The organism is Pseudomonas sp. RW3S2, from assembly GCF_014268955.1.
GTDB classification, from domain to species: Bacteria; Pseudomonadota; Gammaproteobacteria; order Pseudomonadales; family Pseudomonadaceae; genus Aquipseudomonas; species Aquipseudomonas wayambapalatensis.
The window spans coordinates 1-461,373 of record NZ_JABWRM010000001.1 but is presented as its reverse complement, the minus strand read 5'-3'; the positions used below and the strand labels follow the sequence as shown (position 1 = coordinate 461,373).

424 protein-coding genes, 7 tRNA genes, 1 other RNA gene, 3 pseudogenes and 1 riboswitch (1 of these 436 only partly in view) are annotated in these 461,373 nt (G+C 63.0%); of the genes and pseudogenes, 180 read left to right on the top strand and 255 right to left on the bottom strand.

All coding sequences use genetic code 11. From position 1 onward, the window contains the following. From HU748_RS02165 to HU748_RS02125, 9 genes and pseudogenes are all read right to left on the bottom strand, one after another. Positions 1-2,381, bottom strand: a pseudogene (locus HU748_RS02165) (transporter substrate-binding domain-containing protein) (its annotated part extends 670 nt beyond the left edge of the window); the annotation flags it as partial. Between the two features lie 63 nt (positions 2,382-2,444). Next, positions 2,445-3,071, bottom strand: coding sequence for a response regulator transcription factor (locus HU748_RS02160; RefSeq protein ID WP_186667018.1), 627 nt, complete (start codon positions 3,069-3,071; stop codon positions 2,445-2,447). Between the two features lie 29 nt (positions 3,072-3,100). Then, positions 3,101-4,306 carry a hypothetical protein gene (locus HU748_RS02155; protein WP_186719025.1) on the bottom strand — a complete coding sequence of 402 codons (1,206 nt, stop codon included), beginning with the start codon at positions 4,304-4,306 and terminating at the stop codon, positions 3,101-3,103. After that, positions 4,303-5,034, bottom strand: coding sequence for a molecular chaperone (locus tag HU748_RS02150; protein ID WP_186710164.1), 732 nt, complete (start codon positions 5,032-5,034; stop codon positions 4,303-4,305). The genes HU748_RS02155 and HU748_RS02150 overlap by 4 nt, the downstream gene beginning before the upstream one ends. A 132-nt stretch (positions 5,035-5,166) precedes the next feature. Further along, positions 5,167-7,596: a TcfC E-set like domain-containing protein gene (locus HU748_RS02145; protein WP_238343263.1), complete on the bottom strand. Its 2,430-nt coding sequence runs from the start codon at positions 7,594-7,596 to the stop codon at positions 5,167-5,169. Between the two features lie 156 nt (positions 7,597-7,752). Further along, positions 7,753-8,232: a CS1 type fimbrial major subunit gene (locus tag HU748_RS02140; RefSeq protein ID WP_186667025.1), complete on the bottom strand. Its 480-nt coding sequence runs from the start codon at positions 8,230-8,232 to the stop codon at positions 7,753-7,755. A 193-nt stretch (positions 8,233-8,425) separates the two neighbouring features. Beyond that, entirely contained in the window at positions 8,426-10,090 is a 1,665-nt protein-coding gene (locus tag HU748_RS02135) for a cation acetate symporter (protein WP_054893849.1), read from the bottom strand. Then, positions 10,087-10,398: a DUF485 domain-containing protein gene (locus HU748_RS02130; protein ID WP_186667029.1), complete on the bottom strand. Its 312-nt coding sequence runs from the start codon at positions 10,396-10,398 to the stop codon at positions 10,087-10,089. The genes HU748_RS02135 and HU748_RS02130 overlap by 4 nt, the downstream gene beginning before the upstream one ends. 331 nt (positions 10,399-10,729) lie before the next feature. Next, the gene (locus HU748_RS02125; RefSeq protein ID WP_186667030.1) at positions 10,730-11,590 is read right to left on the bottom strand and encodes a glycine betaine ABC transporter substrate-binding protein; all 861 of its coding nucleotides are present in this window, start codon (positions 11,588-11,590) and stop codon (positions 10,730-10,732) included. Between the two features lie 209 nt (positions 11,591-11,799). On the opposite strand from HU748_RS02125, the gene HU748_RS02120 reads away from it, so the two are divergent. Next, positions 11,800-13,356: a beta (1-6) glucans synthase gene (locus tag HU748_RS02120; RefSeq protein ID WP_186719023.1), complete on the top strand. Its 1,557-nt coding sequence runs from the start codon at positions 11,800-11,802 to the stop codon at positions 13,354-13,356. 56 nt (positions 13,357-13,412) lie between these two features. On the opposite strand, the gene HU748_RS02115 is transcribed toward HU748_RS02120, so the two are convergent. After that, positions 13,413-13,775, bottom strand: a complete 363-nt coding sequence (locus HU748_RS02115) for a hypothetical protein (protein ID WP_186710168.1) — start codon at positions 13,773-13,775, stop codon at positions 13,413-13,415. A 223-nt stretch (positions 13,776-13,998) separates the two neighbouring features. Between HU748_RS02115 and HU748_RS02110 the strand changes: the two genes are divergently transcribed. Both HU748_RS02110 and HU748_RS02105 read left to right on the top strand, forming a co-directional pair. Then, positions 13,999-15,297 carry a serine/threonine protein kinase gene (locus HU748_RS02110; RefSeq protein WP_186710170.1) on the top strand — a complete coding sequence of 433 codons (1,299 nt, stop codon included), beginning with the start codon at positions 13,999-14,001 and terminating at the stop codon, positions 15,295-15,297. Next, positions 15,290-16,105, top strand: a complete 816-nt coding sequence (locus HU748_RS02105) for a VacJ family lipoprotein (RefSeq protein ID WP_346655298.1) — start codon at positions 15,290-15,292, stop codon at positions 16,103-16,105. The genes HU748_RS02110 and HU748_RS02105 overlap by 8 nt, the downstream gene beginning before the upstream one ends. 24 nt (positions 16,106-16,129) lie before the next feature. Here HU748_RS02105 and HU748_RS02100 read toward each other — a convergent pair whose 3' ends face one another. Both HU748_RS02100 and HU748_RS02095 read right to left on the bottom strand, forming a co-directional pair. Next, positions 16,130-17,284, bottom strand: coding sequence for a patatin-like phospholipase family protein (locus tag HU748_RS02100; protein WP_186710173.1), 1,155 nt, complete (start codon positions 17,282-17,284; stop codon positions 16,130-16,132). A gap of 89 nt (positions 17,285-17,373) precedes the next feature. Further along, positions 17,374-18,309 carry a lipid A biosynthesis lauroyl acyltransferase gene (locus HU748_RS02095; protein ID WP_186667042.1) on the bottom strand — a complete coding sequence of 312 codons (936 nt, stop codon included), beginning with the start codon at positions 18,307-18,309 and terminating at the stop codon, positions 17,374-17,376. A gap of 111 nt (positions 18,310-18,420) precedes the next feature. Between HU748_RS02095 and minC the strand changes: the two genes are divergently transcribed. The 7 genes from minC to HU748_RS02060 all read left to right on the top strand — a co-directional run bounded on the left by minC (position 18,421) and on the right by HU748_RS02060 (position 25,026). Then, positions 18,421-19,179, top strand: coding sequence for a septum site-determining protein MinC (gene minC / locus HU748_RS02090; protein ID WP_186667044.1), 759 nt, complete (start codon positions 18,421-18,423; stop codon positions 19,177-19,179). Positions 19,180-19,274: 95 nt separating this feature from the next. Beyond that, positions 19,275-20,087, top strand: coding sequence for a septum site-determining protein MinD (minD, locus tag HU748_RS02085; protein ID WP_054893840.1), 813 nt, complete (start codon positions 19,275-19,277; stop codon positions 20,085-20,087). A gap of 3 nt (positions 20,088-20,090) precedes the next feature. Continuing rightward, entirely contained in the window at positions 20,091-20,345 is a 255-nt protein-coding gene (gene minE / locus HU748_RS02080; RefSeq protein ID WP_003252572.1) for a cell division topological specificity factor MinE, read from the top strand. A 145-nt stretch (positions 20,346-20,490) separates the two neighbouring features. Then, a complete protein-coding gene (locus tag HU748_RS02075; protein WP_186710175.1) occupies positions 20,491-21,126 on the top strand; it encodes an RluA family pseudouridine synthase in 636 nt (211 codons plus the stop codon). Positions 21,127-21,229: 103 nt separating this feature from the next. Beyond that, entirely contained in the window at positions 21,230-22,519 is a 1,290-nt protein-coding gene (locus HU748_RS02070) for a M18 family aminopeptidase (protein WP_054895571.1), read from the top strand. Positions 22,520-22,659: 140 nt separating this feature from the next. Continuing rightward, positions 22,660-22,824 (top strand): hypothetical protein, encoded by a 165-nt coding sequence (locus tag HU748_RS02065; RefSeq protein WP_186667048.1) that lies wholly within the window; start codon positions 22,660-22,662, stop codon positions 22,822-22,824. A 48-nt stretch (positions 22,825-22,872) separates the two neighbouring features. Continuing rightward, a complete protein-coding gene (locus HU748_RS02060) occupies positions 22,873-25,026 on the top strand; it encodes a mechanosensitive ion channel domain-containing protein (RefSeq protein WP_186719022.1) in 2,154 nt (717 codons plus the stop codon). Positions 25,027-25,061: 35 nt separating this feature from the next. Here HU748_RS02060 and HU748_RS02055 read toward each other — a convergent pair whose 3' ends face one another. Then, a complete protein-coding gene (locus HU748_RS02055; RefSeq protein ID WP_186667051.1) occupies positions 25,062-25,775 on the bottom strand; it encodes a UTRA domain-containing protein in 714 nt (237 codons plus the stop codon). A gap of 346 nt (positions 25,776-26,121) precedes the next feature. Here HU748_RS02055 and HU748_RS02050 point away from each other — a divergent pair, with 346 nt between their 5' ends. The 6 genes from HU748_RS02050 to HU748_RS02025 all read left to right on the top strand — a co-directional run bounded on the left by HU748_RS02050 (position 26,122) and on the right by HU748_RS02025 (position 31,424). Then, positions 26,122-27,186, top strand: a complete 1,065-nt coding sequence (locus tag HU748_RS02050; protein WP_186667053.1) for an ABC transporter substrate-binding protein — start codon at positions 26,122-26,124, stop codon at positions 27,184-27,186. Positions 27,187-27,341: 155 nt separating this feature from the next. Next, the gene (locus HU748_RS02045; RefSeq protein ID WP_125931639.1) at positions 27,342-28,148 is read left to right on the top strand and encodes an alkaline phosphatase family protein; all 807 of its coding nucleotides are present in this window, start codon (positions 27,342-27,344) and stop codon (positions 28,146-28,148) included. Further along, the gene (locus HU748_RS02040) at positions 28,145-28,984 is read left to right on the top strand and encodes an ABC transporter permease subunit (protein WP_186710177.1); all 840 of its coding nucleotides are present in this window, start codon (positions 28,145-28,147) and stop codon (positions 28,982-28,984) included. Before HU748_RS02045 ends, HU748_RS02040 begins: the two co-directional genes overlap by 4 nt. Beyond that, positions 28,974-29,768 carry an ABC transporter permease gene (locus HU748_RS02035; RefSeq protein ID WP_186667058.1) on the top strand — a complete coding sequence of 265 codons (795 nt, stop codon included), beginning with the start codon at positions 28,974-28,976 and terminating at the stop codon, positions 29,766-29,768. The genes HU748_RS02040 and HU748_RS02035 overlap by 11 nt, the downstream gene beginning before the upstream one ends. Then, positions 29,768-30,757 carry an ABC transporter ATP-binding protein gene (locus HU748_RS02030; protein WP_186667060.1) on the top strand — a complete coding sequence of 330 codons (990 nt, stop codon included), beginning with the start codon at positions 29,768-29,770 and terminating at the stop codon, positions 30,755-30,757. Before HU748_RS02035 ends, HU748_RS02030 begins: the two co-directional genes overlap by 1 nt. Before the next feature lie 13 nt (positions 30,758-30,770). Continuing rightward, on the top strand, positions 30,771-31,424 hold the full coding sequence (locus tag HU748_RS02025; RefSeq protein WP_186667062.1) for an HAD family hydrolase: 654 nt from the start codon (positions 30,771-30,773) through the stop codon (positions 31,422-31,424). 63 nt (positions 31,425-31,487) lie between these two features. Here HU748_RS02025 and HU748_RS02020 read toward each other — a convergent pair whose 3' ends face one another. Beyond that, entirely contained in the window at positions 31,488-32,450 is a 963-nt protein-coding gene (locus tag HU748_RS02020; RefSeq protein ID WP_186710179.1) for a zinc-binding dehydrogenase, read from the bottom strand. A gap of 141 nt (positions 32,451-32,591) precedes the next feature. Between HU748_RS02020 and HU748_RS02015 the strand changes: the two genes are divergently transcribed. Further along, on the top strand, positions 32,592-34,673 hold the full coding sequence (locus HU748_RS02015) for a carboxy terminal-processing peptidase (protein ID WP_186667070.1): 2,082 nt from the start codon (positions 32,592-32,594) through the stop codon (positions 34,671-34,673). A gap of 120 nt (positions 34,674-34,793) precedes the next feature. Continuing rightward, positions 34,794-36,548 (top strand): GGDEF domain-containing protein, encoded by a 1,755-nt coding sequence (locus HU748_RS02010; protein ID WP_186711497.1) that lies wholly within the window; start codon positions 34,794-34,796, stop codon positions 36,546-36,548. 3 nt (positions 36,549-36,551) lie between these two features. On the opposite strand, the gene HU748_RS02005 is transcribed toward HU748_RS02010, so the two are convergent. From HU748_RS02005 to pcaQ, 5 genes are all read right to left on the bottom strand, one after another. After that, positions 36,552-36,929: a hypothetical protein gene (locus tag HU748_RS02005; protein ID WP_186719021.1), complete on the bottom strand. Its 378-nt coding sequence runs from the start codon at positions 36,927-36,929 to the stop codon at positions 36,552-36,554. Next, positions 36,926-37,285 (bottom strand): helix-turn-helix transcriptional regulator, encoded by a 360-nt coding sequence (locus tag HU748_RS02000; RefSeq protein ID WP_186711496.1) that lies wholly within the window; start codon positions 37,283-37,285, stop codon positions 36,926-36,928. Before HU748_RS02000 ends, HU748_RS02005 begins: the two co-directional genes overlap by 4 nt. A gap of 89 nt (positions 37,286-37,374) precedes the next feature. Further along, a complete protein-coding gene (locus tag HU748_RS01995; protein WP_186711495.1) occupies positions 37,375-37,815 on the bottom strand; it encodes a YkvA family protein in 441 nt (146 codons plus the stop codon). A 291-nt stretch (positions 37,816-38,106) separates the two neighbouring features. After that, positions 38,107-38,850 (bottom strand): FKBP-type peptidyl-prolyl cis-trans isomerase, encoded by a 744-nt coding sequence (locus tag HU748_RS01990; protein ID WP_186667077.1) that lies wholly within the window; start codon positions 38,848-38,850, stop codon positions 38,107-38,109. A gap of 144 nt (positions 38,851-38,994) precedes the next feature. After that, positions 38,995-39,927, bottom strand: coding sequence for a pca operon transcription factor PcaQ (gene pcaQ / locus HU748_RS01985; protein ID WP_186667079.1), 933 nt, complete (start codon positions 39,925-39,927; stop codon positions 38,995-38,997). Between the two features lie 149 nt (positions 39,928-40,076). On the opposite strand from pcaQ, the gene HU748_RS01980 reads away from it, so the two are divergent. The 6 genes from HU748_RS01980 (at position 40,077) to HU748_RS01955 (ending at position 47,300) form a co-directional block, all read left to right on the top strand. Then, entirely contained in the window at positions 40,077-40,502 is a 426-nt protein-coding gene (locus HU748_RS01980) for a DcrB-related protein (protein WP_186711494.1), read from the top strand. 28 nt (positions 40,503-40,530) lie between these two features. Further along, the gene (locus tag HU748_RS01975) at positions 40,531-45,084 is read left to right on the top strand and encodes an RHS repeat-associated core domain-containing protein (protein WP_186719020.1); all 4,554 of its coding nucleotides are present in this window, start codon (positions 40,531-40,533) and stop codon (positions 45,082-45,084) included. After that, the gene (locus HU748_RS01970; protein ID WP_186719019.1) at positions 45,071-45,568 is read left to right on the top strand and encodes an Imm42 family immunity protein; all 498 of its coding nucleotides are present in this window, start codon (positions 45,071-45,073) and stop codon (positions 45,566-45,568) included. Before HU748_RS01975 ends, HU748_RS01970 begins: the two co-directional genes overlap by 14 nt. A 384-nt stretch (positions 45,569-45,952) precedes the next feature. Next, positions 45,953-46,390 (top strand): hypothetical protein, encoded by a 438-nt coding sequence (locus HU748_RS01965; RefSeq protein WP_186719018.1) that lies wholly within the window; start codon positions 45,953-45,955, stop codon positions 46,388-46,390. 65 nt (positions 46,391-46,455) lie between these two features. Beyond that, positions 46,456-46,929 carry a hypothetical protein gene (locus HU748_RS01960; protein ID WP_186719016.1) on the top strand — a complete coding sequence of 158 codons (474 nt, stop codon included), beginning with the start codon at positions 46,456-46,458 and terminating at the stop codon, positions 46,927-46,929. A gap of 134 nt (positions 46,930-47,063) precedes the next feature. After that, positions 47,064-47,300 carry a hypothetical protein gene (locus HU748_RS01955; protein WP_202885218.1) on the top strand — a complete coding sequence of 79 codons (237 nt, stop codon included), beginning with the start codon at positions 47,064-47,066 and terminating at the stop codon, positions 47,298-47,300. A gap of 185 nt (positions 47,301-47,485) precedes the next feature. Here HU748_RS01955 and nirD read toward each other — a convergent pair whose 3' ends face one another. From nirD to HU748_RS01940, 3 genes are all read right to left on the bottom strand, one after another. After that, on the bottom strand, positions 47,486-47,848 hold the full coding sequence (nirD, locus tag HU748_RS01950; RefSeq protein WP_151926318.1) for a nitrite reductase small subunit NirD: 363 nt from the start codon (positions 47,846-47,848) through the stop codon (positions 47,486-47,488). Continuing rightward, entirely contained in the window at positions 47,848-50,400 is a 2,553-nt protein-coding gene (gene nirB / locus HU748_RS01945) for a nitrite reductase large subunit NirB (RefSeq protein ID WP_186719014.1), read from the bottom strand. The genes nirD and nirB overlap by 1 nt, the downstream gene beginning before the upstream one ends. Positions 50,401-50,721: 321 nt before the next feature. Beyond that, complete coding sequence (locus HU748_RS01940; RefSeq protein ID WP_186719012.1) at positions 50,722-54,750, bottom strand: bifunctional nitrate reductase/sulfite reductase flavoprotein subunit alpha; 4,029 nt, start codon at positions 54,748-54,750, stop codon at positions 50,722-50,724. Between the two features lie 337 nt (positions 54,751-55,087). Here HU748_RS01940 and HU748_RS01935 point away from each other — a divergent pair, with 337 nt between their 5' ends. The 4 genes from HU748_RS01935 (at position 55,088) to HU748_RS01920 (ending at position 59,501) form a co-directional block, all read left to right on the top strand. Further along, positions 55,088-55,291, top strand: coding sequence for a ParD-like family protein (locus HU748_RS01935; RefSeq protein ID WP_054890915.1), 204 nt, complete (start codon positions 55,088-55,090; stop codon positions 55,289-55,291). Continuing rightward, positions 55,288-56,064, top strand: coding sequence for a type I methionyl aminopeptidase (gene map / locus HU748_RS01930; RefSeq protein ID WP_065862187.1), 777 nt, complete (start codon positions 55,288-55,290; stop codon positions 56,062-56,064). The genes HU748_RS01935 and map (HU748_RS01930) overlap by 4 nt, the downstream gene beginning before the upstream one ends. 69 nt (positions 56,065-56,133) lie before the next feature. Further along, the gene (locus tag HU748_RS01925; RefSeq protein ID WP_186667097.1) at positions 56,134-56,826 is read left to right on the top strand and encodes a DUF1266 domain-containing protein; all 693 of its coding nucleotides are present in this window, start codon (positions 56,134-56,136) and stop codon (positions 56,824-56,826) included. Beyond that, positions 56,823-59,501, top strand: a complete 2,679-nt coding sequence (locus HU748_RS01920) for a DUF805 domain-containing protein (protein ID WP_186719010.1) — start codon at positions 56,823-56,825, stop codon at positions 59,499-59,501. Before HU748_RS01925 ends, HU748_RS01920 begins: the two co-directional genes overlap by 4 nt. On the opposite strand, the gene HU748_RS01915 is transcribed toward HU748_RS01920, so the two are convergent. Further along, positions 59,502-61,208, bottom strand: coding sequence for a molecular chaperone HscC (locus tag HU748_RS01915; RefSeq protein WP_186719007.1), 1,707 nt, complete (start codon positions 61,206-61,208; stop codon positions 59,502-59,504). 267 nt (positions 61,209-61,475) lie between these two features. Here HU748_RS01915 and HU748_RS01910 point away from each other — a divergent pair. Next, a pseudogene (locus HU748_RS01910) lies at positions 61,476-61,825 on the top strand (hypothetical protein). A 131-nt stretch (positions 61,826-61,956) separates the two neighbouring features. Here HU748_RS01910 and HU748_RS01905 read toward each other — a convergent pair. Together HU748_RS01905 and HU748_RS01900 are read right to left on the bottom strand one after the other, a co-directional pair. Beyond that, positions 61,957-62,033: transfer RNA gene (locus HU748_RS01905), tRNA-Asp, on the bottom strand. Between the two features lie 13 nt (positions 62,034-62,046). Continuing rightward, positions 62,047-62,122: transfer RNA gene (locus tag HU748_RS01900), tRNA-Val, on the bottom strand. 185 nt (positions 62,123-62,307) lie between these two features. On the opposite strand from HU748_RS01900, the gene rdgC reads away from it, so the two are divergent. From rdgC to sugE, 3 genes are all read left to right on the top strand, one after another. Beyond that, positions 62,308-63,228, top strand: coding sequence for a recombination-associated protein RdgC (rdgC, locus tag HU748_RS01895; protein WP_054890921.1), 921 nt, complete (start codon positions 62,308-62,310; stop codon positions 63,226-63,228). A 120-nt stretch (positions 63,229-63,348) separates the two neighbouring features. Then, positions 63,349-64,314, top strand: coding sequence for a bile acid:sodium symporter family protein (locus HU748_RS01890; RefSeq protein ID WP_186719006.1), 966 nt, complete (start codon positions 63,349-63,351; stop codon positions 64,312-64,314). A 226-nt stretch (positions 64,315-64,540) separates the two neighbouring features. Then, entirely contained in the window at positions 64,541-64,858 is a 318-nt protein-coding gene (gene sugE / locus HU748_RS01885) for a quaternary ammonium compound efflux SMR transporter SugE (protein ID WP_186667108.1), read from the top strand. Between the two features lie 15 nt (positions 64,859-64,873). Here sugE and HU748_RS01880 read toward each other — a convergent pair whose 3' ends face one another. Beyond that, complete coding sequence (locus tag HU748_RS01880; protein WP_186719004.1) at positions 64,874-66,748, bottom strand: MFS transporter; 1,875 nt, start codon at positions 66,746-66,748, stop codon at positions 64,874-64,876. Between the two features lie 269 nt (positions 66,749-67,017). On the opposite strand from HU748_RS01880, the gene HU748_RS01875 reads away from it, so the two are divergent. Beyond that, positions 67,018-68,937 (top strand): methyl-accepting chemotaxis protein, encoded by a 1,920-nt coding sequence (locus tag HU748_RS01875; RefSeq protein WP_186719002.1) that lies wholly within the window; start codon positions 67,018-67,020, stop codon positions 68,935-68,937. A gap of 143 nt (positions 68,938-69,080) precedes the next feature. On the opposite strand, the gene HU748_RS01870 is transcribed toward HU748_RS01875, so the two are convergent. The 4 genes from HU748_RS01870 to HU748_RS01855 all read right to left on the bottom strand — a co-directional run bounded on the left by HU748_RS01870 (position 69,081) and on the right by HU748_RS01855 (position 73,344). Continuing rightward, positions 69,081-69,914 carry an amidohydrolase family protein gene (locus HU748_RS01870; protein WP_186718998.1) on the bottom strand — a complete coding sequence of 278 codons (834 nt, stop codon included), beginning with the start codon at positions 69,912-69,914 and terminating at the stop codon, positions 69,081-69,083. Between the two features lie 25 nt (positions 69,915-69,939). Then, positions 69,940-71,214 carry an MFS transporter gene (locus tag HU748_RS01865; protein WP_186718997.1) on the bottom strand — a complete coding sequence of 425 codons (1,275 nt, stop codon included), beginning with the start codon at positions 71,212-71,214 and terminating at the stop codon, positions 69,940-69,942. Between the two features lie 129 nt (positions 71,215-71,343). After that, positions 71,344-72,075 (bottom strand): GntR family transcriptional regulator, encoded by a 732-nt coding sequence (locus tag HU748_RS01860; protein ID WP_186711373.1) that lies wholly within the window; start codon positions 72,073-72,075, stop codon positions 71,344-71,346. Between the two features lie 129 nt (positions 72,076-72,204). Next, positions 72,205-73,344, bottom strand: coding sequence for a TDT family transporter (locus HU748_RS01855; protein WP_186711372.1), 1,140 nt, complete (start codon positions 73,342-73,344; stop codon positions 72,205-72,207). A 162-nt stretch (positions 73,345-73,506) separates the two neighbouring features. Between HU748_RS01855 and HU748_RS01850 the strand changes: the two genes are divergently transcribed. Beyond that, positions 73,507-74,691, top strand: coding sequence for an MFS transporter (locus HU748_RS01850; protein ID WP_186718996.1), 1,185 nt, complete (start codon positions 73,507-73,509; stop codon positions 74,689-74,691). A gap of 151 nt (positions 74,692-74,842) precedes the next feature. Beyond that, complete coding sequence (locus HU748_RS01845; RefSeq protein ID WP_186711370.1) at positions 74,843-78,319, top strand: PAS domain-containing hybrid sensor histidine kinase/response regulator; 3,477 nt, start codon at positions 74,843-74,845, stop codon at positions 78,317-78,319. On the opposite strand, the gene rmuC is transcribed toward HU748_RS01845, so the two are convergent. Continuing rightward, positions 78,291-79,664, bottom strand: coding sequence for a DNA recombination protein RmuC (gene rmuC, locus HU748_RS01840; protein WP_186667339.1), 1,374 nt, complete (start codon positions 79,662-79,664; stop codon positions 78,291-78,293). The two genes, HU748_RS01845 and rmuC, sit on opposite strands and share 29 nt — an antisense overlap. Positions 79,665-79,832: 168 nt before the next feature. After that, on the bottom strand, positions 79,833-80,243 hold the full coding sequence (locus HU748_RS01835; protein WP_186718994.1) for an SEL1-like repeat protein: 411 nt from the start codon (positions 80,241-80,243) through the stop codon (positions 79,833-79,835). Between the two features lie 957 nt (positions 80,244-81,200). Here HU748_RS01835 and HU748_RS01830 point away from each other — a divergent pair. The 3 genes from HU748_RS01830 to HU748_RS01820 all read left to right on the top strand — a co-directional run bounded on the left by HU748_RS01830 (position 81,201) and on the right by HU748_RS01820 (position 83,562). Further along, positions 81,201-81,425, top strand: coding sequence for a hypothetical protein (locus HU748_RS01830; RefSeq protein WP_186667127.1), 225 nt, complete (start codon positions 81,201-81,203; stop codon positions 81,423-81,425). A 246-nt stretch (positions 81,426-81,671) separates the two neighbouring features. Next, positions 81,672-82,154 carry a hypothetical protein gene (locus HU748_RS01825; RefSeq protein ID WP_065862201.1) on the top strand — a complete coding sequence of 161 codons (483 nt, stop codon included), beginning with the start codon at positions 81,672-81,674 and terminating at the stop codon, positions 82,152-82,154. 145 nt (positions 82,155-82,299) lie between these two features. Beyond that, positions 82,300-83,562 (top strand): outer membrane protein transport protein, encoded by a 1,263-nt coding sequence (locus HU748_RS01820; protein WP_063545839.1) that lies wholly within the window; start codon positions 82,300-82,302, stop codon positions 83,560-83,562. 44 nt (positions 83,563-83,606) lie between these two features. On the opposite strand, the gene HU748_RS01815 is transcribed toward HU748_RS01820, so the two are convergent. Next, a complete protein-coding gene (locus HU748_RS01815) occupies positions 83,607-84,536 on the bottom strand; it encodes a LysR family transcriptional regulator (RefSeq protein ID WP_186718992.1) in 930 nt (309 codons plus the stop codon). Between the two features lie 117 nt (positions 84,537-84,653). Here HU748_RS01815 and HU748_RS01810 point away from each other — a divergent pair, with 117 nt between their 5' ends. After that, positions 84,654-84,911: a DUF2798 domain-containing protein gene (locus HU748_RS01810; protein WP_065862204.1), complete on the top strand. Its 258-nt coding sequence runs from the start codon at positions 84,654-84,656 to the stop codon at positions 84,909-84,911. 25 nt (positions 84,912-84,936) lie between these two features. On the opposite strand, the gene HU748_RS01805 is transcribed toward HU748_RS01810, so the two are convergent. The 15 genes from HU748_RS01805 to cobO form a co-directional block, all read right to left on the bottom strand. Beyond that, positions 84,937-85,488, bottom strand: coding sequence for a glutathione peroxidase (locus HU748_RS01805; RefSeq protein WP_186718990.1), 552 nt, complete (start codon positions 85,486-85,488; stop codon positions 84,937-84,939). Positions 85,489-85,534: 46 nt separating this feature from the next. Further along, positions 85,535-85,657: a hypothetical protein gene (locus HU748_RS26565; RefSeq protein ID WP_272979658.1), complete on the bottom strand. Its 123-nt coding sequence runs from the start codon at positions 85,655-85,657 to the stop codon at positions 85,535-85,537. After that, the gene (locus tag HU748_RS01800) at positions 85,654-86,856 is read right to left on the bottom strand and encodes an MFS transporter (RefSeq protein WP_186718987.1); all 1,203 of its coding nucleotides are present in this window, start codon (positions 86,854-86,856) and stop codon (positions 85,654-85,656) included. Before HU748_RS01800 ends, HU748_RS26565 begins: the two co-directional genes overlap by 4 nt. Positions 86,857-86,919: 63 nt before the next feature. Continuing rightward, on the bottom strand, positions 86,920-87,324 hold the full coding sequence (locus tag HU748_RS01795; protein WP_186711541.1) for a MarR family winged helix-turn-helix transcriptional regulator: 405 nt from the start codon (positions 87,322-87,324) through the stop codon (positions 86,920-86,922). Between the two features lie 54 nt (positions 87,325-87,378). After that, a complete protein-coding gene (locus HU748_RS01790; RefSeq protein ID WP_346655452.1) occupies positions 87,379-88,491 on the bottom strand; it encodes a cellulase family glycosylhydrolase in 1,113 nt (370 codons plus the stop codon). 166 nt (positions 88,492-88,657) lie between these two features. Beyond that, positions 88,658-89,392 carry an adenosylcobinamide-GDP ribazoletransferase gene (locus tag HU748_RS01785; RefSeq protein WP_186718983.1) on the bottom strand — a complete coding sequence of 245 codons (735 nt, stop codon included), beginning with the start codon at positions 89,390-89,392 and terminating at the stop codon, positions 88,658-88,660. Beyond that, a complete protein-coding gene (cobC, locus tag HU748_RS01780; RefSeq protein WP_186718981.1) occupies positions 89,392-89,961 on the bottom strand; it encodes an alpha-ribazole phosphatase family protein in 570 nt (189 codons plus the stop codon). Before cobC ends, HU748_RS01785 begins: the two co-directional genes overlap by 1 nt. Further along, positions 89,958-91,013 carry a nicotinate-nucleotide--dimethylbenzimidazole phosphoribosyltransferase gene (gene cobT / locus HU748_RS01775; protein WP_186718979.1) on the bottom strand — a complete coding sequence of 352 codons (1,056 nt, stop codon included), beginning with the start codon at positions 91,011-91,013 and terminating at the stop codon, positions 89,958-89,960. Before cobT ends, cobC begins: the two co-directional genes overlap by 4 nt. Further along, entirely contained in the window at positions 91,010-91,531 is a 522-nt protein-coding gene (gene cobU / locus HU748_RS01770) for a bifunctional adenosylcobinamide kinase/adenosylcobinamide-phosphate guanylyltransferase (RefSeq protein ID WP_186718977.1), read from the bottom strand. The genes cobT and cobU overlap by 4 nt, the downstream gene beginning before the upstream one ends. A gap of 1 nt (position 91,532) precedes the next feature. Further along, positions 91,533-92,987, bottom strand: coding sequence for a cobyric acid synthase (locus HU748_RS01765; protein ID WP_186718975.1), 1,455 nt, complete (start codon positions 92,985-92,987; stop codon positions 91,533-91,535). Beyond that, positions 92,984-93,976 carry a threonine-phosphate decarboxylase CobD gene (gene cobD, locus HU748_RS01760; protein ID WP_186718973.1) on the bottom strand — a complete coding sequence of 331 codons (993 nt, stop codon included), beginning with the start codon at positions 93,974-93,976 and terminating at the stop codon, positions 92,984-92,986. Before cobD ends, HU748_RS01765 begins: the two co-directional genes overlap by 4 nt. Continuing rightward, a complete protein-coding gene (gene cbiB, locus HU748_RS01755; RefSeq protein ID WP_186718971.1) occupies positions 93,969-94,877 on the bottom strand; it encodes an adenosylcobinamide-phosphate synthase CbiB in 909 nt (302 codons plus the stop codon). The genes cobD and cbiB overlap by 8 nt, the downstream gene beginning before the upstream one ends. Continuing rightward, a complete protein-coding gene (gene bluB / locus HU748_RS01750) occupies positions 94,874-95,524 on the bottom strand; it encodes a 5,6-dimethylbenzimidazole synthase (RefSeq protein WP_186718969.1) in 651 nt (216 codons plus the stop codon). The genes cbiB and bluB overlap by 4 nt, the downstream gene beginning before the upstream one ends. Continuing rightward, positions 95,521-96,819 carry a cobyrinate a,c-diamide synthase gene (locus tag HU748_RS01745; protein WP_186667142.1) on the bottom strand — a complete coding sequence of 433 codons (1,299 nt, stop codon included), beginning with the start codon at positions 96,817-96,819 and terminating at the stop codon, positions 95,521-95,523. The genes bluB and HU748_RS01745 overlap by 4 nt, the downstream gene beginning before the upstream one ends. Then, entirely contained in the window at positions 96,816-97,427 is a 612-nt protein-coding gene (gene cobO, locus HU748_RS01740; protein WP_065862217.1) for a cob(I)yrinic acid a,c-diamide adenosyltransferase, read from the bottom strand. The genes HU748_RS01745 and cobO overlap by 4 nt, the downstream gene beginning before the upstream one ends. Before the next feature lie 143 nt (positions 97,428-97,570). Further along, positions 97,571-97,791: riboswitch (cobalamin riboswitch) on the bottom strand. Between the two features lie 136 nt (positions 97,792-97,927). Between cobO and HU748_RS01735 the strand changes: the two genes are divergently transcribed. After that, positions 97,928-98,506, top strand: coding sequence for a hypothetical protein (locus HU748_RS01735; RefSeq protein WP_186718961.1), 579 nt, complete (start codon positions 97,928-97,930; stop codon positions 98,504-98,506). A 35-nt stretch (positions 98,507-98,541) separates the two neighbouring features. Here HU748_RS01735 and HU748_RS01730 read toward each other — a convergent pair whose 3' ends face one another. The 3 genes from HU748_RS01730 to hda form a co-directional block, all read right to left on the bottom strand. After that, on the bottom strand, positions 98,542-99,078 hold the full coding sequence (locus HU748_RS01730) for a C40 family peptidase (RefSeq protein WP_186718959.1): 537 nt from the start codon (positions 99,076-99,078) through the stop codon (positions 98,542-98,544). A 135-nt stretch (positions 99,079-99,213) separates the two neighbouring features. Beyond that, positions 99,214-99,855 carry an NlpC/P60 family protein gene (locus HU748_RS01725; RefSeq protein WP_054890952.1) on the bottom strand — a complete coding sequence of 214 codons (642 nt, stop codon included), beginning with the start codon at positions 99,853-99,855 and terminating at the stop codon, positions 99,214-99,216. Positions 99,856-99,980: 125 nt separating this feature from the next. Then, entirely contained in the window at positions 99,981-100,685 is a 705-nt protein-coding gene (gene hda / locus HU748_RS01720; protein ID WP_054890953.1) for a DnaA regulatory inactivator Hda, read from the bottom strand. Between the two features lie 322 nt (positions 100,686-101,007). On the opposite strand from hda, the gene choX reads away from it, so the two are divergent. From choX to HU748_RS01690, 6 genes are all read left to right on the top strand, one after another. Next, the gene (choX, locus tag HU748_RS01715) at positions 101,008-101,943 is read left to right on the top strand and encodes a choline ABC transporter substrate-binding protein (protein WP_186718957.1); all 936 of its coding nucleotides are present in this window, start codon (positions 101,008-101,010) and stop codon (positions 101,941-101,943) included. Continuing rightward, positions 101,943-102,863, top strand: coding sequence for an alpha/beta hydrolase (locus HU748_RS01710; protein ID WP_238343262.1), 921 nt, complete (start codon positions 101,943-101,945; stop codon positions 102,861-102,863). The genes choX and HU748_RS01710 overlap by 1 nt, the downstream gene beginning before the upstream one ends. A gap of 124 nt (positions 102,864-102,987) precedes the next feature. Further along, positions 102,988-104,280 carry an MFS transporter gene (locus tag HU748_RS01705; RefSeq protein ID WP_186718954.1) on the top strand — a complete coding sequence of 431 codons (1,293 nt, stop codon included), beginning with the start codon at positions 102,988-102,990 and terminating at the stop codon, positions 104,278-104,280. 750 nt (positions 104,281-105,030) lie between these two features. After that, a protein-coding gene (locus HU748_RS01700) for an IS5 family transposase (RefSeq protein WP_186718953.1) occupies positions 105,031-105,887 on the top strand; the annotation gives its coding sequence in 2 pieces (ribosomal slippage) (positions 105,031-105,372 and positions 105,375-105,887; 855 coding nt in all). A gap of 406 nt (positions 105,888-106,293) precedes the next feature. Next, positions 106,294-106,458 carry a hypothetical protein gene (locus tag HU748_RS01695; protein WP_162181828.1) on the top strand — a complete coding sequence of 55 codons (165 nt, stop codon included), beginning with the start codon at positions 106,294-106,296 and terminating at the stop codon, positions 106,456-106,458. A gap of 23 nt (positions 106,459-106,481) precedes the next feature. Next, positions 106,482-106,985: a type II toxin-antitoxin system death-on-curing family toxin gene (locus tag HU748_RS01690; RefSeq protein ID WP_186718952.1), complete on the top strand. Its 504-nt coding sequence runs from the start codon at positions 106,482-106,484 to the stop codon at positions 106,983-106,985. A 215-nt stretch (positions 106,986-107,200) separates the two neighbouring features. Here HU748_RS01690 and HU748_RS01685 read toward each other — a convergent pair. From HU748_RS01685 to dapA, 7 genes and pseudogenes are all read right to left on the bottom strand, one after another. After that, positions 107,201-107,605 (bottom strand): annotated as a pseudogene (locus tag HU748_RS01685) (DNA adenine methylase); the annotation flags it as partial. A 102-nt stretch (positions 107,606-107,707) separates the two neighbouring features. After that, positions 107,708-108,550 (bottom strand): hypothetical protein, encoded by an 843-nt coding sequence (locus HU748_RS01680; protein WP_186718951.1) that lies wholly within the window; start codon positions 108,548-108,550, stop codon positions 107,708-107,710. Positions 108,551-108,760: 210 nt separating this feature from the next. Then, positions 108,761-108,850, bottom strand: a tRNA-Ser gene (locus HU748_RS01675). Between the two features lie 91 nt (positions 108,851-108,941). Then, positions 108,942-109,652 carry a phosphoribosylaminoimidazolesuccinocarboxamide synthase gene (purC, locus tag HU748_RS01670; protein ID WP_063545856.1) on the bottom strand — a complete coding sequence of 237 codons (711 nt, stop codon included), beginning with the start codon at positions 109,650-109,652 and terminating at the stop codon, positions 108,942-108,944. A 29-nt stretch (positions 109,653-109,681) separates the two neighbouring features. Further along, the gene (locus HU748_RS01665; RefSeq protein WP_153773364.1) at positions 109,682-110,440 is read right to left on the bottom strand and encodes an MBL fold metallo-hydrolase; all 759 of its coding nucleotides are present in this window, start codon (positions 110,438-110,440) and stop codon (positions 109,682-109,684) included. After that, a complete protein-coding gene (gene bamC, locus HU748_RS01660) occupies positions 110,441-111,556 on the bottom strand; it encodes an outer membrane protein assembly factor BamC (protein WP_065862225.1) in 1,116 nt (371 codons plus the stop codon). A 17-nt stretch (positions 111,557-111,573) separates the two neighbouring features. Continuing rightward, positions 111,574-112,461: a 4-hydroxy-tetrahydrodipicolinate synthase gene (gene dapA / locus HU748_RS01655; RefSeq protein WP_186718949.1), complete on the bottom strand. Its 888-nt coding sequence runs from the start codon at positions 112,459-112,461 to the stop codon at positions 111,574-111,576. A 260-nt stretch (positions 112,462-112,721) separates the two neighbouring features. On the opposite strand from dapA, the gene HU748_RS01650 reads away from it, so the two are divergent. Together HU748_RS01650 and HU748_RS01645 are read left to right on the top strand one after the other, a co-directional pair. Beyond that, the gene (locus HU748_RS01650; RefSeq protein WP_054890967.1) at positions 112,722-113,279 is read left to right on the top strand and encodes a glycine cleavage system protein R; all 558 of its coding nucleotides are present in this window, start codon (positions 112,722-112,724) and stop codon (positions 113,277-113,279) included. Positions 113,280-113,288: 9 nt separating this feature from the next. After that, complete coding sequence (locus tag HU748_RS01645) at positions 113,289-113,762, top strand: peroxiredoxin (RefSeq protein WP_186667148.1); 474 nt, start codon at positions 113,289-113,291, stop codon at positions 113,760-113,762. Between the two features lie 81 nt (positions 113,763-113,843). On the opposite strand, the gene HU748_RS01640 is transcribed toward HU748_RS01645, so the two are convergent. Together HU748_RS01640 and HU748_RS01635 are read right to left on the bottom strand one after the other, a co-directional pair. Then, complete coding sequence (locus HU748_RS01640) at positions 113,844-114,914, bottom strand: AI-2E family transporter (RefSeq protein ID WP_186667149.1); 1,071 nt, start codon at positions 114,912-114,914, stop codon at positions 113,844-113,846. Positions 114,915-114,937: 23 nt separating this feature from the next. Beyond that, a complete protein-coding gene (locus tag HU748_RS01635; RefSeq protein ID WP_186667150.1) occupies positions 114,938-115,177 on the bottom strand; it encodes a sulfurtransferase TusA family protein in 240 nt (79 codons plus the stop codon). A gap of 119 nt (positions 115,178-115,296) precedes the next feature. Between HU748_RS01635 and HU748_RS01630 the strand changes: the two genes are divergently transcribed. Then, complete coding sequence (locus HU748_RS01630; protein WP_186709563.1) at positions 115,297-116,730, top strand: M48 family metalloprotease; 1,434 nt, start codon at positions 115,297-115,299, stop codon at positions 116,728-116,730. 94 nt (positions 116,731-116,824) lie between these two features. Here the strand turns inward: HU748_RS01630 and nadA are convergent, their stop codons facing one another. After that, on the bottom strand, positions 116,825-117,883 hold the full coding sequence (nadA, locus tag HU748_RS01625) for a quinolinate synthase NadA (protein ID WP_186718947.1): 1,059 nt from the start codon (positions 117,881-117,883) through the stop codon (positions 116,825-116,827). 261 nt (positions 117,884-118,144) lie between these two features. Beyond that, positions 118,145-119,653 carry a YdgA family protein gene (locus HU748_RS01620; protein ID WP_186709565.1) on the bottom strand — a complete coding sequence of 503 codons (1,509 nt, stop codon included), beginning with the start codon at positions 119,651-119,653 and terminating at the stop codon, positions 118,145-118,147. Positions 119,654-120,197: 544 nt separating this feature from the next. Between HU748_RS01620 and HU748_RS01615 the strand changes: the two genes are divergently transcribed. Further along, on the top strand, positions 120,198-121,550 hold the full coding sequence (locus HU748_RS01615; RefSeq protein ID WP_186718945.1) for an APC family permease: 1,353 nt from the start codon (positions 120,198-120,200) through the stop codon (positions 121,548-121,550). 65 nt (positions 121,551-121,615) lie between these two features. After that, positions 121,616-123,742 (top strand): methyl-accepting chemotaxis protein, encoded by a 2,127-nt coding sequence (locus tag HU748_RS01610; protein WP_186718943.1) that lies wholly within the window; start codon positions 121,616-121,618, stop codon positions 123,740-123,742. 83 nt (positions 123,743-123,825) lie between these two features. On the opposite strand, the gene HU748_RS01605 is transcribed toward HU748_RS01610, so the two are convergent. Continuing rightward, a complete protein-coding gene (locus tag HU748_RS01605) occupies positions 123,826-124,650 on the bottom strand; it encodes an IclR family transcriptional regulator (protein WP_186667157.1) in 825 nt (274 codons plus the stop codon). Between the two features lie 238 nt (positions 124,651-124,888). Between HU748_RS01605 and HU748_RS01600 the strand changes: the two genes are divergently transcribed. From HU748_RS01600 to HU748_RS01570, 7 genes are read left to right on the top strand one after another with little or no spacing between them, the layout of a single operon-like run. After that, the gene (locus HU748_RS01600) at positions 124,889-125,914 is read left to right on the top strand and encodes an ABC transporter ATP-binding protein (RefSeq protein ID WP_186709568.1); all 1,026 of its coding nucleotides are present in this window, start codon (positions 124,889-124,891) and stop codon (positions 125,912-125,914) included. 8 nt (positions 125,915-125,922) lie between these two features. Continuing rightward, positions 125,923-126,801, top strand: a complete 879-nt coding sequence (locus tag HU748_RS01595) for an ABC transporter permease (RefSeq protein WP_186719103.1) — start codon at positions 125,923-125,925, stop codon at positions 126,799-126,801. Between the two features lie 3 nt (positions 126,802-126,804). After that, entirely contained in the window at positions 126,805-127,599 is a 795-nt protein-coding gene (locus tag HU748_RS01590) for an ABC transporter permease (protein WP_186709570.1), read from the top strand. A gap of 1 nt (position 127,600) precedes the next feature. Beyond that, the gene (locus tag HU748_RS01585) at positions 127,601-127,891 is read left to right on the top strand and encodes a (2Fe-2S)-binding protein (protein ID WP_186718935.1); all 291 of its coding nucleotides are present in this window, start codon (positions 127,601-127,603) and stop codon (positions 127,889-127,891) included. Further along, a complete protein-coding gene (locus HU748_RS01580; protein ID WP_186709571.1) occupies positions 127,888-129,243 on the top strand; it encodes an FAD/NAD(P)-binding oxidoreductase in 1,356 nt (451 codons plus the stop codon). The genes HU748_RS01585 and HU748_RS01580 overlap by 4 nt, the downstream gene beginning before the upstream one ends. Then, complete coding sequence (locus HU748_RS01575; protein ID WP_186718933.1) at positions 129,240-130,376, top strand: FAD-dependent oxidoreductase; 1,137 nt, start codon at positions 129,240-129,242, stop codon at positions 130,374-130,376. The genes HU748_RS01580 and HU748_RS01575 overlap by 4 nt, the downstream gene beginning before the upstream one ends. A 16-nt stretch (positions 130,377-130,392) precedes the next feature. Further along, entirely contained in the window at positions 130,393-131,448 is a 1,056-nt protein-coding gene (locus HU748_RS01570) for an ABC transporter substrate-binding protein (RefSeq protein ID WP_186709573.1), read from the top strand. A gap of 4 nt (positions 131,449-131,452) precedes the next feature. On the opposite strand, the gene HU748_RS01565 is transcribed toward HU748_RS01570, so the two are convergent. From HU748_RS01565 to HU748_RS01545, 5 genes are all read right to left on the bottom strand, one after another. After that, positions 131,453-132,022 (bottom strand): CatB-related O-acetyltransferase, encoded by a 570-nt coding sequence (locus HU748_RS01565; RefSeq protein WP_054890988.1) that lies wholly within the window; start codon positions 132,020-132,022, stop codon positions 131,453-131,455. Between the two features lie 76 nt (positions 132,023-132,098). Then, a complete protein-coding gene (locus HU748_RS01560; RefSeq protein WP_186667165.1) occupies positions 132,099-132,977 on the bottom strand; it encodes a glycosyltransferase family 2 protein in 879 nt (292 codons plus the stop codon). A gap of 110 nt (positions 132,978-133,087) precedes the next feature. Then, entirely contained in the window at positions 133,088-134,299 is a 1,212-nt protein-coding gene (locus HU748_RS01555; protein WP_186718931.1) for an N-acetylmuramoyl-L-alanine amidase, read from the bottom strand. Positions 134,300-134,698: 399 nt separating this feature from the next. Next, complete coding sequence (locus HU748_RS01550; RefSeq protein ID WP_186718927.1) at positions 134,699-135,541, bottom strand: EAL domain-containing protein; 843 nt, start codon at positions 135,539-135,541, stop codon at positions 134,699-134,701. Position 135,542: 1 nt separating this feature from the next. After that, entirely contained in the window at positions 135,543-135,686 is a 144-nt protein-coding gene (locus tag HU748_RS01545; RefSeq protein ID WP_186718925.1) for a hypothetical protein, read from the bottom strand. A gap of 152 nt (positions 135,687-135,838) precedes the next feature. On the opposite strand from HU748_RS01545, the gene HU748_RS01540 reads away from it, so the two are divergent. Beyond that, the gene (locus tag HU748_RS01540) at positions 135,839-136,192 is read left to right on the top strand and encodes a hypothetical protein (protein WP_186667168.1); all 354 of its coding nucleotides are present in this window, start codon (positions 135,839-135,841) and stop codon (positions 136,190-136,192) included. 52 nt (positions 136,193-136,244) lie between these two features. Then, on the top strand, positions 136,245-137,168 hold the full coding sequence (locus tag HU748_RS01535; RefSeq protein ID WP_186709577.1) for an SH3 domain-containing protein: 924 nt from the start codon (positions 136,245-136,247) through the stop codon (positions 137,166-137,168). 4 nt (positions 137,169-137,172) lie between these two features. Here the strand turns inward: HU748_RS01535 and HU748_RS01530 are convergent, their stop codons facing one another. Both HU748_RS01530 and HU748_RS01525 read right to left on the bottom strand, forming a co-directional pair. Then, positions 137,173-138,006 carry an OmpA family protein gene (locus HU748_RS01530; protein WP_186667170.1) on the bottom strand — a complete coding sequence of 278 codons (834 nt, stop codon included), beginning with the start codon at positions 138,004-138,006 and terminating at the stop codon, positions 137,173-137,175. 22 nt (positions 138,007-138,028) lie between these two features. Then, entirely contained in the window at positions 138,029-142,006 is a 3,978-nt protein-coding gene (locus HU748_RS01525) for a YadA-like family protein (protein WP_238343261.1), read from the bottom strand. Between the two features lie 1,221 nt (positions 142,007-143,227). Between HU748_RS01525 and HU748_RS01520 the strand changes: the two genes are divergently transcribed. Then, positions 143,228-144,169, top strand: a complete 942-nt coding sequence (locus HU748_RS01520) for an AraC family transcriptional regulator (RefSeq protein ID WP_186709583.1) — start codon at positions 143,228-143,230, stop codon at positions 144,167-144,169. A gap of 545 nt (positions 144,170-144,714) precedes the next feature. Here the strand turns inward: HU748_RS01520 and HU748_RS01515 are convergent. The 18 genes from HU748_RS01515 to HU748_RS01430 all read right to left on the bottom strand — a co-directional run bounded on the left by HU748_RS01515 (position 144,715) and on the right by HU748_RS01430 (position 158,189). Then, positions 144,715-144,790, bottom strand: a tRNA-Lys gene (locus tag HU748_RS01515). A gap of 60 nt (positions 144,791-144,850) precedes the next feature. After that, positions 144,851-145,525, bottom strand: a complete 675-nt coding sequence (gene queC, locus HU748_RS01510; protein WP_186667172.1) for a 7-cyano-7-deazaguanine synthase QueC — start codon at positions 145,523-145,525, stop codon at positions 144,851-144,853. Between the two features lie 17 nt (positions 145,526-145,542). Continuing rightward, positions 145,543-146,190 carry a 7-carboxy-7-deazaguanine synthase QueE gene (gene queE, locus HU748_RS01505; RefSeq protein WP_186667173.1) on the bottom strand — a complete coding sequence of 216 codons (648 nt, stop codon included), beginning with the start codon at positions 146,188-146,190 and terminating at the stop codon, positions 145,543-145,545. A gap of 160 nt (positions 146,191-146,350) precedes the next feature. Next, complete coding sequence (gene ybgF, locus HU748_RS01500; protein ID WP_186667174.1) at positions 146,351-147,157, bottom strand: tol-pal system protein YbgF; 807 nt, start codon at positions 147,155-147,157, stop codon at positions 146,351-146,353. A 6-nt stretch (positions 147,158-147,163) separates the two neighbouring features. Then, positions 147,164-147,661, bottom strand: coding sequence for a peptidoglycan-associated lipoprotein Pal (pal, locus tag HU748_RS01495; RefSeq protein WP_023381906.1), 498 nt, complete (start codon positions 147,659-147,661; stop codon positions 147,164-147,166). Positions 147,662-147,714: 53 nt separating this feature from the next. After that, positions 147,715-148,986, bottom strand: a complete 1,272-nt coding sequence (gene tolB, locus HU748_RS01490; protein ID WP_054890993.1) for a Tol-Pal system beta propeller repeat protein TolB — start codon at positions 148,984-148,986, stop codon at positions 147,715-147,717. A gap of 26 nt (positions 148,987-149,012) precedes the next feature. Beyond that, positions 149,013-150,080, bottom strand: coding sequence for a cell envelope integrity protein TolA (tolA, locus tag HU748_RS01485; RefSeq protein ID WP_186718922.1), 1,068 nt, complete (start codon positions 150,078-150,080; stop codon positions 149,013-149,015). Continuing rightward, positions 150,080-150,532: a protein TolR gene (gene tolR, locus HU748_RS01480; protein WP_012315816.1), complete on the bottom strand. Its 453-nt coding sequence runs from the start codon at positions 150,530-150,532 to the stop codon at positions 150,080-150,082. Before tolR ends, tolA begins: the two co-directional genes overlap by 1 nt. 14 nt (positions 150,533-150,546) lie before the next feature. Further along, entirely contained in the window at positions 150,547-151,242 is a 696-nt protein-coding gene (gene tolQ / locus HU748_RS01475; RefSeq protein WP_054890996.1) for a protein TolQ, read from the bottom strand. Between the two features lie 2 nt (positions 151,243-151,244). Next, the gene (gene ybgC / locus HU748_RS01470; RefSeq protein ID WP_186667177.1) at positions 151,245-151,697 is read right to left on the bottom strand and encodes a tol-pal system-associated acyl-CoA thioesterase; all 453 of its coding nucleotides are present in this window, start codon (positions 151,695-151,697) and stop codon (positions 151,245-151,247) included. 125 nt (positions 151,698-151,822) lie between these two features. Continuing rightward, positions 151,823-152,869: a Holliday junction branch migration DNA helicase RuvB gene (gene ruvB / locus HU748_RS01465; RefSeq protein WP_186718917.1), complete on the bottom strand. Its 1,047-nt coding sequence runs from the start codon at positions 152,867-152,869 to the stop codon at positions 151,823-151,825. Beyond that, complete coding sequence (gene ruvA / locus HU748_RS01460; protein WP_186667178.1) at positions 152,866-153,483, bottom strand: Holliday junction branch migration protein RuvA; 618 nt, start codon at positions 153,481-153,483, stop codon at positions 152,866-152,868. Before ruvA ends, ruvB begins: the two co-directional genes overlap by 4 nt. 109 nt (positions 153,484-153,592) lie before the next feature. Further along, a complete protein-coding gene (ruvC, locus tag HU748_RS01455; RefSeq protein WP_054891000.1) occupies positions 153,593-154,117 on the bottom strand; it encodes a crossover junction endodeoxyribonuclease RuvC in 525 nt (174 codons plus the stop codon). 64 nt (positions 154,118-154,181) lie between these two features. Next, positions 154,182-154,928 (bottom strand): YebC/PmpR family DNA-binding transcriptional regulator, encoded by a 747-nt coding sequence (locus HU748_RS01450; RefSeq protein ID WP_186718908.1) that lies wholly within the window; start codon positions 154,926-154,928, stop codon positions 154,182-154,184. Between the two features lie 109 nt (positions 154,929-155,037). Beyond that, positions 155,038-156,813 (bottom strand): aspartate--tRNA ligase, encoded by a 1,776-nt coding sequence (gene aspS / locus HU748_RS01445; RefSeq protein WP_054891002.1) that lies wholly within the window; start codon positions 156,811-156,813, stop codon positions 155,038-155,040. A 94-nt stretch (positions 156,814-156,907) separates the two neighbouring features. Next, a complete protein-coding gene (locus HU748_RS01440; RefSeq protein WP_186718907.1) occupies positions 156,908-157,126 on the bottom strand; it encodes a zinc ribbon domain-containing protein in 219 nt (72 codons plus the stop codon). Positions 157,127-157,218: 92 nt separating this feature from the next. Next, positions 157,219-157,536 carry a ribbon-helix-helix domain-containing protein gene (locus tag HU748_RS01435; RefSeq protein WP_186667180.1) on the bottom strand — a complete coding sequence of 106 codons (318 nt, stop codon included), beginning with the start codon at positions 157,534-157,536 and terminating at the stop codon, positions 157,219-157,221. A gap of 179 nt (positions 157,537-157,715) precedes the next feature. After that, on the bottom strand, positions 157,716-158,189 hold the full coding sequence (locus HU748_RS01430; RefSeq protein ID WP_023381917.1) for a Dps family protein: 474 nt from the start codon (positions 158,187-158,189) through the stop codon (positions 157,716-157,718). Between the two features lie 280 nt (positions 158,190-158,469). Between HU748_RS01430 and HU748_RS26560 the strand changes: the two genes are divergently transcribed. Then, entirely contained in the window at positions 158,470-159,063 is a 594-nt protein-coding gene (locus tag HU748_RS26560; protein ID WP_186667181.1) for a cold-shock protein, read from the top strand. Between the two features lie 18 nt (positions 159,064-159,081). On the opposite strand, the gene HU748_RS01420 is transcribed toward HU748_RS26560, so the two are convergent. The 3 genes from HU748_RS01420 to HU748_RS01410 form a co-directional block, all read right to left on the bottom strand. Continuing rightward, on the bottom strand, positions 159,082-159,288 hold the full coding sequence (locus HU748_RS01420; RefSeq protein WP_065862241.1) for a SlyX family protein: 207 nt from the start codon (positions 159,286-159,288) through the stop codon (positions 159,082-159,084). Positions 159,289-159,291: 3 nt separating this feature from the next. Further along, positions 159,292-159,711, bottom strand: coding sequence for an HIT domain-containing protein (locus HU748_RS01415; protein WP_186667182.1), 420 nt, complete (start codon positions 159,709-159,711; stop codon positions 159,292-159,294). 203 nt (positions 159,712-159,914) lie between these two features. Then, positions 159,915-160,067, bottom strand: coding sequence for a hypothetical protein (locus HU748_RS01410; protein ID WP_186718905.1), 153 nt, complete (start codon positions 160,065-160,067; stop codon positions 159,915-159,917). A gap of 389 nt (positions 160,068-160,456) precedes the next feature. Between HU748_RS01410 and HU748_RS01405 the strand changes: the two genes are divergently transcribed. From HU748_RS01405 to HU748_RS01395, 3 genes are all read left to right on the top strand, one after another. Next, a complete protein-coding gene (locus tag HU748_RS01405) occupies positions 160,457-161,761 on the top strand; it encodes an OprD family porin (protein ID WP_186718904.1) in 1,305 nt (434 codons plus the stop codon). A gap of 159 nt (positions 161,762-161,920) precedes the next feature. Continuing rightward, the gene (locus HU748_RS01400) at positions 161,921-163,636 is read left to right on the top strand and encodes a proline--tRNA ligase (protein ID WP_186667184.1); all 1,716 of its coding nucleotides are present in this window, start codon (positions 161,921-161,923) and stop codon (positions 163,634-163,636) included. 20 nt (positions 163,637-163,656) lie between these two features. Continuing rightward, positions 163,657-164,610 carry a hypothetical protein gene (locus HU748_RS01395; protein ID WP_186667185.1) on the top strand — a complete coding sequence of 318 codons (954 nt, stop codon included), beginning with the start codon at positions 163,657-163,659 and terminating at the stop codon, positions 164,608-164,610. A 30-nt stretch (positions 164,611-164,640) separates the two neighbouring features. On the opposite strand, the gene dinB is transcribed toward HU748_RS01395, so the two are convergent. Next, positions 164,641-165,699, bottom strand: a complete 1,059-nt coding sequence (dinB, locus tag HU748_RS01390) for a DNA polymerase IV (RefSeq protein ID WP_186719102.1) — start codon at positions 165,697-165,699, stop codon at positions 164,641-164,643. Between the two features lie 250 nt (positions 165,700-165,949). Here dinB and HU748_RS01385 point away from each other — a divergent pair. From HU748_RS01385 to HU748_RS01370, 4 genes are all read left to right on the top strand, one after another. Next, positions 165,950-166,026: transfer RNA gene (locus HU748_RS01385), tRNA-Met, on the top strand. A gap of 121 nt (positions 166,027-166,147) precedes the next feature. Further along, positions 166,148-166,224: transfer RNA gene (locus HU748_RS01380), tRNA-Met, on the top strand. A gap of 238 nt (positions 166,225-166,462) precedes the next feature. Continuing rightward, the gene (gene mprF / locus HU748_RS01375) at positions 166,463-169,105 is read left to right on the top strand and encodes a bifunctional lysylphosphatidylglycerol flippase/synthetase MprF (RefSeq protein WP_186718902.1); all 2,643 of its coding nucleotides are present in this window, start codon (positions 166,463-166,465) and stop codon (positions 169,103-169,105) included. Then, positions 169,105-170,397, top strand: coding sequence for a virulence factor family protein (locus tag HU748_RS01370; protein ID WP_186667187.1), 1,293 nt, complete (start codon positions 169,105-169,107; stop codon positions 170,395-170,397). The genes mprF and HU748_RS01370 overlap by 1 nt, the downstream gene beginning before the upstream one ends. A 38-nt stretch (positions 170,398-170,435) precedes the next feature. Here HU748_RS01370 and HU748_RS01365 read toward each other — a convergent pair whose 3' ends face one another. Continuing rightward, complete coding sequence (locus HU748_RS01365) at positions 170,436-172,334, bottom strand: potassium transporter Kup (RefSeq protein WP_186667188.1); 1,899 nt, start codon at positions 172,332-172,334, stop codon at positions 170,436-170,438. Between the two features lie 268 nt (positions 172,335-172,602). Here HU748_RS01365 and rimO point away from each other — a divergent pair, with 268 nt between their 5' ends. From rimO to tsaA, 5 genes are all read left to right on the top strand, one after another. After that, the gene (rimO, locus tag HU748_RS01360) at positions 172,603-173,934 is read left to right on the top strand and encodes a 30S ribosomal protein S12 methylthiotransferase RimO (RefSeq protein ID WP_186667189.1); all 1,332 of its coding nucleotides are present in this window, start codon (positions 172,603-172,605) and stop codon (positions 173,932-173,934) included. Between the two features lie 119 nt (positions 173,935-174,053). Further along, positions 174,054-174,512: a GNAT family N-acetyltransferase gene (locus tag HU748_RS01355; protein WP_186718901.1), complete on the top strand. Its 459-nt coding sequence runs from the start codon at positions 174,054-174,056 to the stop codon at positions 174,510-174,512. 112 nt (positions 174,513-174,624) lie between these two features. Further along, entirely contained in the window at positions 174,625-175,335 is a 711-nt protein-coding gene (locus tag HU748_RS01350) for an rRNA pseudouridine synthase (RefSeq protein ID WP_186718895.1), read from the top strand. Positions 175,336-175,384: 49 nt separating this feature from the next. Next, the gene (locus tag HU748_RS01345) at positions 175,385-175,846 is read left to right on the top strand and encodes a DUF1456 family protein (protein WP_186667192.1); all 462 of its coding nucleotides are present in this window, start codon (positions 175,385-175,387) and stop codon (positions 175,844-175,846) included. A 7-nt stretch (positions 175,847-175,853) separates the two neighbouring features. Continuing rightward, complete coding sequence (gene tsaA, locus HU748_RS01340; RefSeq protein ID WP_186718894.1) at positions 175,854-176,549, top strand: tRNA (N6-threonylcarbamoyladenosine(37)-N6)-methyltransferase TrmO; 696 nt, start codon at positions 175,854-175,856, stop codon at positions 176,547-176,549. Between the two features lie 66 nt (positions 176,550-176,615). Here the strand turns inward: tsaA and fpr are convergent, their stop codons facing one another. Beyond that, complete coding sequence (fpr, locus tag HU748_RS01335) at positions 176,616-177,395, bottom strand: ferredoxin-NADP reductase (protein WP_054891020.1); 780 nt, start codon at positions 177,393-177,395, stop codon at positions 176,616-176,618. A 121-nt stretch (positions 177,396-177,516) separates the two neighbouring features. Here fpr and finR point away from each other — a divergent pair, with 121 nt between their 5' ends. Then, complete coding sequence (gene finR / locus HU748_RS01330) at positions 177,517-178,443, top strand: LysR family transcriptional regulator FinR (protein WP_186667194.1); 927 nt, start codon at positions 177,517-177,519, stop codon at positions 178,441-178,443. A gap of 3 nt (positions 178,444-178,446) precedes the next feature. Here the strand turns inward: finR and HU748_RS01325 are convergent, their stop codons facing one another. The 3 genes from HU748_RS01325 to HU748_RS01315 all read right to left on the bottom strand — a co-directional run bounded on the left by HU748_RS01325 (position 178,447) and on the right by HU748_RS01315 (position 180,502). Next, complete coding sequence (locus HU748_RS01325) at positions 178,447-178,812, bottom strand: diacylglycerol kinase (protein WP_186667195.1); 366 nt, start codon at positions 178,810-178,812, stop codon at positions 178,447-178,449. A gap of 72 nt (positions 178,813-178,884) precedes the next feature. Then, a complete protein-coding gene (erdR, locus tag HU748_RS01320) occupies positions 178,885-179,535 on the bottom strand; it encodes a response regulator transcription factor ErdR (protein ID WP_054891023.1) in 651 nt (216 codons plus the stop codon). Positions 179,536-179,791: 256 nt separating this feature from the next. After that, entirely contained in the window at positions 179,792-180,502 is a 711-nt protein-coding gene (locus HU748_RS01315) for a tRNA-uridine aminocarboxypropyltransferase (protein ID WP_186667196.1), read from the bottom strand. Positions 180,503-180,724: 222 nt separating this feature from the next. Here HU748_RS01315 and HU748_RS01310 point away from each other — a divergent pair, with 222 nt between their 5' ends. Then, positions 180,725-181,147, top strand: a complete 423-nt coding sequence (locus tag HU748_RS01310) for a quorum-sensing-regulated virulence factor family protein (RefSeq protein ID WP_186667197.1) — start codon at positions 180,725-180,727, stop codon at positions 181,145-181,147. A 1-nt stretch (position 181,148) separates the two neighbouring features. On the opposite strand, the gene HU748_RS01305 is transcribed toward HU748_RS01310, so the two are convergent. Next, on the bottom strand, positions 181,149-181,352 hold the full coding sequence (locus tag HU748_RS01305; protein ID WP_186667198.1) for a hypothetical protein: 204 nt from the start codon (positions 181,350-181,352) through the stop codon (positions 181,149-181,151). A 357-nt stretch (positions 181,353-181,709) separates the two neighbouring features. Between HU748_RS01305 and HU748_RS01300 the strand changes: the two genes are divergently transcribed. After that, positions 181,710-182,828, top strand: a complete 1,119-nt coding sequence (locus HU748_RS01300; protein ID WP_186667199.1) for an LOG family protein — start codon at positions 181,710-181,712, stop codon at positions 182,826-182,828. Between the two features lie 60 nt (positions 182,829-182,888). On the opposite strand, the gene recX is transcribed toward HU748_RS01300, so the two are convergent. From recX to HU748_RS01175, 25 genes are all read right to left on the bottom strand, one after another. Further along, a complete protein-coding gene (gene recX / locus HU748_RS01295; protein ID WP_186667200.1) occupies positions 182,889-183,359 on the bottom strand; it encodes a recombination regulator RecX in 471 nt (156 codons plus the stop codon). A gap of 19 nt (positions 183,360-183,378) precedes the next feature. Beyond that, a complete protein-coding gene (recA, locus tag HU748_RS01290; RefSeq protein ID WP_125931569.1) occupies positions 183,379-184,446 on the bottom strand; it encodes a recombinase RecA in 1,068 nt (355 codons plus the stop codon). A 104-nt stretch (positions 184,447-184,550) separates the two neighbouring features. Then, positions 184,551-185,033, bottom strand: coding sequence for a nicotinamide-nucleotide amidohydrolase family protein (locus HU748_RS01285; RefSeq protein WP_186667201.1), 483 nt, complete (start codon positions 185,031-185,033; stop codon positions 184,551-184,553). A 59-nt stretch (positions 185,034-185,092) separates the two neighbouring features. Continuing rightward, positions 185,093-185,554 carry a lysis system i-spanin subunit Rz gene (locus tag HU748_RS01280; RefSeq protein WP_186667344.1) on the bottom strand — a complete coding sequence of 154 codons (462 nt, stop codon included), beginning with the start codon at positions 185,552-185,554 and terminating at the stop codon, positions 185,093-185,095. Positions 185,555-185,586: 32 nt separating this feature from the next. Beyond that, the gene (locus tag HU748_RS01275) at positions 185,587-186,135 is read right to left on the bottom strand and encodes a glycoside hydrolase family 19 protein (protein WP_186667202.1); all 549 of its coding nucleotides are present in this window, start codon (positions 186,133-186,135) and stop codon (positions 185,587-185,589) included. Positions 186,136-186,238: 103 nt separating this feature from the next. Next, positions 186,239-186,784 carry a hypothetical protein gene (locus HU748_RS01270; protein WP_186718889.1) on the bottom strand — a complete coding sequence of 182 codons (546 nt, stop codon included), beginning with the start codon at positions 186,782-186,784 and terminating at the stop codon, positions 186,239-186,241. A 50-nt stretch (positions 186,785-186,834) separates the two neighbouring features. Further along, on the bottom strand, positions 186,835-187,644 hold the full coding sequence (locus tag HU748_RS01265) for a hypothetical protein (protein WP_186718887.1): 810 nt from the start codon (positions 187,642-187,644) through the stop codon (positions 186,835-186,837). Positions 187,645-187,650: 6 nt separating this feature from the next. After that, positions 187,651-188,235: a 2OG-Fe(II) oxygenase gene (locus tag HU748_RS01260; protein ID WP_186718885.1), complete on the bottom strand. Its 585-nt coding sequence runs from the start codon at positions 188,233-188,235 to the stop codon at positions 187,651-187,653. Between the two features lie 24 nt (positions 188,236-188,259). After that, entirely contained in the window at positions 188,260-189,294 is a 1,035-nt protein-coding gene (locus HU748_RS01255) for a contractile injection system protein, VgrG/Pvc8 family (protein WP_186718883.1), read from the bottom strand. 40 nt (positions 189,295-189,334) lie between these two features. Then, the gene (locus HU748_RS01250; RefSeq protein WP_063545897.1) at positions 189,335-189,541 is read right to left on the bottom strand and encodes a tail protein X; all 207 of its coding nucleotides are present in this window, start codon (positions 189,539-189,541) and stop codon (positions 189,335-189,337) included. After that, positions 189,516-190,361 carry a phage tail protein gene (locus HU748_RS01245; protein WP_186718879.1) on the bottom strand — a complete coding sequence of 282 codons (846 nt, stop codon included), beginning with the start codon at positions 190,359-190,361 and terminating at the stop codon, positions 189,516-189,518. Before HU748_RS01245 ends, HU748_RS01250 begins: the two co-directional genes overlap by 26 nt. A gap of 15 nt (positions 190,362-190,376) precedes the next feature. Beyond that, positions 190,377-192,407 carry a hypothetical protein gene (locus tag HU748_RS01240; protein WP_186718878.1) on the bottom strand — a complete coding sequence of 677 codons (2,031 nt, stop codon included), beginning with the start codon at positions 192,405-192,407 and terminating at the stop codon, positions 190,377-190,379. Positions 192,408-192,531: 124 nt separating this feature from the next. Next, positions 192,532-192,834, bottom strand: coding sequence for a phage tail assembly protein (locus HU748_RS01235; RefSeq protein ID WP_054891038.1), 303 nt, complete (start codon positions 192,832-192,834; stop codon positions 192,532-192,534). 11 nt (positions 192,835-192,845) lie between these two features. Continuing rightward, positions 192,846-193,355, bottom strand: a complete 510-nt coding sequence (locus HU748_RS01230; RefSeq protein ID WP_186718876.1) for a phage major tail tube protein — start codon at positions 193,353-193,355, stop codon at positions 192,846-192,848. A 13-nt stretch (positions 193,356-193,368) separates the two neighbouring features. Beyond that, entirely contained in the window at positions 193,369-194,535 is a 1,167-nt protein-coding gene (locus HU748_RS01225; protein WP_186718875.1) for a phage tail sheath family protein, read from the bottom strand. A gap of 126 nt (positions 194,536-194,661) precedes the next feature. Then, on the bottom strand, positions 194,662-195,099 hold the full coding sequence (locus tag HU748_RS01220) for a phage tail assembly chaperone (protein WP_186718874.1): 438 nt from the start codon (positions 195,097-195,099) through the stop codon (positions 194,662-194,664). 11 nt (positions 195,100-195,110) lie between these two features. Then, positions 195,111-197,831: a phage tail protein gene (locus tag HU748_RS26320; protein ID WP_186718873.1), complete on the bottom strand. Its 2,721-nt coding sequence runs from the start codon at positions 197,829-197,831 to the stop codon at positions 195,111-195,113. After that, positions 197,824-198,435: a phage tail protein I gene (locus tag HU748_RS01210; protein ID WP_186718872.1), complete on the bottom strand. Its 612-nt coding sequence runs from the start codon at positions 198,433-198,435 to the stop codon at positions 197,824-197,826. The genes HU748_RS26320 and HU748_RS01210 overlap by 8 nt, the downstream gene beginning before the upstream one ends. A 1-nt stretch (position 198,436) precedes the next feature. After that, a complete protein-coding gene (locus tag HU748_RS01205) occupies positions 198,437-199,318 on the bottom strand; it encodes a baseplate J/gp47 family protein (RefSeq protein ID WP_186718870.1) in 882 nt (293 codons plus the stop codon). Further along, entirely contained in the window at positions 199,315-199,641 is a 327-nt protein-coding gene (locus HU748_RS01200; protein ID WP_186667212.1) for a GPW/gp25 family protein, read from the bottom strand. Before HU748_RS01200 ends, HU748_RS01205 begins: the two co-directional genes overlap by 4 nt. Positions 199,642-199,728: 87 nt before the next feature. Then, a complete protein-coding gene (locus tag HU748_RS01195) occupies positions 199,729-200,289 on the bottom strand; it encodes a phage baseplate assembly protein V (protein ID WP_186718868.1) in 561 nt (186 codons plus the stop codon). Beyond that, positions 200,286-200,783 carry a hypothetical protein gene (locus tag HU748_RS01190; protein ID WP_186718866.1) on the bottom strand — a complete coding sequence of 166 codons (498 nt, stop codon included), beginning with the start codon at positions 200,781-200,783 and terminating at the stop codon, positions 200,286-200,288. The genes HU748_RS01195 and HU748_RS01190 overlap by 4 nt, the downstream gene beginning before the upstream one ends. An 11-nt stretch (positions 200,784-200,794) precedes the next feature. Further along, the gene (locus HU748_RS01185; protein WP_054891048.1) at positions 200,795-201,118 is read right to left on the bottom strand and encodes a phage holin family protein; all 324 of its coding nucleotides are present in this window, start codon (positions 201,116-201,118) and stop codon (positions 200,795-200,797) included. Positions 201,119-201,658: 540 nt separating this feature from the next. Further along, positions 201,659-202,393 (bottom strand): XRE family transcriptional regulator, encoded by a 735-nt coding sequence (locus HU748_RS01180; protein WP_186718864.1) that lies wholly within the window; start codon positions 202,391-202,393, stop codon positions 201,659-201,661. Positions 202,394-202,457: 64 nt separating this feature from the next. Beyond that, complete coding sequence (locus HU748_RS01175) at positions 202,458-202,898, bottom strand: hypothetical protein (RefSeq protein WP_186718862.1); 441 nt, start codon at positions 202,896-202,898, stop codon at positions 202,458-202,460. Between the two features lie 147 nt (positions 202,899-203,045). Between HU748_RS01175 and mutS the strand changes: the two genes are divergently transcribed. Both mutS and fdxA read left to right on the top strand, forming a co-directional pair. Then, complete coding sequence (gene mutS / locus HU748_RS01170) at positions 203,046-205,616, top strand: DNA mismatch repair protein MutS (protein WP_186667216.1); 2,571 nt, start codon at positions 203,046-203,048, stop codon at positions 205,614-205,616. A gap of 136 nt (positions 205,617-205,752) precedes the next feature. After that, entirely contained in the window at positions 205,753-206,076 is a 324-nt protein-coding gene (fdxA, locus tag HU748_RS01165; RefSeq protein WP_012315871.1) for a ferredoxin FdxA, read from the top strand. Between the two features lie 505 nt (positions 206,077-206,581). On the opposite strand, the gene rpoS is transcribed toward fdxA, so the two are convergent. The 8 genes from rpoS to HU748_RS01125 all read right to left on the bottom strand — a co-directional run bounded on the left by rpoS (position 206,582) and on the right by HU748_RS01125 (position 213,740). Continuing rightward, entirely contained in the window at positions 206,582-207,589 is a 1,008-nt protein-coding gene (gene rpoS, locus HU748_RS01160) for an RNA polymerase sigma factor RpoS (protein ID WP_054891052.1), read from the bottom strand. Between the two features lie 109 nt (positions 207,590-207,698). Then, entirely contained in the window at positions 207,699-208,559 is an 861-nt protein-coding gene (locus tag HU748_RS01155) for a peptidoglycan DD-metalloendopeptidase family protein (RefSeq protein WP_186667217.1), read from the bottom strand. Positions 208,560-208,746: 187 nt separating this feature from the next. Next, on the bottom strand, positions 208,747-209,385 hold the full coding sequence (locus HU748_RS01150) for a protein-L-isoaspartate(D-aspartate) O-methyltransferase (RefSeq protein WP_186667345.1): 639 nt from the start codon (positions 209,383-209,385) through the stop codon (positions 208,747-208,749). A 41-nt stretch (positions 209,386-209,426) separates the two neighbouring features. Next, entirely contained in the window at positions 209,427-210,176 is a 750-nt protein-coding gene (gene surE, locus HU748_RS01145) for a 5'/3'-nucleotidase SurE (protein WP_186667218.1), read from the bottom strand. Then, positions 210,164-211,222, bottom strand: coding sequence for a tRNA pseudouridine(13) synthase TruD (gene truD / locus HU748_RS01140; protein WP_186709883.1), 1,059 nt, complete (start codon positions 211,220-211,222; stop codon positions 210,164-210,166). The genes surE and truD overlap by 13 nt, the downstream gene beginning before the upstream one ends. Further along, a complete protein-coding gene (gene ispF / locus HU748_RS01135; RefSeq protein ID WP_054891057.1) occupies positions 211,219-211,692 on the bottom strand; it encodes a 2-C-methyl-D-erythritol 2,4-cyclodiphosphate synthase in 474 nt (157 codons plus the stop codon). Before ispF ends, truD begins: the two co-directional genes overlap by 4 nt. 72 nt (positions 211,693-211,764) lie before the next feature. Further along, positions 211,765-212,619, bottom strand: coding sequence for an S-formylglutathione hydrolase (gene fghA, locus HU748_RS01130; RefSeq protein WP_186667221.1), 855 nt, complete (start codon positions 212,617-212,619; stop codon positions 211,765-211,767). An 8-nt stretch (positions 212,620-212,627) separates the two neighbouring features. Next, entirely contained in the window at positions 212,628-213,740 is a 1,113-nt protein-coding gene (locus tag HU748_RS01125) for an S-(hydroxymethyl)glutathione dehydrogenase/class III alcohol dehydrogenase (protein WP_009686067.1), read from the bottom strand. Between the two features lie 106 nt (positions 213,741-213,846). Between HU748_RS01125 and HU748_RS01120 the strand changes: the two genes are divergently transcribed. Then, positions 213,847-214,743 carry a LysR substrate-binding domain-containing protein gene (locus HU748_RS01120; RefSeq protein WP_186667222.1) on the top strand — a complete coding sequence of 299 codons (897 nt, stop codon included), beginning with the start codon at positions 213,847-213,849 and terminating at the stop codon, positions 214,741-214,743. A 24-nt stretch (positions 214,744-214,767) separates the two neighbouring features. Here the strand turns inward: HU748_RS01120 and ispD are convergent, their stop codons facing one another. The 23 genes from ispD to rpsB form a co-directional block, all read right to left on the bottom strand. Then, on the bottom strand, positions 214,768-215,475 hold the full coding sequence (gene ispD / locus HU748_RS01115; protein ID WP_186718859.1) for a 2-C-methyl-D-erythritol 4-phosphate cytidylyltransferase: 708 nt from the start codon (positions 215,473-215,475) through the stop codon (positions 214,768-214,770). After that, positions 215,472-215,753 (bottom strand): cell division protein FtsB, encoded by a 282-nt coding sequence (gene ftsB / locus HU748_RS01110; protein ID WP_054891061.1) that lies wholly within the window; start codon positions 215,751-215,753, stop codon positions 215,472-215,474. Before ftsB ends, ispD begins: the two co-directional genes overlap by 4 nt. 156 nt (positions 215,754-215,909) lie before the next feature. Continuing rightward, on the bottom strand, positions 215,910-217,199 hold the full coding sequence (gene eno, locus HU748_RS01105) for a phosphopyruvate hydratase (protein WP_186718857.1): 1,290 nt from the start codon (positions 217,197-217,199) through the stop codon (positions 215,910-215,912). Between the two features lie 153 nt (positions 217,200-217,352). Beyond that, positions 217,353-218,198, bottom strand: coding sequence for a 3-deoxy-8-phosphooctulonate synthase (gene kdsA, locus HU748_RS01100; RefSeq protein ID WP_186667224.1), 846 nt, complete (start codon positions 218,196-218,198; stop codon positions 217,353-217,355). 3 nt (positions 218,199-218,201) lie between these two features. Beyond that, positions 218,202-219,830, bottom strand: a complete 1,629-nt coding sequence (locus HU748_RS01095; RefSeq protein ID WP_186667225.1) for a CTP synthase — start codon at positions 219,828-219,830, stop codon at positions 218,202-218,204. Between the two features lie 269 nt (positions 219,831-220,099). Further along, positions 220,100-221,395 carry a tRNA lysidine(34) synthetase TilS gene (tilS, locus tag HU748_RS01090; protein WP_186718854.1) on the bottom strand — a complete coding sequence of 432 codons (1,296 nt, stop codon included), beginning with the start codon at positions 221,393-221,395 and terminating at the stop codon, positions 220,100-220,102. A 181-nt stretch (positions 221,396-221,576) separates the two neighbouring features. Next, the gene (gene accA, locus HU748_RS01085; RefSeq protein WP_186667227.1) at positions 221,577-222,524 is read right to left on the bottom strand and encodes an acetyl-CoA carboxylase carboxyl transferase subunit alpha; all 948 of its coding nucleotides are present in this window, start codon (positions 222,522-222,524) and stop codon (positions 221,577-221,579) included. A gap of 105 nt (positions 222,525-222,629) precedes the next feature. Next, a complete protein-coding gene (gene dnaE / locus HU748_RS01080; RefSeq protein WP_186667228.1) occupies positions 222,630-226,154 on the bottom strand; it encodes a DNA polymerase III subunit alpha in 3,525 nt (1,174 codons plus the stop codon). Positions 226,155-226,244: 90 nt separating this feature from the next. Beyond that, positions 226,245-226,868 (bottom strand): ribonuclease HII, encoded by a 624-nt coding sequence (rnhB, locus tag HU748_RS01075; RefSeq protein WP_186667229.1) that lies wholly within the window; start codon positions 226,866-226,868, stop codon positions 226,245-226,247. Between the two features lies 1 nt (position 226,869). Continuing rightward, a complete protein-coding gene (lpxB, locus tag HU748_RS01070; RefSeq protein WP_186718849.1) occupies positions 226,870-227,997 on the bottom strand; it encodes a lipid-A-disaccharide synthase in 1,128 nt (375 codons plus the stop codon). 1 nt (position 227,998) lies between these two features. After that, on the bottom strand, positions 227,999-228,775 hold the full coding sequence (gene lpxA / locus HU748_RS01065) for an acyl-ACP--UDP-N-acetylglucosamine O-acyltransferase (RefSeq protein ID WP_186667231.1): 777 nt from the start codon (positions 228,773-228,775) through the stop codon (positions 227,999-228,001). Continuing rightward, the gene (gene fabZ / locus HU748_RS01060) at positions 228,772-229,212 is read right to left on the bottom strand and encodes a 3-hydroxyacyl-ACP dehydratase FabZ (protein ID WP_011535269.1); all 441 of its coding nucleotides are present in this window, start codon (positions 229,210-229,212) and stop codon (positions 228,772-228,774) included. The genes lpxA and fabZ overlap by 4 nt, the downstream gene beginning before the upstream one ends. Positions 229,213-229,325: 113 nt before the next feature. Further along, positions 229,326-230,381, bottom strand: coding sequence for a UDP-3-O-(3-hydroxymyristoyl)glucosamine N-acyltransferase (gene lpxD / locus HU748_RS01055; RefSeq protein ID WP_186667232.1), 1,056 nt, complete (start codon positions 230,379-230,381; stop codon positions 229,326-229,328). Position 230,382: 1 nt separating this feature from the next. Then, positions 230,383-230,886, bottom strand: coding sequence for an OmpH family outer membrane protein (locus tag HU748_RS01050; RefSeq protein WP_054891073.1), 504 nt, complete (start codon positions 230,884-230,886; stop codon positions 230,383-230,385). A 44-nt stretch (positions 230,887-230,930) separates the two neighbouring features. Further along, positions 230,931-233,294: an outer membrane protein assembly factor BamA gene (bamA, locus tag HU748_RS01045; protein WP_063545919.1), complete on the bottom strand. Its 2,364-nt coding sequence runs from the start codon at positions 233,292-233,294 to the stop codon at positions 230,931-230,933. 76 nt (positions 233,295-233,370) lie between these two features. Beyond that, a complete protein-coding gene (gene rseP, locus HU748_RS01040) occupies positions 233,371-234,723 on the bottom strand; it encodes an RIP metalloprotease RseP (protein WP_186667233.1) in 1,353 nt (450 codons plus the stop codon). Positions 234,724-234,769: 46 nt separating this feature from the next. Further along, positions 234,770-235,960, bottom strand: a complete 1,191-nt coding sequence (gene ispC / locus HU748_RS01035) for a 1-deoxy-D-xylulose-5-phosphate reductoisomerase (RefSeq protein ID WP_186718848.1) — start codon at positions 235,958-235,960, stop codon at positions 234,770-234,772. Beyond that, complete coding sequence (locus HU748_RS01030) at positions 235,957-236,772, bottom strand: phosphatidate cytidylyltransferase (RefSeq protein ID WP_054891077.1); 816 nt, start codon at positions 236,770-236,772, stop codon at positions 235,957-235,959. The genes ispC and HU748_RS01030 overlap by 4 nt, the downstream gene beginning before the upstream one ends. After that, on the bottom strand, positions 236,772-237,527 hold the full coding sequence (uppS, locus tag HU748_RS01025) for a polyprenyl diphosphate synthase (RefSeq protein ID WP_186667235.1): 756 nt from the start codon (positions 237,525-237,527) through the stop codon (positions 236,772-236,774). The genes HU748_RS01030 and uppS overlap by 1 nt, the downstream gene beginning before the upstream one ends. Before the next feature lie 15 nt (positions 237,528-237,542). Beyond that, a complete protein-coding gene (gene frr / locus HU748_RS01020) occupies positions 237,543-238,100 on the bottom strand; it encodes a ribosome recycling factor (RefSeq protein ID WP_186667236.1) in 558 nt (185 codons plus the stop codon). Further along, positions 238,097-238,840 (bottom strand): UMP kinase, encoded by a 744-nt coding sequence (gene pyrH / locus HU748_RS01015; protein ID WP_023381972.1) that lies wholly within the window; start codon positions 238,838-238,840, stop codon positions 238,097-238,099. Before pyrH ends, frr begins: the two co-directional genes overlap by 4 nt. A 180-nt stretch (positions 238,841-239,020) precedes the next feature. Next, a complete protein-coding gene (gene tsf / locus HU748_RS01010) occupies positions 239,021-239,884 on the bottom strand; it encodes a translation elongation factor Ts (RefSeq protein ID WP_186667237.1) in 864 nt (287 codons plus the stop codon). 186 nt (positions 239,885-240,070) lie between these two features. Further along, on the bottom strand, positions 240,071-240,808 hold the full coding sequence (rpsB, locus tag HU748_RS01005; RefSeq protein WP_054891081.1) for a 30S ribosomal protein S2: 738 nt from the start codon (positions 240,806-240,808) through the stop codon (positions 240,071-240,073). Between the two features lie 344 nt (positions 240,809-241,152). On the opposite strand from rpsB, the gene map (HU748_RS01000) reads away from it, so the two are divergent. The 4 genes from map (HU748_RS01000) (at position 241,153) to HU748_RS00985 (ending at position 246,782) form a co-directional block, all read left to right on the top strand. Continuing rightward, entirely contained in the window at positions 241,153-241,935 is a 783-nt protein-coding gene (map, locus tag HU748_RS01000; RefSeq protein WP_186667238.1) for a type I methionyl aminopeptidase, read from the top strand. A 22-nt stretch (positions 241,936-241,957) separates the two neighbouring features. Further along, positions 241,958-244,657 carry a [protein-PII] uridylyltransferase gene (locus HU748_RS00995; protein WP_186711297.1) on the top strand — a complete coding sequence of 900 codons (2,700 nt, stop codon included), beginning with the start codon at positions 241,958-241,960 and terminating at the stop codon, positions 244,655-244,657. A 21-nt stretch (positions 244,658-244,678) separates the two neighbouring features. Then, entirely contained in the window at positions 244,679-245,875 is a 1,197-nt protein-coding gene (dapC, locus tag HU748_RS00990) for a succinyldiaminopimelate transaminase (protein ID WP_186718847.1), read from the top strand. 169 nt (positions 245,876-246,044) lie between these two features. Next, the gene (locus HU748_RS00985) at positions 246,045-246,782 is read left to right on the top strand and encodes a peptidase M12 (protein ID WP_186718846.1); all 738 of its coding nucleotides are present in this window, start codon (positions 246,045-246,047) and stop codon (positions 246,780-246,782) included. A 2-nt stretch (positions 246,783-246,784) separates the two neighbouring features. Here HU748_RS00985 and HU748_RS00980 read toward each other — a convergent pair whose 3' ends face one another. Further along, entirely contained in the window at positions 246,785-248,431 is a 1,647-nt protein-coding gene (locus HU748_RS00980) for a Na+/H+ antiporter (protein WP_186718845.1), read from the bottom strand. A gap of 215 nt (positions 248,432-248,646) precedes the next feature. Between HU748_RS00980 and pncA the strand changes: the two genes are divergently transcribed. From pncA to HU748_RS00955, 5 genes are all read left to right on the top strand, one after another. Continuing rightward, complete coding sequence (gene pncA, locus HU748_RS00975) at positions 248,647-249,312, top strand: bifunctional nicotinamidase/pyrazinamidase (RefSeq protein WP_186667243.1); 666 nt, start codon at positions 248,647-248,649, stop codon at positions 249,310-249,312. Between the two features lie 130 nt (positions 249,313-249,442). Then, the gene (locus tag HU748_RS00970; RefSeq protein WP_186667244.1) at positions 249,443-249,790 is read left to right on the top strand and encodes an ArsC family reductase; all 348 of its coding nucleotides are present in this window, start codon (positions 249,443-249,445) and stop codon (positions 249,788-249,790) included. 39 nt (positions 249,791-249,829) lie between these two features. Continuing rightward, a complete protein-coding gene (dapD, locus tag HU748_RS00965; protein WP_186709269.1) occupies positions 249,830-250,864 on the top strand; it encodes a 2,3,4,5-tetrahydropyridine-2,6-dicarboxylate N-succinyltransferase in 1,035 nt (344 codons plus the stop codon). 121 nt (positions 250,865-250,985) lie between these two features. Beyond that, complete coding sequence (locus tag HU748_RS00960; protein ID WP_186718844.1) at positions 250,986-252,191, top strand: cysteine desulfurase; 1,206 nt, start codon at positions 250,986-250,988, stop codon at positions 252,189-252,191. Further along, complete coding sequence (locus tag HU748_RS00955) at positions 252,188-252,598, top strand: SufE family protein (RefSeq protein ID WP_186667247.1); 411 nt, start codon at positions 252,188-252,190, stop codon at positions 252,596-252,598. Before HU748_RS00960 ends, HU748_RS00955 begins: the two co-directional genes overlap by 4 nt. A 22-nt stretch (positions 252,599-252,620) precedes the next feature. On the opposite strand, the gene tcdA is transcribed toward HU748_RS00955, so the two are convergent. Then, positions 252,621-253,430 carry a tRNA cyclic N6-threonylcarbamoyladenosine(37) synthase TcdA gene (tcdA, locus tag HU748_RS00950; RefSeq protein ID WP_065862293.1) on the bottom strand — a complete coding sequence of 270 codons (810 nt, stop codon included), beginning with the start codon at positions 253,428-253,430 and terminating at the stop codon, positions 252,621-252,623. A gap of 217 nt (positions 253,431-253,647) precedes the next feature. Between tcdA and HU748_RS00945 the strand changes: the two genes are divergently transcribed. From HU748_RS00945 to HU748_RS00930, 4 genes are all read left to right on the top strand, one after another. Next, positions 253,648-256,239 (top strand): glycosyltransferase, encoded by a 2,592-nt coding sequence (locus tag HU748_RS00945; protein WP_186667248.1) that lies wholly within the window; start codon positions 253,648-253,650, stop codon positions 256,237-256,239. A gap of 129 nt (positions 256,240-256,368) precedes the next feature. After that, on the top strand, positions 256,369-257,520 hold the full coding sequence (gene dapE / locus HU748_RS00940) for a succinyl-diaminopimelate desuccinylase (RefSeq protein ID WP_186718843.1): 1,152 nt from the start codon (positions 256,369-256,371) through the stop codon (positions 257,518-257,520). Then, positions 257,520-258,332, top strand: a complete 813-nt coding sequence (locus HU748_RS00935) for a putative RNA methyltransferase (RefSeq protein WP_186718837.1) — start codon at positions 257,520-257,522, stop codon at positions 258,330-258,332. The genes dapE and HU748_RS00935 overlap by 1 nt, the downstream gene beginning before the upstream one ends. A 19-nt stretch (positions 258,333-258,351) precedes the next feature. Further along, positions 258,352-258,729 carry a hypothetical protein gene (locus HU748_RS00930; RefSeq protein ID WP_186667251.1) on the top strand — a complete coding sequence of 126 codons (378 nt, stop codon included), beginning with the start codon at positions 258,352-258,354 and terminating at the stop codon, positions 258,727-258,729. Between the two features lie 64 nt (positions 258,730-258,793). Here the strand turns inward: HU748_RS00930 and HU748_RS00925 are convergent, their stop codons facing one another. Further along, positions 258,794-259,003 (bottom strand): cold-shock protein, encoded by a 210-nt coding sequence (locus HU748_RS00925; protein ID WP_065862298.1) that lies wholly within the window; start codon positions 259,001-259,003, stop codon positions 258,794-258,796. Between the two features lie 231 nt (positions 259,004-259,234). Between HU748_RS00925 and plsB the strand changes: the two genes are divergently transcribed. From plsB to HU748_RS00895, 6 genes are all read left to right on the top strand, one after another. Next, entirely contained in the window at positions 259,235-261,721 is a 2,487-nt protein-coding gene (plsB, locus tag HU748_RS00920; protein WP_186709280.1) for a glycerol-3-phosphate 1-O-acyltransferase PlsB, read from the top strand. Between the two features lie 192 nt (positions 261,722-261,913). Beyond that, positions 261,914-262,312: a YbaY family lipoprotein gene (locus HU748_RS00915; protein WP_186718836.1), complete on the top strand. Its 399-nt coding sequence runs from the start codon at positions 261,914-261,916 to the stop codon at positions 262,310-262,312. A gap of 33 nt (positions 262,313-262,345) precedes the next feature. Then, positions 262,346-263,032, top strand: coding sequence for a DUF4197 domain-containing protein (locus HU748_RS00910; RefSeq protein ID WP_186667254.1), 687 nt, complete (start codon positions 262,346-262,348; stop codon positions 263,030-263,032). Between the two features lie 453 nt (positions 263,033-263,485). Beyond that, positions 263,486-264,367, top strand: a complete 882-nt coding sequence (locus HU748_RS00905; RefSeq protein ID WP_186718835.1) for an alpha/beta hydrolase — start codon at positions 263,486-263,488, stop codon at positions 264,365-264,367. Between the two features lie 111 nt (positions 264,368-264,478). After that, positions 264,479-264,552: transfer RNA gene (locus HU748_RS00900), tRNA-Gly, on the top strand. 203 nt (positions 264,553-264,755) lie between these two features. After that, a complete protein-coding gene (locus tag HU748_RS00895) occupies positions 264,756-266,456 on the top strand; it encodes a SulP family inorganic anion transporter (protein ID WP_186667256.1) in 1,701 nt (566 codons plus the stop codon). On the opposite strand, the gene HU748_RS00890 is transcribed toward HU748_RS00895, so the two are convergent. After that, the gene (locus HU748_RS00890) at positions 266,457-267,527 is read right to left on the bottom strand and encodes a glycerophosphodiester phosphodiesterase (RefSeq protein ID WP_186718834.1); all 1,071 of its coding nucleotides are present in this window, start codon (positions 267,525-267,527) and stop codon (positions 266,457-266,459) included. A 126-nt stretch (positions 267,528-267,653) separates the two neighbouring features. Between HU748_RS00890 and HU748_RS00885 the strand changes: the two genes are divergently transcribed. The 4 genes from HU748_RS00885 (at position 267,654) to HU748_RS00870 (ending at position 272,906) form a co-directional block, all read left to right on the top strand. Beyond that, a complete protein-coding gene (locus HU748_RS00885) occupies positions 267,654-268,673 on the top strand; it encodes a DUF4917 family protein (protein ID WP_186718833.1) in 1,020 nt (339 codons plus the stop codon). 87 nt (positions 268,674-268,760) lie between these two features. Next, positions 268,761-269,285 carry a sigma-70 family RNA polymerase sigma factor gene (locus HU748_RS00880; RefSeq protein WP_186718832.1) on the top strand — a complete coding sequence of 175 codons (525 nt, stop codon included), beginning with the start codon at positions 268,761-268,763 and terminating at the stop codon, positions 269,283-269,285. Beyond that, a complete protein-coding gene (locus tag HU748_RS00875; protein WP_186667260.1) occupies positions 269,285-270,238 on the top strand; it encodes a FecR domain-containing protein in 954 nt (317 codons plus the stop codon). Before HU748_RS00880 ends, HU748_RS00875 begins: the two co-directional genes overlap by 1 nt. A 115-nt stretch (positions 270,239-270,353) precedes the next feature. Next, positions 270,354-272,906, top strand: coding sequence for a TonB-dependent receptor (locus tag HU748_RS00870; protein WP_186718831.1), 2,553 nt, complete (start codon positions 270,354-270,356; stop codon positions 272,904-272,906). A 107-nt stretch (positions 272,907-273,013) separates the two neighbouring features. Here the strand turns inward: HU748_RS00870 and HU748_RS00865 are convergent, their stop codons facing one another. After that, on the bottom strand, positions 273,014-274,222 hold the full coding sequence (locus tag HU748_RS00865; protein ID WP_186718829.1) for an SAM-dependent methyltransferase: 1,209 nt from the start codon (positions 274,220-274,222) through the stop codon (positions 273,014-273,016). 102 nt (positions 274,223-274,324) lie between these two features. After that, entirely contained in the window at positions 274,325-274,942 is a 618-nt protein-coding gene (locus HU748_RS00860) for a hypothetical protein (RefSeq protein WP_186667263.1), read from the bottom strand. A gap of 202 nt (positions 274,943-275,144) precedes the next feature. Here HU748_RS00860 and bglX point away from each other — a divergent pair, with 202 nt between their 5' ends. The 6 genes from bglX (at position 275,145) to HU748_RS00830 (ending at position 283,860) form a co-directional block, all read left to right on the top strand. Continuing rightward, positions 275,145-277,436, top strand: coding sequence for a beta-glucosidase BglX (gene bglX, locus HU748_RS00855; protein ID WP_186718828.1), 2,292 nt, complete (start codon positions 275,145-275,147; stop codon positions 277,434-277,436). Between the two features lie 116 nt (positions 277,437-277,552). Further along, the gene (locus HU748_RS00850; protein WP_186667265.1) at positions 277,553-279,310 is read left to right on the top strand and encodes an ATP-binding protein; all 1,758 of its coding nucleotides are present in this window, start codon (positions 277,553-277,555) and stop codon (positions 279,308-279,310) included. After that, positions 279,304-280,641: a sigma-54 dependent transcriptional regulator gene (locus tag HU748_RS00845; RefSeq protein ID WP_186667266.1), complete on the top strand. Its 1,338-nt coding sequence runs from the start codon at positions 279,304-279,306 to the stop codon at positions 280,639-280,641. Before HU748_RS00850 ends, HU748_RS00845 begins: the two co-directional genes overlap by 7 nt. A 279-nt stretch (positions 280,642-280,920) precedes the next feature. Beyond that, entirely contained in the window at positions 280,921-282,240 is a 1,320-nt protein-coding gene (locus HU748_RS00840; RefSeq protein WP_186667267.1) for an MFS transporter, read from the top strand. Positions 282,241-282,731: 491 nt separating this feature from the next. Next, positions 282,732-283,136 carry a heme utilization protein gene (locus tag HU748_RS00835; RefSeq protein ID WP_186667268.1) on the top strand — a complete coding sequence of 135 codons (405 nt, stop codon included), beginning with the start codon at positions 282,732-282,734 and terminating at the stop codon, positions 283,134-283,136. A 118-nt stretch (positions 283,137-283,254) separates the two neighbouring features. After that, positions 283,255-283,860 (top strand): flavin reductase family protein, encoded by a 606-nt coding sequence (locus HU748_RS00830; protein ID WP_186667269.1) that lies wholly within the window; start codon positions 283,255-283,257, stop codon positions 283,858-283,860. Here HU748_RS00830 and HU748_RS00825 read toward each other — a convergent pair whose 3' ends face one another. Together HU748_RS00825 and HU748_RS00820 are read right to left on the bottom strand one after the other, a co-directional pair. Further along, complete coding sequence (locus HU748_RS00825) at positions 283,861-284,094, bottom strand: hypothetical protein (RefSeq protein ID WP_065862393.1); 234 nt, start codon at positions 284,092-284,094, stop codon at positions 283,861-283,863. A 109-nt stretch (positions 284,095-284,203) separates the two neighbouring features. Next, complete coding sequence (locus tag HU748_RS00820; RefSeq protein ID WP_186667270.1) at positions 284,204-284,497, bottom strand: antibiotic biosynthesis monooxygenase family protein; 294 nt, start codon at positions 284,495-284,497, stop codon at positions 284,204-284,206. Positions 284,498-284,699: 202 nt separating this feature from the next. Here HU748_RS00820 and HU748_RS00815 point away from each other — a divergent pair, with 202 nt between their 5' ends. Beyond that, positions 284,700-285,623 (top strand): AraC family transcriptional regulator, encoded by a 924-nt coding sequence (locus HU748_RS00815; protein WP_186718827.1) that lies wholly within the window; start codon positions 284,700-284,702, stop codon positions 285,621-285,623. Positions 285,624-285,638: 15 nt separating this feature from the next. Here HU748_RS00815 and HU748_RS00810 read toward each other — a convergent pair whose 3' ends face one another. Next, positions 285,639-287,273 (bottom strand): 5-guanidino-2-oxopentanoate decarboxylase, encoded by a 1,635-nt coding sequence (locus HU748_RS00810; RefSeq protein ID WP_186667346.1) that lies wholly within the window; start codon positions 287,271-287,273, stop codon positions 285,639-285,641. A 112-nt stretch (positions 287,274-287,385) separates the two neighbouring features. On the opposite strand from HU748_RS00810, the gene HU748_RS00805 reads away from it, so the two are divergent. Continuing rightward, the gene (locus tag HU748_RS00805) at positions 287,386-288,261 is read left to right on the top strand and encodes a LysR substrate-binding domain-containing protein (protein ID WP_186709302.1); all 876 of its coding nucleotides are present in this window, start codon (positions 287,386-287,388) and stop codon (positions 288,259-288,261) included. 69 nt (positions 288,262-288,330) lie between these two features. On the opposite strand, the gene HU748_RS00800 is transcribed toward HU748_RS00805, so the two are convergent. After that, positions 288,331-288,945 carry an NAD(P)-dependent oxidoreductase gene (locus tag HU748_RS00800; protein ID WP_186718826.1) on the bottom strand — a complete coding sequence of 205 codons (615 nt, stop codon included), beginning with the start codon at positions 288,943-288,945 and terminating at the stop codon, positions 288,331-288,333. A gap of 29 nt (positions 288,946-288,974) precedes the next feature. Further along, positions 288,975-289,850, bottom strand: a complete 876-nt coding sequence (locus HU748_RS00795) for an MBL fold metallo-hydrolase (RefSeq protein ID WP_186667274.1) — start codon at positions 289,848-289,850, stop codon at positions 288,975-288,977. Between the two features lie 104 nt (positions 289,851-289,954). Between HU748_RS00795 and HU748_RS00790 the strand changes: the two genes are divergently transcribed. Both HU748_RS00790 and HU748_RS00785 read left to right on the top strand, forming a co-directional pair. Further along, positions 289,955-290,863, top strand: coding sequence for a LysR family transcriptional regulator (locus HU748_RS00790; protein WP_186667275.1), 909 nt, complete (start codon positions 289,955-289,957; stop codon positions 290,861-290,863). 111 nt (positions 290,864-290,974) lie between these two features. Beyond that, a complete protein-coding gene (locus tag HU748_RS00785; protein ID WP_186667276.1) occupies positions 290,975-291,148 on the top strand; it encodes a hypothetical protein in 174 nt (57 codons plus the stop codon). Positions 291,149-291,166: 18 nt separating this feature from the next. Here the strand turns inward: HU748_RS00785 and HU748_RS00780 are convergent, their stop codons facing one another. Further along, positions 291,167-292,036: an oxaloacetate decarboxylase gene (locus HU748_RS00780; RefSeq protein WP_054894495.1), complete on the bottom strand. Its 870-nt coding sequence runs from the start codon at positions 292,034-292,036 to the stop codon at positions 291,167-291,169. 376 nt (positions 292,037-292,412) lie between these two features. Here HU748_RS00780 and HU748_RS00775 point away from each other — a divergent pair, with 376 nt between their 5' ends. Then, the gene (locus HU748_RS00775; RefSeq protein WP_186709308.1) at positions 292,413-293,864 is read left to right on the top strand and encodes an MDR family MFS transporter; all 1,452 of its coding nucleotides are present in this window, start codon (positions 292,413-292,415) and stop codon (positions 293,862-293,864) included. An 83-nt stretch (positions 293,865-293,947) separates the two neighbouring features. Here HU748_RS00775 and HU748_RS00770 read toward each other — a convergent pair whose 3' ends face one another. Next, entirely contained in the window at positions 293,948-294,580 is a 633-nt protein-coding gene (locus HU748_RS00770; protein WP_186718825.1) for a TetR family transcriptional regulator, read from the bottom strand. A 253-nt stretch (positions 294,581-294,833) separates the two neighbouring features. Between HU748_RS00770 and HU748_RS00765 the strand changes: the two genes are divergently transcribed. The 5 genes from HU748_RS00765 (at position 294,834) to HU748_RS00745 (ending at position 303,245) form a co-directional block, all read left to right on the top strand. Continuing rightward, positions 294,834-295,985 (top strand): efflux RND transporter periplasmic adaptor subunit, encoded by a 1,152-nt coding sequence (locus HU748_RS00765; protein WP_186718824.1) that lies wholly within the window; start codon positions 294,834-294,836, stop codon positions 295,983-295,985. A 3-nt stretch (positions 295,986-295,988) separates the two neighbouring features. Continuing rightward, positions 295,989-299,141: a multidrug efflux RND transporter permease subunit TtgB gene (gene ttgB / locus HU748_RS00760; protein WP_186667280.1), complete on the top strand. Its 3,153-nt coding sequence runs from the start codon at positions 295,989-295,991 to the stop codon at positions 299,139-299,141. Beyond that, a complete protein-coding gene (locus HU748_RS00755) occupies positions 299,138-300,583 on the top strand; it encodes an AdeC/AdeK/OprM family multidrug efflux complex outer membrane factor (protein WP_186667281.1) in 1,446 nt (481 codons plus the stop codon). The genes ttgB and HU748_RS00755 overlap by 4 nt, the downstream gene beginning before the upstream one ends. Positions 300,584-300,868: 285 nt before the next feature. Then, positions 300,869-302,122, top strand: a complete 1,254-nt coding sequence (locus tag HU748_RS00750) for an OprD family porin (protein WP_186718823.1) — start codon at positions 300,869-300,871, stop codon at positions 302,120-302,122. Between the two features lie 139 nt (positions 302,123-302,261). Next, a complete protein-coding gene (locus tag HU748_RS00745) occupies positions 302,262-303,245 on the top strand; it encodes a LysR family transcriptional regulator (RefSeq protein ID WP_186718816.1) in 984 nt (327 codons plus the stop codon). Here the strand turns inward: HU748_RS00745 and HU748_RS00740 are convergent. Then, positions 303,145-303,840, bottom strand: a complete 696-nt coding sequence (locus HU748_RS00740; protein ID WP_054894503.1) for a Crp/Fnr family transcriptional regulator — start codon at positions 303,838-303,840, stop codon at positions 303,145-303,147. The genes HU748_RS00745 and HU748_RS00740 overlap by 101 nt on opposite strands. A gap of 92 nt (positions 303,841-303,932) precedes the next feature. Here HU748_RS00740 and HU748_RS00735 point away from each other — a divergent pair, with 92 nt between their 5' ends. Continuing rightward, a complete protein-coding gene (locus HU748_RS00735) occupies positions 303,933-304,457 on the top strand; it encodes an Mpo1-like protein (RefSeq protein ID WP_186718814.1) in 525 nt (174 codons plus the stop codon). Positions 304,458-304,572: 115 nt separating this feature from the next. Here the strand turns inward: HU748_RS00735 and pcaC are convergent, their stop codons facing one another. The 9 genes from pcaC to pcaR all read right to left on the bottom strand — a co-directional run bounded on the left by pcaC (position 304,573) and on the right by pcaR (position 314,276). Then, positions 304,573-304,965 (bottom strand): 4-carboxymuconolactone decarboxylase, encoded by a 393-nt coding sequence (gene pcaC / locus HU748_RS00730; RefSeq protein WP_186718812.1) that lies wholly within the window; start codon positions 304,963-304,965, stop codon positions 304,573-304,575. 10 nt (positions 304,966-304,975) lie between these two features. Next, complete coding sequence (pcaD, locus tag HU748_RS00725) at positions 304,976-305,767, bottom strand: 3-oxoadipate enol-lactonase (RefSeq protein WP_186718810.1); 792 nt, start codon at positions 305,765-305,767, stop codon at positions 304,976-304,978. Positions 305,768-305,778: 11 nt separating this feature from the next. Further along, entirely contained in the window at positions 305,779-307,131 is a 1,353-nt protein-coding gene (locus HU748_RS00720) for a 3-carboxy-cis,cis-muconate cycloisomerase (protein WP_186718809.1), read from the bottom strand. A gap of 9 nt (positions 307,132-307,140) precedes the next feature. Next, positions 307,141-308,430, bottom strand: a complete 1,290-nt coding sequence (locus tag HU748_RS00715; RefSeq protein ID WP_186711881.1) for an MFS family transporter — start codon at positions 308,428-308,430, stop codon at positions 307,141-307,143. A gap of 173 nt (positions 308,431-308,603) precedes the next feature. Further along, the gene (pcaF, locus tag HU748_RS00710; RefSeq protein WP_186719098.1) at positions 308,604-309,809 is read right to left on the bottom strand and encodes a 3-oxoadipyl-CoA thiolase; all 1,206 of its coding nucleotides are present in this window, start codon (positions 309,807-309,809) and stop codon (positions 308,604-308,606) included. After that, entirely contained in the window at positions 309,806-310,585 is a 780-nt protein-coding gene (locus HU748_RS00705) for a CoA-transferase subunit beta (protein ID WP_186667289.1), read from the bottom strand. The genes pcaF and HU748_RS00705 overlap by 4 nt, the downstream gene beginning before the upstream one ends. Next, positions 310,582-311,430, bottom strand: a complete 849-nt coding sequence (locus HU748_RS00700) for a CoA transferase subunit A (protein WP_186667290.1) — start codon at positions 311,428-311,430, stop codon at positions 310,582-310,584. The genes HU748_RS00705 and HU748_RS00700 overlap by 4 nt, the downstream gene beginning before the upstream one ends. A 328-nt stretch (positions 311,431-311,758) precedes the next feature. Next, complete coding sequence (locus HU748_RS00695; RefSeq protein ID WP_063545964.1) at positions 311,759-313,105, bottom strand: MFS transporter; 1,347 nt, start codon at positions 313,103-313,105, stop codon at positions 311,759-311,761. A 301-nt stretch (positions 313,106-313,406) separates the two neighbouring features. Continuing rightward, positions 313,407-314,276, bottom strand: a complete 870-nt coding sequence (gene pcaR / locus HU748_RS00690) for a pca regulon transcriptional regulator PcaR (RefSeq protein ID WP_186667291.1) — start codon at positions 314,274-314,276, stop codon at positions 313,407-313,409. Between the two features lie 415 nt (positions 314,277-314,691). Between pcaR and HU748_RS00685 the strand changes: the two genes are divergently transcribed. Both HU748_RS00685 and HU748_RS00680 read left to right on the top strand, forming a co-directional pair. Then, positions 314,692-314,892 (top strand): hypothetical protein, encoded by a 201-nt coding sequence (locus HU748_RS00685; protein WP_081255307.1) that lies wholly within the window; start codon positions 314,692-314,694, stop codon positions 314,890-314,892. Positions 314,893-315,207: 315 nt separating this feature from the next. Next, a complete protein-coding gene (locus HU748_RS00680; RefSeq protein WP_186667292.1) occupies positions 315,208-316,680 on the top strand; it encodes an inorganic phosphate transporter in 1,473 nt (490 codons plus the stop codon). Between the two features lie 58 nt (positions 316,681-316,738). On the opposite strand, the gene HU748_RS00675 is transcribed toward HU748_RS00680, so the two are convergent. Beyond that, the gene (locus HU748_RS00675; protein WP_186718808.1) at positions 316,739-318,214 is read right to left on the bottom strand and encodes a helicase HerA-like domain-containing protein; all 1,476 of its coding nucleotides are present in this window, start codon (positions 318,212-318,214) and stop codon (positions 316,739-316,741) included. 170 nt (positions 318,215-318,384) lie between these two features. On the opposite strand from HU748_RS00675, the gene HU748_RS00670 reads away from it, so the two are divergent. The 4 genes from HU748_RS00670 to HU748_RS00655 all read left to right on the top strand — a co-directional run bounded on the left by HU748_RS00670 (position 318,385) and on the right by HU748_RS00655 (position 323,298). Then, positions 318,385-320,259, top strand: a complete 1,875-nt coding sequence (locus tag HU748_RS00670) for a methyl-accepting chemotaxis protein (RefSeq protein WP_186718807.1) — start codon at positions 318,385-318,387, stop codon at positions 320,257-320,259. A gap of 171 nt (positions 320,260-320,430) precedes the next feature. Next, complete coding sequence (locus tag HU748_RS00665; protein ID WP_186667295.1) at positions 320,431-321,552, top strand: glycosyltransferase family 1 protein; 1,122 nt, start codon at positions 320,431-320,433, stop codon at positions 321,550-321,552. Continuing rightward, on the top strand, positions 321,545-322,309 hold the full coding sequence (locus HU748_RS00660) for a DUF2334 domain-containing protein (RefSeq protein WP_186718806.1): 765 nt from the start codon (positions 321,545-321,547) through the stop codon (positions 322,307-322,309). Before HU748_RS00665 ends, HU748_RS00660 begins: the two co-directional genes overlap by 8 nt. After that, positions 322,306-323,298: a lysylphosphatidylglycerol synthase transmembrane domain-containing protein gene (locus HU748_RS00655; RefSeq protein WP_186718805.1), complete on the top strand. Its 993-nt coding sequence runs from the start codon at positions 322,306-322,308 to the stop codon at positions 323,296-323,298. The genes HU748_RS00660 and HU748_RS00655 overlap by 4 nt, the downstream gene beginning before the upstream one ends. Here the strand turns inward: HU748_RS00655 and HU748_RS26315 are convergent. Together HU748_RS26315 and purU are read right to left on the bottom strand one after the other, a co-directional pair. Next, the gene (locus HU748_RS26315; RefSeq protein WP_238343260.1) at positions 323,204-323,437 is read right to left on the bottom strand and encodes a hypothetical protein; all 234 of its coding nucleotides are present in this window, start codon (positions 323,435-323,437) and stop codon (positions 323,204-323,206) included. The two genes, HU748_RS00655 and HU748_RS26315, sit on opposite strands and share 95 nt — an antisense overlap. Positions 323,438-323,452: 15 nt before the next feature. Further along, a complete protein-coding gene (gene purU, locus HU748_RS00650; protein ID WP_186667298.1) occupies positions 323,453-324,304 on the bottom strand; it encodes a formyltetrahydrofolate deformylase in 852 nt (283 codons plus the stop codon). A gap of 304 nt (positions 324,305-324,608) precedes the next feature. Between purU and mvaT the strand changes: the two genes are divergently transcribed. Then, a complete protein-coding gene (mvaT, locus tag HU748_RS00645) occupies positions 324,609-324,986 on the top strand; it encodes a histone-like nucleoid-structuring protein MvaT (RefSeq protein ID WP_186667299.1) in 378 nt (125 codons plus the stop codon). Between the two features lie 57 nt (positions 324,987-325,043). On the opposite strand, the gene sbcB is transcribed toward mvaT, so the two are convergent. From sbcB to HU748_RS00630, 3 genes are all read right to left on the bottom strand, one after another. Further along, a complete protein-coding gene (sbcB, locus tag HU748_RS00640; RefSeq protein ID WP_186718804.1) occupies positions 325,044-326,480 on the bottom strand; it encodes an exodeoxyribonuclease I in 1,437 nt (478 codons plus the stop codon). A gap of 49 nt (positions 326,481-326,529) precedes the next feature. Further along, the gene (locus tag HU748_RS00635) at positions 326,530-326,889 is read right to left on the bottom strand and encodes a PilZ domain-containing protein (protein ID WP_186667301.1); all 360 of its coding nucleotides are present in this window, start codon (positions 326,887-326,889) and stop codon (positions 326,530-326,532) included. A gap of 114 nt (positions 326,890-327,003) precedes the next feature. Next, on the bottom strand, positions 327,004-327,387 hold the full coding sequence (locus HU748_RS00630; protein WP_186667302.1) for a tetratricopeptide repeat protein: 384 nt from the start codon (positions 327,385-327,387) through the stop codon (positions 327,004-327,006). Between the two features lie 238 nt (positions 327,388-327,625). On the opposite strand from HU748_RS00630, the gene pyk reads away from it, so the two are divergent. Then, entirely contained in the window at positions 327,626-329,080 is a 1,455-nt protein-coding gene (pyk, locus tag HU748_RS00625) for a pyruvate kinase (protein ID WP_054893799.1), read from the top strand. Between the two features lie 102 nt (positions 329,081-329,182). Here pyk and HU748_RS00620 read toward each other — a convergent pair whose 3' ends face one another. Next, positions 329,183-330,103, bottom strand: coding sequence for an iron-sulfur-binding ferredoxin reductase (locus HU748_RS00620; RefSeq protein ID WP_186667303.1), 921 nt, complete (start codon positions 330,101-330,103; stop codon positions 329,183-329,185). A 241-nt stretch (positions 330,104-330,344) separates the two neighbouring features. Between HU748_RS00620 and HU748_RS00615 the strand changes: the two genes are divergently transcribed. Next, a complete protein-coding gene (locus HU748_RS00615) occupies positions 330,345-331,868 on the top strand; it encodes a fumarate hydratase (protein ID WP_065864229.1) in 1,524 nt (507 codons plus the stop codon). Positions 331,869-331,963: 95 nt separating this feature from the next. Here HU748_RS00615 and HU748_RS00610 read toward each other — a convergent pair whose 3' ends face one another. The 7 genes from HU748_RS00610 to HU748_RS00580 form a co-directional block, all read right to left on the bottom strand. Beyond that, the gene (locus tag HU748_RS00610; protein WP_186667304.1) at positions 331,964-332,554 is read right to left on the bottom strand and encodes a GNAT family N-acetyltransferase; all 591 of its coding nucleotides are present in this window, start codon (positions 332,552-332,554) and stop codon (positions 331,964-331,966) included. Positions 332,555-332,672: 118 nt separating this feature from the next. Continuing rightward, a complete protein-coding gene (locus HU748_RS00605; RefSeq protein WP_186667305.1) occupies positions 332,673-333,251 on the bottom strand; it encodes a DJ-1/PfpI family protein in 579 nt (192 codons plus the stop codon). Between the two features lie 79 nt (positions 333,252-333,330). Beyond that, complete coding sequence (locus HU748_RS00600; RefSeq protein ID WP_186710823.1) at positions 333,331-334,488, bottom strand: phosphatidylserine/phosphatidylglycerophosphate/cardiolipin synthase family protein; 1,158 nt, start codon at positions 334,486-334,488, stop codon at positions 333,331-333,333. Between the two features lies 1 nt (position 334,489). After that, entirely contained in the window at positions 334,490-335,071 is a 582-nt protein-coding gene (locus HU748_RS00595) for a YceI family protein (protein WP_186718797.1), read from the bottom strand. 45 nt (positions 335,072-335,116) lie between these two features. Next, positions 335,117-335,413, bottom strand: a complete 297-nt coding sequence (locus HU748_RS00590) for an amidase (RefSeq protein WP_186718795.1) — start codon at positions 335,411-335,413, stop codon at positions 335,117-335,119. Next, positions 335,410-336,498: a serine hydrolase gene (locus tag HU748_RS00585; RefSeq protein WP_272979728.1), complete on the bottom strand. Its 1,089-nt coding sequence runs from the start codon at positions 336,496-336,498 to the stop codon at positions 335,410-335,412. Before HU748_RS00585 ends, HU748_RS00590 begins: the two co-directional genes overlap by 4 nt. Before the next feature lie 42 nt (positions 336,499-336,540). Next, complete coding sequence (locus tag HU748_RS00580; protein ID WP_186718793.1) at positions 336,541-337,428, bottom strand: acyl-CoA dehydrogenase; 888 nt, start codon at positions 337,426-337,428, stop codon at positions 336,541-336,543. A gap of 136 nt (positions 337,429-337,564) precedes the next feature. Here HU748_RS00580 and olsB point away from each other — a divergent pair, with 136 nt between their 5' ends. Both olsB and HU748_RS00570 read left to right on the top strand, forming a co-directional pair. Continuing rightward, on the top strand, positions 337,565-338,320 hold the full coding sequence (olsB, locus tag HU748_RS00575; protein WP_186710819.1) for an L-ornithine N(alpha)-acyltransferase: 756 nt from the start codon (positions 337,565-337,567) through the stop codon (positions 338,318-338,320). After that, positions 338,320-339,111 carry a lysophospholipid acyltransferase family protein gene (locus tag HU748_RS00570; RefSeq protein WP_186667311.1) on the top strand — a complete coding sequence of 264 codons (792 nt, stop codon included), beginning with the start codon at positions 338,320-338,322 and terminating at the stop codon, positions 339,109-339,111. The genes olsB and HU748_RS00570 overlap by 1 nt, the downstream gene beginning before the upstream one ends. 135 nt (positions 339,112-339,246) lie before the next feature. Here the strand turns inward: HU748_RS00570 and HU748_RS00565 are convergent, their stop codons facing one another. Then, entirely contained in the window at positions 339,247-339,819 is a 573-nt protein-coding gene (locus HU748_RS00565) for an ACP phosphodiesterase (protein ID WP_186710817.1), read from the bottom strand. Between the two features lie 152 nt (positions 339,820-339,971). Between HU748_RS00565 and HU748_RS00560 the strand changes: the two genes are divergently transcribed. From HU748_RS00560 to HU748_RS00550, 3 genes are read left to right on the top strand one after another with little or no spacing between them, the layout of a single operon-like run. Then, entirely contained in the window at positions 339,972-340,274 is a 303-nt protein-coding gene (locus tag HU748_RS00560; RefSeq protein ID WP_186667313.1) for a helix-turn-helix transcriptional regulator, read from the top strand. 13 nt (positions 340,275-340,287) lie between these two features. Next, positions 340,288-341,460: an MFS transporter gene (locus HU748_RS00555; RefSeq protein ID WP_186667314.1), complete on the top strand. Its 1,173-nt coding sequence runs from the start codon at positions 340,288-340,290 to the stop codon at positions 341,458-341,460. A gap of 19 nt (positions 341,461-341,479) precedes the next feature. Beyond that, a complete protein-coding gene (locus tag HU748_RS00550; protein WP_186710816.1) occupies positions 341,480-342,529 on the top strand; it encodes an alkene reductase in 1,050 nt (349 codons plus the stop codon). 126 nt (positions 342,530-342,655) lie between these two features. Here the strand turns inward: HU748_RS00550 and HU748_RS00545 are convergent, their stop codons facing one another. Further along, complete coding sequence (locus HU748_RS00545; RefSeq protein ID WP_186718792.1) at positions 342,656-344,500, bottom strand: hypothetical protein; 1,845 nt, start codon at positions 344,498-344,500, stop codon at positions 342,656-342,658. A 522-nt stretch (positions 344,501-345,022) separates the two neighbouring features. Here HU748_RS00545 and HU748_RS00540 point away from each other — a divergent pair. Then, entirely contained in the window at positions 345,023-346,216 is a 1,194-nt protein-coding gene (locus HU748_RS00540) for a DUF2599 domain-containing protein (RefSeq protein WP_186710814.1), read from the top strand. Positions 346,217-346,228: 12 nt separating this feature from the next. On the opposite strand, the gene HU748_RS00535 is transcribed toward HU748_RS00540, so the two are convergent. The 3 genes from HU748_RS00535 to HU748_RS00525 form a co-directional block, all read right to left on the bottom strand. Further along, positions 346,229-347,041, bottom strand: a complete 813-nt coding sequence (locus HU748_RS00535) for an ATPase (protein WP_186718791.1) — start codon at positions 347,039-347,041, stop codon at positions 346,229-346,231. 86 nt (positions 347,042-347,127) lie between these two features. Continuing rightward, entirely contained in the window at positions 347,128-348,123 is a 996-nt protein-coding gene (locus HU748_RS00530) for an NAD(P)-dependent oxidoreductase (protein ID WP_054893815.1), read from the bottom strand. Positions 348,124-348,172: 49 nt separating this feature from the next. Next, entirely contained in the window at positions 348,173-349,063 is an 891-nt protein-coding gene (locus HU748_RS00525; RefSeq protein WP_186667319.1) for a LysR family transcriptional regulator ArgP, read from the bottom strand. A 127-nt stretch (positions 349,064-349,190) separates the two neighbouring features. Between HU748_RS00525 and HU748_RS00520 the strand changes: the two genes are divergently transcribed. The 9 genes from HU748_RS00520 to HU748_RS00480 all read left to right on the top strand — a co-directional run bounded on the left by HU748_RS00520 (position 349,191) and on the right by HU748_RS00480 (position 362,715). Beyond that, the gene (locus HU748_RS00520) at positions 349,191-349,790 is read left to right on the top strand and encodes a LysE/ArgO family amino acid transporter (protein WP_186667320.1); all 600 of its coding nucleotides are present in this window, start codon (positions 349,191-349,193) and stop codon (positions 349,788-349,790) included. A gap of 192 nt (positions 349,791-349,982) precedes the next feature. Beyond that, positions 349,983-350,579: a Fe-Mn family superoxide dismutase gene (locus tag HU748_RS00515; protein WP_186710808.1), complete on the top strand. Its 597-nt coding sequence runs from the start codon at positions 349,983-349,985 to the stop codon at positions 350,577-350,579. Between the two features lie 307 nt (positions 350,580-350,886). Continuing rightward, the gene (locus HU748_RS00510) at positions 350,887-352,938 is read left to right on the top strand and encodes a bifunctional diguanylate cyclase/phosphodiesterase (protein WP_186667322.1); all 2,052 of its coding nucleotides are present in this window, start codon (positions 350,887-350,889) and stop codon (positions 352,936-352,938) included. A 160-nt stretch (positions 352,939-353,098) separates the two neighbouring features. Continuing rightward, on the top strand, positions 353,099-354,430 hold the full coding sequence (locus HU748_RS00505) for an imelysin family protein (RefSeq protein ID WP_186718790.1): 1,332 nt from the start codon (positions 353,099-353,101) through the stop codon (positions 354,428-354,430). Positions 354,431-354,669: 239 nt separating this feature from the next. After that, positions 354,670-356,097, top strand: coding sequence for a di-heme oxidoredictase family protein (locus tag HU748_RS00500; RefSeq protein ID WP_186667324.1), 1,428 nt, complete (start codon positions 354,670-354,672; stop codon positions 356,095-356,097). Between the two features lie 18 nt (positions 356,098-356,115). Then, the gene (locus HU748_RS00495) at positions 356,116-357,180 is read left to right on the top strand and encodes an imelysin family protein (RefSeq protein WP_186718789.1); all 1,065 of its coding nucleotides are present in this window, start codon (positions 356,116-356,118) and stop codon (positions 357,178-357,180) included. 2 nt (positions 357,181-357,182) lie between these two features. Then, positions 357,183-358,280 (top strand): DUF1513 domain-containing protein, encoded by a 1,098-nt coding sequence (locus tag HU748_RS00490; RefSeq protein ID WP_186718788.1) that lies wholly within the window; start codon positions 357,183-357,185, stop codon positions 358,278-358,280. Positions 358,281-358,487: 207 nt separating this feature from the next. Further along, on the top strand, positions 358,488-359,618 hold the full coding sequence (locus HU748_RS00485) for an efflux RND transporter periplasmic adaptor subunit (RefSeq protein WP_186667327.1): 1,131 nt from the start codon (positions 358,488-358,490) through the stop codon (positions 359,616-359,618). A gap of 13 nt (positions 359,619-359,631) precedes the next feature. Then, on the top strand, positions 359,632-362,715 hold the full coding sequence (locus HU748_RS00480; protein WP_186718787.1) for a multidrug efflux RND transporter permease subunit: 3,084 nt from the start codon (positions 359,632-359,634) through the stop codon (positions 362,713-362,715). Between the two features lie 47 nt (positions 362,716-362,762). Here HU748_RS00480 and HU748_RS00475 read toward each other — a convergent pair whose 3' ends face one another. From HU748_RS00475 to colR, 5 genes are all read right to left on the bottom strand, one after another. After that, a complete protein-coding gene (locus tag HU748_RS00475) occupies positions 362,763-362,999 on the bottom strand; it encodes a hypothetical protein (protein WP_186718785.1) in 237 nt (78 codons plus the stop codon). Continuing rightward, a complete protein-coding gene (locus tag HU748_RS00470; RefSeq protein WP_186718783.1) occupies positions 362,996-363,697 on the bottom strand; it encodes a lipopolysaccharide kinase InaA family protein in 702 nt (233 codons plus the stop codon). The genes HU748_RS00475 and HU748_RS00470 overlap by 4 nt, the downstream gene beginning before the upstream one ends. 7 nt (positions 363,698-363,704) lie before the next feature. Next, a complete protein-coding gene (locus tag HU748_RS00465; protein WP_112899077.1) occupies positions 363,705-364,385 on the bottom strand; it encodes a class I SAM-dependent methyltransferase in 681 nt (226 codons plus the stop codon). A gap of 151 nt (positions 364,386-364,536) precedes the next feature. Further along, on the bottom strand, positions 364,537-365,856 hold the full coding sequence (locus HU748_RS00460) for a HAMP domain-containing sensor histidine kinase (protein ID WP_186667330.1): 1,320 nt from the start codon (positions 365,854-365,856) through the stop codon (positions 364,537-364,539). Then, positions 365,846-366,529, bottom strand: coding sequence for a two-component system response regulator ColR (gene colR, locus HU748_RS00455; RefSeq protein WP_054893830.1), 684 nt, complete (start codon positions 366,527-366,529; stop codon positions 365,846-365,848). The genes HU748_RS00460 and colR overlap by 11 nt, the downstream gene beginning before the upstream one ends. Before the next feature lie 188 nt (positions 366,530-366,717). Here colR and HU748_RS00450 point away from each other — a divergent pair, with 188 nt between their 5' ends. Further along, positions 366,718-367,443 (top strand): phosphatase PAP2 family protein, encoded by a 726-nt coding sequence (locus HU748_RS00450; protein WP_186710948.1) that lies wholly within the window; start codon positions 366,718-366,720, stop codon positions 367,441-367,443. Between the two features lie 82 nt (positions 367,444-367,525). Here HU748_RS00450 and groL read toward each other — a convergent pair whose 3' ends face one another. The 5 genes from groL to HU748_RS00425 all read right to left on the bottom strand — a co-directional run bounded on the left by groL (position 367,526) and on the right by HU748_RS00425 (position 372,130). After that, a complete protein-coding gene (gene groL, locus HU748_RS00445; protein ID WP_186667332.1) occupies positions 367,526-369,169 on the bottom strand; it encodes a chaperonin GroEL in 1,644 nt (547 codons plus the stop codon). A gap of 44 nt (positions 369,170-369,213) precedes the next feature. Continuing rightward, complete coding sequence (locus HU748_RS00440) at positions 369,214-369,507, bottom strand: co-chaperone GroES (protein ID WP_029614823.1); 294 nt, start codon at positions 369,505-369,507, stop codon at positions 369,214-369,216. Positions 369,508-369,767: 260 nt separating this feature from the next. Then, positions 369,768-370,229: an FxsA family protein gene (locus HU748_RS00435; RefSeq protein ID WP_186718781.1), complete on the bottom strand. Its 462-nt coding sequence runs from the start codon at positions 370,227-370,229 to the stop codon at positions 369,768-369,770. A 65-nt stretch (positions 370,230-370,294) separates the two neighbouring features. Next, positions 370,295-371,026: a DUF2470 domain-containing protein gene (locus tag HU748_RS00430; RefSeq protein ID WP_186718779.1), complete on the bottom strand. Its 732-nt coding sequence runs from the start codon at positions 371,024-371,026 to the stop codon at positions 370,295-370,297. A 96-nt stretch (positions 371,027-371,122) separates the two neighbouring features. Beyond that, positions 371,123-372,130, bottom strand: coding sequence for a DUF481 domain-containing protein (locus HU748_RS00425; RefSeq protein ID WP_186667335.1), 1,008 nt, complete (start codon positions 372,128-372,130; stop codon positions 371,123-371,125). Positions 372,131-372,283: 153 nt separating this feature from the next. Here HU748_RS00425 and HU748_RS00420 point away from each other — a divergent pair, with 153 nt between their 5' ends. After that, positions 372,284-372,637, top strand: a complete 354-nt coding sequence (locus HU748_RS00420) for an MGMT family protein (protein ID WP_186667336.1) — start codon at positions 372,284-372,286, stop codon at positions 372,635-372,637. Positions 372,638-372,680: 43 nt separating this feature from the next. Continuing rightward, positions 372,681-374,228 (top strand): AmpG family muropeptide MFS transporter, encoded by a 1,548-nt coding sequence (locus HU748_RS00415; protein ID WP_186667337.1) that lies wholly within the window; start codon positions 372,681-372,683, stop codon positions 374,226-374,228. 58 nt (positions 374,229-374,286) lie between these two features. Here the strand turns inward: HU748_RS00415 and HU748_RS00410 are convergent, their stop codons facing one another. From HU748_RS00410 to HU748_RS00400, 3 genes are all read right to left on the bottom strand, one after another. Further along, positions 374,287-375,531: an MFS transporter gene (locus HU748_RS00410; RefSeq protein WP_186718777.1), complete on the bottom strand. Its 1,245-nt coding sequence runs from the start codon at positions 375,529-375,531 to the stop codon at positions 374,287-374,289. A 125-nt stretch (positions 375,532-375,656) separates the two neighbouring features. Further along, entirely contained in the window at positions 375,657-376,499 is an 843-nt protein-coding gene (locus tag HU748_RS00405) for a mechanosensitive ion channel family protein (protein WP_054894024.1), read from the bottom strand. 113 nt (positions 376,500-376,612) lie between these two features. Further along, positions 376,613-377,098, bottom strand: a complete 486-nt coding sequence (locus HU748_RS00400) for a YajQ family cyclic di-GMP-binding protein (protein WP_054894023.1) — start codon at positions 377,096-377,098, stop codon at positions 376,613-376,615. A 101-nt stretch (positions 377,099-377,199) separates the two neighbouring features. Here HU748_RS00400 and HU748_RS00395 point away from each other — a divergent pair, with 101 nt between their 5' ends. From HU748_RS00395 to HU748_RS00385, 3 genes are read left to right on the top strand one after another with little or no spacing between them, the layout of a single operon-like run. Further along, positions 377,200-378,117 (top strand): putative 2-dehydropantoate 2-reductase, encoded by a 918-nt coding sequence (locus HU748_RS00395; protein WP_186718775.1) that lies wholly within the window; start codon positions 377,200-377,202, stop codon positions 378,115-378,117. A 36-nt stretch (positions 378,118-378,153) separates the two neighbouring features. Then, positions 378,154-380,184, top strand: a complete 2,031-nt coding sequence (locus HU748_RS00390; RefSeq protein ID WP_186718773.1) for an ATP-binding protein — start codon at positions 378,154-378,156, stop codon at positions 380,182-380,184. A gap of 1 nt (position 380,185) precedes the next feature. Continuing rightward, a complete protein-coding gene (locus tag HU748_RS00385; protein WP_186668024.1) occupies positions 380,186-380,752 on the top strand; it encodes a cob(I)yrinic acid a,c-diamide adenosyltransferase in 567 nt (188 codons plus the stop codon). 32 nt (positions 380,753-380,784) lie between these two features. On the opposite strand, the gene HU748_RS00380 is transcribed toward HU748_RS00385, so the two are convergent. From HU748_RS00380 to secA, 4 genes are all read right to left on the bottom strand, one after another. Then, complete coding sequence (locus tag HU748_RS00380) at positions 380,785-381,729, bottom strand: Nudix family hydrolase (RefSeq protein WP_186710313.1); 945 nt, start codon at positions 381,727-381,729, stop codon at positions 380,785-380,787. Beyond that, a complete protein-coding gene (locus HU748_RS00375; RefSeq protein ID WP_186668028.1) occupies positions 381,726-382,358 on the bottom strand; it encodes a glutathione S-transferase family protein in 633 nt (210 codons plus the stop codon). The genes HU748_RS00380 and HU748_RS00375 overlap by 4 nt, the downstream gene beginning before the upstream one ends. A 105-nt stretch (positions 382,359-382,463) precedes the next feature. Then, positions 382,464-383,681, bottom strand: a complete 1,218-nt coding sequence (argJ, locus tag HU748_RS00370; RefSeq protein WP_186668030.1) for a bifunctional glutamate N-acetyltransferase/amino-acid acetyltransferase ArgJ — start codon at positions 383,679-383,681, stop codon at positions 382,464-382,466. A 163-nt stretch (positions 383,682-383,844) separates the two neighbouring features. Next, positions 383,845-386,580, bottom strand: a complete 2,736-nt coding sequence (gene secA / locus HU748_RS00365) for a preprotein translocase subunit SecA (protein ID WP_186710312.1) — start codon at positions 386,578-386,580, stop codon at positions 383,845-383,847. A gap of 349 nt (positions 386,581-386,929) precedes the next feature. On the opposite strand from secA, the gene HU748_RS00360 reads away from it, so the two are divergent. After that, positions 386,930-387,385: a DciA family protein gene (locus HU748_RS00360; RefSeq protein WP_186668033.1), complete on the top strand. Its 456-nt coding sequence runs from the start codon at positions 386,930-386,932 to the stop codon at positions 387,383-387,385. A gap of 106 nt (positions 387,386-387,491) precedes the next feature. Here HU748_RS00360 and lpxC read toward each other — a convergent pair whose 3' ends face one another. The 18 genes from lpxC to rsmI form a co-directional block, all read right to left on the bottom strand. After that, complete coding sequence (gene lpxC / locus HU748_RS00355) at positions 387,492-388,403, bottom strand: UDP-3-O-acyl-N-acetylglucosamine deacetylase (RefSeq protein WP_186718771.1); 912 nt, start codon at positions 388,401-388,403, stop codon at positions 387,492-387,494. A gap of 112 nt (positions 388,404-388,515) precedes the next feature. Then, positions 388,516-389,712, bottom strand: coding sequence for a cell division protein FtsZ (gene ftsZ / locus HU748_RS00350; RefSeq protein WP_054894013.1), 1,197 nt, complete (start codon positions 389,710-389,712; stop codon positions 388,516-388,518). 55 nt (positions 389,713-389,767) lie between these two features. Beyond that, on the bottom strand, positions 389,768-391,024 hold the full coding sequence (ftsA, locus tag HU748_RS00345) for a cell division protein FtsA (protein ID WP_054894012.1): 1,257 nt from the start codon (positions 391,022-391,024) through the stop codon (positions 389,768-389,770). Between the two features lie 14 nt (positions 391,025-391,038). After that, a complete protein-coding gene (locus HU748_RS00340; protein WP_186668035.1) occupies positions 391,039-391,908 on the bottom strand; it encodes a cell division protein FtsQ/DivIB in 870 nt (289 codons plus the stop codon). 5 nt (positions 391,909-391,913) lie between these two features. Continuing rightward, positions 391,914-392,870, bottom strand: a complete 957-nt coding sequence (locus HU748_RS00335; protein WP_186668037.1) for a D-alanine--D-alanine ligase — start codon at positions 392,868-392,870, stop codon at positions 391,914-391,916. Continuing rightward, complete coding sequence (gene murC, locus HU748_RS00330; protein WP_054894009.1) at positions 392,867-394,321, bottom strand: UDP-N-acetylmuramate--L-alanine ligase; 1,455 nt, start codon at positions 394,319-394,321, stop codon at positions 392,867-392,869. The genes HU748_RS00335 and murC overlap by 4 nt, the downstream gene beginning before the upstream one ends. Beyond that, on the bottom strand, positions 394,314-395,393 hold the full coding sequence (murG, locus tag HU748_RS00325; RefSeq protein WP_186718770.1) for an undecaprenyldiphospho-muramoylpentapeptide beta-N-acetylglucosaminyltransferase: 1,080 nt from the start codon (positions 395,391-395,393) through the stop codon (positions 394,314-394,316). Before murG ends, murC begins: the two co-directional genes overlap by 8 nt. After that, positions 395,383-396,594, bottom strand: a complete 1,212-nt coding sequence (gene ftsW / locus HU748_RS00320) for a putative lipid II flippase FtsW (protein ID WP_186668402.1) — start codon at positions 396,592-396,594, stop codon at positions 395,383-395,385. The genes murG and ftsW overlap by 11 nt, the downstream gene beginning before the upstream one ends. Continuing rightward, a complete protein-coding gene (gene murD, locus HU748_RS00315; protein WP_186718769.1) occupies positions 396,594-397,940 on the bottom strand; it encodes a UDP-N-acetylmuramoyl-L-alanine--D-glutamate ligase in 1,347 nt (448 codons plus the stop codon). The genes ftsW and murD overlap by 1 nt, the downstream gene beginning before the upstream one ends. Before the next feature lie 6 nt (positions 397,941-397,946). Then, positions 397,947-399,029, bottom strand: a complete 1,083-nt coding sequence (mraY, locus tag HU748_RS00310; RefSeq protein ID WP_054894005.1) for a phospho-N-acetylmuramoyl-pentapeptide-transferase — start codon at positions 399,027-399,029, stop codon at positions 397,947-397,949. Beyond that, entirely contained in the window at positions 399,029-400,396 is a 1,368-nt protein-coding gene (gene murF, locus HU748_RS00305) for a UDP-N-acetylmuramoyl-tripeptide--D-alanyl-D-alanine ligase (RefSeq protein WP_186718768.1), read from the bottom strand. The genes mraY and murF overlap by 1 nt, the downstream gene beginning before the upstream one ends. After that, a complete protein-coding gene (locus HU748_RS00300) occupies positions 400,389-401,876 on the bottom strand; it encodes a UDP-N-acetylmuramoyl-L-alanyl-D-glutamate--2,6-diaminopimelate ligase (RefSeq protein WP_186668050.1) in 1,488 nt (495 codons plus the stop codon). The genes murF and HU748_RS00300 overlap by 8 nt, the downstream gene beginning before the upstream one ends. After that, entirely contained in the window at positions 401,876-403,606 is a 1,731-nt protein-coding gene (locus HU748_RS00295; protein WP_186719096.1) for a penicillin-binding protein 2, read from the bottom strand. The genes HU748_RS00300 and HU748_RS00295 overlap by 1 nt, the downstream gene beginning before the upstream one ends. After that, a complete protein-coding gene (ftsL, locus tag HU748_RS00290) occupies positions 403,606-403,899 on the bottom strand; it encodes a cell division protein FtsL (RefSeq protein ID WP_054894001.1) in 294 nt (97 codons plus the stop codon). The genes HU748_RS00295 and ftsL overlap by 1 nt, the downstream gene beginning before the upstream one ends. After that, positions 403,896-404,837, bottom strand: a complete 942-nt coding sequence (rsmH, locus tag HU748_RS00285) for a 16S rRNA (cytosine(1402)-N(4))-methyltransferase RsmH (protein ID WP_186668406.1) — start codon at positions 404,835-404,837, stop codon at positions 403,896-403,898. Before rsmH ends, ftsL begins: the two co-directional genes overlap by 4 nt. Before the next feature lie 2 nt (positions 404,838-404,839). Beyond that, positions 404,840-405,295, bottom strand: a complete 456-nt coding sequence (mraZ, locus tag HU748_RS00280; RefSeq protein WP_004575120.1) for a division/cell wall cluster transcriptional repressor MraZ — start codon at positions 405,293-405,295, stop codon at positions 404,840-404,842. 309 nt (positions 405,296-405,604) lie between these two features. Next, positions 405,605-405,964, bottom strand: an RNA gene (gene rnpB, locus HU748_RS00275) — RNase P RNA component class A. Between the two features lie 67 nt (positions 405,965-406,031). Next, a complete protein-coding gene (gene rsmI, locus HU748_RS00270; protein WP_186718767.1) occupies positions 406,032-406,907 on the bottom strand; it encodes a 16S rRNA (cytidine(1402)-2'-O)-methyltransferase in 876 nt (291 codons plus the stop codon). A 187-nt stretch (positions 406,908-407,094) separates the two neighbouring features. Here rsmI and HU748_RS00265 point away from each other — a divergent pair, with 187 nt between their 5' ends. The 5 genes from HU748_RS00265 to HU748_RS00245 all read left to right on the top strand — a co-directional run bounded on the left by HU748_RS00265 (position 407,095) and on the right by HU748_RS00245 (position 410,841). After that, positions 407,095-408,912 (top strand): penicillin-binding protein activator, encoded by a 1,818-nt coding sequence (locus tag HU748_RS00265; RefSeq protein WP_186718766.1) that lies wholly within the window; start codon positions 407,095-407,097, stop codon positions 408,910-408,912. Then, positions 408,912-409,283, top strand: coding sequence for a YraN family protein (locus HU748_RS00260; protein WP_186668062.1), 372 nt, complete (start codon positions 408,912-408,914; stop codon positions 409,281-409,283). The genes HU748_RS00265 and HU748_RS00260 overlap by 1 nt, the downstream gene beginning before the upstream one ends. An 88-nt stretch (positions 409,284-409,371) precedes the next feature. Continuing rightward, positions 409,372-409,965: a phosphoheptose isomerase gene (locus tag HU748_RS00255; protein ID WP_054893997.1), complete on the top strand. Its 594-nt coding sequence runs from the start codon at positions 409,372-409,374 to the stop codon at positions 409,963-409,965. Next, the gene (locus HU748_RS00250; protein ID WP_063546017.1) at positions 409,962-410,540 is read left to right on the top strand and encodes a BON domain-containing protein; all 579 of its coding nucleotides are present in this window, start codon (positions 409,962-409,964) and stop codon (positions 410,538-410,540) included. Before HU748_RS00255 ends, HU748_RS00250 begins: the two co-directional genes overlap by 4 nt. Positions 410,541-410,622: 82 nt before the next feature. Then, positions 410,623-410,841, top strand: coding sequence for a YgdI/YgdR family lipoprotein (locus tag HU748_RS00245; protein WP_186668064.1), 219 nt, complete (start codon positions 410,623-410,625; stop codon positions 410,839-410,841). Positions 410,842-410,886: 45 nt separating this feature from the next. Here HU748_RS00245 and HU748_RS00240 read toward each other — a convergent pair whose 3' ends face one another. The 7 genes from HU748_RS00240 to rplM form a co-directional block, all read right to left on the bottom strand. Next, positions 410,887-411,321, bottom strand: a complete 435-nt coding sequence (locus HU748_RS00240) for a ClpXP protease specificity-enhancing factor (protein ID WP_186668066.1) — start codon at positions 411,319-411,321, stop codon at positions 410,887-410,889. Positions 411,322-411,331: 10 nt separating this feature from the next. After that, positions 411,332-411,955 (bottom strand): glutathione S-transferase N-terminal domain-containing protein, encoded by a 624-nt coding sequence (locus HU748_RS00235; protein WP_063546019.1) that lies wholly within the window; start codon positions 411,953-411,955, stop codon positions 411,332-411,334. Positions 411,956-412,076: 121 nt separating this feature from the next. Further along, complete coding sequence (locus HU748_RS00230) at positions 412,077-412,856, bottom strand: cytochrome c1 (RefSeq protein ID WP_054893992.1); 780 nt, start codon at positions 412,854-412,856, stop codon at positions 412,077-412,079. Continuing rightward, on the bottom strand, positions 412,856-414,067 hold the full coding sequence (locus tag HU748_RS00225) for a cytochrome bc complex cytochrome b subunit (protein ID WP_054893991.1): 1,212 nt from the start codon (positions 414,065-414,067) through the stop codon (positions 412,856-412,858). The genes HU748_RS00230 and HU748_RS00225 overlap by 1 nt, the downstream gene beginning before the upstream one ends. Further along, positions 414,067-414,660, bottom strand: coding sequence for a ubiquinol-cytochrome c reductase iron-sulfur subunit (gene petA / locus HU748_RS00220; protein ID WP_054893990.1), 594 nt, complete (start codon positions 414,658-414,660; stop codon positions 414,067-414,069). The genes HU748_RS00225 and petA overlap by 1 nt, the downstream gene beginning before the upstream one ends. 262 nt (positions 414,661-414,922) lie before the next feature. Further along, complete coding sequence (gene rpsI, locus HU748_RS00215) at positions 414,923-415,315, bottom strand: 30S ribosomal protein S9 (protein WP_054893989.1); 393 nt, start codon at positions 415,313-415,315, stop codon at positions 414,923-414,925. Between the two features lie 14 nt (positions 415,316-415,329). Beyond that, entirely contained in the window at positions 415,330-415,758 is a 429-nt protein-coding gene (gene rplM, locus HU748_RS00210; protein WP_054893988.1) for a 50S ribosomal protein L13, read from the bottom strand. Between the two features lie 257 nt (positions 415,759-416,015). Here rplM and HU748_RS00205 point away from each other — a divergent pair, with 257 nt between their 5' ends. Continuing rightward, positions 416,016-417,056 (top strand): NADP(H)-dependent aldo-keto reductase, encoded by a 1,041-nt coding sequence (locus HU748_RS00205; RefSeq protein WP_186718765.1) that lies wholly within the window; start codon positions 416,016-416,018, stop codon positions 417,054-417,056. 282 nt (positions 417,057-417,338) lie between these two features. Beyond that, on the top strand, positions 417,339-418,235 hold the full coding sequence (locus HU748_RS00200; RefSeq protein ID WP_172964850.1) for a GlxA family transcriptional regulator: 897 nt from the start codon (positions 417,339-417,341) through the stop codon (positions 418,233-418,235). A 63-nt stretch (positions 418,236-418,298) separates the two neighbouring features. Here the strand turns inward: HU748_RS00200 and zapE are convergent, their stop codons facing one another. The 3 genes from zapE to HU748_RS00185 form a co-directional block, all read right to left on the bottom strand. Continuing rightward, positions 418,299-419,393, bottom strand: a complete 1,095-nt coding sequence (zapE, locus tag HU748_RS00195) for a cell division protein ZapE (protein ID WP_186718763.1) — start codon at positions 419,391-419,393, stop codon at positions 418,299-418,301. A gap of 179 nt (positions 419,394-419,572) precedes the next feature. After that, complete coding sequence (locus tag HU748_RS00190; RefSeq protein WP_186668073.1) at positions 419,573-420,922, bottom strand: tryptophan--tRNA ligase; 1,350 nt, start codon at positions 420,920-420,922, stop codon at positions 419,573-419,575. Positions 420,923-420,947: 25 nt separating this feature from the next. After that, positions 420,948-421,583 (bottom strand): alpha/beta fold hydrolase, encoded by a 636-nt coding sequence (locus HU748_RS00185; RefSeq protein ID WP_186718761.1) that lies wholly within the window; start codon positions 421,581-421,583, stop codon positions 420,948-420,950. Between the two features lie 135 nt (positions 421,584-421,718). On the opposite strand from HU748_RS00185, the gene HU748_RS00180 reads away from it, so the two are divergent. Beyond that, a complete protein-coding gene (locus HU748_RS00180; RefSeq protein WP_054893983.1) occupies positions 421,719-422,156 on the top strand; it encodes a DUF1043 family protein in 438 nt (145 codons plus the stop codon). Between the two features lie 70 nt (positions 422,157-422,226). Here HU748_RS00180 and HU748_RS00175 read toward each other — a convergent pair whose 3' ends face one another. Continuing rightward, the gene (locus tag HU748_RS00175; protein ID WP_186718759.1) at positions 422,227-423,423 is read right to left on the bottom strand and encodes a methionine gamma-lyase; all 1,197 of its coding nucleotides are present in this window, start codon (positions 423,421-423,423) and stop codon (positions 422,227-422,229) included. 127 nt (positions 423,424-423,550) lie between these two features. Between HU748_RS00175 and HU748_RS00170 the strand changes: the two genes are divergently transcribed. The 3 genes from HU748_RS00170 to HU748_RS00160 all read left to right on the top strand — a co-directional run bounded on the left by HU748_RS00170 (position 423,551) and on the right by HU748_RS00160 (position 424,760). Then, positions 423,551-424,030, top strand: coding sequence for an Lrp/AsnC family transcriptional regulator (locus HU748_RS00170; protein WP_186718757.1), 480 nt, complete (start codon positions 423,551-423,553; stop codon positions 424,028-424,030). A gap of 167 nt (positions 424,031-424,197) precedes the next feature. Then, positions 424,198-424,518 (top strand): S-type pyocin, encoded by a 321-nt coding sequence (locus tag HU748_RS00165; protein ID WP_186668087.1) that lies wholly within the window; start codon positions 424,198-424,200, stop codon positions 424,516-424,518. Further along, positions 424,515-424,760, top strand: a complete 246-nt coding sequence (locus HU748_RS00160) for a bacteriocin immunity protein (protein ID WP_186668089.1) — start codon at positions 424,515-424,517, stop codon at positions 424,758-424,760. Before HU748_RS00165 ends, HU748_RS00160 begins: the two co-directional genes overlap by 4 nt. 61 nt (positions 424,761-424,821) lie before the next feature. On the opposite strand, the gene cysN is transcribed toward HU748_RS00160, so the two are convergent. The 3 genes from cysN to HU748_RS00145 form a co-directional block, all read right to left on the bottom strand. After that, positions 424,822-426,723, bottom strand: coding sequence for a sulfate adenylyltransferase subunit CysN (cysN, locus tag HU748_RS00155; RefSeq protein ID WP_186711346.1), 1,902 nt, complete (start codon positions 426,721-426,723; stop codon positions 424,822-424,824). A 15-nt stretch (positions 426,724-426,738) separates the two neighbouring features. After that, entirely contained in the window at positions 426,739-427,656 is a 918-nt protein-coding gene (gene cysD, locus HU748_RS00150) for a sulfate adenylyltransferase subunit CysD (protein WP_186668093.1), read from the bottom strand. 174 nt (positions 427,657-427,830) lie between these two features. Then, the gene (locus HU748_RS00145) at positions 427,831-428,589 is read right to left on the bottom strand and encodes a Nif3-like dinuclear metal center hexameric protein (RefSeq protein WP_186668101.1); all 759 of its coding nucleotides are present in this window, start codon (positions 428,587-428,589) and stop codon (positions 427,831-427,833) included. A gap of 207 nt (positions 428,590-428,796) precedes the next feature. Here HU748_RS00145 and algW point away from each other — a divergent pair, with 207 nt between their 5' ends. Continuing rightward, positions 428,797-429,957 carry a Do family serine endopeptidase AlgW gene (gene algW / locus HU748_RS00140; RefSeq protein ID WP_186668103.1) on the top strand — a complete coding sequence of 387 codons (1,161 nt, stop codon included), beginning with the start codon at positions 428,797-428,799 and terminating at the stop codon, positions 429,955-429,957. Positions 429,958-429,992: 35 nt separating this feature from the next. Here the strand turns inward: algW and HU748_RS00135 are convergent, their stop codons facing one another. From HU748_RS00135 to HU748_RS00120, 4 genes are all read right to left on the bottom strand, one after another. Then, positions 429,993-430,757, bottom strand: coding sequence for an amino acid ABC transporter ATP-binding protein (locus tag HU748_RS00135; RefSeq protein WP_054893975.1), 765 nt, complete (start codon positions 430,755-430,757; stop codon positions 429,993-429,995). A gap of 10 nt (positions 430,758-430,767) precedes the next feature. Then, a complete protein-coding gene (locus tag HU748_RS00130; protein WP_186668105.1) occupies positions 430,768-431,865 on the bottom strand; it encodes an amino acid ABC transporter permease in 1,098 nt (365 codons plus the stop codon). Positions 431,866-431,875: 10 nt separating this feature from the next. Beyond that, positions 431,876-433,054 (bottom strand): amino acid ABC transporter permease, encoded by a 1,179-nt coding sequence (locus HU748_RS00125; RefSeq protein WP_186668107.1) that lies wholly within the window; start codon positions 433,052-433,054, stop codon positions 431,876-431,878. A 67-nt stretch (positions 433,055-433,121) separates the two neighbouring features. Then, positions 433,122-434,150, bottom strand: a complete 1,029-nt coding sequence (locus tag HU748_RS00120) for an amino acid ABC transporter substrate-binding protein (RefSeq protein WP_186718754.1) — start codon at positions 434,148-434,150, stop codon at positions 433,122-433,124. Between the two features lie 336 nt (positions 434,151-434,486). Here HU748_RS00120 and HU748_RS00115 point away from each other — a divergent pair, with 336 nt between their 5' ends. Together HU748_RS00115 and rhlB are read left to right on the top strand one after the other, a co-directional pair. Continuing rightward, complete coding sequence (locus tag HU748_RS00115) at positions 434,487-435,143, top strand: alpha/beta fold hydrolase (protein ID WP_186718752.1); 657 nt, start codon at positions 434,487-434,489, stop codon at positions 435,141-435,143. 114 nt (positions 435,144-435,257) lie between these two features. Next, positions 435,258-436,718 (top strand): ATP-dependent RNA helicase RhlB, encoded by a 1,461-nt coding sequence (rhlB, locus tag HU748_RS00110; RefSeq protein WP_186718750.1) that lies wholly within the window; start codon positions 435,258-435,260, stop codon positions 436,716-436,718. Positions 436,719-436,850: 132 nt separating this feature from the next. Here rhlB and moaE read toward each other — a convergent pair whose 3' ends face one another. The 5 genes from moaE to HU748_RS00085 all read right to left on the bottom strand — a co-directional run bounded on the left by moaE (position 436,851) and on the right by HU748_RS00085 (position 440,980). Beyond that, positions 436,851-437,297 carry a molybdopterin synthase catalytic subunit MoaE gene (moaE, locus tag HU748_RS00105; RefSeq protein ID WP_186668114.1) on the bottom strand — a complete coding sequence of 149 codons (447 nt, stop codon included), beginning with the start codon at positions 437,295-437,297 and terminating at the stop codon, positions 436,851-436,853. Positions 437,298-437,299: 2 nt separating this feature from the next. Continuing rightward, positions 437,300-437,545, bottom strand: a complete 246-nt coding sequence (locus HU748_RS00100) for a MoaD/ThiS family protein (RefSeq protein WP_186711200.1) — start codon at positions 437,543-437,545, stop codon at positions 437,300-437,302. Next, positions 437,545-438,015 carry a cyclic pyranopterin monophosphate synthase MoaC gene (gene moaC / locus HU748_RS00095; protein WP_186668118.1) on the bottom strand — a complete coding sequence of 157 codons (471 nt, stop codon included), beginning with the start codon at positions 438,013-438,015 and terminating at the stop codon, positions 437,545-437,547. The genes HU748_RS00100 and moaC overlap by 1 nt, the downstream gene beginning before the upstream one ends. A gap of 150 nt (positions 438,016-438,165) precedes the next feature. Continuing rightward, on the bottom strand, positions 438,166-439,560 hold the full coding sequence (locus HU748_RS00090; protein ID WP_186668120.1) for a PhoH family protein: 1,395 nt from the start codon (positions 439,558-439,560) through the stop codon (positions 438,166-438,168). 292 nt (positions 439,561-439,852) lie between these two features. After that, a complete protein-coding gene (locus tag HU748_RS00085; protein ID WP_186718748.1) occupies positions 439,853-440,980 on the bottom strand; it encodes a polysaccharide deacetylase family protein in 1,128 nt (375 codons plus the stop codon). A 135-nt stretch (positions 440,981-441,115) separates the two neighbouring features. On the opposite strand from HU748_RS00085, the gene yaaA reads away from it, so the two are divergent. The 13 genes from yaaA to HU748_RS00020 all read left to right on the top strand — a co-directional run bounded on the left by yaaA (position 441,116) and on the right by HU748_RS00020 (position 458,949). Next, on the top strand, positions 441,116-441,895 hold the full coding sequence (yaaA, locus tag HU748_RS00080; protein WP_063546032.1) for a peroxide stress protein YaaA: 780 nt from the start codon (positions 441,116-441,118) through the stop codon (positions 441,893-441,895). Positions 441,896-442,771: 876 nt separating this feature from the next. Then, positions 442,772-444,088 carry a UDP-glucose/GDP-mannose dehydrogenase family protein gene (locus HU748_RS00075; protein ID WP_186711196.1) on the top strand — a complete coding sequence of 439 codons (1,317 nt, stop codon included), beginning with the start codon at positions 442,772-442,774 and terminating at the stop codon, positions 444,086-444,088. Between the two features lie 62 nt (positions 444,089-444,150). Further along, entirely contained in the window at positions 444,151-445,632 is a 1,482-nt protein-coding gene (locus HU748_RS00070; RefSeq protein WP_186718746.1) for a glycosyltransferase family 2 protein, read from the top strand. A 36-nt stretch (positions 445,633-445,668) separates the two neighbouring features. Next, positions 445,669-446,835 carry an alginate biosynthesis protein Alg44 gene (locus HU748_RS00065; RefSeq protein ID WP_186711195.1) on the top strand — a complete coding sequence of 389 codons (1,167 nt, stop codon included), beginning with the start codon at positions 445,669-445,671 and terminating at the stop codon, positions 446,833-446,835. A gap of 103 nt (positions 446,836-446,938) precedes the next feature. Beyond that, entirely contained in the window at positions 446,939-448,360 is a 1,422-nt protein-coding gene (gene algK, locus HU748_RS00060) for an alginate biosynthesis TPR repeat lipoprotein AlgK (RefSeq protein ID WP_186668408.1), read from the top strand. Continuing rightward, positions 448,357-449,835, top strand: coding sequence for an alginate export family protein (locus HU748_RS00055; protein WP_186718744.1), 1,479 nt, complete (start codon positions 448,357-448,359; stop codon positions 449,833-449,835). The genes algK and HU748_RS00055 overlap by 4 nt, the downstream gene beginning before the upstream one ends. A gap of 18 nt (positions 449,836-449,853) precedes the next feature. Next, positions 449,854-451,413, top strand: a complete 1,560-nt coding sequence (gene algG, locus HU748_RS00050) for a mannuronan 5-epimerase AlgG (protein ID WP_186718742.1) — start codon at positions 449,854-449,856, stop codon at positions 451,411-451,413. 13 nt (positions 451,414-451,426) lie between these two features. Continuing rightward, positions 451,427-452,872 (top strand): alginate O-acetyltransferase, encoded by a 1,446-nt coding sequence (locus tag HU748_RS00045; protein ID WP_186668133.1) that lies wholly within the window; start codon positions 451,427-451,429, stop codon positions 452,870-452,872. Positions 452,873-452,879: 7 nt separating this feature from the next. Then, the gene (locus HU748_RS00040) at positions 452,880-453,983 is read left to right on the top strand and encodes a mannuronate-specific alginate lyase (RefSeq protein WP_186711188.1); all 1,104 of its coding nucleotides are present in this window, start codon (positions 452,880-452,882) and stop codon (positions 453,981-453,983) included. 182 nt (positions 453,984-454,165) lie between these two features. Continuing rightward, positions 454,166-455,626: an MBOAT family protein gene (locus HU748_RS00035; RefSeq protein WP_186718740.1), complete on the top strand. Its 1,461-nt coding sequence runs from the start codon at positions 454,166-454,168 to the stop codon at positions 455,624-455,626. Between the two features lie 10 nt (positions 455,627-455,636). Continuing rightward, positions 455,637-456,794 (top strand): alginate O-acetyltransferase, encoded by a 1,158-nt coding sequence (locus HU748_RS00030; protein WP_186668140.1) that lies wholly within the window; start codon positions 455,637-455,639, stop codon positions 456,792-456,794. A gap of 17 nt (positions 456,795-456,811) precedes the next feature. Beyond that, positions 456,812-457,459, top strand: a complete 648-nt coding sequence (locus HU748_RS00025) for an alginate O-acetyltransferase AlgF (RefSeq protein WP_186668142.1) — start codon at positions 456,812-456,814, stop codon at positions 457,457-457,459. Between the two features lie 35 nt (positions 457,460-457,494). Further along, on the top strand, positions 457,495-458,949 hold the full coding sequence (locus tag HU748_RS00020; RefSeq protein WP_054894908.1) for a mannose-1-phosphate guanylyltransferase/mannose-6-phosphate isomerase: 1,455 nt from the start codon (positions 457,495-457,497) through the stop codon (positions 458,947-458,949). 181 nt (positions 458,950-459,130) lie between these two features. Here HU748_RS00020 and HU748_RS00015 read toward each other — a convergent pair whose 3' ends face one another. After that, on the bottom strand, positions 459,131-459,535 hold the full coding sequence (locus tag HU748_RS00015; protein ID WP_186718738.1) for a hypothetical protein: 405 nt from the start codon (positions 459,533-459,535) through the stop codon (positions 459,131-459,133). A 324-nt stretch (positions 459,536-459,859) separates the two neighbouring features. On the opposite strand from HU748_RS00015, the gene HU748_RS00010 reads away from it, so the two are divergent. Both HU748_RS00010 and HU748_RS00005 read left to right on the top strand, forming a co-directional pair. Next, a complete protein-coding gene (locus HU748_RS00010) occupies positions 459,860-460,324 on the top strand; it encodes a multidrug transporter (protein ID WP_186718736.1) in 465 nt (154 codons plus the stop codon). A gap of 143 nt (positions 460,325-460,467) precedes the next feature. Then, on the top strand, positions 460,468-461,280 hold the full coding sequence (locus HU748_RS00005; RefSeq protein WP_065864146.1) for an SDR family oxidoreductase: 813 nt from the start codon (positions 460,468-460,470) through the stop codon (positions 461,278-461,280). Positions 461,281-461,373 lie beyond the last annotated feature (93 nt).

Genomic DNA, 461,373 nt, shown 5'->3' with positions numbered 1-461,373 from the left:
GCGGTCGGCCCCTCACGGGCTTCCTGCGCGGTCAGCAAGGGCAGCTCAAGGTGGATGCACACGCGTGTTCCCTGCCCCAGCACACTGTCCAGCCTCAGGTGCCCCCCCATCATCTGGCACAGGCTGCGACTGATGGCCAGACCCAGCCCGGCGCTCTGCCGTGGCGATTGCCGCTGGTTGCTGGCCTGGCGAAAGAGCTGGCCAAGAACTGCCAATTCATCGGCGGCAATGCCGATCCCGGTATCCTCCACGACCAGCTCGACCGTCAGCCTGGCCCCCTGCGCACGCGCCTGCAAATCAACCCGGACATGGCCCTCCCCAGTGAACTTGATCGCATTGCTCAGGACGTTGGCGAGGATCTGCTTGAAGCGCAGAGGGTCGAGCATGACCTCGCACGCCTGTGCAACGCGCATGTCCAGCTCCAACACCAGCCCCTTGGCCCGCGCCTGCTCTTCGAACAACTGAACCACGCTGGCCACCTGCTCACCCAGCACGACCCGCTGCGGCGCCAGTTGCAAACGTCCGGCTTCGATCCGGCTGACATCGAGAATGTCACCGACCAGCTCAAGCAGGCCGCGTGCGGCATCGGTGGCCACCTCGATGGCCATGCGGTCGAGGACACCTTGGCCCGCCTTGCGCTGGGCCAGTTCAAGCATGCCCAGCACGGCGTGCAGCGGGGTGCGGATTTCATGGCTCATGGTGGTGAGAAAATCCGTCTTGGCCTGGTTCGCCGCCTCAGCCTCGCGGCGCGCCCGTGCCGCCTCTCGCTGCAGACGGCGCAGGTAACGGATCCATACCAGCGCCAGCAACAGCAGGCCCAAGGCCGCCGCGAAGCCTCCCAGGATCTTGCCACGATAGCGTGACCAGACCCCGTCCCCCACGATCAGCGGGTTGCGCCAGCGGCGCACCAGGGCATCGGTTTCCTGTGGGGAGAGGCTGAGCAGAGCCTTGTTCAGGATGCTCTGCAACTCCTGCTCGCCGCGCGCCGTGGCCAGCGCAAAGTGAGCAGGCGGCAAGGATACGCTGGCCGCGATCTTCAAGCGCCCCGGATACCAACGGGCGATCATCGGACGCGCATCGTCGTAGGTCAGTACCGCCGCGCTCACCTGACCACGGGCGACCGCGTGCAGGGCCTCCAGCGCCCCGTCATAGGCTTGCAAGCGGATACGCGGGTAGCGCTGGGCCAGGAGGTCCGGCACGGCACTGCCCAGGATCACGCCAAGTCGGTGCCCCTCCAGCCCGGCCAGGCTCGCGGGGCCGGGGGCGTCTTCACGTGTCACCAGCACCCTTGACGCACTCAGGTAAGCCCGACTGAAGCTCAGCTCGCGGGCCCGTTGCGGGCTGTAGGGCAAACCGGCAATTACCTGCGCACGCCCTTGACGTACCCACTCGATCATCTGCTCGATAGTGCCTGTGCCCTGCACCTCGAAACGCAACCCGGTGCGCTGGCTGACCCATTGCAGGATGTCCAGGCTAAGCCCCTGCAGCCCCGTCTTGGCATCGCGATAGCTCAGGGGTAGCAACTGTTCGTCCAGCACCACCTTGACCACAGGATTGTCAGCGATCCAGCGCTGCTCGGAAGTGCTCAACTGCAAGGCCTCAGGATCGTAGGCCGCCATTACCAAAGGGCTCCAGCGTCGGCGGATCTGCTCATGCTGGGGCTCGCCAAGGCTGGCGAGGGCGTCATCGACCAGGGCCGCCAGCGGTCCGGTCGAGTCGAGCATGGCAAAACCGATCGCTTGTGAATCCAGGTCTGCGTGACCGACCGCCTCGACCCCGAACAGCTGACTGCGCCCCAGCAGGTAGCGCCCTTTGAGGCCATCCCCGATGTACACATCGGCCTGGCCCAGTACCAGCGCGGCCATGGCACTGAACGGCGAGGCATGCCACTGGACCTGCGCCAGCGGGTAGACCGCCAGAACCTGCTCCAGTGGGCGATAACCTTCAACCATGGCCAGGCGCATACCGGGCTCATGCCCTGGACCAGGTACGCTGGTCGGCCGAGCCGCCATCAGCATGGGCCGATCCTCGGCATAGGGGTGCGACAAGCGCAGCCCCGCATCCTGGGCCTGGCGCGCAGTCACCGAGCCGACCAGGTCGACGCGTGCATCACGCAACGCTGCAAAGGCTTCATCCTGCGAGGCAAACACCTGCACCTCGACCGGCAGGCGCAAACGCGCCGCCACCAGGCTGGCGTAGTCGGCAGTGATACCCTCATAGGTCTGGCCAGTGCCCAGCAGGTCGAAAGGGGGATCGTGTCGTTCGACGATACCCAGGCGCAACCGACCTCGCTCCCACAACCAGCGCAGGGCGTCTTGCGTCGGCTCGATGGTCGGCCCCTCCAGGACAACCCACGAATGCAACTGGGTGGCAGCCGCCACCGGCGGGGCGATCAGGCACAACAGCAGCGCCAGCGACAGGGCTCGCCCGAGCACTGGACAGCTCTAGATCAGCAGGTTGCGGCGGGCGAAATCCGCGAGATCGATGAGCGAACGGACCCGCAGCTTTTCCAGCAGACGGCTCTTGTAGGTGCTGATGGTCTTGTTGCTCAGCAACATCGCATCGCCAATTGCCTTGTTGCTCAAGCCCCTGGCCAACTGCTGCAGAACCATCAGTTCACGGTCGGTGAGGCTGGCGATGCACTGTGCCTCGCTGGCCTTGAGATCCTGCCGGTGCACCGAGCTGAGCGTCACCTGCGGAAAGTAGGTGTAACCGGAAAGCACCGCGCGCACCGCCTTGTTCAGTTCGCCAAGATCATCGGTCTTGGACACGTAGCCCGCAGCGCCGGCCTGCATGCAACGCAGCGAATAGGCCTCGGCCAGTTGAGAGGTGAGGATCAGCGACTTGGCCGGGTGCTCCAGGCTGCGCATCCGGGCGATCACCTCCAGGCCATCCAGGCCCGGCATGGTGATGTCCAGGATCACCAGGTCCACCGGTTCCTGACGCATCAACCGCAGTGCATCGATACCATTGTCCGCCTGCCCGACGACCTCCAGCCGTTCCTGGCGCAACAGCATGCACACGGTCGAGCGGATGAAAGGGTGGTCGTCGACCACCAGTACCCTGCTCATGCTCGTTCCTCGCTCGTCATGTCCATGGACTACAACTCGGCATCGAAAACGACGGTAACCAGGCCAGTGTAGGTGCTTCCGGCATTGGCCAGCATGCCGCGTACCTGATCGGATTCGATGGCGAAGTGCAACTGCCCGGGGCGGTTCGCCACCGGCTGTACCGATTCGAACTGCACTGCCATGGCGCGCCCCGTGGGTAGCGGCAGTCGCTGCACCGCGCCGCCCCCATGCTGGATCCGGCCAGGCAGGCTGAGTGCCACTCCCAGGTCGGCCTGATGGCTGGCGGCATCTCGGATCGCGCACTGCGTACCACTGTCGTACTGGCACAGCTTGTAGACCTTGAACGGGCCGGTCGACCACACCCGAAAAGGCAGGTCGCGATAAAGCCGCTGTGGAACCCGACCACCGCCCAGCCATGCCTGCCAGCCGCCCCGGGGCTCGAGCACGGCACGGTCGGAGCCTGGGGGAAACTCGAACACGAAGGCATGCTGCACATCCAGTTCGAAATTGACGGTCAGGGTATCGCCGCTGAGCGCCGATACCCCATTTCCGAAGTCGAAGTCCATGCCCGGGCCGATGCGGTAGGTGGTGGAGCCTCGATAGGTGCCAGAACGCAGGCGGTAAGGCGGTGGCAGGTCGAGTTGGAAGGCGACGCTGGTTTCCTGTACGTCGAGGTTCTGGCTGAAGCCCGCAGCAGCGTAACCACCATCTGCAGTGCAGGCACCCGGCGAGATCGGATCGCCGATGCGCCAGAGGTAGGAGACGAGGGCCGGACGGAACTGCGATACGCTGCCGATACTGCTGCAGCCGCCTTCCGGCGTGGCCTGATAAAGCGTATGTCGATTGAGATTCGCGCCGAGCACGCGCTGGCTGAGCGCGGTCCATTCGAACACCATGCGCCGGGATTCGAGCCCGTCGTCCGAGCGCACCTCGATCTCCCGTCGAGCAGGAACCTTGACGAAAAAGGTATCGCGCACATCCGAAGCTGTCCGGATCGTGGTCTTGGTATAGGTGATAGGCAGGGTGACGGTCATCTGGTTACGGCAAGTCGAACCCCAGCTCTGGCAGAGCCCTCCAGGCGGCGTAGTATTCTCGAACCGTCCCGACCCACCGCCCTGGTATTTTGCAGTCAAGGTCACCTCCAGGGCAGGGGCCACCGGTGCGACGAGCAGCATGAGCCATAGCCAGGTGCCACCGACATGCGCAAGGCGACCGCGTCCTGCAAGGCGGCTCATCCTTCCACCACGACATCGCGGCGTTCGGCCCCTTCATGCAGGTCGAAGCGATGTTCCTTTTCCACATGGCCATTGAATTGTCGGCTGCGCCCCGGCAACAAGTGATGCTTGGTGGCCGCGTCACAGGTCTGCGCCGACGCGTGGCATTGACGGAAACGGTCCAGGACCACACTGGCGTTGCCGGCGTTGGTCACCTCCAGTTGACCACCCTGGCGGCGGATCCGGGTATCGAAGCGTGGCTGCTGCGGACGTACGAACAGCAGCGAGCCGTAACCGGCCAGCAGGTTGACCCCGGCCTGCAAGTGCTCACGGTAGCTGCGCGCCTGTTGTTCATCGACGGCAAAGTCATCGCCGCGCTCAGGCAGCACCGGTAAAAAGCGCAGGCGGTAATAGCGCTCCTGGTCTCGCGGGCCGCGATAGAGCAGGCGCACAGCCTGCATTCCACCAGCCGGCACGATCAGCCGCGCGGGGCTGACCACCAGCCCTCGCTGCTCGAGCGCCAATCCATCGGTCGCGACTTCACGGGCTTGACCGTCGGCGTCGTACACCAGCTCCACAACGCTGATCTTGACGAAGGCGGTGGTATCGCCACCATTGCGCACCCGTTTCAGCAGGGTGCTGCGATCACCTTCGAGGTAGTCGTAGAGGCCACCGATATTCAGTTCGGGGGCCGCGTGAAGTGACAGCGGCAGCGCCAGCAGCAGGGCCATCAGGCTACGGATACCCATGCGATAAATCTCCATATATTCAATAGGATATTAGGGGGGCGTCGATCACGTGGCCATGCAGCGATGCGAACGACACTTCCCAAAACGTGATGAGAAACCTCCTACAAAAAGCAGGAAAAACTGCTCTTCCCTTCAACTGCCTGTATCCATGCCCGCCCTGCTCTCGCCTGCCAGCTCGCCACGCCGGCACTGCTGGTCGCCAGCCAGCAATACGTCGCCTTCACGTACCAGCCGCGAGGTGTCCAGCGCCAGCAGACAGACCGCGGCCCCCTTGAGACGCACTTCGAGGGTCGGTGTCGACTCGCTCATTTCCACAGCGAAGAAACCATCGACTTCGGTGACACTGCGGCTGGCGTCATTGATCACCTGCGCGCCACGCAAAGGCTGGCCCTTGTCGTCGAACAACCGCCCCAGCACCATGACCGTGCGCATCACCCGCAACTGGCGATAAGCGATACCCCCTCGGTTGAGGTGGTAATCCAGGCTGGCGGGCTGGATCAGCGCCGCCGTCGCGTCGACACCGTCGAAATCGAACTGCACGCTGCCAGGCTTGTAGGCCGCGACCGGTATCACGTTACGCCCGGGGCGCAGGAGTGACGTGGTGCCATTGGGGTCGTCGGCGTGCAGTTTCAGGTCGGGCAAGTCACTGTCGACGTCGACGATCAGGCCCGCCTGATGCGGCAGGTACTGGCCGCTCAGGGCGACTTTGCCGCCCCCAAGCGCGAGCAGGCTCTCCAGGTTCACCCCACCACTGAACTCGCCGTTGTAGGAGGATTGCTGCACGTAGGCATCGCCATGCATCACCTCACTTTCGAACTGGGTATCGCCGCCGAGCCCCACGCCATAGCGGTCGGCACTCATCGTTGCACCGACACTGCGCAGCGGCCCGAGCTCGAGGTCTTGCTGGTAGGCCAGCAAGGTGTTGACGTCGCGCCCGCCGTCGCGAGACGTGCGGGTGCCGACGGTCGCCGACAAACGCCGCCCCTTGCCGCCTCCCAGGCTCATGCTCAAGGCCAGGTTGACCCCGCGGCTGCGTGACTCGCCGGTGGCCAGCGTACCGGGACGGTCGAACACCGACAGCCGCCAGTTGGCATCGGAACCGAACAGCCGCCCGTAGTACGACCACCCCAGGTCCAAGCCCACGCCCTCGCTGCCTCCGCGGCTGTGCGACAGCCGCAGGTTGGCAGTGTGGCGCGGGTCCAGGCGCTGGCTCAGCGACACCGAGGTCTGCCGGGTCGACTGCGCCGCATGAGGGCGCTGGGTGGTCGTCTCGGGGGCGAGCCAGGAGCGGCTGTGGCTGGCCACCAGGGAGGTGCGCTCGAAGTTGCCGACGGCCTGCAGGTCGTAGCCGTTGCCATAGCCCCGGGCCTGATAGAGGTTGCCATACAGCTTGAAGCGCTCGTGCACATCCCAGTCCAGCGAGGTGCCGAACTGCTGCTGCTCATCGATCTGCTGCACGGAAACCCCCACCACTGCGCGTGGATGCAAGAGGTAGTTGGCCAGGACGCCGCCACTGAGGCTGTCGTCATGCTCGCGTGACCAGTTGCTCAGCACGCTGCTCTGTCGTCCCAGGTAGACGTTGTAGCGCCAACGTCCGCCGCGGCTGCTCCAGTTGCTGGGTTTGTAGATGAATGCCTGGTCGCGCGAGGTGACCTGGCCATCCTCGACCAGACGCACCTCGACCTCGTAGATGCCACCGGGCAGCACACGAGTGTCCAGGGTCTGCAAGCCAGGCTGCACAGGCTGGCTGTTGATCAGCACACCGTTGCGGTAGATCTCGACGATCGCCGGCCGGTCAGGGGTGACGTAGATCGGGGTGGCGCTGGGCATGCCGGTGTCCAGGATCAACCCATCGCTGCTGCCGAACATCACCCCCAGCGTGGTGTCGGCGCTGGCCCCGTTCAGCCTTGGCTGGCGCGTCAGGCCCTGGGCGCTGGGGGTGAAGTAGCCGAGCCGGTAGAAGTGATCTTCGACCAGGCGTTCGGCATACAGCTGCTCGACGTGATAGCGGGTCGAGGCGTCGGCCTCGCTGCCACGGTCGAGTTGTCCGTCGGCCAGGGCGGTCCAGTGGCCGATGCTGCCCTGGCCTTGTAATGCAAAGCGCCCCGTGCCGCCGCGTCCATCACCGACCAGATTGAGCTGATTGCGCAGCAGCAGGCCTTTACTTCCCTGCTCTGGCGGTCGATGAAAGCGAGGTGCCTGCCCGGCGCTTTCGGCCTGCAGGGTGAGCAAAGACAACTGCGAGTTGACCAGGCTGTAGTGCACGGCCTGAAGCCCGTCGGGACAATCCTGCAGACAATCGCCCAGCGGTCGCGGTCGTGCCAGACGCTCCTGCCAGCGTTGGCGCAGGCTTTCGGGCTCGCGGCTCTCGTCGGTCTCGGTGAACTCGAGCAGTTGCACCTGCTCGTCACGCCCCAGTACCACCAGGGCGTCACCCAGGTAGCGGCCGTCCAGGTCCACCCGCACCGCCAGCGGCACATCGAAGAAATGCCCCTCGAACTCGCGGGGCAAACCCTCGACCCGCCCCAGGGTCGCAGTGGCAGCAAGGCCGACCCGGGGCATCAAGGCGATGCAGGCGCCCACGAGCAGGCAATGGCGGAGCGCGACAGGGATAGGCTGAAAGATTGACATAGGCATCATGGCAGGCAATGCCCGCCCGGCCCTGACAAGCAGCAGACAGAGGCGGCAACGGGCAATGGGAAGCAGGGAGTGGGCGAATCAGGGGATGGCGGTTTCGAACATCATGCTCACCAGCCCCTGGTAGCTGCCGGGCACATAGCCGCCGGCTGGCGCGGCTTGAGCCGCGATCTCGAAACCGACCACCGCACCCGGCGCCGCCTGGGCCGCGCTGATGACTTCGGTGGAGGTGGTGCTGAGCGTGGTGCCGGCCACCGACACATCCAGGCCGATGCTGTTCACCCCGTCGCTGACCGCCGCCGGCGACACCAGGTAGGCGGTGATCGGGCCGACGGTGCTCTTGACCTGCAACTGCTTGCGGATCGGCTGCAGTTCGCTGCGGAACGAGTTCCAGGCCAGTTCCTGCGGGTCGTTCATCCAGTTGCCGCCCACCGGCTCGACGAAGAAGGCATCGGTAGGCACCTGCGCGGTGACCTGGACCTGCTTTTCGATAGGGTCGACGGCATATGCCGATGCGGCGGTGAACAGCGCGAGGGGCAGGGTCATGAACAGACGTTTCATGAGGAAATCTCCTTGAAGTAATGAGGCGGAATAACGCTTGACTGCGTCACCTGGCCCATTATTCGCGGAGTAATCGACGCATTAACTCAGACCCTTCCCAGCGAGCTTGGGAAATTTCCCAGGGATAGGAAAATGCCATCAGCCAGAAACGACGACGCCCCGGCAGGCGGGGCGTCGTACTCGGCATCAACGATCAGTGGGAAACCGCACCACTGGCACCCAGGCCGGTCTGCGAGCGAACGAACTGCGGGTAGAACAGTGCACGTTCGTCATCGGCAGCCTTGGACTTGTCGGTGACCGAGAAGAACCAGATACCCGCGAAGGCGATGATCATGGAGAACAGCGCCGGGTACTCGTACGGATAGATGGCTTTTTCGTGACCGAGGATCTGCACCCAGATGGTCGGGCCGAGGATCATCAGGCCAACCGCGCTGATCAGGCCCATCCAGCCGCCGATCATGGCGCCGCGGGTGGTCAGCTTCTTCCAGTACATCGAGAGCAGCAGTACCGGGAAGTTGCAGCTTGCGGCGATGGAGAAGGCCAGGCCGACCATGAAGGCGATGTTCTGCTTCTCGAACAAGATACCCAGGCCGATCGCCAGGACGCCCAGGGCGACGGTGGTGATCTTCGACACGCGGATCTCGTCCTTGTCGTTGGCCTTGCCCTTGCGCCAGACGCTGGCGTACAGGTCGTGGGAAACCGCCGAAGCGCCTGCCAGGGTGAGGCCGGCCACCACGGCGAGGATGGTGGCGAAGGCCACCGCCGAGATGAAGCCGAGGAAGATACTGCCACCCACGGCATCGGCCAGGTGCACCGCCGCCATGTTGTTACCGCCCAGCAGGGCGCCAGCGGCGTCCTTGAAGTCGGGGTTGGTGCTGACCAGCAGGATGGCGCCGAAGCCGATGATGAAGGTCAGGATGTAGAAGTAACCGATGAAACCGGTGGCATACAGCACGCTCTTGCGCGCTTCCTTGGCGTCGCTGACGGTGAAGAAGCGCATCAGGATGTGCGGCAGGCCCGCGGTGCCGAACATCAGCGCCAGGCCCAGCGAGAAGGCCGAGATCGGGTCCTTGACCAGGCCGCCCGGGCTCATGATCGCTTCGCCCTTGGCATGTACCTTGATGGCCTCGGAGAACAGGGTGTTGAAGTCGAAGCCCACGTGCTTCATCACCATCAGCGCCATGAAGCTGGCACCGGAGAGCAGCAGCACGGCCTTGATGATCTGCACCCAGGTCGTGGCCAGCATGCCACCGAACAGCACGTACAGGCACATCAGGATGCCGACCAGGATCACCGCGACGTGATAGTCCAGGCCGAACAGCAGCTCGATCAACTTGCCGGCACCGACCATCTGCGCGATCAGGTAGAAGGCCACCACCACCAGCGAGCCCGAGGCCGACAGGGTGCGGATCTCTTTCTGACCGAGGCGATAGGAGGCGACGTCGGCGAAGGTGTACTTGCCCAGGTTGCGCAGGCGCTCGGCGATCAGGAACAGGATGATCGGCCAGCCGACAAGGAAACCGATCGAGTAGATCAGGCCATCGTAGCCGGAGGTGAACACCAGGGCGGAAATCCCCAGGAAAGAGGCCGCCGACATGTAGTCACCGGCAATTGCCAGGCCGTTCTGGAAACCGGTGATGCGCCCGCCCGCCGCGTAGTAATCCGACGCCGACTTGTTGCGCTTGGAGGCCCAGTAGGTGATCCCCAGGGTGAAGCAGACAAAGGCCAGGAACATGATGATCGCCGACATGTTCAACGGCTGTTTCTGCACCGCGCCGCTGATTGCATCGGCAGCCCACACGGCGGGTGCAAAGGCACCGCAGGCCAGTACGGCCAGGGTTTTGGCGTGTCGAATCATTGCTGCGCCTCCTTCAGGATCGCCTTGTTCAGCTCATCGAATTCACCGTTGGCACGACGCACGTAGATGGCGGTGAGGACGAAGGCCGAGAGGATCAGGCCTACCCCCAGGGGAATGCCCCAGGTGATGGACGAGCCGGGGCTGAGCTTGGCGCCGAGAATCTGCGGGCCATAGGCGATGAGCAGGATGAAGCCGCAGTAGAGGCCGAGCATGATCGCCGAAAGGAGCCAGGCGAAACGTTCACGTTTGGTGACCAGCTCCTTGAAGCGCGGACTTTCTTGTATCGATCGGTAGATGCTGTCGTTCATTGTTTTTGTCCTAGCAGCAACACAGTAAGGGGAGAACCCGCCTTAACTTTATGCTGCCGGTGGACGCCAACCAGACGACCTTAGTCTTAGATGCAACAGTCTTTTACCGTTTGGGTAACAAAGTCAGGGCCAATGCGCACTTTGTGGGAGCGGGTTTACCCGCGAAAAGTACCCACTGGCCCTAGGCTCTGTATGAAAAACCTTGATACTCGGTGATGCTGCGTTGAAAACAGCCTCGGAATGCTCATTTACAACCCGTAAACTCCGCTTCCTCGGCTGTTTTCGCCTTGCCTGACCTTCGTCTCAAGGCTTTTCATAAAGACCCTATCGGTTATTTACCCGTCCACTCCTTGACCCGCTCCGGATGCTTGGCCACCCAGTCCTTGGCCGCCGCTTCAGGCTTGGCGCCCTCCTGAATGGCCAGCATCACCTCGCCAATCTCGTCCTTGGACTGCCACTGGAACTTCTTGAGGAACTCGGCCACTTCCGGCGCCTTGCTCGCCAACTCCTTGCTGCCAATACTGTTGACGGTTTCCGCCGCGCCATAGACGCCTTTCGGATCTTCGAGGAACTTGAGCTTCCATTTGGCGAACATCCAGTGCGGCACCCAGCCGGTCACCGCGATCGACTGCTGCTTGGCATAGGAGCGGCCAAGTTCCGCCGTCATCGCTGCGCCCGAACTTGCCGTCAGCTTGTAGCCGGTGAGGTCATAGTCCTTGATCGCCTGCTCGGTCTTGAGCATCACCCCGGAGCCTGCGTCGATACCCACGATCTTCTGCTTGAAGCTGCTATCGGTCTTGAGATCGGCAATGCTGTTGGCCTTGACGTACTCAGGCACGATCAGGCCGATCTTGGCATCCTTGAAGTTCGGGCCGAAGTCGACCACGTTATCCTTGTTCTTGCTCCAGTACTCGCCGTGGGTCACCGGCAGCCAGGCCGAGAGCATGGCGTCGAGCTTGCCGGTCGCCACCCCCTGCCACATGATACCGGTGGCCACCGCCTGCAGCTTCACGTCGTAGCCAAGTTTCTGCTTGATCACTTCGGCAGCCACGTTGGTGGTCGCGACACTATCGGCCCAACCGTCCACGTAACCGATGCTTACTTCCTTGGCCATGGCCTGTGCAGCACCCATGGTCAAGACCAGGGCGCCAGTCACGCCCAGGAAACGTCGCATTCTTGTAGTAGTCGCCATCAAAGCATCCCCTCGTCAGGTCTTGGAGATTGCATCATCAACCTGCAACACAGTGCGACCTGCTCCGTCAGCGACCTTTACCCAACGATAAGCGACAGCACTTGGCCATTAGCGTCATCCACGCGCAGGGTTCTGCGCGATCCTTGCATGCCAAACTGTTGGCGCCGGGCTACTATCAGCGACTCTGAACCGATGACCCGCGCCAGACGATGGACCGCTCGATGCCAAGCACGCCCCGCACCACCCTCCTCTACCTGATCACCTGCCTGTTCGCCGTGCTCGGTCTCGGTGCACTCTGGTATGGACTGGGCAAGCCGGTGCACCTGCCCGATGCGGCCAGCCCGACGCACAAGTTGCAGTGCGCTTCCTACACCCCCTTCGACAAGGACCAATCACCCTTCGACCAGCCGTTTCGCCTGCGCCCTGCGCGCATGGACGCCGACCTGGCATTGCTGGCCGAGCGTTTCCAGTGCATCCGCACCTATTCGATGACCGGGCTGGAGGCGATTCCGGCGCTGGCGCGCAAGCACGGCCTGAAGGTGATGCTCGGTGCCTGGGTCAACGCCAACCCGGTGGATACCGACAAGGAGGTCGCGCTGCTGATCGATGCGGCCAACGCCAACCCGGACGTGGTCAGCGCAGTGATCGTCGGCAACGAAGCGCTGCTGCGCAAGGAAGTCACAGGCCAACGCCTGGCCGAACTGATCACCCGGGTGAAACGCCAGGTGACGGTCCCGGTCACTTACGCCGATGTCTGGGAGTTCTGGCTCCAGCACCCGGAAGTGGCGCCGGCGGTGGACTTCCTGACCATCCACCTGCTGCCCTACTGGGAGGACGATCCACGCGGGATCGAGGAGGCCCTCGCGCATGTCGCCGAGGTGCGCCAGGTGTTCGGCAATCGCTTTGCGCCCAAGGACGTCATGATCGGCGAGACCGGCTGGCCCAGCGAAGGCCGGCAACGCGAGACCGCAGAACCAAGCCGGGTCAACGAGGCGCGCTTCATTCGTGGCTTCGTCGCGATGGCCGAGGCCAACGGCTGGCGCTACAACCTGATCGAAGCGTTCGACCAGCCCTGGAAACGCGCCAGCGAAGGCGCCGTGGGCGGTTACTGGGGGCTGTACGACGCTGATCGGCAGGACAAAGGCGTGCTCGAAGGGCCCGTCAGCAACCTGCCACTGTGGCCACAGTGGTGGCTGGTCAGCACCTTGCTGGTGTTGGCGACCCTGGGGCTGGCCGGGCGCCCGGCGCATGCCCGTGCGGCATTGCTGCTGCCGCTGCTGGCGGCAGTCGGCGCGGGCAGCCTGGGGCTGTGGGGCGAGCTGATGCGCACCAATGCACGCTTTGCCGCCGAGTGGCTGTGGGCGGCAGGGCTGGCAGGCCTGAACCTGCTGGTACTGGCCCATGCCGCGCTGGCCCTGGCCCGACGCGAAGGCTGGCGCGAGCGGTTGTTCGTCTGGCTCGAGGCTCGAGCAGGCTGGTGGCTGCTGGCAGCGGGGTTCGCAGCGGCGGTGAGCATGCTGGCAATGGTCTTCGACCCGCGCTATCGCAGCTTCCCCAGTGCAGCGCTGCTGCTGCCGGCCCTGGTGTACCTGCTGCGGCCGGTTGCGGCGCGCAGGGCTGAGGTGGCGCTGCTGGCGTTCATCATCGGCGCGGGGATTGCGCCGCAGTTGTATCAGGAAGGGCTGCACAACCATCAGGCCTGGGCCTGGTTGGCGGTCAGTGTGCTGATGGTCGCTGCCCTTTGGCGCAGTTTGCGCAGGGCTTGAGACGGCGGTGTTCTTTCCGCGGGCTTGCCTGCGAAAAGAACACCCGCAAAAACCTGCTAGCTGGAAACCCTGACCAACCTCAACCCCGCCAGAACCACCGCAAACACCGCCAGACTGGCCGTGTACAACACCAGCGCCGGCACCCCAGCCACCAGCGCCAGCACCGCCCCCCACCAACCAAGCCGTCCCGGCAGCACCTGGCACAGCAAGGCCAGCCCCAACGCCACCCAGCCGATCACCTGGAAGTGAATCCACAACCCCAGCAGCGACCGCGCCTGGCACTGCCAGTGCTCGCCAGGCACCGCGCACAGGCCTACCCACTGCCCGTCTTCCATCAGGCCGAAACGCACGCCATAACTGGCCGCCAGCCACAACGGCAAAAACAGCAGCAAGGCAACGACAGGCCACGAACGAATCATGTACAGCTCCAGAAAATGTAACCGGCGCTCAGGATAATCCCCCAGGCTTGCCGCGCAAGGCAAAATGGCTCGGTTCGGCTAATGTCGAGAAAGCGGTCATTGCCGCAGCGGCCAACTTCGCGGCAACATCCGCAACAATAAAGGACAGCGCACAAGGCAACTTTGCCTTGGGCGCGATGGTCCTAGCTCCACATTGCCTTGCCGTTCTCCCGGGGGACTCTCCATGCTTCGACCGTTGCGCCTCGTCGGCCTGCTGTGCGGCCTGTTTCTGGCTGCGGCCGCTTCCGCGCGGGACATAGACCCCGCCACCTACGGCTATCCCTTGACCAATCCGTTCGAGGCGACCATTGCCACTACGCCGCCCGACCAGCGCCCGACGCTGCCCAGCGACGACGATATCAACCAGTCCGACTACAGCTTGAACCTGCGCCCGGAGCGCGAATTCACCCTGCCGGACAACTTCTGGCCGGTGAAAAAACTCCGCTACCGCCTGGCACGCCAGGACCACGAAGCGCCCCTGGTGTTCATCATCGCAGGCACCGGCGCGCCCTACAGCAGCACCATCGCCGAATACCTGAAAAAACTGTTCTACCAGGCGGGCTACCACGTGGTGCAGCTGTCTTCTCCCACCAGCTGGGACTTCATGAGCGCCGCCTCACGCTTCGCCACACCGGGCGTAAGCCGCGAGGATGCCGAAGACCTGTATCGGGTCATGCAAGCCGTACGCGCCCAGCACCCGCGCCTGCCGGTCAGCGAGTTCTACCTCACCGGCTACAGCCTCGGCGCCCTGGATGCCGCGTTCGTCAGCCACCTGGACGAAACCCGGCGCAGCTTCAACTTCAAGCGCGTGCTGCTGCTCAACCCGCCGGTGAACCTGTACACCTCGATCAACAACCTCGACAAACTGGTGCAGACCCAGGTCAAGGGCATCGACCGCAGCACCACGTTCTACGAACTGATGCTGGAAAAACTCACTCGCTACTTCCAGGACAAGGGCTACATCGACCTCAATGACGCCCTGCTCTACGACTTCCAGAAATCACGCCAGCACCTGTCCAACGAACAGATGGCCATGCTGATCGGCACCTCGTTCCGCTTCTCGGCAGCCGACATCGCCTTCACCTCCGACCTGATCAACCGCCGCGGCCTGATCATCCCGCCGAAGTTCCCGATCACCGAAGGCAGCAGCCTCACACCGTTCTTCAAACGTGCCCTGCAATGCGACTTCGACTGCTACCTGACCGAGCAGGTGATCCCCATGTGGCGTGCGCGCACCGATGGCAACAGCCTGCTGCAACTGATCGACCAGGTCAGCCTGTACGCCTTGGCCGACTACCTGCGCGACAGCCCGAAGATCGCCGTGATGCACAACGCCGACGACGTGATCCTCGGCCCCGGCGACATCGGTTTCCTGCGCAAGGTGTTTGGCGACCGGCTGACCCTTTATCCACACGGCGGCCATTGCGGCAACCTCAACTACCGCGTCAATGCCGACGCCATGCTGGAGTTCTTCCGTGGCTGACAGACTCGTACTTGCCCTCGCCCTGCTCGTCAGCACCAGTGCCCTGGCAGCAGAAACCGCACCGCGTACCAGCGTGATCGAAGCCGATGTGGTCGACACGCCGAGCGTGGAGTCGGACGGTTTCCTCGACCCGCTGCGCGAGCTGAAATTCAACCCAGGCCTCGACCAGCGCGAGTTCGAACGCTCCACGCTGGCCGCGTTGAACGTCTACGACCCGCTGGAATCGATGAACCGGCGCATCTACCACTTCAACTATCGCTTCGACCAATGGGTGTTCCTGCCGGCGGTCGATGGCTACCGCTACATCACCCCGCACTTCGTGCGCACCGGGGTGAGCAACTTCTTCAACAACCTGGGGGATGTGCCCAACCTGTTCAACAGTGTGTTGCAGCTCAAGGTCAAACGCTCGGCGGAGATCACTGCGCGCCTGATGTTCAACACCCTCATCGGCGTGGGTGGGTTGTGGGATCCGGCGACCAAGATGGGGCTGCCACGCCAGAGCGAGGATTTCGGCCAGACCCTGGGCTTCTATGGCGTTCCGGAAGGCCCGTACATCATGCTGCCGATCCTCGGACCCTCGAACCTGCGCGACACCACGGGCCTGGTTGTGGACTACGTGGGCGAGCGCGAGGCGAATTTCCTCAACGTCGCCGAGGTCAGTACCGACCACCCGGAAATCTTCCTGCTGCGCGCGATCGACCGGCGCTACACCACCAATTTCCGCTATGGCCAGACCAACTCGCCGTTCGAGTACGAGAAGGTGCGCTACGTCTATACCCAGGCGCGCAAGTTGCAGATTTCAGAGTGAGTGCGGCGGGGCCGCCCTGCGGCCTCAGCCCACCAGCCCTAGAAACTGCTGCAATTCCCGGCGCTTGGCCAGGGCATCGCTGCGCCCCAGTTCGATCAGCTCACTGCAGTAGCTCGCCTCGAACAACAGGTAGCTGAGTACACCGGCCCCGCTGGTCCTGGTCGCTCCGGGCCCGCGCAGGAACAGGCGCAACGCCGCTGGCAACTCGCGCCGATGACGTGCCGCGATCTCGTCCAGCGGCTGGCTGGGCGCCACCACCAGGACTTCGATCGGCGCCAGGCCCAGACGGCGGGCGTCCAGATGTGCAGGCATCAGGTGGCTCAGGTGATTCAGGCGCTGCAACAACTCGATATCGTCCTCGAGGCTGTCGATGAAGGTACTGTTGAGCATGTGCCCACCGATCTGCGCCAGGCTCGGCTGCTGCCCGCTGAACACCCGCGCACTGTGCATCGGCGGCGCGGGGCGCTGCGGGTTACCGCTGACCCCCACCACAAGTACGCGGCTGGCACCCAGGTGCAACGCCGGGCTGATCGGCGCAGACTGACGCACCGCGCCGTCACCGAAGTACTCGTCACCCAGGCGCACCGGGGCGAACAGCAACGGGATGGCCGAGCTGGCCAGCAGGTGCTCGACGCTCAGCGCGGTGGGCACACCGATACGCCGGTGCCGCAGCCAGGGCTCGATCGCTTCGCCGCCTTGATAGAAGGTCACCGCCTGGCCGGACTCGTAGCCAAAGGCGGTTACGGCCACCGCGCGCAGTTGCTCGCTGGCCAGGGCATGGTGGATGCCGTCCAGGTCCAGATGCGCCTTGAGCAGCGCTCGCAACGGGCTGCTGTCGAGCAGCGCCACCGGCATCTGCCGACCCAGACCCAGCAGGCTATGGCTGACGAAACGGCTGGCCTGACGCACGACCCCGGGCCAGTCGCTGCGCAGCACAAGGTGGCTGCGAAAGTTCTGCCAGAAGCGGGTCAGGCGCTGCACCGAATCGCCAAAGCGGGTGGCACCGCTGGCCAGGGTCACGGCGTTGATGGCCCCGGCGGAGGTGCCGACGATGACCGGGAAGGGGTTGGGCGCGCCAGCTGGCAGCAGCTCGGCGATGCCGGCGAGCACGCCGACCTGGTAGGCAGCGCGGGCGCCGCCGCCGGAGAGGATCAGGCCAGTGGTCGGGGGTGGGGCCATCGGTTCCTTCCTGGTTTGTCGGTTTTGTCAGGATCGGCCCCTTCGCGGGCAAGTCGGGGCGCGAAAGGGCCTGCAGCCATTACCCCGGATCAGCGCTTCTTCTTGTCGTACAGCCGCGGCGCCCCTTCGGGCCGAGACTTGAAGCGCCGGTGCGCCCACAGGTACTGCTCGGGGCACTCGCGCAGCACACTCTCGACCCACTGGTTGATGCGCAGACAGTCGGCCTCCTCGCTCTCCCCCGGGAAGTCCTCGAGTGGCGCATGCACCACCAGACGATAGCCGCTGCCATCTTCCAGGCGTTTCTGGGTGAACGGAATCACCCTCGCCTTGCCCAGCCGGGCGAACTTGGTGGTCGCAGTCACCGTCGCGGCGGGAATGCCGAACAGCGGCACGAACAGGCTCTGCTTGGTGCCGTAGTCCTGGTCCGGGGCGTACCAGATCGCCCGCCCGCCGCGCAGCAGCTTGAGCATGCCTCGCACGTCCTCGCGTTCCACCGCCAGGGAGTCGAGATTGTGCCGCTCGCGACCGCGCCGCTGGATGAAGTCGAACACCGGGTTGCCGTGCTCGCGGTACATGCCATCGATGGTGTGCTCCTGCCCAAGCAGGGCAGCGCCGATCTCCAGCGTGGTGAAATGCACCGCCATGAGGATGGCGCCCTGGCCGTCACGCTGGGCTGCCTGCAGGTGCTCCAGACCTTCGATGTGCGCCAGGCGGGCAAGCCTGGCTTTGGGCCACCACCAGCTCATGGCCATTTCAAAGAAGGCGATGCCGGTGGAGGCGAAGTTTTCCTTCAGCAGGCGCTGCCGTTCGTCGCCGGACAGTGCCGGGAAACACAGCTCCAGATTGCGCGCGGCAATACGCCGACGCTCGCCGGCCAGGCGATACATCACGGCGCCCAGGGCGCTGCCGAGCCGCAGCAAGGCTCGGTAAGGCAACTGCACGACCAGCCACAGCAGGCCCAGGCCGAGCCACAGGCCCCAGAAACGCGGATGGAGGAAGTAGGGACGAAAACGCGGACGATCCATTGAAGCTTCCGGTAAGACAAAGGCCTGGCATTCTACAACCTTTGGCCGCAGGTTGCGGCCAATCGGTCTTATCGTTATAAGTCAGGGCACTTTTTTCGCAACAAGTCGTCTATGCAGACCATGAGCCTCAACCAGACACCCGACTCCGCCACCGTGTTCCAGCTCAAGGGCAGCATGCTCGCCATCACTGTGCTGGAGCTGGCGCGCAACGACCTCGAAGCCCTCGACCGCCAACTGGCGGCGAAAGTGGCGCAGGCCCCCAATTTCTTCAGCAACACACCGCTGGTGCTGGCCCTGGACAAGCTGCCGCCCGACGAAGGCGCCATCGACCTGCCAGGGCTGATGCGCATCTGCCGTCACCATGGCCTGCGCACCCTGGCGATCCGCGCCAGCCGGATCGAGGACATCGCCGCAGCGATCGCCATCGACCTGCCGGTCCTGCCGCCCTCCGGCGCCCGCGAGCGCCCGCTGGAACCTGAGCCGGAAGTGAAGAAAGTCGAGCCCGCTCCGGCACCCGCTGTGGCCGCCGAACCCGAGGTTCGCCCGACCCGCATCATCACCAGTCCTGTACGTGGCGGCCAGCAGATCTATGCTCAGGGCGGCGATCTGGTGGTGACCGCCTCGGTGAGCCCGGGTGCGGAACTTCTCGCCGATGGCAATATCCATGTGTACGGCGCCATGCGTGGCCGCGCACTGGCCGGTATCAAGGGCAACACCCGGGCCAGGATCTTCTGTCAGCAGATGACTGCCGAGATGGTCTCCATCGCCGGTCAGTACAAGGTCTGCGAAGACCTGCGCCGCGACCCGCTGTGGGGTTCGGGCGTGCAGGTGAGCCTGGTCGGCGACGTGTTGAACATCACCCGTCTTTAACGGATACTGCCGCCATTTTAAGAGCAACTTTTCCACCGTTGCCTTTTTTGCATTTGCTGGGACTTCGGGTCCCGTTTATTTAGGGGTGAAACACCTTGGCCAAGATTCTCGTGGTTACTTCCGGCAAGGGGGGTGTGGGCAAGACCACCACCAGCGCCGCCATCGGTACCGGCCTCGCATTGCGCGGGCACAAGACTGTGATCGTCGACTTCGACGTCGGCCTGCGTAACCTCGACCTGATCATGGGCTGCGAACGCCGCGTGGTGTACGACTTCGTCAACGTGGTCAACGGCGAAGCCAACCTGCAGCAGGCCCTGATCAAGGACAAGCGCCTTGAGAACCTGTTCGTGCTGGCCGCCAGCCAGACCCGCGACAAGGACGCCCTGACCCAGGAAGGCGTCGAAAAGGTCCTGATGGAGCTCAAGGAGCAGTTCGACTACGTCATCTGCGACTCCCCGGCCGGTATCGAGAAAGGCGCGCACCTGGCGATGTACTTCGCCGACGAAGCCATCGTCGTGACCAACCCGGAAGTCTCCTCGGTTCGTGACTCCGACCGCATGCTGGGCATTCTGTCGAGCAAGTCGCGCCGCTCCGAAAACGGCGAAGAGCCGATCAAGGAACACCTGCTGATCACCCGCTACCACCCCGAGCGCGTGGAAAAGGGCGAAATGCTCAGCATCGCCGACGTCGAAGAGATCCTCGCGATCAAGCTCAAGGGCGTCATTCCCGAGTCGCAAGCGGTCCTCAAGGCATCCAACCAGGGTATCCCGGTCATCCTCGACGACCAGAGCGACGCCGGCCAGGCCTACAGCGATACCGTCGACCGCCTGCTGGGTAAAGAGAAGCCTCTGCGCTTCATCGAAGTGCCGAAGCAAGGATTCTTCGCGCGCCTGTTTGGAGGCAAATAAACCATGAACCTTTTTGACTTCTTTCGTGGCAGACAGAAACAGACCAGTGCGTCGGTAGCGAAAGAGCGTCTACAGATCATCGTGGCGCATGAGCGCGGCCAGCGCAGCGAACCGGACTACCTGCCGGCGCTGCAGAAAGAACTGCTCGAAGTGATCCGCAAGTATGTGAACATCGGCAACGATGACGTGCATATCGAGCTGGAAAACCAGGGCAGCTGCTCGATTCTGGAACTGAACATCACCTTGCCGGATCGCTGACAGGATCCCCTGCCACACCGCGATCCCCTGTGGGAGCGGGCTTGCCCGCGAAAAGCCCGGTACAGGCGCCATCACCCTGGCACTTTTACCGGGCTTCTTCGCGGGCAAGCCCGCTCCCACAGTGCTTTACAGAGAACCGCTGAACATGCCGCTGTCGAACATCCAGATCCTCTTCGAAGACGCCGCCATCCTGGTGATCAACAAGCCGACCCTGCTGCTGTCGGTGCCGGGCCGTGCCGAGGACAACAAGGACTGCCTGATCACCCGCCTGCAGGAAAACGGCTATCCCGACGCGCTGATCGTCCATCGCCTGGACTGGGAAACCTCCGGGATCATTCTCCTGGCCCGCGATGCCGACAGTCACCGCGAGCTGTCGCGCCAGTTCCACGACCGCGAGACGGAGAAAGCCTATACCGCACTGTGCTGGGGCCAGCCGACGCTCGACAGTGGCAGCATCGACCTGCCGCTGCGCTACGACCCGCCCACCAAGCCACGCCATGTGGTCGACCATGAGCAGGGCAAGCATGCCCTGACCTTCTGGCGCGTACTGGAGCGCTGCGGCGACCATTGCCGGGTGGAGCTGACGCCCATCACCGGCCGTTCGCACCAGTTGCGCGTGCACATGCTGTCGATCGGGCACCCGCTGCTGGGCGACCGCCTGTATGCCAACCCCGAGGCACTGGCGGCCCATGAGCGGCTGTGCCTGCATGCCTCGATGCTGAGCTTTACTCATCCGGTTTCCGGGGAGCGCTTGAAGTTCGAGTGTCCGGCGCCATTCTAAGGGATCGCGTGGCGCCCGTAGGAGCGGGCTTGCCCGCGAAGAGGCCCGCACAAATCCCGGACCATTTACGCTAAACTCGCGCCACTGCTGTCTGGAGTGAGCTATGCGCGAAGCACTGAATACCGGCCTGATCGATTTCCTCAAGGCCTCCCCGACGCCCTTCCACGCCACCGCCAGCCTGGCCAAGCGCCTCGAAGCCGCCGGTTACCAGCGTCTGGACGAGCGTGACAGCTGGGCCACCGTGCCCGGCGGGCGCTACTATGTCACCCGTAACGACTCTTCGATCATCGCCATTCGCCTGGGCAAGCATTCGCCCCTGATCGGCGGAATCCGCATGGTCGGCGCGCACACCGACAGCCCGTGCCTGCGGGTCAAGCCGCAGCCCGAACTGCAGCGCCAGGGCTTCCTGCAACTGGGCGTCGAAGTCTATGGCGGTGCCCTGCTCGCCCCCTGGTTCGACCGCGACCTGTCGCTGGCTGGCCGCGTCACCTTCCGCCGCGATGGCAAGGTCGAGAGCCAACTGGTCGACTTCAAGCTGCCGATCGCCATCATTCCCAACCTGGCCATCCACCTCAACCGTACCGCCAACGAGGGCTGGCCGATCAACCCGCAGAACGAGCTGCCGCCTATCCTGGCCCAGGTCGCCGGCGATGAGCGTGTCGACTTCCGCGCCCTGCTCACCGAACAACTGGCCCGCGAGCACGGCCTGATCGCCGACGTGGTGCTGGACTATGAGCTGAGTTTCTACGACACCCAGAGCGCTGCGGTCATCGGCCTGCATGGCGACTTCATCGCAGGCGCGCGCCTGGACAACCTGCTGTCGTGCTATGCCGGGCTGCAGGCGCTACTGGCCGCCGAGAGCGACGAAACCTGCGTGCTGGTATGCACCGATCACGAAGAGGTCGGCTCCTGCTCGGCCTGTGGCGCCGACGGCCCGATGCTCGAGCAGACCCTGCAACGCCTGCTGCCCGATGGCGACGAATACGTGCGCACCATCCAGCGCTCGTTGCTGGTGTCGGCCGACAACGCCCACGGCGTGCACCCCAACTACGCCGACAAGCATGACGGCAATCATGGGCCCAAGCTCAACTCCGGCCCGGTAATCAAGGTCAACAACAACCAGCGCTACGCCACCAACAGCGAAACCGCCGGCTATTTCCGCCACCTGTGCATGGCCGAGGAAGTACCTGTACAGAGCTTCGTGGTGCGTAGCGACATGGGTTGTGGTTCGACCATCGGCCCGATCACCGCCAGCCACCTGGGCGTGCGTACCGTCGACATCGGCCTGCCGACCTTCGCCATGCACTCGATCCGCGAGCTGTGCGGCAGCCAGGACCTGGCGCACCTGGTGAAGGTGCTGACGGCGTTCTATCGCAGCCGCGAACTGCCCTGATATCAGATAGGCCTTTTCGCGAGTAAACCCGCTCCCACAGGTGCATCACCGTTCCTGCAGGAGCGGGCTTACCCGCGAATTCTCCGCCCCTCAACGCGCTATGCTTCAAGCATGCCCCTGACAACAGAAGGATTCTGTTCATGTCACCCTTCCTCTCCCTGTTCGTGCCGGTGTTCCTTTTCCTGATGCTGCTGACCATCGGCTTCAGCCTGCGCGAGCGCAATGTCGGCGTACTGATGATGTGGATCGGCACCCTCGGCATCTTTGGCATCATGTGCTGGAAGATCCTCGAGAAACTCGCCTGAGAAATCCTCTACACTCCGGCAATCGATCGACCTGAGGTAGATTTTCCGGTGCCCGCCTTTCTCCGTTGCCTGACCCTGCTGCTCTTCCTGTTCATCGCTCCGGTGCAAGCCGCTGGCCTGCCCGGCTTGCTGGGTAGCAGCGCGCCTGCCCAACCCCAGGCCACCGAGCCGCTGGACAAGTCACTGGACGAGGTGATCAAGAGCCTGGAAAACGACCAGCAACGGGCCAAGTTGCTGGCCGACCTGAAGAAACTGCGCGATGCCAGCAAACAGTCGCAACCCACGGTGGAACAGGGCGTACTGGGGCTGATCGGCAACGCCATGCACGACCTGGAAAAGCAGTTCAGCGGCGATGCCAGCCCCTTCGTGCGCTGGTCGCAGGAAATCGACCAGGCCCAGACCGAACTGGCAGCATTGGTCGTGCCCGTGCACCAGTGGCCAGCGATCCTGTTCGGCTTCGCTGCGGTCATTGCCGTGTGGAGCCTGTTGGCCTACGCCTTCAACTGGATCGGCCATCGGGTACGGATCCGCTTCGGGCTGACCGAGGAACTGCCCCAACACCCACGGACCTGGGATCTGGTGCGATTCGCCCTGCGCAAGCTCGGGCCCTGGCTGGTGGCGCTGGTATTCACCGTGTACCTGAGCTTCGCCCTGCCACCGTCGCTGGGCAAATCCCTGGCCATGGTCCTGGCCTATGCGCTGGTGGTCGGCACCTGCTTTTCGGCGATCTGCGTGATTGCCTTCTCTCTGCTCGACGGCCCACATCGCCACCGTGCCCTGCATATCCTGCGGCACCAGGCGTTTCGTCCGTTATGGCTGATCGGCAGCTTCGCCGCCTTCGGTGAAGCGATGAGCGATCCACGCCTGACCACTGCACTGGGCACACACCTGGCCCATGCGATAGCGACCGTGACCAACGTGCTGGCGGCCCTGTGCACCGGCCTGTTCATCCTGCGTTTCAGGCGGCCGATTGCGCACCTGATCCGCAATCAGCCCCTGTCGCGGCGCCTGACCCGGCGCACACTCAGCGACACCATCGAGCTGCTTGGCAGTTTCTGGTTCGTCCCGGCCTTGATCCTGGTGGCGATCTCGCTGTTCGCCACCTTCGTCTCTGCCGGCGACACCAGCACCGCCCTGCGTCAGTCACTGATGTGCACCGTGCTGGTGGTGGTGTGCATGGTGCTCAACGGCCTGGTGCGCCGCCACGCCGCCAAACCTCGGCGCGCCAACAAACGTCAGGCGGTGTATACCGAACGCCTGAAGAACTTTGGCTACGCCCTGGTGCACCTAGGCATCTGGTTGCTGTTCATCGAGCTGGGCCTGCGCGTGTGGGGGCTTTCGATGATCGGTTTTGCCGAGGGCGACGGCCATGATGTCAGCGTGCGCCTGCTGGGCCTGGCAGGCAACCTGATCGCCGCCTGGCTGGTGTGGATCCTGGCCGACACCGCCGTGCACCACGCACTGGTGCGTTCGCGCCGAGGCCTGGCCAACGCCCGCGCGCAGACCATGATGCCGCTGATCCGCAACGTACTGTTCGTGGCGATTTTCATCATCGCGGTGATCGTCGCCCTGGCCAACATGGGCATGAACGTCACACCGCTGCTGGCCGGTGCCGGTGTCATCGGCCTGGCCATCGGCTTCGGTGCACAATCGCTGGTGGCCGATCTGATCACCGGCTTGTTCATCATCATCGAGGATAGCCTGGCGATCGACGACTATGTCGACGTCGGCGGCCACCTGGGCACGGTCGAGGGCCTGACCATTCGCACCGTGCGCCTGCGCGACATCGACGGCATCGTCCACACCATCCCGTTCAGCGAGATCAAGAGCATCAAGAACTACTCGCGTGAATTCGGCTATGCGATCTTCCGAGTCGCCATCCCGCACAGCATGAGCATCGACAAGGCGATCAGCCTGATTCGCGAGGTGGGACAGAAGCTGCGCAATGATCCGCTGATGCGCCGCAACATCTGGTCGCCGCTGGAACTGCAGGGAGTCGAGAGTTTCGAGTCGGGCTCGGCGATCCTGCGGGCACGCTTCAAGACCGCGCCGATCAAGCAGTGGGAGGTGTCGCGGGCCTTCAACCTGGCATTGAAACGCCAGCTCGACGAAGCCGGGCTGGACCTGGCTACGCCACGGTTGTCGGTGCAGGTGGTGACGGCAGGGGGTGGGGCGATGGCTGAGTCTGGCTCCGCCAATTAGGGCCCTTTCGCAGGCAAGCCCGCGAAAAGCGCCCCTTATCCCGCCTGCGCCTGGATACGAATCGCATCGTGCCGCCAATACTCCAGGTCGCAGTCGATCAGGTGCCCATGCTGGTCACTGTTGACCCGGGTAATGTGCAACCCCGGGCTCCCCGCCGACACCCTAAGCGCCATGGCCGCCGCCACCGGCAACGCAGTCGGCAGGATCTCGAAGCACACCTGCCCGTAGCGGATGCCATATTCGCGGGCATAGATCTCGGTCAGCGACTGTGCCAGGTCCAGCGCCAGGATCCCCGGGAAATAGCGTGGGTTGAGGTAGTGCTCGGCATACAACACACCGCGCCCATCGATGCGGCGCAAACGGCAGATCTGTACCACACTCGACAACGCCGGCAGCCGCAGGCGCGCACAGATCGCTGCGGAAGCCGGCAGCAAGCGCGCCGAGAGCAGCTCGGTGCTCGGAACCCGCCCCTGGTCGCGCACCATCGCATGGAAGTGGCTGCGCTCGATCAGGTCGTAGGTCAGGCGTTCGGGGGCGACGAACCAGCCGCGGCGCTCTTCGCGGTAGATCAGGCCCTGGGCCTCGAGCTGCACCAGCGCCTCACGCAAGGTGATCCGGGTAGTGTCGAATACCTCGCTCAGCTTGCGCTCGGCCGGCAGCTTGCCGCCCGGCGCCAGCAGGCCATGTTCGATCTGTTCCTGCAGCGCATGGCAGATGGCTGTTACCGCCCGCGGTGGGGTCGATTGCATCAAAGGTTACCTATCTGGACTAGTCCAGCCCCATAACAGGGCAACTGGAGAATAGAGCAAGCCTAGGCACGGCTGATGAAGATCCTGTGACAAAGCCCTTGCACCACGATTGCCAGAATCGGGCCAAGCCGCGTGAATAAAGGGCCGGGTTCTAGTCTACGCTTTGCTTTCAGGGCCCAAGCCTCCCCGCTGACGGGCCTGTCCTACATCAAACTGTCATGCAACCGGCCTACCTTGGCTCAAGGTTTGCTGACCTAGACCAAAGGTTCTCGGCAAGGTCTGCACCACAGCATTCACAACAGCGTTCATAACAACGATTGCAAGGCACCCACCAAAGGAGCTTCGGATGAAAAAGTTCTTCATGGCGTCACTGCTGGGCTCGGCCATCGCCCTGTGCACCACGGCCATGGCCGCCGATACCGACCTCAAGGCCCTGGAAGACGCCGCCCGCAAGGAGGGCACGGTCAACAGCGTGGGCATGCCGGATGCCTGGGCCAACTGGAAAGGCACCTGGGATGACCTGGCCAAGAAGTACGGCCTCAAGCACAGCGACACCGACATGAGCTCGGCCCAGGAAATCGCCAAGTTCGACGCTGAAAAAGACAACGCCAGTGCAGACATCGGTGACGTCGGTGCCGCCTTCGGTCCGATCGCCGTGAACAAGGGCGTGACCCAGCCCTACAAGCCGAGCACCTGGGACCAAGTGCCGGAGTGGGCCAAGGACAAGGACGGTCACTGGGCGCTGGCCTATACCGGCACCATCGCCTTCATCATCAACAAGGACCTGGTCAAGGAAGACGAACGCCCGAAAACCTGGCATGACCTGGAAAAGGGCAAGTACAAGGTCGCCATCGGTGACGTCGGCACCGCAGCCCAGGCTGCCAACGGTGTACTGGCCGCCGCCATCGCCTACAAGGGCGACGAAAGCAATATCGAGCCGGGCCTGCAACTGTTCACCAAGCTGGCCCAGCAGAAGCGCCTGTCGCTGGCCAACCCGACCATCCAGACCCTCGAGAAAGGTGAGGTGGAAGTCGGCGTGGTCTGGGACTTCAACGGCCTGAGCTACCGCGAGCAGATCGATCCGAAGCGCTTCGAAGTGCTGATCCCGTCCGATGGCTCGGTGATTTCCGGCTACACCACCATCATCAACAAGTACGCCAAGCACCCGAACGCCGCCAAGCTTGCCCGCGAATACATCTTCAGCGACGCCGGCCAGACCAACCTGGCCATCGGCCACGCCCGCCCGATCCGCGCCGAGCACCTGAAGCTGCCAGCCGATGTGCAGGCCAAGCTGCTGCCCAACGAGCAGTACCAGGCCGCCCAGCCGATCAAGAACGCCGACGCCTGGGAGAAGACCTCCAAGGCCCTGCCGCAGAAGTGGCAGGAGCAGGTGATCATCGAGATGGAGTGACGGCGGGGTTTTCCAGCGCCTGACACGGCCCTTTCACGGGTAAACCCGCTCCCACAGGTGCAGCACAAGCTTCCAGGCCTGCGCGATACCTGTGGGAGCGGGTTTACCCGCGAAAAGGACGACGCGGTACCGACCTATTCCTCTGCGGAGCCAACATGCAACACAACGTCATCCTGGTCCTGCTCGACGGACTCAACCACCAGGTCGCACACCACGCCATGGGCCACCTGCACGCCTACGTCGAGGCCGACCGCGCCGCGCTGTACCGCGTGGAATGCGAACTGCCGTCACTGTCACGCCCGCTGTACGAGTGCATTCTCACCGGCGTCGCGCCGATCGACAGCGGTATCGTGCACAACAACGTCAATCGCCTGTCCAACCAGCGCAGCGTCTTCCACTACGCCCGCGAAGCCGGGCTGGGCACTGCAGCTGCGGCCTACCACTGGATGAGCGAACTGTACAACCGCTCGCCCTTCGATCCGATCCGCGACCGCCATACCCACGCGCCCAAGCTGCCGATCCAGCACGGGCTGTTTTACTACGCCGATCACTACCCCGATTCGCACCTGCTGGCCGACGCCGAGTACCTGCGCCGCCGTCATGCACCGAACTTCCTGCTGGTGCACCCGATGAACATCGACGATGCCGGCCACCGCCACGGCCTGGACAGCAGCCAGTACCGCAACGCCGCACGCAGCGCCGACATCCTGCTGGCCGACTACCTGCCACTCTGGCTCGAAGAGGGCTACCAGGTACTGGTCACCGCCGACCACGGCATGAACAACGACCGCTCGCACAATGGCCTGCTGGCCGAGGAACGCGAGGTGCCGCTGTTCGTCTTCGGCGACGCCTTCAGCCTCGACCCCGCCGCCAAGCCCCTGCAGACCGAGCTGTGCGGCACGATCTGCGAACTGCTCGGCGCGGCCCACGACAAACCGGTCTGCCGGGAGTTGCTCAAGTGAATTCCAGCCACCGCGGCCGTCACCTGGCCTTGCTCTGCCTGCTGCCCTTCGCCATTTTCTTCATCATCTTCCAGATCGCCCCGCTGGTCTGGGTCGCCATCGCCAGCCTGCAAAACGAAAGTGGCTGGGGCCTGGAAAACTTCAGCAAGATCTTCGCCTCGAAGTTCTACCTGCAGGCCATCGAACGCAGCCTCGAGATCAGCTTCTGGTCGAGCCTGTTCGGCATCGTCATCGCCACCCTCGGCGCCTATTCGCTGCGCCAGGTCGATTCGCGCCTGCGCGACTTCGTCAGTGCCTTCGCCAACATGACCAGCAACTTCGCCGGCGTGCCCCTGGCCTTCGCCTTCATCATCCTGCTGGGCTTCAACGGCGCGCTCACCCTGGCGCTCAAGGAGATCGGCCTGCTCGGCGACTTCAGTATCTACTCCAAGACTGGCCTGATCATCGTCTACACATACTTCCAGATTCCGCTGGGCGTGCTGCTGCTCTACCCGGCCTTCGACGCCCTGCGCGAAGACTGGCGCGAATCCGCCGCGCTGCTCGGTGCCAGCCACTGGCAGTTCTGGCGGCACATCGGCCTGCCGGTGCTGACCCCGGCACTGCTGGGCACCTTCGTCATCCTGCTGGCCAACGCCCTGGGCGCCTACGCCACCGTCTATGCCCTGACCACCGGCAACTTCAACGTGCTGCCAATCCGTATCGCCGCCCTGGTGGCCGGCGACATCACCCTCGACCCGAACCTGGGCAGCGCGCTGGCCATGGTGCTGGTGGGGCTGATGACCCTGGTGACGGTGGTCCATCAATGGCTGCTGAAAAGGAGCTACCATGCGCGCTGAATCACACAAGGGCGGCTGGTATCACCGCGCCGTGGTGTACCTGCTGTTCCTGATCCTGCTGTTGCCCCTGGTCGGCACCCTGCTCTACTCATTGGCTACCAGTTGGTCGGCGAGCCTGCTGCCCAGCGGCCTGACCCTCAAGTGGTACGTGCAACTGTGGAGCGAGCCGCGATTTCTCGCCGCCTTCGGCCAGTCGCTGATCGTCTGCGTGGGAGCGTTGGTACTGTCGGTGGTGCTGATCCTGCCGCTGCTGTTCGTGGTGCATTACCACTTCCCCAAGCTCGACGCGCTGATGAACATCCTCATCCTGCTGCCCTTCGCGGTGCCGCCGGTGGTGTCTTCGGTGGGGCTGCTGCAGTTGTACGGCAGCGGGCCGATGGCCATGGTCGGGACGCCGTGGATCCTGATCGGCTGCTATTTCACCATCGCCCTGCCCTTCATGTACCGGGCGATCACCAACAACCTGCAGGCGATCAACCTGCGCGACCTGATGGACGCCGCGCAACTACTCGGCGCCAGCACCTGGCAAGCCGCCCTTCTGGTGGTGCTGCCCAATCTGCGCAAGGGCCTGATGGTGGCGTTGCTGCTGTCGTTTTCCTTCCTGTTCGGCGAATTCGTGTTCGCCAACCTGCTGGTCGGCACCCGTTACGAAACCCTGCAGGTCTACCTGAACAACATGCGCAACAGCAGCGGCCACTTCAACAGCGCACTGGTGATCTCCTATTTCGCCTTCGTGCTGGTACTGACCTGGGTCGCCAACCGCCTGAACAAGGATAAATCCTGATGAGCTTCGTCAGTGTCCAGAAACTGCAAAAGAGCTACGCCGGCAGCCCGGTCTTCGAAAACATCGATTGCAACATCGAACGCGGCGAGTTCGTCACCCTGCTCGGCCCCTCGGGGTGCGGCAAGTCCACCCTGCTGCGCTGCATCGCAGGGCTGACCCCCGTAGACAGTGGCCACATCCTGCTCGACGGCCAGGACATCGTGCCACTCAGCCCGCAGAAGCGCGGGATCGGCATGGTGTTCCAAAGCTATGCGCTGTTCCCCAACATGACGGTTGAACAAAACGTCGCCTTTGGCCTGCGCATGCAGAAGGTCAAGGCCGACGAGAGCCAGGCGCGTGTGCGCGAGGCCCTGGAGATGGTGGAGCTGGGCAGTTTTGCCGGACGCTACCCGCACCAGTTGTCGGGCGGACAGTGCCAACGCGTGGCGCTGGCCCGTTCGCTGGTCACCCGCCCGCGCCTGCTGCTGCTCGACGAGCCGCTGTCGGCGCTGGATGCGCGTATTCGCAAACACCTGCGCGAGCAGATCCGTGCGATCCAGCGCGAGCTGGGGCTGACCACCATCTTCGTCACCCACGACCAGGAAGAGGCGCTGACCATGTCGGACCGCATCGTCCTGATGAACCAGGGGCGCATCGTCCAGAGCGGCGACGCCGAAACCCTCTACACCGCACCTGTCGACCTGTTCGCCGCCGGTTTCATCGGCAACTACAACCTGCTCGACGCCGACAGCGCCAGCCGCCTGCTGCAGCGCCCGGTCAGCGCACGCCTGGCGATCCGTCCCGAGTCCATCAGCCTGGGCCTGGACGGTGAACTGGACGGCCAGATCCGCAGTCACAGCCTGCTCGGCAACGTGATCCGCTACCGGGTCGAGGCGCGCGGCGTGGAGGTGGTGGTGGATGTGCTCAATCGCTCGTCTGCCGATCTGTACGCCGACGGACAGCGGGTGTCGCTGTCGATCGATCCCACCGCGCTACGGGAAGTGGCTTAAGGAGATTCAAGCAATGGCACTGGCGATTTTCGATCTGGACGAAACCCTGATCCACGGTGACTGCGCGTCGCTGTGGAGCGAACAGATGGCCCGGCTGGGCTGGGTGGACGGCAAGGAATTCCTGCGTCGCGACCAGGAACTGATGGATGCATACGGCAAGGGCCACCTGCAGATGGAGGACTACATGGCCTTCAGCCTGGAGCCCATCGCCGGGCGCACGCTGGAGGAAGTCGAACACCTGGTCGAGCCCTGGGTGGAGGATGTGATCGAGCCGATCATCTATGGCGATGCCTGCCGATGCATCGCCGAACACCGCAAGAAGGGCGACCGCATCCTTATCATTTCCGCCTCCGGCACGCACCTTGTCGGGCCGATCGCTGCACGCCTGGGGGTCGACGAGTACCTGGCCATCGAACTGGAGGCGGTCAACGGCGTGTACACCGGCAAGACCCACGGCGTACTGACCTACCGCGAGGGCAAGATTACCCGCTTGCTGGAGTGGCTGGACCAGGAACAGGAAAACCTCGAAGGCGCGAGCTTCTATTCCGACTCACGGAACGACCTGCCGCTGTTACTGAAAGTGGACCATCCGTTTGCCGTTAATCCGGACCCGGTGCTGCGTGAACATGCCCAGACCAATGGCTGGCCTGTATTGAGCTGGTCCTGAGTTCCATCGCCGCTGTGCCGGCCTCTTCGCGCCCCGACTTGCCCGCGAAGAGGCCGGGGCCGCTTAGGTCAAGCCAGCGTCGATCACCATCACCAGCTTGCCGGACACCTGGTTGCTCTCAAGCTCGGCATACGCCGCCTGGGCGAACTCGACCGGATAGGTATCGACCAACTGTGGCGACAACCGCCCTTCGGCGAACAGCGGCCACACCTGCTGCTGCAGGTCGCGCAGCAACTCGGCCTTGAAGCCATCGTCACGATTGCGCAGGGTGGAACCTGTGATCTCCAGGCGCTTGCCCAGCACCAGCGCCAGGTCCACTTCGAACTTGCGCCCGCTCATCAGGCCGATGATCACCCAGCGGCCGTCGCGGGCCAGCAGCTCCAGGTTGAGCGGGCCATAGCTCGCACCTACCGGGTCGAGGATCACATCGAACGGCCCGAACCCCTTGAGCGCGTCGAGGTTCTCGTTACGCACCACACCTCCTGCGGCACCCAGTGCCTTGCAGTAGTCCAGGCGCTCCTGGGAACCGACGCTGACCCATACCGGGCAACCAAACGCCTTGCCCAACTGGATGGCCGCAGAGCCCACACCACTGGCACCGGCGTGCACCAGCACCTTCTCACCCGCCTTGGCCGCCCCGAGCTGGAAGATATTCAGCCAGGCCGTGGCGTACACCTCGGGCAGCGCGGCTGCCTCGTGCAGGCTCAGCCCCTCGGGCACCGGCAGCACATGGCGGGCATCCACGACCACTTCCTCGGCCATGGCACCACTGGCCAACAGCGCGCAGACCCGATCGCCCACACGCCAATCTGCCCCCGCACCCACCTCCTCGATCACCCCGGCGCACTCCAGCCCCATATAAGGGCTGGCGCCGGGTGGCGGCGGGTACAAACCCTTCATCTGCAACAGGTCGGCGCGGTTCAACCCGGCCGCAGCCACTCGAATGCGTACCTGCCCCGCGTCGCACACCGGACGTTCGGCTTCGACCCAGGCTACATGTCCGTCAACGCCTTGCAATGCCTTCACAGTGCCTCCATAGTTGAGTCATGACTGAGCCCGGGATCACCATGTCCCGGGTTTTTTGCAGTATTCAGCCGGTTTCATGGAACCGGCGTACAGAAAAGACGGCCTACTATGCGTGATCAATTGCCCCCACGTCGAATCAGCATGAAGCATTTCCTTCCCAGCACCGCCCTCGCCCTCATGGTCGGCCTCGGCAGCCTCACGCTCGGTGGCAATGCGGCCGCCGCCAACAAATGGGACAGCCTGCAGCCGGACCGCGACGAGATCGTCGCCAGCCTCAACGTGGTGGAGCTGCTCAAGCGCCATCACTACAGCAAGCCGCCGCTTGACGATGCCCGCTCGGTCATCATCTATGACAGCTACATCAAGCTGCTCGACCCGTCGCGCAGCTATTTCATGGCCAGTGACATCGCCGAATTCGACAAGTGGAAGACGCAGTTCGACGACTTCCTCAAGAGCGGCAACCTCGATCCCGGCTTCACCATCTACAAGCGCTACCTGGACCGTGTTAAATCGCGTCTGGACTTCGCCCTGGCCGAACTGAACAAGGGTGTCGACAAGATCGACTTCACCGTCAAGGAAGACCTGCTGGTCGACCGCAAGGACGCTCCGTGGCTGAAGAACGAGGCCGAGCTCGACGACCTGTGGCGCAAGCGCGTCAAGGACGAAGTGCTGCGCCAGAAGCTGGCCGGCAAGGATCCCAAGCAGATCCAGGAAACCCTCACCAAGCGCTACAAGAATCAACTGGCGCGCCTGGACCAGACCCGTGCCGAAGACATCTTCCAGGCCTACATCAACACCTTCGCCCAGTCCTACGATCCGCACACCAACTACCTGTCGCCAGACAACGCCGAAAACTTCGACATCAACATGAGCCTGTCGCTCGAAGGCATCGGCGCGGTGCTGCAGAGCGATAACGACCAGGTCAAGATCGTACGCCTGGTACCGGCCGGCCCTGCCGCCAAGACCAAGCAGGTCGCCCCTGCCGACAAGATCATCGGTGTCGCCCAGGGCAACAAGGAAATGGTCGACGTGGTCGGCTGGCGCCTGGACGAAGTGGTCAAGCTGATCCGTGGCCCCAAAGGCTCGGTGGTACGCCTGGAGATCATCCCGGCGAGCAATGCGCCGAACGACCAGACCACCAAGATCGTTTCGATCACCCGCGAGGCGGTCAAGCTCGAGGAGCAGGCGGCGAAGAAGTCGGTGCTCAAGCTCAAGCAGGACGGTCGTGACTACAAGCTCGGCATCATCGAGATCCCGGCCTTCTACCTCGACTTCAAGGCCTACCGCGCTGGCGATCCGGACTACAAGAGCACCACGCGCGACGTGAAGAAACTGCTCACCGAACTGCAGAAGGAAAAAGTCGACGGCGTGGTCATCGACCTGCGCAACAACGGCGGCGGCTCGCTCCAGGAAGCCACCGAACTGACCAGCCTGTTCATCGAGAAAGGCCCGACGGTATTGGTGCGCAACAGCGACGGCCGCGTCGACGTACTCGAGGACGAGAACCCAGGCGCCTTCTACAAGGGCCCACTGGCACTGCTGGTCAACCGCCTCTCGGCCTCGGCCTCGGAGATCTTCGCCGGCGCCATGCAGGACTACCATCGCGCCCTGATCATCGGTGGCCAGACCTTCGGCAAAGGCACCGTGCAGACCATCCAGCCACTGAACCATGGCGAGCTGAAGCTCACCCTGGCCAAGTTCTACCGTGTTTCCGGCCAGAGCACCCAGCACCAGGGCGTACTGCCGGACATCGACTACCCGTCGATCATCGACACCAAGGAAATCGGCGAAAGCGCCCTGCCCGAAGCCATGCCCTGGGACACCATCCGCCCGGTGGTCAAACCGGCAGCTGATCCGTTCAAGCCATTCCTGGCCCAGCTCAAGGCGCAACATGAGGCGCGCAGCGTCAAGGACGCCGAGTTCACCTACATCCGCGACCGCCTGGCGCTGACGCAGAAACTGATGAACGAGAAGACCGTCAGCCTCAACGAGCAAGACCGTCGCACCCGTCACGACGAGATCGAGGCCAAGCAACTGGCGCTGGAGAACACCCGACGCAAGGCCAAGGGCGAAGAGCCGCTCAAGGAACTGAAGAAGGTCGACGAAGACGCCCTGCCCGAGGAGAAGGACGACGCCAAGCCAGAAGATGATGCCTACCTGGCCGAAACCGGTCGTATCCTGCTCGACTACCTGCGCCTGAGCTCGCAGGTGGCGAAGAAATAAGCGACTCGATCAGATGATGGCAGATTAATGTGACCTGTCATCAAACAGTCATCGCACTGTCGTGAAATAGAAGGGCCGGACGCCAAAACGTCCGGCCTTTTCATTTTCAGGAAACAGTCCATGACCGTCACCGAACAGCTCAGTGCCTTGAGCGCCATCCTGGCTCAACGCAGCATTCACAGCCTGTTCCAACCGATCATCTGCCTTTCCGAGCGGCGCATCCTCGGCTATGAGGCGCTCAGCCGTGGGCCGTCCAACAGCCCTCTGCACTCGCCCCTGAACCTGTTCGCCATCGCCCGCCAGGCAGGGCGCCTGAGCGAGCTTGAAGTGCTGTGCCGGGAGAACGCATGCCGGCGCTTCAGCGAGCTGGGGCTCGAAGGCAAGCTGTTCCTCAATGTCTCGCCCGAGTCGCTGCTGGAACCCCACTACCCTTCCGGGCGTACCCTGAAGATGCTCGAGCAGGTTGGTCTGCAACCCAGCCGTGTGGTGATCGAGTTGACCGAACAAACCCCCACCGACGACTTCCAGTTGCTGTCCAACGCCCTGCACCACTACCGGGACATGGGGTTTTCCATTGCGCTGGACGACCTGGGGGCAGGTTACTCGAGCTTGCGCCTGTGGTCGGAGCTGCGTCCGGACTACGTGAAGATCGACCGTCACTTCATCGATAGCATCCATCAGGACCCGCTCAAGCGCGAATTCGTCGGCTCCATCCTGCAGATCGCCCGCGCCTCCAAGGCCCAGGTGATTGCCGAGGGCATCGAACTGGGTGAGGAGCTGACGGTACTGGCCGATATGGGCGTCGACCTGTTGCAAGGCTACCTGCTCGGTCGCCCGCAAGAGTTTCCCCCACGCGACGGCCTGAATCTGCTGCCGCCTGCGCAAGGCTGCGCGCTGGTGATCAGCGAGGAAGGCGGCGACCTCGCCGCACTGCTGATCGAGCAGCCTGCGGTTGCGCTGGATACGCCAACCCAGCAGGTGCTGGAGGCCTTCCGCCGCCAGGCCAATCTCAACTCCCTGGCCGTGCTCGACGCCCAGGGCCAGGCTTGCGGTATCGTCCATCGGCATTCGTTGTCCGACGCGCTGCTCAAGCCATTCGGCACCGACCTGTTCGCCCGCAAGCCGATCAGCCGGCTGATGAACGAGGACTTTCTCGTGGTCGAGCGCAGCCAGTCGCTGCAGCAGGTCAGCCGCCTGCTCACCAGCCGCGCACGGCAGCGCATCGAGGAAGATTTCATCATCACCCATGGTGGCCGCTACCTGGGGCTGGGGCGCGTGATCGACGTGCTCAAGTTGATCACCGAGCAGAAGATCCAGCAGGCCCGCTACGCCAATCCACTGACCCTGCTGCCAGGCAACGTGCCGATCCGCCAGTGCCTGACCCGCCTGCTGGAGCAGCAGCGTGCAGCGGCGGTGTGCTACGTCGACATCGACAGCTTCAAGCCCTTCAACGATATCTATGGCTATGCCCGTGGCGACGAGGTGTTGCTGTGCCTGGCCCAATGCCTCAACGACAGCGTCGATCCGCGCCGAGACTTCGTCGGGCATATCGGCGGTGATGATTTCATGCTGGTGTTGGGATCGGCCGATTGGCGCGAGCGTCTGCACACGTTGATCGACAATTTTCTACGCGAATGTCGACGCTTCTACCGCAGCGAGCACCTGGAGGCCGGTTGCTTCATCGCCCACAACCGCCAAGGGCAGCGGGAGACCTTCCCCTTGCTGTCGCTGTCGATCGGCGTGGTTTTGCTGCGGCCGGAGTGCTGCGCCAGCCTGGATGCGGCGCAGTTGGCCGATCTTGCTTCGCAGGCAAAGCGCCAGGCCAAGGATACCGCCGGGCCCAGTCTGAGCCTGATCGATACCGGGGTGTCGTAGCCCCTACCCTGCCGTCACTTCTTCGGGGTAAGCGAACTCGAACACCCGCACCACTTCGGAGGCATGCCACGAAGCCGCCTCCATACCATCGACGGGCCCTGAAAACCGCCCCAGGCGCTCGACACATTCGAAGAAGCCGGTACGTGGCAGGCGGCTGGCCCCCTGGCTGATCACCAGCGAGCTGCGCAGCGGCTGCTCGGCACGCGCATCGATCATCGCCAGGTATTCCAGGGCGGCGGTCAGGGTCTGCATGGCGGGGGTGGGCAACTCCAGGCGCTCGAGCAGCGCCCTATAGGTGAGCAGGTAGCGTTGACGGCGGGCCAGGTCAAGCTCGTCCAGCAGGCGTTGCCATTGCTGACGACTGATCCTGACCTGACTCATGATGGCTCGCTCCAGCCGGCGATCCCCAGGTGCCATGCCAGGCTGCGCTGGATCGCCGCATCGGGCACACGTTCGCCCGACTCGATCATGGCCAGGTACGACGGGCTGATGCCAACGCTGCGGGCCAACTGCTCGGGGGCCAAGCCCTTGGCCTGACGCAACTGCGCCAGCTCACCCAAGGCAGGCAAGCTGGCGCTTTCCTTCACGACTTCGCCGCGCCCCTCACTGGCCGCAGCCTGAGGTTCGTCGGCATTGACTGGCGCCTGCCCGGCTGCGGCTAGCAGTGCCTGGTACTGGGCCCAGGGAACAACCGCATACTCGGGCTGACCGTCCCGACTGATGACCTGAATACCCATACAACCCCCTTACTGCATGTAATCCGTCGGCATAATGCTTATGCCAATTATATGACCAAGTGCGGGAGTCTGTGCAGATCAGGCCAAAATCAAGGGTGAGGACGTTCCAGGCGTAACGCTTCCGGGCTGTCCGGCAGCCGCTCGACCACGCGCAGGCGCTCGGGTGATTGGCTGTCGCGCCAGGCCTTGAAGCGCGCCAGCTCGTCACCGACGGTCTTCAGCACCCACCCCAGCACGGCGATGTCATCGAGAAAACCGACACCGACGATCCAGTCCGGAATGGCATCCAGGGGGCTGACGAAATACAGCAGGCCAGCGACGATGGTCACCAAGGCCTTGGGACTGACGGCACGGTACTCGCCACGCCACCAGGCCAGACACAGGCTTTGCATCAGGCGCAGGTCGTCACGCAACTGGCCCAGCTTGGGGCCCTTGCGGGCCACGGCGAACAGCAACGCAGGCAGGCGGCCACGGCTGAGCAGGCGCTCGGCCAGCGGCAGAAAACGGGCAAAATTCCAGGGTGCGCTCATGGTGTCTCCAGCATCAGCCAGGAAGGTTATCCACATTTATTGTGGATAACCTTGTGAACAGGGCAGCGTTTTAGGGCGCTAGGCGCCCACGGAGCAAGGGTCCCGCTCAGATCGGGCGTTTTTTACACAACCGTTTCAGACAGGCAAACGATTTGCGTCAGACGTATGGTTGGCTACGCGTCAAGGTGCCTCATGCTCAGACAGTGAGACACCTGCAGCGTTCGCGTCAAGCGTGCGACCAAAATGAAAACGCCCCGTCGAAACGGGGCGTCAGGTGCGGCAGTTGCCAGATTACTTGGCCGGCGCTTCGGCAGGCTCGGCAGGTTCGGCGTCCAGCTTGCTCGGGTCCTTGATGGCCAGCAGCTCGAGGTCGAACACCAGTACCGAGTTCGCCGGGATCAGCGGGCTCGGGCTCTGGGCGCCGTAGGCCAGCTCGGCCGGGATGTACAGCTTGTACTTCTCGCCGACGTGCATCAGTTGCAGGCCTTCGACCCAACCTGGGATCACGCCGCTGACCGGCAGGTCGATCGGGCTGCCACGCTCGATCGAGCTGTCGAAGACCTTGCCATCGATCAGCTTGCCTTCGTAGTGGACGGTAACCACATCGGTCGGCTTAGGCTGCGGGCCATCGGCCTTCTTCACGACTTCGTACTGCAGACCCGAGGCGGTGGTGACCACGCCCGGCTTCTTGGCGTTGTCCTCAAGGAACTTCTTGCCCTTGGCGGCCGCTTCCTCGCTGGCCTTGGCCAGGCGCTCCTCGGCGCGTTTCTGCAGCGCGGTGAAGGCTTCTACCAGTTCTTCGTCCTTCAGACGGGCTTCTTTCTTGCCGACTGCATCCTCGATACCCAGGGCCACCGCTTTGGAGTCCAGGTCATCCATGCCTTCCTGCGCCAGGCTCTTGCCCATGTTCAGGCCGATACCGTAGGAGGCCTTCTGTGCTGGGGTCTTCAGCTCGACGCTGCTGGTCTGAGCGTCGCAGCCAGCCAGGACCAGGCCTACCAGGGCAACCGCAGCCGCCAAACGATGCTGTTTCATGCTATTTCCTTGTTCATGCGCCATGAGGGCAATCAGGGTAAAGCCGCGAGCTTATCAGGCGGCCATGACCAATGGCTACCGGCATAGGAGCGGGTTTGTGCCAGGAAGTTCCTGTATGAAGGGATGTTCATCCCACGGTGAAAATCAAGGGTAGCTGCCGGCCCGGTATTCGCCCGCCACTTCCCGCAATACCTCGCACACCCATTGGGCTGCCAGCCCCTGCGGCAGGGCCGCGTTGCGGCAGATACCCACCGAGCCTCCCGGTTCGCGCACACCCAGGTCGAGCTCGACCAGCTCACCACGCTGCAGGTCGATCAGCACGGCGTCACGCGGTGCCACCCACACCGCATCGCTGCCCAGCAGGTAGCGCCGGCTCAAGGCCAGAGACAGGGTTTCCAGGCGTTGCCCCGGCATCTGAATACCGCACTGCACGAACAGGCTGTCGGCGTGCAGGCGAATGGTGGTACCTGCTGGCGGCAGCACCAGTGCGTAATCGCCGACCCGTGCCCGATCCAGGGGTTGGCGCGCGAGCAACGGATGGCCAGGACGCACCACCAGGCTCATGGACTCACTGTACAGGTGCTCGAACGACAGGCCCTGGATCTGCGGGCTGTCGGTCATCCGCCCGACCACCAGTTCCAGTTCGCCCAGGCGCAGTTGCCCCAGCAACTGCGCACTGATCCCGGTGACCACGCTGATCACCAACGCCTCATGACGCTGATGCAGGCGACACAGCACCTCCGGCATCAGCAACCCCTCGACCGTCGACAGCACACCTATGCGCACCTGCGACGGCGCCCGGGCCTCGCCGCGCACCGTGCTGACACCTTCGCGCAGGGCCTGCACGCTGGGCCCGGCGTAGCGCATGAAGCGGGTGCCCGCCGAGGTCAGCTCGACGCCCTGGCGGGTGCGCTCGAACAGACGCGTCTCGAGCAAGTCCTCAAGTTCCTTGAGCGTCTTGGAAATGGCCGGCTGGCTGATCGCCAGGACATCGGCCGCCCTGGCCAGACTGCCCTGACGGGCGATCTCCAGAAAGCACAGCAGATGGCGGTACTTGATGCGGGTATCGAGGTTCATGCACGGCAGTGTAACGGTGTGCAGGAGGGCTGCAAGTCGTCTATGAATATCCTTTCCTACAACGACTCGATCCCATTCTGACAATGCGCAGCTTGCCCTCAAGCCCCTGGATTTGTAGGGTGCAGCTTTCCCCGGCAAGGAGCCAACCGATGTCGCTCTACCAAACCCAGGACCTATCACTAGACCTGGGCACAGAGCTGCCGCAGGACAGCAGCATGAACATGCTGACGTTCCCGGAGCGCGGCACCACCTTGGTGATCGCCCGCAGCCCGCTCCCCGCAGACCACTCCTTCGATACCGTCTACCGCCAGCAGCTCGAACAACTGCGCAGTCGCCTCGATGCACACATCACCGAGCCTCAAGCCACGACCTGCGGCATGGCGCAAGCCATCCAGGGCCTGGAAGTCGGCCTGCAGTTCCAGCGTGGCGAAATTCGCTCGCACCAGCGTCAACTGGCCTATCCCCATGTGCAGGCACAGCGTCTTATGGTGCTGAGCTATAGCAAGGAGACACCGCTGACGGAAAACGACCTCATGCACTGGCAAGCCATCAAGGCGAGCCTGCAGACACGCTGACACCCCTCCAGCAAGGAAGCCCGGATTCATGGCGCAGGACCTCCACGCCGCCCGCAAGGACGACCTGATACTGCACCCACCGTTGATGGCCGAGCTCACCAGCGCGCTGACCGAGGCGGTGGTCTATGCGGCCGCCACCGCCGCAGTGGGTGCGGCCTTGGGCGCCGCCGTCGCCGCCACCATCGGCACCGGCGGTGCGGCGGCTGCACTGGTGCCGGTGGCCGCCGGCCTGCTGGTAGGCGCGGCCAGTTCGCTGCCCGGCGGCGGCGACAAGAGCATCGGCGAACACATTTCCGACTTCAGTGACTGGGTCGGCAACTCGCTGTTCCCGCCCGAGCCCTATGGCGCCATCCTGACCGGCTCCGCCAACGTCCATATCAATGGCATGCCCGCTGCCCGTGCTGCCGGCATCAGCCTGGGAGTCGAGGCCTCGCCCGACAACCCCGAGCCCCCCTCCATCCTGGAAAACATCGGTGCCTACGCCATGGTCGGCGCCTCGATGATGCTCCCGATCATCGGCATGGCCCAGGACATCGCCAGCATCTTCAACCCGCCAGTCACCACACCGGCCGATCCCGGCACCCAGGAGCGGGGCGAGGATACCGTCACCTGCAGCAAGCACCCGGCCAAGAACTTCCTCGCCCAGGGTTCGGACAAGGTGTTCATCAATGGCCAACCCGCCGTGCGGGTGGGCGACAAGACTACTTGCGACGGCCCTGTGGGCATGACCTTCTCGCCCAATGTGCGCATCGGCGGCGGCACGCTGACCGTGCGCGACATCCGCGATGGCAAGAGCGCGCTGGCCAAGATCATCGGCATCGTCGCCGGCATGCTCCTCTCGCGCCGGGGTGGCAAGGCCCGCTCACGCCCAGGCAAGGCACCCAAGCCAAAGTCGATGATTCCCAAGTGCAAGGGCCATCCGGTGATCGTTTCCAGCGGTGCCAAGCTGCTCGACGGCCCTGACGACCTGGATTTCGCCCTCCCCGGCCTGCTGCCGATCGAATGGGCCCGGCGCTACGACAGCAACGACACGCGCGGCGATGGCGTGTTCGGCCTGGGCTGGAGCCTGCCTTATGAAGTTCGCATCGAGCGTGTCCCCCACCCTGAAGGGGGCGAGCTGTGGGTCTATGTCGACGAGGAAGGTACGCGTATCGAACTGGGGCGCCTGCAGCCAGGCAGCGCCCTGGTCAGCAGCCTCGACGGCCTGGCGTTCTTCCACCAGGACGCCGGCGTCACCGTGGTCGAGGACATCTACAGCGGCCAGTACCAGGTGCTGCGCACCGACCCGCACGACCCGAGTCGTTCACGCCTGGTGCAACTGGGGGATCGCAACCTCAACCGCCTTGACCTGCTCTACGACAACGACGGCCGCCTGCAGTACCTGGTCGACACCTTTGGCCGCACGGTGGTCGAACTGCTCTACGACAGCATGCACCCTCGCCGCGTCGGCCAGGTGCAGCGCCTGTTCCTGCGCGAGGGCAACGACTTTGTGGTCGAGCGCCGTGAAACCCTCGCCACCTACGCTTACACCCCTGCCGGTCAACTGAGCGAAGTACACGAGCCGGGCGGCCAGCTGCTGCGACGCTTCAGCTATACCCCTGAAGGGCTGATGGCCAGTCACACCCTGGCCAGCGGTGCGACCTTCCATTACCAGTGGCAACGTTTCGCCGCCGTCCCTCGCCCGACACCGCACCTGCCACCGCTGCTCGAGCCGCAGCCAGACCATGAGTGGCGGGTGATCCGTCACTGGAGCGAAGACGGCGAGGACTACCTTTTCCACTACGACCTGGGGCAGGGTCATACCGAGGTCACCGACAGCCTAGGTCGCAAGGAACATTTCGAGTGGGGCCCGTTGCACGAGGTATTGGTGTATGTAGATCCACTGGGCCAGCGCTGGCAGGAAGAGATCGTCCAGGGCCAGTTGCTGGCCAGCATCGACCCGCAAGGCGCCGAGTGGCGATACCACTACGATGCGCTCGGGCGCCTGATCGAAAGCTACGACCCGCTGGGGCGTTGCGAGCGCACCACCTACACCGAGCACTGGGCGCTGCCCACCCACATCAGCGATGGCGCCGGCCATACCTATCGCAACACCTACGACACCCGCGGCAACCTGATCAGTACCACCGACCCGCTGGGGCGCACCACGCGCTACCGTCACGATCGACAAGGCCGGGTGGAACAGGTCATCGATGCTCAGGGCAAGACCCGCCAGCTGGAATGGAACGCCCGAGGGCAACTGATTCGCTACAGCGACTGCTCCAACCGCACCACCCTCTGGCGCTATGACGAGCGCGGTCACCTGAGCGAAGTCTTCAACGGCCGCAACAACCGCACCCGCTATCGTTTCGACGCCCGTGGCCACCTGCTGGAAAGCACCCGCGCCGACGGGCGCGTCGACCGCTACCAGGTAAACCTGTCGGGGCAGTTGACCCAGCACATCGACTCCGGCCAGCAACTCACCCAATGGCACTACGACGAGCGTGGGCGCCTCAGCCAACGCACCGACGCCATGGGGCTCACCCTTCGCTTCGCCTGGGATGCGCACGACCGCCTGCAACGTCTGCAAAACGAAAACGGCGAGCACTACGCCTTCCACTGGGATGCCCTGGACCGCCTGGCCGCCCAGCACAACCTCGATGGCGGCGGTCACAGCTATCGCTACGATGCAGCGGGCAACGTCATCGAGGCGAGGCTGCACCCGGCCCGCGACGCCGAGCCGACGTTCCCCGGCAGCCCGCCGGAGCCCGAGGCTTCGATACAGTCGCAATATTTCGAATACGACGCCGCCGGGCGCCTGTTGCGCAAGCGCACCGACGACGGCGTCACAGACTACGAATACGACCTCGCCGACAACCTGCTGGCGATCACCTTCACCAACCTGCTGGGCGAGCCAAAACGGCTCGCCTTCAGCCATGACGCCCTCGGGCAACTGCTGAGCGAAACCGGGAAAGCGGGCCGGCTTGCCTACGAACATGACGAACTGGGCAACCTGCAGACCCTGACCCTGCCTGATGGCCGACGCCTCAATCATCTGTACTACGGCAGCGGCCACTTGCATCAGCTCAACCTCGATGGCCGAGTGATCTGCGATTTCGAGCGCGACGAGCTGCATGCCGAAGTCCTGCGAACACAAGGCCGGATCCAGACCCGGACCCGCTACGACAGCACCGGGCGCCTGCTGGAAAAAGCCCTGCATGTACAGGGCGCAGGCCCCGGCAGCCTGGCCCTGCTGAGCAAGCAGTATCGTTACGACGACAGTGACAACCTGGTCGGCGAGGACTTCATCCAGTGTCAGCGAGCCCGCGACGGCGAGCCGCCCACGCACGCCCAGATCATCGGTCGCCTGTTCGGCACCGACGCCAGCGGCAATGTCCAGCGCGGTCAGGTTCGCTACGACTATGGCCCCACAGAACGCATCCATGGCGCCAGCCGCACACTGCCTCATCGCAATGGCCAACAGGTCGAGCACTACGGCTACGACAAGGCCGGCAATCTGCTAGATGGCTACCCGATCAAGGGCTACGTACGGCACAACCGCCTCAAGGTCTTCCAGGACAAACGCTACCGCTACGACCGCTTCGGCCGCCTCAGCGAAAAACGCACTGGCGCGCACCTGATCCAGCGCTTCGACTACGACGCCGAGCACCGCCTGGTACGCGTACACCAGCAACGCGGGCCGGTGCACGAGCGGGTGGAATTCGACTACGACCCGCTCGGCCGCAGGATCGCCAAGCGCCTGTACCGCAACGATCACCCTACCCCTGTCAGCCAGACCCTTTTCCTCTGGCAGGGTCTGCGCCTGTTGCAGGACATCCAGGACGACAAACCCAGCCTGTACGTCTACGCCGACAGCGACAGCTACGAACCCCTCGCCCGCCTCGATGGCGCCCCCGGCACCGAACAACTGCACTACTTCCACACCAACCTCGCCGGGCTGCCCGAACAGCTCACCGATGAAAACGGCGTGACCGTGTGGCAAGGTGAGTTCGCGACCTGGGGCAAGTGTCGGGAAGAATGGCACCATGCCGGGCAGAACCGTCAGCAGAACCTGAGGTTCCAGGGACAGTACCTGGACCGGGAGACGGGGCTGCACTACAACACGTTCAGGTTCTATGATCCGGAGGTGGGGCGGTTTACGCAGCAGGATCCACTGAGTATCAGTGCAGGGCCCAACCTTTATAGATACGCGCCCAACCCACTTCGTTGGATCGATCCATTTGGACTGGAGGCCGATTACAAGGCAGATGCTCAGTATCACGGCCCCAAACCCAAACTGGTCGACCCAGGGCATCACGACCCTAAATCACCTAACTTCCGAGGGGGCGGTAATACCACAACACTCTTGCCCGATGATGCTGCAGAGGTTTACAAACGTGCCGTTCCTGATAGGGCAGACTCCTGGTTTGGCCAGAACAAGAATGGAGAATTCTATCGCTATCAAGGCGCAAACGGCGAAGTGCATTGGAACGGGCGCGAAAATTCATCGAGGGGACTGAAAGTTCCTGACTGGATCAAACGAAGATTCAAAGACATGGCTAATAGAAAGAAAAACCGAGGAAGCAACTGTGACCTACTATAACGCTGGGAAAAAAGAGTTATTTTCAGTCTGTTGCTCGACTTGCGCGCCAAACTTCAAGTCGGGTTGGATGGCCGTGAACCTATCTTTAGACAATCATCTCATTGGTGCAAACGAAGAGATCACGCAGATCGATACCTTCTTGAACATGATCAGTGTCAAATTCGATAATTATGATCTCGATTACGCTGACTCCCTGAAAAACCTGGACAAATCGGCCGTGCTTTCCCAGATCGAGCAAGGGTACGAGCACTCTCAAAACTGGATTGATTCTAGCAAAATTGGTGCACTGTTCTTGTCGCTGAACCTGACGCCCTGCCTTGATGGCGATGTCGTGATTCTGCTCATGCTTGAGACAACGGACCGGGTCATTTGGAAAGCGCATGACGATGACGTGGTGCAAGAAATTTTCCTACCTCCTGGATACGTAAAAAACACACTGAACGATGTGATAAATTTTTTCAGTCCGCCCAAAAACCATGATTAATTCTTTCGAAACCACATTGTTTGAGGTGCTCGGGCTCGTCGCAGATTTCGATCCAGAGTATGCACAATGGAGCTGCAAGCTCACCGCAGAGCCCCTCCGGCTGGAGTTGGTCTACTCACTGGACGGTACTGTTTCGACATCGCTGTATCTTGACGATAGGCTTCTGGCGTTCAATTACGCCAGCGGGCTGCATTGCCTTTCGATTAACGAGGACGAGATCTCATGCGACATCATGTCCGGATCACTTAGGCGAACACTCACCATCAATATCAATTCGCTAAGAGTGAGGTGGCAGGACTTATGATTCAGGACACTCGTTAAAACCAACGCTCCTGCGAGTGCCCCTCGCGCCATTGAACCCCTTCGATTTTTTTGGTGTGATCGATGATAAAGCTCGCCCCTCAAAAAATTAATTTTGTCATCAACACCACACAGCTCAACGCAAAGTACGACGAGACTGGTGCCGCATTGATTCAGGTTGAAGCTCAGCGAATCGAACACATCGAAAATAACACCTACTCCGTGGCGACACTTGTTTTTGAGCGTGTCGCTGAGATGCGCTGTATCACACTCAATTTTTTCGAGCGCGAGTATCAGAACTACGAAATTCTGGGCAGCCGAGGCGATGAAGTAGAAACTTGGCGAAAGACCGGACTTCATCCTGACCCAAAATTCTATGAGGTCGTCGATTCAGCGCTGTTGGCAGAAACAAATCCGTTGTATGACCCCGCCAACTTTCTTTCATTGAAGCACTACATCGTCGCGGGGTACGACAGCTATGTTGAGATCATCGCCGACAGCTATCAATACTCTCTTGAGTAAATTTCCATAGATGAAGACACCTCAGCGGCGCTGAAAACCGAATCCTTTCCCTGTATACGACCGTCATGAAAATCATCAAACTCACCGAAAACCACGACGGATACACTCTAGACAGCAGCGAATACCCAGCTTATGTCGAGAGCGTAAAGCATTTACTCCCAGAGAATATTTACACTTTTATGAGCAGTGCTTGGCACTACAATCCCTCCGACTCCCGATGCTTACATGACGCCCGGCTAAAAAGCATTAGATTCGAAGAGCATGACATCGACGAATGCTACGCCAACACCGCTCAAATAATCCTAAACGGAGCTTACGGAGACACCCTGACGCTTACCTATACAAAAGTCTCAAGTTACTCCGTCGAAAAAAGACCCACAGAGTGGCCTGCCAACCAATCCACTCACGGCGACCTCATAACTGACGAAATGACAATAATGGACAACACCAGCAAGCTTCGGCACGAATTGGTATTCGAGGACGCCACTGTAAAAATAATCTTCGAGAACTTTGATTTCAAAATAGACACACAGAAATGATTAAAACACTTCTTCAGGGGCGGACTTTAGTTTCCGAGATCAAGTCGGACACACCACAATCCAGAACCTGGATAGAGTTATCCCTGCAGGACCATCTAATCCCTGCGTATCCACTGAGGACCGAACCCTACTCAATGATCGGGCATTCCCCTTACGCCGACCAATGCCGCATTGAAGAGGCGCGCTTCAAAGCTCGGCTGAACACGTTCAACGCCGAAGATATAGAGCAGGCGCTAGACCCCTCGTACGATCGAGTTGGCTCATTCAGAGCACTTGAATCAATAGCTGAGCTGAAGGTCTTTCTCAGCAAAAACAGTCTGGTTCTGGAGGACTTTGTCGATGCCTCGGATGTGGATGAATATCCATTGTGAACAAGCCGTGGAGCCACCTTTATCCGAGGACCTGCAAACGTGCCAGACCCAAGGCCTGCGCAGTACCTGTGGGAGCGGGTTTACCCGCGAAGCAAACACCGCGGTAGATGGCACCGGCTTTGCCGGTGTTCGCGGGCAAGCCCGCTCCCACAGGTACTGCACAGGCCGGGCAGGAGCCATACCTGCTAGAAACAGCGAATCTCGACCTGCCCCCCTTCCATCCGCACCGGCCACACCCGCAACCGCTGCCCCGCATCCTCCAGGCAACGCCCATCACGCAAGCTGAAATGCTGCTTGTACAACGGCGCCGCCACCACCAGCTCGCCTTGCAGGCTGCCGATCAATCCCCGCCCGATAACATTGGCCCCTGAACGCGGGTCGCGGTTGTCCACGGCATACAGTGTCTGCTCCTGCCCGGGCAGGTAGAACAGCGCGACCTGTTCGCCGTCGAGCCAGACCACCACCCCCGAGTCGGCAATCAGATCATCGACCCGGCACACTGACTGCCAGATATCCTGTGGCGCAACGACAGCATTAGACAGGTTCATCAAACGAGCTCCTCGACAGTAGGGATCAACTCCAGCGGCGTAGCCGGTCGACGCTGTTCGCGCTCACGCACGAAATGCACATCCGGGTCAGGCCGCTGGTCGTTGACGAAGGTGCGGAAGCGCTTGAGCTTCTCCGGGTCTTTCAAGGCGTTGGCCCATTCGCATTCGTAGCGGTCGACCACATGCTGCATCTGCGCTTCCAGCTCGTCGGCGAGGCCCAGGCTATCGTCGAGAATCACCGCCTTGAGATAGTCCAGCCCGCCGTCCAGGCCTTCGCGCCACACCGAGGTGCGCTGCAGTTTGTCGGCGGTGCGGATGTAGAACATCAGCACGCGGTCGATCAGGCGGATCAGGGTGTCGTCGTCCAGATCGGTGGCGAACAGTTCGGCATGGCGCGGGCGCATGCCACCGTTGCCACAAACGTACAGGTTCCACCCCTTGTCGGTGGCGATCACGCCGATATCCTTGCTCTGCGCCTCGGCGCATTCACGGGTGCAGCCGGACACCGCGAACTTGAGCTTGTGCGGCGAGCGTAGGCCCTTGTAGCGGTCTTCGATACGCAGGGCCATGGCAACGCTGTCCTGCACGCCGTAGCGGCACCAGGTGCTGCCCACGCACGACTTCACCGTGCGGGTCGACTTGCCATAGGCGTGGCCGGTTTCGAAGCCTGCCTCGATCAGCTCGCCCCAGATCAGCGGCAACTCGTGCAACTGCGCGCCGAACAAATCGATGCGCTGGCCGCCGGTAATCTTGGTGTAGAGGTCGTATTTCTTCGCCACCTGGCCGATCACGATCAACTTGTCGGGGGTGATTTCACCACCCGGGATGCGCGGCACCACCGAGTAGGTGCCGTTCTTCTGCATGTTGGCCATGAAGGTGTCGTTGGTGTCCTGCAGCGGCACCAGCGAGGGGTCCATGATCGGCTGGTTCCAGCACGAGGCGAGGATCGAACCCACGGTCGGCTTGCAGATGTCGCAACCGACATGCCCCTTGCCGTGGCGCTCGAGCAGCTCGTTGAAGGTTCGAATCCCCTCGACCCGCACCAGTGCATACAACTCCTGACGGGTATAGGCAAAGTGCTCGCACAGGCTCTTGTCGACCGTCACGCCACGCGCGGTCAGTTCGTGCTCGAACACCTGCTTGAGCAGCGCCGCACAGCCACCACAGCCGCTGGCCGCCTTGGTGCAGCCCTTGACCGCCGCCAGGTCCGCGCAGCCACTGTCGATGGCCGCGCAGATCGCGCCCTTGCTGACGTTGTGGCAGGAGCAGATGGTCGCGCTGTCGGGCAGGGCATCGGCGCCCAGCGTCGGCGCGCCGCCGCTCTGCGGCAGGATCAGCGCCGCCGGATCCTGCGGCAGGGCGATGCCGTTTTGCACGTACTGCAGCAGCGTGTCGTAGTAGCTGTTGTCGCCGACCAGCACCGCGCCGATCACCCGCTTGCCGCTGGCGTCGACCACCAGGCGGCGGTAGCTGGCGTTGGCCTCGTCGATGTATCGGTAACTGCGGGCGCCTGGAGTGGCGCCGTGGGCGTCGCCGATGGAGCCGACATCGACCCCCAGCAGCTTGAGCTTGGTCGACATGTCGGCACCGCTGAACTCGGCACTGGCCGCGCCGACCAGCAGCGCAGCGAGGTTGCGCGCCATGCTGTAGCCGGGCGCGACCAGCCCGAACACGCTGCCGTTCCACGACGCACACTCGCCGATGGCGAAGATCCGTGGATCGCTGGAACGGCAGTTGCCGTCGATGACCACGCCGCCGCGCGGCGCGATCTCCAGCTCGCAGGCACGCCCCAGGGCGTCACGCGGACGGATGCCGGCAGAGAACACGATCAGGTCGGTTTCCAGGTACTCGCCACCATCGAAGTTCATGCGATGGCGATACTCTTCTCCCGGGTCGATCGACTGGGTGGCGCGAGACAGATGCACGCCGACACCCAGCGCTTCGATCTGCGCACGCAAGGCCGCGCCTCCTTCATGATCGAGCTGCACCGGCATCAGCCGTGGCGCGAACTCCACGACATGAGCCTCCAGCCCCAGCGACTTGAGCGCATTGGCAGCCTCAAGGCCCAGCAGCCCACCGCCGACCACCACGCCACGCCGGGCCCCGGCAGCCGAGGCGCGGATGTCGTCAAGATCGTCGAGGGTGCGGTAGACCAAGCAGGCCGTGCCCGTGGAGCCTTCGATCGGCGGTACGAACGGGTAGGAGCCGGTGGCAAGGATCAGTTGGTCATAACCGTAGCGCCCCTGGGCGGTGACCACCTCGCCCAGCGTGCGGTCGATCTCCAGCACAGCTTCGTGCAGGTGCAGGTGCACGCCGTGCTGGGCATAGAAGTCGGGCTCGCACATAGCTAGTGTCTCGGCGCTACTGCCGGCGAAGTATTCCGACAAGTGCACACGGTCGTAGGCGCGCTGGCGCTCCTCGCCGAACACGCGCAGCTCGAAGCGCGCCAGGGCACCACGTTCGATCAGTTGCTCGACCAGGTGATGACCGACCATGCCGTTGCCGACAATGACCAGTCGCTCTCGTTGTCCGCCGTTCGCTGTTGCCTTCATAGCCGATCCTCGATCACGGTGTGCGGGGCGTGCCCGCGGCAAAGACAAAAAAAGGCGCCTGGAGCCGAAGCTCCAGGCGCCTTTGCCTGTACTCATCAGTGTGAGGCCCCTGTTGATCGCCGTTGATCAGTGGGGCTGTGTTGTAAACCGTTGAAAGCAGGGAGCGTGCCAAGGTCGGAATGGGTGCTGGCGCTGTCGCGTTGCAAGCCCGCTCCTGCGGGGTATGCAGCGTTGCGCGACCTGTGGCAGCGGGCGTGTCCGGCGACAGCGCCGCACGCGGCAACGCCTCAAGCCGGTGCACCCCTCCCCATCCCGGTGCACTCAATACACATCGCGTCGATAACGCTTGTTCTTGCCCAATCCCTCGACATAAGCCGCTGCCGCCTCGGCGCTCATCCGCCCGTGCTCGGCCACGACCTGGCGCAACGCAGCATCGACATCCTTGGCCATGCGCTGGGCATCGCCGCAGATGTAGAAGTACGCCCCTGCCTCCAGCCACTGCCACAGCTCGGCGCCCTGTTCGAGCATGCGCTGCTGCACGTACAGCTTCTCGGCCTGGTCACGCGAGAACGCCGTGCTCAGGCGCAGATGACCGCTGGCCTCCCAGGCCTGCAACTGCTCGCGGTAATAGAAATCGAAGGCAGCATGCTGCTCACCGAAGAACAGCCAGTTGCCGCCGGTCGCACCGCGGGCTTCGCGCTCTTCGAGAAAGGCACGAAACGGCGCGATACCGGTGCCAGGGCCGACCATGATGAGCGGTGAGGCATCGTCGTCCGGCAGTCGGAAATGCCGCGCGACCTGCGGGAAGATCGCCACCTCCAGCATTTCGGCGCGCTCGGCGAGGAAGCTTGAACTCACACCCTTTCGCTGGCCATAGCGCACGGTTGAAACGGTCAGGTGCACCTGCTGTGGATGGGCCTTGGGGCTGGAGCTGATCGAGTACATGCGTGGCTGCAAGGGTTTGAGCAGGGTCAGCCAGTGCTCGAGCGACAGTTGCGGCGCGAATGCCGCGAGCACATCGGCCAGCTGCCGCCCCCACAGCCACTCCTTGAGTTCGGCCTTGTGCTCGGGCAGCAACAGCCGACGCAGTTCACCTGCCTGCGGCGCCTGGCTGAAGGCGGCAAGCTGCTGCGACGTGACCCGGGCGATCTCCAGATGCCGCTCCATTGCCTCGGCCAACGGCATCGTCGGCAAGTCGGGCAGTTGCACGCACATCTGGCCATCGAGCCCCATCAGGCCGAGCAGCTCCTGGACCAGCGCCGGGCAGTTGCGCGGCCAGACACCCAGCGCATCGCCTGCCTCGTAGACCAGCCCGGTGCCTTGCAGGTCGAACACCACCTGGCGTGTCTCCTTGGTCGCTCCGGGCGCATTGAGCACACGGTTCTCGATGATGGGAGCCAGGCAGGGTTGCTGCTTGCCGAACACCCGCGCCGGCGGGGCTATGACGGGCGCTTCGGCCGTCGGCCCGAGCAGCGGCAGCAACGCCTGCAGCCAGGCGGCGAACGATGGGTCGAAGTCCGGTTCGCAATCGACCCGATCGAGCAGACGTCGGCCGCCCAGTTCAGCCAGGCGCTGGTCGAGCTTGCGGCCAAAGCCGCAGAACTGGTCGTAGCTGGAGTCACCCAGCGCCAGCACGGCGAAGGGCAGTGCCGCACACTGCGCCCCCTCCTCGCCCTGCAGCGCCTGCCAGAACGCCGAAGCGCAGTCAGGCGCATCGCCGTCACCAAAGGTGCTGGTGATCAGCAGCACGCTGGCGGCGCCACGCAATTGGCCGGGGCTGACTGCATCCATGCAGCTCAGCTCGACCGCCAGGCCCGCTTCGCGCAGACGGGCCGCACAGCGCTCGGCCAGCACCTCGCCATTGCCGGTCTGCGAGGCCCACAGCACCCGATGCCGGGCGACCTCGGCCATGGCGACCGGCGCCACCACCGGCTGGGCGAACAGGCCGGCGATCAAGCCATCGACGAACAGCCGACTGGCGGGCGCCAGCGGCGCACCGGGCGGCAGGCTGGGCACACCCGGTGTACGCGCCTGCCCAAGGCCGAGCAGGAAGCCCTGCAGGTAATGACGCTCCTCGTCAGCCAGGACGGGGGCCGGCAGGCTGTCCAGGCCGAGCAGGCGAGACAGGGTGTCGGTGGGCATGGTGGCAGGCTCCGTAGGGATCGCGCAGGGTAGCTCGAGTGCCTCGATGCGTTCGCCCGCAACCCGCTCCAGGGTCACGGCGCAATGCTTGAAGGCCGGTTGCAGGGAAGTTGGATCGACCGCGTCGCAGGTCACGGCGTTGATCGCCAGTTGCTCGCCATACAGGTCGTTCCAGTGAAAAGGGGCAAAGCAGTTGCCGACCAGCACCCGCTCGCTGATGCGTGCCGGCAGCACGGCCTGGCCGCGGCGCGAGCGAATCGCCACCTGGTCCTTGTCGGCGATGCCCAGGCGTCGGGCGTCCTGCGGATTAATCTCGACGAAGGGACCGGGCTCGAGCTTGTTCAGGCTCGGCACCTTGCCGGTCTTGGTCAGGGTGTGCCACTGGTGCTGCACGCGGCCGGTGTTGAGCACCAGCGGAAAGTCGGCATCCGGCAGCTCGGCCGGCGCCAGCCAGGGCCGGGCGAAGAACCGCGCCTTGCCACTGGGCGTGGGAAAGGCCAGCGCGGGTCGCTCGCCTTGGGCGTCATGCAGCAGCGCCTGGCTGCTGCCGTCGTTGAGATAGCGCAGCGGGCTGCGATCGTCCGCGCGTCCGGGGGCGCTTGGCCACTGGCGCGGTTTGTCGCGTAGCTCGGCGTAGCCGATGCCGCGCAGGTCATAGCCGGTGGCGGGGTTCCAGAAACGGCGGATCTCGTCGTACACCGCTTCGGCATCGGCATAGCTGAACGCCTCGGCATAGCCCATGGCACAGGCGATGCGGGCAATGATGCGCCAATCCTCAAGGGTTTCGCCGGGCGCTGCGACTGCACGCGGCATCAGGGTGAGGTTGCGCTCGCTGTTGATCATCACACCCTCGCCCTCGGCCCACAGCGCGGCAGGCAGGAGGATATCGGCATGGCGGTTGGTCTCGGTGTCGAGGAAAGCGTCCTGGGCGATCACCAACTGCGCCTCGTGCAGGCCGTCGATCACCTGTTGGCGGTTGGCGACGCTGGCCACCGGGTTGCTGCAGATGATCCAGCAGGCCTTCACTTCCCCGGCCTTCATCTGCTCGAACAGCGCCACCGTGCCTTCACCGCCTTCGCTGCGCAGCGCGCCCGGCGCCAGGCCCCACTGCTGCTCGACAAAAGCACGGTCGCCCGCCACCTGCGCCGAACGCTGGCCCGGCAGGCCTGGGCCCATGTAGCCCATCTCACGGCCGCCCATGGCGTTGGGCTGGCCGGTCAGCGAGAACGGTCCGCTGCCAGGACGGCAGATCGCGCCGGTGGCCAAGTGCAGGTTGCACAGCGCGTTGCTGTGCCAGGTGCCATGGATGCTCTGGTTGAGGCCCATGGTCCAGCAGCTCATCCACTCCGACGCCCCGCCGATCCAGGCAGCCGCCTGACGGATATCGGCCTCGGCAAGGCCGGTCAGGGCCGCGACCCGCTCGGGGGTATAGTCGGCGAGAAAGGCCGGCATGTCGTCCCAGCCCTCGGTGTGACGGGCGATGAAATCGCTGTCGGTGTGGCCGTTCTCGTGCAGCAGGTAGAGCAAGCCGTTGAGCAGGGCCAGATCACTGCCCGGGCGCACCTGCAGGAACAGGTCGGCCTTGTCGGCGGTGGCACTGCGGCGCGGGTCGACGACAATCAGCCTGGCCCCGGCCTTGACTCGGTCGAGCAGGCGCAGGAACAGGATCGGATGACAGTCGGCCATGTTGGCGCCAATGACGAAGAACACCTCGGCACGCTCGAAATCCTGGTAGCTGCCCGGTGGACCATCGGCGCCCAGCGACTGCTTGTAGCCGCTGCCGGCACTGGCCATGCACAGCCGCGAGTTGGACTCGATATGGCGCGTGCGGATAAAGCCCTTGGCCAGCTTGTTGGCCAGGTACTGAGCCTCCAGCGACATCTGCCCTGACACATAGAGTGCCACGGCATCCGGCCCGTGCTGGTCGATGATCGCGCGCAGGCGCGCGGCCGATTGCGCAATGGCCTCGTCCATGCCCGTGCGCACCGGCTGCTGGCTGCGCTGCTGGCGCAAGAAAGCGTGCTCCATGCGCCCGGCAGCGGACAGTGGCAGGTGTGCGGTGAGGCCCTTGGTGCACAGGCGTCCGAAGTTGCTCGGGTGCTGCTTGTCGCCGCTGACCTTGGTGACCTTGCCCTCGGCCACGGTCATGACGATGCCGCACCCGACCCCGCAATACGGGCAAACGCTGCGCACCTCGCTGCTGCTCATGGGCGGTCTCCCTGAAAACGCAAAAGGCGCCGGCTACCCGGCCTGCAGGGCAAGCGGGTAACACGGCGCCTTTGTCGTGAAGATTTAGGGCCCCTCGGCGTTGAGGGGTCCGGATGCAGTTGAATCAGCAATTTGCGGGCCAGTTGCGCGATGGCGGTGGCCATGTCGCGGACAAACCCGCGCCCACAGGCCTGCACAGCCCCCAGGGGGCGGGTCGACCCGCGAAAACATCGACGCGATATCCGCCCCATCTTGATGCCCCCGCGCACCAGAAGATGACACGACGCCCAACCGACTATATGATCCGTATACGTTTCATATACCAGGAAGACTCCCCATGGGCATCGTCAAGATCTGCGACGACCTCCACGAAGACCTGCGCATCGCCAGCGCCGCGATGTCGCGCTCGATCAACGCCCAGGCCGAACACTGGATCCGCATCGGCATGCTTGCCGAACTGCATCCCCAGGCCACTTACCAGGAACTGCTGCGCCAACTGTTGCGTCAGGAACAAGCGAATCTCAAGGAGCTGCTGCAATGAGCGAGGTGATACTCAAGAACCCGGAGCAGCTGGCACTGATGCGCAGGGCCGGGCAGTTGCTGGCACAGGTGTTCGCCGACCTTGACGGTTTCATCCGCGCCGGGGTGACCACGATGCAGATCAACGACCGTGCCGAAGCCTTCATCGTCGAGACGCTCAAGGCGCGCCCGGCGAGCAAGGGCCAGTACGGCTTCCCCTATTCGCTGAACACCTCGGTGGACCACGTCGTCTGCCATGGCATGCCCAAGGTTGACGAGGTGCTGCAGGAAGGCTCGATCATCAACGTCGACATCACCCTGGAACAGGGCGGCTACATTGCCGACTCGTCGAAGATGTACCGCATCGGCGCAATCAGCGAGGAGGCCCGGCGCCTGGTCGACACCACCTACGAGGCGCTGTGGAAAGGCATCGAACAGGTGCGCCCCGGCGCCACCCTGGGCGATATCGGCCACGCCATCCAGCAGTTCGCCGAGGCGGCGGGCTACAGCGTGGTACGCGAGTACTGCGGCCACGGCATCGGCCGGCAGATGCACGAAGCGCCGCAGGTGCTGCACTACGGCCAACGCGGCATGGGCCTGAAACTCAAGCCGGGGATGGTGTTCACCATCGAGCCGATGATCAACCAGGGCGCCCGCGGCACACGCACGCTGAAGGATGGCTGGACGGTGATCACCCGCGATGGCGGGCTGTCGGCGCAGTGGGAGCACACGGTCGCGGTGACCGAGCAGGGCTATGAGGTGCTGACGCTGCGAGCGGAAGAAGGCCGGCGTTGAGGCCTGCGTAGACGGCGCCCTTGCTGCCTCTCTACAATCGCGCCACACCCCTCGCCCCGGACACTCTTCATGGACGAATCCGCACAGCATTGGCTGCACGCCCTCTCCGCCCCGATGGCCGCACTCAACGGTGCCAGCTACACCGCCGCCGAGTACTTCGAAGGCGAAGACCAGACCGACCTGGAAAGCGGCTGGGGCATCAGCACCCGTGCCCAGTTGCTCGACGTGCTCGGCATGGCCGACAACGGCCACGCCAGCGAGATGAGCAACGCCTACTGGCAGTTCCAGCGCTGCCTGCCAAGCCAGTGGCAGGCGCTGCTCGCAACCCTGACGCCACGTGACCGGGTCAAGTACAGCTACGCCGCACGCACCTTTCCCGACTGCGGCCCGGGCGGAACCCGCGCCTGGGACATCGGACGCATGAGTTTTCTGCTGCGCGCCGGTGTGAAGAAGGGCCATATCAGCCGCGACGAAAGCCTCTACCTGCACTATCGCCTGGCCTTGCGCGCTCGCCATTACTACAACCGCTGGGATAGCTACATCGCCGGGTATTTGTTCGGCAAGGCGCTGTGGAATGTCTCCGACAGCAGCGACGAGACCTTTGCCGCCAACCTGGAGCGCCAAGGCAACGAACACTGGAATCGCTGCATTGCCCTGAACCTGAGGATCGGCGCCAACGCGCTGCTCGCCGACCTGCCCTGGGAGCTGCCGTTGCCCGAGCCGGAACGCCCGGCATCACTGGAAGAGGACTGCTGGTCATGAGTTGCTGGATTCGCCTGGGCATCGAGCCGACCCAGGACCTCGACACCATCCGCCAGGCCTACCGCGGCCGCCTGCCGACGCACCATCCGGAAACCGACCCCGAAGGCTTCCAGGCCCTGCGCGCCGCCTACGAAGAAGCGCAGCGCCTGGCGCGTGAACACGCCGAAACCGGCGCGGCACCCGAGCAGCAAGCAGCCGACGGGCAGAGCGAAGCGTCCACCAGCGAAGCCTTCGAGGCGTTCCATGCACTGCTCGAAGACTCCACTCGCCGTTACGAACCCCAAGCCTGGCAGGACTACATCGCCCAGCTCGACGAACTGCCCCTGGAGCAACTGGAAGACCTCAGCTGGCGACTGCTGCACAACCTGCGCAACTGCGGACCGATCTCGTACCAGTGCGCGCGCCTGCTGGCCCGGCGCATGGGCTGGGCCGAGCAGTTGCTGCGCCTGGCGCCGGAGGATGCCCAGGAGATAGAAGCCTTCCTGCAACGCATCGAGGAGCCCGATCCGTTCGACACCCGCCTGATGCACAGCTGGTCGCCCGCCGCGCAACTGGAAACCCTTTGGTACTTCCGCAGCCTTGGCTACTACCATCAGGAGCGCCCGCTGTTCGAGTACGCACAGTTCGCCGGGTACCACACCTGCGTGGCGTTCCCTGACGACGAACACCTGGTCCAGCGTCTGACCGAACAGTTCAGCCAGGTCGGCATCGGCAGCCTCACCCTGCATGCACGCCTGCAGTTGCAGCACCAGCAGGCGCCGGACGATGTCGACCTGCTGTTCCTGCTGGCCCGCCAGGCCGACGCCCTGGGCGCCGAGCAGCAAGCCCTGGACTGCTGGCTACGGCTGTGGCGCGAACATCGCCACCCGCAGGCCGAACGCTGGCTGCTCGACCTCTGCGCGCGCTACCAGCCGCAACGCCTGCCCCTGCTGATCCAGGCCCTCGACCAGCAGAGCACACCCGAGACCTGGCCCGCCGACCTGGCCGATCCGGCACAGGTCTTGGGCAGCCCGGCACAGTCGCCGCAGACACTGGCGCGCTGGTCCGAAGCCTCGCGCCTGGGCCTTGAGGGCATCGCCGCCACCTACATCGACTGGCGCCTGGACGGCGACGACGAACTGCCGCTGCTCGCCTGGCTGTTGCCCAATCAGGAAGATCGCGAACTGCACCGCCGCTACTGGCAGGCCTGGGCCCTGCAACGCGGTGAAGCCGGCTTGCTGCGCACCATTGTCGATGAGCGCCTGGGCAACGACCCGCTCGATGCCTTGATCCTCGAGGGCTTCCAGCGCCAGGCTGCGCAGCAACTGCATTGGCTCGAACACTCACCGGTGGCGCGTGCATTGACGGAGTACTGCGCACGTGACGAGGGGCCTGTGGAACTGCCAGAGGCGCTCAAGTCCGACGCACTGCACCCGGCCTGCCGCGAGTGGCTGCGGCGCATGCGGGTCTATTCGCCCCGAGCGCTGGGCGAGCTGAACGAGCATTTCGACATGCGCCGCATGTTCACCGTGCCGTTCGGCCTGGTGCTGATGGAAGAACTGGCACTGAACGGCATTGAGCTGCCGCCGATGGTCGAGGGCGAAGCGCTGTGGAACTGGCATCGCCAGCAGTTGTTCATGCTGGCCACGGCGCAACAGCCGCAACGCTGGCTGGACCTGGCGCCACCGCAACTGGCCGCCCAGCTCACCTATCCGAGCGACCATCCGTTCGCCCCCCTGCACAAGGTGCTGATCGCCCGTCAGGCTCAGTTCAACGAACACAATGCCCTGCTCGGCTGGATGGACGATCGCGATCCGATGCAGGCCCTGGTTGCCAGCCGCCTGCAAACCCTGGGCTACGTGTTCGGCAGCACTCGCCTGCCCGGCGCGGTCCGCCTGCTCGAATGCCTGGAAGAAGACGTTGGCACCCTCGACGACCACCCACTGGGCTACATGCTGCTGTGCGCCGTGCTGTACCACGACCCCGAGCTCGATGCTCAACAGCGCGCCCGCTTGCGCGATCGCCTCGAGGCACTGAACAACGACAGCCCCTGGTTCGCTCCGCTGCGCGACGGCCTGATCGCCGGCAAGGTCAAACGCCCGCCGCGCCAAGCGGTGGAGCAGGAAGAGAAGGTCGACGGCAAGCTGCTCAACGAGATCCTCGACGCCTTCAATCACCTGGTCAAATCCGCATCCCCGCCAGGCACCCGCGCCTTGATGCGCCTGCAGAAAGCCAAGGACGATCCGGACCAGGACACCGGCCTGCGCTGCGCCAGCATGGCGATACTGGCCCGCGCCGAGCGTCTGCTGATGGCTCGCGTCAGCCAGACGCCGGTGCCCTCCTGGGCGTTCTGGCGCCTGGACAGCCGTCTCAATCGCAGCGACCTGATCGCCCACGTGATCGTGCTGCTGCTGGCGGGCACGGTGCTGACCACCGCGACCAAGAGCCCGATGCTCTGGACCCTTGTCGTATTGCTGCTGTTGACATCCTTCCTGCGGCGCTTGCGCGACTTGGGCCAGGGCGTCTGGGCACTGGTGGGGTTGCTGGCCGTCAGCCGCCTGCTGCCGTTCGCACCGCTGCTTCTGGTGGGGCTACCCGGCGACAAGCTGGCCAACCGCTATGGCCCTTCACCGGACGACCCCGACCAGTTGCAACTGGGCCTGCAAGTGGCCCTGCGGCGCCTGAACCATCCCTGATCAGTAGCGCAGCTCGTCCAGCGCCTGGCTCAATTGCTGGCGCTGGCGACTGATCTCGCTGGCCTGCTGGCCAGCGAGCACGGCATTGAAGGCATCCAGCCAACTGCCGATAAGGTCGCGCTCATCCCCCAGGCTCTGCATCCAGGCGCGCTCCAGGCGAGCCAGCAGGGTGCGGTTGGGCAAGGCGTCGCGCGGGTGAATCTTCAATCTCGCCAGGCGCTCGTGGCTGGCCTGGCGGGCGTCGCTGTCCAGCCCGGTCGGGCTGCGGTCGATGCTGTGGCTGTGCTTGTGCCCGGTTTCGAGGAACGTCACGTCCACTTCGAGCAGGCCATTGATGTCGTAGCTGAAGCGCACATCCAGCGACTGCACCTGGCCGGTCGGCTGCAATGGAATCTCGAAGCTGTCGACCAGAATGTTGTCGCGCACCCATGGCCGCTCGCCCTGGTACACGGCGATGCGCACCACTTTCTGTTCCGGATGGCTGCTGTAGAAGCGCTGCACACGCGAGGTGGGGATCACCGTGTTGCGTTCGATGATCGGGGTAAAGGCTCCGGACACTTCCTCGCCACGGGACGAGGCGACACCCAGGGTGTAAGGACAGACGTCGGTCAGGATCAACTCGTCGATCGCCGAATCCCGCGCCTTGCAGGCTGCCTGGCTGGCGGCGCCAAGAGCGACGATGGTGTCCGGATCGAGGTGGCGATACGGCAGGCGGCCGAACAGCTTGGCCACCAGTTGCTGGATCTGCGGCATGCGCGTGGCCCCACCGACCAGCACCAGGCTGTCCAGTTCGCGCGGGCTCAGGCGCGCATCACGCAGGGCCTGCTCGATGGGGGTCCGTACCCGTGCCAGCAACGGCGCCCAGATCGACTGCAGCCGGGCCTGGTCGAGCACCCATTCGCGGGCCTGGCCATCGCCGCTCCAGTTCAGGGTGCGGCTGCCCTCGCCCACCTCGCGTTTCAGTTGCTCGATCGCATCATGCAGGCTCGACAGCGCCTGGGGCTCCAGGGCTTCGGCACTGAGGTTCCAGTCGCGCAGGCAGGCATTGAGCAAGGCCTCGGTGAAATCCTCGCCCCCCAGATAGTTGTCACCGGTTGAAGCATGCACTTCGATCAGCGGCAAGGCGTATTCCAGCACAGTGACGTCGAAGGTCCCGCCGCCCAGGTCGAACACCAGGGTGCGCTCGAACTTCTGCTCGTGCAGCCCGTAGGCCATGGCGGCCGCGGTCGGCTCGTTGATCAGGCGCTGCACTTTCAGCCCCGCCAGCTCCGCAGCGAAGACCGTGCGCTTGCGCTGTTCGTCGCTGAAATAGGCCGGCACCGAGATCACCGCTTCGCTGACCGGGCACCCCAGATACGCTTCGGCATCCAGCTTCAACGCGCCCAGCACCAGGGCCGAGAGCTCTTCGGGGGTGAAACGGTGCTCGCCGAGCTCGAAACGCTTGTCACTGCCCATGTAGCGCTTGAAGGCCGCAGCGGTGCGATGGGGATGGGTGGTCAGCCGGGCGCGGGCAGCGCTGCCCACCAGGATGCTGCCATCGTCGTCGACGCTGACCACCGACGGCGTCAGCACCTCGCCCACGGCGTTGGCGATCAGCTGCGCCTTACCGTCCTGCCAGACTGCGATAAGGCTGTTGGTGGTCCCCAGGTCGATACCCAGCAGTGGGGTCGACGGCGTGGGCGTTGGAGAGGTGCTGGCATCCTGCATGGTCGGTCTCTGCTTGCAAGGTAGAGCCGGCGCGCGGCCTGCTGGCTGCATCCGGCGTGTAGGGGGATTCTGACGCAATGGGCCAGCGAGTTGAAGGCGTAGATGCGAACCCGGCGTGCCTGCTGACCCAGGGCGGCATGAGGGACGGGAAAAATATTCATCGAACACGGGAATAGAAGCCGACACCGAGGCGTTGTTCCTGCATGGCCGATGCATAAAGCCATCATTCCCCCGAACAGATTCGAATAACCGCCAGAGGTATCTCTCATGTTGAAGAAAAGCGCACTCGTTCTTTCATTGGCTCTGACCTGCGTGTCTGGCCTGGCCTTGGCGGACGCCCCCGCGAAGGTCGGCGACAGCGCCCTTGGCAAGGTCCTGGTCGACAGCAAAGGCCTGACCCTCTACACCTTCACCAAGGACAGCGCTGGCAAGTCGGCGTGCAACGGTCAATGTGCGCAGAATTGGCCGCCGATGGCTACAGCGTGATTACCCGTGACGACGGCAGCAAGCAGTGGGCTTACAAAGACCAGCCACTGTACAGTTGGGTCAAGGATCAGAAGCCGGGCGATACCACCGGCGAAGGTGTCGGCCAGGTCTGGCACGTGGCCAAACCCTGAAGCTGAAACGCCCCGGGGACTGTCGACCGACAGCCCCCGGGGCGTTTTGCGAGGCACAAACAAAAAAAGCGACCCTAAGGTCGCTTTCTTTGTGGCTTCCGGGTGTTCAGTGGGCCCTGGAAGCTGGAATATGGCGCAGCGGACGGGACTCGAACCCGCGACCCCCGGCGTGACAGGCCGGTATTCTAACCGACTGAACTACCGCTGCGCTATACATCGAGTGGTGGGTGATGACGGGATCGAACCGCCGACCCTCTGCTTGTAAGGCAGATGCTCTCCCGGCTGAGCTAATCACCCTTCGTCTCGGTGTGGCGCGCATTCTACGGAGGACCCTGTACCCTGGCAAGCACTTTTTTCAAATTTTTTATCTGATCTTTCAAAGACCTATGAATAAGTCACTGCTGGCCCTCTGACAGGGTTGGCCTGCAACCACTGCTCGGAGAATAATGCCCGCCTTATGCATTAAGGAGAGATTCCCCCTCATGTGGTTCAAGAACCTGCTGACCTACCGCCTGACCCAGGATGTCCCGTTCGAGCCTGAAGCGCTGGAGACCGCCCTGGCCAGCAAGCCGGCCCGCCCCTGCGCCAGCCAGGAGCTGACCACTTACGGCTTCGTCGCTCCGTTCGGCAAGGGCGAAGACGCTCCCCTGGTGCACGTCAGCGGTGAATTCCTGTTGATTGCCGCACGCAAGGAAGAACGTATCCTGCCCAGCAGCGTGGTCAACGATGCGGTCAAGGAGAAGGTCGAAGAGATCGAGACCGAGCAGATGCGCAAGGTCTACAAGAAGGAACGCGACCAGATCAAGGACGAGATCATCCAGGCCTTCCTGCCGCGTGCTTTCATCCGCCGCTCGATGATCTTCGCTGCCATCGCCCCGCGCCAGGGCCTGATCCTGGTCAACTCGGCCAGCGCCAAGCGCGCCGAAGACCTGCTCTCCACGCTACGTGAAGTCATGGGTTCGCTGCCGGTGCGCCCGGCCACCGTGAAGATCGCCCCGACCGCGACCATGACCGACTGGGTCAAGTCGCAGCAGCCTGCCGAAGGCTTCTATCCACTGGATGAATGCGAGCTGCGCGACACCGCCGAAGACGGTGGCATCGTGCGCTGCAAGCGCCAGGACCTGGCCAGCGAGGAAATCCAGTTGCACCTGAGCACCGGCAAGCTGGTCACGCAACTGGCCCTGGCCTGGCAGGACAAGCTGTCGTTCGTGCTCGACGACAAGATGGTGATCAAGCGCCTGAAATTCGAGGAACTGCTGCAGGAGCAGGCCGAGCAGGATGGTGGCGACGAAGCCGCGCAACAGTTCGACGCAAGCTTCCTGTTGATGATGATGACCCTCAACGAATTCCTGCCGGTGCTGTTCGAGGCCCTGGGTGGGGAAGAGATTCCGCAGGGGGTCTGATTCAAGTTGAAGGGCCGGTGCTGGGGTGGTTGTGTTGTCGCCAGTACCGACCTCTTCGCGGGCAAGCCCGCGAAGAGGCCAGTGAATGCCACAAAGCTATAAATAGAAAAGGAATCCCCCATGCGTGCCCTCGCCGCCTTCAGCCGTTTCGTCGGTAACACCTTCGCCCTCTGGGTCCTGGTGTTCGCCTGCCTGGCCTACCTGCAACCGCAATGGTTCATCGCCCTTAAGGTGGCCATCGTGCCGCTGCTGGGGCTGGTGATGTTCGGCATGGGACTTACGCTCAAGCTCGACGATTTCGCTGCCCTCGCCCGTCAACCCTGGCGCGTGGCGCTGGGAGTGGTGGCGCATTTCGTGATCATGCCGGGCGTTGCCTGGCTGCTGTGCCAACTGTTTCACCTGCCGCCGGAAATCGCCGTGGGCGTGATCCTGGTCGGCTGCTGCCCGAGCGGCACGGCCTCGAACGTGATGGTCTGGCTGTCGAAGGGCGACCTGGCACTGGCTGTGGCCATCGCCGCAGTCACCACCCTGCTCGCCCCCTTGCTGACCCCGGCGCTGATCTGGTTCCTGGCCTCGGCCTGGCTGCCCGTCTCGTTCATGGACATGTTCTGGTCGATCCTGCAGTTGGTGATGCTGCCGATCGTGCTCGGCGTGCTGGCGCAGAAGGTGCTCGGCGCGCGCGTACAGGTGGCGGTGCAGGTGCTGCCACTGGTGTCGGTGGTGAGCATCGTGATGATCGTCTGCGCGGTGGTCGCGGCCAGCCAGGCGAAGATCGCCGAGTCCGGCCTGCTGATCATGGCGGTGGTGATCCTGCACAACAGCTTCGGCTTCCTGCTGGGCTATCTGACCGGCAAGCTGTGCAAGCTGCCCCTGGCGCAGCGCAAGTCGCTGGCGCTGGAGGTGGGGATGCAGAACTCGGGCCTGGGCGCGGCCCTCGCAGCGGCGCATTTCTCACCGCTGGCAGCGGTGCCCAGCGCGCTGTTCAGTGTCTGGCACAACATTTCCGGGGCCTTGCTCTCGACCTGGTTCAGGCGCATGGAAGAGCCCCGCGGTGCTGGGGAGGAACAGGCGCAAGTCGGGCACTGAGCGGGGGTCTCTTCGCGGGCAAGCCCGCTCCCACACTCAAGACAGCTGGATACCTTGTAGGAGCGGCGGTTCGCCGCCGCGACTTGCCCGCGAAGAGGCCCGGACAGCCACCACTTGCCTGCAACCCTACAGATGTGCAATATAGTGCGCACTGTGAGGACGACCTCACGACGCAACGCGTGACCAATCCGGGGACGGCCCCATCTTTCAACGATGGAGAATCATCATGTCCTGGATCATCCTGTTCTTCGCCGGCCTGTTCGAAGTCGGCTGGGCTGTCGGCCTCAAATACACCGATGGCTTCACTCGCCCACTCCCTACCGCACTGACCGTCGCCGCCATGGCCGTGAGCCTGGGCCTGCTTGGCCTGGCCATGAAGGAATTGCCGCTGGGCACTGCCTACGCCATCTGGACCGGCGTCGGCGCGATCGGCACGGTAATCGCCGGGATCATCCTGTTCGGCGAATCCATGGCACTGGTACGACTGCTCAGCGTTGCGCTGATCGTCGCCGGCCTGATCGGCCTGAAGGTCAGCGCCAGCTGACCTTCGCCCTTTCCCTCAACGCAAGTCGCCGCGCAGGGCACTGACCTTCTCGCGCAGCGCTTCAGGCTGGGCCGCCTCCACCGGGATGGCGGCACCGGCCACCAGGGTCACCCGCGACCATAACCGGCGCAGAAAGCCCTTGGCCGGATCGCGACTGAAGAAGCTCCCCCACAGCCCCTGCAAAGCCAGCGGAATCACCGGCACCGGGGTTTCCTGGAGAATTTTGTTGACCCCGCCCTTGAACACATCGATCTCACCATCGGCGGTCAGCTTGCCTTCCGGGAAGATGCACACCACCTCACCCGCCCGCAGGTACTCGGCAATGCGCGCAAAGGCCCGCTCGTACGTCGCCTCGTCCTCACTGCGCCCGGCAATCGGGATGGCCCCGGCAGTGCGGAACACGAAGTTGAGCACCGGCAGGTTGTAGATCTTGTAGTACATGACGAAACGGATCGGTCGACGGATCGCACCGCCGATCAGCAGCGCATCGACGAAAGACACATGGTTGCACACCAACAGCGCCGCCCCCTCGTCAGGGATACGATCGAGGTCGCGGTGCTCGACGCGGTACATCGAATGGCTGAGCAGCCAGATCAGGAAGCGCATGGTGAATTCAGGAACAATGCGGAAGATGTAGGCGTTGACCGCAATGTTGAGCAGCGACACCACCAGGAACAGCTGCGGGATGCTCAGGTCGGCCAGGCTCAAGAGGACGATGGTGACGATCGCCGAGACCACCATGAACAGGGCATTGAGGATGTTGTTCGCGGCGATCACCCGGGCGCGCTGGTCTTCAGGCGTACGCGCCTGGATCAAGGCGTACAGCGGCACGATGTAGAAACCGCCGAACACACCAAGCCCGACGATCGAGACCATGATCCACCAGGCCTGGCTCATGCCCAAAAGGCTCAGCCAATCGTGTGGCGCAGCAGCGGCTGGCACATCACCCGAATGCCACCACCAGAGCAGGCCGAACAGGGTCAGGCCGAACGAGCCGAACGGCACCAGGCCGATCTCCACCTTGCGCCCGCTCAGGCGTTCGCACAGCAGCGCCCCCACGGCAATGCCCACCGAGAACAGCGTCAGCACCAGCGTGACCACGGTCTCGTCGCCATGCAGCCAGTCCTTGGCGTAAGCCGGGATCTGCGTCAGGTAGATCGCCCCGACGAACCAGAACCACGAGTTGCCGACGATCGAGCGCGACACCGCCGGGGTCTGCCCCAAGCCCAGGCGCAAGGTGGCCCAGGACTGCTTGAAGATATTCCAATCCAGCTTCATCTGCGGCGCCACCGCCGCCGCCCGCGGGATCCAGCGGCTGGCCAGGTAGCCGAGCACCGCAGTGCCGACGATGCCTCCGGCCACCACCGTGGCGTAGTTGCCCGAGGACATCATCACCCCGGCACCGATGGTGCCGGCCAGGATCGCCAGGAAGGTGCCCATTTCCACCAGCCCGTTGCCGCCGACCAGTTCGTCTTCGCGCAAGGCCTGGGGCAGGATCGAGTACTTCACCGGCCCGAACAGCGCCGAATGAGTGCCCATGGCAAACAATGTCAGCAGCATCAGTTCCAGGTGATCACTGAGAAAGCCCACCGCGCCAATCACCATGATCACCACTTCAGCCAGCTTGATCGCGCGGATCAGCGCATCCTTGGCGAACTTCTCGCCAAACTGCCCGGCCAGCGCCGAGAACAGGAAGAACGGCAGGATGAATAGCAGCGCGCAAAGGTTGACCCAGATCGAACGGTCGCCCTCCAGGCTGAGCTTGTAGAGGATCGCCAGGATCAGCGACTGCTTGAACAGGTTGTCGTTGAAGGCACCCAGCGACTGGGTGATGAAGAACGGCAGGAAGCGCCGCTTGCCGAGCAAGGTGAATTGCGAGGAATGACTCATCGTCCTTGTTCCTGAGAGGGCGTTGTCAATTGGAGGTCTGCTCATCGCGAGAAGCCACAAATCTGCACGGGATTTCCCATCCCTGGCAACTGGCCTGCGAACCGCATCACGCACAACGAATCGATTAATGGCTATATGCCATTATTTTTTCTGCAAACCCTTTTCAGATTATTGCAAGGCTGCCGATAATTCATATAGATGACTAAATCCGGTAACAGGATCAGCCTTCGGCTCTCCTCCAACGCACAAGAAAAGGAGTACAGCAGCAGATGTTCACCTGGTTCGGCGATCTGAAGATCGCACACAAACTCGGCCTCGGTTTTGGCCTGGTCCTCGTGCTGACCCTGGCCCAGTCGCTGATTGGCTGGGACGCCCTGGGCAGCATGGTGCGGCGCAGCGAAGTGGTCAGCGATGTTTCCGCCCTCAACGATGCCCTGGGCGATCTGCGCGAGGCGCGCCTGCAACACGCCATGTCCAGTGGCGACGAAGCACAAGACAAGGCGTTGCAACAGACACTGGCGGCCTTCCAGGCCCGTTTGACGAAACTCCACGGCATCATGCGCAACGCGACCAACCTGCAGACCCTCGACAAGGCCGAGCAGACCCTGCAGGCCTACGCCCGCAACCAGGAACTGAGCCTGCAGTCGTACCGCATCATGCGCGCGGCGCAAAAAGAGATGGGCGCGCTTGCAACCCAGTCGTTCGCCACGATCGACAGCATCCGCAAGCAGGTCCGCGCGTTGCCCGATGCCGAACAGCGCTACGTGCGCAGCGAAGCGATCAATCAGATCCGCGAGAACCTGATCCTGCTGCGCTACCAAGTGCGTGGCTACACCGGCAACACCAACACCGACACCGAGCAGGCGATGAATGCACAGATCGCCACCACGGTGAACGACCTGCCAGCCCTGACCGCGGCATTCAATGGCCAGTTCGCCGACGAATTCCGCCAACTGAACGAACAGGTGCGCGCCTACGCCGCCGCCGTCGAGGCCTTCCGCGGCGAAACCCGCAAACTGATGGACTACCGCGCCAACATGGGCAACGACGTCGCGACCCTCACCACCCTGATCGGCCAATTGCTCGACAGCCAAGCGGTGGCCGTGGTCAATGACAGTCAGTTCGCCAAGACGCTGCAGTTCGCCACCACCGCCCTTGCCCTGCTGCTCGGCGCCCTGCTGGCGATACTGATCGCCCGGCAGATCAGCCAGCCGCTGCAACGGGTCCTGCACGCCCTGGAGGAGGTGGCCGACGGCAACTTGGGCGAACAACCCAGCAGCAGTCGCCGTGATGAACTCGGCCAGTTGCAGAACAGCCTGCATGGCATGACTACCAAGCTACGCCAACTGATCGGCGGCGTGCGCGACGGCATCTCGCAGATTGCCAGTGCTACCGAGGAGCTCTCGGCGATCACCGCGCAAACCAGCGCCGGCGCCAGCAGCCAGCGCCAGGAGACCGACCAGGTCGCCACCGCGATGCAGGAAATGGCCGCCACCGTGCAGGAAGTGGCGCGCAATGCTGGCGAAGCCTCGGTGGCCGCCAGCGCCACCGATCTCGAGGCCCGCGAAGGCGACAGTGTGGTCACCCGCGCCGTGACCCAGATCGGCCGCCTGGCCAGCCAGGTCGATGCCACCAATGAGGCGATGGACGCCCTGCGCAACGAAAGCCAACGCATCGGCAAGGTGATGGACGTGATCAAGGCCGTGGCCGAGCAGACCAACCTGCTGGCGCTCAACGCCGCCATCGAGGCCGCCCGCGCTGGCGAGGCCGGTCGTGGTTTTGCCGTGGTCGCCGACGAGGTACGCAGCCTGGCCCAGCGCACCCAGGCCTCGACCGAAGAGATCGAATCGGCGATCAGCAGCCTGGAGCAAGGCACGCGCTCGGTCAGCGACCTGATGGAAGAAAGCCAGAGCCTGACCGAAAGCAGCGTGGCGCTGGTACGTGAGGCCGGCGTTGCGCTGGAGGGCATCACTCAGCGGGTATCGGGCATCCAGTTGATGAACCAGCAGATTGCGGCAGCCTCCGAGCAGCAGAGCGCTGTGGCCGAGGAGATCAGCCGCAGCGTGGTGACGGTGAGGGATATTTCCGAACAGACCGCCGAGGCCAGTGAGCAGACCTTGGTGTCCAGCGTCGAACTGGCGCGACTGGGTGGGCAATTGCAGCAGATGATCAGCCGGTTCCGCCTCTGACAGACCGAGAACCTCTTGTAGGAGCGGGCTTGCCCGCGAAAAGCACACCGCGGTGCCTGGCACGGGCTACGCCCGTGTTCGCGGGCAAGCCCGCTCCTACAAGGATTGGGCTGGCCTTTAGATTGTGAAAAAGACAGTTGCCCCTACGCGAACCCGAACAGCCCCCGCGCCGTGTCCACCAACAGCGACCGACGCAGCGCAGCCGAGCAGCCCAGTGCATCGAACTGCTCGACCACCGCCGTAAAGCTCATCACCGACTCATGCTGGGTATGCGGCCAGTCGCTGCCCCACATCAACCGGTCCGCGCCATAGTGCGCCTCCAGGGCGCACAGCGCCTGGCGGGCGAAGTCCAGGTTCTGCTCGGGCGAGCCACCCAGCCGATAGATCCCCGACACCTTCACCCACACCTTGCCCTGCCCGCCCAGGGTCAGAAGCTCGGCAAACCCCGGCTGCCCCAACCCCAGGCGTGCATCCGGCCTGCCGAAGTGATCGATCACGATATCCACACCATATGGCTGCAAGGCACGCACCAGTGCCGGTATATCGGCCACCTGCCGATGCAGTTCGACATGCCAGCCCAGATCGCCGATGAGCTCCAGCAGTGACCGCCAACCGGCGTCGCGCAGATCAGGCAAGGCCTGCCCCATCAGGTTCAGGCGCACGCCGCGTACCCCGAGGCGCGCCATCTGCTCAAGGGTGTCGCGCGCAACGCCAGGATCGAGCATCACCACCCCACGCAATTGCCTGGGCGCAGTTTGCAACGCCGCCAGCAGGTAGCTGTTGTCGGTGCCGAGAAAGCTCGGCTGCACCAATACGCCATGACTGAAACCGTGCCCGGCCAGCTGGGCCAGGTAGTCGCCCAGCGGCGCATCGTAGGTGGGTGCGTAACGGCGCTCTGCTGCCAGGTTCAGCCCACGGCTGAACACGTGGGCGTGGCTGTCGATCGCGGTGAATGGGGATATAGGGGTTTGCGGCATGATGCTCATTCGGGACGATTGAAGGTTACTTGGCGACCGCACCCGCAACCTGCGGCGAGGCAGGGGCCTCGAGGTTGCGACCGCGGGTTTCCGGCAGGCACAGTGCGGCGATCACTGCCACGCCGTAGGCGATGCCGGCATCGATGCCGATGGCTGCCCCCAGCGACATGGATTCGCTCATGTGACCGACCAGGAACGGGAACACGGCCGACAGCACCCGGCCGAAGTTGTAGCAGAAGCCCACCCCGGCACCGCGCACGTCGGCCGGGTACAGTTCGTTGAAGAACGCCCCCAGGCTCGCGGGAATACCGGCGGCGAAGAAGCCCAGCGGGAAGCCGAGGAACAGCATCTGCGTATTGCTCAGCGGGAAGAACACGTAGGCCTGCACCGTCAGCACGCAGCACAGGGCGAACAGCAGGATGTTCTTGCGCCGACCAATACGATCGATGAGCAGGCCACTGACCACGCAACCACACCAGAAGGCGAAGATGATCACCGCCAGGTAGCCGCCGGAGTTGAGCACCGAGAGGTTGCGCTCGGTCTTGAGGAAGGTCGGCAGCCAGGTCATCACCGCGTGGTAACCACCATGGGCGCCCAAACCCAGCAGCCCGCCCAGCAGGGTCACGCGCAGCAGTTCAGGACGGAAGATGCCGGCCATGGACTTGGTGAAGCTGACGGGAATGGTGTTTTCCTTCTGCAGGCGCCGGAAGCTGTCCGGCTCGGGTACGTTGCGCCGCACCCAGATGATCAGCAGCGACGGCAGCAGGCCGACGAAGAACATCACCCGCCAGGCGAACTCCTGCGGCACCAGCGAATAGATCAGCGCAAACAGCCCCACCGCCAGGCCCCAGCCCACGGCCCAGGCGCTCTGTACGGTGCCCATGACCTTGCCGCGGTATTTCGGGTTGATGGTCTCGGCCATCAGCACCGCGCCTGCGGCCCACTCGCCACCAATGCCGAAGCCCTGCATGGCCTTGACGAACAGCAGCGGGTAGAAGCCGGTGACGAAGGCCGACAGGAAGGTGAAGAAGGAGAACCAGAGGATCATCCACTGCAGGGTGCGCACCCGGCCGTAACGGTCGGACAACGTACCGCCAAGCCAGCCACCGATCGCCGAGGTGACCAGCGTCAGACCACTGATCAGCCCAGCATCGCCCTTGGTCAGGGAAAACGCGGCGATCAGCGCCGGGATGGCCAGGCCGAACATCTGCACTTCAAGGGCATCGAGCGACCAGCCACCAAAGCAGGCCCAGAACGTCTTGCGTTCGCGCGAGGTGATTTCGCGGTACCAACTGAACATGATTTCTTATCCTTCTATGTCGTGTGTGAGAGGTCAGAGAGCGGCCGGACGCACGCCGGCCGGGCAGGCAGAACCACGGCACCGTGCTGGCACGGCGCCGGACGTCACAACGGGGCGTGAAGCGCCCGGTCAGCGAATATCGATGCGGTAGCGGAAGTGCTCGGCATGGCCGCGCGAACGGCGCCATTCCAACGGTTTGCCGGCGTAGTCACGGGCCAGACGCTCGATCACCACCACCGGACTGCCCTCCGGCATCTGCAGCAGGCGCGCATGAACGGCATCGACCGACTCGGCCGTGAGGGTCTCCTCGGCATAGGCCACCACCTGGCCGCACAGCTCTTCATAGATCGGGTAGAGCAGCGGGCCCTTGCGGTCCAGCTCGACCTCAAGCAGTGGCTGGAACGTCTGGCGCGGCAGCCAGATTTCCTCGGCCAGTACCGGCTTGGCACCGAGTAGACGCAGGCGCACGATGTGAATGACTTCGGCTTCCGGCGCCAAGCCCAGGGCACTGGCAACCGCCGAGGGCGCCGGGACTGGCTCGATGGACAGGATGCGGCTCTCGGGAACGGCACGCTCGCCGTTGGCCGACTCGAAACGGAAGAAGCGGAACAGCGAGGAATGGAACTGCGGCCGACGAATGAAGGTGCCGCGGCCTTGCTGGCGCTCCAGCACGCCCTCGGTCACCAGCACATCGACGGCCTTGCGCACGGTGCCGACCGACATGTCGAACTCACTGGCAAGGGCCGCTTCGGTGGGAATGGCCTCACCAGGGCGCCAGCGGTTATTGGCGATCTGCTCGACCATATGGTCGCGCAGTTGTTGATAGCGGGGCAGACGCGCATCACCGGGCAAAGTGTTCATGGAGGCCTGTCTCTGGTCTTGTTATATAAACATATATATGAATTTTTCCGAGAGTATTCCTGCTGTCCTGAACGCTGTCAATCCTCCGCCTATCGGCTTGAACGATCACCCGCTAAAAGATCCACGCACTCAACGATTTGCGATACAGGGCGAGACGAACAGCTCGCCACGCCAGGCGCCCTTGAGCGTGCGGCTCGCCACCACCAGCCAGAGCACCGCCAGCATCGCTACCAGCACTTGCCCGAACACGGTGAAGAAACCCAGGCCCAGCCAGGCCGACAGCTTCAGGGTGGCGAGGCTGTAGACCCCCAGCGGAAAGGTGAAGCCCCACCACCCCAGGTTGAACGGCATGCCCTGGCGCATGTAGCGCAGGGTGATCAGTACTGCGGTCAGCAGCCACCACAGGCCAGCGCCCCACAACACCATCCCGGCCACCAGTCCCAACCCGCGTGCCACTTCACCCAGGTTGCCCAGGCCATTGGCCGCGAACACTGCGGGCGCATCGCCGCCCAGCAGCAGCATGCCCAGCGCCCCGGTGCCGATCGGGCCCAGCGCCAGCCAGCTGGATGCGGCCATGTTGGCCGGCGGCAGCTTGTGCAGCGCCATGCGCAGCATGAGGATGGTCAGGATGCTGAACGCCACCGGCAGCGACACCGCCCACAGCACGTAGCTGGTCACCACCACCAGGAACTGCGCATGGACATCCGCCAGGTGCGGCGCCAGCAGGCCACCACTGGCCGCCGCCACCTCGGCCGCTACCACCGGCAGCAACCACACTGCAGTCATCTGGTCGATGCTGTGCTCCTGGCGGGTGAACATCAGATAAGGGATTGCCACGCCACACAGCAGTGCCAGCGCCACGTCCAGCCACCAGAGCGCCTCGACCCAAGGCAGCACGCCGTCGCCCCAGCGCTCGAGGCCAAACACCAGCGCGCCATTGAGGATGGTCGCCAGACCCATGGGGATGGTGCCGAAGAACATCGAGACCGTGGAGTGGGCGAAGATCCGCCGCGCCTCGTCGAAGAACAGCAACCAGCGCGCGCCGTACAGCACGCAGAACAGGATGAACAGGCCAATGGTCAGCCACCAGAGCCCTTCTGCCACGCCATGCAGCGCCGGTATCTGCAACTGCCGCAAGGCCAGCGCGAGGACACCGGTGCCCATGGTCGCGGCAAACCAGTTCGGGGTGAACTGACGGATCACTTCCAGCGGGCGGGCCAACTGGTGGAAGGGCCGCAAGGACGCAGCGCGAGTCTGTGGGCAGGTCATGGCAAGATTCCTCGTGTAAGGTGGAATCATCTTATGCCCGCAAAGAATATCCATATAACGGTTATTTTCTCTATCTGTTATCTATTATGCAGATATAGCGCAAGCCAGAGCCGGTGGCTTATGCTTGCTGCCTGCGACAATTCCAACAACAAGGATGTGGCAATGCTCGCCGCACTGAAACGCTATCCCTCCGCTGTCCGCCTGCTGCTGCTCACCACCTTCGTGCTGACCCTGGCGCGCGCGATCACCCTGCCCTATCTGGTCGTCTATCTGTCGGACAGCTTCCAGTTGTCGGTCAGCCATATCGGCCTGCTGATCGGCGGGGCACTGATCGTCGCCTCGTTGCTGAGCCTGTATGGCGGTCATCTGGTCGACACGCTGCGCAACCATACGGTGATCATCGTCGCAACCCTGGTGTTCACGCTGTCGTTCGCCGTCGCCATGTTCAGCCCCTCGGTGGCGCTGTTCTTCCTGTGCCTGGTGCTGATCAACCTCGCCCTGGCGGTGGTCGACATCGCCAGCAAGGCCGGATTCTGCGCCCTGCTGCCGGTGGAGGAGCGCGCCGAGGTGTTCGCCATCAAGTACACCCTCAGCAACATCGGCTATGCCGTCGGCCCGTTGCTGGGAGTGGCGCTGATCGAGCTCGATGGCCATCTGCCGTTCCTGGTCTCGGCGCTGATCGGCCTGCTCATGTGCTTGGTCTACCAGCGTCTGGGCGATCGCCAACTGCGCCCCAGCGAGCCGCAACGGCCCGGTGCCGGCTTCGTTCAGGTCGCCATGGGGCTGGCGCGGGACCGGCGCCTGGTGTGCTTCACCCTGGGCGGGGTGCTCAGCGCGGTGGTGTTCGGCCAGTTCACGGCCTACCTGTCGCAATTCCTGGTGGTGACCGCCAGCCCTGCCGAAGCGGCGCGGCTGGTCGGGGTGCTGGTGACGACCAACGCGGTGACGGTGATCGCCCTGCAATACCTGATCGGTCGACGCATCAGCCGCCAACACCTGATGCCTTGGTTGATGGCTGGCATGGCGCTGTTCATCGCCGGGCTGGTGGGTTTCTCGTTGGCCGGCTCGGTGCTGGCCTGGTGCCTGGCCATGCTGGTGTTCACCCTCGGCGAGATCATCGTGATTCCCGCCGAGTACATGTTCATCGACCTGATCGCGCCGGAGCATCTGCGCGGCGTCTACTATGGCGCACAGAACCTCTCCAACCTCGGCGCGGCGCTGGGGCCTGTGCTGGTCGGGTTTGCCCTGGGCTATGTGGTGCCGGTGGCGGTGTTCTACCTGCTGGTGCTGTCGGTGGTGCTGGCGGCGTTGTTCTATTGGCTGGGGACGCGAGGGGCAAAGGCTTAGAGCGGCGCTGGCCGTTTCGCGGGCAAGCCCGCTCCCACAGGGGCCCCTGCGACCACCTGCCACTGCGACCATCGTCTGCGCTGACGAACCCGCGCCCGCGTGCCAGACTGATTGATCGGGACCGCGTTTTCCTTTTTGCTCCGGAGTTTGCATGTCGTTGTCCAGCGGGCTGATCGCCGTGGTCGCCCTGGCCTATATGGCCATCATGTTCGCCATCGCCTTCTACGGCGACCGTCGCAGCACGCCGTTGCCGCCGCGCCTGCGCGCCTGGGTGTACAGCCTGTCGCTGGCGGTGTACTGCACCAGCTGGACGTTCTTCGGTGCGGTCGGCCAGGCGGCCGAGCAGCTCTGGGCGTTCCTGCCCATCTACCTGGGCCCGGTGCTGTTGCTGATCTTCGCACCCTGGGTGCTGCAGAAGATGGTGCTGATCAGCAAGCAGCAGAACATCACCTCGATCGCCGACTTCATTGCCGCCCGCTACGGCAAGTCGCAGACGCTCGCGGTGGTGGTGGCCCTGATCTGCCTGGTCGGCGTGCTGCCTTACATCGCCCTGCAGCTCAAGGGCATCGTGCTTGGCGTCAACCTGCTGATCGGCGCCACCCCCGACGCCACCGGCACCCGGGTGCAGGACACCGCACTGGTGGTGTCGCTGGTGCTGGCGCTGTTCGCCATCGTCTTCGGCACGCGCAGCCTGGATGTCACCGAGCACCATCGCGGCATGGTGCTGGCCATCGCCTTCGAGTCACTGATCAAACTGCTGGCGTTTCTTGCCGTCGGCGCCTTCGTGGTCTTCAACCTGTACGACGGTTTCGACGACCTGTTCAGCCAGGCGCGCCAGTCGATCCATCTGGAAAACTACTGGCAGGAGACCATCAACTGGCCATCGATGGTGGTGCAGACTGCCGTGGCGATGATGGCGATCATTTGCTTGCCACGGCAGTTCCACGTCACCGTGGTAGAAAACATCGAGCCCCAGGACATGCGCCTGGCGCGCTGGGTGTTCCCGCTGTACCTGGTGCTGGCCGCACTGTTCGTGGTGCCGATCGCCCTGGCTGGGCAGATGCTGCTGCCGGGCACGGTGATCTCCGACTCCTTCGTCATCAGCCTGCCGCTGGCCGAGGCCCACCCGAGCCTGGCCCTGCTCGCCTTCATCGGCGGTGCTTCGGCCGCTACCGGCATGGTGATCGTCGAGGCAGTGGCGCTGTCGACCATGGTCTCCAACGACATGCTGCTGCCCTGGCTGCTGCGACGCACCAACGCCGAACGCCCGTTCGAGGCCTTCCGCCACTGGATGCTCTCGGTGCGCCGGGTGACCATCGTGGTCATCCTGCTGCTGGCCTACGTCAGCTATCGCCTGCTCGGCTCCACCGCGAGCCTTGCGACCATCGGCCAGATCGCCTTCGCCGCGGTCACCCAGCTGACCCCGGCGATGCTCGGCGCCCTGTACTGGAAGCAGGCCAACCGCCGTGGCGTGTTCGCTGGCCTCGCCGCAGGCATCTTCCTGTGGTTCTACACCCTGGTGCTGCCGATCGCCGCCCATAGCCTGGGCTGGTCGCTGCAGTTGTTCCCCGGCCTTGCCTGGCTGCACGGCAACCCGCTGGACCTGCCGATCACCCCGCTGACGCAAGGGGTGGTGCTGTCGCTGGCGGGCAACTTCATGCTCTTTGCCTGGGTCTCGATCCTCTCGCGCACCCGGGTTTCCGAGCACTGGCAGGCCGGGCGTTTCATCGGCCAGCAAACCAGCGCTCGCCCCAGCAGCCGCACCCTGCTGGCGGTGCAGATCGACGACCTGCTCAACCTCGCCGCGCGCTTCGTTGGCGAGGAGCGCGCACGGCAGAGCTTCATCCGCTTCGCCTACCGCCAGGGCAAGGGCTTCAACCCCAACCAGAACGCCGACGGCGACTGGATCGAACACACCGAGCGCCTGCTTGCCGGCGTGCTCGGCACCTCCTCCACCCGTGCGGTGGTCAAGGCGGCCATCGAAGGCCGCGACATGCAGCTCGAAGACGTCGTGCGCATCGCCGACGAAGCCAGCGAGGTGCTGCAGTTCAACCGCGCCCTGCTGCAGGGCGCCATCGAGAACATCAACCAGGGCATCAGTGTGGTTGACCAGAACCTGCACCTGGTGGCGTGGAATCGTCGTTACCTGGAGCTGTTCAACTACCCCGACGGGCTGATCAGTGTCGGCCGACCGATCGCCGACATCATCCGCTACAACGCCGAGCGCGGCCTGTGCGGCCCGGGCGAGGCGCAGGTGCACGTGGCCAGGCGCCTGCACTGGATGCGCCAGGGCCGGGCGCACACCTCCGAACGGCTGTTCCCCAACGGGCGGGTGATCGAACTGATCGGCAACCCCATGCCCGGCGGGGGCTTCGTCATGAGCTTTACCGACATCACCCCGTTCCGCGAAGCCGAGCAGGCGCTCAAGGACGCCAACGAGGGGCTGGAGCAACGCGTGGCCGAACGCACCCACGAGCTGTCGCAACTGAACCAGGCGTTGTCGGAAGCCAAGAGCCATGCCGAGGCGGTCAGCCAGTCCAAGACCCGCTTCCTCGCCGCCGTCAGCCACGACCTGATGCAACCGCTGAATGCCGCGCGGCTGTTCTCCGCCGCCCTGTCGCAACAAGCCGAGGGCCTGAGTGAGGAGGCCCAGCAACTGGTGCAGCACATGGACAGCTCGCTGCGCTCGGCCGAGGAGCTGATCAGCGACCTGCTGGACATCTCGCGCCTGGAGAACGGCAAGGTCACCCCCGACATCAAGCCCTTCGCGCTCAACGAACTGTTCGACACCCTGGGAGCCGAGTTCAAGGTACTGGCGGCCGAGAAAGGCCTGGAATTCCGCCTGCGCGGCAGCCGACTGCAAGTCGCCAGCGACATGAAACTGTTGCGCCGGGTGCTGCAGAACTTCCTCACCAATGCCCTGCGCTACGGCAAGAGCCCGATCCTGCTGGGTGCTCGGCGTGAAGGCGAGCACCTTTGGCTGGAGGTCTGGGACCGCGGTCCGGGCATCGCCGACGACAAACTGCAGGTGATCTTCCAGGAGTTCAAACGCCTGGACAGCCATCAGACCCGCGCCGAAAAAGGCCTGGGCCTGGGCCTGGCAATCGCCGATGGTCTGTGCCGGGTGCTCGGGCATCGCCTGGAAGTGCGCTCATGGCCAGGCAAGGGCAGCGTGTTCCGGGTCAGCGTGCCGATCGCCAGGCATCCGGTGGCAGCGCCCGCAGCGCCAGTGGAACCGGGCGGGCAGCCGCTCGCCGGGCTGCAGGTGCTGTGCGTGGACAACGAAGACAGCATCCTGATCGGCATGAACAGCTTGCTCGGGCGCTGGGGCTGCCAGGTCTGGACCGCACGCAATCAGGCCGAGTGCGAGGCGCTGCTATTGAAGGGCATGCGCCCGCACTTGGCGCTGGTGGACTACCACCTGGACGATGGCGAAACCGGCATCGGCCTGATGGTCTGGCTACGCACGCGCCTGGGCGAACCCGTCCCTGGCGTGGTGATCAGTGCCGACGGGCGCAACGAAACCATCGCCCAGGTGCATGCCGCCGGGCTGGACTACCTGGCCAAGCCGGTCAAGCCCGCCGCCCTGCGCGCCTTGCTCAATCGGCATCTGAGCCTGGTTCAGTAAGCGTTGCATCGGCCAGCGCCTCATCCGACAGCGCCCGCTCCAGCAGGTCGGCCGGCAAGCTCTTGCTGGCGCGCGCGCCCAGCAGCTTGAGCTGCTCGCTGCGGCTGATCAGGTTGCCACGCCCTTCACACAGTTTGTTGCGCGCTGCGGCGTAGGCCTTGTCGACCTGCTGCAGGCGCGCACCGAGCTCGTCCAGGTCCTGGATGAACAGCACGAACTTGTCGTACAGCCAACCCGCACGCTCGGCGATCTCGCGGGCGTTCTGGCCCTGACGCTCCTGCTTCCACAAGCTGTCGATGACCCGCAGGGTCGCGAGCAAGGTGGTGGGGCTGACAATGACGATCTGTCGGTCGAAGGCTTCCTGGAACAGGCCCGGCTCAGCTTGCAGCGCTGCCGAGAAGGCCGCTTCGATGGGCACGAACAGCAATACGAAATCCAGGCTGTGCAAGCCATCCAGCCGACTGTAATCCTTGCTGGAGAGGCCTTTGACGTGGCTGCGCAACGACTGCACGTGCTGTTTGAGCGCCGCCTCGTCGTTGCCGGAGACGAACTGCTGGTAGGCGGTGAGGCTGACCTTGGCATCGACCACCACCTGCTTGTCCCCCGGCAGCATGATCAGCACATCGGGCTGGAAACGCTCGCCATCGGCGCTCTTGAGGCTGACCTGGGTCTGGTATTCGCGGCCTTTCTCAAGGCCCGCATGCTCCAGTACCCGCTCGAGAATCAACTCGCCCCAATTGCCCTGGGTCTTCTGGCCCTTGAGCGCCTGGGTGAGATTGGTGGCCTCATCAGACAGACGCAGGTTGAGTTGCTGCAGGCGCTCAAGCTCCTTGCCCAGCGAGAAGCGCTCGCGGGCCTCCTGCTGATAGCTTTCTTCCACGCGCTTTTCGAAGGCCTGGATGCGCTCCTTGAGCGGATCGAGCAATTGCCCCAGGTGCTGTTGGCTGGTCTGGGCGAAGCGCTGCTCGCGCTCGTCGAAAATCTTGGTGGCCATCTCGGCGAACTGGGCACGCAGGGTATCGCGGGCTTCCTGCAAGTCGTCCAGGCGCTGGGCGTGGCTTTCCTGCTGCTCGCGCAGTTCGGCGTCCAGGCGTGCGGCCTGGGCCTCCAGGCGACGCAGTTCGGCTTCGCGGGTGGCGCGCTCCAGGTTCCAGGCATGGGCAGCATCGCGGGCGTTGTCGCGATCGATCTGCAACAGTTCCAGTTCGCGGTTCTGCGCGGCGAGCGTCGCCTGTTTGTGGCTGTTGGCTTCGCTGAGGTCGCTGATCTCGTCGCGACTGGCCTCGAGCTGCGCCTGCAGGCCGGCCTGGGCCAACTGCGCGGCACTCAGGCGTTCCTGCATCAGGCCGGTTTCGGCCTGGCGGGCAGCGAGCCGACGCTGGAGCTGCAACACCCACCCCAGACATGGCACCGCGGCAGCCACGATGCCCAATAGAATACTGGCCAGGTCCACTGCCATGCTTGCTCCGGTCAACGCTTAGATTGTGCGCAGCTTACAGGTTTTTTGCCGGTGCTATCGCAGCGAAGGCAGCAGCCCAAGCAGCCGCCGCGCCTCCTGCGAACCCTGCCCTGCCGCCAACTCCAGCCAGTACCGCGCTTGCTCGGGGTCCTGCGCCTGACACAACCGGCCATATTCGAGCTGAGCCCGGCTATCGCCTGCGCGGGCGGCCTGGCGCAGCAGCTCGTGGCCGATACGCCGATCCCGCGCAGTGCCGCAGTCACGGCAGAGCATCTGCCCCAGGCGACTCTGCGCCACCACCACGCCTTGCCGGGCGGGTTGTTTGAGCATACGCCCCGCAAGGTGCTTGACGCTGGGCTTGTCGCCCAGGCGCGGGTTGTCGAGCAGCCACAGGGCCACTTTCAGGGAAAAGCGCTTGGGGGAAACCAATGGCGCAACGGCGGGGGATTTACCACGAAAATTCATGACAACAGCGATGGTGATTCGAAAGGCGCGCCACTCTACTCCTTTTTTTCGACAAAGGCCCGGTGCAACCTTGGGGCGTGGGGAAAAAATATTTCATGGTTCTTTTCTTGACGTTTTCACCCCAGAGAAAGGTCGTGGGTATTTTCCTCGGCGCAGTGTCGGACGCTTCTGAAAACAGCTGGCACGCCCGTCCTAGAGCAAGCCCTAGGGACAATCCACAGAACCTGTGGATAACTCGGTGGACAACCCCCCCTTGGCGCCCGCAAACCCCTGTGGAATGGGGCTTACAGTCAAACTGACGATTTTTTCACCAGCCAAAATAAGTGTTTTTTTTCATTGACTTAAGGGCTCAGTCAAGTCATTGGCGGAGTCCGGGGAGCTTGTTGCAGAACGGTTACAAGTCATACTCCAAGTGTGCACAAGTGCACCAACGAAGTGCCCGGGCTTGCACCACGAAGAAAAAACCGCGCCATTTCACGGCATCGCGCCCTCTTCACAGAAGCCCCGCGAACAGAGATAATGATCGGCTTCGCTGAAGAAAAATCAAAAAGGGCTTGCCATTCGGCAATCCTTCCAGTAGTGTGGCCTTCGTTAGTACCAAGCTGAAAGTCAATTCTGGCCACAATGTCCTTGCGAATTGCCACCCTCCCCGGGTAGCACCGCTGAAACCAGGACCGGCCCACTCGATGATTCCCTCGACGGCAACAGCCGCTCCAGCACGAATCACCTAATGACAGATTGATCGGGATCTTCACCCAGCGGCCTAGAACCTGGTCCGCGGGATGCTGCCCGCCTTCCGAAGTACCTACCAGTCAGCCCGGCGCCTTACTTGTGCTTGCGCTACCTCTGGCTGCTCTGTTCCGGTCAGGTTTTTCGCCTCCCTTAATAAAGGCGTCACCGGAACGTTTCTATTGTGCACGGATCGAAACCCGTGTCTTGAGCAGGAAATCTAAAAAAATGACTAATCACCATCAGATCCAGCGCGCCTTCGGCACGCTTTCTCAGGCCTTCGCCCCACTGAAGTGCCTCATCGTTGCCCCTCGAAAGGGCAGCTTCAGCTTCACCCTGGTCGACGAACACGGCGTGGCCTGTCACACCGAGCGCCTGTATCCAGAGCACTACACCCGTGCAGAGCCGCTGCAGGCGGTAATCGATCGCACCCGCCAGTCGCTGGTCGCATGAATGAATGGGTGAGGATTCACCCCATGAATGAGCGACCCTGATCGCTGCCCGAAACGCTCTTTGCTTAATTGCCACAAGGCATATAGCGCAGGCGCTGCGGCAGCAATCGATTTAAAAACAGCCCTTTACACCATGATTATCACACTACACTTCAACTCGAGCGGTGCGAGCCGCTTCCGGCGGGCCTGATCATCCATTAGCTGCCAAGCTCCAGCGCCCGTCGGCCCCTGACAGTTCGAGGGCATTATGGGTATCGCTGCGAACGAGTTGAGCCAATATGTGATCCGCCCCACGCTGATCTACCTGGATCGCCACAGCGCGAGCGCTGAAGCCTTGCTGTTGGGGGTCGCCGCCAGCCAGTCCAGCCTTGGAGCGGCCCTGCACGACCGTCGCGGTCACGGCCTGTACAGGATCGGCGAGACGCGCCATCAGACCCTCTGGGACGACTACCTGGCCCGCGACCCCGAGCTGGCAAGCCTGGTACGCGGGCTTGCCAGCCAGCATGCCTTCCTTGGCGGCCCGCACCTGGAGCTGACGGTCAACCTGCGCTATGCCACCGCCATTGCCTGGATGCTCATCGAAGAACAGGCCACCCCTCTACCCGCCGCCGACGATCTTCTGGGTCTGGCGCGAATCTGGCGACAGACATTCCACCCCCAGGGACGCCTGCGTGATTTCACCCAAGCCTGGCACTGCTGGGTAAATCCGATAATGTCCCAGGCATCTTAAGAACTGTCCTACGCACAAACCGGAAAAAAGGGAATTTTGGTCGGATTGTCCTACAAAACCACTCTATCTCCGCCGATACAGGCTATGGCGTAGTGCGTGATTTGTTGGTAGCTTTTCGCCCCGGAGATCCCAAGGAGTTCTAATAATGAAAACAGTCATGCTCAAAACCTCTCTCGGCGTCGCGATCGCGCTCGCTTCCAGCCAACTGTTCGCCAGCGGCTTCGCCCTCAACGAACAAAGCGTCAGTGGCATGGGGACAGGTTTTGCGGGTCGTTCTTCCTCTGCCGACGATGCCAGCACCATTTACGGAAACCCTGCCGGCATGTCGCGCCTCAAGCGCGAACAGATCACCGTAGGCGGCGCAGCCGTCATCGCCAAGACCGACATTTCCGGCCGCGGCAGCAACCTGGGCGGGAAAATGGACGGTGACATGGTGCCGTTCGTGGGCGTGCCCATGGGCTACTACGTCAAGCCAATCGATGATCACTGGAGCCTGGGCTTCGGCGTCTACGTGCCCTTCGGCCTGGTCACCGACTACGGCAGCAACCACGCGGCGCGCTACTGGGGCAAGAAAAGCCACGTCGAAGTGGTCACCTTCCAGCCGACCGTCAGCTACGCCTTCAACGACAAGGTGTCGATCGGTTTCGGCCCGACCATCAACCGCATCAAGGGCGAGCTGGGCTCGAGCACCATCAACCCACGCTCCCCTGGCCGCAACGATGGCGAAGTGAAGATCAAGGGTGATGACACCGCCGTAGGCTACAACATCGGTATCCTGGTACAGGCCACCGACCGTACCCGCCTCGGCCTGACCTACCACTCGATGGTCGACTACAAGCTCGAAGGCAAGACCAAGATCAACAACGCGTTGATCGGCCCGTTCAGCGGCAGCAAGTTCGACGCCGACCTGAAGATCAAGACGCCCGAGTCGGTAGACTTCTCGGTCACCCACGAACTCGACGACCAGTGGACCCTGTACGCAGGCAGCACCTGGACCCGTTGGAGCCGCCTGAAAGACATCACCGTCACCAACGACGTCCCTGCCCCGCTGGCCGGCCAGTTCGGCACCATCAGCGAAGAGCAGAACTGGCACGACACCTGGGCTCACGCCATCGGTGCCTCGTACAAGGTGAACAAGGAGTGGACCCTGCGTACCGGTTTCACCGTCGACCAGTCGCCGACCAACAACCACGACCGCTCTCCGCGCATCCCTACTGGCGATCGCAAGATCTTCAGCCTGGGTGCCGGCTACAGCCCGACCGACGACGTGACCATCGACGTGGCCTACTCCTACCTGTGGGAAGAGGACACCAAGGTGAACCTGGCCAGCGCCACCAAAGGCACTTACCAGGCCAAGTACGAGAACAGCGCTCACGGTATCGGAGCTTCGCTCACCTACCGCTTCTGAGTAGGTTCGACCTGCATGAAAAAACCGCCCTCGTGGCGGTTTTTTCATGCCTGCACGCGCCAGCTCTCCCCAAGGCTCGCCTGCAGATACTCCATGAACACGCGCACCTTGGCGGTCATGGCAAAGCGATCAGCCACGCACAGAAACACATCCATCGGTTCGGTCTGCGCATACGCCTCACCGGGCTGGGCAGAGTCGAACAACGGCACCAACTGACCACTGTCCAGGTGCGGGCGCACAAGGAACTCGGCCAGGCGCGTCACCCCACCATCGTTGAGCGCCATTTCCGCCAGGGCCTCGATGTCATCGCTGATCAGCACGCGTCCGAACTCTGCCTCGAAGCGCATACCGTCCCGCACGAATCCCCAGCGCAGCAGCCGCCCATCGACGGGGTAACGCAGCACCAGGCAGCGGTGATCCCGCAACGCCTCGGGCGTGGTCGGCCGGCCGGCCTGGGCCAGGTAGCCGGGCGAGGCACAGCAGACGAACGGGATACGGGCGATATGCCGAGCCAGCAAGTGGTCTTCCAACTGCGGAGTGATACGCAGGCTGACATCGACATCTTCGCGGGCATGATTGACGCGACGATCACTCGCAACCATTTCTATCGAAAGCAGCGGGTAACGTGCACTGAAAGCGGGAATCAGTGGCGCAAGGATACGGCGCCCGAATGCCGATGTGGCGGCAATGCACAAGCGCCCTTGCGGTTCGGTATCGGGCGTGGTGACCGCTTGCTCGGCCAGGATCAGGTCGCGCTCCACCTGCTTGACCCGGCTGTAATACTGGCTGCCAGCGGGCGTAAGGGCCATGCTGCGGGTGCTGCGCGACAGCAGGCGGACCTGCAGGTGCGCCTCCAGGCGTGCCAGGTTCTGGCTGACCGCTGCCGCACTCAGGCCCAGTGCGCGCGCCGCACCGGCAATGCTGCCGGCCTCGACGACCTTGATGAAACTGCGGATGGCGTTGAGCAGATCCATGGCGGGCTCTGGGGATTCGTAAGAATCTCTTTATAAAGAACTCAGCGCGACGGGTCTACAGCGCAAAGGAGGCCATTGTTAACCTGCGCTTCTCATGTTCAACCAAGAGGCGCCCTCATGACTCCTTTGTCCCAGCCCCGCCGTCGCAAGCTGCGCGCCAGTGCCACACCCTATGTCTTCGCCTTCTACATGTCGGCGATCATGGCGATGCTGATGTGCTTCGTGATCACTGCTGCAACGGCCGGCATCGACCAGGACTACTTGCGCAAAGTACTCCAGGCCTATCAGTTGGCGATGCCGGTGGCGTTCGTCTGCGTGCTGATGGTGCGGCCCGTGGTGATGCGCCTGGTGGCAATCACCGTGCACCCGCACTGATCGCCCATCAACAGAAAGCGCTGCATCAAGGCTGCGACGCAATGGCCTTCTCGATAGCCGCCCGGAACGCCGGATCATCCGGCTTGGTCAGGCTGGAGAAATTGCCGATCACCTTGCCTCGCCGGTCCACCACGTACTTGTAGAAATTCCACTTGGGTGCACTGCTCTGCCTTGCCAGCTCGACGAACAGCGGGATCGCATCCTTGCCACGCACCGGCTGGGTCTTGGTCATGGTGAAGGTGACGCCGTAGTTGGCGTAGCAGACCTTGGCGGTCTTCTCGCTGTCGGCATCTTCCTGCTTGAAATCGTTGGAGGGGACGCCGAGCATTTCCAGCCCCTGCTCGTGGTACTCCTTGTAGGTAGCCTCCAGGCCCTCGAACTGCGGCGCGAAGCCGCAGTAACTGGCGGTATTGATCACCACCAACGGCTTGCCGGCGTAGCGCTGGCACAGCTCGACCTGCCCTTTGCCACGCAGCTCCGGCAGGCTGCCCTGCAGCAGCGCCGGGCATTCGGCCGCCCAAGTGGAAGCAGTGACTGTCAGGGCCAGCAAAGGTAGCGCGAACCAACGAGTGAGCATGTTCTTGTTCTCCTGCAAGACAATTCCTTGCCTTGCAGGGTAGCGCTTAACAAACACCCATGCCCAGTTGCATCAACGCCAATCCGCCCTGATGCCAGCCCCACCAGGCGAGCGCCACCACCAGCAGCGCACCCGCCACCAGCAGCCCGCGCAGCAAGGCGCGGTTCATGCCGCCGTGGCCTGCAGGCGCGCAACCGGGCGTTCGCGCACCGGCCAGTTGAGGGCCGCCGCCAGCAGGCTGAGCAGGATGGAGATCTGCCAGACCAGGTCATAGCTGCCCGTGCGGTCATAGACCACCCCGCCCAGCCAGCCACCGAGGAAGGCGCCGAGCTGATGGAAGAGGAACACGATACCCCCCAGCATCGACAGGTTGCGCACACCGAACAGGGTCGCCACCGTGCCATTGGTCAGCGGCACCGTCGACAACCACAACAGGCCCATGGCAATGCCGAACAGGTAGGCGCTGAATTCGGTCACCGGTACCCACAGGAACAGCACGATCACCACCGCCCGCAACAGATAGAGGCTAGTCAGCAGACGCGGCTTGGACATGCGTCCGCCCAGCCAGCCGGCAGTGTAGGTGCCAACGATGTTGAACAACCCGACCAGTGCCAGCACCGTGGTGCCGATGGTCGCTGGCAAGTGCTGGTCGACCAGATAGGCCGGCAGGTGCACACCGATGAACACCACCTGGAAACCGCAGACGAAAAAGCCCAGTGCCAGCAGCCAGAAACCGGAATGCGAGCACGCCTCGCGCAGTGCCTGGGCCAGCGTCTGCTCGCCGCCCTGGCTGGGCAGTGGCCGATCGCGCAGCAGCCCGACGAAAGGCACGATCAGCGCCACCATCAGACCCAGTACCAGCAGCGCTGCCGACCAGCCCAGCCACTGGATCAGCCCAAGCGTACCCGGCAGCATGGCGAACTGGCCGAACGATCCCGCCGCGCTGGCAATCCCCATGGCCATGCTGCGTTTTTCCGGCGGCACCGCACGGCCAACCACGCCGAGGATCACCGAGAACGAGGTACCGGACAGCCCGATGCCGATCAGCAAGCCAGCACTCAGCGACAACGACCAGATCGAATCGGCCATGCCCATCAGTACCAGGCCGGCAGCGTAGAGAATGCCGCCAATGATCACCACCCGCGCCGCGCCCAGGCGATCGGCCAGCGCGCCGGCGAACGGCTGGGCCAATCCCCAGATCAGGTTCTGCAGGGCGATGGCGAAGGCGAAGACTTCACGCCCCCAGCCAAAATCGGCGCTCATGGGGGCCAGGAACAGGCCGAAGCCATGCCGCACACCCAGCGACAGCGCCAGGATCAGCGCCGCCCCGAGCAGCACCCAGCCACTGGTTCGCCAAACGGAAGTCATTGTTGTTGTCTCCTAGCCATCGCAAGGTTTGTGCGGGTATATACCCGCTTTATAGGGCACATTTCAGGCCAAACGCTCCAACAAGCGAACCAGTTCATCGCGCTGCTCCTCGCCCAGATGCTCGACCAACTGTAGCTGAGCCTGCTCCCAGGCAGGATGTGCGGCAGCCAGGCACGCCTTGCCAGCCTCGGTCAGGCACACCAGGCGATTGCGCTGGTCGCTGCCCTCGCCAAGCGCCACCAACCCATCGGCCTCCAGCACCCGCAGGTTGCGACCCAAGGTGCTGCGGTCCAGGCCCATGGCCTCGGCCAGGCTGGTGATACTCGGCTGGTCGAGCCGCTGCAGATGACGCAACAAGGAAAACTGCGCGACATTGATACCGAAGCCCGCCAGGGCCTCGTCGTAATGTCGGCTCACCCCGCGGGCGGCACGACGCAGGTGGGTGCAGATGCATTCACTGGTCAACATGAAAGCGTGTATATACCCGCAACCAGGGATGTTGCAAGAAGTTTCTCGATTCGCTCATGGCTGCAAACGCCGACGAATCGGTTCGAATGCCTCACCGGCCTTACGCTCGAGCGGATCGGGCGCGCCCTCGTCGATAGCCTTCCAGTAGCGCCACGGCACCTTGCCGCTGCCCAGTTCGTAGTCCATGCCATCCCAGCTGTCCTCGCGAAAACTGTAGAAGGCCCAGTGCAGCCGCTCATGCACGAGCACTTCCAGAACGTCCTCCAGGTAGCGATGACAGCCCGGCAGACGGCGCATACAGCCGAACTCGCCGACCACCAGTCGTGAACGCGGGACCCGCATGGCCTCGGCCCATTGCAGCGGAAGTTGCAGGTACTGTGCTACCCGCGCCGCATCCCAGTGCTCGTCACGCCCCGCGAAAGGCACCCTGCCCGGGTATTCGAACGGCCGCTTGCGCGCCATGTTCGGCGCACTGGTGGCAGCGTAGGGTTCGTACATGTGCACGCTGTAGAGCACACGCGCATCTGCCAGCGGCCTTGGCCAATAGCCGAAAGCATCGGCCGCGGCATACCAGCCGGCATCGACCATCACCGGGGTCTTGTCGTCCACTGCCCGGATCGCTGCCAGCAGCTTGGCAGACAGTGCCGGCAGATCACGCGGCCCGCCCTGCTGCCGCGCATACCAGGCTTTCATCTGCTCCTGCGAGGCATGCTCCGGCAGACCACCCTGCTTTTCCGGGGCGGGCTCATTGACCAGGTTATAGGCTGCGACAGCGGGATGGCCTTTCAATGCCTGCGCCAGGTCCCGCCAGAAGGCCGCGGACTGAACCCAGTAGCGCTTGTCCTGCCACAGCCGATCATCGAAATGCCCCTGATTGTTCTGCGACCAGCGCATGCCCGGCAGCGAAAGCGGTGCGATGACCACTTTCAGGCCTGCACGCTGAGCGCGATCCAGCACCTGTTTCAGTGTGTCCAGATCTGCCTGGACAAGCTCTGTGTAGTTGTCGGCGTCGCCCAACAGGAAATCCCTGCCGGCCGGCTTCCATTTGTCGTACGAAAGCCGCACCCAGGTCGCACCGTAGGCTTGCAGGGCGTCGAAGTAAGCTTGCTCGGGCGGCAGGCGGTTGAAACTGTTACCACCGTGGCGCGGTGTGCCCCAGAAATCGATCAGATCAGCTGCTGGAGCCGTTAGCGGCACCAGTAACAACAGGCCGACAAGCAGACGGTAGAGCATCGGAGATTACCCCAGGGCACGGAAGGAAGCCGAGCGTAACCCTGCAAACACTGGGAAATTTCCACAATGATTGAAGGCAGATTCCGAATTTGCCCGGGTATCAATACAAAAGTGCCAGCCCCAATACCACCGTCAACTCCAGCAGTTCCAGCAGTGCACCTGCAGTGTCACCGGTGGTCCCGCCCAACCGGCGGCACATCTGCCGCCGCAAGAACGCAAAGACCAGCGCTGCCACCAGAAGCAGCCACAGCCCCAGCCAGCCACCCAGCACCAGACAGCCCAGCGCACTGCCCAGCAGCACCCAGCCTGCCGCACGCCTGGGCAGGTGTTCGGCCAGTGCCGAGCCCAGCCCCCCCGCACGCACATAAGGTGTGCAGAGGAACAAACCGAGCATCGCAGCCCGCCCGACCACTGGCGCCAGAACCAACCAGGCACCCGCGCCACGCTCGACCAGCACCCACAAGGCGCAGAACTTCAACAGCAGCACCAGCACCAGGGTGACCACGGCAATCGGGCCACTGCGCGGGTCTTTCATGATCTGCAAGGTGCGCTCGCGGTCGCCGAAGCCACCCAGCCAGGCATCGGCACTGTCGGCCAGGCCATCCAGGTGCAGGGCGCCACTGAGCAGCACCCACAAGGTCAGCAGCAATGCCGCCTGCAACGGTGCCGCTGCCCCCAGCAGCAGCGCGCTGGCAGCCCACAGCAGCAGGCCGAACAGTAACCCGACGGCGGGGTAGAACAGCAGCGAGCGGCCCATCTGCCGCGGCTCCGGCATGCCCGGCAGGCTTACCGGCAGGCTGCTGAGAAACTGCAGGGCAATCCAGAACGGCAGCATCAGGCTACCTCACGCAACTGGCCGTCAGCCTGCAGCGCCAGACGTACCAACGCACCGTGCCCCACCTCGACCTGCAGCAACTGCTCACGCGGCAGGCCACGGGCACGCGCCAGCAACAAGCGCATGACACCGCCGTGGGTCACCAGCAGCACGCGCTTGCCCGAGTGTTGCCGGGCCAGGGTTTCGATCGCGGCCAGCACGCGCTCGGCGAAGTCGGCAACCGGCTCGCCTGCAGGCGGCGTGAAGGCGTAAGGGTCAGCCCAGAACAGCCCCAAGGCGTCAGCTTCGGTCTGCATGATCTGCGCCGCGCTGCGTCCTTCCCACTCGCCAAAGTGCAGCTCGCGTACACCCGCTTCGAGCTGCACCGGCAGTTGGAGACCTGCGCCCAGCTCGTCGGCGAAACGTGCACAACGCTGCAAGGGCGAACTGACCAGCACGTCCCAGGGCCCACCCTTCTCGACAGCCGTACGCATCTGCGCCCAGCCCTGCGCGGTCAGGGCGTCGTCCAGGCTGCCGCGCAGGCCGCCGCCCAGTTCGGTCTCACCATGGCGCAGCAGATCGAGGATCATGCCGGGCGATCCGCGACCGCCGCTTCGGCGAAGGTCGCCATCTGACCGTGCAGCGCGCAGGCCAGACGCATCAAAGGAACCGCCAGCGCAGCACCGCTGCCCTCGCCCAGGCGCATCCCGAGGGCCAGCAGCGGTTCTGCCTGCAGCGCCTCGAGCAAGGCCCGATGCCCAGGCTCGGCGCCTTGGTGGGCGAACAGCAGCCACTGGCGGCACTGCGGATTGAGGCGCACGGCAACCAAGGCCGCCACGCTGCAGATGAAGCCGTCGACCAGCACCGCTACCCCTTCCTGCGCGCAGGCCAGGTACGCCCCCGCCAGCGCGGCGATCTCGAAACCACCGACGCAGGCCAATGCCCGCAACGGGTCGCCGTCCTGCAGGCCGTGCAATGTCAGGGCACGCTCGATCACCTCGGCCTTGTGCCGTACCCCGGCACTGTCGAGCCCGGTACCCGGGCCGCTCAGGGCATTGGCCGGGCACCCGAGCAACGCACTGGCCAGGGCCGCCGCTGCCGTGGTGTTGCCAATGCCCATCTCGCCACCGATGAACAACTGCGCGCCCTGCTCTGCTGCACGCAAGGCACTGTCGCGCCCGGCCGCGAGCGCGGCGCGCAGTTGCGCGTCGGTCATCGCTGGCTGACGGGCGAAGTTGGCAGTACCGGTACCCAGGCGCAGGTGATGCACGCCCGGCAGTTGTAGTTCGGGGTCGATGGTCCCCAGGTCGACCACGTCCAGCGTCGCCTCCAGTTGACGCGCCAGCACGCTGATCGCCGCGCCACCGCCGACGAAATTGCGCAACATCTGGCCAGTCACTGCCTGGGGATAGGCGGAGATACCCTCCTCCACCACGCCATGGTCACCGGCAAACAGGCCGATTGCCACGCGCTCGAGGTTCGGACGCTCACGACCTTGCAGGCCGGCCAGGGTAATCGCCAGGGCTTCCAGCTGACCCAGCGATCCGGCGGGTTTGGTCAGTTGCTGCTGACGGCTGCGCGCCTGCTCCATGGCGTCGTTGTCGAGGGGTTGGCAGGCATCGAGCCACCAGGTGGTATTCATAGAGCAGGTCCTTTGAGCATGAGAGGAAGGCCGGCAACCGTGAGCACCACGCGCTCACAGCGTTCGGCCACGGCCTGGTGCAGCAAGCCGGCCAGGTCGACGTAACGACGGGTCAGCTCGCCCATGGGCACCACGCCCAGGCCGGTTTCGTTGCTGACCAGGATCAGCGTGCCCGGCAGGCTACCCAGGCAGTCGAGCAGCGCGTCACGCTCCTCGGCCAGGCGTTGCTCGTCGTCGAGCATCAGCAGATTGGTCAACCACAGGGTCAGGCAATCCACCAGCAGGCAGCGCCCTTGGTCGGCTTCGGCACGCAGCACGCGGGCCAAGGCCAGAGGCTCTTCGATCAGCCCCCAGTCAGAAGGCCGACGCTCGCGGTGCAGGCGCACGCGTTCATTCATCTCGCCGTCCAGCGGCTCGCTGGTGGCGATGTAGGTGACCGGCAAACCACTGGCCGCAGCCAGTTGCTCGGCCAGGCGGCTCTTGCCCGAGCGGGCACCACCGAGGATCAGGTTGCGCATCTCAGGCGACTCCACACAAGGCGCGCAACTGCGCAGTGTCCAGGTGCTGCTCGATGAGGTCGGCCAGACGCTCGATATCGCGCTCGCGCAATGCCTCGTAATCGACCACCTCGACGTCATCCAGCCCGGCCCAGCGAAGCAGCGCGGCGCACGACTGGCTACCCTCGAACAGGCCATGCAGATAAGTGGCGAGTATCTGCCCGTCGGCGCTGATCGCGCCATCGGCACGGCCGTCTGCGAGCATCATCGCGGGCTGCTCCAGCGCAGGCCCCTGGGTGACACCTGCGTGGATCTCGTAGCCCGACACCGATGCCTGCTCGAGGCTCAGCACGCCTGCGACATTGCGCAGCTGCTTTTCGGCTTCCAGCACCGTGGCGTAGTCGAACAGGCCCAGCCCAGCGCTCGAACCCGCCGGCCCTTCCAGCCCGAGCGGGTCGTGCACCTGGCGCCCGAGCATCTGCAGCCCGCCACAGATGCCGATGAGCTTGCCACCATAACGCAGGTGGCGGGCAATGGCGCTGTCCCAGCCGCGCTCGCGCAATTGCGCCAGGTCACCGCGCACGCTCTTGGAGCCGGGCAGGATGATCAGGTCGGCAGGCGGGATCGGCTGGCCGGGTCCGATGAACTGCAAGTCCACCTGCGGGTGCAGGCGCAGCGGGTCGAAGTCGGTGTGGTTGCTGATGCGCGGCAACACCGGAACGATCACCTTGAGCACACGATCGCCCTTGAGCGACTGGCGCCGGTCAATGCCGTCCTCGGCCTCCAGGTGCAGGTCGGTGACGTAGGGCAATACGCCCAGCACCGGTTTGCCGGTACGCTGCTCGAGCCAGTCAAGGCCCGGTTGCAGCAAGGCGATGTCACCGCGAAAACGGTTGATGACAAACCCCTTCACCCGCACCTGCTCGCTGGGCGACAGCAGTTCGAGGGTGCCGACCAGGTGGGCGAAAACGCCCCCACGGTTGATATCGGCCACCAGGATCACCGGGCAGTCCACTGCCTCGGCAAACCCCATGTTGGCGATATCGCCGGCGCGCAGGTTGATCTCGGCGGGCGAGCCTGCACCTTCGACCATCACCACCGGGTAGGCGGCGCTCAGGCGCTGGTGCGAGGCCAGCACCGCCTGCATGGCGATGGCCTTGTAGTCGTGGTAGGCGACGGCGTTCATGCTGGTTACCGCGCGGCCATGGACGATGACCTGGGCGCCAGTGTCGCTGTTGGGCTTGAGCAGCACCGGGTTCATGTCGGTGTGCGGCGCCAGCCGGCAGGCCTGGGCCTGCACCGCCTGGGCGCGGCCTATCTCGCCACCGTCGGCGGTCACCGCGCTGTTGAGCGCCATGTTCTGCGGCTTGAACGGCACCACGCCGACACCCTGGCGCAACAGCCAGCGGCACAGGGCGGTAACCAGCGTGCTCTTGCCGGCATCGGAGGTGGTGCCTTGCACCATAAGGGTGGTCATGCCGATTCCTTCTGGAAGTCCTGCAGCGCCTGGCGCAGGCGCTGTTCATCCGCCGCACAGGCGGGCAAGCCAAAGCGCAGGGCGGCAGGCGTTTCGAACAGGCGCACGAGAATGCCGCGACGGGCGAGAAAGTCATGCAACTGCGCGGCGCGCGGATCACGCAGGTACTGGAACAGGTTACAGGCGCCAGTGGCGGGCAAGCCGGACTCGGCCAACAGTGCTGCCAGGCGTGCGCTGGCTTCGGCGCAGCGCAGGATCTGCGCCTGCTGCGAGGCATGGTCGGCGAAGCACGACTGGCCGATGATTCGAGTCGGGCCGCTGACCGTCCATGGCCCCAGCATCTCGGCCAGGCGCTGCAACAGTGGCGCCTCGGCCATGACGAAGCCCAGACGCACACCGGCCAGACCAAAGAACTTGCCGAACGAACGCAGCACGATCAATCCAGCACGTCCGCTCTGGTCGATGAGGCTGTGTGCCGGGGTGTTGTCCATGAACGCCTCGTCCACCACCAGCCAGCCGCCGCGCCGGGCCAGGTGAGCGTGCCAGGCGAGCAGACGCTCGCGCGGTACACAGCGCCCGGTCGGATTGTTCGGGTTGACCAGCAACAGCACATCGAGACTGTCCAGGGCCTCTTCGACCTGGTCGTCATCGAGCGCGACAAGCTCATGCCCGGCGCGCTGCCAGGCGTGCGAATGCTCGGCATAGCACGGCGACAACACGCCAACACGCCCGCGCGCGCGCAAGTGCGGCAAGGCCTGGATCGCCGCCTGGGAACCGGCCACCGCGAGCAGCTCATCGACACCGTAATAGGCGCGCGCGGCCTGCTCCAGGCCATCCTCGACCTCGGGCAGGCGCGCCCAGGCATCCAGCGGAATCGGTGGGATGGCGAAGGACCAGGGAGCGATACCGCTGGACAGGTCGAGCCAGTCTTCGCGTGCGATACCGTACTGGCGCATCGCGCGCAGCAGGCGACCACCATGTTCAAGCATAGAGCCAGGCCCCCGTGCAGATCACCAGCAGCCACAGCCATACGCCGCGCTGCACCAGGCTCCAGCCGCGCTCGATGGCATCGGCATCGGCCACCGGCCCCTCACCCAGACGGGCGCGTTCGTGCAGCTCGCCGTGGTACACCGCCGGGCCTCCCAGCTCCACGCCCAGGGCGCCGGCCCCTGCGGCCATCACCGGGCCCGCGTTGGGGCTGTCCCACAGTGGCGCCTGGCTGCGCCAGCACCTCAAGGCCAGGCGGGTCTTGCCCAGCAACGCGTAGGTCAGTGCCACCAGCCTGGCCGGCAGGAAGTTGAGCACATCGTCGATGCGCGCCGCAGCCCAGCCAAAGCGCTCGAAGCGCTCATTGCGATAGCCCCACATGGCATCCAGGGTATTGCTCAGGCGATACAGCACCACGCCCGGCGCACCGGCCACGACGAACCAGAACAGCGCGGCGAACACCGCATCGCTGCCATTCTCCAGCACCGACTCGGTGGCGGCGCGGGCCACGGCAGCCTCGTCGAGCTCGCGGGTCTCGCGGCTGACCAGATAGCCTACCCGTCGCCGTGCTTCATCCAGATCCCCTTGGCGCAGGGCCTGGGCCACGGGCAATACATGCTCGCCCAGGCTGCGCATGCCCAGCGCGCAATACAGCGCCAGGGCGTCCACCAGCCAACCGATGTAGGGCAGCCACGACAGGATCAGCGCCAGCAGGGTCAAGGGCACCACGGCCAGGAACCAGGCACTGACGCCGTGGCTGCGCCAGCCACGGCCACCGGCATTCAAGCGCCGCTCCAGACGCCCGGCGAAGTTGCCGAAAGCCACCAGAGGATGACGCCGCTGCGGCTCCCCCAACAGCGCATCCAGCGCCACACCGGCGACGGTCAGCAAGGCGATGCTCATGGCCGCTCTCCCCATTGGTTCTCGTAGAGCATCTCGCTCAGCGGCCGCTCACGCGCCCAGTCTTCCAGCACCAACATGGGCGCTTCGTAAAATTTCGCCACCGGCCCCAGGCACAACACCGCCACCGGCTTGGCCCCAGTCGGCATGCCCAGCAGCTCGCCCAGCGCCTGCGGGTCGAACAACGACACCCAGCCCATCCCCAGCCCCTCGGCGCGTGCGGCCAGCCAGAGGTTCTGGATCGCGCAGGCCATCGACGCCAGGTCCATTTCCGGCAGGGTGCGGCGGCCGAAGATGTGCGGCTCGCGCTTGTCCATCAAGGCGGCAACCAGCACCTCGGCGCACTCGCCGATGCCTTCGACCTTGAGCTTCATGAATGCATCGGAGCGCTCGCCGAGGGCCTCGGCGGTGCGAATCCGCTCTTCCTCCACCAGCGCCTGGATGCGCAAGCGCAGATCGCGCTGGCTGATCCGAATGAAGCGCCAGGGCTGCATCAACCCGACGCTGGGCGCCTGGTGCGCGGCGGCCAGCAGCCGGGCAAGCAGCGCAGGCGCCACGTCGCCGCCAATGAAGTGGCGCATGTCGCGACGCTCGCCGATCGCGCGGTAGACCGCAGCGCGCTCGGCCTCGCTGAAAGCGTGTTCGTTCATGGTCGCAACAGCGCCACCGCCGCTTCGGGGTTGGAAGGGAAATAGAAGTGCACGTAGGACGCCGTCAAGCGCCCCAGACGATAGACCGCCTCGTTGCCACGTCCGCCATTGGGGCTCAGGCCACGGGCGATGGGCACAAGCTCGGTGGTGGTCAGGGAGTGGTGATAGGTATGGCCACGCAGGGTGCCTTCAGGCAACTCGACAGCCTGCAGCGCCAAGGCGGCGAGGCGCTTCTGCATCACGGCTTCGCCGGGCAACAGTCCCAGCAGCTCGGCGCGCTCGCCCGCAACGTCGGTCAAGGCATCGAGCAGATAGAGCATGCCGCCGCATTCGGCCAACAAGGGTTTGCCTTCGGCATGATGGCCGCGGATCGCCTCGCGCATCGGCGCGTTGGCCGCCAGGGCGTGGTGATGCAGTTCGGGGTAGCCGCCAGGCAAATACAGGCTGTCGACCACAGGCAGGTGGCGATCATGCAACGGCGAGAAGAACACCAGCTCCGCGCCGTGATCGCGCAGCAGGTCGAGATTGGCGCCATAGAGGAAGGCGAAGGCCTCGTCGCGGGCCACACCGATGCGCACACCGGCCAGGCTTGCGGCCGAGTGCACGGTTTGTGGCTCGACAAAGGCCACCGGTGGCGGCAAGGCAGCATCGCAGCTGGCGCCCAAGGCCTCGGCGGCGGCGTCCAGGCGTGCATCCAGATCGTTCAGCTCACTGGCCTGGACCAGCCCGAGGTGACGGCTGGGCAATTCGATGCCGCGCTCGCGAGACAACCCGCCATACCAGCGCAAGCCTTCGGTCAGGCTGCCTTCGAGCAGTTGCGCATGACGCAGGCTGCCGACCCGGTTGGCCAGCACGCCAGCGAATGGCAGGTCGGGCTGGTAGCGCGCCAGCCCCAGGGCCAGGGCCCCGAAGGTCTGGGCCATGGCAGTGCCATCGATCACCGCCAGCACCGGCACGCCGAAATGCCGCGCCAGGTCAGCGCTCGACGGCGTGCCGTCGAACAGCCCCATGACACCCTCGATGAGGATCAGGTCGGCTTCGGCGGCGGCGTCCCACAACAGGCGGCGGCTCTCCTGCTCGCCGATCATCCACATGTCCAACTGATACACCGGGGCGCCACTGGCGCGCTCCAGGATCATCGGGTCGAGAAAATCCGGCCCGCACTTGAACACCCGCACCTTGCGCCCGAGGTTGCGGTGCAGGCGCGCCAGGGCGGCAGTGACGGTGGTCTTGCCCTGGCCGGAGGCCGGTGCGGCGATCAACACCGCTGGGCAATGACGGGTGGCTCGACTCACAGTTCAACGCCCTTCTGTGCGCGGATACCGGCCTGGAAGGCGTGCTTGAGCATGCCCATCTCGGTCACGGTGTCGGCCAGCTCGATCATCTCCGGCTTGGCGGCGCGGCCCGTGACGATGACGTGCTGCATCGGTGGACGAGCCTGGATGTCCGAGAGCACCTGGTCGAGGTCGAGGTAGCCGTGCTTGAGGGCGATATTCAGCTCGTCGAGCACCACGAACTGCACCGACGGGTCCTGCAGCAACTGGCGGGAGACCGCCCAGGCCGCTTCTGCAGCCGCGATGTCGCGCTGGCGGTCCTGGGTTTCCCAGGTGAAGCCCTCGCCCATCACGTGGTAGCGCACTTCATTGGGGAAGCGGCGGAAGAACAGCTCTTCGCCAGTGCTGTTGCGACCCTTGATGAACTGCACCACCCCGCACTGCATGCCATGCCCCAGCGCGCGGGCGAGCATGCCGAAGGCCGAGCTGCTCTTGCCCTTGCCATTGCCCGTGAGCACCAGCAGCAGGCCACATTCGTTGGGGGAGTTGGCGATACGTTCGTCGATGATCGCTTTTTTGCGCTGCATGCGCGCCAAGTGGCGTTCGTCGCGTTCGGTGGATTCGCTCATCAGGGGTTCTCCGCAAGCTGTCGACGCACCGGTCGGGCACTCGCGGGCGGGCACCAGGCAACGACAGAAAACAAGGCAGGCAGGCGAAGGGAGCGCGCAAAAGCCGTGGCGACACCACGGGGCAGCGCGCATCACCCTCCGTGATGCCGTTGGCAGTGACAGGCCGGTCTCCGGGCTCGTGAGCCGGGCCTTGGCCCGAAACCGCGCGCCTTCCCGGGTGTGGACACCCAGTGGCCTTGCGCGGCCTTGACTCACCTACCGTTGCGGGGGCAGCGCCGGATTCGCGCCCTGCTGGCGCCCACCGGCTTCCCAGTTTCACCCTGCCGGAGCTGATCCGCAGAGCACCTGAAACACGCCGCGAAGGTTAGAGGGTTGCACCGGGAGCGTCAATTAAACGCGGACGATGAACGGTTGATCTGGATGCTTGTCTCACTATTGAAGCAGTGATATCACATAGCCATCACCGGCTGTACGCGACCATAATAAAAGGAGAGCGCGGCATGCAAGGCTTGATCATCAACAACCCGCACCTGGAGTTCCTGCGCCCGGCCCTGGAGCGCTGGATCGACTGCATCGACCGTTTCAACCAGATCCACGGCGACGGCGACGCGCCCTACTGGCATGGTGCCCAGGCCAATGCCGGTATTCTCGCCGCGGCGGCCTGGCAGGCCGAGCTGGTGGCGCTGCAGCACTATCAGAGCAAGAAGCAGCGTGACGAAGGTGAGCGAGAAGGGCGCTGCGATCTGTCGATTGCCGGTGCCGAACACTCCATTCATCTGCACACTGAACAGCGCTGGCCGAAGATCGCCCGCCTGGATCTGGCGGGGGCCCTGCAGGAGGCGGCGACGTTGGCGCGGCTGGCAGCCTATCCCAGCCAGCTCAAGGCCGGGGCGCTGTTCGTCAGCCCGTGGAAGGCGGGGCAGAATGCAAGCCCCGAGGAACTGCAGGATCTGGTCGATGACCTGCACAAGCACACGGCCTGTGCGATTGCCTGGTACTTCCCGTATGGGTACCGCAAGCTGCATAACGAGTCGGGGCAATACCATCCAGGGGTGGCGCTGCTGCTCAAGCAGGCTTGAATCTACGTCGGGGCTGCTGTGCAGCCCCGACGATCTCAGGGATTCTGCGCCAGATGCCCCGGCGTCAACACCCGCTTGGCCTGCAGGTAGGCCTTGGACCAGTAGCTGTTCGACAGGTAGTCCAGCCGCACCGTACCGCCGGTGGACGGCGCATGCACGAAGCGCCCCTCACCCACGTAGATCCCGGCATGGCTTACCTGCGAACCACCGCCGGTGGCGAAGAACACCAGGTCACCGGACTGCAGCGCGTTGATGCTCACGGTCGGCGCACGCATGACGATCATCTCGCGGGTCGAGCGTGGCAGGCTGATGTTCGCCGCATCGCGGTACACATAACCGATCAGGCCACTGCAATCGAAGCCCGAGTCCGGCGTGTTGCCGCCCCAGCGATACGGGGTGCCGACCAGACCGATGGCACGGATCAGCACGTCGTCAGCCACGGGCGACGAGGAAGGCTGGTCAATGAAGGTAACCTGCGGCTTGGCCACGGGTGCCGGGGCCGGAGCACGGCTGGAACAGGCGGCAAGCAGTGCCACCAGGGAGAGGAATGCGAAGCGCGTCATCATCGCCATGGGTCAGAACCTGTCTGAGACCAATCGGCCGCAGCCGAAAAAAGAGTTAAGGATTTAGATTAGACGCTATTCGTAAATGCGCACGGCGGCTAGCTTTTCAGCTACGCCGCCGTGCGAGGATACAGCATTTTGATATCAGTTGCGCGACAGGGTAGTGGTCGGCGCCATGGCCAGGGCACGCTTGGCTTCGATGAAGGTCTTGCTCCAGTAGCGGTCACCGAGGTTATCGATGCGCACACCACCGCTGCGGCGGCTGCTGGAGTGGATGAACTGGTTGTCGCCCAGGTAGATGCCGGCATGGCTGACACGGCCACGGCCATTGGTGCTGAAGAACAGCAGGTCACCTGGCTTGAGCTTGTTGCGTGCGACCTTGGGTGCGTCGACGTTGATCATCTCGCGGGTCGAGCGCGGCAGGTTCATGCCGGCCTCTTCGCGGAACAGGTAGCCGATGAAGCCGCTGCAATCGAAGCCGGACTGCTCGGAAGTACCGCCGAAACGATAACGGGTGCCGATCAGCGACATGCCGCGCTCCAGGATGCTGTCTGCAAGGACGGGCAGCTGGTAGGGCTTGCTGTTGCTGGAGAAGGCTTGGAGGTCTTCATCGGTGGCGAGGTCTTCTTCATCGAATACCGACGAATGCGACGCCTTGGCCTTGACCGCGGTTTGCGCGGTGACCGATGGGTGATCCTGGGGCTGGGAAATCGGGCCTTGGGCCGCGCAGCCAAAAAGCAGGGTCACGAGTGCGAGTGGCACGAGGGGTGCGAAGCGCTTGAGCATGGGCACGACCGTGTCTGTAATCCTTTAGAAGGGGGAAACTATGCCTTCTATCGGACCTATTTGCAAATTTTATCGAAAAAAATGTGACTTTTGCGTTTTGCCGCTCTGGCCCGGTGTTTTCAGGGTTACCAGCCGAGAGTTTCCTTGAGGAAGGGAATGGTCAATTTGCGCTGGGCCTGCAGCGAGGCCTGGTCGAGGCGCTCGAGCAGATCGAACAGTGCGCTCATGCTGCGCGTGCCACGGGTGAGAATGAAGTGCCCGACCTCATCGGTCAGGTGCAGGCCACGGCGCGAGGCCCGCAGTTGCAAGGCGCGCAGCTTGTCTTCGTCGGACAGGCCACGCATCTGGAAAATCAGTGCCAGCGTAAGCCGTGACTTGAGGTCGGCAAGCTTGATCGGCAGCTCCCGCGGCGAACTCGATGCCGCCAGCAGCAAGCGCCGGCCGCTGTCTCGCAGGCGATTGAACAGATGGAACATCGCCTCTTCCCAGTCGGCCTTGCCGGCAATCACGTGCAGGTCGTCGATGCACACCAGCTCGTACTGCTCCAGATGATCGAGCAGCTCCACGCCACGGTCGAGCAATTGCGCCAACGGCAGGTAGACAGCGGGTTCGCCCAGTTGCTGGAAACGGTGGGTGGCGGCCTGCAGCAGGTGAGTACGCCCCGCGCCCTGCTTACCCCATAGATAGATGAGGCTCTCGGTCCAGCCGGCGTCGGCTTCGCACAGCCGCTCGACATAGCCCAGCGCCGCGGCGTTGGCACCCGGATAGTAGTTGATGAAGGTGGCGTCATCGCGCAGGCGCACACCCAGGGGCAACTGGATCGGTTTCATGCTGGCGGGCGGTCGCGAGGACCAAAGGGGGCCTTTGGTGAAGAGTTTGCAAAGTCTATACCCGCAACGCGGGCGGCACAATCAGGGAGGGGAATAGCGCAAGCAAAATCAACGGGTTGCGTGATTTTTGAACAACCAGAACAGCGTCCCGGCCAAGCGCCTCATCCGGTAGCGTGCCAAACTCGAAGTCGCCTGGGTGCAAAAGCAGGTCGCCTGGGTGCGATTTTTCCGCTCGGCCGACTCATAACCTGAGCGGCAGCCACCGCCGCGCGGGGCGTCATGACATAACAACGATAATCACCGTCTCGTGAGGGGAAAAGTCATGCAGCGATCGATCAAGGCGGCCACCTGCGCCGCACTCCTGAGTATCAGCGCAGCCAGCTGGGGCGCAGAACCCGCCGCTTGCCAGAATGTGCGCATGGGCTCGGTGAACTGGACCGATGTCGTCGCCAGCAGCGCCGTCGCCGAAGCCCTGCTCGACAGTCTGGGCTACAAGGTCAAGCAGACCAGCGCCTCGCAGCAGATCATCCTGGCCGGCATGGCGGAAAAACGCCTCGATGTGTTCCTCGGTTACTGGCAGCCGACCATGCAATCGGTGGCCAAGCCCTTCCTGGACAAACAGCAGATCGACGTGATCAGCCCCGCCACCCTCGCCGATGCTCAGTCCACCTATGCCGTGCCTGCCTACGCCTACGACGCAGGCCTGAAGACCTTCGCCGACATCGCCAGGTTTCGCGACAAGCTCAAGAACCAGCTGTACCTGATCGAGCCAGGCAGCGGCATGAACCGCATCACCGCGCAGATGATCGCCGAAGACAAATTCGGCCTGAAGGGCTTCAAGGGCATAGAGTCCAGTGAGGCTGGCATGCTGACAGCGGTCAAGCGTGCCGTGCAGAAGGGCGAGTGGGTGGTGTTCGCCGGCTGGAAGCCGCACCCGATGAACCTGCAGATCGACATGCGCTACCTCTCCGGCAGCGATGACGCCTTCGGCCCCAACGAAGGCTCGGCCACCGTCTCGATCATGACCGCTGCCGGTTACCAGCAACAATGCGGCAACGTCGCCAAGCTGCTGCACAACCTGCGTTTCACCAGTGAAGGTGTGAGTCAGGTCATGGAGCCGATCCTCAACCGCAAAGCGCCGCTCGATGCCGCGCGAGACTGGCTCAAGGCACACCCCGAGCAGGTCTCGGCCTGGCTCGAAGGCGTCACCACGTTCGACGGCAAGCCCGCCGATGCGGCATTGGTCGCGCAACGGTAATGCAGCGCTACGCACTCTCGGCCGGCATGCAGGTCTTCATCGAGCGGACCCGCGCCTTCGGTGTGGCCGATCCCGCACTGACGGCCCAGCGCGCGGCCTATTCACGCATGGCAGCCGCCTTCACCCCGCCCTGCCCGAAAGGCGTGCAGGTGCGCGACCTGAGCTTGCCCGGACTGGCGCCGCTGCGCGTGTTCCAGCCTGCACAATCGGCACCGGCCGATGGGTGGCCAGCGCTGCTATTCATGCATGGCGGCGGCTGGATGCTGGGCGGGCTCGATTCACACGCATTCTTCTGCGCCGAACTGACAGCTCGCCTGGAGGTGCTGGTGGTGGCGGTGGATTACCGACTCGCGCCGGAAACCCCCTCCCCCGCCGCCCTGCACGACAGCCTCGCCGCCTGGCGCGCCCTGCGCGATGGCGTGCTGGATATACCGATCGACCTCACGCGCCTGGTCGCCATCGGCGACAGCGCCGGGGGTAACCTCGCCGCCGCCTTGTGCCTGGCACTGCGCGAGGCCGGTGAGCCGCAGCCGCGCATGCAGGCACTGATCTATCCAGCACTGGGCGACGAGGACAGCGTGTCGCGACGCGAATGTGCCGATGCGCCGCTGCTGTCTGTCGCGGACATGCAGGCCTGCCTGAATGCCTACCTGCCCTCCACTACCCGCAGCCCGCTGGCGCTACCGCTGCTCGCCGACAATTTCAAAGGGCTGGCGCCCGCTTTCATTGCCGTGGCCGAGTTCGATCCATTGCGCGATGACGGCCTGCTTTATGCGCAACGGCTGGAGGATCACGGCGTGACAGTGGATTACTTCCCCGGCCACGGGCTGGTTCATGGCTGCCTGCGGGCCAGGGAGCTGCCGGAGGTGGAGCAGTTGTACGAGGCACTGTTTGCGGCGCTCGAGAACAGCCTCGATTGATCGTCCGCTGACGGCACCACAGGCGCCAACCTAATGAAAGTTTCATGTTTTGACTCATGCTCTTTCTGCAAGAATCTTTAGTTACAACCTCTTACAAAGATTCGCTGAATAGCTGGAGCCTGTGATGAATCCCTCCCTCCCTGCCAAAGCTTCGTCCAAAGCCGGAAGAGTCTTCCGGGTGACCTCCGGCAACTTCCTCGAACAATTCGACTTCTTCCTGTTTGGCTTCTACGCCACCCAGATCGCTGCCGCGTTCTTCCCTGCCAGTAACGAATTCGCCTCCTTGATGATGACCTTCGCCGTGTTCGGCGCAGGCTTCCTGATGCGCCCGCTGGGCGCAATCATCCTTGGTGCTTACATCGATGACGTAGGCAGGCGCCAGGGCCTCATCGTGACCTTGGCGATCATGGCCAGCGGCACCTTGCTGATCGTGTTCGTGCCCGGCTATGCCAGTATCGGTCTATGGGCGCCCGCCCTGGTGTTGCTAGGCAGGCTGCTGCAAGGGTTCTCGGCCGGCGCCGAGCTCGGCGGCGTCTCTGTTTACCTGGCGGAGATGGCCACGCCCGGGCGCAAAGGCTTCTACGCCAGTTGGCAATCGGCCAGCCAGCAGGTGTCCATCATGGTTGCCGCAGCCCTGGGTTATGGCTTGAATCAGTGGTTGTCCGCCGAGGAGCTCTCCCAGTGGGGATGGCGGATTCCCTTCGCCGTGGGCTGCCTGATCGTCCCGTGCATCTTCCTGCTGCGCCGTAACCTGCAGGAGACCGAAGAATTCGCCAAACGCGAACATCGCCCGACCATGAGCCAAGTGTTCAAGACGCTGTGCGCCAACGCATCGGTGGTGATCCTGGGCATGCTGATGGTGGCCATGACCACCACCGCTTTCTACATGATTACCGTGTACGCCCCGACCTTTGGCAAAACCGTGCTGCAGCTCGATACCAGTGACGCATTGATGGTGACCTTGCTGGTCGCCGTGTCCAACTTCCTGTGGCTGCCGATCGGCGGCACGTTGAGCGATCGCCTGGGACGCAAACCGCTGCTGGCGGCGATGTCCCTGCTGACCGTGCTCACGGCATATCCTGCTCTGTCGTACCTGGCCCAGAGCCCCAGCTTCGCTCACATGCTGGAGGTGCTGCTGTGGTTCTCGTGCCTCTACGGCGTGTACAACGGCGCACTGATCCCGGCCCTGACCGAAATCATGCCCACCGAAGTGCGTGTTGCCGGATTCTCCCTGGCTTATAGCCTCGCCACTGCGGTATTCGGCGGATTCACCCCGGCGGTGTCCACCTGGGCGATCCATGCCACGTCAGACAAGGCCGCCCCGGCTTACTGGCTGATGTTTGCAGCGCTGTGTGCGTTCACTGCAACGCTTGTGCTGTATCGCCGCCGGCCTGCACGCAGCACGGCTGTTGCCTGAGGGTGTGACGGATATCTACGAAGTCCTGTGCTGAGCGCTGGAAAGTTTCTTCGCATAACTGAAAAAGCGCGCCCGAGCATCTCGGTCGCGCTTTCCACTCAGTCCTGGTTCATTCTAGCTGTGGGAGCAGGCTGGTCCCGCAATGGGGCGCCGCCATCGACAAAGCCCCATTGCAATCTACTTGCATCCTGGTCAAAGCCATCCTGACCAAACCTCTAGCCGCAGCCAGTTCCTCACCCAAAACACAAGGCAGTCGTCGGCCTGCAATGCTCAATGCGACGCCCAGATCCTGAGCAACCTGTTTTAAAGGAATTCGAGTTTCAGTGATCGAAGCGGCCTGTCAAAGCCGGTCGTTGAATTGGCAACGACCCTGCGAGACTAGAGGCCGAAGCGCTGATATCTGCCGCAAACTCTCGAGAGCCTCGAGCCTACCTATCGTCGAATTTTGCCCATAAAAAAGCCCCGCTGATTTTCATCAGCGGGGCTTTTTTATGTATGGCGGAGAGATAGGGATTTGAACCCGCCCGGATTGTGTACCAGGCCGTCTTAGGCCAGCAAACACTGCAGTCATCGAACCTGTCGCAGGCTGATTACGGCCTGAGACGGCCTAGGATTTGCCCTAAATTTGCCCTATAAAGGTCCTGCATTTTCACGCTAGGCTCTGTACGAAATCCCGAGAAACCTAATCGTCGCTCCTCCAGCGCTGAGATTTTGTAGAGTCACGCGCCATTAACGGAAAGGAATTCTGTGATGGCAAGGCGCTACGAACTCACGGACGAGGCCTGGGATGTGGTCTCCGATCTCTTCATCGAAACCCGTGGCCGAGGCCGGCCTCGACTAAGCGACCGCCTGATGCTCGATGGCGTGCTGTGGGTGCTCTGCTCGGGTGCTGCATGGCGAGATATGCCTGAGCGCTTCGGCCCATGGTCAACGGTGTATCAACGGTTTCGGGGCTGGCGAAACCAAGGGACTTTCGAGCAGATGCTCAAACGTCTTCACCTGAGATTGAATGAGCAAGGCTTGATCGATCTGCAAACCTGGATGATCGACTCAACCGCAGTACGCGCAACCCGAGCCTCATCTGGGGCCGGGAAAAAAGGGGGCCTGACGAGCCTGCCGATCATGCTCTAGGTCGCAGTCGCGGCGGCCTGACTACCAAAATCCACATGCTTTGCGACGCCAACGGAACACCGCTGCGCTTTCTCCTTTCTGGCGGTCAAGCCAGTGACATCAGCTACGCACAACCACTGTTGGACGAGGTCAGCATTCCATCGACCCAACGTGGCCGCCCGCGCAAGCGCTGCAAATGGCTGCTCGCCGACAAGGGTTACGACGCCGAAGCACTACGCCGCTACTGCGATCAATATCGAATGCAGCCCGTCATCCCGTTGCGCTCGATGAAGCGCAAGCCCAAGCCTGGCTTACCAAGACTGTTTGACCGGCCCAAATACCGACAGCGCAACATCATTGAGCGCATGTTTGGCTGGCTGAAAGAGAACCGCCGGATAGTGACCCGCTTCGACAAGCTCGCGAAAAGTTATGCCGCGATGGTCTCACTGGCTTGCTCCATGCGGTGTTTGCGACATCTCTTTTCGTACAGAGCCTAGGGCTTCATGCTTGGAGCAATATCCCACAGCTGATATGATTTCGAAAATCCAAGCAATTTCCCGAACTGCGCCTGCGGAAAGAGCGTATTGGAGGTTGCCGTTTCGCTGTCCCCTAGGTACGCTGGCGCCTCTACGAGGCGCCAGCGTACCTAGGGGACAGGTCTACAGACTCCTCAAATTGGCCAGCGAGCCGCTCTATTTCGACGCTTTTGCTGCGTTTCTCCGCTTGATAGCAATCACGCTGCATCATCCATATTCATCATAAATGTTGAATGCGGTGCCGTACGTGGTTTACTCTACGATCATTGGCTGGCACACGTGTCAACCTAAGCGGCAGGTTTTCGCCGCTTTTCAGCCCTAACCGGCGAGCGGGTGCGCCTACGAGGCCCACCGAGGAGTAGTGATCATGAGCGCATTGAAGAAACCAACCCATTTCGTTGCCCCGCCACGGGACAAGAAAGGAGTGCGCGCGCGCCCTACACGTGGCTTCCATGACGTGCAGGTGCAAAATGCCTTCGCTATTACCCTCATTGAGAACGAGAAGGCTTTCGCCGAACTCGCGAAGGTTTAATTTCATTCTTTGAAAGCTGATCAATGCCTACTGATTGCGATGGTATTCATTTCCTACTTGTTGAAGACCTCATCGCAATCAATAGGTGGCTGATCGAGACTCAGACCCCTGATGAGCCCATTGGTGTTATTAAACCCAATGAGCTTGACTCTGCTCAGCAAAAACCGGGAATGTATCGGTGGTACGAGCAAACAGAAGATCTCATCATTTTGGTTTCCGTATTGATTGCCGGGATTGCAGATAATCACTGCTTTGCCAACGCAAACAAGAGGACCGCTGCCGCTGCTGGCATGATGTTCTTTCTGCTGAATGGTTATCGCATCGAGGCGCCACCAGAGCATCTTGTCGATATTATCGTTAGCTATGTAGTAAAGACTGCCACTCTAGAAGATCTCCAGAACTGGCTAGCCTACTATCTTGTTGAGTTCGATACTCGAATCCTGGACAGCGGTGAGTACTTTTCAGCGTTACAGGCTCAATTTCCTGCCGCCAGCCTGCTTTACAAAACGACAGCACAACAGGACTGAGAGTCTAACCCTAACTTGGTACTCCCTCTGGCTAGCTGCGCGAGCATCAAGTGCGCTGTAGGTGGTACCGTAAAAGGCGACCAAGCCCGGAATATGGGGACTTGAGCGCCTTTTTTGCTTTCTGGCTTCAACGCATGGATCGGCACAGTAACTGGCCGAGCTGGCTGGCGACAGCCAGTTGTAATTGATCAGCTACTCGAGGCAGCCCAATAGCCTCAGAGCAAGCCGCCGAGAGACGCAGGCTCCCAGTTCGTAATCACTAGCTCGCCAGTCACTTCCGCCCTACTCTGCCGCTGGTTCGTGTCGCTGTAACGAATATCCAGGCATTCAAAATGGAAGCCGTCAAAGACGCGCCGAATATCAGGGTGGTCATTAATGCTGACCATCACCTTCCCCTTGCACCGGCGCATGAAGTCGGTCATGCGCTCGTACTCCTCGAACGGGAAGTCCACGCCATAGCCAGCGGCCTGCCAATAAGGCGGATCCATGTATAAGAAGGTGTGTGCTCGATCATAACGCTCGGCGTAGGCGAGCCAGGAGAGATTCTCAACGTAAGTGCCCGCAAGGCGCTGCCACGCGGCGGATAGATTCTCCCCGATACGCAACAGGTTGATGGCCGGCCATTATGGTCGTTGGATCTCCAAAGATACAAAAAGCATGTCAGAAATAGTGTCTCGCATGATGGGTTTTACTGCTTTACGTAACGAAGCAGAGACGAGAGATTAGCGCTTTTCCTTAAGAATAAACTCCACCAACGATTCCTTTGTGAAAAACGGAGGAGGTGCACGCTTAATCAAATCAATATCAGGAAATTCAATTTCCACATTAGGCAAACCCTTGTTTTTCATTTGTCGATCAAGGGCCTCACCAACTCCACGCAAGGCATCTCTAATTGATTCGACTGCATCATCAACGTTCTTTATAAGACCTTCCGTAAACTCGTACAAAGCGATGATCACACCTGGATCTACGGCTCGACAAATCTGATCAAAACTCACGACAAGATTTTCATCAAGGGGAACTGTGTTCGCAACTTCTCGATAACTCGTAATCATTGCATTACGAGCCTTAAAATTAGCAAAACAAGCTATATATCTTTTTTCAGCGAGAAACACATCGCTTACAGCCTTGCCTGCTCCTTGGGCAACGAGCAGCTCAATAAGGTTATGATCAACCGGTTGCGCCGACATTTCTCGTTCAGGTAACTGCCCGATTATGCAGAAGCGAGCTTTATGATCGAAATGCGGTAAGAATGATTGCTGCTTGATCGACAAAAGCTCATTCATTTTCTCAATATAAATAAACTTTGCCATATATAGAGCACGAGCAGAGTCACTACCATCTTTTTGCAGCTGCGCTTTCCTTTGCAAATAATATGCAGCATAAGCACCAGCCACCGCACCCCCGAAGCCCGCAGAAACTGGACCTACCACATCTTTTAGAAAAGAAATTACAATGGGATCAAGCAGCTGTGCAATGAGCGGAGAGAATGAAAATAAAATCATTAATAGCAAAAAAGCTATTAATAGTCCTGCCACTACACCGATGACGATATATCCCCACATGTCCCTTCCTTTGCATCATGTCAGGTTAGGTCGGTCGCCTAAAATCTGTCATTCGCCCTCGCCCTACCACCCGACGCGTGAGATTTGAGAGCCGGCCTATCGAGGCCCTAGACGGCCTACAAAGTGATTATTCTGCCCTACGTCCATGCCTCTAAACGACGAAGCCCCCGAAAACTTCAACGTTTTCGAGGGCTTCGACTACTTCGCGTATGGCGGAGAGATAGGGATTTGAACCCTAGGTACTGTTGCCAGTACAACGGATTTCGAATCCGTCCCGTTCGACCACTCCGGCATCTCTCCAGTGGCGCGCATCATACCAGCGTTTTCGTTTCTGGCAAACCTTTTTCGAAAAAAATTCGCGTGGTATCAGGCGCTTGCGTGAGCGTGCGGGTTACAGCGGCACGCCCAGGCGCTTGGCGACTTCTTCGTAGGCTTCGATGACATCGCCCAGACCCTGGCGGAAGCGGTCCTTGTCCATCTTCTTGCGGGTTTCCTTGTCCCACAGGCGGCAGCCATCAGGGCTGAACTCGTCGCCCAGGACGATCTGGCCGTGGAACACGCCGAACTCGAGCTTGAAGTCAACCAGCAGCAGGCCAGCGTCATCGAACAGCTTGCTCAGCACTTCGTTGACCTTCAGCGACAGCTTCTTCATCTCGACCAACTGCTCGGCGGTGCCCCAGCCGAACGCGACAACGTGGGATTCGTTGATGAAGGGGTCGCCCTTTTCGTCGTTCTTCAGGAACAGCTCGAAGGTCGAAGGCGTCAGCTGGATGCCTTCCTCGACGCCCAGGCGCTTGACCAGGCTGCCGGCCGCGTAGTTACGCACGACGCACTCGACCGGGATCATGTCCAGCTTCTTGACCAGGCACTCGTTGTCGCCCAGCAGCTTGTCGAACTGGGTCGGCACGCCGGCTTCTTCGAGCTTCTGCATGATGAAGGCGTTGAACTTGTTGTTGACCATGCCCTTGCGGTCCAGCTGCTCGATGCGCTTGCCGTCGAACGCCGAAGTGTCGTTACGGAACAGCAGGATCAAGCGGTCGGCGTCGTCGGTCTTGTAAACCGATTTGGCCTTGCCGCGGTAGAGTTCGTCGCGTTTTTCCATGATGGGCTCCGCTTGCTTGAGTGGTTGGGCTAGGCGATTTCGCGCCAGTCGAGCCCGTGTTCCTGATTCGCCACCTGGAGCCAGTCCGGATCGCACCCCAGGGTGTCGACGAAGCACTGACGGGCCAGTTGTGGCAGGTTGTTCTTGCTGCTGAGGTGGGCCAGCACCAGGTGTTGCAGGTGCTTCCAGCCCAGCTCGGCCACCAGGTTGGCAGCCTGGTGGTTGTTCAGATGTCCTTGGCTGCCGCCAACCCGCTGCTTGAGAAAGTACGGGTAGTGCCCGCGCGCCAGCAGGTCACGGCAGTGATTGGCCTCGATCAGCAACGCGTCGAGGCCCTGGTAACGCTCCAGCAGGTACGTATCGTAGCTGCCCAGGTCGGTGAGCATGCCGAAACGCCGGCGCCCGTCACTGATCACGTATTGCAGGGGTTCGAGCGCATCGTGCTCGACCCGCGCGGCACTGACCTGCAGGCTGCCAATGTCCAGTACGTCGCCACAACCGAGAAAACCGGCGACCTCCACCGGCTTGCGCATGCCGCGCAAAGTCCCTTGGCTGAGGTAGACCGGTACATTGTAGCGCCGCGACAGCAACCCGACGCCATGCACGTGGTCGGCATGTTCGTGGGTCACCAGCACGGCGCTCAGTTGTGCTGCCGATACCCCGAGCAGCGCCAGGCGCCGCTCGGTCTCGCGCAGGGAGAAGCCGCAATCGACCAGGACGAAGGTATCGTCACTGGCGATCAGCGTGCCATTTCCCTGGCTACCGCTTCCCAGTACCGCGAAGCGCACTTAGCCCAGACGGTCCTGGATCGCGCTCAGCACGCGGCGGGCCACATCGGCCGGGGCCACGGTGTTGATGTTCTTCTCGACGGTGACCTGGACCGACTCGCCCACCTTGCTCAGGCGCACCTGGTAGCGCTCGGCGCGTGCTTCACGCTCTTCCTTGCTCGGCGCGCTGCCGAACAGGCGGCTGAAGAAGCCCGGCTCGTTCTGCTTGTCCTCGGGTTTCTCGGACAGGTTGATGTAGTACAGGCCCAGGCTGCGGTTGATGTCCTCGACACGCCATTCGCCCTGCTCCAGGGCGCGGCCTACGCCAGACCAGGCGCGGTCCAGGTCCGAGCCCAGGAACAGCACCGGGTTGCCGCTGCCGTCCTCGCTCAGGCTGACCTGGCTTGGGGCATCGAAATCGCGCGCCGCCAGCAGCGACACCGAACCGCCCTTCTCGGCGCTGCGGTTCATGCTGGCCAGCAGTTCGTCGACCAGCAGCGCATCGACGCCGGTGTTGCTCGACGTGCTCGGGAAGCCAGGCTCGGCGGTGCTGCCGGCCGGACGCTCGACGCTGACCACGTACACCTCGGAGGTATTGCGCTGCACGCCGGGCTCCATGCGCACACGGACGCGCACTTCGCTGTCCGGGCTGCTGGAGGTGCTGGCCAGGCGCTGGCCGAGCGAGGCAGACAGCTCATCGAAGCGCTGCCAGGTGGTGTTGAACTCACCCGTCTGCGGACGCTCTTCGGCAATGCGGAAACCATTGTCTTCAAAGTACTGGCGCGCGACCGGCCAGACTTCGGCCGGCGAGCGCTGGGCCAGCACCCAACGGTTGGCACCGCTGCGCTGCAGGGTGAAATCGCTGACGTCGGCGCTGGCCGACAGCGGCTGCGGACGCGGAACTTCGAACTCGCCAGTGGCGTTGTCGTCGGCCACGTTGCGCGGGATCGGCAGCAGCGGATCCAGGCGCTTGACGTTGGCGGCGTCCGGCGGCAGTTGCATCGGCGCAGTCGGGTGCGCCTGCAGGTAATCGCTGCCACGGTCGCGGAAATAGCCATCCTCGCCCCACAGCCAGCCGCACCCGCTGGTGCTGGAGATGATCAGGGCGAGCGCGGAAAGACCAGCCAGTCGCTTCATGCGGTGTACTTCCTCGATTAAACCAGTACGCCGGACTGGCGCAAGGCAGTACGGACTTTTTCGTGACAGCCTTCGCTCAGCCAGGTCAGCGGCAGGCGAATACCCTTGTGCATCAGGCCCATTTCCACCAGCGCCCACTTCACAGGGATCGGGTTGGCTTCGCAGAACAGGTCTTTGTGCAGCGGCATGAGTTTTTCGTTGATCGCGCGGGCCTTCTCGGCATTGCCCTCAAGGGCGGCCTCGCACAGATCGGCCATTTCGCGCGGGGCGACGTTGGCGGTGACGGAAATATTGCCCTTGCCGCCCATCAGGATCAGCTCGACGGCCGTCGGATCGTCGCCGGACATGACGATGAAGTCCTTGTCGACGCCGTCGAGGATGGCCTTGGCACGGACTAGGTCGCCGGTGGCTTCCTTGATGCCGATGATGTTCTTGACCTTCGACAGGCGGATCACGGTCTCGGCCTGCATGTCGCAGGAAGTGCGACCGGGCACGTTGTAGAGGATCTGCGGGATGTCGACGGCTTCGGCGATGTGCTTGAAATGCTGGTACAGGCCTTCTTGCGTCGGCTTGTTGTAGTACGGCACCACCAGCAGGCAGGCGTCGGCGCCGGCATTCTTGGCGTTCTGCGTCAGGTGCACGGCTTCGGCGGTGGAGTTGGCGCCGGTGCCGGCAATCACCGGGATGCGGCGGGCGCTGCGCTTGACGCGCTCGACCACGTGCTTGATGACCAGGATGTGCTCTTCGACGTCAAGCGTGGCGGATTCGCCAGTGGTGCCGACCGCTACGATCGCATGGGTGCCCTTTTCCAGGTGGAAGTCGACCAGTTTATCGAGGCTGTCCCAATCCAGACGCCCTTGTGCATCCATGGGTGTGACCAATGCCACCATACTGCCCGCGATCATGAAACTGCTCCTGCCGGAAAAAGAGAGCGGTAATGGTACTGGCGCCATCGACCTTGCACAAGCGAAGCTGGCGGGAGGAGCATTCCCCTCGGCGTCGCTTTTCGCTACCCTTGATTCTTTGATCGGCGCAGTGCGGCCCGCCGGGCCGTCGACAGTGCTCCACGCCAGTACTTCGTCATGCCCCACAGGGCTGCGAATAAGGGCGACAGTGAGGCTTGCTCTCGTCCTTCGCCGACCGCTCATCGCTTTAGGAATGCTGCATGTCCACCGCCCCCCGCGAACAATTCCTCGTCATCAGTGCCCTGGGCCCCAATCCCATGGAGCTTGCCAACGTCCTCAGCCGCGCCGCTTTCGAAAACCGCTGTGCGGTCGTCACCTCGCGCCTGTCGCGCCACGGCGAAACCAGCGCCCTGGTATTGCAGGTCGGTGGCAGTTGGGATGCCCTGGCCCGTCTTGAGACCACCCTGCCCGGCCTTGGCAAGAAGCACGGGCTTACCCTCGACGTGGTGCGCAGCGCCGAGCAGGAGGTTCGCCCACAGGCACTGCCCTACGTTGCCTACGTCAGCGCCGCCTATCGCCCGGACATCATCAACGAGCTGTGCCAGTTCTTCCTCGACCACCGCGTCGAGCTCGACGGGATGACCTGCGACACCTACCTCGCCCCGCAGACTGGCAGCAGCATGCTCAACGCACAGTTCACCGTGATCCTGCCGGCCGGCACCCAGATCAGCTGGCTGCGCGACCAGTTCCTGGATTTCGCCGATGCCCTGAACCTGGACGCGCTGATCGAACCCTGGCGTCCACAGAACCCTGTCTAAGGAGCTCCCATGGCCGTTGCCATCGACCAACCCGTTGCCGACTTCCAGGCCCAGGCCACCAGTGGCCAGACCATCAGCCTGTCCGCGCTCAAGGGCCAGCAGGTGGTGTTGTACTTCTACCCCAAGGACAGCACGCCGGGCTGCACCACCCAGGGCCAGGGTTTCCGTGACCAGCACGAAGCTTTCAAGGCTGCCAACACCGTGGTGCTGGGCGTCTCGCGTGATGGCCTCAAGTCCCACGAGAACTTCAAGGCCAAGCAAGGCTTCACCTTCGAGCTGATCAGCGACAAGGACGAGGCGCTGTGCCAGCTGTTCGACGTGATCAAGCTGAAGAAGCTGTATGGCAAGGAATACCTGGGCGTGGACCGCAGCACCTTCCTGATCGACAAGGACGGTGTGCTGCGCCAGGAATGGCGCGGGGTGAAGGTGCCCGGGCATGTGGATGCGGTGCTGGCGGCAGCGCAGGCCCTGAACAAGGCCTGATATCACCTTGAATTTTTTCGCGGGCAAGCCCGCTCCTACACCTGTAGGAGCGGGCTTGCCCGCGAAAAGAACACCACAGTCCTACAGTAGTGGCGCCACCGTCGGCTCCTGCCGCGGCCAAGCGTCGAGTACCGCCTTGAACAGCGTCGCCAGGGGAATGGCGAAGAAGATCCCCCAGAACCCCCACAGCCCACCGAACAGCAGCACCGCGCAGATGATTGCCACCGGGTGCAGGCTCACCGCTTCGGAGAACAGCAGCGGTACCAGCACGTTGCCATCCAACGCCTGGATGATCGCGTACACCGCCATCAGGTAGAAGAACTGATCACCCCAGCCCCACTGGAACAGCGCGATCAGGGTCACCGGCACGGTCACCACCACCGCCCCCACGTAGGGCACCACCACCGACAGCCCCACCAGCAGCGCCAGCAAGGCCGCGTAGTTGAGCCCCAGGCTGATGAAAGCGATATAGGTGGCGATGCCGCAGATCAGGATCTCGATGCCCTTGCCGCGGATGTAGTTGGCGATCTGCCGATTCATCTCGTCGCCCACGCGGGTCAGCAACCTGCGTTCACGCGGCAGGTAGCCGCTGACCCAACGGGCGATCATCTCGCGGTCCTTGAGGAAGAAGAACACCAGGATCGGCACCAGCACCAGGTAGATCATCGCATTGACCAGCAGCGGCAGGCTGGAGAGCGAGAACGTCAGCGCCCACTGGCCGAACTTGCCGATCTCGCCACGCACCGACTCGATGGCGCGCAGCACCTGCTCGTCGGAGACCAGGTGCGGATAGCGCTCCGGCAGCAGCAACAACAGCGATTGCCATTTGCCGAGCATGCCCGGCAACTCGTTGAACAGGGTGATCAACTGGTGCCACAGCAACGGCACCAGCACTACCAGGAACACGCCCAGCGCCCCCATGAACAGGGCGAACACCAACCACACCGCCATGCGCGTCGGCACCTTGAAGCGCTCCAGGGCGTTGACCAGCCCCTGCATGAGAAACGCCAGGACCATGCCCGCCAGCACCGGCGCGAGCATGCCGCCGAGCGTGAGCACCACGGTGAAGGCCAGGAACAGCAGGACCGCCAGCACCACCGCTTCCTCATCGGAAAAGTAGCGCTGCATCCAGTCGCGAAGCACTTTGAACATTGACGATCCTTGGGAAAGAAGACTCAGGCCTTGCGTAGCCAGTAGGTGTAGGTCCCTGACTCGGCCGTTTCACGAAGCAGCGTATGACCGGCAAGCTGGGCAAACGTGCGAAAGTCACGCTGCGAGCCGGCATCGGTGGCCACTACTTTGAGGACCGCGCCGCTGGCCAGGCGATTGAGCTCCATTTTCGCCTTGAGCAGCGGTAATGGGCAGTTCAGCCCGCTGGCGTCGAGCTCAGCGTCGCAGGTCGGGGTGTCGATCATCAGGAGTCTCCATGGCGGGCGCAATAAGGTGTTGCAGACGATGTCCGTAGGATACCGCCACTGGTCGGCAAGGTGCGAGCGGGCTACAGTAAGGGTTTTGATCGACGCGAGCTTCGTGCATGAATCTACTGCGCCCTACCCTGCTGACGCTGGCCTGCCTGATGGCCCTTCCTGGCCATGCCGACGACCTGCCGTCGCTGGGTGATGCCAGCTCTGCGATCGTTTCGCCGAAACAGGAGCACGACCTGGGCCGCGCCTGGCTGAGCCTGCTGCGCGGACAGGTCAACCAGCTCAACGACCCACAGCTCAAGGACTACGTCGAAACCAGCGTGTACCGGCTGGCCGAGACCAGCCAGCTGCAGGACCGGCGCCTGGAATTCATCCTGATCGACAGCCGCGAGCTCAACGCCTTCGCCGCGCCCGGCGGCATCGTCGGGGTCAACGGCGGCCTGTTCCTCAACGCCCAGACCGAAGGCGAGTACGCCTCGGTGCTGGCCCACGAACTGGCGCACTTGTCGCAACGCCACTTCGCCCGCGGCGTCGAGGCCCAGCAGCGTATGCAACTGCCCATGATGGCGGCGCTGCTGGCCGGTATCGTGCTGGCTGCCGGTGGCGGCGGCGACGCCGGGATCGGCGTGATCGCCGGCACCCAGGCCGCTGCCCTGCAGGAGCAGCGGCGCTTCTCGCGGCAGAACGAGCAGGAAGCCGACCGCATCGGCATCCTCAACCTGGAAAAGGCCGGCTACGACCCACGCAACATGCCGAGCATGTTCGAGCGCCTGGCCCGCCAGTACCGCTATGACGCCAAGCCGCCGGAATTCCTCCTGACCCACCCGGTCACCGAATCGCGTATCGCCGACACCCGCAACCGCGCAGAACAGGCGCCCAAAGGCGGCGTCGAAGACAGCCTGCGCTACCAACTGATCCGCGCCCGCGTCGCCCTCACCTACGAAGGCACGCCGGGCCTCGCGGCCAAGCGCTTCCGTGCCCAGCTTGACGAAAACCCCAACCTCGACGCTGCCCGCTACGGTCTGGCCCTGGCGCAGATCAAGGGTGGCCAGCTGAACGAGGCACGGGAAAACCTCAAGCCGCTGCTGGCCAAGGCGCCCAACGACATCACCTACAACCTGGCGCAGATCGACCTGGACATCACCAACAACCGCCTGGCCGATGCCCAGCAGCGCGTCACCCGCATGCAAGGGCTGTATCCGGGTAACTACCCGCTCAAGCAGGTGAGCGCCGACCTGCTGGTCAAGCAGAGCAAGCCAGCCGAAGCAGAAAAGGTGCTGGACGACCTGGTCAAGAACCGGCCGGACGACCCGGATGTCTGGTACGACGTAGCCGAGGTGCGCGGGCTGTCAGGCAACACGATTGGCCTGCACCGGGCACGGGCGGAGTACTTCACGCTGGTGGGCGATTTCGATCAGGCAATCCAGCAGTTGGACTACGCCAAGCGCCGGGCAGGAAGCAACTTCCCACTGGCTTCGCAGATCGACCAGCGCCAGCGGGAGATCATGGAGCAGCAGCGGATGGTCAAGGACATGATGCGCTGATATGGACAGGGGCCGCTGCGCGCCCCAATCGCGGGACGAGCCCGCTCCCACAGCGAGCGAGGGCATCACTCACTGAGGGAGGGGCGGTCTGGCGTCAGGCGTTACCGGAGAGCTTGAGACGCGCCGCCTGGGTAAAGTCCAGCATCCGGTTCAGCGGCTTGATCGCACGCGGAATCAGCGCAGGCTCGACGAAAATCTCATTGCTGCCCTTGCGCAGGCAATCCAGCGTGCGCTCCAGCGTGTTCATCGCCATCCACGGGCAGTGCGCGCAACTGCGGCAGGCGGCGCCATTGCCGGCGGTCGGCGCTTCGACGAATACCTTGTCCGGACACAGCTGCTGCATCTTGTAGAAGATGCCGCGGTCGGTGGCGACGATGAAGGTCTTGTTGGGCAGCGTCTGCGCTGCCTTGATCAGCTGGCTGGTAGACCCCACCGCATCGGCCAGTTCGATCACCGACTCCGGCGACTCCGGGTGCACCAGGATCGCTGCATCCGGATACAGCGCCTTCATGTCGGCCAACTGGCGCGATTTGAACTCTTCGTGAACGATGCAGGCACCGTCCCACAGCAACATGTCGGCGCCGGTTTTCTTCTGGATGTAACGGCCCAGATGCTGGTCCGGGCCCCAGATGATGGTCTCGCCGTTGTCCATCAGGATCTCGACGATCTCCAACGCGCAACTGGAGGTCACCACCCAGTCGGCACGCGCCTTTACCGCTGCCGAGGTGTTGGCATAAACCACCACGGTACGTTCCGGGTGCTGATCGCAGAACGCCGAGAACTCCTCCACCGGGCAGCCCAGGTCGAGGGAGCAGGTGGCTTCCAGGGTCGGCATCAAAATGCGCTTTTCCGGGGTGAGGATCTTCGCGGTCTCACCCATGAAACGCACACCGGCGACCACCACGGTCTCAGCCGGATGGTTCTTGCCGAAGCGGGCCATTTCGAGCGAGTCGGAAACGCAACCACCGGTTTCCTCGGCCAGGGCCTGGATCACCGGATCGCAGTAGAAGTGGGCAACCAGAACCGCATTCTGCGCCTTGAGCTCGGCAGCGATGGCCGCACGGTAATCGGCCTCCTGCGCGGGCGTCAGCGGATGGGGCTGCTTGGCGTCAAGGTGGGCTTGAACCAGGAGACGTTCGGAAATCTGGGTCATGATCGCTGGACCTGCGTGCGCGTCAGTCGAGTGTACCACCCGGCCCTGGCAGATCGGCTAACGGTGCCGGATGGCCGGCAGTGGCGGGCCATCGCGACCCCTCTGCGGGCGCGGATTATTATCGGACGGCGAAGGCTACAGGCAATCGGGGGAATGCAAAAGGTGTTTTTGCCAGGATAAGGCATTCGCGGATAAACCCGCCCCCAGAGGTACACCACCACTGCAGGAACGGGTTTACCCGCGCAGAACTCAAGGCAATCGTCAGCCCTGTGGCGACAAAGCCGCCAGGTGCATGCTCATCAGCACGGCAAACTCCTCGACAGTCATCTTCTTGCCGTTGAAGTCCACCATGCCATCGGCGTAATGCAGGCTCGACACCACGTCGTTACCCTCGACCGTGGCCATGCCGCTCTGCAGCGCCATCATGCCGAGCATTTCCCCGGCCTGGCCCGACTGCAGGGCGATGGCCTGGGCGTCGGTCTGACCGTCAAGCAGCGCCTGCAGCGTGGCGAGGTCGCCGACCATCGCCTTGGACAGCGACAGCTTGCCCTGCAGGCGGGTCACCATTTGCTTGGCGATCTGGTCTGGCGGCAGGTCGAAGGACGTCGGATTGGCGAAGTCCAGCGACAGGTTGAAGTGGCTCTGACCATTCGCCGTCTTGAACGACAGGTCTTCCAGCGCCAGCTGCGGCTTGTCGGCCAACAATTTCTGCAGGTCGCCCTGGACCTTGGCGGTCTCCTCGGGGCTCATGTTCAGCGACGGCACCGCCTCGCCACGGGCAGCAGCTTCCTGCAGCTCGGGCACCTTGGTCTGATACCACTCCAGCAGTGCCTGGGTGGCCGGCATGTTCACCGACTTCATGCTCAGCACCATTTGCCCGCTGCCTACCGCGCGACCGGCGTAGGTGATATCGGACACCTTGTACTCCAGGCGCCCGCCCAGCTTGTCCTGGCCCTCGGCGCTGTACAGGTTGTTCTGCTCCAGCCCCTTGAGCACCAGCACGTCCTGCTTCGGCCCGAGCGTGGCTTGCAGATCGGCCAGCAGCAGGTTCAGGTGGCCGACATAGATCATGTCGTGCCCGGTACTGGCCAGCTCGCCGCCGATCTTGAAACCATTGAACTGCAACTTGACCGGCGGGTGATCATCACCAACCAGGGTCATGTCCAGGCGCTCGGCATTGCCGTGGATTTCCACCGCCTTGCCTTCACGATCCCCCTTGAGCACCAGTTGCATGCCGGCGAAGTCGAGGACATTGCCATCACCTTCGTCCAGCTTGACCGGCGCCAGCCGGATGTCGCTCTCGACACCACCGCCATAACCCAGGCTGACCTGGCCGACCACTGGCGACTTGTCGCCTGCGGCGGCAAACCACGATGCGGTGTTGTCATCCTTCTGCAACTGGCTGTTGCTGACCGCCATCACCGGCAGCAGCTTGAACGCCTTGACCCGCGACCAGGGGAAAGGGCCATGCTCGATGTGGTCGGTCACACCGACCTCGAAGCTCACCGGCGCACCTTCGCCGATACGCAGGTCACTGGCCTTGAGCCGGTACTGCGCATCGCTGGTGAACAGGTGCTGGTCCAGCGAGACCAGCTCGATGGTCATGGTGCCACCCGTACCGACCAGCGCCTTCTGCAACTCCGCGTTACCGCGGGCGATGGACTGCTCCAGCTCCGTCGGCAGCTGTTTGCCGGTGTACCAGGCGCCAGCAGTGGTGACGACGGCGATGGCGACGGCCAGGCCGGAAAGGATGCCTACTGATTTCTTCATGAATAGAACCGATTGCTGTCCATAGGGCTGGTGGTGGCGCGAAGCACGCGACCGGGGTGCCAAGCGTAGCACTGTCGCTTGCCTGGCGCGGTGTCCACCCGGGAGATTTTCCTGCACTTGCGACGCGTCCTACAACTGCCGACAGATGACTCCGACGGTGCCGATCGTAAAATTTTACGAACACTCAAATCTGCTTTTTGCCCTAAATATCCAGGAAAACGCATTTTCAGCGAAACAAAAAGCCGATAAAAACCTGAAAACCAATCAATCTGTCATGTTTAACTTGACACCCAACCGTCCAATCGTCTTTTATTTTCCCCACCTTGCTCCGCGCCCTCCACATCAAGAAAAAAAGACCGCGCCGCCATCATGCCTGTCCGCCCCTGCCCCCAGGCGCCGCCGTTTCGCCGGCCCCGCCCGTACTGATCACGCGCCCACGCGCGAACCTTCGCTCCGCTATAAAAGGTGAACAACATGGAGCCCATCCGCTCGACCTTGCCGTGCCCGTCGCCCGCTTCGTCCCGCCTTCGCCGGGAGTGCCAGCATGCAGCCTGAGCACCCTGCCAATCGTCACGAGCAGTTTCGCAAGTCCCTGCGCCTCTGGCAGGTGGTGATCATCGGTCTGGCGTACATCGCACCGATGACCGTTTTCGACACCTTCGGCATCGTCTCCGGCATTACCGCCGGTCACGTGCCCAGCGCCTATATCCTGGCCCTGCTGGGTATCCTGTTCACCGCCGTGAGCTACGGCACGCTGGTGCGGCGCTTCCCGGAGTCGGGATCGGCCTACACCTACACGCAACGTGCGATCAACCCGCACGTCGGTTTCCTGGTCGGCTGGTCGTCGCTGCTCGACTACCTGTTGCTGCCGATGGTCAACGCCCTGCTGGCAAAGCTGTACCTGTCGGCAATGTTCCCCGAGGTGCCGGCATGGGTCTGGGTGGTGGCCTTCGTCACCCTGATCAGCCTGGTCAACATGCGCAGCATCAACCTGGTGGCCAACTTCAATACCCTGTTCGTGGCGGCGCAGATCGCGATCATGACCGTGTTCGTCTACCTCTGCATGCGCGGCCTGCACCAGGGCGAAGGGTTGGGCACGGCCTGGACGCTGACGCCGTTCGCCGATGAACAGACGCAGTTCAGCGCACTGGTCGCCGGCGCAACCATCCTGTGCTTCTCGTTCCTGGGCTTCGACGCCGTCACCTGCCTGTCAGAAGAAACCCGCGACCCGGCACGCACCATCCCACGCGCGATCTTCCTGATCGCCCTGATCGGCGGCGTGGTGTTCATTATCATGTCGTTCTTCATCCAGGCGTACTTCCCGACCATGGACCGCTTCCAGGATCATGAAGCGGCCCTGCCGGAAATCGCCCTGTACGTCGGTGGCAAGCTGTTCCAGTCGGTGTTCATCGCCTGCACGGTGATCAACACCATCGCCTCGGGCCTGGCGTCCCAGGCCAGCGTGTCCCGCCTGCTGTTCGTGATGGGCCGTGACGAGGTGATCCCGGCCCGCCTGTTCGCCCGTCTGCACCCGCGCTATCGCACCCCGGTGCTGAACATCGTGGTGGTGGGCGTGATCGCCCTGTCGGCGATCTTCTTCGACCTGGTGACCGCCACCTCGGTGATCAACTTCGGCGCACTGATGGCCTTCAGCTTCGTCAACCTGTCAGTCATCAACCATTGCTATGTTCGCGAACGGCGCAACAAGGGCCTGACCAACAACCTCAAGTATCTGGTGCTGCCGACGATAGGCTTTTGCATCATCGCCGTGCTGTGGATCGACCTGGACGAGCACTCACTGGCGTTCGGCGGCGCCTGGGCCTTGTGCGGCGTGCTGTACCTGGCCTGGCTGACCAAGGCGTTCCGCGTCGCCCCACCAAGCTACGTGGCCGAATGACCCACCCTGCCGACAACGCCCGCGCCTGACCGCGGACGTTGTCTTGATCGAGAAGGAAACGCTCCATGTCGCTGCGCCGTCTCTCCATCCAGTGGAAAATCACCCTGCTTGCCGGGCTGTGCCTGCTGGCGGTGGTCACCTTGCTGGTGGCCACTTCGCTGATCCAATCCCGACGCAGCGCCGAACAGGTGTTCACCGCCAACACCGAACTGCTCGATCAAAGCGCGCGGCAGCGCCTGCAGGCCCACGCCGAGACCCAGTCGCTGCGCATCCAGCGTTATTTCATGGACGCTTATCAGTACGGCAATGGCTTCGCCCGCGTGGTGCAGGTGCTCAGGGCGCGCGGGGGCGACGAGTTGCGCAGCGAACTGGTCAAGCAAGCCGGTACGGCACTGGCAGGCAACCCTGACCTGATCGGCCTCTACCTGGTGTTTCAACCGGACGCCCTGGAGCACCAGGACGCGCGTTTCAGCGGCCAGGCCGAGCTGGGCAGCAACGAGCAAGGGCGCTTCTCGCTGTACTGGTCGCGCGAAGGCTCAGGCGACGTCGCCTCCGAAGCGATGCCCGAATCGATGCTGGCCGACACCAGCATCGGCGCCAACGGCTCAGCCTACAACCGCTGGCTGACCTGCCCGCTGGAAACCGCCAAGGCCTGTGTGCTCGACCCCTACTTCGACGAAGTCAACGGCCGTCAGGTGCTGATGACCAGCATCGCCCTGCCACTGCTGGAAGACGGCAAGGTGATCGGCGTGGTCGGCCTGGACATCGGCCTGGACAACCTACAGCAACTGAGCCTGGCTGGGCGCCAGGAGCTGTTCGAAGGCCAGGGCCAGGTCAGCATCGTCAGCCCCGTCGGCCTGCTGGCCGGGCACAGCCAGGACGCCAGCCAGTTGAGCAAGCCCCTGGAGCAGGCGCTGGGTGAGGCGGTGCGCGAACTGGTGGCACCGATGCGCACCGGTCAGCCAGTCGAGCGCCAGGAAGGCGGGATGCTGCGCGTCTCCCATCCGTTCGCACCGATCCCTGGCGCCGCGCCCTGGCAGGTGCTGCTGGAAGTGCCTGAAGCGGTGCTGCGCGCCCCCGCCGTGGCGGTCAACCAGCGTCTGGACACCCACAACCAGCAGGCCAACCTCACCAGCCTGCTGATCGGCCTGGTCGCTGCCGTGCTCGGCCTGCTGCTGGTGTGGCTGACCGCCCGCGGCGTGACGCGGCCAATCCTGGCCGTGGCCGAGCGCCTGCGCGATATCGCCAGCGGCGAGGGCGATCTGACCCGACGCCTGGACTACGCCCGCGACGACGAACTGGGCCAGCTGACAGGCTGGTTCAACCGTTTCCTCGACAAGCTCCAGCCGGTGATCGCCCAGGTCAAGGCGTCGCTGCACGAAGCACGCGGCACGGCCGATCAGTCGGCCGCCATCGCCAGCCAGACCAGTGCCGGCATGCAACTGCAGCACCGCGAGATCGAGCAGGTGGCCACCGCCGCCAACGAGATGAGCGCCACGGCGCAGGATGTCGCCCACAACGCTTCGCAGGCTGCCGAGGCTGCGCAAGGTGCCGACCAGGCCAGCCAGGAGGGCCTGCAACTGGTCGCCAGTACCCGCCAGACCATCGCCAACCTGGCCGCGGGCATGGATGCGGCCATGGAGGAAGCCCGTTCGCTGGCCGGGCGCAGCGAGCAGATCGGCTCTGTACTGGAGGTGATCCGCGCCATCGCCGAACAAACCAACCTGCTGGCCCTCAACGCCGCCATTGAGGCCGCCCGTGCGGGCGAAGCCGGCCGAGGGTTTGCCGTGGTCGCCGACGAGGTGCGCAACCTGGCCCAGCGCACCCAGGTGTCGGTGGAGGAGATCCGCGTGGTGATCGAAGGCCTGCAGCAAGGCACGCGCGATGTGGTCGATGCCATGCAGGCCGGTCAACGCCAGGCCCAGGACAATGCCCAGCGCATGGACCAGGCGCTCCCGGCCCTGCAGCGAATCGGCGAGGCCGTGGCGGTGATCAGCGACATGAACCTGCAGATCGCGTCGGCGGCCGAGGAACAGAGCGCGGTGGCTGAGGAGGTGAACCGCAACGTGGCGGGTATTCGTGATGTGACCGAGTCGTTGTCAGGGCAGGCCGAAGAGTCGGCGCGGATCAGCCAGGCGCTGAACCGCCTGGCCAATCAGCAGCAGGCACTGATGGAGCAGTTCAGGACCTGATCGCCGGTACTGCGCTGTTCTTTTCGCGGGCAAGCCCCCACAGGGTAAGAGCGAGCTTGCCCGCGAAAGGGACACCGCGACATTCACTCCCCGAACACCCGCGAAGGATGGCGCAAGGTCGGATCGAACGGATTGATCCTCGGCCCGATCGCCGTCGTTTCGCGCTTGAGCAACTCGACCACCATCGGCAGGCGCTCCGGCCCCAGCCGGTCACTGATGGTCGCCACGCTCAACGCCGCCACGGCATGGCCATTGCCATCGAGGATCGGCACCGCCAGCCCGGCCATGCCGGGCAGCACGCCGGTATTGCGTGCGGCATAACCCTGGCGCCGCACGTTCTCCACCTCCGCACGCAGGAACACCTCGTCGTACAGGTGAAAATCCCGTAGCCGCGGCAGATTGTTGCGAATCACCGCCTCGCGCTCCTCCTCCGGCAGGAAGGCGAGGATCGCCAGGCTCCCCTGCCCCACGCCCAACGCCACACGCCCACCGATATCGCCGGTGAAGGTACGGATCGGATACGGCCCTTCGCTGCGATCCAGACACACCGCATCGAACCCACTGCGCGCCAGCAGAAACAGCGAGTCCCCCAGCGAGGCCGACAGACGCAGCAAGCTGGGCCGCACCAGATCGCGCAGGTTGCCGCTGTTGCCTGCCCGCGCCGCCAGGGCAAAGAACGCCAGGCTCAAACGATAACGCTTGCTGCGCGCCTCCTGCTCGACCATGCCTTCATCCACCAGGCTGCGCACCAGCCGGTGCACGGTCGGCTGCGACAGGCCGACCTGCTCGGCCAGCTCGATCACCCGCATGCCCTCCACCGGCGCCTCGCCCAATACCCGCAGCACCGCGAACAAGCGCGAGACCACACTGACCCCAGGCTCTTCATGATTTCGTTTATCGGAATTCAATTTGTGCTTTTCCTTATCTGAATTTCACTGAGCGAATAAAACTGAAAATAGTGCTCGACTCAGTGAAATTCGCCATTGAGGCCATCCTAGGCTTGCGCCTACTCTGCGTCCACCGGGACAAATCGAACAACACACCGGTGGCCTCGTGAGTATTCATCGGTCCTCGATTTGCCTCCTTGCATCTGCCCCCAACAACAAGTGTGCCCGACACGCGACAAAAGACAGGTGGAACGCAGTCATGGCCTTTCTGCAACTGGACAATCTTTGCAAACGCTACGGCGCGATCGACGCCGTGGTCGCCACCAACCTCGCCATCGAACAAGGCGAATTCGTCTCCTTGCTCGGACCTTCAGGCTGCGGCAAGACCACCACCCTGCAGATGATCGCCGGCTTCGTCGACGTCAGCAGCGGCCGCATCCTGCTCGACGGACGCGACATCACCCACGCCAAGCCCAGCAGCCGTGGCCTGGGTGTGGTGTTCCAGAGCTACGCCCTGTTCCCGCACATGACCGTGGCCGACAACGTCGCCTTCGGCCTGCGCATGCGCAAGCAGCCCGAAGCCGAGATTCGCCGCAAGGTGACCGAGGTACTGGCGCTGGTGCGCCTGGACCGGCATGCCGAACGCTATCCACGCGAACTGTCAGGTGGCCAGCGCCAGCGTGTGGCCCTGGCCCGGGCGCTGGTGATCGAACCACCGGTGCTGCTGCTCGACGAGCCACTGTCGAACCTCGACGCCAACCTGCGCGAAGAGATGCAGTTCGAGATCCGCAGGATCCAGAGCGAAGTCGGCATCACCACGCTGATGGTCACCCACGACCAGGCCGAAGCCCTGTCGATCAGCGACCGCGTGGTGGTGATGCAGGCCGGGCGCGTCACCCAGGTCGACGAGCCGTATCGCCTCTACGAACACCCGCGCACCCGCTTCATCTCCGACTTCGTCGGCAAGGCCAACCTGTTGCCCGGCGAGCTGGACGGCGCGGGCCTGCCACAGGTGCAACACAGCCGCGACGCCAGCCTGACCCTGAGCCTGCGCCCGGAAAAGATCGACCTGCTCGACAACGGCGCCGGTCGCCTGCAGGGCCGCATCCTGACCCGCTACTTCCTTGGCAGCCAATGGCTGTACCGCATCGGCACACCGCTGGGCGAACTGACCGTGGTGCGGCGCAACGATGGCAGCGCACCGCTCGGTGAAGGTGTCGATGTCGGCCTGGACTGGCAGCCCGAGCTGCTGCGGGTGCTCGCTGCCGACGAGGTGAGCGCATGAACAGCGCCATGCCTGCCCCCGCCACCTGCGCCAGGCAACACCGTGACCTGCGCGGCTACCTGCTGTCGGCGCCGGCACTGGCGCTGTTCGCCGCCCTGCTGGTCGTGCCTCTGCTGCTGACCCTGGTGCTGTCGTTCAATGTGTTCGACTACGAAGTCGGCATCCGCGCCGACCACTGGACCTTCGAGCACTACCTGGCCCTGCTCGGCGACAGCTACTTCCTCGAAATCTTCTGGCGCACCTTCTGGATCAGCGCCCTGGTCACCCTGCTGTGCGTGGTGATCGGCGTACCCGAGGCCTACATCCTCAGCCGCATGGGCAGCCCGTGGCGCTCGATCTTCCTGGTGGTGATCCTCACCCCACTGCTGATCTCGGTGGTGGTGCGCGCCTTCGGCTGGAGCTTGTTGCTGGGCGCCGACGGGCTGGTCAACCACGCGATCCAGGCCCTGGGTGGCGCGCCGATTAAGCTGTTGTACACCCCGTTCGCGGTGATCGTCGCGCTGGTCCACGTGATGCTGCCGTTCATGATCATCCCGGTCTGGACCAGCCTGCAGAAGCTCGACCCCGCCGCCGAACAGGCCGCGCTGTCACTTGGCGCCAGCCAGGCCAAGGTCATGCGCCTGGTGGTGCTGCCGCAAGTGATGCCGGGGGTGCTGTCCGGCACGCTGATCGTCTTCGGCCTGGCCGCCAGTTCCTTTGCCATCCCCGGCCTGCTCGGCGGGCGCCGGCTGAAGATGGTCGCCACGCTGGTCTACGACCAGTACCTGGCCGACCTGAACTGGCCCATGGGCGCGGCCATCGCCATCGCCCTGCTGCTGGTCAACCTGCTGATCATGCTGTCGTGGAACCGCATGATCGAACGCCGCTACAAGAAATCGCTGGGGTAACTCATGTCCAAGAACGGTCCTCTGGCCCTGACCTTCCACAGCCTGGTGGTGGTCTTCATGCTCGCACCACTGGTGGTGGTGTGCCTGGTGGCATTCACCCCGGAAAACACCTTGAGCCTTCCTACGGCGGGGTTCTCGCTGCGCTGGTTCGAAGCGGTATTCGAGCGCGCCGACTTCCTCGAAGCCTTCAAAAACAGCCTGCAGCTGGCGTTTCTCGCCGCCAGCCTGGCGACGCTGATCGCAGTGCCGGCAGGGCTTGCGATCACGCGCCTGCAGTTCCCCGGACGCGACTTTCTCAACGTGCTGTTCCTGTCGCCGATCATCATTCCGCACCTGGTGCTAGGGGTGGCGCTGCTGCGCCTGTTCGCCCTGCTCGGGGTCAACGGCAGCTTCACCTGGCTGGTCCTGGCGCACACGGTGGTGATCACCCCTTATGTGCTGCGCCTGGTGATCGCCGCCGCCATCGGCGTCGATCGCAGCGCCGAGCAGGCCGCCGAGTCGCTGGGTGCGAGCCGCTTCACGCTGTTTCGCAAGATCACCCTGCCGATGATCCTGCCCGGTATCGCCGGCGGCTGGCTGCTGGCATTCATCAACAGCTTCGACGAGGTGACCCTCTCGATCTTCGTCACCTCGCCGGCCACCCAGACCCTGCCGGTGAAGATGTACGTCTACGCCACCGAGTCCATCGATCCGATGATGGCTGCGGTGTCGGCCCTGGTGATCGTCCTGACAGCGGTGACCATGATTCTGCTCGACCGGGTCTATGGCCTGGATCGGGTCCTGGTAGGGAAGCACTGACATGGCCTTGTTCAAACGCCTCGCCGAGCGCCAGCGCCCGGTGCTGGACTTCACCCTCGACGGCGAGCCGGCCTGTGGCCTGCTCGGCGACACCCTGCTGACCGCCATATTGACCAGCGGCGCGCACCTGCGCGGCAGCGACTTCAGCGCCGAGCCGCGCGCCGGTTTCTGCCTGATGGGCGCCTGCCAGGACTGCTGGGTACGGCTGGGCGATGGCCGCCGCGTACGCGCCTGCGCCACCGCGCTGGAAACCGGGCAGCAGGTGCTGCGCGAACCGGGGCGCCGGCCATGAGCGCCGTGGTGATCGTCGGAGCCGGCCCCGCCGGGATCCGCGCCGCGCAGACGCTGGTGGAGCACGGTGTGCATCCAGTCCTGATCGACGAAGCCAGCCAGGGCGGCGGGCAGATCTATCGCCGCCAGCCGGCCAACTTCACGCGACCGGCGCGCCAGCTCTATGGTTTCGAGGCCCGCAAGGCCAGCGCACTGCACCAGACCCTCGATGCGCTTGCCGGGCAGATCGACTATCGCCCCGGCACCTTGGTATGGAACGCCGAGCACGGCGCCCTGGACACTCTGCGCGACGGCCATGCCGCGCACCTACCCTACCAGCGCCTGATCATCGCCACTGGCGCCACCGACCGGGTGCTGCCGGTGCCGGGCTGGACGCTGCCCGGGGTCTACACCCTGGGCGCCGCGCAGATCGCGCTCAAGCATCAGGGCTGCGCCATTGGCGAGCGCGTGCTGTTTTGCGGCAGTGGGCCATTGCTTTATCTGGTCGCCTACCAGTACGCCAAGGCCGGTGCCAAGGTCCTCGGCGTGCTCGACAGCGCGCCCTTCAGCGCCCAGTGCCGCGCCCTGCCTGAGCTGCTCGAGCAACCGGCAACCCTGGGCAAGGGCCTGTACTACCGCGCCTGGCTCAGCGCCCATGGCGTGCCGGTGCATCAGGGCGCGACGCTGGAACGCATCGAAGGCGGGCAACAGGTGCAACGGGCGGTATGGCGCAAGGGCGATCAGCTACATGACACCGAATGCGATGCGCTGGCCTTTGCCCATGCGCTGCGCAGCGAAACGCAGTTGGCCGACCTGCTCGGCTGCGCATTCGAGTGGAGCACGCTCAACCGGGCCTGGCTGCCGCGCCGCGACCAGGCCGGGCGCAGCAGCGAGCACGATGTCTACCTCGCCGGCGACGGTGCCGGGATCATGGGCGCCGACGCCGCCGAAATGGCTGGCGAACGCGCCGCCCTGGCGGTGCTGCAGGACCTCGGCCAAACCGTCGCCCCCCAGCGTTGCCGCACCCTGGAAAAACGCCTGACGCGCATTGGCCGTTTCCGTGAAGGGCTGGAAGCCGCCTTCCCCTTCCCCGAGCACTGGGCCGAACAGGCACCGGACGATCTGGTGGTGTGCCGCTGCGAAGAGATCAGCGTCGGCGAGCTGCGCGCCGTGGTCGGCGAAGGCCATTGGGAGATCAACCGGGTCAAGGCTCACTGCCGGGTCGGCATGGGCCGCTGCCAGGGCCGCATGTGCGGCGCGGCAGCGGCGGAAATCATCGCCCATTGCAGTGGCAAGGCCCTGCACGAGGTCGGCCGTCTGCGCGCCCAGGCACCGATCAAACCCCTGCCCTTCGGCGTGGAGCATGACGCATGAGCCCGTGGATCGAATCGGAGGTGATCGTCATGGGCGCCGGTATCGTCGGCGCGTCGGCGGCGCTTGCCCTGGCCCGGCGTGGCCATTCGGTAACCTTGCTGGAGCGTGGGTTCTGCGGCGCCCAGTCCAGCGGTGTCAACTACGGCGGCGTGCGCCGCCAGGGGCGCAGCCTGGCGCAGTTGCCGTTGTCGCAGCGGGCGCACCAGATCTGGGGCGAACTGCCTGCGTTGATCGGCATCGATGGCGAATACCTGCGCTCCGGGCACCTGAAACTGGCGCGCAGCGAGGCCGACTTCGTCGCGCTGCAAGGCTATGAAGCGGCCAGCCGCGACCACGGCCTGGACCTGCAACTGCTCGACCGCACTGCCCTGCGCGCCCGCTACCCCTGGGTCGGCGAGATCGCCGTCGGCGCCTCGTACTGCGCCGACGATGGCCACGCCAACCCACGCCTGGTCTCCCCCGCTTTCGCCCGTGCCGCCCGCCAGCAGGGCGCACGGGTCATCGAGCAGGCCGGCGACAGCCGCGTCGAGCATGATGGCCAGCGCTTCATCCTGCACACCCAGAGCGGCCTGCGCCTGCGCGCGCCGTGGCTGCTCAATTGTGCCGGTGCCTGGGCCGCCGATCTGGCGGCGCAGTTTGGCGAGCCGGTGCCGATGGAGTCCGGCCACCCGGCGATGCTGGTCACCGAGCCCTTGCCTTGGGTGATGAATGCCAGCACCGGTGTCGAGGGTGGCGGCATCTATGCCCGCCAGGTCGCCCGCGGCAATTGCGTGCTCGGCGGCGGGCGTGGTTTTGCCCTCGACGCACAACGCGCTCGCCCAGGGCAGTCAGCGGTGCTGGCGATCCTGCGCAACGCCGTCGAACTCTACCCGTTTCTGGCTGGCACCCAGGCGATCCGCACCTGGAGCGGCACCGAAGGCTATCTGCCCGACCACGAGCCGGTGATAGGCGCCAGTACCACCCAACCCGGCCTGTTGCATGGCTTCGGCTTTGCCGGGGCGGGCTTCCAGATCGGCCCGGCGGTCGGCGAGGCACTGGCCGAGCTCGTCTGCGACGGCGCCAGCAGGCAGCCGATCGAGGCATTTTCCATCCGTCGTTTCCAGGTCCGTCACGACCTGGCCTCCAACCACTAAGAGGAAGGTCGCTTTCATGAAACACGTCAAACGTATGCTCGGCACCGGCTTGTCCTGCCTGTCACTGGCCCTGCTCGCCGCCAGCCCCACGCTGCAGGCCGCCACCCCGACCCTGTACCTGGGCATGAACGGCGGCACCATGGAGCGTACCTACGCCGACAAGGTGCTGCCGGCCTTCGAGCAGGCAAACAACGTCAAGGTGGTGATCGTGCCCGGCACCTCGGCCGACCATCTGGCCAAGGTCCAGGCCAACAGCAAGAAGCCGCAGATGCATGTGGTGATGCTTGACGACGGCATCATGTACCGGGCCATCTCGATGGGGCTGTGCAGCAAGCTGCAGCCCAGCGAGGCCTTGTCGCAGATTCCGCAGAAGGCACGCATCAAGGAAGAAGCCGTGGCCGTCAGCCTCGGCGTGACGGGGCTGGCCTACAACACCCGCCTGTTCGAGAAGAACGGCTGGGCCGCGCCAACCTCGTGGAGCGACCTGCAAGACCCGCGCTTCAAGGATAAGCTGGTGTTCCAGTCGCTGGCCTCCTCGACCTTCGGCCTGCACGGCTTCCTGATGTACAACCGCCTCCAGGGCGGTGACGAAAGCAACGTCGAACCGGGCTTCAAGGCCTGGCCCAAGCAGGTCGGGCCGAACGTGCTGGAGTACATCGCCAGCTCGGCGAAGATCTCCGAGATGGTGCAGACCGACGAGGCCGCGTTGTTCCCACTGACGCCCACCCAGGTCACCACCTTGCAGGCCAAGGGTATCCCGGTGGCCTACGCCCAGCCCAAGGAAGGGGCAGTGGTGCTGAACTTCGCCGAATGCGTGGTGGCCAACAACGACCAGCCGGAGCTGGCGCAGAAGCTCGCCGCCTACCTGCTCACGCCTGCGGCCCAAGCCCCGGCGCTGGAGGAAGGCGACCAGATTCCGTCCAACCCCACGACCCCGACCACCGAACGCACCCGCGGCCAGGTCGAGGCGATGCAGCAGTATCAGCAGAGCGCCGTGGTGGTGAACTGGGACGAGGTCAACCAGCAGCGACCGCAGTGGAACGCGCGCTGGAGTCGGTCAATCGAGCGATAGAGCCTCAGCGGCCCTGACGGGCTCTGGCGTATCCGAGGAAGGCGTCCAGGTCGGCGCTGCTGAGCATGCGCGCCACCTGCTTGACCTCTTCCATCGGCCAGTCCCACCAGGCCGCCTCCAGCAAGGCTTCACGCACCGGCTCGTCGAAGCGCCAGCGGATGAACTTGCACGGGTTGCCACCAACCACCGCAAATGGCGGTACATCGCGGGTGACCATCGCCCCGGCGGCAACGATGGCGCCGTGGCCGATGGTGACTCCGGAAAGGATCACCGCATTGGTGCAGATCCAGCAGTCGCTGCCGATCACCACGTCGCCCTTGCTGGGTGCGTAATCCTTGATGTCTTCCAGGCCGTCGATCATTGCCGGAAATGGATAGGTGGTCAGCCAGTCGGTTCTATGCTCGCCTCCCAACAGCACCTGAACACCTGCGGCGATGGAAGTGTAATTACCGATGCGCAGGACGGCATCATCACCAAAATCGGTGACCTCGGGGATACCGTAGCTGCCCACGCCGACCGTGCTACGCGGATAGCGCAGGCGGATCTTCTCCGCCGCACGCTCAAGTTTGTCCATCGCCCGCAGACGCTTGCGTTCGCGGCGCTCGGCCAGGTTCCTGAAGAATTTCACGGCAGGCGCTCCTCGATCGGCATCAACGGTGGAACATCAGGCGCTTGATGCGCTTGAGGGTGGTCTTGTTGTAGTGGCGCAGGGGAATGCTGCGCAGCAGATCCCAGGCGTAGGCCTTGTCGGCAACCACGGCATACTTGAGCGCCTTGTGCACCAGCACCGAGCGCCCACGGGCATAGCCCGGATACTGCTGGTAGGGCGCGATGGCCTTGAGATCGGCCTCCAGCAGCACCTTGAACTTGCGCGACAGGTTGTTGGGGTGGCGGCGGTAGCGGGTGACGCACACCGGCAGCTCGTGGATCTCGTAACCCTGGGCAGCAATGCGCAAGGTCATCTGGAAATCCTGGACCTTGATGGCCGGGTCGTAGAAATCAGCCGCGCGCATCGCTTCCATCCGGTACAGCGAGCCGGGCGCGCCGACGACCACTGCGTCACGCAGGATCTCGGCGAAATCGAAGGTCTTGATTTCGGTGCGTTGCTGCGCCTTGATGTCGCGGCCTTCGGTGTCCATGTAGACGATCAACGCACCGACACAACCGACCTTTGGGTGGGCGTCCAGGTAGGCGGCGCGAACACTCAGGGAGTTCGGCAGCATGATGTCGTCGAGATCGGGGGTCGAGACATAGACCCCACGGGCATGCTGCAGGCCTGTATTGAGCGCACCACTGACCCCTTGGTTGGCCTGGGTCAGCAAGGTGAAATCGTAGGTCGATTGCAACGCGCGGAGCATCTCGACGCTTCGGTCGCTGGAGCCGTCGTCGACGATGATGACTTCGAAGTTCGGGTAGTCCTGGGCAAAGATGCTCGCCAGTGCCGCCTCCAGGTACTTCTCGGCGTTGTAGCAGGGGGCGACGACCGAGATCAACGGTGCCTCAGTGGTGGAAGTCCATCCTTGCGTCATCGTACTGGCAAGCCTCTGTGCGCGATCCGTGAGCGGGTCGCAGGGTTCAGCCCTGGACCGTAAAGGCGCACAGTATACGCAAGCCCGCTGCGTTCTCGAAGCGGCCCGCTTCAGCCTTGGGCGCCAGGCTCGGCCAGGCGGTACGCGGCGAGCGCGGCCAGGTAGCTGCCATCGGGGGCGCGCCTGCGAAAGTGCTTGTCGAGCCCGGCGAAAATAGCTTCGGCGACCTTGCGCTGGTGACGAGGATCCTGCAGCCGCTGGCAATCCCGGGCATTGGACATGAAGCCAGTCTCCACCAGGATCGAAGGCACGCTGGGCGACTTGAGCACCGCGAAACCCGCCTGCTCCACCCGGGCCTGATGCAGACCGGCCACGCCTTCGAGCTGGCCAAGCACCGAATGCCCCAGGTCCAGGCTGGTGGAGATGGTCGCATTCATCGACATGTCCAGCAGCACACCTGCCACCACCGGGTCCTTGGGTGGCTTTTTCAACACGCTGGATACCCCGACGAAATCGGCATCGTTCTCGCGTTGTGCCATCCAGCGCGCCACTGTCGAAGTAGCACCATGCTCGGACAGGGCGAACACCGAGGCACCGGATGCGGTGCGCCTCGGCGCCGCGTCGGCATGCACGGAAATGAACAGGTCGGCGTTCAGCCGTTGGGCCATTTCGGCACGTTTGCGCAGCGGGATAAACACGTCCTGATTGCGCACCAGGCGCGCCTTGAAGCCCTTCTGCGCATCGATGCGTCGCGCCAGCAGGCGGGCGATGGCCAGTGCTACAAGCTTTTCCTGCTCACCGCCACTGCCGACGGCACCTGGGTCCTTGCCGCCGTGACCGGCGTCAATGACGATCAGCAGGTCACGCCCCTGCGGCGCTGCCATATTCCCGACAGCCTTGCCCGTCGGCACTGCGGCCGCAACTGGCAATCCGCCAAGACGCAGGGCCAACTGCCGACCGCGGGCGAGCGTCTGCAACTCGCCGGAAATTCCCGGTGAGCGTAGGTCCAGCACAATGCGCAAGCCGCCGTCTGCAGTCGCTGCGCTGCGAATTGCCTTGATCGGCGTGCCCTTGAGGGCCAGCCCATCAAGCGAAGTCGCCAGCCCCGCGCCTTGCAGATCAAGAACCAGTCGCGGTGGCGCTTCGAGGGTGAAGGTGCGAGCGGGTATCGGGCCACTGAGGTCCAGCAGCAGGGTCGTGCCCTCTGCCCCCTGGCGCAATACTGCACCGCGAACCTGCTCGGCGGTATTGGCCAGCACCAGGCGGCTGACAGGCAAGGTGCAGCCGGCAAACAGCAGCTGCAGGAAGGTGCGTCTGTCCATGGCGGAGGGCACTCGTGTCGACAAAAAGCTGATTACATTTAAGGTTATAACATAACATTTTAAGGTCATTTGCAAGGCTTTCCCGTTTGTCACGCTCACCGGATCTGCACGCGTTGGTTAAACCAGGTACGGACTACGGAGACACAGACGAAGAAGCGTCTCAAGACTTTCCATGAAGGCCCTAGGCTCTGTATGAAAACCCCTGATACTCGGTGATTCTGCGTTGAAAACAGCCTGGTGCGCCAGCCCGGTCGGAATGCTCATTTACAACCCGTAAAGTCGAGCGCGACCCCGGCCGCTCCTCGGCTGTTTTCGCCTTGCCTGACATTCCTCTCAAGGCTTTTCATACAGACCCTAGGGAAACGCCGTTGGGCCTGATCTGCTGAACCTAAACGTGGGCTAGGATCTTTGCAGACGTTTCAGCCATATAACCAGTGATTCCATCGACATGGGCTTGGCGCAGAAATAACCCTGGCCGTGATTGGCACCGAGCTCCAGCAGGAGCGAACGCTGCTCCTGAGTTTCGATGCCTTCGACGATCAGTTCCATTTGCAAGTCTTCTGCCAGCGTCAACGCATTGCGGACAATCGTACGCGCGCGAGGTGAACCTTCGAGCTGTCGAGTGAACTCCCCCGCCAACTTGAGTTCCTCGAACGGGATTTCGCTGAGCCGCCACAGCGAGGAGTACCCCGTGCCGAAGTCATCCATCGATAGGCGCACACCAATCGTCTTCAGGCACATGAGGCGCTGACGGATATCAGGCGCAAGAACAGCAGGTGCGTCCTCGGTGATCTCTAGGGTCACCGAGGATAGCGGCAACGGATGCTGCATCAGGCGCGTGATCAAGCGATCAAACAAAGCATGAGTGGCCAGTTGGTGCAGACTGAGGTTCAAGGAAAAACCCAGCTCCCAACCCTGCCGATGGAGTCTTATCTGGCAAGCCAGGCTCTGCTCCAGCAGCTCGCTGAACAAATCATCCAGCAACTGTTCGCGGGTCATCGTGGCTATAAATGCCGCTGGAGGCAGTAAGCCATACTGGGGATGCTGCCAGCGCGCAAGAACTTCCACGCTGTGCACCACCCGACTATGTAAATCGAACTTAGGCTGAGCATAGGCCCGGAATTCGCGACGGCATAGTCCCGCGCGGATGCCTACAGTATCAACGCACTGGGTCGCCGACATGAACAAAGAAGAACGCGTGGGTTCTCCGTCAGAGAGCAGAGTCGGAAGTGCGATGAACATTTCAAGTTCCTGCGTGGAGCCAGCCGAGAAGCTGATATTGATGATCAGCCTCGCCATCATACTTTTTCTTATATTCAACGACCACCCACTGCCAAAGCCAATACATGCCAGCAATGATAAAAAATTTGCCTGAAACGTCATCCACCAGAAAGTTCCAAGCCCCTCACTGTAAATACAAAAATAAACTTGCTTTTTACCTTGAGCTACTTTTGAATATTTTATGCGCTCCTTCGATCCCGTGTTTTTTGACAACTATTTAAACAGACTGTTGACAGACTTATCCAGGTAAGGGAACCCATGAAAAACTACGTACTTCTTCCATTAGTGGCCATACTGACGTTCGGCTGTGAAAGCTCAGATCGTGACCCGAAAGTGGATCAAGCAAAAATCTGCGTGGCCACGACTGATAAACAGGCTCTTGCGTGCACGGAGGGGCAGCTCTTCATGGCTAGAATTACTCAGCCAGACTTAACAACACGAGCATACAATGTCCTTAACTCTGTAGCACTGTATTGCAACACCAACTACCCGATATTTGAGAATCCTGCGGGTGTTGTTTGCATCATGACACACGCACGTATCAGTGCGTTGACAGGCATTCAGCGCGATAGCAAAGCACCTGAAAAATTCCCTTCATCGCACGAAAAATAAACCCCCAACACAAAAGACCATTTTTTAGTATCCACAAATATGAAATAACCTTATGAAATTTTTCGCCATCAGTACCTCCGCCTTAATTTATTTGATACTTCCCGACCACGCGCTAGCCGACTATAACAGAGGAGCGTCCGAATACCGTCTGAAAAACTTTGCTTCCGCGATTTATGAGTGGCGGCAATCTGCCGAAGAAGGCGAAGTTCGGTCCCAGCTTCGACTAGCACAAATGTACGAACGGGGACAAGGTGTACCACGCCAGTTTGATCTGGCGAAAAAGTGGTACTCCCTTGCGGCTCATGGTGGTGACGTTGAAGCGCAAAGATATGTGGCAAAAATCTATCTACAGGGCCTCGATGGGCAGGAGCCAGACCCTTGGCAGGCTGCGAGGTGGCTGCAGCGTGCGGTTGACTCGGGCGATGCCGAATCAGCTTTCTTGCTTGGCCATCTCTACTACGCTGGCGCTGGCGTCGCAAGGGATTTACCTAAAGCAATCTTTTATTATCGATTTGCGGCACAAAACAGGATCGCCGCAGCGCAAAATAACTTGGGCAGTCTCTATGAATCCGGAAATGGTCTAGATAAAAACGATACGCTAGCTGCACAGTGGTATTTGCGAGCGGCTCGTGCTCGGGATTCTTATGGTCAAAACAATATGGGAAGAATGTACGCTTTAGGAAAGGGCGTTCCGCAAGACTACGCCTGGGCGATTTTCTGGTTTGCCATGTCAGCTTCTCAAGGGAACACTGAAGCTCAAAAAAACATAGAGACTTACCTCGCACACCTTCCACGTCAGCAAGTGACCACCGAAACTGCAAATATCCGATTGGGCAACTCGACGGCCTATAAGGTAATTGCACAAGTGATGCGAGGTCAGACTCTTCCGGTTTTGGGCGAGGGACAGGGGTGGACGCAGGTCTATCTTGAATCGAGCCAGCAACTGGGGTGGGTCTCCTCGTCACTGCTGGATTAATGACTTATTGGATTGTTAAAGGGGTGTGCGATCTTCGCGCCCTATGACCCGTTATTTGAATATCGACTCGACGATTTGGCGCGAGGCAGGCACGCTGCCCCCCTATCGAAGCGGCCTCTGAACACTGCTGGACAGGCCGGCGCTCTCCTTCCCCCCATGATGAGATTCGATCCTCACGAATGCCACGCTTGATCAGTGCACGACGTACAGTTACGGCCCGACGCTCCGAGAGTAACTGGTTATAGGTTTCATCTCCTAGTCGATCCGCATGCCCGATAACGACGACCGATGATCCGTCCGCCATCCCTTGTAAGACCCACGATGCGACCTCATCGATTTCGCGCTCGCCTTGCGGGCTAAGCGCGTCACTATCGAAGTCAAATAAAGCATCGGCGCTGACCGAGACACGCGTATCCTCGGACGTTTCTTCCGCGAGTGATCGCGCGCACTCGCCCTCCTTCCAGTATCGCCCATCCACGAGCATATCATCATCAAAATGCAGCTGATATTGGCAGGTTCGATAACGCCCCAAGTGATCGGGCATATGGAATATGAAGTTCCACTCATGTTCTCCAAACATGCCTTCATCAAAATGAGGGCGACCCAGTAAATCATAGACCTGGTCTTTGCTCATGCCGTCACGCAGTGTTCGAAGGTTAGCCAAATTGGGATAACTACCTTGCGTTTGCCAAGCACTCTTCATATCGGGAAAGACGATGGCCTTTTTTTGAGGAGAGACCGACTCTTGCTCTTGCTGTTGAATCGTTGAGCAGCCGACGGTGGCCCACCCCAGCATCACCAGGGTGGTTGCGTAACGAATATGCCGTTGAATCGACATGGTTTAGGGCCCCTTGTCTCGATTACCAGTGGAAGCCGACGCCTACAGCCGCGCCTGCGTGGTTTTGCGTATCTCCCGTGAGGTTTAAACGCGTCGTCCACCGACCGTTATCCGATAGCCAGGAAAAGCCGACAGCGACTGCCGATTCTCCCTGATACGTTCCCCCGCCCACGGCGATCATGCTTTTACCCGCGATAGTTGCTTGAGGAATGGCAGCCGCAGCCAGGGCGCTTGCCGTACCGGCATTGGCCTGATCTTTGACATCGTCGATCTTTCTTCCAAGCCCATCGATCTGGCGACGATAATTTTGATCCATCGCCCTGAGCTGCCCTACATTGGCCGCGTCCGTATCGGCCTCGCCCGACGCGACGTTATGGACCCGCGTCGGCGAGCCCGCTTGACCCATCGTGACCGAGCTATAGTTGACACTGCCATCTACGTGACGGTCGTAATTCACCGCCCCGGCCTGCACCGAGCTCAATTGGCGAACATTGACTGCATCGGTTGCCTCGGTACCGCCGGCCACATTAGTAATCTGACGCTCTTTATTCTCGCTGCCGACTGAAACCGCGCCCTGAGTCGATGCAACGCTATGGCCGGAAAAGGCTTCCTCAGCACCGTTCATGCCTGCGCGGGTGGCGCGTGAGCCTGCTCCAAGCGCGATACTGCCTTCTGCCTCGGCGACCGCACCGTTACCCATAGCAACGCTGTTGTCACCATTGGCGACGCTACTGGGCCCTGAGGCAACACTATTCGCGCCGTTGGCCTGCGCGGCTGGGCCATCGGCGTTCGCTCTAAAATAACGGCTGCCACCTTGGTTGATATCAGTAATGGCGTTCTGCATTTCCCAAAGCTGACTGCCATTGACGGCCTCGCGGCTGTTTTCGGCAATGTCGCCAGCGGCTAAATTACCGATGGTTGTTCCGCCTTCTCCCTTGAGTTCGACAGAGCTGTAATCGACGCTACCATCTTCATTGGTGCTGTACTGCACGGCCTGGTCACCCAGGCGCTCGATGTCTCCACTCAAGTTGGTGATGTTACCCTCGACGCTGGTGACACGCCCATCGAGCGCTGTGATATCAGTTTGTGCCCTGAAAACATCATCCTGTACGGCTGCCACAGCCTGATTGGTTGCATATAGCTGGCTTCCATTCACGGCGTCTGTGCTTTCGGAAGTCACGCGCCCAGCGGCAATATTTGTCAGCGTCCGCTCTTTTCCCGCAGAGCCCAAACTCACGTTTCCGACCGGTGCCGAGCCAGCATAAGTGTACATTTGCCCTGCAATCATGCTGCCTTCCGTCGCGATCGCTTCCTCTGAGATCGAGTCCGCGCCCAAAGCAATGCCATTGCTGGTGCCTACTGTTGCTCCTCTACCGATGGCAATCGCGTTTTCGGCTCTGGCCTGGGCGTCGACACCGACGGCAATCGCGCCGCGGCCGGTAGCTCCGTTGTTATCGTAGTTACCGCCTTCTTCTCCACCATCATTGACGCTGTAATAGCGCGTACGATTGCGATCGAAGTAAGCCAGATTTACGGCGTCCCCCCGCGCAGTAGGATCGCCAAGATTGGAGATAGTTTGACCATTCATATCGATCCCATCGGCGTTGATACTAAGGCCTCCGGGTAGGGTCACACTATCGAGCTCTAAGTTCCGATTGAGCCTGATGGCAACCTGTCCGTCGTTATCATCACCAACTTGTTCAACACTCAGGTTGTTGTCACCTGTGAAGGCAACGCTTCCGTTCGGACCGATGTTAGCGGCGTTACCATAGTCATCTGTAACGTTCCAACCTGCATTCGCCGCATTACTAGTCTTGGCCAATGCGGCATCGATGGTGTCTTCACCCGTGCCCCCCAAGTTAGAAGTGATAATTTCACCCGTGTTCGGATCGATGGTCGTATTGCCACCAATGATGTCCCCGACATTGGCGGCGTGGCGGAATAGCTGGCTTCCATTGATGGCCTCGGTGCTGTTTGCATTGACTACCCCATCCCGCAATGCGGTAATGGTGCTTCCTCCCATATCAATGCCATCGGCAGCAACGGTTACCGCGCTGAGCGGATTGCCCTCCCCATCGACTTCCGCAGACGCTACGGTCAGGCCAGTTTGAGTCAATGCGCTCCCACCGCGACCCTCGCCACCGCTCACATTGACGCCAGCGCTGGTGACTACCGTTGTGCTAGTGACATCGCCACTGTCACTAATAGCGGTTACCTCCAAGCCGGCATCATCCAGTCGGCTATTGCCGGTCGTGACGCTGTTGAGGTCAAGATTGCGATTGAGTCGGATGGCGACCTGACCCCTATCGTCCTCGCCAGTTTGCGTCACCTCAAGATTATCGTCGCCGGAGAAAGTCACGCCGCCATTCGGACCGATGTTGGCGGTATTACCCTCAGCATCGCTCAAGTTCCAGCCGGCGTTGGCAGCGGTATTGATAGCGCCAATCGCACCATTGATAGTGTCTTCGCCAGTTCCACCCAGGTTCGACGTGGAGATCTCGCCCGAGTCCGGATTGATCGTCGTGTTGCCACCGATGATGTTGCCTAGGTTGCTGGCCTGTCCGAATAGCTGGCTTCCGTTGATGGCATCGGTGCTATCCGCATTGACGGCACCGTCACCCAACGCGGTTATGGTGTTGCCGCCCATATCGATACCGCTGGCGTCGATAGAAGGTCCACCACCATTGATCGACAGACTATCGATGGAGATGTCTGGGGCGGTCGCGATAGTGATATTGGCGCCGTCTTGGGTAAGTTCGATATTGGCGCCGTCGAGAAAACGTACAGCCTCACCTGGTGCAACATTACTTGTGCTGCTCCCGTTCACACCGAGATTAAAGCCTTGACTCGCGTAATCCGCTTTCTCGTTGACGGCGGAGAGCTGGGAAACGTTGACGGCATCAGTATCTGCCGACCCTGCCGCAACGTTGGTGATACGCCGCTCACTGTCGGCTGCACCGACTGAAACCTCCCCCACCGGTGCCGTTCCTGCGACCTCGATGGTATTACCAGCGGCATCCAGCGGCTGGAAGGGTGAATCCCCGAGGGTGTTGCCGTTGGCGATGGAGTTCGAACCTAGTACTACGCTGTTCGCCACCGTGACTGAAGCATTGTTCCCCAGTATGAAAGCGTCGGCGACATTGATGGGGGTATCTTCGGTGCCATTACTGTTGCCGATGATGCGGCTACCCGTAGCGTTATCGCCGAGAAAGTTTCCATTACCGAAAATACCGGCATCATCGGCGGCGATGGCCGCGCTGGGACTGCCGTTATCATTACCTAGCGTATAGGTCCCATTACCCGTTACATAGCTGGGGTCACCGATTGCACCTGAACGCTCCCCGATAACTTGGTTACCGGTGCCAATACTCAAAGAGCCCTGGCCCGCAACGATGGAAAAATAACCCAGTGAAATCGCGTCAGCAGCTGTCGCGATAGAGCCATAGCCTACAGCTATGGACCTGGCGCCTTGAGATGAGGATGAGCCACCTATGGCAAGGGAATTCTCACCATCGGCTACTGCGCCTGAACCGAACGCAGAGCTGCCCACAGCGCGCGCACGAGCACCACTACCCATAGCGGTCGTCGATAGCTGACTTGCCAGCGATTCAGAGCCGAATGCTGAAGATCCCTCTCCACTAGCCGTCGCGTTGTTTCCAACTGCCGACGCATCAGTTGCAGTGGCGCTCGCATTACTGCCTACGGCCAACGCGAAATCAGCTGCAGTGTCATTGCCATCGCCGTCTCGCATACCGACGGTTGCACCATGGCCAAAAGCCGAAGAGCCTTCCCCAATGACCAGAGCATTATTACCTACAGCAGTCGACAAATGGCTAGTTGCTTCCGAATTGCTGCCAGCCGCCAGGGAATAACTTCCACTGGCGTTCGAGCCTGTGCCGAAGGCAGACGAGGCTTCACCACTTGCCGCTGAGAGGTTTCCAACTGCCATGGCATAGTCTGCCGAAGCATTAGCAGAGTTTCCGTAAGCGATGGCATCCATCCCTACCGCGCTCGATGCTCGCCCTATAGAGATAGCTGAGTAGTTGTCGGAGCCCGACGCCATGGCGCCATCACCTAAGGCAATATCGCCATTGAACGTGGCTGCCGAGTTTGCTCCCAAAGCTATCGATTGGCTGCCTGAGGCTGCCGCATTGTTTCCCGCGGCGAATGAGTCGGGGCCACTCGCGTTTGAGCTATAGCCCAATCCAATTGAGCGATCTGCAGTCGCTTGAGAATAAGAACCGAGAGACAGAGCCATGACACCGGAGGCATTGGCTCTATCGCCAAGCGCACTCCCCCCCCTCACTGAAGCACTTGCCAGACGCCCTATCGCAACCGTATTAGCGGCGGATGCCATGGATCCAGACCCGAATGCAAAAGCGTTATCAGCTGTGGCTTGTGTACCAGAACCGATGGCCAATGAAAAAGATCCCGTTGATCGCGTGTTGACACCTAGACTGATGGCAGAACCACCCGAAGCGCCGGAGCCACTACCGATAGCAATGGCATTATCATTACAACCCGTAGCACTACTACCGATAGCGATCCTCGTAGGTGATCCATTACAGTCGTCCCCCCCGCCTGCTTCATACGCAGATGAGGAGTCCGGCATGCCACATAATAAAGGAAGATAGATACCCACTGCTGCCACCCTACATTTGCTTGTAGAGCGCCGCGACACGGCATGCTCGGACGTAACAACAAGTCGCCCCAATGCAGTACTCCACACGACTCGAAAAATATGATTCATGGTCCCTCCAGACTTGGACAACGGGGCGGAAATTCTTAAGACTTTAGATGCACCTGAATTAAACCCTTGCTCACCTTCCAGCCACAGCAATAATCCACCACTCAGCCGCCAGACTGAACTCGGAGACAAGTTTGCCACTTACGCAACAATAAGGTAGGGTTTGTACAGCAGCATTCTGCACCCTGTTCTAAATATTTTTTTTCCAGAGCTGATAAAAAATTTGCCTATTATGACCTTCATCAAGAGGTCGGTACCTTGGTACAGTTCCTCTGTAGCGGCCAACAGTGCTAAGCGCTTTGAGCTCATGGGCTAGTAGGCTTGGAGGAAATCGAAGGCAGTTAAGCGAGCAGTGTTTTGAAGGCCGTGGCGCCAAGATAGACTGGTGTGCTGCCCTATCGAGCTGATGCACTGGTATCAAATTTGAGAGTTGGCAGGCTTGGCTGACAGGTTTGGATTTCGGAGGGGCGTGTGATGGTAGGTCTTATAGATGAAAAAAAAATCGACCTTTTGCTTTCGAAAGTCAATAATTACATCGACAGCCAGGGCAGCGGCGAAGGTATTTTCCCAACACGCATTGATGGCTTTAACCTCCACCGCACTTTTGCAAAAGTTATGCCGGTAAGCCAAGTTTATCGACCCCAACTTTGTGTGGTGCTACAAGGCTCTAAACAGATTCTCTTTGGAGAAAACATGCTCGACTATCATGCGCTGGAGTGCCTGGTCGTCAGTATGGAGTTACCCGCTAGCGGACGAATTGCCGAAGCGACACCGAGCTTGCCATTCATCGGCATAACCCTGGATATTGATAAAGACGACGTTGCCGAAGTCGTGGCGAAATTCGATGCAGTATCTTCTTCTTGTGACCCCGTCGAATCGTGTGCATTCGTTGTCAAGCTTGATGATATGTTTTTAGATTGTTTGCTGCGCCTGATAAATTTATTGGATCGCCCCAGTTCACTTCCGATTCTTTATCCTTCACTGATGAAAGAGTTATATTGCTGGTTCCTAGACGGAGCCTACGCTAGTGAGTTCTGTAAGCTCGCTATACCAGACAGCCAAATGCAGCGCCTCACAAAAGCCATCGAGTTTTTGAGAGAAAACTTTAATAAAAAGCTTTCAATTAAACAGTTGGCCGAAGTGGCAAAGATGAGCCCCTCTTCTTTTCGCAAAAACTTCAAAGCTGCGACATCGACGACTTCTCTACAGTACCAGAAAAATTTACGCCTTTTGGAGGCGCGACGCCTAATGGTATCTGAGTCCAAAAGTGTGGCAGAGGCAGCTTATGAAGTAGGTTATGAAAGCCCTTCACAGTTCAGTCGAGAATACTTGCGAACATTTAATATAAACCCTAAACGTGACGCCATGAATCTAAAAGACCTACACAGTAAGTATGCCGGCCGAAAAGCGCGATAACCGTTTGGCGCCACGAAAAAACCGCCATGAAAATTATAGAAAACGAGCGATATAACTATTAATTTCAGAATACAAAGAGCCACTGACCGCCTGTACTATCGATACGTGAAAACACTATCGCGCCCAATGAATGCAACCTATCCGATGCACTGGCCGAATTCACTAATCGAGTGTTTTTATTGAGGACGTCGACCTAAACGCCCACGCATGCTGCTTCAATATCAGACGTTGCAACCTGTACAATTTTATGTGTCGCGCACAGCTTGGAAACTCGTTGCCATGAAAACGCTCTTCGACAACGTAAAGAAGCGCTGCATGCGATGAAGAAAGGAGAGCCCGAAGCCCCAACGGTCTATCGGCAGTCATTTGAGTTGTGACGGGTCAAGTATGCACTATGCCTTTGACTTTTTGACCCATAAACAAAAAAGCCCACCGAAAGCGGCAGGCTATTTCATATAAAGTCACGCTGAAGCATCACTTCATATGGATGACAGAAAGTGACTGCTAAGCACGCTTTCCTAGTACATCGTGTATTTCTCTGAATATGGTGGGTCGTGTAGGATTCGAACCTACGACCAATTGGTTAAAAGCCAACTGCTCTACCAACTGAGCTAACGACCCGTTGGATGGCGCGTATACTACTGATTTCTCAGAGAAAATCAACACCCCATCGCATTATTTTCAAAAATAACGTGTTGGATCAGCGATCCCGGCAGCCTTGAAGCCTTCAGCACGCAGGCGGCAGCTATCGCACTTGCCGCAGGCACGGCCATCGTCGTCGGCCTGGTAACAGGATACTGTGAGGCTGTAGTCCACCCCACGGGCAATACCGGCCTCGACGATTTGCGCCTTGCTCAGGTTCTGCAGTGGCGCCTGGATGCGGAACCCCTGACCTTCCACCCCCGCCTTGGTAGCCAGGTTGGCCATGCGCTCGAAGGCCTCGACGAACTCCGGGCGGCAATCGGGGTAACCCGAATAATCAACAGCGTTGACGCCAATGAAGATGTCACGAGCTTGCAGCACTTCTGCCCAGCCCAGCGCCAACGACAGGAATACGGTATTGCGCGCCGGTACGTAGGTGACCGGAATACCCTCGGTAGGTGCTTCAGGCACATCGATACTGCTGTCGGTCAGAGCCGAACCGCCAATACCATCGAGGTTCAAGCCAATGACCTTGTGCTCGACCACGCCCAGATCGCGAGCCACCCGCGCAGCTGCGTTGAGCTCAGCGCGATGGCGCTGGCCGTAATCGAAGCTCATAGTGTAGCAACTGTAGCCCTCGGCCTTGGCCATGGCGACCACAGTGGCCGAGTCCAGACCGCCAGACAGCAGGATTACCGCACGTTTTTCAGTCATGTCATTCACTCTCTTGATCAGCGGCCCGGTTCGTCGTTCCACAGCAACTTGTGCAGTTGCAGTTGGAAGCGCACGGGCAGGTTGTCGGCGACGATCCAGTCGGCCAGGTCGCTGGCGCTCACCTGATGGTGGCTGGGCGAGAACAGGACTTCACCTGCCCGTTCTTCGAGGTTGTACTGGATCAGCTTGGACACTGCCCAGTCGTAGTCCTCACGAGAGCAGATGACGAACTTGACCTGATCATTGCTCGTCAGGTGTTCGATGTTCTCGTAGCGGTTACGGTGAACCTCTTCCGAACCTGGGGTCTTGAGGTCGACCACGCGACTGACCCGCGTGTCCACCCGCGAGATGTCGAGCGCGCCGCTGGTCTCCAGCGAAACCTCATAGCCCGCATCGCACAGGCGCTCAAGCAAAGGCAATACGTTGGGCTGGGCCAACGGTTCGCCGCCAGTGACGCAGACATAGCGCGGGCGAAAACCTGCAACCTGCTCGAGAATGTCGTCGAGGGTACGCAGTGTGCCGCCACTGAACGCGTAGGCACTGTCGCAGTACTGGCAGCGCAGGGGGCAACCGGTCAGGCGCACGAACACGGTGGGCAAGCCAGCCGTTCGCGTTTCACCCTGTAACGAGTAAAAGACTTCGGTGATACGTAATGTGTCTTGCATGGTCGCCACGGGCGTGACAGCTATACAGGCTGACCGCCTCCGTCAGGCACTGCTGCAGACTCGACATAGCGTTATCCGCAGCAGCGTGTTTACGAAAAAAGGGCAGAGATTCTAACGAAAAAACCCGCGCCAGGCGCGGGTTTCTTTCAAGCGATGCAGTTTAGAGCTTCTGCAGGTCTCGCTGGGCCAGTTGCGCGGCAGAGGTGCCGGGGTACTGGGTGATGACCTGCTGCAGGATACCCTTGACCTTGTCGGTGTGGCCCATGCGACGTTCGACATCGGCCAACTTGTACAACGAGTCAGGCACCTTGCTGTGCTTGGGGTACAACTGGCTGACCTTGGCGAAGGCCTGACCGGCACCTTGCAGGTCGCCTTTGGCGAGGTTGACCTCACCCAGCCAGTACTGCGCGTTGCCGGCGTACTGGCTGTTGGGGTACTTACGCAGGAAGGCACTGAAGGCCTGGCTGGCCTTGTCGAAGTCTTTCTGTTTGATCAGATCGAAAGCAGCATCGTAGAACAGCTTTTCTTTCGCCGGATCGGCCGGTTCGCCACTGGCGGCCGGTTGCTGCGCAGCGCTTGCGCCTGCAGCGGCACCTGCGGCGTCGGATGCGCCACCGGTGGAGGAATTATCGGGTGTAGCGGCTGGCGCGGCACCACTGTTGATACGGCGGTCCAGATCCTGGTAACGCTCCAGGTTTTCCTGCTTCATGCGCGACACATCGTTCTGCAACTCTTCGATGATGCCTTGCTGACGGGAAATCTGGTCCTGCATCTGTTGCAGTTGCATGAACAACTGACCCTGCGCAGAAGCAGGGGCCGAAGCCCCTGCCCCGGCATAGGCGCCGCTCGTGCCATAACCCGAAGGCGGATAGCTGCCTCCGTTGTCATCAACTACAGGAACCGCAGCCCACGCAGAAAGCGGCAGGCTGAGGGCGAGGACGGTTACAACACGACGGCACATACGCATAAGAACTTACTTACGCAGTTCTACGCGGCGGTTCTGAGCCCAGGACTGCTCGTCGTTGCCGGTAGCAACTGGACGCTCTTCGCCGTAGGAAACCAGTTCCAGCTGAGCAGGGGAAACGCCCTGCAGAACCAGGTAGCGCTGAACGGCCTTGGCACGACGCTCGCCCAGAGCCATGTTGTACTCGCGGGTACCGCGCTCGTCGGTGTTACCTTCCAGAACAACACGGTTGCCGTTGGCTTTCAGGTCCTTGGCGTGAACGTCCAGGGCGCGCATGGCTTCTGGCTTCAGATCCGAGCTGTCGTATTCGAAGTAGAAGGTGGTGATTGCGCGCAGGGCGGCTTCTTCGCTCAGGGAACCGTCAACAGCGCCGGTGTTTGCACCGTAGCCAGCGTTCGGGTCAACAGCGCCTTCGCCAGCGTTGTCACCGCCCTTGGAGGAGCAACCTACAGCTACGGCCATGGCCAGAGCCAGCGCAGCGAATTTACCAAACTTCAGCATTTCCATCGTGAAACTCCTAATGAAACCCCAGTGTGTTAAGCAAAATTGTTACGCCGCAATCAGTTCAGGTAGGGGGACCAGGACGGTTCTCTGACTTCGCCTTGAGCGGTAGGAAGTGGGAGCCTCACACGGCCGTTAAGCGACACGAGCATCAAGACTCCCCGGCCCTGCTGGCGGGTGGCGTAGATTAGCATGGTGCCGTTAGGCGCAACAGTGGGAGACTCATCAAGACTCGTTTCAGAAAGAATCTTTACACTTCCCCGTTGCAAGTCCTGAGCAGCCACCTTGAAGTTGGTGAAACCTTCCTGGCGATGAATCATAACCAGGGTCTTTTCATCCGCCGACAGTTTCGGGTTGGCATTGTAGTTGCCAACGAAGGTCACACGCTCGGCGCCACCGCCACCTACCGAAGTCTTGTAGATCTGTGGCTTGCCACCACGGTCGGAAGTGAAGTACAGCGTGTTGCCATCCTTGCCCCAGAACGGCTCGGTATTGATACCAGGACCTGCAGTGACACGGCTGATCTGACGCGACCCCATGTTCATCACATAGATGTCCGGGTTGCCGTCCTTGGACAGCACGAACGCCAGGCGATTGCCATCGGGCGACCAGGCTGGTGCACCGTTGAGGCCTTCGAAGTTGGTGATCTGCTCGCGGCGACCGGTGTCGATGTGCTGGACGAAGATACGTGGACGCTTCTGCTCGAACGAGACATAGGCGATACGCTTGCCATCAGGTGCAAAACGCGGCGACAGGATGGGCTCGCGCGACTGCAGCAGCGTCACTGCACGGGCACCGTCATAGTCGGAACGCTGCAGGGTGTAGCGGGTGTTGTTGGTCGAGAATCGCTCGGCAGTCACGTACAGCATGCGAGTGGAGAACGCACCCTTGATACCGGTGAGCTTCTCGAACGACTGGTCGGCGATGTAGTGCGCCATGTCGCGCAACTGATCGACGCCACCACCGACACTGCCGGTCAGCACCTGTTGCTCGGTTGCAACGTTGAACAGCGCGTAGCTGATCTGCAGGCGACCACCGGACGGCACGATGCTACCGACCATCACGTACTGGGCACCCAGCGCCTTCCAGTCGCGGAAGATGACTTCGCTGGCCTGGGTCGGCTGGCTGATCATGTTCTGCCGCGGGATGGGCGCGTAGTAGCCGGAGTTGCGCAGATCGTTGCCGATGATGTCGGCCATGTCTTCCGGCAGCACGCTGCCACCCTGCAGACCGAACGGCACTACCGCGATGGGCGTGGCCCGGTCGCTGCCGCTGGTGACCAGGATGTTCTTTTCCTCTGCCACGGCCATGCCTGCCACGCAGCAGAGCATGACCAGCAGTCCTCTCAGACGTTTAATCACAACGCTAGATCCTCAGGTGTAAATGTCATCTTGAACGAACGATACGGATTGAACTCGTTCGGCTTCAAGCCCTGCATTTCAGTCAACCGGCCAATGTTCTTCACCGCGGCCACGGCCGAGCTGTCGAACGGACCGTCGCCACTGGACTTGGCCACGCTCACATTGGTGATCGTGCCGTCCGGCAGCATGTTGATCTGCAGGACTACCGTCATGCCCCTGCGCGCGGATGGCGGACGCGCCCAACCTTCGGCCGCACGCATGCGGATGAGGTCGTCGAAATCACCTGCCACCTGGTCGCCTTGCTCATCGGCCAGTGCCTGCTGACGCTCGGTGGTGTCGGACAGCAACTCGGCCAGGGCCTGAGCCTTCTTGTCTTCAGCCGCCTTGCGGGCCGCATCCTGTGCCTTTTTCTTCTGTGCATCCGCAGCGGCTTTCTTCTTCGCCTCTTCGGCTGCCTTCTTCTTCGCTTCCTCGGCCGCCGCTGCTTTCTTCTTGGCGTCCTCGGCTGCTTTTTTCTTGGCGTCTTCGGCGGCTTTCTTCTTCGCCTCCTCGGCGGCCGCTTTCTTGGCTTCTTCCTCAGCCTGCTTCTTGGCCTCTTCCTCGGCCTTTTTCTTGGCGATATCCGCTTGCTGCTTCTTCGCTTCCTCGGCCTTCTTCTGCTCGGCGGCTTTCTTCGCTTCCGCAGCCTTGGCGGCGTCTTCAGCTTTCTTAGCCTCGGCGGCTTCGCGGGCTTCCTCGGCCTTTTGAGCGGCGTCGGCTTTCTTTTGTTCCGCGGCCTTCACAGCTTCCTGCTCGACCTTCTTCTGCTCCATCTGCTCGACTTCAGTCTGGCGTGAAGCCGTTTTCTTGGCTTCCCCGGCAATCTTCTGATTGGTCTGGGTGGTCGCCTGACTCTTGGACTTGAGCTGATAGAGCGTAGCCTGGACGATAGGCTTGGAAGGCGGCAGTTCGGGGGTCATGGCGAAGCTGACGAACAGCAGGCCGAACACCAGCACATGCAGGCCAATGGCCCAGACGCTGGGCCAGAAGTAGCTTTCCGAGGCAGATGGCTCTCGCTGTTGCATCAGGGCGCCTCGGTAATCAGGCCAACGTTACCGACACCGGCTTTCTGCAACCCGCCCATGGCGCCCATGACCGCGCCGTAGTCGACGGCCTTGTCACCCCGGATAAACACCTGGGTCTGTTTGCCCTGGTCACGGCCGGCAGCAATGATCTTGGTCACCGCGCTGGTCATTTCCGGCAGGGTCATCGCCTTGTCCATCTGCTTGTCGGTATCGACTTCGCTACCGAGGTTCCAGTAGTAGGTTTTGTCGGCCTTGATCGAGATGGTGAGGATCTGGACGTTGTTGTCCTGCGGCAAGGCTTCGCTGGAAACCTTGGGCAGGTCGACCTTCACGCCCTGGTTGAGCATGGGTGCGGTCACCATGAAGATGACCAGCAGCACCAGCATCACGTCGATGTAGGGCACCACGTTCATCTCGGCGACCGGCTTGCGTTTGTGGCGAACTCGGGCCATGGATGTCTACCTGATCACTCTTCGCTGGTGTGTACTTTGCGGTGCAGGATCGCCTGGAACTCATCGGCGAACGTGTAGTAGCGACCGATCAGTGTTTCGCTGCGTGCAGCGAAACGGTTGTAGGCGATGACTGCCGGGATCGCGGCGAACAGGCCGATCGCGGTGGCAATCAGTGCCTCGGCAATGCCGGGCGCCACGGTGGCAAGGGTGGCCTGCTGGGCGCTGGCCAGGCCACGGAAGGAGTTCATGATGCCCCATACGGTACCGAACAGACCGATATACGGGCTGGTGGAACCGACGGTAGCCAGGAACGGCAGGCTCTGCTCGAGTTTCTCTTCCTCGCGGGAGATGGCCACACGCATGGCGCGCCCCACCCCTTCCATGACCGCATCAGGGTCGACGCCCGGCTGCTGGCGCAGGCGCGAAAACTCCTTGAAGCCGGCGCGGAAGACCTGCTCGACACCCGAATCCGGATCAGGGTTGCTGCCGGCCTGGCGATACAGTTTGGACAGGTCGATGCCCGACCAGAAACGCTCTTCGAACGCGTCCAGCGCACGACGACCGGCGCGCAGCATGGTGCTGCGCTGGAAGATCATGATCCAAGAGGTCACCGAGGCTGCCACGAGAGTCAGCATCACCAGCTGAACCACCACACTGGCATTGGCGACCAGGCTCCACATGGAGGTATGGTCGACGACGTTTGCTTCCACGCTTATTCTCCTGCGTTCGATTGAGTACCCATGCCGTCCGCCATGAAAGCGTCGCGCAGTTCAGGGGGAATGGCCCGGGGTTTGAAAGTGTCGGCGCGCACGGCGGCCACCAGGAACTGCCCTTCGCAAAGCAGTGTTTCATCCGTTTCCCGCCAGACCTGCTGCACGAAGCGCAGGCTGGCGCGATTCAATTCAAGTACTTGTGCGGTTACCCGCAACGCATCGTCCAACCGTGCCGGCGCGTGGTAGCGCGCCTCGCTGGAGTGGACGACGAACAATAGATTCTGTTCCGCCAGCTCGGACTGGGAAAACCCCAGGTGCCGCAACCTCTCGGTGCGTGCACGTTCCATGAATTTCAGGTAGTTGACGTAGTACACCACCCCGCCTGCGTCAGTATCCTCGTAATAGACGCGACAACGATGAGCGAACGGGTCCTGCCGATTTTGCGCGCGCATACTCTAGTGCTTACTCCTCAGCTTGCCAATCCGCCCCGGCAACTGTTTTTTCAGGGGAAATGTCGTATTGCCAGCGCTATCGCAAAGTGCCAGCGCTAGGACCACGAAAACCCCAATTCGATCTGTCACTGATCGTCAGGATCAGAAAATTCTCCGCCCTCTGCAAAGCGCCCCGGAATGTTCAGGCCGAAATGCAGGTAGGCGTGACGGGTGACCACGCGGCCACGCGGTGTACGCATGATGTAGCCCTGCTGGATCAGGTACGGCTCGAGGACATCCTCGATGGTGTGCCGCTCTTCGCTGATCGCAGCCGCCAGGTTGTCCACACCGACCGGTCCGCCATCGAATTTCTCGATCATGGTCAGCAGCAGGCGCCGGTCGGAATGGTCGAAACCGCGCTCGTCGACATCCAGCAGGTTCAACGCCTTGTCGGCGATTTCCTTGGTGATCTGGCCCTTTGCACGCACCTCGGCGTAGTCACGCACGCGGCGTAGCAGGCGGTTGGCGATCCGCGGCGTACCGCGGGCGCGACGGGCGATCTCGAAAGCGCCCTTGTCTTCGATGGCAAGCCCCAGGATGTTCGCCGACCGGCTGACGATGGTCGCCAGGTCCTGGTTGCTGTAGAACTCCAGGCGCTGGACGATGCCGAAACGGTCACGCAGCGGGTTGGTGAGCATCCCGGCCCGGGTGGTCGCACCAACCAGGGTGAACGGCGGCAGGTCGAGCTTGATCGAGCGTGCGGCAGGCCCCTCACCGATCATGATGTCGAGCTGGAAGTCCTCCATCGCCGGGTAGAGCACCTCCTCGACCACTGGCGAGAGGCGATGGATTTCATCGATGAACAGCACGTCGTGCGGCTCGAGATTGGTCAGCATCGCCGCCAGATCACCCGGACGCTCGAGGATGGGGCCGGACGTGCTCTTGACCGAAACCCCCATCTCGTGGGCGATGATATTGGCAAGGGTGGTCTTGCCCAGACCGGGCGGACCGAAGATCAAGGTGTGATCGAGGGACTCGTTGCGGCCACGGGCGGCCTGGATGAACAGGCCCATCTGCTCGCGCACCACCGGCTGGCCGATGTACTCGTCCAGGCTCAACGGGCGAATGGCGCGGTCCTGGACCTCTTCGCGGTCGCGCCCGCTGGCGGCGATCAGGCGGTCGGCTTCGATCACTTGACGATCATCCCTTTGAGGCTATGGCGAATCAGCTCCTCGCTGCTCATGTTTGCCTTGTCCTTGATCGCCGACACTGCCTTGCTCGCTTCCTGCGGTTTGTAGCCCAGCGAAATCAGGGCGCTGACCGCATCGGCTTCGGCACTGGAGGTGCTGGCCACCGGAAGTGGGCCATCAGACACCAGGGTGAACATCGCCGGCGAGGTTTCCCAGGCCTTGAAACGGTCCTTGAGCTCGACCAGCAGGCGCTCGGCGGTCTTCTTGCCAACGCCCGGTACGCGCACCAGAGCCGACGCATCCTGGGCCTGCACGCAGCGCACCAGCTCATCGACCTCGAGGCCCGACATCAACGCCAGAGCCAGCTTCGGGCCGACGCCATTGAGGCGGATCAGCTCGCGGAACAGTTCCCGCTCGCGCTTCTCGAAGAAGCCATAGAGCAGGTGGGCATCTTCGCGGACCACCAGATGGGTGTGCAGCGTCACCGCTTCGCCGACCTTGGGCAGGCGGTACAGCGTCGTCATCGGCACCTCCAGCTCATAACCCAGGCCATTGACATCGATAATCAGGTGCGGCGGTTGTTTTTCCGCCAGGGTGCCACGCAAACGTCCAATCACGTTCGGATCCTTTCTCTCGGGCGTCTGGTCGGTGACCGGACAACCCTATCAGCAAATGCGGCGGGTGAGCGTGTCACCCGGACAAAATGTGTATCAGGGCATGAAGCTGTTACAGACGCAAGCGCCCACCGCGCCGGCGTGCAGTGGCCAGGCCGTGGGGCACCAGGCTGGAGCGTGTATGGGCGTGGCACAGGGCGATGGCCAAGGCGTCGGAGGCGTCGATCTGCGGCTTCTGCGTCAGCTTGAGCAGGTGCATGACCATCAGCATGACCTGATCCTTGTTCGCCCCGCCCGTACCGGCCACTGACTGCTTGACCTGGCTGGCCGTGTATTCGGCGATCTCCAGGCCCGCCTCGGCGGCGGCGACGATGGCTGCACCACGGGCCTGGCCAAGCTTGAGCGCCGAATCGGCATTGCGCGCCATGAACACCCGCTCGATGCCCATGGTGACGGGACCATGCAGGCGAATCACCTCGCTGACGCCGCGAAACACGATCTGCAGCCGCTCATGCAACTCGCCGCCACCCGTGCGGATGCAACCGGAGGCCACGTACTCGCACCCCCGCGGCGTGTGGCGCACCACACCATAACCGGTGATTCGCGAGCCGGGGTCGATACCAAGAATCAGCGTCATAAAGCCTGCGGTTCTTTACACATTTCACTGGCCCGCGAAGAGACCCTGAAGACCAAGGAGAACCTTAGCCGAGTTTTTCCATGATCTCGTCGGATATCTGCGCATTGGAGTAGACGTTCTGCACGTCGTCCAGGTCCTCGAGCATATCGATCAGCTTGAGCACCTTCTCCGCGCCGTCCTGGTCCAGCTCGGCACTGGTGGTCGGCTGCATGACGATTTCTGCGTCGGCGGCCTTGAAGCCCGCCTCTTCCAGCGCATTGCGCACGGCGTAGAAGCTATTGAAGGACGTGAAGACGTCGAAGGAGCCATCGTCATTGCCAACCACATCATCGGCATCGGCTTCCATGGCCGCTTCGATCAGCGACTCTTCATCGACGCCCGGCGCAAAGCTGATCTGCCCCTTGCGCTCGAACAGATAGGCCACCGAGCCATCGGTACCGAGGTTGCCGCCGCACTTGGTGAACGCATGGCGCACAGCTGCTGCTGTGCGGTTGCGGTTGTCGGTCATGGCCTCGACCATGATCGCCACGCCACCGGGACCGTAACCCTCGTAGCTGAGCTCTTCGACGTTGTCGCTTTCGTTGGTGCCGGCCCCGCGCGCGACCGCACGATCGATGATATCGCGGCTCATGTTGGCACCCAGCGCCTTGTCCAGCGCCAACCGCAGCCGGGGATTGGAGGCCGGATCACCACCACCCTGCTTGGCAGCGACGGTCAGTTCGCGAATCCACTTGGTGAAGATCTTGCCTCTCTTGGCATCCTGGCGTTCTTTGCGGTGCTTGATGTTCGCCCACTTGGAATGACCGGCCATAACGACTCCAAATCCTTGAAACAGAAACAGGTTCCGCCCCGAAGGGCGGAACGCGGAAAATCCTGCGCACAAGCGCGAAGCGCCCCGAATCCGGGGCGCCTGCGGTTGGTTACTCGACCTTGGTCTGCTCACGCAGACGGATGTGCAGCTCGCGCAGAGCCTTGGCATCGACCAGGCCCGGGGCCTGGGTCATGACGCACGCAGCGCTCTGGGTTTTCGGGAACGCGATCACTTCGCGAATCGACTGGGCGCCAGTCATCAGCATGACCAGGCGATCCAGGCCGAAGGCCAGGCCACCGTGTGGCGGGGCGCCGAACTTCAGGGCGTCGAGCAGGAAGCCGAACTTCTCTTCCTGTTCCGCCGCCTCGATACCCAACAGGCGGAAGACGGCCTGCTGCATCTCTTTGCGATGGATACGGATCGAACCGCCACCCAGCTCGGTGCCGTTGAGCACCATGTCGTAGGCACGCGACAAGGCGGTGGCCGGGTTGGCCTCCAGCTCTTCAGGGGTGCACTTGGGCGCAGTGAACGGGTGGTGCAGCGCGGTGAAGCTGCCGTCTTCGTTCTCCTCGAACATCGGGAAGTCGACGACCCACATCGGTGCCCACTCGCAGGTGAGCAGGTTGAAGTCGTGACCCAGCTTGATACGCAGCGCGCCCAGGGCCTCGCTGACGACCTTGAACTTGTCGGCACCGAAGAACACGATGTCGCCATCGACCGCGCCGACGCGATCGAGGATCACGTTGAGGTTGGCCTCAGGGATGTTCTTGACGATCGGCGACTGCAGGCCCTCGACGCCCTTGGCGCGCTCGTTGACCTTGATGTACGCCAGGCCTTTGGCACCGTAGATGCCGACGAACTTGGTGTACTCGTCGATCTTGCTGCGCGGCATGGCAGCGCCACCCGGCAGGCGCAGGGCAGTGACGCGGCACTTCGGATCGTTGGCAGGGCCTGCGAAGACCTTGAAGTCGACGTCCTTGAGCTGGTCGGCAACATCGACCAGTTCCAGCGGGATGCGCAGGTCCGGCTTGTCGGAGCCATAACGACGCATGGCTTCCTCGAAGGTCATGTGCGGGAAGTCGCCGAACTCGAGGTCGAGCACTTCCTTGAACAGCTTGCGGATCATGCTCTCGGTGAGGCCCATGATCTCGGACTCGTCGAGGAAGCTGGTCTCGATGTCGATCTGGGTGAATTCCGGCTGGCGGTCAGCGCGCAGGTCTTCGTCACGGAAGCACTTGGCAATCTGGTAGTAGCGGTCGAAGCCGGCCACCATCAGCAGTTGCTTGAACAGCTGGGGCGACTGCGGCAGGGCGAAGAAGCTGCCTGCGTGGGTGCGGCTCGGCACCAGGTAGTCGCGCGCGCCTTCCGGAGTGGCACGGGTCAGGATCGGCGTTTCGACGTCGAGGAAGCCGTTCTCGTCGAGGAAGCGGCGGATGCTGCTGGTGATGCGCGAACGCAGACGCAGCTTGTCGGCCATTTCCGGGCGACGCAGGTCGATGAAACGATAGCGCAGGCGGGTTTCTTCGCCGACGTCAGAGTATTCGTTCAGCGGGAATGGCGGGGTTTCAGCTTCGTTGAGCACGTTCAGCTGGTAGCCGAGGATCTCGATGGCACCGGAGGCCATGTTCGCGTTCACCGCACCGTCCGGGCGCTTGCGCACCTTGCCGGTGATCTGCACCACGTATTCGCTGCGCACGCGGTCGGCAGCGGCGAAGGTTTCGGCGCGATCCGGATCGAACACGACCTGGGCCATGCCTTCGCGGTCACGGATGTCGAGGAAGATCACCCCGCCGTGGTCGCGACGACGATGGACCCAGCCGCAAAGGGTGACTTCCTGGCCGTCCAGGCTCTCGTTCAGTTGGCCGCAATAATGGCTGCGCATCATGATCGTGGTTTCGCTTCTCGTGATTCGTGTATTCGGTGGAGGTCTTGTCCGCCCTGAGGGCTAATAGTGCAAGACCCTGTCGCTGCAATTCAACTCAGTCGGCCTTGTCGCCGGCCAGGTTCTTCTTAGCCCCGGTCTTGAAGTCGGTCTCGTACCAGCCATTGCCACTCATGCGAAAGCCGGGTACCGACAACAGTTTTTTCAGGGCCGGCGCCTGGCATGCCGGACAATCGGTCAATGGCGCGGCGCTGATTTTCTGCAACACCTCCATGCGGTGGTCGCAGGAAGCACATTGATAGTCATAAAGGGGCATGGAAGTCTCTCGTCAACCACAACGCTGGCTGCCGGGGCAGCAAAAAGCGGGATTATATATGGTTAAGGAGTGCTGTGCAGCCCGCCCGGCGATCAGCGCGCACTTGGCGGATCAAGTAACCAGGCCACACAGATGACCCGAATCAGCCCACTGAAATTACGCACCCCTCCCTGGCGCAGGTGCACCTCCCGATCAACGTAGGACAGCACAGCGCTCACCGAACAGTGATTGGCCTCGGCGATACGCTCCAGAATACGCCAGTAGACCGCCTCGAGCCGAAGGCAAGTGGCAAAACCATTGAGCCTTACCGACCGCGAGACCGGTACGATCTGCAACATGTCGAAATCACCTCTGAACGGATCATGACAATCCCTGCCTGGCCAACCGCCGTGCCTGTTTGCTTGCGCCATGGTGCTGCTCCCTATTGCCGATCACTTCACGCCCTGCGCAAGAAGCCTCAGGGTGTTTCAATGAAGCGCCGTTCCGGCGTTGCAGAGCAGCAGCAAGGGTTTCCCCATAATGAAAAAGCCCGGCATCGCTAGGCGATACCGGGCTCTATGAACAAGTCTGGCCGCAGGCCAGCGCATCATTATTTGCCGTCGAGCAGCACTCGCAGCATCCAGGCGGTCTTTTCGTGCACCTGCATGCGCTGGGTGAGCAGGTCGGCGGTCGGCTCGTCACTGACCTTGTCCACCACCGGGAAGATGCTGCGCGCCGTGCGCACCACCGCTTCTTGCCCCTGGACCAGCTGGCGGATCATCTCATCGGCAGCAGGCACCCCTTCTTCCTCCTTGATCGAGGAGTGACGCGCATAGAATGCATAGGAACCCGGCGCCGGGAACCCCAGCGCGCGAATACGTTCGGCGATCGAATCGACCGCCAGGGCCAACTCGTTGTACTGCTCCTCGAACATCAGGTGCAGGGTTCGGAACGACGGACCGGTGACGTTCCAGTGGAAGTTGTGGGTTTTCAGATACAGCACATAGGTGTCCGACAGCAGGCGGGACAACCCTTCGACGATGGACTTGCGATCTTCTTCGCTGATACCGATATCGATTGCCATGAATCTCCCCTTTCTATAAGGCTTGACGATCAAGCGGGCGAAAACACTGTACCAAGACTTGCAGGCAGCTGCATGTGACACAAGGCAACACATCGCCCGACCAACCCTGCGGTTTGAGAAGCCCCCGGCTTTGCTGTTAAATAGGCAGGGTGCCACCCGTGCGGACTGACAATGCCGGGTGCATAGGCTGAACAGTCACGTGATCGCGCTCTACACCTCATGCGCACCGTGCTGCCAGCTCTTCCGTGATCGGCCTTATCCATATATGTGAGCCAACCCAATGTTCAAGATCGTCCATCTGGTGACGGGCGTTGCGGCTTTGCTGCTGTCGTTCATACCCAGCCTCAGAACCGACGCCACACCCTTCCTGCAACAACCCGAAGCGGCCTACCTGGTATTCCTGGGCCTGCTCAACCTGGTCCTCGCACCGGTGGTACCGCTTTACTACCGCGGCGCGCGCCAGCAATTGCAACATCTGGCCAGCGCACTCCTGGTGCTGGCGGTGATCCTGCAAACCATCACCGTCCTCGCCCGCCCAGAGCTCGGCAGCTTGTCGGCCTTGCTCTGCGCGGCACTGGCAACGGCCCTGCACCTGGCTGCCGGCTTCGCCCGCAGCGGTCGCAAATCACGAGCCAGTCAGGTGGGCCAGCAAGATGCCAGCAAGCGCGATACCGGCACCGTGAAGTGGTTCAATACCTCGAAAGGCTTCGGATTCATCTCCCGCGACTCCGGCGATGACATCTTCGTGCACTTTCGCGCCATCCGCGGCGAAGGCCATCGCGTCCTGGTGGAAGGCCAGCGCGTGGAGTTCTCGGTAATGCACCGCGACAAAGGCCTGCAGGCCGAAGACGTGGTCGCGGTTTCACGCCGCTGATCACTCGCCTCCATCACCTCAATAATGAGGTGGTGGAGGCTCCTCCCCTCCGGCCTCGTATTGGCCGACCATCTCTTCATGACGCTTGATCAGTTCGGCGATCTGCAACTGCAGGCGCTCGATCACCCGGTTCTGACCAGCCACTTCGTCGCTGAGCGCCTGAAGGGTGTCATCCTGAAACGCCTGACGCATCTCCAGCTCGACGATTCTCGCTTCCAGTGACATGGCTCAGGCCTCCTCGAAACCTTCAAGCGCCAACCCACGCAGGCGCTGGCGGATTGCATCGACCTGCCCGTGCGCGTAGCCGAGCGCAGGCACCTTGCCCCACACTGGCGCAGGCCACGCCGCATCGCTGCGATGACGCACCACCACGTGCATATGCAACTGACTGACGACATTGCCCAGCGTGGCGACATTCATCTTGTCCGCCGTGAACTCACCCTTGAGCGCCTCGGCGAGCAAAGTGGTCTCTTTCCACAATTGCTGCTGGTCGGCCAGATCCAGATCAAAGAGCTCACTGACATCAGCACGGCGCGGCACCAGAATGAACCAGGGATAGTTGGCATCCTTGCTCAGCAAAAGACGGGACAACGGGAAATCCCCCAGCACCAGGGAATCCTGCTGCAGACGCGAATCCAGGACAAACACGGCAAACCTCCATCGACTGACACGACCCGACTCGAACGCGGGCAGAGCGCAAGGATACCTTGCTTGCAGAGCCCAGGACACGACCCACCGCCTTGCCTGGCGCCCCGAACGAGACGTACGTGCCACAAGCGGTAACACTGCGCTACTTTTCGCACCAAAATGAAGCAACGAAAAATACGCCTGTCACACCACCTCGGTACAAACTACTCAGCATCAACAGTCAGCGGTAACACCTTGACTTTCATGCCAGCTTTATTTTGCAAACGATAATCAACATCGAGGAATACCATCAGACAACCTGAACCCGTGTTTCCGGAGGTTTCAGGACGTTTTGAGAGCATTTGTGAAAAATTCATCAACGCTGATCGTTTTTGTGCACGCTTGTTGCATTCTTTTTACGCCAAGTCGGCACGGCACCTGCATTAGCCGGTGAACGCGACAAATAACAACAGCGACAAGGGATTCACCAGGGAGCTTCGAGCAGGCACGTGTTCTTTACGGAATCGTGACGGCTTTGAAGCAGCGCTGGGGTGTACGGCCCGCCTGTAGCGGGACGTGATTTGCGACATGGAAATAGCCAAAAGCGACACGACCGTAAACTTACCGAAAGGTTCCGTTTTTCATGTCGCCAAGTACAGTCAGCGTGATATACATTTTCGCCGACATAAAAAGAAAGAGCTGCCCCATATAACTAAAACACTTGGGCGCAGCGGTACTCTTCCTAAAACCAAAGGAGCAAATCACGATGCGCGTGATGAAGTGGAGCATGATCGCCCTGGCTGTTGCGGCAGGGACCTCGCAGTTCGCAGTAGCCTCTTCGCAAGATGAAGCCAAGGGCTTTGTAGAAGACAGCAAACTGAACCTGAAGACCCGCGCCATGTATATGAACCGCGACTTCAAGAATGGCGCGGGCAACATTGCCGACCCATCCAAATCCAGCGGTTTCAAGAGCGGTCACCGTGAAGACAGCGGCGCTTCGCTGCTGGGCGTCTATGAGTCCGGCTTCACCCAAGGCACCATCGGTGTCGGCGTAGACCTGATGGCCATGGGCAGCGTCAAATTCGACGGCGGCCGCGGCACCACCGGTAACGGCCTGTTCCGCACCGACAGCGACGGTCGCGCGGAAGACTCGCAAGGCAAGGGCGGCGCCGCCGTCAAGTTCCGCCTCTCCGACACCACCCTGAAATATGGCCGTCAGTTCGTCGCCAGCCCGGTGTTCGCCACCGATGACAGCCGACTGCTGCCGGAAGTCGCCGAAGGCACCCTGATCACCAGCAAAGAGATCAAGGGCCTGGAACTGAGCGTCGGTCGCTTCACCGCACTGAGCTCGCAGACCGGCATGGGCAAGGACAGCATCAACGGCAAGCGTTCCCCTGGCCTGACCTCGGCCAACATTGCCGGCGCCACCTACTCCTTCACCGATAATTTCGTCGGCACCCTGGCGGCCTCCGATGTCGACGACTACTTCAAGAAGCAGTACGTCAACCTGAACTACACCCTGCCGATCGACGACAGCCAGTCACTGAACTTCGACTTCAACGGCTATCGTACCAAGGACCAGGGCCAGGCACTGTATGGCAAACTGGACAACAAACTGTGGAGCCTGGCAGCCGCCTATAGCCTGGGCGCCCATAAGTTCACCCTGGCCTACCAGCGCTCGACCGGTGACACCAACTACCTGTACGGCGTCGACGGCAACGGCACCGTCTTCGTCTCCAACTCCATCCAGATCTCCGACTTCATCGGTCGCGAAGAGAAGTCCTGGCAGGCTCGCTACGACCTGAACATGGCTTCCTACGGCGTACCTGGCCTTAGCTTCATGGCGCGCTACGTTCACGGTGACAACATCGAGACCGCGGCGAACACCGAAGGCAAGGAAAACGAGTTCAACTTCGAGACCAAGTACGTGATCCAGGAAGGCGCCGCCAAGGACCTGTCCTTCCGCGTGCGTCACGCGATCTACCGCGCCAACAATGCGTACAACGCCGAATACGCGTCGGACAACAACGACCTGCGTCTGATCGTGGAGTACCCGCTGAGCATCCTGTAAGCCCCGGCTTGCAATGCCCCGCACCTGAAGAAGCCCGGCATCTGCCGGGCTTTTTCTTGGCTGACAAGCCGAGCGCCCTGGGGCATCCTGTACGCTTTCGTCTCGCCCCCGTACAATGCGGGGTCATTTCAAACATTCAGGCAATCGACACGGCTTCCCATGCGCACCAGTCAATATTTGCTCGCCACCCAGAAAGAAACCCCGGCAGACGCCGTTGTCATCAGCCACCAGCTGATGCTGCGCGCCGGCATGATCCGCAAGCTGGCCTCCGGCCTGTACACCTGGCTGCCAATGGGCCTGCGAGTCATGCGCAAGGTCGAGAACGTGGTGCGCGAAGAAATGAACGCCGCCGGTGCCCTTGAAGTACTGATGCCAAGCATCCAGCCAGCAGAGTTGTGGCAGGAATCCGGGCGCTGGGAGCAATACGGCCCTGAGCTACTGCGCCTGAAGGATCGCCATGACCGCGATTTCTGCGTCGGCCCGACTCACGAAGAAGTGATCACCGACCTGGCACGCAACGAGCTGTCCAGCTATAAACAGCTGCCGCTTAACATGTACCAGATCCAGACCAAGTTCCGTGACGAGATCCGTCCGCGCTTCGGCCTGATGCGCGGCCGCGAGTTCATCATGAAGGACGCCTACTCCTTCCATGCCGACCAGGCTTCCCTGCAGGAAACCTACGACCGCATGCACCAGGCGTACTCCAACATCTTTACCCGCCTGGGCCTGGACTTCCGTCCGGTGCAGGCCGACACCGGCTCTATCGGTGGCAGCTACTCCCACGAATTCCACGTCCTGGCCTCTTCCGGCGAAGACGACGTGATCTTCAGCGACACCTCCGACTACGCCGCCAACATCGAGAAAGCCGAAGCGATTCCACGGGAAACCGTGCGTCCGGCGCCAACCGAAGAACTGCGCCTGGTCGACACGCCAAACGCCAAGACCATCGCCGAACTGGTCGAGAACCACGGCCTGGCGATCGAGAAGACCGTCAAGACCCTGATCGTGCACGGCGCCGAGGAAGGCAAGCTGGTCGCCCTGATCGTGCGTGGCGACCACGAGCTGAACGAAATCAAGGCCGCCAAGCTGGAGCAGGTTGCCGACCCGCTGGTCATGGCCAGCGACGCCGAGCTGCGGGCGGCCATCGGTGCCGGCGCTGGCTCGCTCGGCCCGCTGAACCTGCCGCTGGAATGCGTCATCGACCGCTCGGTCGCCCTGATGAGCGACTTCGGCATCGGCGCCAACATCGACGACAAGCACTACTTCGGCGTGAACTGGGAGCGTGACCTGCCAGTGCCACAGGTCGCCGACCTGCGCAACGTCGTCGCTGGCGATCCGAGCCCAGACGGCCAGGGCACCCTGGTCATCAAGCGCGGCATCGAGGTGGGCCACATCTTCCAGCTCGGCACCAAGTACAGCGAAGCGCTCAAGTGCCAGGTACTGGGCGAGAACGGCAAGCCGGTAGTGCTGTCCATGGGCTGCTACGGTATCGGCGTATCCCGTGTGGTTGCCGCCGCCATCGAGCAGAGCCATGACGACAAGGGCATCATCTGGAACGACGCCCTGGCGCCCTTCCAGATCGCCCTCGTACCATTGCGCTACGAGACCGACGCCGTGCGCGAGGCAACCGACAAGCTCTACGCCGAGCTGACCGCCGCAGGCTACGAAGTGCTGCTGGACGACCGTGACAAGAAGACCAGCCCCGGCATCAAGTTCGCCGACATGGAACTGATCGGCATCCCGCACCGTATCGTCGTCAGCGACCGCGGCCTGGCCGAAGGCAACCTGGAGTACAAGCACCGCACCGAACAGGATGCCCAGCCTCTGCCGCTCAACGAAGTGCTGACCTTCCTGCAGGCCCGCATCCGCCGCTGACCACCAATGCACGAGTGAACATGTCCAAGCGAAGTACCTTTACCCTGGGGGGCGCCGCGCTCTGCGGCGCCCTGTTCCTCAGCGGCTGCGCCAACCAGATGTCCCAGCGCAGCGAGCACGAGGAACGTGTCGAGCGCAAGTTGCTCGAGCACAGTCTGCAGATCGACGTCGGCGAGCCCAAGGTGATGGAGCTTCCGCAACGACGTGTTCGCATCAATGAACAGCGACGTTTCGAGGTCACCGAGTTCGAAGTCACACGGCGCTATGACCGCTACACGCCCTACCAGCCTTGGCGGGAGATCTACGAGATCCCACTGGGTGCGGTGGCGGTGGTCGCGGGCATCGGCGCCAACGTGGTCAACGTGATCACCTTCGACAGCCTGCCGCAGAGCATGACCCACGACTGGCTGAGCTACGGTCTGGCCGGGCTCAACCCGTTCATGAACGTGCAGTCCAACGGTCGCGCGCAGCAGAATCTCGCAGGCATCAGCGAGATCCAGAAGGACAAGCGCGAGGAGTTCACCAGCCTGCCGTGGAGCGAACGCCTGGTCGAGGTCAAGGCCGGCAAGATGACCCACGAGCTGACCACCGACAAGCATGGCGTGCTGCGCCTGAACCTGCTCGACAGCCCGTTCTCGGAGCAGAACCTCAACCACATCGGCACCCTGCACCTGGCAGCGGTCGATGAGGACAACGGCATCCGTGGCGATGCCAGCCTGCTGGTGAGCGGCAACCTGCGCAACAAGCTGCTGGAAGCCCACGAATTGATCTTCGACGACCTTGAGGACGATGACGTCGGCCAGTGGGTGCATCGGGTCAAGCGCCTCTCGGAGCTGGGCCTTGAGGAGGAAGCCAGCGAGCTGGAACAGAGCCTGATCGAGCTGACACGCAACGATCCGGAACTGCAGCAGGAGTTTCTCAAGACGCTGACCAAGGAAACCGGCCGATTGGTCGCTGACCCTGGCGAGCGGTAAAAAGAAAGGGGCGCAATGCGCGCCTTTCCTTTATTGAGCTGGAAACAGCTCCAACTGCTCATGCGCTCCGCGCAGATCCCGCAACCTTACCCCTACCCCCAGCAATCTCACCGGCTTGGCGCCACGAGCAAAGGCCTGACTGAGCAACTGCCGGTAGCTTTCCAAGTCCCTCCCCGCCCCTGCTTGTTCCAGCGTGGTCTGGCTGAAGTCATGGAACTTGACCTTGACGAAAGGCTTGTCCGGCTTATAACTGCTGTCCATCCGCGCAATTCGTTCATTGAGACTGTTGAGCAGCTCAGGAATCTTTTCCAGGCAACTGGCCAGATCAGGCAGATCGTTGTCGTAGGTGTTCTCGACACTGACCGACTGACGCCGGCTGTCGGTCTGTACGATTCGTTCGTCGATGCCATGGGCGAGCCCCCACAGCCGCTCACCGAAACTACCGAACTCACGGACCAGGCTCAGGCGCGACCACTCGCGCAACGACTGGCAGGTGTCGATACCAAGCCTTGAAAGCTTGTCGGCAGTCACCTTGCCTACCCCATGCAGGCGCGCCACCGGCAGTGCGGCAACGAACTCATCGACCTGATCGGGCCTGACCACGAACAATCCATTGGGCTTGCGCCAGTCGCTGGCGATCTTGGCCAGGAACTTGTTTGGCGCGACCCCGGCGGAAACGGTGATGTGCAAGGTCTGTGCGACGCGACGGCGAATATCCTCGGCAATACGCGTGGCGCTGCCGGAGAACCATTGACTGTCTGTCACATCCAGGTAGGCCTCATCCAGCGACAAGGGCTCGATCAGGCCGGTGTAGTCGCGAAAGATCGTGTGGATTTCCCGCGAGGCCTCGCGATAGGCCTCGAAGCGCGGCTTGACGATCAACAGGTCCGGGCACAGTTTCATGGCATGGCCCGACGACATCGCCGAGCGCACCCCATAGGCCCGCGCTTCATAGTTGCAGGTGGCGATCACCCCACGCTGGCCGGGCTGACCGCCCACAGCCATCGGTCGCCCCGCCAGCCGGGGGTCGTCACGCATCTCGATCGCGGCATAAAAACAGTCACAATCAATGTGGATGATCTTGCGCAGGGACATGGATGACCGTCAGCACTGTAAATTCATACAGATATTACAGCACGACACCCGATATTCGTCAGCCCTGCTGCACCGCTGCCAGGATGATCGGCATTATCACCGCCTGCCACTCAAAACACGCCACAACCCGCGTCGTGGCTGAGGCCAAGACTATTCCAGCGACGCTAAGGGATTGAACAAAAAAGGTTTTTTGAAAATAACGCTTGACTCGCTGAAGGATCTGCGTAGAATTCGTTTCCACAGGCGCGGGATGGAGCAGCCTGGTAGCTCGTCGGGCTCATAACCCGAAGGTCGTCGGTTCAAATCCGGCTCCCGCAACCAGATTCGAGAAGAGGCCACTGTTCATACAGTGGCCTTTTTCTTTGCCCTCGAAAAAACTCGAAAAAAATCAACGATTAACACTTGACACTCAATCGTTAATCCGTAGAATGCGCACCACTGACGCGGGATGGAGCAGCCTGGTAGCTCGTCGGGCTCATAACCCGAAGGTCGTCGGTTCAAATCCGGCTCCCGCAACCATATTCGTCAGAACAGGCCCCGCCTATCCCAGGATAGTGCGGGGCTTGTTGCGTTTGTCCCTGGAAAAAACCTGTCGTACGCGCTTTGCCATTTGTCTGGCACCTCAATGAACTAACTTTAACTAACCTGAAACGGATAAACCTACTCCACCCGGAGTACTATCTGGACACGTTTTCCAAAGGGACTTTCACTTGGCCGCACGTCTCCTCCCCCTCGCGCTCGCCGCACGAGGTATTTCATGACCTCCCGCTCTCCAGACTCCCAGGCCCCTATCACTGCTGCCCTGCCTGCGGCAGCACAGCGTCTGCCGTGGCTCGAACGCCTCAGCAAATACCGCCAGCCCATCGGCCTGGCGATAACCCTGTTGTTGTTCGCCATGGCGCTGATCGCCTGCCGACACCTGCTGAGCGAGTTGGACATCTATGCCTTGCATGACGCCATGCTCAGCGTGCCCAAGCAGGCGCTGCTAGGTGCGGTACTGGCCACTGTGGCAGGCTTCGTGACCCTGCTGGGGTACGAGTGGTCCGCGGCCCGCTATGCAGGCGTCAAGCTACCACCCCGCACCCTGATGCTGGGCGGTTTCAGTGCATTCGCCATCGGCAATGCCATCGGGCTGTCAATGCTCTCCGGTGGCTCGGTGCGCTATCGCCTGTACGCGCGCAAGGGGCTGGGGGCTGCGGAAGTCGCACGGATGACCGTGTTCGCCAGTCTCTCCCTAGGCTGCGCATTGCCTCCGCTGGCAGCAGTGGCCACCTTGAGCGACCTCACCTCGGCCTCCACCGCATTGCGTATGTCCCCGGTACTGCTGGGCAGCATCGCCACCGCGGTGTTGCTGGCCTGCGCCGTCCTGGCGGTGGGGCTCTATCGTCGCCGCGCTGCCGAGCAGCCCCTGGCCGACAATCTGCTGGTGCAGGTCGGACGCCGCACCCTGCGCCTGCCCAGTGCACGCCTGACCGCCCTGCAACTGGTCATCACCGCACTGGACGTTGCCGCCGCCGCCACGGTGCTTTACCTGCTGTTGCCCGAAGCCCCGCCATTCGGTGCTTTCGTTCTGGTCTACCTGCTGGCCCTCGCGGCGGGTGTACTCAGCCATGTGCCCGGCGGTGTCGGTGTGTTCGAAGCGATCCTCCTCGCGGCCTTCGCCAACGAACTGGGCGCCGCCCCACTGGCCGCGGCGCTGCTGCTGTATCGCCTGATCTACGTCGTGCTGCCGTTGCTGGTGGCCTGCGTTCTGCTGTTGGTCAACGAAGCCCGCCGCCTGCTGTTCGCCCAACAGGCGATCAAGGCAGCGTCCGGGCTCGCCGCTCCCGTGCTGGCGATCCTGGTGTTTCTGTCCGGCGTGGTGCTGTTGTTTTCCGGCGTGACCCCGGAGATCGACAGCCGCCTGGAGCACATGGGCTTTCTCATCCCGCATCGCCTGATCGACGCCTCGCACTTCGGCGCAAGCCTGATCGGCGTCCTCTGCCTGCTGCTGGCACAGGGCCTGCGTCGCCGCCTGTCGGCGGCCTGGCTGCTGACCACGGTGTTGCTGCTGACGGGCGCACTGCTGTCGCTGCTCAAGGGCTTCGACTGGGAAGAGGCGTCGATGATGATCTTCACCACCGCCCTGCTGGCCCTGTTCCGGCGCTCGTTCTATCGCCCCAGCCGCCTGCTGGAGCTGCCGTTCTCGCCGATCTACCTGGTAGCCAGCGCTTGCGTGGTCGGTGCCTCGGTATGGCTGCTGCTGTTCGCCTATCAGGACGTCCCCTACAGCCACAAACTGTGGTGGCAATTCACCCTCGACGCCGATGCTCCGCGCGGCCTGCGCGCTGCACTGGGCAGTGCAGTACTGCTGGTGATCGTCGCCCTGACCTGGCTGCTGCGCACCGCGCGCCCGGTGATTCACCTGCCGAGCGAAGACGAACTGCAGCGCGCCAACCGTATTCTGCTGGCGTCCGATCAGCCCGACGGTGGCCTGGCCCTGACGGGTGACAAGGCGCTGCTGTTCCACCCCAACGACAACGCCTTCCTCATGTATGCCCGTCGCGGCCGCAGCCTGGTCGCCTTGTACGACCCGATCGGCCCGGCACAGGAGCGTGCCGAGATGATCTGGCAGTTCCGCGACCTCTGCGACCTGCACCATGCCCGCCCGGTGTTCTACCAGGTGCGCGCGGAAAACCTGCCGTTCTACATGGACATCGGCCTGACCGCGATCAAGCTTGGCGAAGAGGCGCGGGTCGACCTGCGCCGCTTCGACCTCGAAGCCAAGGGCAAGGAGATGAAGGACCTGCGCTACACCTGGAACCGCGGCGGCCGTGACGGCCTGACCCTGGAAGTCCACGAACCCGGGCATGCGCCCTTGCAAGAGCTCCGGGAAATCTCCGACGCCTGGCTGGCCGGCAAGAACGTGCGCGAAAAAGGTTTCTCGTTGGGCCGCTTCAGCCCGGAGTACCTGCAACATTTCCGTATCGCACTGATCCGCTTCCAGGGCCGTCCGGTGGCCTTCGCCAACCTGCTGGAAACCCACAGCAACGAACTGGCCAGCCTGGACCTGATGCGCGCACACCCCGAGGCACCGAAGCTGACCATGGAATTCATGATGCTCGGCCTCATCCTGCATTACAAAAGCCACGACTATGCCCGCTTCAGCCTGGGCATGGTGCCGCTTTCCGGCCTGCAACCGCGTCGCGGCGCACCGCTGACCCAACGCTTGGGCTCGATGGTGTTCCAGCGCGGCGAGCAGCTCTACAACTTCCAGGGCCTGCGGCGCTTCAAGGACAAGTTCCAGCCGGACTGGGAACCCCGTTACATGGCTGTGCCAGCCGGGCTGGACCCCCTGGTTGCACTGGCTGATACTGCCGCCCTGATTGCTGGCGGCCTGACTGGATTGGTGAAACGCTGATGACTCGACGTTACTGGTTGTACCTGCTGATCCCCCTGCTGCTCGCCGTGCTGGCTGGCGGCGGGGCCTTCTGGCTGTGGACCCGCCCTGCCCCCGAAGCCCGTATCGAGCACTTCACGCTGGACGATGGCAGTAACCTGACCCGGGTCACACCCGGCGTACGCGCCAAGACCCTGGTGGCAGTTGGCGTGCCCCATGATCAGGCACTGACCGACAAGCAACTGCTGGACCTCAGCCAGGCCGGTGAGGCTCAACTGGTGCAGGTGATCCTGCCGACCGGCGACTGCAGCAAGCAGCAGGTGGCGCTGGACCAGGCCATGGGCAAGCTCTCCGGCAAGCCGACCCTGGTTGCCGGCATCGGGCCAGGCGCCTCGCAGGCCTGGCGCTGGCTGGCCGGGCAGAACGACGACAAGGCCCGGGCGATCTCGGTCGACTTCAACCTCGAACAGCCAGACTGCAAGATCGAGCTGCCCAAAACCGCTGCCCACGGTCACTGGAACGTGGCCTGGAACGACAACCCCGACGATGCCAGCGCTGCCTTCGTGCGCGACCAGGCCAACGCCGAAACCAGCATCAGCGACTATGACATTCACCTGCCGCAGGTGCTCAAGGCCCAACTGACCCAGGCCCTGGTCGGTCGCGACGGTAACGCCCTGGCGATTCCCGTGGTGGAAGTGCCAGCCGGCCAGACCACCGACACCGTCACCCTGTTCCTCTCCGGTGACGGCGGCTGGCGCGACCTGGACCGCGACGTGGCGGGCGAGATGGCCAAGCTCGGCTACCCGGTGGTCGGCATCGACACCCTGCGCTACTACTGGCAGCACAAGACGCCTGAACAGAGCGCTGCCGACCTGTCGGAGCTGATGCAGCACTATCGTCAGAAATGGGGCACCAAGCGCTTCGTGCTGACCGGCTATTCGTTCGGTGCCGATGTCCTGCCGGCCATCTACAATCGCCTGCCGGAAGCCGACCAGAAGCGCATCGACGCGGTGATCCTACTGGCCTTCGCCCGCAGTGGCAGCTTCGAGATCGAAGTGGAAGGCTGGCTGGGCAAGGAAGGCCAGGAGGCCCCGACCGGGCCGGAGATGGCCAAGCTGCCTGCCGCCAAGGTGGTGTGCATCTATGGTGTGGAAGAAACCGACGAGAGCGGCTGCACCGACAAGACGGCCGTCGGCGAGCGCATGAAGCTGCCAGGCGGCCATCACTTCGACGAGAACTACCCGGCGCTGGCCAAGCGCCTGATCGGCGAGATCGAAACCCGTCAGGGCAAGTCGAACGTCGCAGAGCAGTAAGAACAACAAGGGCCGCGATGCGGCCCTTGTTATTTGAGTCAGATCTCGACCTGGGTTCCCAGCTCGATCACTCGGTTCAGCGGCAGGTTGAAGAAGCGCAGGTTGCCGTTGGCATTCTTCAGCAGGAACGCGAACAGGTTCCCGCGCCAGCGCGACATGCCTTCCAGGCGCGAGGCGATCACCGTCTCGCGGCTGAGGAAGTAGGTGGTGCGCATGGGGCTGAAATCCAGCTCTTCCAGATGGCACAGCCGCAGTGCCGCGGGTACGTCCGGTTCATCCATGAAGCCAAAGTGCAGCAATACGCGGAAGAACCCGTCGCCATAGGCCTCGACCTCGAAACGCTCCGACTCCGGCACCCGCGGCCGATCCTCGCTGACCACCGTCAACAGTACGACCTGGCTGTGCAGCACCTGGTTGTGCAGCATGTTGTGCAACAACGCATGGGGCACCGCATCGGCACGCGCCGTGAGGAACACTGCTGTCCCCTCGACACGATGCGGTGGCTGCACACGAATGCTGCTGATGAACACCGGCAACGGCAGGCCCCCCTCATCGATACGCTCGACGAGAATCTGCTTGCCACGCTTCCAGGTGCTCATCAGCACAAACAAGACGATCCCCGCCAGTACCGGGAAAGCACCACCCTGCACGATCTTCGGCACGTTGGCGGCGAAGAACAGCCCGTCCACCAACAGGAACCCCACCAGCAGCGGGACTGCCAGCACCGGTGGCCACTTCCACAGCAGCAGCATCACTGCGGCGACCAGGATAGTGGTCATGAGCATGGTGCCGGTCACCGCCACCCCATAGGCCGCCGCCAGGGCACCGGAAGACTCGAAGCCAATCACCAGCAGCACGACGCCGACCATCAGGGTCCAGTTCACTGCACCGATGTAGATCTGCCCCTGCTCGTCACTGGAGGTGTGCTGGATCTGCATGCGCGGCACGTAGCCCAGCTGGATGGCCTGGCGGGTCAGGGAGAAGGCACCGGAAATCACCGCCTGGGAGGCAATCACCGTGGCCATGGTCGCCAGCCCCACCAGCGGCAGCAGTGCCCAGCTTGGTGCCAGCAGGTAGAAGGGGTTGCGCGCAGCCTCGGGGTTTTGCAACAGCATCGCGCCCTGGCCGAAGTAGTTGAGCACCAACGCTGGCAGCACCAGGGCAAACCAGGCACGGGCGATCGGCTTGCGCCCGAAGTGGCCCATATCGGCGTACAGCGCCTCGGCGCCGGTCAGCGCAAGCACCACCGCACCGAGAATCGCCACGCCCATTCCGGGATGGACGATGAAGAAGTTCAACGCCCACCCGGGATTGAACGCCTTGAGCACTTCCGGGCTCTGCTGGATGCCATGCACCCCGAGCGCAGCCAGCACGAGGAACCACGCAACCATGATCGGGCCAAAGGCCTTGCCGATCTTCTCGGTGCCATGCTTCTGCACCAGGAACAGTACCACCAGCACTACCAGCGAGATCGGCACCACCCAGTGGTCGATGCCATCGAACGCCAGCCCCATGCCCTCGACCGCCGACAGCACCGAGACTGCCGGGGTGATCATGCTGTCGCCATAGAACAGCGAGGCGCCGACCAGCCCACAGCCGACCATCAGCATGCGCAGCCGCGGATGCCCCGCCGTGGCACGCCGCGCCAGCGCGGTGAGCGCCATGGTGCCGCCCTCGCCCTGGTTGTCGGCGCGCAGGATGAACATCACGTACTTGAACGACACGACCCACAGCAGCGACCAGAGAATCAGCGACAGGATGCCCAGCACCCCGTCGTGGTCGACCTGTACGCCATAACCGCCGGTAAAGACTTCCTTAAGGGTATACAACGGGCTGGTGCCGATATCGCCATAGACCACCCCCACAGCTGCCACCAGCAGGCCCAAAGGGCGTGCCGCCCCATGCCCGCCCTCGGCGTGACTGCTTGCCTGAACCATCGACCACTCCCGCAGACGGCCCTTCGGGGCCGATAGTATTCGCACCGGACGGCATGCTCGCAGCGCCCGGACCGCTGTCGTCATCCGGCTATCATTGCTACCCGGACACAACGGCGCGAAGCATAGCGCAGCGCTCGTCGCTTTTCTGCTGGTCAAGCGACCTTGCGCTCGCTAGAATTGCGCACTTTTTGATCAGAGGCGCCAAAAACGCCCGCCCGGATCACGCCGCCACTGGCAGGCGCGACCTGTTTCAATACCGAGGTTAGTCATGTCCACCACTCCCGCCACGCCGAAGGTCGGCTTTGTCTCCCTGGGCTGCCCAAAAGCCCTGGTCGACTCCGAGCGCATCCTCACCCAACTGCGCATGGAAGGCTATGAAGTCGTTCCGACCTACGAAGACGCCGACGTGGTGGTGGTCAACACCTGCGGCTTCATCGACAGTGCCAAGGCCGAGTCGCTGGAAGTGATCGGCGAAGCGATCAAGGAAAACGGCAAGGTCATCGTCACCGGCTGCATGGGTGTCGAGGAAGGCACCATCCGTGACGTGCACCCCAGCGTGCTGTCGGTCACCGGCCCCCAGCAGTACGAGCAGGTGGTCAATGCCGTGCACGAGGTGGTGCCACCGCGCCAGGACCACAACCCACTGATCGACCTGGTGCCGCCGCAGGGCGTCAAGCTGACCCCGCGCCACTACGCTTACCTGAAGATTTCCGAAGGCTGCAACCACAGTTGCAGCTTCTGCATCATCCCGTCGATGCGCGGCAAGCTGGTCAGCCGTCCGGTCGGCGAAGTGCTGAGCGAGGCCGAGCGCCTGGTCAAGGCTGGGGTCAAGGAGATCCTGGTGATTTCCCAGGACACCAGCGCCTATGGCGTCGACGTCAAGTACAAGACCGACTTCTGGAACGGTCGCCCGGTCAAGACCCGCATGCTCGAGCTGTGCGAAGCCCTGAGCAGCCTGGGCGCCTGGGTGCGCCTGCACTATGTCTACCCCTACCCCAACGTCGATGACGTGATCCCGCTGATGGCCGCCGGCAAGATCCTGCCGTACCTGGACATCCCGTTCCAGCACGCCAGCCCCAAGGTGCTCAAGGCCATGAAACGCCCGGCCTTCGAGGACCGTACCCTCGCGCGCATCAAGAACTGGCGCGAGCAGTGCCCGGAACTGGTGATCCGCTCGACCTTCATCGTCGGCTTCCCCGGCGAGACCGAAGAGGACTTCCAGTATCTGCTCGACTGGCTGACCGAAGCCCAGCTCGACCGCGTCGGCTGCTTCCAGTACTCGCCGGTCGAAGGCGCCCCAGCCAACGACATGGGCCTGGAAGAAGTCCCGGATGACGTCAAGCAGGATCGCTGGGACCGTTTCATGGCCCACCAGCAGGCGATCAGCAGCGCACGCCTGCAACTGCGTATCGGCAAGGAGATCGAGGTACTGATCGACGAAGTCGAGGAGCAGGGTTCGGTAGGCCGCAGCTTCTTCGACGCGCCGGAAATCGACGGCAGCGTGTTCATCGACGGTGACCACGGCTTCAAGCCGGGCGACAAGGTACGTTGCCGTATTGTCGATGCCGACGAATACGACATGTGGGCCGAACCGGTCTGATCGAGACGCAAGCCCCGCCCCTTCGCGGCCACACGCCGCGAAGGGGCAAGCTTTGAAGAAAAACTCCGCAAAACTGTCATCAAGCATCTATGTTTTCCTCACTACCAGAGGAATACAGAATGTCCTTGCCCCTGACGCTGCATACCCCCCACTACAACGACTACCCCGAACTGGTCCGTATCTGGGAAGCGTCGGTGCGCGCCACCCATGATTTTCTCCCTGACGCCTACATCGTGCTGCTGCGCGATCACGTGCTGCGCCGCTACCTGGATGCCGTGATGCTGATCTGTTGCCGGGACGCCCAACGCAGGATCCTCGGCTTTGCCGGTGTCGCCAACGGTCGTGTCGACATGCTCTTCGTTGACCCCGAACATCGCGGCCTGGGGGTTGGCAAGCGTCTGCTGCGCCATGCCATCGAGGAGCTCAACGCCGAACGCCTGGACGTCAACGAACAGAACCTTCAGGCGCTGGGTTTCTACCTGCACGAGGGCTTCGAAGTGGCGGGACGCTCGGAAACCGATGGCCTCGGACAACCCTATCCACTGCTGCACATGCGACTGATCCGCGCACCGCGGTAGGCACGGCCCGTCAGCCGCGCCTGAAATGGCCCGAACAGCGCAGATTCACAGCCGCAACATGGCACGGGCAGGTACAATAAGCACCTTTCCCTGCCCTGCGAACCCTCAGCTCATGTCCGAACCCGTCCGCCTGTCCAAACGCCTCATCGAACAGCTCGGCTGCTCACGCCGCGAGGCCGAACTGTACATCGAAGGGGGCTGGGTCACGGTCGATGGCGTGGTGGTCGAGCAACCGCAGTTCAAGGTTGAAACCCAGCGTGTCGAACTGCTCCCGGGGGCACGTGCCGAAACACTGGAGCCGGTTACCTTGCTGCTCAACCAGCCCAAGGGCCAGGACAGTGAAACTGCCCGCGCCAGCATGAACATGGCCAGCCTCAGCGAAACCCACCGCGAAGGCGTGCGCCCCCTGCACGGGCACTTCGCCAGATTGACCTGCACCGCCCCGCTCGAACGCGGCGCCAGCGGCCTGCAGGTATTCAGCCAGGACTGGCGTGTCACCCGCAAGATCGACGCCGACCTGCGCCGTCTGGAACAGGAGTACATCCTCGAGGTGCGCGGCGAAACCACGCCCCAGGCCCTGGAGCGCCTGGCCCGTGGTGCGACCCGCAATGACCGGGAACTGCCCCGGGCCAAAGCCAGTTGGCAGAACGAAACCCACCTGCGCCTGGCCCTGAAGAACCCTCAGCCCGGGCAGATCTCCGAAATCTGCGCCTACCTGCGCCTGGAACTGCTCGGCATGCGCCGCATTCGCCTGGGTGGCGTGTCGATGGGCAAGCTGCCCCTGGGCCAATGGCGCTACCTGTCCGGCAGCGAACGCTTCTAAGCGATACCGCCGCGCCGCAAGGTGCGGCTCAGAAAAGGATTCGAGTCACATGAACCACAACGATGTCCTGCGCAGCCTGCGCTACATGCTCAAGGTGAACGACGCCAAGATGGCCGAAATCATCGCCCTGTCCGGCCTTGAAGTGAACCCGGTGGTGCTTGCCGGCTATATCAAGAAGGAAGACGAAGCCGGCTATGTGCGTTGCCCGGAGCGCGTCATGGCGCATTTCCTCGATGGCCTGGTGATCCACCGCCGTGGCAAGGACGACAACCGTGCGCCCCAGCCCGTCGAGCTGCCGGTGACCAACAACACCGTGCTGAAGAAACTGCGGGTGGCTTTCGAACTCAAGGAAGACGACCTGCACGCGATCCTCAAATCGGTCAATTTCCCGGTGTCCAAGCCCGAACTCAGCGCGCTGTTTCGCAAGGTCGGCCATGACAACTACCGCCCCTGCCAGGACCAGCTGCTGCGCAACTTCCTCAAGGGCCTGACCCTTCGCGTGCGTGGCTGAGCCGATCATGCAGCACAGCGTCACACCGGTCGGCATCGTCCGCTCCTGCTTCAAGGAGAAGTTCGCCATCCCCCGCCAGCCCCGCCTGGCGCCCGCGGCACGCGGCGTGCTGGAGTTGCTGCCGCCGTTCGACCAGGGCGACGCGGTACAGGGCCTGGAGCAGGTCAGCCACGTGTGGCTGCTGTTCCTGTTCCACCAAGCACTGGAGGAAAAGCCCCGGCTGAAGGTGCGCCCGCCGCGCCTGGGCGGCAACAAGAGCATGGGCGTGTTCGCCACGCGTGCCACCCATCGCCCCAACGGGATCGGCCAGTCGGTGGTGCGCCTTGAAGCTGTAGAGCCCGGACGCCTGCTGTTGTCAGGTATCGATCTGCTCGACGGAACGCCGGTGCTCGACATCAAACCCTACGTGCCCTACGCCGACAGCATCGACAATGCCATCAACCAGATGGCCAGCGATGCGCCACTGCCGATCAACGTGCAGTGGAGCGATAGCGCCCTGCACCAGGCCCACGAGCACGCTCTGCGCCTGGCAGAACCACTGGTGGAACTCATCGAACAGTGCCTGGCCCAGGATCCACGCCCGGCCTATCAGGTGCCAGCGCCGGAACGGCTCTACGGAGTGAAGTTCTGGGATGTGCAGGTGCGCTGGCATTATCCGCAGCCGGAGGTGATCCGGGTGCTGGAGGTTGCACGCGAAGCCTGAATTCACACTTTCCAGGCATAAAAAAACGCAGACCCAAGTCTGCGTTTTTTTATGCCGCAATTCGCCTTACTTCTCGACGAATGCGCGCTCGATCAGGTAATCACCCGGCTCACGCATACGCGCAGAGATCTTCAGGCCGAAGCTGTCGAGTACTTCGCTGGTCTCGTCGAGCATGCTCGGGCTGCCGCAGATCATCGCACGATCGTCCTGCGGGTTGATCGGTGGCAGGCCGATGTCGCTGAACAGCTTGCCGCTGCGCATCAGATCGGTCAGACGGCCCTGGTTCTCGAACGGCTCGCGGGTCACGGTCGGGTAGTAGATCAGCTTCTCACGCACCGCTTCGCCGAAGAATTCATTCTGTGGCAGGTGCTCGGTGATGAACTCGCGGTAGGCGACTTCGTTCACGTAGCGCACGCCATGGACCAGGATCACCTTTTCAAAACGCTCGTAGGTTTCCGGGTCCTGGATCACGCTCATGAACGGCGCAAGGCCAGTACCGGTGCTCAGCAGGTACAGGTGCTTGCCTGGGTTCAGGTCGTCCAGCACCAGGGTGCCGGTCGGTTTCTTGCTGATGATGATCTCGTCGCCTTCCTTCAGGTGCTGCAGCTGGGAGGTCAGCGGACCGTCCGGCACCTTGATGCTGAAGAACTCCAGATGCTCTTCCCAGTTCGGCGAAGCGATCGAATAGGCACGCATGAGCGGACGGCCGCTTTCCTGCTGCAGGCCGATCATCACGAACTGACCGTTCTCGAAGCGCAGGCCCGGATCGCGGGTGCACTTGAAGCTGAACAGGGTGTCGTTCCAGTGATGCACACTGAGGACACGTTCGTGGTTCATGTTGCTCATCTAATGGGGCTCCTGAAGAAAAACGCGGCGCGCGCAAGACGCGCAGTTGCGCGATAGTTTAGTGGCAGCGAGAATATCTGTTAACTGAATTATCAAGATATGACTTATCGGTTATATAGATATGCGATTCACTCTCCGCCAGCTTCAAGTCTTCGTCGCCGTCGCCCAGCATCAAAGCGTATCGCGAGCGGCCAATGTACTGGCCCTTTCGCAGTCGGCGGCCAGTACTTCCATCACCGAACTGGAGCGCCAGTCCAGCTGCCAGCTGTTCGATCGCGCCGGCAAGCGCCTGAGCCTCAACGCCCTGGGCCATCAGTTGCTGCCCCAAGCAGTAGCCCTGCTCGACCAGGCCAAGGAAATCGAAGACCTGCTCAACGGCAAGTCCGGCTTCGGCTCGCTCGCCGTCGGTGCCACCCTGACCATCGGGAACTACCTGGCAACGCTGCTGATCGGCAGCTTCATGCAGGTGCACCCGGAAAGCCAGGTCAAGCTGCACGTGCAGAATACGGCGCACATTGTGCAACAGGTAGCCCACTACGAAATTGACCTGGGTCTTATCGAGGGTGACTGCAACCACCCTGACCTGGAGGTGCAACCCTGGGTCGAGGACGAACTGGTGGTGTTCTGCGCCCCGCAGCATCCACTGGCCAAGGTCGGCCGCGCCAATATCGAGGCCTTGTCCCAGGAGGCGTGGATCTTGCGCGAACAAGGCTCAGGCACCCGCCTGACCTTTGACCAGGCCATGCGCCACCACCGCGCCAACCTGAACATCCGTCTGGAGCTCGAACATACGGAAGCGATCAAACGCGCCGTGGAGTCGGGTCTGGGGATCGGCTGCATTTCACGCCTCGCGTTGCGCGACGCTTTCAGGCGCGGCAGCCTGGTGGCGGTGGAAACACCGGAGCTGGATCTGCTGCGGCAGTTTTACTTCATCTGGCACAAGCAGAAGTACCAGACCTCGGCCATGCGTGAGTTTCTCGAGCTGTGCCGCAGCTTTACTGCGGGGGTGCAGCGCAGCGACGAGATCGTGCTGCCGGCCATCGCCTAAGCGCTAGCCGAGCAGGATCACGCCCCAGACCAGCGCCACCATGCTCATTGCCACCAACTGCGCGGCACTGCCCATGTCCTTGGCGTTTTTCGACAAGGGGTGACGCTCCAGCGAGATGCGGTCGATGGCAGCCTCGACCGCCGAGTTGAGCAGCTCGACGATCAGCCCCAGCAGGCACACGGCGATCAGGATCGCACGCTCGCCGCGGCTGACCGGCAACCAGAAGGCAGTCGGGATCAGCAGCACGTTGAGCAGCACCAGTTGGCGGAAGGCAGCCTCGCCCTTGAAGGCGGCGCGCAGGCCGTCCAGCGAATAGCCGGCGGCGTTGAAGATGCGTTTCAGGCCGGTCTGGCCCTTGAATGGCGACATGTGAGTCAATTCACCTGGAAAAGGCCTGCAGGCTAGTCCAGCCTGGGTCAAAAAAGCGTGAAGCCGCGAGGCTCAGTTAGCTGAAACCGATTCAAGTTGTTGCAGCAGCAATGCGGCCTGGGTCCGGGTGCGAACGCCCAGTTTGCGGAAGATCGCAGTGACGTGGGCCTTGATGGTCGCCTCCGAGACGCTCAGCTCGTAGGCGATCTGCTTGTTCAACAAACCTTCGCAGACCATGGTCAGTACCCGGAACTGCTGCGGCGTCAGGCTCGCAAGCCCCTCGCTGGCGGCCTTGGCCTCGGCCGACACATCAACCTTTTCGAACGCCTGCGGCGGCCACCACACTTCGCCGTCGAGCACCTTGCGCACGGCGTCCTGGATGGTTTCCAGCGGGCTGGACTTGGGAATGAAACCGCTGGCCCCGAACTCGCGGGACTTGACCACCACGGCCGCCTCTTCCTGCGCCGACACCATCACCACCGGAATCTGCGGATACTGCCCGCGCAGCAGGACCAGACCGGAGAAGCCATAGGCCCCCGGCATGTTCAAGTCGAGCAGGACCAGGTCCCAGTCGGATTTCTCGGTCAGGCGTGTTTCCAGTTCGGCGATGCTTGCCACCTCCACCAGCCGTACGTCCTGCCCGAGGCCGAGGGTCACGGCTTGGCGCAAGGCACTACGGAACAGCGGATGGTCATCGGCAATCAGGATTTCATATGTAGCCATCGATCCAGGGGTCCTGTTCTGTGCCAGGCGCTGCGGGGTACGGAGCCTGTGCCTGGCGGGCAACTCAAGGCGCGGGCGACGGCGCCGCCTGCGGCAAGGGCACGACCGCAGCCTGGGATGGCGGCTGCGTCGTGGCCGAATCGGCGCCAAGGATGCCGAGCACCGTCCGGGTGGTCAAGCCAATTGCCCGGCGGCCTCGCCCACCCTGGCGACCTGCTCGACAGTATGAACCAATCCGGCTCGCTTGCCCCTTGGACTATAGGAAGGTATGCAAGCGTTGATGCGGCTCATCCTGGTCGTCCAGTGCCAGGTGTCGCTTGCCGCTGAGGTAATGCAGGCTGAACACGTCGAGGTAGGCATCCAGCGCTTGGGAGGCACGGTTGTCGCCGGCCAGGTCCAGACACATGGCCGCCACTTCCGCGGTGCAGAAATGATCGTCACGCTTGGAGCGGCGCAGGCGGTAGCGCGACATCTGCTCGGCCTCCAGGCTCAGCACCGGGAAGCGATCCAGGTACGGACTCTTGCGAAACATCTTGCGCGCTTCGGTCCAGGTGGCGTCGAGCAGGATGAACAGCGGCCGCTTGCCAGGCTCGCACACCACCTCGTTGACCACCCGCTCCGGTGCGACGAACTCACCAGGGAAGACGATATAGGGCTGCCACTGGGGTTGTTCGAGCAGCGCCAGCAAACGCGCGTCGACATCGGTGCGCTGCCAGCCGAAGGCCCAGGTATCTTCGATCAGATCGGCGATCAGCCAGCCGGTGTTGGTCGGCTTCAATGGCTCGGTGTCGTGCATCACCAGACACATGCCGGCCCGGGCGTCGACCCGAGGCTTCCAGGCGCACAGGCAATGGCTGGCGATCACCCGGCAGTCCGGGCAGCGATCAGCGCGCGAACCGCGGGCGACGAAAGGTTTGTTGCTGCGCGCCAGACGCTCGGCGCGCAGGCGCGCTACCGCATGGCTCATGGCTGCAAGCCTGTGGACAGGAATGGGATGGACACTGCGACAACTCGGCGGGGAACAAAGACGTGAGTCTACCAGAGCAGCCACAGGATTGCCGTGCAGGCTACAAGCGCGCTCCCTTATAATCGCGCCTTTGGCAGCCGCTGCGCCCGTTGAGCGACGCGTTCATGGAACGCCGCCAGAAGGCGCAGGTCAAAGCGCCAGTTACCGAACCAGGAGAGATTCATGCTGCGTCTTATCGTCCCGACCCTGAGCCTGCTGCTCGCCCTGCCGCTCGCAGCCAATGCGGCGTCCAAGCAGGACTACGAGCTGAACCAGATGCTGCAGAAGGTTGCCAAGGAGAGCAGCGTCGGCACGCCACGCGCCGTCAACGAAGACATCCTCGATCAGGGATACACCGTCGAGAAGGGCAAGGCGCTGGTCAACCACCTGAGCGTGCGCGAAGAACATGCCCAGCGCATGCTGGAAAACCCGGCGCTGGTGCGCAGCCAGCTGGGCGACAGCGTCTGCCGCAACACAGGCTACCGCCAACTGATGACCAAGGGCGCGGTAATGGTCTACCGCTTCACCGTCTACAAGACCAACCAGCCGGTCATGGACCAGGCGTTCGATGCTGCCAGCTGCACGGCCGGCAACAAGAAGAAGTGATTCAGGCGACCTGATCGTCGCTGGCGCGCCGTTGCTCCTCATCGGCGCGCAGATCCGCCAGCAAGGCCTGAAGGTAACGTGATTGCCTGTCGGCGCCTTGCAACCTGCGCAGGCACTCGCCCTCCAGGCTCAATTGATGGTCCTGGGCCGCACGCCTGAGCAGTTCATACAACTGCAAGTCCACCTCAATGACCAACCGATGCATACCGCGACCTCCCTGCATCGCGCCGTTGTCTTTCAGTTAATCAAACCCCTGCACGGATTGGATCCTATCAGACGAACGGTTTGCAGCCGCAAACCGGCAGGATCGCTCGCCAGCGTCTAGATTGAAAGCGAACAGCACGCGTCAGCGGCAAGCACAGGAGATTGCCGCGCCACGACGTTGCCGGACCCGCAACGACAAAAGACAAGATGGACTCACGCCACTGCATCACGGCCTTGAAGGCCTACTGCAATGCTCGAGATGCACACTCGAGCGACAGCAGCCAGCGACACACGCGGTGTCGCGGCCGGGACACCCCATCGACCCGGTCAGAGGTTTTGCTGCAGAAGGAGACGCTGAATGCCTTACCTACCGAATGAACGTCTGTCCGATCATTTCAGGGAGCAGGGGATCGACCTGAACAAGATTGATGAACAACTGCAACTGGTGGCACCGGACAGCCCCAACCTGCCGCTCTACCGCGACATGATGCTGACCATCCTGCGCATGGCCTTCGACGACGCCAACCGATGGAATGCCAAGATCACCTTGCAGGCCCTGCGCGAACTGGACCACTCCTTCCGCACCCTCGAACGCTACAAGGGGCGACGCAAAGTCACTGTATTCGGCTCGGCGCGCACGCCTCAGGAACACCCGATGTATGCCCTGGCCCGAGAGCTGGGCGCCAGCCTCGCCCGCTCCGACCTGATGGTCATCACCGGGGCCGGGGGCGGCATCATGGCCGCTGCCCACGAAGGCGCCGGGGCAGCAAACAGCCTGGGTTTCAACATCACCTTGCCCTTCGAGCAGCATGCCAACGCAACGGTGGATGGCACCGATCAACTGCTGCCCTTCCACTTCTTCTTCATCCGCAAGCTGTTCTTCGTCAAGGAAGCTGACGCCTTGGTGCTCTGCCCGGGTGGTTTTGGCACCCTCGACGAGGCACTCGAAGTGCTGACCCTGATCCAGACGGGTAAAAGCCCTCTGGTACCGGTGGTGTTGCTCGACTCGCCTGGCGGGAGTTTCTGGCAGGACGCACTGAGCTTCATCAGCCGTCAATTGGAAGAGAACCGCTACATACTCCCCAGCGACCTGAAACTGGTACGTCTGGTACACAGCGCTGACGAGGCTGTGGAGGAAATCAACCAGTTCTACAGCAATTACCACTCCAGTCGCTGGTTGAAGAACCAGTTCGTGATCCGGATGCTGCACCCCCTCAGCGAGGCGGCGCTATACGACATTCAGGAGGGCTTCGCCGACCTGCGCCTGAGTGGCAAATACCATCAGCAAGCCGACAGCAGCGCAGAACATGAAGTCGGCGACTTCAACCACCTGACCCGCCTGACCTTCGCCTTCAACGGCCGTGACCAGGGACGCCTGCGTGAACTGGTGGACTTCATCAACCTGCCGGAAAACTGGGCCAAACCCCAACCGATGCACACGACGCAACATGCCCGGGAAGCGTTGAAAGTCAGTTGAACGAAAAACGGCCAGTGCGGCTGACCAGGCAGATGTCTGCCATGTCAGCCGCACTGGCCGTCAATCGTCGAGATCGCGCCCGCTGAGCAGTCGCCCGATCATGTCCATGGAAAAACCACGGTAGGCGAGAAAGCGTGTTTGCTGCGCTCGGCTGCGAGGATCCTGAGGGCGTTGCCCGGCGAACTTGCGCTGCCAGACGTCCCGTAAGCGGGCTGACCAATCTACACCGCTTTCGCGCAGTGCCTGATCGATATCGCCACGGTTCAACCCTCGCTGGCTCAGGTCTTCACGAATACGCGCTGGACCATAACCGGCGTTGGAACGGTAGGAGATGAAGCTCTCCAGATAGCGGGCCTCACTGAGCAGGCCTTCCTCGGCAAGCCGATCAAGCGCGGGCTCGATCAGCTCATCCGTGGCGCCGCGCTGACGCAGCTTACGAGTCAGCTCGACACGACCGTGCTCGCGGCGCGCAAGCAGGTCCATGGCTGTCCGCCGAACGGCGACGGGGGTGTCGAGTACGACGGACGACATGTGCGATCAACCAGCGATATCAATAACCGGCTTCAGCATCAGCCATATCGTCGGCATCAGCTTCGGCGGCGGCAGCCTTGGCAGCCGCGGCGACAGCGCCGGAGGTCAACAGCTTCTCACGAATCTGCTTCTCGATTTCCGAACCGATGGCCGGGTTCTCTTGCAAGTACTTGGCGGCGTTAGCCTTGCCTTGGCCGATCTTGTTGCCCTGGTAGCTGTACCAGGCGCCGGACTTCTCGACCAGGCCTTGAGAGACGCCCAAGTCGATGATCTCGCCGTTACGGTAGATACCTTTGCCGTAGAGAATCTGGAACTCGGCCTGACGGAAGGGTGGCGAAACCTTGTTCTTGACGATCTTGACGCGCGTTTCGCTACCGACCACTTCGTCGCCTTCCTTCACCGCGCCAGTACGACGGATATCCAGGCGGACCGAGGCGTAGAACTTCAGGGCGTTACCGCCGGTGGTGGTTTCCGGGCTACCGAACATCACGCCGATCTTCATACGGATCTGGTTGATGAAGATGACCAGGCAGTTGGCGTTCTTGATGTTACCGGTGATCTTTCGCAGCGCCTGGGACATCAGACGGGCCTGCAGGCCGACGTGCATGTCACCCATTTCGCCTTCGATCTCGGCCTTGGGTACCAGGGCCGCCACGGAGTCGACGATGATCACGTCGACGGCGTTGGAACGCACCAGCATGTCGGTGATTTCCAGGGCCTGTTCGCCGGTGTCTGGCTGCGAGACCAGCAGGTCATCGACGTTGACGCCCAGCTTGCCAGCGTACTCAGGGTCGAGGGCATGCTCGGCGTCGACGAAGGCGCAGGTGGCGCCGTTCTTCTGGGCTTCGGCGATGACCGACAGGGTCAGCGTGGTCTTGCCCGAGGATTCCGGGCCGTAGATCTCGACGATACGGCCCTTTGGCAGGCCGCCGATGCCGAGGGCGATGTCCAGGCCCAGCGAGCCGGTGGAGATGGCTGGAATAGCCTGGCGCTCGTGATCGCCCATGCGCATGACTGCGCCCTTGCCGAATTGGCGTTCGATCTGACCCAGGGCCGCAGCCAAGGCGCGCTTCTTGTTGTCGTCCATTGAAATCCTCACGTGTTCGACGTGGCCCTGATGGCCGGAATACCTGTATAAGTAGCCAGTATTATTCCACAGGGATTCGTTTCCGCAAACCCCCGTCGAGCGATTTACTCGGCACCAAGCTGTAACAAGCCGTCTAACGCAGCGATCACCGTCTGTCGGCGCACCGCCTCGCGGTCGCCATCGAAGTGACGGCGCTCGCTGATAACACGGCCTCCATCGCCCCAGGCCAGCCATACAGTGCCCACCGGCTTGGCCGGCGAGCCGCCATCCGGCCCGGCGACACCACTGACCGCCACGGCAAAACGCGCGCCGCTGGCGGCCTGGGCACCACGAACCATGGCCTCGACCACCTCCTGGCTGACTGCGCCAACCTGGGTGAACAGTGCCTCGGGGACGCCAAGCTGCCGGGTCTTCTGGGTGTTGGAGTAGGTGACGTAGCCGGCCTCGAACCAGGCCGAACTGCCGGGAATACGGGTGATCGCCTCGGCGATGCCCCCGCCGGTGCAGGACTCGGCGGTGGTCACCTGCGCATTGAAACGGCGCAGGTGTTCGCCCAGGCGGGTAGAAAGTACGGTGATCGGGTCCATGACAGGCTCCTTGCGTGACTGCGCACTACCCTACCACCCTCATCCCCCCAGGCAAGGATTCACGGCGCCAGCGCGCGGATATACGCCTGGCAGGCACGCAGGGCGATCAGCCCCCGGTCGCCGTCGTCGGTAATGGCGATAATTCGTCGAGCATGCGCCGGGTCAAGTCGGGCGCGTACGGTGCCATGATCCACGCCGCCGGCGCCGGTGGCGGCAGGCATTGTGGAACAGGCGGCGTCACGTTCGACCAGGACCGACAGGCGCAGATCGGCAGTAGCAAGGCGATCACGCAGACGAGCCTGATTCTGTTGCGCATCGGTAAGCTCCTGGAAATGGATGGACTCGCTGTCATGCAGGCGTCGCTCAAGCGCCTGGCGCTGCTCGCGCTCGTTGCGCAGTTGCTCGTTGAGCACCTCGGCCTGCTCCACTCGCTGGCGCGCCTGGAGCTCGTCCGACTCGGCGAACAAACGCTCGTAGCGCCAGGCCTGGGCCTGCCAGGCCAGTGCCGCCGACAGCAGCATCAGCGCCAGGCATGCGCAGAGCTGCCAACGGCTCAGCACAAGACCTCCCGGGCCCTGGCCCAGAGCTTGAGGCGCTCATCCAGGCCATTGAGCCCACCGTTGATATGCCGGGTGATGCGGTTGAATTCACCACGATCGGCCAAGGCATTGAGCCCGCGCGACTGCCAGAACCAAGCCGCCGACTCGCAGGCCCAACGCGGCTGCTCGAGAAGCTGGGGTTGCGCCAGCAACCGCTCATCACCGAACAGCGCACGGCTGCAGGCCTGGTAGTTGTTACGCCCAGTGACCTGGATCAGGCCGCGACCGCAATACAGCTGGCCATCGCCGTCAGCCTCAGGGGTGTTGCCCAGGCGCAGGGCCAGCGGGCCGGTGTCGTAGCGTGAAAGGTAGCGGTCGCTGCCCAGTTCCTTCACATAGCGTAACTGGCCGGACTCATGACCGACCTGGGCGAGAAAGGCGGCGATGCGCTTGGGATGGTCGATTTCCCAACGGGCCATGGCGTCGTTGAGAGGTGTGAGAAACGCGCCGGCACGCTGGCCGGCGAGCGGATAGATCTGAATGAGTTGCCGCTCGGTGAGCATGCAGAACCTCCCTGGCAAGCAAAAAAAACCCAGGCAATGCCTGGGTTGGGAGTGGGTTGTGGACTGCGTCCTGGATAATGGCGCAGAGGATCGGTGCAAGACGTCAGCCTTCGGCAGCACCGCCCCGGGAAAAAATGCGCCGCCGGTGGCGCCAACCGGTCAGCAGCGCGAAGGCCAGCGCTGCAGCCGACATGACGCCACTGACGATTACACCGCGGCGGATCGAAGTGTTGTTCCACTCGATGACCTGTTGGTTCAGCCGGTCGTCGAACAGAATACGACCCTCTTCACTGGCCAGGGCTCGCACCCGCCCGGAGCCTTCCACGGTCAGCCTGAGCACGGTGCCCATACCGATTCCCGCCTGCTCGAACGCACTGCGATAAGCATACAGACCTTGCTGCCGACGCTGACCGTCCAGGTCGTAGGCCACACCAAAGCTGACCAGCTCGGGCTGGGGCTTCCAGACTTGTGGGTGGGTCGTCAGTCGACCGTCGAGAGTGAACAGCCTGGTGTCATCCGACGTAGGATCGTCGCGATATCCCCGCCCGTAGATCGCGGCGAAAGCAAGGAAACAGATAGCCAGGAGCAGCAGGACGATGAAACGCTGGCGCGGCGTGAGTGCAGAAAGCTGAGAGGCGAGTGAAGCCATATGTCCGTTATCGATGACCGTTGGGCTGGAGCGCAACCCTACCACGAACCTCAGCGGTGGTATTGATCGCTGCCCAGGTACACATCACCCGGGTTCACGATCTCGATCGGACCGATATCGATCCAGGCGTCCGGCAGATCAGGGTAGACCACAGGTGCCGTACCGGAGCTGCCTCCTTCAACATAGCCCCCTCCCCCGCCGCCAGCCGCCGCCCCTTCTTCATAGACGGCACGGCTGTCGCTGGACAGCGCCACCGTCCCCGTTGCCGGATCCCAGTGAGTGGTAGCAATACGATCGGCGTAGTAGGCGCCCAGTTCGGCGAGCGTGGCCAGTTTCAGGTCCGGTGCCACCCAGTAGTCGGGGTAGCTGGCCTGGGGATTGGCGCTGAAATACTGCTCCCAAACCGGTTTCACCAGCGACTGGTAGAGGTTGTTCCTGACGTCGGAGGTGATGATGCCCGAGACGTTGGCGCCAATACCGACCGCTGTGAACAAGGCCGCGGCAGGGCCGAACCCGGCCAGCAGGGCAATACCGCCGACCACGCCGGCAACGTTGCCTACCAAACTGATGACATCGCCGGTGTTGAACGGTTGCTCGGTGCGGTACTCCGCAGTGATCTTGACGAACACGGTGGTCGCGGCCAGCGTGTTGGTGGTCACGCTCAGGAACGGCGTGAAGCCGGCTGTCAGCTTGACCATGGAAGTCACGCCAGCCACTGTCGCAACCGTCTGGGTGCTCTGGTTGACCAGGGCGAAGCCCTCCTTGTCGCTATTGTACTGATCGATCAGCGACGTGCCGGCTGCACCGGTGCCCGCCGCCTTGTCGACATAGCCGACGATCAGTTCGACTGTTCCAGCCATGGTTATCTACTCCTTGATGAGGGTCTTGAAAGCCAGGCTCACACGCAAGCGATTGCAGCTTGCGGTGGGCGATCTGGCGCTATGGGGAATGCGTCCGTCGAAAAGCACGATTCGCCCGGGCTTGGGCAGTACGGCCTTGATTACATCGGTCTTGGCGGCGTTGAAGAACAGCAGCTCGCCGCCCCAGGCCGTAGCCCAGTGTTCGTTGCAGAACATGACCAGGGTCTTGCCCGGCTCATCCGGGCGGTTGTCGCGGTGGATAGGGCCGTCCTGGCCGCTGGTCTGGCCATTGGCGTAGACCCCAAGCAACGTTGCCTGCGGTAGATGGCTGTCCTTGAAGCCGGCCCACCAATCGGCCAGGAACGTCCAGCCGGCGCGCTCACGCAGTTCCTGCTCGCAGTCCTGTCGTTGTTCGCGTGCGCTGCCGGCAATGAAGGCATGCCAGCACGGTCGATCCAATACGCCGTAGTGCTGCGCCCAGCCGAAACGCCACACAGGGCCGGCCAGCCGCTGGGCGAGCATGGACAGCTCCTGTGGGCTCAGCAGGTCGTCCAGCACCTGGATCGCATCCGGGTTGAAACTCGATTGCATGAAGATACTCCTTGTCGAAAAGGCCTAGGCCTTGAGGGTGGCGGCCTTGTCCGCTGCACGCCCCGCGTTCCCGGCCTTGCCCGTCTTGCCACCGTTGCACTGCACGGTGGTCCGCCAGCCAGAGCCGGTGAACACTTGCTCGACCGAGTTGATCAGGTACTGGCCGTCTAGCCCGTCGACAAAACCACTCACCTCGATGCTGCGTTCGACGAACAGGTCAGTGCGCCCGGGCATGTCCAGGCGCACGCTGGCCGTCTCGCGGTTGAAGCTGGCCAAGCGTGCGCGGGCAGCCTGTTCGGCGGCGGCGCGATTGGGGTACAGGTGGCGGTCGGTATGGACAGGACGCTGGCTCTCGGAGCCTGCGTCGTTGCCCAGCTCGACCACTTTTAGCTCACCGCTGGCACTGTCCTGGTGACGGGTGCGCACGGCCTTGCGGGTGGCCTTGTCGTCCAGGCGAAATTGCCATTGGCTGACGTCGCTGCGCCGCAGCGTCACCAGCCCCAGCGTCTTGCCGCTTGCGCTCTGCCCGCCCTGGCGCGGCAGTACCAGCAACTGGCCGTTGGCGAGCTTGCCAGTGCAGTCGTACTGACGAGCCAGACGGGTGATGAAGTTGAAGTCCGATTCGTTGTACTGGTCGATACGCGGCACGTTCAGGGTGACCGGGCAGATCGCCTGCCAGCCGTTGCGCGCGCCAATCTCGGCGATGATGCGTTGCAGCGGAACGTTCTCCCAGCTGCCGCTGCGGATGGTTCTGCCACTGCCGCACAGGTCGCTGGCCTTGCCGCGGATCACCAGCGTATCTGGCGGCCCGGATAGCTCGACCTCATCGACGGTGAAGCGCCCCAGCAGCGTCAGCGGCTGCCCGGCGTAGCCCAGGTGCACCTCCAGCACCGCGCCGCGAGGCGGCAGGGCCAGGGCGCCGTCGCGGGCATCGATGCGCAGCTCGAACGTATCGGACTCCATGCCGGGTTTGTCGGTGGTGCGCAGCAGCAGCAGGCGGTCGTTGATCAGCGCGGTGATGTCCTTGCCATCGGCATTGATGCTGAAGACGGGTTGCATGACTCATGCCTCCGTTGTCGGTGTGGATATGGGCCTACGCTCAGTCCCAGAGCTGCACGCTGCTGACCGTGGCAGTGGGTAGGTCGGGCAGCAGGATCATCACGCCGGCACGCAGCGGCTGGTCTTCGTCGGCCAGCCCTTGATTGGCCTCCAGTACGGCTTCGACCGTGCGGTTGAGGTGGCCGTAGTAGTGCTGGCAGAGGGTGTCGAGCAGGTCGCCGTCAGACGTTTTGCAGGTCTTCGCCATAGCGGGTGAACTCCAGTGAAAAACCCTGTTTGCGTGGAATACCGCCTGCCAGCAGATTGCTCTGGTCTTCATCGATACTGGTCAGGCACCAATTGCCGAGCACCTCGCCGTAACCGGTGGTCAGGCTCAGGGGCAGCAACTGACGACCGATGCTGCGCAGGGTCTGCAACTGGCCAAGTCCGCCCTTGAACGCAGGGAAGATCGCACCACGGATGCTGATCGTCTCCTCGCCCTGGCCGACTGCCTGCTGCGCGCTGTCGCGGCTCAGGCGCTCCTGGGCAGCCCAGCGGAAACGGGTCTGGCGGCGCAACTGGTCGAACGCTGCGGTATCGAGGTTGAAGTAGTAGGGTGCGGCATTGGCCTTCAGCGGTTGCAACACCAGCAGGTGCGCAAATGGCTTGATCGCTTCGGCGGCCGGCGTTGTCCGCGGCGCGAAGCCGAAGGTGACGAGCACCCCGCTTGCCACTGCGCGGGCATCGCCCACCACCTTGCGGATCGCCGCGCCGGCCTTGCCCAGGTGCTCGGAAAAGACCTCGACACGCTCCTGCACCTTGCGCACCTCGTCGACGGTCTTGTCGTAGCGGGCAATCACTTTGTTGACACGCCCTTGTGCCGAGTCGATGGCACGCAGGGTGCGTTGCAGGCGCTTGCCGATGGCCGGTCCGATCCAGGGCAATGCTTCGAGTTCGGCCGCGGCTTCCTTGACGTGGTCCACGGCCTGGTTCATCGGGTCGAGCATGGCGCCGGCACGCCGACGCCCCTCCTCGCCCGCCTTGACCAGTGCATGCAGTGCGGCCTGCAACTGCTCCAGGTAGGTCATGAATGTCCCTCCGGTTCAAAATTGTCGTAGAGGGTCTGCCAGACGCGCTTCATCAGCTCTTTGCCGTTCTTCCAGTACCCGGCGCACAGCCAGTTCCAGGTCGGTGGCGAGTTGGTCGTGTGCAACAGCGGCGCCTTGCAGCGTGATGGGGATGTTGGTGGTGAAGTTGAAGGGCTGGCCTGCCCCGCTGGTAATCACCGGTTGGGCCGGGGCTTGCGGCGGAGCATCTGGCAGGACGCTGGCTTGCGGCGGCACCGACAACTGCGCGGCTGGTATCTGCACCTCTACTGCGAGCTTGTCCATTACAGCTGAACGTCCAGACGCTGAGGCCTGCACCGCAACCTTCGGCAACCCCAGTACAGCAGCCGGCCTTGACGGCTTCTGAGGCGATCGAGGGAGCTCGACCTTTATGGCAGCGGGCGCAACGCTGGCGCCAGGACTTTCGAATCTGGGAGAAGGCACGATACCGGGGACCAACGAAAGACCAGGAATCGCCGGAGGCCATGCACGAGGCTCAGCGATGGCGCCTGCAACCCGGTGCTTGGCCGCCGCACTTGGCGCCCTCCCCTCATCCACAGGACGTCTCAACAGATCCCTCACGAGAGCCTTGTCCATGCCGGCAGTGTCAGCAGTCGAACCCGGCTTCGGCCTAGTCAACATCGAAGGCCGCCGTTGCGATGAAACGCTTGCGGCGGTTGCAAACTGCGCCATAAGCCCCGCCGGCCGAAGAGGAGACGGCGGTCCTGACGACCTGGCACGCTCCGGGCTCTGCTCCTTTGCCGTCCCGCTCGCCTTGGCCGGCAGCCCGCGCCGTACCGGCTGCTCTGTGGAGGCAGGCTCTTGGTACTGGGTGGCCAAATATTTGCCTACCGCCGACCCAACCTGATCGCCCACAAAGTTGCCGACCGACATCCCTATCGTGGTACCGATCGGACCCAGCAACGATCCGGCGGCACCCAGGGCGCCACCAAGAATCAGGCCCCCTGCCGCGCCGCCATAACCGCTCCACTTTTCTTCACGGGTTTGCGCCGTGCCATAGGTATAGGCCGCCTTTGCACCAGACTCGATGAACATCGAAGCAAGGGGTATTTTCAATGCCTTGAGGTTCTCTGCGACGCCCTTGGCGGTCCCAGCGACAGCCCCTGGGTTGGTGTAACGCCGCTTGAGTACCTCCCAGCTGGCATAACCCCCGCCCACCACCGCAGCAGTCGTAAGCGCGTCCCTGACTGAGCCAGACAGCGTCGAATAAGGATCCGCGTCAGGTTTCGACTGAGTCGATACCGGCGTTGATGGCGGTTTGTCCTTGGCTGTAGCCGATGCAGGGTTCGTGACCCGCTCGCCAGCCCAGGCGCCCAGCTTGTCGCCGGCCATACCGAAGGCAACGCCGCCCACCTCCGAGACCATCGTGCCCCAGCGCGGCACCGCCGCCCCCAAAGCCTTGCCGCCTATGGTGCCGACTGCCGACCCAACCGCACTGAGATAGCCCACTGCCTGCTCCTTCGCCGTGGTGGCGGTGGAAGCGGTGTGGAAGAGCTTCAACCCCAAATCCAACTTGGTTGCAGAGGCAGCCTCCTTGGCCGCAGCCCCTGCTCGGGTACGGGCAGTGGCTCGGCTCGGCGTGGGATCAGAAGAGGCTGACGAAACTGCTTCGCCCTCCCCCGACACCACCCCTTGTCGAGCTTCAGGTGCATCCGCGTTGATCCGGGGAGTTGAATCTGCGCGCGGCCGAGGCTGGGGGTACGCATGTACGATCTGAGCGGGCAACTCGAACGGGGGTGGGTTGGATGCGCGCCATCCCTGTTCAGCCAAGGGTAACGGCTGGTGCTCCAGTGCCGGAGTGAGTCCTTGCCAGTTCGACAGCTGTGGCACGACTGATGGATACGGGCCTGGTCGCCAGATATCCAGCGGTGATGAAAACGATTGCAGCGCCTTGCCGTAAGGCGCCCAATGATCGGTAAACCTGGCGCGATAGTCATCGAGCGCGCCAGGGAAAGCCGAGCCAGATGCGACGGCTTCCCCCAGGGCAATCCCTGATTTGTTCGCCATCCGTTAATCCTCTCAATCCGAAAGCCACCAGACCATGTCGCTGAACGACATGGTCATGATTTCGCTCGCGGAAAAGTTCAGCTCCTTGGCCAGCCGCCTTGCGGCGGCCTTCTGCCGGGTCGGGTCAAACCTCGTCGTCCTGCACCAGGCGAAAATACCCGGCCTGCAAGCGGCCGTAGTCCTTCAGGGTGAGGCCTTCGAGGTCCTTGATGCCGACTTCGGCCAGCGAGGCGAAGAGGTTCAGCTCGCGCTGCTCGTCGTCGCTGGCGCCGCCGGCCTGGGCGTTGCGCATGTCACGCACCGTCGGGGCCCGCAACGTCAGGCTGTCGACCTGAACGCCATTGGCCTCGCTCGGACGCGACAAACGCACCGTGACGCGGTCGGCTGCAAGGTTCAGCCATTGGGGCTGGCGGTTTTCCTGAGCCATATGCACCTCCCTTACAGGCCCAGCGCAGTACGCTGCGCCGCCAGTTGGTCGACACCATCGATCACCCGCTTCATGCCCAGGGCATCGATCTCGTAGACCAGGCGACCATCAACCTCCAGCTTGTAGTAGCTGAGCGCGACGCTGTGCTTGATCTCGGCCTTGTCGCCGGATTTCCAGTCGCCCATGTCGATTTCCTTGAGCGAGCCGCGCAGGGTGACGATGACTGGATTGATCTGGCCCTTGAGGCCCTTGAAAGCGCCACGGAACGTGCCGTTGAAGGCCGTGCCGTCGGCCAGGCCGAAGAACTTCAGCGACTCGCGGCGCACGCCGGTGGTGGTGAAGGCCGCTTCCTGTTTCTCCATGCCCAGGTCCATCTCGACCGGCATGTCCATGCCACCGGGACGATGCTCCTCCATCTTCAGGGTCAGCTTGGGCAGGGTCAGGCTGGGTACATCGCCCTGGAAGCTCACACCGTCGACGAACAGGTTCAGGTTGACCAGGGTTTCGGGAATCATTGCCATGTAGATGCGCTCCTTAAGCGGCGGAATCGAGGACTTCGGTCAGCCACTGGTTGGTGACTTCGACGCGGAAATTGGGGTTTTCGGCAGGCGGTACGTCGGTGAAGCGGATGTTCCAGTACACCTTGCCCTGCTCCAGTTGGCTGGCGGTGTTCAACTCCGGATCGGCGAAGACCTCGAAGTTGATGATCGCGCCCTGGTTCTTCAGGTCGCGCATGAAGGCCTGCAGGCCCTCGGTGACGTCCTTGACGTAGGTGGCGGTGATGGAGCGATCGACGGCCCACTTGTGGCCGTAGAGGATCGCGTCCATGACGATGTCCATGGTCCGCACGCGGGTGACGAAGGCCCACTTCGGATCGCTGGACAGGGTGCGGTTGCCCCACAGGCGGAAGCCGTCATCGCGAATGATGGTGGCGATGTTGGCGTTGTTCAGCAGGTTGGCGCGGCAGCTGTCGTCGCCATCGAGGAACTCCACCGGGCGGCTGGTGCCGGTGATACCGACAAACTCCTTGTTCGACGGCGAGGCCCAGAAGCCGTACTCGCGATCGGTGAAGGCGAACAGGCCGGCGACCCAGGCCGAACCTGGCGCATCCTCGGTGGCCTCGGCGACGGTGTCGAAGTAGCGCACGCCCGGATCGACCAGGAAGGCGCGCTTGGCACCGAAGTTCTTGGCGTAGGCGAGCGCGGCTTCGTCAGTGGTGCCAGGGCCGTCGATGATGGCGATGCCGCGCAGCTTGTCGGCCAGTGCCACCAGCGCGGTGCCGACCGCCTGGGTGGCGCTGTGCTTGGGCGCGACCAGCAGGCGCGGCTGGGCGTTGAAACGGCTCTTGCCGTCGAGCAGTGCCTGCAGGCCGGTGCGCTTGCCGTCAGCGAGCACGTTGCCGATGATCGCCGCGGTCTGCTCGGCCGCCTCTTCGAGCTTTGCCACGCCGCAGGCGACGATGACCGCCTTGGCGCGGCTGTAGATGGCACGACAGGCCTTGGTGATCGCCGCATCGGCGCCGAAGGCGGCCACGGCTTCACGCTCGCTGGTGATGAGGACGAGGTCGTTGGCCTTGGCCGTGACACCGGCACCTTCGGTGAAGGTGTCGACCAGGCCGATGATCGAGGACGACGGCAGTGCGATGTTGCGGGCGCCGGTGTCTACGTTGGTTACGGTGACGCCGTGGAAGAATCCACTCATGTAGGGTTACTCCAGGTTTGCGGATGAAATGAAAAGGCCCCGCGGGTGCGGGGCCTTGGGGTATCTGGTTCGAAGTGGACATTCCCCGTGCAAGGGGAAGCTACGAATCCCGATGATTTTTGCGAATCAGCTTGCTGCGGATTCGGACTCGACGAACGAAGGTGTCAGCGGACGCAGGGAGTCATCGGGGAAGCCTTCAGACTCAGGCCACTCTCTCAACGCCTGCCGGTAGCGCAGAAGCTCAGCGAACTGAGAAGGCGTCAGTGTTGGGGCGAGGTTCAACTCCTGCTGCTCGACATGCCTGGCCACAAGCCATTGACTCGTTTGCAGTTGCAGGTTTCGCCATACACGCTCGGCATTCGAAGACTGCTCAAGCGTGGGCGCGGGAGGGTCGACGAGAACGGGTAGGCCGTGCTGGTCATGGGCACGGAGCTTGTCTGGCGGAGGATTGCAAATTATCTCCCGAAACAAGTCTTCAGAAATCGTTACGGCATCCATTGGGATGTCAGCGTGGATACCTTCCAAATAGGTAGTGCCTGTGGTTTTGCTGTAATAGCGCTTCATGCAGTATTGCCTCAGTAACCAATAGCAAAATAGGGGCAGGCGGAAAGTGTGGGGTTGCCCCAGCCCACCGAACCCTTGGTGTAGGAGCCAATGTTCAGCACGTTCATTCCCGTGTTACTGAGCCCTCGGAACTGCCAGAAGGTACGCGTGGTACCACCAGGCTGGGTATTGTCATAGGCGCCTACCCAAAAACAACGATTTGGAAAAGCCAACGGAAAGCTGACATCCGCGTTTTCGGTGGTGTTAACGCTTGAACCGTACTGGAGGATCAAACCTCCGAGCCAAGTGGGCAGCATCAAGTAGCCGTTGGCGCCAAACTGCATGGAAAAGCCCCAGCGTATTTTCCGGGGGGACACTGCGGCGTTGTCTACAACGCCAGCATTGACCTCGGCCCGCGATGCGATACGCAAGGTGCCGGAGATGGTTTCACTTCCCTCTCTCGCTAGCGCAGCCAACGCGGCGACGTCGATCTGCCCTTGATTGATCGGCGCATTCCACGCTTTGATGCACCACATCACAGCAAGGTTACGAGGACGGGTTTCTGCTGCTGTCCTTGCCACTTTGGAGGCATCGAAGCGAGCCACATCACTGGCAGCGGCAGAGTTTGGGTCACGGGTGATGGTATTTGCTGGCGACGACTCGGCGTAGGAGCCGGTAAATACGCCTGAGGTACCTCCCAGCACTCCAAGCCCGGTGCCCGTACCACCACGCATGCCAAGCGATCCAACAAGGTTCTGCAAGGCATCGTCCTGATAAGAACCCATTCCCCTCCCAGCATCCACACCGCGCCCATGGTCCCAGCCACGCAGAAACTCACCGCGGTAGTCCGGAAGGCGGAAGTAACCGGCGGGATCACCGACCTTGTTGTAGGCTGCGCCCAGATAGGTCGCAAGATCCGGATAACCGGCACTGCTTTGTAAACTTCCGTCCAGCTCCAGATACCCCGCAGGTGGCGTGGCTATCGGGAATGGCACGATGGCACCGACCGGCATCGCGGATCGCAACTTGGCCAACTCTTCAACAAGCGCCGCTACGTCAATCTGCCCTTGGTTGACCGGCGCATTCCAGGCCTTGATGCACCAAATGACAGCCAGATTTCGAGGTCGTGTTTCAGCTCCGCCAGTGCTGCCAGAAATCAAACCGGCAATCGATCCATTCAGCGAACCTGGGGTTGTTTCCTTGTAGGCTTTCGCCGTGGAGGAGGCGCTGCTGCCGTACCCTTTGCCGAATATTGTGGTTACAGGGCCGGTGGCGCCCGAAACGCCGCTGGCACCAGACCCGGCCCCGACGTTATCAATAAAGCCAACGTCTTTGTGCTCGTGAGACTTGAACGACTCGTCCTGGAAGCTGCCAAGGCCACGCCCGACATCTACCCCCCGCCCATGGTCCCAACCCCGCAAGAACTCACCCCGAGAATCCGGCAACCGGAAGAATCCGCTCTGCTCGTTCCCTTTGTTGAACGCACCGCCCAAATAAGCAGCAAGATCCGGATAGACCGCGGCGCTCTGGGTACTGCCATCGACTTCAAGGAAGCCTGCAGGCACCGTACCGCGTGGAAATGGCAGCATGGTGCCGACCGGCAATGCCGAAGCTGTCTTCAACAGAGCCTGGATCTCGGCCTTGGTGTAGGTGTTGGCAGACTGGAACGCGCTGAATGCGAGAATTTCCACCGACTCACCGAGCGTGCAAGGTGCCATGAAGGTGATGCGTTGCCCATCGGACAGGTAATCAGTGACCTCACGCCCGTTGCGCAGGACGATGGTACTTCCAACGGTGTGTGCGACCTCGAATATCGTCTGCCCGACCGAGGCCTCGAACGAATAGCGCTCGAACGCCTTGCCCGCGCCGACACCGCCGCCAAGCTGGAAGTAGGTACCGTCATGGTTGAGGTCATACAAGGCGCCAGCGCGAATATCGCCCCCCACCAGGTCGACCAGACCAGCTGTGCCGGCCTTCTTGACGGGCACGGCGGCGAGTCCGTTGACGCGCACAGTAACCGCTCCCGTGTTGGTCGCTGTGGCCTTGAACTGGAAGCGCTGACCTGCGGCATAAGCTGTCAGTGCGGACTCGCTGCTCTTCAGTTCGAGCACCAGGGCGTCAGCGCTGCCCTTGGCGTCGCCCAGCCAGGCCAACGGGCCTGAATCCTTCGCAGCGTCGGCCCGACGCAGGTACTGGGGATGCGGGTCGGCGGCTTCCACATGGGCTTTGAGCTGATTACGTGCATACAGCTCGGCGGCTTCGCGCGCCTTGTCCACATAGTCCCTAGTAGCCAGCACGATGCTCGGGTCGATCTTGAGATTGACGTTGGCGACGTTACCGAAGACTACGTGCATGCGGATGGTCTGGGTTCGCCCGGACCCTTGCGCCAGCAAAGGCTTGTAGCTCGGTGCAGGTTTGGCAATGGCGATCAGGTTGCCATTGGCATCCTCCAGCGCCAGTTCGCGAATCCACCAGCCGCCGATCTCGGGAGGCAACACCAGCTCTGCCACCAGCACACCCGGATCGGCAGGTGATGGATAGAGCGCGTTGAGTTGCGCCCGATAGACTTGTCGTACCAGAGCGGTCTGGGTTGGCTTCGGTGTCGGGTCGGGGGTTTGCGAGGGCTCACCGCCGGCATCGCCGATGAGCATGTGGGTGATGTTCCAGGGCAGGCCCAGCGCAGCCGTGTTGGCCTGCTGGGCAATACCGATGTTGGTCAGGAACCCACCGAATTGAGTGGTCGAGTTAGCCATTTAGGTAGATGTCCAATAAGTCCAGGGTGTGGTCGTTAACCAGGTTGAAAGCGTCCAGACGCACTTCGATATCTGCAGCCTCCCAGGGATAAACTTCCAGTAGTTCGCCCTCGTTCAAGACGACTGCCTGATAGGCGCGGATGAAGGTCTCGAGGCTGATATCCAGTCCGATCAGGTGTCGACTGACCGGCTTTGCGTCCTCGATCAGGCGTGTCAGTTCCTGGTAGGTCTGTTCGTCAATGCCGCTGTCCTCTACGCCCACCTTCAGCGCAAAAGTCCCCGGCACCCCGGCGGGCTGCGCCTGCCACCACTCCTCCACCTCGATGAGGTAGCCGAACGGCTCGACCACCCGCCTGAGGGCGCCGAGGGTGCCTTTGTGGGCGTGGACGAAGAATGCTGAGCGGATCACCGAGCGCTTGACGGTGTCGCTCCAGCTGTCGTCCCAGCGATCCACCGACCAGGCCCAGGCCAGCTGGTAGAGCAGGTGCGCGGGGCAGGTGTCGGGGTTGTAGAGCTGGCGCAGGGTGACCTTGAGGTCTTCGTCGCCAGCCGTTTCGATGGCCCGCTCCAGCGGGGTGCGGTTGAGCGGCAGAAGGCTGTGCATGTCAGCCTCCCCGCTTGAGGTCGAAGCCTGTGCACCAGGCTGCCTGGGCCTTGCTCGGGCGGATGTCGGTCCAGTCGATCAGCTCGACCCGACTGACGCCGTCGATGTGCAACTGGGCGTCGATGCCGGAGCGGGCGACCTCGACACCCAGGCGGCGCCGCGGGTTGATCCAGGCCTGCAAACGACGCCGGCACTCGCTGAGGATGGCCTCGTACTCGGGGCCGTTGTCGGCCATGTGCAGCACGGCGTCGATCCGGTATGGCAGCACCTGGGCGCTGCGCACATTGACCCGGTCGGCGACCGGGCGGATGTCCTCGTCGTTGAGGTAGGCGTTGACCTCGTCGAGCAGCGCCTGGGGCGCGACACCGTCGTCATCGATGCTCAGCACCGTGACATCGACCACCGCCGGCGACGGGCTTTCGGCGGTCGCGTCGGCGACCCGTCCCGAGGCGTTGCGGGCGTGGAGGATGTAACTGTTGCGCGGGCCGGCGGTGGTCAGGCCTTCATAGACCAGTTGCACACGCTCGCGCAGGGCGTCGTCGGATTCGAGAATCGCCTCGGTGGGTGGAACGGTGGCGGGGTCGGCGGCCTGGATCACCAGACGCTGCAACGAAACGTTGGCCGCCAGTTGGTCAAGGTCGCGACCCTGGGCATAGGCGAGCAACAAGGCCTTCGCAGCATCATTGATGCGTGCCCGGTTGAGCAGCTTTCGGTAGGCGCCGACCTCGAGCAGCTTGGTGACCGGATCGCTTTCCAACTGTGCCGTCCAGCCATCGCCCATATGTGCACGAAAGGTCTCGAGGTCGGCTTCGTACAGCGCTTCGAAATCCAGATCCTCGAGCAGTTGCGGGGCGGGCAGTTTGGACAGGTCTACCTGACTCATACGCTCACCTCCACCAGGGCGTCATCGCCCAGATAACGGCCGCTCAGGGCCAGGCTGACCTGGCCGTCCAGCACGGCCACGACCTTCACCCGCTCCAGTTGCAAGCGCGGCTCCCAGCGCCCAAGGGCGCGAGCGACCTCTGCCTGTACCGCACTCTTCCAGCCTTCGTTGACGGGCAGGTCGACATAGCGGCGCAACTGGCTGCCGTATTCCGGGCGCATGCGACGGCTGCCCAGTGGGGTGGTAAGGATGTCCTCGATGGATTGGCGCAGGTGAGCGATCCCGGCCAATGGCAGGCCGGTGCGACGGTCCAGGCCGATCATGACGCGTCTCCCGGAAAATCCCGGGCGCGTTGATGGGTATCCATTGCGTTCTCCTGGCATTAAAAAGCCCGCGATGGCGGGCTGGGTTCAGTGTTTGTGGTTGGGCGTGTTGCCGGCGGTATCGATGATCCGCCCGCCGCCGTTGATGTCGCCGCTGACAGTCAGCGGGCCGTTGACCGTGACCTTGCCGGTCAGGGTGATGCTCGAGGCCTCGAGGGTGATCGCGCCATCACTGACCACCAGGGTGCTGGCACCGACCTTGATGCGCGCGTTGCCGCTGGGTAGTTCGATGTCATAGCGCCGGGCCTGCCAGTCGTAGATCAGCGAACCGCCGTCATCGAAGCGCCAGACCTCGGCATGCTCGCGGTTGTCTGGCGGGAGGCCGGCATTGCCATACAGCCCGGCAAAAAAAGTACCTTGCGCCGGTTCGCCACTGGGGCTGAGCAACACGCCCTGCTCACCCAGGCTGGGCGCCCGCCAGTGCCGGGCCTTGCCGGCCGCCTGGGCATGCCAGCGCACCCAGGCGCTGGTCCAGCCGCCACCGTCGGACACCCTGACCCGCGCAGCGGCCAAGTCCACCGCCACCACGCGGCAGGGAATCACCAGGGTGGCGAGCATGCGGTCATGCGTGGCACTGACATAGCTCATGCCAGGTCCTCCGGGGCGATGTACTGGCTTTCATTACCGGGCCCCGTGTCTGGACTGAAGCCCAGCCTGAGGCTGCCCGGCGGCTGGTCGGGCCAATGCCATTGCAGTTCGCCCAACAGCACTGGCTGGTCCCAGCGCACGCGCCAGCCAGCACCGGCGAAGAAAGCCCGTACGTTGCGGCTCGGCTCAACGAAGTCGAGCCCCCATAGCTGCTGGCGCAACAGGTCCATCAGTTGTGCAGCCAGCACGCTGCCCTGCAGGCGTGCCTCGGGGTTGGTGGCATCCGGGGTGATGTCCGCCTCGAAGGTGGTGACCAGCACCGAGCGTCCATCCCTGGGCGCAGCATCGGCAGTCATGCGCACGATGCCATGGCGCAATGCCGGCAATGCCGGGGTATTTCCTGCTTCCGTATAGGCATCAACCGATGCCAGTTCCGGAATCGCCTCTCGAATCGTTGCGGTCAATGCCGCATGCAAGGTGGCCAGTTCGCTCATGTGCCGCACTCCTATCGTTCGTCCTTCAAACCAAGGCGCCTGGCTGCCCAGCGTTCATAGAGGCCGATGGCTACATCGGCCCCCGCCATGGCGGTCAGGCACCCGAAGGCGCTAGCGCTCCAGATCGACATGCCGCTGGCATACAGCAGCATCACTGTCGACACCCCACACACCATGCAAGCCCCCGAGCGCAGCGCCAGCCGCCGTAGCAGCGACCAACCTCGGGCGCCGGCCTTGTCGGCCCGCCACATCTCACCGGAAAGCCCTCCCAGCAATGCCAGGACGATCACCAGCCAGAGCGGCATCTCCAGCAACGCCTGTTGCTCGTTCGTCACTGTCCTGTCTCCTGTGTCATGGCCACCGACGAGTGCCGGTGGATCCCTTGCCGTGTAACGCGGCATTCCAAAAGGCCCGTCCGTGCAGGCCCTTCAGTAATGCGTTGTCGAACCGTCGGTCACATCTGGTGACACCGGCCGGTTCCGCTTCAAATTGGTGACTCCGACCGCGGCCCCCTGCCCGCCGGATAACTGATCGTGGTGCTTTACGCTGCACACCCGGGCCAGTTGCCAACCCTCTGAACAGTCAAGGCCTGTTCATCGCTGCCTGTGTAACAACCGGTTGCTGTCCGGCTTGAGATACAGGCTATGCACTAATGCATATGCAGTCAATGCATTTTTGAAAATATTTATGCATGAGGAGTTGCTTAAATGCATGAAGGCCTTGTCGTGTATGGCCTGTAGGGCTTTTCAGAGAGCCTAAAAATTTGTAGGCCCGGCATGGTTTGTGGCGGCGGGGGATGCAAGGCGGGAGGTGGGGATACTTCGTATGCATGAAAAAACCCGCCGAGGCGGGTTTTTATCCAGCGGATTTGCGGGTCAGCGTGCGTACATGCCCCACCAGAAGACATGCCCGAGCAGGCTGATCTGCTCTTCCTGCATCTGCTGGAAACTGTAGTCTTCGTCGGGGTGTTCATCACGGTTGAAGCTGCGCAGGCGTATGCCGGTGGGCAGGCGATAGACCTGCTTCACCCGCAGCTGGCCATTGTGGTTGATGGCGTAGAGATCGCCATCGATGATATCGCCAATGGCACATTTGCCGGTGTTGACGCCGACCGTCGCGCCATCGCGCAGCACTGGCAGCATGCTGTTGCCGCGCACCGTGACGCACTTGGCCTGGTCGAACTGCACACCATTGTGGCGCAGGCTGCGCTTGCCGAAACGCAGGCGCGCGCGCTCGCTTTCCTCGATGACGAATCTTCCTGATCCTGCTGCCAATTCGACCTCTCGAAGAAATGGAACGGACACCTCGTCATCCTCGACGGGGGTTTCATCGTCCCACAGGCTGATGTCGCTCAGGTCCACATGACCATGCATGGGCTGCGCCTCGCGGGACTCCCCCAGCTCCATGCGGCCACGCAACTGATCGGTGCTCACGCCGAAGTAATCGGCGATTCTGGAGACATGCTTGTCTGACGGATCGACAATTTTCTCGCTAAGGATCCGAGACAGGGTGGATTGCGGTACACCCGTGCGCCGGTGCAGCTCCGTCGGGGACAGGCCGTGGCGATCGAGCAGTTCTCTGAGTACAGTGGCTACGTTGCGCTTTTGCATAAAATGCATATTGCTGCAGATCGATGGGAAATGCAAATGCATGCAACACACCCCGAACCTGCGATCATTCAGGGATACCCGTCACCGTATGCACTGCCCGCATCGCACAAGGCGGACGCGCGCCCTGGGGCTCGATCTGCTCGCACTTGCGCAGCAACGGCAACGCGTCGCTGAACTGGATTGCAGCGACCGTATCGGCATGCTGCTGCGACAGGAAACAGTGCTCGAAGCGGTAGGCCGCATACACATCGGCCTGCACCGGTTCATTGTCATAGACTTCGGCCACGATCTCGCGCAGCAACTGGCGGGTCGGCTCGTCCAGCCTGGCCGGTATCCCCTGCAGCAACTGCTCCCGCGGTGTCCCGCCAGCCCGTGCCTGGACCACATGCCGCGAAGCCTCTATCGAGGCCTGCATGCCCTGCGGAAACGGGCACTGTGCAGCCGCCATGAGCGGTAACGGCAGGCTCAAGCCTGCGACCATCAGATAAAACGCCACCCTTGGCATGGAATTCCTCGCGCGGTGTTCGGGGCTGCCCGGAAAATCGACCAATCATAGCGATGCCCTGCCCTTTGTGTCCTGCAGCAGGTAAAAAAAGCCTGTACCATTGCCGGTTTCGAAATTGCCACCAGACCACCTGTTTCAAGGCCCTGAATGTCTGATCTCTCCGCACACACCCCGATGATGCAGCAATACTGGAAGCTGAAAAACCAGCACCCAGACCAGCTGATGTTCTACCGCATGGGCGACTTCTACGAAATCTTCTACGAAGATGCGAAGAAAGCCGCGAAACTGCTGGACATCACCCTGACCGCGCGCGGTCAGTCGGCGGGCCAGTCGATCCCCATGTGCGGGATTCCGTTCCACTCGCTGGAAGGCTACCTGGCCAAACTGGTCAAGCTCGGTGAGTCGGTGGTGATCTGCGAGCAGATCGGCGACCCGGCCACCAGCAAGGGCCCGGTCGAGCGCCAGGTGGTGCGTATCATCACGCCAGGTACGGTCAGCGACGAGGCGCTGCTCGACGAGCGCCGCGACAACCTGATCGCCGCCCTGCTGGGTGACGAACGCCTGTTCGGCCTCGCGGTGCTGGACATCACCAGCGGCAGCTTCACCGTGCAGGAGATCAAGGGCTGGGAAAACCTGCTCGCCGAACTCGAGCGCATCAACCCGGTGGAACTGCTGATTCCCGACGACTGGCCACAGGGCCTGCCAGCAGAGAAACGCCCTGGAGCGCGACGTCGGGCGCCGTGGGACTTCGATCGTGACTCGGCGCGCAAGAGCCTGTGCCAACAGTTCGCAACCCAGGACCTCAAGGGCTTCGGCTGCGACAAACTGACCCTGGCCATCGGCGCCGCCGGCTGCCTGCTGACCTACGCCAAGGAAACCCAGCGCACCAGCCTGCCGCACCTGCGCAGCCTGCGCCATGAGCGCATGGACGACACGGTGATTCTCGACGGCGCGAGCCGTCGCAACCTCGAGCTGGACATCAACCTGGCCGGCGGCCGCGACAATACGCTGCAGTCAGTCATCGACCGCTGCCAGACTGCCATGGCCAGTCGCCTGCTGAGCCGCTGGCTGAACCGCCCGCTGCGCGACCTGAAAGTGCTGCAGGCACGTCAGGATTCGATTCGCTGCTTCCTCGACGGCTACCGTTTCGAGAAGCTGCAGCCGCAGCTCAAGGAAATCGGTGATATCGAGCGGATTCTCGCCCGTATCGGCCTGCGTAACGCTCGCCCACGTGATCTGGCGCGCCTGCGCGATGCCCTTGGCGCCCTGCCCGAACTGCAGAACGCCATGGCCGAGCTCGAAGCGCCCCACCTGGCCCGCCTGGCGGCCATCACCGGCACCTACCCGGAGCTGGCCAGCCTGCTGGAGCGAGCAATCATCGACAACCCACCTGCGGTGATCCGCGACGGTGGCGTGCTCAAGACCGGGTACGACAGCGAACTCGACGAACTGCTGGCCATGAGCGAGAACGCCGGTCAGTTCCTGATCGACCTCGAAGCCCGTGAAAAAGCCCGTACCGGGCTTGCCAACCTCAAGGTTGGCTACAACCGTGTGCACGGCTATTTCATCGAGTTGCCAACCAAACAGGCCGAGCAAGCGCCGGGCGACTACATCCGCCGCCAGACGCTCAAGGGCGCCGAGCGCTTCATCACGCCTGAACTCAAGGCGTTCGAAGACAAGGCGTTGTCGGCCAAGAGTCGCGCCCTGGCCCGGGAGAAAATGCTCTACGACGCGCTGCTCGAGACCTTGATCAGCCACCTTGCGCCGTTGCAGGACAGCGCTGCGGCCCTGGCCGAGCTGGACGTTCTGAGCAACCTCGCCGAGCGAGCCCTGACCCTGGACCTGAACTGCCCAAGCTTCGTCGACGAGCCGTGCCTGCGTATCGAGCAGGGCCGCCATCCGGTGGTCGAGCAGGTGCTGACCACGCCGTTCGTGGCCAACGACCTGGGCCTGGACAACAGCACCCGCATGCTGATCATTACCGGCCCGAACATGGGCGGTAAATCTACCTACATGCGCCAGACTGCGTTGATCGTACTGATGGCGCATATCGGCAGCTTCGTGCCTGCAGCGCGCTGTGAGCTGTCGCTGGTGGACCGCATCTTCACCCGCATCGGTTCCAGCGACGACCTGGCCGGCGGCCGCTCGACCTTCATGGTAGAGATGAGCGAAACCGCGAACATCCTGCACAATGCCACCGATCGCAGCCTGGTGCTGATGGACGAGGTCGGCCGCGGCACCAGTACCTTCGACGGCCTGTCGCTGGCCTGGGCCGCCGCCGAACGTCTCGCACAGTTGCGCGCCTACACCCTGTTCGCCACCCACTACTTCGAGTTGACCGTACTGCCGGAGAGCGAGCCACTGGTGGCCAACGTGCACCTGAACGCCACCGAGCACAACGAGCGCATCGTGTTCCTGCACCATGTGCTGCCAGGCCCTGCCAGCCAGAGTTATGGCCTGGCAGTGGCGCAACTGGCGGGTGTGCCGTCGCAAGTCATCCTGCGCGCCCGTGAGCACCTCGGCCGCCTGGAAAAGGCCAGCCTGCCCCACGAGGCGCCGGTGACCAAGGCCAAGGGCGAACCGCAGGTGCCACACCAGAGCGACCTGTTCGCCAGCCTGCCACACCCGGCCATCGAGAAGCTGGGCAAGCTGGCGTTGGACGACATGACACCGCGTCAAGCTATCGAAATGCTATATCAACTGAAGAACCTGTTATAACGGCCAGCCGCGCAAGCTGGTAGAATCCGCCGCGGTTTGCCGGAGCTGCAGGTTATTAGCCTGGCCTGCAGCCAACGTGAACCGCGCTGCCCTGGAAGGAAGGGCACGCTGCCGTCGCCTGAGGAGAAAATTAGAAATGACCTTCGTCGTCACCGACAACTGCATCAAATGCAAGTACACCGACTGCGTGGAAGTCTGTCCGGTGGACTGCTTCTACGAAGGCCCGAACTTCCTGGTCATTCACCCGGACGAGTGCATCGACTGTGCGCTGTGCGAGCCTGAGTGCCCGGCACAGGCCATTTTCTCGGAGGACGAAGTGCCTGCGGGGATGGAGAACTTCCTCGAGCTCAACGCCGAGCTGGCTGAGATCTGGCCGAACATCACCGAGCGTAAGGATGCCCTGCCGGACGCTGAAGAGTGGGATGGCAAGCCAGGCAAGATCGCTGATCTGGAGCGCTGACCGCTGCAGTGACAAAAAAGGCCCGCAAGGGCCTTTTTTGTGCCTGGCATTCGGGCTCATGCAAGCCCGGGCGAGGAGAAATCGTAGGCAAAAAAAAGGGGCGGTTTGACCCGCCCACATTTTTTCCGTAGTCCCTGCTTGTCCCATTCATCATCCTGATGAATCGCATCCTGCGATGTCCTTGGCGATCATCCTTGAAAGCCTGTGCCAGTCCGTCGGCACACTTCAGATACTAGCGATTTCCCCAGCGGGAGCAACCTACGCACCTAACAAGATGCTACAGCAGACACACTTACAAATATCTAAAAAAACCAATAATTTCAATGCTTTAAGAAAACATCATTACTGAAAAAGGCAATTGTTTACTCTTGTTGGTAGCGAAGGCTTACACCACGAGTAAGCGATCTCTTACACGCTAAGCAACAACGCTAGCAGGTTGAACTATTTCCCAGGCCATAAAAAATGCCCCGAGGTCGTCGGGGCATTCTGTATTGCGCATTCCGGCTTACTGGAACAGCGACTCGCTGGACAGGCCGTTCTTCTCCAGAATCTCACGCAGACGCTTGAGCCCTTCCACCTGAATTTGCCGTACCCGCTCACGGGTAAGGCCAATCTCCAAGCCAACATCCTCAAGCGTACTGCTCTCATGACCACGCAGGCCGAAGCGGCGAATCACCACCTCCCGCTGCTTGTCGGTCAGCTCGCCCAACCACTGGTCGATGCTCTGGGACAAGTCGTCGTCCTGAAGCAATTCACACGGATCGGTGGGGCGATCATCGGTAAGGGTGTCGAGCAGCGTCTTGTCCGAATCCGGGCCCAAGGATACGTCGACGGAGGAGACACGCTCGTTGAGCCCAAGCATGCGCTTGACCTCAGCTACCGGTTTTTCCAGCAGCCCGGCAATTTCTTCCGGGGACGGCTCATGGTCGAGCTTCTGGGTGAGCTCACGCGCGGCGCGCAGGTAGACGTTGAGCTCCTTGACCACGTGGATCGGCAGGCGAATGGTGCGGGTCTGGTTCATGATCGCCCGCTCGATGGTCTGGCGGATCCACCAGGTCGCATAGGTCGAGAAACGGAAGCCGCGCTCCGGGTCGAACTTCTCCACGGCACGAATCAGCCCCAGGTTGCCCTCCTCGATCAGATCGAGCAGCGACAGGCCACGATTGACGTAGCGGCGAGCGATCTTCACGACCAGGCGCAGGTTGCTCTCGATCATGCGTTTGCGGCCGGCCGGGTCGCCCTTCTGCGACAGGCGCGCGAAGTGCACTTCCTCTTCCGGGGAAAGCAGTGGCGAGAAACCGATTTCGTTGAGGTACAGCTGCGTGGCGTCGAGCGCACGGCTGTAGTCGATATACTTGTGCTGCTTGAGCGATGAGCCCGTTTTGGCCCTGGTCCGAACCGAAGGTACAGCAGGTTCGTCTGACACCACATCCGTTTCCAAAACGATACCTGTCTCCATCAGGAGGAGGTCATCGTCGATGTCAAACTCCGGCACTTCTTTGCTGAGAGCCATTGTTATAGTCCTTTGCTGAGTTCGAACCTCAGACTCTAGCGTCGCCTGATTCCCTGGCAGCGCTAAAGCCTGTCCCCTTTACGTCTTCAGGAACAGGCTGGTGCAACAATCAACGGCGTGGCAGGAACTGGAGTGGGTCGACGGGTTTGCCCTGGCGGCGAATCTCGAAGTGCAGCTTCACCCGATCAGTGCCCGTAGACCCCATTTCTGCGATCGTCTGCCCTGCCTTGACCTGCTGCCCCTCCCGAACCATAAGCCTGCGGTTGTGGCCGTAGGCACTGACGTAGGTATCATTGTGCTTGATGATGATGAGTTCGCCGTAGCCCCTCAAGCCACTCCCGGCGTAAACCACCGCACCATCAGATGCAGCAAAAACAGGCTGTCCCAAATCTCCGGCGATATCAATGCCTTTATTCAAACTACCGTTTGAAGCGAATTTTCCAATCAACACGCCGTTCGCCGGCCAAGTCCAACCCCCGACCGCGCGCTCTGCGGCCGGCACCTGGATGACGGTCGGAGCGGTCGTGGCAGGGGGAGGCGTTGCCGACTTGTCGCTATTTGTTGCTGGCGCGGTCTGCGTACCAACCGGGCGGCGAATGACCGTGGTTCTGCTCGATGACGAGGGACCGGACGACACTACAGTGGTGGTGCCCCCTGCGCCGCTGCTGAAACGAATCGGCTGGCCTGGGCGGATGGTGTAGGGCGGCGCGATACCATTGCGCGCGGCCAGCTCCTTGTAGTCCCAGCCGTAGCGGAAGGCGATGGAGAACAGGGTATCACCGGGTTTGACCACATACTGCCCCGAGGTCACGGTCGGACGCTTGGGAGCCGCGTTGTTGCGATCGACCACCCGAGCGCCACTGGAGCCGGTGCTGGAGCATCCCGCCAGCAAGGTTCCCATGGCCAGCGCAATCACCAGAAGCTTGAAACCCGACCGATCCTTGCGCTGCCGAATGATTGTGTGACCCACCCGCGCTCCCCTCATGGTGCCGAAATCTGGATATGACGATATGCAATATTGTTTCAATTATAACCGAGCCCGACCCGCTTGGGTGGCCCGTACGGGCTTGTCTATCTGGCGGGGTTCGCCTCACCCCGCCAGATAGACAAGCCCGTGGCGCAAGAATTCGCTATCAGCGCACATATTCCGTCGGCCCTCAGGCCAGCGGCCCGTTGAGCAGCGGCACGAAGCGTACGGCGCCCAGCACCCGGCGCGAGAAACCCTGCTCCTCACGAACGATCAGCAACAGTTGCTGTGCTTCGCCCGCCGCCCCTACCGGAATCACCATGCGTCCGCCGGGTGCCAACTGATCGAGCAAGGCCTGGGGGACTTCCGGCGCCACCGCGGTGACGATGATGCCGTTGTATGGCGCCAGCGCCGGCCAGCCTTCGCAACCGTCGCCCCAACGAAACACCACGTTACGCAGGTTGAGCTCGATCAGACGCTCCTTGGCACGATCCTGCAGCACCTTGATCCGCTCGACCGAAAACACACGCTCGACCAACTGCGCCAGGATGGCCGTCTGGTAACCAGAACCGGTGCCGATTTCCAGCACCTTGTCCAGCGGGCCGGCCTCCAGCAGCAGTTCGCTCATGTGCGCAACCATGAATGGCTGGGAAATCGTCTGGTTATGGCCGATTGGCAGCGCAGTATCTTCATACGCCCGATGGGCCAGGGCTTCATCGACGAACAGGTGGCGAGGGGTGCGCCGAATGGTCTCGAGCACCTTGCTGTTCGACACGCCCTCTTCATACAAGCGTTGGATCAGGCGCTCCCGGGTACGCTGGGAGGTCATGCCGATGCCGCCACGGCGCTGCAGATCATCCTGTTCGCGCATCAAAGCAGCCCCTCCAGCCAGCCATCGAGGCGCTCGAAGGCATCGTTGAAGGTGCGATCCAGTTGCAGCGGCGTGATCGATACATAGCCTTGCATCACTGCATGGAAGTCAGTGCCCGGGCCGCCGTCCTCGGCGTCACCGGCCACAGCGATCCAGTACCCTTCCTTGCCACGCGGATTGACGACCTTGGTCGGTGCGGCCGCACGTGCCCGGTGCCCCAGGCGGGTGAGGCGTATTCCGCGGATATGCTCCAGCGGCAGGTTGGGGATGTTGACGTTGAGCACGGTACGCGCCGGCAGTTCCAGACGCGACTGCGCCTCGACGAGGCGCCGGGCGATATGGGCGGCGGTCGGCAGGTTGTCCGGCAGGCGCGACAGCAATGAGAACGCCAGCGAAGTACCGCCGAGAAAGCGGCCTTCCAATGCAGCGGCGACCGTGCCGGAGTACAGCACGTCGTCACCCAGGTTGGCGCCCAGGTTGATTCCGGAGACGACCATATCGGGCGTTTCCGGCAAAAGGCCGTTGAGCCCCAGGTGCACGCAATCGGTGGGCGTGCCGTTGAGGCTGATGAAACCGTTGGCCAGCACCTGCGGGTGCAGGGGCCGGTCGAGCGTCAGCGAACTGCTGGCGCCGCTCTTGTCTTGATCCGGGGCGATCACCACGCACTTGGCATAGTCCTGCAGCGCACCGTGAAGCGCAGCGAGGCCGGGGGCGGTAACACCGTCGTCGTTGGAAATCAGAATACGCATGGGCTTTCCGTCTGCCCTGCCGGCACCAGATCCACAAGTTCGCGCACCACCACGGTGGCGAAGCATCCGGCCGGAAGGACGAATTCCAGTTGCAGGATATCAGGCTCGGGATAATGCCACGTCAGCCGCCCAATAGGGAGCCGCAGGATGCGCCGTTCGTGATCCAGTCCTGCCCTGCCCAGCCATTGGCAGAGTGCAGGATGGCGTTCGCCGACCGCCGTTTCCAGCGCCGCGGTCCCGCCCGCGCTCGACGGAAGGCCCGCGCCCCACATGGGGCCGGTGGGATGGAGGTCGAGAATTGTCAGTCGAGGATCGGAGCATTCCTGCTCGCCAGCCGGAAAGAAGCTACGGCTATCCGTGAAGGCCAGAAGATCGCCAACCTGCGCCTGGTTCCAGCTTCCGTCAGCCACTCGCGCGGCCAGTACCTGGTTGAACAGGTAGCTGCGCCCCGCAGACAGCAGCCGCGAACGCACATTGCGCTGCTCCGGCAGTGCCTCTCGGGCCGCCCAGTCGAGCGCATCGTGCACGTTCCCGCCGGCATGGCCGAAGCGCTGGGCACCGAAATAGTTCGGTACGCCCTGCACCTTGAGCTGTTCCAGACGGGCGTCCAGCGCCTGGTGATCGGCGCTCAGGCCCGTCAGTCGCAGGGTGAAGCCATTGGCCGAATGTGCGCCACGCTGCAGCTTGCGCTGGTGACGCACCTGTTTGAGCACGCGCAGGCTGTCGTCTTCGGCACGGGACAGGTCAGGATCGGCCTTGCCTGGCAGGTGCAGGCTGAACCACTGCCGGGTCAGGGCCTGACGGTCCTTCAGGCCGGCATAACTGATAGCACGAACCGGCACACCGGCCGCGCGCGCCAGGCGTCGGGCAGCTTCCTCGGTGTTCAGGTCGCGCTTCTCGACCCACAGCCACAGGTGTTCGCCTTGACCGGACAGGGGGATGTCGAGCACTTCATCGACCTGAAAATCATCGGCGACGGCCTTGAGCACGGCGCGGCCAAGGGCCTCGCCGCTGGCGCGCGGGCCCAACAGTTCCAGTTCGGTCATGCTGGCAGCAGCAGGGCGACCGCATGCACGGCGATGCCCTCCTCCCGACCAGTGAAGCCGAGCTTCTCCTCGGTGGTCGCCTTGACGTTGACCTGGTCGAGCTCGACCTGCAGGTCCTCGGCGATGAAACGACGCATGGTGTCGATGTGCGGCGCCATCTTCGGGGCCTGGGCGACGATGGTGGCGTCGACGTTGCCCACCTTCCAGCCCTTGGCCTGCACGACGGCCACCACATGACGCAGTAGCACGCGGCTGTCGGCGCCCTTGAACTGTGGATCGGTGTCAGGGAAATGCTTGCCGATATCGCCCAGCGCTGCTGCGCCAAGCAAGGCATCGCTCAGGGCGTGCAGCAGCACATCACCATCGGAATGGGCCAGCAGGCCGTATTTGTGGGGAATACGCACCCCGCCCAAGGTAATGAAATCACCGTCGGCGAAACGGTGCACATCGTAGCCGTGGCCAATACGCATAGAAAAACGCCCTGATTGAGTCAGGGCGTGATTCTACCTGCTTTGGCCGCTATTGGGGCCGCTCCTGCAACACTACACCCGCCCCAGCGCCACCGCGTGATGGCGCAGGTGCTCATCGATGAAGCTGGCAATGAAGTAGTAGCTATGGTCATACCCTGGCTGCAACCTCAGGGTCAGTTCATGCCCACCTTTGCGCGCCGCCTGCTCCAACGCTGCAGGCTTGAGCTGCTTGTCGAGGAAGTCGTCGCGATCGCCCTGGTCGACCAGCAGCGGCGGACACTGGCCAGCCGGGGTTTCGGCCAGCAGCACGCTGGCATCCCACTCACGCCAGCGCGCGCGGTCCTCACCCAGGTAGCGGGAGAAGGCTTTTTCACCCCACGGGCAATCCATCGGGTTGCTGATCGGCGAGAACGCAGACACCGATCGGTAGCGCCCCGGGTTGCGCAGGGCACAGACCAGCGCCCCATGCCCGCCCATCGAATGACCACTGATACTACGCTGATCGGACGCAGGGAAATGCGCCTCGATCAGCGCCGGTAGCTCCTGCACCACGTAGTCGTGCATGCGGTAATGCTGGGCCCAGGGCTGCTGGGTGGCGTTGAGGTAGAAGCCAGCGCCGAGCCCGAAATCCCAGGCGCCGTCCGGGTCCCCGGGCACCTGCTCGCCACGCGGGCTGGTGTCGGGCGCGACGATGATCAGGCCAAGCTCGGCGGCCAGGCGCTGGGCGCCGGCCTTCTGCATGAAGTTCTCGTCGGTGCAGGTCAGGCCGCTGAGCCAGTACAGCACCGGCAGTTTCTCGCCCTGCTCGGCTTGCGGTGGCAGGTAGACAGCGAACACCATGTCGCAGCCGAGCACCTTGGAGTGATGCTTGTAGCGCTTGTGCCAGCCGCCGAAGCTCTTCTGGCAGGAGATGTTGTCCAGGCTCATGGCAGACCTCAGAAGTGGATCACGCTGCGGATGCTTTTGCCTTCATGCATCAGATCGAAGGCCTTGTTGATGTCCTCCAGCCCCATGGTGTGGGTGATGAAGGTGTCCAGCGGGATCTCGCCCTTCTCGGACATTTCCACGTAGCTTGGCAGCTCGCTGCGGCCACGCACGCCGCCGAAGGCCGAACCGCGCCAGACCCGGCCGGTGACCAACTGGAACGGACGGGTGGCGATTTCCTGGCCGGCGCCGGCCACACCGATGATCACCGACTCACCCCAGCCCTTGTGGCAGCACTCGAGCGCCGCACGCATCAGTTGGACATTGCCGATGCACTCGAAGGAGAAGTCCACGCCGCCATCGGTGAGGTCGACGATCACTTCCTGGATCGGGCGATCGTAGTCCTTCGGGTTGATGCAGTCGGTAGCCCCCAACTGGCGGGCGATCTCGAACTTTGCCGGGTTGATGTCGATGGCGATGATACGCGAGGCCTTGGCCTTCACCGCGCCGATCACCGCCGACAGACCAATGCCGCCCAGGCCGAAAATGGCCACGGTGTCACCCGGTTTGACCTTGGCGGTGTTGAGTACCGCACCGATACCGGTGGTCACGCCGCAACCAAGCAGGCAGACCTTCTCCAGCGGCGCTTCCTTCTGGATCTTGGCCACGGAGATTTCCGGCAGGACGGTGTACTCGGAGAAGGTCGAAGTGCCCATGTAGTGGAACAACTGCTGCCCTTTGTAGCTGAAGCGCGTGGTGCCGTCAGGCATCAGACCCTTGCCCTGGGTGGCGCGGATGGCCTGGCACAGGTTGGTCTTGCCCGACAGGCAGAACTTGCACTTGCCGCATTCCGGGGTGTACAGCGGGATCACATGATCACCAACGGCCAGCGAAGTGACCCCCTCACCCACCGCCTCGACGATTGCCCCTCCCTCGTGACCGAGGATCGACGGGAAGATACCTTCCGGGTCCGCACCGGAGAGGGTGTAGGCATCGGTGTGGCAGACACCGCTGGCGACCACGCGCAGCAGTACCTCGCCTGCCTTGGGCATGGCCACGTCCACTTCGACGATTTCCAGGGGTTTCTTGGCCTCGAAGGCAACAGCGGCGCGGGACTTGATCATGGTGGTCTCCAAGCTAGGTATCAGTTAAGGCCACCAGTGTAATTCATGCTTTTTTGATGAATAATCCGAGCAAATGCAAAACATTATTGCCATGAAGGGATAATCAATGAGCAGTCGCTGGGAAGGAATCGACGAGTTCGTCGCCGTCGCCGAGTCGGGCCAGTTCACTGCGGCCGCCGAACGGCTGGGGGTTTCCTCATCGCATGTCAGCCGCCAGATCGCTCGCCTGGAGGAACGCCTGCAAACCCGCCTGCTGTACCGCAGCACTCGGCGCGTGACCCTGAGTGAAGCCGGGCAGACCTTCCTGCAGCACTGCCAGCGCCTGCAGGATGGCCGCGAAGAAGCGCTGCGCGCGATGGGGGACCTGGCCAGCGAACCCAAGGGCCTGCTGCGCATGACGTGCGCGGTGGCCTACGGCGAGCGTTTCATCGTGCCACTGGTGACACGCTTCATGGCGTTGTATCCACAGTTGCGCGTCGAGGTGGAGCTGAGCAACCGCACCCTGGACCTGCTGCACGAGGGCATGGACCTGGCCATTCGCCTGGGACGCCTCCAGGATTCACGCCTGGTGGCCACGCGCCTCGCACCGCGGCGCATGTACCTGTGCGCATCGCCGGCTTATCTGGAGCGTTACGGCAGACCGCACAGCCTGTCGGAACTGGCGCGGCACAATTGCCTGGTGGGCAGCTCGGACCTGTGGGTGTTGCAGCAGGATGGCCGCGAAATCAGCCAACGGGTACAAGGCAACTGGCGCTGCAACAGCGGCCAGGCGGTACTCGACGCGGCGCTGCAAGGAATGGGGTTGTGCCAGTTGCCGGATTACTACGTGCTCGAGCATCTGCATGCCGGGGCACTGGTGCCGCTGCTGGAGGCGCACCAGCCGCCGAACACCGCGGTGTGGGCGCTGTATCCACAGCAGCGGCATCTTTCACCGAAGGTGCGGCGGTTGGTCGACTACCTGAAGGATGGGTTGGCAGGATTGCCGGAGTATCAGCAAGGCTGAAGCGCTGCGCTTCTGCCGATGGCCTCAGCGCCGCCCAGCCCAGCGCTGACGCAACCACTCCAGGTCTTCCGGCCGGGTCACCTTGATGTTGTCGCTACGCCCTTCGATCAGACGCGGCGCATGCCCGGCCCATTCGATGGCAGAGGACTCATCGGTCACCGCCACATCCGCCACAAGGCACTCGGCCAGTGCCCGGTGCAGCATGCCAAGCCGAAACATCTGCGGCGTGTAGGCCTGCCAAACAGTGCTGCGGTCCACCGTGGAGCTGACCCGGCCAGTCGCGTCGGCACGCTTGAGGGTATCGCGTGCAGGCACCGCCAGCAGCCCCCCCACCGGATCGTCGGCCAGCTCCGACAGCAGTTTGTCCAGATCGCTACGCGCCAGGTTCGGCCGCGCAGCATCGTGCACCAGCACCCAGTCGTCGTCGGCCGCCCCTTGGGCGTGCAGCAGCAACAGGGCATTCAGTACCGAATCGGCACGCTCGCGCCCACCCGCTGCACGCTGGATGCGCGGATCGCTCGCACAGCGCAAGCCAGGCCAGTAGGGATCATCTTCGGCAACGCTGACCACCACGCCCTTGAGCGTGGGATGGTCGAGAAAACAGTCGAGGCTATGCTCGAGGATGGTCTGCCGGCCCAGTTGCAGATACTGCTTGGGGCGGTCGGCAGCCATGCGGGCACCAATGCCCGCGGCAGGAATCACGGCCCAGAAGGCCGGCTGTTCTTGGATCATTTCTGTGGCAACTGGTAGAGGGTTTCGCCCTCCTTGACCATTCCCAGTTCATGACGAGCCCGTTCTTCCACGGTCTCCATACCTTTCTTCAACTCCAGGACTTCAGCGTCGAGCACGCGATTGCGTTCCAGCAGCCGTTCGTTTTCGGCATGCTGGTCGGCGATCTGCTGTTGCAGCTCGGCCACTTGCGCCAGGCTGCCATTACCGACCCAGAGGCGATATTGCAGGCCTCCGAGCAACAACAGCAGGACGAGGAACAACCAATAGGGACTGCGCATGAAGATATCCAGGGTAAAAGGCCGCCGCAGCGAGCTTCCGATAGCACGAAGCCTGGCCGAGGCCAGGCTTCGTCGACAGAAACCCGTTTGAAGGCGCTGAACACTCAGTAAGAACGTTCAGACAGCCCCGGCTGCTGCCTTTTTACCATCTCTTGCTCAGCCGCGAAACTCGGCACGGCCACGGTAGACGGCCTTGGCACCCAGCTGCTCTTCGATACGCAGCAGTTGGTTGTACTTCGAGACGCGGTCGGAACGGCACAGCGAACCGGTCTTGATCTGGCCTGCGGCGGTACCGACAGCCAGGTCGGCGATGGTCGAATCTTCGGTTTCACCGGAACGGTGCGAAATGACCGCAGTGTAACCAGCGGCCTTGGCCATCTGGATGGCTTCCAGGGTTTCGGTCAGCGAGCCGATCTGGTTGAACTTGATCAGGATCGAGTTGCCGATGCCTTTCTCGATGCCTTCCTTGAGGATCTTGGTGTTGGTCACGAACAGGTCGTCACCGACCAGCTGTACCTTGGCACCGATCTTGTCGGTCAGGATCTTCCAGCCAGCCCAGTCGGACTCGTCCAGGCCGTCTTCGATCGAGATGATCGGGAAGCGCTCGGTCAGGCCTTTCAGGTAGTCGGCAAAACCTTCGGCATCGAACGACTTGCCTTCGCCGGACAGGTTGTACTTGCCGTCTTCGTAGAACTCGGAAGCCGCGCAGTCCAGGGCCAGGGTGACGTCGGTGCCCAGCTTGTAGCCGGCTTTCTCGACCGCTTCGGCGATGGCCGCCAGGGCATCTTCGTTGGAGGCCAGGTTCGGGGCGAAGCCACCTTCGTCACCCACGGCAGTGTTCAGGCCGCGGGCCTTCAGAACAGCCTTGAGGTGGTGGAAGATCTCGGTGCCCATGCGCAGGCCGTCGGAGAAGGTCTTGGCGCCTACCGGCTGGACCATGAACTCCTGGATGTCGACGTTGTTATCGGCGTGCTCGCCGCCGTTGATGATGTTCATCATCGGGACCGGCATCGAGTACTGGCCAGGGGTGCCGTTGAGGTTGGCGATGTGCGCGTACAGCGGCAGGTCCTGGTCCTGGGCAGCGGCCTTGGCAGCAGCCAGGGACACAGCGAGGATGGCGTTGGCGCCCAGCTTGGCCTTGTTCTCGGTACCGTCCAGTTCGATCATGGCGCGGTCGAGTGCTTTCTGGTCGGAAGGATCCTTGCCCAGCAGCAGGTCACGGATCGGACCATTGATGTTGCCGACGGCCTTCAGCACGCCCTTGCCCAGGTAACGGCTCTTGTCGCCATCACGCAGCTCCAGCGCTTCGCGCGAGCCAGTGGAAGCACCAGACGGCGCGCAAGCGCTGCCAATGATGCCGTTGTCGAGCAGCACATTGGCTTCCACGGTGGGGTTGCCACGCGAATCGAGAACTTCACGACCTTTGATGTCGACGATCTTTGCCATTGTTGTAAGCACTCCAGAATTGACGAAAACAACGCAGCTTTGGGAATTCTTGCCGTTCACCAGGCGACATGGCACGGGCAGGCCTGGCGAAGGGAGCCCCTGACCGGCAGGCCAGGGGGTGGAACGGGCGGTACTTTACCCGAGAAATGAGCTTTACGCGGTCTCTACCGTCGGAAAACTTTTCACCAGATCGTCCAGTTGCTTGAGCTGCGCCAGGAACGGTTCCAGCTTGTCCAGGCGCAGGGCGCACGGGCCATCGCACTTGGCGTTGTCCGGGTCCGGGTGAGCCTCGAGGAACAGGCCAGCCAGGCCCTGGCTCATGCCCGCCTTGGCCAGGTCGGTGACCTGGGCACGGCGACCACCAGCGGAGTCGGCACGGCCGCCAGGCGTCTGCAGCGAGTGGGTGACGTCGAAGAACACCGGGTACTCGAACTGCTTCATGATGCCGAAGCCGAGCATGTCGACCACCAGGTTGTTGTAGCCGAAGCTCGAGCCACGCTCGCAGAGAATGAGCTGGTCGTTACCGGCCTCGACGCACTTGGCGAGGATGTGCTTCATCTCGTGCGGGGCGAGGAACTGGGCCTTCTTGATGTTGATCACCGCGCCGGTCCTGGCCATGGCCACCACCAGGTCGGTCTGGCGCGAGAGAAACGCCGGCAGCTGGATGATGTCGCAGACCTTGGCCACCGGCTCGCACTGGTAAGGCTCGTGCACATCGGTGATCACCGGTACGTTGAAGGTACGCTTGATCTCCTCGAAGATCTTCAGCCCCTCTTCCATGCCCGGACCGCGGTACGAAGCGACCGACGAACGGTTGGCCTTGTCGAAGCTGGCCTTGAACACGTACGGGATGCCGAGTTTCTCGGTCACCCGCACGTACTCCTCGCAGACCTTCAGGGCCAGGTCACGGGACTCCAGGACGTTCATGCCGCCGAACAGGACGAACGGCTTGTCGTTGGCGATCTCGATGTTACCGACGCGAATGATCTTCTGGGTCATGGATCAGGCCTTGTTCTTCTGTGCCAGGGCTGCCTTGACGAAACCGCTGAACAGCGGGTGGCCGTCACGAGGCGTGGAGGTGAACTCCGGGTGGAACTGGCAGGCGACGAACCATGGGTGATCCTTCGACTCGACCACTTCGACCAGCGCGCCATCTTCGGAACGACCCGAAACCACCAGGCCGGCGTCGATCAGTTGCGGCAGCAGGTTGTTGTTCACTTCGTAGCGGTGACGGTGACGCTCGGTGATCACGTCGCTGCCGTAGCAGTCGTGAACCTTGGAGCCGGCGATCAGCTGGCAGTCCTGCGCGCCCAGGCGCATGGTGCCGCCCAGGTCGGAAGCTTCGGTACGGGTTTCGACGGCACCGGTGGCATCGGACCATTCGGTGATCAGGCCGACCACCGGGTGGCCGCTGTTGCGGTCGAACTCGGTGGAGTTGGCGTCTTTCCAGCCCATGACGTTACGGGCGAATTCGATCACCGCGACCTGCATGCCCAGGCAGATGCCCAGGTATGGAACCTTGTTCTCACGGGCGAACTGCACAGCCTTGATCTTGCCTTCCACGCCGCGCAGACCGAAGCCGCCCGGCACCAGGATGGCGTCGGCGCCTTCGAGCAGGCCGGTGCCCTGGTTCTCGATGTCTTCGGAATCGATGTAGCGCAGGTTGACCTTGGTGCGGTTGGTGATGCCGGCGTGGCTCATCGCTTCGATCAGCGACTTGTACGCATCCAGCAGCTCCATGTACTTGCCGACCATGGCGATGGTGACTTCATGCTCGGGGTTGAGCTTGGCATCGACGACCTTGTCCCACTCGGACAGGTCGGCGCCATTGCACTGCAGGCCGAAGCGCTCGACGACGAAGTCGTCCAGGCCCTGTGCGTGCAGCACGCCCGGGATCTTGTAGATGGTGTCGACGTCTTCCAGCGAAATCACCGCACGCTCTTCGACGTTGGTGAACAGGGCGATCTTGCGGCGCGACGAGGCATCGACCGGGTGGTCGGAGCGGCAGATCAGCACATCTGGCTGCAGGCCGATGGAGCGCAGCTCCTTGACCGAGTGCTGAGTAGGCTTGGTCTTGGTTTCACCAGCGGTGGCGATGTACGGCACCAGCGTCAGGTGCATCAGCATGGCGCGCTTGGAGCCTACTTCGACACGCAACTGACGGATGGCTTCGAGGAATGGCTGCGACTCGATGTCGCCCACGGTGCCACCGATCTCGACCAGAGCCACGTCGGCATCGCCGGCGCCCTTGATGATGCGACGCTTGATCTCGTCGGTGATGTGCGGGATGACCTGGATGGTCGCACCCAGGTAGTCGCCACGGCGCTCCTTGCGCAGCACGTGCTCGTAGATGCGGCCGGTGGTGAAGTTGTTGTTCTGGGTCATCGTGGTGCGGATGAACCGCTCGTAGTGGCCCAGGTCAAGGTCGGTCTCGGCACCGTCGTGGGTGACGAACACTTCACCGTGCTGGAACGGGCTCATGGTACCCGGATCGACGTTGATGTACGGGTCCAGCTTGAGCATGGTGACCTTGAGCCCCCGCGCTTCCAGGATGGCCGCCAGGGAAGCCGAGGCAATGCCTTTCCCCAATGAAGAAACAACACCGCCCGTGACGAATATGTAGCGCGTCATGAAAAACCCTAGAAGTCTGCGTTAAGGCGGCCAGCGCCGCCGGAGAAAGCGAAGGAAGGCCGAAGCCCCCGATCACCTGCGTCAATCACAGTGCATCTCGAACAACTGCCGCGTCTGTACAGACCGGGGGTATCCCCAGTGTGGAGCTCGCTCGTCATTTTAAGAATCAGCCCAGCAAAAAACTGCTTGGTAATCGGCAACTCCTGTGTTTTCGAGGAACCCACAGAAGCTGTATCAAGAAGGGAGGGTAGTCTACCGGAATGTACCCTTCAGCTCAAACCTTGCACGTTCGTCGGCGGCTGCCACTGCAGTTGCCAGTCGGTCTGCCCCAGCTCCGGCAGGTTGGCCACCGCCAGCAGGCGCTCGCCCTGCCACAGCAGCGGCAGGCGATGACGGATGAAATGCGGCACGTGACACTCGTTGAGCAGGCGCTTGAGGTCGCGGTGGCCGCGCCCTGGAATATCGAGCACTTCGCCGCCCTGGCGATAGGCGACATGCAGGCCAGGTCCGGGAATGGCACCTACCACTTGCACGCTGCCATTGCCGGGTAGTGAGAGAGACTGGCTCGGGTCTGGCCAAGGCGCCCCACCCTGCGGCGCCTGCAGCCAATCGCCGCTCAACCACCACAACCGCCCATGACTGCGCTGCAGTTCACCATCGGTCAAGCGCCAGAGCGGCTGGGCATCGGCGGCGGCATCACGCAGGTTGTCCCAGCCGGCCCAATGGCGGCTATCGGGTAGACGTGTACGACTGCTCAGCCAGTACTGCAGGGCGTTCCGCTGGCGCGCCGGCGAGAGCGCCGCCAGCACTCCCATGTCCAGCGAGTCCAGGCACTGCCAAGGCGCTATTGCGCCAGGGCTTGCGGCAGCGATGTCGGTGGCGGCGAGTTCGTCCAGCAGCGCCAGGGCCTCGCCCAGGTGCGCGGCGCTGCGCGCCAGGCTCTGGCTCGCTTGCGGCCAGCGCTGGTGCAGCAGCGGGAACACGTCGGCGCGCAGGAAATTGCGGGCGAAGCGGGTATCGGTGTTGGACGGGTCTTCGATCCATCTCAGCCCCGATGCCTGGGCATACCGCTGCAACTGATCCCGCGTCAGATCGAGCAATGGCCTGACCAGCCGCCCCTGCCCAAGCGGACGAGATGCGGGCATCGCCGCCAGGCCGCGCAGGCCGGCACCGCGCAACAGGCGAAACAGCAGGGTCTCGGCCTGGTCATCGCGGTGCTGGCCGGTGAACAGCACTTCGCCCGGCTGCAGAACCTCGGCGAACGCGTCGTATCGCGCCGTGCGGGCGGCTTGCTCGAGGCTGGCGCCTGAAGGCACCTCGACATGAATGACATCGAGCGCAATGCCCAGGCTGTCGCAGACATGGCGACAGTGATCCGGCCAGGCGTCGGCAGCGGCTTGCAGGCCATGGTGAATGTGCAGGGCACGCACCGGTGGACTGTCGTGTTGCCGGGCGTGACTGGCGAGGAGGTGCAGCAGGACAGTGGAGTCGAGGCCGCCGGAGAAGGCAACGTACCAGGTGGGGGCCTGCTGCCAGGGGAGCAGCTTGGGGGTGAGGTCAAGCATCAGGCCCTCACAGGACTTGGAATTACCGGAGCCGCTCGCGCCCCATTCGCGGGCAAGCCCGCTCCCACAGGGAGATTGGGCTGGCCTTTAGATGTTGAACAAGACAGTTGCTCCCAAATAGCATCGTTGCTTTTGTGGGAGCGGGCTTGCCCGCGAACAGGGCGCAAAGCGCCCCTGCCAATCAGAGACCGTAGCTCATCAGGCGATCGTAGCGACGCTTGAGCAGAGTATCGTTGTCGAGCTTGCCCAGCATGTCGAGCTGCTCGAGCAGGTCGGCACGGATGCTGGCCGACATCTTGGCCGGATCGCGGTGAGCGCCGCCCAGTGGCTCGCTGATCACCTTGTCGACGATGTTCAGGCTCTTCAAGCGCTCAGCGGTGATGCCCATTGCTTCGGCAGCGTCCGGCGCCTTGTCGGAGGTCTTCCACAGGATCGAGGCGCAACCTTCCGGCGAGATCACCGAGTAGGTGGAGTATTGCAGCATGTTCAGTTGGTCGCACACACCGATGGCCAGTGCGCCGCCCGAACCACCTTCACCAATCACGGTGGCGATGATCGGGGTTTTCAGGCGCGCCATGACGCGCAGGTTCCAGGCGATGGCCTCACTCTGGTTGCGCTCTTCGGCGTCGATGCCCGGGTAGGCGCCTGGGGTATCGATGAAGGTCAGGATCGGCATCTTGAAGCGCTCGGCCATCTCCATCAGGCGGCAGGCCTTGCGGTAGCCTTCAGGACGCGGCATGCCGAAGTTGCGACGGACCTTCTCACGCACTTCGCGGCCCTTCTGGTGACCGATGACCATCACCGGCTTGCCGTCCAGGCGCGCGGTACCGCCAACGATCGCGGCGTCGTCGGAAAAATGACGGTCGCCGTGCAGTTCTTCGAACTCGGTGAAGATGTGATCGAGGTAGTCCAGCGTGTACGGACGACGCGGGTGGCGTGCCAGGCGGGCGATCTGCCAGCTGGTCAGGTTGCCGAAGATGCTTTCGGTCAGGGCACTGCTCTTGTCTTGCAGACGGGCAATTTCATCGCTGATGTTCAGCGAGTTGTCGTTACCAACCAGGCGCAGCTCTTCGATCTTGGCTTGCAGGTCGGCAATCGGCTGTTCGAAATCGAGAAAATTCGGGTTCATAGGCATCCGTCTTGGGTCTACGGCCAGGCGGCCGGCCGGTTGATCCGTTTGGCGCCATACCTTACGGGATCTGGCGCATTCAGGTCGAGATTAAAATTCGTCGTTTCAACGGTATTGCAGGAAGACGTTCTCACGTCCGAACTGGTCACGCAGCGCCTGAATCAGGCCATCGGCGGGATCGATCGACCACTCGTCGCCGAACTGCAGCATGGCCTTGGCATCGCTGCCGGTGTACTCCAGCGTGATCGGGCAACCGCCGCGATGACGGGTGATCAGCTCGCCCAGCCAGGCCAGGCGATCTCCCTTGAGTGCTTCGTGGGCGATCTTCAGGCGCAGGCTTTCGGCCAGCTTGGTGCGGGCGTCCTCCATGGTCATCACCTGCTTGACGCGCAGGCGCAGGCCGCCGGAGAAGTCGTCGTTGCTGACCTCGCCTTCGACCACCACCATCGCGTCGGTCTGCAGCAGCGCCTGGGCCGCCATGAAGGCATCGGCGAACAGCGAGGCCTCGATACGACCGGAGCGGTCGTCGAGGGTGACGAAGCCCATTTTGTCACCCTTCTTGTTCTTCATCACCCGCAGGGCAATGATCATCCCCGCGATGGTCTGGGTCTCGCGTGAAGGCTTGAGGTCAACGATGCGCTGGCGAGCGAAACGGCGGATCTCGGTTTCGTACTCATCGATTGGGTGACCGGTGAGATATAGCCCGAGGGTATCCTTTTCGCCTTTCAGGCGCTCCTTGAGCGTGAGCTCGCGGACCTTGTGGTGGTTGGCATAGACATCGGAATCCTCTTCGACGAACAGCCCACCGAACAGGTCGATATGGCCGCTGTCAGCGGTGCGAGCGGTCTGCTCGGCCGACTTGATCGCCTCTTCGAGCGCCGACAGCAACACCGCGCGGTTGCGGTCGATGTTGGCCTGGTAGGCCTTGATCTCGTCGTGGAAGTGCGGCCCCAACCGGTCCAATGCACCGCTGCGGATCAGGGCATCGAGGGTGCGCTTGTTGATGCGCTTGAGGTCGACGCGCTCGCAGAAGTCGAACAGGTCCTTGAACGGGCCGCCTTCGGCGCGCGCCTCGACGATCGCCTCCACCGGGCCTTCACCCACCCCCTTGATCGCACCCAGGCCATAGACGATACGACCGTCGTCGTTGACGGTGAACTTGAAGTCGGAGAAGTTCACGTCCGGCGCATCGAGGCGTAGCTTCATGCTGCGCACTTCCTCGACCAGCACCACCACCTTGTCGGTGTTGTGCATATCCGCCGACAATACCGCAGCCATGAACGGCGCCGGGTAGTGGGTCTTGAGCCAGGCGGTCTGGTACGAGACCAGGCCATAGGCTGCGGAGTGAGACTTGTTGAAGCCGTAACCGGCAAACTTCTCTACCAGGTCGAAGATGTTACCGGCAAGGTCTGCATCGATGTTATTGGCCACGCAACCTTCGATGAAACCGCCGCGTTGCTTGGCCATTTCCTCTGGCTTCTTCTTGCCCATGGCCCGACGCAGCATATCGGCGCCACCCAGGGTGTAGCCGGCCATCACCTGGGCGATCTGCATCACCTGTTCCTGATACAGGATGATGCCGTAGGTGGGGGCCAGTACCGGCTTGAGGCCCTCGTACTGGTAATCGGAGTGCGGATAGGCCAGCTCCGCGCGGCCGTGCTTGCGGTTGATGAAGTCGTCCACCATGCCCGACTGCAGCGGGCCGGGGCGGAACAACGCCACCAGTGCGATGAGGTCTTCCAGGCAGTCGGGCTTGAGCTTCTTGATCAGCTCTTTCATGCCGCGCGATTCAAGCTGGAACACCGCCGTGGTCTCGGCCTTCTGCAACAGCTCGTAGGTCTTGCGGTCGTCCAGCGGGATGAAGTCGATGTTGACGTCGGGCAGGTCTTTCTTTTTCTGCTCGCGGTTGATGATCTCCATCGCCCACTTGATGATCGTCAGCGTCCGCAAGCCGAGGAAGTCGAACTTCACCAGGCCCGCAGCCTCGACGTCGTCCTTGTCGAACTGAGTCACCAGGCCGCCGCCCTCTTCGTCACAGGCGATCGGCGAGAAATCGGTGAGTTTGGTCGGCGCGATCACCACACCACCGGCGTGCTTACCGGTACCGCGAGTGACCCCCTCGAGCTTGAGCGCCATGTCCCAGATCTCGCGAGCGTCTTCATCGCCCTTGAGGAAGTCGCGCAGGATCTCTTCCTGCTCGTAGGCCTTCTCCAGGGTCATGCCCACTTCGAACGGGATCATTTTCGACAAGCGGTCGGCCAGGCCGTAGGACTTGCCCTGCACACGCGCCACGTCACGCACCACCGCCTTCGCGGCCATGGTGCCGAAGGTGATGATCTGGCTGACCGCATTGCGCCCATAGGCCTCGGCCACGTAGTCGATCACCCGGTCGCGACCATCCATGCAGAAGTCGACGTCGAAGTCGGGCATGGAAATACGTTCGGGGTTGAGGAAGCGCTCGAACAGCAGGTCATAAGCCAGCGGGTCGAGGTCGGTGATCTTCAGCACGTAGGCCACCAACGAACCCGCCCCCGAACCCCGGCCCGGCCCCACCGGCACGTCGTTGTTCTTGGCCCACTTGATGAAGTCCATAACGATCAGGAAGTAACCGGGGAAGCCCATCTGGATGATGATATCCAGCTCGAACTTCAGGCGGTCCAGGTAGACCTGACGTTTCTCTTCGTAATTGGGCGTGGTCTCTTTCGGCCAGAGCACGGCCAGACGTTCTTCCAGGCCCTCGTGGGAGACGTGGCGCAGGTAATCGTCGATGCTCATGCCGTTGGGCGTCGGGAAATCGGGGAGGAAGTACTTGCCCAACTGCACCGTGATGTTGCAACGCTTGGCGATCTCGACAGTGTTGGCGATCGCGTCCGGCAGGTCGCTGAACAGCTCGGCCATCTCCTCGGCCGACTTCAGGTACTGCTGATCGCTGTAGCCGCGCGGGCGCCGCGGGTCGTCCAGGGTCCAGCCCTCGCCGATGCAGACGCGGGTCTCGTGGGCGTCGAAGTCGGTCTGTTTGATGAAGCGTACATCGTTGGTCGCCACCAGCGGCGCGCCGACCTTGTCGGCGAGGGCCACGGCAGCGTGCAGGTATTCTTCGTCGCCTGCGCGATTGGTGCGCTGCACTTCTACATAGAAGCGCTCCGGCAGCATCTGCATCCAGTCGCGTAGCAAGGCCTCGGCCTCGTCGCTGCGACCGGAGAGCAGCGCCATGCCGATATCGCCCTCGCGCGCCGCAGACAAGCCAATCAGGCCCTCGCTGGCGGGCGCGATCCATTCACGCTGGATGATCACCAGGCCGTTGCGCTGGCCTTCGGTCCAGCCCTTGGAGATCAACTCGGTGAGGTTGCGATAGCCCCGGGGGTTCATGGCCAGGAAGCAGATACGCGACAGCGGTGCCTCCGGATCGGCACCGGCCAGCCACAGGTCGGCGCCGCAGATCGGCTTGATCCCTGCGCCCATGGCGGTCTTGTAGAACTTCACCAGCGAGCACATGTTGCTCTGGTCGGTGATCGCCACCGCCGGCATGTTCATTCCGGCCAGGGCCTTGGCCAGCGGCTTGATCCGCACCAGACCATCGACCAGGGAGAACTCGGAGTGCACACGGAGGTGAACGAAGGAGACCGACATTGAAGATCCTGTGGCAATGCTGAACGACAAGGGCAGGATTGTAGCGTAATTAGCCGGAATGTTTTGGGGCCGCATAGCGGCCCCGACAGATCAGATCAGCGTACTGGCACGCCCTTCAAGGACTTCCCAGGCGGCCCTCACCGGTGCGAACGAGCGCCGATGAATGGGCGTAGGCCCCAGCCGCGCGAGAGCTTCGAGGTGCAACGGCGTCGGGTAGCCTTTGTGCCCGCCGATGCCATAACCCGGGTAGATCAGCTCGAACGCGCTCATCTCGCGATCACGCGTGACCTTAGCCAGGATCGAAGCAGCGGCGATGGCTGGCACCTGGGAATCCCCCTTGACCACCGGCGCAGCTGGCACCGACAGTTTCGGGCAGCGGTTGCCATCGATCAACGCCAGTTTCGGCGTGACGCTCAACCCTTCCACCGCACGCTGCATGGCCAGCATGGTGGCCTGCAGGATGTTCAGTTGGTCGATCTCACCGACCGTGGCACGAGCGATGCAAAAGGCCAGTGCCTTTTCGCAGATTTCGTCGAACAGCAACTCACGACGTGCCTCGGTGAGCTTCTTCGAGTCGTTCAGGCCAAGGATTGGCCGCTGCGGATCGAGGATCACCGCTGCCGTGACCACGTCTCCGCACAGCGGGCCACGCCCGACTTCGTCTACACCCGCGACCAGGTCTTCGACCAGGTTGAAATCAAGTCCCATCTGCATGTCATCGATCCTTCAGCAGGCCCAGCACTGCGTCGGCAGCCTGGTTGGACGCATCACGGCGCAAGGTGCGGTGAATCTGGTCGAAGCCTTCGGTCTGCTCATTGCCCTGCGTCACCAACGGTGCCAGCGTGGCCGCCAAAGCGTCAGGCGTTGCGGCGTCCTGCAGCAGCTCAGGGACTAGCAGGCGCTGGGCAAGCAGATTGGGCAGCGACACATAGGGACTCTTGACCATGCGCTTGAGAATCCAGAAGGTCAGCGGCGCAAGGCGATAGGCGACCACCATGGGGCGCTTGTACAGCAAAGCTTCGAGCGTGGCAGTACCCGAGGCAATCAGGACCGCATCGCAGGCCGCCAACGCCTGGTGCGATTGCCCATCGAGCAAGGTCAATGGGAGCTCGCGCCCCTGCAGCATCTGTTCGATCTGGGCACGTCGTGCAGGATTGGCGCAGGGCGACACGAAACGCACACCCGGCACCAGGGTTTGCAGACGTTTGGCGGTCTCGAGGAACAACTCGCCGAGCCGCCCCACTTCGCCACCACGACTACCCGGCATCAAGGCTACCAGCGGCCCTTCGCCCAGCCCCAGCGCTGCGCGCGCGGCAGTGCGATCGGCCTCGAGCGGGATGGTATCGGCCAGCGGATGGCCGACAAAACGTACCGGCACACCCTTTTCTTCGTAGAATTTCGCCTCGAAGGGGAACAGCGTCAGCATCAGGTCGCAACCTTCACGAATCTTCAGCACACGCTTCTGCCGCCACGCCCAGACCGATGGACTGACGTAATGCACGGTCTTGATCCCGGCCTGACGCAGCTTCAGTTCGATATTGAGGGTGAAATCCGGTGCGTCGATGCCGATGAACACGTCGGGCTTCTCGCCGATCAGTGTCTGGATCAGGTCCTTGCGCCGCTTGAGCAGCTCGCGCAGGCGCCCCAGGACTTCGACCAGCCCCATGACCGCCAGGCGTTCCATGGGGAAATACGACTGCAGCCCTTCGGCTTCCATCAACGGGCCGCCGACACCAATGAAACGCACATCGGGATGACGCGCCTTGAGCGCGCGCATCAGGCCGGAGCCGAGGATGTCGCCGCTGGCCTCACCGGCGACCAGCGCTACGCAAAGCGACGCCATGTCAGCGGGTGATGCCGCGGGCAGAATTGAGGATCGACTGGCGGAACAGTTCGACTTCCGGGTGCTGCCCGGCCAGTTCGTCCAGCTCCTTGATCGCCTCTTCCACGGTCAAGCCTTGGCGATAGACGATCTTGTAGGCACGGCGCAAGTCATGGATGACCTCGTCGCTGAAACCGCGACGGCGCATACCTTCAAAGTTCATGCTGCGCGCCTCGGCCGGGCTGCCGAACACCGTGACGAACGCCGGAACATCTTTGCCGATCGCCGTGCCCATGCCAGAGAAAGCGTGAGCGCCGATATGGCAATACTGGTGCACCAGGGTGTAGCCGGACAGGATGGCCCAGTCGCCCACGTGCACATGCCCGGCCAGCGCCGTATTGTTGACCAGGATGCAATGGTTGCCGATCACGCTGTCATGGCCGATGTGGGCATAGGCCATGATCAGGTTGTGATCGCCAAGCGTGGTTTCCGAACGGTCCTGCACAGTACCGCGGTGAATGGTGACACCTTCGCGGATCACGTTGTGATCGCCGATCACCAGGCGCGTCGGCTCCCCCTTGTACTTGAGGTCGGGCGTGTCTTCGCCGATGGAGCTGAACTGATAGATGCGATTGTGCTTGCCGATCCGGGTGGGCCCCTTGAGCACCACGTGCGGACCAATGACGGTGCCCTCCCCGATTTCGACATCGGGGCCTACGATCGACCAAGGGCCGACCTCGACGCCGTCGGCCAGCTTGGCCGAGGGATCGATGATCGCCCGCGGATCAATCGAACTCATAGGGAGCGTTCCGCGCAGGTGATCTCGGCCGAGCAGACCGGCTTGCCGTCGACCAGGGCACGGCACTCGAACTTCCAGATCATGCTCTTGCGGCTGAGGAACTTGGCTTCCAGCACGAGCTGGTCACCCGGCAACACCGGCTGACGGAAACGCAGCTTGTCGGAGCCGACGAAGTAATAAAGAGTGCCATCGGCAGGCTTCGCATCGAGCATCTTGAAGCCGAGAATTCCGGCCGCCTGGGCCATTGCCTCGATGATCAGCACGCCCGGCATGATCGGGTGCGCCGGGAAATGGCCGTTGAAGAACGGCTCGTTGATGCTGACATTCTTGTAGGCACGAATGCTCTGGGCCTCGAAGTCCAGCTCCGTGACCCGGTCCACCAGCAGGAACGGGTAACGGTGAGGCAGGTATTCGCGAATCTCGTTGATGTCCATCATTTCGGGGGGAAGCCTGTAATAAGAATAGGGAGCGCAGGTGCTGACCACACGCTCCTTTTGCAGTCCAAAGAGGAGCCAGCTAGCGACTGTTCACTCTTGCTCAGGAAATGGTATCAGCCTTCTGATGCCGGCTGGCCACCTGAGGTCACGGTCTCGACGCGTTTTTCCAGTTGCTGCAGACGCTTGGACATCTCGTCGAGCTGGCGTATACGCGCTGCGCTCTTGCGCCACTCGGCCAACGGCTGCATGGCAGTACCGGAAGAATAGCCGCCCGGCTCGGTGATCGAGCGGGTGACCATGGTCATACCGGAGACGAAGACGTTGTCGCAAACATCGATATGACCAACCATGCCGACGCCGCCCGCGATCATGCAGTGCTTGCCGATACGCGTGCTGCCGGAAATTCCGACGCAAGCCGCCATTGCGGTATGGTCTCCGATCTGCACGTTGTGGGCGATCTGAATCTGGTTGTCGAGCTTGACGCCATTGCCGATTCGCGTGTCAGACAGCGCGCCACGGTCCACAGCGGTGTTGACACCGATCTCCACATCGTCACCCAGCGTCACGCCGCCGATCTGGGCAATCTTCTGCCAGACACCTTTCTCGTTGGCGAAACCGAAGCCCTCACCACCGATCACCGCACCCGACTGAATGACCACACGCTTGCCGATGGTGACATCGTGGTACAGCGTCACACGCGGGGCAAGCCAGCCACCCTCGCCGATGATGCAGCGGGCACCGACAAAGCAATGTGCGCCAACGGTCACGTTCGCACCGATGCGCGCACCGCTTTCGATGACCGCGAACGGCCCGATGCTCGCGCTCGCATCCACCTGGGCATCGTCAGCTACCACGGCGCTGGGATGAACTCCCGCCACAGCCTTGGGCTTGGGATCGAACAAGTGAGAAATACGAGCGTAAGCCAGGTAAGGATCGGGGACGATCAGCGCGTTACCGGTGAAGCCTTCGGCATCCTCGGCCTTGATCAGTACCGCTGCCGCCCGATTGTCATCCAGGAATTTGCGGTACTGACGATTGGCGAGGAAGCTCAACTGCCCCGGACCAGCCTCCTGCAAGGTGGCCAGCCCGGTGATTTCAAGCGACTCGGGGCCACTGAGCGTGGCCCCGAGGGTCTCGGCCAACTGACCGAGCGTCATGGTCACGGTCATATCAACGCGCTTGGTTCATGCGCTCGATGACCTGGCGGGTGATGTCATACTGAGGTTTGACATCGATTACCGCACCACGCTCGAGCACCAGGTCGAAACCACCTTTCTTGATGACTTCCTCGACGGCACCGTCGAGCTTGGGCTTGAGCTGCTTGAGCATGTCGCGATCAGCAACGGCCTTCGCTTCGTTGAGTTCCTTGGACTGGAACTGGAAGTCACGGGCTTTTTGCTTGAACTCGAGCTCCAGGCGCTCACGCTCCTGCTGCTGCATCTTGTCGCCACCCTTGATCAGTCGATCCTGGATGCCCTTGGCGCTGCTTTCCAGAGTTTTCAGCTGGTTCAGTTGCGGGCCGAACTTCTTCTCGGCATCGACAGCGTACTTTTTGGCGGCGTCTGATTCGAGCAGCGCCATCTGGTAGTTCAGAACGGCAATCTTCATTTCGGCGAAAGCCGGGGTGGCGACCAGCGCCGCGGCCACTACGGCCAGTTGAGTCAACTTACGCACGATGCACTCCTGGATAAACCGTTGTCGTTAAGCAAGGGCCAAGCTTAGAAAGTCTGGCCCAGAGAGAATTGGAACACCTGGGTGTCGGCGTCGTCCGGCTTCTTGATCGGCATCGCCAGGCTGAAGCTCAACGGGCCCAGCGCGGTAATCCAGGTCACGCCCAGGCCGACGGAGCTGGCCATGTCGGAGAAACCGACCTTCGCGCAATCAGGCTTGGAGCCGCAGTTGGTGTCGAACACGTTACCCACATCCCAGAAGACCGAGGTACGCAGCGAACGCTGGTCCTTGACGAACGGCAGCGGGAACAGCAGCTCGACACCACCCTGTACGAGGACGTTACCACCGAACGGCAGCGGGTCCTGGTCCGGGTCACGAATGGTACCTGGTTTGCCCCCCGGATTACCTTCGCCACGACTCGGCGTACTGCGTGGGCCCAGGCTGCTGTCCTTGAAGCCGCGGACAGAGTTGAAGCCACCCGCATAATAGTTCTCGTAGAACGGCAGGCCCGAGGTACCGCCGAAACCATCACCATAGCCCAGCTCAGTATGCAGGCGTAGGGTGTAGTCGTTGCTCAGTGGCTTGAACAGCTGGCCGCGGTAGTCAAGCTTGTAGAACGACAGGTCGCTGCCCGGTACGGTAGTTTCCAGAGTCAGGCTTTGCGAATGACCACGGGTTGCCAGCACGCCTTTGTTCAGGGTCGATTCGGACCAGCCGATCGACGCCTTGAAGTTCAGGAAGTTGTCGCCTTCCTTGTCGAGAAAGTCGAAGATCTCGTCGACGGTGTAGCGGCCGGTCTTGATCTTGTCTTGCTGCACGGTCAGGCCGTAGGTCAGGCGCGAGGTCTCGCTGATTGGGTAACCCAGGCTGACGCCGGCACCGAGGCTGTCTACTGCATAGCTCGCCACGTCGACATCGAGGTCATCGTAGTTGGTGCTGCGGTAGAAGGCGTTGTAGCCCAGGCTCACGCCATCGGCAGTGAAGTAGGGGTCGACGAAGCCGAAGTTGTATCGGGTCTGGTATTCGCTTCGGGTCAGGCCGATGGACACCTTGTTACCGGTACCCAGGAAGTTGCTCTGGCTGATCGAACCACCCAGGATCAGGCCCGCGCTCTGGGCGAAACCGACGCTGGCGGTGATCGAACCGGAAGCCTGCTCCTCGACCGCATAGTTGACGTCGACCTGGTCGTCGGTGCCTGGCACCGGCGGCGTCTCGACGTTGACTTCCTTGAAGAAGCCCAGGCGCTCGAGGCGGGTCTTGGACTGGTCGATGAGATAAGTGGATGCCCATCCACCTTCCATCTGACGCATCTCGCGACGCAGCACCTCGTCTTCGGTCTTGGTGTTGCCGCGGTAGTTGATGCGGTTGACGTAGGCACGCTTGCCCGGATCGACGACGAACATGATGTCGACGGTGTGATCCTGGTCGTTAGGTTGCGGCACGCCGTTGACGTTGGCGAAGGTATAGCCTTCGTTACCCAGTCGACGGGTGATCAGGTCGGAGGTGGTGGTCATCACCTTGCGCGAGAAGACCTGGCCTGGCTGCACCAGCAACAGCGACTTGACCTGGTCTTCCGGCACTTTCAGGTCACCGGAGAGTTTCACGTCACGAACGGTGTACTTCTCGCCTTCGTTGACGTTGACAGTAATGTAGACGTGCTTCTTGTCCGGGGTAATCGATACCTGGGTGGACGCGATGTCCATGTTGATGTAGCCGCGGTCCAGGTAATAGGAACGCAGACGCTCCAGGTCACCGGAGAGTTTTTCACGTGCGTACTTGTCGTCGTTCTTGAAGAACGACAGCCAGTTGGTGGTTTTCAGTTCGAAGAGCTGGGAGAGGTCTTCGTCGCTGAACACGGTGTTGCCCACCACGTTGATGTGCTGGATCGCCGCGACGGTACCTTCGTTGATCTTGATCTTCAGGCCGACACGGTTGCGTGGCTGCGGCACGACCTCGGCATCGACCTCGGCCGAGTAGCGGCCCTGGGCCACGTACTGGCGCTGCAGCTCGTTACGCACGCCCTCGAGCGTGGCGCGCTGGAAGATCTCGCCCTCGGCCAGGCCGGACTGCTTCAGGCCCTTCATCAGGTCTTCGGTACTGATCGCCTTGTTGCCCTCGATCTCGATGCTCGACACCGATGGGCGCTCGACCACGTTGATGATCAGGACATTGCCGTCGCGATCCAGCTGGATGTCCTGGAAGAAACCGGTCTTGAACAGCGAGCGAGTCGACTCCACCAGGCGGCGGTCATCGACCTGGTCGCCTACGTTCAACGGCAACGCGCCGAACACGCTGCCGGCGGAAACCCGCTGCAGGCCGTTGACACGAATATCGGAGATGGTGAAGGACTCGGCGTGAACTTCAGCGATCATCAGTGCGGAGAGGACCGCAGTTAGCAGCAGACGTTTCATGAAGTCCTTTTATTCCAACTGGCAATAAACAACCCGCCACCGCAGCACGGCGGCAGGTTCGCAATAGAGCGAAGCGTTAAAGTCGACCCAGATCGTTGATCAGGGCGAGCAACATCACCCCAATGACCAAACTGATACCGATCTGGACCCCCCAACCTTGCACCCGATCCGAGAGCGGACGACCGCGCGCCCACTCGATCAGGTAGAACAGCAAATGCCCCCCATCCAGTACCGGGATGGGCAGCAGGTTCAGAACCCCCAGGCTTATGCTCAGGTAGGCTAGGAAATTCAGGAAATCCCCAACGCCCGACTGGGCTGAAGCGCCCGCCACTTTAGCAATGGTTATCGGTCCGCTCAAGTTTTTTACCGAGAGCTCCCCGAACAGCATTTTCTTCAGCGATTCAAGGGTCAGGACACTCATGTTCCAAGTGCGCGAGAGCCCCTCGCCGACCGCCTCCAGCGGCCCGTAGCTGACCTCTCGAAGCATGTTCGCAGGCCACTCGGCGCCTTTGACCCCAGCCCCCAGATAACCTCCGGACGCCTGCCCTTCCCCTTTGCGCGCCAGCGTCACCGGCAGTTCCAGCTGCGCGCCATCACGCTCGATACGCAGTAGCACCTTCGCCTCGGGGCGCGCCCGAACAGTGTCCACCACCTGCTGCCAGTCACCCAGTGCGACACCATCGAGTGCCAGGAGTCTATCGCCGGTCTTCAGCCCGGCAGCAGCGGCCGGGCCCTTGGGATCGATTTCGGCGAGCACCGGACTTACCGCCGGCCGCCAGGGGCGCAGCCCCAGGGACTGGATCGGGTCAGGCTCGTCGGCACCCTTGAGCCATTGATTCAGGCGGATTTCATGCTGACGCTCCAGCGTGGCGCCGTCGTCGCGCACGCCCACCCGCAAGCTGCCGCTCTCGCCCAGGCGACGCACCAGTTGCAGATTGACCGCCGACCAGCCACTGGTCGGCTTGCCATCGATCGAAACAATTTCCTGGCCTGCCACAAGGCCTGCAGATGCCGCCAGGCTGCCCGACTCGACCGCTCCGATGACCGGACGCACCTGCTGGCTGCCGAGCATGGCGACCACCCAGAAGAACAGGATGGCGAGCAGGAAGTTGGCAATCGGACCGGCGGCAACGATAGCAATACGCTGTCCAACCGATTTGCGATTGAAGGATTGATCAACAAGCGCGGGCGGCACATCGCCTTCGCGCTCATCGAGCATCTTGACGTAGCCGCCCAGCGGAATCGCTGCGACGACAAACTCGGTGCCATGGCGGTCGTGCCAGCGCACCAACGGCGTGCCGAACCCCACCGAGAAGCGCAGGACTTTCACTCCGCACTTGCGTGCCACCCAGAAGTGGCCGAATTCGTGAAAGGTGACCAGTACACCCAGGGCCACCAGGGTGCCGATAATCATGTAGAGCGCAGTCATATCCATCTCCGAATGACGTTCAGCCAGGCCTGGGGCCGACGGGAAATCAGCGGCCGTGGCGCCTCAACCACTCCCGGGACAGCTCCCGGGCTCGCTGGTCGGCGGCGAACACCGCATCCAGCGAAGGCAACGGCACTACCGGCTCCTGCTCGAGCACCTGTTCGATCATACCCGCGATTTCCGGGAAGCGGATACGCCGCTGGAGAAATGCCTCGACCGCCACTTCGTTGGCGGCGTTGAGCACGGCAGGCGCACTGTTGCCCGCTTCGGCAGCTTCTCGCGCCAGGCGCAGGCAGGGGAATCGCTGCTCGTCGGGCGCCTGGAAATCCAGACGGGCGACCGCGAACAGGTCCAGCGGCGCGACACCGGAATCGATCCGCTCAGGCCATGCCAGAGCGTTGGCGATCGGTGTCCGCATGTCCGGGTTGCCCAACTGCGCCAACACCGAACCATCCACATAGTCGACCAGCGAATGGATCACACTTTGCGGGTGTACCACCACCTCGACCTTGGCTGGCGCAGCATCAAACAGCCAGCAGGCCTCGATCAGCTCGAGCCCTTTGTTCATCATGCTTGCCGAGTCGACCGAAATCTTGCGCCCCATCGACCAGTTCGGATGAGCACAGGCCTGCTCCGGCGTGACGTCCATCAGCGCCTGCGCCGCGGTTTCACGGAAGGGCCCACCAGACGCCGTCAGCAGGATACGACGCACACCAACGTGCGCCAGGCCACGGGCATAGTCGCCGGGCAAGCACTGGAAGATGGCATTGTGCTCGCTGTCGATCGGCAGCAGCACTGCACCACTGGTGCGCACCGCTTCCATGAACAGCGCGCCGGACATCACCAGCGCCTCCTTGTTGGCCAGCAGCACCTTCTTGCCGGCCTGCACCGCCGCCAAGGTCGGACGCAGACCAGCAGCGCCGACGATAGCAGCCATCACGGTGTCCACTTCGCTGGCAGACGCAACCTGGCAGAGACCTGCCTCGCCTTCCAGCACTTCGGTGGTGCTGCCCGCCGCCGCCAGCCCTTCACGCAGGCGGGCGACCGAGTCGGCGTCCGGCACCACCGCATACGCCGGACGATGGCGCAGGCACAGGCCGAGCAATTCATCCAGGCGTGAATAGCCGCTCAAGGCAAACACCTGGTAGCGCTCGGGGTGACGGGCAATCACATCCAGCGTACTCAGGCCGATCGACCCGGTCGCACCGAGCACGGTAATCCGCTGCGGATGACTCACATCACACCCCATTCGGCCGCCCAGAGCAGCACGGCGAACATCGGGATCGCCGCGGTCAGGCTGTCGATACGATCCAGCACGCCGCCATGACCAGGCAGCAGGTTACTGCTGTCCTTGATGCCTTCGCGACGCTTGAACATGCTTTCGGTCAGGTCGCCAACCACCGACGACATGACCACGATCACCGCGCCGACCAGGCCGAGCAGCAACTGCCCCAACCCCCAGTCGCGCACGAGCCCGACCACCAGGGTGATCAACAGGCTCACGGCCATGCCGCCATACACACCCTCCCAGCTCTTGCCGGGGCTGACGTGCGGCGCCAGCTTGCGCTTGCCAAAGGCACGACCAGAGAAATATGCACCGATGTCGGCAGCCCAGACCAGCACCATCACCGCCAGGATCAAGCCATTGCCCAATGGCCAATGCTTGAGCAGCAACAGGCCTTGCCAGGCGGGTAACAGCACCAGCAGACCGATCAGCAGACGGCAGGCGGCACTGCTCCACAACTCAGCGCTGCGTGGATAGGTGAGCACCAGCCAAGTCGCCAGGCCCCACCAGATCACCGACGCCCCCAGCACCCAGGGCGCAAGGTCCGGCATGAGGTAGAGCACCATCAGCGCTCCAGCGACCACGGCGGCATAGGCGATGCGCAATGGCTGGGCCATCAACCCGGCCAGACGCGCCCATTCCCAGGCACCAAGGGTCACCACGAAACCGATGAACAGGGCGAAATCCGCGCCGTTGAGCAGGAAGAAACCGCCCAGCGCGATCGGCAACAGGATCAGCGCGGTAATGATGCGTTGTTTAAGCATTAAGCACGAGCTCCAGCCTCGACCTGCTCGCTGGTCTTACCGAAGCGGCGTTGGCGCGAAGCGAAATCGGCCAGTGCATTACGCATGGCCTCGTGTTTGAAGTCCGGCCAGTACAGGTCGGAGAAATACAGCTCGGCGTAGGCCAACTGCCACAACAGGAAGTTGCTGATGCGGTGTTCGCCGCCGGTGCGAATGCACAGGTCGGGCAACGGCAGGTCCCCCGTGGCAAGGCAGGTCTGCAGCAGACCGGGCGTGATATCGTCCGGGCGCAGATGGCCGGCCTGGACTTCGCGCGCCAGGCGCTGGGCAGCCTGGGCGATATCCCACTGACCGCCATAGTTGGCAGCGATCTGCAGGATGAAACGATCATTGCCGGCGGTCAGCGCTTCGGCTTCTCGCATCGCGGCCTGTAGCTCCGGATGGAAGCGCGAGCGGTCACCGATGATGCGCAGGCAGATGTTGTTGTCGTTCAGGCGCTTGGCCTCGCGGCGCAAGGCCGAGAAGAACAGCTCCATCAACGCACCCACCTCATCGGCCGGACGCTGCCAGTTCTCGCTGGAGAAGGCGAAGAGCGTGAGCACTTCGACCTTGGCCTCGGCACAGACTTCGATCACCGCACGCACCGCATCGACGCCGGCCTTGTGCCCGGCAACGCCAGGCAGCAGGCGCTTTTTCGCCCAGCGGTTGTTGCCGTCCATGATGATAGCGACGTGACGCGGCACCGACGAGGGTGCCGCCTGCTTGGTCTTTTCCATGAAAAAGTCCTGGCCTCAGACGGCCATCAGGTCCTTTTCCTTGGCTTTGAACGCAGCATCGACGTCTGCCACGAACTTGTCGGTCAGCTTCTGGATCTCGTCAGCTGCACGACGCTCTTCGTCTTCGCTGATTTCCTTGTCCTTGGTGAGCTTCTTCAGGTCGGCCAATGCGTCGCGACGCACGTTGCGCACGGCAACCTTGGCATCCTCGGCAACGCCGCTGGCCTGCTTGGTGTAGCCCTTGCGGGTTTCTTCGGTCAGGGCCGGCATCGGCACGCGAATGGTGGTACCGGCGCTCGACGGGTTCAGGCCCAGGTCGGAGGTCAGGATGGCCTTCTCGATCGCGGCGCTGAGGTTCTTGTCGTGGGCGACGATCTTGAGGGTGCGGGCGTCCTCGACGGTGATCGCGGCCACTTGGTTCAGCGGCATCTCGCTACCCCAGGCCGGAACCTTGACGCCATCCAGGATGCTTGGGTGGGCGCGACCGGTGCGGATCGCTGCCAGGTTGCGGGCCAACGCCTCGAGGGACTTGCCCATGCGCTCCTGCGCGTCTTTCTTGATGTCGTTGATCATGCTTCGCCTTCCTCGATCAAAGTACCTTCAGCGCCACCCACCACGATGTTCAGCAGGGCGCCAGGCTTGTTCATGTTGAATACCCGCAATGGCATCTTGTGGTCGCGGCACAGGCAGATTGCGGTCAGGTCCATGACACCGAGCTTGCGATCCAGCACCTCGTCGTAGGTGAGGTGATCGAACTTCTCGGCATGCGGATCCTTGAATGGGTCGGCAGTGTACACACCATCGACCTTGGTCGCCTTCAGCACCACGTCGGCATCGATTTCGATGGCACGCAGGCAGGCTGCGGAGTCGGTGGTGAAGAACGGATTGCCGGTACCGGCGGAGAAAATTACCACATCCCCGGAGTTGAGGTGGCGAATAGCTTTGCGACGATCGTAATGATCGGTGACGCCGACCATGGAGATGGCAGACATGACCAGTGCCGGGATGTTCGAGCGCTCCAGCGCATCGCGCATGGCCAGTGCGTTCATCACAGTGGCCAGCATGCCCATGTGGTCGCCCGTGACGCGGTCCATGCCGGCTGCACTGAGCGCGGCGCCGCGGAACAGGTTACCACCACCGATCACCAGGCCGACCTGGACACCGATACCGACCAGCTGGCCAACTTCCAGGGCCATGCGGTCCAGCACCTTCGGGTCGATCCCGAAGTCTTCCGAGCCCATCAGGGCCTCGCCGCTAAGTTTGAGCAAAATGCGTTTATAGCGAGGTTGGCGACCACTCACCTGCTGAGCCATTGCGAGTCTCTCCTGCGGCGTACTTTTAGAAAATTCCGTGCGGGCTGTGTGCAGCCTGCTAACTGTAGCGTGGCACTGCTTCAGTGCCAGCGCACAGGGCCAGATAAACCCTTGCGCGCTTTGACAAAGAGGCTGCGCGCGTGAGCGGGCAGCCTCTTCGGGGCGACAGACGAGTCCGTCTTACTGCTTGGCGGCAGCGACCTGGGCGGCAACTTCGGCAGCGAAGTCGTCAACCGGCTTCTCGATGCCTTCGCCAACTTTGAAGTAGGTGAAGGAAACGATTTCAGCACCGGCTTTCTTGGCCAGATCGCCGACCTTGACTTCCGGGTTCATGACGAAGGCCTGCTCTTTCAGCGAGGCTTCTGCCTTGAACTTGGTGATACGGCCGTTGATCATGTTCTCAACGATGTTTTCCGGCTTGCCAGCGATCTTGTCGGCGTTCAGCTGCAGGAAGACGCCCTTCTCGCGCTCGATGGCCTCGGCGGAGATTTCCGACGAATCCAGGAACTCAGGGTTCGAAGCTGCAACGTGCATGGCGATGTTCTTGGCCAGCTCTACGTCACCGCCTTTCAGAACGACGGCAGCGCCGATCTTGTTGCCGTGCAGGTAGGCACCGACCACGTCGCCTTCGACGCGAGCCAGACGACGGATGTTGACGTTCTCGCCGCACTTGGCGACCAGGGCTTCACGAGCGGCTTCACGCGAAGCGATCAGCGGAGCGGCGTCGGTCAGCTTCTGGGCGAAGGCTTCTTCCAGGCTTTCGGCAACGAAAGTCTTGAAGTCGTCTTGCAGAGCCAGGAAGTCGGTCTGCGAGTTCACTTCCAGCAGAACGGCGACCTTACCGTCGGTCTTGACGGCGATAGCACCTTCAGCGGCAACGTTGCCAGCCTTCTTGGCGGCCTTGATGGCGCCCGAGGCACGCATGTCGTCAATGGCTTTCTCGATGTCGCCGCCGGCCTTTTCCAGGGCCTTTTTGCAATCCATCATGCCTTCGCCGGTACGCTCGCGCAGTTCTTTGACCAGCGCTGCAGTAATTGCTGCCATTTCAAAATCCTCTTGGAAAGTTTTTCAACCATTCCACCCGTTCATCACGGGCGTTCAATTCTGGAAATCCGCTGTCTTCACACCAGCGCCACGCATGATGCGGCGTGCTTGCTGACAGGAGGATTTCAGGTGGCAAAAAGGGGGCCAAGCCCCCTTTTCGCGTGCCAAGTAGACGCCAGGCGTCAATTACTCAGCAGCTGGTGCCGCCGCTTCTTCAGCGTAGACTTCGGTACCGCCGGCAACGTTGTTGCGACCGCGGATGACGGCGTCAGCCATCGAAGTCATGTACAGCTCGATGGCGCGGATTGCGTCGTCGTTGCCTGGGATCACGAAGTCAACGCCTTCCGGGCTGCTGTTGGTATCGACAACGCCGATGACCGGGATGCCCAGCTTGTTGGCTTCGGTGATTGCAATGCGCTCGTGATCGACGTCGATGACGAACAGTGCATCAGGCAGACCGCCCATGTCCTTGATACCACCCAGGCTGCGATCCAGTTTTTCCAGGTCGCGCGAGCGCATCAGGGCTTCTTTCTTGGTCAGCTTGGCGAAGGTGCCATCTTCGGCCTGGGTTTCCAGGTCGCGCAGACGCTTGATCGAAGCACGGATGGTCTTGTAGTTGGTCAGCATGCCGCCCAACCAGCGATGATCAACGTATGGCGAACCGCAACGAGCAGCTTGCTCGGCGACCAGTTTGCCAGCGGAACGCTTGGTGCCGACGAACAGGATCTTGTTCTTGCCCTGGGCCAGGCGCTCTACGAACGACAGAGCGTCGTTGAACATCGGCAGGGTTTTTTCCAGGTTGATAATGTGGATCTTGTTGCGCGCGCCGAAAATGTACTTGCCCATTTTCGGGTTCCAGTAACGGGTCTGGTGGCCGAAGTGCACACCGGCCTTCAGCATATCGCGCATGTTGACTTGGGACATGATAGTTCCTTGATAAGTCGGGTTGGGCCTCCACGTATCCCAATGACCAACCCATGGATCCGAAGATCCCGGGCACCCAGGCCATCGTGTCGACACGTGTGTGGGTTTGAGCTGACGGGGACCTCCCCGAAAGCGGCGCATTTTATACCACAGACAGAAGACGAACGGAACCCGCAAGGTGCTTCATCCGTCAGTGGCTTTTGCAGCAGCCCGGCAATCGCGCCAGAATGCCCTCCATAGACCACCGGATCCGCGGTTTTCTCCCCACAGAACGCCGCCCTGCTCTGTTAGAATCCGGCCTTTCCCGTTTGTTGTGCGCCGCCCGGCGCCGTAGAGAGCCTGTAATGACCGTCACCATCAAGACCGCAGAAGACATCGAGAAGATGCGCATCGCCGGCCGCCTGGCCGCCGAAGTCCTCGAAATGATCGAAGAGCACGTCAAGCCTGGCGTGACCACCGAGGAACTCGACCGCCTGTGCCACGACTACATCGTCAACGTCCAGCAGGCGATCCCGGCGCCGCTCAACTACAAGGGCTTCCCCAAGTCGATCTGCACCTCGATCAACCATGTGGTCTGCCACGGCATCCCCAACGAAAAGCCGCTCAAGGATGGCGACACCATCAACATCGACGTGACGGTGATCAAGGATGGCTACCACGGCGACACCAGCCGCATGTTCCATGTCGGCACCGTCGCGCCCTGGGCCGAGCGCCTGTCCAAGGTCACCCAAGAGTGCCTGTACAAGGCCATCGAGCTCATCAAGCCGGGCTGCCGCCTGGGCGACATCGGCGAAGTGATCCAGAAGCACGCGGAAAAGAACGGTTTCTCGGTGGTTCGCGAGTTCTGCGGCCATGGCATCGGCAAGGTGTTCCATGAAGAACCGCAGATCCTGCACTACGGCAGGGCCGGCACCGGCATGGAACTGAAAGAAGGCATGACCTTCACCATCGAGCCGATGATCAACCAGGGCAAGGCCGACACCAAGGTGCTGGGCGATGGCTGGACCGCCATCACCAAGGATCGCAAGCTCTCGGCACAGTGGGAACATACGCTGGTGGTCACCGCCACGGGCTATGAAATCTTCACCCTGCGCAAAGACGACACCATTCCCCGTACCTCGGCGTAATTCAACTCAGGAAGGCGACTCGATGCCACAGGTGGATCCAGAGCTGTTCGACCGTGGCCAGTTCCAGGCGGAACTGGCGCTCAAGGCAAGCCCCATTCCCGCCTTCAAGAAGGCACTGCGCCAGGCCGCAGAAGTCTTCGACAGACGCTTTCGCGAAGGCGTCGAGATCCGCCGCCTGATCGAGGACCGCGCCTGGTTCGTCGACAATATCCTGCAACAGGCCTGGAACCAGTTCGACTGGGGCAATCCGGACGGCATCGCCCTGGTCGCGGTCGGCGGCTACGGCCGCGGCGAGCTGCACCCCTGGTCGGACATCGACCTGCTGATCCTGCTCGACCAGGCGGAACACGAGCAGTATCGCGACGCCATCGAGCGCTTCCTGACACTGCTGTGGGACATCGGCCTGGAAGTCGGTCAGAGCGTGCGCACCGTCGAGGAATGCGCCGAGCAGGCGCGCGCCGACCTGACAGTGATCACCAACCTGATGGAAAGCCGCACCGTCGCCGGCCCCGAGACGCTGCGCGAGCGCATGCTGGAAGTCACCAGCACCGCGCACATGTGGCCCAGCAAGGAGTTCTTCCTGGCCAAGCGTGCCGAGCTCAAGGCACGGCACCACAAGTACAACGACACCGAGTACAACCTGGAGCCCAACGTCAAGGGTTCGCCAGGTGGCCTGCGCGACATCCAGACGGTGCTCTGGGTTGCCCGCCGCCAGTACGGCACCCTCAACCTGCACGCGCTGGCTGGCGAAGGTTTTCTGCTGGAAAGCGAGAACGACCTGCTGGCCTCGTCGCAGGCCTTCCTCTGGCGCGTGCGCTACGCCCTGCACATGCTCGCCGGACGCGCCGAAGACCGCCTGCTGTTCGACCACCAGCGCAGTATCGCGGCGCTGCTCGGTTACAGCGACGAGAACCCCAAGCGCGCCATCGAGCAGTTCATGCAGCAGTACTACCGGGTGGTGATGAGCATCAGCCAGCTCTGCGACCTGATCATCCAGCACTTCGAGGAAGTGATCCTCGCCGACGACAATGGCAGCACCCAGCCGCTGAACTCGCGCTTTCGCCTGCATGACGGCTATATAGAGGCGGTCAACCCGAACGTCTTCAAGCGCACCCCGTTCGCCATGCTGGAGATCTTCGTGCTGATGGCCCAGCATCCGGAGATCAAGGGCGTACGCGCCGACACCGTGCGCCTTCTGCGTGAACATCGGCACCTGATCGACGACAAGTTCCGCAACGATATCCGCAACACCAGCCTGTTCATCGAGCTGTTCAAGTGCGAGATCGGCATCCACCGCAACCTGCGGCGCATGAACCGCTATGGCATCCTCGGTCGCTACCTGCCGGAATTCGGCCTGATCGTCGGACAGATGCAGCACGACCTGTTCCACATCTATACGGTCGATGCGCACACGCTCAACCTCATCAAGCACCTGCGCAAACTGCAGTACACCCCGGTGTCGGAGAAATTCCCGTTGGCCAGCAAGCTCATGGGACGCCTGCCCAAGCCTGAGCTGATCTACCTCGCCGGTCTTTATCACGACATCGGCAAGGGTCGCCAGGGCGATCACTCCGAGCTCGGTGCGGTGGATGCTCAGGCGTTCTGCGAGCGCCATCAGCTACCGGCCTGGGACTCGCGGCTGATTGCCTGGCTGGTGCAGAGCCACCTGGTGATGTCCACCACCGCCCAGCGCAAGGACCTCTCCGACCCGCAGGTGATCAACGATTTCGCCCTGTTCGTCGGCGACGAAACCCGCCTGGACTACCTCTACGTGCTGACCGTGGCCGACATCAACGCCACCAACCCCAGCCTGTGGAACTCCTGGCGCGCCAGCCTGCTGCGCCAGCTCTACACCGAGGCCAAGCGCGCGCTGCGCCGGGGCCTTGAGAACCCGCTGGACCGCGAGGAGCAGATCCGCCAGACACAAAGCGCCGCGCTGGACATCCTCGTGCGCGAAGGCACAGACCCGGACGATGTGGAGCAACTCTGGTCGCAGCTGGGCGACGACTATTTCCTCAAGCACACCGCCGCCGATGTGGCCTGGCACAGCGATGCGATTCTCCAGCAGCCGGCCGATGGCGGCCCGCTGGTGCTGATCAAGGAAACCACGCAGCGCGAGTTCGAAGGCGGCACGCAGATCTTCATCTACGCGCCCGACCAGCACGACTTCTTCGCCGTGACCGTGGCGGCGATGTCGCAGCTCAACCTGAACATCCACGACGCCCGCATCATCACCTCCAGCAGCCAGTTCACCCTCGACACCTACATCGTGCTCGACAACGACGGCGGCTCGATCGGCGACAACCCGCAGCGGGTCAAGCAGATCCGCGAAGGGCTGACCGAGGCACTGCGCAATCCCGAGGATTACCCGACCATCATCCAGCGGCGCGTGCCGCGCCAGCTCAAGCACTTCAACTTCGCGCCGCAGGTGACCATCCTCAACGATGCCCAGCGCCCGGTGACCATCCTCGAAATCACCGCACCCGACCGGCCTGGCCTGCTGGCGCGCCTGGGGCGGATCTTCCTTGAGTTCGACCTGTCGCTGCAGAACGCCAAGATCGCCACCCTCGGCGAGCGCGTGGAAGACGTGTTCTTCATCACCGACGCCGACAACCAGCCGCTCTCCGACCCGCAACTGTGCAGCCGCCTGCAGGAAGCCATCGTCGAACAGTTGCAGGCCGGCCAGTCCAGCGATACCAGCCCTACCCGCGTGACCTTCTGACGATTACGAGACCTTGCGCCGATGAACCATGCCTTGACCCAGCTTCAGCCCTATCCCTTCGAGAAGCTCCGCGCCCTGCTCGGCAGCGTGAAACCTGCCGCGGACAAACGCGCCATTGCCCTGTCGATCGGTGAGCCGAAGCATGAATCCCCGGCGTTCGTCGCCAAGGCCCTGGCCGACAACCTCGATAAACTGGCGGTCTACCCCAGCACCCTCGGCCTGCCGGCCCTGCGCCAGGCCATCGTCCAATGGTGCGAGCGCCGTTTTGGCGTGCCCGCTGGCTGGCTCGATGCCGACCAGCATGTCCTGCCGGTCAATGGCACCCGTGAAGCGCTGTTCGCTTTCACGCAAACGGTGGTCAACCGCGCCGACGACGGCCTGGTGGTCAGCCCCAACCCGTTCTACCAGATCTACGAAGGCGCGGCGCTGCTGGCCGGAGCTACTCCGCACTACCTGCCCTGCCTGGAAAACAACGGCTTCAACCCTGATTTCGACGCGGTGCCGGTCGAGATCTGGAAGCGCTGCCAGATCCTGTTCCTGTGCTCCCCTGGCAACCCCACCGGCGCACTGGTGCCGATGGACACCCTGAAAAAGCTGATCGCCCTGGCCGACGAGCACGATTTCGTGATTGCCGCCGACGAGTGCTACAGCGAGCTGTACTTCGACGAAGACGCTCCACCACCAGGCCTGCTGAGCGCCTGCGCCGAGCTCGGCCGCAACGACTTCAAACGCTGCGTGGTGTTCCACAGCCTGTCCAAGCGCTCCAACCTGCCGGGTCTGCGTTCGGGCTTCGTCGCTGGCGATGCCGAGATCATCAAGCCATTCCTGCTGTACCGCACCTACCACGGTTGCGCCATGCCGGTGCAGACGCAACTGGCCAGCGTCGCCGCCTGGCAGGACGAAGCCCATGTGCGCGCAAACCGCGACCAGTACCGCGCCAAGTACGATGCCGTGCTCGAGATCCTGCAACCGGTGATGGACGTGCAACGCCCGGATGGCAGCTTCTATCTGTGGGCCAAGGTGCCGGGCAGCGACGCTGATTTTACCCGTGACCTGTTCGAAGCCGAGCACGTGACCGTTGTGCCGGGCTCGTATCTGTCGCGTGAAGTGGATGGCGTCAATCCGGGCGCAGGACGCGTGCGCATGGCGCTGGTTGCGCCTCTGGCCGAGTGCATCGAGGCGGCCGAGCGGATTCGCGGGTTCCTCGCAGGGCGCTGAAATGCCTCTCCCCTTGGGGCTGGCGTCGATGTCAGCCCCTAGGTAACTATCTAACGGCACTCGGGCGCTGGGATGCCTGAACGCGTGTCACCGCACAGACTTATGTAATGCCACGTAGCTTGATCGGTCGCAGATCATCCTGAGTTCCAACCACACCAGGAACTCTCCGATGTATACACTCGCCTCACTCCGTACTCGCCACCGCATCGATCAGCAGCTCTCCCATGATCTGGCCGTTACCGAGAACCCCCGCAACAGGGGCCAGAGCAACGGCGGTCGAAAAAAGCGCGGACTGATCGAGACCGGCCGACTATGGGCACCCGGTCGTACTTTGTGGATCTCGTTTCTCGGTGCTCCGGACAGAAAGCTCAAGATGTCGATCTTCGAACTGGCTTGCCAGTGGGTGGATCTTTCCGGCGCCAACCTGGAGCTTGATCTGTCAGAAGATGATGACAAACATGCCCAGATCAGGATCCTCACAGGCGAACATGCAGAGCACAACGAATCAGACATCGGCACCGATGCACTGGCTAGTGAAGACTACACCATGTCGCTGAATGTCATACCGGGGGATGAATCATTCGAATCCACCGTGTTACACGAGTTCGGCCATGCACTAGGATTCGAACATGAACAGCTACACCCCGATGCCACCATCCCCTGGAACGAGCCGGCTCTATTCGAAGCTGCCAAGCAATCGGGTGACTGGTCAGAGCAAGACATCAGGGAGACTTACCTGAACAAACGGCCCGACAACGAACTGATCAAAACCCAGTACGATCCGCTCTCTATAATGCATTACCCGATTGCGGCCTGGATGACCTTGGATGGATCCGAGGTAGTCCAGAATACGGAGCTCAGTGCGAAAGACCTCGAGATGATGCGCCTGGCCTACCCACACGACTGACGCTAACGAACCTGCCCCAGGTTCGCCTCGCTCATGTCCAGTTCACCCAGCACCTGGCGCACTACTTCATCCCCCACCAGGTGCTGGCGATGCAGGCTGTACAGTTCCAGCCGCTGTGCGCGCAATGCACGCAAGCGCAAGCGGCGCTCCAGAAGATCCATCTGCTCGGCCAGCGCACGCGCTTCGGCGCTGTCGTTGTAACTGTCCAGCTCATCCCGGTACTCCGCCATCAGGCGCGCCTTCAACTCGGTCGCCAGCGTCGCCTGGGCGGCATCCTGCGGGGCATTGGCATCGATGACCTCCTCGGCCTCCAGTGCATGAATCGCGGCTTCCGCGGTGCGTCTCCAGGCTTCCTGTACTTCCTGATGCAGGCGTTCGTCCGGGCTCTTGGTCACCCCGCGCAACAGAATCGGCAGGGCGATGCAGGCACTGATCAGCGACAGCAGGATCACCCCGGCGGCAATGAAGATCAGCAGATCACGCTCCGGGAACGCCTGGCCGGCCCCGATCAGCAAGGGCACCGACATCACACCCGCCAAGGTCACGGCCCCGCGCACGCCGCCCAGGGTCAACAGCCAGCACGAACGTGCGCTGGGCATCAGCACCAGCGCCGACTTACCGCGCCAGCGGCGCACCACGCCGATAGCGCGCCACACGCTTTGTACCCAGACGAACCGCAGCAGCACCAACGCCACGAAGATCGCCACCACATCGAGGCAACGCAAGGCCAGGGTCGGCCACAACGACGTTTCGTGGCTGACAACTGCCTTGATGATGTCGGGTAATTGCAAGCCCAGCAGCAGGAAGATCAGACCATTGAAGGCGAACTCCAGCAGCGACCAGACGCTGCGGTTGAGCAGGCGCGTACTGGTCTGGCGCGGCAACAGGTCGAGCCAGCTCTGCATCATCCCTGCCGCCACCGCCGAGAGAATGCCCGAGACACCGAGCCGTTCGGCCAGCACGTAGGCGGCAAAGGGCAACAGCAGCATGAACACCACATGCGTCGCCGGATCGTCCCAGCCCCGAGCGATCATCCAGGCACGCAGGCGCCCCACCAACCAGCTCAGTCCCACCCCGACTGCAAGCCCGCCGATGGCTACCAGCACGAACGTCAGGCTGGCATCGGTCAACGAAAACACCCCGGTAATGGCTGCCGCCAATGCGAACTTGAACGTCACCAGGCCCGAAGCATCGTTCATCAGCGCTTCGCCCTGGAGCATGTGCATCAAGGGTGTTGGCAGGCGATCCTGGGTAATCGCCGAGACGGCCACCGCGTCGGTGGGCGAGAGCACCGCAGCCAGGGCGAACGCTACCGGCAGTGGAATGCTTGGCAGGATCCAGTGGATGAAGTACCCCGCCCCCACCACGGTGAACAGCACCAAACCCACGGCCAAGGCCACCACCGGGCCACGAATGCGCCATAGCTCGCGCTTGGGGATGCGCCAGCCATCGGCGAACAGCAACGGCGGCAGGAACAGGAACAGGAACAACTCGGGATCCAGGGCCACGTGCAGGCCGAGGGTTGGCCAGGCCAGCAGCGCTCCGGCGCCGATCTGCACCAGTGGCAAGGGCAGCGGAATCATCCGCCCCACCAGCTTGGAGACACTGACCAGCATCAGCAGGATAAGAACGGTATAAGCTGACTGCATGTGGCGTGTTTCCCTTTTCGATTCAAAAGCGGTCCTGGTCGCCTTGGACAACGCCGTCGGTAACTGGACACATATAGTAACGAGCCAAGCCGCCAACGAACTGCTGCACCTAAGTCGCAAGTCGCCGGAGAAGATGTAACGCCATGCTACACAAACAGCTGATTCAGGAACCGCTGTTATAACTCCAACATCGTCATAACAAGGAAGGTCTTTCGATGAGTACGTCACCGAGCAACCACACAATCAGCAACGATAGCCCCGATCGCGCCCTGCTCGTGATCGATATCCAGAATGACTTCACCCCCGGCGGCGCCCTGGAGGTGCCCCGCGGCGACGAGATCGTGCCGCTGGTCAACCAGATCGCCGTGAATTTCCGCACTGTGGTCCAGGCTCAGGACTGGCATCCCGCCGGGCATATCTCCTTCGCTTCCAGCCATCCCGGCAAGAACCCCTACGACATCATCGAACTGCCCTACGGCCCCCAGGTGCTTTGGCCGGATCACTGCGTGCAGGGCAGCCAGGGTGCCGAATTCCACCCCAAGGTAGACCTGCCCCACGCCCAGTTGATCGTGCGCAAGGGCGGCAACCCGCTGGTAGACAGCTACTCGGCCTTCTTTGAAGCCGACCAGAAGACCACCACCGGCCTCGCCGGCTACCTGCGTGAAAAAGCGGTCACCAGCGTCTACGTGGTGGGCCTTGCCCTCGATTTCTGCGTGGCCTGGACTGCCCTGCACGCACGGCGCGAACGCTTCACCACCTATGTAGTGCTGGACGCCTGCCGCGCCATCGACAAAGACGGCTCGCTGGAAAATGCAATGAGCAAGATGCAGCACGCCGGGGTGAATTTCATCAAGTCCGGGCAGTTGCTCGACAAAGGCTGAAAACTCGTCGGTCAGAAGCCGGCGCCACAGCCGTGGCGCCGTGCCGAGAGTTACCGCATAATCCTGCCCACCCCAATTTTCGAGGAGTTGCGGGGTCGGCCCGGAAAGCTCCGACGACCCTTGACGTTCAATGGCTTACATTCTCTACGGCATCAAAGCCTGCGACACGATGAAGAAAGCGCGTACCTGGCTCGAGGAAAAAGCCATCGGCTACGACTTCCACGACTACAAGACCCAGGGCATCGACCGTGACAGCCTGAACCGCTGGTGCGACGAACACGGTTGGGAAAAGATCCTCAACCGCGCCGGCACCACATTCCGCAAGCTCGACGACGCGCAAAAGGCCGGCCTTGACCAGGCCAAGGCCGTCGAGCTGATGCTCGCCCAGCCGTCGATGATCAAGCGCCCGGTCCTCGACCTCGGCGACAAGACCCTGGTGGGTTTCAAACCGGATCTGTACGCGGCCGCCCTGCAGTGAGCCGCCCGTTGTCAATCCATTTCAGTACGAGGTAACCGCATGTCCACCACTCTGTTCAGCCTGGCCTTCGGTGTCGGCACCCAGAACCGCCAGGGCACCTGGCTGGAAGTCTTCTACGCTCAGCCCCTGCTCAACCCGTCCAGCGAGCTGGTCGCGGCCATCACCCCGATCCTCGGCTACGAAGGCGGCAACCAGGCGATCGCCTTCAGCCCGGCCCAGGCCGCCCAGCTCGCCGACGCGGTCAAGGGCGTGGATGCCATCCAGCACGCACTGCTGACCCGCCTGGCCGAAAGCCACAAGCCACTGGTCGCCACCCTGCTCGCCGAAGACGGTGCGCTGACCTCCACCCCCGAGGCCTACCTCAAGCTGCACCTGCTGTCGCACCGCCTGGTCAAGCCGCACGGTGTTTCCCTGGCCGGCATCTTCCCACTGCTGCCGAACGTGGCCTGGACCAACCAGGGCGCCATCGACCTGGCCGAACTGGCCGAGCAGCAATTGGAAGCACGCCTGAAGGGCGAGCTGCTGGAAGTGTTCTCGGTGGACAAGTTCCCGAAGATGACCGACTACGTGGTCCCGAGCGGCGTGCGTATCGCCGACACCGCCCGTGTGCGCCTGGGCGCCTACATCGGCGAAGGCACCACCATCATGCACGAAGGCTTCGTCAACTTTAACGCTGGCACCGAAGGCCCGGGCATGATCGAAGGCCGCGTCTCGGCCGGCGTGTTCGTCGGCAAGGGCTCGGACCTGGGCGGCGGCTGCTCGACCATGGGCACCCTGTCCGGTGGCGGCAACATCGTCATCAAGGTTGGTGAAGGGTGCCTGATCGGCGCCAACGCCGGTATCGGTATCCCCCTGGGCGACCGCAACACCGTCGAAGCCGGCCTGTACATCACCGCTGGCACCAAGGTGAACCTGCTCGACGAGCACAATGAGCTGGTCAAGGTGGTCAAGGCCCGTGACCTGGCCGGCCAGACCGACCTGCTGTTCCGCCGCAACTCGCTCAACGGTGCGGTGGAGTGCAAGACCCACAAGTCGGCCATCGAGCTGAACGAGGCGCTGCACGCGCACAACTGAGGACTTTGCAGGCCGCTGCAAGAGCGGGCTTGCCCGCGATCAGCGGACGCTCGGTGCTTGAGATGTTAAGATCGGGTCTGGCACTACGCCAGACCCGATTTTCATTCCAGGCCCCGCGATCATGTTCCAGCCCTCCCCCTGGCGTGCCGACTTTCCCGCCATCACCGCCCTGCAACGGCAGCGTCAGACCTACCTGGACAGCGCCGCCACAACGCAGAAACCCCAGGCCCTGCTTGACGCCCTGAGCCACTACTACAGCCATGGTGCAGCCAATGTGCACCGCGCCCAGCACCTGCCCGGTGCGCTGGCGACCCAGGCATTCGAGACCAGCCGCGACAAGGTTGCCACCTGGCTCAACGCCGTTGACTCCCGGCAGATCATCTTCACCCACGGCGCCACCTCGGCGCTCAACCTGCTGGCCTACGGTCTGGAGCATGGCTTCGAAGCCGGCGACGAAATCGCCGTCAGCGCACTGGAGCACCACGCCAACCTGCTGCCCTGGCAACAATTGGCGCAGCGCCGCAATCTGCGTCTGGTGGTGCTGCCGCTGGACGAGCATGGCCGGATCGACCTCGAGCACGCCTTGCAACTGATCGGGCCGCGCACACGCCTGGTCGCGCTGAGCCAGTTGTCCAACGTGCTCGGCACCTGGCAGCCATTGCCTGCGCTGCTTGCTCATGCCCGCGCCCAAGGCGCTTTGAGCGTGGTCGATGGCGCCCAGGGCGTGGTTCATGGCCGCCACGACGTGCAGCAATTGGGCTGCGATTTCTACGTGTTTTCCAGCCACAAGTTGTATGGCCCGGACGGGGTTGGCGCGCTCTATGGCCGCACAGAGGCCTTGGCACGGCTGCGACACTGGCAGTTCGGCGGTGAGATGGTGCAACTGGCCGACTACCATGAGTCAAGCTTTCGTCCCGCGCCACTGGGCTTCGAGGCGGGTACGCCGCCGATCGCCAGCGTGATCGGCCTGGGCGCGACCCTCGACTACCTCGCCAGCCTCGATCCCGCGGCCGTGGCGGCCCACGAAACCAGCCTGCACCAGCACCTGGTGCGCGGCCTGGCCGACCGCGAAGGCGTGCGCATACTCGGCACCCCACAGAGCGCACTGGCCAGCTTCGTCATCGACGGCGTGCACAACGCCGATATCGCCCACCTGCTGACCGAACAAGGGATCGCAGTGCGCGCCGGGCACCATTGCGCCATGCCATTGCTCAAGGGGCTTGGGCTGGAAGGCGCGATCCGCGTTTCGCTGGGGCTGTACAACGACAGCGACGACCTGCAGCGCTTCTTCGATGCGCTCGACCAGGGTCTGGAGCTGCTGCGGTGAGCCTGCCCGAAGCAGCCCAGCAGGCGCTGGACACCTTCACCCAGGCAAAAGGCTGGGAGCAGCGTGCGCGCCTGTTGATGCAGATGGGTGATCGCCTGGAGCCACTGGACGAGTCTGACAAGACCGACGCCAACCGCGTGCATGGCTGTGAAAGCCTGGTCTGGCTGGTGGCTGTGCAGGTCGACGGACAGTGGCGCTTCAAGGCAACCAGCGATGCCCGGCTGCTGCGCGGCCTGCTGGCGTTGCTGCTGGTGCGGGTGCAGGGGCTGGGCAGCGACGATCTGGCCGGGCTGGACCTGCGCGAGTGGTTTACGCAACTTGGACTGGAGCGACAGCTTTCGCCCTCACGCAGCAATGGGCTGCATGCGGTGTTGCTACAGATGGCGGAGTTGGTAACCAGCCCTTGAGTCGAAAGCGCCTGCTTGGCGCTTATTGCGCCTTGACCCGCTCCGACGGCCGCCGCGCGCCAGCCACCAGCTTCTCCACGGCCTTGCTCACGGCCACCATGCCGAAGGTCGCGGTCACCATCATCACCGCGCCGAAGCCCCCCGAACAATCCAGGCGCACGCCTTCCCCCACGAAGCTCTTCTGCAGGCACACACTGCCATCCCCCTTGGGGTAGCGCAGTTGTTCGCTGGAGAACACGCAAGGCACACCATAATTGCGGCTGACATTGCGCGAGAAGTTGTAGTCCCGGCGCAAGGTGGAACGTACCCGCGACGCCAGTGGGTCGTTGAAGGTCTTGTTGAGGTCGCCAATCTGGATCTGGGTCGGATCGATCTGTCCGCCCGCCCCCCCGGTGGTGACAATCGCAATCTTGCGCCGCCGGCACCAGGCGATCAGCGCGGCCTTGGCCTGCACGCTGTCGATGCAATCGATCACACAATCCAGCGACTCGGTGATGTATTCGAGCATGGTGTCACGGGTGACGAAGTCAGCTACCGCATGCACGGTGCAGGCCGGATTGATCGCGCGCAGGCGCTCGGCCATGACCTCGACCTTCGAGCGCCCCACCTGCCCCTCCAGCGCATGGGCCTGGCGATTGGTGTTGCTGACGCAGACATCGTCCAGATCGAACAGGCTGATTTCGCCCACGCCACTGCGCGCCAGGGCTTCTGCCGCCCAGGAACCCACACCGCCAATGCCGACGACCGCCACGTGGGCCTGGCGCAGACGTTGCAGGCCGTCATCGCCGTACAGCCGGGCGACACCGGCAAAGCGTGGATCTTCTGTGCTCATGTTCATACCCCGAAAAAACCGGCGCGCATTATATGCCATGCGGACACGCCGGTGAGGGCTTGTCGACATGATGCTCCTCTTCGCGCAGCGCGCGTTCATTAGGAAACAGCCTACCAATCCTGCTTTAATGTCTTATCAAACAAGCAGATCTGGACGACAACAGAGCGGGATCCACGGCGCTCGCTTCCCGCTCCCTTCCTCGGAAACTGAATCACCTATGTCATCACGCAAATTCGGTCTCAACCTGGTGGTGGTGCTGGCCATTGCCGCGCTGTTCACCGGCTTCTGGGCGCTGATCAACCGCCCGGTATCGGCCCCAGCCTGGCCAGAGCAGATCTCCGGTTTCTCCTATTCGCCCTTCCGCCTCGGTGAAAGCCCGCAAAAAGGCCAGTACCCCAGCGAAGACGAGATGCGCCAGGACCTGGAGCAACTCAGCAAGCTCACCGACAACATCCGCATCTACACCGTTGAAGGCACCCAGGCGGAGATTCCGCACCTGGCCGAGGAGCTGGGCCTGCGCGTGACCCTGGGCATCTGGATCAGTACGGATCTGGAGCGCAACGAGCGCGAGATCGAAAAAGCCATCGGTTTGGCCAACAGCTCGCGCAGCGTGGTGCGTGTGGTGGTAGGCAACGAAGCCCTGTTCCGGGAAGAAATCACGCCAGAGGCACTGATCAAATACCTGGATCGGGTGCGGGCCGCAGTCAAAGTACCTGTGACCACCAGTGAGCAATGGCACATCTGGAAAGAGCACCCGGAACTCGCCAAGCACGTCGACCTGATCGCCGCGCACATCCTGCCTTACTGGGAGTTCGTGCCGGTGGGCGATTCGATCCAGTTCGTGCTCGACCGGGCCCGCGACCTCAAGCGCCAGTTCCCGCGCAAACCCTTGCTGCTGTCGGAAGTGGGCTGGCCGAGCAATGGCCGCATGCGCGGCGGCGCCGATGCGACCCAGGCCGACCAGGCGATCTACCTGCGCACCCTGGTCAACACCTTGAACCGCCGCGGCTTCAACTACTTCGTGATCGAAGCCTACGACCAGCCCTGGAAAGCCAGCGACGAAGGCTCAGTGGGCGCGTACTGGGGCGTATTCAACGCCGAACGCCAGCAGAAATTCAACTTCGAAGGGCCAGTGGTGGCCATTCCACAATGGCGAGCCCTGGCCGTGGCTTCGGTGGTGCTGGCGATGATCGCACTGACCGTGCTGCTGATCGACGGCTCGGCGCTGCGCCAACGCGGACGCACCTTCCTGACCTTCATCACTTTCCTCTGCGGATCGGTGCTGGTGTGGATCGCCTACGACTACAGCCAGCAGTACAGCACCTGGTTCAGCCTGACCGTAGGCTTGCTTCTGGCCCTCGGCGCCATCGGTGTGTTCATCGTCTTGCTCACCGAGGCCCACGAGCTGGCCGAGGCTGTATGGATTCACAAGCGAAGACGCGAATTCCTCCCGGTGCAAGGCGACAGCGCCTACCGACCCAAGGTCTCGGTGCACGTGCCGTGCTACAACGAGCCACCGGAGATGGTGAAACAGACCCTCGATGCCCTCGCCGCCCTGGACTATCCCGACTACGAAGTGCTGGTGATCGACAACAACACCAAGGACCCGGCCGTGTGGGAGCCGCTCAAGGCCCACTGCGAGAAGCTCGGCGAGCGCTTCAGGTTCTTCCATGTGGCCCCGCTGGCAGGCTTCAAGGGGGGTGCACTGAACTACCTGATCCCGCACACCGCCAAGGATGCCGAAGTGATCGCGGTGATCGACTCGGACTACTGCGTCGACCCTAATTGGCTCAAGCACATGGTGCCGCACTTCGCCGATCCGAAGATCGCCGTGGTGCAGTCGCCGCAGGACTACCGCGACCAGCACGAAAGCGCCTTCAAGAAGCTGTGCTACAGCGAATACAAGGGCTTCTTCCACATTGGCATGGTCACCCGTAACGACCGTGACGCAATCATTCAGCACGGCACCATGACCATGACTCGACGCAGCGTGCTCGAAGAGCTGGGTTGGGCCGAATGGTGCATCTGCGAGGATGCCGAGCTGGGCCTGCGGGTATTCGAGAAGGGCCTGTCGGCCGCCTATGCCCACAACAGCTACGGCAAGGGCCTGATGCCAGACACCTTCATCGACTTCAAGAAACAGCGCTTCCGCTGGGCCTATGGTGCGATCCAGATCATCAAGCACCACGCCGGCGCCCTGCTGCGCGGCAAGAACAGCGAGCTGACTCGTGGCCAGCGCTACCACTTCCTGGCCGGCTGGCTGCCATGGATCGCCGATGGCATGAACATTTTCTTCACCGTCGGTGCACTGTTGTGGTCGGCGGCGATGATCATCGTGCCGCATCGCGTCGATCCACCGCTGATGATCTTTGCCATCCCGCCGCTGGCGCTGTTCTTCTTCAAGGTCGGCAAGATCGTGTTCCTCTATCGCCGTGCGGTGGGAGTCAACATGAAGGACGCCTTCGCCGCCGCCCTGGCGGGACTGGCGTTGTCGCACACCATCGCCAAGGCGGTGCTGTACGGCTTTTTCACCAGCAGCATGCCGTTCTTCCGCACCCCGAAGAACGCCGACAGCCATGGCGTGCTGGTGGCGATCTCCGAGGCGCGCGAAGAGCTGTTCATCATGTTGCTGCTGTGGAGCGCGGCAGCCGGGATCTACCTGGTGCAGGGGCTGCCCAGCTCCGACATGCGCTTCTGGGTAGCGATGCTGCTGGTGCAGTCGCTGCCGTACCTGGCGGCGTTGGTGATGGCGTTGCTGTCGTCGCTGCCCAAGCCTGGAGAAAAGGCCGCCGAACCGCAGCAGGCCTGATGTAGCCGGGCTGCTTCGCAGCCCATTCGCCGCTGCGACTTGCCGGCGAATGGGCCGTGAAGCCTGAAATCATTTGATATAAGATAACGCCCCTCAGATTTCCCGCCTTGCCTTGCCCCGGAGTCCCCCATGACGGCCCCAGCCGAGCTCTCGCCTACCCTTCAACTGGCCTGCGACCTGATCCGTCGCCCCTCGGTGACGCCGGTCGATGCCGACTGCCAGACCCTGATGATGAACCGCCTGGGTGCCATCGGCTTCCAGCTCGAGCCGATGCGCTTCGAGGACGTCGACAACTTCTGGGCCACCCATGGCAACCAGGACGGTCCGGTGCTGTGCTTCGCCGGTCACACCGACGTGGTGCCCACCGGCCCCGTGCAGCAATGGCAGCATGAGCCTTTCGACGCGCTGATCGACGCCGACGGCATGCTCTGCGGCCGCGGCGCTGCCGACATGAAGGGCAGCCTGGCCTCGATGGTCATCGCCAGCGAGCGCTTCGTGAACGATCACCCCGACCACCGCGGCAAGATTGCCTTCCTCATCACCAGCGACGAGGAAGGTCCGGCGCATCACGGCACCAAGGCCGTGGTGGAGTTGCTCAAGGCCCGCAACGAGCGCCTGGACTGGTGCATCGTCGGCGAGCCGTCGAGCACCACGCTGCTCGGGGACGTGGTCAAGAACGGCCGTCGCGGCTCGCTCGGCGCCAAGCTGACCGTGCGCGGCAAGCAGGGCCACGTGGCCTACCCGCACCTGGCCCGCAACCCGATCCACCTGGCCGCGCCGGCCCTGGCGGAACTGGCTGCCGAGCACTGGGACGAGGGCAATGCCTTCTTCCCGCCGACCAGCTTCCAGATCTCCAACCTCAACTCCGGCACCGGCGCCACCAACGTGGTCCCGGGCGACCTGGTCGCGCTGTTCAACTTCCGCTTCTCCACCGAGTCGACTGTCGAAGGCCTGCAACAGCGGGTGGCGGCAATCCTCGACAAGCACCAGCTGGACTGGTCGATCGACTGGGCGCTGTCGGGCCTGCCGTTCCTCACCGAACCGGGTGAACTGCTCGATGCGGTGTCATCGAGCATCAAGGCCGTCACCGGTCGCGACACCCAGCCGTCCACCAGCGGCGGCACCTCCGATGGCCGTTTCATTGCCACCCTGGGCACCCAGGTGGTCGAACTGGGCCCGGTCAACGCCACCATCCACCAGGTGGACGAGCGTATCCTGGCCAGCGACCTGGACCTGCTGACCGAAATCTATTACCAGACCCTGGTGCGGTTGCTCGCCTGATGCTTGCCTGCCCCCTCTGCCAGGCGCCCCTGACGCAGCTCGACAACGGTGTGGCCTGCCCTGCCGGCCACCGCTTCGACCGCGCCCGCCAGGGCTACCTGAACCTGCTGCCGGTGCAGCACAAGAACAGCCGCGACCCGGGCGACAACCAGGCCATGGTCGAGGCTCGTCGCGACTTCCTCGACGCCGGTCACTACGCCCCGGTGGCCGCGCGCCTGGCGCAACTGGCCGCAGCACGCCAGCCCAGCGCCTGGCTCGATATCGGCTGCGGCGAGGGTTACTACACCGCGCAGATCGCCCAGGCGCTGCCTACGGCAAACGGCTATGCCCTGGACATCTCCCGCGAGGCGGTCAAGCGGGCCTGCCGCCGCGCACCGCAGTTGACCTGGATGGTCGCCAGCATGGCTCGCGTGCCGATGGCGGACGCCAGCTGCAACTTCATCGCCAGTGTCTTCAGCCCGCTGGATTGGGCCGAAGCCAAGCGCCTGCTCGCCCCGGGTGGCGGCCTGATGCGGGTCGGACCGACCAGCGGCCACCTGATGGAGCTGCGCCAGATGCTCTACGATGAAGTGCGCTACTACGCCGACGATAAGCACCTGGCCTTGGTCCCCGACGGCATGCAGCACGCCCACGGCGAGGTGCTCGAGTTCACCCTGACACTGAGCGAGGCCAAAGCCCGCGCGGACCTGCTGGCCATGACCCCGCACGGCTGGCGCGCCAGCGCCGAGAAACGTGCCCGCGTGATCGAGCAGCCTGAGCCGTTCGACGTCACGGTTTCCATGCGTTATGACTATTTCGTGCGCCAAGACTGAGCACACCCGGAGCCCTGAAATGCGCCAACCCGATATCGAGATCTACCTCAAGGACGCCGACGTCGATCACAAGCAGATCGCCGACTGGCTGACCCAGGCCCTGGGCCCATGCAGCGAATGGAAACAGAAAGGCCAGACCTTCAAGTGCACAGCCGGTAACATTCCGGTCACTTGGTTACCCAAGGCTGTAGGGAAATGGAACAGCCTGTACCTGGAAAGCGATCAGACACCGTGGGCCGATGACGTTGCTTGCGCCCGTGCCGCCTTCGCTGCGCTCGAGGTCGAAGTGCGCTGCGCGCCGGGCAGTTGGGTCGAGGAAGATGGTGAAGAGGATGCCGATCGCTGGATCCGCATCAGCGCCGACGGTGAAGAGGAAATCACCTGGCGCACCAGCTGAAAAAGCTCGCATCAGGCTGCAAGTTCCACGGACAACCTGCAGCTTGAAGCGTGCCGACTACGTGTCAGAGACCGACCACGTCCTCTGCCTGCAGGCCTTTCTGGCCCTGCACCAGGGAGTACTCCACCTGCTGTCCCTCGACCAGGGTACGATGCCCCTCACCGCGGATCGCACGATAGTGGACGAACACATCCGCTCCCCCGTCGCGCTGAATGAAGCCAAAACCCTTGGCATCGTTGAACCACTTCACATTCCCAGTCTCACGAGACGACATCTGAAACACTCCGGATTTTTATTTTGAAGATCGCCTTGCAGGCACAGGGTCTCCTCCCTGTGCCGACACTGCTTGAGGAAATTTCCTGCAAGGTGCGGACCGAGTATATGACAGAGAACAAAAAAAATTGATGACGGGTCTGTGGATGGACGATTTTTGCTGAACTTATGCAGATACAGCAGCCTAACTTGCTGGTATATCACCTGATACATTTTCCAGGGCAAACACCCCATGACCCGTTCCCCCCTGCGCCGCCTAATCTTCGGCGCCCTGCGTCGCGTGCTCTACCTGTGGGTGCGCTCCGAAACCATCAACCAGTCCTCGCTGACGCTCAAGCTCGACCGCAGCCGCCCGGTGTTCTATGCCCTGCCCTCGCCGTCGCTCACTGATCTGGCGGTGGTCGACCGCGAGTGCACCAAGGCGGGGCTGCCACGCCCCATACTGCCCGTTGCCGTCGGACCGCTGCACGAACCTGCGGCGTTCTTCTACCTCACGCCAGACCCGGACTGGCTAGGCCGCCAGGACAAACGCGGCGCGCCCCCCACCCTGGAGCGCCTGATCGAGGCGATCGGCGAGCATGCCGAAGAGGATGCGCAGATCATTCCGGTCAGCGTGTTCTGGGGGCAGACCCCGGCCAGCGAATCCAGCCCGTGGAAACTGTTGTTCGCCGACAGCTGGGCGGTCACCGGTCGTCTGCGCCGCCTGCTCAGTGTCTTGATCCTTGGTCGCAAGACCCGCGTGCAGTTCTCCGCGCCGATCCACTTGCGTGAACTGGTGCAGCAAAACAAGGGCCAGGAACGCACCGTGCGCATGGCCCAACGCCTGCTTCGCGTGCATTTTCGCAACCTGAAGACCGCGGTGATCGGGCCGGACATCTCGCACCGGCGCAACCTGGTCAAAGGCCTGGTCCATGACCCGCTGGTGCGCCAGGCGATCAGCGATGAGGCCGAGCGCGAGAAGATCCCCTACGCCAAGGCCGAGGCCAAGGCGCTGCACTACGGCAACGAGATCGCCTCGGACTACACCTACACCGCGATCCGCTTCCTGGAAGTGGTGCTGAGTTGGTTCTGGAACAAGATCTACGACGGCATCAAGGTCAACCACATCGAGCAGGTGCAAGGCATCGCACCGGGCCACGAGGTGATCTACGTGCCGTGCCATCGCAGCCACATCGACTACTTGCTGCTGTCGTACCTGTTGTTCCGCAATGGCCTGACGCCGCCGCACATCGCTGCCGGCATCAACCTCAACATGCCGGTGATCGGCGGTCTGTTGCGCCGCGGCGGTGCGTTCTTCATGCGCCGGACGTTCAAGGGCAACCCGCTGTACACCGCGGTGTTCAATGAGTACCTGCACACCTTGTTCACCAAGGGTTTCCCGGTGGAGTACTTCGTCGAGGGCGGACGCTCGCGCACCGGGCGCATGCTGCAGCCACGCCCGGGCATGCTGGCGATCACCCTGCGCAGCTTCCTGCGTTCCTCGCGCACGCCGATCGTCTTCGTGCCGGTCTACATCGGCTATGAACGCGTGCTCGAAGGCCGTACCTACCTGGGTGAGCTTCGCGGTGCGAGCAAGAAGAAAGAGTCGATCTTCGACATCTTCAAGGTCATCGGCGCCCTCAAGCAGCGCTTCGGCCAGGTCTACGTCAACTTCGGCGAACCGATCCGCCTGGGCGCGTTTTTGGACCAGCAGCAACCAGGCTGGCGCGAGCAAGACCTTGCCCCGCAGTTCCGCCCGGCCTGGCTCAACGACACCACCACACGCCTGGGCCAGACGGTCGCCCAGCACCTGAACGGGGCGGCAGCCATCAACCCGGTCAACCTGGTGGCCCTGGCGCTGCTCTCGACCAGCCGCCTGGCCCTCGACGAACGCGCCCTGGTTCGCGTGCTCGACCTCTACCTGGCCCTGTTGCGCCAAGTGCCCTATTCGAGCCACGTGACCTTGCCCGAAGGTGACGGCAAGGCGCTGATCGAACATGTCAGGGGCATGGAGTTGCTGGCCGAACAGAAGGACGCCCTCGGGCGCATCCTCTATCTGGACGAAGCCAATGCGGTGCTGATGACCTATTACCGCAACAACGTCCTGCACATCTTCGCCCTGCCGGCGCTGCTGGCAAGCTTCTTCCTCAGCAGCTCGCGGATGAGTCGCGAACTTGTGGGGCAATATGTCCAGGCGCTGTACCCCTACCTGCAGGCCGAACTGTTCTTGCGCTGGACACCGGAGCAACTCGACGAGGCCATCGACCAATGGCTGGGCGCGCTGGTCGGGCAAGGCCTGCTGCGCTTCGAGAACGGCGTGTACCTGCGTCCGGCGCCGAGCTCGCGCCAGTTCGTGCTTCTCACTCTGCTGGCCCGCGCCATCACCCAGACGCTACAGCGTTTCTACATGGCCACCTCGCTGCTGCTCAACAGTGGCCAGCACAGCCTGAACGCCGAGGAACTGGAAGACCTGTGCGTGATGATGGCCCAGCGCCTGTCGATCCTGCATGGGCTCAATGCCCCGGAGTTCTTCGACAAGACCCTGTTCCGCCACTTCATCCAGACCCTGGTGCACGAAGGCGTGCTGCTGCCGGATGGCAATGGCAAGCTTGGCTACCACGACAAACTCGCCGAGCTGGCCGAAGGCGTCGCCAAGCGGGTGCTGTCGGCGGAGCTGCGCTTGTCGATCCGACAGGTGGCGCTGCATAGGGACGACACCGCAGAACAGGCTATCGTCTGATCCAGAGTTGGCCTTTTCGCAGGCAAGCCCCCCTGCAAAACTTTGTGGGAGCGGGCTTGCCCGCGAAAAGGCCGGCGCGGCAAATGTTCCGAGCAGCGTGCCGAGCACCGGACAGATTTCCTTCCCCACCCGCCATTGCGCTAAAGTCCCAGTGGTCGGCCACAAGCCCACGCCAAGGACTGCGGAGATTCCATGAAAAAACTTCTTACGCTGTGCTGCGCCACCCTGCTCACAGCCTGCTCCAGCCATACCACGCCGCACCAGGCCAGTCTGGAAGGCGAAGTCTTCTACCTGCAGCGCATTGCCCTGCCGCCTGCAGCCACGCTCAGCGTGAGCCTGCAGGACGTCTCGCTGATGGACGCCCCGGCGGTCACCCTCGCCAGCCAGTCCGGGCCGGTCAAGGGCAACGTGCCACTGCCGTTCCAGCTCAGCTACGATCCGGCCAAGGTCCAGCCGGGCCATCGCTACGCCGTCAGCGCCCGCATCGAACTCGATGGCAAGCTGCTGTTCATCAACACCGAACACCACGGCGTCCGACTCGACGGCAGCGACCCGCAACCTGTGCGGATCAAGGTCGATCAAGTACGTTGATCCCGCTTCATTTCTGCCCATAAGGAAGTCTTCATGATTCGCTCCTCCTTGCGCTTCACCACCCTGTGCGCCGGCCTGCTGCTGTCGGCCAGCGCCCTGGCCCTGTCGCTTGGCGACCTGTCCCAGAGCGACGCCTCCGCCGGCCTCAAGGACGCTCTGACTCAGGGCGCGCAGATCGCCGTCAAACAGCTGAGCACCCCCGGCGGCTTCAACAACAACCCGGACGTGCGCATCGAACTGCCCGGCAACCTGGGCAAGGCCGCCAAGGCGATGAAGATGTTTGGCAAGGGCGATCAGGTCGACGCCCTGGAAACCAGCATGAACAAGGCCGCCGAAGCTGCCGTGCCACAAGCCCAGGCGATTCTCGTGGATGCGGTGAAAAAGATGACCGTGACCGACGCCAAGGGCATCCTCAGCGGTGGCCAGGATTCGGCCACCCAGTACCTGAACAAGAGCAGCCGCGAGCAGATTCGCGCCAAGTTCCTGCCCATCGTCAAGCAGGCCACCGACAAGGTCGGCCTGGCCCAGCAGTACAACAGCTTCGCCGGCCAGGCCAAGGGGCTGGGCCTGATCAAGGATGACGCCAATATCGAGAACTACGTGACCGAAAAGGCCCTGGACGGGCTGTTCGAGATGATTGCCAAGCAAGAACAGAGTATCCGCCAGAACCCGGCACAGGCCGCGACGAGCCTGGCCAAGAAAGTGTTCGGCGCACTCTGATTCGCCCACCGCAACTGCCTGAAAGTGCATCGCGGGCAAACACCCGCGATGCAACCCCGGCCCAGGCCCATGGGCTCCGCCAGAACGACCGCCCAGCGGTTTTGCGCAAAAGATCCCCCGAGCGGCACTTGCACGATCTGCACGCTGCTGCTTGAATCCAATTCGTCAGTCTTCATGTGACTCATCGGTCACTCATGGAGTCCAAGACGCCTTTTGCCGGCCACCCAAGGTCTCGATGCCCTGGGGCACGGCAGATCGCCCGCCAACAACAATACCCGTCGACCCGCGCAACCGGGATCGGCACTGGGCCCCCCGGTTTCACTTCAAGGCGAATGCCTACCTGTCATATAGGACGTGCACCCTAGGGTTCTGCGCAGCCATTTCGAGCGATCGATACGACTGGGCAGGCCACTAGATGACGCGAGTGCCCTTTTTGCGCCAGGAGTCGATGACATGAGGCCAGAAATCGCTGTACTTGATATCCAAGGTCAGTACCGGGTTTACACGGAGTTCTATCGCGGGGAAACGGCAGAGAAGACGATCGTCCTGATCAACGGCTCGCTGGCCACCACGGCGTCTTTTGCCCAGACGGTGCGCAATCTGTATCCGCAATTCAACGTGGTGCTCTACGACCAGCCCTATGCCGGCAAGTCCAAGCCACACAACCGCCAGGAACGTCTGCTGACGAAAGAGACCGAGGCGCATATTCTGCTGGAGCTGGTCGAGCACTTCCGTGCCGATCACGTGATGTCGTTCTCCTGGGGCGGCGCGTGCACGCTGCTGGCACTGGCGCACCAGCCACGCCTGGTGAAGAAGGCGATCGTCAGTTCGTTCTCGCCGGTGATCAACGATCCGATGCGCGACTACCTCGAGCGCGGCTGCCAGTACTTGTCCGCCTGCGACCGCTATCAGGTCGGCAACCTGGTCAACGACACCATCGGCAAGTACCTGCCGTCGCTGTTCAAGCGCTTCAACTACCGTCACGTGAGCAGCCTGGACAGCCACGAGTACGCACAGATGCACTTCCACATCAACCAGGTGCTGGATCATGATCTTGAGCGGGCATTGAAGGCAGCGCGCAATATCGACATCCCGGTGCTGTTCATCAACGGCGAGCGTGACGAGTACACCACCGTCGAGGATGCCCGGCAGTTCAGTCGCCATGTGGGCAAGAGCCAGTTCAGCGTGATTCGCGATGCCGGCCACTTCCTGGACATGGAACACAAGACCGCCTGCGAGGACACCCGCAGCGCGATACTTGGTTTCCTCAAGCCGGCACGCGAGCCTCGCCAACGCTACACCTACGTGCAGGGGCAGCATGCGCTGGCCATCTGAGCGGCCCGGCGACCTGTGACCGTCAGCCGCCGGCTCAGGTCGTCGACAGGCTTTTTTACAACCCTGGGCTTCTCATGAGGCTTGGGTTCTGGTAAAAAGTCGCGCTGCGAAGCGGGTATAGTTTAGTGGCAAAACGAAAGCTTCCCAAGCTTTAGTTGAGGGTTCGATTCCCTCTACCCGCTCCAGATTCCTCGCCTGAAACCCCTGGTTTCAGCGCCCGTAAAAAGAGCCGTCGGCTCTTTTTTCGTTTCTGCATCTTCCATTGATCTGGCCCATGGCCACTCCCTTGCCGATTGGCTTGAATGCGCAGCCGGATTTCGCTTGCAAGCGAGACGGCTTCGGGTGCATATCGCCTACTCTACCCAGAGACATTTCCAAGGGACTGCCCATGTTTCTTTCCCGCTGGTTGCCCGGCCTGGCCAACCTTCTGCACTACCGTCGCGAGTGGTTCCACGCCGACCTGCAGGCGGGTCTGTCGGTGGCAGCGATCCAGATCCCGATCGCCATTGCCTACGCGCAGATCGTCGGCCTGCCACCGCAGTACGGTCTGTATGCCTGCGTGCTACCGATGATGGTCTACGCCCTGATCGGCAGTTCGCGGCAATTGATGGTCGGCCCCGATGCCGCTACCTGCGCGATGATCGCCGGGGCCGTGGCGCCCTTGGCGATGGGCGACCCACAGCGCATCGCCGAGCTGTCGGTCATTGTCACGGTGCTGGTCGGAGTAATGCTGATCGCGGCGGGTCTGGCCCGCGCCGGGTTCATCGCCAGCTTCTTCTCGCGGCCGATCCTGATCGGCTACCTCAACGGCATCGGCCTGAGCCTGATCGCCGGGCAACTCTCCAAAGTGGTTGGCTTCAGCATCGAAGGTGACGGTTTCATCCTCAGCCTGATCAATTTCCTCGAGCGCCTGGGTGAGATCCACTGGCTGACCCTGGCCATCGGGCTCGGCGGCCTGGCCCTGCTGATCTGGCTGCCAAGGCGCTACCCGAGGCTGCCCGCCGCCCTGGTCACGGTGGCGGTGTTCACCGTGCTCGCAGGGCTGTTCGGTCTCGATCGCTTCGGTGTGGCGATCCTCGGTCCGGTGCCTGCGGGCATCCCGGAGCTGGCCTGGCCACAGAGCAACCTGGCCGAAACCAAGAGCCTGCTGCGCGATGCCCTGGGTATCGCCACGGTCAGCTTCTGCAGCGCGATGCTCACCGCGCGCAGTTTCGCCGCGCGGCATGGCTACGCGATCAATGCCAACCACGAGTTCGTCGCCCTGGGCGTAAGCAATCTCGCCGCCGGCATCTCCCAAGGCTTCGCCATCAGCGGAGCGGACTCGCGCACCGCGGTCAACGACATGGTCGGCGGCAAGAGCCAGTTGGTGGGCATCATCGCCGCGCTGGTGATCGCGCTGATCCTGCTGTTCTTCACCGCACCCATGGCCTGGATCCCCCAGGCCGCTCTCGGTGCCGTTTTATTGATGGCCGGCTGGGGCCTGATCGACGTGAAGTCGCTGGGCAAGATCCGTCGTCTGAGCCGCTTCGAGTTCTGGCTGTGCCTGCTGACTACCATCGGCGTGCTCGGCCTGGGCGTGCTGCCGGGCATCGTCTTCGCCGTGACCCTGGCCATCCTGCGCCTGCTCTACACCATCTACCAACCCACCGACGCCGTGCTCGGCTGGGTACCGGGCATCGAAGGCCAGGTCGACGTACGCCAGCACCAGGACGCACGCACCGTACCGGGCCTGGTGGTGTACCGCTTCGATGACGCGATCCTGTTCTTCAACGCCGATTACTTCAAGATGCGCTTGCTCGAAGCCCTGCAGCGCGAGCCTGAACCCAAGGCTGTGCTGTTCGATGCCGAGGCCGTGACCAGCATCGATGTCAGCGGCATCGCCGCCCTGCGCGAAGTGCGCGACACCTTGCAAGCACAAGGCGTGCACTTCGCCATCGCCCGCGCCCGTGGCACCTTCCTGCGCATGCTGGTGCGCTCGGGGATGGCGCGGGAGATGGAAGACACGCTGCTGTTCGGCTCGGTCCGCGCAGGAATCCGCGCCTATCGGGTGTGGCGTAACCGGGAGCGCAGCGCAGAGCCAAAAGCGTGATCAGTATCCCAGCTTCTTCAGCAACTGAGCTTCGACCGGCACCTGCGTACGCCCGTAGAAACGCAGCAGTTCCCCGGCCCGGTTGGTGAAGATGCCATCCACTCCCGCCTTCATCGCCTTGTCGAAATCCACCCGGTCATCGAGGGTATACACATGCACCAGCAGCCCGCGCTCGTGGCTGGCCTGGTTCATCCACGGCTGGATCAGGTCGGCATAGCTCTGCTCGCCCAGGTTGCTGCGCACCGCAGACGGGCCTGTGCCGATGGCACCACCGGCCTTCGCCGCATCGAGCCAGCGCAGGAATTCTTCACGATCCTTGGGTTCCTGGCGGGCGTAGAACGCCGCCTTGTCGTGCTCGCCGGAGTCGGCAAAATCCTTGCCCGACTTGGGCTCGATGCTGCCCTTGCCAATCCACAGCAGCAGGATCTTCGGCACTTGCGGCATCTGTTGGTGCAGCAGCGCCAGGCTGTTGCGATCAAAGGTCTGCAGGATCACCCGCCCCGGCTTGTCGAGCCAGCCACGGGCCTGGAGTTTTTCCTTGAGCTGCTGCTCGATGCCAGGAAACTGCTTGGGCACCTTGGTCTCGATGTACAGCCCCGGATGACGCTCGGGATTGCCTTCGGCGATATCGATCACTTCGTCGAGGGTCAGGATCTGCAGCTTGCCGAACGAATCGCGGGCTCGGTCCGGATAGGCCCTGTTGAACCAGCTACCAGCGTCGAGCGACTTCAGCTCAGCCAGGGTGAAGTCGCTGACCGGGCTTTTCGCCCGCTCGGGGAAGCGCTCGGCGACATCGCTGGTGCGCGCCAGCACGTCGTCATGCACCACCACCAGATGGTTGTCTCTCGTACGCTGCAGGTCGAGCTCCAGATAGTCGGCGCCCAATTCACGGGCCAGCAGGTAGGCCGCAGTGGTCGATTCGGGAGCATCGAAGGAGGCGCCGCGGTGGGCGATCACCGCCGGGTGGGGAACACCCTGGGCCTTGGCCAGGGAGGGGCCATCACTGGCGCCAGCGGTCACGGCAGACAGAAACAGAGCCAGGCCCACGGCAGGAAGTACAGGTATACGCATTCATCGATCCTCTTGAGCCGCGCCTGCTGAGGATGCTGCGCGGCTGGTTCCTTGGAGATGCAAGCCTCTCACAGCTTCGATGACATGCTAAAGTCCCCCGCGTTCACCCCTGCCCCCGGATACGCGATGCCCTCTCTCGATTCCCAGCTGGCCCAGTGGCCCGACCTCAACGACCGCTCCCCCTGTACCGCCCTGCTGGTCGGGAATGGCGCCAGCCGGGTCCTGTGGAAGCCGTTCGGCTACTTCTCGCTGTTCGAACAGGCGCAGCGCGCCGGTCGCAAGACCGGCCTGGCAATCAGCGACCAGGCGCTGTTCAAGTCGCTGGGCACCGAACTGTTCGAGCCGGTGCTGAGCACCCTGAATACCACGGTGCGCGCCAACGCGGCCCTGGCGATCAACGCCACCGCACCGCTGAACCGCTACTATTCGATCAAGGAAGCGCTGATCCACGCGACCCGGACCGTGCACCCACCGCACGCACTGCTGTCGAGCGCGACCTTGGCCTCGATCAACGCCGCACTGCGCCAATACCGCAACGTCTACACCAGCAACTACGACCTGATCCTGCCATGGGCCATCGAACATGCCCCGCAAGGTTTCGCACCGCTGTTCGATGATGAAGGTTTCTTCGACGTGCGCCGCCCCCGCGGCGAAGGCACGCGGGTGCTGCATCTGCACGGGGGTATGCACCTGCTCAAGCTGCCAGACGGCAGCACGCGCCAACGCAGCGCCAAGGGCAGCGAGTTGCTCGACGGCTTCGCCGTGAACATTCCTGGCGAGGTGCCGTTGTTCATCAACGAAGGCCGCAGCGAACAGAAGCTGCAGGCGATTCGTCACTCCGACTACCTGTCCTGGAGCCTCGGCCAACTGGCCCGGGAAAACGAGGGCCTGTGCCTGTTCGGGCAACATCTGGACAGCAGCGACCACCACCTGCTGCACGCCATTCACCAGGCTCGTCCCAAACATTTGAGCATCGCCATCCGCCCTCTCAACGAAGCCTCGATTCTCAACCAGAAACAGCACTTCACCGACCGCTTCGCCGACATTCCAGACACCTCACTGCATTTTTTCGATGCTTCCAGCCACCCCCTGGGTGCCGCGGAGCTGGCGCTGCCCGTGCCACTGGCCCAGGCCCGGCGTCACTGAGAATTCATGCGAGACAATCTGGCAAATGTAAATAATTCTCGATAAGATCCGCACCCTTTCCTTCCCAGGCCAGCCCGGAAAGCGTGCATGCAGCGCCTCAAGCCCGACCCAGCCACCCAGGACACCTGCCGCGGTTTCTATGCCGAGATCCTGCATTTCCTGCGCAAGCGCATGGACAATGCCAGCGATGCCGCCGACATGACCCAGGATGTATTTACCCAGTGGCTGGGCTACCGCGACCGCGCCAAGGTCGAGCAACCCCGCGCCTTCCTGTTCCAGATGGCGCGCAATCTGCTCAGTGACCACTGGCGGCGGCAGAAGGTGCGCCACGCCGCGCTCGAAACAGAGGCCAGCGACGAGGCTGCAGCCGACAACGACCCGCTCGACCACGCCCAACAGGCGCAACGCCTCGAACAATTGCGCGAAGTGCTCGCCCAACTCTCGCCGCGGCGGCGAGAAGCCCTTATGCTGCACCGCTTCGAAGGCCTGACCCAGGCGCAGATCGCCGAACGCATGGACATTTCCGTAAGCATGGTCGAGAAGCACATCGCCGCCGCCCTGCTGCAATGCAAGCAACGGCTGGACAGTGACAATGGCAGGGAGCAGCCGTAATGAACCATATCGACGACATCGACCAGCGGCCGATCGACGCTCAGGCGGCCAGTTGGTTCACGCGCAACCGCAATACGCCGTCGCGTGAGGAACGCAAGGCCTTCGCCCTGTGGATCCAGCACCCGGAGCATGCGCGCGCCTATCGCCAGTTCGAACAGCTGTGGGACGACCTGGCGGCGCTCAAGCAGGCCAGCCAGCCCATCGCCCTGCCGGTTCGTCGGGCGCCGCGCTGGCGTCCGGCCCTGGCGGTGGCTGCGGCGCTGCTGTGCGCGGTGCTGGCCAGCAACCTGGGCAGCACCGCCGCACCGATGCACCAGAGCCTGGCGGCCAGCAACAGCATGCGCACCTTGCGCCTGCCTGATGGCAGCCAGTTGTTCGTCAACGCCCAGACCCGCCTGCGCCTGGATTTCACCGCCGAACAACGCTTGATCCGCCTCGAACACGGCCAGCTGTATATCGAAGTGGCACCCGACAAGGAGCGCCCGCTGTTCGTCGATGCCGGCAGTGCCCGCGTGCGCGTGGTCGGCACCGGCTTCGACCTGCGCCGTGGCGACCGCGAGCTGGCTCTGAGCGTGGCCCACGGCCAGGTTGCCTTCGAGACTTCGGGCGAACATCAGCCTGCGCTGTTGCTCGGCGCCGGACAGCGCGTCACCTACGATCCGGCGCGCGGCACACTGGTGCGCCAGGAGCTCGGTGAACAACCGGTGGCCGACTGGCGCGATGGCCACGTGAGCTTTCGCAACCGTGAACTGGCGAGCCTGATCGACGAACTGAGCCTGTACCGCCAGCAACCGGTTTTGCTCGCCGACCCGAGCCTGGGCCGCTACAAGGTTTCAGGCAACCTCGATGTGCACGATCCTGATGCTCTGCTCACCGCCCTGCCCGCGTTGCTCCCGGTAAAAACCACCTTGCTCGGCGATGGTCGCCTGCGCATCGAGCATCGCTCGAAATAAATTTGAGAATTTTTATCATTCGCAGGTGAGGGTTTTTCCCAACGCCGCGTCTTCCTCCCCGCCTGCCGCGTGAACGGCGGGCTTTTTTCCGGCCATTTGCCGTTTGGGGGAATCCATGTTGCCTGCGTTGCGTCCTTTGAAAGCCTTGCCCACTCGTCCCACCCTGCTCGCCCTGTGCCTGGCCATCAGCCTGGGCGCCGAAGCCGCGCCGCAGCAGTTCGACCTGCCCGCCCAACCGCTGGCGCGCTCGCTGAGCCAACTGGCGCAACAGGCCAAGGTCCAGCTGCTGTTCGACGAAGCCCTCCTGCACGACGCCCAGGCCCCGGCCCTGCAGGGCGCCTTCGAGGCGCAGGATGCGATCGCCCGCCTGCTTGCCGGCAGCCGCTTCAGCATGGTGCGCATGGGCAACACCTATGTGGTGCGGCTCAACGAGGAGCAGCCACAGGCCGACAACAGCATCCAGCTCGGCGCCATGAGCATCGTCGGCGACGGCCAGCAGATCGGACCGCAGAACGTCGGACGCTCGACCCTCAACCAGGAACAGATCGACCGCTACCAGCCCAGCAACATTCCCAGCGTGCTCGCCACCCTGCCAGGCGTGAACATGGGCGGCTCAGCCAAGCCGGGCGGGCAGACCATCAACATCTGGGGCCTGGGCGACGCCGAAGACGTGCCGATGACCGTCGACGGCGCCACCAAGAGCGGCTTCGAACGCTACCAGCAAGGCACGGTGTTCATCGAGCCGGAACTGATCAAGCACATCGAGGTGGAAAAAGGCCCGCACTCGGTCAAGACCGGCAATGGCGGTTTCGGCGGCAGCGTCAACATGACCACCAAGGACGCCGGCGACCTGCTCCAGGAAGGCCGCAACAGCGGCGCCATGATCAAGTACGGCTACGCCAGCAACGACCACCAGCAGGTGTACAGCTCGGCGCTGTTCGGCCGCACCGAGGATGGCCGCTTCGACGGCCTGGCCTACCTGACCAAGCGCGATGGCGGCGACATGAAGCTGGCCAGCAACATCCCCGACCCGGAAGGCCGCTACCCGATCAACCCGACGCGCCTGCCTAACAGCGCCCTGGACCTGGACGGCGGGCTGTTCAAGGGCAATGTGCACTTCAACGAAGAACACAGCCTGGGCTTCTCCTGGTCGCGCTCGCAAAGCGAACGCTGGGCACCGTTCTCGTCCACCGCCTACCCCACGCCACCTACCGCGGCCGACATCAAGAAGTACGGCTACGAAGCTGCGCTCAAGCGCTTCCTGGCCAACCGCACCACCACCGACACCACCTGGTCGACCACCTACACCTATCAGCCGATCGACAACCGTTGGGTCGACCTGGAGGTGAAGTACTCCGACTCCGACACCAAGCAGACCGACGAACGCCTGGCCACGGCGTTCTTCCAGCCGGCTACCGGCGGGCGCAAGATGGACACCGAGTACCGCGATCGCATGCTCGCCATGACCAACACCAGCCTGTTCGAGACCGGCGCGCTGGAGCACGCACTGACTGCCGGTGTGCAAGTGCGCCGCCACGACCGCGACACGCAGATGTGGATGCCCGGCGGCATCTACGACACGCCGCGCTACAACTACGGTCACTACCAGCCTTACTTCATGCCCAGCGGCAAGGTGCAGAGCCAGGGTTACTACTTGCAGGACGCCATCACCCTGGGTGAAGTGACCATCACCCCGTCGCTGCGCTACGACCAGGTGACCAACGAGGGCAAGCCCAACGATGCCCCGCTGTACAACAACCCGGCCGCTGGCCACGACTACAGCGACAAGACCTACAGCGGCTGGTCGCCGCGTCTGTCGGTGTTCTGGAAGGTCACACCCAACACTGCCCTGTTCGCTGACTACAGCAAGACCTGGCGGGCGCCTGTGCTGGACGAGCAGTACGAAGTCCAGGGCAGCGGCAGCCGCACCGCCACCAGCCGCAACCTGGACCCGGAACGCATCACCGCCCTGCGCGTGGGCAGCGTGTTCGACTTCGACAACCTCGTGCTGGCCAACGACAGCGCCCAGGTGCGCACCACATTGTTTCGCAATCACATCGAAGACGAGATCTTCAAGGCGACCGGCATCGGTTGCCCGCAACAGCTGGTCACCGGCGGCACCATCGCCAACACCTGTGGCGGCGGGCTGATGTCCAACTACCGCAACATTGGTGATGTGGTGATCAAGGGCTTCGAGGTCGAGAGCTTCTACGATTCGACCTACCTGTTCGGCTCGGCGTCGTTCTCCTGGATCACCGGCCGTCACCAGGGCGCCTACACCAACCCCTGGGGCCCGGACGTGTGGGCCAAGGATATTCCTGCGCCGAAATGGATCACCACACTGGGCGTGAAGATCCCCGCCTGGGATGCGCGGATCGGCTGGACCGCGCAGTTCGTGCGCCAGACCGATCGCCTGCCCAGCGACAAGTACTACAACGGCCCGGCTAGCGTGCTGGGTGACCGCTACTACGATCAGTTTGCCAACAGCCGTTACCAGATCCACGGCCTGTTCGCCAACTGGAAGCCGCAGCAGGCCTATCTGAAAGGCACTGAGGTCAACTTCACCGTGGACAACCTGTTCAACAAGGCCATCCGGCCTGAACTGTCGGGGGAGAATGCCTTGGTGCAGGGGCGCAACGCCAAGATCAGCGTGACGCGGTTCTTCTGATTGTTGCCAGTCGCGGTGGAGGCGAGCTTGTCGGGACGCCGAACCACCGCGAACATTGGCGGTGTGCTTTTCGCGGGCAAGCCCGCTCCCACAGGGCCTGCCAGTACTCAGCCGGTAATGAGCCCATCCGCCCGCAACAGGCTCTCCAGGCAATGCTCCTGCACTCCATAGAAAGCCTTGAGCTGGGCGATCTTCTCCAGCAGCGCGCTGTTATCCGCCGCCTGCCTGCGCTTGACCGCCAGGATCATCTTGTTCTTGTTGGTGTGCTCCAACGAAATGAACTCGAACACCTTGGTCTCGTAGCCACAGGCTTCCAGGTACAACGCGCGCAGGCTGTCGGTGAGCATCTCGGCCTGCTGACCCAGGTGCAGGCCGTATTGCAGCATCGGCTGCAACAGCCCTGGGCTGTGCAGTTGCGGGCGGATCTGCTTGTGGCAGCACGGTGAGCACATGATGATCGATGCGCCGCAGCGGATACCGGTATGGATGGCGTAGTCGGTGGCGATGTCGCAGGCGTGCAGCGCGATCATCACCTCGATGGCATCGGGCACCACGCTGCGCACATCGCCGCACTGGAACTCCAGGCCAGGATGCTCCAGCCGCGCCGCGGCAGCGTTGCACAGTTCGACCATGTCGGGGCGTAATTCCACGCCGGTCACTTGCGCCTCGCGCCCGAGGGAATTGCGCAGGTAGTCGTGCATGGCGAAGGTCAGGTAGCCCTTGCCCGAACCGAAGTCGGCGACGCGCAGCAACTGGTCCGCCGCCAGCGGCGCGCTGCCCAGGGCATGCTCGAAGACCTCGATGAACTTGTTGATCTGCTTCCACTTGCGCGACATCGAAGGAATCAGCGCACCTTGGGCGTCGGTCACGCCCAGATCGCGCAGAAATGGCCGCGACAGTTCCAGGTAGCGTTTCTTCTCGCGATCATGCCCGCTCGCCGCAGCCTCACGCGGCACCTGGGTGCTGTGACGCTGCAACAGCGGCTTGCCCTTCTTGCTGAACCCCAGTTGCACCTCGCCTTCGGCGGTGAACAGGTGGGCATTGCGAAAGCTCTCCGGCAGCAATTCGGCGACCAGGGCCTGGGCCTGATCCCGCGGCAGGTTGCGGGTGATGTCGCGGGTCTGGTGACGGTAGACCAGCGACAGGCAGGGCTGGCCCTTGATCTGTACAGGCTTGGCGATGATCCGCTGCAGGCTCTGGTCGGCACCGACATGGCGCGCCAGGACCAGCTTGGTCAGGGTTTCGCTCTGCAGGGCATCGCCCAGCAAGGTCAGGAACTGGGCGCGGGCGTCCGCCGCGGGGGTGGAGGAAGACATGGGAAGGGGTGCCTCAAGATGCGCAATGGCGGGCATTCTACAGGTTTGCAGGCTTGAGTGGCTGTGCGGGCCCCATCGTCGGCCTGCACCGCCACACACTGTTCAATCCAGGATCAGCAACTGGTTGGGCAACTGGTTGCGCCGCCGCGTCGGCGGCAGGTGCTGGCTGAGCAACTCGCCACACGCATCGATGCATTCGACGAACCCCTGCAAGGTGCGTCCCGCGCAGACGTGAGCGGTAAACCGCGCCACCAGTTCTGCACGGACCCGCTCGTCCAGGTGCCGGGCGATGCCCTCGTCGGCCAGGATGGTCACATAGCGCTCCGCCTCGCTGACGAAGATCAACACCCCGGTAGCGCCCTCGGTGCGTTGCAGGTTCTGCTCACGAAATTGCCGCCGGGCCAGATTGGCGGCACGGCGGTGGCGCAGCATCCGAGGGACCAGCCAGCCGGCCAGGCGCGGGTTGCGCAGCAACAGGCTGAAGGCGATGAAGGTCAGCACCTGGGCCACCAGCAGCCCACGCAGCCCAGGCCACCCCAGCAGCACCTGCACCAACCCGGGCAGCGCCAGCGCCAGCAGCACAGCCCACAACAACGGCAGGTAGGCATAGTCATCGGCGTGGCGCGCTAGCACCGTCACCAGCTCCGCGTCGGTGCGCTGTTCGGCACGGGCAATGGCTTCGGCAACCTGGCGTTGTTCGTATTCATTGAGAAGGGTCATGCCTTCGGTCTCTCGATCGTTCTTATAGTTGTTAGCCCGGCACGCGGTCGGCGAGAGTGTATCTCATCGAGCCCCACTTATAAGGCATAATCCGCGGCGACCGCGGGAGGATGGGGGAGCGACCTGTTACACCGCCAGCGGGCCAGACAACAACAGCCGTCCGAAAAATCGGCCGCGAGCGAACCACTCGACAACGGAATTGATGATGAAACTGTCCTTGCTGGGCCTGGCCATGGGCCTTGCCAGTCAGGCGGCCGTGGCCGCCACCTCCGCACCGCCCCTGGAAGACAAGCGGGCCTTCATCGACCATCTGATCAGCCAGATGACCGTCGACGAGAAAATCGGTCAGTTGCGCCTGATCAGTATCAGCCCGGAAATGCCGCGCGAAAAGATCCGCGAGGAGATCGCCGCCGGTCGCATCGGCGGGACCTTCAACTCGCGCACCGCGCCGGAGAACCGGCCGATGCAGGACGCCGCCATGCGCAGCCGTCTGAAGATTCCGATGTTCTTTGCGTACGACACCATCCACGGTGAACGTACGATCTTCCCGATAAGCCTAGGCCTGGCAGCGACCTGGGACATGGACGCCATCGCCAAGGTCGGCCGCACCTCGGCCATCGAAGCCTCGGCCGATGCCTTGGACATGACCTTCGCGCCGATGGTCGACATCGCCCGCGACCCACGCTGGGGCCGCACCAGCGAGGGCTTTGGCGAGGACACCTACCTCACCTCGAAGATCGGTCAGGTGATGGTCCGCTCGTTCCAGGGCAAGAGCCCGGCCGAGCCCGACAGCATCATGGCCATCGTCAAGCACTTTGCCCTGTACGGCGCAGTGGAAGGCGGGCGCGACTACAACACGGTCGATATGAGCCTGCCGAAAATGTACAACGACTACCTGCCGCCCTACCGCGCCAGCCTCGACGCCGGTGCGGGCGGAGTGATGGTGGCGCTGAACTCGATCAACGGCGTGCCGGCCACCTCCAACACCTGGCTGATGAACGACCTGCTGCGCAAGGAGTGGGGCTTCAAGGGTGTGACCATCAGCGACCACGGCGCCATCCAGGAGCTGATCCGCCACGGCGTGGCCCGCGACGGCCGCGAAGCGGCGAAGCTGGCGATCAAGGCCGGCATCGACATGAGCATGAACGACACCCTCTACGGCCAGGAGCTGCCGGACCTGCTCAAGTCCGGTGAAGTGACCCAGGCCGAGCTCGACCAGGCGGTACGCGAAGTGCTGGGTGCCAAGTACGACATGGGCCTGTTCAAGAACCCCTACGTGCGCATCGGCAAGCCCGAGACCGACCTCAAGGACTACTACGGCGACGACCGCCTGCACCGTGAGGCCGCCCGCGACGTGGCCCGCCGCAGCCTGGTGCTGCTGGAGAACAAGAAGCAGGCCCTGCCGCTGAAGAAGGCCGGCACCATCGCCCTGGTCGGCCCGTTGGCCGATGCCCCGATCGACATGATGGGAAGCTGGGCCGCCGACGGCCGCCCCGAACACTCGGTAACGGTTCGCGAAGGCCTGCGTCGCGCCACCGAAGGCAAGGCCAAGGTCATCTATGCCAAGGGTTCGAACGTCACCGGCGACAAGGCGATCTTCGACTACCTGAACTTCCTCAACTTCGCGGCGCCGGAAATCATCGACGATCCGCGTCCGGCCGCCGTGCTGATCGATGAAGCGGTCAAGGCCGCCCAGCAATCGGACGTGGTGGTGGCGGTTGTAGGTGAATCGCGCGGCATGTCCCACGAGTCGTCCAGCCGCACCACCCTGGAGATTCCGGCAGTACAGCGCGAGTTGATCAAGGCGCTGAAGGCCACCGGCAAACCCCTGGTGCTGGTGCTGATGAACGGCCGGCCACTCTCGATTGCCTGGGAGCGCGAGCAGGCCGATGCCATCCTCGAAACCTGGTTCAGCGGCACCGAAGGCGGCAACGCCATCGCCGATGTACTGTTCGGCGACTACAACCCGTCCGGCAAGCTGGCCATCACCTTCCCGCGTTCGGTCGGGCAGATCCCGATGTACTACAACCACCTGAGCATCGGCCGCCCGTTCACCCCGGGCAAGCCGGGCAACTACACCTCGCAGTACTTCGAGGAGCCCAATGGCCCGCTGTATCCGTTCGGTTACGGCCTGAGCTACAGCAGCTTCGAGCTCTCGGACCTTGCGCTGTCGAAGACCGCGCTCAAGCGGGGTGACAACCTGCAGGCCGAAGTGACGGTGAAGAACACCGGCAAGGTCGATGGCGAAACCGTTGTGCAGCTGTACATCCAGGATGTCAGCGCTTCGATGAGCCGTCCGGTGAAAGAGCTGAAGAACTTCCAGAAGGTGCTGCTCAAGGCGGGCGAGTCCCGCACCTTGACCTTCCGCATCAGCGAGGATGACCTGAAGTTCTACAATGGCCAGCTGCAGCATGTGGCCGAGCCTGGGCAGTTCAACGTTCAGGTCGGGCTGGACTCGCAGGCCGTGCAGCAGCAGAGCTTCGAGTTGCTGTAGACCGCTGCGGCCCCTTCCCGGGCAAGCCCGCTCCCACAGGGCCACATGTGCTCTTGTGGGAGCGGGTTTACCCGCGAAGGGGCCGGCACCTTAAACAGAACGCCCGGACCCGCACCATGCCCTCACCCTTCCGCGCCCTGCGCCTGGCCCTGATCATTCTGCTGATCCTGGTCGGCACTGCCCTCAGCGCCAGTTGGGCGATGCACCACGCCAAGCGCCAGGCGATGCAGACCGACGCACGCCGGGCCAGCGAGCAACTGACCCTCTACGCCAACGGCCTGCATACGCTGATCGAACGCTACCGCGCCCTGCCCGCCGTCCTGGCGCTGGACCCGGAGCTGATCGACGCCCTGCGCGGCCCGGTCGGCGAATCGCTGCAGGATGCACTGAACCGCAAGCTCGAACGCATCAACGGCGCCGCCAACTCCTCCACCCTCGAACTGCTCGACCGCACCGGCCTGGCCGTGGCAGCCAGCAACTGGCGCCTGCCGACCACATACGTCGGCTCCAACTATGGCTTTCGCCCCTATTTCAAGCAGACCCGCAGCCAGGGCTCGGGCAGCTTCTATGCCGTCGGCGTGACCAGCGGCGTGCCGGGCTATTTCCTGTCCAGCGCAGTGAACGACGAGCACGGGCGCTTCCTCGGTGCCATGGTGGTCAAGCTCGAATTCCCCGAGCTTGAACGCGAATGGCGCCAGGGCAGCGACATCCTGCTGGTCAGCGATGCGCGCGGGATCATCTTCATCGCCAACCAGAACGGCTGGCGCTACCGCGAGCTGCAGCCCCTGACCGCCGCAGACCGCGCCGAGCTGGCCGAAACCCGCCAGTACGACAAGCAGCCGCTGGTCCCTCTGCAGCACCAGTTGCTGACCCGCTTCGACGAACGCAGCACCTTCAGCCGCGTGCAGGGGCCGGACGGTAGCGCCGACTATCTGTGGGAGAGCCTGCCGCTGAGCACCGAGGGCTGGACCCTGCACCTGCTGCGCAAGCCGCAGGTCAGCGAGGATGCCCGCAACGCGGCGTTGTCTGGCGCAGCCGTATGGCTGAGCCTGGTGTTCGCCGTGCTGTTCGTCAGCCAGCGCCTGCGCATCGCCCGCCTGCGCCAGCGCAGCCGCGAAGAGCTGACACGCCTGGTCGAGGAGCGCACCCGCGAGCTGCGCACCGCCCAGGAAGGCCTGGTGCAGTCGGCCAAGTTGGCGGCGCTGGGGCAGATGTCGGCGGCGCTGGCCCATGAGATCAACCAGCCGCTGACCACCCAGCGCATGCAACTGGAAACCCTGCGCCTGCTGCTCGACCATGGCCGCCACGAACAGGCGCGCCAGGCGCTGGAGCCGCTGGAGCAGATGCTCACGCGCATGGCCGCCCTCACCGGCCACCTCAAGACCTTCGCACGCAATAGCCCAGGTGGGCTGCGCGAGCGTCTTGACCTGGCCACCGTGGTCGACCAGGCCCTGCACCTGCTCGACACCCGCATTCGCGGCGAGCAGGTCGAGGTGGCGCTGTACCTGGCACGTCCTGCGTGGGTGCGCGGCGATGCGATCCGCCTCGAACAGGTGCTGATCAACCTGCTGCACAACGCCCTCGACGCCATGGCCGACAAGCGCTACAAACGTCTGGAGATCCGCATCGAAGCCGAGGACGAACGCTGGCACCTGAGCGTGCTCGACTCCGGTGGCGGCATCAAGGATGCCGACCTGGCCCGCGTGTTCGATCCCTTCTTCACCACCAAGCCGGTGGGCGAAGGCCTGGGCCTGGGCCTAGCAATTTCCTATGGCATCGTCCATGAAGCCGGCGGCCAGCTGCAGGTCGACAACCTGCCTGGCGGTGCCCGCTTCAGCCTTACCCTGCCCCGCGACCTGGAGCCTGCATGTTGAATTCAGTGATCGTCGTCGACGACGAAGCCAGCATCCGCACCGCGGTGGAGCAGTGGCTGAGCCTGTCCGGCTTCAGCGTGCAGTTGTTCGCCCGCGCAGAAGACTGCCTCGCACAACTGCCGCAACACTTCCCCGGCGTGGTCATCAGCGATGTGCGCATGCCGGGCATGGATGGCCTGCAACTGCTCGAACGCCTGCAGGCACAGGATCCCGACCTGCCGGTGATCCTGCTCACCGGCCACGGCGATGTGCCGATGGCAGTGGAGGCCATGCGCAACGGCGCCTACGACTTCCTGGAAAAACCCTTCACCCCGCAGCACTTGTTGGGCAGTCTGCGCCGCGCCCTGGACAAGCGCCAACTGGTGCTGGAAAACCGCGCGCTGCACCAGCAGGCCGACCTCAAGGAGCGGCTGCAGGCGACCCTGCTGGGGATGTCCCAGGGCCTGCAGCAGTTGCGCCGACAGGTATTGGAGCTGGCGGGATTGCCAGTCAATGTGCTGATTCGCGGTGAGACCGGCAGCGGCAAGGAGCGCGTGGCGCGCTGCCTGCACGACTTCGGCCCGCGCGCCGACAAACCCTTCGTCGCCCTCAATTGCGCGGCTATCCCCGAAGCCCTGTTCGAGGCCGAGCTGTTCGGCCATGAGAGCGGCGCCTTCACAGGTGCCCAGGGCAAGCGCATCGGCAAGCTGGAATATGCCAACGGCGGCACAGTGTTTCTCGACGAGATCGAGAGCATGCCGCTGGCCCAGCAGGCCAAGTTGCTGCGGGTGATTCAGGAGCACAAGCTCGAACGCCTGGGTGCCAACCAGAGCATCAGTGTCGACTTGCGCATCATCGCCGCGACCAAACCCGATCTGCTCGACGAGGCCCGCGCCGGGCGGTTTCGCGAAGACCTGGCGTACCGTCTGAACGTCGCCGAACTGCGTCTGGCGCCGCTGCGCGAGCGGCGCGAGGACATTCCGCTGCTGTTCGAACATTTCGCCCGTACCGCCGCCGAGCGCCTGGGGCGCAGCAGCACCCCGCCGCTTTCAGGTGCGCAGCTGGCGCAACTGCTGGCCCATGACTGGCCGGGCAATGTGCGCGAGCTGGCCAATGCCGCCGAGCGTCATGCGCTGGGGCTGGATTCATCGAGCATCGAGGTGGCGCCGGGCGGTCAGTCGCTGAGCGAGCAGATGGAGGCGTTCGAGCTGCAGTGCCTGCGTGCGGCGCTGCGCCAGCACAAGGGCGAGATCAAAGGGGTCATGGAAACGCTGCAACTGCCGCGGCGGACACTGAACGAGAAAATGCAGCGCCATGGCCTGATGCGCGAGGACTTTATCGAGCGCGAATGAGCGGAATCTTGCCGATCAAAAGTTGCCAATAGGCGGGTTACCGCTCATATGGCCTGCACTCGGCCGGGATGAGCAGCGCGGCTGTTCGCGGGCAAGCCCGCTCCTACGGATACAGTGCAGGCCTTGATCCATCGCGCTTCTGTGGCGCTGGCGTGCCCGTGAATGGGGCAGCCGACACCTCATTCGGATCGTTGCGCCCTCATTTGGCACACCTTCTGCAAAACCCTTCTCAAGCCGCGGTCCCGCGCGCCTCACAAAAACAACGAGAAGGTATCCCTGATGGATAACGCCACCACCCTGCCCGCCGGGGCGGCCACTGCGCCCGCCGCGGAAAAAACCACCGCCAGTCGTCTCAAGTCGATCTTCAGCGGTTCGATCGGCAACATGGTCGAATGGTACGACTGGTACGTCTACGCCGCATTCTCGCTGTACTTCGCCAAAGCCTTCTTCCCCGCTGGCGACACCACCGCACAACTGCTCAACACCGCCGCGATCTTCGCCGTGGGCTTCCTGATGCGCCCGATCGGCGGCTGGCTGATGGGGCTGTACGCCGACCGCAAGGGCCGCAAGGCTGCGCTGATGGCTTCGGTACTGCTGATGTGTGCAGGCTCGCTGGTCATCGCCCTGACCCCTGGCTATGAAACCATCGGTGTCGCCGCGCCAGTGTTGCTGGTGATCGCACGCCTGATGCAGGGCCTGTCGGTTGGCGGTGAATATGGCACCTCGGCCACCTACCTCAGCGAGATGGCCAGCAAGGAACGCCGTGGCTTCTTCTCCAGCTTCCAGTACGTCACCCTGATCTCCGGCCAGCTCATCGCCCTGGCGGTGCTGATCATCCTGCAGAATGTGCTGACCACCGAAGAACTGTATGCCTGGGGCTGGCGTGTTCCCTTCGTGATCGGCGCGCTGTGCGCGGTGGTTGCGCTGTACCTGCGCCGCGGCATGGAAGAGACTGCCTCCTTCACCAAGAAAGAGAAGTCCAAGGAAAGCCTGATGCGCACCCTGATGCGCCACCCCAAGGAGCTGATGACCGTGGTCGGCCTGACCATGGGCGGCACCCTGGCCTTCTACACCTACACCACCTACATGCAGAAGTACCTGGTCAACACCGTGGGCATGAGCATCAGTGACTCGACCACCATCTCGGCGGCCACCCTGTTCCTGTTCATGTGCCTGCAACCGGTGATCGGCGGGCTGTCCGACAAGATCGGCCGGCGCCCGATCCTGATCGCCTTCGGCGTGCTGGGCACCCTGTTCACCGTACCGATCCTCAGCACCCTGCACACCATCCAGACCTGGTGGGGTGCGTTCTTCCTGATCATGGCGGCGCTGATCATCGTCAGCGGCTATACCTCGATCAATGCCGTGGTGAAGGCCGAGCTGTTCCCCACCGAAATCCGCGCCCTGGGCGTCGGCCTGCCCTACGCCCTGACCGTATCGATCTTCGGTGGTACTGCCGAGTACGTGGCCCTGTGGTTCAAGAGCATCGGCATGGAAACCGGTTTCTACTGGTACGTCACCGGCTGCATCGCCTGTTCGCTGCTGGTCTACGCGACCATGAAGGACACCAAGCAGCACTCGCGCATCACCACTGATTGATTCTGCGTTCGCGGCACAGCAAAAAGGGGCGCTCCGGATAACGGGGCGCCCCTTTTTTTGTAAGCGCCTGACCGATCGTTCAATCGATGAAAACCTTCCGGCTATCGGTACGAGCGACGACCGGTGCCGACAGCACTGCCATCACGACAGCAATGCAACCTCAAGTCAGCTAGAGGTCAAGCACTCGATCGGGGAATAAATCCGCAGTTGGGGCGTTTACCACCACATCCTCCAGGTAGGGACGACGAACGGTCAATCCTTTAACCCACCATTAATTGGCCAGATGCATCCTGGCAACACTGAAAGAAACCTTTGCCACCCGTGCGAACCCGCAGGGCTGAAGCCTGATGAGCTCAAGGTTTCATCACCACAAAAACATCGATAAATTCGATTCATAGATGCAGTTTTTTGCGCTTTTTAATCAAATTAATCGGCGTAGCATGAGATCCATAGCAAGAACAAACCCCCTTGAATCTACTGGAGCAACAATCATGAAAAACCAACTGATCCTGACCCTGGCCCTTTCCGTCTTCGCCGCAGGCGCCTTCGCAGAAGACGGCTTTGACCGCACTAACGCCCACACCTTCGCCGCTGTACAAAGCCAATCGGCCAGCTACGCCGAAGATGGTTTCGACCGCACTGGCGGCCAACGCTTCGCTGAAGACGGTTTCGACCGCACTGGTGGTCAACGCTTTGCCGAAGACGGTTTCGACCGCACTGGCGGCCAACGCTTCGCCGAAGACGGTTTCGACCGCACCGGTGGCCAACGCTTCGCCGAAGATGGCTTCGACCGCACTGGCGGCCAACGCTTCGCCGAAGACGGCTTCGACCGCACCGGCGGCCAGCGCTTCGCCGAAGACGGCTTCGACCGCACCAACGCCCACCGCATCAGCTGATCACTGATGCGTGTCACCCAGCCCGGCTTTGGCCGGGCTTGATCATTCCCAGCCAGCCCAAGGCTTGGCACACTAGGCGCCTCGTCCGTCCCAGAGGAAGGGCCAAGGCCCTGCGCAGATGTACTACTACGAACCCGCCCAAGGCCACGGCCTGCCCCACGACCCGTTCAACGCCATCGTCGGCCCCCGGCCCATCGGCTGGATCTCTTCCCATGATCGCGAAGGCCGCCTGAACCTGGCGCCCTATAGCTTCTTCAACGCCTTCAACTACATTCCGCCGATCATCGGTTTCTGCAGCGTCGGGCGCAAAGACAGCCTGAACAACATCGAACAGACCGGCGAGTTCGTCTGGAACCTGGCCACGCGCCCGCTGGCCGAGCAGATGAACCAGAGCTGCGCGGCAGTGGCTGCGGATATCGACGAATTCGAGCTGAGCGGACTGACGCCGAGCCCCTCGAAAGTGGTCAGCGTGCCGCGGGTGGGCGAAAGCCCGGTGAACTTCGAGTGCAAGGTGAGCCAGATCATTCAGCTCAAGCGCGCCGATCAGGAGCTGGTGCCCAGCTGGCTGATCCTGGGTGAGGTGGTGGCCGTGCATATCGCCGACCACCTGCTCAAGGAGGGTATCTACGACACGGCTGCCGCCGAGCCGATCCTGCGTGGCGGTGGCCCGGCGGATTACTTCGAGCTGGGCAACCTGTTCAAGATGCGCCGCCCGCTGGCCTGATCACCAGGCCAGCTCGCCCTCTTCACCGACGCCCTGCAGGCGTTCGAGCTCGGCACAGGCCGCCTCGTCAGCGGCCAGTGCCGACTTGAACACCTGGCCCTCCAGAACTTTGTGAAAGCGCGGTGCCCCACCCATGTGCAGGGCCTTGACCGCGATTGCCGCGTGGTAGCCGCCGCCTTCGACCGGGACCATCGCCGAAACGGCTTCGAAGCCCGGGAATTCTCTGCGTGCCATTGCTGTGCTCCAGCTGTTGATCGAGGGGCGGGATTCTACTGCAGCAGGCGTTACGGTAGTGGCCTTTTCGTGGGCAAGCGTGCCCGCGAAAAAGCCCCCCAACCAACCCTCAATCAAAGGTCTGCAGGTCCATGCTCGCCACCACCCGCTCCTGCACCAGATCGCCGAACACCTCGAGCGTCGGTGAGGCGAAGTAACCGCGCAGGGCCTGCTGGTCCTGCCAGCTACCACTGAGCAGCCACAGGTCGGCGTCAACCTGGGAGCGCTGGACGGTGAATGCCAGGCAGCCGGGGCTGCGCAGTGAAGGCTCGAGCAGGTCGCGCAGGCGCATGCCGAGTTCCACCGAACGACCGCTGCTGGCACGGATGAAAGCCAAGTGTGTGACCGGTTGATGCAAGGTCATGAACGATCTCCTTGAAGCAGGCGGGACGGAAAAGCCAGGCTGCCAAGATTAGGTCCTCGCCCGCACCCTGCGTTAGGCCATTTCTGTCTGCCGATTGCCTGATCCTGTCGCAATGCAGGATCAGGCAATCGGTCGGCAGCATTTGGCTAGCGCCGGATGTTGCCCAAATCTATGCTGGCCCGGTCCCTGAAGGAATTCGATCATGACCACTGCCCTTGCCGCTCTCGACCCGACCCTGGAAAACCAGCGCCTGGAACTCGCTGACCTGATCCTGAGGCACGCAGGCGACCCCCACGGACCACCGACGGCCATCGAGCAGCTATACCTGTCGCGTTACGAAGACAACATCCGTTCGAAGCCGGGCCTGGCCCTGCCGGCTCTCTGCGTCATGGCCCAGGGCAGCAAGAGCTTGTTCCTGGGCGATCAGCAGTATGCCTACGACCCGCTGCACTACATGGTGGTGTCGGTGGCCATGCCGATCAGTCGGGTGAGGCTCGACGCCAGCCCGGAAAACCCTGTGCTTGGGCTGCGGATCGACCTGGACGCGGCGGAGATCAGCCAGTTGATTGCCGAAAGCGGCCCGATGCTGGTGCCCAACGTGCAGTCCGGGCTTGGGCTGTATGTGGAAAAGACCGATGCGCACCTGCTCGATGCCTTGCTGCGCCTGGTCCGCTTGCTCGATACCCCGCGCGACATCCCGATGCTGGCCCCGCTGTTTCGCCGCGAAATCCTCTACCGCCTGCTGCGCGGGCCGCAGGGGCATCGCCTGTACGAGATTGCCCTGGCCAACAGCCAGACGCACCGGGTGAGCCAGGCGATCACCTGGCTCAACAAGCATTTTCACCTGCCGCTGCGCATCGAAGAGCTGGCCCGGGAAGTGAACCTGAGCACCTCGACCTTGCACCACAGGTTCAAGGCCGTGACGTCCATGAGCCCGTTGCAGTACCAGAAGCAACTGCGCCTGCAGGAAGCCCGGCGGCTGATGCTCAACGATGGTTTGGAGGCTGCGGTGGCGGGGTATCGGGTGGGCTATGAAAGCCCGTCGCAGTTCAGCCGGGAGTACAGTCGGCTGTACGGCGCGCCGCCGATTCGTGACATGGCGCGCCTGCGCTCAAGCGCGGGTTGACCCCGCGCGAGTACCTCAGCCAGCCACCGCTGCCTGCCACTGAGCCTGGTCCACCTGGATCAGGGTCGGCCCCTTGCGCTCCACCGCCAGCGCCAGCGCGGCCTGCAACTGCGCCACATCGCCGACATGTTCGGCCGCCGCACCCAGCCCCTGCGCAACGGTGATGAAGTCCGGGGTGTGGATGTCCACGCCCACGGGCTCGATGGCGCGATTGACCATGTACTTCTTGATCTCTTCGTAGCCTTGGTTGTTCCACAGCAGGACGATCAGCGGCACCTGTGCCTCGACTGCACTGGCCAGCTCCGGCAGGGTGAACTGCAGGCCACCGTCACCGATCAGGCATACCGACGGGGCCCGTTCAGCCATCACTTCGGCGCTGCCAAGCCAGGCGCCCATCGCCGCCGGCAAGGCATAACCGAGCGTGCCGTAGCCGGTCGAAGCGTTGAACCAGCGACGCGGACGGTCCAGGTCGAGGGTGAGGTTGCCGGTGTAGACCGGCTGGGTCGAGTCGCCCACCAGCACGGCATCGGGCAAGGTTTCCAGCACCGCGGCAAGCAGGCGGGTCTGGCTCAGGGTCGGTTGGTCCCAGCCAGCGGCCAGGTCGTTGCGCAGACGCTCGGCACGGGCAGCGCCCCAGCGCTGGTCACGCACCGCAGGCTGCTCGGCCAGCGCCGCAACCAGGGCTTCGGCAGCCAGCTTGGCATCGGCGACCAGCGCCAGCTCAGGCAGGTAGTTGCGTACGGTCTGGTCCGGATCGATGTCGATGCGCAGCAGGCCGCCAGGGATCTCGAAACCGCCCTTGAAGGTCACGTCGTAGTCGGTTTCGGCAAGCTCGGTGCCAATGGCCAGAACCACGTCGGCCTCGGCAACCAGGGCGCGGGTTGCCGGCAGCGATTGGGTCGAACCGATCTGCAACGGATGGGCAGCCGGCAGCAGGCCCTTGGCATTGATGGTCAGGGCCACCGGTGCCTGGAGCTGCTCGGCCAACTGCGCCAGGGCATCGCCTGCCGCCAGCGCCCCACCACCGGCGAGAATCAGCGGGCGCTGGGCCTTGGCCAGGCGCTCAGCCATCTGCGCCACGACCTGGGGCGCGGCGCCCGCACGGCTGGTGCGTACCGGTCGAGCCTGCAGCAGGTGGTCGGCTGGCTCGACCAGCACATCCAGCGGGATCTCGATATGCACAGGGCGTGGCCGGGCACCGTCGAACACGGCGAAGGCACGGGCCAGTACCTGGGGCAGGTCATCGGCGCTCATCAAGGTCTGGGAGAACGCGGCAACGCCGGCCACCAACGCAGACTGGTTCGGCAACTCGTGCAGTTTGCCGCGCCCACCGCCCAGTGCATTGCGCGACTGCACGCTGGAGATCACCAGCATCGGGATCGAGTCGGCATAAGCCTGGCCCATGGCCGTGGTGATGTTGGTCATGCCGGGGCCGGTGATGATGAAGCACACCCCCGGCTTGCCACGCGTGCGCGCGTATCCATCGGCCATGAAGCCGGCGCCCTGCTCGTGGCGCGGCGTGACATGACGGATCGACGAGCGCGCAAGCCCGCGGTAGAGCTCTACGGTATGCACGCCGGGAATCCCGAACACATGATCTACGCCATAGCCTTCGAGGAGTTTGACCAGTACTTCGCCACAGGTTGCCATCATCGTTACCCTGATTCTTGTTGAAATCAGTGCCCATGGAACCAAGCCGCGGCTACCGCGACAATGCAAAAAAACACATACTAGCCATGTCTCCAGATCATGGCTCGCCGCGATGAAACGACTCCCTCCCCTGCCCGCGCTGCACACCTTCCTGGTCACCGCCCAGCACTGCAACTTCACCCGTGCCGCCCAGCAGTTGCACATCACCCAGGGCGCTGTCAGCCGGCAGATCGCCGGGCTCGAGGAGCAGCTCGGCTATCCCCTGTTTCAGCGCCAGGCCCGTGGCCTGAGCCTGACCCGTGAAGGCCAGGACTGGCTGCCGCGGGTGCAGCAGGTGTTCGCCCTGATCGAACAGGGCGTGCGCGAGGTCGGCGCGCGCACCGCGACCTTGCAGCTCAAGGCACCCACCTGCGTGATGCGTTGGCTGCTGCCGAGGCTGATGGAGTGGCAGGCGCTGCGCCCGGATGTGCCGGTGGAGCTGACCACCACCGTGCAGCACGGCGTGGATTTTCGTCATGAAGGTTTCGATGCTGCAGTGGTGTATGGCAGCCCGCCCGCCCAGGGCTCGCTGGTGCTCAAGCTGTTCGACGAGCAACTGACGCCGGTGTGCGCACCGTCGTTGCTGCAAGGCGGGGTGCCTTTGGAGCGAGTGGAGGACCTGGCGCGGCACATGCTGCTGCACCCCTCGCGCGACGAACATGACTGGCGCCTGTGGCTGCAGGCGGCTGGCGCTGCGTTCGAGCCGCAGGGCCGACGCCAGCATTTCGAGACACTGGACATGGCGATGGCCATGGCCTCGCAGGGAACCGGCGTGGCCATCGGCGACTGGGCGCTGATCGGCGATGACCTGCGCAGTGGGCGGTTATGCATGCCCTTCGCGCTGAAGGTGATGACGGGCAAAGGTTACTACCTGGTCTGCCCGTCGAAGAGCCTGCCACCGGGGCTCGGCGAGTTGCTGGACTGGCTGCAGGCACGTGCCGGCCTGTAGGAACGGAGCGGACTGGACTGGCCTTTGGCTTTTGAACAAGCCCGTTGCTGCTGCACCCGATGCGCGACATCAGTACCCGACAGTGAAGCGCTGGCGCGTATGGGCAGGCTTTTCAAGCTCGTCGATCAAGGCAATGGCATAGTCGGCGAAGGTGATCCAGCTCTTGCCGTCGGCCCCGATCAGCAGGTGATCCTTGCCCAGCGTATAGCGCCCGCTGCGCGCACCCTCGACGAACTCGGCCGAAGGCGAGAGGAAGGTCCAGTCCAAGGTCGGCTCCTGGCGCAAGGTGTCGAGAAAACGCACGCCGGCGCTGGCCTCGGCCTTGTAGGCCTCAGGGAAGTCCGGGCTGTCGATCACCCGCTGCCCCGACGGCAGCAGCAAGCTGCCGGCACCACCAACCACCAGCAGGCGCTTGACCCCGGCGCCCTTGACCGGCTCGATGATTGCCTGCGGCTCGAGGGTGGAGAAGTGTGCAGCGCTCAGCACAGCATCCACGCCCGTGACAGCCGCCTGCAGCGCAGCGCTGTCCCGGGCATCCAGCGCCTTGACCGTGACACCTTCACGGCCCTGCAGCGAAGACGGATCGCGGGCGATGGCGACCACGCTGTGGCCACGGCGCAGGGCCTCTTCCAGCAACTGGCTGCCAGCGCGGCCGGTGGCACCGATGATTGCGATCTTGCTCATGGGAAACACTCCATCAGGGTTGTAGGGGGTTACCACTTCATTTCGCCTTTTGCGACCTTGGCACCGAGCTCCAGCGAGCTTTCATCGGCCAGGTTCGGATAACGCTTGCTCATTGCAGCAATCAGCGCCGCCGCATCGCGGGCCTTGGCCGTCTCGCTGTCAAAGGCACGGATGTAGCCTGCGGTAAAGCGCACGGCGTCCAGCGAACGGCTGCTCTGGCCCAGGTAGTGACCCGGGATCACTGTGCGCGGGGCCAGTTTTTCGATGTGGGCGAGGGTTGCCAGCCAGTCGGTGTGGGACTGGGCCGACTGGGTGTCAGCCATCCATACGTGAATGTTCTCGGAAACCACAACACCACCGACCACCGCCTTGATCGAGGGAATCCAGACGAAGCTGCGGTCGGGCTGCGGGCCGTCCAGGCCAACGACTTCCAGCGTCTGCCCTTCCAGCTCCAGGCGGTTACCGGCCAACACCTGGGGCACGACCAGTTTCGTGGGCTTGTCGGCGCCCATCTGCGGGCCCCAGTAGGCCAGCTTGGCGTCCATGGTCTGGCGGATGTGCGCCACGGTGGCAGCGGAGGCAACCACCTTGGCGTCTGGAAACGCCTGGGTCAGGGTGTCGAGGCCGAAGTAGTAGTCCGGATCGCCATGGCTGATGTAGATGGTGGTCAGCCGCTTGCCGCTGGCGCGCAGACGCTCGGCCACCTGCTCGGCCTGGGTCTTGCCGAACTGCGCATCCACCAGCACGGCCTCCCGCTCGCCACTGACGATGACCGAACTGACCGGGAACAGTGCGTCATGGCCTGGGTTGTAGACATCCAGGTGCAGCGGATCGGCCGCCATTGCCTGGCCCGTCAGGGCAACACAGGCCAGCATCAGACTGCGCAGTGGAGTGAAAATCGACATGGAGAGATTCCTGAAAGCGGGACGATGGAACACAGCTTAGTTGCCCGATCCGTCACAAAAAATGCGATGCTTGAACATAGTTTGTTTCTGAAATCGGGCAAATCATGGATCGTCTTAACGCCATGCGCGTGTTCGTCACCGTCGTCGACCTGGGCAGCCAGTCGGCCGCGGCAGATCACCTGGAGCTTTCCAGGCCTGTGGTATCGCGCTACCTCGCCGAGCTTGAAGAGTGGGTCGGCGCACGCTTGATGCAGCGCACCACGCGCAAGCTGAGCCTGACGGCCGCGGGCCTGGACACCCTGCCACGCTGCCGACAGATGCTGGAACTGGCCTGCGACCTGCAGACAGCGGTGCGTGCGCCTGAAGACGCACCGCGCGGCGAGCTGCGCATCAGCGTGAGCACCTCGTTCGGTCAGGCGCAGTTGGTGGATGCGGTGGCGGAGTACGTGAAGCGCTATCCGGGAGTGAAGGTGGAGTTGCAGATGCTCGATCGCACGGTCAACCTGGTTGACGAGCGCATCGACCTGGCGATCCGCACCAGCAACGACCTGGACCCGAACCTGATTGCCCGGCGCCTGAGCGTCTGCCGGTCGGTGGTCTGCGCCAGCCCCGCCTACTTGCACGAGTACGGCACGCCGCAGCGAGTCGAGGACTTGACCCAGCACAACTGCCTGACCCACGCCTACTTCGGCCACAGCCTGTGGCATTTCGAGGTGGCCGGTGAACAGGTCGCGGTGCCCGTGCAGGGCAACATCAGCGCCAACGAGGCCCTGACCTTGCAGAAGGCTGCCCTGGCCGGTGCCGGAATCGCCATGCTGCCAACCTACCAGGCCGCTTGCGCAGTGCGTCGCGGCGAGCTGGTGAAGTTACTGCCCATGGCCCGACCACGGGAGCTGAACCTCAATGCGGTCTACACCTCACGCAAACACATGCCGGCAACCTTGCGCAGCATGCTGGACTTTCTTGCCCAGCGGTTCAGTGAAGAACCGCTGTGGGATCGAGAGATGGATTAGCGCGCCGCTGCTACGGAAATCACACCGATCTCGATGCTCGCTCCAGGCAATTGCTGCGCCCTGACCTATGCTTACAGGCATCACCTGTGGTCACAGCAGGAGGTAGGCAACATGGGCATCAAATCCAGACGCTGCGCGATCGTCCTGGCCCTGGTCGCCGTGGCCGGGCTCTACGGTTCGGCCTGCTGGCGCGTCGAGCTGCTGCGTAGCCAGCCCAGTACCGCGGCCAGTTGCGCACACGAGCACTGCGTCCCGCACACTGCAACGCTGAGCGCTCTCAGGTAGCCCGACAACGCCTGTCGGTCACTCCTCGACGCTCATGTACTCCTTAGCCCAGCGGATGTAATCCTCAGGCTGGGTGTAGGTGTGCGAAAGCTCGGTGGCGCTGAGGTTCTCGGACTTGTTCTGCTGCCCGCGCTGCAGACGCAGGCAGTCGTAGGTGGCCTTGATCGCGGCGAAGTACGCTGCATGGCCATCGACCACGATGCGCACGCCCAGGCGCGCCAGGCGTTCGTCGTCACGCAGGTTCGGATTGCCGTAGCTGACCAGCATCAGCGGCACGTTCAGGTGCTCGGTGATCTGCTCCAGTTGCTCGAAATCCTTCACCCCCACCATGCAGATACCGTCGGCACCGGCCTTCTGGTAGCTCTGGGTGCGGACGATGATTTCCTCGGTGGTCAGTACGCCGGCGTTGGTGCGGGCAATGATCGACAGCGACGAATCGACACGTGCCTCCAGCGCTGCACGGATCTTGCCGACGCCCTCTTCCACCGAGATCAGATCGGTGGACTTGCGACCGAACTGGGCCGGCAGCAGGGTGTCTTCGATGGTCAGCGCCGCCACGCCGGCGCGCTCCAGCTCGATCACCGTACGCATGACGTTCAGCGCATTGCCATAGCCATGGTCGGCATCGGCAATGAACGGCAACTGGGCGACGCGGCCAATGCGTGTGGCCTGCTCGACGAATTCGCTCAGGGTGATCAGGGCGAAGTCCGGGGCGGCGAGCACCTGCAGGGACGCGACCGAGCCGCCGAGGATACCGACTTCAAAGCCCAGGTCTGCGGCGATGCGCGCCGACATCGGGTCGAAGACTGAAGCTGTGTGATAGCACGAACCCGACGCGAGCAGTTCGCGGAAGGCAAAACGCAGATCTTGGTGGGAAGCCTTGGGCATGATCACTCCGCATAAACGTGAAAAATCGAACTGGCTGACTACCGCCCCTGAACCGGGACCCTCCGCCTGTCATAGACATGACATGCAGAGAGTGGAAGAGAAGTGGGGGATTACAGCGATGCGGAAACCTGGGTCACAATGCACCAAATGGGTGCAAACCAGTGTATTTCGGCTGCTATGAACTTGCACGATATCACGCAGCCATGCGCGTTCGTGTGAAAGCGCTTATGCCGATCGCGCATAGGCGATGCAGACAGTACATAGGAAGCTACCTAACTCAGGTTACAATCCTCATCGCGTTTGCAGCCATTTCACTCGCCACGGGCCGCCGACGAACAGCACAATTTCACGACCTCCGACCACAAGGTGTGACCCCGTGACCGCCGCCCTGCCTCCCGCCGTCTTGCGCAGCGTGCTCAGCGCGCTGATGCTGGCGATTCTTCTTGGTGCCCTCGACCAGACCATCGTCGCCGTCTCCATGCCAGCGATTTCCGCCCAGTTCAACGATGTCGGCCTGCTGGCCTGGGTCATCTCCGGCTATATGGTGGCCATGACCGTGGCCGTGCCGATCTACGGCAAGCTGGGCGACCTTTATGGCCGTCGGCGCATGATCCTCACCGGCACCGCACTGTTCACCCTGGCCTCGATCTTCTGCGCCCTGGCCCAGAACATGGAACAACTGGTGCTGGCGCGGGTGCTGCAAGGTATCGGCGCGGGTGGCATGGTCTCGGTCAGCCAGGCAATCATCGGCGACTTCGTCCCGCCTCGCGAGCGTGGACGCTACCAGGGATATTTCAGCAGCATGTACGCGCTGGCCAGCGTGGCTGGCCCGGTGCTCGGCGGGTGGCTGACCGAGTACCTGTCGTGGCGCTGGGTGTTCTGGATCAACCTGCCGCTGGGGCTTTGCGCCTGGTGGGTGATCCGCCGCGCGCTGATGGGCATGCCGGTCCAACGCCGGGAAGCGCAGGTCGACTATATCGGTGCATTGCTGCTGATCCTGGGCCTGGGCAGTTTGTTGCTGGGCATCACCCTGGTCGGCCAGGGCCATGCCTGGACCGCGCCGCCGGTGCTGGCCCTGATTGCCTGCGCGGTGCTGGGCCTGGCGCTGTTCGTCGCCCACGAACGCCGCTGCCAGGAACCGCTGTTGCCACTGAAGCTGTTCGGCAACCGGGTCGCCGTACTGTGCTGGTGCGTGATCTTCTTCGCCAGCTTCCAGTCGATCTCGCTGACCATGCTCATGCCGCTGCGCTTCCAGAGCATCACCGGTGCCGGCGCCGACAGCGCCGCGCTGCACCTGCTGCCGTTGGCGATGGGGTTGCCGCTGGGCGCCTTCAGCGCAGGCCGCCTGACCACCTTCACCGGGCGCTACAAACCACAGATCCTGGCGGGCGCGCTGCTGATGCCGCTGGCGATCCTCGGCATGGCCCTAACTCCGCCGCAATCAGCCTGGCTGGGCGGGCTGTTCATGCTGCTGACCGGCATCGCCTGCGGGCTGCAGTTCCCGACTTCGCTGGTGGGGACACAGAGCGCAGTGGACATGAAGGATATCGGCGTGGCCACCAGCACCACCAACCTGTTTCGCTCCCTGGGCGGGGCGATGGGTGTGGCCTGCATGTCCAGCCTGCTGCTGGCGCTGCTGCATGTCGGAGGGCTGGAGGTGCTGGGCAACCCGCTGCTGGGCAGCCTGAAGGGCGGCGAGACGGACCCGGCGACCCAGGCACACCTGCTGGTGACGTTCCGATACCTGCTGCTGGCCAGTGCCGGCGCAGCACTGCTGGGGCTGCTGGCAGCACTGGCGTTGCCGGACCGGCAATTACGCGGGCATTGAAAAGACCAGGGCCGCAACGCGGCCCCTTTTAACCCCGACTTAATCCGGCCGGGAAAGACTTCCTCACAATCCTTAACAAAGTGTCATTTGCGCAGGGCCGGGCTCAAGCGCAGCATATCCAACCCTGTGTCGACCCATTTTTCCGCATCGCGCAGCAGGTCGAAGCTGTCCGGCAGCAGTAGCCAGCGCCCGATCAGGCCGTCGACATAGGCGAACATGGCGATGGCCGCACGCTCGACATCCAGGTCGGCGGGCAACTGGCCACGGCGTACTGCATTGGCCAGGGCACGGGAAATGCCCTCGTGGCATTCGACGATGGCGCCTTGTCGCTGCTGGCGGATCTCACACATCTCATCGGTGAACTCGCACTTATGATGCAGGATTTCATTGATACGCCGGGTCCTGGCGTCCAGTACCAGGTCATTGAGCACTTGCAACAGCAGCTTGCGCATGCAGCCGAGCGGGTCGAGTTCATCCTCGCTTTCGCTGGCACGCGCGAGGTGGTCATGGGTCTCATGCAAACTGTCGAGCAGCGCCTGGACCAACTCGGCCTTGTTACTAAAATGCCAGTAGATCGCACCACGGGTGACCCCCGCGATCTCGGCGATATCGGCCAAGGTGGTTCGCGCAACTCCGCGCTTGTAGAAAGCCTTTTCCGCCGCCTCGATGATCTGGGCGCGGGTTTCCTGGGCTTCCTCTTTGGTTCGACGGACCATGGCAGCTCAACCTCATCTGAGCCCGGCACAAGATCGCACGGGCTTTAATCCGGGTTCACCTCTGCAGGGCGGCTCCCGGGTGCATTAATCACGTTTTGCGGTAGTAGCCTGGTACCACCACGCGGTATTTACAAACAACCATGAATGTAAGTATATTCGTTAGTAAGCTACTAATCCACCGGATAGCGATTTTTCTTAAAAGACTCTTCCACTATTCTTGAGCTCCCCCTGCTCCTGCGACCCGAGGATCCTCATGCAATTCAAGCCAGCCGTTACCGCCCTGGTTTCCGCCGTCGCCCTGGCAACCCTGCTCAGTGGCTGCAAGAAAGAAGAAGCCGCGCCCGCAGCGCAGGCTCCTCTGGTCGGCGTCGTCACCCTGCAGCCGCAGGCCTTCACCCTGACCTCGGAACTGCCGGGGCGCACCAGCGCCTACCGCATCGCCGAAGTCCGGCCACAGGTCAACGGCATCATTCTCAAGCGCCTGTTCAAGGAAGGCAGCGACGTCAAGGAAGGGCAGCAGCTCTACCAGATCGACCCTGCCGTCTACGAGGCCAACCTGGCCAACGCCCAGGCCAACCTGCAGGCCACCCGATCGCTGGCCGAGCGCTACAAGCAACTGATCGACGAGCAAGCCGTCTCCAAGCAGGAATACGACGACGCCAATGCCAAACGATTGCAGGCCGAGGCATCGCTCAAGAGCGCGCAGATCGACCTGCGCTACACCAAGGTGCTGGCACCGATCAGCGGTCGTATCGGTCGCTCCTCGGTCACCGAAGGCGCGCTGGTGAGCAACGGCCAGACCAATGCCATGGCAACCATCCAGCAGCTCGACCCGATCTACGTCGACGTGACCCAGTCCACCGCCGAGCTGCTCAAGCTGCGCCGTGACCTGGAAAGCGGCAAGTTGCAGAAGGCCGGCGACAACGCCGCCAAGGTCCAGTTGGTCCTCGAAGACGGTAGCAAGTTCGCCGGCGAAGGTCGCCTGGAGTTTTCCGAAGTCTCGGTCGACGAGACCACCGGTTCCGTGACCCTGCGCGCCGTCTTCCCCAACCCCGACCACACCCTGCTGCCCGGCATGTTCGTGCATGCCCGCCTGCAGGCAGGGGTCAATGCCAACGCCATCCTCGCCCCGCAACAAGGTGTGACCCGCGACCTCAAGGGCGCGCCCACGGCACTGGTGGTGAACAAGGATAACAAGGTGGAACTGCGTCAGCTCAAGGCCAGCCGCACGCTGGGCAACGAGTGGCTGGTCGAGGAAGGCCTCAACGCGGGCGACCGCCTGATCACCGAAGGGCTGCAATATGTGCGCCCGGGTGCCGAGGTAAAGGTCAGCGAAGCCACCAACGTCAAGAAGCCGGCCAGCCCTGAACAGGCCAGCGCAGCGAAAGACGCCAAAGCGGAGTAAACCATGTCGAAGTTCTTTATCGATCGCCCGATCTTCGCCTGGGTGATCGCCTTGGTGATCATGCTGGTCGGGGCCTTGTCGATCCTGAAGCTGCCGATCAACCAGTACCCAAGCATTGCGCCGCCGGCCATCGCCATTGCCGTCACCTACCCGGGTGCCTCTGCGCAGACCGTGCAGGACACCGTGGTGCAGGTCATCGAGCAGCAGCTCAATGGTATCGACAACCTGCGTTATGTATCGTCGGAAAGCAACTCCGACGGCAGCATGACCATCACTGCGACCTTCGAGCAGGGCACCAATGCCGACACGGCGCAGGTCCAGGTGCAGAACAAGCTCAACCTGGCCACCCCGCTGCTTCCACAGGAAGTACAGCAGCAAGGTATTCGCGTCACCAAAGCCGTGAAGAACTTCCTGCTGGTGATCGGCCTGGTCTCCGAAGATGGCAGCATGACCAAGGACGACCTGGCCAACTACATCGTCTCCAACATGCAGGACCCGATCTCGCGTACTGCAGGTGTCGGTGACTTCCAGGTGTTCGGTGCCCAGTACGCCATGCGTATCTGGCTCGACCCGGCCAAGCTCAACAAGTACCAGTTGACCCCGGTCGATGTGCGTACCGCAGTCACCGCGCAGAACGTGCAGGTCTCCTCCGGCCAGCTCGGTGGCCTGCCCGCCATGCCGGGTACCCAACTCAACGCCACCATCATCGGCAAGACCCGCCTGCAGACCGCCGAGCAATTCGAGAAGATCCTGCTCAAGGTCAACAACGATGGCTCGCAGGTACGCCTGCGCGACGTCGCCAAGGTCGGCCTGGGCGGCGAGAACTACGCGGTCAGCGCGCAGTTCAACGGCAAGCCGGCATCGGGCCTGGCGGTCAAGCTGGCGACCGGTGCCAACGCCCTGGATACCGCCAAGGCGCTGCGCAAGACCATCAGCGACCTGGAACCGTTCTTCCCGCCGGGCGTGAAAGCGGTGTTCCCGTATGACACCACGCCGGTCGTCACCGAATCGATCAGCGGGGTGATCCACACCCTGATCGAGGCCGTGGTCCTGGTGTTCCTGGTGATGTACCTGTTCCTGCAGAACTTCCGCGCCACCATCATCACCACCATGACCGTTCCGGTGGTGTTGCTGGGCACCTTCGGCATCCTTGCGGCCGCAGGCTTCAGCATCAACACCCTGACCATGTTCGCCATGGTCCTGGCCATCGGCCTGTTGGTGGACGACGCCATCGTCGTGGTGGAGAACGTCGAGCGGGTCATGTCCGAGGAAGGACTACCGCCCAAGGAAGCCACCAAGCGCTCGATGGAGCAGATTCAGGGCGCGCTGGTCGGTATCGCCCTGGTGCTGTCGGCGGTACTGCTGCCAATGGCCTTCTTCGGCGGCTCCACCGGCGTGATCTACCGCCAGTTCTCCATCACCATCGTCTCGGCCATGGGCCTGTCGGTACTGGTAGCGCTGATCTTCACCCCGGCCCTTTGCGCGACCATGCTCAAGCCCTTGAAGAAGGGCGAGCACCACACGGCCAAGGGCGGCTTCTTCGGCTGGTTCAACCGTAACTTCGACCGCAGCGTAAAGGGCTACGAGCGCAGTGTCGGCACCATCCTGCGCAACAAGATCCCGTTCCTGCTGGCCTATGCGCTGATCGTGGTGGGCATGATCTGGCTGTTCAGTCGCATCCCCACCGCGTTCCTGCCTGAAGAAGACCAGGGCGTACTCTTCGCCCAGGTGCAGACCCCGGCCGGTTCCAGTGCCGAACGCACCCAGGTGGTCGTCGACAAGATGCGCGAATACCTTCTCAAGGACGAAGCCGACACCGTGTCGTCGGTGTTCACCGTGACCGGTTTCAACTTCGCCGGTCGTGGCCAGAGCTCGGGCATGGCGTTCATCATGCTCAAACCTTGGGGCGAGCGTTCGGCCGAGAACAGCGTGTTCAATCTCTCGGCCCGCGCCCAGCAGCACTTCTTCAGCTTCCGCGATGCGATGGTGTTCGCCTTCGCACCGCCGGCAGTGCTCGAGCTGGGTAACGCCACCGGCTTCGACGTGTTCCTCCAGGACCGTGCCGGCGTCGGCCACGAGAAGCTCATGGAAGCGCGCAACCAGTTCCTGGCCAAGGCCTCGCAGAGCAAGATCCTCTCTGCGGTGCGCCCCAACGGCCTGAACGACGAGCCGCAGTACCAGCTGATCGTCGACGATGAGCGCGCCAGTGCCCTGGGCGTCACCATTGCCGACATCAACAACACCCTGTCGATCGCGCTGGGTGGCAGCTACGTCAACGACTTCATCGATCGTGGCCGGGTCAAGAAGGTGTACATCCAGGGCGAATCCAGTGCCCGCATGAGCCCCGAAGACTTGCAGAAGTGGTACGTGCGCAACGGCCAAGGCGAGATGGTGCCGTTCTCCTCCTTCGCCTCCGGTGAATGGACCTACGGCTCGCCGAAGCTGTCGCGTTACAACGGCGTGGAAGCAGTCGAGATCCTCGGTGCCCCGGCGCCGGGCTACAGTACCGGTGAGGCCATGGCCGAGGTCGAACGCATCGTCGGCGAACTGCCGTCGGGCATCGGCTACTCCTGGACCGGCATGTCCTACGAGGAGAAGCTCTCCGGTTCGCAGATGCCGGCGCTGTTCGCCCTTTCGCTGCTGTTCGTGTTCCTCTGCCTGGCAGCGCTGTACGAAAGCTGGTCGATCCCGATCGCCGTCGTGCTGGTGGTGCCGCTGGGTATCATCGGAGCACTGATCGCCACCAGCATGCGCGGGCTGTCGAATGACGTGTACTTCCTCGTCGGCCTGCTGACGACCATCGGCCTGGCGGCGAAAAACGCCATTCTGATCGTCGAGTTCGCCAAAGAACTGCACGAACAGGGCAAGAGCCTGTTCGATGCGACGATCGAGGCGTGCCGTATGCGTCTGCGCCCGATCATCATGACCTCGCTGGCCTTCATCCTCGGCGTGGTACCGTTGACCATCGCCAGCGGCGCGGGCGCCGGAAGCCAGCACGCGATCGGCACCGGGGTGATCGGCGGCATGATCAGTGCGACTGTGCTGGCGATCTTCTGGGTACCGCTGTTCTTCGTAGCAGTGTCGTCGCTGTTCGGCAGCAAAGAGCCGAAAGCAGACGCCACCCCTGAAACTCCACGTAATGAGGCTGGGCAATGACCAAGTCTTTGTTGTCCCTGGCGGTAACCGCTTTCATTCTCGGCGGCTGCTCGCTGATTCCCGACTACCAGACCCCGGAAGCACCGGTGGCCGCGCAGTGGCCGCAAGGCCCTGCGTACTCGCCGACCCAGTCGGCCGACGTGGCCGCCGCCGAACAGGGCTGGCGCCAGTTCTTCCACGACCCGGCACTGCAGAAACTGATCCAGACCTCGCTGGTCAACAACCGCGACCTGCGGGTCGCCGCGTTGAACATCGACGCCTACCGCGCGCAGTACCGCATCCAGCGCGCCGACCTGTTCCCGGCGGTCTCGGCCACCGGCAGCGGCAGCCGCCAGCGGGTTCCGGCCAACCTGTCGCAGACCGGTGAGGCGAACATCACCAGCCAGTACTCGGCAACGCTGGGTGTCAGCGCGTACGAGCTGGACCTGTTCGGCCGCGTGCGCAGCCTGAGCGAGCAGGCCCTGGAGACCTACCTCTCCAGCGAGCAGGCGCGTCGCTCCACGCAGATCAGCCTGGTGGCCAGCGTGGCCAACGCCTACTACACCTGGCAGGCCGACCAGGCGCTGCTGAAGCTGACCGAAGAAACGCTCAAGACCTACGAGGAAAGCTACAACCTGACCCGCCGCAGCAACGAGGTCGGTGTGGCTTCCGCGCTCGACCTGAGCCAGGCGCGCACCGCCGTCGAAGGCGCGCGGGTCAAGCTGTCGCAGTACCAGCGCCTGGTGGCGCAGGACCTGAACAGCCTCACCGTGCTGCTGGGAACCGGTGTACCGGCCGACCTGCCGGCGCCGCTGAAGCTCGACGCCGACCAGCTGGCCGACGTGCCGGCGGGCCTGCCGTCCGACCTGCTGCAGCGGCGTCCGGACATCCAGGAAGCCGAGCACCTGCTCAAGGCTGCCAACGCCAACATCGGCGCGGCCCGCGCCGCGTTCTTCCCGAGCATCAGCCTGACCGCCAACGCCGGTACCCTGAGCCCGGACATGGGCGGGCTGTTCAAGGGTGGTTCGGGGACCTGGCTGTTCCAGCCGCAGATCAACCTGCCGATCTTCAACGCCGGCAGCCTGCGGGCGAGCCTGGACTACTCGAAGATCCAGAAGGACATCAACGTCGCCAAGTACGAAAAGACCATCCAGACCGCCTTCCAGGAAGTCTCCGATGGCCTGGCCGCGCGCAAGACCTTCGAGGAGCAGTTGCAGGCCCAGCGTGACCTGGTTGCCGCCAACCAGGATTACTACCGTCTGGCCGAGCGTCGCTACCGCATCGGTATCGACAGCAACCTGACCTTCCTCGACGCCCAGCGCAACCTGTTCAGTGCCCAGCAGGCGCTGATCAGTGATCGCCTGTCGCAGCTGACCAGCGAGGTCAACCTGTACAAGGCGCTTGGCGGTGGCTGGTACGAGCAGACCAACCAGCAGGCGTCGGTGGCCACACCGAAAGGCTGATTGGCCTGGCAGCAGCATCGAGCCCACCCTTCGCGGTGGGCTTTTTGTTTGGCGGTGCCGATGATTGCCCGACGATAGGGCCAACACCGCCACCCAATTAACCACCCGGAACATTGCGTTCGATTATCGCCCGCAACCGTTTGCAACGAATTGCCACTCCACCGCCCTTCCGCGCACCATCGCTTGCGCAACGTTGCACAGTTCATCCCAAAAAAAAGCGTCGACCTGCAGGCTCGTACCCTGCAGCGCTCCGACTCGCCCATAAAAACAAGAGATCCACGACAGATGAGCATTCTGCAACCCACCCGCCCGCTGCTGCCGGGCCTGCTGGCCATGTCCTGCGCCCTGCCCGTCCTCGCTGCCGACGGCGGCTTCATGGAAGACGCCAAGGCCACCCTCAACCTGCGCAACTTCTACATCAACCGCAACTTCGTCGACCCGGCCAAGGCCCAGGGCAAGGCCGAGGAATGGACGCAAAGCTTCATCCTCGACGCCCGCTCCGGGTTCACCCAGGGCACCGTCGGCTTTGGCGTCGATGTGCTGGGGCTGTATTCGGTCAAGCTCGATGGCGGCAAGGGGACAGCCGGCACGCAACTGTTGCCGGTGCACGACGATGGTCGCCCCGCCGACGACTTCGGTCGCCTGGGTGTTGCACTCAAGACCAGGATTTCGCAGACCGAAGTCAAGGTCGGCGAATGGATGCCGGTGCTGCCGATCCTGCGCTCTGACGATGGTCGCTCGCTGCCGCAGACCTTCCGCGGCGGCCAGATCACCTCCAGGGAGATCACCGGGCTGACCCTGTACGCCGGCCAGTTCCGTGGCAACAGCCCACGCAACGACGCGAGCATGGAGGATATGGCGCTGTCCAGCCGCCCGGGCTTCACCTCCGACCGCTTCAACTTTGCCGGCGGCGAGTACAGCTTCAACGACAAGCGCACCTTGGTCGGGGTGTGGGATGCCCAGCTCAAGGATATCTACCGCCAGCAGTACTTCAACCTGGTGCACAGCCAGCCCTTGGGCGACTGGACCCTGGGGGCGAACCTGGGTTACTTCATCGGCAAGGAAGACGGTGCCGAGCGTGCCGGCAAGCTGGACAACCGCACCGCCTCGGCCATGCTTTCGGCGCGCTATCAGGGGCATACGTTCTATGTCGGCCTGCAGAAGGTCAGCGGCGATGACGAGTGGATGCGAGTCAACGGCACCAGCGGCGGCACCCTGGCCAACGACAGCTACAACGCCAGCTTCGAGAATGCCAAGGAACGCTCCTGGCAACTGCGCCACGATTTCAACTTCGCCACCGTCGGCATACCCGGGCTGACCCTGATGAACCGCTACATCAAAGGCGACAACGTGCATGTCGGCAGCATCACCGACGGCAAGGAATGGGCGCGCGAGAGCGAACTGGCGTACGTGATCCAGTCCGGTACGTTCAAGGACCTGTCGGTGAAATGGCGCAACTCCACCATGCGCAGGGACTTCAGCACCAACGCCTTCGACGAGAACAGGCTGATCGTGAGTTATCCGTTCAGCCTGTTGTGAAAGTCGCGGCGCGCTTGGGGGGCGGGCTTGTCCGCCCCTTTTCAAATAACAAAAACAGCTAAGTAACTAACCAAACCATCGTTGACGGAATAAGTAACAAGGTCTAAAACGAGCCCTCTTTACTCCGCAGAATCTCGATATGGACCTTCGCCAACTGCGCTATTTCATCGCCCTCACCGAGTACCGCAGCTTCGTCCACGCTGCCGAAGCCATGGGCATTACCCAGCCCGCGTTCAGCCGCGCCATCCAGGGCCTGGAGCAGGAGTTCGGCTGCGCCCTGGTCGATCGCGGCAACAAGACGCTGCAACCGACACCCGAGGGCCAGGTGGTGCTGCAACATGCACGACGCCTGGTTCAGGGGGCCGCACAACTGAGCAACGACGTGCTGCAGATGACCAAGCTCGACGCCGGCGAGCTGCATTTCGGCAGCGGCCCGGCCCTGGCCGCAAGGCTGGTGCCCGACGCCCTGCAGCAGTTCATCACCCGGCATCCGGGGATCCGCACCGAGCTGCAGGTGGACAACGCCGAACGCCTGGGCCAGGCCCTGCGCCGCGAACAGATCGAGTTCTTCGTCGACGATATACGCCCCTTCGAGGCCGACCCCAACTTCCATACTGAGCCTCTCAACCCGCGCCCCGGCCTGTTCTTCTGCCGCCCCGGCCATCCGCTGTTGGCCAAGGACAGCCTGTCGACCAACGACCTGTTCGCCTACCCCCTGGCCAGCGCCCTGCTCACCCCCGGTGTACGCAAGCGCCTGGCCAACCTCAGCGGACGCAGCGACTTCATCCCGCACCTGCAGACCGAACACCTGGCCGTGCTGCGCAGCGTGGTGCTGGCCAGCGATACCCTCGGCAGCGCCAGCGAGGAAGCCGTGGCCGAGGACCTGGCCGCCGGGCGCCTGGTACGCCTGCACTGGCGCAACCTGCCGCCGGGGCTGGAAGTGCTGAGCGTGCGTTGCGGGGTGATCAGCCGCAGCGGCTATCGCCTGTCACCGGCAGCACGGGCGATGATCGATACCCTGGTCAGCCTGGATGCGCAGCCATCTCACGCAGCCTCGGCGCATCGAGGATCAGCACTTCGCCATAGCCCAGTTGCACCACCCCCGCCTGCTCCAGCGCCTTGAGGATCTGGTTGATGGTCTGGCGCGACAGCGACAGCATCAGCGCCAGTTGCTCCTGCGACAACTGCAGGCGCCATTGGGCAACATCGCGCTCGCCATAGCCTTCGGCGATCTGCAACAGCCGATGGGCCACACGCGGCCCCGCGGCCAGCAGGTGCTGCTGCTCAAGCGCAACGAACACCCAGCGCAGCTTGTGGCTCATCAGCAAGGCCAGGTCGCGCCAGTGCTGCGGATGCTGTGCCAACCAGTCGAGCAGCGCTGCCTGAGGTATCCACAACAGCTGCGTGACACCTTCGGCAAAGGCATCGTGGGTACGCGGCTGGCCGTCGAACAGGCTGATCTCGCCGAACCAGTAAGGCGGCTCGACCAGCGTCAGCAGCGCTTCCTTGCCCTCACGGCTGACCGCGCCGACGCGCATGGCGCCCTCCAGCACCGCATACAGACCGCAGGGCGGGTCACCACGCTGGAACAGGCACTGTCCGGCCGCCAGCTCACGCGAACGCGCCAGTGCCAGCAGGCTATCCTGAACCTGAGCGGGCAACTGCCGAAACCACTGGCCGTGGCTCAACTGCGCACGCCAGGCTTGAGGGTTGTCCATGACACCTCTTCTGAACGGACTCTGTCGGCCAGGCGACAGACGACGGCGGATGAACGGGGCAAGCTGTCGCTACCCCTGATGGAGGAACAACAATGAAAAACCTCGTCGAACACCTGAGTCAATACGCGGCCTATCATCGCGACCCGCGCAACATCGCCACGCACTTCGTCGGCATTCCACTGATCGTGCTGGCGGTAAGCATCCTGCTGTCACGACCCGGCTGGCCTGTTGCCGGGGTCTGGCTGTCGCCAGCGCTGCTGGTGGCGGCGGCGTCGGTATGGTTCTACCTGCGCCTGGACCTACGCTTCGGGCTGGTCATGGGCATATTGCTGGGGCTGTGCCTGTGGGCAGGCGAATGGCTGGCGCTGCAAAGCACAGGGCTGTGGCTGAGTGCCGGGCTCGGGGCCTTCGTGCTGGGCTGGATCATCCAGTTCGTCGGGCATGCCTACGAGGGCCGCAAGCCCGCCTTCGTCGACGATGTCAGCGGCTTGATCATCGGGCCACTGTTCGTGGTTGCAGAACTGGCGTTCATGCTTGGGCTGTGTGCCGGGCTGAGGCAGGCCGTGGAGGCCAATGCCGGACCTGTGGCGGTGCGCGGGAAGAAGGCGGCTGTGTAGACGCTGGAACAGTGCTGAATGTTTCGCGGGCAAGTCGCAGCGGCGAACCGCCGCTCCCACAGGTACAGCTGTGGGAGCGGGCTTGCCCGCGAAACATTCAGCGCCGATCTATGACCTAGGCACGCGACTCGACCCCTAGCTCATCCCACACCGACTCGGCCAGGTGGAAGGTCGCATTGGCCGCCGGGATCCCGCAGTAGATCGCACTCTGCATGATCACTTCCTTGATCTCGTCGCGGGTCACGCCATTGTTGGCCGCCGCGCGCAGGTGCAACTTGAGTTCCTCGTTGCGGTTCATGCCGATCAGCATGGCAATGGTGATCAGGCTGCGGGTGGGGCGTGGCAACCCCGGGCGGGTCCAGATATCGCCCCAGGCGTGGCGGGTGATCATCTCCTGGAACTCGCCATTGAAATCGTTGAGTTTCTCCAGGCTGCGGTCCACATGGGCATCGCCCAGCACCGCGCGACGCACCTGCATGCCAGCGTCGTAACGTTGTTTCTCATCCATGGCGTAGTCCTCAGCGAGCCATCAGGAAATCGAGCACGCGACGGCTGAACGGCTCGCCGACCTCGACGTTGGACAAGTGCGCAGCCTGGAAGCCTTGGTACTCGGCGCCTGCCACATGCTCCTGAATGTACAGGCCACCCGAGGGCGGCGTCACCGCGTCGGCCTCCCCGGAAATCACCAGCAGCGACGCAGTGATCGCCCCCAGCTGATCGCGGAAATCGGCATCGCGCACCGCGCCGCAATTGGCGGCGTAGCCCTGTGGCGAGGTGGTCGCGAGCATGTCGGTGATACGCTGGACCTGATCCGCGTGCACGCTCGACCACGCTGGGGTGAACCAGCGCTCGATGGACGCATCGCGCAACCCACGCATGGCCTCGGCACCGTCGCGCAAGACCATTTCGATACGCGGATTCCAGGTTTCAGGCGAGCCGATCTTCGCCGCCGTGTTGCATACCACCAGACGCTGCAAGCGCTCGCCAGCATTGATGCCCAGCCACTGGCCGATCAGGCCGCCCATCGACAGCCCGCAGAAATGCGCGCGCTCGATCTGCAGGGCATCCAGCAGCGCCAGCACATCACGCCCCAACTGTTCGATGCTGTACGGCCCTTCGGTCACCAGCGAATCGCCATGGCCACGCGTGTCGTAGCGCAGTACTCGAAAGTGTTCGGTCCACAGCGGCATCTGGGTATCCCACATGTGCAGGTTGGTGCCCAGCGAGTTGGACAGCACCAGCACCGGGGCGTGCTCGGGACCTTCGAGTTGGTAGTTCAGTACGCCATCGGCCAGTTGCAAGTGCGCCACAGTGGTCTCCTTCAGGCAGTGAAGCGTTGATGTTCGGCCACAGCACGCGCCACCCAGACGCGGGCCTGGCCGAGATAATGGGCAGGGTCGAGCAACTGGTCGAGCGCTTCGCCAGACAGCTGTTCGGTGACCTGCGGCTCGTCACCGAGCACGGCACGCAGGTGGCGCTGTTCGGCCACCGCGCGCTGACAGCATTGCTCAAGCAGGTGATGGGCCTTGTCGCGCCCCAGGCGCTGGGCCAATACGATGCTCACCGCTTCGGCCAGCACCAGGCCTTGGGTGAGCTCGAGGTTGCGGCGCATGCGCTCGGCGTCCACCTCCATGCCCTCGGCGATCAGTTGTGCCTGGCGCAGGGCGCCGGAAACCAGGCAGCAGATGTCTGGCAAGGTCTCCCATTCGGCATGCCACAGGCCCAGGCTACGCTCGTGCTCCTGGGGCATGGCGGCGAACAGCGTCGAGAGCAGCCCCGGCACGCGGGTCGCGGCGCCGATCAGCACCGCCGCCCCCACCGGATTGCGCTTGTGCGGCATGGTCGAAGAGCCGCCCTTCCCCGGCGCAGCAGGCTCGAACACCTCGCCAGCCTCGGTCTGCATCAGCAGGCTGATATCGCGACCGAATTTGCCCAGGCTGCCGGCAATCAGGCCCAGCACCGAGGCGAACTCCACCAGGCGGTCACGCTGGGTGTGCCAGGGCTGCTCAGGCAATGCGAGGCCAAGTTGCGCCGCCAGCGCCTCGGCCACCGGCAATGCCTTGCTGCCCAGCGCTGCCAGGCTGCCCGACGCACCACCGAACTGCAGGCACAGCAAACGCGGGCGCAGCTCCTGCAAGCGCTGGCGGTGACGGGTCAACGCCCCGAGCACACCGGCCAACTTCATGCCGAGGGTCACAGGCGTGGCGTGCTGCAGCCAGGTGCGCCCCACCAGCGGCGTGTCGGCATGCAGCAGAGCCTGGCGCGCCAGGCTGTCGGCGAGCTTTCCAAGGTCGGCCTCGATCAACGCCAGTGCATCACGCAGTTGCAGAACCAGGCCAGTGTCCATCGCATCCTGGCTGGTAGCGCCCAGGTGCACATAACGCTCGGCCTCAGGCACGCCACTGGCGACCACCTTGCCCAATGCCTTGACCAGCGGGATCGCCGAGTTGCCAGCCACTGCAATGGCCTGCGCCAGCGCTTGCACGTCATAGCGCTCGGCCTTGCACGCCGCCTCGATGGCCACCACCGCACTGTGCGGCACCAGCCCCGCGTCGGCCTCGGCGTGCGCCAGGGCCGCCTCGAAGTCGAGCATGCCCTGCAGGCGGCCGCGGTCGCTGAACACCTCGCGCATGGCCGGGGCGGTGAAGTAGGCGTCGAACAGTTGGTTGCTCATGCAACGTCCTTAGTGGTCATGGTGCAGGTACGCCGCCTGCTTGGGCAGGCGCAGGCTGAACAGGAAGGCCACCGCCATCATGGCGGTCACGTACCAGTAGAAAGTGTTCTCCATCCCCAGCGTCTTCAAGCCCAGGGCGACGTATTCGGCCGAACCGCCGAAGACCGCGTTGGCCACGGCATAGGCCAGGCCCACGCCCAAGGCACGGACCTGAGGTGGGAACATCTCGGCCTTCACCAGGCCGCTGATGGAGGTATAGAAACTGACGATGCACAGCGCCAGGGTCACCAGCACGAAGGCCATGAACGGGCTGGTCACGGTCTTCAGCGCCATCAGCAGCGGCACGGTGAACAGAGTGCCCAGCGCGCCGAACAACAGCATCGAGTTACGTCGGCCGATACGGTCGGACAACATGCCGAACAGCGGCTGCAGGATCATGAACAGAAACAGCGCGCCAGTCATCACGAAGCTGGCACTCTTGGCGTTCATGCCGGCCGTGTTGACCAGGTACTTCTGCATGTAGGTGGTGAAGGTGTAGAAGATCAACGAACCGCCAGCGGTGTAGCCCAGCACCGTGATGAAGGCTGCGGCGTGGTTGCGGAACAGGCCACTGATGCTGCCGGCATCTTTATCCTGGCGAGTTTCGGCATTGCTGGTCTCTTTCAGCGACCGACGCAGCATCAACGAGATCAGCGCGGCGACGGCGCCGACCACGAACGGAATGCGCCAACCCCAGGCGCGCAGTTCTTCTTCGGTGAGCAGTTGCTGCAGGATCACCACCACCAGCACCGCCAGCAACTGGCCGCCGATCAGGGTGACGTACTGGAACGAGGCGAAGAATCCACGCTGGCCACGCAGGGCCACCTCGCTCATGTAGGTCGCAGTGGTGCCGTACTCACCGCCGACCGACAAGCCCTGGACGAGCCGCGCAAACAGCAGCAGTGCCGGCGCCCAGGTGCCGATGCTCGAATAGGTCGGCAGGCAGGCAATCAGCAACGAGCCTGCGCACATCATCAATACCGAGATCATCAACGAATTCTTGCGACCGTGACGGTCGGCCAGGCGGCCGAAAATCCAGCCGCCGATGGGGCGCATCAGAAAGCCTGCAGCGAACACACCAGCCGTGTTGAGCAGTTGCACGGTAGGGTCGTCGGAGGGAAAGAACGCCGGGGCGAAATAGATGGCGCAGAAGGCATAGACATAAAAGTCGAACCACTCCACCAGGTTGCCGGAAGAAGCCCCGACGATGGCAAAGATACGGCTTTTGCGCTCTTCGCCCGTGTAATGGATTGCGGTCATGGCGTGCTTACTCCTCGAAGGTTACCGTGAATTCTAGACATACCCGGTAACACTCTCGTTCCGCTTGGGGTCTGGCCATTAGCCTTTTGTCTTGCAGGTCCGGCCTCTTCGCGGGCAAGCCCGCTCCCACAGGATGGCGTGAGCGGGCTTGCCCGCGAAGAGGCCGGCACAGGTCAAACCCGTTTGATGGCCAGCGCCAACCCCTGCCCCACGCCGACACACATGGTCGCCAGGCCCTTGCGCCCGCCGCTCTTCTCCAGCTGGTGAAGCGCGGTCAGCACCAGCCGCGCGCCGCTCATGCCCAGGGGATGCCCCAGGGCAATTGCTCCGCCGTTCGGGTTCACCTGCGGTGCATCGTCCGCCACGCCCAGCTCGCGCAGAACCGCCAGACCCTGGCTGGCAAAGGCTTCGTTGAGTTCGATCACATCGAAATCAGCCACGGCGATACCCAGGCGCTCGGTCAGCTTGCGCACCGCGGGCACCGGGCCAATGCCCATCACCCGCGGCGCCACGCCGGCACTGGCCATCCCCAGGACACGGGCACGTGGGGTCAGGCCGTGTTTCTTCACGGCATCGGCCGAGGCCAGGATCAGCGCCGCCGCGCCATCGTTCACCCCCGACGCATTGCCAGCGGTGACGGTCTTGTCCGCGCCATTGACCGGCTTGAGCCTGGCCAGCGCTTCCAGGGTGGTGTCCGGGCGCAGGTGTTCATCCTGCTCGACCAGGGTTTCGCCCTTCTTGTGGACAATGCGCACCGGCACGATCTCTTCGGCGAAGAAACCTGCTGCCTGGGCAGCGGCGGCCTTCTGCTGGCTGCGCAGGGCGAAGGCGTCCTGGTCGGCACGCGAGACCTGGTGATCGTCGGCAACGTTGTCGGCGGTCTCAGGCATGGCATCGACACCGTACTGGGCCTTCATCAACGGGTTGATGAAGCGCCAGCCGATGGTGGTGTCTTCAAGCTTCATGTTGCGCGAATAGCCACTCTCGGCCTTGCCCATCACGAACGGCGCCCGCGACATCGACTCGACGCCACCGGCGATGGCCAGCTCCATCTCGCCACTGGCGATGGCGCGAAACGCCGTGCCGACCGCATCCATGCCCGAGGCGCAGAGGCGGTTGAGGGTCACGCCGGGAATGCTCTCGGGCAGGCCCGCCAGCAGCAGCGCCATGCGCGCGACGTTGCGGTTATCCTCACCGGCCTGGTTGGCACAGCCGAGAATCACTTCGTCGAGCTGATCCCAGCGAACCTGCGGGTTGCGCTCGACCAGCGCCTTGAGCGGCACCGCCGCCAGGTCGTCGGCGCGTACACCAGCCAAGGCGCCGCCGAAACGGCCAATCGGGGTGCGGATCGCGTCGCAGATGAATACGTCACGCATCAGGCTTCTCCTGCGCTCTGGCCATGGGCTGCCGCAGTACGGGCTTCAAGATCACGCAGGGCGGCCAATTCCGTCTCGCTCGGCTCGGCAGTGACCTGCACGTCATCGGCAAAACGAATCGCCCAGCCGGTGGCGGCGACGATCTGTTCGCGGGTCACGCCCGGGTGGATGGAGGTCACCACGAATTCGTGGGTGCCGGCTTCCGGCTCCATGATGCACAGGTCGGTGATGATGCCCACCGGCCCCTCGCCGGGCAGGCCCAGGCGCTTGCGCGAATCGCCGCCCTCGCCGTGCCCGACCGAGGTGATGAAGTCGAGCTTGTCGACGAAAGCGCGCGGCGACTGCTTGAGGATGATCAGCACCTGCTTGGCGGAGCCTGCGATCTCTGGCGCACCGCCGGCACCTGGCAGGCGGGTCTTGGGCGCGTGGTAGTCACCGACCACGGTGGTGTTGATGTTGCCGAAGCGGTCGACCTGGGCGGCACCGAGGAAGCCTACGTCGATACGGCCGCCCTGCAGCCAGTAGCGGAAGATCTCGCCGGTCGGCACCACGGTGTCAGCGGTCTCGGCCAGCTCGCCATCGCCGATCGACAGCGGCAGCACACTCGGTTTGGCACCGATCGGACCAGACTCATAGATCAGCACCACATCGGGCGACGAGGTCAGGCGCGCCAGGTTGGCGGCCTTGGACGGCAGGCCGATCCCCACGAAGCAGACGGCGCCGTTACGCAGGCGACGGGCCGCGGCCACGGTCATCATTTCGGAGGTGGAGTAGCTCATTGTGCAGCCTCCAGCTTGCGCTTGAATTCGGTGAAATCGGTGGTGCCGCGAATGTAGGTGTCGATCCAGGCCGTGAAGGATTCACGGTTGCGCGCGATCGGGTCCCAGGCCTGGTAGAAGCGGTTGTCACGCTCGTAGTAGCCATGGGCGTAGGACGGATGCGCGCCGCCCGGCACCAGGCACACCGCGCTGAGCGCCCAGGTCGGCAGTACGCAGGCGTTCATCGGCGCCTGCAGGTCGTCGACGATTTCCTCCACGGTGACGATGCAGCGCTTGGCGGCCAGGGCCGCTTCCTTCTGCACCCCGAGGATGCCCCACAGCAGCACGTTGCCCTTGCGGTCGGCTTTCTGTGCGTGGATCACGGTGACGTCCGGGCGAACCGAAGGCACGGCAGCCAGCACTTCGCCCGTGAACGGGCAAGTGACCGACTTGATCAGCGGGTTGACCTTGGGCAGGTCGGAGCCGGCGTAGGCACGCAGTACCGCGAACGGCAGGCCGGAGGCGCCGGCAACGTAGGCGTTGGCCAGGTCAGCGTGGCTGTGTTCTTCGATCTCGATCGCGTGCGGCCACTGTTTCTCTACCGCGTCGCGCAGGCGATGCAGCGAGCCGACCCCCGGATTGCCGCCCCACGAGAAGATCAGCTTGCGCGCACAACCGGCACCGATCAGTTGGTCGTAGATCAGGTCCGGGGTCATGCGCACCAGCGTGAGGTCGCGTTTGCCCTGGCGGATGATTTCGTGACCGGCGGCGGTCGGAATCAGGTGGGTGAAACCTTCGAGGGCAACGCTGTCGCCGTCGTGGACGAACTGCTTCACGGCATCATGAAGCGAGAGGATTGCTGCCATTGGAGACTCCTGGTCAGGCTGAGTCGGGTTTGAGTGCAGCGTCGCTGCGATGGGCTCAGATTAAGGAGACCGGGGGTGGGGAAACAATCCGATAATCGACCTTTTGTGCGGTTATCGAACGGTTTGAATGAGGGATCGCTGATAACTGGCGGTGACCTTTTCGCGGGCAAGCCCGCTCCCACCAGGGAGCAACTGTCTTGCTCAAACCTAAAGGCCATCCCAATCCCTGGACTGCCCCCAAGGGTTGGATTTGTGTCCAACTTCTTGGGGGCAGCCCCCCCCCTGTGGGAGCGGGCTTGCCCGCGAAAAGGTCACCACCCATGCTCGATCAGGTGGCGTCAGCGTGACTCACCAAGCCTTTGACGATCACCCCGACGGTCGCCAGCGCCGCCGGCACCAGGAGCGCAGTCAGCACCTGCTCGAAGGTCCAGCCCAGCCCCAGCAGCGTCGCCCCGCTCCAGGCCCCGAGAATCGCGCCGAAACGGCCGATGCCGAGCATCCACGACACCCCTGTGGCACGGCCCTGGGTCGGATAGAAGCGCGCCGCCAGCGACGGCATCGCCGACTGCGCCCCGTTCACGCACATCCCCGCGACCAGAACCAGAATGGCCAGCAGGGTGATGTTGCCCAGGCTTTGACCCACCGCGTAGGCAAACACCCCGGCCAGCAGGTAGAAGATGCCGATGACCTTGTGTGGATTGAAGCGGTCCATCGCCCAGCCTACCGCCACGGCGCTGAGTACGCCGCCGAACTGGAACAGCGCACCGATGAAGGCCGCCGTTTCAAGGCTGGCGCCACTGTCGCGCATCAGCGTCGGCAACCAACTGGTCAGCAGGTAGACGATCACCAGCCCCATGAAATAGGTCAGCCATAGCAACACAGTGCCCAGGCCGTAGGTGCCGGAGAAGATGACCGCGAAGACATTGCGCGCAGCCACGGCCTTCTGCTCCGGTACGCTGAAGCTCGCGGCCTGGGCTACCACGGCCGGAGCGATCGGGGCGAGCGTCTTGCGCACCTTGTCGGTGCCGCGATTGCGCACTACCAGAAAACGCGCCGACTCTGGCAACCACACCAGCAGCACCACCGCCAGCAGCAACGGCAGCACGCCGCCCAGCACCAGCAGACTGTGCCAGCCGTAGGCCGGGATCAGCTTGGCAGAGATGAAGCCACCGCCGGCCATGCCCAGGTTGAAGCCACAGAACATGCTGGTCACCAGCAGCGACTTCAAACGCTCCGGGGTGTATTCAGACAGCAGGGTCGTGGCATTGGGCATGCCAGCTCCCAGGCCAAGGCCGGTCAGGAAGCGCAGCACCAGTAGTTGATCGACATTGCTGGCGTACGCCGACGCCAGGCTGAAGCCGCCGAACACCAGTACCGCGCCGACCAGTACACCTTTGCGACCGAAGCGGTCGGCCAGCGGCCCGGAACCCAGGGCGCCGAAGACCATGCCGATCAGCGCGGCGCTCATCACCGGGCCGAGGCTGGCGCGATCGATGCCCCACTCCTGGGACAACGCCGGAGCGATGAACCCCATCGCTGCGGTGTCCAGGCCATCGAGGAAGACAATCAGGAAGCACAGGATCACCACCCGCCATTGATAGCGGGACAGCGGCTGGTCGTTGATGAACGACTGTACATCGAGGCAATTGCCGACAGCAGTTTGCGGTTTGTTCATTGTTGTTATCCAGAAGATGGGCGCGGGTACACCGCTGCGACACGTAAGGCGCAGGGCTGGGGAAACCAGTACGGGCGTTGAAATCAGCTGGGTAACGATGCAACTGCGCAAGGCAGCGAAGGGACAGTGGTCATGGGCTTGTCTCGTGTTGTTATTGTCCGGTCGGCAGCGCCGACCGTTGCGAGAAACATTAATCAGCGCCTGCGGCGGGCGCAATTCACGAGGAGCGACATTGTGCGTTTATCGCACAAGAATGGTTTTACCGCTTATCTACCTGCCGGAACGGCGCGCTACCCGGCGCTCAACCGAACAACTGGTGGCAAAGATCACGGCTGGCCGCCAGCAGGATGGGCAAGAAGCGCTGTTCCAGTTCATTGCGCGTCACCCGTCCAACGTGAGTGCTGACATTCAGTGCTGCCAGCACTTGCCCTGACGCGTCGTAGATTGGCACGGCGATCGAACGCAATCCCTGCTCCAGCTCCTGGTCGACCACACACCAGCCTTGGGCGCGCACCTGCTGGATGCAGGCGAACAGCGACTCGGGATCATGCAAGGTGCGGCTGGTCCGGGCCTTGAGATCAGCGCGCTCGAAATACTCGCGCAGGCTGGTGTCGTCCAGTGCCGCCAGCAGAATCCGGCCCATGGAGGTGCAATACGCCGGCAGGCGCCCGCCCACCGACAGGTCCACCGAAATCAGGCGCTCCACCGTCGCCGAGCGGGCGATGTAGAGAATGTCGTCGCCTTCTAGGGTCGCCATGTTCGCCGCTTCGTGCAGTTGCTCGCTGATACGGTCCAGGTAGGGCTGGGCCGAGACGGCCAGCGGCGTCGAGGAGAGGTAGGCGTGCCCCAGCGTCAGCACCTTGGGCAACAGCGAATACGTGCGCCCGTCGGAGGTGGCGTAACCGAGCTTGATCAGGGTATGCAGGCAACGGCGCACAGCGGCGCGGGGGATTTCCGTGCGGTGGCTGATCTGGGCAATGGTCAGGTGGCGCTTGCGCTCCTGGAAGGCCTGGATCACCGCCAGGCCCCGGGCTAGAGAGGTCATGAAGTCGGGGTCGCCGGTAAACGCCTGGATGCGCTTGGCCGGCGATGCGACGATCGGCGGGGCCAGGGAGGGCGTGACGGCACGCTGCGGATCGCTGGGCGTGGAAGCGTTGGTTTCATCGTTCATCGGCAGACCTCAAAAAAAACGGCGCTTCGTGCGATTATCGAACAAGCGGCCGATAATCGCAATTGACCGCCGACACGTTTGCTTATACCTTTCTCATGCCCTTGTGGCTTCTTTGGAGAGACTGGTCAGGTACCCACCGTAGAAGACTAAAGGCAGCGGCCTCGCTTACCAGCGAGGCCGTTTTCATTTCTGCACTGTTTATCCGAACTTTACTCGGTACGTCGCCTCCAACTTCCCAAGTACAACGGGTCAACTTTCCATTGCACAATCAGGCTTGAGTAAAGGCCGTGGCCATTGCTGATTCGACGGTTATAATTCGGCGCTCAGGTCTGTACGCACGATGGGAAAGGGATCCACACGCACCGCGTGGTACAGCCCTGTACCGAGAACCTCTTCAATTTATCAGGTCGATACTGTGACGAAAGATGAACTGCGCGCCGAACTCGAGCGCCAGGCAGAACGTTACAAGGATGTTTATGGTGGTGAAGTCACCACCTATGCTGCCCAACCGGAACCGGAACGCAAACCCTGGCGCAAACGTGCCAGCCTCCTTGACCAAGCCTTCTCCGAGGAACTGGAAAAGATGGAAAAGGAACGGCGCCCCGAAGAGCCTTGAGCCTCGGGGCCTGATCGCAGCGCGCCACGGTGCTGAACGCCCTGGCGCCACGCGTTCTTATGCCGCAGCCGATGATGAAATGGAATTACACAAATTTCATACGACCGTTTTAATCTTGAAAAACCCTTCTTTTAATCGCCAATTCGCGGTATTTAACCGGAATTAACGCTTTTTTGTTCGTCGATTCCGCCTCGTTCCCTACCGACGAACCGTCGTGGCAGCAGTAGAAAAGCTGCCATCTGTCTGTCACGGGTGCATCGATTGCCATGGTTTTCTGGCATAATCCGGCCCCCCTACGACCGCCAGAAAACCTTCATGATCGATTTATTCAGCGGACTGGATGCCTGGGTAGCCGTGAGCCTGGTGCTCGCCCTCACCTTCGTGCTCGCATTCGAGTTCATCAATGGCTTTCATGACACCGCCAACGCGGTAGCCACCGTCATCTATACCAAAGCCATGCCGCCGCACCTGGCCGTGTTCTTCTCGGGTGTGTTCAACTTCCTCGGGGTTCTGCTCGGCGGTGTCGGGGTGGCCTACGCCATCGTGCACCTGCTGCCGGTCGAGCTGCTGATCAACGTGAACACCGGGCACGGCCTGGCCATGGTCTTCTCCCTGCTCGCCGCCGCCATTACCTGGAACTTGGGCACCTGGTACTTCGGTATCCCGGCATCCAGCTCGCACACCCTGATCGGCTCGATTCTCGGGGTTGGCCTGGCCAACGCGCTGCTCAGCGACATCCCGCTGGGTGACGGCGTGAACTGGCAGAAAGCGATCGACATCGCCATGTCGCTGGTGGTCTCGCCGATGGCCGGCTTCGCCGTCGCCGCACTGGTGCTGATTGGCCTGAAATGGTGGCGCCCGCTGTCGAAGATGCACAAGACCCCCGAACAGCGCCGCAAGCTCGACGACAAGAAGCATCCGCCCTTCTGGAACCGCCTGGTGCTGGTGATCTCGGCCATGGGCGTGAGCTTCGTGCACGGCTCCAACGACGGCCAGAAAGGCATCGGCCTGATCATGCTGGTGCTGATCGGTATCGTCCCGGCCAAGTTCGTGCTCGACCTGAACAGCACCACCTACCAGATCGAGCGTACCCGCGACGCCACCCTGCACATGAGCCAGTTCTACCAGCGCAATGCCGCCACGCTTGGCGAGTTCCTGGCGCTGGGCAAGGCCAAGTCGACCGACCTGCCGGAGCAGTTCAGCTGCAACCCGCAACAGACCGAGCCGACCATTGCCGCGCTGCAGACCTCGCTCCAGGGCGTGACCGACTACCGCGACCTGAGCGCCGAACAGCGTGTGGAAGTACGTCGTTACCTGCTCTGCCTGGACGACACCGCGAAAAAGGTCGGGAAGCTGCCAGGGCTGGATGGCCGCGAGAAGGCCGACCTGGAAAAACTGCGCAAGGACCTGACCGCAACCACCGAATACGCCCCGTTCTGGGTGATCGTCGCCGTCGCCCTGGCCTTGGGCCTGGGCACGATGGTCGGTTGGAAGCGTGTGGTACTGACTGTCGGCGAGAAGATCGGCAAGCAAGGCATGACCTACGCCCAGGGCATGTCGGCACAGATCACCGCGGCTTGCGCGATCGGCATGGCCAACGTGTTCAGCCTGCCGGTCTCGACCACCCACGTACTGTCGTCGGGTGTTGCCGGTACCATGGTCGCCAACAAGAGCGGCCTGCAAGGCGGCACGGTGAAGACCATCCTGCTGGCCTGGGTACTGACCCTGCCAGCCTCGATGGGCTTGGCGGCCGGCCTGTTCTGGCTTGCCTCCAAAGCAATCGGCTGACACCTGCAGCATTGAAGAAGGCGCCCGCGACGGCGCCTTTTTCATGCCTTGGGAAAACTCAGCGCTTCTTGCCCCCCAGCAACGACCCCATCAAGCCCCGCACCAGTTGCCTGCCCAGCTGGTTGGCGGCCTGGCGTACCGCCGACTTGATCGCCTGCCCTGCCGCGCTCTGCAAGAACTCTCCCGCCTTGTCAGCCAGACTGTCCGTCTCAACCTTGGGCTGAGGCACCGGCTCCACCGGCTCGCCCTTGCGCCGGGTCAGCAGCTCGTAGGCAGACTCACGGTCGATGGGTTTGTCATAGCGCCCCGCCAGGGGCGATGCCGCGATCAGTGCACTGCGCTCCGCCGTGGTCAGCGGGCCGATCCGCGATTGCGGCGGTGCCACCAGCACGCGCTGGACGATCTCTGGCGTCCCCTTGTCCTGCAAGGTGCCCACTAACGCCTCGCCGATCCCCAGTTCGGTGAGCACCGCCAGGGTATCGAACGCTGGATTGGGACGAAAGCCGTCAGCCACGGCCCTGAGCGACTTCTGCTCCTTGGCAGTGAAGGCCCGCAGCCCGTGCTGGATGCGCAAGCCCAGCTGCGCCAGTACGGCATCGGGCAGGTCGCCCGGGGACTGGGTAACGAAGTACACCCCCACACCCTTCGAACGGATAAGCCTCACCACCTGCTCCAGACGATCCTGCAGGGCTTTGGGAGTGCCGTTGAACAGCAGGTGCGCTTCGTCGAAAAACAGCGCCAGCACCGGCTTGTCGGCGTCGCCGCGCTCCGGCAGTTGCTCGAACAGCTCGGCCAGCAGCCACAGGAGGAAGGTCGCATAGACCTTCGGCGCCTCATGCACCAGGCGGCTGGCGTCAAGCAGGTGGATGCGCCCGCGACCATCGCCATCGACCCGCAGCAGATCCTCCAGTTGCAGCGCCGGCTCACCGAACAACGCCTCGGCCCCCTGCTGCTCCAGCGTTGCCAAGCGTCGCTGCAAGGCCTGGGTCGAAGCGGTGGTCATCAGTGCGCTGTCCTCGCCCAGCAACTGCGGGTTGTCCTTCAGATGCCCAAGCAACGCCTTGAGGTCTTTCAGGTCGAGCAGCAACAGGCCCTCGCGGTCGGCAACCTTGAACGCCGCATAGAGCGCCGCCTGCTGGCTGTCGGTCAGTTCAAGCAGGTTGCCCAGCAGCAGCGGGCCCATTTCGCTGAGGGTAGTGCGCAACGGATGACCACTCTGCCCGGCGATATCCCACAGGCTCACCGGATAGGCCTTGGGCTGGTGGGCGAGCCACGGCATCCCGGCAATGCGTTCTGCCACCTTGCCCTGGGGCGAACCCGCCGCCCCCAGGCCACACAGGTCTCCTTTCACGTCTGCGGCGAACACCGCCACCCCCGCGTCGCTGAACACCTCGGCCAGACGCTGCAGGGTCACGGTCTTGCCGGTGCCGGTCGCTCCGGCGACCAGTCCATGGCGGTTGGCCAAGCGCATGGCTTGACCGACCGGCAAGCCGTCTAGACTGGCACCTACAACGATTTGCGAAGAATCCGACATCTTATTTCATCCTCTTCTCAAGCTTTGCCTAAAAGCGGCCGATATGCAGAGGCGATATTGACCCGAAATACAGGAAACAACCGACCAAGGCTCCAACCGGATTGTTGCACTGTTTTCTGCTGTGCTTCGTGCGAGCGACCCGATAAAACCTTAGCGGACCCGACGACGTCATGAACAAAAGCCTTCGTTTCAGCCACAAGATTCTCTTGGCGGCCTCTCTGATCGTGATACTGGCCTTTGCGCTGTTCACCTTGTACAACGACTATCTCCAGCGTAATGCCATTCGCGCCAATCTGGAGAGTTACCTGGCAGAAATGGGCCAGTCCACGTCCACCACGATCCGCAACCTGTTCGAAGGGCGGATCCGGCTGGTGGAAAACCTTGCGCAGAATATCGCCCAGCATCCGGCCGATGCCGAAACCCTGATGGGCCAACAGGCGCTGATCTCCAGCTTCCTCACGGTCTACCTGGGCAAGGTCGACGGCGGCTTCAGCGTGCGCCCCGACAGCAAGATGCCCGACGGCTACGACCCGCGCGTACGCCCCTGGTACAAGGACGGGATGGCCGCCAGCGGTCCCCTTCTCACCGAACCCTACATCGACATGACCACCAACAAGATGGTCATCGGCATCCTCGACAAGGTCTCCAGCGATGTCGGCGTGGTCGGCGGCGACTTGGCGCTGGACGGCCTGGTACAGATCATCGACTCGCTGAACTTCGGCGGCATGGGTTACGCGTTCCTGGTCAACGACCAGGGCAAGATCCTGGTGCACCCGGACAATGCCCTGGTGATGAAATCGCTGTCGGAGGCCTTCCCGCAGAACACCCCGAAACTGTCTCGCGAGCTGACCGAAGTGCAGGTCGACGGCAAGGCGCGCCTGCTCACCTTCACCCCCATCAAAGGCCTGCCTTCGGCCAACTGGTACATCGGCCTGTCGGTGGACAAGGACAAGGCCTTCAGCATGCTCAGCACCTTCCGCAACTCGGCGGTGATTGCCACGCTGGTGGCGGTGGTGATCATCATCGCCCTGCTCGGCCTGCTGATCCGCATACTGATGCAACCGCTGCACACCATGACCCGCGCCATGGAAGACATCGCCGAAGGCGAAGGCGACCTGACCAAGCGCCTGAACATCCACAACCATGACGAGTTCGGTGTGCTCGGCAGCGCATTCAACCGCTTCGTCGAACGGGTGCACAGCTCGATTCGCGAAGTCTCCTCGGCCACCGATCAGGTCAACGAAGTGGCGCTGCGGGTGGTCAGCGCCTCCAACTCCTCGATGCTCAACTCCGACGAGCAGGCCAACCGCACCAACAGCGTCGCGGCGGCCATCAACGAGCTGGGCGCCGCGGCCCAGGAAATCGCCGGCAATGCCGCACAAGCCTCGCAACATGCCAGCTCCGCGCGATTGCTCGCCGAAGAAGGGCAGCAGGTGGTCGAACACAATATCCAGGCGATGAACCGCCTGTCGGCACTGATCGTCAGTTCCAGCGCGCATATCGAGGCCCTCAACGACAAGACCGTCAACATCGGTCAGATCCTTGAGGTCATCACCAGCATCTCCCAGCAGACCAACCTGCTGGCGCTCAACGCGGCCATCGAAGCCGCCCGCGCCGGTGAGGCCGGCCGCGGCTTCGCGGTGGTGGCCGACGAGGTACGCAACCTCGCCCACCGTACCCAGGAATCGGCGCAGCAGGTCCAGGGGATGATCGAGGAGTTGCAGGTCGGCGCCCGCACCTCGGTCGAGACCATGGACCAGAGTCAACGCCACAGCCAGGACGGCGTGCAGATCGCCAACCAGGCCGGCGAGCGCCTGGGCAGTGTGACCCAGCGCATTGGCGAGATCGACGGCATGAACCAGTCGGTGGCCACCGCCACCGAGGAACAGACCTCGGTGGTGGAGTCGATCAACATGGACATCAACGAGATCAACACCCTCAACCAGGAGGGCGTGGAAAACCTGCAGGCCACCCTGCGCGCCTGCTCCGACCTGGAACAGCAGGCCACGCGCCTCAAGCAACTGGTGGGCAGTTTCCGTATCTGAATGCAGCCCCTGTGGGTGCGGTGGTTCGTCCCGACCTGCCTGCCCCCACAGCGTGGCGCCCCGCCGCCCAATCCCGATCGAACAAACTATCCTTCATAAAGGTCAACCTTTAGGCGCGTCACCGTCGGTCTGTTACCGCCGGATGACAGACCCGAAGACGATCCCGGAGGGATGCTGATCGTGCACATCGCTGACATCACCATGTTCTACGCCCCGGCTAGCGGCGGTGTACGGACCTATCTTGATGCCAAACACCATCGCCTCGACGCCATGCCCGGCGTACGCCACAGTCTTCTGATCCCCGGCCCCAGCGCCCGTGATGCCAATGGCATCTACCAGGTGCCAGCCCCGCCCTTGCCGTTCGGCAAGGGCTACCGTTTTCCGGTACGCCTGACGCCCTGGTGCAACGTGCTGCGCGATCTCAAGCCTGACCTGATCGAGGTCGGCGATCCCTACCTCACCGCCTGGGCCGCCCTTGAGGCGGGACGCAAGCTGGACGTGCCGGTGATCGGCTTCTATCACTCCGACCTGCCATTGCTGGTCAGCAACCGCATGGGCAACTGGTTCACCCCCAATGTCGAAGCCTATGTCAGCAAGCTCTACGGCAATTTCGACCGGGTGCTGGCGCCGAGCCAGGTAATGGCCGACAAACTGCGCCGTCTTGGCGTGCGCGATGTGCATGTACAGCCCCTGGGAGTCGACCTGAATACCTTCCACCCCGACAGGCGCGATCCGCACCTGCGCGCCCAGCTCGGCCTTCCCGATACCACTCGTCTGCTCGTCTTCGCCGGTCGCGGCTCGCGGGAGAAGAACCTGCCAGTGCTGCTCGAGTGCATGGGCCACCTGGGTCGCCATTACCACCTGTTGCTGGTCGGCTCGAACATGCCGGCCAACGTGCCGGACAATGTCAGCGTGATCGACCACTTCTGCCCCGCCGATGAAGTGGCCCGCCTGCTCGCCAGTGCCGACCTGTTGCTGCACGCCGGTGACCAGGAAACCTTTGGCCTGGTGATACTCGAGGCCATGGCCAGCGCCACACCGGTGGTCGCCGTGCGCGCCGGGGCTTTCGGCGAGATCGTCAACGACCAGTGCGGGCGCCTGTGCCAGGCCAACGACAGCCAGGCAATGGCCGGGGCAGTGCGCGAAATCTTCGAAGCCGGCGTGCGCCCCCTAGGCGCCCAGGCCCGTCGCCATGTGGAGCAGCATTACTCATGGGATAGCGTGGTCGATGGCCTGTTGCTGCACTACCAGGCCGTGCTTGGCCTGTCGCCACAGGTACGCGCCCATGCGTGAAGCGCCCGCCGATTCGCGTAGCCTGATGCTGGTGCTGCACGATGTGGCGCCCGAAACCTGGCCCGACTACCGTCCCTTCGTCGAAGCCGTCGATGCAATGGGCGACGTGCCCATGACCTGGCTGGTGGTCCCGGACTTCCACCACCGCAACGCATTGGCCCGCTCTCCGGACTTCTGCCGCCTCCTCGATAGGCGCCTGGCGCGCGGCGACGAGCTGGCACTGCACGGTTTCTACCACGCCGACGATGGCCCTGCCCCACGCGGGCCAGCCGAGTACTTCATGCGCCGGATCTACACCCATGAGGGCGAGTTCTATGCGCTGGAGCAGCGCGAAGCCCTGCAACGTCTGGAGGCGGGCCTGGCCCTGTTCGCCAGCCAGGGCTGGCCGGTCGCAGGCTTCGTCGCGCCCGCCTGGCTGATGAGCGAAGGCACCCGCCAGGCCCTGCGCGGCCTGCCACTGCGCTACACCAGCACACCGCAGCACCTTTATCGGCTGCCGGACTTCACCGCGATCGAAGCTCCCGGGCTGGTCTGGAGCGCCCGCAGTGCATGGCGCCGCGGTCTGTCACGGGTGCTCTGTGACTGGCAGGCCCGGCGCTGGCGCCAGGCCGAAACCCTGCGCCTGGGCCTGCATCCGGTGGATATGCGCCATGCCAGCGCACGCAACTATTGGTTGCGCACCCTGCGTGAATTGATCGAGCAAGGGCGTGAGCCTCTGACCAAATCCGCCTGGCTGGAGCGCAGGACCTGCCCATGAACCGCCTCGCCTGGCTGGGGCTGACGCTGCTGCTCGCGGTGCTGGTTCCGGGCATTCTGGGCGGCAGCCAACTGCTGCCGCGCCTGCAGACGTTCGACCCAGGGCTGATGGCGACCCTGCTGGGCATGATCCTGCTGTGCTGGATCATCAACGCCGTGCGCCTGCGCTTGCTGCTCGGCCAGCAGGGTGCACAACTGGGCAGGGTACGCAGCCTGGGCGTGGTAATGGCGACTGAGTTCGCCATCTGCACCACTCCCGGCGGTAGCGGAGGTCCTTTGACCCTGATGACACTGCTGGCCCGCGAACGCATTGGCCCGGCCCGCAGTGGCGCGGTGTTCGCCATGGACCAGTTGAACGACCTGCTGTTCTTCTTCTGCGCCATGCTGGCAATCGCCGGCTACGCCCTGTTCCACAGCCTGGGTCGCAGCCAGGAAAGCATGCTGCTGGGCAGCGCCGCCTTGCTGTGTGGCGCGCTGGCGGCAATCGTCGTGCTGCTGCGCTACCGGCGTGGCGTGATGCGCTGGAACGGTCGACTGCTGCAACGCCTGGGTTTGTCGACCGGCCGTCGGCGGCGCTGGGCGCGCACGCTGCTACGCTTCACCCGGGCACTGGCCGACACCTGGCGCCTGCCCAAGCGCACGCTGGCGCTGGTATTCGCCCTCACCTGCGCGCACTGGAGCTTGCGCTACAGCGTGCTGTATCTGGTATTGAGGGGGCTGGGGGTAGAGCTGTCGTGGATTCCGAGCTTCCTGGTGCAGATGCTCTCGCTCAGTGCCGGCCAGTTCAGCCTGCTGCCAGGCGGCGCAGGAGCCGCCGAGCTGACGTCGGCGACCCTGCTGTCGCCACTGGTGGGCAGCTCGACAGCAGCGGCGGCGATCCTGATCTGGCGCGCCGTCACTTATTACTTCTATCTGCTCGCCGGGGGGCCGGTGTTCGTCTGTCTGCTGGCGCGTCCGTTGCTGGAGCGCTGGCGGCGTCAGGCGGGTTGAGCTGCTCCCAGAGCTCGGCGGCACCTTCGAACTCGGTGCCGTCTTCATCGCTCAACGCCTCGGGGTCGTAGCGCGCCAGGCAGCCTTCACCGAGTGTCGGCGGTGGCTGGGCACCAGCCTTGTCACGCGGATCGGCCATCTGTGCAGGCTCCGGTCAGTCGAAGACCACGGTCTTGTTGCCGTGTACCAGCACGCGGTCTTCCAGGTGATAGCGCAGACCGCGGGCCAGCACCATCTTCTCCACGTCACGACCGAAGCGGACCATGTCCTCGATGCTGTCGGCGTGGTTCACACGCACCACGTCCTGCTCGATGATGGGACCTGCGTCCAGTTCTTCGGTGACATAGTGGCAGGTGGCACCGATCAGCTTCACACCACGCAATGCAGCCTGGTGGTAGGGCTTGGCGCCGACGAACGACGGCAGGAAGCTGTGGTGGATGTTGATCACACGCCCGGCGTAATCCTGGCACAGCTGTGGCGGCAGGATCTGCATGTAGCGCGCCAGTACCACTACATCAGCGCCATGCTCGGCAACCAGGCGCGAAACTTCGGCGAAGGCCGGGGCCTTGTCTTTCGGATCGACCGGCACGTGGAAAAACGGAATACCGTGCCACTCGACCATGCTGCGCAGGTCGTTGTGGTTGGAAATCACGCACGGGATATCACAGTCCAGTTCATCGGTGTGCCAGCGGTGCAGCAGGTCGGCCAGGCAGTGCGACTCGCGGCTGGCCATCAGCACTACGCGCTTCTTCTGCGCCGAGTCGGTGATGTTCCAGCTCATGGAGAACTCTTCGGCGATCGGCGCAAAGGCCTCGCGGAAGGCCTCGATACCGAATGGCAGGGATTGGGCGCGGATTTCATGGCGCATGAAGAACCACCCGCTCTGCTCGTCGGAGTGGTGGCTGGCTTCGTTGATCCAGCCGTTGTACAAGGCCAGGAAGTTACTGACTTTTGCCACGATGCCGACGCGGTCGGGACAGGCAATCGTCAGACGGTAGGTGCGCATGGATGAGACTCCGGAAAACTTCGCAAAGGCGCACATTCTAGCCATCTGCCGTGAAAAAGGCAGTAACCATTGGCCTGCGCGCTCCTGCGTGGCAGCCCAATGCAGACTCGGAGCACCCGCAAGCAGGCGGATGAGGATTGACGAGGCACAGAGACGCAATATGTAAATTTTTCTTTACCGAAGCGCTGTTATTGTTGCTTCAAAATGATTTGACATTTGAGCCCCTTATTAATTGTTTACTTGCGAGTATTGCCTGTCTATTATTGGCTCACTGTCTCTCTGTACATTCACCAAGGAACACTCCATGTCCCTGATCAACGAATACCGCGCCACCGAAGAAGCCATCAAGGAACTTCAAGCTCGCCTCGCCAACCTGTCGCAAGATGACAAGCTGAAAAAAGAGCTGGAATTCGAAGGCAAACTGCGCGCACTGATGGGCGAATACTCCAAGTCGCTGCGTGACGTGATTGCCCTGCTCGACCCGGAATCCAAACTGAGCAAGGCACCCCGTGGCGCCGCCAAGACCACCAGCACCAAACGTGCTCGCAAGGTCAAGCAGTACAAGAACCCGCACAACGGTGAAGTGATTGAAACCAAAGGCGGCAACCACAAGACCCTGAAAGAATGGAAAGCCAAGTGGGGTGGTGACGTGGTTGAAAGCTGGGCAACCCTGCTGGGCTGATCCCGGCAACTGCCTTAAGGCTTCAGCAAAACGCCGGCTCATCGCCGGCGTTTTTATTTATTCTGCCAACGCATAGTGCGTTCGCAGTGTACGGACATGTGCAAGCCATGCCTCCAGGACCTGCCGCCCGGCATCGTCCGTATCGACCAGACGGGCCTGCGCCGCCTGCTCGAAATCGCCCAGGGTGTTGGGCGCTCCCAGGCGCGGATCGCTCAGGCGCTGCTGGCAGAAGCGGTGCCAGCGTTGTTGCTCCTGTTCGTTCAAGGTGTCGATAAAGTTGCGCGCCCGGTAGCGGAACAATAGCTCAGGCATGCGTGCATCATCGAACATCCAGTGCCCCTGCCCCAACTGTCGCGGATCGCTCAAACGAACTTGTTCACACAAGCGACGATCACGATCCCCGAGAAATCCCTCGTACAACTGTTGCTCGGGATCTTCGCTGGGTGCGAACTCATCTGCGCTGTAGAGGCTCTCCAGCTTGTCCCGCCAAGCGTCTTGCTGCTGAATCAATTGATCGGCTCGAGACTGAACAAGCGACATATCAAGACCCAGTCGCTGTTGATCGGCCGGGCGCAATACGCTCAATGGCGCAACCACAGGACATTTGTTGATGTGCACCAACTTCAGCGGAACCGGCAATTCCCCGTCAGCCAATTCCTCGCGCCGCGTGTACAAACGCGAACGCAATACCTCGGCACTTTCCCTTATTAAAGGCGAGTTTTCCATGTGCAGGTCGCACACAATCAGTGCATTGCGATTACGCGGGTGCCAGGCCAACGGCAATACCACCCCCAGGTAACTACGCTCGCTGGAGAAACGCCCGGAGATATGCACCAGTGGCTGAAGCAGGCGAATCTGCTCCATGACCTTGTGCTTGCTACGCAACTGGAACAACCAGTCATAGAGTTTGGGCTGGCGTTGGCGAACCAGGCGGGCTAACGCGATGGTGGCGCGGACATCGGACAATGCCTCGTGAGCATGGCCGTGATCGATCTTGTTGGCCTTGCTCAGCAACTCCAGGCGCAGGCTGGTGCGTCCGTCCTGCTGCGGCCAGACGATACCTTCCGGGCGCAGGGCATAGGCGGTACGCACCACGTCGATCAAGTCCCAGCGGCTGTTGCCACCCTGCCACTCACGGGCGTAGGGATCGAAGAAGTTGCGGTAGAGGCTGTAGCGGGTGACTTCATCATCGAAGCGCAAGGTGTTGTAGCCTGCGCCACAGGTGCCGGGGCGCGACAACTGTTCATGCACCCGGGTCATGAACTCCGCTTCCCCCAAGCCTTTTGCCATCAGTTGCTCAGGGGTGATGCCCGTCACCAGGCAGGCGGCGGGGTGCGGCAGGATATCGTCGGAGGGGCGGCAATACAGGTTGACCGGTTCGTCGATCTCGTTGAGCTCGAAATCGGTGCGTACGCCTGCAACCTGCAGCGGTCGGTCGCAGCGCGGATTGATACCGGTGGTTTCGTAGTCGTGCCAGAAGATGCTGGAGCTCACGGTGTCGTCCTGTACAAAGTTCGCGGACGAGTCTACCGGAGGAACGTCTTCAGGCCGACTCGTTCATCGGCTTGAAGCTGAAGAAGTCGCGCAGCGAGCGCACGAACTCGTCGTACTCGCGCGGCGCCTGCAATAGCATGAAGCCAGCATCGAAATGCCCCGGGGTCTGGTCCTCGCGGCTCCACAGGCAACTGGCGGTGAGATTGATGAACTGATGGCCCCCGCCTGCAAGCGGCACACGCAGCTGCAGATCGAAATCCGGTCCGACCATGATCGGGAGCTGGCTGATCACCATGAGCCCATCCTCGGAGGCATTCCCCAGATAACCAATCTCCTGATCGGTCAACCGGTTGAAGACCTTGAGCACGTAAGGCAGTTGATGACGGTCGATCTGACGTTCGATGAACATGATACTCCGTACCTTATGCCAGGAAGACCAGGTACTGGCGGTGAGCGTTACACCTACTTTACAGCCTAGCTTAGCCTGAGCGACGGCCCGGATGAAATCATTGTCACCTTGGTATTAACGCAAAGGCGTAGTCGGCGCAGGGCTGGTCACCGCCGGCTCACCGCGCAGATGGCCGAGCTGCTCCAGGGTCTGCAGGCGCGCCTGGGCACGGTAGGCGTACTCGTTCTGCGGGTAGCGCTGGATCAGGAACTGGTAAGTCTGCGCTGCATCGACATAGAGTTTCTGCCGCTCCAGGCACTGGCCACGCAGCATCGCCACTTCCGGATGGATGAACGGACGGGCACGGCTGGTGCGATCGACTTGCGACAGTTCCAGCATCACCCGCTGGCAATCGCCACGATCGTACGCGCGGTAGGCATTGTTCAGGTGGTGGTCCATGGACCAACGGGTGCAGCCGACGACACTGGCCGCCATGGTTAACACGATCAGGGCTCGCATGGGAATTCTCCTTTGATGGCCAGTATATCGGCCTGCGCCCCGATTTCTTCAGCGTGCCGATGCACGCTTCATCCAGCTGACGCGCGGCGCCGAGCGTCTACCTGCAACCTCCTGCTTGTAGGGTGGTGCCGACGGTGCAATCGCCCTCTCGCCAACCTGCAAGGTAGTGCAACGGAACAATGACTACAGCGCAATTGAGGAGTAGCCTTTCGCTGCGCTTCAACATAGGAGTCTGTGCATGACCATCCGCCGTACCAAAATCGTCGCCACCCTGGGCCCCGCCAGCAACTCGCCGGAAGTGATCGAACAACTGATCCTCGCCGGCCTGGACGTGGCACGTCTGAACTTTTCCCACGGCACTCCGGACGAGCACAAGGCCCGCGCCCGCCTGATCCGCGACATCGCCGCCAAGAACGGCCGCCACGTCGCACTGCTGGGCGACCTGCAAGGTCCGAAGATCCGTATCGCCAAGTTCAGCAACAAGCGCATCGAACTGAAGATCGGTGACAAGTTCACCTTCTCCACCGCTCACCCGCTCACCGAAGGCAACCAGGATATCGTCGGCATCGACTACCCCGACCTGGTCAAGGACTGCGGTGTAGGTGACGAGCTGCTGCTCGACGACGGTCGCGTGGTCATGCGCGTCGAAACCGCTACCGCCGACGCGCTGCATTGCGTGGTGATCGTCGGTGGCCCACTGTCCGACCACAAGGGCATCAACCGCAAAGGTGGCGGCCTGACTGCACCGGCCCTGACCGAAAAAGACAAGGCCGACATCAAACTGGCCGCGGAAATGGACCTGGACTACCTGGCCGTCTCCTTCCCGCGTGACGCCAAGGACATGGAATACGCACGCAAGCTGCGTGACGAAGCCGGCGGCAGCGCCTGGCTGGTGGCCAAGATCGAGCGTGCCGAAGCCGTTGCCGACGACGAAACCCTCGACGGCCTGATCGCGGCTTCCGACGCCGTGATGGTTGCCCGTGGCGACCTCGGCGTGGAAATCGGCGACGCCGAGCTGATCGGCATCCAGAAGAAGATCATCCAGCACGCTCGCCGCAACAATAAAGCGGTGATCGTTGCGACCCAGATGATGGAGTCGATGATCCAGAACCCGATGCCGACCCGCGCCGAAGTCTCCGACGTGGCCAACGCCGTGCTGGACAACACCGATGCGGTGATGCTGTCGGCCGAAAGCGCCGCCGGCTCGTACCCGATCGAAGCGGTGCAAGCCATGGCGCGCATCTGCCTGGGCGCCGAAAAGCACCCGACCAACCAGAAGTCCAGCCATCGCCTGCACACCACCTTCGAGCGCTGCGACGAGAGCATCGCCCTGGCGGCGATGTACACCGCCAACCACTTCCCTGGCGTGAAGGCGATCATCGCCCTGACCGAAAGCGGCTACACCCCGCTGATCATGTCGCGCCTGCGCTCGCATGTGCCGGTCTTCGCCATGTCGCCGCACCGCGCGACCCAGGCCCGCGTCTCGATGTTCCGCGGCGTCTACCCGATCGCCTTCGATCCGGCTTCGCTGCCGGCCGACAAGGTCAGCCAGGCGGCTGTCGACGAGCTGCTCAAGCGTGGCCTGGTCGAACAGGGCGACTGGGTGATCCTGACCAAGGGTGACAGCTACCACACCATCGGTGGCACCAATGGCATGAAGATCCTGCACGTGGGTGATCCGCTGGTTGGTTGATGCCTGAGTTGTAGCAACGACTTCAGGTCAGCAAAAAAGACCGCTCTCAGGAGCGGTCTTTTTTTTGGGTTGCCCGCGATGGGGCATGGTGCTGCCAGAGAGTCAGGCATGCTCGACGAACACGTCAGCCAGCACCTGGTTTCTTGGCACGCCGGCGATGAACAATCTGCGAGCGAAGCGCTCGACGCTCACGGGCGACCCGCAGAGCAAGGCGATGGTCTGGCGAGAGGTCGGACGCAATCTCGCAAGCGCCTCCTCGAGATGCTCCTGCAGCACGTATTCGGTATCGATGCCATGCGTCTGTTGCAGCGCGGGTTGCAGGTAGTGCCCGGCATCATCGTGTGCCACATGCATGACCTTTATTCCTGCCCGATGGCCTTGGCGCAAAGCCTCCCGCGCAACACCCCACAGCGGGGCAAGGCCGGTACCTGCCGCCAGCAACCACAGCGGCCTGTCCTGCCAGTCGGGGTCGTAGTGCAGCGCGCCCCCTCTGAACTCTCCCAAACTCAACGAGTCACCGATCTTCAAGCCCCGAGCCAGATCGCAAAACGCACCCGGCCGCTGGCAGTCGATATGGAACTCGAGAAAATCATCCTCCCCCGGCAGGCTGGCCAGCGAGTAAGGTCGGGCCACCGTGCCCAGCCACAGCACCACATGCTGCCCCGCCTGATAACGCAACGCCCGCGCAGGCTTCAGTCGCAAGCGCAGCACATCGCCGACCCAGTCCAGCGCGCACACCCGCGCCGGCACACCATCACGCTGCGGATCGAACACCATAACCTGCAGATCAGCCGTCACCCGGCACTGGCAAGCCAGGCGCCAGCCCTGCTCGCGCTTGTCGGCCTGCAGCGCCTCGGGCAAGGCATCCTCAGGCTCGCCATCGACGCACCGTACCAGGCAGGCGTGGCAACTGCCGGCCCGGCAACTGTAAGGCACGTTCAGGCCGACGCCGTTGAGGGCGTCGAGCAGGTTGCTGCCGGTCGGAACGCTGATGCGGCGCTCGCCCACGCGAAGATCGGGCATGTACGAAAGGTCTCCTGGAGTCTGTTGCCATTGTACAGAACGCCAGCAAGAACGATGCCTGGCAGCGGCAGACCAAGGTCCAGACCACGCGCAGGTGTTTCCCACGGGCAGCCGCGCTATACTGCCGCGCCCTTTTTGTGCCGGCCTGACCTGCCGGTGCGCCTTGCAAGGCCTTTCGACGCGCTGGTCGGCGGTGTCGATGCCTTTACGAATGTTCCCGTCTTTAAGAGGAGCGCGCTGCATGACCGTGATCAAGCAAGACGACCTGATTCAGAGCGTTGCCGACGCCCTGCAATTCATCTCGTATTACCACCCCGTCGATTTCATCCAGGCGATGCACGAAGCCTATCTGCGTGAAGAATCGCCCGCTGCCCGCGACTCCATCGCCCAGATCCTGATCAACTCGCGCATGTGCGCCACCGGCCACCGCCCGATCTGCCAGGACACCGGTATCGTCACCGTGTTCGTGCGCGTCGGCATGGACGTGCGCTGGGACGGCGCGACCATGAGCCTGGACGACATGATCAACGAGGGCGTGCGCCGCGCCTACAACCTGCCGGAAAACGTCCTGCGCGCCTCCATCCTGGCCGACCCGGCCGGTGCCCGCAAGAACACCAAGGACAACACCCCGGCGGTGATCCACTACTCCATCGTGCCCGGCGACAAGGTCGAAGTCGACGTCGCAGCCAAGGGCGGCGGTTCGGAGAACAAGTCGAAGATGGCCATGCTCAACCCGTCCGACTCGATCGTCGACTGGGTGCTCAAGACCGTCCCGACCATGGGCGCTGGCTGGTGCCCGCCTGGCATGCTGGGCATTGGCATCGGCGGTACTGCCGAAAAAGCCGCGGTCATGGCCAAGGAAGTGTTGATGGAATCCATCGACATCCATGAACTGAAAGCCCGCGGCCCGCAGAACCGCATCGAAGAGATCCGCCTGGAGCTGTTCGAGAAGGTCAACCAGCTGGGCATCGGTGCCCAGGGCCTGGGCGGCCTGACCACCGTGCTCGACGTCAAGATCATGGACTATCCGACCCACGCCGCTTCGCTGCCGGTGTGCATGATCCCCAACTGCGCCGCCACCCGTCACGCCCACTTCGTGCTCGACGGCTCCGGCCCGGCAGAGCTGGAAGCGCCGTCGCTGGATGCCTACCCGGAAATCGTCTGGGAAGCCGGCCCGAGCGCGCGTCGCGTCAACCTCGACGAGATCACCCCGGAAGAAGTCGCCAGCTGGAAACCGGGCGAGACCATCCTGCTCAACGGCAAGATGCTCACTGGCCGCGACGCTGCGCACAAGCGCATGGTCGAGATGCTCAACCGTGGCGAAGAGCTGCCGGTGGATCTGAAAGGCCGCTTCATCTACTACGTCGGCCCGGTCGATCCGGTCGGTGACGAAGTGGTCGGCCCAGCCGGCCCGACCACCGCCACGCGGATGGACAAGTTCACCCGCCAGATCCTCGAGCAGACCGGTCTGCTGGGCATGATCGGCAAATCCGAGCGTGGTCCGACCGCCATCGAGGCGATCAAGGACAACAAGGCCGTGTACCTGATGGCCGTTGGCGGCGCCGCGTACCTGGTGGCCCAGGCCATCCGCAAGTCGAAGGTCCTGGCCTTCGCCGAGCTGGGCATGGAAGCGATCTACGAGTTCGACGTCAAGGACATGCCGGTCACCGTCGCGGTGGACAGCAAGGGTGAGTCGGTGCACATCACCGGCCCTGCGCTGTGGCAGAACAAGATTGCCCAGAGCCTGGCTGTTGAAGTGAAGTAAGACTGCGGTAATCACGGCGCCCCGTTCGCGGGCAAGCCCACTCCTTGCAGGAGCGGGCTTGCCCGCGAACGGGGCGCTGCTGTTTCAGCACAGGATCACAGCAACAGATCCTTGAGCCAGAACGACAGCGTCTTGTCCGACTCATCCGGCTCGCCCAGATCCCGCCACGCACACGACGCACGCAGCGAAGGCTGATGCAGAAACCCTCGATTACGCCAGAAGGCGTGTAGCGGCTTGTAGTCTTCTGGCCGGCGCGGATGGCCATTGGGCCGTTCGACGGCACTGAATGCGCAGTAATGAAAGCCACCCAGCTTGTGCGCATAAGATTCGCGCTCGATGAAAAAGCGCACGCCCAGCCCTCGCCCGCGATAAGCCGGCAGCAGCACCGACTTGCCGAAATAATAGACGGTGCGCGGATCGCGTCCCTGCTCGAAAAACGGCTGGCGGAAAGCCTCAGGCTTGTCGCCCAACGGCATGCCGGTGGAAACGCCTACCACCCGCCCCTCGTCCATCGCCAGGATCGCCAGGCTGCGCTCGGAGTCGATATAGCGGCGAAGACCGTCAGCCTCGTACGCCGGCGTGCTGTCGTAAAGATAGGGGAACTCGCGGACCACCGTCAGGCGCAGGCGAGCGATATCATCGATGTAAGGCGCGATGGCAGCGCCGTGAAGCAGGCGGATTTCCATGCGGAGCAGTCGTTCTGTCGCGCCCGGCCAAGCCGGGCCTGAGGGGAAACCCTATCATCGGCTGCGACATGAGCCCTTTCCCCTGCGCGACAGGTATTTCTCCAGAACCGCTGCCAGATCAGGCAATACGCGTCCCCAACACCTTGAGGAACGCCGCCAACCAGGCCGGATGCGCCGGCCAAGCGGGCGCCGTCACCAGATTGCCATCCACATGCGCCTGGTCGATGGCAATATCCACGAACCGTCCCCCGGCCAACCGCACCTCCGGCGCGCACGCCGGATAGGCGCTGCACGCACGCCCTTCGAGCACCCCTGCCGCCGCCAGCAACTGTGCGCCATGGCACACCGCCGCGATCGGCTTGCCCGCCTGGTCGAACTCCTTGACCAGTTTCAGCACCCGCTCGTCCAGACGCAGGTACTCCGGCGCCCGCCCACCGGGGATCAGCAGCGCGTCATAGCCCTCGGCACGCACCTGGACGAAATCGAAGTTGAGGGCGAAGTTGTGCCCAGGCTTCTCGCTGTAGGTCTGGTCGCCCTCGAAGTCGTGAATGGCCGTGCGCACGGTCTGCCCGGCGATCTTCTCAGGGCACACCGCGTGCACCGTGTGGCCAACCATCTGCAAGGCCTGGAACGGCACCATCACTTCATAGTCTTCGACGTAGTCGCCCACCAGCATGAGAATCTTCTTCGCCGTCATCGCATCCACTCCTTCGTTTGCAGGGAACAATCACTGCACGATAGTCCGCTTTGTCGATGAACGATATACGGCGCAGGTCTCAGTTGCGACGATCCAGCAGATTGACCACCAGCCGATCCAGCCAGCCCCAGATCCGCTGCTGCACCCGCCGCCACAGCGGCCGGGCCTTCCAGTGATCCAGATCGACCTCCTCGCTCAAGGCGAAGTCCCGCGTGAAACTGGCCAGCACCGCAGCAGTCAGCGGCGGATCGAGGGCTTCGACGTTGGCTTCGAGGTTGAAGCGCAGATTCCAGTGGTCGAAGTTGCACGAACCAATGCTGACCCAGTCGTCAACCACGGCCATCTTCAGGTGCAGGAAACATGGCTGGTACTCGAAGATCCGCACCCCGGCGCGCAGCAAACGCGGGTAGTAACGATGGCCAGCGTAACGCACCGAAGGGTGGTCGGTGCGTGGCCCCGTGAGCAGTAAGCGCACGTCGATACCCTTTTGCGCCGCCCGGCGCAGCGACCGGCGCACGCTCCAGGTTGGCAGAAAATACGGCGTCGCCAGCCAGATGCGACGCTGCCCACTGTTCAGTGCACGGACCAGCGAATGCAGAATATCGCGGTGCTGGCGCGCGTCGGCGTAGGCCACCCGGCCCAGGCCCTCGCCCTGCGCCGGCATCTTCGGCAGGCGCGACAGGCCGAAGTTTTCCGGCGGGCGCCAGGCCGTGCGACGGTGGTTGGCGTGCCACTGTCGGTCGAACAGCAGCTGCCAATCGGCCACCACCGGTCCCTCCATACGCACCATCACTTCATGCCACTCGCTCGCCTCCTGGCCCGGTGTCCAGAATTCATCGGTCACGCCGGTGCCACCCACCACCGCCCAGTGCTCGTCCACCAGCAGCAGCTTGCGGTGATCGCGGTACAGGTTGCGCAGGCCCCGGCGCCAGCGCAGACGGTTGTACAGGCGCAGTTCGGCTCCGGCGGCCTGCAAACGCTGACGCAAGGCCGAAGGGAAGGCCAGGGCGCCATAATCGTCGAACAGGCAACGCACGCGCACGCCACGCGCGGCCGCAGACTCCAGGGCCTCGACCACCGCATCGGCACAGGCCCCCGCCTCCACCAGGTACAGTTCCAGATCGACCTGGCGCTCGGCGCGCACGATGGCCATGAGCATGCGGGGAAAGAATTCGGGGCCGTCGATCAGCAGTTCGAACTGGTTGCCATCCCGCCAGGGGAAGACCGGCCCTGGCATGTCAGCGCGCGGTGAAGATCAGCACCGCGCTCACCGGCACCGACGGGTTGATGGACTTGAGCCCGGCGAAGGTGCGCAGGCGTTCCAGCCCTGGCAGCAAGCCATAGTCTTCGGCACGCAACAGCAGCGGCTCGAGGGTCACCACCTGGAATCGCCGCTCATCGAGGCGGGTGGCCAGCAGCAGGGCGTTGTAGCTGTGGGACTGGCCATGCAGCGTCACGGTCAGCGGCAGGCGCAGTTCCAGTTGGGCACCGTTGGCAAGGTCGTTGATCGGGCGCAGGTCGAGCTGGGCCTTGACCGTCGCTTCGGGGAAGCGCTGGACCTCGAACAGGGTGTCACGCATGCGCTCGTCACGCAGCGGGATACCACTGCTCACCGAATCCATCTCGATGCTCAAGCCAGCCACACCCTTGCGGTCGATGGTGCCGTGCAATACCAGGAAGCGGTGCACTTCAGCAGTATCGCCGTTCTTGCCGGTGATGAACGACAGGCGCGAAGACTCACCGTCCAGGTGCCAGTTGGCATGGGCAGGCAGGCACAGGGCCAGTAACAGAGCAGGTAGCAGGCGGAGCAAGGTGGGCATGTGAAACCTCGTGAAGCAAGGCCGACAACCTTACCCCGCAGGCCTTCACGGCAGCAAGCGACAACCCTCGCGCGGCCCCTGCCAGACAGCCATGCTATGCCGTCCTAGGCCTTCGGCGAGCACGCTGCGTGCGCGGCTGTCCTCTTCCAGGCGCTCCAATGGCAGGTACTGCTTCACATAGGCGCGGCAATAGGCCTCGTCAAAACCCATGACGAAGCGGCACGAGCAGTACTCCTTTGCCGAGTACGCCGAAAGAATGCTCGGAAAGTCCGACAGTGCCTGACGTTCGGTCCATGCCCAGGCCAGCAGGACCAGCAGCAACACCAGCAAGATCCGCTTCATGCACCCGCCTTCGCCAGCACGGCCAGCACGCGCTTGAGCAGTTCGTTATGGCTGTAGCTGCCGTCGCGGTCGTCGCCGTAGCGTACGATCACCAGCTTCTGCGTGGGCAGCACATATAGCGCCTGGCCCCAGTGACCGAGGGCGGCGAAGGTATCGGTGGGGGCATCCGGCCAGGGCGGAGGGTTGCCCGGCAGCGGCTGGTTCAGCCACCAGTGCCCGCCGGGGTTGGCATCGCCCGGCACCGGCTCGGCATGGGTGAACAGGGTGCGATTGAAGGCCACCCAATCGGCAGGCAGCAGTTGCTGCTCACGCCAGCGCCCGTCGCGCTGCATCAGCAGGCCGATGCGCGCAAGATCGCGGGCACTGAGGTAGAGGTAGGAGGAGCCGACATAGGTGCCAACACCGTCGCGCTCCCACACCGCATGCGTGATACCCAGCGGGGTGAACAGCGCCTGCCAGGGATAGTCGGCGTACTGGTCCGCCCCGAGCATGCCGCGTAGCGCCGCGGCCAGCAGATTGCTGTCGCCGCTGGAATAGGCAAAGTGCTGCCCCGGCAGCTCGGCTTGGGCCATGCCAGCGGTGTAGGCCGCCATGTCATTGCGCCCGCGGGTATAGAGCATTGCCACGACCGAGGATTTGAGCGGCGCGTATTCATAGTCTTCCTGCCAGGCCAGGCCGCTGGCCCAGTGCAGCAGGTCGACCAGGCGCAGTTGCGGATGCTCACGCAAGGCGGGGTAGTAACGGGCGGCCGGATCATCGAGCTGGAAACGCCCTTCGCCGCGGGCGACGCCCAGCAACGTGGCCAGCACGCTCTTGCTGATCGACCAGGTCAGGTGCGGGGTGTCGACGCCTGTAGGCGCTGCGTAGCGCTCGTACAGAACACGACCGTCACGAATGATCAGCAGTGCATCGCTGCGCACACCGCTGCGATCGACATCGTTGCGCAGCGCGAAGGCATAGTCGTCGACAGCCTGCCAGTCGTACCGCGTCGGATCCTGCTGCCATTGGCTGTCCGGCCACTCCTCGGCGAACACCGGCAGGGCGATCAATCCGAGAATCCCCAGCACCACCTTCAGTTTGCCCATCGATACCTCACGCGCGGTCAATCGGCGGAGCATGCCTGGGCTTCATGACAATCCTGCAGCAGCCCAGGCCTTGGCCAGGCGTTTTTCCCGGGTCGCGGCGGCCAGTGCCAGCAGCCCCTGGTCGCGCTGCCAAAGTTGCACCCAGTGCCCGGGGCCGCTGGCCAGGGCCGCGTCGATATCACCACGCAGTGCCTGGAACTGGGCGAACAGGCCGGCCAGCAACAGATGACAGCCCACGCTGTCGGCGCACTGTCGGCTGGCCTCGGCACAGGCAGCGAGCAGGCCAATCAGGCGCAGGCGCAACACCTGGGGCCAGGTGCACTCCTGGGCAACGCCGTGCAGCCACCCGAGCAGCGCGGTGAGTACATAGAGGTCTTCGAGGGAGCGGAACGGTTTGACATAGGCCTCCCAGCCATCACCCGCCAGCAGCTCGCAGGCCGCGTGCTTCAGTTCGACACGGGCATGGCCGACCTCAGGCATCAACGGCAGGGTCGGCAACGCTTCGAGGGTCACGCCGGGCTCACCGGGGTAGACCACCGCCAGGCTCAGCCGCGCGCTCTCGCCCTGCGCTTCGCTGCGGGCCGCCACCAGCAACCATTCGGCGTCGAGACCGGCGGTGACGAAATCCTTGCGACCACTCAGCCGCAGCCCATCGAGACGGGTGTGCATGTCGGCCGGACGCACACTGCGTCGCTCGGTGGCGCATAAGGCCCCCAACCCCGCAGGCGCGCTGGGCCAGAGCACACGCAAGGCGGCCTGGTAACCGACCAGAAAGGCCAATCCCGGCGTGTCCATCGCGCGCCCACCCAGCGCCGCCAGTTCGAACGGCGTGACTGCGCCCAGACGCTCCAGCGTGGCCGCATAGGTCTCGCCCAGAGTGGCCGCCAGCGCCTGGCGCAGCGGGTCGTTGAGTCGTTGCAACCAGGTCATCGAATGCTCCTCGTGAGGGGTGTCACGCAAGCATCACCAAAGATTCACGGAGGTGACACCGCGCCTACCTAGGCTGACTTTGCACAACAAAGCCGACCGGCCGCAACCCTATTTGGCTGGCTTATGGAGACTCGCAATGACTCGGATCGCTCGCTCTGGCGACAACAGCACTGAACGCCGTCTGCAAGCCGAACGCCTGGTCGGCGCCGCGGCCCTGCAGGAAGCACAGGCCCTGCGTTTCAAGGTGTTCAGCGCCGAATTCAAGGCCAAGCTCAAGGGCGCGGAACTGGGCCTGGACATGGATGACTACGATATCCACTGCCGCCACATCGGTGTGCGCGACCTGGCCACCGGCCAATTGGTCGCCACCACCCGCCTGCTCGACCACCAGGCCGCCAGCAGCCTGGGCCGCTTCTACAGCGAAGAAGAATTCAGCCTGCACGGGCTGCTGCAACTGCAAGGCCCGATCCTGGAACTGGGTCGCACCTGCGTCGATCCCGACTACCGCAACGGCGGCACCATCGCCGTGCTCTGGGGCGAGCTTGCCGAAGTGCTCAACGAAGGCCGCTACAGCTACCTGATGGGCTGCGCCAGCATCCCCATGCAGGACGGCGGCATCCAGGCCCACGCGATCATGCAGCGCCTGCGCGAACGCTACCTGTGCACCGAGCACCTGCGCGCCGAGCCGAAAAAACCGCTCCCCACCCTGGCCCTGCCGAACAACGTCATCACCGAGATGCCACCGTTGCTCAAGGCGTACATGCGCCTGGGGGCGAAGATCTGTGGGGAGCCCTGCTGGGACCAAGACTTCCAGGTCGCCGACGTGTTCATCCTGCTCAAGCGCGATGACCTCTGCCCGCGCTACGCCCGTCACTTCAAGGCGGCAGTCTGATGCCGGGCCTGCGGGCCTGCGCCCGCCTCCTGCGCCTGGTACTGGTGCTGTTGCTGGGGATCGCCATGGCCAGCGTCATCGCCTTGGGCGAACGCTTGGGGCTGCACGCCTCCATCGAGCGGCGGCAACGTTGGACCTGCCTGTTCATGAAACGCCTGATCGGCGCCCTGCCCTTTGACGTGCGGGTCGTCGGTGAACTGCCCCAGCGCTCGATGCTGTGGGTCAGCAACCACGTGTCATGGACCGACATTCCCCTGCTGGGCATGCTCACGCCGCTGTCGTTCCTGTCCAAGGCCGAGGTACGCCAATGGCCGTTGGCCGGCTGGCTGGCGCAGAAGGCCGGCACCTTGTTCATTCGCCGTGGCGGGGGTGATGCCCAGCGTCTGCGCGAACAGATCAGCGAGCAACTGGGCCAGGCCCGACCGTTGTTGATTTTCCCTGAAGGCACCACCACCGACGGTCGCGGCCTGCGCACCTTCCACGGACGCCTGCTGGCCGGCGCCATCGATCAGGACACACCCGTGCAGCCAGTGGCGATCCAGTACCTGCGCAACGGCGAACCGGACCCGATCGCACCGTTCATCGGCGATGACGACATGGTTTCGCACCTGATGCGCTTGTTTGGCCGGGAGCGGGGGGAGGTGGTGATTCACCTGCTGGCGCCGGTGGAGAGCCAGGGCAAGGAACGTGCGGCGCTGGCCTTCATGGCGCAGCAGGCGATTCAGGTGGCTTTGTTCGGGGTCGAGGACGTCGAGGTGGCGGTGCCGCGTCGGCAGGCAAAAGCGGCCTGATTGCTGGGGTGGGGCGAGCGGCCCTATCGCGGGGCAAGCCCGCTCCCACAGGCATCCCGCTGTACTTAAAATCAGTTCGGTACCTGTGGGAGCGGGCTTGCCCCGCGATAGGGCCCTGGCAAACACTGCAGAACCTCACCGCCCCGCCGCCGCAAACACCTGCAACTGCGGGTAGAACTCACGAAAATCCGCCAGCAACGGCTCATACAACCGCTCCAGCTCCGCCATCACCCCGTTCATGCCCTGCGGCTTCGACAGCCGCCGCGCGATCCCCCCGAACACCTGCTCCAGCGTGGCGAAATCACCATAGGCTCCCAGCCAGTCATCCGCTGCCATGAACGGCGCAATACGTGCCAAGCGCCCCGGCAACTGCGGCTCGGCCAACAGCACCCGGTAAAAGGTGTCGGTAAACTGCGCCAGCGGCTGCTCGGCGTAATCCGCCCAATGCCGTGCCAGGCAGTGATCGAAGAACACGTCGAGCACGATCCCGGCAAACCGCCGACGCTCCTGCGGGAAGCGCGCCAGCGCCGCCAGTACCAGCGGATGGCTGTCGGTGTAGCGATCGATCTGTCGGTGCAGCCGGATCGCCGCCTCCAGCTCAGGCGCAAAGCGCCCTTCGAGCGGGCCTTTGACGAAATCGCCGTACAGGCTGCCGAGCAGTTGCTGCGGCGCCGGGCCGCCAAGGTGCAGGTGTGCGAGGTAGTTCATGGCGGCAGTCTAGCACTGTCGCCGCGTATATCGTTATAACGCGATATAGCGATTTCGGCTGAGCTCAGAACCTCTTCATATTTGTATATCGCGAAATACCGATTTATATTTCGCCCCATCGCGATATACCGCTACACACCACGAGCCCAACCATGCCTCTCGACCTCGACGAAATAATAAAAGCCCTGGCCCATCCGGTCCGCCGAGACATCCTCAACTGGCTGAAGGACCCTGCGGCGCAATTCCCCGACCAGCACCACAGCACCGAATTCGGCGTCTGTGCCGGGCAGATCGATCAACGCTGCGGCCTGTCGCAGTCGACCGTATCTGCCCACCTGGCCACCTTGCAGCGCGCAGGCCTGATCAGCAGCCAGAAGGTCGGGCAGTGGCATTTCTTCAAGCGCAACGAGGACACCATCCAGGCCTTCCTCGAGCAGATGAGCCAAGAGCTCTGACAAGGACCTTGCAATGCCCCTTTCACTGTTGATCCTGGCGCTGAGCGCCTTTGCCATCGGCACCACCGAGTTCGTCATCATGGGCCTGCTGCCCGATGTGGCGCGCGACCTGGGTGTGAGCATTCCCGGAGCCGGATGGCTGGTGACCGGCTACGCCCTGGGCGTGGCGATCGGCGCGCCGTTCATGGCCCTGGCCACCGCCCGCCTGCCACGCAAGGCTGCGCTGGTGGTGCTGATGGGCGTGTTCATCGTCGGCAACCTGCTGTGTGCAGTGGCCAGCGACTACAACCTGCTGATGTTCGCCCGCGTGGTCACCGCCCTGTGCCACGGTGCCTTCTTCGGTATCGGCTCGGTGGTGGCGGCCAGTCTGGTGCCAGCCAACCGCCGCGCCTCGGCCGTAGCGCTGATGTTCACAGGTCTGACCCTGGCCAACGTGCTGGGTGTGCCACTGGGCACTGCCCTGGGCCAGGTCGCCGGCTGGCGCTCGACCTTCTGGGCCGTGACCGGCATCGGCGTGATCGCATTGATCGGCCTGATCCGCTTCCTGCCGCTGCAGCAGGATGCCGAAAAGGTCGACATGCGCGCTGAACTCGCCTCCCTCAAGGGCGCCCGGATCTGGTTGTCGCTGAGCATGACCGTGCTGTTCTCGGCCTCGGTGTTCGCCCTGTTCACCTACGTTGCGCCACTGCTCGGTGATGTGACCGGCGTATCGCCACGCGGCGTGACCTGGACCCTGGTCCTGATCGGCCTGGGCCTGACGCTGGGTAACATCATCGGAGGCAAGCTCGCCGATCGCCGCCTCGCGGCCACCCTGGTGGGTGTGTTCGCCACCATGGCAGTGGTCTCCACCCTGTTCAGCTGGACCAGCAACGCGCTGGTGCCCGCCGAAATCACCCTGTTCCTCTGGGCCACCGCCGCCTTCGCCGCCGTTCCAGCGCTGCAGGTCAACGTGGTCACCTACGGCAAGGATGCGCCGAACCTGGTCTCGACCCTGAACATCGGCGCCTTCAACCTGGGCAACGCCCTGGGCGCCTGGGTTGGCGGCAGCGTCATCGCCCACGGCCTGGGCCTGACCAGCGTACCGCTGGCCGCAGGCGCCCTGGCTGTCCTGGCGCTGATCGTCACCCTGATCACTTTCAACCAGCGCGGCGACAACGATGCCGAGCTGGCCGCTGCATCCAACTGACCTACGCGAGGCTTTCGACATGACCACGCTTTTCGATCCGATCACCCTGGGCGACCTCGAGCTGCCCAACCGCATCATCATGGCCCCGCTGACCCGTTGCCGCGCCGACGAGGGCCGCGTGCCCAACGCACTGATGGCCGAGTACTACGTGCAGCGCGCCAGCGCTGGCCTGATCCTGACTGAAGCCACCTCGGTCACACCGATGGGCGTCGGCTATCCCGACACCCCCGGCATCTGGTCCAACGACCAGGTCCGCGGCTGGCACAACGTGACCCAGGCCGTGCATGGCGCTGGCGGGCGCATCTTCCTGCAACTGTGGCACGTCGGGCGCATCTCCCACCCGTCGTACCTCAACGGTGAGCTGCCGGTGGCGCCAAGCGCAATCCAGCCCAAAGGCCACGTCAGCCTGGTGCGCCCGCTGAGCGACTACCCGACACCCCGCGCGCTGGAAACCGAAGAAATCGCCGACCTCGTCGAGGCTTACCGGACCGGTGCCGAGAACGCCAAGGCTGCTGGTTTCGACGGCGTGGAAATCCATGGCGCCAATGGTTACCTGCTCGACCAGTTCCTGCAGAGCAGCACCAACCAGCGCACCGACCAATACGGCGGCTCGCTGGAAAACCGTGCCCGCCTGCTGCTGGAAGTGACCGACGCGGTGGTCGACGTCTGGGGCCCCAAGCGCGTCGGCGTGCACCTGGCACCACGGGCCGATGCCCACGACATGGGCGATGCCGACCGCGCCGAGACCTTCACCTACGTTGCCCGTGAACTGGGCAAGCGTGGCATCGCCTTCATCTGCTCGCGGGAAAAAGAAGGCGACGACAGCATCGGCCCCCTGATCAAAGAGGCGTTCGGCGGCCCCTACATCGTCAACGAACGCTTCACCAAGGCCACCGCCAACGCGGCACTGGCCAGCGGCAAGGCCGATGCCGTGGCCTTCGGCATCCCGTTCATCGCCAACCCCGACCTGCCGGCGCGTCTGGCCGCCGATGCGCCGCTGAACGAGCCGCACCCTGAAACCTTCTACGGCAAGGGTCCTGTGGGTTACATCGACTACCCGCGCCTGTGATGCAGGGCAGAGGATGAGCTGCACCCGCTCATCCTCTGCTGGTGTCCGCTTAGTGGCCAGAACCCACAGGCAATAATGCCGAAGCGGTTTACTCTGCGTGACTCATCCGCCACCTGCCATGGGCCTTCATGGCTGCACCGCCTGATCCACAGCCCGGTATTCGAAGGGATTGCCCTTGCCATACTGGGTCTGATCCAGCCTGATCACCGGAACCCAAAGATTGGTGCGAGCTTTGAATTTTGTCTGGTATGTCTTGGCGCTCGCGTCCGCTCCGGCCACATTGGCAAAGTAGAAGAAAGCCTCGAGAGGCAGTTTCTCACCGATATTCTGCGCCCAGGTCCGCACGAGAACCTCGTTCCAGGGACTCGAAATTCTCAGCGGTGTGCCCTTCGCCTCCAACGCGGCCAGGAACTGCGAGGGTACCTGTGTGCTCAGCGAACATTGCAAGGTGCTGTTGGCGATACCAGAGGCATGTGTGATCCACTGCGCTGCCGTGGTAATACCTTTTGCAGCACAGGAGCTCAGATCGGCAGCCAGAAGCCCCTGTCGGGATCCACAACCATTCTGCTTGTAATTACTCGAAGTGCCTGCGTTATGGGGATAGATACAGAGCAGTTCCTGGGCCTTGTTCTGAGCGATGGCGGTTTCCTGGTCGCTGAAGATGAAGCCACTGTTTATGGCGAGGCTGGTGACATGGGAGTCCATGCGCAGGTATGTGAACGACACGCCCCCCAGCTTCACCGCGTTCGGACTCGGGTTCCAAGGATCGAAATTCTCGTTGTACGTGCCCCGCGCCAGCACACCGCTGCAGTAGTACGCCGGGGTATTGCCGGCACAGGCGGCAGGAACCTTGCGGTAGCGCTCGTTCAAGCGTGCTGCGACGACTTCCCCGGGAGAAGGTGCGGACTTGACGATCTTCAACTCCAGCGGCTCGGAAATCACCAGCGGATTGCCGTCACGCCCCAGGCTCGCAGTGAGCCTCACGGTATTGCCCAGGTCCTTGGCCACATCGTCCTTGGCGACCTGGAAGCGGATATCTCCCGTACCGCCGAATCGTTGCGTGGGCAGGTCCAGACGCGCCCCTCCTTGCCAGCGCATTCCGACGGTATCGCCCTTGCGCAACTGCTGGCCATCCACCTTGATCGTCGTGCTGCCCATGATCAGATTGAGGTCGAGTTCACCCTTCGAGGCTTGCTCGGCTGTGGGCGCCTCAATCATCATCCGTTCCAGTATTCGCGCACTGAGCGCCTGGGAAATACGCAACGGATTTCCGTCTCCACCCACACTGGCGGAGATGATCACCGCACTTCCAGTAAAGAGGCTGACCGTATCGAACGGTACCTCGAATGACACCGGCGCAACTTTCTTGACCTCCTTGAGCGACAGATCGCGGGTTTTGCGGCCTTTCCATCGAAGTCCGACCATGTCACCCACTTTCATGCCGGGATAGTCAACTTCAACCGTCGTGACATCGCTGCCTGGACGATAATCGCCGTTCTTGTCGATGCCGAGCAGCTTCGGTGCAGGAACGTCGAACGGCAACGACTTGACCACCGTTACAACGATTGGGTCGGAAATGATCAAGTTCGAGCCATTTACCCCGACACTGGAGGTCAGTCGCGCAGTACCACCGACAACTTCCTCGACCAGCTCCCTGGGCACCTTGAACACCAGAGGCCCTGCCTGCTTGACGGTCTGAACCGGCAAATACTTGGATTTCTTGCCTTGCCAGCGCAACCCGACGGTATGCCCTGCAGCCATCGCCGGGTAGTCCACATGCACACTGAGCTCATCTTTGAAGCTATCGAGGCCGATCTGCCTGTCACGCGCTTCGACCAGCACCGGTGCGGGTACATCGAAGCCCGCACGCACGGCCTGCTCAGGTACTGCAGTTTCTTTGCCGTTGGGGACACAGGCAACCAGCGCTAACTGTAGCGAGCCGACTACGGCTATCCATGCCAGAGCTTTCATGGTGTCACTCCTTGATCTGCCGGGTTGTAGGTGAACGCACCTTTCCCGTGTTTGGATCCCTTCATGAAATCCCCCAAAATTTAGGAAAGCGCGCCCCCGCCGAGGCTCCAGAGTGCTCGAAAATTGGAGTTACTTCGAATCCAGTTAGAGGCACCGACGAAACGATGACCCGGCCGCTGTCGCACAGTGAATGATGTTGCCAGGATACAACTGAGCAACTTCAGTGTTTTACAAGAGATGAAATTTGGCCTGCTACTCCCAACGCGAGCGAAACTGGCAATAACAAGAAAAACGGTGAAACCGTATCTCGCTTGACGCCTGACCCGGAGTACGAAGTTGCAATGACAATCTAGCAACAACTTGAAGACTGCACACCTGACAAAATTAACAGGTGCCCGCACGCCACTATCATTTTTACCAGTTGCTCAGATATACGTATTTGCCTAAGGTCGATGAAACAGCAAGTGTTTGTCATAGCGAAATCGCGCGGACAGCGTCATCAACCCTGCAATGGAAGCTGCCATGTACCTGCCTCCCGTACTATTTAGGCTGAGCCTGCTTGCAGCCAGTCTGGTTCTCAATCACTCAGCACTGGCGGCGCCAGGACCGGAAACGGCACATGCCTTGAGTGTCCGCTACCTGCAGAGCCCCCCGAACTGTGGCAGCACCAACAAACCCCGCTTCCTGTGCGCAGGCGTGATACTCAAGGGCACGACCCACATGAATCAGGAGAACAGCTGGGATCCGACACCAGAGGAGCGCGAGAATGGCGGTACGGCCTACACGTATCTGGCAAAAGATGCCACCTTCAGCCATCTGGCCTTGAACGACACCAACGGCTACATCATTTACCCGGCAGAACAACAACCGAAAGAAAGTCGGACGCTGCAGCTACTGTGCTTCTTTCCAGTCGACGGTGGACGACGGACGCGTTCAGACCACGGTTGCGGGGAATCACAGGAGGGAGGCGCGAGCAGCCGCGCCTGCCATCTGCAAGACATCACCACAGCCAAGGGTTGGCTTGCCAACTATGGCAATGACCCCGCCAAGCAGTGCGGTTTCTCGGTAGCTAACGGGATGGGCCTGGTCGCCGTGAACGGCTTCAATGCTGGGGTAGAGGCCACAGGGCTTCTGCCAGGCGAGCAGAACAACGAACTGCGGGGCAAGACCTGGGAGGGAATTCCCACTGCTCACCTGCCGATCCAGGCGTTTTTCTACCTGCACGACAGTCCACAGGGGCTGCTCAAGGCACAGCAAGATCAACGTCAGTTCTACAAGGCAACCGGAACCTTCGTCCCGATCATCACACTGACACTGCCAGAAGCAGATCGCGATGCTCTTTTCAACTATGTCGAAGCTTCCCAGGCAAAGCTGGGCGACGTGATCTGTGAGCGTTACTTCGTATCCGGCCACTGGTTCGAGCGCAGCGACGTCAACCCGGGTAAAAAGGAGTGGGCGCTGGGACTGGTGCCGACCGATTGCGCCAGGGCGGTGAAAGCGAACCCGTCAGAAGAGGCGGAAAACGCGGCTGACCGGGAAATGCGCGACAAATTCAGCGCAGACCAACGCTGGGTGAATAATGACAAGGGTGGCATGACCCAACAGATGGTCTGCCACATGCGTATCGCCCACGACAAGCCCGAATGGAACCTCGAGCCGTTCCGACCGAACCTGCCGCTGGAAGACTATCTGCGCAAAGGTTGCAACCCGCGCTGAAACGCTACATTTTCACGGCCGCGCGTTGATCTGCTGCTGCAGGTTCTGGATCTGGCTCTGCAGGGTGTTGAGGCTGCGCGTGGTCTGGCCACGGAAAGCATCGAACTCCTGCACCGAGGTACCACTGGCAGTTGCCGGGCGATTGTCCGCCTGGCTCTTGAGCACCAGCACATCCTGCTCCAGGCTCTCGAGCGCAGCGCCTTGCTTCTTCACCGCTGCCACCTCGCTGCTCAGGCTCTTGAGCTGGCCATCGAGCTTGCCGCCATCGACCTGGCCCGACTTGAGTGCCGCAAGCTCGGTGTTCACCGCCTTGAGCTGCGCCTGCAACTGGGTCTGTAGCTCGGTCACTGCCTTCTGCTGCTCGCGGGTATCGGCCAGCACCTGTTCCAGGCGCTTGCCCAGATCGCCGGCCTGACCGGCAACGCCCTCCTGCTGCTTGCCCTGCTCGGCAAGGCTGGCCTGCAACTGGCGAATCTGCAGTTTCAGGGCTTCGCTGCCAGTGCTGCTGTTCGACTCGCTGGCATCGACCTTGCCGCTGATCGCCTGCAGGCGGCCGGCGGCTTCCTCGCTGATGCGGGCAAAGCTCTCCTGAGTGGCCACCAGTTGCTGCTCCATCAGCGAAATCTGCTGGAAGCTCCACCAGCCAAGCCCGGCCAGGGCGATGAACGAGGCCACCAGCAACGCCCACAAAGGGCCATTGCTGGTCGGCCGCACGGCTTTCTGCCGACCACGTGCCACATGGGCCGGGAGCAGCTCGTCATCATCGGGAGTACCCGCCCTCAGGACCGGCACATCATCGAAATCATCGTGGGCATCGTTGCGCATGGGTAGGTTCGACCGCACTAATAGCAAAGAGACATATTATAAACCGCCGGGATGGCGCACTGCTGACCACCGCCTGCCCGACAGGTTCACTGTTGGCCCGGCAGGTGCTTCCACCAGCCGCAGAATTCATCCAGCGCCGTCCACAGGCTGACCTTGGGGCGGTAGTCGAGATTATGCCGGGCGCGGCTGATGTCGAGGGTGAAATCCTTGCTCATCACCTGCATCGCGGTGCGTGTCAGGGTGGGTTGCGGCCGCCCGGGCCAGAGCATGCAGGCTGCCTCGTTGACCGCCGCGAGGCTGTAGGCGAGGCGATAGGAGCGGTAGCGGGTGACCTGGGGCAACTGCATCTGGCGCATCACGTAGTTGACCACATCCCACAGTGGCAAAGGCTGGCCGTTGCTGATGTTGTAGGCCTGGCCCAGCGCCTGCTCTTCGGCGAACAGGGCGCTGAGCAGCGCCTCGTTGAGGTTGTGCACACTGGTGAAGTCGACCTTGTTCAGGCCGTTGCCGATGATCGCCAGACGTCCCTTGCCCTGCATGCGCATCAGCCGCGGGAAGATGCTCGCATCCCCTGCGCCGGTGACGAAGCGCGGGCGCAGGGCGAGCACTTCGAGGCCGAACTCCTGCGCACCGAAGACTTTCTGCTCGGCCAGGTGCTTGGTCAGCGCATAGTGATCGTGAAAACGCCGCGGCACCTGGTCCTCGCGGATGTCCAGGCGCGAGCGCCCAGTGAAATAGATCGACGGCGACGACAGGTGCACCAGGCGCCGCACATGTTCTTTCAGGCAACCTTCGACCACGTTCTCGGTGAGCACCACGTTGCCATGATGAAAATCCTGATAACGCCCCCAGTTGCCCACCGCGCCCGCGCAATGCACCACGGCGTCGACGCCCTGGCACAGACGGCGCGCCACCTCGGCGTCGCCCAGGTCGCCCGGAATGAACTGCGCCCCGCGCTTGACCAGGTGCTCCACGCCTTCGGCACGGCGGCCGTTGACCCGCACCTGCAGGCCCTGCTCCAGGGCAAAACGCGCAAAGCGCCCGCCAATGAAGCCGCTCGCGCCGGTGACCAGAATTCGCATGTAAGACTCCGCCTTGCCAGATTACAGATGCAGTTGACGCTGCCCGTGCCTACAAGGGCACCAGCCAACCTGGCGCCGCCTGGCGCAGGTGTTCTGTCAGTTGGGCGAGCAGTTGCCCGCCATTGCGCCAATGATGCCAGTACAACGGTACATCGATGGGTGTATCGCTGCAGATTTCCACCAACTGGCCGCTGGCCAGTTGTTCGCGAGCCTGCAGTTCGGGCACCAGGCCCCAACCGAGCCCGGCTTCGGTCAGACGCAGAAAACCCTCGGACGACGGGCACAGGTGATGGAGAAAACCATCCTCGATCCCCAATGACGCCAGGTAGCGGTGCTGCAGGAAGTCGTCAGGTCCAAAGACCACCGCCGGTGTGCGGGCCAGCCGCGCCACCTCGAACCCCTGCGGAAAATGCCGCGCCATGAACGCCGGGCTGGCCAGCGCGCGATACCGCATCGCCCCCAACGGCTGGCTGCGCGCCCCTGCCACCGGGCGCTCGCTACCGCACAGGCAAGCCGCCACCTCGCCGGCACGCATGCGCCGCAGGCCGACTTCCTGGTCTTCGACCACCAGGTCCAGCAGCAACCGTTGCCCGGCACAGAAATCCCCCACCGCCCCGGCCCACCAGGTCGCCAGGCTGTCAGCGTTGAGGGCGATACGCAGGCGTTCGGGCATGCCCTCTTCATCCAGCGCGGGCACCTGGCGCTGCAGGTCACGTTCGAGCAGGCGCACCTGTTGTACATGGTTGAGCAACTGTCGCCCGACATCGGTCGGGCTCGGTGGCGTGGCACGCACCAGCACTGGCTGGCCGACACGTGCCTCCAGCAGCTTTATACGTTGCGAGATAGCCGACTGGGAGAGCCCGAGCACCTGGGCGGCGCGCTCGAACCCGCCTTGTTCGATCACCGCCGCGAGGGCAGCGAGCAACTTGTAGTCGAACATCGATTTTCCTAATGCCGGATGAGTGCTATTTGTTTTTCTTATACAGCGCCCTTCCCCACAATGGCCAGCATCTTCTTTGTGAATCCGCGTCGCCCTTCAAAGGTGGCGCCCGTGGAGTGTTCCCGCTATGTGGCAGAGTTACTTGAACGGCATGCTGGTGGCCTTCGGCCTGATCATGGCCATCGGCACCCAGAACGCCTTTGTCCTGGCCCAGAGCCTGCGCCGCGAACATCACCTGCCAGTGGCCCTGCTGTGTGTATTGTGCGACGCGATCCTGGTGGCGGCCGGAGTGTTCGGCCTGGCGACGGTGCTGGCCCACAACCCGACCTTGCTGGCCGCCGCACGCTGGGGAGGCGCGGTGTTCCTGATCTGGTACGGTGCCAAGGCCCTGCAGCGGGCCTGCTCCAAGCAGAGCCTGGAACAGCAGCAAGGCCAGGGCCTGCGTTCACGCCGGGCCGTACTGCTCAGTGCCTTGGCGGTGACCTTGCTCAACCCCCACGTCTACCTGGACACCGTGCTGCTGATCGGCTCGCTCGGCGCCCAGCAGACGGTGCCCGGTGCCTATGTCGCCGGGGCGGCGAGCGCATCGCTGGTGTGGTTCTTCACCCTGGCCCTGGGTGCCGCCTGGCTTGCGCCCTGGCTCGCGCGCCCCGGGACCTGGCGGCTGCTGGACCTGATGGTGGCGGTGATGATGTTCGCCGTGGCCGCGCAGTTGATCCTCGGCTGATTCCCCACTGGTCGCCAGGGCCCAACCGCTCTGGAACCTCTATTCCCTATAGTTGTTGCGTGGTTATGCGCGGGGGCTGGTGCTATGATCCAGCCCTTGCGTCGCAAAGAGTACAAACTCGCCGACGCTCATCGGGCCGCCCGTGATCGGCCTTGCGCAAACCGCAAACAGACCTGAATCAGGAGATCCACCATGGCTTTTGAATTGCCGCCGCTGCCCTACGCCCACGATGCCCTGCAGCCGCACATCTCCAAGGAAACCCTGGAGTTTCACCACGACAAGCACCACAACACCTATGTCGTGAACCTGAACAACCTGGTCCCAGGCACCGAATTCGAAGGCAAGTCGCTGGAAGAAATCGTCAAGACTTCCTCGGGCGGCATCTTCAACAACGCCGCTCAAGTCTGGAACCACACCTTCTACTGGAACTGCCTGGCACCGAACGCTGGTGGCCAGCCGACTGGCGCCCTGGCTGATGCGATCAACGCGGCCTTCGGTTCCTTCGACAAGTTCAAGGAAGAGTTCACCAAGACTTCGGTCGGCACCTTCGGCTCCGGCTGGGGCTGGCTGGTGAAGAAGGCCGACGGTTCCCTGGCCCTGGCCAGCACCATCGGCGCCGGCAACCCGCTGACCAGCGGCGACACCCCGCTGCTGACCTGCGACGTCTGGGAACACGCCTACTACATCGACTACCGTAACCTGCGTCCCAAGTACGTCGAGGCGTTCTGGAACCTGGTCAACTGGAAGTTCGTTGCCGAGCAGTTCGAAGGCAAGACCTTCAAGGCCTGATTCGTTCAGCGCTCCGAAAAACCCGGCCCTGGCCGGGTTTTTCTGTTTCCAGGGTCCAGGAAACGGAAAAACCACCGCTTATTTTCAAGCGCCCCGCGTCCCCTCTCTTGCTCCCCCCCAATAGCGCGCTAACATCAACCTTCTGGAAAGTTGATGCAGGACATTCAAGTCGCATGGCCGCGTAACCGATACAGTACTCAGGGTGCATCCAGCGACGGGCCCCTCGCCTGCCGCGGCAATCGGTCGATAGTGTATTGCCAAGGTTGATGGCAAAATAATGGCATGCGCATGGATTAAGGAAACCCCATTGAAGCTGGAATTTCGGAACAGCTTGTCGGTCAAGTTGCTCAGGGTCGTGCTGCTGTCGGCGCTCGCGGTGGGCGTCGTTCTCAGTTGTGCGCAGATCGTCTATGACACCTACAAGACCCGCCAGGCCGTCGACAACGATGCCCAGCGCATCCTCGACATGTTCCGCGACCCCTCCACCCAAGCGGTCTACAGCCTCGACCGAGAGATGGGCATGCAGGTCATGGAGGGCCTGTTCCAGGACGAATCGGTCCGCATGGCCTCCATCGGCCACCCCAATGAAACCATGCTCGCGCAGAAGTCCCGCCCCCTGCAGGACATGCCCCTGCGCTGGTTGACCGACCTGATCCTCGGCCAGGAGCGCACCTACACCACCCAACTGGTCGGCCGCGGCCCCTACAGCGAATACTACGGCGACCTGAGCATCACCCTCGATACCGCCAGCTATGGCGAGGGCTTTCTGGTCAACGCGGTCATCATCTTCATTTCCGGCGTACTGCGCGCCCTGGCCATGGGCCTGGTGCTTTACCTCGTGTACCACTGGCTACTGACCAAACCGCTGTCGAAAATCATCGAGCACCTCACCCAGATCAACCCTGATCGCCCCAGCCAGCACCAGATTCCCCAACTCAAGGGCCACGAACGCAACGAGCTCGGCTTGTGGGTCGACACCGCCAACCAGTTGCTGGCCTCCATCGAACGCAACACCCATTTGCGCCACGAGGCGGAAAACAGCCTGCAGCGCATGGCCCAGTACGACTTCCTTACCGGCCTGCCCAACCGCCAGCAGTTGCAACAGCAACTGGACAAGATTCTCGTCGATGGCGGGCGCCTGCAGCACCGTGTGGCCGTACTGTGCGTGGGCCTGGACGACTTCAAGGGCATCAACGAACAGTTCAGCTACCAGGTCGGCGACCAGTTGCTGCTGGCCCTGGCCGACCGCCTGCGCGCCCACAGCGGCCGCCTCGGCGCCCTCGCTCGCCTGGGTGGCGACCAGTTCGCCCTGGTCCAGGCCAACATCGAGCAGCCCTACGAGGCCGCCGAGCTGGCCCAGAGCATTCTCGACGACCTGGAGGTGCCCTTCGCCCTCGACCACCAGGAAATCCGCCTGCGTGCCACCATCGGCATCACCCTGTTCCCCGAAGACGGCGACAGCACCGAGAAGCTGCTGCAAAAGGCCGAACAGACCATGACCCTGGCCAAGGCCCGCTCGCGCAACCGCTATCAGTTCTATATCGCCAGCGTCGACAGCGAGATGCGTCGGCGCCGCGAGCTGGAAAAAGACCTGCGCGAGGCGTTGCCGCGCAACCAGCTCTACCTGGTGTATCAACCCCAGATCAGCTACCGCGACCACCGCGTGGTCGGCGTCGAGGCGCTGCTGCGCTGGCAGCATCCTGAGCTGGGCATGGTCCCGCCGGACCAGTTCATTCCGCTGGCCGAACAGAACGGCAACATCATCGCCATCGGCGAATGGGTGCTCGACCAGGCCTGCCGCCAACTGCGCGAGTGGCACGACCTGGGTTTCAGCGAGCTGCGCATGGCGGTCAACCTGTCGACCGTGCAACTGCACCACAACGAGCTGCCGCGAGTGGTCAACAACCTGCTGCAGGCGTACCGTCTGCCACCGCGCAGCCTGGAGCTGGAAGTCACCGAGACCGGCCTGATGGAAGACATCAGCACCGCCGCGCAACACCTGCTGAGCCTGCGCCGCTCAGGGGCGCTGATCGCCATCGATGACTTCGGCACCGGCTACTCCTCGCTCAGTTACCTGAAGTCGCTGCCGCTGGACAAGATCAAGATCGACAAGAGCTTCGTTCAGGACCTGCTGGACGACGATGACGATGCCACCATCGTCCGTGCCATCATCCAGCTGGGCAAAAGCCTGGGCATGCAGGTCATCGCCGAAGGCGTGGAAACCGCCGAGCAGGAAACCTACATCATCGCCCAGGGCTGTCATGAGGGTCAGGGGTACCACTACAGCAAGCCGCTGCCCTCGCGCGAGCTGACCGCCTTCCTCAAGCACGCCCAACGCAACCAGGTCTCGGCACTCTGAGCGTGGTCGTCATTGACGACCCTGGAAACGACATTTGCACGAAAAGCACGGCCAACCCTTTACATCAAATGCAAATCTTTCGCATTATGTTGCGGTTTCGCGTGCCACGGCGCAGCGCTTCCAACACATGGTCCAACCAAACGACGCAGGGAAACCAACAATGATTCGAATGCCTCTGGCCTCCGCCAGTCTGCTGGCCATCGCCATCGCTCTCGCCGGCTGCGGCGAAGGCAAGGACGACAAGGCCGCCGCTCCGCAAGCCCAGGCACCTGCCGCCAGCACCGCCGCCGCACCGGGGGCTGTCGATGAAGCTGCTGCCCAGGCCGTGGTCAAGCACTACGCCGAAATGGTCCATGCCGTGTACAGCGACTCGCTGAGCACCGCCAAGCAACTGCAGACCGCCATCGACGCCTTCCTGGCCAAGCCCAACGATGAAACCCTGAAGGCCGCCAAGGACGCCTGGGTCGCTTCCCGCGTTCCTTACCTGCAGAGCGAAGCCTTCCGCTTCGGCAACACCATCATCGACGACTGGGAAGGTCAGGTAAACGCCTGGCCCCTGGACGAAGGCCTGATCGACTACGTGGACAAGAGCTACGAGCACGCCCTGGGCAACCCGGCTGCCAACGCCAACATCATCGCCAACCCTGAGATCCAGGTCGGCGAAGACAAGGTCGACGTCAAGGAAATCACTCCCGAGAAACTGGCCAGCTTGAACGAGCTGGGCGGTTCCGAAGCCAACGTCGCCACCGGCTACCACGCCATCGAATTCCTGCTCTGGGGCCAGGACCTCAACGGCACGGGCCCAGGCGCAGGCAACCGTCCGGCTTCGGACTACCTCGAAGGCCAGGGTGCCACCGGTGGTCACAACGACCGTCGCCGCGCCTACCTCAAGGCCGTCACCGACCTGCTGGTGAGCGACCTCGAAGAGATGGTCGGCAACTGGGCACCGAACGTCGCCGACAACTACCGCGCTTCGCTGGAAGCCGAGCCGGTCAAGGATGGCCTGCGCAAGATGCTGTTCGGTATGGGCAGCCTGTCGCTGGGCGAACTGGCGGGCGAGCGCATGAAGGTCTCGCTGGAAGCCAACTCGCCTGAAGACGAGCACGACTGCTTCAGCGACAACACCCACTGGTCGCACTTCTACGACGCCAAGGGCATCCGCAACGTCTACCTCGGCGAGTACACCCGTCCGGACGGCTCCAAGGTCAGCGGCCCGAGCCTGTCGTCGCTGGTAGCCAAGGTCGACCCGGCCACCGACGCCACCCTGAAGGCCGACCTGCAGGACACCGAAGCGAAGATCCAGGTGATCGTCGACCACGCCCTCAAGGGCGAGCACTACGACCAGCTGATCGCTGCCGACAACGCTGCAGGCAACCAGGTGGTGCGCGACGCCATCGCCGCACTGGTCAAGCAGACCGGTGCCATCGAGCAGGCCGCCGGCAAGCTGGGCATCGACAACCTGAACCCGGACACCGCAGACCACGAGTTCTGATGCCAGGGTGAAGGGTTGAAAGGGGCGGCCTTCGGGTCGCCTTTTTCATGTCCGGGCTTTGCGCTGACCAAACCCGCCCCTTCGCGGGCAAGCCCATTCCCACTGGTACCTCTGGGAGCGGGCTTGCCCGCGAAGGGGTCGCCAGCGGATTCAGCAGGCAATTGCAAATTGCTCTTATTCAAACATCCCCATTTTGCTAAGCTTGCACGCCGGTTTTTCGCTCACGCCCAGGATTCTCGATGTCCTCGTCGCTGTCCCGACTCCCACTTCTGCTGCTGGTCACCGTCCTGGCCGCCTGTGACGACGCTCCGCGTTTCACCCAGGCCGAGCCCGGCGAAGCGCTGTCCGGCGGCAAGGCGACGATCCTGCGCAGCGACCGCAACGCCTTCTCGATGCCCTCGGCCAACCTCACGCCCGAGCGACGCCTGGATTTCAGCGTCGGCAACAGCTTCTTCCGCAGCCCCTGGGTGATTGCGCCTTCGACCACCACTGCCCGCGATGGCCTGGGCCCGCTGTTCAACACCAACGCCTGCCAGAACTGCCACATCCGCGACGGCCGTGGTCATCCGCCTGAGGCCGACGCCCGCAATGCCGTCTCCATGCTGGTGCGCCTGTCGATCCCCGACCAGCCGCAGTTCGTCAAGGAAATCGAGCGCCTCGGCGTGGTTCCCGAGCCGGTCTACGGCACGCAACTGCAAGACATGTCGATCCCAGGCGTGCCGCCGGAAGGCAAGGTGCGGGTCAGCTATGAGCACGAAACGGTCAGGTTCAACGATGGCCACCAGGTCGAACTGCGCCGCCCGACCGTGGAAATCACCCAGCTCGGCTACGGCCCGATGCACCCGGACACACGCATCTCCGCCCGCGTCGCCCCGCCCATGATCGGCCTCGGACTGCTCGAGGCCATCCCGGAGGCTGCGCTTTTGGCCAACGAAGACCCGGATGATCGCAACAACGACGGCATCCGCGGCCGCGCCAACCGGGTCTGGGACGATGCCCAGGGCAAGACCGTGGTCGGCCGCTTCGGCTGGAAAGCCGGGCAGCCCAACGTCAACCAGCAGAACGTCCACGCCTTCGCTGGCGACATGGGCCTGACCAGCACGCTCAAGCCCGAGGACGATTGCACGCCGGCGCAGGTCGAATGCCGCGCCGCGCCCAACGGTGACGGTGACAACGGCGAAAAGGAAGTCAGCGACAACATCCTGCGCCTGGTGACGTTCTACACCCGCAACCTGGCGGTGCCTGCACGCCGCGAGGTGAATTCGCCGCAGGTGCTGGCCGGCAAGAACCTGTTCTTCCAGGCGGGCTGCCAGGGCTGCCACACACCGCAGTTCACCACCGGTAACGACAACGTCGAGCCAGAACTGGCCAACCAGGTGATCCGCCCCTACAGCGACCTGCTGCTGCACGACATGGGTCCGGGCCTGGCCGACAACCGCAGCGAGTTCGCCGCCGGTGGCCAGGATTGGCGCACCCCGCCGCTGTGGGGTATCGGCCTGACCGAAACCGTCAGCGGCCACACCCAGTTCCTCCATGACGGTCGCGCCCGCAACCTGCTCGAGGCCGTGCTCTGGCACGGTGGCGAAGCCGAGGCTGCACGCCGTCACGTACTGACCTTCAATGCCGAGCAACGCGCCGCGCTGCTGGCTTTCCTGAACTCACTTTAAACGCGCAAGGAGCCGGGCATGTTCCGACCCAAACTGTTGTTCACCAGCCTCGCCGCCATCGCCCTGGGCGCCTGCTCGCCGCAGGACCAGCAGGCGGCGACCTCCGCCGCCATCGCCCAGCAGGTGATCCTGCCGACCTACAGCCGCTGGGTCGAGGCCGACCGCCAACTGGCCGCCAGCGCCCTGGCCTATTGCGAAGGCAAGCAGAGCCTGGACACCGCCCGCGCCGACTTCCTCAACGCGCAGAAGGCCTGGGCCGAACTGCAGCCGCTGCTGGTCGGCCCATTGGCCGAAGGCAACCGCGCCTGGCAAGTGCAGTTCTGGCCCGACAAGAAGAACCTGGTCGGTCGCCAGGTCGAGCAACTGGTCAGCGGCGACAAGCCGGTCGATGCCGATGCTCTCGGCAAGGCCAGCGTCGTGGTCCGTGGCCTGTCGGCCTACGAGTACATCCTCTTCGACAGCAAGCCGGACATCGCCACCGCCGAGCAGAAAGCCCGCTACTGCCCGCTGCTGGTGGCCATCGCCGAACACCAGAAAGCCCTGGCCGAAGACATTCTCAAGAGCTGGAACAGCACCGATGGCATGCTGTCGCAGATGACCAAGTTCCCCAACCAGCGCTACGCCGATTCGCATGAAGCGATCGCCGACCTGCTGCGCGCGCAGGTTACCGCCCTGGACACGCTGAAGAAGAAACTCGGCGCCCCCATGGGCCGTCAGAGCAAGGGCATCCCTCAGCCCTTGCAGGCCGAAGCCTGGCGCAGCCACTCCTCGCTCAAGAGCCTGGAGGCTTCGCTCAAGGCTGCCGAAGCCGTCTGGACCGGCGTCGACAACAAAGGCCTGCGCGGTTTGCTGGGCAAGGATCAGAGCGCGCTGGCGCAAAAGATCGACGATGCCTACGCCACCGCTGCCAAACTGCTGGCCGACAACCAGAAGACCCTGGGCGAACTGCTCGCCGACGATGCCGGCAAACAGACCCTCAACCAGATCTACGACAGCCTCAACGTCGTCCATCGCCTGCACGAAGGTGAGCTGGCCAAGGCGTTGAACATCCAGCTGGGCTTCAATGCCAACGACGGTGACTGATCATGCTGCGACGCCAGGCCCTCAAACTCGGTAGCGTGCTGCTCAGCGCCCTGACGCTCGGCGGCTGGACCCTGCTGCGCAACAAGGGCAGCGAGCCCCTGCTGCTGTCGGCGCGTGACGATGCCGATGGCGGCCACCATGCCGTAGGCTACCGCCTCGACGGTACCCAGGTGTTCGCCACCCAGGTGGCCCAGCGTTGCCATGCGATCATCCATCACCCCGAGCAGCCGATCGCCCTGTTCGTCGCCCGTCGCCCGGGTACCGAAAGCTACCTGATCGACCTGCGCGACGGGCGTCTGCTGCAGACGCTCACCTCGCAACCGAACCGGCACTTCTACGGCCATGCGGTCATCCACAAGGATGGCGAATGGCTATACGCCACCGAAAACGACACCACCGACCCCGGGCGCGGGGTGCTCGGCGTCTACCGCTTCGAGGGTCAGCGCCTGGTACACAGCGGAGAGATCTCCACCCATGGCGTCGGCCCCCATGAGGTGGCCTGGATGCCCGACGGCGAAACCCTGGTGGTGGCCAACGGTGGCATCCGCACCGAGGCCGAAAGCCGGGTAGAGATGAACCTCGACGCCATGGAGCCGAGCCTGGTGCTGATGCAGCGTGATGGCACGCTGCTTAGCAAGGAGACGCTGGCCCAGCAGATGAACAGCGTGCGCCATCTCGCGGTGGGCAACGACGGCACCGTCCTTGCCTGCCAGCAGTTCATGGGAGGTTCTGAAGAAACCGCCGAACTGCTGGCGATCAAACGCCCGGGCGAGGCATTCACGCCGTTCCCGGTGCCGGAGCATCAGTTGCAGTCCATGGCCCAGTACACCGCCAGCGTCGCCGTGCACAGTGACCTGCGCCTGGTGGCACTGACTGCACCGCGGGCCAACCGCCTGTTCATCTGGGACCTGGACAGCGGCGCGGTGAAGCTCGATGCATCGATGCCCGACTGCGCCGGGGTCGGCGCGGTCAAGGACGGCTTCGTCGTCACCTCCGGGCAGGGGCGCTGCCGCTATTACGACTGCCGCAAGGCAGAGCTGGTCGGGCAGCCCATGAATCTGCCATCCGGGCTTTGGGACAATCACCTGCATCTGGTCTGATTCAGCACTGGCCACACCGGCCCTATCGCGGGACGAGCCCGCTCCCACAGGCCCGGCATCCACGGGTGGTGGGAGCAGGCTCGCCCTGCCCAGTCGATAGATCTCCCACTTCCCGAAAAACAGTCAATACTTGCCTTCATCCGCACGTGGGCAGGATCGCCCGTGTTCGTGCCATACCCATAACAATCACATCCAAGGAACCGGACCATGCTACGCCGCCGCATGCTGATCATGTTGGCCGTGGTGCTGCTGATCGTGCTCGCCCTGGGGGGCATCAAGGCCTTTTCGATCTACCGCCAGATCCAGGTCTTTTCCGCCCCCAAACCCGCGATCAGCGTCGCCGCCGCCAAGGCCGAACAACGCCAGTGGCAGGAGCGCCTGCCCGCGGTCGGCAGCCTCAAGGCGCTGCAGGGCGTCGAGCTCAGCCTGGAAGTGGCCGGAACGGTCAAGCGCCTGCTTTTCGATTCCGGGCAACAGGTCAAGGTCGGGCAACTGCTGCTCGAACTGGACAGCGAACAGGAGGCCGCGCTGCTGGGCACCGCCCAGGCCGACCTGGGCCTGGCCAAGGTCGATTTCGGCCGCGGCAGCCAGTTGGTAGGCGACTCGGCCATCTCCCGCGGTGAGTTCGACCGCCTCACCGCCCAGTACCGGCGCAACCAGGCCGTGGTCGAACAGCTCAAGGCCTCGCTGGCCAAAAAAAGCATGAAGGCGCCGTTCAGCGGCACCATCGGCATTCGCCAGGTGGATGTCGGCGACTATCTGGCCAGCGGCACGGTGATTGCCACGCTGCAGGACCTTTCCAGCCTCTACGTCGACTTCAACGTGCCCGAACAGGCACTGCCACAGTTGTCCCTCGGCCAGCAGGTGCTGGTGCAGGTGGCGGCCTTCCCCGGCCAGACCTTCCCCGCCCGCCTCAGCGCGATCAATCCCAAGGTCGAGGAAAGTACGCGCAACCTGCTGCTGCGCGCCACCCTGGCCAACCCGGACGGCAAGCTGCTACCGGGCATGTTCGCCAGCCTGCTGGTGCTGCTGCCCGACCCGCAATTGCAGGTGGTGGTGCCGGAGAGCGCGGTCACCTACACCCTCTACGGCAACTCGGTGTATGTGGTCGGCGAGAAGAAGGCCGACGATGGCCAGACACAACTGGTTGCCGAACAGCGCACCGTACAGACCGGCGAGCGCCGCGATGGCGTGGTGGTGGTGCGCAAGGGGCTGCAGGCCGGCGAGCAGGTGGTCACTGCCGGACAGCTCAAACTCAGCCCCGGCGCTGCGATACGCATCAGCCAGGACCCGCCCCTGTCGCCCGCCGACGCCCAAGGCGCGGCTGCCACCCACTGACGCGGAGGCTGGCATGGCATTCACCGACCCGTTCATCCGCCGCCCCGTGCTCGCCAGCGTGGTCAGCCTGCTGATCCTGCTGCTCGGCTTCCAGGCCTGGAGCAAGCTACAGATCCGCCAGTACCCGCAGATGGAAAACGCCCTGATCACGGTAACCACCGCCTACCCCGGTGCCAACGCCGAGACCATCCAGGGCTACATCACCCAACCGCTGCAGCAGAGCCTGGCCAGCGCCGACGGCATCGACTACATGACCTCGGTGAGCCGTCAGAACTTTTCGGTGATCTCGGTCTACGCGCGCATCGGTGCCGACACGGATCGCCTGTTCACCCAACTGCTGGCCAAGGCCAACGAGGTGCGCAACAAGCTGCCGCAGGACTCCGAAGACCCGGTCCTGAGCAAGGAAGCCGCCGATGCCTCGGCGCTGATGTACATCAGCTTCTACAGCAGCGAGATGAGCAACCCGCAGATCACCGACTACCTGTCACGGGTCATCCAGCCCAAGCTTGCGACCCTGCCGGGCATGGCCGAAGCCGAAATCCTCGGCAATCAGGTGTTCGCCATGCGCATCTGGGTCGACCCGGTGAAGCTGGCCGGGTTCGGCCTTTCAGCCACCGACGTGACCAGCGCGGTGCGCCGCTACAACTTCCTGGCGGCCGCCGGCGAGGTGAAGGGCGAATACGTGGTCACCAGCGTCAATGCCACCACCGAACTGAAGTCCGCCGAAGCCTTCGCCGCCCTGCCGGTCAAGACCGTCGGCGACAGTCGTGTGCTGCTCGGCGATGTGGCGCGCATCGAGATGGGCGCGGAGAACTACGACACGGTCAGTTCCTTCGACGGCATCCCGTCTGTCTATATCGGCATAAAGGCCACGCCTTCGGCCAACCCGCTGGAGGTGATCAAGGAGGTGCGGCGAATCATGCCGGACCTGCAAAGCCAGTTGCCCTCGGCACTGAAAGTCTCCATCGCCTACGACGCCACGCTGTTCATCCAGGCTTCCATCGATGAAGTGATCAAGACCCTCGGCGAAGCGGTGCTGATCGTCATCGTCGTGGTGTTCCTGTTCCTCGGTGCGCTGCGCTCGGTGCTGATCCCGGTGATCACCATCCCGCTGTCGATGATCGGCGTGCTGTTCTTCATGCAGATGATGGGGTATTCGCTGAACCTGCTGACCTTGCTGGCCATGGTGCTGGCCATCGGCCTGGTGGTGGACGACGCGATCGTCGTGGTGGAGAACATCCACCGCCATATCGAGGAGGGCAAGACGCCGTTCGACGCCGCCCTCGAAGGCGCGCGGGAAATCGCCATGCCGGTGGTGTCGATGACCATCACCCTGGCGGCGGTGTACGCACCGATCGGCTTCCTCACCGGGCTGACCGGCGCGCTGTTCAAGGAGTTCGCCCTGACCCTGGCGGGTGCGGTGGTGATCTCCGGAATCGTGGCCCTGACCCTGTCACCGATGATGTGCGCCCTGCTGCTGCGCCCCGAGCAGAGCGAGAAAGGCCTGGCCCATCGCCTGGACCAGATCTTCGAGCGCCTGAAAGTGCGTTACCAGCGCCTGCTGCACGGCACCCTCGACAGCCGCCCGGTGGTCATCGTCTTCGCCGTGATCATCCTGTGCCTGATCCCGGTACTGCTCAAGTTCACCCAGAACGAGCTGGCGCCCAACGAAGACCAGGGGGTGATCTTCATGATGAGCAGCTCGCCGCAGCCGGCCAACCTGGATTACCTCAACGCCTACACCGACCGTTTCACACCGCTGTTCAAGACCTTCCCCGAGTATTACTCCTCGTTCCAGATCAACGGTTTCAATGGGGTACAAAGCGGCATTGGCGGCTTTCTGCTCAAGCCCTGGAACGAGCGCGAACGTACGCAGATGCAACTGCTGCCGCTGGTGCAGGCCAAGCTCGAGGACATCGGCGGGCTGCAGATCTTCGGCTTCAACCTGCCATCGTTGCCGGGTACTGGCGAAGGCCTGCCGTTCCAGTTCGTGCTCAACACCGCAGGCGACTACCCTGCCCTGCTGGAGGTGGCCCAGCGCGTCAAGGAGCGCGCCCAGGCCTCGGGCAAGTTCGCCTTCCTCGACATCGACCTGGCCTTCGACAAGCCCGAAGTGGTGGTCGATATCGACCGGGCCAAGGCGGCGCAGATGGGGGTGTCGATGGACACCCTCGGGGGAACGCTGGCCACCCTGCTGGGCGAGGCGGAGATCAACCGTTTCACCCTCGAAGGGCGCAGCTACAAGGTGATCGCCCAGGTCGAACGGGCCTACCGCGACAACGCCGGCTGGCTGAACAACTATTACGTGAAGAACGATCAGGGCCAGTTATTGCCCCTGTCGACCCTGATCACCCTCAGCGAACGTGCCCGACCACGCCAGCTCAACCAGTTCCAGCAGTTGAACTCGGCGATCATCCAGGGCGTACCTATGGTCAGCATGGGCGAGGCGCTGGATACCATCCGCAACATCGCCCGCGAGGAGGCGCCGGAGGGCTTTGCCTTCGACTATGCCGGCGCCGCGCGGCAGTTCGTCCAGGAAGGCAGTGCCCTGTGGGTGACCTTCGGTCTGGCCCTGGCGATCATCTTCCTGGTGCTGGCCGCACAGTTCGAAAGCTTCCGCGATCCACTGGTGATTCTGGTGACCGTGCCGCTGTCGATCTGTGGCGCACTGCTGCCGCTGTTTCTCGGCGTCTCGAGCATGAACATCTACACCCAGGTCGGGCTGGTGACATTGATCGGGCTGATCAGCAAGCACGGCATCCTGATCGTCGAGTTCGCCAACCAGCTGCGCGAGGAAAAGGGCCTGGGGGTGCGCGAGGCGATCGAGGAAGCCGCGGCGATCCGTCTACGGCCGGTGCTGATGACCACCGCTGCAATGGTATTCGGCATGGTGCCACTGATCCTGGCGACGGGTGCCGGCGCAGTGAGCCGGTTCGACATCGGTATCGTGATTGCCACCGGCATGTCGATCGGCACGCTGTTTACCTTGTTCGTACTACCCTGCGTGTACACCTTGCTGGCGCATCGGACGGTGGCGGACGAGCGCCAAGGGATGGACGGCACAACCCCACGCCCGGAAAGACGACAAACCCATTAGCCAGAAACAACAAGGCCCCGCTTCTGCGGGGCCTTGTGTTCTATGGCTCAACCAAACGGCCGCAGCCCCTGGCGCATCCCAAACAGGAACAACAGCAGGTCATGATCCGGCTGAGCCTGGGCCTGCGCCTGCTCCGGCTTTGTCACCCGCGGTATGGCACACTGCCCCGCCGCGTCGCTCTTGCTGAACACGGTCGGCCGTGGCACCTCCCAGGCCGCCACGGCCACGCTGGTCACGCCAAGCGCGGCCACCAGGAACAAAGCTCGAGCTATTTCTAGTTTCATCGACCTAACCCTTTGACAGCGCTGCCAAACGCCCTCTCATAAAAGTAGAGCAAGGTTTGCCACTCCGCTTCATTGAACGACGAATGGCGGCGCAGCTGGCGCAGGTCGTTGTAGGCCGCGCGCTGGCAACTGATGCGGCGGCGGCACTTCTCCAGGTCCAGCAGAGCCACTTCGGCCCGCGCCTGCTCGCCTTCGCCGCTCACCTTGACGAACACATGCTTGCCGTACAGGCAGCCGTGCTGCCAGTGGCCCAGATGCATCCGCGTCAGATTGTCAGCCAGGTCCTTGAGCATGCGCTCATGCAGCACCTGCGGGTAATGCTCACGGGCGCCCTGGGCGTGCCAGGTGTCGAGATCGACGAATCCATCCAGCGCTTCACTGACCAGCAGTGCCCGCCATTGGTGCTCGGCGTCGCGCTCGGCACCAGCAAAGACGATGCGCGGCACCCGAACCCCCAACTGCTCGAAACTGTTCAGGGCGTCCAGCTCTCGCAACACCGTGGGCCGACCCAAAGGATGCAGCAGGCTGCGGTAGATGTGCCCGACCTGGCGCTTGGCATAGAGCAGGTGGCCGTTGCCATCATCCAGGCGTTGCACGCCACTTTCGCCGCCACGTCGCTGATTGGGCTCCTCGACCCATTCCCCCTGCTGTTGCCAGTAGAAGTCGAATTGCGACACCTGCCCCTGAGTTGTTGCCATGGATCCCTCACCCCTTTCGCAATACATAGACTCGCCACATGGCATAGAACGGCAGGAAGTCGAGACGTTCCTGAATCCTGAAGCCTGCTGTCACAAATTCTTCTTCAACCGTAGCAGCAGGTAACACAAAGCGATTCTGGTAACTGTCCTGCTCCGCCTTGGCGCTGCGTCGTTGTTCGAGCTTCTTGCGACGCCATGCCTTGAAATTGCCATCCACCCACAACGACAGGATCACACTATCGCGGCTAACTCTTTGAAATTCAGAAAGAATTGTCTTGCGATGGGCCGGATCACCGATGTGGTGGAACAATCGCATGCAGAAAATGCTGTCTACCGAGTTGTCCGGCAGGTCGATGGCAAAGGCTGAGGTCTGCAAGGGGCGTACCCGCTCGACCACGGCTGGCGGTTGCGACGCACAGGCTGTCTCGATCATCGCGGCGGAATTGTCGGCGCCAATGATCACGCGGTTGGGTTTTTCTGCCAGCAAAGGCCAGAAACGGCCGGCGCCGCATGGCAGGTCGAGTACCAGGCCCGGCTCACCGGCGAGCGTCAGGGCGCGGCGAGCAAGCTGCTCGTCACGGGTGTGGGAAAGGCGACGGGCCAGACCATCCTGATGCTTGATGAAGTACTCACGGGCGTGCTGCTGATCGTACTTTTCGGAAAACTCGAGTTTGATAGGGCTACGCATGGGACATCTCCTGACTCAATGCCGACCACATTAGGTGGGCAAGCGTTGGCATCAGGTCATCGCCATGTGAAAAAACTGTCACACGAAAGGGTTAATTCTTACGACGCATTACACAACATTCTGTATCGGGGCCGTAGTACTGCCCCGATTTCTACTGCAACGTGGCATCGGTTTCCTGCTCATGCGACAGCGCGGTGCCCTGGCTCAGGTCCACTTGGAAGCGGCAGCCGTGGGGCGAGGTGGCGGTCAGGGTCACGCGCCAGCCTTGGTCGTCACAGATCCGCTGCACCAGCGAAAGCCCCAGGCCGAGCCCTTCGCCACGCCGCTCGTCACCGCGCACGAAAGGTTTGAACATTGCCTCGCGCTGTTCCTCGGGAATGCCCACGCCACTGTCCTCGACACTGAAACCATGGGCCTCCAGGCTCAGGCGGATATAACCGGTATCGGTGTAATGCGCTGCGTTGCGCAGCAGGTTGCCCATCACCGATTGCAGGAAGGTGGCGTTGTACAAGGTCGGGCTGGCACTGACACGGCCATCGTAGTAAAGCGTCAGGCCCTTCTGCTCGATGGTATCGCGCCAGACGCCGATCAGGTCATCAGCCACCTCGCGCAGGCTGGCCCTCGAGGCCACCGCGCCTTCGTCACGCTGGGCCCGGGCCAGCATGAGGAAGGTCTTGACCAGCTCGCGCATCTCCTCGGTGGCACGGGCGATCCGTTCCACCTGGGCACGTGACCGGCTGTCCAGGCTGGTGTTCTCCATCAGCAGTTCGCAGGAGGTTGCCAGCACCATCAGTGGGGTGCGCAGTTCATGGCTGACATCGCTGGTGAACAGTCGCTCGCGGGTCAGCGCATCGCGCAAGCGGCCCAGGGTGTCGTCGAAAGCCACCGCCAACTGCCCCACTTCGTCGGCGGCATAGTCCGGCGCCAGCGGCGGCGCCAACCCGAGCAACTGATCACGATGGCGGACTTGCCGCGCCAGGCGAATCACTGGCGCCATGACCCGTCGCGCCAGCAACCAGCCAAGGAAGGCCGCCAGCACCAGGCTGAGCAGGAAGCCCACGACCACCACGGCGAACAGCACCCGCTCGCGCTCCTCGAAATCGCTCTGGTCCTGCAACAGTACATAGTGACGACCGTCCACGACCTCGACCATGGCGTGGTAGGAGAGCTGGTCACGGAACACTTCGTGGAACCCGGCATCGAGATGCCGGAGGTCCTTGGGCAACTCGAAATCATCGCGACCACCGCTGAAGTAGAACAACTGGTCAGGGCGCGGGCGATGGCTCCAGTCACTGACGCTGTCCATGCGCAGCAGGCGCTGCAGATCGCCCCCCAGCACCGAGGAAATCAGACGCTCTTCGACCAGGTGAACAGTGGCGACGATACCGAAGGCAAACGCACCGGCAACCAGTGCGCTCATCAGTGCAAAGGCAATGATGATGCGTTGGGCAAGGCTCTGCTTAAACTCCATCGCGACCCTCGGCGAGGCGATAGCCGACGCCATGGACGGTATGCAGCAGGGGCTTTTCGAACGGTTTGTCGATCACCTGGCGCAGTTGATGGACATGGCTGCGCAAGCTGTCGCTGTCGGGGCAGTCGTCGCCCCACAGGGCTTCCTCGAGCACTTCGCGGCGCAGCACGTGCGGGCTCTTCTGCATCAGCACCGCCAGCAACTTCAGGCCGACCGGGTTGAGTTTGAGCAGTTTGCCCTGACGGGTGACTTCCAGCGTGTCGAGGTCGTAGCTCAGGTCTGCCACCTGCAGCGTACGCCGACCACCGCCCTGGGCGCGACGCAGTACCGCCTCGATGCGCGCGGCCAACTCGGACAGGGCGAAAGGCTTGAGCAGGTAATCGTCGGCCCCCGAGCGGAAGCCCTGCAGGCGATCGTCAAGCTGGTCGCGGGCAGTCAGCATGATCACCGGGGTGTCGCGGCGGGCGTCTTCGCGCAGGCGCTTGCACAGGGTGTAGCCATCGATACCGGGCAGCATGATATCGAGGACGATCAGGTCATAGTGTTCGGTCGCGGCCAGGTGCAGACCCGACAGGCCGTCCTGGGCACAGTCGACGGTATAGCCTTTCATGCCCAGGTAATCAGCCAGGTTGGCGAGGATATCGCGGTTGTCTTCAACCAGTAGAATGCGCATCAAGGTCTCCTGTGCGGCGCTTCGCTGTGCGCGGCAGGCGCAGCTTACGGCCATTGGCCAGGCATCGCCAGCCTTGGTGGAAAAACAGCGCAACTGACGCTTTTTTCACTGATCCTTCACGCACACAGCATAGCAACGGACCGAAAATGCCCGATCCTTCATGCCTTCCCCTTGCCTGTGGAGCCTTCATGCACACCGCCCGCCCCCGCCCGATCAACCCCTGGCTGTACCTTGGCATCCCCCTGGCTACCGCGCTGGTTCTGCTGCTGCTCGAGGCCACATCGCTGGACATGGACGTGGCCAACCTGATGTTCGATCCGTCGGTGGGCCAGTTCATCGGGCGCCATAGCTACTTCCTCGAGACCATCCTGCATGACCGCGTCAAGCAGGCGGTGATCGGTGTCGGGCTGCTGGCGGTGGTGGCGTTCATCGCCAGTTTCTTCTGGTCACGGCTGGGTAACTGGCGTCGCGAACTGGGTTGCCTGGTGCTGGCCCTGGGCCTGTCCACGGGTTTTGTCACGCCGCTAAAGCAACTGACTGCAGTACAGTGCCCTTGGAGCCTGACCCAGTTTGGCGGCAAGGAAACCTACAGCAAACTGCTCGAAGCACGACCAGCGACCGACAAACCAGGGCTCTGCTGGCCCGGCGGCCATGCAGCGACCGGTTTCAGCCTGTTCGCATTGTTCTTCGTGCTGCGTGACCGCAAGCCTCGCCTGGCGCGAGGTGCGTTTGCCCTCGCGGCGGGTGTCGGGGTGGTGCTGTCGATAGGCCGGATGATGCAGGGCGCGCACTTTCTCTCGCACAACGTCTGGACCGCAGTGTTCTGCTGGTTGATCGGATTGGGCTGCTATTACCTGGTGCTCTATCGCAGGGGAATGGCGCGGGTGACCGTGGCTGAGCGCGGCATTGCCTGAGTCGACGCAGGTCTGACAAGCGCCCATGAAAAAGCCCCGCACAAGGCGGGGCTCTTTCATGCAGCTAGGGGCCAGGGCTGGCTTACATCATGCCGCCCATGCCACCCATGCCGCCCATGTCTGGCATGCCGCCAGCAGCCGGCTTGTCTTCCGGCAGGTCAGCAACCATGGCCTCGGTGGTGATCATCAGACCACCGATCGAAGCAGCGGCTTGCAGCGCCGAACGGGTAACCTTGGCTGGGTCCAGGATGCCCATCTCGATCATGTCGCCGTACTCGCCGGTCGCGGCGTTGTAGCCGTAGTTGCCCGAACCCTGCTTGACCTTGTCGGCCACAACGCTTGGCTCGTCGCCGGCGTTGGCAGTGATCTGACGCAGCGGCGCTTCGACAGCGCGACGCAGCAGGGAGATACCGACGTTCTGGTCTTCGTTGTCGCCTTTGAGCTCGGCAATGGCTGCCAGGGCGCGAACCAGGGCAACACCACCGCCAGGCACCACGCCTTCTTCAACGGCTGCACGGGTAGCGTGCAGGGCGTCTTCAACGCGGGCTTTCTTCTCTTTCATCTCGACTTCGGTGCCAGCACCGACCTTGATCACGGCAACACCGCCAGCCAGCTTGGCCAGACGCTCTTGCAGCTTCTCACGGTCGTAGTCCGAGGAAGTCTCTTCGATCTGGGCACGGATCTGCTTGACGCGTGCTTCGATGTCGGCGTCAACGCCAGCACCGTCGATGATGGTGGTGTTTTCCTTGGACAGGATGACGCGCTTGGCGTTGCCCAGGTGCTCCAGGGTGGTGGTTTCCAGGGTCAGGCCGATTTCCTCGGAGATGACCTGGCCGCCGGTCAGGACGGCGATGTCCTGCAGCATGGCCTTGCGGCGGTCGCCAAAGCCTGGGGCCTTGACCGCAGCAACCTTGACGATGCCGCGCATGTTGTTGACCACCAGAGTAGCCAGGGCTTCGCCTTCGACGTCTTCGGCGACGATCAGCAGCGGACGGCCCGACTTGGCGACGGCTTCGAGAACCGGCAGCAGTTCGCGGATGTTCGAGATCTTCTTGTCGACCAGCAGCAGCAGCGGGCTTTCGAGCTCGGCAACCATGGTGTCAGGCTTGTTGATGAAGTACGGCGACAGGTAGCCACGGTCGAACTGCATGCCTTCTACGACGGACAGTTCGTTTTCCAGGCCCGAGCCTTCTTCAACGGTGATCACGCCTTCTTTACCGACTTTTTCCATGGCTTCGGCGATGATTTCACCGATGGAGCTGTCGGAGTTGGCAGAGATGGTGCCGACCTGAGCGATGGCCTTGGAGTCGGCGCATGGCTTGGACAGGTTCTTCAGCTCGGCGACGACGGCAGCGGTGGCCTTGTCGATACCGCGCTTGAGGTCCATCGGGTTCATGCCGGCAGCGACGGCCTTCAGGCCTTCGTTGACGATGGCCTGAGCCAGGACGGTAGCGGTGGTGGTGCCGTCGCCGGCAGCATCGTTGGCCTTGGAAGCAACTTCCTTGACCAGCTGGGCGCCCATGTTCTCGAAGGCGTCCTTCAGTTCGATTTCCTTGGCAACCGAAACACCGTCTTTGGTGATGGTTGGAGCGCCGAAGCTCTTGGCCAGGACAACGTTACGGCCTTTCGGGCCGAGGGTAGCCTTGACAGCGTCAGCCAGAACGTTGACACCAACGAGCATTTTCTTGCGGGCGGAATCGCCGAATTTTACGTCTTTAGCAGCCATGATCGTTTAATCCTTGGAATTCTTTAGCAGGGAAATCGGGGAAATCAGCCTTCGATGACGGCGAGGATTTCGTTCTCGGCCATCACCAGCAGGTCTTCGCCATCGACTTTCACGGTGTTGCTGCCCGAGTAAGGGCCGAAAACCACTTTGTCACCCACTTTCACGGCCAGCGCGCGCACTTCGCCGTTGTCCAGGACGCGACCGGTGCCAACGGCGACGACTTCGCCGCGGTTTGGTTTTTCAGCGGCCGAACCCGGCAGGACGATACCGCCAGCGGTTTTCGATTCTTCTTCGCTGCGACGGATGACGACGCGGTCATGCAGAGGACGAAGCTTCATTGTCGATCTCTCCCAAATTGTGGTTTTCATCGGCCGGTGTCGACACCGGCGGGTTGAGGCTATCCGGCGTTGCCGGTGGGGGCTCGCGGCCTGCGAACCCCGCGTGTCATGTCTGGTGTCGCCACCAGAAACCTTGCGGTGACACATACATGAGGCCGCCCGATTCGATTACAAGGCTTGCCATGGAATTTTTTTAATCTGTGTACACAGGCCGAAAAAAAGCAGGGGCCGCATAGCGGCCCCCCTGGGTCATTAATCGATCATTTATCGCGGCGCTCGTACTCGCCCTCGATCACGTTCGGACGATGGCCGCCATCGCGCGGCTGCCCGTTGAACGGATCATCCTGGAACGCCCGTTGGCGCGTGGCCTGGGCCTCGGCCCGCTGGCGCAACTTGCGCGCCACCAGATGACGGGTGAATGGCAACAGGCACAGCAGGCCCAGCACGTCGCTGATGAAACCCGGCAGCAGCAGCAGGCCACCACCCACAGCCAGCATCAGGCCCTGGAACATGTCCTCGGCGGGCAGTTCGCCGCGCTGCAGGCTTTCACGGGCGCGCAGCGCCGTTGCAAGACCTGCCAGGCGCATGATCAGCAGGCCGAGGGCGGAACCGGCGATGATCAGCAGCAGCGCCGGGAAGAAACCGATGGCGGCGCTGACTTTGACGAAGACGAACAACTCCAGCACCGGAAAAATCAGGAACAGCAGTAGAAAAGCACGCATCAAGGATTCCTCGACGGAAGAGAACCTTCCAATAAGACCTCAGATGGATGCAACTGCTCGCGATTTCAACCCTCGACTTTCGCCGCAGCCGGCCACTGGTCGGCGCGCGCCAGCAATACCAAGGCCTCGCGCACTTGTGTCGACGTATTGCAAGTATTCGGGAAGGCCAGCCAGTGAATTGCCTGGCCGATGCGCAGGTGCATGCCCTCGCTGTCGATGCCGACCATCTCGGCCGGTGCACTGCGCGGCAGACCGGTGAGCTCGACATAATGGGCGATGGCGTTGGCATGATCGCTGTTCATGTGCTCGATCATGCTGGCTTCTGCGCCTCCGGCGAATGGGTTGGCCAAGGTGACCTCGTCGAGCCAGTGGATTGCGCCGAAACCACCGATGTAGCGATGGCGCACAGGCTCCAGCACCCAGAAATCGAAATCGTGGGCCTTGTGGTAGTTGCTGGCATCCGGGAAGTATCGGTAGTAGCGCGCAGCAGCCGCTTCGATGGCGGCTTGGTCGGTCAGCTTGCGCGCCTCGGCCATCACTGTCAGGCGGCCCACCGCCTGCACGTCTTCGGCGTCACGCTCGCCCACCAGCAGCGAGCACTTGGGGTCTTTCTGCAGGTTATGGGTGTGCTGGGCGATACGGCTGATGAGGATCAGCGGGTGCCCTTGGGCGTCCAGGCAATAAGGCACCACCGAACCGAAGGGGAAGCCGGGCATGGACTTGGACAGGGTCGAGAGCACGCCGCGGTATTCTTCGAGCAGCAGTTCCCGGGCGGGGCGGATGGCGTTGGTACTCACGGGAAACTCCTGGGGCAGCGGACTGGATGGGTGACAAGATAATCATTATCACCGCCGCCTGCCACAGGAGCGCTGTACAGCCCCACGTGAGCGGTCTTACCAGGCCACACCGAAACCTGCGGTGTAGCGGGTCTTGTCCAGGTCGCTGTCGCTGGTGCCCTTGATCAGGTCCTTCTCGGCCTTGAGGTTGAGCGAGGCCCACTCGGTCACCTTGTAGCGCAGGCCCATCTCGGCATCCAGCGAGTAATCGGCGACCGAACCGAAGGGCTTGCCCAGCTCCCCGGTGGTGAAGAACTCGACCTTCTTGCCGATCAGGTAGCGGTTGTAGTCCCACTTCACCGCTGCCGAATAGAAGTTATCCTTGCCGCCGTCGCGGTATTCGTAGTCGGTGCGGTTGATCAGCGAACCAAGCGAGAACGCGCCCAGCTCGTCGTCCCAGAACTGATAGCCCGGGCCAGTACCGACGGTACGCTGGCGCGCCAGATTCTCGATCTGGTCGCGCTTGTATTCCAGACGTCCCTGCCAGAACCATTTTTCGGTGAGGAAACGGTCCAGCGCGTACTCGGCGCTCCAGTTGTTGGTGGTGGTGACGTCATCCTTGGTTTCGCGGTTGTACTCGCCTTCGGCGTTGTGCCGCCAGCGACCGTGACGTGCGGTGGTCTTGAAGCTGACATCGTAGTCATCGGTGTCGTTTTCGGCACGCTTGTAGTCCAGCGCCAGGTCGACATTACCTTTCCACAGGAAGTCCTCGACCAGCGGGCGCGGCTTCATGATCTGCTCGATGCTGGCAAGCTCCACGGTCTTGGGCGCCTCACCGTTGGCCAGGGTCACCTTGCCAGGCTCGGCGGCCTTGAGCGACTTGGCCTTCTCGCCCGAGTAGGCATCCTGTTTGACCAGCAGTTCCTGATCGCTCTCGAGTGTCTGAACCTGTTTCCAGTCCAGCGCGATACTGCCGCCATAGGGAGTTTCCAGCAGCAGCTTGCCGCCGTCGAAGACCTTGATCTTGCCACTCAGACGATCACCGTTCTTCATCCAGACGGTGTCAGCCAGCGCGGGCGCAGAGAGGGAAGCAGCGAACAGGCACAGCAAGGCTCTAGAATACATAGGCAGAATTTGCGTTCGGTTGGACAAAAAAAGTCGGGCATTATCCGGATACCCACGACCAGAGCAAGGACAGACCGGGCCTATGCCTACGAGTTCAATTCTCATTTCGTACAACAACTTGTCTATTTCCACCTTCAGATCAGGAATTGCCTGATGTCTGATCAATCGATTCCGCACCCGGACGATCCCGAAGCCCGACGAATGGCGCTTTATTCGGTCCTGGGCGAGATTCCGGAAGGCAAGGTCGTCAGCTATGGCCAGCTCGCCGAACTGGCGGGTCTTGGCCGCGCCGCACGCTGGGTCGGCCGCACCCTGGGGCAATTGCCGGCCGACACGCGCCTGCCGTGGCATCGGGTGCTCGGGGCCGGTGGCCGCCTGAGCCTGCCACTGGGTACGCCGTCGGGCGACGAACAACGCGCCAGGCTGCGCGCGGAGGGCGTGAATGTGGCCAATAATCGAGTGGATATGTCGCGCCATGGCTGGCGCGCAATGGAGCACAGCGGTTAGAGTGCGCGCTTTGTTTTCGCAAACTTGAGGCAGATGTTGGCCCATGCCCCGTAAAACCTGGCGCGCTGCGCTCGCTGCCTATGCCAGCCCGTCTACCCTGGTGCTTTTGTTGCTCGGCTTCGCCGCCGGCATGCCCTACATGCTGGTGTTCTCCACGCTCTCGGTCTGGTTGCGCGAGGCGGGTGTAGCCCGTGAGACCATCGGCTACGCCAGCCTGATCGGTCTGGCCTACGCGTTCAAATGGGTCTGGTCGCCCCTGCTCGACCAATGGCGCCTGCCACTGCTCGGCGGCATGGGACGGCGTCGCTCGTGGCTGCTGCTGTCGCAGGTCCTGGTCGTCATCGGGCTGATCGGCATGGGGCTGTGCGACCCACAGAAACACCTGTCGTGGCTGATCGCCCTCGCGGTGCTGGTCGCCTTCGCCTCGGCCACCCAGGACATCGCCGTCGACGCCTATCGCCTGGAAATCGCCGACGACCAGCGCCAGGCCGCCCTGGCCGCCAGCTACATGGCTGGCTACCGGGTTGCCGCGCTGCTCGCTACTGCAGGTGCACTGTTCTTCGCCGAATGGTTCGGTTCCACCGGTTTCAGCTACCTGCACAAGGCCTGGACCGGCACCTACGTGCTGTTCGGCATCCTCATGTTGCCGGCATTGTTCACCACGCTGGTGATGCGCGAGCCCGCGGTGCCGCTGCGCACCCAACTGTCAGCGGCACGCTACGGGCTGATGCACCAACTGGTGTCAGTGTTCGTGCTGATCGTCCTGCTGGTCTCGGTGCCTGCCAGCTTCACCCAGATGTTCAACACCGACTGGGCCAGCGTGGTGTTCGGCGACTCGACCATGCTCGACCTGCTGCTCGAGGACCGCGCCTTCCTGCGCCTGATCCTCTATGCACTGCTGACCTGGGCCTGCCTGTCTTCCATGGGCCGTCGCGGCCTGGCGCCGGTGCTCACGCCCGTCAACGACTTCATCGTCCGCTACCGCTGGCAGGCCTTGCTGCTGCTGGGGCTGATTGCCACCTACCGGATGTCGGACACCGTGATGGGCGTGATGGCCAACGTGTTCTATATCGACATGGGCTTCACCAAGGACCAGATCGCCAGCGTCAGCAAGATCTTCGGCCTGATCATGACCCTGGTCGGCGCCGGTGTTGGCGGTCTGCTGATCGTACGCTTCGGTATATTGCCGATCCTGTTCATCGGCGGCGTGGCCTCTGCGGCCACCAACATCCTGTTCGTGATGCTGGCCGACATGGGGCCGAACCTGGAAATGCTGGTGGTGACCATCTCGCTGGACAACTTCAGCTCGGGCATGGCGACCTCAGCGTTCGTCGCCTACCTGTCGAGCCTGACCAACCTGAAGTTCTCGGCGACCCAGTACGCGCTGCTCAGCTCGATCATGCTGTTGCTGCCGCGGCTGATCGGCGGCTATTCGGGGGTGATGGTGGAGAAATTCGGCTATCACAACTTCTTCATGATCACCGCCCTGCTAGGTGTCCCCACACTGATCCTGATCGCCCTGCACTGGCGCCAGGAAGTGGGACGGGGCAAGCAGGCGCAGGCGGAAAGCTCGGTGACCGAGCAGCCCTGACAATCGAGTCGTCCTTTTCGCGGGCAAGCCCGCGAAAAGAGCGACGCCGTTTTCAAGCCTACTGAACGATAGCCCCTTCCCCTGGCCGGCCGCCCACCACAAACCACAACGGCCAAAGCGCCAGCGCCCCGGCAATCCCCGCTGCCAGTGCAAAGTGCAGCAGGCTCGCCCCCGCCCCCAACATCGCCAACACCGCGCCCCCCAGCCCCAACAAAGCGATGGTGATCATCCCCAGCATCGCCGACACCAACCCCTTGCTCTGCTCGCTGGAGAACAGCGTCATGCGGTACAGCACCGCGTTGGCCACACCCAGGCCCAGTGCATAGAGCGACATCCCGGCAACCACGCTGGTCACGGTCGGATACAGCCAGGTCACCAGCACCATCAGGCACAATCCGGCCAGATACGGCCACAGGGCACCGCGCACCAGCGCGGGCAGCGGATAACGATCCGCAATGCGGTTGATGATCAGGTTGCCGAGGATCAGCCCGCCAAACACCGGCAGCTGCCACAGCGCGTATTCCAGGGTGCTCAGCCCCTCGTCATGGATCAGCAGGACCGGCGACAGGCCGATCCAGCCGATCAGCGGCAAGCCCACCAAACCCAACGCCGCGCTGCCAGCCACAAAACGACGGTTGCCCAGCAACTGCGCGTAACCGGCCAGCAAGGGCAACAGGTGAATGGGCGTGAAGGCCAGGCGCGAGCCATCACGGCGCTCGACCCCGAGGGTTTCAGGCATCAGGCGATACAGTAGCCCCCAGCACAGCACCGCGCCCACTGCGAAGGCGACGAACAGCCAGCGCCAGTCGAGCCACTGCAGCATCAACGTCCCCACCAGCGGCCCGAGCAACGGCGAAAGCAACGCAATGTTTGCCAGCAGCGCCATCATGCGCACCGCGTCGGCCTCGCTGAACGCCTCGTTGAGCGCCGGATAGCTCACCGTCACCACGAAGCCCAGGCCAATGCCCTGCAGCAGGCGCAGCAGATTGAACAGGCCGATGTCATGCACCCAGAAGGTCGCAAGGCATGCCACACCAAAGAAGGCGCAGCCGGTCAGCAGCAGTGGACGGCGGCCATAGCGGTCGGCCAGCGGGCCGATCAGCCACTGCAGCACTACGCCACCGAGCAGGTAGAGGTTCAGGGCATGGGGAATGAATTCAGGGCTGGCCTTGAGATCGTCGACCACCACCGGCATGGCAGGCATGACGGCATCGCTGGCCAGGTAGGTCAGCAGTTCGAACAGGGCGAGGGTCAGACCAAACAACAGGGCCCGCAGAGGGGTGATATACAACAATGGTTTCATGATGGCGTTTCGGGTGCAGACAGGAGGGGTCAGGCTATATGCCAGAGATCGTCGGCTTTGGCTGTGAACAAGTGTAAGGCGTAAAAAACAAGGGCCCCCGTAGGGGCCCTGTTTTGCAGTGCAGGTTACTGCGCGGCAGTCTCCTGCACCACGCGAATCACCCGCTGCGGGAAGGGAATGTCGATCCCCTCGGCCTTCAGGCGATCCCGCGCCTGCTCATTGAGCATGAACATCACGTCCCAGTAGTCGGCAGTCTTGGTCCACAGGCGCAGCGACACGGTGATCGAACTGTCACCAAGCGTTGCAACCACCGCCTGAGGCGCTGGGTCGGGCAGCACCCGAGGATCCTGCGCCAGCTCCAGCAGCACGTTGCGCGCCTTCTGCAGGTCGGCCTCGTAGTCCACGCCCACGTCGAACACGACCTTGCGCGTCGGCTGGCGGTTGGTGTTGACGATGATGCCGTTGGACAAGGTGCCGTTAGGCAGAATGACCGTCTTGTTATCACCGCTACGCAGCACGGTGTGGAAGATCTGGATGCTGTCGACGGTGCCGCTCACACCCTGGGCCTCGATCCAGTCGCCGATGCGGAACGGGCGGAACAGCAGGATCAGCACGCCACCGGCAAAGTTTGCCAGGCTGCCCTGCAAGGCCAGGCCGATGGCCAGCACGGCACCACCCATGGCCGCGACGAACGAGGTGGTTTCGATGCCGATCATCGACGCCACGCTGATCGCCAGCATCACCTTGAGCACGATGTTGGATAGCGTGCGGATGAAACCCTGCAACGCCGGGTCAGCTACCCGCAAGCCGACGAGCCTGGCCAATCGATCACTGATCTTGTTGGTGATCCACCAGCCGATCGCCAGGGTCAGCAGCGCCAGCAACAAACGACTGCCGTACGCCATGATCAAGGGAATCCAAGTCTCGGACTGGCGTACCAGTTGATCGACTTCAGCGTTCAAATCCATGTTCATCTCCTGATGTCGAACGACACGTGCACAGTAAAGCAGACCGCCGGACATTCAGCGGCCGCAGGAAGCGATGGACATTGGTGTGCCATCAAGGTTCCTGCCCCGCAGAATCAGTCGCGGAAGTTGTTGAACTGCAGCGGCATGTCAAATTCCTTGGCGCGCAGGGCCGCGATGGCTTCCTGCAGGTCATCGCGCTTCTTGCCGGTGACCCGCACCTGTTCGCCCTGAATGGCGGCCTGGACCTTGAGCTTGGCATCCTTGATGTGGGCGACGATCTTCTTCGCCAGCTCCTTGTCGATGCCCTCGCGGAACTTGGCTTCCTGTTTCATTTCCTTGCCGGAAGCATAGGGATCCTTGGTTTCCAGGCACTTGACGTCGATCTTGCGCTTGACCAGCGCCAGGCGCAGGATTTCGATCATCGCCTCGAGCTGGAATTCGGCTTCGGCAGTTAGCATCACGGTCTGCTCCTTGTCCTTGAACTCGAAGCTGCCCTTGCCCTTGAGGTCGTAGCGGCGATCGAGCTCCTTGATGGCGTTTTCGACCGCGTTCTGCACTTCGTGCTTGTCCAGTTCCGATACCACGTCGAACGAAGGCATGGTTGTTCTCCATAAAATAAAAGCGCGCTCGGCTTGAAGATGGAGCGCGTCGGGTTTGATGGTTAAAATGCGGGCTCATTATAACGGGTTGCGAAACGCAGATGAGCAGCACCTGGCATATTCTCGGCGCCGGCAGCCTCGGCAGCCTCTGGGCCTGTCGCCTGGCACGGGCGGGCAAGGCCGTGCGCCTGGTGCTGCGCGACGAACAGCGCCTGTCAGATTATGAAGCCGAAGGCGGCCTGACCCTGATCGAACAGCACCAGGCAACGCAATTCGCCATCCCGGCACAGACCTGCGAGGGCGAAGGCCCCATCCACCGCCTGCTGGTGGCGTGCAAGGCCTACGACGCCGGGCCTGCCGTCGCGCGCCTGGCGTCGCGGCTGGCCGAAGGTGCTGAGCTGATCCTGCTGCAGAACGGTCTCGGCAGCCAGGATGAAGTGGCCGAGCAGGCTCCCCACGCCCGCTGTATCTTCGCCTCCAGCACCGAAGGTGCGTTTCGCGAGCGCGACTGGCAGGTGCGGTTCGCCGGCCAGGGCTTCAACTGGCTGGGCGATCCGGGCAATCCTGGCGTCCCCGAATGGTTCGGCGATCTGAGCGAGGCCGGCATCCCGGCCGAGTGGTCGTTGGACATACTCACCCGCCTGTGGCGCAAGCTTGCACTCAATTGCGCGATCAACCCGCTGACGGTGCTTTACGACTGCCAGAATGGCGGGCTGCTTGGTCACCTGCTTGAAGTCGACCAGCTGTGCCTGGAACTGACCGCCCTCCTGCGCAGTGCCGGGCAAGCCCAAGCCGCCGAAAACCTGGCCGATGACGTCCAACGGGTGATCGTGGCGACCGCGGCCAACTACTCTTCGATGTACCAGGACGTGCGCGCAGGCCGACGTACCGAGCTGCACTACCTGCTTGGCCATGCCTGCGACGTTGCCGCCCGGCATGGCCTGGCGACACCTGGCCTGGAACACCTGCGCCAACGCCTGGTCGATAACCTGCAGGCACGCAACCTGCCCAGCGACTGACGCTGCCCACCCACCGACACGGACATCACCTCGCCCATGACCCTGCGCCAACGCCTGGAAAACCTCCCGGTCGGGCAAAAACTGCTGGCCGCCCTGCTGGTGCTGCTGGTCACCATCCTGCTGGTGGCCAACCTGGCCTTCATCAGCGCCGCCTACTGGATCACCCAGGAAAGCATGGCTCCCCAGGCGCTGCAGACCATCGGCCGATTGGTCGCCAACCCGCAGCTTTCCGCGCGCGCCAGCGACACCCCGGAAACCGCCAGTGCCTTGCTCAAGGAGCTCGACAGCTATTCACCGCTGCGCGCCGCCGCCGTGTATGCCAGCGACGGGCGCCTGCTGGCCCAACTGCAACATGGCCAGCCACTGAGCATGCCCAAGCGCTTCCGCAACATCGACGGCTGGCGCCTCACCGAGTTTCGCAGCACCCAGCTGATCGCCCTGCCCCGTCCAGGCAGCCCGCCCGCGCACCTGCTGCTGGTGGCCAGCAGCGAATTGCCGGTCGCGTTCTATACCGGCACCCTGTCTGCCAGCCTGGCGATCCTGGTGTTCAGCATCCTGCTGTGGCTGATCATCGCCCGCCAGATCAAGCGCCTGATCACCCAGCCGATCAACCGCCTCGAGGAGCTCTCGCGCCAGGTGACCCGCGAGGAGAGCTACGCCCTGCGTGCGCAACGTGGCAACGACGACGAAATCGGCAGCCTTGCCGAGGCGTTCAACACCATGCTGTCGCGTATCGAAGCGCGCGAAGACCAGCTCAAGCGTGCCCGCGACGAGTTCCAGTCGGCCTTCGACCAAGCCCAGGGCCTGGCCGAGGAGACCCGCCACACCAACCGCAAGCTGGAGCTGGAAGTCCAGGTACGCAGCAAGATCGAGAAAAAGCTGACAGGCTTCCAGAATTACCTGAACAGCATCATCGACTCCATGCCTTCGGCACTCATCGCCCTCGACGAGCAGCTCTACGTCACGCAATGGAACCAGGAAGCCACCGTACTTTCCGGAACGCCGCTGGACGAGGCGCTGAACCAACCCATCTTCATCGCTTTCGAGCCACTCAAGCCATTCCTGCCACAGCTCAAGGAGACGGTGGAAAAACACCGGGTAGCGAAGGTCGAGCGGGTCACTTGGCCCAAGGACGACGAGCCACGCCACTACGCGCTCACGTTCTACCCGCTGACCGGCGGCGGCGGGCGCGGGGTGGTGATCCGCATCGACGACATCACCCAGCGCCTGTCGCTGGAAGAAATGATGGTGCAGTCGGAAAAGATGCTCTCGGTCGGCGGGCTGGCGGCAGGCATGGCCCACGAGATCAACAACCCGCTGGGCGCGATCCTGCACAACGTGCAGAACATTCGTCGACGCCTGTCGCCGGAACTACCGCGCAATCAGGAACAGGCCGAGGAACTGGGCATCGACCTGGCCAGCATCAACCGCTACCTGGACGGCCGCGAAGTGCCGCAACTGCTCGACGGCATCCAGCAAGCCGGCGCGCGGGCCGCGAAGATCGTCACCCACATGCTCAGTTTCAGCCGCCGCAGCAACCGCCAACTGGCGCCTTGCAACCTGCCCGCCTTGATCGACCAGGCGGTGGAAATCGCCGGCAACGACTTCGACCTGACGGAGGGCTTCGACTTCAAGGGCCAGGCCATCGTCCGCCAGTTCGACCCCGAACTCGGCCCCGTGCCCTGCACCGCCAACGAGCTGGAACAAGTGCTGCTCAACCTGCTGAAGAACGCGGCCCAGGCCATCCATCAGCGCCCGGCACCCAGCGAACCCGGTCGCATCACCCTGCGCACTCGCCTCAATCCGCCGTGGGCCGAAATCCAGGTGGAAGACAACGGCATCGGCATGCCCGAATCGGTGCGCAAGCGCACCTTCGAGCCGTTCTTCACCACCAAGGAGATTGGCCAGGGCACCGGCCTGGGCCTTTCGGTCTCGTACTTCATCATCACCAACAACCACAAAGGGCAGATGGAGGTGCATTCCACCCCAGGCCAGGGCACCTGCTTCACCTTGCGCCTGCCCTTGAGCCCGCTGGGGGCCATGCCCTCGGCCAAGACGGAGGCATGACATGGGCTATCGCCTGTCGAAGATCTACACCCGCACCGGCGACAAGGGCGAGACCGGCCTTGGCGACGGTCGCCGCGTCCCCAAGGATCATCCGCGCATCGAAGCCATCGGCGAGGTGGACATGCTCAACAGCCAGTTGGGCGTGCTGCTCGCGGGGCTGGCCGAGCACGGCCTGGATGAACTGAGCGAGGTGCTGGCGCCTTGTCAGCATCGTCTGTTCGACCTCGGCGGCGAGCTGGCGATGCCCAGCTACCAGGCGCTGGACCAAGCGGAGGTACAACGCCTGGAAGCGGCCATCGATAGGTGGAACGAGGAGCTAGGGCCGCTGAAGAATTTCATTCTGCCCAGCGGCTCGGCACTGGTGGCCCAGGCCCATGTGTGCCGCGCCCAGGCGCGGGGGGCGGAGCGGCGCTGCCAGCAGTTGAATGCCATCGAACCGCTTGAAGGGGTGGGGTTGGCCTACATCAACCGGCTGTCGGACCTGCTGTTTGTCGCATCGCGGATCATCGGGCGACGCCAGGGGATAGCCGAGGTGCTGTGGCAGCCTGCCGAGAAACCGCAGGGCTGAAATTATCGGGGCCGCAAAGCGGCCCCAGATATTCAGACTTCGGGCCAGAACGCCCGAATCCCTGCAACACCTTGCGCGCCAGCCTCCCAGGCACGCTCACGCTCACCCGGCCCGACCCCGCCCAGCAGGAACACCGGCTGGTTGAAGCCTGCGATCAACCGCTGCGCCTCCTCCCAGCCCATCGGCGTGGCCTCGGGGTGGGTCTGGGTCGGCTGCACTGGCGACAGGGTGACAAAATCCACGCCCATCTGCCGTGCCAGCTCCAGTTCCTCGGCGCCATGGCAGGACGCCGCCAGCCAGCGATTCTGCGGAAACGGTCGCCCCTTGGCAGCGTACTTGCGCAATTGCGCCGCCGTCAGGTGCCAACCCGCGGACGGGAAGTCACCCAGCCACTCCAGTGGCCCCTTGAGCATCAGCAGGGCCTTGCCCGCACAGAGGCCGACCGCATCCACCGCCACATCGCGGTACTTGGGGTCGTACATGTCTGGCGCACGCAACTGGATCAGCCTGATACCCGAGGCCACTGCCTGCTGGATGCCCCGCAGCAACACGGGGGTATCGAGCCCATCCGGGGTGATCAGGTACTGGTCCGGCAGGCGCGTAGCCGCCACGATCGGTTTGTTGGCCTCGGGAAACGCATACTGCTCCAGATCTCGCGGCGCAACCCACGCCAATGGCTGGCCCTCGGCGCCGTGGGGCTCGCCGCTGAAGGCCGACACCTCACGCACGTCCAGCAGCACCTGCTTGTCCGGGTAGTCATGGCTGACCTTGATCAGCGGCCGAGAGGCGCTGACGGCGATACCCAACTCCTCGTGCAGCTCACGGGCCAGCGCGGCCTCGACGCCCTCGCCCTCTTCCACCTTGCCGCCGGGGAACTCCCACAGGCCGCCCTGGTGCTGGGTGTCGGCGCGACGTGCGATCAGGATGCGCCCGTCGGCGCCGCGAATGACCGCTGCAACTACATGAATCCGCTTCACCCTTTACGCTCCAGCAGGCCCGCCTTCTGCCAAGCCTGGAAGGCTTGCCAGTTGTAGATCGTTTCGATGTAGGCCGCGGCATCCGCAGGCACTTGCACACGATAGGTACGCAAACGCACTGCCACCGGGGCGAAGAAGGCATCGGCCAGTGTGGGTCGTCCGAACAGGAACGGGCCGCCGTCCTTGGCCATCAGACGGCACTCCGCCCACAAGGCGACGATGCGATCGATATCGACCTGCACTTCGAGCGGCACGCTGTCCAGGGCCTGGTCGCGCGACAGATCGAACGGCATCGCACCACGCAAGGCGAAGAAACCGCTGTGCATCTGCGCACAAGCCGATCGCGCCTGGGCACGCGCAGCGACATCCGCCGGCCACAGCTGCGCCTCGGGATGCTGTTCGTTGAGGTATTCGGCGATGGCCAGGGAGTCGGCGATCACACCGTGCTCGGTCTTGAGCAGCGGAACCTTGCCGGTGGCCGAGAATTCGAGGAGGCGCTTGCGAGTATCGGGCTGGTTGAGCTTGATCAGTGTCTCGTCATAACCGACGCCTGCCAGCTCCAGGGCCAGGGCACCGCGCAGCGACCAGGAGGAATACAGCTTGTCGCCGATGATCAGGTGATAGCTCATGGTTCGGCTCCGTTAAATCTTGGGATTCGGGGCTGCTGCGCAGCCCATCGCGGCACAAGGCCGCTCCCACAGGCCTGCGAGCGTGTGGGAGCGGCCTTGGGTGGATCAGGTACGGTACTCAGCGTTGATCTTTACGTACTCGTGGGACAGGTCGGTGGTCCAGATGGTTTCGCTGCACTGGCCGCGACCCAGCTCGATACGGATGGTGATCTCTTCCTGGGCCATCACCGCCGAGCCTTGCTCTTCGGTGTAGCTCGGGCTGCGACCGCCCTTGCTGGCGATGCACACGCTGTCCAGGTACACATCGATCAGGCTGACGTCCAGCTCCGGCACGCCTGCACGGCCGACAGCGGCCAGGATGCGGCCCCAGTTGGGATCGGAGGCGAACAGCGCAGTCTTGATCAGCGGCGAATGAGCGACGGCATAGCCGACGTCCAGGCATTCCTGGTGATTACCACCACCGTTGACCTGCACGGTGACGAACTTGGTCGCGCCTTCGCCGTCACGGACGATGGCCTGGGCCACTTCCATGCACACCTCGAACACGGCCTTCTTCAGCGCCTCGAACAGCGCGCCGCTCGCTTCGGTCACCTCCGGCAGGTTGGCCTTGCCGGTGGCGATCAGCATGCAGCAGTCGTTGGTCGAAGTGTCGCCGTCGATGGTGATGCGATTGAACGACTTGTTGGCGCCGTCGAGCATCAGGTCCTTGAGCACAGCCGGGGCGACCTTGGCGTCGGTGGCGATGTAGCCGAGCATGGTGGCCATGTTCGGACGGATCATGCCCGCACCCTTGCTGATACCGGTGACGGTGACGGTGACGCCGTCGTGCTGGAACTGGCGGCTGGCCCCCTTGGGCAGGGTGTCGGTGGTCATGATGCCAGTAGCGGCTTCGGCCCAGTGGTTTTCCGAAAGGTTGTCCAACGCAGCCTGCAGCGCACCTTCGATCTTCTCGACCGGCAGCGGCTCGCCGATCACGCCGGTGGAGAATGGCAGCACGGACTCGGCAGGCACGCCCGTCAGCTCGGCCAGCTTGGCGCAGGTGCGCTCGGCGGCGGCCAGGCCCGGCGCACCGGTACCAGCGTTGGCATTACCGGTGTTGGTCAGCAGGTAGCGCACGGTCCCCTGCACGCGCTGCTTGGAGAGGATCACGGGAGCGGCGCAGAAGGCGTTGAGGGTGAACACGCCAGCAACGCTGGAGCCTTCGGCGCAGCGCATCACCACCACGTCCTTGCGCCCAGGGCGCTTGATGCCCGCCGAAGCGATGCCGAGTTCGAAACCGGGAACCGGGTGCAGGGTAGGCAGGGGACCGAGACCGACAGCCATTGAAGCGCTCCTAGAAAATGAATGGTTTGCGAAAAGCGGGGCCGCTTTGCGCCCCATCGCGGCACAAGGCCGCTCCTACAGGTTCTGTGCGATGCCTGCAGGAGCGGCCTTGTGCCGCGATGGGCCGTCAAGCGGCCCTGTAGATGTCAGGTGACGGATCGAATCACTCGATCTGACCATGGCAATGCTTGAATTTCTTGCCCGAACCACACCAGCACGGCTCGTTGCGGCCCAGCTTCTGTTCGTTGCGAACCGGCGCAGAGGCAACTGCCACATCGGCGCCCTCCTCGCTCAGTTGCTCGCCTTCCAGACCTGGGGCAGCGGCGTGCTGGAACTGCATGCGGCTGGCCAGCGCCTCGGCCTCGCGGCGCAGGCGGGCTTCTTCTTCGGCAGGGTCTTCGCGGCGGACCTGGACGTGCGACAGCACACGGATGGTGTCGCGCTTGATCGACTCCAGCAGCTCCTGGAACAGGGTGAACGACTCGCGCTTGTACTCCTGCTTCGGGTTCTTCTGGGCGTAGCCGCGCAGGTGGATACCGTGACGCAGGTGGTCCATGGTCGACAGGTGGTCTTTCCACAGGTCGTCCACCACACGCAGCAGAATCTGCTTCTCGAAGGTGCGCAGGGCGTCGATGCCGGCCTGGTCTTCCTTCTCGGTGTAGGCGGTGGTGATCTCGTTCAGCAGCTTCTCGCGCAGGGTTTCCTCGTAGAGGTGATCGTCCTCGTCGAGCCACTGCTGGATCGGCAGCTTCATGGCAAAGTCGCTGGACAGCGAAGCCTCAAGACCGGCCACGTCCCACTGCTCGGGCAGCGACTGCGGCGGAATGTGCTGGCTGATGGTGGCGTCGAGCACTTCCTTGCGGAACTCGGCGATGGTGTCGCCGATGTTCTCGGCAGCCAGCAGGCTGTTGCGCATGTGGTAGATCACCTTGCGCTGCTCGTTGGCCACGTCGTCGTATTCGAGCAGCTGCTTGCGGATGTCGAAGTTGCGACCTTCGACCTTGCGCTGCGCCTTTTCGATGGCGTTGGTGACCATGCGGTGCTCGATGGCCTCGCCGGATTGCATGCCCAGCGCCTTCATGAAGTTCTTCACCCGGTCGGAGGCGAAGATACGCATCAGGCTGTCTTCCAGCGACAGGTAGAAACGGCTCGAACCGGCATCGCCCTGACGGCCGGCACGACCGCGCAACTGGTTGTCGATACGACGCGACTCGTGACGCTCAGAGGCGATCACGTGCAGGCCACCGGCTTCCAGAACCTGCTGGTGGCGCTTCTGCCAGTCGGCCTTGATCTGCGCGATCTGCTCGCTGGTCGGGTTCTCCAGTGCGGCGACTTCGGCTTCCCAGTTACCGCCCAGCAGGATGTCGGTACCACGACCGGCCATGTTGGTGGCGATGGTCAGGGCGCCCGGCGCACCGGCCTGGGCGATGATCTCGGCTTCCTTTTCGTGATACTTGGCGTTCAGGACCTTGTGGTCGATGCCTTCCTTCTGCAGAAGGTTGGACATGTGCTCGGAGGTCTCGATGGTCGCGGTACCCACCAGGACAGGACGGCCCTGGGCCATGCTTTCCTTGATGTCGGCGATGATCGCTGCGTACTTCTCGTCGGCGGTGAGGTAGACCAGGTCGTTGAAGTCTTTCCGAGCCAGCGGCTTGTTCGGCGGAATGACCATCACGTTGAGGCTGTAGATCTGGGCAAACTCGAACGCTTCGGTGTCGGCGGTACCGGTCATGCCGGACAGCTTGGTGTAGAGACGGAAGTAGTTCTGGAAGGTGGTCGAGGCCAGGGTCTGGCTTTCGGCCTGGATGTTCAGGTTTTCCTTAGCCTCGATGGCCTGGTGCAGGCCCTCGGACAGGCGACGGCCTGGCATGGTGCGGCCGGTATGCTCGTCGATCAGCAGGATCTGACCGTCCTGGACGATGTACTCGACGTTGCGGTGGAACAGCTTGTGCGCACGCAGGCCCGCGTAGACATGGGTGAGCAGGCCCAGGTTGTGGGCCGAGTAGAGGCTCTCGCCTTCGGCCAGCAGGCCGGACTGGGTGAGCATCTCTTCGATGAACTGGTGACCTGCCTCGTTGAGCTCGACCTGGCGGCTCTTCTCGTCGATGGTGAAGTGACCCTCTTGAGTCACCTGGCCTTCGACTTCTTCGATGTGCTGCTTCAGGCGCGGGATCAGGCGATTGATCTCGATGTACAGCTTGGAGCTGTCTTCGGCCTGGCCCGAGATGATCAGCGGGGTACGCGCTTCGTCGATGAGGATGGAGTCGACTTCGTCGATCACGGCGAAGTTCAGCTCACGCTGGAACTTCTCGTCCTGGCTGAACGCCATGTTGTCGCGCAGGTAGTCGAAACCGAATTCGTTGTTGGTGCCGTAGGTGATGTCGGCAGCATAGGCGGCGCGCTTTTCCTCCGGCGGCTGGAAGGCCGAGACGATGCCCACCTTGAGGCCGAGGAATTCGTAAAGCGGACGCATCCAGTTGGCGTCACGGCGAGCCAGGTAGTCGTTGACCGTGACCACGTGCACGCCCTTGCCGGACAGCGCGTTCAGGTATACCGCCAGAGTACCGACCAAGGTCTTGCCTTCACCGGTACGCATTTCTGCGATCATGCCCTCGTGCAGGGTCATGCCGCCTATGAGCTGGACATCGAAGTGGCGCATGCCCATGACACGCTTGCCGGCCTCACGGGCCACGGCGAAGGCTTCGGGCAACAGCTGGTCGAGGGTTTCGCCTTTGGCCAGGCGCTCTTTGAACTCTGCGGTCTTGCCACGCAGTTGCTCGTCGGAGAGGGCCACCATCTTCTCTTCGAAGGCATTGACGGTGCTGACCGTCTTGAGCATGCGCTTGATTTCACGCTCGTTCTTGCTTCCAAAAAGTTTTTTTAACAAAGGCGCAAACATATCGGCAGGATCTTCCACACTTAGGGATGGAGGGCGGCCCCGTGAGTCGCCCGTGCAGCCCTTGGGCCGCATGCGAACGAGCATTCTACCCGGAAACGTTGGTGAGGAAAGTGGTGGATTTCCACGATGCTGGCACAGCGCTTTTAACGGGGCTTCTCTAACATAGGGACATTTTCACCAAGTTCAAGGCAGCCAGACATGAAACGTGTTGGGCCGCCTCGCGCGCAGGCCTGCGCGCACACGCGCTGCACCGTCCTCAGCAGCGGGCTGCCGGCAAAGCGTCCGGCACAGGCAACGGCCCTGGTGGCATCTGTTAGACTGCCAATCTTGTAACCTCATGCGTACTCAGATGGCCTACAAACCCCCTTCCGCCCAGCCACCCGCCGCCTTGCTGCGCCAGGCCAGGCCGCTGCGCCTGCTGCTCAACCAGGCCGAGCGCCTCGAGCATCTGCAGCGTTTGCTGGAAAGCCAGTTGCAGCCCGCTGCCCGGGCACACTGTCATGTGGCCTCCTGGCGCGATGGCTGTTTGCTCCTGGTGGTGACCGACGGCCATTGGGCCACCCGTCTGCGCTACCAGCAGAAGCGCCTGCTGACCACGCTGCGCGCCATGGACGCCTTCGCCAACCTGCAGCGCATCAGATTCCAGGTGCAACCACCCGTCGGCGCCCCCGCCCGCCCGACACAGACCACCGAGTTGTCGCAACAGGCGGCACAAAGCCTGCGCGAGACAGCGCAAGGCATTGGTGACGAAAAACTGCGGGCCGCGCTGGAGCGGCTTGCTGCACACGCCCACGACAAGACCTGAAGTTCCCGGCGCTATTTCCGAAAGTGCCAAACACTGCTCTGCCATGGGCGCGCCAATAAAAAAGGCCACCCGAAGGTGGCCTCAATGAACTAGAGAGTGTTCGAACTTACACGGCCGCAACAGGGCGCATGTAGGAGATCGGTGCCGTACTGGCATCTTCGAAAGTGACCACTTCCCAGGCGTCCGTTTCCGCGATCAGCTTGCGCAGCAACTGGTTGTTCAGCGCGTGTCCGGACTTGTAGCCCTTGAACTCGCCGATCAGGCTGTTGCCCAGCAGATAGAGGTCGCCGATGGCGTCGAGGATCTTGTGCTTGACGAATTCGTCATCGGAGCGAAGTCCGTCTTCGTTGAGCACACCGGTCTCGTCGACCACGATGGCGTTCTCGACACTGCCGCCCAACGCAAGGTTGTGCTTGCGCAGGTACTCGATGTCACGCATGAAACCGAAGGTGCGTGCTCGGCTGACTTCCTTCACGAACGACGTGCTGGAGAAATCAACCACTGCACTCTGGGTCTGGCCCTTGAGGACCGGATGATCGAAGTCGATCTCGAAGCTCACCTTGAACCCGTCGAAAGGCAGGAAGGTGGCGCGCTTGTCGCCCTCCTCCACGCTCACTTCGCGCAGGATGCGGATGAACTTTTTCGCGGCGTCCTGTTCTTCCAGGCCGGCGGACTGAATCAGGAATACAAAGGGTCCGGCGCTGCCATCCATGATCGGCACTTCCGAGGCGGAGAGCTCGACGTAGGCGTTATCGATGCCCAGGCCCGCCATGGCGGAGAGCAGGTGCTCTACCGTATCGACCTTGACGTCACCGTTGACCAGCGTCGTCGACATGGTTGTCTCGCCGACGTTGGCCGCACGCGCCGGGATTTCGACCACAGGGTCGAGGTCGGCGCGGCGGAAAACGATGCCGGTATCCAAGGGTGCTGGCTTGAGAGTCAGGTAGACCTTCTCTCCGGAATGCAGGCCGACACCTGTGGCACGAATGGTATTCTTCAGGGTGCGTTGTCTAATCATGGCATTGGCCGCTTTAGCGCTAATTGCGAATTGGTATCAACAAAGGCTGAGAATGATAGCAGACCCGGCCTTTGCTGAACACCAATCACCCTTATACCCCTGATAAATTCCATCAATCGGCCTGGCGACGCAGGAAGGCCGGGATGTCAAGGTAGTCCAGATCGTCCTGTGGGTTGAGTTTAGCCGCGGCCGCAGCGCCTGCATGCGCCTGGTTGCGCATCACGGTCGGACGCTCCAGGTCACGGTAGTTCACTGCCGACTGCTCCTGGCGAACCGGGGCCGGATTGGAGGACTCGTACACCTGCTGTGCGGTCTGCAGGGTATTGTCGACGACCTTGACCGGCTTCTCGATGCGCGCACCCAGGCCAGTGGCAACCACGGTGACGTGCAGCTCGTCGCGCATGTCAGGATCGATCACGGTGCCGACCTTGACCATTGCGTGGTCGGAGGCGAAGGCCTCGATGATGCTACCCACATCGGAGTACTCACCCAGCGACAGGTCAGGACCTGCGGTGATGTTTACCAGAATACCGCGGGCACCCTGCAGGTTGACGTCTTCGAGCAGCGGGTTGCGAATCGCCGCTTCGGTGGCTTCGCGAGCGCGGTTCGGACCGCTGGCGCAGCCAGTGCCCATCATCGCCATGCCCATCTCGCCCATCACGGTGCGTACGTCGGCGAAGTCGACGTTGATCATGCCCGGACGCTTGATGATGTCGGAGATACCGCGCACGGCGCCAGCCAGCACGTCGTCGGCCTTGGCGAAGGCAGACAGCAGGCTTGCATCCTTGCCCAGGATGGTCAGCAGCTTCTCGTTGGGGATGGTGATCAGCGAGTCGACGCTTTCAGCCAGCATGCGGATGCCTTCGTCGGCGATCTGCATGCGCTTGCGACCCTCGAACGGGAACGGACGGGTCACCACCGCAACGGTGAGGATGCCCATTTCCTTGGCCACTTCGGCGATGATCGGCGCAGCACCGGTACCGGTACCGCCGCCCATGCCGGTGGTGATGAACACCATGTTGGTGCCTTGCAGCACTTCGGCGATGCGCTCACGGTCTTCCAGCGCGGCCTGACGACCGACTTCCGGATTGGCACCGGCACCCAGGCCCTTGGTCACACCGGTCCCCAGTTGCAGGATGGTGCGTGCGCCAATGTTCTTCAGCGCCTGGGCATCGGTGTTGGCGCAGATGAATTCCACACCTTCGATGCTGCTTTTGACCATGTGGTTGACGGCGTTGCCACCACCACCACCGACACCGATCACTTTGATGACCGGGCTTTGCGGGACGTTGTCTACGAGCTCGAACATTTTCCCTCTCCTTACAGTTCTCTAGTTTTTGCGCCTACCACTACTGCTTTGAAACTTAGAAGTTGCCTTGGACCCAGCGCTTGAAGCGCTCAAGCACCGGGGCCTTAGGTTCATCGCCATAGCTGTTGCTGCTGCTGTTGCCGGTCAGGGGCAGGTCCTCGGTCTGCTTTTGCAGGCCGTAGGTGAGCAGTCCCACGCCGGTTGAATAGATCGGGTTGCGCACCACGTCGCTCAGCCCCCGAACGCTGTGCGGCACGCCGAGGCGTACCGGCATGTGGAAGATTTCTTCGGCCAGTTCCACCGCGCCTTCCATCTTCGAAGTACCGCCGGTAAGGACGATGCCGGCCGGCACCAGGTCCTCGTAGCCGCTGCGACGCAACTCGGCCTGGATCAGGGTGAAGAGTTCGTCGTAACGCGGCTCGACCACTTCTGCCAGGGCCTGGCGCGACAGTTCGCGCGGCGGACGATCGCCGACACTCGGCACCTTGATGGTCTCGCCGGCACCGGCCAGCTTGGCCAGGGCGCAGGCGTAGCGGATCTTGATTTCCTCGGCGTACTGCGTGGGCGTGCGCAGGGCCATGGCGATGTCGTTGGTGACCTGGTCGCCAGCAATCGGGATCACCGCGGTGTGGCGGATCGCGCCTTCGGTGAAGATGGCGATGTCGGTGGTGCCGCCGCCGATATCCACCAGGCACACGCCCAGTTCTTTCTCGTCATCGGTCAACACCGAGTAAGCCGAGGCCAGTTGTTCGAGAATGATGTCGTCAATCTCGAGGCCGCAGCGGCGCACGCACTTCTCGATGTTCTGGGCGGCGTTGACCGCGCAGGTGACCACATGGACTTTCGCCTCCAGACGCACGCCAGACATGCCCAGTGGCTCACGCACACCTTCCTGATTGTCGATCACGTAGTCCTGCGGCAGGGTGTGCAGCACGCGCTGGTCGGCCGGGATGGCCACGGCCTGGGCGGCGTCGAGCACGCGCTCGAGGTCGGCGACGCTGACCTCACGGTCGCGGATGGCGACGATGCCATGGGAGTTCAGGCTGCGAATGTGGTTGCCGGCAACACCGACGAACGCCGAGTGGATACGGCAGCCGGCCATCAGCTGCGCTTCTTCCACCGCGCGCTGGATCGACTGCACGGTCGACTCGATATTCACCACCACGCCTTTCTTCAGGCCGCGGGAGGGATGCGTCCCGATCCCGACGATCTCCAGGGTGCCGTCCGCCGCCACTTCGCCCACCAGCGCCACCACCTTGGAGGTGCCAATGTCCAGCCCGACGATCATTTTGCCGCTATGCGCGTTTGCCATGGTCCTGCCTCTCTCTAATTCTTCGCAACGGCGGGTTGGGCCGTCGTCGGTGCATTCGGTTCCCGCCAGCCAACCGCTAATCCGTTGGCGTATCGCAGATCGATGCGGGCGATGTTGGTGATCTGCTCTTTGAGTGTCTTGTCGTAAATGGCAATGAACCGGCGCATCTTCTCCACCAGATGATCGCGCCCCAACAGCAGCTCGACGCCAGGACCGGCGCTACCCGCGCCAGTGGTCAGGAACCAGCTGCCTCGCTCGCGCAGCTCCAGGCGAGCGATGGAGAAGCCCATGGGGCGCAGCATCTGGCTCAATACCTGATACTGCTGCATGACTTGTTGCTGAGCGCGCTGCGGCCCGAACAGCTGCGGCAAATGCTCATAGTTGGCCAGCTCGCGCGGGGTGAACGCCTGGCCCTGGTTGTTGAGCAAGGCCTCATCGCCCCAGCGCGCGACCGGCAGTTGTTCCTCGAGGCGGATCACCACCTCGTCCGGCCATACCCGACGCACTTCGGCGTGGGCGATCCATGGCATCTGCTCGAGCTCCGCACGCATCGCCGGCAGGTCGACACTGAAGAAGCTCGCGGCGACATAAGGCGCGATACGCTGCTGCACCGCCTGCTGGCTGATGTAGCTCAGATCACCCTGCACGGCGATCTTGGTGATCGGCCGGTCGGCGTAAGGCATCAAGCGGATCGCGCCTTCATAGGCACCGAAGCCGGCAGCGACCAGCAGCACCGGCCACAGCAGGCGTTTCAACCCACCGAAACTGGGTCGTGGCAGGCGCGCCGATACGGGCTCGTCGGCCACCAGTCGGCTGGCACCACGTGGCACCGGCTTGCTACGGCCGGTAACGGGTTGCTGCTGACGTATCATCGCGCCTTGCATGGCTCTTAACCTCGCGTCGCTACGCTTTCGGCCAGGATCGCCAGCACCAGTTGCTGGAAGTCCAGACCGGCCGCGCGGGCCGCCATGGGCACCAGGCTATGATCAGTCATGCCAGGTGCGGTGTTGACTTCGAGCAGCCAGAACCGGCCCTGCTCGTCCTGCATTACATCCAGACGGCCCCAGCCCTCGATGCCGATGGCATCGCAGGCGCGTGCAGTCAGGTCCATCAGTTCCTGTTCCTTGCCGGCGTCCAGGCCGCAGGGAATGCGGTACTGGGTGTCGTTGGCGATGTACTTGGCGTCGTAGTCGTAGAACACGTGCGGCGTACCCAGTGCGATCGGTGGCAGCACCTGCCCGCGCAGCACCGCAATGGTGAACTCCGGGCCATGGATCCACTGCTCGACCAGCACCTGCGAGTCGTAGCGGGCGGCGTCCTGCCAGGCGGCAACAAGCTCTTCGACACTGTTCACCTTGGCCATGCCGATGCTGGAACCTTCATGGGCCGGTTTGACGATCAGCGGGAAGCCCAGTTCCTTGCCAGCCTCGACACAGTCGCTTTCGCTGGCCAGCACGGCGTGACGCGGGGTCGGGATACCCAGGCTCTGCCACACCTGCTTGGTGCGCAGCTTGTCCATGGCCAGTGCCGAGGCAAGGATGCCGCTGCCGGTGTAGGGAATGCCCAGGCACTCGAGCAAGCCTTGCATGCTGCCGTCTTCACCACCGCGGCCGTGAAGAATGATGAAGGCACGGTCGATCTTCTCGCTTTGCAGGCGCGCGAGCAGATCGTCGCCCACATCGATGGCAACCACATCCACACCGGCCGAGGTCAGCGCCTCGATCACCGCCGCACCCGACTTGAGCGAAACCTCGCGCTCGGCGCTCTTGCCGCCATAGAGCACGGCGACGCGGCCGAAGGCCTTGACGTCGAGCGTGGAGTGCAGTTTGTCGTAGGCGGTACTCACAGCGGTTTCTCCTGCTTGGCGACAGCGCCAGCGAACAGCGGGCTTTTCATCAGTTGCGGGGCCAGGCCACCCACATCGCCGGCACCCTGGCAGATCAGGATGTCACCGGCGCGCAGCAGCGGCTTAACCAGTGGCGCAAGCTCAGCGCCACGTTCGATGTAGATCGGGTCCAGCTTGCCGCGCTGGCGGATGCTGTGGCACAGCTGGCGGCTGTCGGCGCCGGGGATCGGCTCCTCTCCGGCCGGATAGACTTCCATCAGCAGCAGCACGTTGGCATCACCCAGCACCTGCACGAAGTCGTCGTAAAGATCGCGGGTGCGGCTGTAGCGGTGCGGCTGGTAGACGATGACCAGGCGCCGGCTCGGCCAACCACCGCGCACGGCCTTGATCACCGCCGCCACTTCGGTGGGGTGATGGCCATAGTCGTCGACCAGCATCACGCTGCCGCCTTCGACTGGCAGCTCGCCATACACCTGGAAGCGTCGCCCCACACCCTGGAAGCCCGACAGCCCCTGGATGATGGCATCGTCACTGATGCCCTCGTCGGTGGCGATGGCGATGGTGGCCAGGGCGTTGAGCACGTTGTGGTTGCCCGGCATGTTCACCGACACTTCCAGCGGCTCGCAGTCGCGACGCAGCACGGTGAAATGCGTCTGCATGCCCTGCTGGCGCACATTGATGGCGCGGATGTCGGCCTCTTCGCTGAAGCCATAGGTGACGGTGGGGCGCTTGACCTGAGGCAGGATCTCGCGCACGACCGGATCGTCCAGGCACATCACGGCCAGCCCGTAGAACGGCAGGTTATGCAGGAACTCGACGAAGGTCTTCTTCAGCTTGTTGAAGTCACCTTCGTAGGTTGCCATGTGGTCGGCGTCGATATTGGTGACGACGGCGACCATCGGCTGCAGGTGCAGGAAGCTGGCATCGCTTTCATCGGCTTCGGCGATCAGGTAGCGGCTGGTACCGAGCTGGGCGTTGGTGCCAGCGGCGGTCAGACGGCCACCGATGACGAAGGTCGGATCCAGGCCGCCGGCAGCGAACACCGAGGCCAGCAGGCTGGTGGTGGTGGTCTTGCCGTGGGTACCGGCGACGGCGATGCCGTGGCGGTAGCGCATCAGCTCGGCCAGCATTTCGGCACGCGGCACCACCGGGATACGGCGCTCGAGCGCGGTGGCAACTTCAGGGTTGGCCGGATTGATTGCGCTGGAAACCACCAGTACATCGGCGGTGGCAGCGTTCTCGGCACGGTGACCCACGAAAATTTCGGCGCCGAACGACTCCAGGCGCTGGGTGACCGGCGAGGCCTTGAGGTCGGAACCGGACACTTCGTAGCCCAGGTTCAGCAGCACTTCGGCGATACCGCACATGCCCACGCCGCCGATACCGACGAAGTGAATGCGACGAATGCGGCCCATCTTGGGCTGCGGCATGGCTTTCTGGCTTTCAACCATGGGCCACCTCCAGGCAGATATCGACCACGGTGCTGGTTGCAGCAGGCTTGGCCAGGCGACGTGCAGTGCCGGCCATGGTGTTGAGTTTCTCGGGTTGCATCAGCACCTCGTTCAGGCGTTCAGCGAGCTGCGCTGCGCCAGTTGTCGCTTGTGGCATCAGGAAGGCAGCACCTTCGCGAGCCAGATATTGCGCGTTGTGGGTCTGGTGATCGTCGATCGCGTGGGGCAAGGGCACCAGCATCGAGGGCAGGCCCGCCGCCGCGAGTTCGCTGACGGTCAGGGCGCCGGCCCGGCACACCACCATGTCGGCCCAGCCATAAGCGTGGGCCATGTCTTTGATGAAAGGCTCTACCTGAGCCTCGATCCCGGCCTCGCGATAACGCTCGGCGGTGATCGACGCATGTTGCTTGCCAGCCTGGTGGAACACCTCTGGACGCAGGTCTGCAGTCACTTCGGACAGGGCCTTAGGCAGCAATTTGTTCAATGGTTCCGCACCGAGGCTGCCGCCGAGCACCAGAAGGCGCGCACGACGCTCGGCAAGTGCCGCACGGGGCGCTTCCAGGAACAGTTCCGGGCGCACCGGGTTACCGGTAGTCCGACGTTTTTCGCTGGCAGCGAAGGTGTCGGGGAAAGCTTCGCAGACTCGTGCGGCCAGTGGCACCAGCAGCCGATTGGCGGTACCCGCGCGGGCATTCTGTTCGTGAATCACCAGCGGCACACCGCACAGCCGCGCGGCAACACCGCCAGGGCCTGTGACATAGCCGCCAAAGCCCAGCACGCACACCGGCTTGAGCTCACGAATGATGCGCCGCGCCTGCAGCACGGCCTTGACCAGGGTGAACGGCGCCTTGAGCAGCGACAGCTTGCCCTTGCCACGCAGCCCGCTGACCTGGATCAGGTGCAGCGGCAAGCCGGCCTGGGGCACCAGTTCGTTCTCGATACCCCGTGGCGTACCCAGCCAATGCACGCTGTAGCCGCGCGCCTGGAATTCGCGGGCGCAGGCCAGGGCCGGGAACACATGCCCCCCGGTGCCACCGGCCATGATCAGTACGTTCTTGCCATCAGCGGCCATGACTGGTCTCCTCGGCAAAATCGCTCTCTTTGAACTCGTGTTCCTCGCTGCCCAGGTGCGTTCGACTCTCCCACTCGATACGCAGCAACAGCCCCACACAGGCGCAGCAGATCACCAGCGAGCTGCCCCCGTAGCTGAGGAATGGCAGCGTCAGCCCCTTGGTCGGCAGCAGGCCCACGTTCACACCAATGTTGATCAGGAACTGGCCGATCCACAGGAAGGCCAGGCCGAAGGCCATGTAGGCGGCGAAGAACTGCTTGGCCTTCTCGGCCCACAGGCCGATGTACAAGGCACGGATGGTGACGAACACGAACAGTGCCACGGTGCACAGCGAGCCAACCACGCCAAGCTCTTCGGCCAGCACCGAGAACACGAAGTCGGTGTGCGCCTCGGGCAGATAGAACTGTTTCTGTACGCTGTTGCCCAGGCCGACGCCCAGCCACTCGCCACGACCGAAGGCAATCAGTGCCTGGGTCAGCTGGTAGCCCGAACCGAACTGGTCGGACCAGGGGTCGGTGAAGGTGATCAAGCGCGCCATCCGGTAGGGTTGCGCCTGAACCAGAATGAACACCGCGACCACCGCCAGCACCACCATCAGCGAGAAGCGGAACAGCCCCACCCCACCGAGGAACAGCATGGCCGCCGCAGCGCCCATCATCACCACGGTGGCGCCGAAGTCAGGCTCCATCAGCAGCAGGCCGGCCATGGGCAGCAAAACGATGAACGGCTTGAAGAAGCCCATCCAGCTCTCGCGCACCTCGGTCTGACGACGCACCAGGTAACCTGCGAGGTAGATGACCACGAAGACCTTGGCGATTTCCGACGGCTGGACGTTGAAGAAGCTGAAGCCAATCCAGCGCATCGAACCGTTCACCTCCCGGCCGATGCCTGGTACCAGCACCAGCACCAGCAGGCCGAAGGCGCCGATCAGCATGAGGAAGCCCATGCGCTGCCAGGTGGCGATCGGCACCATCATGGTCAGGCCGCAGGCACCCAGCCCCAGGGCGACGTACACCAGGTGGCGGATCATGTGGTAAAGCGGGTTGCCCGACTGCACCGCGGCGACTTCCGAGGAGGCCGAGGTGATCATCACCAGGCCCAGGCCAAGCAGGGCCAGGCAGCCCGCCAGCAGCGGGAAGTCCAGGTCGATGCCACGACCGCTGATCAGCGGCGAGGGATAGGGCTTGAGGATACCGAAGATCATGCCAGCCCCTCCGCCGCCTGGGCGAACAGCCGCCCGCGCTCTTCAAAATTCTTGAACATGTCGAGGCTGGCGCAGGCCGGCGACAGCAGCACCGCGTCACCTGGCTGGGCGAGCTCGGCGCAGCGCTGCACGGCTTCGTCCAGGGTCTTGACCCGCACCAGCGGCACGCTGTCGCCGAAGGTCTCGGCCAGGCGCTCGGCGTCACGCCCCAGCAACACCACGGCGCGGCAATGCTTGCCCACCGGCTCGCGCAGAGCAGAGAAGTCCGCCCCCTTGCCGTCACCGCCAGCGATCAGGACCAGCTTGCCATCGATATCGGCGCCCAGGCCCTCGATGGCGGCCAGTGCCGCACCGACGTTGGTGGCCTTGGAATCGTCGTACCAGTTCACGCCATTACGCTCGCGGATCCACTGGCAGCGATGGACAAGGCCCTTGAACTCGCGCAGGGCTTCGAGCATCGGCTCGAACGGCAGACCGGCGGCATGGCCCAGGGCCAGGGCGGCCAGGGCATTGCTCTGGTTGTGCGCACCGCGGATCTTCAGATCGCGCACGGGCATCAGGGTGCGGAACTCGAATGCCAGGTGTTTCTCGCCCGCAACATCACGCAGGCCGAAGGCCTTGAAGTCGGGGGTGTTGAGGCCGAAGGTCCAGCATGGAATGCCCTCGACCGGCAGCGGCCGGCTCAGGGCATCCTGACGGTTCACCACCACTTGGCGCGCACCCCGGAAGATGCGGTGCTTGGCCAGGTGATAGGCCGGCAGGCCACTGTAGCGATCCATGTGGTCTTCGCTGATATTCAGTACGGTCGCCACTTCGGCGTTGAGCTGGTCGGTGGTCTCCAGCTGGAAGCTCGACAGCTCCATCACATACAACTCGACTGCATCGTCGAGCAGGTCCAGCGCCGGCGTACCGAGGTTGCCACCGACAGCGACGCGCTTGCCGGCCTTGGCAGCCATCTCGCCGACCAGGGTGGTCACGGTGCTCTTGGCGTTGGAGCCGCTGATCGCGATGATCGGCGCCTTGGCATGGCGGGCGAACAGTTCGATGTCACCGGAGAGCTTCACGCCTCGTGCGGCGGCCTGCTGCAACGCCGGGGTAGCCAGTGCCAGGCCGGGGCTGACGTAAAGCTCGTTGGCGCGGCACAGGAAGTCCACATCCAGTTCACCACAGCGCACTTCCACCTGCGGGTATTCACGGCGCAGGGTCTCCAGTTCCGGCGGTTGCTCGCGGGTATCGGCGACCGCAAAGGCGATGCCCCGGTTCGCCAGGAAGCGAACCAGGGACATGCCGCTCTTGCCGAGGCCGACAACGATGCGGAATTGGTCGGAAGCGATCAGTGACACGCTCGTTTACCTCAGTTTCAGGGTGGCAAGGCCGATCAGCACCAGAATCACGGTGATGATCCAGAATCGGACGATCACCCGCGGCTCGGGCCAACCCTTGAGTTCGAAATGGTGGTGAATCGGCGCCATGCGAAACACGCGCTTGCCGGTCAACTTGAACGAGGCCACCTGGATCACCACCGAAAGGGTTTCCACCACGAAGATGCCGCCCATGATGAACAGCACGATTTCCTGGCGGACGATCACGGCGATGGTGCCCAGCGCGGCGCCCAGTGCCAGGGCACCGACGTCACCCATGAAGACTTGCGCCGGGTAGGTGTTGAACCAGAGGAAGCCCAGGCCTGCGCCGATCAGCGCACCGCAGAACACGATCAGCTCGCCCGAGCCCGGTACATAAGGGATCAGCAGGTATTCGGCGAACTTCACGTTGCCCGACAGATAGCAGAAAATACCGAGCGCACCGCCCACCATCACCGTCGGCATGATCGCCAGGCCGTCGAGGCCGTCGGTCAGGTTGACCGCGTTGCTCGAGCCGACGATGACGAAGTAGGTCAGCACGACGAAGCCGACGCCCAGTGGGATGGTGAAGTCCTTGAGGAACGGCACGATCAGCGTGGTTTCGACGCTGGTCGGTGCAGTCATGTAGAGGAAGACCGCAGCCCCGAGGCCAAATACCGACTGCCAGAAATACTTCCAGCGGCTCGGCAGGCCGCGGGAGTTCTTCTCGATCACCTTGCGGTAGTCGTCGACCCAGCCGATGGCGCCGAACAGCAGGGTGACGATCAGCACCACCCAGACATAGCGATTGGTCAGGTCGGCCCACAGCAAGGTGCTGATGGCGATAGCGGACAGGATCAGCGCACCGCCCATGGTCGGGGTGCCGGACTTGGACAGGTGCGATTGCGGGCCGTCGTTACGCACGGCCTGACCGATCTGGCGAATCTGCAGGGTACGAATCATCCAGGGCCCCAGCCACAGTGCCAGGGACAACGCCGTCAACACACCCAGGATCCCGCGCAGGGACAGGTACTGGAAGACCGCGAAGCCCTTGTAGAACTGTTGCAGATACTCAGCCAACAGCAGCAGCATTAATGTTTCTCCCCGCTGGCACCACACAGAGCAGCCACGACGTTTTCCATCGCAGCGCTGCGCGAGCCCTTGATCAAGATAGTGGTATCGCTGACGCTCTCGGCACGAACGGCGTCGATCAGCTCAGCTTGAGTAGCGAAATGGCGGCCATTGGCGCCGAACGCCTGGACCGCATGAACCATGTTGGTGCCCGTCGCGTACAAGGCATCGACCTTGCCGCGCGCATGGTCGCCCACCTGACGGTGGCCTTCCTCGGCCCATTGCCCCAGTTCGCCGATATCCCCGAGCACCAGGACGGTGCGTCCGGAAAAGCCGGCGAGTATATCAATGGCGGCACACATCGAGGTGGGATTTGCGTTGTAGGTGTCGTCGATCACCCGCGCACCGCTGGGCGCGATCTGCGCCACGGAACGGCCCTTGACCGGCTGCACTGCGGCCAGGCCGGCAACGATACCCGGCAGGCTCACGCCCACGGCATGTGCGGCAGCAGTGGCGGCCAGGGCGTTGCTGACGTTATGCGTACCGAGCAGGTTCAACTGTACCGGCGCACTGCCGCTCGGACCGTGCAGGGTGAACGAAGGGCAGCCGCGCGCGTCGCGACCGATGTCGCTGGCATGGAAGTCGGCCTTCTCGTTGGTCAGGGCGAAGCTCAGCACCTGGTGCGCACCGGCGCGCTTGCGCCAGATGTCAAAGGCCTTGTCGTCGAGATTGAGCACGGCGATACCGCCCTCGCCCAAGCCCTCGAGAATCTCGCCCTTGGCCTCGACGATCTTCTCCGGGCCGCCGAACTCACCCACGTGGGCGGTGCCAGCGTTGTTGAGGATGACGACTTGCGGCTGGGTGAGACCAACGGTGTAGCGAATCTCGCCGATGCGCGAAGCGCCCAGCTCGATCACCGCAGCGCTGTGTTCGGGCGCGATCTCCAGCAACGTCAGTGGCGCGCCGAGGTCGTTGTTCAGGTTGCCACGGGTGGCATGCACAAGACCGCGAGTACGCAGGATGGAAGCCAGCATCTCCTTGACCGTGGTCTTGCCGCTGGAGCCTGTGATGGCGACCACCGGCTTGTCGAAGGCGGCGCGATTGAGCGCGCCCAACTGGCCCAGCGCCACACGACAATCGGCAACCAGCAGTTGCGGCAGGTCGACATCGGCGATTTCGCGCTCGACCAACGCGGCCACGGCCCCCCTGGCCTTCACGTCGGCAAGGTAGTCGTGACCATCGAAACGCGGGCCGGTCAGTGCAATGAACAGTTGCCCCGCAGCCACGCTGCGGCTGTCGATGCTGACACCGTTGAAGGTGGCGTCGGCACCGACCAGACGAGCACTCAGTGCTGTAGTCAGCTGGCTGAGTGTCATGGGCTTAATCATGTGGAGCCCCCCAGGCTGAAAGTGCCTTCTCGGCTTCGACCAGATCGGAGAAATCAAGGCGCTCGCCATTGATCTCCTGGTAATCCTCGTGCCCCTTGCCGGCCAGCACGATCACATCGTCGGCGGCAGCGGTGGCGATCAGGTGTGCGATGGCCTGGCCGCGACCGGCGACGAACTCGGCGTCGGCAGCCTTGGCGAAACCTGGGCGAATGTCATCGAAGATCCGCAGCGGATCCTCGGTACGTGGGTTGTCGTCGGTGACCAGTACGCGGTCGGCCAGACGCTCGGCCACTTCGGCCATCAGCGGACGTTTGCCGCGATCGCGATCCCCGCCGCAGCCGAACAGGCACAGCAGTTTGCCGTGGGCGTGCGGGCGCAGGGCTTCGAGCACCTTCTCCAGTGCGTCGGGGGTGTGGGCGTAGTCGACCACCACCAGCGGCTTGGCACCACCACCCAGGCGCTGCATGCGACCGACAGGCCCCTGCAGTTGCGGGGTGACTTTCAGTATTTCGTCCAGCGAGTAATCCAGCGCCAGCAACGTGGCTACGGCGGCCAGCATGTTGCTCAGGTTGAAGCGCCCGAGCAGTTGGCTGCGCAGTGTGCGTTCGCCTTGAGCGGTGACGATGATGGCGCGCACGCCATCATCGTCGAAGTGGGCTTCGCGGCAGAACAGCGAGGCGTCCGGGTTTTCCAGGCTATAGCTGAGCATCCGGGTCTCGATATGATCGGCACTCGGGCGGCGGGCAAAGTCTTCGGCCAGACGACGACCAAAGGCATCGTCCAGGTTGACCACCTGGCAGCGCAGGCTCGGCCATGCGAACAGCTTGGCCTTGGCGGCCTCGTAGGCCTCCATGCTGCCGTGGTAGTCCAGGTGATCGCGCGACAGGTTGGTCATCACCGCGATATCGAAGGCCAGCGCCGCCACGCGTCCCTGCTCCAGGGCGTGGGAAGACACTTCCATCGCCACGGCCTTGGCACCGCCCTTCTTGAGGTCGTTGAGCGTAGCTTGCACGGCAATCGGGTCCGGCGTGGTCAGGCGGCCGCTCTGCAAGTCACCGAAGAAACCGGTGCCCAAGGTGCCGATCAGACCGCAGCGCTGGCCCAACTGGTCGAGGGCCTGGGCGAGCAATTGCGTCACGCTGGTCTTGCCGTTGGTGCCGGTCACGCCGACCAGGTTGAGCTGGCGGCTCGGCTCGCCATAGAAACGGCCGGCGATGGCCGACAGTTGCGCGATCAGGCCCTTGACCGGAATCAGCGGCACGTCAGTGAGCGGCAGCACCGTGGCGCCCTGCTCTTCATAGGCAATGGCGGCAGCACCGCGGGCAAGCGCGTCGGCGATGTGGTCGCGGCCATCGACCTTGGCACCCGGCACCGCCAGGAACAGATCACCCGGCCGCACCTGGCGGCTGTCGAGTGTCAGCTCGCGAATCAACGGATCGCGGCTGGCATGGGCGAAAAGCTTGCTCAATGGCATTGTCATCAACCACGCCCTCCCTTGGCGGGTACTGCACTGGCCTGCTGCACGTTCGCGGGCGGCAGGTTATCCGGCGGCACGTTCATCAGCCGCAGAGTGCCGGACATGACCTTGCTGAACACCGGCGCCGAGACCAGACCACCGAAGTAACCGCCTTTGCCCGGCTCGTCGATGACCACGACGATGGCGTAGCGCGGGTCGCTCATCGGGCCGAAACCGGCAAACAGCGAACGGTAGGCGTTTTCGGTGTATCCCTTGGAGCCGACCGTGGCCTTGCGCGCGGTGCCCGACTTGCCGGCAACGTGGTAGAACGGCACCTGGGCGCGGAACACACCGCGCGGCGCCTCGATCACCTGCTGCAACATGCCCTGAATGGTCTTGGCGGTTTCCTTCGGAATGGCTTGCACGGCTTCCGGCGCCTTGTCGACCTTGAGAATTGACAGCGGCACCATCTTGCCGTCGTTGGCCAGCGCGGCGTAGGCGTGAACCAACTGCAGGGCGGTGACCGATACGCCGTATCCATAGGAGAGCGTGGCTGTCTCGGCCTTGCGCCACTCACGATGGTTGGGCAGGTTGCCCACGCGCTCACCCGGGAATCCAAGGCCGGTGTACTGCCCCAGGCCAACCTGCGACATCACCCGATAGATGGCTTCGCCGCCGATATCGAAGGCGATCTTGCTCATGCCGACGTTACTGGAGTTGATCAGGATGCCGGTCAGGTCGAGGATCGGGCCCTCGCTCCTGGACACGTCCTTGATCGTGTAGCGACCAATCTGCAGGCTGCCCGGATACACCTCGACCTTGTCGGTGGGTTTCCAGCGCCCGCTCTGCAGCGCCGCACTCATGGAAATCGGCTTGACCGTGGAACCTGGCTCGAACACATCGATGATCGCCCGGTTACGCATGGCTGCCGGGAACATGCTGCGGCGGTTGTTGGGGTTGTACGTTGGCTGGTTGACCATCGCCAGGACCTCGCCGGTCTTGACGTCCATGATCACCAGGCTGCCGGCCTTGGCGTCCTGTTCGGCGATGGCGTTGCGCAGCTCGCGAGTCGCCAGGTACTGCAGGCGCAGATCTATCGACAACGCCAAGGTCTTACCGGCCTTGGCGTTCTTGGTGACTTGAATATCCTTGATCAGGCGGCCGCGCCGGTCCTTGATCACCTGACGTTTGCCAGGCACCCCGGCCAGCCACTCGTCATAGGCGAGCTCGACACCTTCACGACCATGGTCGTCCAGGTCGGTGAAACCCACCATGTGCGCCGTGACATCGCCCGCCGGATAGAAGCGGCGGAACTCCTCGAGGCCGTAGACACCGGGTACTTTAAGGTCGAGTACCTGCTGGCCCTGCTCGGGGGTGAGGCCGCGAACCAGGTAGATGAATTCCTTGTTGGCCTGCTGGGTGAGGCGCTCGATCAGTTGCTGCGGGTTCTGCCCCAGCACAGCGGCCAGTTGCGGCCAACGGTCCTTGGACGCCTGCATCTCCTTTGGGTTGGCCCAGAGCGTGGTGACCGGCGTACTGACGGCCAGAGGCTCGCCATTGCGGTCGGTAATCAGGCCACGGTGTGCAGGAATCGGGATATGGCGCAGGCTGCGAGCATCGCCCTGCCCCTTGAGGAAGTCTCGGTCGACCACCTGCAGGTCGATGATCCGCCAGCTGATCGCGCCGACCATCAACGCCAGCAGGCCTACGACGACCCGGAAGCGCCAGGGGTAGAGTGCACCCTCGAGCTTCATCATGGCGTCACCATCCGCACTTCGTCAGCGTTGGGTACGCGCATCTTCAACTGGCCGGCAGCCAGGTTTTCGATACGGCTGTGGGCAGTCCAGGTGCTCTGCTCGAGAATCAGGCGCCCCCACTCAGCCTGGGCCTTGTCGCGCTCGCTCAGCTCGTTGTAGAGCGTGTTGAGCAACTGGCGGTTCCAGTGAGCGCTGTAGGAGACAGCGATGGCCGACACCAGCACGCCAACGAACAGCAGAAGCATCAGGAAGCTTCCGCCTGGCAATGGCTTGGCGAACAGGCGACTCACCGCAGCTTCTCCGCAACGCGCATGACGGCGCTGCGCGCACGCGGGTTGGCCTTGAGTTCTGCATCGGAGGCGAACTGCGCCTTGCCGATCAGCTTGATACGAGGCTCGAAGGCCTTGTGCTGCACCGGCAGGTTGCGTGGCAGGTTATCCGCTTCGCCCTTGACCAGCTTGCGCATGAACAGTTTGACGATGCGGTCTTCCAGCGAGTGGAAGCTGATCACCGCCAGGCGGCCGCCGACTTCCAGCGCCTCGAGCGCGGCGTCCAGGCCGGCCTCCAGATCGCCCAGCTCGTTATTGACGTGAATGCGCAGCCCCTGGAAAGCGCGAGTCGCCGGATTCTTGCCCTTCTCCCAAGCAGGGTTGGCGACCTTGAGCACTTCGGCCAGGTCGGCGGTACGGGTGAACGGCTGCTTCTCGCGACGCTCGACCACCGCACGCGCCATGCGACCGGCAAAACGCTCCTCGCCGTACTCCTTGAACACGCGGGCTATTTCTTCGACGGGCGCGGTGGCGATGAACTCGGCGGCGCTGATGCCCTGGCCCGGATTCATGCGCATGTCCAGCGGGCCATCGTTGAGGAAACTGAAGCCGCGCTCAGGATCGTCCAGCTGCGGCGAGGAGACACCCAGGTCGAGCAGGATACCGCTGACCTTGCCGTCCAGCCCGCGCGCACGCACTTCATCACCCAGTTCGGCGAAGCTGCGCTGCACAATGACAAAGCGGCCGTCTTCGGCCGCCAGCGCTTGCCCCGTGGCAATCGCCTGTGGATCTTTGTCGAAGCCCAGCAGCCGTCCTTGCGGCCCGAGCTTGCTGAGAATGAGACGACTGTGCCCACCGCGACCAAAGGTCCCGTCCAGATAGCAACCGTCGGCGCGCAGGGCCAATGCCTCGACAGCTTCGTCGAGCAATACGGTGATGTGGTTGAAGCCGCTATCTATCGTCACAGGATCAGGTCACGCAGTTCATCGGGCATGGCGCCCGGTTGTTGAATAGCTGCGAGGTCGGCTGCCGAAACCGCGTTCCAGGCATCCTCATCCCACAGCTGGAATTTGTTCAGTTGCCCCACCAGCATCGCCTTCTTGTCGAGCTTGGCGTACTCACGCAAACGGGGCGGAACCAGGAAACGACCACTGCCATCGAGCTCCAGGTCAACCGCATTACCGATCAGCAAACGCTGCAGGCGGCGGTTTTCCTCACGCAGCGACGGCAAGGCACGCAACTTGGCTTCTATCTGCTCCCACTCATCGAGGGGATAAACACACAAGCAGGGGTCAACAGCGTCGATGGTCACGATAAGTTGACCATTGCAACGCGAATCGAGCTCGTCACGGTACCGGCTCGGCATGGCGAGACGGCCCTTTGCATCGAGGCTGACGGCGTTGGCTCCGCGGAACACGGCTGCGATTCCCCACAATGGTAACTTTTTTGTGCCAGAAAACCCACTTCATCCCACTTTCTGCCACTTGCGCACACTATAGGAATCCGTCCGCCACACCGTCAAGGCGCGTTCATAGGGAAAACCCTTACAGGACCGAGATTTAGCGCAACAAAGGAAGGAGGAAGGACTACCGGAAGAAAAAATTGGCGGAAAAAATCAAGCGCACTCAAACGGATAGAGTGTGAAGTTAAAGTGAATTATCAAGAGTAAGAACTTTTCGGCATTACCAGGAAGGATCTGCTATCGATTCAAGCAGGAAGAGAGGGGGTGGAGAGTCGATCTGTAAGCCGGGTTTTGTCGAGGACAGTCATTCCTCTACGACGGCCATCACTGGACGCCTCTAGCAACCTACCCGGTTCCGACGCGGGCCACGCCGTATGGAACCCTATTTGGTCTTGCTCCGAGTGGGGTTTACCTAGCCACGAACTGTTGCCAGCCGTGCGGTGCGCTCTTACCGCACCTTTTCACCCTTACCGGCACCGAAGTGCTTAGGCGGTTATTTTCTGTGGCACTTTCCGTAGGCTCGCGCCTCCCAGGCGTTACCTGGCACTCTGCCCTGCGGAGCCCGGACTTTCCTCCCCCTGATTTTGCGGAACAAAAACAGGCAGCGACTGTCCGATCGACTCTCCGCCGACAAGGGTAACGGCAGGCGCGATCAAGAACAAGCAATACCGCAAATAATATCATTACGCCATTAATGGCTTTTCTGTTTATCCAGCGCTGCTTGATAAAGAAGATTCTTACGCACCCCGGTAATTTCCGCCGCCAATGCTGCCGCCCGCTTGAGCGGTAATTCTGCCAGCAACAGATCCAATACACGCATGGCGTCGCTACTGATCGCCTGGTCGTCTTGCGGCGCACTCCAGCCCGCCATCAGCACCACGCACTCACCACGCTGCTGATTGGCGTCAGCTGCGACAAAGGCGCGCAACTCGGCCAGCGGCAAGCCCTTGAGCGTCTCGAACGTCTTGGTCAGCTCTCGCGCCAGTACAGCCGGGCGCTCACCGCCGAATACCGCCTCCATGTCTTCCAGGCACTCAAGGATACGATGCGGCGCTTCATAGAAGATCAAGGTCCGAGGTTCTTCCTTGACCTGCTCCAGACGCGCACGGCGCCCGACAGCCTTCGCTGGCAGGAAGCCTTCGAAAATGAAGCGATCAGAGGGCAGCCCCGCCGCCGACAGCGCAGCGATCAGCGCGCACGCCCCTGGCACCGGCACCACCTTCACCCCGGCAGCCCGCGCCTGGCGCACCAGGTGATAGCCCGGATCGGAAATCAGCGGCGTGCCGGCATCGGACACCAGCGCCACATCGTCACCCGCCAGCAAGCGCGTAATGAAGCGACTGCCTTCGTCGCGCTCGTTGTGCTCATGGCAGGCCGCCAGCGGCGTCTCGATGCCGAAATGCTGCAGCAGACGCACCGAGTGGCGGGTATCCTCGGCGGCGATCAGCGCCACGCCGGCCAGCACCTTGAGTGCCCGGGCGCTCATGTCGTCGAGGTTGCCGATGGGCGTCGCAACGACGTAAAGCGTACCCGCTATGGATTTTGGAACCCCTGCAACATCAGTCACTGCACACACCTGCCTTGCCGATCAAAGGCGCTATTGTAGCCCGAGCGCCCGCAACAAGGCGCAAAGAACTTGGCCGCCACCCCCTGACATGCGACCTATAGTGAAGGATCAGCGTCAGCAAGATCGCGCCCCGGCCAGCGCTTGGGTACAATTGCCGGCCAACTTGATCGAGTAACAGGACCCTTACATGATCGCTTGCCTGCGGCTGCTCACAGCCCTCTGTCTCGCTGCCCTGCTGGCAGCCTGCGCCAGCTCGCCCTCATCCAGCCTGGGCGAACTGCCACGCACCCCGGACGCCAGCATCGAGCAACTGCTCGAGAAGGCGGCTTCCAGCAAGTCCGCCGAAGACGCCGCGCTGCTGCGCCTGAGCGCCGCCGACATGGCCTACCGGCAGAAGGACTTCCCACGCGCCGCACGCATCCTCGAGCAGGTTCCACTGGACACGCTCAAACCCGCCCAACAGGTGTTCGCCAGCACCCTGGCTGCCGAGCTGGCGATGAGCCGCAACCAGCCCAAGGCCGCCCTCGGCGCCCTGTCGCACCCGAGCCTGCAACGCGTCGGCGAGCTCCCCGAAGAGCAGCAGGTGCGCACCTACAGCGTGCATGCTGCAGCCCTCGAAGCCGACGGCCAGGCACTTCCTGCGGCCCAGCAGCGCATCTTGCTGGCTCCGCTGCTCAGCGGCCCGGACGCAACCAAGAACAACGATGCCATCTGGTCGCTGGTAGCCTCGCTGCCCGCCGACCAGCTGCAGCAACCAACCAGCAACCCGACCCTCGCCGGCTGGACCAGCCTGGCCCTGGCGGTCAAGAGCGCCGGCACCCTGGAGCAGCAACAGGCCGCCATCGACAGCTGGCGCCAGCAACATGCCGATCATCCGGCCGCCAAGCAGTTGCCTGACGCACTGGTCAAGCTCAAGCAACTGGCCAGCCAGCCGCTGACCAAGATCGCCCTGCTGCTGCCACAGGAAGGCCCGCTCGCCGGTGTAGCCCGCGCGCTGCGCGACGGCTTCATGGCGGCCCATTTCCAGGCCCAGCAATCCGGCCAGCCAGCGCCGGCGGTTCAGGTTTTCGACAGCTCGCGCCTCACCTCGCTGGACGACTTCTATCGCCAGGCCCAGGCGGCCGGCGTACAGCTGGTGATCGGTCCGCTCGAAAAGCCACTGGTGAAGAAACTCGCCGACTACCCGCAACTGCCCATCACCACCCTGGCACTGAACTACGCCGAGGCCGGGCAGAAATCGCCACCACAACTGTTCCAGTTCGGCCTCGCCGCCGAGGACGAAGCTCGCGAAGTCTCTCGCCGTGCCCGCGCAGACGGCCTGGTCCGCGCCGTGGCCCTGGTGCCGAGCGGCGAATGGGGTGACCGCGTGCTCGCAGCTTTCCGCCAGGACTGGGAAGGCAACGGCGGCACCCTGCTCGCTGCCGAGCGCATCGCCCAGCCAGTCGCCCTGGCCCAACAGATCGCCGACCTGTTCCAGCTGCGCCAGAGCGAAGGTCGTGCCAAGAGCCTGCAGAGCGCCGTGGGTGGTAATGTCGCCGCACAACCATCGCGTCGCCAGGACATCGATTTCATCTTCCTAGCCGCCACCCCGCAGCAGGCCCAGCAGATCAAGCCGACCCTCAACTTCCAGTACGCGGGTGACGTACCGGTCTACGCCACCTCCAACCTCTACAGCGCCAGTGGTGACGTGAACCAGTACAACGACATGAACGGCATCCGCTTCTGCGAAACCCCCTGGTTGCTGGACAACACCAACAGCCTGCGTCAGCAAGTCGTGCAGCAGTGGCCTCAAGCTGCCGGCAGCCTGGGTCGCCTGTACGCCATGGGTGTCGATGCCTACAGCCTGGCGCCACGCCTGGACCAGCTCAAGGCGCTGCCTGACAACCGCGTCGAGGGCCTGTCCGGCAGCCTGAGCATCAACGTCAACCAGCGTATCGAACGCCAACTGCCATGGGCCGAATTCTACGGCGGTCAGGTCAAGCGCCTGCCGGATACTGCACGCTGATGCCCGACGCCTCCCCCACCAGCGCCGGGCTCGCGGCAGAAAACCAGGCCCTCGAGTATCTTCGAGGGCAAGGCCTGCAACTGCTGACGCGTAACTGGCGATGCAAGGGAGGCGAGCTTGATCTGGTCATGCTCGACGCCGATACAGTAGTATTCGTCGAAGTCCGCTACCGCTTGCACGCGGATTTCGGCGGAGCGCTCGAAAGTATCGACGCGCGCAAGCAGAAACGCCTGGCGCTTGCCGCCAACCTGTTCCTGCTGAAGGAGTCCCGCTGGGCCGATCACCCCTGCCGCTTCGACGTAGTCGCCCTGCAGGGCAGCCACCATGCAGGTCGGCCGCTTCAATGGCTGAAAAACGCCTTCGAATGCTGAACCCATTCCGATTTCTTTGCTCTATGTTTCGCGGGCTGGCCCCTGTCGCGCGTCGCGCAGGCCTCCGCCGCACTTAAGGTCACACCAGATGGACATGCAATCCCGAATTCGCCGGCTGTTCCAGGCCAGCATCGATACCAAGCAACAGGCAATGGACATCCTGGCACCGCACATCGAGCAGGCCAGCCTGGTCATGGTCAACGCGCTGCTCAACGAGGGCAAGATGCTCGCCTGCGGCAACGGTGGCTCGGCGGGCGACGCCCAGCATTTCTCCTCGGAACTGCTCAACCGCTTCGAGCGCGAGCGTCCGAGCCTGCCAGCCATCGCCCTGACCACCGACAGCTCGACCATCACCTCGATCGCCAACGACTACAGCTACAACGAAGTCTTCTCCAAGCAGATCCGCGCCCTGGGCCAACCCGGCGACGTACTGCTGGCGATCTCCACCAGCGGCAACTCGGCCAACGTGATCCAGGCGATCCAGGCCGCACATGATCGTGAAATGATTGTCGTAGCATTGACCGGACGTGACGGCGGCGGTATGGCTTCGCTGCTGCTGCCCGAGGATGTGGAGATCCGCGTCCCCTCCACGGTCACTGCGCGTATCCAGGAAGTCCACCTGCTGGCGATCCATTGCCTGTGCGATCTGATCGACAGCCAACTGTTCGGGAGTGAAGAATGATCCCCAAGCGCCTCGGCCTCATGGCCCTGACCCTGTGCCTCGGTATTTCCGGTTGCAGCTCGGTATTGACCTCGACCCGCAACTCGCCGATCGAAGATGATCGCGGCACCCGCACCATCGGTAGCAAGATCGACGATTCGCTGATCGAAACCAAGGTTTCGGTCAACGTCGCCAAGGCAAGCCCCGACCTGGACAAGGGCTCGCACATCGTCGTCAGCAGCTACAACGGCATCGTGCTGCTCGCCGGTCAAACGCCGCGCGCCGACCTCAAGAGCCTCGCCGAGCAGACCGCCGGCCAGGTACAACGGGTCAAGAAGGTGCATAACGAGCTGCAGGTGATGCAGCCCTCGTCGATCCTGGCACGCAACAACGACACCTGGCTGACCACCAAGATCAAGACCCAGATGATCGGTGATGCCAACGTTCCCAGCTCACGCATCAAGGTGATCACCGAGAACGGAATCGTCTACCTGCTCGGCCTGGTCACCCAGCAGGAAGCCAACGCTGCCACCAACGTGGTTCAGGGTGTGTCTGGCGTACAGAAAATCGTCAAGCTGTTCGAGTACATCGACTAACACTGCCAGCGGCCCCCCAGCCCCGGCGCTGGGGCACCGCAGACAACGGCATGCATTACCCTCACACTCTCAGGAAGTACCCATGAAGAAGTCCCTGCTGTCCCTCCTGGCCATTACTGCCTTCGCCACCCTGGCCGGCTGCTCTACCCCGAGCGTGATCACCCTCAACGATGGCCGCGAGCTGCAGACCACCGACACGCCGAAGTTCGACCGTGACTCCGGCTTCTATGAATTCAAGCAGCTCGATGGCAAGCCGACCCGTATCAACAAGGATCAGGTCCGCTCCATCAAGGACCTGTAATCCGAACTTGAAAAAAAAGGCGATCCATCTGGATCGCCTTTTTTGTTACTTGACCACTTTCAAGCTCGGTCGTCCAGTCGGTCGCGGCGGCTGGCCACCACCTTCCGGCGGGCCATCATCATCAGGCTCGACGCCTTCTTCCTCATCGAGCTCTTCGCCCCCCATCAACGGCGGCTCCAGCTCGAACACCATGCCCTGGCCATTCTCACGGGCATAGATACCCAGAATTGCGCCAGCTGGCACATAGAGCGAATGAGCTACACCACTGAACCGCCCCTCGAAGCTCACCGCTTCGTTGTCCATGTGCAGGTTACGCACGGCACTGGGCGAGATGTTCAAGACGATCTGGCCATCGCTGGCAAATCCCTGGGGCACCTGGACCGCCGGATACTCGGCATTGACCAGCATATGGGGGGTGCAATCGTTGTCGACGATCCACTCGTACAGTGCTCTAACCAGATAGGGGCGACTGGAGTTCATCAACGGCTCCTTAAAGCTTGCGCATTTCACGTTCAGCAGCAGACAGGCTCGCCTGGAAAGGCTCGCGGGCGAACTGTCGCTCCATATAATCCAGCAGCGGCTTGGCTTGCCGCGGCAGCTCGATACCCAGTACCGGCAATCGCCAGAGTATGGGCAGTAGACAACAATCGACCAGGCTTTGCTCCTCGCTCATGAAGCAGGGAAACTCGCCGAACAGCGCCGAGACCCCAGTCAGACTCTCGCGCAGCGACTTGCGCGCCTCACCGCGGGCTGCCTCGGCGGCACGCGGATCGAGAATGACATCGGCCAGTGCACACCAGTCACGCTGGATACGGTGCATCAGCAGGCGGCTGTTGCCGCGCGCCACCGGGTATACCGGCATCAGCGGCGGATGAGGATAACGCTCCTCGAGGTATTCCATCACCACGGTCGATTCGTACAACGCCAGGTCGCGATCGACCAGGGTTGGCACGCTGCCATAGGGATTCACTTCGATCAGTTTGGGCGGCAGACGATCGGCGATGACGTCGATGATCTGCACACTGACGCCCTTCTCGGCGAGAACGAGGCGTACCCGATGAGAATAATGGTCAGCGGGGTCGGAATAGCAGGCTAACCTGTTGGTCGCGCCCATGTAGCTCCTCCTCGCATGGGGATGCTTGTGAAACTGCAAATGCAAACGCGCCCTGGGAGACTCCTCGCGATTGCGCAGGAGCACCCCAGGGCGCGTTCAACTACCAGAAACTACTGCGTGATCAGTGCACGTCCTTCCAGTATTCGCGCTTGAGCAAGTAGGCGAACACGAAGAAGAAAGCCAGGTACAGCAGGACATAGGTGCCGATGCGCTGACTTTCCAGTTTGACCGGGTTGGCCGAATAGGCCAGGAAGGTCACCAGGTTCTTGACCTTCTCGTCGAACTGCTCGGGCGTCAGGGTACCGGATTTCGGCTCGATGGTCAGCTGGTCACAGGCTTCATGGGTCAACGGACTGCCAGTCAGCGGGTCGAATTGCTTCTTGCCGTCGACCACTGTCTGGATCTGCTTGCAGCCAATCACCTGGTTGCCCTGCAGCCCGACCAGCACGTTGGGCATGCCCACGTTCGGGAAGACCTTGTTGTTCACCCCATAAGGGCGCGACTTGTCTTCGTAGAAGCTGTGCAGGTAGCTGTACAGCCAATCGTTGCCACGCACTCGGGCGACCAACGTGAGATCAGGCGGCGCCGCACCGAACCAGGTCTTGGCATCGCTGGGCTGCATGCCGATCTTCATGTGATCGCCGATCTTGGCCCCCGTGAACACCAGCTTTTCGAGCATCAGCTCGTGGGGGATGCCCAGGTCATCGGCAACCCGCTCGTACCGCTGGAACTTGGCGCTGTGGCAACCCATGCAATAGTTGGCGAAGGTGCGCGCGCCATCCTGCAACGCGGCCTTGTCGGTCAGGTCGATATCGACCTTCTGCAGCTCCACACCCTGCTCGGCAGCAAAGGATAAGGCAGGCATCAATGCCAGGAACATTACTGCAATAAACTTTTTCATCAGCCAGTCACCCTTTCCGGAACCGGTTTTGTCTTCTCGAGCCTTGTGTAGAACGGCATCAACAGGAAGTAGGCGAAATACAGCACGGTGCAGACCTGGGACAGCAGGGTCCGTCCGGGCGTAGGCGCCAGCACACCGAGCACGCCGAGAATGATGAAGGCCACGCAGAACACCAGCAGGAAGATCTTGCTCAACCAACCCTTGTAGCGCATGGAGCGCACCGGGCTGCGATCGAGCCAGGGCAACACGAACAGCACCGCGATCGCCGCGCCCATGGCGATGACGCCGAACAGCTTGTCAGGCACCGCCCGCAGGATCGCGTAGAAGGGCGTGAAGTACCACACCGGCGCAATGTGCTCGGGGGTCTTGAAGGCGTTGGCCTGCTCGAAGTTAGGTTTTTCCAGGAAGTAGCCACCCATTTCCGGGAAGAAGAACACCACGGCGCAGAACACGAAGAGGAATACCACGACCCCGACGATATCCTTGACGGTGTAGTACGGGTGGAAGGGAATGCCATCCAGCGGTACGCCGTTCTCGTCCTTGTGCTTCTTGATGTCGACACCGTCCGGGTTGTTCGAGCCCACCTCGTGCAGTGCCAGGATGTGCAGCACCACAAGCCCGAGAATGACGATCGGCAGCGCCACCACATGCAGGGCAAAGAAGCGGTTCAGGGTGATGCCTGAGATCAGGTAGTCACCACGGATCCATTGAGTGAGATCATCGCCGATCACCGGGATGGCACCGAACAGCGAGATGATCACCTGGGCGCCCCAGTAGGACATCTGCCCCCAAGGCAGCAGGTAACCCATGAAGGCCTCGGCCATCAGCGCCAGGTAGATCAGCATGCCGAACAGCCACACCAGCTCACGCGGCTTCTGGTACGAACCGTAGAGCAACCCGCGGAACATGTGCAGGTAGACCACGATGAAGAACGCCGAGGCGCCGGTGGAGTGCAGATAGCGCAGAATCCAGCCGTACTCGACATCGCGCATGATGTACTCGACCGAGGCGAAGGCCTCTTCTGCCGAGGGCGTGAAGCTCATGGTCAGCCAGACCCCCGTGACGATCTGGTTGACCAGCACCAGCAACGCGAGGGAGCCAAAGAAGTACAGGAAGTTGAAGTTCTTGGGCGCGTAATACTTGCTCAGGTGGTCTTCCCACATTTTCGTGGCGGGGAAGCGAGCATCAATCCAGTCCATGAACTTGCTCATCATGCGTTCTCCTGATCGACGCCGATGACGATGATGTCGTCCGACTCGTACGAGTGCGGCGGCACTGGCAAATTGAGCGGGGCTGGCTGCGACTTGTAGACGCGACCCGCCAGATCATAGTGCGAGCCATGGCAAGGGCAGAAATAGCCACCGACCCACTTCGGACCGAGATCGGCGGGGGCGACTTCCGGACGGAAAGTCGGCGAGCACCCCAGGTGGGTGCACAAGCCAACGAGAATGAGGATTTCCGGCTTGATCGAGCGGACCTCGGGATCGACGTAGGTCGGCTGCACCGAAGCCTTGGACTCGGGGTCGGACAGGTCTGCAGTGATCTTTTTCAGATTGCCGAGGATCTCTTGCGTTCGTCGCACGATGAACACCGGCTGACCGCGCCATTCGGCAACCATCTGCTGCCCGGGCTCAACCTTGGCGATGTTGACCTTCACCGGTGCCCCAGCGGCTTTCGCCTTGGCACTGGGGAACCATGACCCCACGAACGGTACCGCAGCCCCCACTGCCCCCGCAGCCCCCACCACGGATGTGGCAGCTACGAGGAAGCGGCGCCGGCCTGCGTTGACGCCGTCATTGCTCATTCAGTCCTCTCCCATCAGCTTTCTTCTCGCCCGCTGGATCAGGCGTCTATTAGTAATGTCTGTGGCGCTAAAAATTGGCCGCCATGGTAAGAAACAAATCCACACACTGACAAGGTGATTACCCCTGGTTCGGGCTACAACCCTCGCTTTGCTTGATCTGCGTCTATGTGGCAACTCGGCCCGGACATGCTGACAGGTTAGTTCAAGACATAAAAAAAGCCCGGTTCCAAGGAACCGGGCTTTTTCGACTGCCGAAGCGCTATTAACGCTTGGAGTACTGAGGACGCTTACGCGCTTTACGCAGACCCACTTTCTTACGCTCGACTTCACGAGCGTCGCGGGTGACGTAGCCAGCACGACGCAGAGCGCCACGCAGGGTTTCGTCGTATTCCATCAGAGCGCGGGTGATACCGTGGCGGATAGCACCGGCCTGACCGCTGACACCACCACCGGCGACGGTGACGTAGATGTCGAACTTCTCAACGGTCTCGGTCAGTTCCAGCGGCTGGCGAACAACCATGCGAGCGGTTTCGCGGCCGAAGAAAGTGTCCAGAGGACGGTTGTTGATGGAAATGTTACCAGTACCCGGACGCAGGAAAACGCGAGCGGTTGCGGTCTTGCGACGGCCAGTGCCGTAATTTTGAGTCGCCGACATAATGAACTATCCCGTTAGATCTTCAGTTCTTGAGGCTGCTGAGCAGTGTGAGGGTGGGTAGCACCCGCGTACACTTTCAGCTTGCGGTACATGTCGCGACCCAGCGGGTTCTTCGGCAGCATGCCTTTGACCGCGGTCTCGATGACGCGCTCAGGGGCCTTGTCGATCAGCTTCTCGAAGCTGATTTCCTTGATGCCACCTGGGAAGCCGGAGTGGGAGTAGTACATCTTGTCCGAAGACTTGGCACCAGTTACACGAACCTGCTCGGCGTTGATGACGACGATGTAGTCGCCGGTGTCAACGTGAGGAGTGTACTCAGGCTTGTGTTTGCCGCGCAGACGGGTAGCGATTTCGGTAGCCAGACGACCCAGGGTCTGACCAGCGGCATCGATTACGAACCACTCGCGCTTTACTGTTTCCGGTTTAGCAGTAAAAGTTTTCATTCTCTAAAGCCTCAGAGGCCGCCCAGCGAAAAATAGACGGCGAATCTTACTGGATAGTGCACAACTTGCCAAGGGCAAGCGCGCAGCCGAGCACGGACGCTTTTGGGGGCTCGGGTCGGGCACGCCCATGATCGACGGGGTTCTTCCTGCGTGGTGGTGCATCACTTCCGCCACACGGAGAGGCCCAGCATTATCCAGATTGCGCAAAGATTTTCAACCTGCTTTGATGGTTTCTTTGTCCAGCAGAGAGCCTTCCGATGGAATACCGCAAGCTCGGCCGTACCGACCTCAACGTCAGCGCACTGTGCCTGGGTACCATGACCTGGGGTGAGCAGAACGTCCAGGATGAGGCCTTCGAGCAGATCGCCCTGGCCAAGGCCGCCGGCATCAACTTCATCGACACCGCCGAAATGTACCCGGTGCCGCCGCGCCCGGAGACCTACGCGGCGACCGAACGCATCATCGGCAACTGGTTCGCTGCCAATGGCGGCCGTGACGACTGGATTCTCGCCAGCAAGGTCGCTGGCCCCGGCAACGGCATCAGCCATATCCGCGACGGCCAGCTCAAGCACAACCGCCAGCACATCGTCGCCGCGCTGGACGAAAGCCTCAAGCGCCTGCAGACCGACCGCATCGACCTCTACCAGCTGCACTGGCCGGAGCGTTCGACCAACTTCTTCGGCAAGCTGGGCTACCAGCACCTGCCCAACGACCTGTTCACGCCGCTGGAGGAAACGCTGGAGGTGCTCGACGAGCAAGTGCGCGCCGGCAAGATCCGCCACATCGGCCTGTCCAACGAAACGCCATGGGGCACCATGAAGTTCCTGCACCTGGCCGAAAGCCGCGGCTGGCCACGGGCAGTGTCGATCCAGAACCCGTACAACCTGCTCAATCGCAGCTTCGAGGTGGGCCTGGCGGAAGTGGCGATCCGCGAGCAGTGCGGCCTGCTGGCTTATTCGCCACTGGCCTTCGGCATGCTGTCGGGCAAGTACGAGAACGGCGCGCGCCCGGAAAAGGCACGCCTGACCTTGTTCAGCCGCTTCGCCCGCTACTCCAACCCGCAGACCGTGGCCGCCTGCAGCCGCTACGTGCAGTTGGCCCGCGAGCATGGCCTGGATCCGGCGCAGATGGCCCTGGCATTCGTCACCCGCCAGCCGTTCGTGACCAGCAACATCATCGGGGCGACCGATCTCAAGCAATTGCAGAGCAACCTGGACAGCGCCAACCTGGTGCTGAGTGACGAACTGTTGGCGGCGATCGAGGCACTGCACCAGCAGCAGCCAAACCCGGCGCCCTGAGCGTGATCATGTACTGCCCTCTTCGCGAGCAAGCCCGCTCCCACAAGGTTCATCACAGGCCTTGTGGGAGCGGGCTTGCCCGCGAAGAGGGCAGCGCATTTCTTCGGGGTAGACACAATCGCCAAAAAATAAGACGATCCAGCCGGTGATTGACCACTCTACCCTATAAGAACAATGACAATGATGTTTACCCAACCCTCCGCGTCGTTGCGGCGCGTCAGCATCCTGGCCATTGATAAAGTGTTCGCTTCGACACTGATGCAGGCCAAGGACTTCTTCCACCTGGCCAGCCTGCGTTACAGCAAGCAACTGGGCCTGGGGCTGCAATCGATGTTCGAGATTCACCTGGTGAGCCCTGACGGCCAGCCGGTGGACAGCTTCAGCGACGTTCAACTCCCCGTGGACAGTGGCCTGGGTGACGCCGATGTGATCATCCTCCCGGCGTTCTGGGACGACTTCGACAACCTGCTCGCCCGCTACCCGCAAGTGCTCCCCTGGCTGCGTGAGCAGCACGCCCGTGGCGCCGTGCTGTGCGGCGAAGCCAGCGGCGTGTTCTGGCTCGCCGAGTCAGGCCTGCTCGACGGCAAGGAGGCGACCACCTACTGGCGCTTCTTCAACAGCTTCGCCGAACGCTTCCCCACCATCCGCCTGAATCAGGACAAGCACCTGACCGACGCCGACAACCTGTACTGCGCCGGCGGCACCACCTCGGCCTGCGACCTGTACATCTACCTGATCGAGCGTTTCTGCGGCGCCAACGTCGCCCGGGCGGTGGCTCGCGATATCCTCTACGAAGTGCAGCGCAACTACACGCCAGGGCGCATGGGCTTCGGCGGGCAGAAGCTGCACCAGGACCTGATCATCCTGCAGATCCAGCACTGGCTGGAGGAGCACTTCGCCGACAAGTTCCGCTTCGAGGACGTGGCGCGCAACCATGGCATGAGCATCCGCAATTTCATGCGCCGCTTCCAGAGCGCGACCGGGGACAAGCCACTGCACTACCTGCAGCGCCTGCGTATCGAGACCGCCAAGGGCCTGCTCTCGAGCACCCGCAAGAGCATCAAGACCATCAGTTATGAGGTGGGGTACGACGACGCGAGCTTCTTCGCCCGGCTGTTCCGCCAGCACACCGAACTGTCGCCGAACCAGTATCGGCAGCAGTTCATGCAGGAGGCCTGAGAACACCAACCACCCGTGGCAGGTGCGGGACAAGCCCGCGCCTGCCAGGGCACAGGTACGGCTTCAGGGCTTGTGCGCGCGAGCCAGGAACTCGTGAGACTGCATTTCCAGCAGTCGGCTGAGCGTACGCTGGAACTCGAAGCTCAGGCGCCCGCCGGTGTACAGGTCCTTGAGCTCGACTTCGGCCGAAATGATCAGCTTGACGTTGCGATCATAGAACTCGTCGACCATGTTGATGAAGCGGCGGGCGATGTCGTCGGTGGTGACGCCCATCTGCTCGACGTTGCTCAGCAGCACGGCATGGAAGATCTTGCCCAACTCGATGTAGTCGTTCTGGCTGCGTGGCCCATCGCACAAGGCGCGGAAGTCGAACCAGGCGACGTCGTCACAGGTGCGCAACGCGTGGATCTCGCGATTCTCGATCATCAGCACGTCGTTCTCGACCGCCTGGGTGCAATCGGGGGTCAGGGCCTTGAAACTGGCGCGCAGACTCTCGTGGGCGGCTTCGTTGAGCGGGAAGTGGAACAGCTCGGCCTGCTCCAGGTGGCGCAAGCGATAGTCAACGCCACTGTCGACGTTCACCACATCGGTGTACTGCTTGATCATGGCGATGGCCGGGAGGAAGCGCGCACGCTGCAGGCCGTCCTTGTACAGGCCGTCCGGCACGATGTTGGAGGTGGCCACCAAAGAGACGCCGTTCTTGAACAGCTCTTCCATCAAGGTGCCGAGGATCATGGCGTCGGTGATGTCGGACACGAAGAACTCATCGAAGCAGATCACCTTGGCTTCCTGGGAGAAGCGCTTGGCGATGATGGTCAGCGGGTTCTTCTCACCCTTGAGGGTTTTCATTTCCTCGTGCACACGCTTCATGAAGCGGTGGAAGTGGGTGCGCATCTTCTCCTTGAACGGCAGCGCCTCGAAGAAGGTGTCGACCAGGTAGGTCTTGCCACGCCCTACCCCGCCCCAGAAATACAGGCCTTTGACCGGTGCCTGCTCCTTCTTGCCGAACAGCTTGCCGAACACGCCCGGCTTGTTGCTCTGCGCGGCGACCAGGTCGTCGTAAAGGCGCTGCAAGTGACGCACCGCCGTTTCCTGCGCCGCGTCATGGAAGAAATCGGGGCGTTTCAGATCTGCTTGATATCGTTCTAGGGGCGTCATGATTCGTTAGCGAGGCAACAAAAAACGGGCCGTCACTGTAGCGACCGGCCCGCTTAATGGCAATCAGTCTGTAGGAGCGGGCTTGCCCGCGAACACCGGCATGGCCGGTGCCATGCAACGCGGCGCCTGCTTCGCGGGCAAGTCGGAGCGCCGAACCGCCGCTCCTACAGGTCCCTGTTTCAGTCCTGCTGGGGCGCCAACGCCTCACGCAGGCTCAGCACCGCCGCATCACGGGCGCTTGCATCGGCGAACTGCGGGCCTTCGGCCACCTGCTCGCCATCGAGCCACAGGCTGAAGCCCAGGCCATCTACACGCACATCCGCCTCGCCACCCTGCTGCAGTTGCTTGCTCACCGCGCCTGCACTCTTGCCGTCGGCGAAGCTGCGCGACAGCAACAATTGCTCGCCATCGGCGGCCAGGAGGCGGAAGCGGAAGCTGCCGTCTTCCTCGCGGAAGCTGACGAAGCGCGCGCTCTTGGCAGCCTTCTTCTTCACTTCGGCGTTGACCTGGACGCTGCTGCGGAAGGAGCGCAGGCCCACCGACTCACGCAACTGCTCGAGGAACGGCGTGGCGATCTTGCGGGCCTTGGCTGCGCCGGCCAGGAGGATGTCTTCCAGGTCCGACGGACGCGAGATCAGTTGATGGTAGTGCTCGCGCTTCTCGGCCAACTGGCCGTCGAGCAACTGGAACAGGCGGCTCTTCGCCTCGCCCCAGCCCAGGCCCTGCAGCAACTCTTCGCGGAACTCGCCAGCTTGTGCGGCGCTGGCGAAGGCCTGGTACAGGGTGAACAGGTGGGAGTTGTCCGGATCCTTCGCCTCGCCTGGCGCACGCGAGTCGGTGACGATGCGCGAGATGGCGTCCTTCATGTCCTTGGCGCTGGTGAACAGCGGGATGGTGTTGTCGTAGCTTTTGGACATCTTGCGACCGTCCAGGCCTGGAAGCGTGGCCACGCTTTCCTCGATCACCGCCTCGGGCAGAACGAAGAACTCCTTGCCCTGGCCGAACAGGTGGTTGAAGCGCTGGCCGATGTCACGGGCCATTTCAACGTGCTGGATCTGGTCACGACCGACCGGAACCTTGTGTGCGTTGAACATCAGGATGTCAGCGGCCATCAGCACCGGGTAGCTGTACAGGCCCATGGACACGCCGGCATCCGGGTCTTCGCCGCTTTCCAGGTTCTTGTCGACCGAGGCCTTGTAGGCGTGGGCGCGATTGAGCAGGCCCTTGGCCGCCACGCAGGTCAACAGCCAGGTCAGCTCGGGAATTTCAGGAATGTCGGACTGGCGGTAGAAGGTGACCTTGTCCGGGTCCAGGCCGCCGGCCAGCCAAGTGGCGGCGATTTCCAGGCGCGAGCGCTGGATGCGCAGCGGGTCGTCGCACTTGATCAGGGCGTGGTAGTCGGCCAGGAAGTAGAACGAGTCGGCACCGGGCTGCTGGCTGGCGAGGATCGCCGGACGGATGGCGCCGGCGTAGTTGCCCAGGTGCGGGGTGCCGGTGGTGGTGATACCGGTGAGAATGCGCGTGGTCATGGGTGATCGCTTATTCAGGCTTGGCTCAGTTCGAAAGACGCGGCAGCACCAGATCCTTCAGATCGGTCAGCTTGCCATGGAAGAAGTGTCCGCATTCTGCCACTTTCAGCAGCTCATGGGGGCGCGTCAGTGCGTCGGACCATTCATAGACCAACGCAGGGTCGACCACCTCGTCGGTGTCAGGCTGGACCACGGTGAGGGCGCAGCGCTCGGGCAGCGGGAAGTCGGCGGTCAGGCGCATCACCGCCGGGGCAATCATGAACAGATGTTGCAACTCGCTCCCGGCGCGTTCCAGCCGCCCGGCCAGGCTGGCGGCGACGAAGCCCCCGAACGAAAAGCCCATCAGTACCAGCGCCAGCTCAGGATGTGTGGCGCGCAGCCAGGCCGCGGCGGCCTCGGCATCGGCCACTTCGCCAGCGCCCATGTCGTGGCTGCCGGCGCTCTGGCCGACGCCACGGTAGTTGAAGCGCAGGGTGCTGTAGCCCGCATCACGAGCCGTGCGCTGCAGCGTCGAGACCACCTTGTTGAGCATGGTGCCACCCTGGACCGGGTTGGGGTGGCAGATCAGCACCACGCCGCGGGCATCGGCCACGTCCAGGTACAAGGCTTCCAGCGGGCCACTGGGGCCATCGATGAACATGGGGGTTTCGCGGACAAGCAAGGCACTACTCCGTGACCTCGTGGGGGGTCGATTCGTCTAGAGGAGGAATTCTGTTCTGATTTGCGATCGCTCGCGGTATACAGCGCAGGTCTGAGCCGTTAACGTAAAGCAAAGCCGTTTATAGAGGAAGGACTCGTGGAACACTCGCTCCTTGTTTGGTTGCTGCCGACCCTGGCACTGGTCGTTGGTGTCGTCGTCGGTTTCGCCCTGGCCCGCCTTCTCCCCAACGCGGCTCCCAGCAGTACGCAACGCCAGCTGGACGACATCCAGCAGCGTTTCGACAACTACCAGAACGAAGTGGTCACCCACTTCAACAGCACGGCTTCTCTGGTCAAGAAACTGACCCAGAGCTACCAGGATGTGCAGGATCACCTGGCTGACGGGGCCAATCGCCTGGCCCTGGACGAGCTGACCCGCCAGCGCCTGCTCGCGTCGTTGCACTCCGAAGCCGCACAAGGTCCGCGCGATCGCCTGACACCGCCGAAGGATACCGCCGAAGTCCCACGCGACTACGCGCCCAAGGCGCCGAACTCGCCGGGCATGCTCGACGAGAGCTACGGCCTCAAGCGCTGACCCAGCAAGCATGACGAAGGCCGCGTAAAGCGGCCTTTTTTGTGCCCGTGAAAAGTGGCCATCACTTAACTCAAACACGGCTCCCGAGGGCCTGCCCAAGATCCGCCAGCAGGTCGTCGACATCCTCCAGGCCCACCGACAACCGCACCAACCCCTCGGAGATCCCATGCTGCGCTCGTTCCTCGGGCGTGTAGCTCGAATGGGTCATGCTCGCCGGGTGCTGCGCCAATGACTCGGCATCCCCCAGGCTCACCGCGCGACTGAACAACTGCAACGCGTTCATGAAGCGTCGCCCCGCCTGGATGCCGCCCTTGAGTTCGAAGGCAATCATCCCGCCCGGCAAACGCATCTGCCGCTGCGCCAGTCCGAACTGCGCAAAGCTCGGCAGGCCCGGGTAATGAATCAGCTCGACCTGTGGATGACGCTCCAGGAACTGCGCCACGCGCAGGGCATTGCTGCAATGGCGGTCCATGCGCAGGGCCAGGGTTTTCATACCACGCATCAGCAGCGATGCATCGTGCGGCGAAAGCACGGCGCCGGTCATGTCCTTCAAGCCTTCCAGGCGAATCCGGTCGATCAGCGCCTTGCGCCCCACCACCAGCCCGGCGGTGATATCGCCGTGGCCACTGAGGTACTTGGTCGCCGAATGCACCACCAGGTCCGCGCCTAGCTCCAGCGGGCGTTGCAGATAGGGGGTGCAATAGGTGTTGTCGATCACCACCAGCAGGTCATGCCGGCGCGCCACACCCACCACGGCGGCGATGTCCACCAGGTGCATGTTGGGGTTGGCCGGGGTCTCGAAATAGATCATCCGCGTGCTGGCAGTGATCGCCGCCTCGAGCGCGACCGGATCGTTCAGGTCAACATGCCGCACCTTCACGCCGAACTCGCCGATGCCATGGTGCAGGAAAGCAAAAGTGCAACCGTACAAGGTGTCGCCGACGATCAGCTCATCCCCCGGGCGCAGCAGGGTCCACATCGTCGAGGTGATGGCACCCATGCCCGAGGCCAGGGCCAGCCCCGCCTCGCCGCCCTCCAGCGACGCCATGCGCTGCTCCAGCAGGGCCAGGGTCGGGTTGGAGATCCGACTATAGAAATGTCCGCCCTGCTCTCCGGCAAAGCAGGCCGCGCCATACTCGACGCTTTCGAAAGCGTAGGTCGCGGTCTGGTAGACCGGCGGCACCAGCGCGCCACCATGGGACTGCGGGTCGTAGCCATGGTGAATGGCCCGCGTGGAAAAACCGGTCTTATCGACGGCAGCGCGCATGACAACAGCCTCCTTGTTGTTTGTTCTAAGCTTATGCCTTGGCACCCCGGATTTTTTTCCAAATTGCCCCGTGAACATCGGCAGTTCTGGAACAAAAACAACAATCAGACCGAAAAAAGGGCAAACCATGCCAGCCCCTCTGGACCGAACCGACCGCGCCCTGCTCGGCGCCCTGCAGGACAACGCCCGCCTCACCGTCGCCGAACTCGCCGACCAGGTTGCCCTGACCACTTCGCCTTGCTGGCGGCGGGTCAAGCTGCTGGAAGAAGGCGGCTATATCACCGGCTACCAGGCCATCCTTTCACCCAAGTCTCTGGGCTTTGGCGTCACAGCGTTCGTCAGCATCATGATGGAATCGCACAACAAGGACGCTGCCCGCGCCTTCGAGAAGCGCCTGATGGAAATCCCGGAAATCGTCGCCTGCCACAACATCTCGGGGCGCTACGACTTTCTCCTGGAGGTCCTCGCGCGGGACCTGGAGTCTTTCGGCGAATTCGCCCGCGAAGTGCTGCAGACACTGCCCGGGGTGAAGGAGATCTATTCGAGTTTTTCGTACAAGGCGGTGAAGGAAAGGCGGGTGATTCCGGTGGGGGAGAAGCATATCTAGGCGTCTTGCACAGGGTGCCAGCCCTGGACGACACCAGTAGCGGAGTTTTCTGACTCGGCACAAGAAAACAACCCGCGCAGAACTCGGCAATCGGAATCTATTCCCTGGCTGACCAAGCGTTGATCATGGGGCACCTCACCCTGTCGTGCACAAGGAGCCCGAACGACATGGCCACGCCCATCCCCACTCACATCGCCCAAAAACTCGCCGGACAACATTTCACAAGCTTCGACCAATTCTCCAGCACCTTCTGGATGACCATCGCCGAAGACCCGATACTCTCGAAGCAATTCGTCGAATCGCAGTTGAACCGGATCAAGAAAGGCTGGGCGCCTCGCGCGCCCTTCGGAGAAACGGCCAGAGGCTTGCGCTCCTACCAGATCTGCCATCTTTTGCCACCAGCGCTCAGCGCAGTGGTGTACGACATGGACAACATGCGAATCATGAGCGCCCTGCAATATGCGCTGTCCTCGGAGGTCGAGGAATGATCACCTTCAGGCAGCAGTTGAGCGACTACGCACCTGACGAGTTCGAATCGTTGGTCGAAGTGCTGATCACCGCACAAGGTTCGGCAAGTTTCCAGGATGGGTTGCTGGAGCACTTCATCGACATCACCGCTCACCCGCAGGGGTCAGACCTCATCTATCACCCTGAATCAGGCACAAGCGAGTCGGCGAAGTGCATCGTGCAAAAGGTGATGACGTGGCGGCAGGACAATGGGCTGGCCTGAACGGGTCTGGCCCTCAACAGAAAACCCCGCCGAAGCGGGGTTTCTGGTGCAGCATCGGGCGTCAGATCGCGCCGCGCTGGCGCAGCACATCCAGCACTTGCTTCACGCCTTCCTCGACGCTGGTGCTCTGGGTGTCGATCACCAGGTCAGCATCCAGCGGCACGTCGAACGGGAAGCTTTCACCCGGGATGTTGTCGCCACCGGCGGCATACAGGCCCTGTGGGTCACGCTCGCGGCACGCCAGCGGCGAAGCCTGAACGTAGACGGTCACCAGGCGCTCCTTGCCGATCAGCGCCTTGGCCTGCTCGCGGCCTTCGGCATCCGGGGCGACGAAGGCGGCCAGGGTCAGCAGGCCGGCTTCGTTGAACTGGCGCGCCACATGGGCGGCACGACGCCAGTTCTCGGTGCGACCTGCGCGATCCTGCGGCAAGCCCTTGTTCAGGTCATGGCGCAGGTTCTGGCCGTCGAGCACATAGACCGCACGGCCCATGTCGAACAGCTTGCGCTCCACGGCATAGGCCAGGGTGCTCTTGCCGGCGCCCGACAGGCCACTGAACAGCACGGTGGCCGGCTGCTGGCCGAAGCGCAGGGCGCGCTCCTCGGTGGAGACGTGGGCGAGCTTGCCATGCTGGCCAGTGCTGCCGTGCGGCAGCACCGGCGGGGCGATGATCATGCCGGCGCCCACGGTGCCGTTGGTCAGCCGATCGATGACGATGAACGCACCGGTGGTGCGGTTGCTGTCGTAGCCGTCCAGGGCAATGGCGGCGTCCAGCGACACCTTGACCCGGCCGATCTCGTTCAGTTGCAGCGCGCTGGCGGCGCCCTGCTCCAGGGTGTTCACATCGACCTTGTGGGTAATGCTGGCAATCGAGCCCGGCACGTAGCTGGTGGCGCGCTTGATGTCGTACTTCTTGCCCGGAAGCATCGGCTCCTCGGCCATCCACACCAGCATGGCGTCGAACTGGTCGGCCACCTGCGGGACATTGTCGGCATGCACCAGCAGGTCACCACGGGAGATGTCGATCTCGTCTTCCATAGTCAGGGTCACGGCCTGGCCTGGGCCTGCGTTCTCCAGCTCGCCCTCGTAGGTGACGATGGACTTGACCCGGCTGCTCTTGCCCGACGGCAGCACCACAATGTCGTCGCCCTTGTGCACCACGCCACTGGCGATGGTGCCGGCGAAGCCACGGAAGTTCAGGTTCGGACGATTGACGTACTGCACCGGGAAACGCAGATCGGTGACGTTGCGGTCAGCCGAAACCTCGACGGTCTCGAGGATCTCCATCAGTGCCGGGCCCGTGTACCACGGCGAGCGCTCGCTGCGGTTGACCACGTTGTCGCCCTTGAGCGCCGACATCGGCACGAAGTGCAGGCTCGACGGTTTTAGGTCGATGGCGTCGGCGAACTTCAGGTAGTCGGCCTTGATCGACTCGAAGACCTGCTCGTCGAAGCCTTTGAGGTCCATCTTGTTGATCGCGACCACGATGTGCTTGATGCCCAGCAGCGAGGCGATGTAGCTGTGGCGGCGGGTCTGGGTCTGCACGCCGTAGCGGGCATCGACCAGGATGATCGCCAGGTCGCAGGTCGAGGCGCCGGTGGCCATGTTGCGGGTGTACTGCTCGTGGCCCGGGGTGTCGGCGATGATGAACTTGCGCTTGGCGGTGGAGAAGTAGCGGTAGGCGACATCGATGGTGATGCCCTGCTCGCGTTCGGCCTGCAGGCCATCGACCAGCAGCGCCAGGTCGACTTCTTCACCGGTAGTGCCGGACTTCTTCGAGTCGCGGGTGATGGCCTCGAGGTGGTCCTCGTAGATCATCTTCGAATCGTGCAGCAGGCGCCCGATCAGGGTGCTCTTGCCGTCATCCACGTTGCCGCAGGTGAGGAAACGCAGCAGTTCTTTGCGCTCGTGCTGAGCCAGATAAGCGAGGATGTCTTCGCTGATCAAATCGGATTGGTGCGACATGGAGTAACCCTGAAGTTAGAAGTAGCCCTGACGTTTCTTGTCTTCCATGGAGCCGGCGCCATCGTGGTCGATGACTCGGCCCTGACGCTCGGAAGTACGAGTCAGAAGCATTTCCTGAATGATGTCGGTCAGCGTTTCGGCTTCGGACTCGACAGCGCCCGTCAACGGGTAGCAGCCCAGGGTACGGAAACGCACCTTCTTCTTGACGATACGTGCCTTTTCCTCGGCGCTGAGGTGCTCGAGGATGCGATCGTCGTCGATCATGATCAGGGTGCCGTTCTTCTCGATGACTTCACGCTCGGCAGCGAAGTACAGCGGCACGATCGGGATGCCTTCGAGGTAGATGTACTGCCAGATGTCCAGCTCGGTCCAGTTCGACAGCGGGAAGACGCGGATCGACTCGCCCTTGTTGACCTTGCCGTTGTAGACGTTCCACAGCTCCGGACGCTGGTTCTTCGGGTCCCAGCGGTGCTTGCTGTCGCGGAACGAGTAGACGCGCTCCTTGGCCCGCGACTTCTCTTCATCGCGGCGCGCGCCACCGAACGCGGCGTCGAAACCATGCTTGTCGAGCGCCTGCTTCAGGCCCTGGGTCTTCATGATGTCGGTGTGCTTGGAGCTACCGTGGGTGAAGGGGTTGATCCCTTGCGCCACACCCTCGGGGTTGACGTGGGTGATCAGCTCCAGCCCCATTTCCTCGACCATCTTGTCGCGGAAGCGGTACATCTCCTGGAATTTCCACTGGGTGTCGACGTGCATCACCGGGAACGGCAGCTTGCCCGGGAAGAAGGCCTTGCGCGCCAGGTGCAGCATCACGGCGGAGTCCTTGCCGATCGAGTACAGCATCACCGGGTTGTCGAACTCGGCGGCCACCTCGCGGATGATGTGGATGCTCTCCGCCTCCAGCTGTTTCAAGTGCGTCAGTTTGTCGACCATGGCTACTCACGAAAAACGATCTTATGGACGGCCAGCGGGCCGTGTTCGAGCGAGCCACTTTATCACAGCGCCTGATTCTATTTAGGAGGACTGCTAGATCGAAACGGTCTAATGATATGACTGGGGGTTTGAGGACCCTGTCGCGGGCTGAGCCTGCTACAGGGCCCCGCCCGACTAGATTGGATTCGGGCAATCGATGAACAGGTGCTCCAGGGCAAAGCGCTTGGCCAGGTAGTCGCCCAGCGCCTGCACCCCGTAGCGTTCGGTGGCATGGTGCCCCGCAGCGATGAAGCTGATGCCGTTCTCGCGCGCACTGTGGTAGGTCTGCTCGGAGGCCTCTCCGCTGATGAACAGGTCGACACCCGCGGCGATGGCGTTGTCGATATAGCCCTGGCCGCCACCGGTGCACCACCCCACCCGGCGAATCGTCCCCTCGCCCTCGACTACGAGCGGCTCGCGGCCCATGACTTCGCGCACGCGGCGGGCGAAATCGCCGGCCGACATGGGCTCGGCGAGGGAGCCGATCAGGCCGACCACTCGAGGGTTTTCGGGATCGAGCGGGCCTTCGACGGTGATGTCGAGCTGGCGCGCCAGCTGCACGTTATTGCCCACCTCAGGGTGCACGTCCAGCGGCAGGTGGAACGCCAGGAGGCTGATGTCATGCTTGAGCAGGGTCTTGATGCGCCGCTGCTTGATCCCGGTGATGCATGGGCTCTCGCCCTTCCAGAAGTAGCCGTGGTGGACCAGCACCAGGTCGGCCTCGGCTTCGACTGCAGCGTCGAGCAAGGCCTGGCTGGCCGTGACGCCCGTGACGATACGACTGACCTGCGGACGCCCCTCGACCTGCAGGCCGTTGGGGCAATAATCCTGGATCTTGGCACTGGACAGGTAGCGCTCGGCTTCCTCGACCAGGGTGCTCAGGGCGACGGCCATGGAAAAATCTCCTTGTAATTCGGTGCTTCAACGGGCGCCAGGCCTCGTATACTGAGCGCCATTATGGGCCGTCGCCGGGTTCGGGGAAACCGGCGCCCCGACTTGTCCGCGAAAGCTGCACCGCAATCCATACCATCGCCGATCACCGAGGTGTATGATCGCGCGCGTTTGCGCCACGGCCCTCGCCCTATTTCCAGGATTCATTCGATGCTCAAGGCTTTGCGTTACTTTGGCTGGCCCCTGCTCACCGGCGTACTGATCGCCGCACTGATCATCCAGCGTTTCCCGGAATGGGTCGGCCTGCCCAGCCAGGACGTCAACCTGCAACAGGCACCGCAGACTTCGCGGATCATGCAGGGCCCGGTCAGCTATGCCGACGCCGTCACCCTGGCGGCGCCCGCCGTCGCCAACCTGTACACCACCAAAGTGGTCAACAAGAGCGCCCATCCGCTGTTCGAAGACCCGCAGTTCCGCCGTTTCTTCGGCGACAACCTGCCCAAGCAGCGACGCTGGGAATCGAGCCTGGGCTCGGCGGTGATCATGAGCCCCGAAGGCTACCTGCTGACCAACAACCACGTGACCAGCGGTGCCGACCAGATCGTGGTAGCGCTCAAGGATGGCCGCGAGACCCTGGCCCGGGTCATCGGCAGCGACCCGGAAACCGACCTCGCGGTGCTGAAGATCGACCTTAAGAACCTGCCCGCCATCACCATCGGCCGCTCCGACAACATCCACATCGGCGATGTCTGCCTGGCCATCGGCAACCCCTTCGGTGTCGGCCAGACCGTGACCATGGGCATCATCAGCGCCACCGGCCGCAACCAGCTGGGGCTGAACAACTACGAAGACTTCATCCAGACCGACGCGGCCATCAACCCGGGCAACTCCGGCGGTGCGCTGGTCGACGCCAACGGCAATCTGATCGGCATCAACACCGCGATCTTCTCCAAATCCGGTGGTTCGCAGGGCATCGGTTTCGCCATTCCCGCCAAGTTGGCGCTGGAGGTGATGAAGTCGATCGTCGAACATGGCCAGGTGATTCGAGGCTGGCTGGGCATCGAGGTGCAGCCATTGAGCGAGGAATTGGCCGAGTCGTTCGGCATGCAGGGGCGTCCGGGTATCGTGGTCGCCGGCATTTTCCGCGACGGCCCGGCCCAGCGTGCGGGGCTGCAACTGGGTGACGTAATCATGAGCATCAATGGCGAGCCGGCCGGCGATGGTCGCAAGTCGATGAACCAGGTGGCGCGGATCAAACCGAGCGAGAAGATCAGCATCGAAGTGATGCGCAATGGCAAGCAACTGAAGTTGATTGCCGAGGTGGGCCTGCGGCCGCCACCAGCGCCAGTGGCGACCAAAGAAGAAAAGTAACAGCAACATGGGGCCGCTTTGCGGCCCCAGTCATATCAGTGCAGGATCTGGCTCAGGAACAACTTGGTCCGGTCACTGCGCGGCCGGTCGAAGAAGTCATCCGGCGAGGCCTGCTCGACGATCTCCCCCTTGTCCATGAAGATCACCCGGTTCGCCACGGTGCGGGCAAAGCCCATCTCGTGGGTCACGCAGAGCATGGTCATGCCGTCTTCTGCCAGGCCGACCATGGTGTCGAGCACTTCCTTGACCATCTCCGGATCGAGTGCCGAAGTCGGCTCGTCGAACAGCATGATCTTGGGCTTCATGCACAGCGCGCGGGCAATGGCCACACGTTGCTGCTGGCCACCGGACAACTGCCCCGGGAACTTGTGCGCCTGCTCTGGAATACGCACACGCTCCAGGTAATGCATGGCGATTTCCTCGGCCTTGCGCTTGGGCATCTTGCGTACCCACATCGGTGCCAGGGTGCAGTTCTCGAGGATGGTCAGGTGCGGGAACAGGTTGAAGTGCTGGAACACCATGCCGACTTCACGACGGATCGCCTCGATCTGCTTGAGGTCGTTGGTCAACTCGACGCCATCGACGACGATGCGCCCCTGCTGGTGCTCTTCCAGCCGGTTCAGGCAACGGATGGTGGTGGACTTGCCCGAGCCGGACGGCCCGCACAGGACGATGCGCTCGCCCTGGCGTACGTTCAGGTTGATATCCTTGAGCACATGGAACTGGCCATACCACTTGTTCACGCCCTGCATCTGGATGATGCCTTCGGGGCCGGCGGGCTGCTTGATCGCTTCACTCATTTCGAAACTCCTAACGCTTGTGGCCAGTGTCCAGCTTGCGCTCCAGGTGCATGGAGTAGCGGGACATACCGAAACAGAAAATCCAGTAGACCAGGGCCGCGAATACGTAGCCCTCGGTCGCCATGCCAAGCCAGGCAGGGTCTGCCGTGGCTTGCCGGGTGCTGTTGAGCAGATCGAACAGGCCGATGATGATCACCAGGCTCGTGTCCTTGAACAGCGCGATGAAGGTGTTGACGATGCCGGGGATCACCAGCTTCAGGGCTTGCGGCAAGATCACCAGGCCCATGGCACGCCAATAGCCCAGCCCCATCGCCGCGGCTGCCTCGTACTGCCCCTTGGGAATCGCCTGCAGGCCGCCGCGAACCACCTCGGCGATGTAGGCCGACTCGAACAGGATCACGAAGATCATCGCCCGCAGCAGCTTGTCGAAGCTCGTGCCCTCGGGCATGAACAGCGGCAGCATCACCGACGACATGAACAGCACGGTAATCAGTGGAATGCCGCGCCAGAACTCGATGAAGGTCACCGAGACCGCCTTGACCACCGGCATACTCGAACGCCGACCGAGGGCCAGCAGAATGCCCAACGGCAAGGCCGCTGCGATGCCCACGGTGGCAATGACCAGGGTCAGCATCAGCCCGCCCCATTGCGAGGTCGGCACCAGCGTCAGGCCGAAGCTGCCGCCGTGCAACAGCAGGTAGGCGAGGATCGGATACAGCACCAGATAACCAATACCGTAGGGCACCTTGCGCGGGAAGCGGCGGATGAACAGCGGTGCCGCGGCGATCACGCCCAGCCACACGGTCAGGTCGACCCGCCAGCGCAACTCGCTCGGGTAATAGCCGTACATGAACTGGCCGATGCGTTGCTGGATGAACACCCAGCAAGCGCCGTCCTTGGTGCAGTCGGCGCGGGTCGTGCCCGTCCAGTTGGCGTCCAGGAACGCCCACTGCAACAGTGCTGGCACGATCAGCCAGACCAGGTAGACCGCGAACAGGGTCAGCAGCGTATTGATCCAGCTGGAAAACAGGTTGGCGCGCATCCACGCCAGCACGCCGACGGTCTTCACCGGTGGCGGCATATCGGGTTTGAAAACATGGGAAGTCATGCGCCTGTCCTCACCGCTCGATCAGCGCAATGCGCTTGTTGTACCAGTTCATCAGCAACGAGATGCTGATGCTGATCGTCAGATACACACCCATGGTGATCGCCATGACCTCGACCGACTGGCCGGTCTGGTTCAGCACCGTACCGGCAAACAGCGACACCAGTTCCGGATAGCCGATGACCGCCGCGAGCGACGAGTTCTTCGTCAGGTTCAGGTATTGGCTGGTCAGCGGCGGGATGATCACCCGCATCGCCTGCGGAATGATCACCTTGCGCAAGGTCGGACCTTCGCGCAGGCCCAGCGAACGGGCGGCTTCGGTCTGGCCATGGCTGACCGAGCGGATACCGGCGCGCACGATTTCGGCAATGAAGGCGGCGGTGTAGATCGACAGCGCCAGGGTCAGCGCGAGGAATTCGGGAATCAGCACCCAACCGCCGACGAAGTTGAAACCTTTGAGCTGCGGCACTTCCCACTGCAGCGGGTTGCCGAACAGCAACACGCAGACGCCGGGAATGCCAAAGAGCAGCGCCAGCCCCACCCAGAACTTGTGGAACGGCTGACCGGTTTCATCGAAGCGTTTGTTGGCGTAGCGCACCATCAGGGCGATTGCCACGACCGCCAGCAGCAGCGCCACGACGAACGGCCAGAAAGCTTCGCCGATGGAAGCGCCCGGCATGTTCACGCCACGGCTGCTGATGAAGAACAGGTCATCGATATTGATGCTGCCCCGTGGCCCCGGCAGCGCGGTGAATACCGCGAAGTACCAGAACAGGATCTGCAGCAGCGGTGGAATGTTACGGAAGGTCTCGACATACACCGCCGCCAGCTTGCTGATCACCCAGTTCGAGGATAACCGGGCAACGCCGACGACGAAGCCAAGCACGGTGGCGATGATGATGCCGATGACGCTTGCCAGCAGGGTATTGAGCAGGCCGACCAGCAACACCCGTGCATAGGTGTCGGCTTCGGTGTAGCCGATCAGGTGCTGGGCGATGCCGAAACCGGCACTGCGCTCGAGAAAGTCGAAGCCCGAGGTGATACCTCGGTGCTGCATGTTGGTCTGGGTGTTGTGGATGAGGTACCAGCCCAGGCCGATCACGACCACGACCGTGATGATCTGGAACAGCCACGCGCGCACACGTGGATCGCTCAGGGATAACCCTTTCCGTGCGCCGATATGATTTTGCATGAAATGCCCCGAAAAGAAGGGAGTCGAACGACCCGCGACGGCCGGGTGCCGTCGCGGGGGGCAGCCATCAGCGCACAGGCGGTGCGTACTGGATGCCGCCGTTGTTCCACAGGGCATTCAGGCCGCGGTCGATTTCCAGCGGGGTGCTCTTGCCCAGGTTCTTCTCGAACACTTCACCGTAGTTGCCCACTTGCTTGACGATCTGCACCACCCAGTCCTTGGGCAGCTTCAGGTCCTTGCCGTACTCGCCGTCGGCACCCAGCAGGCGAGCGACGTCGGGGTTCTTGGTGGATTTGGCTTCGGCCTCGACGTTCTTCGAGGTCACGCCTGCTTCTTCTGCGTTGAGCATGGCGTAGAGGGTCCACTTGACGATGCTGAACCACTCTTCGTCGCCTTTACGCACGACCGGGCCCAGGGGCTCCTTGGAAATGGTTTCCGGCAGCACCACGTACTCGGTCGGGGCAGCCAGCTTGGAGCGCTGTGCGTAGAGCTGCGACTTGTCGGAAGTCAGCACGTCGCAACGACCGGATTCCAGCGACTTGGCGCTCTCGTCGGAGGTGTCGAAGGTGATCGGGGTGTACTTCAGGCCATTGGCGCGGAAGTAGTCGGAGACGTTCAGCTCGGTGGTGGTACCGGCCTGGATGCAGATGGTCGCGCCATCGAGTTCCTTGGCGCTGGAAACGCCCAGCTTCTTGTTCACCAGGAAGCCTACGCCGTCGTAATAGGTGACACCGGCGAACACCAGGCCCATGCCAGCGTCACGCGAGCTGGTCCAGGTGGTGTTGCGCGACAGTAAGTCGACTTCGCCGGACTGCAGCGCGGTGAAGCGCTCCTTGGCGTTGAGCTGGCTGAACTTGACCTTGGTGGCGTCGCCGAACACGGCGGCAGCCACGGCGCGGCAGACGTCGGCGTCGATGCCGACGATCTTGCCCTGGGCGTCAGGGACGGAGAAGCCCGGGAGGCCGTCGCTCACGCCACACTGGACGAAGCCCTTCTTCTGTACCGCATCGAGCGTGGCGCCAGCCTGGGCGGCGCCCACGGTGCCCAGGGTGGCGGCAGCGGTCAGGACTGCCAGCGTGGTTTGCAACATCTTCATCAACAACCTCCAAATGCTCTTGTTGTACCGAGCCGGAATTGCACCGCACCCTTATGAGGCGCATCCGACCCTTGTTGGCTTGTTTTTGGGTCAATTGGCGCAATGGGCTGTTCTATGACAGCCTTCCATCCACGTGGGCGGGTGTTACCGTTCAGGTCCCCGTCCATCGCATCGGTACGAACGTAGCAAAGCGCGTACCATAGTTGCCGCCTTAAGCGTTTAAGCACGCGTCAAGGGGGTAAAGTTGTAGAGTTGCGACATCTTTTTATGGCACTAACCACCAGTGCCTTCTTTTTACGCACTCAATAAGTTCTTACGCACTTTTTCGGAGCAGTCATGACCAACCCGCTGATTCTCGAACCCCAGAAGACCGCCGACGCCTGTGTGATCTGGTTGCACGGTCTGGGGGCCGACCGTTACGACTTCCTACCGGTGGCCGAATTCATGCAGGAACGTCTGCCAAGTACCCGTTTCATCATGCCCCAGGCGCCAACCCGCCCCGTCACCATCAACGGCGGCTATGCCATGCCGAGCTGGTACGACATCAAGGCCATGACCCCAGCCCGGGCCATCGACGAGGCGCAGCTTGAAGAATCGGCCGACCAGGTCATCGCGCTGATCAAGGCCGAACAGGCCAAGGGCATCAACCTGTCGCGGATCATCCTCGCCGGATTTTCCCAGGGCGGCGCCGTGGTGCTGCACACCGCCTATATAAAGTGGCAGGAAGCGCTGGGCGGGGTGATCGCCCTGTCCACCTACGCCCCGACCTTCAACGAAGGCCATCAGCTCAGCGCCTGCCAGCAACGCACCCCGGCCCTGTGCCTGCACGGTGTGCACGATCCGGTGGTGATCCCGTCGATGGGCCGTACGGCCTTCGAGTATCTGAACACCTGGGGCGTCGCCGCACGCTGGCACGAATACCCCATGGAACACGAAGTGGTGGTCGAGGAACTGAGCGATATCCACGACTGGCTGGCCAAGCGCCTGCAGTAATCCGACGTGCGCCTGTAGCCACTGGCGCATTGCACTACAGCGAATACTACGCCGAGCCTGAATCTTGCATTACACTGCCCGGCGTACATTCCTTAACCAGTTGACGAGACGACCGTGCTCAAGGCACTCAAGAAAATATTCGGCAAGGGAGACGCCGCCCCGCAGGCCGTCGCGCCCGCTGCCCCCGTGATTGCACCCACGCCTCAGCCCGCACCGGCCCGGCCCCCGAAACCGCCAAGAGCGAAGTCCGCGCCGCGCAGCCAGGCCGAACCTGTGGCCAAGGCCGAAGCCGCGCCTGCCGAGCAGCCGCCCCGGGAAAAGCCCCGCCGCGAGCGCAAACCCAAGCCCCAGGCCAGCCTGTGGAAACCCGAGGACTTCGTGGTCGAGCCCCAGGAAGGCAAGACCCGCTTCCACGACTTCAAGCTCTCCAACGAGCTGATGCATGCCATCCACGACCTGGGCTTCCCCTACTGCACGCCGATCCAGGCACAGGTCCTGGGTTACACCCTGCGTGGCCAGGACGCCATCGGCCGGGCCCAGACCGGCACCGGCAAGACCGCCGCGTTCCTGATCTCGATCATCTCGCAGCTGCAGCAGACCCCGCCGCCCAAGGAGCGCTACATGGGCGAGCCGCGTGCGCTGATCATCGCCCCGACCCGCGAACTGGTGGTGCAGATCGCCAAGGACGCCGAGGCCCTGACCAAGTACAGCGGGCTGAACGTGATGAGCTTCGTCGGCGGCATGGAGTACGACAAACAGCTCAAGGCCCTGGAAAAGCGCTACTGCGACATCCTGGTCGCGACCCCGGGCCGCCTGCTGGACTTCCAGCAACGCGGCGAAGTGCACCTGGACATGGTCGAGGTGATGGTGCTGGACGAAGCCGACCGAATGCTCGACATGGGCTTCATCCCGCAGGTACGCCAGATCATCCGCCAGACCCCGCCCAAGAGCGAACGCCAGACCCTGCTGTTCTCCGCCACCTTCACCGACGACGTCATGAACCTGGCCAAGCAGTGGACCACTGACCCGGCCATCGTCGAGATCGAGCCGGAGAACGTTGCCAGCGAGACGGTCGAGCAGCACGTCTACGCCGTGGCGGGCAGCGACAAGTACAAGCTGCTGTACAACCTGGTCACGCAGAACAAGTGGGAACGAGTGATGGTCTTCGCCAACCGCAAGGACGAGGTGCGGCGCATCGAGGAAAAGCTGGTGCGCGACGGCATCAATGCCGCCCAGCTGTCGGGCGATGTGCCGCAGCACAAGCGCATCCGCACCCTGGAAAGCTTCCGCGAAGGGCGCATCACCGTGCTGGTGGCCACCGACGTAGCCGGGCGTGGGATCCATATCGACGGCATCAGCCACGTGATCAACTTCACCCTGCCGGAAGACCCGGACGACTACGTGCACCGCATTGGCCGTACCGGGCGTGCAGGCACCAGTGGTGTGTCGATCAGCTTCGCCGGCGAGGATGACTCCTACCAGTTGCCGGCGATCGAGGAACTGCTGGGGCGCAAGATCAAGTGCGAGATGCCGCCGGATGAATTGCTCACGGCAGTGCCGCGCAAGCATCACTGATCGGTGCTGGATTCTTCGCGGGCAAGCCCGCTCCCACAGGCCTGAAGACAGCGGGACACCTGTGGGAGCGGCGGTGCGGCGACCCGACTTGCCCGCGAACCGGGGCAACGCCCCGGCCATCAAACAGAGGTTCTACCAGCGCCCGGCAGCCTCCTGGTCACTCTGCTTGCCTTCGACCCACCTCGGCCCTTCCTGAGTGTTCTCCTTCTTCCAGAACGGCGCCCGGGTCTTCAAGTAATCCATGATGAAGTTGCAGGCATCGAACGCGGCCTGCCGATGCGCGCTGGCAACCCCCACGAACACGATCGGCTCACCGGGCTCCAGCGCCCCGATGCGGTGCAGCACCTCGACCTTGAGCAAGGGCCAGCGCTGCTCGGCCTCGACCACGATCTTGGCCAGGGCCTTCTCGGTCATGCCCGGGTAGTGCTCGAGAAACATCCCCGCCACCTCGCGACCGTCGTTGAAGTCGCGCACATAACCGACGAACCCGACCACCGCGCCCACGCCCACATTGGCAGCGTGCATGGCATTGACTTCGGCACCGGGGTCGAACGCCGCCTGCTGTACCCGTACGCCCATGCTCAACCTCCGGTCACCGGCGGGAAGAAGGCGAGCTCATCGCCGTCCTCGACCGGCTCATCGAGCCTGCACAGCTCTTCGTTGCGCGCGCACATCAGGTTCTGCTCGGCCAATACGGCGTAAACGCCGCCTTTGGCCACCAGCGCCTGGCGCACGTCGTCGAGCACCTTGAAATCCCCTTCCAGGCGCTCGGCATCGACGCCAAGCACCTCACGGTAACGGGCAAAATAGAGGGCCTTGATCTTCATCACCCCTCCACCTTGTAGTGGCCGCTCTTGCCGCCGACCTTCTCCAGCAGGCGCACCTGCTCGATTATCATGCCCTTGTCCACGGCCTTGCACATGTCGTAGATCGTCAGCGCCGCGACGCTGGCAGCGGTCAGCGCCTCCATCTCCACACCGGTTTGCCCGGCCAGCTTGCAGCGGGCAACGATATGCACCACATCTTCGCCTTCGCCAGCCAGCTCCACCTTGACGCTGGTGAGCATCAGCGGATGGCACAGCGGGATCAGGTCGCTGGTCTTCTTCGCCGCCTGAATGCCAGCGATGCGCGCCACGGCGAACACGTCACCCTTGGGGTGCTCGCCATCGACGATCATCCGCAAGGTCTGCGGCAACATGCGCACCCGCGCTTCGGCGATCGCCTCGCGTGCGGTCACGGCCTTTTCAGTGACGTCGACCATGTTGGCGCGCCCCTGGGAATCGAGATGAGTCAGCACTGCTCTGCTCCTGTGAAGGGAAAGCAGAGTGTAAACCTGTGGGTCAGGTTTGCGCAGGGGAATGTGTCGGCAGCTTCGGCCTCATCACCGGGCTTGCCCGCCCCCACAACCGTGTGGAAGCGGGCTTGCCTGCGAATGAGCCAGCCGGGCCTACAGATGCGACTCGGCGTACTCGGCCAGCACCGAGCGCGGCACACCCTGCAAGGTGATGTGCACGCCATGGGGGAAGTCCTTGAAGCGCTCGGTCAGGTAGGTCAGGCCCGAGCTGGTCGCGGACAGGTAGGGGGTGTCGATCTGCGCCAGGTTGCCCAGGCAGACCACCTTGGAGCCAGAGCCTGCACGGGTGATGATGGTCTTCATCTGGTGCGGGGTGAGGTTCTGGCATTCGTCGATCAGGATCAGGCTCTGCTGGAAGCTGCGCCCACGGATGTAGTTCAGCGACTTGAACTGCAGCGGCACCCGTTCGAGGATGTACTCGACACTGCCGTGGGTGCTTTCGTCATCCATGTGCAACGCCTCGAGGTTGTCGGTGATGGCGCCCAGCCAGGGCTCCATCTTCTCCGCCTCGGTGCCCGGCAGGAAGCCGATCTCCTGGTCCAGCCCCTGCACGCTGCGGGTGGCGATGATACGCCGGTAGCGCTTGCTGACCATGGTCTGCTCGATGGCAGCGGCCAAGGCCAGGATGGTTTTGCCCGAACCGGCCGCGCCGGTGAGATTGACCAGGTGGATGTCCGGATCGAGCAGGGCGAACAGCGCCAGGCTCTGGTGGATGTCGCGGGGCTTGAGACCCCAGGCTTCCTGATGCAGCAGCGGCTCCTGGTGCAGGTCGAGCAACAGCAGTTCGTTCTCGCGAATGCCCTTGATCCAACCAACGAAGCCTTGCTCGTCGATGATGAACTCATTGACGTGCACGGCCGGCAAGTTATCGATCAGTTGTACGCGATGCCAGGTACGGCCCCGTTCCTGGCGGGTGTCGACCTTGCTGACCCGGTCCCAGAATGAGCCGGTGACCGAGTGGTAGCCCTTCGAGAGCAGGGACACATCATCGACCAGTTGGTCGGTGCTGTAGTCCTCGGCAGCGATGCCACAGGCACGCGCCTTCAGGCGCATGTTGATGTCTTTGGTGACCAGCACCACGTCCAGGTCAGCCCGCCTGGCGCGCAGCTCCAGCAGTTGGTTGATGATGATGTTGTCGTTGAGGTTCTCCGGCAGCAGCCGGTTGGGTTCGTTGCGCGGGCTCATCAGGATCGACAGGAAGCCCTTCGGCCCGCCCTTGCCACGCTGGATCGGCACCCCTTGTTCGACATCGGTGGGTGATGCATCGCCGAGGGTCTGGTCGATCAGGCGAATGGCCTGGCGACATTCGGCGGCGATGGATTGTTTACCGGTCTTGAGCTTGTCGAGTTCCTCCAGCACCGTCATCGGTATGGCGACGTGGTGCTCCTCGAAGTTGAGCAAAGCGTTGGGATCGTGAATCAGGACGTTGGTATCGAGCACATACAGGATTGGCTGGTTGGAGGAAGGGTTGCGTCCTTGGTCATCCATACTCGGTCACCTTATGTGAAAGCAGGACGGCACAGCTCGGCTGCACCGCAGAGTGACCGCCGTTCTCCCCGTATCCGCGTCGTTACGGGCGGGGAGCGCACCTGGCAAGGAGGGCCTGGATGACGCCACCTGTGCTGCAGGAATCGGCTGTCCGATTCCTTCATACCGCAAAAGGCGTGACGGAAAAAAGACTTTTTACGCTCCGGTGAAGTTTATTTTGCCGAATGACGATCCGCGCTTGGCGATAAGGTGACGGGGGACTACAGTCAGTGTTGGACTCTGGATTTCATGCCTAGCGTAGATGCGCATATTCCACGCAATCCTGCCACCCGATCCCGCTCTGCGCCGTGTGCTGCAACAGCCATTCCAGCGCCGGCTGTGCCTTGGGCAGGGTGTCGTGGAACTGAATCACACCCTTGCGCCATAGCAGCATCAAGGTCATCACCCGCTGGGCCGACTGCTCGGCATCCAGCGCGCTGTCGTCCTGGGCGTCGATGTCCCACAGTGACACCTGCAGCCCTTGCGCCGCCATGAACGCCTCGCCGTCGGCGCGGCGCTGCCCATAGGGCGGGCGGAACAGCGGCACGTACTGCTCGGGCATCAAACCCTGCACCTGCGCCTGGCTGCGCCGCAGGGAGTCCTGCCAGCCCTGCCACTGGGCGTGGGAGCGATACTCCCAGCCCTGAATCCCCACGCACTGCCCGGCGTAAAGCGCCGCGACATTCGCCCCCTGGGCCATGTCGCGGCGCTGCTGCACGCGGTTGCCCAGCACGAAGAAGGTGGCGCCCAGCTTTTGCCGGCGCAAGTAATCAGTGAGCAGATCCGTGTTGCTGCCGACCGGGCCGGGGCCGCCGACGAACGTCAGCAGGAACATCCGATCGTTGAGTTCATCGCCATTGCGCTCGCGGCTAGACAACCGCTCGATCTCGCTGCTGGTCTGTGGAAACAACGCTGCCTTGCGCAACTGTTCGTCGAGGTAGCGGACATTGAACTGATGACTGGGCTCGACCCACTGCTTGTAGAATTCGCCGACATCTGTAGCGAACGTAGCCGAACGCGTACGCAAATCCGCCATCGAGTCCAGCGGATAGCAGAACGAGGCATCCTGCTCGCAACTGAGCTGGGCCTGCTGGAAGTTTTCCCACAACCGCTGCCACATGCGCGCCCGCACCGAACGAATCACCGCCAGGTTGATCTGCCGCAACCCCAGGCGCGCCGCCAGGGCGCGCTCATCGAGCATCTCGCTTTCATGCAGCACCTGGGCGAAGGAGAGGATCTGTGCGCGCGATGCCACGTCGAACAGCACCGGGCTGTCGAGCTGCTCGGGCCAATGGCTGCGGTCGAAGCTGACGGAATTGGACGGGGCGGCCTGCACAGCCAGGCTGAACAACCCGGCCAGCACGGCGAAGGCAATGCGCACGATCGGTTCTCCCTAAACGGATGATGCGCACTATAGCGCCTGCCCCGGCGATGGTCTGTGACTATCGTCAGCATAGTTTGGCGTTGCCCTGCTGGCCCCGTAGAATCGTCGCCGACGATTTCAGGAGCCGACCCCATGCTGACGGTGATTTCCCCCGCCAAGACCCTCGACTACGACACCCCGCCGGTAACCCAGCGCCACACCCTGCCGCAGTACCTGGACGATTCGCAGACGTTGATCACCCAACTGCGCGAGCTGTCGCCGGCCCAGATCGCCGAGCTGATGCACCTGTCCGACAAGCTCGCCGGCCTCAATGCCGCGCGCTTCGGCAGTTGGACCCCAGACTTCACCCCCGCCAACGCCAAGCAGGCGCTGCTGGCGTTCAAGGGCGATGTGTACACGGGCCTGGACGCCGAAACCCTTGGCGAAGACGATTTCAGCTACGCCCAGCAACACCTGCGCATGCTCTCGGGCCTCTATGGGCTGCTGCGCCCACTGGACCTGATGCAGCCCTATCGCCTGGAAATGGGCACCAAGCTCGCCAACGCACGCGGCAAGGACCTCTACGCCTTCTGGGGCACGCGCATCAGCGAATGGCTGAACCAGGCCCTGGCCGAACAGGGCGATGACCTGCTGCTGAACCTGGCCAGCAACGAGTACTTCAGTGCCGTGAAGAAGAACGCCCTGAATGCGCGGGTGATCAACGTCGACTTCAAGGACCTGAAGAACGGCCAGTACAAGATCATCAGCTTCTACGCCAAGAAGGCCCGCGGCCTGATGAGCCGCTTCGTGATCCAGGAGCGCATCAACGATCCCGAGCAGCTCAAGCGCTTCGATGTGCAGGGGTACTACTACAGCGCCGAGCAATCGAAGCCTGACCACCTGGTGTTTCTGCGCGATCACCCGGCTGACTAGCCCTGGAGCTTGCAGGGGCAACTGTCTTGCTCAAAATCTAAAGGCCAGCCCAATCTCCCTGTGTAGCGGGCTTGCCCGCGAACACGGGCATAGCCCGTGCCAGGCACCGCGGTGTGCTTTTCGCGGGCAAGCCCGCTCCTACAGGTACCGCACCGCTGAAAGCCCCGCTCAAAAAGCCAAATTACTGGCGCCAAAAAATAGACGAACCCGAGCTTATCGCCAAACGCCATAAGACCGTTCGTAGTTTTTTGACGAATTTTGAAAAAATTTTTCCGATACTGGCATATAACCATCTCATCTTGATCTCGCCCTTTATATATAGGGGCGAAACCCATCCGTGCTATCAGATTGAAAGTATTTAGCGCTTAAAAAATATTTAGAAATCTTTCATCTGCCCTGCACTCACCCCGGAACTTCTCCCTTCGCAGATCGCTCATAGCACCCGTAACGAATCACGAGCGTGCAACGTGAGAGATGACTTACAGATGACAACTGGCAGGTACTCAATACCTGCACTGATAACTTCGACTACCGCCTCGGTATACCCGAGCGGCCTGTCCAAGCAGGAGAGACGCGCCCCTTACTAATCGTCCTAGTGGTTGATTTCAAAGGATTTATTCACTTGAAAAAACAAGCACAGCAGCGCACCCGATAACGCGTTGCAATAAAGACGGCTGCATCTCAGGGCACGCCTTTTAATAACTGGCCTTTTACTGCCAAGTTTGAGCGCACAACGGTTTGCGCTCCGGATTCATTCATGCCTGCGTTCGGTGAAGTGTCAATTCGCCATGGATCCGTGCGCCCGTATAAGCAGGTCAATCAACCCGGTCCGACTCTTCGAAAGAGTCGGCGTGATAAACACACGAGGTGAATACGATGCGTATCAGCATCTTTGGTTTGGGTTACGTGGGTGCCGTCTGTGCAGGTTGCCTGTCGGCAAGGGGCCATGAAGTGATTGGTGTGGACGTGTCCACCACCAAGATCGACCTGATCAACCAGGGCAAGTCGCCAATCGTCGAGCCGGGTCTGGAGCAACTCCTGCAGCAAGGCATCGCCAATGGTCGCCTGCGTGGCACCACCGACTTCGCCGAGGCGATCCGCGCCAGCGACGTGTCGATGATCTGCGTCGGCACCCCGAGCAAGAAGAACGGCGACCTGGGCCTGGAATACATCGAATCGGTGTGCCGCGAGATCGGCTATGTGCTGCGCGACACCACCCGCCGCCACACCATCGTGGTGCGCAGCACCGTGCTGCCAGGCACCGTGAAGAACGTGGTGATCCCGATCCTCGAGGACTGCTCGGGCAAGAAGGCCGGCGTCGATTTCGGCGTGGCGGTCAACCCCGAGTTCCTGCGCGAAAGTACCGCGATCAAGGACTACGACCAGCCTCCGATGACTGTCATCGGCGAACTGGACAGCGCCAGCGGCGACGTGCTGCAGGCGATCTACGAAGAGCTCGACGCCCCGATCATCCGCAAGCCGATCGAAGTGGCCGAAATGATCAAGTACACCTGCAACGTCTGGCACGCCACCAAGGTGACCTTCGCCAACGAGATCGGCAACATCGCCAAGGCGGTCGGCGTCGATGGTCGCGAAGTGATGGACGTGGTCTGCCAGGACAAGGCCCTGAACCTGTCGCAGTACTACATGCGCCCAGGCTTCGCCTTCGGCGGTTCGTGCCTGCCCAAGGACGTGCGCGCCCTCACCTATCGCGCTGCCAGCCTCGACGTGAAGGCGCCTCTGCTCGACTCGCTGATGCGCAGCAACGCGTCGCAGGTGCAGAACGCCTTCGACATCATCGAAAGCCACGACAAGCGCAAGATCGCCCTGCTCGGCCTGAGCTTCAAGGCCGGCACCGACGACCTGCGCGAAAGCCCGCTGGTGGAACTGGCCGAGCGCCTGATCGGCAAGGGCTACGAGCTGAACATCTACGACCAGAACGTCGAGTACGCCCGTGTCCACGGCGCCAACAAGGACTACATCGAGTCGAAGATCCCGCATGTCTCGTCGCTGCTCAACGCCGACTTCCAGCAGGTGGTCGATGGCGCCGACATCATCATCCTCGGCAACCGCGACGAGCAGTTCCGTGCCCTGGCCCAGCAGGCGCCGGAAGGCAAGCAGGTGATCGACCTGGTCGGCTTCATGAGCAAGCCCACCAGCACCCTCACCCGCACCGAAGGCATCTGCTGGTAAGCCAGCCCGACGCGGGGCCGGCCGGCCCCGCACTTCCCTGATTCTCGCGACGGATGCTGAACATGCAAAGGCTCCAGACAGTGCTGTTGCAGTGCGCCGGATGGCTGCTCTACATGAGCCTGCTCATGCTGATCGCCCTGGCCCTGCCCAGCGATATCTTCGATTCGCAATCGAAGCACTTCATCTTCCTGGTCGGCGCAGTCGGCATCTGGCGCTACTCCATGGGCGCCACCCATTTCATCCGCGGCATGATCTTCCTGTACCTGGTCTACCCCTACCTGCGCCGCAAGGTGCAGAAGCTGGGCAAGGCAGCCGAACCGTCTCATGTGTACCTGATGGTCACCAGCTTTCGCATCGATGCGCTGACCACCGCCCAGGTGTACAGCTCGGTGATCCGCGAAGCGATCGAATGCGGCTATCCGACCACCGTGGTCTGCTCGCTGGTGGAGAAGTCCGACGAGTTGCTGGTCAAGAGCCTGTGGGCCAAGTTCAACCCGCCCGAACACGTCGCCCTGGACTTCGTGCGCATCGCCGGTACCGGCAAGCGCGACGGCCTGGCCTACGGTTTTCGTGCCATCTCGCGGATGCTGCCGGACGAAAACGCCGTGGTTGCGGTGATCGACGGCGACACCGTGCTGGCCGAAGGCGTAGTTCGCAAGACCGTGCCCTGGTTCAAGCTCTACCCCAATGTCGGTGGCCTGACCACCAACGAATTCTGCGAAGTGCGCGGCGGCTACATCATGAGCGAGTGGCACAAGCTGCGCTTCGCGCAGCGCCACATCAACATGTGCTCGATGGCGCTGTCCAAGCGCGTGCTGACCATGACCGGGCGCATGTCGATGTTCCGCGCAAGCGTGGTCACCAACCCTGAGTTCATCGCCGACGTCGAAAGCGACTCGCTGATGCACTGGCGCCTGGGCCGCTTCAAGTTCCTCACCGGCGACGACAAGTCGAGCTGGTTCAGCCTGATGCGCCTGGGCTACGACACCTTCTACGTGCCGGACGCGGCGATCAACACGGTCGAGCATCCGCCGGAGAAGAGCTTCGTCAAGGCCAGCCGCAAGCTGATGTACCGCTGGTACGGCAACAACCTGCGGCAGAACTCCCGTGCCCTGGGCCTGGGCCTCAAGCGCCTGGGGCTGTTCACCAGCATCGTGCTGCTCGACCAGCGTGTGTCGATGTGGACCAGCCTGCTGGGCCTGACCGTGGCGGTGATCGCCAGCTTCAAGTTCGGCCTGCAGTTCCTGCTGGTGTACCTGCTGTGGATCGGCATCACCCGCCTGATCCTCACCATCATGCTGATGTGCTCGGGCCACAGCGTCGGCCCGGCCTACCCGCTGATCCTCTATTACAACCAGATCGTCGGCGCACTGATGAAGATCTACGTGTTCTTCCGCCTCGACAAGCAGTCCTGGACCCGCCAGCCGACTGCCCTGAAACGTGACCTCGCCAGCTTTCAACAATGGTTCAACACCTGGTCCTCTCGGACCATGACCTTCTCGGCCGCCAGCATCTTCGTCGCTGTGCTGTTCATGGTCGTGTGAGCCCAACCCGGATCGATCCAACAGGAACAAATCGCCATGAATACCGCCGTGAACGTCAACGTCGTGCATGAGTCCGAAGCCCAGCGCCAGCACGCCCGGGTGCGCATCCCGGCCAAGCTGCGCTACCTGGACAGCGAGCGCCAGCCGCAGGATGTGAAGGTCGACGACCTCTCCGCCGGTGGTCTGTCGTTCCATGCCAAAAAAGCCCTTCCGGTCGGCGATGTCGTGCGTGGTCGCCTGCAGTTCGTGGTCGACAACCTGGGGCTGTCGATGGACATCGAGTTCCTGGTGCGCTCGAGCGATCCACAAAGCGGCCGCACCGGTGTCGAATTCCAGAACCTGGAACCGCGTGATATCGCGACCCTGCGCCACATCATCACCTCCCACCTGTCCGGTGAGCTGATCAGCGTCGGTGACGTGCTCAGTACCCTGCAGCGCGACAACTTCACCAAGGCGCGCAAGCAGAAGGATTCGGGCTCGGGCCTCAGCGCCTTCGGTCGCCTGCGTGCCGTCACCGTCACCCTGGGCGTGTTCGTGGTCGGCATCGCCGCCTTCGGCTTCGTCGCCAAGTCACTGTACGGCCTGTACTTCGTCAGCCACGCCGAGGCCGGCGTGGTCGCGGTACCGACCACCAACGTCACCATGCCCCGCGACGGCAGCATGCAGAGCCTGGTGGAAAACGGTGCGCAGGTGGTCAAGGGCGCGCCGCTGGCGACCTTCAACACCAGCATGCTCGACCTGCTCAAGGGCCATCTGGACGACTCGCAACTGGAGCCTGCCAAGGTCGAGGAGCTGTTCGGCAAGCAGCTTTCCGGCACCCTCACCAGCCCCTGCGATTGCGTGGTCGCCCGCCAGTTGGTGGATGACGGCCAGTACGCCAGCAAGGGCCAGGCGGTTTACCAACTGATCCCACGCACCACCAACCCGATGGTCGAGGCGCGCTTCAGCTATCGCCAGTTCGACGAGGTCAAGCCAGGTACCCGGGTCAACTTCCAGATCGCCGGCGAAGACAACGTGCGCACCGGTGTGATCGTTGGCAGCGCCAGCCTGGACAACGACAACCTGGCTTCGGACATTCGCGTGCAGATCAAGCCTGACGAGTCGCTGCCTGCAGAGCTGGCCGGCCGCCCGGCCTCGGTGAACAGCGACCGCGGTCCATCGCTGAACTGGCTGATCGACAAGGCCGTGGCCCGCGGGCTCTGAGGGGGATAGGACGATGACCCCGAACATTTACACCTGTGCCCCTGTGGGAGCGGGCTTGCCCGCGAAGGGGCCAGCAGGCACACCTTCATCGCAGCTCCCGGCCATTCGCGGGCAAGCCCGCTCCCACAAGGTTCTCGGGCTCTGCGTGCTGGCCATCACCCTGGCCGGCTGCGTCGGCCTGCCTGACCAGCGCCTGGCCAACGAGGCCCTCAAACGTGGCGACACCGCCACCGCCGAGGCCAACTACAAGGCACTCGCCGACCTGGGCTACAGCGACGCACAGGTGGGCCTGGCCGATATCCAGGTCGGCACCCGCGACCCGGCCCAGCTCAAGCAGGCCGAAGCCACCTACCGCGCCGCGGCCGCCTCCTCGCCACGTGCCCAGGCACGCCTGGGCCGCCTGCTGGTGGCCAAGCCCGACAGCACCCAGGCCGAACGCGAGGAGGCCGAAACCCTGCTCAAGCTCGCGGCCAGGCAAGGTGAGGGCAACACCCTGATCCCGCTGGCGATGCTCTACCTGCAGTACCCACAGAGCTTCCCGAACATCAATGCCCAGCAACAGATCGACCAATGGCGCGCCGCTGGCAACCCCGAGGCGGGCCTGGCCCAGGTGCTGCTGTACCGCACCCAAGGCACCTACGACCAGCACCTGGGCGAGGTGGAGAAGATCTGCAAGGCCGCGCTGAACACCACTGACATCTGCTACGTGGAGCTGGCCACGGTCTACCAGAAGCGCGCCCAACCCGACCAGCAGGCCGCCCTGCTCGACCAGCTCAAGGCCGCCTATGCCCGCAACGCGGTGCCTGCGACACGGGTCGACAGCGTCGCCCGCGTGCTCGCCGACCGCAGCCTCGGCCAGACCGACGAAAAAACCGCCAAGGACCTGCTCGAACACGTCGCCCCGGCCAACCCGGCATCCTGGGTCAGCCTTGCGCAACTGCTCTACGATTTCCCCGAACTGGGCGACACCGACCAGCTGATGGCCTACATCGACAAGGGCCGCGAAGCGGAGCAGCCCCGCGCCGAACTGCTGCTGGGCCGCCTCTACTACGAAGGCAAGAGCGTCCCGGCCGATGCCGTGAAGGCCGAGCAACACCTGCAGGCCGCCGCCGACGCCGGCGAGATCAGCGCCCACTACTACCTCGGCCAGCTCTACCGCCGCGGCTACCTGGGCCATGTCGAGCCGCAGAAGGCCGTCGACCACCTGCTCAGTGCCGCCCGTGGCGGCCAGCTCAGTGCCGACTACGCCCTGGCCCAGCTCTACAGCGAAGGCCACGGCATCCGCCAGAACACCGGCAATGCCTGGGTATTCGCCCAGCTTGCCCAGGCCAACCCGACGCCGCAGTCCAGCGAACTGCTGCAGCAACTCGACCAGCAACTCACGCCCGACCAGCGCAGCCAGGCCCAGCGCCTGCTGGAGCAGGAGAAAAAGGCGCGCGCCGGGATGCTCCAGGCCAGCAACAGCCCGCTGGCCCTGGACGCCCTGCAAGACGAGAAAGACGTAGACGCCGAGGACTCGCTATGACGCTCAATCCCTTCGTGAAAGCCGGCATCGGCCTGAGCTTCGCCCTGCTGTGGTCGCTGCCGACCCTGGCCGCGGAAACCGCAGTGAAGAACTTCGGCCTGGACGTGAAGATCACCGGCCAGTCCGAGGACGACCGTGACCTGGGCACCCGCTCCGGCGGCGACGTCAACGGCCTGGGCCTGGACCTGCGCCCCTGGGTGTACGGCGAGCGCGGCAACTGGAGCGCCTTCGCCATGGGCCAGGCGGTGACCGCCACCGACACCATCGAAACCGACACCCTGCGCCAGAACGACGACGGCACCGCCGTCGACACCGGCGACGACAGCCGCAAGCCCGACAAGAGCTACCTGGCCCTGCGCGAATTCTGGATCGGCTACAGCGGCTTCACGCCCTACCCCGGCGAACAGTTGCGCTTCGGCCGCCAGCGCCTGCGCAGCGACGACGGCATGTGGCGCGACACCAACATCGAGGCGCTGAACTGGAGCTTCGACACCACCCTGCTCAAGGCCGACCTCGGTGTCGCCCAACGCTTCAGCGAATACCGCACCGACCTCACTGAGCTGGCCCCCGAAGACAAGGACCGCACGCACCTCTACGGCAATATCGCCACGCAGTGGACACCCGGCCACTGGGTCGGCCTGCGCGCCCACCATACCCATGACAGCGGCAGCCTGAAGAACCCCGGCGAAACCGTCGATGCCCTCGACAAGACCCGCACCGGCGACCTCACCTGGCTGGGCCTTGAGGCCAACAGCGACGCCTACAACTGGCGCAACGACCACACCGTCAACTACTGGGGCAGCCTTACCTGGCTGACCGGCAATCGCGACAGCCTCAGCAGCCAGTTGGTGGGCGAAGACCAGATCGCCACCGGCAAACAGAGCGGCGACGTCAATGCCTGGGCCACCGACCTCGGTATCCGCCTGCGCCTCGACCCGCAGTGGCAGGTCGGCGCGGCCTACGCCCGTGGCAGCGGTGGTGGCGGCAGCGATGGCTCGAACAACTTCGAGCAGACCGGCCTTGAGAGCAACCGCTCCAACTTCACCGGCACCCGCTCGCGCGTGCACCGCTTCGGCGAGGCCTTCCGCGGCGAGCTGGGCAACCTGCAGGCCGCGACCCTGTTCGCCTCCTGGCAACTGCGCGACGACTACGACGCAAGCTTCATCTACCACAAGTTCTGGCGCGTCGATGGCAACCAGAACATCGGCTCCAGCGGCATCAATGCGGTGGTCAACGACGATGGCATCAACCGTCCGCTGATCAACGGCGAGAAGGACCTGGGCCAGGAGATGGACGTGGTGGTCACCAAGTACTTCAAGCAGGGCCTGCTGCCCGCCTCGCTGAGCCAGTCGATCGACGAGCCGTCGGCCCTGGTACGCCTGCGCGCCGGTGTGTTCAAGCCCGGCGATGCCTATGGCAAGGAAGCGGACTCGTACATGCACCGCGCCTTCGTCGACGTGATCTGGCGCTTCTGAGGCCGGGAGAAGACCGTTATGAACCTGCACCCGAACCTTCGCCACAGCCTACTCGCCAGCGCCCTGCTGCTGGCCAGCGGCATGGCCGGTGCCGCAGAACCGGCGGTGATCGCCAAGGGCCTGCAACAGGCCAAGACCTACACCGTCGCCAGCGCGCCGATCGAGCCGCTGCAGATGGATCCGCCCAAGCTGCCCGACCTCTCCGGCTACACCGCGCAGGCCGTGCAACAGAAGATCGACCGCCGCCACAAGGGCAAGGTCAGCGTGCGCCGCATGCTCCAGGAAGAGTCGCTCAAGGAGTTCATCGGCGGCGACAACAAGGCCGCCGAGTGGGTCCAGCGCCAGCACGGCATTCCCCAGGCGATCTTCGTCGATGACGGGCATGTCGACCTGGTCGAACTGAGCAAGAAGGTGCCTGCCCAATACCTGCGCGAAACCTCGCCGGGCGTGTACCTGGCGCGCCTGCCGATCGTGGTCGGACGCAAGGGCGTGCTGGAGATCGACGGCAAGGTCAAGGAACTGCGCCTGTCCCAGGAGGGCGGCTCGTTCATCGTCAACGACGGCAAGCTGTTCGTCAGCGATACCCAGATCACCGGCTGGCGCGAGCAGGCCAACGGCCCGGCAACCTTCCGTTCGCCCAAGGAATTCCGCCCGTTCCTGCTCAGCTGGGGCGGCACCGAGACCTACATCGTCAACAGCAAGATGGCCAGCTTCGGCTATGCCAAGTCCAAGTCGTATGGCGTGAGCATCTCGCAGTACACCCCCAACATGGCCAAGCAGATGGGCCGCCCCGAACCGACCGGCTGGATCATCGGCTCGGAGTTCAGCGACATGTGGTACGGCTTCTACTGCTACGAGACCCGCGACTTCGTGGTCAAGGACTCGACCTACCGCGACAACATCGTCTACGGCATCGACCCGCACGACCGCTCGCACCGCCTGATCATTGCCGGCAATACCGTGTACGGCACCAAGAAGAAGCACGGGATCATCGTCTCGCGTGAGGTCAACGACAGCTGGATCATCAACAACAAAAGCTACGACAACAAGCTCTCGGGCGTGGTGATCGACCGCAACAGCGTCAACAACCTGATCGCCTACAACGAGATCTACCGCAACCACACCGACGGCATCACCCTCTACGAGAGCGGCGACAACCTGATCTGGGGCAACAAGCTGATCAACAACCGTCGCCACGGCATCCGCGTACGCAACAGCGTGAACATCCGCCTGTACGAAAACATCGCCATGGCCAACGGCCTGGTCGGGGTGTACGGGCACATCAAGGACCTCTCCGACACCGACCGCGACATCGCCCTGGACCCGTTCGACACCAAGGTCTCGCTGATCGTGGTTGGCGGCGAGCTGTCGGCCAACGGTTCCGGGCCCTTGTCGATCGACTCGCCGCTGTCGGTGGAGCTGTACAAGGTCTCCATGCTCGCCCCGCGCAAGTCCAGCGGCATCAGCCTCAACGGCGTGCTCGGCGAGCGCCAGGACGAAATCCTCGACCTGCTGGTGCGCCAGCAGAAGGCCGTGCTGATCGACCCGGTCGAACGCCAGACCGAAATGATCGACTAAGGAAGCCCCGACCATGACCCCACACCTGATGAAACTGCTCGGCCTGTCCGCCGCCCTCCTGGCCATCAGCCAGGGCGTGCGCGCCGACGACGTGCAGCCACCGAGCTTCAGCGCCGAGCCGTGCTGCCAGCTGTGCCCCGAGGCCCACGACGCCAGCCGCTACACCACCCGCTACCAGCAGAACTTCACCACCCTGGTGCAGGCCCAGGGCGACTGGCTGTTCCGTACCCGCGAAGACCTGCGCACCGAATTCGACACCACGCCCGGCGGCTACAAGCGCCTGCAGCAGGTGCACGATGCCTTCAAGAAACGCGGCGTGGAGCTGGTGGTGGTCTACCAGCCGACCCGTGGCCTGGTGAACCGCAACATGCTCAAGCCCGAGGAAAAGGCCGCCTTCGACTACCAGAAGGCCCTGCACAACTACCAGGCGATGCTGCAGCGCTTCGCCAGGATGGGCTACAACGTGCCCGACCTCTCGCCCCTGACCAACGAGCAGCTCGCCGCCGCCGACCAGGGCAAGGACTTCTACTTCCGCGGCGACCAGCACTGGACGCCCTACGGCGCCCAGCGCGCAGCGAAGATCGTGGCCGACACCGTGCACCAGATGCCGGCTTTCGAGGGCATTCCACGCAAGGAATTCGAGACCCGGAAATCCGGGCGCATGGGCAAGACCGGAACCCTGCACAACGTCGCCGGGCAGCTGTGCGGCACCAGCTACGCGGTGCAGTACATGGACCAGTTCGCCACCGAGCCCAAGGGTGGCGCCAGTGGCGGCGACGACCTGTTCGGCGACTCGGGCAACGCGCAGATCACCCTGGTCGGCACCAGCCACAGCGGCAAGAACTACAACTTCTCGGGCTTCCTGGAGCAGTACATCGGCGCCGACGTGCTCAACGTCGCCTTCCCCGGTGGCGGCCTGGAAGGCTCGATGATCCAGTACCTGGGCAGCGAAGAATTCCACAAGAACCCGCCGAAGATCCTGATCTGGGAGTTCTCGCCGCTGTACCGCCTCGATCAGGAAACCATCTGGCGGCAGATCCTCGGACTGCTCGACGACGGCTGCGACGACCGCCCGGCGCAAATGAGCGCCAGCACCACACTCAAGCCAGGCAAGAACGAGCTGATGGTCAACGGCAAGGGCGGCGTGATCAAAGACCTGGTCAACCGCAATCACCAGCTCGACATCCGTTTCGAGGACACCTCGGTCAAGGTCCTGCAGGCCACCCTCTGGTACCTGAACGGCCGCCACGAGGACATCAAGATCGAAAAACCCGAGACCTCCGACACCGACGGACGCTTCGTCTTCCAGATGCGCGAGGACGAAGACTGGGCCAGCCAGAACCTGCTGGCCCTGGAAGTCCAGGGTCCGGAAAACGGCACCCAGAAAGTCGAGGCCAAGCTCTGCAAACGCAACAACTTCGCCGGCAGCGCGCGCAACACCGCGCAAGCCGGCCAGTGAGGCGAACATGACGACATTGAAGCGAACCTTCAGCCCCGCCCTGCTCGCGCTGGCCCTGTTCGGCGGTGCCGCGCAGGCTGCGCTGGTGCCCCCGCAGGGTTACTACGAGGGCATCGAGAAACTCAAGACCAGCGACGGCAACTTCACCTGCGAAGCCGCGCCCAAGCCGTACACCGGCGCGCTGCAGTTTCGCAGCAAGTACGAGGGCTCGGACAAGGCCCGGGCAACGCTCAACGTCGCCTCTGAAAAAGCCTTCCGCGACTCCACTGCCGATATCACCACCCTGGAGAAGGGCGTCAGCAAGATGGTCGGCCAGTACATGCGCGACGGTCGCCCGGCCCAGCTCGATTGCGTGCTGACCTGGCTCGGCACCTGGGCACGCGCCGATGCGCTGGAGTCCACCGACTTCAACCACACCGGCAAGTCCATGCGCAAATGGGCGCTGGGCAGCATGAGCGGCTCGTGGCTGCGCCTGAAGTTCTCCAACTCCCAGCCACTGGCCGCGCACCAGGCCGAGGCCGAGCTGATCGAGAAGTGGCTCGCCAAGCTGGCGACCCAGACCGTGCGCGACTGGAGCGACCTGCCGCTGGAGAAGATCAACAACCATAGCTACTGGGCGGCCTGGTCAGTGATGGCCACGGCAGTGGCGACCGATCGGCGTGACCTGTTCGACTGGGCAGTGAAGGAATACAAGGTCGGCGCCAACCAGGTCGACGACCAGGGCTTCTTGCCCAACGAGGTCAAGCGTCGCCAGCGCGCGCTGGCCTACCACAACTACGCCCTGCCGCCGCTGGCGATGATCGCCAGCTTCGCCCAGGCCAACGGCGTGGACCTGCGCAAGGAAAACAACTTCGCCCTGCAGCGTCTGGGCGAAGGCGTGCTGGCCGGTGCCCGCGATCCGGTGCACTTCGCCGAGCGCGCGGGGGTCAAGCAAGACCTCAAGGACCTCAAGGTCGACAGCAAGTACGCCTGGCTCGAGCCCTGGTGCGCGCTGTACCAGTGCGTCGGCGACACCCTCGAGCGCAAGCACGACATGCAGCCGTTCAACAGCTTCCGCATGGGGGGCGACATGACCCGGGTCTACGACCCGAGCGCGGAAAGCAAAAAATGAAGTGACCCCTGTGGGAGCGGGCTTGTCCCGCGATTGCGTCCGACTGGACAACACCGGCGAATCGACTGACGCAATCGCGGGACAAGCCCGCTCCCACAGGGACCAAGGTGATCCCCCGCATTTTCGTGGGGGGTTTGGGGGGCGCTGTGCCCCGGATGCTGTGAACAAAAAGGAGAACCGGGATGGTCTTCTCGTCCAACGTGTTCCTGTTCCTGTTCTTGCCGGTTTTCCTCGGCTTGTACTATCTGAGCGGGAACCGCTATCGCAACCTGCTGTTGCTGGTGGCCAGCTACATCTTCTACGCCTGGTGGCGGGTAGACTTCCTGGCGCTGTTCGCTGGCGTCACCCTGTGGAACTACTGGATCGGCCTGAAAGTCGGCGCCGCCGGCGTGCGCACCAAGCCGGCCCAGCGCTGGCTGCTGCTGGGCGTGGGCGTGGACCTGGCGATCCTCGGCTACTTCAAGTACGCCAACTTCGGTGTCGACAGCCTCAACGCGATCATCACCTCGTTCGGCCTTGAGCCGTTCATCCTCACCCATGTGCTGCTGCCGATCGGTATCTCGTTCTACATCTTCGAGTCGATCAGCTACATCATCGACGTGTACCGCGGCGACACCCCGGCCACGCGCAACCTGATCGACTTCGCCGCGTTCGTGGCGATCTTCCCGCACCTGATCGCCGGCCCCGTGCTGCGCTTCAAGGACCTGGTCGATCAGTTCAACAACCGCACCCACACCCTGGACAAGTTCTCCGAAGGCTGCACCCGCTTCATGCAGGGCTTCATCAAGAAAGTGTTCATCGCCGACACCCTGGCGGTGGTCGCCGACCACTGCTTCGCCCTGCAGACCCCCACCACAGGCGATGCCTGGCTGGGCGCGCTGGCCTACACCGCGCAGCTGTACTTCGACTTCTCCGGCTACAGCGACATGGCCATCGGCCTGGGCCTGATGATGGGCTTTCGCTTCATGGAGAACTTCAAGCAGCCCTACATCAGCCAGTCGATCACCGAGTTCTGGCGGCGCTGGCACATCAGCCTGTCGACCTGGCTGCGCGACTACCTGTACATCACCCTGGGCGGCAACCGCAAAGGCACCTTCGCCACCTACCGCAACCTGTTCCTGACCATGCTGCTGGGCGGCCTGTGGCACGGCGCCAACTTCACCTACATCATCTGGGGTGCCTGGCACGGCATGTGGCTGGCGATCGAACGGGCGCTGGGTATCGACACCAACCCGCAGCGCTTCAACCCGGTCAAGTGGGCCTTCACCTTCCTGCTGGTGGTGGTCGGCTGGGTGATCTTCCGCGCCGAAAACCTCGAAGTGGCCGGGCGCATGTACGGCGCCATGTTCAGCTTCGGCCAGTGGCAACTGTCGGAACTCAACCGCGCCCAGCTCACCGGCCTGCAGGTGGCCACGCTGATCGTCGCCTACCTGACCCTGGCGTTCTTCGGCCTGCGCGACTTCTACCGCAACGCAACGCCACCGGCCGCCCCGCGCATTCCGGCGCAAGTACATGGCGACGGCACGCTGAGCCTGGACTGGACCCGGGTCATGACCCGGGCCCTGGTGCTGCTGCTGTTCGTGGCCTCGATCCTCAAGCTTTCGGCGCAGAGCTACTCGCCGTTCCTGTACTTCCAGTTCTGAGGTGGATGACATGAACCGCACACTTCGCATCACCTATTCGCTGTCGTTCCTCGGCCTGCTGGTGGGCCTGGGCGCCTGGTCGGTCGGTGGCCTGGACAGCTTCAACCGCACCGGGCAGATGACCCTGCTCGACGGCAAGCTGGCCAAGGCCGCCGAAACCCACTACGACGACCAGTTCCCGATCAAGCGCCTGGGCACCAACCTCTGGGCCGCACTGGACTTCAAGCTGTTCAACGAAGGCCGCCCCGGCGTGGTGCTGGGCCGCGACCAGTGGCTGTTCAGCGATGAAGAGTTCAACCCCACCGCCAATGCCGACCACCTGATGCAGGACAACCTGGCGCTGATTCGCGGCGTACGCGACACCCTGCAGCGCCAGAACATCCAGCTGGTGCTGGCGATCCTGCCAGCCAAGGCACGCGTCTATGACGAATACCTCGGCAAGCAGGCACCTGCCAGCCTGCATGCGGACCTGTTCAACCAGTTCCACGCCCAGGCCCGCCAGGCCAACGTGTTCGCCCCCGACCTGCTGGCCCCGCTGGAGCAGGCCAAGGCCCGCGGCCAGGTGTTCCTGCGTACCGACACCCACTGGACGCCCATGGGCGCCGAAGTGGTCGCCCAGGCGATCGCCGAGGGCGTGAAGCGCCAGCAACTGCTCGAAACCGAACCCCAGGCCTACATCACCGAGGCGGGCAAGACTGCGCCATACAAAGGCGACCTGACCAACTTCCTGCCGCTCGACCCGCTGTTCAACAACCTGCTGCCACCCCCGGACAACCTGCAGCAGCGCACCACCCGCCCGGCGCAAAGCGAAGGCCAGGGCGACGACGCGCTGTTCGCCGACAGCGCCATCCCGGTGGCGCTGGTGGGCACCAGCTACAGCGCCAACCCGCACTGGAACTTCCTCGGCGCCCTGCAGCAGGCGCTGCACAGCGACGTCGCCAACTACGCCGAGGACGGCCACGGTCCGCTGCTGCCGATGCTCAAGTACCTGCAGAGCGACGCCTTCAAGAACGCCCCGCCACAGGTCGTGGTGTGGGAGTTCCCCGAGCGCTATCTGCCCATGAAGAACGACCTCAGCAGCTTCGATCCGCAGTGGATCGCGCAACTGAAGAACACCCGTAAATCCGAAGAAAACCTGGCCCTTTCGTCCAACCGGACGGACCACTGAAAGAGAGGAACACGCACATGACTCACAAGCCATCCATCGCCAAAGCCCTCACCCTCGCGGCCGGCCTTTCCCTGGCTTCGCTGCAGGCCTTCGCCGGCGCCGACGCTGCACTCTATGGCCCTAGCGCCCCGAAAGGCTCGACCTTCGTGCGCCTGTACAACGCAAGCTCCGCGCCCACCGCGGCCTCGGTCGGCAATACCCAGATCAAGCAGGTCGGTGCCCAGGCCAGCAGCGACTTCAGCTTCCTGCCCGGCGGCGACTACACCGCCCAGGTCGGCGGCAAGAGCGTGCCGGTCAAGCTGGCCTCGGACACGTACTACACCCTGGTCAACAACAACGCTGGCAACCCGCAACTGATCGAGGAGCCACCGTTCAAGAACAAGCAAAAAGCGCTGGTGCGCGTGCAGAACCTCAGCGACCAGTCGCTGACCCTGAAGACTGCCGACGGCAAGACCGAAGTGGTCAAGGCGGTGGCCGCCAAGGGGCGCGGCGAGCGTGAAATCAATCCGGTCAAGGTCAACCTGGCCCTGTTCGACGGCAACAAGAAAGTCAGCGACGTCAAACCCGTCGCCCTGGAGCGCGGCGAAGCGGCCGTGCTGTATGTCACCGGTTCCGGCAACAGCTTGTCGCCGGTGTGGGTAACTCGCCCCGTGGCTAGCAACTGATCCCCCTGCCTCTAAACGACTATTGGAGAAACATGATGATCCCGGTAATTCTTTCTGGTGGTAGCGGTTCGCGTCTGTGGCCTCTGTCGCGCAAGCAGTTCCCCAAGCAGTTCCTGGCGTTGACCGGCGAACACACACTGTTCCAGCAGACCCTCCAGCGCCTGGTGTTCGAGGGCATGGACACCCCCATCGTGGTCTGCAACAAGGACCACAAGTTCATCGTCCAGGAGCAGTTGGCGGGCCTGAAGCTCGAAACCCAGGCCATTCTCATGGAACCCTTCGGCCGCAACACCGCGCCGGCGGTGGCGATGGCTGCGATGAAGCTGGTCAATGAGGGCCGCGACGAGCTGATGCTGGTGCTGCCCGCCGACCACGTGATCGAGGACCAGAAAGCCCTGCAACGCGCCCTGGCCCTGGCCACCGTGGCGGCCGAGCGCGGCGAGATGGTGCTGTTCGGCGTGCCGGCGACCAAGCCCGAGACCGGCTACGGCTACATCCGCTCCAGCCAGGACGCCCTGCTGCCCGAGGGCGTGGCGCGGGTCGCGCAGTTCGTCGAAAAACCCGATGAGAAACGCGCCAACGAGTTCGTCCGCGCGGGGGGCTACTTCTGGAACAGCGGCATGTTCCTGTTCCGCGCCAGCCGCTTCCTCGAAGAGCTGAAAAAGCATGACCCGGACATCTACGACACCTGCCTGCTGGCCCTGGAGCGCAGCGACGAAGAGGCCGATGTGCTGAGCATCGACGAAGCCACCTTCGCCTGCTGCCCGGACAACTCCATCGACTACGCGGTGATGGAAAAGACCCAGCGTGCCTGCGTGGTGCCGCTGTCGGCCGGCTGGAGCGACGTGGGCTGCTGGTCGTCGCTGTGGGACGTGCACGAGAAGGACGACAACGGCAACGTCACCAAGGGCGATGTGGTGGTGCAGGACAGCCACAACTGCATGATCCACGGCAACGGCAAGCTGGTGTCGGTGATCGGCCTTGAGAACATCGTCGTGGTCGAGACCAAGGACGCGATGATGATTGCCCACAAGGACAAGGTCCAGGGCGTCAAGCAACTGGTCAACACCCTCGACCAGCAAGGCCGCAGCGAGACCCAGAACCACCTGGAGGTATACCGCCCATGGGGTTCCTACGACTCGGTGGACATGGGCGGGCGCTTCCAGGTCAAGCACATTACCGTCAAGCCCGGCGCCAGCCTGTCGCTGCAGATGCACCACCACCGCGCCGAGCACTGGATCGTGGTCAGCGGCACCGCCGAGGTGACCTGCGACGAGAACGTGTTCCTGCTGACCGAGAACCAGTCGACCTACATCCCGATTGCCTCGGTGCACCGCTTGCGCAACCCCGGCAAGATCCCGCTGGAGATCATCGAAGTGCAGTCCGGGAGCTACCTGGGCGAGGATGATATCGAGCGCTTCGAGGATGTGTATGGGCGCACGTCCACGCCGGTGGAGCGTGGGGTTTCGGTGAAGACCATCGCGCAGTAATTTGAGCACGTACCATCGCGGGGCAAGTGACAGAGGTACATTACCGCTGTGGCGTGCCCTGCGATGTTCGGTTCAAACCTTTCCGTTCGGTAATGGGAGCGAGGCTGTATATCGAGGATCGTTGATACATCAATCAGGCTCATTGAATATCAGGCCCGAGCGCGGAAAGCCGACCTGTCGCTCAGTCAAGATCAACGTGAAAACGACCTGCAAATGATAGCGTGCCGGTTCCATCGCCTCTCAGCGGCGCCGTAAAGAGACGGCAGGAAACTTCGTTTGGCGTACTGACCAAATCGAAAATCGTACCCTCTTCTCCGTACGCATAGGGCAAATCGCGATTGTCGATTTCCATATTTAGAATATTCGTGCGTTCCGGTGACTCAGGGTTATACACAAAAGTCAAAACGATGCCGCCGGAATCATCCCTAGCCTCAACGGTCCTCTCATCATCAAAGTCATAGACACTCACTCTGCGAATATCGACTTCGTATGTTTTCACTACCTCGCCATCACGCTCACGAGTCAACACACCCTTAAAATAGCTAGAATCAACTTTCACTTCTGTGCCTTTATGTTTTGCGATCATGAGAAACTCTCCTGAGAAAAACAGAACTCGCAACTTAGCTCGGCGCGAAAGATGTGCACCGCGCAAAATTTCGACCATTGACGAAGCCCTCAACGGTGCCCTCGATATTGTGCACAGAGTGACGTACTTCTCTCCGTTCCTGTCACTCAGTCGCTGTTGGAAAGTGCGCGACAACGATCAAGAGACTATCAATATCGACATGAACGCGAACCTGACAAAAATACCAGGTTTACCAAACGTGGCGGATGGTCAGGCAGACAGCCTTCTTGCGACTTGGCGCCACTGCCGCCAAGATGGGCAAATCCTTGTACGGAATCTGCGCACATGATCATCGGCGCCTTTCTCATCCTCACCTGGCTGGTCCTGCTGCTGCGCTACCCGGCCAAGGCCCTGCCGATTTCCATGGCCGCCGTGTGCGGCCTGGGCCTGGTCGCGCTGTTCGTGGTCTGGCAGGACAGCCGCGAGGCCTCGCAACTGGCCCGCCTCGATCTGCGCCTGAGCTATGCGCCTGACCAATGCCCCGCCGACCGCGCCCTGCAAGTGCGGATGAAAAACGGCAACAAGGCACCGCTCACCGAACTGCGCTGGCGGGTTGCCGCCTACGCCCCCGGCGATACGGTCAACCTTGCCGAAAACACCTATGCCGCGCCGCGCTATCGCGGGCCCGGTGAGCTGCAGCCCGGTGCCGAATGGACAGACTGCCTGCCCTTGCCGCCGCTGCGCTCTGGCTATCGTGCGCAGACCCTGGAGTTTCGTGCCGAGCACCTGCAAGGTACATTTGCCAATTGACCGGGCGACCGCGTCGACCTTTTCGCGGGCAAGCCCGCTCCTACAGATAGCTTGGCCGTGGGAGCGGCGGTTCGGCGCTCCGACTTGCCCGCGAAGAGGCCGGTGCAGACGCTACACACCTCACCTGAAAGCAGACCCTGACCATGCCCACCGTCCTCATCACCGGTTGTTCCAGCGGCATCGGCCGCGCCCTGGCCGATACTTTCCGCGATGCCGGCCACCAGGTCTGGGCCACCGCCCGCAAGCCTGAAGATGTCGAGCGCCTCGCCGCCGCAGGTTTCTCCGCCCGGCAACTGGACGTCAACGACCCGCAGGCCCTGGCACGACTGGCCGAGGAATTGCCGGAACTCGACATCCTGATCAACAACGCCGGTTACGGCGCCATGGGACCGCTGCTCGACGGCGGCGTCGAAGCCCTGCAGCGCCAGTTCGAAACCAATGTGTTCTCGCTGGTCGGCGTGACGCGCGCCCTGTTCCCGCTGCTGCGCCGCTCCAAAGGCCTGGTGGTGAATATCGGCAGCGTGTCGGGGGTACTGGTCACCCCGTTCGCCGGCGCCTACTGCGCCTCCAAGGCCGCCGTGCATGCGCTGAGCGACGCCCTGCGCCTGGAGCTGGCACCGTTCGGGATCCGGGTGATGGAAGTGCAGCCCGGGGCGATCGCTTCACAGTTCGCCAGCAATGCGCAACACGAAGCCGAGCAGGTACTGGCAGCGGATTCGCCGTGGTGGCCGCTGCGCGAGCAGGTGCAGGCCAGGGCCCGCGCCTCGCAGGACAGGCCTACCCCGGCGGCGACCTTCGCCCAGGGATTGCTGGCAGCCACACGCAAGACGCCGACACCGGCGCTGGTAAGGCTGGGCAATGGCAGCACCGCCTTGCCACTGATGGCGCGGCTACTGCCGCAGCGGTTGCTGGACAAGGTGTTGCGCAAGCGCTTCGGGTTGTTGCGGCCGCTTTGAAGCGGTAGTGGATTCTTCGCGGGCAAGTCGGGGCGCCGAACCGCCGCTCCCACAAGTACAGAATCGGTGCTGTCCATCCTGCGGGAGCGGCGG

Coding starts and splice junctions, on each gene's coding strand:
- HU748_RS02160 (WP_186667018.1), bottom strand. CDS start 3,071: ATGAGCAGGGTACTGGTGGTCGACGACCACCCTTTCATCCGCTCGACC.
- HU748_RS02155 (WP_186719025.1), bottom strand. CDS start 4,306: ATGAGCCGCCTTGCAGGACGCGGTCGCCTTGCGCATGTCGGTGGCACC.
- HU748_RS02150 (WP_186710164.1), bottom strand. CDS start 5,034: ATGGGTATCCGTAGCCTGATGGCCCTGCTGCTGGCGCTGCCGCTGTCA.
- HU748_RS02145 (WP_238343263.1), bottom strand. CDS start 7,596: ATGCCCCGGGTCGGCCTTGCTGCCACTGCGACCCTGGGGCGGGTCGAG.
- HU748_RS02140 (WP_186667025.1), bottom strand. CDS start 8,232: ATGAAACGTCTGTTCATGACCCTGCCCCTCGCGCTGTTCACCGCCGCA.
- HU748_RS02135 (WP_054893849.1), bottom strand. CDS start 10,090: ATGATTCGACACGCCAAAACCCTGGCCGTACTGGCCTGCGGTGCCTTT.
- HU748_RS02130 (WP_186667029.1), bottom strand. CDS start 10,398: ATGAACGACAGCATCTACCGATCGATACAAGAAAGTCCGCGCTTCAAG.
- HU748_RS02125 (WP_186667030.1), bottom strand. CDS start 11,590: ATGGCGACTACTACAAGAATGCGACGTTTCCTGGGCGTGACTGGCGCC.
- HU748_RS02120 (WP_186719023.1), top strand. CDS start 11,800: ATGGACCGCTCGATGCCAAGCACGCCCCGCACCACCCTCCTCTACCTG.
- HU748_RS02115 (WP_186710168.1), bottom strand. CDS start 13,775: ATGATTCGTTCGTGGCCTGTCGTTGCCTTGCTGCTGTTTTTGCCGTTG.
- HU748_RS02110 (WP_186710170.1), top strand. CDS start 13,999: ATGCTTCGACCGTTGCGCCTCGTCGGCCTGCTGTGCGGCCTGTTTCTG.
- HU748_RS02100 (WP_186710173.1), bottom strand. CDS start 17,284: ATGGCCCCACCCCCGACCACTGGCCTGATCCTCTCCGGCGGCGGCGCC.
- HU748_RS02095 (WP_186667042.1), bottom strand. CDS start 18,309: ATGGATCGTCCGCGTTTTCGTCCCTACTTCCTCCATCCGCGTTTCTGG.
- minC (WP_186667044.1), top strand. CDS start 18,421: ATGCAGACCATGAGCCTCAACCAGACACCCGACTCCGCCACCGTGTTC.
- minE (WP_003252572.1), top strand. CDS start 20,091: ATGAACCTTTTTGACTTCTTTCGTGGCAGACAGAAACAGACCAGTGCG.
- HU748_RS02075 (WP_186710175.1), top strand. CDS start 20,491: ATGCCGCTGTCGAACATCCAGATCCTCTTCGAAGACGCCGCCATCCTG.
- HU748_RS02070 (WP_054895571.1), top strand. CDS start 21,230: ATGCGCGAAGCACTGAATACCGGCCTGATCGATTTCCTCAAGGCCTCC.
- HU748_RS02065 (WP_186667048.1), top strand. CDS start 22,660: ATGTCACCCTTCCTCTCCCTGTTCGTGCCGGTGTTCCTTTTCCTGATG.
- HU748_RS02055 (WP_186667051.1), bottom strand. CDS start 25,775: ATGCAATCGACCCCACCGCGGGCGGTAACAGCCATCTGCCATGCGCTG.
- HU748_RS02050 (WP_186667053.1), top strand. CDS start 26,122: ATGAAAAAGTTCTTCATGGCGTCACTGCTGGGCTCGGCCATCGCCCTG.
- HU748_RS02045 (WP_125931639.1), top strand. CDS start 27,342: ATGCAACACAACGTCATCCTGGTCCTGCTCGACGGACTCAACCACCAG.
- HU748_RS02035 (WP_186667058.1), top strand. CDS start 28,974: ATGCGCGCTGAATCACACAAGGGCGGCTGGTATCACCGCGCCGTGGTG.
- HU748_RS02030 (WP_186667060.1), top strand. CDS start 29,768: ATGAGCTTCGTCAGTGTCCAGAAACTGCAAAAGAGCTACGCCGGCAGC.
- HU748_RS02025 (WP_186667062.1), top strand. CDS start 30,771: ATGGCACTGGCGATTTTCGATCTGGACGAAACCCTGATCCACGGTGAC.
- HU748_RS02015 (WP_186667070.1), top strand. CDS start 32,592: ATGAAGCATTTCCTTCCCAGCACCGCCCTCGCCCTCATGGTCGGCCTC.
- HU748_RS02010 (WP_186711497.1), top strand. CDS start 34,794: ATGACCGTCACCGAACAGCTCAGTGCCTTGAGCGCCATCCTGGCTCAA.
- HU748_RS02005 (WP_186719021.1), bottom strand. CDS start 36,929: ATGAGTCAGGTCAGGATCAGTCGTCAGCAATGGCAACGCCTGCTGGAC.
- HU748_RS02000 (WP_186711496.1), bottom strand. CDS start 37,285: ATGGGTATTCAGGTCATCAGTCGGGACGGTCAGCCCGAGTATGCGGTT.
- HU748_RS01995 (WP_186711495.1), bottom strand. CDS start 37,815: ATGAGCGCACCCTGGAATTTTGCCCGTTTTCTGCCGCTGGCCGAGCGC.
- HU748_RS01990 (WP_186667077.1), bottom strand. CDS start 38,850: ATGAAACAGCATCGTTTGGCGGCTGCGGTTGCCCTGGTAGGCCTGGTC.
- pcaQ (WP_186667079.1), bottom strand. CDS start 39,927: ATGAACCTCGATACCCGCATCAAGTACCGCCATCTGCTGTGCTTTCTG.
- HU748_RS01980 (WP_186711494.1), top strand. CDS start 40,077: ATGTCGCTCTACCAAACCCAGGACCTATCACTAGACCTGGGCACAGAG.
- HU748_RS01975 (WP_186719020.1), top strand. CDS start 40,531: ATGGCGCAGGACCTCCACGCCGCCCGCAAGGACGACCTGATACTGCAC.
- HU748_RS01965 (WP_186719018.1), top strand. CDS start 45,953: ATGATAAAGCTCGCCCCTCAAAAAATTAATTTTGTCATCAACACCACA.
- HU748_RS01960 (WP_186719016.1), top strand. CDS start 46,456: ATGAAAATCATCAAACTCACCGAAAACCACGACGGATACACTCTAGAC.
- HU748_RS01955 (WP_202885218.1), top strand. CDS start 47,064: ATGATCGGGCATTCCCCTTACGCCGACCAATGCCGCATTGAAGAGGCG.
- nirD (WP_151926318.1), bottom strand. CDS start 47,848: ATGAACCTGTCTAATGCTGTCGTTGCGCCACAGGATATCTGGCAGTCA.
- nirB (WP_186719014.1), bottom strand. CDS start 50,400: ATGAAGGCAACAGCGAACGGCGGACAACGAGAGCGACTGGTCATTGTC.
- HU748_RS01940 (WP_186719012.1), bottom strand. CDS start 54,750: ATGAGCAGCAGCGAGGTGCGCAGCGTTTGCCCGTATTGCGGGGTCGGG.
- HU748_RS01935 (WP_054890915.1), top strand. CDS start 55,088: ATGGGCATCGTCAAGATCTGCGACGACCTCCACGAAGACCTGCGCATC.
- map (WP_065862187.1), top strand. CDS start 55,288: ATGAGCGAGGTGATACTCAAGAACCCGGAGCAGCTGGCACTGATGCGC.
- HU748_RS01925 (WP_186667097.1), top strand. CDS start 56,134: ATGGACGAATCCGCACAGCATTGGCTGCACGCCCTCTCCGCCCCGATG.
- HU748_RS01920 (WP_186719010.1), top strand. CDS start 56,823: ATGAGTTGCTGGATTCGCCTGGGCATCGAGCCGACCCAGGACCTCGAC.
- HU748_RS01915 (WP_186719007.1), bottom strand. CDS start 61,208: ATGCAGGATGCCAGCACCTCTCCAACGCCCACGCCGTCGACCCCACTG.
- rdgC (WP_054890921.1), top strand. CDS start 62,308: ATGTGGTTCAAGAACCTGCTGACCTACCGCCTGACCCAGGATGTCCCG.
- HU748_RS01890 (WP_186719006.1), top strand. CDS start 63,349: ATGCGTGCCCTCGCCGCCTTCAGCCGTTTCGTCGGTAACACCTTCGCC.
- sugE (WP_186667108.1), top strand. CDS start 64,541: ATGTCCTGGATCATCCTGTTCTTCGCCGGCCTGTTCGAAGTCGGCTGG.
- HU748_RS01880 (WP_186719004.1), bottom strand. CDS start 66,748: ATGAGTCATTCCTCGCAATTCACCTTGCTCGGCAAGCGGCGCTTCCTG.
- HU748_RS01875 (WP_186719002.1), top strand. CDS start 67,018: ATGTTCACCTGGTTCGGCGATCTGAAGATCGCACACAAACTCGGCCTC.
- HU748_RS01870 (WP_186718998.1), bottom strand. CDS start 69,914: ATGCCGCAAACCCCTATATCCCCATTCACCGCGATCGACAGCCACGCC.
- HU748_RS01865 (WP_186718997.1), bottom strand. CDS start 71,214: ATGTTCAGTTGGTACCGCGAAATCACCTCGCGCGAACGCAAGACGTTC.
- HU748_RS01860 (WP_186711373.1), bottom strand. CDS start 72,075: ATGAACACTTTGCCCGGTGATGCGCGTCTGCCCCGCTATCAACAACTG.
- HU748_RS01855 (WP_186711372.1), bottom strand. CDS start 73,344: ATGACCTGCCCACAGACTCGCGCTGCGTCCTTGCGGCCCTTCCACCAG.
- HU748_RS01850 (WP_186718996.1), top strand. CDS start 73,507: ATGCTCGCCGCACTGAAACGCTATCCCTCCGCTGTCCGCCTGCTGCTG.
- HU748_RS01845 (WP_186711370.1), top strand. CDS start 74,843: ATGTCGTTGTCCAGCGGGCTGATCGCCGTGGTCGCCCTGGCCTATATG.
- HU748_RS01835 (WP_186718994.1), bottom strand. CDS start 80,243: ATGAATTTTCGTGGTAAATCCCCCGCCGTTGCGCCATTGGTTTCCCCC.
- HU748_RS01830 (WP_186667127.1), top strand. CDS start 81,201: ATGACTAATCACCATCAGATCCAGCGCGCCTTCGGCACGCTTTCTCAG.
- HU748_RS01825 (WP_065862201.1), top strand. CDS start 81,672: ATGGGTATCGCTGCGAACGAGTTGAGCCAATATGTGATCCGCCCCACG.
- HU748_RS01820 (WP_063545839.1), top strand. CDS start 82,300: ATGAAAACAGTCATGCTCAAAACCTCTCTCGGCGTCGCGATCGCGCTC.
- HU748_RS01815 (WP_186718992.1), bottom strand. CDS start 84,536: ATGGATCTGCTCAACGCCATCCGCAGTTTCATCAAGGTCGTCGAGGCC.
- HU748_RS01810 (WP_065862204.1), top strand. CDS start 84,654: ATGACTCCTTTGTCCCAGCCCCGCCGTCGCAAGCTGCGCGCCAGTGCC.
- HU748_RS01805 (WP_186718990.1), bottom strand. CDS start 85,488: ATGCTCACTCGTTGGTTCGCGCTACCTTTGCTGGCCCTGACAGTCACT.
- HU748_RS26565 (WP_272979658.1), bottom strand. CDS start 85,657: ATGAACCGCGCCTTGCTGCGCGGGCTGCTGGTGGCGGGTGCGCTGCTG.
- HU748_RS01800 (WP_186718987.1), bottom strand. CDS start 86,856: ATGACTTCCGTTTGGCGAACCAGTGGCTGGGTGCTGCTCGGGGCGGCG.
- HU748_RS01795 (WP_186711541.1), bottom strand. CDS start 87,324: ATGTTGACCAGTGAATGCATCTGCACCCACCTGCGTCGTGCCGCCCGC.
- HU748_RS01785 (WP_186718983.1), bottom strand. CDS start 89,392: ATGCTGCCGTTCTGGATTGCCCTGCAGTTTCTCAGCAGCCTGCCGGTA.
- cobC (WP_186718981.1), bottom strand. CDS start 89,961: ATGATCCTCGATCTGCTGCGCCATGGTGAGACCGAACTGGGCGGCGGC.
- cobT (WP_186718979.1), bottom strand. CDS start 91,013: ATGAATACCACCTGGTGGCTCGATGCCTGCCAACCCCTCGACAACGAC.
- cobU (WP_186718977.1), bottom strand. CDS start 91,531: ATGCGCAACCTGATCCTCGGTGGTGCCCGCTCGGGCAAGAGCCGCCTG.
- HU748_RS01765 (WP_186718975.1), bottom strand. CDS start 92,987: ATGACCACCCTTATGGTGCAAGGCACCACCTCCGATGCCGGCAAGAGC.
- cobD (WP_186718973.1), bottom strand. CDS start 93,976: ATGCTTGAACATGGTGGTCGCCTGCTGCGCGCGATGCGCCAGTACGGT.
- cbiB (WP_186718971.1), bottom strand. CDS start 94,877: ATGAGCATCGCCTTGCTGACCGTCGCCGGTGTGGCGCTGGATGCGCTG.
- bluB (WP_186718969.1), bottom strand. CDS start 95,524: ATGAACGAACACGCTTTCAGCGAGGCCGAGCGCGCTGCGGTCTACCGC.
- cobO (WP_065862217.1), bottom strand. CDS start 97,427: ATGAGCGAATCCACCGAACGCGACGAACGCCACTTGGCGCGCATGCAG.
- HU748_RS01735 (WP_186718961.1), top strand. CDS start 97,928: ATGCAAGGCTTGATCATCAACAACCCGCACCTGGAGTTCCTGCGCCCG.
- HU748_RS01730 (WP_186718959.1), bottom strand. CDS start 99,078: ATGGCGATGATGACGCGCTTCGCATTCCTCTCCCTGGTGGCACTGCTT.
- HU748_RS01725 (WP_054890952.1), bottom strand. CDS start 99,855: ATGCTCAAGCGCTTCGCACCCCTCGTGCCACTCGCACTCGTGACCCTG.
- hda (WP_054890953.1), bottom strand. CDS start 100,685: ATGAAACCGATCCAGTTGCCCCTGGGTGTGCGCCTGCGCGATGACGCC.
- choX (WP_186718957.1), top strand. CDS start 101,008: ATGCAGCGATCGATCAAGGCGGCCACCTGCGCCGCACTCCTGAGTATC.
- HU748_RS01710 (WP_238343262.1), top strand. CDS start 101,943: ATGCAGCGCTACGCACTCTCGGCCGGCATGCAGGTCTTCATCGAGCGG.
- HU748_RS01705 (WP_186718954.1), top strand. CDS start 102,988: ATGAATCCCTCCCTCCCTGCCAAAGCTTCGTCCAAAGCCGGAAGAGTC.
- HU748_RS01695 (WP_162181828.1), top strand. CDS start 106,294: ATGAGCGCATTGAAGAAACCAACCCATTTCGTTGCCCCGCCACGGGAC.
- HU748_RS01690 (WP_186718952.1), top strand. CDS start 106,482: ATGCCTACTGATTGCGATGGTATTCATTTCCTACTTGTTGAAGACCTC.
- HU748_RS01680 (WP_186718951.1), bottom strand. CDS start 108,550: ATGTGGGGATATATCGTCATCGGTGTAGTGGCAGGACTATTAATAGCT.
- purC (WP_063545856.1), bottom strand. CDS start 109,652: ATGGAAAAACGCGACGAACTCTACCGCGGCAAGGCCAAATCGGTTTAC.
- bamC (WP_065862225.1), bottom strand. CDS start 111,556: ATGAAGCGACTGGCTGGTCTTTCCGCGCTCGCCCTGATCATCTCCAGC.
- dapA (WP_186718949.1), bottom strand. CDS start 112,461: ATGATCGCGGGCAGTATGGTGGCATTGGTCACACCCATGGATGCACAA.
- HU748_RS01650 (WP_054890967.1), top strand. CDS start 112,722: ATGTCCACCGCCCCCCGCGAACAATTCCTCGTCATCAGTGCCCTGGGC.
- HU748_RS01645 (WP_186667148.1), top strand. CDS start 113,289: ATGGCCGTTGCCATCGACCAACCCGTTGCCGACTTCCAGGCCCAGGCC.
- HU748_RS01640 (WP_186667149.1), bottom strand. CDS start 114,914: ATGTTCAAAGTGCTTCGCGACTGGATGCAGCGCTACTTTTCCGATGAG.
- HU748_RS01635 (WP_186667150.1), bottom strand. CDS start 115,177: ATGATCGACACCCCGACCTGCGACGCTGAGCTCGACGCCAGCGGGCTG.
- HU748_RS01630 (WP_186709563.1), top strand. CDS start 115,297: ATGAATCTACTGCGCCCTACCCTGCTGACGCTGGCCTGCCTGATGGCC.
- nadA (WP_186718947.1), bottom strand. CDS start 117,883: ATGACCCAGATTTCCGAACGTCTCCTGGTTCAAGCCCACCTTGACGCC.
- HU748_RS01620 (WP_186709565.1), bottom strand. CDS start 119,653: ATGAAGAAATCAGTAGGCATCCTTTCCGGCCTGGCCGTCGCCATCGCC.
- HU748_RS01615 (WP_186718945.1), top strand. CDS start 120,198: ATGCAGCCTGAGCACCCTGCCAATCGTCACGAGCAGTTTCGCAAGTCC.
- HU748_RS01610 (WP_186718943.1), top strand. CDS start 121,616: ATGTCGCTGCGCCGTCTCTCCATCCAGTGGAAAATCACCCTGCTTGCC.
- HU748_RS01600 (WP_186709568.1), top strand. CDS start 124,889: ATGGCCTTTCTGCAACTGGACAATCTTTGCAAACGCTACGGCGCGATC.
- HU748_RS01595 (WP_186719103.1), top strand. CDS start 125,923: ATGCCTGCCCCCGCCACCTGCGCCAGGCAACACCGTGACCTGCGCGGC.
- HU748_RS01590 (WP_186709570.1), top strand. CDS start 126,805: ATGTCCAAGAACGGTCCTCTGGCCCTGACCTTCCACAGCCTGGTGGTG.
- HU748_RS01585 (WP_186718935.1), top strand. CDS start 127,601: ATGGCCTTGTTCAAACGCCTCGCCGAGCGCCAGCGCCCGGTGCTGGAC.
- HU748_RS01580 (WP_186709571.1), top strand. CDS start 127,888: ATGAGCGCCGTGGTGATCGTCGGAGCCGGCCCCGCCGGGATCCGCGCC.
- HU748_RS01575 (WP_186718933.1), top strand. CDS start 129,240: ATGAGCCCGTGGATCGAATCGGAGGTGATCGTCATGGGCGCCGGTATC.
- HU748_RS01570 (WP_186709573.1), top strand. CDS start 130,393: ATGAAACACGTCAAACGTATGCTCGGCACCGGCTTGTCCTGCCTGTCA.
- HU748_RS01565 (WP_054890988.1), bottom strand. CDS start 132,022: ATGGACAAACTTGAGCGTGCGGCGGAGAAGATCCGCCTGCGCTATCCG.
- HU748_RS01560 (WP_186667165.1), bottom strand. CDS start 132,977: ATGACGCAAGGATGGACTTCCACCACTGAGGCACCGTTGATCTCGGTC.
- HU748_RS01555 (WP_186718931.1), bottom strand. CDS start 134,299: ATGGACAGACGCACCTTCCTGCAGCTGCTGTTTGCCGGCTGCACCTTG.
- HU748_RS01550 (WP_186718927.1), bottom strand. CDS start 135,541: ATGTTCATCGCACTTCCGACTCTGCTCTCTGACGGAGAACCCACGCGT.
- HU748_RS01540 (WP_186667168.1), top strand. CDS start 135,839: ATGAAAAACTACGTACTTCTTCCATTAGTGGCCATACTGACGTTCGGC.
- HU748_RS01535 (WP_186709577.1), top strand. CDS start 136,245: ATGAAATTTTTCGCCATCAGTACCTCCGCCTTAATTTATTTGATACTT.
- HU748_RS01530 (WP_186667170.1), bottom strand. CDS start 138,006: ATGTCGATTCAACGGCATATTCGTTACGCAACCACCCTGGTGATGCTG.
- HU748_RS01525 (WP_238343261.1), bottom strand. CDS start 142,006: ATGGATGCCATCGCTTACGGAAACTCTGCTAATGCTTCGGCAGACTAT.
- HU748_RS01520 (WP_186709583.1), top strand. CDS start 143,228: ATGGTAGGTCTTATAGATGAAAAAAAAATCGACCTTTTGCTTTCGAAA.
- queC (WP_186667172.1), bottom strand. CDS start 145,525: ATGACTGAAAAACGTGCGGTAATCCTGCTGTCTGGCGGTCTGGACTCG.
- queE (WP_186667173.1), bottom strand. CDS start 146,190: ATGCAAGACACATTACGTATCACCGAAGTCTTTTACTCGTTACAGGGT.
- ybgF (WP_186667174.1), bottom strand. CDS start 147,157: ATGCGTATGTGCCGTCGTGTTGTAACCGTCCTCGCCCTCAGCCTGCCG.
- pal (WP_023381906.1), bottom strand. CDS start 147,661: ATGGAAATGCTGAAGTTTGGTAAATTCGCTGCGCTGGCTCTGGCCATG.
- tolB (WP_054890993.1), bottom strand. CDS start 148,986: ATGCTCTGCTGCGTGGCAGGCATGGCCGTGGCAGAGGAAAAGAACATC.
- tolA (WP_186718922.1), bottom strand. CDS start 150,080: ATGCAACAGCGAGAGCCATCTGCCTCGGAAAGCTACTTCTGGCCCAGC.
- tolR (WP_012315816.1), bottom strand. CDS start 150,532: ATGGCCCGAGTTCGCCACAAACGCAAGCCGGTCGCCGAGATGAACGTG.
- ybgC (WP_186667177.1), bottom strand. CDS start 151,697: ATGCGCGCGCAAAATCGGCAGGACCCGTTCGCTCATCGTTGTCGCGTC.
- ruvC (WP_054891000.1), bottom strand. CDS start 154,117: ATGACGCTGATTCTTGGTATCGACCCCGGCTCGCGAATCACCGGTTAT.
- HU748_RS01450 (WP_186718908.1), bottom strand. CDS start 154,928: ATGGCCGGTCATTCCAAGTGGGCGAACATCAAGCACCGCAAAGAACGC.
- aspS (WP_054891002.1), bottom strand. CDS start 156,813: ATGATGCGCAGCCATTATTGCGGCCAACTGAACGAGAGCCTGGACGGC.
- HU748_RS01440 (WP_186718907.1), bottom strand. CDS start 157,126: ATGCCCCTTTATGACTATCAATGTGCTTCCTGCGACCACCGCATGGAG.
- HU748_RS01435 (WP_186667180.1), bottom strand. CDS start 157,536: ATGGCGCAAGCAAACAGGCACGGCGGTTGGCCAGGCAGGGATTGTCAT.
- HU748_RS01430 (WP_023381917.1), bottom strand. CDS start 158,189: ATGGCAATCGATATCGGTATCAGCGAAGAAGATCGCAAGTCCATCGTC.
- HU748_RS26560 (WP_186667181.1), top strand. CDS start 158,470: ATGTTCAAGATCGTCCATCTGGTGACGGGCGTTGCGGCTTTGCTGCTG.
- HU748_RS01420 (WP_065862241.1), bottom strand. CDS start 159,288: ATGTCACTGGAAGCGAGAATCGTCGAGCTGGAGATGCGTCAGGCGTTT.
- HU748_RS01410 (WP_186718905.1), bottom strand. CDS start 160,067: ATGAATTTTTCACAAATGCTCTCAAAACGTCCTGAAACCTCCGGAAAC.
- HU748_RS01405 (WP_186718904.1), top strand. CDS start 160,457: ATGCGCGTGATGAAGTGGAGCATGATCGCCCTGGCTGTTGCGGCAGGG.
- HU748_RS01400 (WP_186667184.1), top strand. CDS start 161,921: ATGCGCACCAGTCAATATTTGCTCGCCACCCAGAAAGAAACCCCGGCA.
- HU748_RS01395 (WP_186667185.1), top strand. CDS start 163,657: ATGTCCAAGCGAAGTACCTTTACCCTGGGGGGCGCCGCGCTCTGCGGC.
- mprF (WP_186718902.1), top strand. CDS start 166,463: ATGACCTCCCGCTCTCCAGACTCCCAGGCCCCTATCACTGCTGCCCTG.
- HU748_RS01370 (WP_186667187.1), top strand. CDS start 169,105: ATGACTCGACGTTACTGGTTGTACCTGCTGATCCCCCTGCTGCTCGCC.
- HU748_RS01365 (WP_186667188.1), bottom strand. CDS start 172,334: ATGGTTCAGGCAAGCAGTCACGCCGAGGGCGGGCATGGGGCGGCACGC.
- rimO (WP_186667189.1), top strand. CDS start 172,603: ATGTCCACCACTCCCGCCACGCCGAAGGTCGGCTTTGTCTCCCTGGGC.
- HU748_RS01355 (WP_186718901.1), top strand. CDS start 174,054: ATGTCCTTGCCCCTGACGCTGCATACCCCCCACTACAACGACTACCCC.
- HU748_RS01350 (WP_186718895.1), top strand. CDS start 174,625: ATGTCCGAACCCGTCCGCCTGTCCAAACGCCTCATCGAACAGCTCGGC.
- HU748_RS01345 (WP_186667192.1), top strand. CDS start 175,385: ATGAACCACAACGATGTCCTGCGCAGCCTGCGCTACATGCTCAAGGTG.
- tsaA (WP_186718894.1), top strand. CDS start 175,854: ATGCAGCACAGCGTCACACCGGTCGGCATCGTCCGCTCCTGCTTCAAG.
- fpr (WP_054891020.1), bottom strand. CDS start 177,395: ATGAGCAACATGAACCACGAACGTGTCCTCAGTGTGCATCACTGGAAC.
- finR (WP_186667194.1), top strand. CDS start 177,517: ATGCGATTCACTCTCCGCCAGCTTCAAGTCTTCGTCGCCGTCGCCCAG.
- HU748_RS01325 (WP_186667195.1), bottom strand. CDS start 178,812: ATGTCGCCATTCAAGGGCCAGACCGGCCTGAAACGCATCTTCAACGCC.
- erdR (WP_054891023.1), bottom strand. CDS start 179,535: ATGGCTACATATGAAATCCTGATTGCCGATGACCATCCGCTGTTCCGT.
- HU748_RS01315 (WP_186667196.1), bottom strand. CDS start 180,502: ATGAGCCATGCGGTAGCGCGCCTGCGCGCCGAGCGTCTGGCGCGCAGC.
- HU748_RS01310 (WP_186667197.1), top strand. CDS start 180,725: ATGCTGCGTCTTATCGTCCCGACCCTGAGCCTGCTGCTCGCCCTGCCG.
- HU748_RS01305 (WP_186667198.1), bottom strand. CDS start 181,352: ATGCATCGGTTGGTCATTGAGGTGGACTTGCAGTTGTATGAACTGCTC.
- HU748_RS01300 (WP_186667199.1), top strand. CDS start 181,710: ATGCCTTACCTACCGAATGAACGTCTGTCCGATCATTTCAGGGAGCAG.
- recX (WP_186667200.1), bottom strand. CDS start 183,359: ATGTCGTCCGTCGTACTCGACACCCCCGTCGCCGTTCGGCGGACAGCC.
- recA (WP_125931569.1), bottom strand. CDS start 184,446: ATGGACGACAACAAGAAGCGCGCCTTGGCTGCGGCCCTGGGTCAGATC.
- HU748_RS01285 (WP_186667201.1), bottom strand. CDS start 185,033: ATGGACCCGATCACCGTACTTTCTACCCGCCTGGGCGAACACCTGCGC.
- HU748_RS01280 (WP_186667344.1), bottom strand. CDS start 185,554: ATGCTGCTGTCGGCGGCACTGGCCTGGCAGGCCCAGGCCTGGCGCTAC.
- HU748_RS01275 (WP_186667202.1), bottom strand. CDS start 186,135: ATGCTCACCGAGCGGCAACTCATTCAGATCTATCCGCTCGCCGGCCAG.
- HU748_RS01270 (WP_186718889.1), bottom strand. CDS start 186,784: ATGGCTTCACTCGCCTCTCAGCTTTCTGCACTCACGCCGCGCCAGCGT.
- HU748_RS01265 (WP_186718887.1), bottom strand. CDS start 187,644: ATGGCTGGAACAGTCGAACTGATCGTCGGCTATGTCGACAAGGCGGCG.
- HU748_RS01260 (WP_186718885.1), bottom strand. CDS start 188,235: ATGCAATCGAGTTTCAACCCGGATGCGATCCAGGTGCTGGACGACCTG.
- HU748_RS01255 (WP_186718883.1), bottom strand. CDS start 189,294: ATGCAACCCGTCTTCAGCATCAATGCCGATGGCAAGGACATCACCGCG.
- HU748_RS01250 (WP_063545897.1), bottom strand. CDS start 189,541: ATGGCGAAGACCTGCAAAACGTCTGACGGCGACCTGCTCGACACCCTC.
- HU748_RS01245 (WP_186718879.1), bottom strand. CDS start 190,361: ATGACCTACCTGGAGCAGTTGCAGGCCGCACTGCATGCACTGGTCAAG.
- HU748_RS01240 (WP_186718878.1), bottom strand. CDS start 192,407: ATGGCGAACAAATCAGGGATTGCCCTGGGGGAAGCCGTCGCATCTGGC.
- HU748_RS01235 (WP_054891038.1), bottom strand. CDS start 192,834: ATGGCTCAGGAAAACCGCCAGCCCCAATGGCTGAACCTTGCAGCCGAC.
- HU748_RS01230 (WP_186718876.1), bottom strand. CDS start 193,355: ATGGCAATGATTCCCGAAACCCTGGTCAACCTGAACCTGTTCGTCGAC.
- HU748_RS01225 (WP_186718875.1), bottom strand. CDS start 194,535: ATGAGTGGATTCTTCCACGGCGTCACCGTAACCAACGTAGACACCGGC.
- HU748_RS01220 (WP_186718874.1), bottom strand. CDS start 195,099: ATGAAGCGCTATTACAGCAAAACCACAGGCACTACCTATTTGGAAGGT.
- HU748_RS26320 (WP_186718873.1), bottom strand. CDS start 197,831: ATGGCTAACTCGACCACTCAATTCGGTGGGTTCCTGACCAACATCGGT.
- HU748_RS01210 (WP_186718872.1), bottom strand. CDS start 198,435: ATGCACAGCCTTCTGCCGCTCAACCGCACCCCGCTGGAGCGGGCCATC.
- HU748_RS01205 (WP_186718870.1), bottom strand. CDS start 199,318: ATGAGTCAGGTAGACCTGTCCAAACTGCCCGCCCCGCAACTGCTCGAG.
- HU748_RS01200 (WP_186667212.1), bottom strand. CDS start 199,641: ATGATCGGCCTGGACCGTCGCACCGGCCTGCCATTGGCCGGGATCGCT.
- HU748_RS01195 (WP_186718868.1), bottom strand. CDS start 200,289: ATGAGCTATGTCAGTGCCACGCATGACCGCATGCTCGCCACCCTGGTG.
- HU748_RS01190 (WP_186718866.1), bottom strand. CDS start 200,783: ATGAGCGAACTGGCCACCTTGCATGCGGCATTGACCGCAACGATTCGA.
- HU748_RS01180 (WP_186718864.1), bottom strand. CDS start 202,393: ATGCAAAAGCGCAACGTAGCCACTGTACTCAGAGAACTGCTCGATCGC.
- HU748_RS01175 (WP_186718862.1), bottom strand. CDS start 202,898: ATGCCAAGGGTGGCGTTTTATCTGATGGTCGCAGGCTTGAGCCTGCCG.
- mutS (WP_186667216.1), top strand. CDS start 203,046: ATGTCTGATCTCTCCGCACACACCCCGATGATGCAGCAATACTGGAAG.
- fdxA (WP_012315871.1), top strand. CDS start 205,753: ATGACCTTCGTCGTCACCGACAACTGCATCAAATGCAAGTACACCGAC.
- rpoS (WP_054891052.1), bottom strand. CDS start 207,589: ATGGCTCTCAGCAAAGAAGTGCCGGAGTTTGACATCGACGATGACCTC.
- HU748_RS01150 (WP_186667345.1), bottom strand. CDS start 209,385: ATGACCTCCCAGCGTACCCGGGAGCGCCTGATCCAACGCTTGTATGAA.
- surE (WP_186667218.1), bottom strand. CDS start 210,176: ATGCGTATTCTGATTTCCAACGACGACGGTGTTACCGCCCCCGGCCTC.
- truD (WP_186709883.1), bottom strand. CDS start 211,222: ATGACCGAACTGGAACTGTTGGGCCCGCGCGCCAGCGGCGAGGCCCTT.
- ispF (WP_054891057.1), bottom strand. CDS start 211,692: ATGCGTATTGGCCACGGCTACGATGTGCACCGTTTCGCCGACGGTGAT.
- fghA (WP_186667221.1), bottom strand. CDS start 212,619: ATGAGCCTGGACAACATCTCCTGCCAGAAGAGCTTCGGCGGCTGGCAC.
- HU748_RS01125 (WP_009686067.1), bottom strand. CDS start 213,740: ATGATCAAGTCCCGCGCCGCTGTTGCCTTCGAGGCCAAGAAACCCCTG.
- HU748_RS01120 (WP_186667222.1), top strand. CDS start 213,847: ATGAGCAGTCGCTGGGAAGGAATCGACGAGTTCGTCGCCGTCGCCGAG.
- ispD (WP_186718859.1), bottom strand. CDS start 215,475: ATGATCCAAGAACAGCCGGCCTTCTGGGCCGTGATTCCTGCCGCGGGC.
- ftsB (WP_054891061.1), bottom strand. CDS start 215,753: ATGCGCAGTCCCTATTGGTTGTTCCTCGTCCTGCTGTTGTTGCTCGGA.
- eno (WP_186718857.1), bottom strand. CDS start 217,199: ATGGCAAAGATCGTCGACATCAAAGGTCGTGAAGTTCTCGATTCGCGT.
- kdsA (WP_186667224.1), bottom strand. CDS start 218,198: ATGACCCAGAAGATCATTCGCGTCGGTAACATCGAGATCGCCAACGAC.
- HU748_RS01095 (WP_186667225.1), bottom strand. CDS start 219,830: ATGACGCGCTACATATTCGTCACGGGCGGTGTTGTTTCTTCATTGGGG.
- tilS (WP_186718854.1), bottom strand. CDS start 221,395: ATGCTTGACCTCACCCCCAAGCTGCTCCCCTGGCAGCAGGCCCCCACC.
- accA (WP_186667227.1), bottom strand. CDS start 222,524: ATGAACCCGAATTTTCTCGATTTCGAACAGCCGATTGCCGACCTGCAA.
- dnaE (WP_186667228.1), bottom strand. CDS start 226,154: ATGTCGGTCTCCTTCGTTCACCTCCGTGTGCACTCCGAGTTCTCCCTG.
- rnhB (WP_186667229.1), bottom strand. CDS start 226,868: ATGCAGATGGGACTTGATTTCAACCTGGTCGAAGACCTGGTCGCGGGT.
- lpxB (WP_186718849.1), bottom strand. CDS start 227,997: ATGGCGTCGCTTTGCGTAGCGCTGGTCGCCGGTGAGGCCAGCGGCGAC.
- lpxA (WP_186667231.1), bottom strand. CDS start 228,775: ATGAGTTCGATTGATCCGCGGGCGATCATCGATCCCTCGGCCAAGCTG.
- fabZ (WP_011535269.1), bottom strand. CDS start 229,212: ATGATGGACATCAACGAGATTCGCGAATACCTGCCTCACCGTTACCCG.
- lpxD (WP_186667232.1), bottom strand. CDS start 230,381: ATGACCGTGACCATGACGCTCGGTCAGTTGGCCGAGACCCTCGGGGCC.
- bamA (WP_063545919.1), bottom strand. CDS start 233,294: ATGAAACGTCTGCTGCTAACTGCGGTCCTCTCCGCACTGATGATCGCT.
- rseP (WP_186667233.1), bottom strand. CDS start 234,723: ATGACTGCGCTCTACATGATTATCGGCACCCTGGTGGCCCTGGGTGTA.
- HU748_RS01030 (WP_054891077.1), bottom strand. CDS start 236,772: ATGCTTAAACAACGCATCATTACCGCGCTGATCCTGTTGCCGATCGCG.
- uppS (WP_186667235.1), bottom strand. CDS start 237,527: ATGGAAAAGACCAAGCAGGCGGCACCCTCGTCGGTGCCGCGTCACGTC.
- frr (WP_186667236.1), bottom strand. CDS start 238,100: ATGATCAACGACATCAAGAAAGACGCGCAGGAGCGCATGGGCAAGTCC.
- pyrH (WP_023381972.1), bottom strand. CDS start 238,840: ATGGCTCAGCAGGTGAGTGGTCGCCAACCTCGCTATAAACGCATTTTG.
- tsf (WP_186667237.1), bottom strand. CDS start 239,884: ATGGCAGCAATTACTGCAGCGCTGGTCAAAGAACTGCGCGAGCGTACC.
- rpsB (WP_054891081.1), bottom strand. CDS start 240,808: ATGTCCCAAGTCAACATGCGCGATATGCTGAAGGCCGGTGTGCACTTC.
- map (WP_186667238.1), top strand. CDS start 241,153: ATGACCGTCACCATCAAGACCGCAGAAGACATCGAGAAGATGCGCATC.
- HU748_RS00995 (WP_186711297.1), top strand. CDS start 241,958: ATGCCACAGGTGGATCCAGAGCTGTTCGACCGTGGCCAGTTCCAGGCG.
- dapC (WP_186718847.1), top strand. CDS start 244,679: ATGAACCATGCCTTGACCCAGCTTCAGCCCTATCCCTTCGAGAAGCTC.
- HU748_RS00985 (WP_186718846.1), top strand. CDS start 246,045: ATGTATACACTCGCCTCACTCCGTACTCGCCACCGCATCGATCAGCAG.
- HU748_RS00980 (WP_186718845.1), bottom strand. CDS start 248,431: ATGCAGTCAGCTTATACCGTTCTTATCCTGCTGATGCTGGTCAGTGTC.
- pncA (WP_186667243.1), top strand. CDS start 248,647: ATGAGTACGTCACCGAGCAACCACACAATCAGCAACGATAGCCCCGAT.
- HU748_RS00970 (WP_186667244.1), top strand. CDS start 249,443: ATGGCTTACATTCTCTACGGCATCAAAGCCTGCGACACGATGAAGAAA.
- dapD (WP_186709269.1), top strand. CDS start 249,830: ATGTCCACCACTCTGTTCAGCCTGGCCTTCGGTGTCGGCACCCAGAAC.
- HU748_RS00960 (WP_186718844.1), top strand. CDS start 250,986: ATGTTCCAGCCCTCCCCCTGGCGTGCCGACTTTCCCGCCATCACCGCC.
- tcdA (WP_065862293.1), bottom strand. CDS start 253,430: ATGAGCACAGAAGATCCACGCTTTGCCGGTGTCGCCCGGCTGTACGGC.
- HU748_RS00945 (WP_186667248.1), top strand. CDS start 253,648: ATGTCATCACGCAAATTCGGTCTCAACCTGGTGGTGGTGCTGGCCATT.
- dapE (WP_186718843.1), top strand. CDS start 256,369: ATGACGGCCCCAGCCGAGCTCTCGCCTACCCTTCAACTGGCCTGCGAC.
- HU748_RS00935 (WP_186718837.1), top strand. CDS start 257,520: ATGCTTGCCTGCCCCCTCTGCCAGGCGCCCCTGACGCAGCTCGACAAC.
- HU748_RS00930 (WP_186667251.1), top strand. CDS start 258,352: ATGCGCCAACCCGATATCGAGATCTACCTCAAGGACGCCGACGTCGAT.
- HU748_RS00925 (WP_065862298.1), bottom strand. CDS start 259,003: ATGTCGTCTCGTGAGACTGGGAATGTGAAGTGGTTCAACGATGCCAAG.
- plsB (WP_186709280.1), top strand. CDS start 259,235: ATGACCCGTTCCCCCCTGCGCCGCCTAATCTTCGGCGCCCTGCGTCGC.
- HU748_RS00915 (WP_186718836.1), top strand. CDS start 261,914: ATGAAAAAACTTCTTACGCTGTGCTGCGCCACCCTGCTCACAGCCTGC.
- HU748_RS00910 (WP_186667254.1), top strand. CDS start 262,346: ATGATTCGCTCCTCCTTGCGCTTCACCACCCTGTGCGCCGGCCTGCTG.
- HU748_RS00905 (WP_186718835.1), top strand. CDS start 263,486: ATGAGGCCAGAAATCGCTGTACTTGATATCCAAGGTCAGTACCGGGTT.
- HU748_RS00895 (WP_186667256.1), top strand. CDS start 264,756: ATGTTTCTTTCCCGCTGGTTGCCCGGCCTGGCCAACCTTCTGCACTAC.
- HU748_RS00890 (WP_186718834.1), bottom strand. CDS start 267,527: ATGCGTATACCTGTACTTCCTGCCGTGGGCCTGGCTCTGTTTCTGTCT.
- HU748_RS00885 (WP_186718833.1), top strand. CDS start 267,654: ATGCCCTCTCTCGATTCCCAGCTGGCCCAGTGGCCCGACCTCAACGAC.
- HU748_RS00880 (WP_186718832.1), top strand. CDS start 268,761: ATGCAGCGCCTCAAGCCCGACCCAGCCACCCAGGACACCTGCCGCGGT.
- HU748_RS00875 (WP_186667260.1), top strand. CDS start 269,285: ATGAACCATATCGACGACATCGACCAGCGGCCGATCGACGCTCAGGCG.
- HU748_RS00870 (WP_186718831.1), top strand. CDS start 270,354: ATGTTGCCTGCGTTGCGTCCTTTGAAAGCCTTGCCCACTCGTCCCACC.
- HU748_RS00865 (WP_186718829.1), bottom strand. CDS start 274,222: ATGTCTTCCTCCACCCCCGCGGCGGACGCCCGCGCCCAGTTCCTGACC.
- HU748_RS00860 (WP_186667263.1), bottom strand. CDS start 274,942: ATGACCCTTCTCAATGAATACGAACAACGCCAGGTTGCCGAAGCCATT.
- bglX (WP_186718828.1), top strand. CDS start 275,145: ATGATGAAACTGTCCTTGCTGGGCCTGGCCATGGGCCTTGCCAGTCAG.
- HU748_RS00850 (WP_186667265.1), top strand. CDS start 277,553: ATGCCCTCACCCTTCCGCGCCCTGCGCCTGGCCCTGATCATTCTGCTG.
- HU748_RS00845 (WP_186667266.1), top strand. CDS start 279,304: ATGTTGAATTCAGTGATCGTCGTCGACGACGAAGCCAGCATCCGCACC.
- HU748_RS00840 (WP_186667267.1), top strand. CDS start 280,921: ATGGATAACGCCACCACCCTGCCCGCCGGGGCGGCCACTGCGCCCGCC.
- HU748_RS00835 (WP_186667268.1), top strand. CDS start 282,732: ATGAAAAACCAACTGATCCTGACCCTGGCCCTTTCCGTCTTCGCCGCA.
- HU748_RS00830 (WP_186667269.1), top strand. CDS start 283,255: ATGTACTACTACGAACCCGCCCAAGGCCACGGCCTGCCCCACGACCCG.
- HU748_RS00825 (WP_065862393.1), bottom strand. CDS start 284,094: ATGGCACGCAGAGAATTCCCGGGCTTCGAAGCCGTTTCGGCGATGGTC.
- HU748_RS00820 (WP_186667270.1), bottom strand. CDS start 284,497: ATGACCTTGCATCAACCGGTCACACACTTGGCTTTCATCCGTGCCAGC.
- HU748_RS00815 (WP_186718827.1), top strand. CDS start 284,700: ATGACCACTGCCCTTGCCGCTCTCGACCCGACCCTGGAAAACCAGCGC.
- HU748_RS00810 (WP_186667346.1), bottom strand. CDS start 287,273: ATGGCAACCTGTGGCGAAGTACTGGTCAAACTCCTCGAAGGCTATGGC.
- HU748_RS00805 (WP_186709302.1), top strand. CDS start 287,386: ATGAAACGACTCCCTCCCCTGCCCGCGCTGCACACCTTCCTGGTCACC.
- HU748_RS00800 (WP_186718826.1), bottom strand. CDS start 288,945: ATGAGCAAGATCGCAATCATCGGTGCCACCGGCCGCGCTGGCAGCCAG.
- HU748_RS00795 (WP_186667274.1), bottom strand. CDS start 289,850: ATGTCGATTTTCACTCCACTGCGCAGTCTGATGCTGGCCTGTGTTGCC.
- HU748_RS00790 (WP_186667275.1), top strand. CDS start 289,955: ATGGATCGTCTTAACGCCATGCGCGTGTTCGTCACCGTCGTCGACCTG.
- HU748_RS00785 (WP_186667276.1), top strand. CDS start 290,975: ATGGGCATCAAATCCAGACGCTGCGCGATCGTCCTGGCCCTGGTCGCC.
- HU748_RS00780 (WP_054894495.1), bottom strand. CDS start 292,036: ATGCCCAAGGCTTCCCACCAAGATCTGCGTTTTGCCTTCCGCGAACTG.
- HU748_RS00770 (WP_186718825.1), bottom strand. CDS start 294,580: ATGGTCCGTCGAACCAAAGAGGAAGCCCAGGAAACCCGCGCCCAGATC.
- HU748_RS00765 (WP_186718824.1), top strand. CDS start 294,834: ATGCAATTCAAGCCAGCCGTTACCGCCCTGGTTTCCGCCGTCGCCCTG.
- ttgB (WP_186667280.1), top strand. CDS start 295,989: ATGTCGAAGTTCTTTATCGATCGCCCGATCTTCGCCTGGGTGATCGCC.
- HU748_RS00755 (WP_186667281.1), top strand. CDS start 299,138: ATGACCAAGTCTTTGTTGTCCCTGGCGGTAACCGCTTTCATTCTCGGC.
- HU748_RS00750 (WP_186718823.1), top strand. CDS start 300,869: ATGAGCATTCTGCAACCCACCCGCCCGCTGCTGCCGGGCCTGCTGGCC.
- HU748_RS00745 (WP_186718816.1), top strand. CDS start 302,262: ATGGACCTTCGCCAACTGCGCTATTTCATCGCCCTCACCGAGTACCGC.
- HU748_RS00740 (WP_054894503.1), bottom strand. CDS start 303,840: ATGGACAACCCTCAAGCCTGGCGTGCGCAGTTGAGCCACGGCCAGTGG.
- HU748_RS00735 (WP_186718814.1), top strand. CDS start 303,933: ATGAAAAACCTCGTCGAACACCTGAGTCAATACGCGGCCTATCATCGC.
- pcaC (WP_186718812.1), bottom strand. CDS start 304,965: ATGGATGAGAAACAACGTTACGACGCTGGCATGCAGGTGCGTCGCGCG.
- HU748_RS00720 (WP_186718809.1), bottom strand. CDS start 307,131: ATGAGCAACCAACTGTTCGACGCCTACTTCACCGCCCCGGCCATGCGC.
- HU748_RS00715 (WP_186711881.1), bottom strand. CDS start 308,430: ATGACCGCAATCCATTACACGGGCGAAGAGCGCAAAAGCCGTATCTTT.
- HU748_RS00705 (WP_186667289.1), bottom strand. CDS start 310,585: ATGAGCTACTCCACCTCCGAAATGATGACCGTGGCCGCGGCCCGTCGC.
- HU748_RS00700 (WP_186667290.1), bottom strand. CDS start 311,430: ATGGCAGCAATCCTCTCGCTTCATGATGCCGTGAAGCAGTTCGTCCAC.
- HU748_RS00695 (WP_063545964.1), bottom strand. CDS start 313,105: ATGAACAAACCGCAAACTGCTGTCGGCAATTGCCTCGATGTACAGTCG.
- pcaR (WP_186667291.1), bottom strand. CDS start 314,276: ATGAACGATGAAACCAACGCTTCCACGCCCAGCGATCCGCAGCGTGCC.
- HU748_RS00680 (WP_186667292.1), top strand. CDS start 315,208: ATGATCGATTTATTCAGCGGACTGGATGCCTGGGTAGCCGTGAGCCTG.
- HU748_RS00675 (WP_186718808.1), bottom strand. CDS start 318,214: ATGTCGGATTCTTCGCAAATCGTTGTAGGTGCCAGTCTAGACGGCTTG.
- HU748_RS00670 (WP_186718807.1), top strand. CDS start 318,385: ATGAACAAAAGCCTTCGTTTCAGCCACAAGATTCTCTTGGCGGCCTCT.
- HU748_RS00665 (WP_186667295.1), top strand. CDS start 320,431: ATGCTGATCGTGCACATCGCTGACATCACCATGTTCTACGCCCCGGCT.
- HU748_RS00660 (WP_186718806.1), top strand. CDS start 321,545: ATGCGTGAAGCGCCCGCCGATTCGCGTAGCCTGATGCTGGTGCTGCAC.
- HU748_RS00655 (WP_186718805.1), top strand. CDS start 322,306: ATGAACCGCCTCGCCTGGCTGGGGCTGACGCTGCTGCTCGCGGTGCTG.
- HU748_RS26315 (WP_238343260.1), bottom strand. CDS start 323,437: ATGGCCGATCCGCGTGACAAGGCTGGTGCCCAGCCACCGCCGACACTC.
- purU (WP_186667298.1), bottom strand. CDS start 324,304: ATGCGCACCTACCGTCTGACGATTGCCTGTCCCGACCGCGTCGGCATC.
- mvaT (WP_186667299.1), top strand. CDS start 324,609: ATGTCCCTGATCAACGAATACCGCGCCACCGAAGAAGCCATCAAGGAA.
- HU748_RS00635 (WP_186667301.1), bottom strand. CDS start 326,889: ATGTTCATCGAACGTCAGATCGACCGTCATCAACTGCCTTACGTGCTC.
- HU748_RS00630 (WP_186667302.1), bottom strand. CDS start 327,387: ATGCGAGCCCTGATCGTGTTAACCATGGCGGCCAGTGTCGTCGGCTGC.
- pyk (WP_054893799.1), top strand. CDS start 327,626: ATGACCATCCGCCGTACCAAAATCGTCGCCACCCTGGGCCCCGCCAGC.
- HU748_RS00620 (WP_186667303.1), bottom strand. CDS start 330,103: ATGCCCGATCTTCGCGTGGGCGAGCGCCGCATCAGCGTTCCGACCGGC.
- HU748_RS00615 (WP_065864229.1), top strand. CDS start 330,345: ATGACCGTGATCAAGCAAGACGACCTGATTCAGAGCGTTGCCGACGCC.
- HU748_RS00610 (WP_186667304.1), bottom strand. CDS start 332,554: ATGGAAATCCGCCTGCTTCACGGCGCTGCCATCGCGCCTTACATCGAT.
- HU748_RS00605 (WP_186667305.1), bottom strand. CDS start 333,251: ATGACGGCGAAGAAGATTCTCATGCTGGTGGGCGACTACGTCGAAGAC.
- HU748_RS00600 (WP_186710823.1), bottom strand. CDS start 334,488: ATGCCAGGGCCGGTCTTCCCCTGGCGGGATGGCAACCAGTTCGAACTG.
- HU748_RS00595 (WP_186718797.1), bottom strand. CDS start 335,071: ATGCCCACCTTGCTCCGCCTGCTACCTGCTCTGTTACTGGCCCTGTGC.
- HU748_RS00590 (WP_186718795.1), bottom strand. CDS start 335,413: ATGAAGCGGATCTTGCTGGTGTTGCTGCTGGTCCTGCTGGCCTGGGCA.
- HU748_RS00585 (WP_272979728.1), bottom strand. CDS start 336,498: ATGGGCAAACTGAAGGTGGTGCTGGGGATTCTCGGATTGATCGCCCTG.
- HU748_RS00580 (WP_186718793.1), bottom strand. CDS start 337,428: ATGACCTGGTTGCAACGACTCAACGACCCGCTGCGCCAGGCGCTGGCG.
- olsB (WP_186710819.1), top strand. CDS start 337,565: ATGACTCGGATCGCTCGCTCTGGCGACAACAGCACTGAACGCCGTCTG.
- HU748_RS00570 (WP_186667311.1), top strand. CDS start 338,320: ATGCCGGGCCTGCGGGCCTGCGCCCGCCTCCTGCGCCTGGTACTGGTG.
- HU748_RS00565 (WP_186710817.1), bottom strand. CDS start 339,819: ATGAACTACCTCGCACACCTGCACCTTGGCGGCCCGGCGCCGCAGCAA.
- HU748_RS00560 (WP_186667313.1), top strand. CDS start 339,972: ATGCCTCTCGACCTCGACGAAATAATAAAAGCCCTGGCCCATCCGGTC.
- HU748_RS00555 (WP_186667314.1), top strand. CDS start 340,288: ATGCCCCTTTCACTGTTGATCCTGGCGCTGAGCGCCTTTGCCATCGGC.
- HU748_RS00550 (WP_186710816.1), top strand. CDS start 341,480: ATGACCACGCTTTTCGATCCGATCACCCTGGGCGACCTCGAGCTGCCC.
- HU748_RS00545 (WP_186718792.1), bottom strand. CDS start 344,500: ATGAAAGCTCTGGCATGGATAGCCGTAGTCGGCTCGCTACAGTTAGCG.
- HU748_RS00540 (WP_186710814.1), top strand. CDS start 345,023: ATGTACCTGCCTCCCGTACTATTTAGGCTGAGCCTGCTTGCAGCCAGT.
- HU748_RS00535 (WP_186718791.1), bottom strand. CDS start 347,041: ATGCGCAACGATGCCCACGATGATTTCGATGATGTGCCGGTCCTGAGG.
- HU748_RS00530 (WP_054893815.1), bottom strand. CDS start 348,123: ATGCGAATTCTGGTCACCGGCGCGAGCGGCTTCATTGGCGGGCGCTTT.
- HU748_RS00525 (WP_186667319.1), bottom strand. CDS start 349,063: ATGTTCGACTACAAGTTGCTCGCTGCCCTCGCGGCGGTGATCGAACAA.
- HU748_RS00520 (WP_186667320.1), top strand. CDS start 349,191: ATGTGGCAGAGTTACTTGAACGGCATGCTGGTGGCCTTCGGCCTGATC.
- HU748_RS00515 (WP_186710808.1), top strand. CDS start 349,983: ATGGCTTTTGAATTGCCGCCGCTGCCCTACGCCCACGATGCCCTGCAG.
- HU748_RS00505 (WP_186718790.1), top strand. CDS start 353,099: ATGATTCGAATGCCTCTGGCCTCCGCCAGTCTGCTGGCCATCGCCATC.
- HU748_RS00500 (WP_186667324.1), top strand. CDS start 354,670: ATGTCCTCGTCGCTGTCCCGACTCCCACTTCTGCTGCTGGTCACCGTC.
- HU748_RS00495 (WP_186718789.1), top strand. CDS start 356,116: ATGTTCCGACCCAAACTGTTGTTCACCAGCCTCGCCGCCATCGCCCTG.
- HU748_RS00490 (WP_186718788.1), top strand. CDS start 357,183: ATGCTGCGACGCCAGGCCCTCAAACTCGGTAGCGTGCTGCTCAGCGCC.
- HU748_RS00485 (WP_186667327.1), top strand. CDS start 358,488: ATGCTACGCCGCCGCATGCTGATCATGTTGGCCGTGGTGCTGCTGATC.
- HU748_RS00480 (WP_186718787.1), top strand. CDS start 359,632: ATGGCATTCACCGACCCGTTCATCCGCCGCCCCGTGCTCGCCAGCGTG.
- HU748_RS00475 (WP_186718785.1), bottom strand. CDS start 362,999: ATGAAACTAGAAATAGCTCGAGCTTTGTTCCTGGTGGCCGCGCTTGGC.
- HU748_RS00470 (WP_186718783.1), bottom strand. CDS start 363,697: ATGGCAACAACTCAGGGGCAGGTGTCGCAATTCGACTTCTACTGGCAA.
- HU748_RS00465 (WP_112899077.1), bottom strand. CDS start 364,385: ATGCGTAGCCCTATCAAACTCGAGTTTTCCGAAAAGTACGATCAGCAG.
- HU748_RS00460 (WP_186667330.1), bottom strand. CDS start 365,856: ATGGAGTTTAAGCAGAGCCTTGCCCAACGCATCATCATTGCCTTTGCA.
- colR (WP_054893830.1), bottom strand. CDS start 366,529: ATGCGCATTCTACTGGTTGAAGACAACCGCGATATCCTCGCCAACCTG.
- HU748_RS00450 (WP_186710948.1), top strand. CDS start 366,718: ATGCACACCGCCCGCCCCCGCCCGATCAACCCCTGGCTGTACCTTGGC.
- groL (WP_186667332.1), bottom strand. CDS start 369,169: ATGGCTGCTAAAGACGTAAAATTCGGCGATTCCGCCCGCAAGAAAATG.
- HU748_RS00440 (WP_029614823.1), bottom strand. CDS start 369,507: ATGAAGCTTCGTCCTCTGCATGACCGCGTCGTCATCCGTCGCAGCGAA.
- HU748_RS00435 (WP_186718781.1), bottom strand. CDS start 370,229: ATGCGTGCTTTTCTACTGCTGTTCCTGATTTTTCCGGTGCTGGAGTTG.
- HU748_RS00425 (WP_186667335.1), bottom strand. CDS start 372,130: ATGTATTCTAGAGCCTTGCTGTGCCTGTTCGCTGCTTCCCTCTCTGCG.
- HU748_RS00420 (WP_186667336.1), top strand. CDS start 372,284: ATGTCTGATCAATCGATTCCGCACCCGGACGATCCCGAAGCCCGACGA.
- HU748_RS00415 (WP_186667337.1), top strand. CDS start 372,681: ATGCCCCGTAAAACCTGGCGCGCTGCGCTCGCTGCCTATGCCAGCCCG.
- HU748_RS00410 (WP_186718777.1), bottom strand. CDS start 375,531: ATGAAACCATTGTTGTATATCACCCCTCTGCGGGCCCTGTTGTTTGGT.
- HU748_RS00405 (WP_054894024.1), bottom strand. CDS start 376,499: ATGGATTTGAACGCTGAAGTCGATCAACTGGTACGCCAGTCCGAGACT.
- HU748_RS00400 (WP_054894023.1), bottom strand. CDS start 377,098: ATGCCTTCGTTCGACGTGGTATCGGAACTGGACAAGCACGAAGTGCAG.
- HU748_RS00395 (WP_186718775.1), top strand. CDS start 377,200: ATGAGCAGCACCTGGCATATTCTCGGCGCCGGCAGCCTCGGCAGCCTC.
- HU748_RS00390 (WP_186718773.1), top strand. CDS start 378,154: ATGACCCTGCGCCAACGCCTGGAAAACCTCCCGGTCGGGCAAAAACTG.
- HU748_RS00385 (WP_186668024.1), top strand. CDS start 380,186: ATGGGCTATCGCCTGTCGAAGATCTACACCCGCACCGGCGACAAGGGC.
- HU748_RS00375 (WP_186668028.1), bottom strand. CDS start 382,358: ATGAGCTATCACCTGATCATCGGCGACAAGCTGTATTCCTCCTGGTCG.
- argJ (WP_186668030.1), bottom strand. CDS start 383,681: ATGGCTGTCGGTCTCGGTCCCCTGCCTACCCTGCACCCGGTTCCCGGT.
- secA (WP_186710312.1), bottom strand. CDS start 386,580: ATGTTTGCGCCTTTGTTAAAAAAACTTTTTGGAAGCAAGAACGAGCGT.
- HU748_RS00360 (WP_186668033.1), top strand. CDS start 386,930: ATGGCCTACAAACCCCCTTCCGCCCAGCCACCCGCCGCCTTGCTGCGC.
- lpxC (WP_186718771.1), bottom strand. CDS start 388,403: ATGATTAGACAACGCACCCTGAAGAATACCATTCGTGCCACAGGTGTC.
- ftsZ (WP_054894013.1), bottom strand. CDS start 389,712: ATGTTCGAGCTCGTAGACAACGTCCCGCAAAGCCCGGTCATCAAAGTG.
- ftsA (WP_054894012.1), bottom strand. CDS start 391,024: ATGGCAAACGCGCATAGCGGCAAAATGATCGTCGGGCTGGACATTGGC.
- HU748_RS00340 (WP_186668035.1), bottom strand. CDS start 391,908: ATGCAAGGCGCGATGATACGTCAGCAGCAACCCGTTACCGGCCGTAGC.
- murC (WP_054894009.1), bottom strand. CDS start 394,321: ATGGTTGAAAGCCAGAAAGCCATGCCGCAGCCCAAGATGGGCCGCATT.
- murG (WP_186718770.1), bottom strand. CDS start 395,393: ATGGCCGCTGATGGCAAGAACGTACTGATCATGGCCGGTGGCACCGGG.
- mraY (WP_054894005.1), bottom strand. CDS start 399,029: ATGCTGCTGCTGTTGGCTGAGTATCTGCAACAGTTCTACAAGGGCTTC.
- murF (WP_186718768.1), bottom strand. CDS start 400,396: ATGATTAAGCCCATGACACTCAGCCAGCTGACTACAGCACTGAGTGCT.
- HU748_RS00300 (WP_186668050.1), bottom strand. CDS start 401,876: ATGACAATGCCATTGAGCAAGCTTTTCGCCCATGCCAGCCGCGATCCG.
- HU748_RS00295 (WP_186719096.1), bottom strand. CDS start 403,606: ATGAAGCTCGAGGGTGCACTCTACCCCTGGCGCTTCCGGGTCGTCGTA.
- HU748_RS00265 (WP_186718766.1), top strand. CDS start 407,095: ATGATCGCTTGCCTGCGGCTGCTCACAGCCCTCTGTCTCGCTGCCCTG.
- HU748_RS00260 (WP_186668062.1), top strand. CDS start 408,912: ATGCCCGACGCCTCCCCCACCAGCGCCGGGCTCGCGGCAGAAAACCAG.
- HU748_RS00255 (WP_054893997.1), top strand. CDS start 409,372: ATGGACATGCAATCCCGAATTCGCCGGCTGTTCCAGGCCAGCATCGAT.
- HU748_RS00250 (WP_063546017.1), top strand. CDS start 409,962: ATGATCCCCAAGCGCCTCGGCCTCATGGCCCTGACCCTGTGCCTCGGT.
- HU748_RS00245 (WP_186668064.1), top strand. CDS start 410,623: ATGAAGAAGTCCCTGCTGTCCCTCCTGGCCATTACTGCCTTCGCCACC.
- HU748_RS00240 (WP_186668066.1), bottom strand. CDS start 411,321: ATGAACTCCAGTCGCCCCTATCTGGTTAGAGCACTGTACGAGTGGATC.
- HU748_RS00235 (WP_063546019.1), bottom strand. CDS start 411,955: ATGGGCGCGACCAACAGGTTAGCCTGCTATTCCGACCCCGCTGACCAT.
- HU748_RS00230 (WP_054893992.1), bottom strand. CDS start 412,856: ATGAAAAAGTTTATTGCAGTAATGTTCCTGGCATTGATGCCTGCCTTA.
- HU748_RS00225 (WP_054893991.1), bottom strand. CDS start 414,067: ATGAGCAAGTTCATGGACTGGATTGATGCTCGCTTCCCCGCCACGAAA.
- petA (WP_054893990.1), bottom strand. CDS start 414,660: ATGAGCAATGACGGCGTCAACGCAGGCCGGCGCCGCTTCCTCGTAGCT.
- rpsI (WP_054893989.1), bottom strand. CDS start 415,315: ATGTCGGCGACTCAAAATTACGGCACTGGCCGTCGCAAGACCGCAACC.
- rplM (WP_054893988.1), bottom strand. CDS start 415,758: ATGAAAACTTTTACTGCTAAACCGGAAACAGTAAAGCGCGAGTGGTTC.
- HU748_RS00205 (WP_186718765.1), top strand. CDS start 416,016: ATGGAATACCGCAAGCTCGGCCGTACCGACCTCAACGTCAGCGCACTG.
- zapE (WP_186718763.1), bottom strand. CDS start 419,393: ATGACGCCCCTAGAACGATATCAAGCAGATCTGAAACGCCCCGATTTC.
- HU748_RS00190 (WP_186668073.1), bottom strand. CDS start 420,922: ATGACCACGCGCATTCTCACCGGTATCACCACCACCGGCACCCCGCAC.
- HU748_RS00175 (WP_186718759.1), bottom strand. CDS start 423,423: ATGCGCGCTGCCGTCGATAAGACCGGTTTTTCCACGCGGGCCATTCAC.
- HU748_RS00170 (WP_186718757.1), top strand. CDS start 423,551: ATGCCAGCCCCTCTGGACCGAACCGACCGCGCCCTGCTCGGCGCCCTG.
- HU748_RS00165 (WP_186668087.1), top strand. CDS start 424,198: ATGGCCACGCCCATCCCCACTCACATCGCCCAAAAACTCGCCGGACAA.
- HU748_RS00160 (WP_186668089.1), top strand. CDS start 424,515: ATGATCACCTTCAGGCAGCAGTTGAGCGACTACGCACCTGACGAGTTC.
- cysN (WP_186711346.1), bottom strand. CDS start 426,723: ATGTCGCACCAATCCGATTTGATCAGCGAAGACATCCTCGCTTATCTG.
- cysD (WP_186668093.1), bottom strand. CDS start 427,656: ATGGTCGACAAACTGACGCACTTGAAACAGCTGGAGGCGGAGAGCATC.
- HU748_RS00145 (WP_186668101.1), bottom strand. CDS start 428,589: ATGGCCGTCGCCCTGAGCACCCTGGTCGAGGAAGCCGAGCGCTACCTG.
- algW (WP_186668103.1), top strand. CDS start 428,797: ATGCTCAAGGCTTTGCGTTACTTTGGCTGGCCCCTGCTCACCGGCGTA.
- HU748_RS00135 (WP_054893975.1), bottom strand. CDS start 430,757: ATGAGTGAAGCGATCAAGCAGCCCGCCGGCCCCGAAGGCATCATCCAG.
- HU748_RS00130 (WP_186668105.1), bottom strand. CDS start 431,865: ATGACTTCCCATGTTTTCAAACCCGATATGCCGCCACCGGTGAAGACC.
- HU748_RS00125 (WP_186668107.1), bottom strand. CDS start 433,054: ATGCAAAATCATATCGGCGCACGGAAAGGGTTATCCCTGAGCGATCCA.
- HU748_RS00120 (WP_186718754.1), bottom strand. CDS start 434,150: ATGAAGATGTTGCAAACCACGCTGGCAGTCCTGACCGCTGCCGCCACC.
- HU748_RS00115 (WP_186718752.1), top strand. CDS start 434,487: ATGACCAACCCGCTGATTCTCGAACCCCAGAAGACCGCCGACGCCTGT.
- moaE (WP_186668114.1), bottom strand. CDS start 437,297: ATGGGCGTACGGGTACAGCAGGCGGCGTTCGACCCCGGTGCCGAAGTC.
- HU748_RS00100 (WP_186711200.1), bottom strand. CDS start 437,545: ATGAAGATCAAGGCCCTCTATTTTGCCCGTTACCGTGAGGTGCTTGGC.
- HU748_RS00090 (WP_186668120.1), bottom strand. CDS start 439,560: ATGGATGACCAAGGACGCAACCCTTCCTCCAACCAGCCAATCCTGTAT.
- yaaA (WP_063546032.1), top strand. CDS start 441,116: ATGCTGACGGTGATTTCCCCCGCCAAGACCCTCGACTACGACACCCCG.
- HU748_RS00075 (WP_186711196.1), top strand. CDS start 442,772: ATGCGTATCAGCATCTTTGGTTTGGGTTACGTGGGTGCCGTCTGTGCA.
- HU748_RS00070 (WP_186718746.1), top strand. CDS start 444,151: ATGCAAAGGCTCCAGACAGTGCTGTTGCAGTGCGCCGGATGGCTGCTC.
- HU748_RS00065 (WP_186711195.1), top strand. CDS start 445,669: ATGAATACCGCCGTGAACGTCAACGTCGTGCATGAGTCCGAAGCCCAG.
- HU748_RS00055 (WP_186718744.1), top strand. CDS start 448,357: ATGACGCTCAATCCCTTCGTGAAAGCCGGCATCGGCCTGAGCTTCGCC.
- algG (WP_186718742.1), top strand. CDS start 449,854: ATGAACCTGCACCCGAACCTTCGCCACAGCCTACTCGCCAGCGCCCTG.
- HU748_RS00045 (WP_186668133.1), top strand. CDS start 451,427: ATGACCCCACACCTGATGAAACTGCTCGGCCTGTCCGCCGCCCTCCTG.
- HU748_RS00040 (WP_186711188.1), top strand. CDS start 452,880: ATGACGACATTGAAGCGAACCTTCAGCCCCGCCCTGCTCGCGCTGGCC.
- HU748_RS00035 (WP_186718740.1), top strand. CDS start 454,166: ATGGTCTTCTCGTCCAACGTGTTCCTGTTCCTGTTCTTGCCGGTTTTC.
- HU748_RS00030 (WP_186668140.1), top strand. CDS start 455,637: ATGAACCGCACACTTCGCATCACCTATTCGCTGTCGTTCCTCGGCCTG.
- HU748_RS00025 (WP_186668142.1), top strand. CDS start 456,812: ATGACTCACAAGCCATCCATCGCCAAAGCCCTCACCCTCGCGGCCGGC.
- HU748_RS00020 (WP_054894908.1), top strand. CDS start 457,495: ATGATCCCGGTAATTCTTTCTGGTGGTAGCGGTTCGCGTCTGTGGCCT.
- HU748_RS00015 (WP_186718738.1), bottom strand. CDS start 459,535: ATGATCGCAAAACATAAAGGCACAGAAGTGAAAGTTGATTCTAGCTAT.
- HU748_RS00010 (WP_186718736.1), top strand. CDS start 459,860: ATGATCATCGGCGCCTTTCTCATCCTCACCTGGCTGGTCCTGCTGCTG.
- HU748_RS00005 (WP_065864146.1), top strand. CDS start 460,468: ATGCCCACCGTCCTCATCACCGGTTGTTCCAGCGGCATCGGCCGCGCC.